Source organism: Herbaspirillum lusitanum (assembly GCF_026127345.1).
Lineage (GTDB): Bacteria > Pseudomonadota > Gammaproteobacteria > Burkholderiales > Burkholderiaceae_D > Herbaspirillum > Herbaspirillum lusitanum.
Genome location: NZ_QXFG01000012.1, coordinates 1 through 413,581, shown reverse-complemented (window position 1 = coordinate 413,581; position 413,581 = coordinate 1). Strand labels below are relative to the sequence as shown.

Here is a 413,581-nt window from a genome sequence, read left to right as displayed (position 1 = left end):
AGACAAGTTTCCCTTCTTTATCCGATTTGAGCACGTCACCAACGGCGACTCATAAGCGGAATTCTTCTTCGGCTCGCCTGCGGCATCGTGATTCTCATTCTTGGTTTTATTGGTAGCGGAGAACTGCGACCGTAGCTTCATCACCGTACCCTGGCGATGCGAAGCGAGCCAGTCTCGAATTCCCGCTTGCGAGTAGCCGGTGGCGGCAGGTGCAAATCGGATAAAGAGGGGAAACTTGTCTGAGCGCAGCGAGTTTGTTTCCTCTCCCGATTTGTGCCTGCCGACGCCGGGAACCCCCGAAGGGGGCTACGAACTTGCGGTCGCCTTCTTTTGCTTACTTTTCTTGGCGAAGCAAAGAAAGTGAGTAGCTGCCGGGCTACCCCCGGCGAAGGGTTGATCGAAGAAAGAACAGCATTCATCAACGCACTGCAAGCAAGTCGGAACAAAACACAGCACAGGACCACGTCAACCCAAACCGCTAAAAAAGCCTATTTCAAACTACAATACCCCCACCATGCCCACCCGCCCCAATCCCGACGACCTACTCGACCGCGTCATGCGCGACGAAGACCGTCAGACGCGCGGCCGGCTCAAGATTTTCTTTGGCTCATCCGCCGGCGTCGGCAAAACCTACGCCATGCTGGCCGCCGCGCAAAACCTCCAGGAACAAGGCGAGCAAGTCCTGGCCGGCATCGTCGAGACCCACGGCCGCGCCGACACCGAGGCCATGCTCGACGGCATCGAGCGCCTGCCCCTGCGCAGCACGCAATACCGCGACCGTACTCTCCACGAATTCGACCTCGATGCCGCGCTCGAACGCAAACCGACCGTCATCCTGGTCGACGAACTGGCGCATTCCAATGTCCCCGGCTCGCGCCACGCCAAACGCTGGCAGGATATTGAAGAGCTGCTGCATGCCGGCATCCACGTGTACACCACCGTCAATGTCCAGCACATCGAAAGCCTCAACGACGTCGTCGGCCAGATCACCGGCATCCGCGTGCACGAGACCATTCCCGATCATGTCTTCGACCAGGCCGACGAAGTCACGCTGGTCGATCTGCCGCCCGACGAACTGTTGCAGCGCCTCAAGGAAGGCAAGGTCTATCTGCCGCAACAGGCGGAAAAAGCCGGACGCAATTTTTTCCGTAAAGGAAACCTGCTGGCGCTGCGCGAGATCGCCCTGCGCCGCACCGCCGATCGGGTCGACGCCGACATGCGCGAGTACCGCGCCGATCGTTCCATCGTCCAGCTGTGGCAGACCAAGGAACGCATCGTGGTGGCCATCGGCGCGCGCGCCGACGAAGACAAGCTGGTGCGCGCGGCGGCGCGGCTGGCAGCCAAGCTGCAGGCCGACTGGCTGGCGGTGCATGTGGATGCCCCGAGCTGGCCGCGCGTCACGCTGGCCGGACGCGAGCGCATACTCAGGAACCTCAAGCTGGCGCAATCGCTGGGTGCGGAAACCGCCAGCATCACCGGCGAAGACGTGGCGCAGGCGCTGGTGCAATTCGCGCGCAGCCGCAACGCCGGCAAGCTGGTGATCGGTCAATCCCATGGTCGCGGCTGGACGCGCTGGTGGCGCAAGAACCTGGCTGCACGCATCGCCGCAAACGGACAGGATATCGACGTCTATACCGTAGCGCGCCCGGCGGAGTCGGGACGCGATGACAGCGTCAGGACCCCGGTCGAAGAGTCACGCGACGACGGCGGACGTCTGCGCCGGCACCGCCGGCGCGGCTATCTGTGGGCGACCGTCAGCTGCGCCGTGACCACGGCGATGGCGTGGTGGCTGATCGCCTATCTGCATCCGGCCAACGTGATCATGCTGTACCTGGTCGGCGTGATGATCGTCGCGGTGCGTTACGGGCGCTCGGCGTCGGCGCTGGCGTCGGTCATGAGCGTGCTGGCCTTCGATTTCTTTTTCGTGGCGCCGCGTTTTTCCATCAGCGTTTCAGATGCACAGTATCTGATTACCTTGCTGGTGATGCTGGCGGTGTCGCTGTTCATCAGTTCGCTGGCCTCGCGCATGCGGCACCAAGCCAACGTCGCCATGCTGCGCGAAGCGCGCGCCGGCAACTTGTACATGCTCGGCAAGGAACTGGCGGCGGTGCTGACGCTGGAGCAGATCCTGGAAATCGGCCGTCGCCATCTGGGTGCGGTGTTCGGCGCGAAGACGGCGTTCTGCCTGCCCGACAGCGGCGAGAACGTGCGTGTGGCCGCACCGGAAGAACACGACACGCACGCCTTGCAGGACATCGACCTGGGCGTGGCGCAATGGGTCTACGACAACGACCAGGCGGCGGGACGCGGCACCGCTACCTTGCCGGCGGCGCAGGCGTTGTACCTGCCTCTGAACGCCACCATGCGCACGCGCGGCGTGCTGGCGTTCGTGGCCGAGGATCCGCTTCAACTGGCGTTGCCGGAGAATCGGCAAATGCTGGAAATTTTCTGCTCGCAGATCGCCATGGCGATCGAGCGCCTGCACTACGCCGAGGTGGCGCAGGATGCGCTGGTGACGATGGAGTCGGAGCGCCTGCGCAATTCCTTGCTGTCGGCAATCTCGCACGATCTGCGCACGCCGCTGACTTCGCTGGTCGGCAGCGCCGAAGCGCTGGCGCGGCAACCGTCTCTGGGCGCCGACGAACGCGAGATGGCGGTCACCATCAGCGAGCAGTCGCAACGCATGTCGGGGCTGGTGGAAAACCTGCTCGACATGGCGCGCCTGCAATCCGGCGGCATCACGCTCAATCGCCAATGGAATTCGATCGAGGAAGTCGTCGGCACCGCGTTGCGACTGTTGAACAAGACGCTGGGCGAGCGCCGCGTCGAGACGCACCTGCCGGCCGACCTGCCGCTGGTGCGTTTCGACGCCGTGCTGATTGAACGGGTCTTTGCCAATCTGATCGAGAATGCCGTCAAGTACGCGCCGGCCGGCGAGATCATCGTGGTTGATGCGAAAGCAAATGCAGGCCTGATGGAAATCAGCGTGATCGACCGCGGCCCCGGTTTCCCGGCGGGCATGGAAGAGCGCGCGTTTGAAAAATTCACCCGCGGCGATACCGAGTCGAGCACACCCGGCGTCGGCCTCGGGCTGGCGATCTGCCGCGCGATTGTCGATGCGCATGGAGGCACGATACGCGCATTGCCTGCAGATGGCGGGCGCGGCGCGCGCGTCTGTTTCACTTTGCCTTTGGACAAACCTCCGGCCTTGCCGGAAGAGGAATAACGATCATGTTGGATCATGCAGGCAATATCGTTTTCGTCGAGGACGACGCCCATATCCGCAAGCTGGTGCGCGGCGCGCTCGAGCAGGAAGGTTTCATCGTCCATGAAGCGCGCACCGCACGCGAGGGCATGGTGGAAGCCGGCACCCGCAAACCGGATCTGGTCATCGTCGATCTCGGCCTGCCCGACCAGGACGGCAAGCAGGTCATCGCCGACATCCGCTCGTGGAGCGATGTGCCGATCGTGATCCTGTCGGCGCGCACGCAAGAGGCGGAAAAAGTCGCCGCGCTCGACGCCGGCGCCGACGATTACCTGACCAAGCCCTTCGGCGTGCCGGAATTGCTGGCGCGCATCCGCGCCCAGTTGCGTCGGCGCAGCCAGGCCAGTGCGGCGACCGGACGTTTCCGTCTCGGCGATCTGCTGATCGATCTGCCGGCGCGCACGGCCAGCAAGGGCGGCGAGGCGGTGCACCTGACCCAGATCGAACATCGCCTGATCGCCACGCTGCTGCGCGACGCCGGCCGCGTGATCACGCACCGCACCTTGCTGGCGGCAGGCTGGGGGCCGTCGCATACCGAAGATCATCACTACCTGCGCATCTACATGCAACGCCTGCGCCAGAAGCTGGAAGACGATCCGGCGCAACCCAAGCACATCGTCACCGAAATCGGCGTCGGCTACCGGATCGTCAACGCCGAGCCGGCCTGATACGGCTGCCTGCTGCAGTCTCAAGGTCTGTTGGCAAACCTAAAGATCCCCCCAGATATCGATCTGACGGCGGATCGTGCCGGCATGGCCGTCGCAGATGATCAGCATTTCCTTGCTGCCGCTGCGCATGACGAAGCGGAAATACTCCGCCGCGTTGCGCTGCACGAAACTCTCGCTTTCAATCTTGCCGGCGCCGGCCATGGCTTCCATGGCGGCACGCCGGCATGCCGGCAATTGCTTCCTTGCTTCGATGGACGGGCCGTAGTCTTCCGGCGAACGGTAGGGCACCACCGCGTGCGCATCGGGTAGCAAAGTGAAGCACATGAGCAGCGCACTCAATGCCGCTGAAATTCTCCCGTCCATGTCAGCCTCAGAAGGTGCGCGACACCGACAGCACCAGCTGGTCGCGGCCGAGGTTCTTGCCCTGGACCGTGTAGCCGGCGTCCTTGGCGTTGGTGCCGGTGTAATAGGCCGCCAGCACGTACCCCGAGAAGTCGCGGTTCAGGCCCAGCTTCCAGTCGGTGTACGACAGGTTGGAGGAGTTGGGGCCGGTGTAGCGTTGATGGCCGAGGTGGGCGACGCCGTTGATGCCGGCAACCAGCTCGTGCGTCAGCGCCAGGTCGATGTAGCTGGAGCCGCGCGTGTCGGCGCTGCCGAAGGTATTGCCGACCGCGTAGGAATAGCGCAGCGTGATCCACTTGGCGTCGAGGCCGAGATACAGCTCATTGGTGTCGGCTTTGGTGAAACCATTGGGGAAGCTGCCGGGATAAGCGTAGTGAAGGAAGCCGACGTCGCCGCTCAGCGTGTCGCTGAAACCATATTTGAAGCCGCCATAGAGGTCGGCTTCCAGGCTGGCCGAAGCGCCCGGCGTGGTGTCGCTGATCCAGCTGATGTTGGATGCCCAGATACCGGCGTAGAGACCGCTCTCGTGCGAGAGATCAAAACCGCCTTGCACGGCCGGTTTTTCATTGGTCTGGGTCAGGCCGCGGAAAACGTACTGGCTGTAGAGACCGATGTTGGCGGTGGTAGTGAAGGCCGGTGAAGAGGCAGGCGCCGTCGCACCGACGCTTTCCGCAGCAGCTGCAGGCAGCACATGCAGCACAGGCAGCAGAGCGGCTGCAGCCACGGCAAGGGAAACGAAACGGAACGGCGCAAATCGGGATGTCATTTTCTTGTACTCCACAAATCAGGTTGATGTGGACCACAAGATAAGAAATGCGGCGTCTAATTCTCATAAAACTTTACGCCGCGCGGATAAACGCGCCGTAAAAAATCGCGGCAATTACATCGCGCTCAGCACCGCTTCCAGGTCATCGTCTTCGGCCGGCGGCGTCGACATGTCGAGCACCGCCTCAATGTGGTTCAGGTGTTCGATCATGGCCGCCACCGCCTTCTCGACCTTGCCGGCGGCGATGGCGTCGATGATGTCGCCGTGCTCGTCGTGGGTGCAGGCCGGCACGGTGGGGGAGTCGTACAGCACGATGATCAGGCAGGTCAGCGAGGCCAGTTCGCGCATCATCTTGCTCATGACCGGGTTCTCGACCATGTCGGCGATACGGATGTGGAACTCGCCCGACAAGCGGATGATCGCGCGGCGGTCGTTGGCTTCGCGGGCCTGTGCTTCCAGGGCGACGTGGGCGCGCAGCTGGGCGATATGCTCTGGGCGGGTGTGTTCGCACAGATGGCGCAGCAGCGCCGGTTCGATCAGGCGGCGCGCTGAAAAGATCGCGCGCGCTTCGCTCGGCGTCGGGCTGGCGATGAAGGCGCCGCGATTCGGAATCGTGGTGATCAGGCCTTCGTGGCTCAGCCGCGCCAGTACTTCGCGCACGCGCGTACGGTTGACGTTGAAGATGCCTGCCAGCTTTTCTTCCACCAGCTTGGTGCCGGGCGTGAGGCGATGTTCCATGATCGAGGTGAGGATGCGCTCATAGATGACGTCGCCGGCCATCGGCCGCGCGCTCACCGCTTGGGCGGGCAGGGGGCTGTTGTCCGCTTTGCTTGCGGTCTTCTTGCGGCCGGGTTTGACGGTAGTGGCGCTGGTGGTGCCGGTCATTGCGTTGTCCTGAGGTGAAGTATTTTGTGAGGATATATTGTCACAATTATCAAAAATTTTCCCGACATTTATAAATTATTTTGTCGCACCGGTTTGGTTCGATTTTCGTTCTTTTGCACCAGCATGGGTGTCATTTGCTGCTTCGCATCGGTGAATGCACGGCCTTTCATCTGCTCTTCCCGAAAAACACGATGGAAACTCTCCTGGCACAGGTATTGCATTGTTTGTCGCAATCAGTATTTTAAATTGTCACAATCTGTATTGCAGTCCATGCTCATTGTTTCGATGAGTTCCATCTTTGAGTTACTTACGGGAGAGTCACCATGCACTATCAAGTATCCGGCGCACAAAAAAACCTGCCGCGTTCGTCCGTCATGCGCACCGTCGTCGTGGCTGCAGGACTTGCCATCAGCCTGGCTTTCGCTGGCGTATCTCAAGCCCAGGCCCAGGCCAAACCGAAATTCAAGCTGGCCTACGCCAAATGTGCGCACTGCATGTCGATGGCGCTGGTGCCTGAGTTGGCCAGGAACGTCGACATCGAAGGCATCAACTTCACCGCCGGCAGCGATGCGCTGACCGCGCTGGTGTCCAGGAGCGTGGATATCGCGCAGGTGACCTACTTGTCCTTCGTCAGCGGTCTCGACAAGGGCTTCGACCTGGTGGCGGTGTCGGGGCAGGTCAACGGCGGCTCCGAAATGCTGGTCGGCAAGGACATGGCGCTGGCGTCCGACGACTGGGCCGGCCTGAAGAAACTGATCGCCGACTACAAGGCGCAGGGCAAGCCGTTCCGCATCGCGGCCTCGCGCGGCAATGCGCAGGACTTGCACATGCGCGGCGAGCTGGCCTTGAACGGCATCAATCCGAGCAAGGACGTGCAGTTCGTCAATATCCCGAATCCATCCGACCATGCGGCGGCCCTGCAGCGCGGTGAAGTCGAGCTGATCTGCTCGGTCGAACCGTTCGCCTCGCAAATCCGCATGACCGGTGTCGGCAAGCATTTCGCCTTCCCCTACAAGCAAGCCGCCGGCCGCCTGACCAACCTGATCGTGACGCGCTCGGACGTGATCAAGGAACATCCGGCCGAGGTGAAGGAGACCGTCGCCGCCGTGGTGCGCCTGGTCGACAATTTGCAAAAGGACAAGGGCGCCTGGGTCGCCAGCATCGTCAAGGGCACCGGCCTGGACAAGACCGTCGCCACCGAAGCGCTGAAGAATTCCTATCCCGACTTCAAGATGTACCGCGCGCAGACGCAAGCCATCGGCGCGATGATGAAGGATCTGAAGTACATCTCCACCGACGTCTCGGCGCAGATCGACAAGAACATGGACTACAGCTTCCTGATGGAAGTCACCAAGAAGCCGAAGTCCGAACTGGGCTATTGATTCAGGCGCAAGGCTGGTTTAACTGGATAGAAAGCAGGTGATCACAATGAATGGTTTGATGCGCTCCTTGTCGGAGGCGAAGTGGCGGTTCGCCGTACCGATTTTTCTGGTGCTGTTCTGGGAAGCGTTTTCCCGTTCGGGAGCGATTCCTGCTTCCTTGCTGCCGGCGCCGTCGCGCGTGTTTGCAACCTGGATGGACTGGATTTTCGGCTATAGCGAAGCGGCCCAGGACAGCAGCGGTCGCTGGATCTTCGACGCCATGGCCAGCTGCATGCGCGTCACGGCGGGTTACCTGATCGCGGCGATGTCCGGTATTGCGCTGGGCGTGGCGATCGGCTGGTGGCGCTGGGTGGAGAAAGCCATCGAGCCGACCGTGCAGATGCTGCGGCCGATTCCGCCGGTGTCGTGGATTCCGCTGGCGATCATCTGGTTCGGCATCGCCAACAAGCCGGCGATTTTCCTGGTGTTCCTGGGCGCCTTCTTTCCCATCCTGATGAATACCGTCCATGGCGTCAAAACCTCCGACCGCAATCTGTTGCGTGCGGCGGCGATGGCCGGCGCCAACCAGAGCCAGCTGCTGCGTTTCGTGATCCTGCCGGCGGCGATGCCGAGCATCTTCGCGGGTCTGCGCATCGGTATCGGCAGCGCCTGGATGCTGACCGTGACGGCGGAAATGGTGGCGGTCAAGAGCGGTCTCGGTTACGCGCTGTGGGATTCGTATTACTTCCTGCGCTACGACCTGGTGATCGCGGCCATGATCAGCATCGGCTTGCTCGGCTATCTCGCCGACCTGATCCTGAAACTGATCATGAATTCGGTACTGCGCTGGCAGCATGTGGCGACGGTACAGGGCAAAGCGTAAGACTCGGTAAGGAGAACAACATGGCATTCATCGAACTCAACAATATCGTCAAGGTCTTCAAGGACAAAAACCGCAAGGACAAGAATAAAGGCGGCGACATGCTCGCCATCGACAACGTCACGCTGAGCCTGGAGAAGAAGGAATTCCTCTGCCTGCTGGGCCCGTCCGGTTGCGGAAAGTCGACGTTGCTGAACATGATCGCCGGCTTCGAGCATCCGACCTCCGGCAGCGTGATCGTGGACGGCAAGCCGATCACCGGACCCGGAGCCGATCGCGGCATGGTGTTCCAGCAGGCCAACCTGATGCCGTGGCTGCCGGTGTGGGACAACATCGCGTTCTCGCTCAAGCTGCAGGGAAAGAGCGCCGCCGAACGCCGCGCCGCCGCCCAGCCGTTCATCGAAACGGTGAAACTCAAGGGCTTTGAAAATCATTTCCCGGCGGAACTATCCGGCGGCATGGCGCAACGCGTCGGCATCGCCCGCGCGTTGTTGCAAAACCCGTCGGTGATCCTGATGGACGAGCCGTTTGCAGCGCTCGATGCGCAGACCAAGATGGAAATGCAGGAAGAACTGGTCACGCTGTGGCAGCGTTACGAGGGTACGATCGTGTTCGTCACGCACAGCGTCGACGAAGCGCTGGTGCTGGCGACCAAGGTCGCCGTCATGACGCATCGCCCGGGCCGCATCCGCGACCTGATCGACATCGACCTGGCGCGCCCGCGCGACACCACGAGCGCCGAATTCAACCAATACAAGCGCCATGTGCTGAGCCTGATCCGCGAAGAATCCGCGCTGGCCCATGCCGATGCTATCAAAATCGCTGCATAGAATTTCAAGGAAATCATCATGACTCAACGTACCCTGCTCGGCATGCTGACGCCTTCCTCCAACACCACGCTGGAGCCGGTCACCACCGCAATGCTCGCCGACATCCCGGAAGCCAGCGCGCACTTCGGCCGCTTCCGCGTGACCGAGATCGCCTTGTCGAACCAGGCGCTGGCGCAATTCGACGACAGCGAAATCCTGCGCGCGGCCGAGCTGCTGTCGCACGCCAAGGTCCAGAGCATCGGCTGGAACGGCACCTCGTCGGGCTGGCTCGGCTTCGACGCCGACGAACGCCTGTGCCGCCGCATCACCGAAGCGACCGGCATTCCGGCCTGCACCTCGGTGCTGGCATTGAATGAAATCTTCGACATCACCGGCGTCAAGCGCTTCGGCCTGGTGACGCCTTACCTCGATGACGTGCAGGCGGCGATCATCAAGAACTACGCCGCGTCGGGCATGGAATGCATCGCCGAACGCCATCTGCGCAAGCAGGACAATTTCTCGTTCTCGGAAGTCGGCGCCGACGAATTGCGCGCCATGGTGCGCGAAGTCGCCAAAGAGAAGCCGCAAGCCATCACCATCTTCTGCACCAACCTGCGCGGCGCGCCGCTGGTGGAAGAGCTGGAGCGCGAAGTCGGCATTCCGATCTACGACACCATTTCCACCGTGGTGTGGAAGTCGCTCAGGCAGGCCGGATCGGATCCTTCCCGCATCCGTAATTGGGGCAGCCTGTTCCGTGATGTTGTTTGAGAACGGAGCAGCGCATGGAAGACTTTGATCTGGTAATCCGCAACGGCACCGTCGCCACCGCATCCGACATCATGCAATGCGATGTCGGCATCGTCGGCGGCAAGGTCGTGGCGCTGGGGCGTAATCTTGCGTCCGGCAGGAAAGAAATCGATGCGGCCGGCAAGCTGGTGCTGCCGGGCGGCGTCGACAGCCACTGCCATCTCGATCAGCCGATGGAAGAGGGACTGGAGATGGCCGACGATTTTCGCAGCGGCACGATCTCGGCGGCATGCGGCGGCACCACGACGGTGATTCCGTTTGCCGCGCAGGCCAAGGGTCAGTCGCTGCGCGCCGCGGTGGAAGATTATCATCGCCGCGCCGAAGGCAAGGCCGTGATCGACTACGCCTTCCACATGATCGTCAGCGACCCGACCGAAAAAGTCTTGAAGGAAGAACTGCCGCAGCTGATCAGCGAAGGCTATACCTCGTTCAAGATCTACATGACCTACGACGACCTCAAGCTCAACGACCGGCAGATCATCGACGTACTGGCCATCGCACGGCGCGAAGGCGCGATGGTGATGATTCATGCAGAAAACGCCGACTGCATCGCGTGGCTCACCGAGCAACTGGAAGATGCCGGCCTGACGGCGCCGAAGTACCACGCGACCTCGCGGCCGATGCTGGTCGAGCGCGAAGCGACGCATCGCGCGATCGCGCTGTCCGAACTGGTCGACGTGCCGATCCTGATCGTGCACGTATCGGGCAAGGAAGCCATCGAGCAGATCCGCTGGGCGCATGGTCACGGCCTGCGCATCTATGCCGAGACTTGTCCGCAGTATTTCATGCTGACGGCAGACGACCTCGATCAGGAGGGCTATCAGGGCGCCAAGTGCATCTGCAGCCCGCCGCCGCGCGACAAGGAAAACCAGCAACACATCTGGGATGGCCTGGCCAACGGCTTGTTCACGGTGTTCTCGTCGGACCATGCGCCGTTCCGTTACGCCGATCCCAAGGGCAAGATGCCGGGCGGGAAGGAAGTGCCGTTCCGCTATATTCCCAACGGCACACCGGGGCTGGAAACACGTTTGCCGCTGCTGTTCTCGGAAGGCGTCGGCAAGGGCCGCATCGACCTCAACCGTTTTGTCGCACTGACGGCGACCGATCCGGCCAAGATGTACGGCCTGTATCCGCAAAAGGGCACGATCGCCATCGGCGGCGACGCCGATATCGCGATCTGGGATCCGCACAAGGAAGTCGTGATCGCCAACGACAAGCTGCATCACAACGTCGACTACACCCCGTATGAAGGCGTGGCCGTGACCGGCTGGCCGGTGACCACGCTGTCGCGCGGCGAGGTGGTGTATGACGGCAAGGATCCTCGGGGCGCGGTCGGTCGCGGTGAATTCTTGAAGTGCGGTCTGCCGGATCCGGCGCGTCCGCGCAAGCGCTGAAGCGTCAACGTATTGCGTGTGTCATCTCAGACAGTTGTACCTGTCGAAGGTAAACGATAAGCAGTCGCAACACAGCATGTTGCGACTGTAGTTTTTTATCTGGTAATTCCATCTTCTTTACGCTTCTTCCGTATTTACTGCTCCTTCAGCCGTTTTCCGATTGCCTGTCACGAAGGCCTGATGCTAGCATCAGGCCCGACGCAAGCCACCGCTGCCTGCGTCAGAATTCGAAGACGGGAGCTCTATGAAAAAACACATGATGATCGCAACCGTAGCCGTCCACGGATTGCTGGGAATGCAGTCGGCGTTCGCCGCCGGCGCAATGAATGTCGACGACGCACAAGTCCTCGGCGCCAACAAATGCCAGCTGGAAGCCTGGGGGAAATTCAACCGCGACGGCACCGAGCGCTGGCTCAATCCGTCGTGCAACCTGACCGGCAACCTGGAAGTGTCGTGGGGCAATTCCTGGCAACGCGACGGCGCCGGCATGTACCTGGCCAACAGCCAGTTGCAGGGCAAGACCGTGTTCCGCGAAATGTCGCCCGACAGCTACGGCGTCGGCATGCTGGCCGGCGTGGTGCGCCAAACCGACAGCGGCGACGATGGCCGCCAACGTTCGTGGAATGTCTATTCCAAGCTGCTGACCTCGTTTTCCTTCAAAGACGACGCGGTGCTGTTGCACACCAATCTGGGGGCGATCCGCAAAGGCAAGGAACAGACCACGCGTCTGACCTGGGGACTGGGCAACGAGACGAAGCTGGCGGACCGGCTCTCGTTCATCGGCGAAGTATTCGGCGAGAACAAGGGCAAGCCGTCCTACCAGGCCGGCGTGCGCGCAACGCTGGTGCCGGAGCATGTCGAACTCGACCTGACTTACGGCAATACCTTCGGTGCTGACACGCGCGGCCGCTATGTCGTGCTGGGACTGCGCTTCATCACACCTGAGCTGAAACGCTGAGGCGCTTTTCCTTTGCCGGATTGACATGGTTTTCGACCAGAGGCTTGGTCGTACGCCGTCTCGTGGTAAATTACGTCTTGTGCTTGCAGCAACATGCAAGAGCAGCTAACAAAACCTTCGCAGTTTTTCCCGCTCGCGATTTCTTCATTGCGCATCCCGCGGCCCGGCCCGTCGGACTTCGCGCTGTTTTGTTAGCTGCTCTTCGGCAGGCGTATTTTCTCTCGCATTTTCTCCACTACTCAATAGGTACCCTCGTTGGAAAACATCTTACTGATCGTCGCGGCCCTCTTTCTGGTCGCGCTGAACGGTTTTTTCGTCGCAGCAGAATTCGGTCTGGTCAAACTGCGCCAGACCCGCATCAGAGCCATCGTCAAGACGCAGGGTTTGCGCGGACGCATACTGGCGACTGTCCACAATCAACTCGACGCTTACCTGTCGGCCTGCCAGCTCGGCATCACGCTGGCGTCGCTGGGCCTCGGCTGGATCGGCGAACCGGCTTTTGCCAGCTTGCTCGAACCCCTGTTCGCCTTGCTCGGCGTGAGTTCGCCGGAGCTGATCCACGGCGTGTCTTTCGTGTTCGCCTTCGTGATCATTTCCTTCCTGCATATCGTGGTCGGCGAGCTGGCGCCGAAGTCGATGGCGATCCGCAACCCGGAGCGCATCGGCCTGTGGTGTGCGATGCCGCTGTACGGTTTCTACTGGACGATGTATCCCGCGATCTGGCTGCTCAACCTGAGCGCCAACTGGGTGCTGCGGATTACCGGCCTGGGCGGCGTGCATGGGCATGATTCGCACTATTCCTCGGACGAGCTCAAGCTGATCCTGCGCTCCGGCGGCAAGACCGGCAAGTTCACGCCGCAGGAGTGGAGCGTGCTGGCGCAGTCGCTCGACTTCGGCGACCTCAAGGTGATGGACCTGATGCGTCCGGCCAACGAGATTGTCGCGCTGAGCGCCGCCAATACGCATGATGAAAACATGCAGATCATTTACCGCAACCGTTTCAGCCGCTATCCGTATTTCGACGCCGAGCAGCAGGAGGTGCTGGGGTTGCTGCACCTGAAGGACGTCTTCATCGCGCAGCAGGACGGCAAGGCCATCGTCGATCTGCGCCAATACCTGCGTCCGGTGCAATACATTTCACCGAGCCTGTCGGCGCAGGAACTGCTGCGCCGTTTCCGCACCGGTTCGCCGCACTTCGCGATCATCGGCCGCAAGGGGCAGGTGCCGCTGGGTTTCGTCACGCTGGACAATCTGCTGAGCGTGCTGGTGGGCGAGATCCGCGATGAGTTTCGTCATACCTCCAACGAGTGGACGCGGCAGGACGACGGGACTTTGCTGGGCAAGGGCAGTCTGCCCATCGTGACGCTGGAGCACATGCTGGGCATCGATCTTGAGTATGACGAGACGGTGGATTCGGTTGGCGGCCTGGTGATGGAGAAGCTGGGCGAGGTGCCGAAGGAAGGGCAGAAGGTCGAGTTTCATGCTTTTGACATCGTGGTCAAGAAGATGAAGGGGCCGAAGATTTTGTTGGTCAAGGTTTATCCGAAGATGCAGGATGGGGAGTGGGTAGGGGAGATGGAGGGATAGGTTTTTTCTCTCCGTGTTTTGTTCCGACTTCGTGTGTGTTGTTGCTCGAAGAAAGAACAGCATCAGCAACGAATAAACAGAGTCGGGACACCAAACAAAAAGCCGCCAATCAAGGCGGCTTCTTCATCCAACGTAAGCGGCAACCGCTTACTGCATAAACCAACCATGGCTAACCACCACCGACTGCCCGGTAAGCGCATTGGTGGGAAACGCCGCGAGGAACACCGCCGTCTGCGCCACATCCGCAGTCGTGGTGAATTCACCGTCAACGGTGTCCTTCAACATCACCTTCTTGATCACGTCTTCTTCGCTGATGTTCAGTTCCCTGGCTTGCTCGGGAATCTGCTTCTCCACCAGCGGCGTGCGCACGAAGCCCGGGCAGATCACGTTCGAGCGGATCTTGTCTTTCGCGCCTTCCTTGGCGACCACCTTGGCCAGGCCGATCAGGCCGTGCTTGGCGGTGACGTATGGCGCTTTCAGCGGCGACGCTTCGTGCGAGTGCACCGAACCCATGTAGATGATCGAGCCGCCTTTGCCGGCCTTGATCATCGCGCGCATCGCGGCACGTGTGGTCAGGTAGGCGCCGTCGAGATGGATCGCCAGCATCTTGCGCCAGTTTTCCAGCGTGCTGTCGACGATCGGGGCGATGATCTGGATGCCGGCGTTGCTGATCAGGATGTCGAGCGTGCCATAGGCGGCCACGGCGTCGGCGATGCCCTTGTCCACTTGCGCCTCGTCCACCACGTTCATGGCGACCGCCATGGCGGTGCCGCCGCTCTTGTTGATTTCTTCGGCAGCGGCCTTGGCGGCGTCGAGCGCCAGATCGGCGATGACGACCTTGGCGCCGGCCTTGGCGTATTCGATGGCGATTTCTTTGCCGATACCGCTGGCTGCGCCCGTGATCAGAGCGACTTTATCTTTGAGTACCATGACATTCCCTTTTATTAAGCAAGATATTGAGCAAAAATATTGAACAAAACTATTTAGCAAGATAATCGTAAGCGACCGTGCCCAGCGGCAAAGTCAGGTCAGACAAAATGTGCACCGCCGAGATGACTTCCAGCACCGGCAGGTCGGCGATCGGCGCCAGTGCATGCGAATGCAGGTCCAGCGCGCCGGGACCGGTCCAGGCGCCCTTGATGGTAATGTCGGACAGACTGTACTGTACCAGTTCGCAGATGCGCGGTGTGCCGTCGACGTGGGGAATGATTTTCAGCAGGAAACTGGGCGACCCCAGCGTCTTCGCCACCGCCTCGTGATCGAGCGCGCGGTGCTTGAATCCCATGGTGCCGGTGGCGATGCGGAAGTCGCTGTAATCGAGCGTGCCGACCAGCGTGTCGGTGTGCACGCGCAGCTCGGGCGTGCCGAGTTTTTTCGGAAAGCCCCACAACTCGCGTCCGCCCGCAATCGGCGGATGGTCGTTGAGGTACATGCTGTGCACGTAGCCGCCGGCGACGCCGTTGAGCGTGACAGGAATCACCTGTCCCGACTCGCAATAGTGGCCGAAGCCGGTCGAGTCCGGCATGTTGATGAATTCGAACCTGACGATCGGTTCGACGAACTGCAGCGGCGCCGGAATGATTTTCTTGAGTGCTTCCGGATCGGTGCGGTAGGTGATGATCAGGAATTCGCGATCGACGAAGCGATAAGGACCAGGCGGGAAAGCCGGGTTGTGGATGGGCATGGCGAAAGCATTGCGACGGATTTCGTCTTCAGTCATGGCGTCTTTCTGTATGGGGAGGGGATGAAACGAACGGTAATGCACTCCAGCTTGTTCGAGGGAAGGCATCGCATTAAGTTCACGTCTTTACCGCCCATTGTCGGTCCGCAAACCTTGCCGGAGGCTGACAGCGTGCTGCTGTTGCTATCCGGCCATGCCGTGCCCGTGTGTCATTGGCCTGAAATAATCGACAGTTACGCTCTGCATCGTTGTCAACTGAAAAAGGACGATGCATGAGACTGCTCACCACCCCGGCAGATGCTAACCCCAGTTCTTCCAAACTGTCACTGAGTCTGGCCACCACGCCGGAAGAAGTCCGCGAAGTACAGCGTTTGCGCTACAAGGTTTTCATTGAAACCATGAACCTGTCGGCGCTGGCCAATGCAGAAGGTCTCGACAAGGACGAATTCGACGACTACTGCGACCACCTGATCGTACGCGACAACAAGACTCTGAGCGTGGTCGGCACCTACCGCGTGATGAGTCCCCACGCCGCACGCCGCATGGGCAAGTTCTACTCGGAGCAGGAATTCGACCTGAGCCGCCTCGACAATATCCGCAACGTCATCTGCGAAGCCGGCCGTGCCTGCATCCATCCGGACTACCGCAGCGGCGCCGTCATCATGCTGCTGTGGGCCGGCATCGCCGACTTCATGCGCCGCGAGCGTTGCGACTACCTGATGGGTTGCGCCAGCGTCAGCCTGGCCGACGGCGGCCACAATGCGGCGGCGCTGTATCACGCCTTCCGCGAAAACAACATGGCGCCGCAAGAGTACAGCGTCACGCCGCACACCGCCTTCCCGATCGAAGAACGCGAAGCCGGCCACCAGCCGCAAGTGCCGCCGCTGTTGCGCGGCTACCTGCGCAGCGGCGCATGGGTTTGCGGCGAACCGGCCTGGGATCCTGATTTCCACTCCGCCGATTTCTTCCTGCTGCTGCCCCTGGCCAAGCTGGATGGCCGCTACGCCCGCCACTACCTGAAAGAATCGAGAGCCGCATGAGATCACGCGATCAATTTCTGGATGCCAACGGTATAGACGCCACTCTGGGAACGAAACGCGATCCTCTCCATTTTCGCACCATCTGGATCTCGGACGTGCATCTCGGCACGCCGGGATGCCAGGCGCAACGGTTGCTTGAATTCCTGCGCGCCACCGAGTCCGAGACGCTCTATCTGGTCGGCGATATCATCGACGGCTGGCAGCTCAAGCGTCGCTGGTACTGGGAACAAAGCCACAACAACGTGGTGCAGACGGTGCTCAAGAAAGCCAAGAAGGGCACCAATGTCATTTTTGTGCCGGGCAACCACGACGAAGTCATCCGCCAGTTCATCGACCTCGATTTCGGCGGCATCAAGATCCGCGACGAACTGGTGCACACCACCGCCAACGGCAAGCGCATGCTGGTCATCCACGGCGACCGTTTCGACGGCGTCATCGCCTGCGCCAAGTGGCTGGCCTATGTCGGCGACAACCTGTACACCATGATCCTCAAGTTCAACCAGTGGTTCAACAGCTGGCGCGCGCGTGCCGGATTGCCCTACTGGTCGCTGTCGCAGTACCTCAAGGGCAAGGTCAAGAACGCGGTCAACTACATCACCTCGTTCGAAGATGCGCTGGCTGCCGAAGCCTCCAAGAAGGGCCTCGACGGCGTCATCTGCGGACACATCCACAAACCGGAAATCCGCGACATCAACGGCATCAAGTACTGCAACGACGGCGACTGGGTGGAAAGCCTGTCGGCCCTGGTGGAAGACGAAGCCGGCGAACTGCGCCTGGTGACCTGGGGCGAAATCATGCAACTGAAGAAGAGTTCCAAACTGGCCGGAGTAGAAGATTTATGCGCATTGCCATCGTAAGCGACGCGGGCGAACCGCAAGTCAATGGCGTAGTCAACACCCTGCGGGCAACGCAACAGTGCCTGCGCAACAAAGGCCACGAGGTACTGATGCTGGCGCCGCGCGATTTCCGCACGTTCGCCTGTCCGACCTATCCAGAAATACGGCTGGCCTACAAGCCGTATGCCAAGATCGCCGCCGCGCTGGATGCGTTCAAGCCGGACTGCATCCACATCTCCACCGAAGGCCCGATGGGTCTTGCGGCGCGTCGTTACTGCCTCAAGCACAAACTCGATTTCACCACCGCCTATCACACGCGCTTCCCGGAATACCTGAGCGCCCGCAAGCTGTTGCCGAAGGCGCTGACGTATCGGTTGATGCGCTGGTTCCACGGTCCGTCCAAAGCGATCATGGTGCCGACGCCGAAGATGAAGGAATCGCTGGAAAAGAACGGCTTCCGCAACGTCGCCTTGTGGGGCCGCGGCGTCGACACCGAACATTTCAAGCCGGCGACGGAAGACCACGCCTGCATCGCCCGACCGCTGTTTCTGTACGTTGGCCGCGTCGCCGTCGAAAAGAATATCGAAGCTTTCCTCAAGCTCGACTTGCCCGGTTCCAAATGGGTGATCGGCGACGGGCCGCAGCGCGAAGAACTCGAGCAGCGTTATCCGCAGGTGCGCTTCCTCGGCGCCAAGGGGCATGATGAATTGCCGGCGTATTACAACTGCGCCGACGTGTTCGTGTTCCCCAGCCGCACCGACACCTTCGGGCTGGTGCTGGCCGAAGCCATGGCCTGCGGCGTACCGGTTGCGGCGTATCCGGTCGAAGGACCGATAGACGTCGTGGCCGACGGCTTTTCCGGCGCCTTGAACGAAGAGCTCGACGTCGCCTGCATGGATGCCTTGCAGTTGTCGCGCGACGACGTGCGCGCGCATGCGCTGACGTATTCCTGGGATGCCGCCACTCAGCAATTCCTGCAGCATCTGCACTATGCCCGGAGCGCCGCTCCGATGGAATTGGGCAGTGCCGTGCTGCACGATTCCCGTTGAGCATGCACTGATCTCAGGTTCCTGCCGGTCCCGTTCGCGGGCCGGTGCCGGCAATGAGTGGGAGAGTGTCAATGGAGCGGTTTTGAACCTGGGCGCAAGCGCTGCATGTCGTGTTGATCCAGGAAAAACGAACGAGCCCGCCCGATCCGTCGTGCGGGCTTTTTTCATGCGTTTTTTCAGCTCGCGTGCGCTGCTTTCGTGCGTCCGGATTGCGTTTAAGGCAACTATGCGATAAAGGTATAGTTACATGCGCACAAAGCATTAGCCTTGTTTTCGGCGCTTATCTAAGATGCGGCACAAGCATCAAAAGGACTATGAAACGCCGGAACAGACCACGCGCGCAGACGCGGCATTCACGGCGATACGGAGCAGCCGAGGCAGGGAGAACCCGCCTTGGCGCACCGCGTTTTCCCGAACAATAAATATTGCCGTACGCCAAGAAAAATCGGGGCGAAACCCGTACAATTAAAAGATATCCAGGCAGGCATGAATCCTGCTGACGAGACAAGGTAGACCGTCCGCCGGTGAGTCCGGGTTCGATCTGCCGGCAACAGCAAGCACAGCAAGTAGGGTCACTATCCGGCGGTTTGCATCTTCAGGGACGGCAGTTTTTTATCAGGGGAAGTTGAGCGTTATGATTTCAAATATCAAAATTGGTGCACGTCTTGCACTGGGATTCTGTCTGGTCTTGCTCTGCGCAGCGGCGATCCTGCTCAACGGCCTGTGGCGCATGACCCAGATGGAAAGCAGCAGCGCCTACATCATCGATCAGAAGGTCGCCAGCATGACCGCGGCAATGAGCATGCGCGAATCCGGCAGTGCTTTGGCGCTGGCCTTGCGCAAGGTGGTCACGCCTACCGATGCCGCCGAAGGCCAGCAGGAAAACCAGCGCCTCGCCAAGATCCTGCAGGCCTATGCGGGCTATGAAGGCCAGCTCACCAAACTGACTTCCACCGACAAGGGCAAGGCATTGCTGACGGCTTCCGCCGCCGAACGCAAGGTGCTGTTCCCGATCGTCGAAAAGATCCGTGAAATGGTCGGCGCCGGCAATTACTTCGACGCCGCGCAACTCCTCAAGAGCGATTTCCTGCCGTCCTACGACAAGTGGATGGCCAGCGTGGCCGCACTCGCCGCGTATCAGCAGGAAGACATGTCGGCAGCCTATGTCGAATTCCAGAACAGCTATCACAGCGGCCGGATCGGCATGATCGTGATCGGACTGGTGACGCTGCTGCTGGGCGCCTTCTTCACCTGGTCGATCACCCGCACCATCACCGCGCCGCTGCTGCGCGCCGGCAAGATCACCGAAACCATCGCCAGCGGCGACCTGACCCAGACCGTGGAAGAGAAGAGCCACGACGAAGCGGGCCAACTGGTGCATTCGCTCAATACGATGCAGACCAAGCTGGCGGCGACCGTCAATGAAATCAAGCAGAGCGCGGCCATCATCGCGGTGGCGTCGCAAGAGATCGCCACCGGCAATGCCGACCTGTCGAACCGCACCGAATCGCAGGCTTCCAGCCTGGAAGAAACCGCCAGCTCAATGGAACAGCTGACCTCGACGGTCAAGCAGAACGCCGAGAATGCGCACCAGGCCAACCAGCTGGTGATGTCGGCTTCCGACTACGCCGTCAAGGGCGGCAAGGTGGTCGGCGACGTGGTGCAGACCATGGGTTCGATCAAGGAAAGCTCGCGCAAGATCGTCGACATCATCGGCGTCATCGACGGCATCGCGTTCCAGACCAATATCCTTGCGCTCAATGCTGCGGTTGAAGCCGCGCGCGCAGGTGAACAGGGCCGTGGCTTCGCCGTGGTGGCGTCGGAAGTGCGCAGCCTGGCGCAACGCTCGGCGTCGGCCGCCAAGGAAATCAAGACCCTGATCGGCGACTCGGTCAGCAAGGTCGATGCCGGCGGCAAGCTGGTCGATGAAGCCGGTGTGACCATGAGCGAGATCGTCACCTCGGTCAAGCACGTGGCCGACATCATGGGCGAGATCACCGCCGCCAGCAAGGAACAGAGCGCGGGCATTGCCGAAGTCAACGGCGCCATCGCCCAGATCGATGAAATCACCCAGCAGAATGCGGCCCTGGTCGAACAGGCTGCGGCGGCCGCCGAGAGTCTGCAGGAACAGGCCGATCTGCTGGCGCGCGCGGTCGGCGTCTTCAAGATCGACAATGCCGCTTTCGCTGCCCAGCCTGTAAATACACCGTCGATGCTGAAGACCGTTAATCCGCCGTTGGAGCTGGCGACCGAAGCTGCAACGCATGCAGCTCCGGCGATCAAGCCGGCGGCAGCGCGCAAGACGACCCTGGCGCCGACGCCGAAGCGTCAGGTTACGCCACAGGACGAAGGCAGTTGGGAAGAGTTCTGACCAATTTTGACCGGCGTTGACCTGAGTGATCAGGTCCGGTTGTTAAAAAGGCTGCTCGATGAGCAGCCTTTTTCTATTTCGATCACTTTGAAATCAGGTCCGGCGCCATCACCGCACGCAAATAATTGGTGGTGATGTCGCCGCGTTCACGCTGGGCAATCCACCACACGTTGGCTTTGCGGATCGACCATTCCTGCTGCTGGCCGCCGATCAGTTGCGCGGCGACCAGGCCCAGTGTCGGTTGATGGCCGATCACCAGCACCGGTTCGCGGCTGTCGGGCCAGTTGGCGGCGGCGAGCAGGTCTTGCGGACTTTTGTCGGGCGCCAGGTCGGGATGGATCTTGAACTTGCGGCCCAGTGCTTCGGCCGTTTGCAGGGTGCGCGTGGCCGGGCTGACCAGGATGCGGCAGCTCTCGGGAAGGTTGCGGTCGAGCCAGTCGGCCATCTTCCAGGCCTGCTTGTGTCCCTTGCCGGTGAGGGCGCGGCCTTCATCGGGTTCGCCGAGTTCTGCTTCGGCATGACGCCATAAGATCAGTTCCATGGGATTCACCTCCGGTGGATAAGCTGCAAAACAAGCTGGGCCGCGTCATTCTTCGCCGAGCGGGGCGGCAATGCCGAGCGTGTGCATCAGGTAGGCCTGGGCGCTGAACGCAGCCTGGCGCGTGCGGGCTTTTTTCTGCACATATACGCCGTCGCAGTTCAGGTGCCAGGCGTTGGTGTTGTCCTTCAGGTAGGGATCGAGGCCTTCGGTGATGACGCGTTTCTTGAGCGCCTTGTCCAGTATCGGGAAGGCGACTTCGATGCGGCGGAACAGGTTGCGGTTCATCCAGTCGGCGCTCGAGAGATAGACATCGTGCGCCAGATCATTGCGGAAATAATAGATGCGCGAGTGTTCCAGGTAGCGCCCGATCACCGAGCGTACGCGGATGTTCTCCGACAGGCCGGCCATGCCCGGGCGTAGTGCACAGGCGCCGCGCACGATCAGGTCGATCTTGACGCCGTCGGCCGAGGCCGCGTACAGCGCGCGGATCACCGATTCGTCCAGCAACGCGTTCATCTTGGCGATGATGCGCGCCGGCCGCCCTTCGCGCGCGATCTGCGCTTCGTTGCGGATGGCGCGGATGATTTCCTTTTGCAGCGAAAACGGCGCCAGCCACAAATGATTGAGGGTGCGCGGCTTGGTCAGCGTGGTCAGGTGGATGAACACTTCGTTGACCTCGGCGGTCAGTTCGCGGTGCGAGGTCAGCAGGCCGAAGTCGGTATAGAACTTGGTCGTGGTCGGGTGATAGTTGCCGGTGCCGAGGTGGGCGTAGAAGTGCAGGGCGTTGTCTTCACGGCGGATCACCAGCGCAATCTTGGCGTGGGTCTTGAGGCCGACCACGCCGTAGACGACTTGCGCGCCCGCTTGTTCCAGCTTGACCGCCCAGTTGATGTTGGCTTCTTCGTCGAAGCGCGCCATCAGCTCCACGATGACGGTGACTTCCTTGCCGCGCTGGGCGGCATGGATCAGCGCCTCCATCAGGTCGGAATTCATGCCGGTGCGGTAAATCGTTTGCTTGATCGCCATCACGTTGGGGTCTTGTGCCGCCGTGCGGATGAAATCCACCACCGGCTGGAACGACTGGAACGGATGATGCAGCAACACGTCGCGCTTCTTCAGCACGGCGAAAATATTTTCATTCTGCAAATGCGGCGGCAGCGTCTGCGCAAACGGCGGGAAGCGCAGCGCCGGCTCCGACACCAGGTCGACCAGTTCCGACAGGCGCACCAGGTTCACCGGCCCCTTGACGGCATACAGGCGATTGCGCTCGATCGAGAACTGCTCGAGCAGGAATTGCGCGAGGTGTTCCGGGCAATTGCTGGCGACCTCGAGACGCACGCCGACGCCGAACTGGCGGCTCTGCAATTCGGTCTGCAAAGCCTGCCGCAGGTTCTTGACTTCTTCCTCGTCGACCCACAGGTCGCTGTTGCGCGTGACGCGGAACTGCGAATAGGCGGTAATCTCGCGGCCGGTAAACAATTCGCCGATATGCGCATGGATCACCGAGGACAACAGGCAGAACGACACGCCTTTCTTGTCCGACAGCTCGTCAGGAAGGCGGATCACGCGCGGCAGAACGCGCGGCGCCTTGACGATGGCGATCGCCGTGCCGCGGCCGAAGGCATCCTTGCCGGACAGTTCGATGATGAAGTTCAGACTCTTGTTCAACACCTGCGGGAACGGATGGGCCGGATCGAGGCCGATCGGCGTCAGCAGCGGCCGCACGTTATGTTCGAAGTACTGCCTGACCCAGGCGCGCTGGGCGTCGTTGCGGTCCTCGTGGCGCAACAGGCGGACGCCCTTGTTGGCCAGCTGCGGCAGGATGTCCTTGTTCAGCAACTCATACTGGCGCGCCACGATCTGGTGGCATTCGATACTGGTGCGTTCCAGCGCCGCGCTCAGTTCGGGCGGATCGATGTGTTCGCCTTCAATACGATTAGCCAGCAGGCTGGCGATGCGCACTTCAAAGAATTCGTCGAGGTTGCTGCTGCAGATGCACAGATAGCGCAGACGCTCGAGCAAGGGAATCTGCTTGTTCTCGGCTTGTGCCAGCACCCGGCGGTTGAACGCCAGTTGGGACAGTTCGCGGTTGAGGTAAATGGCGGTCGGATTGATTTCCGTGTGTGCGTTATCATCCGGTTTTTCTTTTCTGGTCATGCGCCGATCCCATTGGTGTCCATAGCAATTTTTCGCAGTGTAGGGTGGCTGTATGACAAGTTAATGACAAGCCCCGGGGGCTTTGTCACAAATGCCGTGTCCGTCCGCATCTGCATTTCCACCAGGAAATTGTCTCGTAAGTCCTGATTCTAACCCCGCTTGCGCGGTGTCTTCCTTGTTGTCGATCAAGCAACGCCTTCTTTTCCTTTCATGACAAGGGCGGGTCATAAACTCGTCACATTTGCTGGTTAAAGTTCACCCCGTCCCAGGAACGCATTCCATCAGTTCCGCAAGTTTCTTCATGAATGCCGTCGGACGGTACAGGTAAGGCGGCACTGCATGAATGGGTTCTTCGACAAACTATCTCGTCAAACAAAGGAGCAAGACATGGGGTTCAATCACATTCTTAAATCTGTTGCGGTAGCAGTATGCGGTACGGTCGCGTTTTCCGCGGCAGTGCACGCAGCAGAAATCACCGGCGCAGGCGCATCGTTCCCGTATCCGATCTACGCCAAATGGGCGGAATCGTACAAGGCGGCTACCGGCAACAGCCTGAACTACCAATCCATCGGTTCCGGCGGCGGCATCAAGCAAATCAAGGCCAAGACCGTTGACTTCGGCGCATCCGATGCCCCGCTGTCGCAAGCCGAGCTCGAGGCTGACGGCCTGACGCAATTCCCGGCAGTGGTCGGCGGCGTCGTGCCGGTCATCAACCTCGACGGCACGACTCCAGGCCAGGTCAAGCTGTCCGGTCAAGTGCTGGGCGATATCTACTCGGGCAAGATCACCAAGTGGAACGCTCCTGAAATCGCCGCCCTGAACGCAGGCGTCAAGCTGCCGGCGGAAGACATCACCGTGGTCTACCGTTCCGACGGTTCGGGCACCTCGTTCGTGTTCACCAGCTACCTGTCGAAGGCCAACGCAGACTTCAAGTCGAAGATCGGCGCAGGCACTGCAGTCAAGTGGCCGGTCGGCGTGGGCGGCAAGGGTAACGAAGGCGTCGCCGCCAACGTGCAAAAGGTCAAGGGCGCAATCGGCTACGTCGAATACGCTTACGTGAAGAAGAACAAGCTGAACTACACCCAGCTGAAGAACAAGGACGGCGCCTTCGTGTCGCCTGACGACGCAACATTCAAGGCAGCGACTGCTGCTGCCGACTGGGCCAAGACTCCAGGTTTCGCAGTTGACTTCACCGATGCCGCCGGCAAGAACAGCTGGCCTATCAGCAGCGCGACTTTCATCCTGTTGCACAAGGCACAAGCTGCCGACGGCGCCAAGGGCAAGGAAGTCCTGAAGTTCTTCGACTGGGCTTACAAGAACGGCGGCACAGCTGCAGCCGATCTGGACTATGTGCCGCTGCCGGCCGCAGTCATCAAGCTGGTTGAAGATTCCTGGAAAGTCAATGTCAAGGACAGCGCCGGCAAGGCAATCTGGTAATCAGAGATCGCAAGATCCAGTCAGTCAGAACTTGTTTTTCGGTAGTGCATTGAATGATGTATAGCGGATTGCGGCGGCGTTCACCATCGCCGCAATCCGCACCAAATGGTGAAAATAATGAGCTCAAACATCTCTGCCACGACCATGTCGAACACCGATTTAGGTAAGCCTCCCGCAGATAGCGCCATGCAACAAGCTCAGCACGCGCACGCCGCGTTGTTGGCGACCATGCGCAAGCAGCGCATTCAAGATTTCCTCTTTCATAAAGTCACGCTGATCTTCGCCTTGTCGGTACTGGTGATGCTCGGCGGGATTATCGTTTCCCTCTTCATCGGCGCCTGGCCGGCTTTCCATGAGTTCGGCCCCGGCTTCATCACACGCGTCGAGTGGGACCCGGTCAATGACCAATACGGCGCCGCGATCGCCATCGTCGGCACGCTGACGACGTCGCTGATTGCATTGCTGATCGCCTTTCCGGTCAGCTTCGGTATCGCGCTGTTTCTTACTGAAATCTGCCCGAGCCGCCTGCGTCGTCCGCTCGGCACGGCAGTCGAGCTGCTGGCCGGCGTGCCCAGCATCATCTACGGCATGTGGGGCTTGTTCGTGTTCGCGCCGCTGTTCGCCGAATACGTCCAGCCGGCCCTGAAAGCCACCATCGGCCAACTGCCGGTGATCGGCACCTTGTTCCAGGGCCCGACCATGGGCATCGGCATCCTGACCGCCGGCCTGATCCTGTCGGTCATGATCATTCCGTTCATCGCTTCGGTGATGCGCGACGTGTTCGAGGTGGTGCCTGCCGTGCTCAAGGAATCCGCTTACGGCCTCGGCTGTACGCGCTGGGAAGTAGTGCGCAAGGTGGTGCTGCCTTACACCAAGACCGGTGTGGTCGGCGGCGTCATGCTGGGTCTCGGTCGGGCGCTTGGCGAAACCATGGCGGTCACCTTCGTGATCGGCAATTCGCACCGCCTCTCGTGGTCGCTGTTCGCCGCCGGCAACAGCATCGCCTCCACGCTCGCCAATGAAATCGCTGAAGCATCGTCGACGCTGCACGTATCGTCGCTGTTCGCACTCGGTCTGATCCTGTTCGTGATCACTTTCATCGTGCTGGCCGTGGCGAAGGTGATGTTGATGGGTATGACACGCAAGGAAGGCGCCAAATAATGAACCAACAAGTCACTCCGCAAGCCGGCTCGAACAAAAACGAGACTGCCATTCCGCTGAACTCGCCCTTGAATCCGGTCTATCGCCGCCGCCTGCTGCAACATCGCATCGGCATGCTGTTCTCGTTCCTGGCGATGGCCGCCGGCCTGATCGTGCTGGCCTGGATCCTGCTGACGCTGCTGATCAAGGGCTTCGGCGCACTCAACATCGGCATGCTCACGCAAAACACGCCATCGCCGGGCGGCGACGGCGGCGGTCTGCTCAACCCTATCATCGGCAGCCTGATGATGGTCGGCCTCGGTACCTTGATCAGCACACCGATCGGCATCCTGGCGGGCATCTATCTGGCCGAATACGGCGAAGAGAGCAAGCTTGCGCAGACCACGCGTTTCGTGACCGACATCATGCTGTCGGCGCCGTCGATTGTCATCGGTTTGTTCGTCTACGCGATCTATGTCGCCAACGTCGGCCACTTCTCCGGCTGGGCCGGCACCTTCGCGATCTCGCTGATTGCGATCCCGGTGATAGTGCGTACGACCGACAACATGTTGAAACTGGTGCCGAGCAGCCTGCGCGAAGCAGCCTTCTCGCTCGGCGCACCGCGCTGGAAAGTGGCAATGATGGTGCGCCTGCGCGCCGTCAAGGCCGGCGTGGTGACCGGCGTGCTGCTGGCGGTGGCGCGTATCTCGGGTGAAACGGCGCCGTTGCTGTTCACCGCGCTCAACAACCAGTTCTTCAGTACCAACATGAACAGGCCGATCGCCAACCTGCCGGTGGTGATCAACCAGTTCGCCATGAGTCCTTACGACAACTGGGTAGCACTTGCATGGGGTGGCGCCTTGCTGATCACCGTCAGCGTGCTCGCACTGAATATTCTGTCCCGCACCATGTTCAGCCAACGCGTCCCTGGTTAATTGATACCGGACAACCGATAAGCGAATCGACAAGTGAATACTATGACTACGCAAACATCCGCAACAGCAGACAAGAAATCGACCATTGAAATTTCGCAGCTGAATTTCTACTACGGCGGTTTCCAGGGCCTCAAGAACATCAATCTCAATATCTTCGAAGGCAAGGTCACCGCCTTCATCGGCCCGTCGGGCTGCGGCAAGTCGACCCTGCTGCGCACCTTCAACCGCATGTACGACCTGTACCCGGGTCAACGCGCCGAAGGCAAGATCATGTACGCCGGCAACAACATCCTTGAATCCGGCCAGGATCTGAACATGTTGCGCGCCAAGGTCGGCATGGTGTTCCAGAAGCCGACGCCATTCCCGATGTCGGTCTACGACAACATCGCCTTCGGCATCCGCCTGTACGAAAACCTGCCCAAGGGCGAAATGGACGAGCGCGTCGAATGGGCCCTGAACAAGGCGGCGCTGTGGGGTGAAGTCAAGGACAAGCTGAACAAGAGCGGCCTGTCCCTGTCGGGTGGTCAGCAACAACGCCTGTGCATCGCCCGCGGCGTCGCGGTCAAGCCGGAAGTGTTGCTGCTGGACGAACCGACTTCGGCGCTGGATCCGATCTCGACCGCCAAGGTGGAAGAACTGATCGGCGAGCTGAAGAAGGACTACACCATCGCCATCGTCACGCACAACATGCAGCAAGCGGCGCGCTGCTCGGATTACACCGCCTACATGTACCTGGGCGAGTTGATGGAGTTTGGCGAGACCGACCAGATTTTCATGAATCCGGCACGCAAGGAAACCCAAGACTACATAACAGGCCGTTTTGGTTAAGGGGCACCGCATAAGCTACTGCGCGCACCGATCTCCGAGTGGCGATGCTCGCCGTACTCCTGTACGGCTGCGCTTCTCACTCAGACCTCGGCGCTGCTCGCTACGCTTCTGCCGCACCCTTTGAAGTTATCTAATTTAAAAAATTTTTTAAGGACGTCACATGACAGGCGATCACTCTTCCAAGCAATACGATGCCGATCTGGAAACTATTCGTTCCAAAGTGCTGGCCATGGGCGGCATGGTGGAGCGTCAGTTCCAGGATGCGATTTCGGCTTTCCGTAACGGCAATCTTGAGCTGGCCGCACGCGTGATGAAGGACGACGAGTCAGTCAATCGCCTGGAAGTCGAACTCGACGATGCCTGCAGCCACCTGATCGTGCGTCGCCAGCCGACCGCCAACGACCTGCGCACCGTGATGGCGACCATCAAGATCATCACCGACCTGGAACGCGTCGGCGACGAAGCCACCAAGATCGCCCGCAATGCGATCCACCTGCACAAGCGCGGCGTCGGCCCGATCAATCATTATGAAACCGTGCGCGTCATCGCCGAAGAAGCGTCGGAAATGCTGCGCAGCGCACTCGATTCCTTTGCACGTCTCGATACCGAACAGGCGACCGCACTGATCGCCCAGGATGCCAGCATCGACCACGGCTTCCGTTCGATCACGCGCAGCCTGGCGACCTTCATGATGGAAGATCCGCGCACCATCTCGGCCTCGATCGACACGCTGTGGGTGGCCAAGGCCATCGAGCGCATCGGCGACCACGCCAAGAACATCGGCGAATACGTGATCTACGTTGTCGGCGGCAAGGATATTCGTCATACCGATTTCGGTTCGGCGCAGATTTCCGTGACCGAAGAAGATTGAACCGGCGTTTTCCTTGAACCATTCAGATAGCGCAACTCCATGACTACCATCCTGATCGTTGAAGACGAGCCTTCGATTGCCGAGCTGATTGCCTTCACGCTCAAGGAGGCAGGATGGTCGAGTTTCGTGGTGTCCAATACGGCCGCAGCGTGGGAATTCGTCCAGCGCCGCGCGCCGCAACTGGTGCTGCTGGACTGGATGCTGCCTGACCGCAGCGGCCTGCACCTGTTGTCGCGCATCCGCGGCGACCGCCAGCTGCAACAGCTGTCGGTGATCATGCTGACCGCCAAAAGCATGGAAGAGGACAAGATCGCCGGCCTCGACAACGGCGCCGACGACTACATCACCAAGCCGTTTTCGCCGCGCGAACTGACGGCGCGCATCAAGGCGCTGCTGCGCCGCAAGAGCCCGGAGTTCGCCCAGGAAGAAATGACGGTCGGTCCGGTCACGCTCGATCCGGCCAGCTGCTCGGTGGCGCTCAGCGGCGACAAGATCGACATCGGCCACGCCGAATACAAGTTGCTGAAGTTCTTCATGGCGCATCCTGACCGCGTGTTTTCACGCAGCCAGTTGCTGGACCGCGTCTGGGGCGACCATGTCGTCATCGAAGAACGCACCGTCGACGTCCACGTCCTGCGCCTGCGGAAAGCGTTGCGCGACGCCGAGCACCTGATCAAGACGGTGCGCAGCGTCGGCTACATGCTGTCGGCAAAATAACAAAAGCAACGAAGCCCGGGAGACGCGCGAGGCGCCTGGAATTCCGAAAGACCTCTATACTGGACGACTGTTCCAGTCCTGAAACTAACGAGCATCACATGAGTCCACAACTGCTGTTCTGGGTTCCGGCGGCCTTGCGCTTCCTGATCTGCCTGATTGGCGTCTGCGTCGTCTGGTTTTTCTTCGGCGCCACCGCCGGGCTGATCGTCGCCCTGGCCGGCATGGGCGCGCTGGCGTTTACCCAATTGCATTACCTGTTCCGCCTCGGCAGCTGGCTCGACAATCCCAGCCACGCCAAGCTGCCGGACGGCTGGGGCGCCTGGACCGATATTTTTGCGCGCCTGTACCGCATGCGTCGCGACGACGAAAAAAACCAGATCGAACTGGCCGAATGGCTGGCGCGTTTCCGCCAGGCCATGAGCCTGCTGCCGGATGGCGTGGTGATCATGGACGACGTGCTGTTCCTCGAATGGTGCAATCCGGCGGCGCAGCAACACCTGGGTTTGCAGCTCGAGCGCGACAAGGGCATGCGCGTCACCAACCTGATCCGCAATCCTGCCTTCATCGATTACATCATTCTCGGCCGCTATGAGCAGCCGCTGACCCTGAGCGTGCAGGAGCGTAAGCTGATCGTGCAGATCATCCCATTCGAAAACCGCCGCCAGATCCTGGTCACCCACGACGCCACCGAATCGGAGCGCATCGACATGATGCGCCGCGACTTCATCGCCAACGCCTCGCATGAATTGCGCACGCCGCTGACGGTGATCAACGGCTTCCTCGAAATCGCGCTGGCGCAACCGAACCTCGACACCGACGTGCGCACCGCGCATCTCAAGCTCATGACCGAGCAGGGGCAGCGCATGCAGAACCTGATCGGCGACATGCTGACGCTGACGCGGCTGGAGTCGGTCGACTATCCATTGCGTTCGGAACGCGTGCACGTGCGTCCGCTGCTGGAAGGCATTCTGGAAGAAGCCAAGGCGCTGTCGTCAGGCAAGCACCAGATCACGCTGGAAGCCGACGGCCCCGATCTGCAGGGCAACGTCGACGAACTGCGCAGCGCCTTCAGCAACCTGGTTTCGAATGCGGTGCGCTATACGCCGCAAGACGGCATCATCAAGTTGTACTGGGAGCGCAAGGCGGGCGGCGGCGCGCAATTCGTCGTCAGGGACAACGGCATCGGCATCAGCCAGGAACACATCTCGCGCCTGACCGAGCGCTTCTACCGCGTCGACAAGAGCCGCTCGCGCGAGACGCAAGGCACCGGCCTGGGCCTGGCCATCGTGCGCCATGTCTTGCTGCGCCATCGCGCCACCCTTGGCGTGGAATCGGTGCCGGACAAGGGCAGCACCTTTACGGTGGGTTTCCCGGCGAATGTGCTGATCGAGGAATTTGTGCCGGTGGAGCGCAACTGAGTTCAACTGCGTTCAGCTGAGTTGCTGTCACCGATGGTGCGGAAGACAGAGTTGAAGGTCGCCCGATTGATGGCGACCTCAGGATAAATTCAACAAGTAACCGAGTCGGTGCAGGTTGCAGAACCGGTTGTGGTACCGATTGTGTCACCGGTTGTACCATTGGCTGCTGCATCGCCTGTGGCGCTGGTTGGGCAGTTTGCAGGGGCGCTTGCCTCGGCTCTGGTTTGACGGTCCTTCCGGTATAACTCAGCTTGCGCAGTTCCGGCTCGCCGACGGATTCATCCATCAGGGTGAAGGCTATGCTGCCGGGCATGATGCCCATCAAAGCGATGACCAGTTCGGTGCGCACGTATTTGTTTCGCCGGGATAAACCACAAGCGACTCTCAAAAAGGGCGTTGACGGCCTTGTCCCGGCGTTTTGAACGCCTGCTCCTTTGAACCCGCAGAAACACAAGAGCTTGCCGCGATGCAGACTTTTTCTGCAAAGGCCGCAGTGATCCCCGGCGGCGGCTGTCAACTATACTTTCCACTACTATCTTGCTACAGTCCCCATAATAAAAAACAAATCCGGATCAGGGGAATTCCATGAGATTGACAGCACTGTCCTGTGCCGCCATCGTATTGCTGACATCCGCGGCGGCGCACGCGGCTGCGCCCAGTGCGATGTTGCGCGTCGTCTGCGACGATGGCGACAAGGACGCCGAAGTCACGATCGACGGCAAATTCAGGGCGAATGCCCGGTCGACATCATGTTGACCGAAGGTGCGCACAAGTTGCGCATGAGCAAGCCGGTCGGTTCCGCCCAGGAACAGGTGGACGCGCAGTCTTGTTATTTGTTCAAGCCTGAGCCGGACCGGACCGTGTCCTGGAGCGGCTCTTGCCGGGACGGCATCGCCTCAGGAAGCGGCGGTTGAAGTACGAAGTCAACGGCGTCGTCACTGCCCGCTATGTCGGCATGCTGGCGGCAGGATGGCCGGACGGGCAAGGGATCCTGTATTTCAAGGGCGGCGAGCAATACACCGGCGACTTTGCCGATGGTGTGCGGCAGTGACACAGCAAGCAGTTGCTTGACAACGGGACGTTTGAAGGCGAATTCGTAAAAGGCTTGCGCAACGGCAAAGGTACCTACATCTGGAATACCGGGGACCGTTATGAGGGCGACCGGGTCGACGGCAAGCGCGAGGGCAAGGGCGATTTATTGACCAAGGACGGTTACCGCTACGCCGGCGATTTCGCCAACAATCAGAAGCAGGGCCGCGGCGTAGTCATTGCCCCAGAAGGTACCCGTCTGGAAGGCCTGTTTGAAAACGATTCAATAAAGAAATAAGAAATAGGGAAACAGGGGATCGTCTTGAGTAAAAAGAATCTGGCCGTAGGGGCGGCACAAACCTCGCTCGTGCTGGCGTTGTTATGCGCAGGACTGGCGGCGCCGGTACATGCCGCAACGCAGGATCTGCTGCGCATGAGCGAGCAATTGGACCGCGCGGACAAGGGCGACTTCGACGCGGCGCTGTCCAAGGCGTCTCAATGCACCCGCGCACGCGACTACACCTGCGCAGAGACGCAAATGAAAAATGCCAGAAAACTGGCCGTCGACGGCAAATCGAAAAGCGCCCTCAAACGCGCGGAAGACGAGCTCCTGGCTGAACGGGCGCGCGAAAAAGAAGAGCAGCGCGTGGCGGCGCAGCGGCAGCTGGAACTGGAACAGCAGGAAGCCCGCTTGCGCCAGGCCGAGCAACGCGCGCGCGACGCCGAACGGCAGGCGCAGGCGGACGCCGACGAGCGCGACAATCTCAACAACCGTATCGCTGCGGCAGGAAACGCGTATTCGCAAACCCTGCGTGCGCAGGCAAATTCCAGGGCGGCAGACCAGGCGCGCAGCAAGCAATTCGAGCAGCAGCAGGCGGACGCTGCAAAGAACGTCGCGAACGAACAACGACGGTTGACGCAGGAGCGCGCCCAGCTCGAGTCGCAACGCCAGCAGCAGCAACGCCAGGCTCAAGTTCAGGCGGATGCTCAGCGCATTCAGCTGGCGCAGGCGCAGCAGCAAGCTCAGCGCGCGCAAACCGCAGCAGCGAAGACGCCGCCTGAAAGCCAGCCGGTGCGCGTCACCGCACCGGCTGCAGCAATACCTCCAAAGAAATCGGACTCGATCAATACCGGTCGCGAAGCGATGCGTTGTGTCTCCGTCAACCGGGACAAGGAAGGCCTGATTTTCACCAACACCTGCAGCATCCAGATCTTTGTCGTGTGGTGCGGCAGTCTGAAATACAGCAAGAAACAATGCGGCGATGGTCCGGCGGGCAACAGTTTTTATACGCATTCCGTCAATGTCATGCCGGGCGACAAGCAATATGCATACGGTGTGGGCGACTATCACTACGCTGCATGCGAGGGCGGGATTTCATTCGGCAAGGATGAAATCCAGGATCGCCCCGACGGTACGTTTACCTGTGTTCCGAAATAGCGACTGGAAAATAAAATGAAAAAAATGTCGAGCCGCGCCCCTCTGTTGATGGCGCTTCTGTTTGCATCCGGCATGGCCGGCGCCGCCGAAACCGCAGCCGCAGCCAAAGCGAAATCAGGCGGCGCAAAGCAGGCGCCGGTTGAAATGTCAGTCATGCGCGTTCTTTGCGAGGGGAAGTATGCCGATGCCCAGGTCAGCGTCAACGGCGTCCTGAAAGGAGAATGCCCGATCGACATGGAGGTCAGGCCGGGTCTGATCCAGATCCGGGCAACCAAGAAACGCGACGACTATTACGATCAGGTCTTTGAGCAAAGTTTCACGCTGGGCTCCGGCGTGGCGAAACGTGTGGAAGTCGTTTTCAACAAGCGTCCGCAGTTCCGGCCCGAAGCCATTGCGCGTGCAGACAAGGCCGTTGAGGCCAGCGAAATCGCGATGGAGGCCAGACGGCGCAGTGAAATACCGGTTCTGGAGAATGCGGCCGCAAGTGGTGACGGCGCCGCCATGGCCCGCCTCGGCGCGTTTTGCCGTAACGGGCTGGCCGGCCCCGTCGATCTCAAGAAATCTTCCGATTGGTACAAGAAAGCCGCCGATGCCGGCAACGCCGAAGGCATGTACGAATATGCCCTGCAGTCCGAGAGAGGCTATCTGGCTCCCAAGAACATGGCGCTGGCTGTCGAGCTCTATCAAAAGAGCGCCGCGCTGGGTGAGCCGCGCGCGCTGGAAAAAATAGGCAGATTCATGGAAAAAGGCAGCGACGGATTTCAGAAAAATCCTCGCTTGGCCGTCACCTACTATGCCAAAGCGGCGGAGGCCGGCAACAAGCGGGCATCGCTCATGTATTGGGCAGCCTTGCCCGAAGCAGAACAAGACGCCGCCCTGGCGACGGAAGAAAAACTGGCTACGGCCGCGACCAGAATCCAGCTCCGGAAAGCGGAAGCCGGCGAGGATTTTGATGCGCTCACCGATGCGGCGGCAACCTACACTTTCGGAACTTACGGCAATGCGGTCAATCCTGAGCGCGCCTTGACCTACTATCGGATGGCGCTGCGCCAGAAGAAAAAGCAGGCCGCGGCGGGCGATGCGCAAACCAGCTATCAACTGGGATATTGGTATGCAGAGGGCGGCATCGGTTTGTCTGCCGACAGAAATGAAGCAATACGCTACTACAAGCAGGCGCAGTTGCAGGGTTATCCCGACGCTGCAGAAGCCTTGAGCAAATTGCAGTCGCAGTAGGCAAGGGCGCCGGGCCCGGTCATATTGCGTTCATCTGCCGGAACGTACACATGCCGGCGGCCCGGCAGACTACTTCTTCGCCAGCCTGTCCTTGTGCGCCTGCACCATCGCCCCCAGCATCTGCTCACCGTAGCCTTCCTTCGCGCTCTGCTGCAAGGTCGCCGCAACATGCGGGCCGATCATGGACGGATTGGCGAAAGCCGCCGTCATGTTGTTGTAGTAGCTCAGGTCCTTGCCGGCGTTGGCGATGCTGAACTTCATGCCGTCCGAACGGCCTTCGAGGATGCCGCCGGCGATCATCTGGAAGATGCCGCTGTTGGCGCCGCCCTTGCTGATCACGTCGAAGAACTTGCGCTGATCTACGCCGACGGCGTCGCACATCGCCAGCGCTTCGGTCGCCAGCGTGGCAGTGCCGATCGCGACGAAGTTGTTGAGCAGCTTGAGCTTTTGCGCGCTGGTGGTGCCGCCGATGTGGAAGATGTTTTCGCAGAAGGCTTCGAGGATGGGCTTGACCTTGGCGAAGGTGGCGTCATCGGCGCCGACCATGGTGTTGAGGCGGCCCTGCATGGCTTCGACCGGCGTGCGCGCCAGCGGCGCATCGACGAAGCTGACGCCCTTGGTCGCCAGTTGCCCGGCGATGCGCGCGCTCGACATCGGCTCGCTGGTGGAGCAGTCGATCAGGATCTGGCCGCTGCGGCAGTTTTCCAGGATGCCGCCGGCGCGGAAGATCAGGTCCTCGACCTGCGGCGAACCGGTGACGCAAAGGATGATGGCGTCGACGTTGGTCACCAGGTCTTGCAGGCTGGAGGCTTCGCGTGCGCCTTCGGCGACCAGTTCTTCCACCGGCTTGCGATTGCGGTTGCCCATCACGGTGACGTTGAAACCCTTGATGACGAGGTTGTGCGCCATGCCCTGGCCCATCATGCCGACGCCTATGAATCCGATATTTTTCATGACTGGTGAAATGCTTTCGTGAAAAGTGAAAAAAGCCGGCGCGACTGTTTCTGCGACAGCTGCGCCGACGCCGAACGAGTTTGTTGAATCAAGGCTTATTGAATCACTTCGGCATGTATTGCGACAGGTCGGGCAGCGGTGCGCCGGCCGCCGCTTCATACGACTTCGCCAGGTTGCCGTTCTTCATGTTGGCGACCACCCAGTTGTTGATCCAGGCCAGCAGCGCGGTGTCTTCCTTGCGCACGCCAATGCCGTGCGGCACGACCTTGACCGAGAACTTGGTTTCGATGTTACGGCCCGGGTTCTTGCGTGCCGTGGTGGTCACCAGTTCCTTGGCGGTGCCGATGGCGTCGACCTGGCCCGACAGCAGCGCCGCCGCGTTGGTGGAGTCATCGTCGTAGCGCACCAGCGTCGTACCCTTGGGGACGAGCGGCGTCAGCAGCGTGTCCTGCAGGTTGCCGCGCACCACGCCGACGCGTTTGCCGGCCAGGTCGGCCAGGCTCTTGATCTGCATGGTCTTTTCTGCGCCGACTACCGATTCCGACGCGCTGTAGGGTACGCTGAAGTTGATCACCTTGGCGCGCTCCGGCGTGATGCTGAACGACGCGATCACGATATCGGCCTTGTTGGTCAGCAGGAAAGGCACGCGGTTGGGGCCGGTGACCTGGATGATTTCCATCTCGACGCCGAGGTCCTTGGCCAGCATCTTGGCGGCGCTGACGTCGGAGCCGTAAGGTTGAAGCTTGTCGTCGGTCATGCCGAACGGCGGCGAGCCGAGATCGATGGCGATGACGATCTTCTTGCGCTGGCGGATGTCATTGAGCGTGTCGGCGCTGGCCGACTGGGTCAGGAAGAGCAGGCCGAGGACGGCCGCGGCGGCGTATTTGATGCTGGCTTTGAAGGTGTGCATGCAATCTCCTGATGTAAGAATTGTTGTTTGTTTTACTACCGCTCTGCTGAAAAAACGAAGTCAATCCGGAAATGCGGTCACAGGAAACTGCGGGCGCAAGGGAGCCTTCGCGACTGACGCAATGCGTCGCCGGCGGGGAAGTCTTTCGCGCGTGAAAAATCCTGTGTTGTCTCGCCTGAAGCGTGACGTCCCGAAGCTGCTGCCCTGAGTACGTCCGCCGGCTTTTATGGTTCTTGTTTTGTCGCCGGTTCTCTTTCAATACGAGCTACCGGTTGGAAGGCGACACTACGCCCGGCCCCGTGCACTGTCCAATGAAACTAATTCATCGCGTGATAACCGATTGCGAGGGCGGGCTTGCCGGGCATTCTCATTCGATTTTTTTGGCGCGTTGCAACATGCTGTCAGCGGCGATATGCCGGCGAGCCAGGCCGCCGTACTGGCTCGGGGTCTTGCCGAGCACGCTGCGGAACATGCTGGTGAAGGCGCTGGCGCTTTTGTAACCGAGCCGCTCGGCGATGCGCTCGACCGCTTCGCCTTGCGACAGCCGCAGCAGCGCGTCGGTGATGTGGACCTGCTGCACCCAATGGCGAAAATGCAAGCCGGTTTCTTTCGGGAACAAGCGAATCAGCGTGCGCGGACTGGCGCCGGCGAACCCGGCCCAGTGCTCCAGCGAGTTGGCGTTGCCGGGATCGGCGAGGATGGCTTCGCACACGGCCACCACGCGCCGGTCGGCCGGCCACGGGATCACCACCGGGATGGCGGCGGCGCCGTCGATTTCCGACAGGATCAGTTGCGCCAGGTGGCCGCCGCGGCCGCGCAGGTCGTAGCCGGATTCGGAATCCGATTCTTCCTTCAGCAGCGCCAGGATCAGTTCGCGCAGCAGTGGGGTGACTTCCAGCAGGCGGCACTCGGCGCCGATCAGTTCAGATTCGTGCGGGCGGATGTAGAGCGTGCGCAGGCGCACCGCGCTGAGCATGCGGATTTCATGCGCCAGGCTGCACGGCACCCACAGCGCACGCTGCGGCGGGATGACCCAGAGGCCGTGCGCGGTGCGCACCTGCATGACGCCTTCGGCCGCGTACAGCAACTGGCCGCGCGGATGCGAGTGCGTGGCGAGCAATTGGTCGTAATCGAAGTCGCGGCTGAAGGCGACTACCGCATGCGGCAAGTGTTGCAGCTGGGCGGCTTCGAGGCTGGAGTGGACGATGTTGATCACGATGAAAAATGGAGTGTCACTTAATCGATGGAAAATGTCATTCTGATTTTTAAGTGTCAATATACCATTTGCCTATCGTTCCATCATTCCTGCCATTTCATTTTTTATCGCCATGACCATCCAGACCTCCTCTCCCGCCGTGTTGTCCGATGCGCCCGCTGCAAGCGCACCGGCGGCCACACAACCAGGCAGTTCACCATTGGTGCTGCGCATCGTGCTCGCCGTCGGCTTCGCCCACCTGATCAACGACCTGATCCAGGCGCTGTTGCCGTCCATCTATCCGATGCTCAAGCAAAACTATGGACTGAGCTTCACCCAGGTCGGCCTGATCACCCTGACCTTCCAGGTCACGGCCTCGCTGATACAGCCCTGGATCGGGATGTATACCGACAAGCATCCCAAGCCTTTGCTGCTGCCGTGCGGCGCGCTGTTCACGCTGCTGGGCATCGTCCTGCTGTCGATGGCCGGCAGCTTCGGCTGGTTCCTGCTGGCGGCGGGGCTGATCGGCGTCGGTTCGTCGACCTTCCATCCGGAAGCTTCGCGCATCGCGCGCATGGCTTCGGGTGGCCGCTTCGGTTTTGCGCAGTCGACTTTCCAGGTCGGCGGCAATGCCGGATCGGCCCTGGGTCCTTTATTCGCGGCGGCGATCGTGGTGCCGTTCGGTCAACCCAATATCGCGTGGTTCTGCATCTTCGCGGTGGTGGCAATCGTGGTGCTGTCGCGCGTGAGCAATTGGTATCGCCATCATCTGGCCGCCGGTGCAAAAAAGGCGCGTGCGACGGTGCATCATCACCTCTCTCCCGGCACCGTCAAAAGGGCCTTGCTGGTGCTGGCCTTGCTGGTGTTTTCCAAATACTTTTACATGGCTGGTTTCACCAGTTACTTTACCTTCTACCTGATCGACCGATTCCATCTGACCGTCGGCGACTCGCAGATCCTGCTGTTCCTGTTCCTCGGCGCGGTGGCGGCCGGCACCTTCTTCGGCGGACCGATCGGCGACAAGATCGGACGCAAGCGCGTGATCTGGTTTTCCATCCTCGGGGCGGCCCCGTTCGCCTTGCTGCTGCCGCACGCCAACCTGTTCTGGACCGGCGTGCTGTGCGTGTTCGTCGGCTTCATCCTGGCCTCGGCGTTCTCGGCCATCGTGGTGTATGCGCAGGAGCTGGTGCCGGGCAAGGTGGGGCTGATTTCGGGCGTGTTCTTCGGCCTGATGTTCGGCTTCGGCGGCATCGGCGCGGCACTGCTCGGGCATCTGGCCGACCTGTATGGCATCGCCAATGTTTATCTGCTGTGTTCGCTGCTGCCGCTGGCCGGTGTGCTGACGGTGTTCCTGCCGGACCTGAAAGAATAGGTCCAGTGCGCAACGACGAAAACGCCATCCGTTTGCGCGGATGGCGTTTTTTTTGCCCCAAAAAAGCTTACAGCTTCGTCACCGCCAGCACGGCATTGGCGAATTCCTGCGGCGCCTCTTGCGGCAGGTTATGGCCGATGCCGCCGCTGAGGTTGCGGTGCTCATACTTGCCTGCAAACTTGTTGCGGTACAAGGCCGGCGGCAGGAATGGTGCGCCGTTGGCGTCGCCTTCCATCGTGATGGTCGGGATGCCGATCACCGGCAGGTCGGCAAGACGGCGTTCCAGCGCGTCGTACTTGCGTTCGCCGTCGGCCAGGCCGAGGCGCCAGCGGTAGTTGTGAACGACGATGGCGACGTAGTCCGGATTGTCGAACGATGCGGCGCTGCGGTTGAAAGTGGCGGCGTCGAAATTCCATTTCGGCGAGGCCGTCTTCCAGATCAGTTCGGCGAACTCGCGGCGGTATTGCGTGTAACCGGTCACGCCGCGCTCGGTGGTGAGGTAGAACTGATACCACCAGTCGAACTCGGCCTTGGGCGGCAGCGGCTTCTTGGCGGCCGCCAGGTTGGTCATCAGGTAGCCGCTCACGGACACCAGCGCCTCGCAACGTTCCGGCCACAGCGCGGCCATGATGCAGGCGGTGCGTGCACCCCAGTCGAAACCGGCGATGACCGCCGACGGAATGCGCAGCGCATCCATCAGCGCGATGATGTCCTGCGCCACCGCGGATTGCTGCGCATTGCGCTGCGCGTCGGCTGACAGGAAGCGGGTGCTGCCGTGACCGCGCAAGTGCGGCACGATCACGCGATGGCCGGCGGCGGCCAGCAGCGGCGCGACGTCGACGAAGCTGTGGATGTCATACGGCCAGCCATGCAGCAGGATGACCGGCTTGCCATTGGCCGGGCCGAGTTCGGCGTAACCGATGTCAAGCACGCCGGCGTCGATCTGCCTGATCGAGGTGAAACCGGCTGCCGCTGCTGACGAAGATGCAGCTCCGGCGGCAATTGTCTGCGCATTGGCGAGTGCGCTGAAGCCCAGTTGAGCGGTAGCGACGGTGGCTGCGGCGGCGCCGAAGAAACGGCGGCGGCGTTGATCGATCTGGTCGGACATTGTTTTCTCCTTGTTTGGTTATTGCTGCGTGGTGTGGGGTGTTACTGCGGCTGCGCCAGCAGGTTCTTGATGGCGGCTTCGGTCTGCGCATACTGGCCTTCGCCGAAATGCGTGTAGACCACCTGGCCCTTCTTGTCGATCAGGTAGAAGGCTGGCCAGTACTGGTTGTTGTAGGCGCTCCAGGTGGCGTAGCGGTTGTCCTGCGCGACCGGGTAAGTGATGCCGAAGCGCTTGATGGCGGTCTTGACGTTGTCGGTGCTGCGTTCGAACGGATACTCCGGCGTGTGTACGCCGACCACCACCAGGCCCTGGTCCTTGTACTTCTGGTGCCAGGATTTGACGTAGGGCAGGGTATTGATGCAGTTGATGCAGGTGTAGGTCCAGAAGTCGACCAGCACCACCTTGCCGCGCAGTTGTTGCATGGTCAGCGGTTCGCTGTTGAGCCATTTGTCGACGCCGCTGAATTCAGGCGCGGCGACGCTCTTGCCGAGCGCGCCGGCCGAAGCGGTGGAAGTGGCGGCGGCGAGTACAGTCAGGGCGGCAAAAGTCTTGAGTCGGGAAAGCATGGTGAATCCTTTCAATTGGAAGAAGAAAACAGGGAGGACAAGGAGGCGCTGATCAGCACGTCGTATTGCAGGTAGATCGCCAGCGCGGTCAGCATCACCAGTACGCCGAACAGCTGTTGCAGGCGCTGGGTATGGCGCGACACCATGCGTACATGACGACTGATGTACTGGCCGCCGTAAAGAATCGCCAGCATCGGAATCGCGGCGCCGATGGCGTACATCAGCAACAGCAGGGCCGACCAGCCGAGGTCTTGCGCCTTCACCACCAGCACCAGGATCGAAGCCAGAACGGGACCGGCGCAAGGCGTCCAGACCGCGCCCAGCGACATGCCGAGGACGAAACCGCCGGTATTGCCGGCATGCACCTTGGGTACGCCGCGTGCGGCATGCATGCGTTGCAGCGGCGCCTGCAAATGCGCCACCAGCCATTCATACGGGCGCGGCCACAGGCGCAGCAGGCCGGACAGCGCCAGCAGCGCGATAGCGATATTGCGCAAGGCTTCCTGCGCCACGTGCACGGTGCCCGACACCGCGCCCAGCAGCATGGCGAAGGCCGAGAAGCTCAGGATGAAGCCGGCGATGATGAACAGCGGGCGGGTGCGGTTGGGTGACTTGCCCGGCTCCGTGACCGCGCTGCCCAGCAAGATCGGCAGCACCGGCAGCACGCACGGGGAAGCGATGGTCAGCAGGCCGGCCAGCAGGGCAAAGGGCGTTTCGAGGAAGCTGTGCATGGCGATTTCCAATGTGGGTTGCGATGACCGTATTGGAACGCCCGCACGTATCTGGCTTGTGTCTGCAACAGCACACGGGTGCAATGTTTTGTGTAGGTAGTTGCGCCGGATACATTGGGACACAAATCATCCCGGGATTTGTTTTCGCATTGGTTTATAAATGCAATCATTGCCAACCACCTGAAGGAGAAAAACATGACCGCCGGACTCTACAAAGGCTCCTGCCACTGCGGCGCCGTCCATTTTGAAGTTCGCACCGCGCTGACGCCGGCCGGGCGCTGCAACTGCAGCCTGTGCCGCCGCAAGGGCGCATTGATGACGCCGATGATCGACGTCGCCGACGTCAGGATCGTCAGCGGCGAAGAATCGCTGACGCTGTACCAGTTCAACACCCGGACCGCAAAGCACTATTTCTGCAAGCACTGCGGCATCTATCCATTCCACCAGACCCGCAAGGCGCCCAATCTCTGGCGCGCCAATATCGGCTGCCTCGAAGGCGTCGATCCGTATGCACTGGAAGCCGGTGTGGCCGATGGCGCCAGTTTGTCCGTGCTGGAGGATGCGTGAAGACTCTGAGGCGCTTTCTGGCGATCTTCGCGTTCCTGGCCGGCGGGTTTGCAGCCGAGCTGGCCAAGCCCGTGTATTGCTCGCTGCTCAACGTGGCCGGTACAGGCCGGGTGAGCCGGCGAAAACGCGCTAAGGTATGATCGCCGCATGGAAAACCAAGACCACATCCTGATCGTCGACGACGACCGCGGCATCCGCGAACTGCTGGCCGCCTACCTTGAGAAAAACGGCATGCGCGTGTCGCTGGCCGCCAACGGGCGCCAGATGCGCGCGGTGCTGGAGCAGGGCGCGCCGGACCTGATCGTGCTCGACCTGATGCTGCCCGGCGAAGACGGCCTGGTGCTGTGCCGCGAATTGCGCGTCGGAAAATTCAAGGCCGTGCCGGTGCTGATGCTGACCGCGCGCAGCGAAGAAACCGACCGCATCGTCGGCCTCGAAATGGGCGCCGACGACTACCTCACCAAGCCGTTCGCAGTGCGCGAACTGATGGCGCGGATCCGTTCGGTGCTGCGTCGCGCGCGCATGCTGCCGCCCAACATGCAGGTCACGGAAGCGGTCCAGATGCTCGGCTTCGGCGACTGGCGGCTGGACACCACGGCGCGTCACCTGCTGGACCGGGACGGCACCATGGTGGCGCTGAGCGGCGCCGAATACCGCCTGCTTCGCGTGTTCCTCGACCATCCGCAACGCGTGCTCACGCGCGACCAGCTGCTCAACCTGACGCAGGGACGCGCATCGGATCCTTTCGACCGTTCCATCGACCTGCTGGTGAGCCGCCTGCGCCAGCGCCTGCTGGACGGCGCGCGCGAGCCGCGCTACATCAAGACGCTGCGCAATGAAGGCTATGTCTTCTCCGCGGCCGTCACACTGATCGAAGGCGAGCAATGACATTTTCCGTACTGAGCTGGCCGCGCACGCTGTTCGCCCGGCTGGCGCTGATCCTTTGCATCGGCCTGGTGCTGGCGCAGACGCTGTCGTTCTGGCTGACGCTGACCGAGCGCGACCAGGCCACCACCAACGTCATGATGGGCTACATCGAACGCGAAGCGGCCAGCTCCGTCGCGCTGCTCGATCACCTGCCGCCGGCCGAGCGCGCGCAATGGTTGCCGCGCCTGGCGCGCCGCAGTTATGAATTCATTCTCGGTCCCGGCATCACCGGCACGCCTCCCGATGCGCGCCTGTCGAAGATGGTGGCGAAGTCGATCGCCGACGGCATCGGCACCGAATACGCACTGACCGTCAACGCCGTGCCCGGCGACAAGGAGCGCATGCAAGTGCATCTGAAGTTGACTGACGGCACGCCGCTGACCATCGACTTGCGCCCCATGTCCGGTGTACCGATGTCGCCGTGGCTGCCGCTGGTGCTGGCCTTGCAGCTGATCGTGCTGGCGGCGTGCTGCTGGCTGGCGGTGCGGCTGGCGACGCGGCCGCTGCATGCGCTGGCGGCTGCAGCGGACACGCTCGGCCCCGATCTCAAGGCGGCGCGTTTGCCGGAAGACGGCCCCTCTGAAGTTGCCCGCGCAGCCAAGGCCTTCAACGCCATGCAGGACCGCATCGCTACCTACATGACCGAGCGCATGCAAATCCTGGCGGCGATTTCACACGACTTGCAGACGCCGATCACGCGCATGCGCTTGCGCGTCGACGTGATGGATGAAGGACCGCAACACGCCAAGCTGCAACAGGATCTGCAGGAGATGGAGACGCTGGTCAAGGAAGGCGTGGCCTATGCGCGCACCTTGCATGGCGCAGCGGAAGCGCCGATCCGCATCGATCCCGACGCGCTCCTCGACAGCCTGGTGTGCGACTACGTCGACGCCGGTAATGAAGTGTCGCTGCACGGCGCCGTCGGCGCGGCGCTGGTGACGCGTCCGCAGGCCCTCAAGCGCATCCTCGGCAACCTGGTCGACAACGCGCTCAAGTTCGGCGGCGCGGCGGAGCTGGAAGTCAGCGCGCAAGCCGATGGAGTGGTGAGCATTGCCGTGCTCGACCGCGGTCCCGGCATCCCGGCCGAGTCGCTCGACGCAGTGTTCGAACCCTTCGTGCGCTTGGAGACTTCACGCAATCGCAACACCGGCGGCACCGGGCTCGGACTGGCGATCGCCCGCCAGCTGACGCTGGCGATGGATGCGAAGCTGTCATTGCATAACCGCACCGGCGGCGGACTGGAAGCGCGCCTGACGTTGCGGCCGCAACACTGATCCGTCCCATTTCCGGTCCGTAGAAAAGGCCTGCCGCATGTGCATTGCGGCGGGCCTTTTCATTTGCACGGCAGAGGATGCAATCCCTTCCGCTATCGCCGGCGGCAGTTGTCATTTCAGTTGCCAACCTCGCGCTTAAATTTTCCCCTGGTTTTGCATCATCGACAACATTGCGGCGCAATGCCGTCCGCGCAGCATTTCATGAAGCGGACATGTTGCGATGGTAAGAAGGCGATGCGGCGATTTCCTAGGTAGAAATACCAATAGCTCTGATGCCGCCTTATTGCAGACAATACTGGCCATTCCGGGCTGCTTGCTGCGTGCTGCGCGCGAAGAGCTTCCACGAAGGGGACCGGGATCGACATTCACAGAAAGATAAAAATGAATTTCTTTGCCAATATGAATATCAGCAAACGTCTCAATCTTGGCTTTGCGATCATCCTGTTTTCCGCCATCGCGGTCATCGCGCTGAGCATCTGGCGCCTGCATGAAGTGGCCGAGACCACGCAATCCATGATGGAAAAACCGCTCGCCAAGGAACGCCTGGTGTCGGACTGGTATCGCACCATCCACACCAGCGTGCGCCGTACCACGGCAATCGCCAAGAGTTCCGATCCCAGCCTGAGCGCGTTCTTCGCCGAAGACGCCGCCACCGCCACCAAGCTGTCCAACGAACAGCAAAAGACGCTTGAAGGCCTGCTCGGCAGCGACAAGGAAAAGGCCCTGTTCGCGCAACTGGCGACGGTGCGCAAAAGCTACATCGTGGCGCGTGACGCCATCTCCAAAGCCAAGGCCGACGGCAACGTGGAAGAAGCCGCACGCATCCTGGCAAAGGACTTTCCGGTAGCTGCCAAGGGCTACCTCGACGCCCTGCAGCAACTGCTCGACCTGCAACGCTCCGGCATCGATGAGATCGCCGCCAGCATCCAGGATCAATACAAGCAAAGCCGCAACCTGCTGATCGCCTTCGGCGCGCTGCTGTTCGTCGCCGGCTGGGTATTCGCCTGGCGCCTGGCGCTGAGCATCATCCGTCCCCTGAAGCAGGCGCTCGGCATTGCCGAGACGGTTGCGGCAGGCGACCTGAGCTCGCGCATCGACACCAGCCGCAAGGATGAAACCGGCAAGCTGCTGCTGGCGCTCAAGACCATGAACGACAATCTGCAACGCATCGTCGGCCAGGTGCGCACCGGCACCGACACCATCAGCACTGCCTCGGCCGAGATCGCCAGCGGCAACATGGACCTGTCCACGCGCACCGAACAGCAGGCCGGATCGCTGGAAGAAACCGCTTCCGCAATGGAACAACTGACCTCGACCGTCAAGCAGAACGCCGACAACGCGCGCCAGGCCAATCAGCTGGCCGTATCCGCTTCCGAAGTGGCGGTGCAGGGCGGCAGCGTGGTCGGGCAAGTGGTCGACACCATGGGCGCCATCAACGCTTCATCGAAGAAGATCGTCGACATCATCAGCGTCATCGACGGCATCGCTTTCCAGACCAATATCCTGGCGTTGAACGCAGCAGTGGAGGCGGCGCGCGCCGGTGAACAGGGTCGCGGCTTTGCCGTGGTGGCGTCGGAAGTGCGCAGCCTGGCGCAGCGCTCGGCCTCGGCGGCGAAGGAAATCAAGGAACTGATCAGCGACTCGGTCGACAAGGTCGACTCCGGCAGCAAGCTGGTGGAACAGGCCGGCGCGACGATGGCGGAAGTGGTCGCCAGCGTCAAGCGCGTGACCGACATCGTCGGCGAAATCAGCTCGGCCAGCCAGGAGCAGAGCGAAGGCATCGAGCAGGTCAATCGCGCAATCGCGCAGATGGATGAAACCACGCAGCAGAACGCAGCGCTGGTGGAGCAGGCTGCGGCGGCCGCGCAATCCCTGCAGGACCAGGCGGCGACGCTGACGCAGGTGGTCGGCATCTTCACGCTGGACAGCGCGCATGCGACAGGCAAGAACCTGGCAGCGGTTCAGGTCAAGCCGGTCGTCATTGTGTCCACTGCGGCAACCACGAAAAGCGCGCCGCACAAGCCAGCGCCAGGGCTGGTAAAAAGCGCAGTGAAGACAGCCGTCTCCGCCCCTGCAGCGACACCTAAGCGCTTGCCGGCCGCCGTGTCGGACGACGACTGGGAACAGTTTTAAGCGGTGAAATTTTCAGGCCGGCGTTTGCAGGAAGGTATTGCACAGCCATGCGCCGGCCTGTCCCAGTCCGCGTTCGCGCGACCAGATCACATGCACGCGGATGCTGCGCGGCCAGCCATGCACCTTTAACTCCTTCAGTTCCGCCGCGCCGAAACGCTTGACCACCCAGCGCGGCAATTCCGCCCAGCCGAATCCCAGTTCAGTCATCTCCAGCAAGATCAGGTAACTCGATGCCGACCAGTGCAATCCGGGTTGCTGCCGTCGCGCCTGGTCGCGATGCGTGTAAGTGTTCACGCGCAGCTCGCGCGCCTGGCGCAGCATGTCGCCGCTGATGTGCGCGGCCTGCGCCAGCGGATGTGCGGTGCTGACATACAGGCCGATCTCGGACTGGTCGGCGATGGTCTCGAAGCCGATGTCCGGCGGATAAGACGGTTGCGCCGCCACCAGTGCCAGCTGCACGCGACCCGATTGCACCAGGTCGACGGCGTCTTCATCTTCGGCGATCAGGCACTCCAGGCTGAGGTCGGGAAAGCGCTGCTCGAGTTGCGCCAGGCTTTTTTCAAACACGTCGGATTGATAGGTGTCGGACAACGCAAAACTCAGTTGGGCCTCGCGGCCACCCGCCAGTTGTTGCGCTGCCCGGCTCAGCTTGTCGTTGGCGTCGAGCAGCTGACGCGCATGCGTGAGCAGCGCGTGGCCGTGTTCGGTCAGCGTCGGCTTGCGCGTACTGCGGTCGAACAGCGTCACGCCGAGATCGATTTCCAGATTGGCGATGGCTTCGCTGACGCTGGATTGCTGCCTGCCCAGCTTGCGGGCAGCGGCCGAAAACGAGCCGAGGTTGGCGGCTTCGATGAACATCAGCAGAGCGTCGAGGGAATGCATCAGGTCTCGTTTATATATCGGATATTCCGATGGTTAATAACTTCATTCTATCAGTGGAACCGTCGATAATCGAGGCATTCCCAAGGAGAGAATCCATGAACCAAGAGAAATCCCTGTATGAACGTTTCCTGCACGCGGTGCTGTTTGAAATCGTTGCGCTGCTGTTGTGCGCACCGGTGATGTCGTGGCTGCTGGGCGTGTCGTTCGCGCACGCCGGCGCGCTGACGCTGATGATTTCACTGGTGGCGATGACCTGGAACGTCATCTTCAACACCGTGTTCGACCGCCTCGAACGCCGCTGGAAGGCGCCCGCCGCCGAGCGCAGCTTCGCGGTGCGCATCGTCCACGCCGTCGTGTTCGAAGCCGGCCTGATCCTGGCCGTGGTGCCGCTGGCCGCCTGGTGGCTCAATATCGGACTGATCGAGGCCTTCGTACTCGACATCGGCCTGGTGTTGTTTTTTCTTCCTTACACGCTGGTGTTCAATTGGTGCTATGACAAGATGCGCGCCGGCATGCTCAGGCGTGCAACTTGCTGACATGGGCTGAAAACGGCTTGTTAACAGTGTTTACAGCCTGATACAGTGAAACCGCACCAAAACAGGAAGCCGCCGTCAGGCGGCTTTTCTATTTCTTGACGCCAATTTCCCTCGCTGATCCGGCGAATGACGCCGCATCCCCAACGCTATACTTGCGCGCCGCCGTGGGAAATCTCCATGCATTCCTGCTGCATTCGTTGTCATTCCAATATCGCATAAGAACAGAGACTTCTATGAACATTCTTGCCAACCTGAAGATCGGCAAACGACTCGCGCTGGGCTTCTCCATCATTCTGCTGCTGGCCATTACCATCATCTGCATCGGCATCTGGCGCCTGCAAGGCGTGACCGACGCCACCAAGGCCATGATGCAGCGTCCGCTGGAAAAAGAACGCCTCATCAGCGACTGGTTCCCGATCGTGCAAACTTCCATCACGCGCGTGACGGCGATCGCCAAGAGCACCGATCCGGCGCTGGCGCCGTTCTTCGCCAAGGAAGATGCGGCCTCGTCGAAGATCTCGACCGAGCTGCTCAAGAAGCTGCAACCGATCCTGGAAAGCGAACAGGAACTGACGCTGTTCAAGAAGATCGAGACGCAGCGTTCGTTGTACGTCGCGGCGCGCGACCAGATGCGCAAGGCCAAGGCGGCCGGCGACCTGGACGAAGCCAATCGTTTGCTGGAAAGCGCCTTCATGCCGCGCGCCAATGATCTCAAAGATGCACTGCAGAATCTGCTGACGATGCAGCGCAAGAGCATCGACGACACCGCCACCGACATCGAACGCATGGCCCAGACCGGCCGTACGCTGTTGATCGTGCTGGGCGTGCTGATCCTGTTGTTCGGCGTCAGCAGCGCCTGGTACCTGACCGTCAACATCACGCGTCCGCTGACTGTCGCGGTCGGCGTGGCGCGTTCGATCGCCGACGGCGACCTGACCGCGCACATTGAAGTGCGCAGCAAGGATGAAGTCGGCATGCTGTTGTCCGCATTGAAAGACATGAACGGCAGCCTGCTGAAAATCGTCGGCGACGTGCGCGGCGGCACCGATGCCATCGCCACCGCATCGAGCCAGATCGCCAGCGGCAATCTCGACCTGTCCTCGCGTACGGAAGAGCAGGCCAGTTCGCTTGAACAGACCGCTGCAGCGATGGAGCAATTGTCGGCGACCGTCAAACAGAACTCCGACAATGCCGTGCAGGCCAATGCACTGGCGACCTCGGCATCGGGCGTCGCGGCTGAAGGCGGCGACGTGGTCGGCGCCGTGATTTCGACCATGCGCTCGATTGACGCGTCGTCGAAGAAGATTGTCGACATCATCAGCGTGATCGACGGCATCGCCTTCCAGACCAATATCCTGGCGTTGAACGCAGCGGTCGAGGCGGCGCGGGCCGGCGAGCAAGGCCGCGGGTTTGCCGTGGTAGCGTCGGAAGTGCGCAGCCTGGCGCAACGCAGCGCCGCCGCGGCCAAGGAAATCAAGCAACTGATCGGCGACTCGGTGGACAAGGTCGGCGCCGGCACCAAGCTGGTGGAAAAGGCCGGTGTGACCATGGATGAGGTGGTTGCCAGCGTCAAGCGCGTGACCGATGTGGTCAGCGAGATATCCGCCGCCAGCCGTGAGCAGAGCGAGGGCATCGACCAGGTCAAGCATGCCGTGACGCAGATGGACGGCGTCACGCAGCAGAATGCCGCGCTGGTCGAAGAAGCCGCCGCCGCCGCGCAATCGCTGCAGCAGCAGGCCGCCAACCTGGCGCGCATCGTCAGCGTGTTCAAGCTGGGGCACGAGCTGAGCACCGGACAGGCGCCACGCGCGCGGCGCGAAATCGACATCACCGCCGCTCCGGCACGGCTGCGCTGAGGTATTTTTCGAAGCAAAAAAAGCCGCCCGAGGGCGGCTTTTTTCATGCTGCGGACAACGACATGATTACTTGGCGACGGGTTCGCGGAAGTAGATGCGCTTGGGCAGCGCCCACAACAGCAAGGCCGCGCCGACCAGGCATTCCAGCGCCACCACGTACAGGCCCAGCGAAGCGCTGCCGGTGATGTCGCGGATCTTGCCGACCATGTACGGCGTGATGATGCCGCCGAGCTGGCCGACCGAGTTGATCAGTGCGATGCCGCCGGCCGCTGCGGCGCCGGTCAGCACGCGCGGAGGCAGGATCCAGAACAGGCCGATGCCGGCGATGATGCCGGTTGCGGCGAACGACAGGCCGACCACCAGCACCAGCGTGTTGCTGCCGAAGTAGGCGCTCACGGCATAACCGACGGCGCCGGCCAGCGCGCAACCTGCCAGGTGCCAGCGGCGTTCGCCGGTGCGGTCCGAGCTGCGGCCGATCAGGATCATGCCGATGGCGGCGCACAGGTAAGGAATCACCGTGATCAGGCCGATGATGAAGGTGTCGTCGGTGCCGGCGGTCTTGATCAGTTGCGGCATCCAGAACACCAGGCCGTAGATGCCGGAAGCCAGCACCAGGTAGATCAGCGACATAGTGATGGTCGACGGCTGCTTGAGCGCGTCGCGGAAGGAATGCACCGCTTCGCTCTTCGGCTCGGCTGCGAGGCGGGCCAGCAGCAGTTTCTTTTCATCGTCTTTCAGCCAGCGCGCGTCTTCGATCTTGTTGTCGATGACGATCCAGCAGATCACGCCGAGCACGATCGACGGAATGCCTTCCAGCAGGAACAGCCATTGCCAGCCGTGCAGCGAGCTCACGCCGTGGGTGAACTTCATGATGCCGCCCGAGATCGGGCCGCCGATCATGCCGCACAGGGCGATGGCCGCCATGAACAGCGAATTGATGCGACCGCGGCGTTGCGACGGGAACCAGTTGGTGAAGAAATACAGCGCGCCCGGCACGAAGCCGGCTTCAAGGCTGCCGATCAGGAAACGCAGGATGTAGAACCCGGTTTCATTGGTGACGAACATCATCGCCGCCGAGGCGATGCCCCAGGTGACCATGATGCGGGCGATCCAGCGCTTCGGACCGACCTTGTGCAGGATCATGTTGCTCGGGATTTCAAACAGGAAGTAGCCGACGAAGAAGATACTCGCGCCGAGGCCGTAGACGGCGTCGGAGAAACCGAGATCCTGCTGCATCTGCAACTTGGCGAAACTGATATTGACGCGGTCGAGATAAGCGAACACGAAGCAGATCACGAGCAGCGGCACGAAGCGCAGCGTGATGCGGCGGTATAGATTGGATTCCTGGATATCCTGCGCGGTGGCCGGATAGGGTACTGCTGCCATAACATCTCTCCTCTGAAGCAATAAAAGGGCGCAGCATGCCGACCCGGAATGCTTGTGGCATGCCGGGCAAACAGGCTGTAGTAATTTTTATTATTGGCGGATAGCTCGACGCATGTTCAATGCGCCGCCGCCGGTGCGGCGGACGCTATCCGTTTGATTCCGGCTGGATCAGTAGTGATTCAGTGCCGGGTCAATATGTCGCGCGGCCGCCGGACAGGTCAAAGACCGATGCGGTGGTGAACGAGTTTTCTTCCGACACCAGCCAGCTCACCATGGCGGCGATCTCTTCCACTTTGACGAAGCGTCCGCGCGGGATCTTCGACAGCATGTAGTCGATGTGGGCCTGGGTGCATTGTTCCAGGATGCGGGTTTGCGCCGCAGCCGGGGTGATCGCGTTGACGGCGATGTTCTTGGTCGCGGTTTCCTTGCCGAGGCTCTTGGTCAGGGCGATCAGGCCTGCCTTGGCGGCGCTGTAGGCGGACGCGGTCGGATTGCCTTCCTTGCCGGCGATGGAAGCGATGTTGACGATGCGGCCGTAGTTTTGCGCGATCATGCGTTGCACCACCACCTGGTTGACGTAGAACGCGCCGTTCAGGTCGATGTCGATGACGCGGCGCCATTCTTCCGGCGAGTAGTCGGCGACGAGGCCGTTCTGGCCCGCGATGCCGGCGCTGTGCACCAGCACGTCGATCGATTGCGTGACTTTTTCAGTGGCTTCGATGGCGCGTTGCACGGCGGCCTGGTCGGCGATGTTGACGGCGACGGTTTCGACGTTGCCGAGCGACTCGAGCTTGGCGCGCGCTTCCTGCAGCAACTTCTCATCGAGGTCCCACAGGACGACTTTGGCCTTGCCTTGCAGCAGACGTTCGGCGATGGCGAAACCGATGCCTTGCGCACCGCCGGTGATGATCGCGCTGCGACCCTGGAAATCGTAATGATTCATGTGAACTCCGTTCTCTTTGCTCTTGAGGTGACCTGTTGGAATCTGCCTCTGCGGGCAGTTCTTATCGCGTCAAACTTGTTGTTGTTCCGTAGCGAGAAGTCGTCAGCCGGTGGCGGACGGAGCGCAGGAACCGGAATGTACTTCAGTACATGAGATTCCGAGCACCGCCCGACGCCGGATCACGGCTTCGCAGTAGGAACAAAAGCAAGTTTTATGCGTTGACAGTCTTTTGCTGTTGTTCGCCCAGGCCTTCGATGCTCAGGCGCATGGTTTGGCCGGCAGTCAGGTAGACAGCATTCGGCTTGACGCCCATGCCGACGCCTGGAGGCGTACCTGTCGAGATCACGTCGCCCGGTTGCAGGCTCATGAACTTGCTCAGGTAGGAAATGATGAACGGCACGTTGAAGATCATCGTGTTGGTGTTGCCGTTCTGGTAGCGCTTGCCGTCGACTTCCAGCCACAGTTGCAGGTTGTTCGGGTTGGCGATTTCATCGCGCGTCACCAGCCATGGGCCGATCGGACCGAAGGTGTCGCAACCCTTGCCCTTGTCCCAGGTGCCGCCGCGTTCGGTTTGGTATTCGCGCTCGGAGACGTCGTTGACGACGCAATAGCCGGCGATGTGCGACAGCGCATCCTTTTCTTCGATGTACGAAGCGGCCTTGCCGATGACCACGCCCAGTTCGACTTCCCAGTCGGTCTTCTTGGAGCCGCGTGGGATCTTGACGTCGTCGTTGGGACCGACCACGGCCGATGTCCACTTGTTGAACACGACTGGTTCGGCTGGAATGGGCAGGCCGGATTCAGCAGCGTGGTCGGCGTAGTTCAGGCCGATGCAGATGAACTTGCCGATGTTGCCGACGCAGGCGCCGATACGTGGATTGCCGTCGACCACCGGCAGGCTTTGCAGGTCCAGTGCGCGGATTTTCGCCAGGGTAGCGTCATCCAGAGCGGCGCCGTTGACGTCCTTGATATGTGCCGACAGGTCGCGGATCTTGCCGGCCTGATCCAGGATGCCTGGCTTTTCTTGGCCGACAGGGCCGTAACGGAGTAATTTCATTGCTCTTCCTTTGGTGGTTGGTCTAAATAAGGCGCCATCGTGGCGACTGCGGCGCATGGTCCTGCTTGGGAATCGAGATAATACCAATTAATTGGTAAGACCATCAAACAACTTTGCCGCGTTTCAGGTGAAAATTTATAAACCAGAGGTGTCATTTCCAATGAGGTTCTGATAGCGAGGGTGGCCAAGCACCTGTAAATCAGCTGCTTCGCGAGAGAAGAAATAGCATTTTTGAAAATATTGTCAAAGAAATAATCTGTCCTCGATAGCCGTTTTTGTCGTTCTTGATTGACATGCGATCCATGCTCCCGACGCGACGCTGCCGGGGCATGACGGCAAGAGTTCGGCGTGATCTGGTGGTTTAACTACATGAAATAGTTAGCACGGAAGACTGCACGTGCAGCCAAGAGTAAATGTCGTCTGTGGCATACGTTCCGTTTCGGCAAGCTGTTGAAACACAGGCTTTTGTGCGTTAATTACGGCTGTCGGATTCAGGGGCGGAAGCGTTGTCATGCTTGCGATCAAACAAATAGAACAGATGGGGTTTTAAAATTAAGCGTTTAGGGAAGGCTCTTAAAATAAGTGCGGCTCTGTTGATGGCAATGGTATTCGGCTTGTTTGGCTGGATGCTGTACAAGAGTCATGAGGAAGCAAGCCAATACGCTGTCGAGACGTCGCAAAACATCACGCTGATGGCTCAGCGCGACATCGTGCGGAATATAGAGATACTGTCGTTGTCTCTGGATGCCCTGGCTAATCGCTATCAAGATCCCCTGTTTCGGCAGCTGACCCACAACCAGCAATATTCCTACCTTTTCGGCAGCGTGGCTGCGGCGAAGCATGTAATCGTCATGGCGGTGCTTGACGCCGCTGGAAAAGTCGCGGTGTCGTCCCTGCCGGGTACCCCGGCCAATACGTATGGCGATCGCCTCTATTTCACGGTTCAGCGAGACCGGCCGGAAACCGGCCTGTATATTTCGCCGCCCATTACGGCCAAGTTCGATCGGGAGCTTCAGGTCGTCGTCTTGTCCAAGCGCCTATCCAATCAAGACGGCAGTTTTGCGGGTGTCGTGGTCATGGCTCTCGATCTTTCCTATTTTCGTGAATTGTTCAGCGGAATTGCGTTGGGCGAAGATGGCGTGATGTCTCTCTACGCTCGCAGCGGCGTGGTCTACATGCGGCTGCCGTATGCTGCGTCAATGATTGGTCGCGACATCAGTTCCAGCGACAATTTCTTGCGGATAAAATCGCTGATTCAACAGGAGAGCGGTAGCTTCTTCGCCCGGGCTGTCACCGATGGCGTAAAACGTTTGTACGCCTTCCGGAATGTTCCCGGGACGCAGCTGGTTGTCTTTGTTGGTCGTTCCGAAAAGCATATTTTCAGTCATTGGACGGAAAGCCTCTACGCTCTCGGCGGTGCGATGCTGGTCTTCACCGTCGTCTGCATGGCGCTTTTTTACATATTGCGAAACGAGCTCAAGAAACGACGTCGGGCCGAGGAAAGATTGCAGGAACTGGTGTCTGTCGACGACTTGACGAAGCTGCTCAATCGGCGCGCGCTGGACAACGCGCTAGGCGATCTGTGGAGCAGAAGCCGGCGCGGCAGGGGGATATTTTCGATTCTGTTCATCGATGTCGATTACTTTAAATTTTACAACGACACCTATGGCCATCAAAAAGGAGACGACGTTCTTGTATCCGTCTCCCGCGCCATCTCCACGCAGTTGCCGCGAAGTTCGGACCTCGCTGCACGCTATGGTGGAGAAGAGTTCATCGTCGTGCTGGCGGAAACAGACGCAGACGGGGCCCTCCACGTCGGCGAGAAAATTCGGGGCGCAATCGAAGCACTCAATATCCCACACGCGAAAAGCCAAATTGGCCATATTTCGGCGAGCATCGGCGCAGCCATGTACGACAGCACTGTCCATGATTCCATCAATGCAGTGTTGAATGCCGCTGACAGCGCGCTATATGCGGCCAAGGGGAACGGGCGAAACAACGTCCAGATAAGCGCGAAGCCAGTCAATTCGATGCATCTTTAACGCAACCATGGGCAAGGCGGCTTTTTCCTTCCGGCTTATTGCGCCTGCAAGTACCGTTCCACCAGACGCGTCCAGTAAGCCGCACCCACAGTGACATTGTCGTCGCTGAAGTCATAGTGCGCGTTGTGCAGCATCGGCTTTCCTGCACCGTTGCCGACGCGTAGAAAACAACCCGGACGCTGCTGCAGGAAATAGGCGAAATCTTCGCTGCCGGCGATCGGCGGGAACGACGGAATGATCTTGTCTGCGCCGACCAGTTCCACCGCGATCTGTTTCGCGAACTCGGTTTCAGCCTCTGAATTGACCAGCACCGGATAGCCGCGGATGTACTCGACTTCCGCTTTGGCGCCGTAACCTTCAACGTGAGATTGCACCAGCGCGCGGATGCGCTGCTCCAGCAGTTCGCGCACCCCTTGCTTGAAGGAGCGCACGCTCAGTTCCATCGTGGCATGCTCCGGAATCACATTGGCTGCATGGCCGGCGTGCAGCGAACCGACCGTCACCACCGCAGCTTCCATCGGATCGATATTGCGTGACACCACGGTCTGCAAAGCCATCACCAGACTGCTGGCGGCGACCAGTGGATCGATCGACTGGTGCGGACGCGCTGCGTGGCTACCCTTGCCGAGGATCTTGATCTTTACCGTGTCGCAAGCTGCCATGAACGGGCCGGCGCGAAACATGAAGGTGCCAGTTTCCACCCCCGGATGATTGTGCATGCCGAAGATCGCATCGCAGGGAAAGCGTTCGAACAATCCATCCCTGATCATCTGTACGGCGCCGCTGTTGAAGCCGGCTTCTTCCGCCGGTTGAAAGATCAGGTTGACGGTGCCGTCGAAATTGCGCGTGCGCGACAACTGCAATGCCGCGCCGAGCAACATCGCGGTGTGGCCGTCGTGGCCGCAGGCGTGCATTTTCCCCTGGCGTTCGCTGGCATAGGAGAGGCCGGTCATTTCGTTGATCGGCAGCGCATCCATATCGGCGCGCACGCCGATGCTGCGCGTGCTGCTGCCGGAACGCAAGGTGGCGACCAGGCCGTGGCCGCCGATGTTGCGCGCGACGGCATAGCCCCAGCTTTCCAGGCGTGCCGCCACCAGCGCTGCGGTATCGACTTCTTCATATGACAATTCGGGATGCTGGTGGATGTGACGGCGGATCCCGACCAGCTCATCCTTGACGTCGTCCAGATCGGCGATCCGGCAAAACTCTGTACTCATGTGTTCACTCCGGAAATTCGGCTCCTAGGCCGCGACGGCGAGCATTGTTCTGCGCGCCAGCACTTGCGCGCCCTGTTCTGACAAATCCCAGAACAAGCCGGCCATGACTTGCAATGACTCGCGCGATACGCTGGCAAGTATATGCTCGTTGGGTGCATGCTGCGAGCAGGCAGGATACGAGTGCGGCACCCACAGTGTCGGCAAGCCGAGCACGTCGGAGAACACGTCGTTGGGCAACGAGCCGCCCAGATTGGGCAACAAGGTCGGCTGCTTGCCGCTGGTCTCCTGCATCGACGCCAGACCCCAGCGTACCCATTCATCGTCCGGATTGAGGCGGGTCGCGGTGAACTGGATGCCGGACAGCGAGACCTCAACGTCGGTGTAACCATGCGCGTCGAGATACCCCCGGATGTTGGCGATGAAATTCTTGTCGTCGCTGCCGACCACGAAACGGATCTGGCAATGTGCCGAGGCATGGCCGGGAATCGCATTGACCGGCATTTCCGGATTACCGGTCTTGAACGCCAGCACTTCCAGCGTGTTCCAGCCGAATACCCGCTCGGCCGGCGTCAGGCCCGGCTCCCCCCAGTCCACGTCAACCTCCGGATCGTCAGGGCCACCGCCGACTTCGACATTGCGCAGTGCGTTGCGCACGCTCTGCGGCAAGGCATCCGGCAGCAGGCTGGGCACGCGTATACGGCCCTTGCCGTCGACCAGGCAAGCGATGGCGTTGGCCAGGCGCACGCCGGGGTTGCGCAGCAAGCCGCCCCAGTTGCCGGAGTGGTGGCCGCCGTTGCGCGAATTGACGCGCAGGTCGAAATTGCAGCCGCCGCGTGAGCCGAGGAACATAGTCGGTGTCGGCGCATTGACACGCGGTCCGTCGGAAGCAATGAAGAGATCCGATTTCAACTTCTCTGCATATTTTTCGGCGACTTCCCTGAGGCCCGGCGAGCCGGCTTCTTCGCCCATTTCCAGGATCACCTTGACGTTGTAGCCAAGCTTGCCGCCGCGCAGTTTCAGGACTTCGGCCAGCGCGGCGAAGTTGATGGTGTGTTGCGCCTTGTTGTCGGCGATGCCGCGACCGTACCAGCGGTCGCCTTCGACGACGATTTTCCAAGGATTGAGGCCTTCGCGCCATTGATTGTCATAGCCGCGCACGACGTCGCCGTGGCCATAGGTCAGCAGGGTGAAGACCGCATCGGCTTCCAGACGCTCCGCCAGCAGGAACGGTGTGCCACCCGGCAGCGGATTGTCGATCACTCCGCAGGTGAAGCCAAGGCCTTCGAGCTCAGGTTGAATTTCCTGCAGCAGGTAGTCATACAGAATCGGCCGGCTGGCAGCTTCCTGGCTCTCGGTGCGGATGGCGACGCGTTTCTGCAAGGCCGTCATGAAACGGCCGTCGTCGAAATAGGCGCTGGCCTGCGCGATGGCTTGTGCTCTGCTCATGTTGCTTCTCCTCGGTTATATAAATGAGATTCGATGAAATCAATAAGTCGTTCTGAAAAGCGGCGCGCCGTTTCGTGTTTCCTGTCTTTTTCTATCCGCTCACGGCCAGCTCCGGAATACCCAGTCCAGGCTCGGGCGTCAGCGCTGATGCCAACAGCATGCGCGTGTACGGATGCTGCGCGTCGGAGAAAATCTTTTCGCGCGTCTCCAACTCCACGATGCTGCCTTTGTGCATGACGGCGACACGGTCGACCAGATGCTCGACCACGCCGAGGTCATGGCTGATGAAGAGATACGTGAGACCGAACTCGGCTTTGAGATCCAGCAACAGGTTGAGAATCTGCGCCTGTACCGAAACATCCAGCGCCGACGTCGGCTCGTCGCAAATCAGAATGTCAGGCTGCAGGATCAGGGCGCGTGCGATCGCCACGCGCTGGCGCTGGCCGCCGGACAGCTGATTCGGATACTGGGCGTAGGTGCGCTCCGGCATGCCGACCAGATCGAGGATCCGGCGCACCGATTTCTGCTGCTCGGCGGAACTGCCGATGCGATGCAGCTTCAACGGCAGGCCGACGATTTCGGCAACGGTCTTGCGCGGGTTGAGCGAAGAATACGGATCCTGGAAAATCGGCTGGATGTGGCGCGCATTCTCCTTGCGCAGCGTCGGATCGACTTCCTGGCCGTTGATCAGGACATTGCCGGAAGTCGGCTCCAGCAATCCCAGCAGCATCTTGGCCAGCGTGCTCTTGCCGCAGCCGGATTCGCCGACCAGACCCAGCGTTTCGCCGCGATACAGACGCAACGAGACATCGCTGACAGCCCTGATCTTGCCGGGCGTCTTGAACATGCCGCGCTTGAGTGCGTATATCTTGCTCAGTGCACAGAGTTCCAGCGCGATGTCACTACCGGCAGGCGTGGCCGATATTTCGGCTGGCACGGATTCATTCATATTCATGCCGCCACCTCGCTCAGTTGCCGCGCGTCTGCCGCCGTCACCTTGTGACAGCGTACATGGTGAATCTTGTCGCCGCCGGCGGTATTGAGCATCGGCGGATCTTGCTCGCAGGCGGCGTCAGCCAGCGAACAGCGATTGCGGAAGACACAGCCGCCGATATTGCCGACCAGGCTCGGCACCACGCCGGGAATGGCTTGCAGCTTGCTCCCCGGCAGCGTCTTGCCGCGTACGGGAATGCAGTCAAGCAGACCGCGGGTATAAGGATGCCGGGGCGAGGCGAACAGTTGTCCGACGTCGGCGGTTTCCACCACCTGTCCGGCGTACATCACGGCGACGCGATCGGCGATGCGCGACACCACGCCGAGGTCGTGGGTGATGAAGACCACCGCCGTGCCGAACTCGCGCTGCAGTTCACGGATCATGCGCAGGATTTGCGCCTGTATGGTGACGTCCAATGCGGTAGTCGGCTCGTCGGCAATGATCAGGTCGGGACCGCACATCAGCGCCATGGCGATCATCACGCGCTGACGCAAGCCGCCGGAGAGTTGGTGCGGATACTGACGCAGACGATCTTCGGCATTGCTGATGCCGGTGCGGTGCAGCAGGTAGATGGCGCGATCGCGGGCTTCGGCGCGGGTGACGCCGGGCTTTTCCAGCATGGCTTCGCAGAGTTGGTTTCCCAGTGTGTACGAAGGATTGAGAGAAGTCATCGGCTCCTGAAAAATCATCGACATGCGCTGGCCGCGCAACTGATTCAGTTTTTTTTCCGGCAGGCCAAGCAATTCGACGCCGTCAAATGTCATGCGATCGGCGGTGCCGACAGCCTTGCGCGGCAACAGTCCCATCAATGCCAGCGAGGTCATCGATTTGCCGCAGCCGGATTCGCCGACCAGGCACAACATCTCGCCGCGCTTGACCTGGAAGTCGATGCCGCGCACGGCGTGCAGCATGCCGTTTTCGGTCGGCAGATCGACACGCAGATTTTTTACATCGAGAAGAACGCTCATCATCGTCTCCTTATCAGTTGCGGCCGTCAGGCGCGTTGACGTCGCGCAGACCGTCGCCGACCAGGTTGATCGCGAGCACCAGGATCGCCAATGCCACACCTGGAATCACGATGACCCAGGGCTTGAAGAACATGTAGGACTTTCCTTCCGAGACCATCAGACCCCAGGACGGCGTCGGTGGCTGCACGCCGAGTCCGAGAAAGGATAAGGTTGCCTCCAGCAGGATCGCATGCGCCATTTCCAGGGTAATGACGACAATCAGTGCGCTCATGATGTTGGGCAAAATCTCACGCACCAGAATGTAGGGCGTCGATGCGCCGATGGCCTTGGCGGCGGCGATGAATTCGGCGTCGCGCAGCTGCTGCGTCGCTGAACGCGTGACCACGGCGAAACGGTCCCACAGCAGCAAGCCGAGCAGGATAATCACGACCTTCAATGAACCGCCGACCAGCGAGGCCATCGCCAACGCAACCAACACCACCGGCATCGACAAGCGGGTAGTGATGACGTAGCTGATCAAGGCATCGACACGGCCGCCGAAGTAGCCGGCCAGAACCCCCAGCGTGGTGCCGATCACGCCGGAGATGAGCGCTGCAGCGCAACCGATGATCAGCGAGACGCGCGCGCCGTAGATCAAGCGGCTCAGATAATCCCGGCCGAGCTTGTCGGTGCCGAGTACATGGTCCCAACTGCCGAGCGCGTTCCAGATCGGCGGAATCAGGCGTTGCGAGACATTTTGCTCAAAGGGATCATGCGGCGCCAGCAAGGGCGCGAACAGCGCCGCCAGCACGATCACGGCGAGGATGGCCGCACCCAGCACCAGGCCGCGATGGCCGAGCATGCGGTTCAACTTGCGCCGCCACAGCGGCACCGGTTTGAGCGTTGCCTGTACAAAACCGGTTGTTTGGCTGGTCGGCATGGAAGGAGTGGAAATGGTCGTCATGGCGATTCCTCAGCGAGTGCGGATGCGCGGATCGAGCAGCGCGTTGATGACGTCGGCCAGGAAAGTGAGGCCGATATAAAACATCGCGATGATCAGCACCACCGCCTGCACCACCGGATAGTCGTTGCGCGAGATGGCGTCCCAGGCGAGCTGGCCGAGGCCTTGCATCGAATACACCGATTCAATCACCACCGAGCCGCCGAGCATGAAGCCAAGTTCCACCGCAGCGAGTGCGACGACCGGAATCACGGCATTGCGCAGCGCATGCTTGAAAATGACCTTGCCTTTGCTGAGGCCCTTGGCGCGTGCCGTACGGATGTAGTCGGAACCGAGCACCTCCAGCATGCCGGCGCGCGTCAGGCGCATCATTGCGGGCATGGCGTAATAGCCGAGAGCGATCGCCGGCAGGACGAAATTCTCCCAGCCTTCGTTGCCGGCGACCGGTAGCCAGTGCAGGGTCACCGAAAAAATCAGGATGAGGCTGAGGCCGAACCAGAAGCTGGGCATGGCCTGTCCTACCACCGCGATGAGGAGTGCGACGCGGTCCAGCCAGGTGTCGCGATAAATCGCCGCCAACACGCCAAGCGGAATGGCGACGGCGACGGCCAGCAGCAAGGCGATGCCGCCCAGCTTCATGGTGACCGGCAAGCGCTCGGCCACCATTTCCATGACCGGCCCCTGAAAGTAAAACGACTTGCCGAAATCCAGTTGCACCGCTTTGCCGAGCCAGTCGAAGTACTGCGACATCATCGGCCGGTCGAGCCCGAACTGCACGCGTATGGCTTCCACTTGCGTGGCGCTGGCTTCAGGCCCGGCGATCGCCGTGGCCAGGTCGCCCGACATGTGCAGCAGTGAAAAACTGACGATGGAGACCGTCACGGCAACGCACAGGGCGATACCGAAGCGACGCAAAATGTAGATCAGCATGGCGGCAAGCCCTCATCACGATCATGGTTGGCTGGACGGACGACGATGGCCGTCCGCCGTGGCGAAGCTACTTCCAGCTCGCTTCATAGAAACGCGGAAGTTCGTCCGGATAACCTTGGAACTTCAGCTGCGAGTTATAGGCGTAGAAGGTGGAGTAAGAGAACATCGGCGCCATGAAGGCTTGCCTGGAAATCGATTCCAGCGACTTCGTGTAGTTGGTCTTGCGCACAGCAGGGTCAACCGAGTTGTCGGCGGTTTCCAGCCATTGGCGCAATTGCGGGTCTTTGGTGATGTCGTCCGCGTTGCCCTTGAAGTAGACGCCGGTGAACGCCGATGCATCATTGATCGAGAAGGATGCCCAGGTCTGGAAGGTGAGCGGTGTCTTGCCGCTGCGATATTCCGTCAGCAGGGCGGCGAACTTCATGTAGCGCAGGCGTGCGCGGATGCCGACCTTGTGCAGATCGCCGATGATGGCTTCGGCGAATTCGCGCTCGCGGTAGGCGTAGATCTCGGTATCGAAGCCGTTCGGATAACCTGCTGCAGCCAGCAATTCCTTGGCCTTGGCGGGATTGTATTCATAGTTGATGACGGCCTTGGCGTCGCAACCGAACTGCGTGCGGAAGCAGGCGGTATACACCGGCTGGCTGCCGCCGCGCACCAGGTTGTCGGCGATGCCTTTGCGGTTGATCGCATAGTTGACTGCCTGGCGTACGCGCAGATCCTTGAACGGCGAATTCGGTCCCGAAGTGCCGGTGGCGTCGATGGTCAGGAAGCCGACGCGCATGGTTTCACCGCTTTGCACGGTGATCTTCGGCGTGGTCTTGAGCGACTCGGCCTGGTCAGCCGGCACGCGCCAGATCCAGTCAATGGCGCCGGTCATGAGTTGCGCTGAACGGGTTTCCGGATCAGGGATCACGACGAACTTGATGTTGCCGATCTTCGGCTGGCCTTGCGGACTTTCCTTGAAGTAGTTCGGGTTCCTGACCAGTGTCACACCCTGTCCCGGCACCACGCTGGTGGCTTTGTAGGGACCGGTGCCGATCGGCGCCTTGCTGAATCCTTCCAGGCCGAGTTTCTTGAAATAGACGCCGGGATAAATCGGCAACGGGCCGGCGAGATATTCCAGCGCGGCGGGGAAGGGACGCTTGAGGTTGATGCGCACCTTGTAGTCGCCGAGCTTTTCGACGTCCTTGATCCAGTCGGTGTTCTGACGCGTGACGGCCTTGGACTCGTTGGAGACGGCGTAGTTGAAGGTGAACACGACGTCATCGGCACTGAACTTGTCGCCGTTCTGGAATTGCACGCCCTGGCGCAGATCCATCACGAGCGCGGTCGGCGATTCCCACTTCCAGGCGGTGGCCAGCTGCGGTTTGTACTCGCCGGTCCTGGGATCGCGAAAGACCAGCGTGTCCCAGATCAGGTGGGCCAGGATGACGCCTTCGCGCAGGTTGTTGTGATACTGGCTGATGTTTTCGACCTCGCTGTCGGAGGCGTACACCAGCGTGTCGTTGGCCTTATTGGCCAATGCCGGGGTGGATATCGACAGCGTCGCGGCAGCCCCCGCCAACAGCAACGCATGTCGTGCATTGTGTACCCACGCAGCTCCGGATCCCTTTGCCACATTCTTTTTCGCGTTCATTCCCGACCTTCCATTCTGAATTGTTTGAAAAACAACGGCATGAAACTCAGCAACAAATTGAGCAACAAATTGAGCAACAACGTGAGTGGATACTAGGTCGATTGAGGTGCTGCAACAATTAGAGAATTCCTAAGCCTGCGTTGCCGAAATGAGAAGGCAGGCTTTTTGCTTGCTTGCGAGCGGTGGCGATGACGTCTGCATCGCATTCGCAAAGGCCGACATGAAATCTCAATATTTGCAAGATACTGCGCTGCGCTATTTCCTTGAAGTGGTGCGTTGCGGCTCGATCGCTGAAGCGTCGCAACGCCTGAATGTCGCCAGCTCGGCGATCAGCCGTCAGATCAGGAGCCTGGAAGAATTGCTCGACACCGTCCTGTTCGAGCGCCGGCCGCGCGGCATGGTGCTGAGCGCGGGCGGGGAAATGCTGGCCGCGCATGCGCAGAAGGTGAGGCTGGAAGCGGATCGCGTGGTGGCTGACCTGCTGGCGCTGAAGGGCTTGCGCAGCGGGCGCATCCGGGTGGCGGCGTCGGAGGGATTCGGCATCGACTTCATGCCGCGGCTGATCCGCAGCTTCCAGCAAAAGTATCCGGCGATTCAGTTTCAGGTATATGTGGGACCGCCGACGATGGTCTCGCGCCAGGTGCGCGACGGCAATGCCGACATCGGCGTGACCTTCAACCGCCTGCCTGAACCGGACATCAAGATCGTGCACCAGCAACCGGCGCCGGTGCTGCTACTCATGCGCAACGGCCATCCGCTGAGCAAGTTCAAGAGCGTGACATTGTCGCAACTGCGGCCTTATCCGCTGGCGCTGCCCGATCCGGACACCACGCTGCGGCAACTGTTCGACCTGGCGTGCAGCCGCCAGCAACTGGTATTCGAGCCCGTCCTCACCAGCAATTACATCCAGACGCTGCACAACTATCTGCTGGAAGGGGACGCGCTGTCGATCACAGGGGCGGTGACGGTACGCTATCGGATTGCCAAGGGTGAATTCACGATGGTGCCGATTCACGATCGTGCGCTTGATGGACGCTACGTTGAGGTGCAGACGCTATCGGGACGCACCTTGCCGCGCATCGTGGAAATCTTCCTCGACTATCTGCTGGGCGAGTTGAACGAGGACATCTGAGTTCCTTGCCATTCACAAATGCAGCTGGGTCGTCGACAGCACTTCCTTGATCACCATAAAGGTGCGCACCTGGCGTACGCCGGGCAGATACAGCAGCTGCTCGGCATGCAGGCGATTGAAGCTGTCGTTGTCCTTGGTGCGCACCAGCATGAAGTAGTCGAACTCGCCGGTGACGACGTGGCACTCCAGGCAACCTGACACTTTCTGCACCGCCTTTTCAAAGGCGGTGAATGATTCCGGCGTGGAGCGATCCAGCACCACGCCGATCATCACCAGCGTGCCGGCATCCAGCGCACGCGGATTAAGCAGCGCGACGATGCCCTTGATCAATCCCAACTCCTTGAGACGCTCCACCCGGCGCAGGCAGGCCGGCGCGCTGAGATTGACCCTGGCCGCCAGTGCGACGTTGGAAATCGAGGCGTCGCGTTGCAGCAGCTTGAGGATGGCGCGGTCGGTGCGATCGAGTGTGTCGTTGAAGGATTCCGTTTCAGCACTCTTGCTGCGCAATTTTATTGCTTTCATGGATTGTTTTTTCAGAATAAAAATAAACATAAATTATCAATTGAAGTATTACTCATCAAATAGTAGCGCAAGTTCGCAACCCTGATGCGCAGATTAATTCCTACAATGAAATCCAGCGCATACCGCTACACCATCACACGTCGTCGCACATCACACCGATATCGGAGGAGCAGTCCATGCCGTCCTTGTTCGCCAGTGCCGATGCGTGGATATCCCTTCACACTCCAGGAGCATCACGCATGAATCTGAAAAAATTCGCCCGCTATCCGCTGACTTTCGGCCCGACGCCGATTCAACCGCTCAAGCGCCTGAGCGCCCATCTCGGCGGCAAAGTTGAGCTCTACATGAAGCGCGAAGACTGCAATAGCGGCCTGGCCTTCGGCGGCAACAAGACGCGCAAGTTGGAGTACCTGATCCCGGAAGCATTGGAGGGCGGCTACGACACGCTGGTATCGATCGGCGGCATCCAATCCAACCAGACACGCCAGGTGGCAGCGGTGGCGGCGCACCTTGGCCTGAAGTGCGTGCTGGTGCAAGAGAACTGGGTGAACTATTCCGACGCCGTGTATGACCGCGTCGGCAACATCGAAATGTCGCGCATCATGGGCGCCGACGTGCGCCTTGATGCGGCAGGTTTCGATATCGGTATCCGCAAGAGCTGGGAAGATGCGATGGAGAGCGTGCGCCAGAATGGCGGCAAGCCGTATCCGATTCCGGCCGGTTGCTCGGAACATCCGAAGGGCGGCCTGGGCTTTGTCGCCTTTGCCGAAGAAGTGCGCCAACAGGAAGAAGAACTCGGCTTCAAGTTCGACTACATCGTTACCTGTGCCGTCACCGGCAGCACGCAGGCCGGCATGGTGGTCGGCTTCGCTGCGGACGGCCGCGCGGATCGCGTGATCGGCATCGACGCTTCGGCGAAACCAAAACAGACCTTCGACCAGATCCTGCGCATCGCCAAGAACACGGCGGGACTGGTGGAGCTGAACTACGACATCACCGAAAAAGACATCGTGCTCGACACACGCTTCGGCGGTCCGGAATACGGTTTGCCGAATGAAGGCACGCTGGAGGCGATTCGCCTGTGCGCACGCACCGAAGGCATCCTGACCGACCCGGTGTACGAAGGAAAGTCGATGCACGGCATGATCGAGAAGGTGCGGCTGGGCGAATTTCCGGAAGGCGCGAAGGTGCTCTACGCGCATCTCGGCGGTGTGCCCGCGCTCAATGCCTACAGCTTCATCTTCCGTAATGGCTAAGCGTCCTGAGCATCGTTCTTGCTTTGCAAAGTAAAGCATGAGGTCCGTCGACACACGTTATCGCCGGACCTTGCCCGCTTCAACAGGTATCGCTGTGCATGGGAGAGCCTTATGGATCCAGTTGTCAGTCCTGCCGTCGTATTGCTCCAGCAACTTGAAACACTGCTCAAGGACCCCGTTGTGGGGCCGCGCGTCGCGCAACGTGTGGCAGCGGCCATCGAAACCGTCATGCAAGAGCGGCTTGCCGATAAGGGAGACGCTCCCGATGTCGAGGCATATGCCAAACTGTGGATCCCGGCATGGGACGACGAGGGCGCGGCGCGGCGGGCCTTGATTTCCTTGGCGTCGATATAAAGGAAGATAGTCTTCAGTTCATCGGATTGGAATGGTGAACGTCCCATTGGGATATTGCTTGCACATGAACTCGACGAAAGCCCGCACTTTGGGACTTTGCAAACGGCGAGAGGTGTGCAGAACCCAAAGCTCAACTTCGTCGCCGGCAATTCCCCACGATACCAATTCCCCCTTTTCCAGCAAGCCGCCGATGATGGACTGCGGCAGCATCGCTGCCCCTGCGCCGTCGACAATGGCGTCCCGCACCATCAGCAGCGAAGACAGGCGCAGAACAGGTCGCGGTTCGATGGTGAACTGACCATTGCGAACCGACCAGACATCCCCGTCTCGATAGCCCGGCGTGACGACTGCCGGTACAGGAAACGGCTTGTCACGACCTCCTTTCGGCATCTGAATCGATGGTGCGGCCGCAAGGACCAGCCTGTCTTTGGCAAAGCATCTGCCGACCAGCGCGCTGTCCTTGCTCGGATTGATCCGTATGGCGACATCGAAATGCTCGTCTACCAGATTGACAAGGCGATCCTCAGCCACGGCTTCGATCTGCACTTCGGGGTAGCTCGCCAGGAACCGGGCGGCAATCCGCCCCAAGGCCAACTGCGAAAACAGGAGCGGCGCTGCGATACGCAAACGCCCTCGCGGCGTCGCAAGGCCGTCCCGTGCTGCCGCGACCGCGTCGGCGACCTCGTGCATCGGCCCCTCCGTTCTGGCGCGCAGCAGTTGGCCTGCTTCGGTCAACTCCAGGCTACGAGCGCCGCGCTCGATGAGCCGTATCCCCAATGCTTCTTCGAGATCGGCAACACGACGCGACAGAGTCGCTTTGGAGCGTCCGCTGGCGCGGCTGGCTTTGCCAAAGCCGCCGTGAGCGGCCACTAACTGGAAGTCCTCAAGGGCATTGAAATCCATGATGTCTCATTTTTAAAACGAAGTGTCTATATTTTACAGTCTTTGTTTTGTATGCGGGACGACCTATTATTTGTTCGTACGCAACCCACAACCTCAAAGGAGTAGTCATGAACAATATCCGTGCATTGGTTCTTACCGAATACGGCGGCCCATCCGCCCTCAAGATTTCGTCCATCGAAGCGCCGGTGGCAGGAGCAGGCCAAGTGCTGGTCCGCGTCCAGGCCGCGGGTGTCAACGGACTGGACTGGAAGGTCCGGGAAGGCTATGTCCGCGACGCTTTTCCATTGCAATTGCCGACCGTCCCAGGCATCGAACTGGCCGGCATCGTGGAAGCGGCGGGGGCGGGCACCCGACTGCGCAAAGGCGATCGCGTCATGGGACCGCGCGGCGGCCTCGGCGCCTATGCCGATCTGGTTGCGGTAGACGAGGCCAATCTTTGCCTGATACCTGAATCGCTGAGTTTCGTCGAGGCGGCAGCCTTGCCTGTGGCATCCGTGGCGGCATGGCAAAGCCTGAATTTTGCCGGTCCGATACAGGCCGGCCAGCGCATTCTTATCCACGGCGCTGCCGGTGGTCTCGGAGGATTCGCGGTGCAGTACGCGCATCAGGCCGGGGCCGTGGTATTTGCCGCCGCCTTGGAGGAGCATGCCGGCTACCTCCGCAGCCTGGGCGCTGACCACGTCATCGCCTACGACAAGGAACAGTTCGAAGCATCGGCACGCGATATCGACCTGGTGCTCGACTATGTCGGCGGCGAGGTGCTGAATCGATCGTGGTCCGTCCTTGCCGAAGATGGCGTCATCGTGAGCACCGCTTCGCCGGCCATCCAGGCGAGCACCCCCGCAGGACGCCGGGGCCTGTGGTTCATGAACACATCGGATGCCGCACGGCTGCAAGCAATCGCAGAGGACGTGGCGCACGGACGTTTGCAGTCGAAGGTAGGCGCGGTCGTAAGTTTCGATGAACTGCCTGCGGCGATCGAGCGCAATCGGACCCAGCCGCAAGTGGGCAAGACCGTCGTGGATTTTTCCCTCTGAACCAACTTCCAGAAGAAGAGAAAACGTCTGCCTGAGGCATGTCCTCAAGCATTTCGCGAATCTGTGGATAGAGCGATGTCGAGTTGATCGGGAGTTTCTATCCATTTTTGAATTTACCAACCAAACCAAGGAGTAATCATCATGACTATTATCGTTACCGGAGCTACCGGCACTGTCGGTCGCCAAGTTGTCGGGCAACTCGTGAAGCGTGGCGCCGATGTTCGCGCTCTCGTGCGCGACCCGTCGAAGGCAAATTTCCCGGCGGGCGTCGACGTCGTCCAGGGCGATCTGCTCGACGTCGACTCGCTGCGCCGCGCCTTCTCCGGCGTCTCGACGCTGTTCCTTCTCAACGGGGTGGTGCCCGACGAATACACGCAGGCGCTGATCGCGCTTAACGTCGCACGCGAGGCCGGCATCGAGCGGATCGTCTATCTCTCGGTGATTCACAGCGACCTCTACGTGAACGTGCCGCATTTCGCAGGAAAATTCGGTGTTGAACGCATGATCGAGCGAATGGGGCTCAACGCAACCATTCTGCGTCCCGCCTACTTCATGGGCAACGACCTCACGATCAAGGACGCGGTAACCGGCTACGGCATCTATCCGATGCCGATCGGCAGCAAGGGGCTGGCAATGGTTGATACGGGCGACATCGCCGAGATCGCGGCCATCGAACTTATCCGCCGGGAACGAACCGCCGTCCCACTTCCTCCGGACCGGATCAATCTCGTTGGTCCCGACACCTTGACCGGTGCAGACATCGCTGCGATCTGGACAGAAGTCCTGGGACGTCCGATCGCCTATCCGGGCGATGATCCCGCCGGGTTCGAGAAAAACCTCCGACAGTTCATGCCGAGCTGGATGGCCTTCGATATGCGCCTGATGAGCGAGCGTTTTCTTACTGAGGGAATGATTCCGGAAGCCGGCGATGTGGAACGCCTGACCGCGCTGCTGGGACGCCCGCTTCGTTCCTATCGTGATTTCGCTTCCGCGATTGCGGCGTCGGCCTGAGGCCGGAACATCAGGACATCAGGCCAAGGAGCGCCATCATGTTCTACTCGGCCATCATTCCCTTGGCCGGTTTGTCAGGATGGCGCTCGTAATAACGTGGAACAGATGATCTCCTCGCGGAGCGAATGAGGGTTGGTCGCCGACCCAGCCGAGCGCCGACATCAGAGCGAACAAATCTATCCCATCCATATCGGCGCGCGCCGTTCCGTCGGTCTGCGCACGGCGCAATAGTCGCGCGCCCGCTTCATGCACCGCCGAGCATGAAGCATAAAGCGCGGAGTTCGGGTCTTCGTGGGCGCGGGCCATCAAGGCAACGACGCCGCTATAGCTGTGAACGAATGCCACCCCTTCGCGAAACCATGACACCAGCGCTTCATCAGGCGGATGCGACGATTCGAATTCACTGGCTTTTTGCGTCAGTGCGTCCAGGTTGGTACGCAGCAACGCATCGAACAAGGCTTCTCGCGTCGGGAAATGGCGAAGCACTGTGGTCAGCCCGACGCCTGCGCGGCGGGCGATATCTCGCATGGACGCATCGGCGCCATGTTCGGTAACGACGTCGCGCGCGACCTCCAGGAGATGGCTGTAGTTTTTTAGGGCGTCAGCTCGCATGGACTTCCTTGACAAGTGGATCGGTGATCCGTATATTTAATAAATGGAGCGGTGATCCGGATGTTAAATCCCTGCATATCAAATCCATATATGGATCGCTGCTCCATAAGATACCGCGCATTTGTGCGAATGGAAACAGAAACGTGGTGCGACGCCACCTAAGGAGCATGACATGAACAGATTGCATCAAAAAACCGCCGTGATCACCGGCGGCGCCACCGGCATCGGCCTCGCCGCAGCAAAGCGCTTCATCGAGGAGGGCGCCTTCGTCTTCATCTTCGGCCGCCGGCAGGAAGCGCTCGACGCCGCCATCGCTGACCTTGGCCCCAATGCCCGTGCGGTGAAGGGCTCGATCACCGATCCGGACGACCTCGACCGGCTCTACGCGGCGGTGAAGGCCGAGCGAGGAACTCTCGACATCGTCTTCGCCAATGCCGGGGCGGGCGGCCCCCTTCCGCTCGGCAAGCTCACCGCCGAGCACATTGACGAAACCTTCGACACCAATGTGAAGGGAACGATCTTCACGGTCCAGAAGGCGTTACCACTGATGGGGCAGGGTGGTTCGATCATTCTGACCGGATCGAGTGCCGGCACCACGGGCGCCCCGGCATTCAGCGTCTACAGCGCGAGCAAGGCGGCTGTGCGCAACCTCGCGCGGACCTGGGCGGAAGACTTGAAGGGCACCGGCATCCGGGTCAACGTGCTGTCGCCCGGGCCGACGGCGACCGAACTCGCGAAGGCAGCGCTAGGCGAAGAAGGCATGAAGGTCTTCGCCGCGATGAATCCGCTCCAGCGCATGGCCGATCCGGCCGAGCTCGGGGCGGCGGCTGCCTTTCTCGCATCGCAGGACAGCAGCTTCATGACCGCCAGCGAGGTTGCCGTCGACGGCGGCCTGGCGCAAATCTGACGCTACCCGACGGCGCTCCATTCGATTATTCGGAGCGTCGTCGGATTCATTGAGGAGAATATATGAGCTACGCAATTATCGGCTTCGGCAATATTGGCCAGGCCTTGTCCAAGGCGTTTGCCCGTAACGGCATCGAAGTATCCGTTGCCACTACGCGCGACCCCGAGAGCTTTGCATCCGCCGCGGCCGCGATAGGACCCACGATCATTCCCAAGACACTGGCGGAAGCAGTCAAGGCGGACATCATCTTTCTAGCTGTCCGTTTCGAGTCGCACCCGGATGTCGCGAAGGCGCTGTCCACATGGAATGGAAAGACCATCATCGATGTAACCAACGCCTACGGCGTACCTCCCGAGGAACTGGGCGGGCAGCCTTCTTCCAAGGTCGTTGCGCAGGCCTTCACCGATGCAAGACTGGTCAAGGGCTTCAATCATCTGATCGCTGCCGTCCTGGCCCAGGATCCGGCCGTACACGGCGGCCGCAGAGTCGTTTTCCTTGCGAGCGATGATGAAGACGCCGCAGCGCAGGTCAGTACGCTCGCGGAAAATCTCGGTTTCTCACCCATCAGACTTGGCGGGATTTCGGAGGGTGGACTGCTTGTGCAGGCGCGTGGAAATAGCTGGGGACAACTCATCTTTAAGGACTTGGTCAAGTCCCCGTCCTAAGGCAATTCCGGATTGCGAAGCCGGCCAGCGGATTTCCTCCGTGCGCGGTGCAATCGAGCGCCAATGACGGGGCATCAGTGTGTCCGTTGAGGAGGAAACGGTAAGACCGGTTATGCTTGAGCCATGCGGCCAATTGCATGAACTTGATGTCTTTGCTGCAGCAATCCGCCAGCGGCCAAGTGGCGATTGGAGAACCACCGTATCCAACATCGTACTTCCGAAGCGGACATTCAAAAAAGAGGAAAGACATGCGTTTCAGTCATGCCGCCATGCCAGGACTTTTCTTCTGCGCATCTTTGGCTCGCCTTGCCGGCGCAGCCGAAATCGACGTTGTTAACAGTCCGGTCCCGGTGGTGCTGCAAGATCGCCTGAACGTGCAAACGGCAGGCGGCGCAGGCGACGTGCCAATACGCGTGTCGCGGAACTGGAAATTTGAACAATCCGACATTACAAGAGCCATTATCATCATTCATGGCTGGCCGCGTCGCGACATCGACGCCGATAAAGATCTGCAACAGCGCGCCGGCACCCTGGCCGCGCACACGCTCTTCATCACGCCGCAATTTCTTACGGAAGTCGATGTCAAGGCACATCACCTGTCCCCCATGACATTGCGCTGGCGAGAAAGCGACTGGCTGCAGGGCTATGATGCCGGATCGCCTGCTCCAATCAGCGCGTTTTCAGTGATAGACCAGATTTTTATGCGGCTTGCCGACCGAAAGCTCTTTCCTCATTTGAAAGACGTCGTGTTGGCGGGCCACTCTGCCGGCGGCCAGTTCGTGCAGCGCTATGCGGTGGTGGGGCAGGTCTCGCAGGAGGCCGTCGTTTCCCCTATCCATGTCCGTTACGTCGTTGCCAATCCGGCGGCTTATCTGTACTTCGACGACAGGCGACCGCAAGCGGACGGCAGCTTTGCTGATGTGAGCGCTCAGTGCGCTACTGCAGGGACATGGAACAATGGCCTCTCCGCCAAGGTGCCTGCTTACGTGCAGCAACCGGTGGCGCCCGTCATGCTCGAAAAAGGCTATTTGCAGCGTGACGTCGTCTACTTGCTTGGCGCCGCTGACAATGATCCGAACGCAGACGCTGTCGGCCAGTCCTGCACGTATAAGAGCCAGGGTGCAACGCGCCTGGAACGCGGGCACGCCTACTTCCGCTACGTGACGGCCGCCGCCGAAGCGGCTCATCTGCCGCAACTGCAGCGGTTGTTCGAAGTGCCTGCAGTTGCGCATCGCACATTCGCCATGTATCACTCGGTATGCGGCTTGGCTGCGCTGTTCGGAAAATCTGGTTGCGAGGAGACGTTGCATTAAATGCCGGGCAGAATTCGAAAGACTGTCGCGCAATGGGCAAGCAGATTGGTTTTTCAATAAGTCTTCATGGGGTATCGATGGTCAATTTGCTCGCTTGGGAAGCAGTGCTATGTGCTTGTCCAATATAAGCTTCAGCTTGCCTTCACGGCGCATGGTATCCAATTGAAGATTCAAGGCCTTCAGGTGCCGGATACACGGACTTGATTTGGCGATGGCGATGAAATTGTCCGATTCCGAGACATACGGCTTCAAGGCAACGAACTTGTCATTTTGTCCGGAGGCGGTTAAGTAGGCTATTCCGCTGTAGTACCCGGTAATCAAGTAATCGATACGATGCAGTTCAAGTTTCTTGAAATTCATGTAGGCTTTTTGCTCAGCCTCCACTTGCAGATTCCCTTTCAAGAATTCATCGAAACCATTCCCGAACTGATTGCCGAGCGTGACTCCTCCCTTTTTCCCCATCAGGTCATTCCATCCCGAATAACTGAAGCTTCGCTCCCTCGCAACAAATATGGCAATGGGATTGGCAAATAGCGCGACGTTTGTATAGATCAGATACTCGCGTCTTTCGGGGGTATCTTTGAGAGAGGAGATCATGTCGATCTCCCCTGTCTGTGCGCTTTTCAGGACGCGATGGAAAGGACCCACATAGCGCACTTCATAAGGGATGCCGAGAGTAGTCAAGGCGCTGGTGGCGATCTCGATACTCGCGCCGGTCAGATGTTTGCCGTCGTACCATTGCAGCGGTGCATAGTCGGAGTCGGCCGAAATGACAACTTTTCGACATTCCTTTTCTTGCGACAAAGCGGCCAACGGGACTAGCGCAAGGAACAAGACACATCGGAACAGAATAGGCATGCGGGGTCTCCCAGCGAATTTTATTTAATATTTTGCCGTATTGTTTCTGTACTATAACCCGAATAAAACCGATGGTAGAAGCTGAAGTTAAAAACTGCCGGGACGGTGGTTTTTTATTTTTCTCAGAGGGGAGCCGGAATGCGATTGATGTGATTGCCGCCATGCTCGCAGGTGATGATGATACGTTGGCGTTGACGGACGCTTGCCGATGGTGTTGAAGCATTTCCCCGCCTCCGAAAAAGAGGCGAGGCACGCTTCTTTTTCTATTCCTATTGTTTGGCCATCTTCCAGCCGCCGCCGAGCACCTTGTAGAGCGTGATGCGGTTTTGCAGCTCCGCAAGTTGCACCTGGATGGATTGCTGCTGAATCGCGAACAGCGAGCGTTGCGCGTCCAGGTATTCCAGGTAGCTTGAATAGCCGGCTTCATAGCGGCTCCTGGCGAAGCCGTAGCGGGCCGACTCGGCAGCCTCCTGGGCCTTCACGGCGCCGGCTTCGTCGGCCAGCGTCGCGCGACCCGCCAGCGCATCGGCGACTTCGCGGAAAGCGACCTGCACCGTCTTTTCATATTGTGCGACGGCGATTTTCTTGTCGGTCTCCGCCACGTTCAGGTTGGCGATATTGCGGCCGCCTTCAAAGATGGGAATGGAGATCTGCGGAATGAACGACCAGGAGCGCGATCCCGAATCGAACAATCCGGACAGCTGACTGCTGGCGGAGCCGAAGTTTCCCGTCAGGGAAATGCGCGGGAAGAACGCCGCCCGCGCCGCGCCGATGTTGGCGTTTTGCGAACGCAGCAAGGCCTCTTGCTGGAGGATGTCCGGCCGTGCGGTGAGCAGGTCCGACGGCAGTCCGGCGGGAAGGTCCGGCAGAACCTGTTCGGCAGATGTCGCGTTCGCGATTCCGATATCCGCTGCGAGCGGATGGCCGACCAGTACGGCCAAGGCATTTTCATCGAGCGTCTTGCGCCGTTCCTGTTGCGCACGCGCGGCCTTGGCCGCTTCGAAAAGCGACTCCGCCTGCCGCAGGTCATATTCGGAACTCGCACCCTCGGCGTACAGCTGCTTTTGCCGCTCATAGGAATCGGCCCGGCTGGCCAGCGTGTTTTCGGTGAGCTGCAACAGGCGCCGGTCGGCCACCAGCGCTTCGTAGGTATTGGCTACTTCGGCAATCAGGCTGATCTGCGCGCTGCGTTGCGCCTGCTCGGTCGCCAGGTAACGTTGCAGCGCTGCCTCGCTCAGGTTCCTGACCCGGCCGAACAGGTCGATTTCAAACGCGGCCAGGCCGACGCCGGCGAAATAGCTGCTGTTGACGCCTGCTTTGCCGGTCGGGTTGACGTCCGCCGGCAGGCGCTGGCGTGCGCCGTTGCCGTTCAACGCAAGGTTGGGCACCTGATCGGCAACCTGGATGTTGTACATGGCCCGGGCGCGTTCGATGTTCAGTGTGGCCATGCGCAGATCGCGGTTGTGGTCGAGCGCGGCGGCGATCACCGACTTCAGTTGTGCATCCTGGAAGAAATCGGTCCAGGCTATCGATGCCGCCTGCCGGGTGTCGGACTGCGTTCCGGCGGGCTCGGCTTTTTGCAAATCGTTTTGCCAATGAGCCGCCACCGGGAAAGCCGGCTGTTGATACGACGGCGCCAGCGAGCACGCCGCCAGCGAGGCGCTGATCAGTGAGATCCCGGCGATTGTCCGCAAGGACTGGAAAGTAATTGTCATCGTGCGTGCCTCAAATAGGAGAGTGGCTGATGCCGGCCGGGTGACCGGGCGCGGCCGGACGTTTCACCTTGAACCAGATGGCGTACAGGGCCGGCAGGAACAGCAGCGTGAGGACGGTGCCGACGCCGACGCCGCCGATCAGGACATACGCCAGAGGCCCCCAGAACGAGGAATGCGTCAGCGGGATGAAGGCCAGCATGGCGGCCACTGCCGTCAGGATGACCGGGCGGGCGCGTCGCACGGTGGACTCGATCACGGCGTCATACGGTGTCATGCCGGACAGCAGGTCGCTGCGGATCTGGTCGACCAGGATCAGCGTGTTGCGGATCAGGATGCCGGCCAGGCCGATCAGGCCGAGGATGGCGTTGAAGCCGAACGGCTGGTGGAAGATCAGCAAGGTCGGCACCGCGCCGACCAGCCCCAGCGGCGCGGTAGCGAAGACCATCCACATGGTGGCAAACGAGCGGACCTGGAACATGATGACGGCCAGCATCAGGATGATCATCAGCGGGAACATCGCGGCCAATGCAACGTCGGCCTTGGCGCTTTCTTCGACCGAACCGCCGGTGTCGATGTGATAACCGGCCGGCAACGCCGCCTTGATGGCGTCCAGCTTGGGCAGGATGGCATGCGTGACGTCGGGCGGTTGCATGCCGTCGCGCACGTCGCCCTGCACGGCGATGTAGAGCTCGCGGTTGTAGCGTTTCAAGACCGCATCTTCGACATTCGACGACAGCTTGCTGACCTGCGAGAGCGGGACCGCGACGCCGTCCTGCGTGGTCAGGGTCAGGTTGCCGATTTCCGCCAGGCTGGTGCGATCGCGCTTCACGCCGCGCACCATCACGTCGACAATGCGCAAGCCGTCCCTGACCTGCGTGGTCGAGGCGCCGTTCAGTATCGCTTGCAGCTGCAGGGCGGCATCGCGCGGATTGAGACCGACCTGGCGCAAGCGCTCCTGATCCAGTTCCAGGCGCAAGGTCTGGGTTCGGTCGCCCCAGTCCAGATGCACATCCCGGGTGTCCGGATTGCTCTGCACCACGTCCCTCACTTTGAACGCGATGTCGCGCACGGTATTGAGATCGGGACCGACGATGCGGAACAGCACCGGGAACGGCACCGGCGGGCCGAACACGAACTGGCTCACCCGGACGCGGGCATTGGCAAACTTGCCGTCGGCGATCATCTTGCTGAACTTGGCTTTGAGAGCATCGCGGTCTTTGGCGTTGTCAGTCAACACGATCAACTGAGCGAAAGCCGGGTTGGGCAACTCGGGATTGACCGAGAGGAAGAAGCGCGGCGCGCCCTGGCCGATGTAGCTGGAGACGATTTTCGCTTCAGGCTCCTTGTGCAGCGCTTCTTCTATCTTCTTGACGGTGGCATCGGTGGCGCTGAATGCGCTGCCGGGCGGCAGGTTGACTTCGATGGTCAGCTCCGGCCGTTCGGAATTGGGGAAGAACTGTTTCTGCACGAAGCCCATGCCGAAAATGGCGGCGGCAAACACGCCGATGGTGATCGCGGCGGTAATCCATTTATTGTCGACGCACCAGCGCACCAGCGCGCGGAAGCGCTGATAGTTCCTGGTGGCGTAGATGGCATCCTGCCCGCCGGCATGCACCGGGATATTCGGCAGCATCTTGACGCCCAGGTAGGGAATGAAGAGGACCGCGACAAACCACGACGTGATCAGCGAAAACGCCACGACCCAGAAAATGTTGCCGGCATATTCGCCGGCCGTCGACCTGGCGAAGCCGACCGGCAGGAAGCCGATGATGGTCACCAGCGTGCCGGACGCCATCGGGGCGGCGGTAGCGCCCCAGGCATAAGTCGCGGCGGAAATCCGGTCCATGCCTTCTTCCATCTTCACGACCATCATTTCGATCGCGATGATGGCGTCATCGACCAGCAATCCCAATGAAAGGATCAACGCGCCCAGCGTGATGCGGTCGAAGTCGCGCCCCGTCGCCAGCATGATGACGAACACCGCCGACAGCGTGAGCGGCACCGCCGCCGCCACCACGACGCCGACCCGGAAGCCGAGCGTCACCAGGCTGACGATGATGACCACGGCAAGCGCCATGACGAACTTGATCATGAATTCGTCGATCGCCGCTTCAATCGCCAGCGCCTGATCCGATACCTTGGTCAGCGACATGCCCAGCGGAAGCGAGGCCTGAATCAGGTCGCGTTCCTTTGTCAGGGATTTGCCCAGCGTCAAGCCGTTGAATCCCTTTTTCATGACAACCGCCAGCATCAGCGACGGCTCATCCTGTATGCGCACCAGGAACGACTTGGGATCTTCGTAGCCGCGCTTGACGTCGGCGATATCGCCGAGCTTGAAGCTGCGGCCGCCGGCGGCGATGGGAATCGCCTTGACCGCATCGATGTTGTTGATGGCGCCGTCCAGGCGCAGGTACACGCGCGGGCCGGCGGTTTCGACAAAGCCGGACGGCGTCATGTCGTTCTGGCGATTCAGCGCGTCGAAGATGGCTTGCGCCTTGACGCCTAGCGTGGCGAGGCGTTGATTGGAAATGTCGACGTAGATTTTCTGCTGTTGCTCGCCGAGGATGTTGACCTTCTGGACGCCGTCCACGTGCAGCAATTGCTGGCGCAAGGTTTCGGCTTCCGTCACCAGCTGGCGATGCGGCAGGCCTGGTGCATTGAGTGAAAACAGCGTGAAATAGACATCCGAGTATTCGTCGTTGATGACCGGGCCGATTGCGCCGCGCGGCATGTTGATGACCTCGTCGCCGAGTTTCTTGCGGGCCTGGTAGAACTGTTCCGGCACCAGCGCGGGCAGCGTCGAATCCTTCAGAAACAATTTCATCGTGATCAGACCCGGCCGTGCGGCAGTCTCGACGCGATCATAGTATTCCAGTTCCTGCAGGCGCTTTTCCAGGCGATCGCCGACCTGTTGCTGCATTTCCTTCGCGGTGGCGCCTGGCCACAACGCAGTCACGGTCATGATCTTGACGGTGAAGCTGGGGTCTTCGGCACGCCCCAGCTTGATGAAGGCGAAGGCGCCGGCAACGGCAATCGCAATGATCAGGAACAGCGTCACTGCGCGTTCCCTTACACCGAAAGCGGAAAGATTGAAGCCGCTCATGACGCACCGCCCGTATGTGCCGCGGACTGCGGCGAAACCACTGAAACCTTGTCGCCGGCCTTGAGCAGATGGGTGCCGTAGGCGACGACCACATCACCCGCTTTCAGGCCTGCGCTGATGGCGGCGAATTCTTCACCCAGACGGACAACCGTCACGGGAACCAGCTTGACGACCTGGGTTTGTTTTTCGATCAGCCAGACGCTGGCGCCGTGGCCCTTGTCGATCAACGCGCCGATCGGGACTTCGGTCTGTTCGGTTGAAGTGGTATCGCCGGTGAGCCTGATGGTGACCGTCGAGCCCAGCGGCGCCTGCTCTCCCTTGCCGGACAGCACGTAGCGCGCCTGGTAGGTGCGGGTGAGGGGATCGGCCATGGCGGAGAGTTCTCTCAGCTTGGCCGCGAATTTTTGCGTGTCATCCGTATAGAGTGTGGCGCTTGCCTGGCGACGCGCCTGGCCGAGGCCGTTCTCGGGGATGCTGACGACTGCTTCACGCGGGCCCTTCTGCGCCAGTCGCACGATCGTCTGTCCTGCGCCGACCACTTGGCCGGCGTCGGCCAGAACGTCCATGACGACGCCATCGGCGTCTGCGCGCAGGACGGAGTAGTCCGATTGGTTTTCAACCTGGCCGGCGCGCGCCCGTTCAGCATCGAGTTGCGCCTTGGCGGAGTCCGCCAGCGCTTTGCTTTGCTCATACGCCTGTCTGGAAACGGCGCCGGAGTTCAGCAGCTTGCGCAAGCGCACTTCGTCAGCCTGGGCCTGCACGTCGCGTGCTTGCGCGGCGATCACCGCGGAGCGCGCTGCATGCTGCGCCAGGGTGTAATCGGTGCTGTCGAGCTTGAACAGCGCTTGGCCGCGTTTGACCAGTTCGCCCGGATCGACCAGGCGTTCCACGATCTTGCCGGGCACCCGGAATCCCAGATTGCTCTCGGTACGGGCATGCACGACGCCGGTGTAGCTGGCGGAATCGTGTTCAACGTTTTGAACCGTAAAGGAGGCAACCCTGGGCGCTGTCGCCGGAGGCGGCGCCGGTTTGCTACAGGCGGCAAGTGTGGCGATCAATGCGCCTGACAGCGCCATGCCCATATATTTCTTGTTGATTCCCATGAAACCCCTCGCTGGTCTGATTAATGTGTATATGCACTTTATGGATTAAAAAATAGCGAGGACATTGCCTCGCCATGGAACTTGATGCCTGTCGTTTGGAGCTTAAGGCCGTATATTCAGCGCCGCATATTTAACGTTGGGTCATTTAACGTTGGGTCACCGCCATCAACTCTTCCCGCAGAAACTTGGCGCGATCCTTGCCGACCAGTTCTTCATATTCCTTCTGAGCGGCACGCCAATGAGGGAGTGCATCAAGGAATTTCCTGGTGCCTGCTTTGGAGAGTGACAAACCGATCTTCCTGGAGCCGGCCTCCGACTTTTGCACAACATATCCATCGCGGCTCAATGGCTGGATTGCACGGACCAGACTGGTTCGATCCATCACGACCATTTCCGACAGTTCCGTCATCGTGATCTCGGGCCGCTCATGAATCACGGCAAGGAGGGTCACCTGCGAACTGGTGACGTTGACCGGTGCGAGATGCCGCTCATACAGCTGCGTGATGAACCGCGCAGCCTGTTTGGTTGCGAATAAATTGCAGCCCGTCAGTGAAGGAGTGGTGTCCATATCCAAACCTTATCATGTGCATATGCACATGTCAATTGATTCTATTTGTTGAATTCAGGCAAGGACGTCAGCAGGCGAGGACGCGGGGCGGGTCAGGTAAGCCGGCTCAGCCGGACTCCCGCCAGGAAGCCATGCACGAGCCAGCCTGCGCGTAAGCGAAGCGATCTCATCGCAACGAACAAAAAAAAGCCCGCCGAAAGGCAGGCTCATAAAGGATGGGATCTGCAGCAATTTCCCGATCAGAAATCCACTTGCGCCGACAGCACGAAGGTGCGGCCGGATGAAGTGCCGACATAACCGTTCTGCATCACCCAGTAGTTCTTGTCGAACAGGTTCTCGATGTTGGCGCGGTAGGTGATGACCTGGCCAGCTGCCTTGGTGATGTAGCGCGCGCCGATATCGGTACGGGTCCAGCCTGGTACTTTCAGGTTGCTGGTGTTGCTGTACAAGGTGGCGCCGGTCCTGGTGATACGGGTGTTCAATGCCAATCCGGTCAGCCATGGCGTATCCCAATCCAGGCCCAGGTTGAAATTGTTCTTCGGCACGGCGCCCAGTTCCCTGCCGTCGCTGGCACCGCCGGTGGTGTGCGATTGCTCGGTGTCGAAGAAGGTGCCACTGGCGTTGAATCGCAGGCCTCGTACCAGTTCGCCGTACCCCGCCAGCTCAAGGCCGCGAATGCGCGCGCGGCCATCCTGGGTGACGTATTGCAAGCCGTTGATCAGTTGGGTGGAGTTGTTCCGTTGCTCGATCTGGAACACTGCCGCCGTGGTTGTGATGCGGCCCCAGTCCATCTTGGCGCCGGTTTCATATTGTTTGGATTTGGATGGCGGGAATGCCTGGCCTTGGTTTGCATTAGGCGGCTGGACAATGGTGCCTGCCGTCAGCGCCGCCGTGTAGTTGGCGTACAGGGACAGATTCGTGATCGGCTTCACGACCACGGCCATTACCGGCGAAATGGCCGTCTTGTTCGAGGTCTGCGCAGCGTCGGTCAGGCTGTGCGTGTAAACCTGCTGACGACGCAGGCCGGCGATAAGGATCAGGCGATCATCGATCAACGACATCGTATCGGTCAGTGCCAGGCTGGTCAGGCGCTGTTGGCTGCGTGGCGTAGGATTGCCGCGTACACCCGTCATGGCCGGCAAGGGCGCCGGGTTATACAGGTTGGAGGCTACCGCTGCGCTCGCTGCGGGATAGAAGTAATCGGTTTGCTGGTTGAGCATGTTGGCGCCCGCGATCAGCGTGTGCTTGATGCCGCCTGTGTTGAAGCGCGTGCGCAGGCCAACGTCGGCGGACGTGGAGGTGACCTTCTGGTCATAGTAGCCATTGGCGACGCTGGTCGCTCCCTGCACCGAGGTGATCGTCGCCCGCGGGAAATTTTGCGCCGACTCGGCCACGTGATAGCCCACGGCGCCGTAGGCGGTCAGGTTGTCGTTGATGTCATATTCAAGACGGGTGGCAACGGCCTTGTCGTCCGACTGCAAGGTGTTGCCCGGGTACAGGTTGGTCTTGCCCGACGGCGCGTCCGGCACCGTAGTGAGGGCAGCGCCCAAGCTGAATTGCGGACGGAAGTTGCGGGTGTCCTCGTGTTGGGTATAGGCATCCAGGCTCCAGCGCACACGGCGACCGCTGTAGTCGAGACCCACAGAACCCATGCTCTGCTGTTGGTTGCTGCCGGACAGGCCGGTGTTGCCGTCGGCGTACAGCGCATTGACGCGGATGCCCCATTCCTGGTTGTCGCCGAAACGGCGGCCGATGTCGCCCTTCAGGCCGAATTGCGAATTGGACAGGTAGGTTGCCGTCACGCTGGAGATCGGATCTTCGTGCGCGCGCTTGGAGACCAGGTTGACCGCGCCGCCGACGCCGCCGGCCGGACCCATGCCGTACATCAGGGTGCCGGGACCTTTTAGCACTTCGATGCGTTCGACCATGGCGATCGGCATGCGGGTCAACGGCACCATGCCGTACAGGCCGTTGAACGCGACATCGTTGGCCGACATCGTGAAGCCGCGGATCTGGTAGCTGTCGCCGAAGCCGCCGTTGCCATTGGTGTTGCGCACGGAGGAGTCATTGGCGATCACGTCGCCGATCGCGCGCGCCTGCACGTCTTCGATACCCTGGGAGGTGTAGTTGGTGGTGCTGAAGGGCGTGTCCATCACGCTGGCGGTGCCGAGCACGCCCAGGCTGCCGCCGCGCGCGACCAGGCCGCCGGCATAGGGCGCGGTGGGGTCGGCGCTTTCAGTGATGGTCACGGTGGGCAACACGGCATTGTTGTTGCTGCCGATGGTGGCCACGGACAGCGCATAGCCGCCGTCGGCGTTCTTCACCGCTTGCAGGCCGGATCCCGCCAGCAGGATGGTGAAGCCTTCGGCCACGGTGTAGCGGCCGGACAGGCCGGCGGCCTGGCGTTCATGGGTGATGGCGGGATCGAACGACAGCAGCACGCCGGCACGGCGCGCAAAATTGTTCAGGACGCGATCCAGCGGACCGGCCGGGATGTCATAGGCAAGGCGCTGACCGTCGACGGCTTGCGCTTGCAGGCTGGTCATCGGCATGGCGAAAGCAGCCAGTACAGCCAGCCGGGCCAGGGTCGGGCGGGAAGGGAAGCGGGTCAGGTTTTTCATGGCATGGTTACGGTGATTGGCAAAGGTGCTATCAGGTAAACCGGACGAGTGACGAAAACCTGCAGAACAAAATTGAAATTTTTTGCAGCCGTACTTTTAACTCCGTGCGCTAACTCCGTGCGTCGGTGCGCGGGCGCAGCGTGATCCAGTAGGAGGTGACGGTGTCGATCTGCACCGGCAAGGTCCGGGCAATGGCGGCGAGGATGCGCGCCGGCTGGTCGAGCGGGAACACGCCCGAGATGGTCAGGCTGGCGATGGCCGGGTCGCAGCGCAGCTTGCCGGGCATGCTGCGGTCCAGTTCCGCGACCAGTTCGCCCAGCGGCATGCGGTCGGCCACAATGACGCCGTCGGTCCAGGCCACCGCCTCTTCATTGGCCCGCGACAAGGCGCCGATCAATCCTTGCCGATCGAACAGGCCCTGGCGTCCGGCATCGATGCGGATGGCGCCGTTGGTTCCGGAGGTGCCGGCAGGTTTGAATTCCACCGCGCCTTCGAACACTGCGATCCGCATGCCGGCCGCGCTGTCGCGCACCTGGAAGCGGGTGCCCAGCGCACGTGCCTGGCCCAGCCGGGTGTGCACGACGAAAGGCCGATAGGCGCGATCGATTTCCTTCGCGGTGGTGATCAGTACTTCGCCGCGATGCAGGCGCACCAGGCGGGATTGTTCGTCATAGGCGGCGTCGATGGCGGTGGCGGTGTTGAGTTCGACTGCCGTGCCGTCGGCCAGCGTCACGCGGCGGCGTTCGCCGGCTTTGGTCGCGTAGTCGGCCATCAGCGTCCGCCACGGGACGACCTCATTGCCGCCGGCGGCCAACAGGCCGACACCGAGGGCGATACACAGGGATTTGACGGCGAAGCGGCGATTATGGCGATGGCGGTTGCTGGCGTCGCCGATGCTGCCGTGCGTCAGTGCGCTGGGCAGGGTGGAGACACGTTCACTCAGGGATTGCAGCCGCTGCCATGCCAGTTCGTGGCGCGCTTCTTCAGCGCGCCAGCGGCGGCAGGCTTCGCGTTCCTGCTCGGTGGCGGCGCCGGATTGCAGCTTCACCATCCAGTCGATGGCGATCGTCACGATATCGTTTCCCGGGGCGCTTGAGTCCGCAATCATGTCAGTTGCCATACTGCACGCGATAACACGCCATGAAGGCGCGTTTCATGTATTGCTGCACCGAACTCAGGGACACCTCCAGGCGCACGGCGATCTCGGCATAGCTGAGACCGTCCAGCTGCGACAGCAGGAAGGCGCTGCGCACCTTGGCCGGCAGGGCGGCCAGCATGGCGTCGATCTGGTTGAGGGTTTCCAGCACCGCCAGCCGCGCTTCGGGCGACGGCACGTGCTCGGGCGGCAATTGCGCAAGTATCTCGAGGAAGGCGGCTTCCAGCGCACAGCGGCGGAAGTGATCGATCACCAGGCCGCGGGCGATGGTGGCCAGCAGGGCGCGCGCTTCATCAAGGTAGAAGTCGCGACGCGACACCATGATCCGCAGGAAGGTGTCCTGAGCCAGATCGGCCGCCAGTTCCGGGTTGCCGGTCCGACGGCGCAGCCAGCCCAGCAGCCAGTGATGATGGCCGGTGTAGAGGCCTGCCATGTCTTGGTGGGGGGAATGGACGGCGGCAGTCATGACGACAAAAAATAATGAGAATGGTTCTCATTGTAATCTGCAAACCGCCTTCGCGCCAAGATGCGCGCCGCCGCAGTTGTTTTTTCAGAACAATCCGGTACCGCCGATCAACCTGCCGGGGCGGCGGCTGGAACGAGTAAGTTGCGCAGCTTCAGGTCTGGAAAAAGCGCAACAATTCGTCCGCCACCGCATCCGGAATTTCTTCCGGCATGTAGTGGCCGCTGCCTGGCAGCGTGCCGCCGCGCACGTCGGTCGCGATGCTGCGCAAGGTGGTGACGAGTGCGTCCTTGACGCCATGCTCCGCGCCCAAGGCGAGGATGGGCATGGCGAGCGTCTGTTCGCCGCGGCGGCGGCTTTGTGCGAGTCCCGCCGGGCTGAAGGCGACGCGATAGTAGGACAGCGCGGCGCGCACGGCGCCCGGCGCTGAAAACACCCGCTCGTATTCATCCAGGTCGGCCGGCGTGATGGACCAGCGATTGATCGCCTTGGTGTGGAACAGATAGTTGAGGAAGGCGCGTTCGTGACCTTGCAGCAAGATCTCGGGCAGATCGTCGAGGCGGTTGAACGGAAAGTGCCAGGTCTTGAGATTGGTTTCCTCGGAAGGAATGCCGGGCGGAGGAGGCGGAGTAATGCCGGGCAGGGCGGCATCGAACAACGCCAGCCGCCGGATATCGGCGGGCCAGTCGGCGGCATAGGCGTGGCCTATCCAGGTGCCGATGTCGTGACCGGCAACGTCGAACGGACCGTCTTTGAGCAGGCCCAGCGCGTTGGCGAATTCGTGCAGATCGGCGGCGATCGTCTTCAGGTCGTAACCGGATGCGGGTTTGTCCGAGTCTCCCATGCCGCGCGGATCGATGGCGATGACGCGCCGCCCGCTCGCCGCCAGCAAGGGCATGACCAGGCGCCACGCATACCAGCTCTGCGGCCAGCCGGGGATCAGGAGAATCGGCGGCATCGGGGGGATCGGCACCCCGTTGCTGCCGCCTTCAACGTAATGCAGGCGTACCCCGTTGACGCGGGCGCTGCCGTGGTGGAAGTCGTTCCAGAACGTATCAGGAGAAAATGTCTGCATGCGGAATCCTTCAGGTGAATTGCTACGGTTGATTATTCGAATAAATAGGAAATGATTGTTTCCTAAATTGGCAAAAATTTTTAATCGAGCACTTTCATGGCCTTGTCGATCAGGGCGTTCATTTCTTTCTTGCTGCGGCCTGTCTTGCCGATGACGCGCATGCCCTGCATGACGCACAAGAGCAAACGGGCTGTCGCCGCTGCTTCGACATGGGCAGGAACGCTGCCATCTTCCTGCCCTTGGCGAATGAACAGGGCCAGTCGCTTTTCGTGGACATCAAGGGATTGCGCCACGCGTCCGGCGATCTCAGGATCGGAAATCGCGAGCTCGACGGCGCTGCTGACGATCAGGCAGCCGCGGCGACCATCGTCGTCGTAGCTTGATGCCGCATAGAGCGCCAGCAAGGTCCGCACCCGTTCGCGACCGGTCCGGGCGGGCTCCAGCGCTTGTCGCAGGCGTTCGGTGCGCAGCGCGATATAGCGTTCGAGGGCGGCGACGAAAACAGCTCTTTTATCGTCGAAGGCCTTGTAGATGCTGCCGGCGGTCAATCCCAGGGCGGTCCCCAGATCGCTGACCGAGGTGCCGTAATAGCCCTTTTCCGTAAACACGACAATTGCCTTGTCCAGTGCTGCATCGATATCGAACTCGCGCGGACGGCCGCGGCTGCGAGGAATGTTGGGAGGAGTGGAGGCCATGCCTGCAATTATAGGAAATGATTGTTTCCTAATCAAGTGCCGATTGGATGGGGCGATTACGCTAAAATGGCTGCGCCCGTTCGGGCTGAGATTCTCTGCTCTAGAAGAACATGTCTGTTTTGCATCGCTTCCTCGCCTTATCCTCCGCTGTTTTGTTGACGGCCTGCAATGGCTTGATGCCGTCCAAGTCGGCAACGCCTATCGAAACGTCTCCGGTGACGCCGGTGGCAGCGCCGACCAAATTGCCGCAAAAGCCGCGTATTGCACTGGCCCTGGGTGGCGGCGCCGCGCGTGGGTTTGCGCACGTGGGCGTGATCAAGGCGCTGGAGTCGCAAGGTATCGTGCCCGACATCGTGGTCGGCACCAGCGCAGGCAGCCTGGTCGGTGCGCTTTATGCCGCCGGCAACAATGGCTTTGCGCTGCAGAAGCTGGCGCTGGACATGGACGAGGCGACCATTTCCGATTGGTCGGTGCCGTTCTTCGCCAAGGTCAGCGGCGTGCTCAAGGGCGAGGGCGTGCAGACGTATGTGAACCGTTCGGTGAACAACCTGCCGATCGAAAAATTCAAGATTCCATTCGGTGCCGTGGCGACCGATCTCAAAACCGGCCAGGCGATCCTATTCCGGCGCGGTAATGCCGGCATCGCGGTGCGCGCGTCATCGGCCGTGCCGGGCGTATTCCAGTCGGTCAAGATCGGCGATCACTATTATGTGGACGGCGGACTGGTGGCGCCGGTGCCGGTGCATTTTGCGCGCGAGATGGGCGCAGACTTCGTCATCGCGGTAAATATCTCGGCCCAGCCCGAGGCGCAGGCTTCGGCCAGTTCGGTCGATGTCATGCTGCAAACTTTCGCGATCATGGGACAGAGCATCAACAACTACGAACTAAAAGATGCCGACGTCGTGATTCAGCCTGGTCTGGGAGCGATGAAGGGCAGCGATTTCGCCGGCCGCAACCTGGCGATCCTGGCCGGCGAGCAGGCCGCCATGAAGGCGATGCCCGACCTGAAGGCGAAGCTGAAACTCAAAGGCGGGAACTGATCTGCGTTGTCAGACGGGAAATAAGAGGGTGCTGCGAAGGCGACCGGGAAGGCGATGAGGGGAGCTGCGGATGAAGTCCCGCAGAAAACTTATTGCTGGTCTTCAGCAGTCGCCGAAATGCGGCGTGCACCATTAAAGCGCTTTTTCCAGTAAGCCACATCCATGTCTTCGATGCGCACCTGGCCGCCGGCGGAGGGCGAATGGATGAATTTGCCATCGCCGAGATAGATGCCGACATGCGAGAAGCCGCGGCGCAGCGTGTTGTAGAACACCAGGTCGCCCGGACGCAGGTCAACCACTTTTTCGCCGACGCGGCTGATCTCGGCCGAAGTGCGCGGTAAATCCGTGCCGAGCGCTTCCTTGAACACATAACGCACCAGGCCGCTGCAATCGAGGCCGGTTTCCGGCGATGTGCCGCCGTAACGATAGTTGATGCCGAGCATGCTCAATGCCTGGACAGCCAGTTCGGAAGCGCGGTTGGTGATGTCGTGCAGTTTGGCGAGAGCGATGTTTGCCTTGCCGGGAGGAGGGGTGTCTTGTTGCAGAGGTGTTTCGATACTCCATGCAGCGCTGCAGAACCAGAATCCGGCAGCCAGCACGCACGATTTTGCGAGGTGTCGTCGGAATCGGTTGGTTTTTGCGGCGTTGCGTGTTGTCATCAGGACATTTTCCTATGGGTATGACTGCTGGAATGTAAACAATTTAGCCAGTAATGTCAAAAGCTTATTTCGCGTTATCTTACAGAAATTGCAATAAAGTCAAGACCTTACGTGCAGGAGGATGCCCTCGATGAAGGGGCGATCTCCCGGGTTTTGCATATTTTGCGCCGGCGAGCCAATCTCGAATTACAATCAGCATTCTTTTTTACTTGAGCCATTTGGGAGCATCATGCAAACGAAACCGTATCTGACCCTCGACGATCTGAAGAAAATTGCCGCCGGCGCCGAAGCCGAAGCAAAAGCCAATAACTGGGCGGTCGTCATTGCCATCGTCGACGATGGCGGTCACTTGCTGTGGTTGCAGCGCCTGGACGGCGCCGCGCCTGCCTCGTCGCATATTGCTCCAGCCAAGGCCAAGACTGCCGCCCTGGGTCGCCGCGAAACCAAGATTTACGAAGACATGATCAACAACGGCCGTTTCTCCTTCCTATGCGCGCCTGAACTGGACGGCTTGCTGGAAGGCGGCGTGCCTATCGTGGTCGACGGTCAATGTGTCGGCGCGGTCGGCGTGTCGGGCGTGAAGTCGTCGGAAGACGTACAGATCGGCAAGGCAGGCATCGCCGCACTGGGTCTCTGATAACGTTGATCGGTAACGATGTTGGCAGATGCGTAATTTGCTAATTAGTTGATTTTTAGCCGATTTTTGTCTACGGGCAAGCCCCTGAAATGCGCTTTCCGGCAATCTTAGGATTTGCTGGGGGGCGCATTTTGCGCTATAATCGAGCGGTTTAGCTAATTTAAATTCCGCCGTAGCGCATACCGAATCTTCCATCTCGTCCCAGCACGCCAATCAAGCTCCCCATTGCATCAAAACGGGGAATTTGCGCCGGTCGTCGGTTGGGTAACTGAGTGCAGAATCTCTGCAGCACGATCTGGTCAGGCCAGCGGCGGTAACAATCTCAGGAGTTACCCTTGCTGCCTCTTCTTTCTGGCCCTACCGTTCCGGCCATCCTCGCGCTAGCAGACGGGTCCGTTTTTCTTGGTGTTTCCATCGGCGCTGCCGGCAACACGACAGGTGAGGTGGTTTTCAACACCGCCATGACCGGCTACCAGGAAATTCTGACCGATCCCAGCTACAGCCAACAGATCGTCACACTGACTTACCCGCATATCGGCAATACCGGCGTCAATCCCGAAGACGTCGAAGCCTCGCAGATTCACGCTGCCGGCCTGATCATCAAAGATCTGCCGCGTCTGACTTCCAATTTCCGCACCAAGCAAACACTGACCGAATACCTGCAAGCCAGCAACATCGTGGCCATTGCCGATATCGACACGCGCAAGCTGACCCGCATCCTGCGTGAAAAGGGCGCGCAAGGCGGCGCCATCGTCGCCGGCGAAACAAACATTGAAGCGGCAACCGCCAAGGCGCTGGAGCTGGCGCGCGGTTTCCCGGGACTGGCCGGCATGGACCTGGCCAAGGTCGTGTCGACCAGGCAAGCCTACAACTGGACCGAGACCGAATGGAAACTGGGTCGCGGCTATGGTCAGCAGATCACGCCGAAATTCCACGTGGTCGCGTTCGACTACGGCGTCAAGTACAACATCCTGCGCATGCTCGCCGAGCGCGGCTGCAAAGTGACCGTGCTGCCGGCGCAGGCGTCGGCTGCTGAAGCGCTGGCCCTGAATCCGGACGGCATCTTCCTGTCCAATGGTCCCGGCGATCCGGAGCCATGCGACTACGCGATTGCCGCGTCCAGGGAACTGATCGAGCGCGGCATCCCGACCTTCGGCATCTGCCTCGGCCACCAGATCATGGCGCTGGCCTCCGGCGCCAAGACACTGAAGATGAAGTTCGGCCACCACGGCGCCAACCATCCAGTGCAGGACCTGGACACCAGGCAAGTGCTGATCACTTCGCAAAACCACGGTTTCGCCGTGGATGCCGCAACCTTGCCGGCCAACTGCCGCGTCACGCACGTGTCGCTGTTCGACGGTTCGCTGCAAGGTTTCGCCCGTACCGATAAGCCTGCGTTCTGCTTCCAGGGCCACCCCGAAGCATCGCCCGGGCCGCATGACATCGCCCCCCTGTTCGATAAATTTGTGGCGATGATGGAGAAAAAGAACCATGCCTAAGCGTAACGACATTAAAAGCATCCTGATCATCGGCGCTGGTCCGATCATCATCGGCCAGGCCTGCGAATTCGACTATTCCGGCGCGCAAGCCTGCAAGGCGCTGCGTGAAGAAGGCTACAAAGTCATCCTGGTCAACAGCAATCCCGCGACCATCATGACCGACCCTGAAATGGCCGACGTCACCTACATCGAGCCGATTACCTGGCAAGTGGTGGAACGCATCATCGCCAAGGAAAAGCCGGACGCGATCCTGCCGACCATGGGCGGCCAGACTGCGCTGAACTGCGCACTCGACCTGCACCGCAACGGCGTGCTCGAAAAATACGGTTGCGAACTGATCGGCGCCTCGCCGGAAGCCATCGACAAGGCCGAAGACCGCTCCAAGTTCAAGGACGCCATGACCAAGATCGGTCTGGGCTCCGCACGTTCCGGCGTGGCGCACACCCTGGAAGAATCGTGGGCTGTACAGAAGGAACTGGGCTTCCCGGTCATCATTCGTCCATCGTTCACCATGGGCGGCACCGGTGGCGGCATCGCCTACAACGCCGAAGAATTCGAAACCATCTGCAAGCGCGGCCTGGAAGCATCGCCGACCACCGAACTGCTGATTGAAGAATCGCTGATCGGCTGGAAAGAGTACGAGATGGAAGTCGTGCGCGACAAGGCCGACAACTGCATCATCGTCTGCTCGATCGAAAACCTGGATCCGATGGGCGTGCATACCGGCGACTCCATCACCGTGGCGCCGGCGCAAACGCTGACCGACAAGGAATACCAGATCATGCGTAACGCCTCGCTGGCGGTGCTGCGTGAAATCGGCGTCGACACCGGCGGCTCCAACGTGCAGTTCTCGGTCAACCCGGCCGACGGCCGCATGATCGTCATCGAAATGAATCCGCGCGTCTCGCGTTCGTCCGCACTGGCATCGAAGGCGACCGGTTTCCCGATCGCCAAGATCGCCGCCAAGCTGGCGGTTGGCTTCACGCTGGACGAACTGCGCAACGAAATCACCGGCGGCGCAACCCCGGCTTCGTTCGAACCGTCGATCGACTATGTCGTCACCAAGATCCCGCGTTTTGCGTTCGAGAAATTCCCGCAAGCCGACAACCACCTGACCACGCAAATGAAGTCGGTCGGTGAAGTCATGGCGATCGGCCGCACCTTCCAGGAATCGTTCCAGAAAGCCCTGCGCGGCCTGGAAGTCGGCGTCGACGGCATGAACGAAAAGACCACCGACCACGAAACCATCAAGGAAGAACTGGGCGAGCCTGGTCCTGACCGTATCTGGTATGTGGGCGACGCGTTCGCACAAGGTTTCTCGCTGGAAGAAGTGCACGGCCTGACGCACATCGATCCGTGGTTCCTGTCGCAGATCAAGGAAATCGTCGATATCGAATTGTGGCTGGAAAGCAGCCAGACGCTGGAAGGCCTGGACAAGGCAACGCTGTACAAGCTCAAGCAAAAGGGTTTCGCCGACCGTCGCCTGGCCAAGCTGCTGAAGGTCACCGACACCGCCGTGCGCGAGAAGCGCCATGCGCTGAATATTCGCCCTGTCTACAAGCGCGTCGATACCTGCGCCGGCGAATTCTCGACCAATACCGCGTACATGTACTCGACCTATGAAGAAGAGTGCGAGTCGAAGCCGACCGACAAGAAAAAAATCATGGTGCTGGGCGGCGGTCCGAACCGCATCGGCCAGGGTATCGAATTCGACTATTGCTGCGTGCACGCCGCGCTGGCAATGCGCGAAGACGGTTACGAAACCATCATGGTCAACTGCAATCCGGAAACCGTCTCGACCGACTACGACACCTCCGACCGTCTGTATTTCGAATCGCTGACGCTGGAAGACGTGCTGGAAATCGTCGCGCTGGAAAAACCATACGGCGTGATCGTCCAGTACGGCGGCCAGACGCCACTGAAGCTGGCGCTCGACCTGGAAGCCAACGGCGTGCCTATCGTCGGCACCTCGCCGGACATGATCGACGCTGCGGAAGACCGCGAGCGTTTCCAAAAACTGTTGCAAGACCTCGGCCTGCGTCAACCGCCGAACCGTACCGCGCGTACCGAAGCTGACGCACTGCGCCTGGCGCAGGAAATCGGTTATCCGCTGGTGGTGCGTCCGTCGTACGTGCTGGGTGGCCGCGCGATGGAAATCGTCCACGAGCAACGCGACCTCGAGCGCTATATGCGCGAAGCGGTCAAGGTGTCGCATGACTCGCCGGTGCTGCTGGACCGCTTCCTGAACGATGCGATCGAAGTCGACGTCGACTGTCTGTCGGACGGCGAGCGCACCTTCATCGGCGGCGTGATGGAACACATCGAACAAGCCGGCGTGCACTCTGGCGACTCGGCCTGCTCGCTGCCGCCTTACTCGCTGGCGAAAGACACCATCGAAGAACTGAAGCGCCAGACCGCCTTGATGGCCAAGGGCCTCAACGTGGTCGGCCTGATGAACGTGCAGTTCGCGATCCAGCAAACCGAAGTCGACGGCAAGCTGCAAGACGTCGTCTTCGTACTGGAAGTGAACCCGCGTGCCTCGCGCACCGTGCCGTTCGTCTCCAAGGCAACCGGCCTGCAACTGGCCAAGATCGCCGCACGCTGCATGGTCGGTCAGTCGCTGGACAGCCAGGGCATCAAGAACGAAGTGATCCCGCCTTACTTCAGCGTCAAGGAAGCCGTGTTCCCGTTCGTCAAATTCCCGGGCGTCGACACCATCCTCGGACCTGAGATGAAGTCGACCGGCGAAGTCATGGGCGTGGGCAAGACCTTCGGCGAAGCCTTCGTGAAGTCGCAGCTGGGCGCGGGCGTCAAGCTGCCGACATCGGGCAAGGTATTCCTGAGCGTCAAGGGCAGCGACAAGCCGCGCGCCGTGCAAGTGGCGAAGGATCTGGTCGGCCTCGGCTTCTCGATCGTCGCGACCAAGGGTACCGCCGGCGCCATCAGCGCGGCCGGCATTCCCGTGACCACCGTGAACAAGGTGGTTGAAGGTCGTCCGCACATCGTCGATATGATCAAGAACAACGAAATCACACTCGTGGTCAACACGGTCGAAGAGAAGCGCACCGCGATTGCCGACTCCGGCGCGATCCGTACTTCGGCACTGGCAGCGCGCGTGACGACGTTCACGACCATCGCCGGCGCAGAGGCTGCGGTGGAGGGCATGCGTCATCTGAATGCGCTGGATGTGTATGATTTACAAGGGCTGCATAAAGCTATACACTAAACCCTCATACACGTTTTATTGCTAGCCACAGAGGGCATCTGAGTATTCGATGCCCTCTGTGTCTTTTTTAACGGCAAACTCTGTATTTGCCCGCAAGGGCTGTTGGGACATTGCGCTGGGCGGACCACCGTTTCCAGGGCAATGTCCCAACAGCCTTATGGGGCAAGTCATACAAAAGTGCCTCATTTTTTTGTTGAGAGTTTTATGAGTACAGTTCCCATCACCAAGTATGGTGCAGAGCTTCTGAAGGAAGAGTTGCAACGTCTGAAAACCAAAGAACGTCCGGCCGTCATCAACGCGATTGCCGAAGCGCGCGCGCAAGGCGATCTGTCGGAAAACGCCGAATATGATGCCGCCAAGGAACGCCAGGCTTTCATCGAAGGCCGTATTGCGGATCTGGAAGGCAAGCTGGGTTCGTCGCTGATCGTCGATCCCGCGACCCTGAGCTCGGGCGCCGATGGACGCGTGGTGTTTGCTGCGACCGTCGATCTGGAAAATCTGGACAGCGGTGAAAAAGTCACCTATCAGATCGTCGGTATCGACGAAGCCGATATCAAGGTGTCGAAGGTGTCGGTTACATCGCCGATCGCACGTGCACTGATCGGCAAGAGCGCCGGCGACGTGGTTGCGGTCGAAGCGCCATCGGGCGTGCGCGAGTATGAAATTCTGAAAGTGCGCTACGTTTAAGTCATGGCGTAAAAGGCCGACGCAGGTGCTGTTGATGAGCTGGAAATAATTTACGGCACTCTGCGATGGTTAAGAAAATGCCCGCTGAAGCGGGCATTTTTTCTTGCTCAAATCCGATGGGTGGATGATCAGCCCATGGATTTTTTTGCACTCTTCTGACGCGGTTTGGCGCGCTTGATCGAGCCGCCCGCCGTAACGCGTTCGTTACCCTTGATCATGACCTTGGTCACCGATGGGCGCTTGGTGCCGCTGGCGCTGGGTTTGACGATGGTGACTTCGCGCATGCCCTTGCCGCGTGTTTCGCTGCGTTCCTTGACGGCGTCCTTCTTGGGACGGAAGATCACCAGCAGCTTGCCGATGTGTTGCACCGGTGCGGCTTTCAGTTCTTCGCAGATGGTGTCGTAAATGGCGACGCGGGCTTCGCGGTCATCTCCGAACACGCGCACCTTGATAAGGCCGTGGGCGTTCAGGCTGGCATCGATTTCTTTGGTGACTGCAGGCGTCAGGCCGCCTTCGCCGACGATCACGACAGGGCTCAGGCCATGCGCTTCGGCGCGCAATTCACTGCGCTCTGCAGGAGTAAGTTTCAACATAGTTTGTTTCCGGTGGGAGAGCGGCTTGTGGCCTGAGGCCGGCAAGAACCGGACCGAACTCTGTCCCTCAATATTTAAAACCAGTATTCTACGCGAATGGCAAAGAAGAAATTAAACAAAAACTGGCTGCACGATCACATTAACGACCCGTATGTGAAGCTTGCGCAGAAGGAAGGCTATCGCGCACGCGCGGCCTACAAGCTCAAGGAAATCGACGAGGAAGAGAAGCTGATCAAGCCCGGCCAGGTCATCGTCGACCTCGGCTCGACGCCCGGCAGCTGGTCGCAGTATGCCCGCAACAAGCTGGCCGGCCTCGAAGGCGGCGGCATCCGCGGCACCATCATCGGGTTGGACATGCTGCCGATGGATCCGATTGCCGACGTCCACTTCATCCAGGGCGACTTCCGCGAGGAGGATTCCCTGCGCCAGCTGGAAGCGATTCTGGACGGCCGCCAGGTCGACCTGGTGCTGTCCGACATGGCGCCCAACCTGTCCGGCGTAGCGATTTCCGATGCGGCGCGGGTCGAGCATCTTATCGATCTGGCAATTGAATTCGCTCAGGCGCACATGAAGCCGACCGGCTCCGTGCTCGTGAAATGCTTCAACGGCACCGGCTACAACGAGCTGGTGCACAAATTCCGGGCCGAATTCAAGACGGTGATGTCGAAGAAGCCCAAGGCCAGTCGCGACAAGTCGTCGGAAATTTTCCTTCTGGGCAAGGTTTTGAAAAATCCGCAGTAAGCCTTGCGCGTGTTTTTCCGTAAAAATCGCGTAATAAACCAGTATTTGGCGCATTTTCCTTCTTGATTTCACGCTGTCCGGCCACACATCAACTGCAGGAAACCTTCTTTGGCAGGTCCGAAAGGCGTCATTTGTACCGGTTTTTTGCGTTGTTTTCATGTCGTTTCCGGCGCGATGTTGCCGTCTTTCCGCATTCAAGTTTGCCCGCCGGTTTGCCGTAGTTCAGAGCAGGGCTGCCGGTATGGACGGTTTCCTAGTAAGCGCAGATGAATCCGGGTAAAATCGGATATATATAAGGTAATGAGGCGCGCTCGCGTCGGAGGAGTTCTAGTGAACAACATGTTTTCCAAAGCCGCCATCTGGGTGGTCATCGCGCTTGTGCTGTTTATGGTCTTTAAACAGTTCGACAGCCGCAGTGCGGCGTCGGGCGCTACAGCGATCGCTTACTCCGACTTCATCAGCGAAGTAAAAGCCGGTCACATCAAAGACGCCACCATCGAAGATCGCAGCATCATCGCAACCACGCAAGATGGTAAAAAGGTTAAAACCGCCGCGACCTATCTGGACCGCGGCTTGGTCGGCGATCTGCTGAACAACGGCGTGAAATTCGACGTCAAGCAGCCTGAAGAGCAATCCTTCCTGTCGCAAGTATTCATTTCCTGGTTCCCGATGCTGTTGCTGATCGGCGTCTGGGTGTTCTTCATGCGCCAGATGCAGGGCGGCGGCAAGGGCGGCGCGTTCTCTTTCGGCAAATCGAAGGCGCGCATGCTTGATGAAAACAGCAATTCGGTCACCTTCGCCGACGTCGCCGGTTGCGACGAAGCGAAAGAAGAAGTGCAGGAGCTGGTCGAATTCCTGCGCGATCCAACCAAATTCCAGAAACTCGGCGGCCGTATTCCCCACGGCGTGCTGATGGTCGGTCCTCCGGGCACCGGTAAGACATTGCTGGCGCGCGCGATTGCCGGCGAAGCCAAGGTGCCGTTCTTCACCATCTCCGGTTCCGACTTCGTTGAAATGTTCGTCGGCGTGGGTGCGTCGCGTGTCCGCGACATGTTCGAAAACGCCAAGAAGCACGCACCGTGCATCATCTTCATCGATGAAATCGATGCGGTCGGTCGCCATCGCGGCGCCGGCATGGGCGGCGGCAACGACGAACGTGAACAGACACTGAACCAGATGCTGGTCGAGATGGACGGTTTTGAAGCCAACTCGGGCGTCATCGTGATCGCCGCCACCAACCGCGCCGACGTGCTCGACAAGGCGCTGCTGCGTCCGGGCCGTTTCGACCGTCAGGTGATGGTCGGTTTGCCGGACATCCGCGGCCGCGAACAAATCCTGTACGTTCACATGCGCAAAGTGCCTATCGCTCCTGACGTCAAGGCCGACATCCTGGCACGCGGCACGCCTGGTTTCTCCGGCGCCGACCTGGCCAACCTGGTGAACGAAGCCGCATTGTTCGCCGCGCGCCGCAGCAAGCGCCTGGTGGAAATGCAGGACTTCGAAGATGCCAAGGACAAGATCGTCATGGGTCCGGAACGCAAGTCCGCCGTGATGCGCGAAGAAGAACGCCGCAATACCGCGTTCCACGAGTCCGGCCACGCGGTTGTAGCCAAGCTGCTGCCGAAGGCGGATCCGGTCCACAAGGTCACCATCATGCCGCGCGGTTATGCACTCGGCCTGACCTGGCAGTTGCCTGAACATGATCGCGTCAACATGTACAAGGACAAGATGCTGGAAGAAATCGCCATCCTGTTCGGCGGTCGTATCGCAGAAGAAATCTTCATGCACCAGATGTCGACCGGCGCCTCCAACGACTTTGAGCGCGCAACCAAGCTGGCACGCGCCATGGTCACACGCTACGGCATGTCGGAAGCGCTGGGCACGATGGTCTACGAAGACACCGAGCAAGACGCTTACTTTGGCCGCATGTCGTCGAAGACCGTTTCGGAAGCGACGCAGCAAAAGGTCGATGCTGAAATCCGCAGTATCCTCGACACGCAATACGCACTGTCGCGTCGTCTGCTGGAAGAGAATCGCGACAAGGTCGAAGTCATGGCGCAAAAGCTGCTCGACTGGGAAACCATCGACGCCGACCAGATCAGCGACATCATGGCGGGCAATGAACCGCGTCCGCCTAAGTCGGGTATCCCGGCCAAGAAGTCTTCCGACAATACGCCAGGCGATATTTCGCCGACCGCCACCGCTCCCGCCTGATTGCGGGGTAGGGCGCACAGCTGGTCTCAGGGTGAGGAGCAATCCTCGCCCTTTTTCTTTGTTTGGCGCGGAAGTGCATAGGCAGCCGGCAAGCAGCAGTGGCAAGCAGTCCGGAGACGGGCACAATCAATAACGACAAATCATCGCCTGCAGGCACTTCGGGCGCCAGGTTTGAAAACGATGCAGCTTCAATGAGTCAACACACTCTACAATGCGGGCGCTACCGCCTTTCCGTTGCGCCGGGGCGCAGGCCTCTGGTCATGGGCATCCTCAACGTCACTCCCGATTCCTTTTCCGATGGCGGCAGCTACTCCGCGCTCGAGTTCGCCTTGTCGCATGCCGAACAGATGATCGCCGACGGTGTCGACATCATCGACATCGGCGGCGAATCGACCCGTCCGGGCATTCCACCGGTGCCGCTGGATGAAGAACTGCGGCGCGTGATGCCGGTGATTTACGCCTTGCGTGATTGCGGCAAGCCGCTGTCGATCGATACCTACAAGCCGGAGGTCATGCGCGAGGCGCTGATTGCAGAGGTCGACATGATCAATGACATCAACGGTTTCCGTGCTCCCGGCGCCATCGATGCAGTCAGGGATAGCGCCGCGGGGCTATGCATCATGCACATGCAGGGCGAGCCCCAGACCATGCAGCAGCAGCCGAGTTATGGCGACGTGGTGGCGGAAGTAATCGCCTTCCTGCAGGAACGCGTCGGCGCACTGGAAGCTGCGGGCGTGAGACATGAGCGCATTTGCATTGATCCCGGCTTCGGCTTCGGCAAGAGCGTCGGCCACAATTACGACTTGCTGCGCAATACCCGCCGCCTGATCGATACGCTCGATCTGCCGCTGCTGGCCGGCATGTCGCGCAAATCCATGATCGGTGCAATCACCGGCAAGCCGCTTGACCAACGCCTGGCCGGCAGCCTCGGCGCGGCCTTGGCAGCAGCGGCGCAAGGTGCGATGATCATTCGTGTGCATGACGTCGCGGAGACCGTCGACGCGCTCAACGTGTGGCAGGCCGGCATGGCCGGGGACGGCGTGAAAACAATTTATAAAAATACCTGACAAGAAAGAGCTCAGAATCATGGCTGCAAAATACTTTGGTACCGATGGCGTGCGCGGACGTGTGGGAACTGCACCGATTACGCCCGATTTCGTGATGCGCCTCGGCTATGCCGCCGGCAAAGTGCTGACCAAGACCTGGTCTTCCTCGGCCAAGCCGACCGTGCTGATCGGCAAGGACACGCGGATTTCCGGCTACATGCTGGAGGCCGCATTGGAAGCCGGCTTTGCCGCTGCCGGTGTGGATGTGATGCTGGCCGGACCGGTGCCGACGCCGGCGGTGGCCTACCTCACGCGCGCATTGCGACTGTCTGCCGGCGTGGTGATTTCGGCCTCGCATAATCCGTATCACGACAACGGCATCAAGTTTTTCTCCGCGTCGGGCAACAAGTTGCCGGATGCGGTGGAAGCGGAGATCGAAGCGGAGCTCGAACAGCCCATGGATTGCGTGTCTTCCGAAAAGCTCGGCAAGGCCAAGCGCCTGGACGACGCCCAGGGCCGCTACATCGAATTCTGCAAGAGCACCTTCCCGAACGATCTCGATCTGCACGGCATGCGCATCGTGGTCGATTGCGCGCATGGCGCGGCTTACCATATCGCGCCGCATGTGTTCCACGAACTCGGCGCCGAAGTCATCACGATCGGCAACAAGCCCGACGGCCTCAACATCAATGAAGGTTTTGGCGCGACGGCGCCGGAGGCCTTGTCCAGGTCTGTGCTGGCAAACAAGGCGCACGTCGGCATTGCGCTTGACGGCGACGCCGACCGGCTGGTGATGGTGGACGCTGCGGGTCGCATCTATAACGGCGACGAGCTGCTGTACGTGATGGTCAAGGACCGTCTCGCCACCGGCCCGGTGCCGGGTGCAGTCGGCACGCTGATGACCAACATGGCGCTGGAAGTCGCTTTCAAGAAAATGGGTATCGGTTTCGCGCGCGCTAAAGTGGGTGACCGCTACGTTCTGGAGACCTTGCAGGAACGCGGCTGGCTGCTGGGCGGCGAAGGCTCGGGTCATTTGCTCTGCCTGGACAAGCACACCACCGGCGACGGCATTGTCTCGGCGTTGCAGGTCTTGTCCGCGCTCAAGCGCGCCAGCCTCAGCCTGGCCGACATGACGGCAGACATTCGTCTCTATCCGCAAGTCCTCATCAACGTGAAGATCCCGGCCGGCTTCGACTGGAAAACCAATCCCGGCATGCAAGCTGAAAAGGACGCCGTCGAACAGGCGCTGGGCGACAGCGGCCGTGTGCTGATCCGTCCTTCCGGCACCGAGCCCCTGATCCGCGTGATGGTCGAGGCGCAGCAGGCCGACGTGGCGCAGACGATGGCAAGGCGGATTGCTGATAAAGTAACGGCCTGAAGCGTGCAGTGACGCCGGTCGCACCGACCGGCAAGCAGCGCGCGGAGCAGGAGCCGGGAAAGGGCTGCTGCCCGGTGATGCCACTCCATGGCGTCGCTCATTACAAGTCAAAACATACCCGCGAATGTCAAAAGACCAGTTACATATCCTGTTAGTCGAAGACGAGCCCAGCATCGCCGAGCTGCTGCGGTTCACCATGCAGGGCGCCGGATTCATCACGTCCATCGCCAGCGACGCGGCGCAGGCGCGCAAGTTGATCGCCGACGCGCTGCCGCATCTGGTGTTGCTGGACTGGATGTTGCCAGATACGTCCGGCCTGGGATTGCTCAGCGAATGGCGCCGCGATGCGCGCACGGCGGCGCTGCCGGTGATCATGCTGACCGCCAAGGGGATGGAAGAAGACAAAGTCAAGGGACTCAACGAAGGCGCCGACGACTACGTCACCAAACCGTTTTCGCCGAAGGAGCTGGTGGCGCGCGTGCAGGCGCTGCTGCGCCGCAAGGCGCCGGAAGTGGGGCAACAAAGCCTGGCTTACGGCTTGCTCGGCATCGATACCGAACGCCATCGCGTGACGGTCGATCAGCAAGAGGTCGAGCTCGATCAGGCTGAATTCAAACTGCTGCGCTACCTGGTGGCGCATCCCGAGCGCATCTTTTCGCGCGCGCAATTGCTGGACAAGGTCTGGGGCGACCATACCTTCATCGAAGAGCGCACCGTCGACGTCCACATCATGCGCCTGCGCAAATCGCTGGGCGCCGCCGCCGACTACGTCAAGACGGTACGCGGCATGGGCTACAAGCTCAGCATGGAAGAAAAATAGTCAAACCATTCCGCGACGGCGTTGATTGCCGTCGCATCAACATGACGACGCCATGCGTTGTCAATCCAGCGGAATCGACCTGTAGCGATTCACTTCCTGCGGCGACACAAAGCCCGCACGATTATCCCAGCTGTTCCTGATGTACGACACCACGGCAGCCACTTCCTGATCGTTGAGCAGTTGCCCGAACGGCGGCATGCCGTAAGGACGCGGATTGCCTTGCGTTGAAGGAGGGAAGCCGCCATTGAGCACCATCCTGATCGGATTCACTGCCGAACCCATGGTCAATGCACGGTTGCCGTTCATCGGCGGATAAGCCGGTGCGATGCCCTGGCCGCCGGCCTTGTGGCATTCGGCGCAATGCTGCTCATAAATCTTCGCGCCCGCCTGCATCACGCGATCCGCCGTGGCCTTGTCGGGTTGCGGCGTATCGAAAGCGGGCGGCGGGTCGTTTTGCGGCAACGACTTCAGATAGACCGCCATGGCCTGGATGTCGCTGTCGTTGAGATGCTGCAAGCTGCGGCTGACGACTTCCGCCATCGGTCCGAATACGGTGCTGCGCGGCGATACGCCGGTTTTCAGCAGCGCCGTGATGTGTTGCAGTTCCCAGTTGCCGAGACCGGCTTCGGCGTCCGAGGTCAATGACGGCGCGTACCAGTTCATGATCGGAATCAGGCCGCCGCCCAGGTCGGATTTGGCCACCGTTGCACCGAAGGCGTTGCGCGTGGTGTGGCAGGCGCTGCAATGGCCCAGGCCCTGCACCAGGTAGGCGCCGCGGTTCCATTCGACCGATTGTTTGCTGTCGGCGCGATAGGCGCCGGGCGTGAAGTACAGCGCACGCCAGCCGGCCAGCAGGATGCGATTGTTATACGGGAAGCGCAGCGCATGTTCCTGGCTAGGCTGGCGCACCGGCGTCACGGTTTGCATATAAGCGAACAGTGCGTTGGAATCTTCGCGGGTGACCTTGGTGTAGTTCGTGTATGGGAAAGCCGGGTAAAGGAAGCTGCCGTCCTTCGATTTGCCGTGATGCAAGGCGCGCCAGAAATCGTTGGCGCTCCAGGAGCCGAGGCCGGTTTCCTTGTCGGCGGTGATGTTGGGTGCGTACATGGTGCCGAATGGCGTCGGGATGGCGCGTCCGCCCGCATAGGGCTGGCCGCCGCGCGCGGTGTGGCAAGCCATGCAATCGCCGGCGCGGGCGAGATAAGCGCCGCGTGCGATTTGCTGTTCGGTGGCAGGCGAAGATGGCACTGCGGCCGCTGCGCTTTCGGCGTCCTCGTGATCGATGAATTCGCTGCCGATCATGACAGCCGGCACCGCTATGATCAACAGCAGCAGCGCCAGCAGGATACGTTTGAGGGATGTCATGGCGTGTTCCTTATTGCGCCACGCTGCCGCAAGGCAACGGTAACTTGACGGTCGTTGCGGCGGCCGGGCGAGCGCCTTCCGGAACGGTTTGTGCGGCAAGCCAGCTGCTGGCGGCGTTGATATCTTCCAGCGACAGACGTTGCGTGATCTGGGCCATGCAATCCGGCGCTCTGGCTCTGCGCACGCCATTCCTCCATGCCCCGAATTGCGAGTTGATATAGTCGCGCGGCAAACCGATCAGACCGGGCACCGCCGGCGCGACGCCGGTCAGGGCCTGTCCATGGCAGGCGATGCAGGCCGGTACTTTCTTGCTGCTGTCGCCGTTCATGACCAGCGCGCGCCCGCGTTCCAGCACGGCGGGTGTCGCTTCAACCGGCTGCGGCGCCGGGTAGGGCGGATGCTGGGCGGAAAAGTAGGCGGCGATTTCGTGCAGATAAGCATCCGACAGATGATCGAGCAGGTAAGTCATCAGCGGATACTGGCGATTGCCGTCGCGGAAGTTGGTCAGCTGGTTGTAGAGATAGCCTTCCGGTTTGCCGGCGATGCGCGGATAGTAGCCGTCGCTGGAGGCGCGGCCTTCCTTGCCGTGGCAGGCGGTACAGGCGGCGACGCGTTGAGCGATGGTGTCGGGCAATTGCTGTGCGTGGACAGGGGCAGCGGCGGCAATCCAGAGCGTCGACAGCGCCAATAGTGCAGCGCTTGCAGTGCGTGCAGTACGTGAAGCGACAGATGAAAACATAAGGCTGGCCATATAGTCTCGTTGTAAGTTATATGAGGCGAGCTGATCGGGCGACGGAGTCGAATGATCGCGTGGTGTTTGCATTGTAACGGAGCGGCCCTTCTTCATGCCTGCACACCCGTTGCGCAAAAATCGAAGTACAGTATGGGCTGTTGCAGTACAGATAAATGACCAGGCAATGACCAAAGGCAAAATGCAATCATGAACGACAAGTCCTTCGAGCAGGCCGTCGTTGCCGAGCGCAGCATGCTGGTGCGGTTCGCGCGCCTGCATTTGCAGGAAGATGCGGCCGAAGACGCGGCCCAGGAAGCCCTGTTGGCGGCCTTGCAGAACCCGGCAGGCTATTCGGGCAAGTCCGCGCTGCGCACCTGGCTGGTGGGCATCCTCAAGCACAAGATCGTCGATGTGTTGCGCAAGGAAAAGAAATACGTCCAGGCCGGCCCGGCTGAAATCGGCGACCCGGGCGACTTCGATGTCCTCTTCGACGACACCGGTCACTGGGCGGAAGCGCCTGCGGACTGGGGCAATCCGGCCGAAACGCTGCAGCAGGCGCAGTTCTTCGACATCATGGATTTTTGCCTCAACAAGCTGACCCCGGTGATGGCGCGGGTGTTTTCCATGCGCGAGCTGTTCGAGTTCGAGATTGCCGAAATCTGCAAGGAACTGAAGATCACCGCCGGCAACTGCAGCGTCCTGCTATACCGCGCGCGCATGCAGCTGCGCTTGTGCCTGGACCAGAACTGGTTTGAAGGCCGCAAGGCCTGATCCTGCGCCGAACTTTCCTTCCACCTCCGCAGCCGTTACAATAGCGCCCACGCCCCCGTAGCTCAGTGGATAGAGCGATCCCCTCCTAAATACAATTGGGCACCGGCATCCGAAAGGCGCCGCGTGAATGGAGTCAAATTCGGTGAACCCTGACAGCGCCCGCAGTGCTTATGCTGCAAGCGGCTGCTGGCAATACCGAGCCAAGCCGCATCGGACCTCATGATGCGGAAGGTGTAGAGACTAGACGGCTCCGGCCTGCAGACTGCAAGTTGCAAGTTGCAAGTCCATGGCCAAGGTATAGTCCAGACCACAAACAGGTTTCCTGGTGGCGAAAGCCATGGTGGTACGAAGGGATAGGTCACACGTTCGATCCGTGTCGGGGGCGCCAGACAAAAAAAGCGCAGAAGAGAAATCTTCTGCGCTTTTTTCTTTTTGCGGCCGGATCAGTTGCCGGTCAATGTCCCTGATACAGGTTGTCCCTGCCGGGCGCCTGCGAAGACGGGGCGGGGCCGGACGATGGCGCCGCCTGCGTTTCCGAATTCGGATTCTTCGACCAGCCGAAGAAGTTCGACAGCGCATCGACCACGCCGCCGCCGTCCACACCCAGCGAGGCCACGAAACCGTTGCCCGGCGTGAAGTTTTCATAGTACGGCTCGCCGTCGATGAAGCGGATCCCGGCCGGTGCCGGCGTATCGGACTGCGGCGTTCCACGCAACGCCACACCCATGTAATCGACCCAGATCGGCAATGCCAGTTGTGCGCCGAATTCCTTGCTGCCCAGGCTCTTCGGTTGGTCGTAGCCCATCCATACCACCGTCGCCAGTGTGCGTTGATACCCGGCGAACCAGCCGTCGAACGCATCGTTGGTGGTGCCGGTCTTGCCGGCCAGATCGGTGCGCTTGAGCGAGTTGCTGCGTGCGCCGGTGCCGCGCTGGGCCACCGATTGCAACAGGCTGGTCATGATGTAGCTATTGCGCTCGTCGATCGCGCGCGGCGCATTGTTGCCGACGATCAGCGGATCAGCCTTGGACAGTACCTTGCCGCGCGCGTCGGTGATCTTCGTGATCAGGTAAGGATTGATCTTGTAGCCGCCGTTGGCAAAGATCGCATACGCCGAAGCCAGTTGCAGCGGCGTGGTCTGGCCTGCACCCAAGGCCATCGGCAGATAAGGCGGCACCTTGTCGGTGTCGAAGCCGAAGTGCTGCGTAATGAAGTCCTGCGCATACTTCACGCCGATCGCGTCGAGCGTGCGGATGGCGACCAGGTTGACCGATTTTTGCAATGCGGTGCGCATGGCCATCGGACCAGCCGGCGGATCGTCGTCCTTCGGCTCCCAATTCGGCTGGCCGTTGCCGGCCGGATAGGACACCGGCGCGTCATTGATGATGGAAGCAGGCGCAAAACCTTTTTCCAGCGCCGCCGAATAGATGAAGGGCTTGAACGTCGAGCCGGGCTGGCGCCACGCTTGCGTGACGTGGTTGAAGTTGTTCTGCGTGAAATCGAAGCCGCCCACCAGCGCGCGGATGGCGCCGTTCTGCGGCGTCACCGACACCAGCGTGGCTTCCACTTCGGGCAACTGCACGATTTGCCAATTCTTCTTGCCGTCCTGCATGACGCGGATCACCGCGCCCGGCGCGATGCGGGTTTCCTTCTTCGCCTTCGGGCCCAGCGCCGCGGCGACGAACTTCAGCGTGTCGCCTGACAGCGTGATCTTGTCGCCGCTGCGGATCACCGCCTGGATCTGTTTCGGATCGGCCGACAGCACGACGGCGGCAAGGATATCGTCGTTGTCGGGGTAGTCATCCATGGCGTCGTCAATGGCCTGGGCGCGGTCTTCGTCCTTCGACGGCAAATCGATGGTTTCTTCCGGACCGCGATAGCCGTGGCGACGGTCGTAATCCATCACACCCTTGCGCACCGCATCGTAGGCAGCCTTCTGGTCGGCGGCATTGATGGTCGTGGTGACGGTGATGCCGTGGGTATAGGTGTCTTCCTTGTACTGGGCGTACACCATCTGGCGCACCATTTCATTGACGTATTCGGCATGCACGTTGTACTGGTTGCCCGGTGCGCGCACCTGGATGTCTTCCTTCACGGCGGCGTCGTATTCCTTTTGCGTGATGTAGTCGAGGTCGAGCATGCGTTGCAGGATGTATTGCTGGCGGATATGCGCACGCTTCGGATTGACGATCGGGTTGTAGGCCGACGGCGCCTTCGGCAGGCCGGCCAGCATCGCGGCCTGGGCCAATGTGACGTCCTTGATGTCCTTGCCGAAATAGGTGCGCGCCGCGGCGGCGAAACCGAAGGCGCGCTGACCCAGGTAGATCTGGTTCATGTACACCTCAAGGATCTGGTCCTTGCTCAGCGCCGCTTCGATCTTGTTGGCCAGCAGCACTTCATACAGTTTGCGCGAGACGGTTTTTTCCTTGGTCAGGAAGACGTTGCGCGCCACCTGCATGGTGATCGTGCTGGCGCCCTGGCTGGCGTGGCCGCGCACCACGTCGGTGGCGATGGCGCGCGCGATGCCGATATAGTCGATGCCGCCGTGCTGGTAGAAACGGTTGTCTTCGATCGCCAGCACCGCGTTCTTCATATTGGCGGGGATGTCGTCGAGCTTGACCAGGCTGCGCTTTTCCTCGCCGAATTCGCCGAGCAGCACGTTGTCTGCGGAGTAGATGCGCAGCGGGATCTTCGGCCGGTAATCGGTGATCACGTCCAGCGACGGCAGGCGCGGATTGATGAAGATCAGCGCATAGGCGATGATCAGCGCGCCGATGACGGCGAGGCCTAGCACCGAGAAGGCAAGGAACTTGGCGATGTTGGGATTGAGGAAGCCGCGTTGACGCGAAAGGTGGTGCAAGCGAGAATTGAAGCGCATGGTTATTGTAGGAAACCGTCGCAAAGTCAGGGCAGTGTGGTGTGCGTCAGCTTGATCTTGAAACGGCCTCGTAGTGAAGGGCGTGCCGTATCTTACAACATGGGCCGGGCGCAACAGCCGATCTGCGGACTATCATGGCCACGATTGTGTTTCCAAATGTATGCGGGGGCCTGTTTCGGTGCGAGGTCGTAATAAAAGAACATCAAACGGGAGCCAGACCGGCATTGTTTGTTGTTCAGAAGCAATGGATCGCACCGGCCGCGACAGCCGGTCGTGGTTAGATACCACTCGGATACCGCCCGGAAGCAGCATAGATACACCATCGCCGCGCGCAATCGGTACAATGCGGTCTTTCTTCTTTAATTGAGTCGCGGCAAAGGCCTTCCCGCCCCGACCTTCGATCTTATCCCTCGGCATACTTATGGCAGTCATTTCCCTCTCCAATGCGCAGCTCGCATTCGGACACGTCCCGCTTCTCGATCATGCGGAATTTTCGCTGGAAACCGGCGAGCGCGTCGGCCTGATCGGCCGCAACGGCACCGGCAAGTCGTCCTTGCTGAAAATCATCGCCGCCGTTTCCAAGCTGGACGACGGTTTGCTGGTCATGCAGCAGGGCCTGAAAATCGCCTACGTTGATCAGGAGCCGCATTTCCCTGCCGAGATGACGATCTTCAACGCGGTCGCTTCCGGCCTCGGCGAATTGCCGGCGCTGCTGGCGGAATACGAATCGCTGACCGGCCAGTTCGGCGGCGACAACGACGAAGCGCTCATGGAGCGCATGCACGACATCCAGCTGATCCTTGACGCGGCCGATGCATGGAGCCTGAACAACAAGGTCGAGACCACGCTCGACAAGCTCAACCTCAAGGGCGAAGCCCTCATCGGCGAACTGTCGGGCGGCATGCAAAAGCGCGTGGCGCTGGCCTGCGGCCTGGTCGGCGCGCCTGACGTACTGCTGCTGGACGAGCCGACCAACCATCTGGATTTCGGCTCCATCCTGTGGCTTGAAGGCCTGCTGCGCGACTACAAGGGCAGCGTGCTGTTCGTCACCCATGACCGCAGCTTCCTCGACAATGTCGCCACGCGCATCATCGAACTCGACCGCGGCAAGCTGTTGTCCTTCCCGGGCAATTTCAGCACCTATCAGGCGCGCAAGGAAGAGTTGCTGGACAACGAAGAAGTCGAGAACGCCAAGTTCGACAAATTCCTGGCGCAGGAAGAAGTCTGGATCCGCAAGGGCGTCAAGGCGCGCCGCACGCGCGACGAAGGCCGCGTGCGCCGCCTTGAATCACTGCGCCTCGAGCGCAGTGCGCGCCGTGATCGCCAGGGCCAGGTCAAGCTGGAAGTATCGTCCGGCGAGCGTTCCGGCAAGATCGTGGCGGAACTCGAGAACGTCAGCAAGTCGTACGGCGGCAAGACCATCGTGCGCGATTTCAGCGGCATCCTCATGCGCGGCGACAAGATCGGGCTGATCGGCCAGAACGGCGCCGGCAAGACCACGCTGCTGAAGCTGATCCTCGGTGAAGAAACCGCCGACGCCGGCACCGTCCGCCAGGGCACCAAATTGCAGGTCGCGTACTTCGACCAGATGCGCACCCAGCTCAATGAAGAAGCCACCCTGGCCGACACCATCGCGCCGGGCAGCGACTGGGTGGAAGTCAACGGCCAGCGCCGGCACGTGATGACGTACCTGGGCGACTTCCTGTTCGCGCCGGAACGCGCGCGTTCACCGGTGCGCACCTTGTCCGGCGGCGAGCGCAATCGCTTGTTGCTGGCGCGCCTGTTCGCCAAACCGGCCAACGTGCTGGTGCTCGATGAACCGACCAACGATCTCGACATCGACACGCTCGAACTGCTGGAAGAATTGCTGGAGGATTACGAAGGCACCGTGTTCCTGGTGAGCCATGACCGGACCTTCCTCGACAACGTCGTCACGCAGGTGATCGCCTCCGAAGGCGACGGCGTGTGGAAGGAATATGTCGGCGGCTACAGCGACTGGGAGCGCGTGCGCGCCAGCTCGCAGGCCAGCGCGAAGAAGTCGGACGGCAAGAGCGAATCCAAGCCGGCCGAACTGCCGGTGGCGGCGCCTGCCGTCGCCAAGCCGAAGAAGCTCAGCTACAAGGAGCAGCGCGAGCTCGAAGACTTGCCGAAGCTGATTGCGCAACTGGAAGAAGAACAGGCGGTGATTTCCGCCAAGCTGGCTGATCCGGATCTGTACAAGGCGGGCGGGGACGAAGCGGGGCGCCTGAATGCGCGCTTCGCCGAGATCGACGGTTTGTTGCTGGAAAATCTGGAACGCTGGGAAGTGATCGAGGCGCGTTCGAAAGGCTGATTAGCAGCAGTAGTGCAGGATCGGCGTCTTCAACTTCAGTTGGGACGCCGGCTTGCATGACGTAACTCCGGCAGCCTCTCACGCATGCTGTCGGCGTCTTCTGCATCGGGACGCAAGGCCAGGTAGGCCTCCAGGTCGTCCAGCGCCGCCTGCGGTTCAGCCAGGTTGGCGTATGCCAGGCCGCGATCGCGGCGTTCGGTAATTTCATCGGGCAATAAAATCACCAGGCGCTCCTGCACCTCAAGCACACCTTGCCAGCGTTGCGAGTCGGTGTAGATGGCTTTCAGGTTGCGCAGCATGCGGGTCAGAATTTCGCGCGGATGGGCGGCGCGCAGATAGGCCGCCAACGGCAATTCGTCGCCGTATTCCTGCTGTTCGAGATAAGGTTCGAGGCGCTCTTCGAGCTCTTCGCGCGACAGGCTGGCGCCGTTCATCGGGTCGAGCACGATGTCGCCCGATTGCACCGACAGCTTCATCAGGAAATGGCCGGGGAAGGAAATGCCCTTCATGTTCAGGCCGATCTGCTGTCCCAACTCCATGTACACCACCGCCAGCGAAATCGGAATGCCGCGGCGCGAGGTCAGCACACGATGGATGTAGCTGTTGTCGGGATCGTAATAATTGTTGATGTTGCCGGCGAACGCCAGCTCCTGGAAAAAGAAGTGGTTGAGCATCCGCAATTTTTGGATATGCGATGCATCCGGGGACAGACGCTGCTTCAACTTGAGCGCCAGGGTATCCATCTCGATCTGGCATGCGGACAAATCCAGGTCGGGATGCGCATCTTGCCCCAGCGCCAGAGCCGATTCAAAAAGCGGAATCGAATCGTCTTGACGAACCAGCGAAGAAAAATATTCGAGCGGTGTAAGCGTCATATATTGAACATGCTATCAAAATATGCGCGCTTGTGAAATGTTTGGCTGGCAATGGAGCATCAACGCAACATTGCCTCGTCCAGGCAAGCTTTCAACGGCCGATGCGCTTGAAGTCGCGGAATCGGAATCCCATCGCCATCAAGGCGCCGAAATACGTTACGCCGCATGCCGCAAACACCAGCAGCAACGCGCCGATGCGCTCGGCCGGATGGGCGCGCATGGCGATCCAGTCGAAATGCCGCGCCACTGCCAGCGCCACACCGCCGAGCAGGAACAGCGCACCGGTCAGTTTGATCAGGAACATGCGCCAGCCCGGTTGCGGCGTGTAGATGTTGCGGCGGCGCAGGCCCCAGAACAGGAATGCCGCATTCAGGCAGGCGCCCAGCCCGATCGACAAGGCCAGGCCGGCATGCGCGATCAACGGCACGAAAATGTAGTTCATCAACTGCGTCGCGATCAGCACGCCGATGGCGATCTTGACCGGCGTGCGGATGTCTTGTTTGGCGTAGAAGCCGGGAGCCAGGATTTTCACCAGGATCAGGCCGATCAGGCCGACGCCGTAGGCGATTAATGCCCGGCCTGTCATGTCGACCGAGACCGTGTCGAATTTACCGTAATGGAACAGGGTGGCAGTCAGCGGCTCCGACAGCGTCGCCAGACCCACCGCGCAGGGCAGCGCCAGCAGGAAGGTCAGGCGCAGGCCCCAGTCCAGTAGCGCCGAATATTCGGCCATGTCGTTTTCGGCGTGCGCGTTCGACAGGCTGGGCAACAGGATGGTGCCTAGCGCCACGCCGAGCAGCGCGGTCGGGAATTCCATCAGGCGGTCGGCGTACGACAGCCAGGACACGCTGCCATGCGCCAGGCGCGAGGCGATGTTGGTGTTGATCATCAGGCTGATTTGCGCGGCCGAGACCGCAAACACTGCCGGGCCCATTTTCCTGAGCACGCGCCTGACGCCCTCGTCGGACAAGCCGATCATCGGATTGAGGTACAGGCGCGGCAGCATGCCGATCTTGATCAGCGCGGGAATCTGCAAGGCGACTTGCAACACGCCGCCGACGAATACCGCAAACGCCATCGCGTAGATGGGCTGGTCGAGGTAAGGCGCCACGAACAGGGAGGCGACGATGAAGGAAACGTTCAGCAATACCGACGTGAATGCCGGGATCTTGAATTCGCGCCAGGTATTGAGGATGCCGCCGGCCAGCGCTACGAAGGACATGAAGCCGATGTACGGGAACATGATGCGGGTCATGATCACCGAGGCGTCGAAGGCATCCTGGTTGTATTTGAGCCCGGTGGCGATGAAGTACACGATCAGCGGCGTAGCCAGGATGCCGGCAATGCTGGTGGCGACCATTACCCAGATCAGCACCGTCGCCACATGGTCGACCAGGTGCTTGGTGGCGATGTCGCCTTTCTGGTTCTTGTATTCGGCGAGGATCGGTACGAAGGCCTGCGAAAAGGCGCCTTCAGCAAACAGCCGGCGCAACAGGTTGGGAATGCGGAAGGCGACGTTGAAGGCATCGGTGTAGGCCGAGGCGCCGAATGCGCGTGCGAACAGGATTTCTCTTGCGAGACCGGTAATGCGGGAGAGCATCGTCATGCCAGAAACGGTGGCAAGCGTTTTATGCAAGTTCATGGGACGGCATTATAGCTTTCGTTTTCGGGGGAGCTGCGGGTTTGCAGGGGATTCCCGCAGCGCTGACGCGGTTGGAGGCGAGCATGCAAGGAACGTTCGCCTTAAATCTTGCATACTGGTAATTAAGTCGCTTTTGCAACAGGCTGGCGGGATAGTCAGGTTGCATTTGCCAGTTTGAGGAAAAATGGTTATAATCCGTGGCTTTACAGAATTCCGCCTCGCAAGTTATCAAGATTGCGATGCTCTCGATCTCGATTTAGGATAATTATTCATGGCAAATACCGCACAAGCACGCAAACGTGCTCGTCAAGCTGTTAAGCAAAACGCGCACAACTCCAGCCAGCGTTCGACGCTGCGTACAGCAATCAAGGCTGTCCGCAAGGCGATCGAAGCAGGCGACAAGGCTGCTGCGACTACCGTGTTCCAGGCTTCGGTCTCGACTATCGACAGCATCGCTGACAAGAAAATCATTCACAAGAACAAGGCTGCTCGCCATAAGAGCCGTCTGGCTGCTGCCCTGAAGGCACTGGCTGCTTAATCTTGTTGCTGACCGGATCTTTGCTCAGGCAAAGATCTGCGCAATGCTGAATCGATAGTGATGTCGGTTCGAAAACATCAACCCGCCCAAGCGATTTGGCGGGTTTTTGCATTTCAGGTGTTGTTCAGCGAGAAAATGCTGACTTGGGTGCCATGTAGAAGTTAGGGGGGGGGGCTTGAAGCGCCGCCTTGACGCCGGCTCCGGGCGTCACAGGCTGGTTGTCAGGCGTTTAACGCGGCAAGCCTTCAATGACCGTGCCTGGCTTGATGTTCTTTTGCTTGAACCAGCCCTTGTTCATTTCCAGGGCGTAGGTGGCCGGTTTGGCCGCGCAATGCGAATCCAGCGTCTGTTCCTTCATTTCCTCGATATTGATGATCTTGCCGCTCTCATCCATGAAGGCGACCGACAGCGGGATCAGCGTATTCTTCATCCACATGCATACGCCGGCCGGTGCGCCGAAGGCGAACACCATGCCGTCATTGGCGCCCATCTTGTCGCGGAACATCAGGCCTTGCTCGCGCTGCGCTTCAGTCGAGGCGACTTCGGCCTTGATCAGGTACAGGCCGGCATTGAGCGTGGTGGTCGGAAATTTCTGAAGCTGCTGGGCCGGGCAGGGCATGGCGGCCGCGACGGCGGCAAGGGTGGCGAGCAGGGTAACGAGGGGGCGGAAACGACGCATGATGGGATGTACGTGGCTGTATGAGAAATCGACTGCAGATCCGAAATCTGCCGGAATTCGGCGATTATAAGGGAAGCCGACAAATGCAGCGGACATGAAAAAAGGCAGGACTAGCCTGCCTTTTAGTCATGCGAAAGCAAGATTACTTGGCAGCGTCAGCAGCAGCAGCCTTCTTAGCCTTCTTGGCCTTGTGGCCCTTCTTGGCCTTCTTAGCCTTCGGTGCAGCAGCTTCAGCCTTAGGAGCATCAGCAGGTGCAGCAGCAGGAGCTGCAGCTTGTGCGAACACGGAAGTGGCGAACAGACCAGCGATCAGAGCGGCGATCAATTTTTTCATTTTGCAGTCCTTCAATTTAACATGTTAAGAAGACGGTGATTCTCATGAATCATTGCCAATAACGACGTGCCGAAGGCTTGGTTGACAAAAAATTCCAAAAAACAAAATTTCTTTGCGGGACTGTCTTGAAAAGCTGGTTTTGTCAGTTTTTTGTCAGTTATCGCGATGAAATTCCTGCGGATCGACGGTTTTCCACTCTCCCGGCAGCAGCGGATCGGTCGCCAGCGCAAACGGGCCGATTGCGATTCGGACCAGTCGCAAGGTGGGTAGCCCGACCGCGGCCGTCATGCGGCGCACCTGGCGATTTTTCCCTTCCGATATTTGTATCGTCAGCCAGCTGGTCGGGTGATTCTTGCGCTCGCGAATGGGCGGATTGCGCGGCCATAGCCAGGCCGGCTCCTGCACGTGGCGGACTTCGCTTTTCCGGGTCACGAAATCGCCCAGGTCAAGCGGGTTGCGCAGCCGCTCCAGGCTGTTCGCATCGGGTGTGCCCTCCACCTGCACCAGGTAGACCTTGGGTTGCTTGCGTTTGGGGTGGCTGATGGCGTGCTGGAGTTCGCCGTCGTCGGTCAGCAGCATCAGGCCTTCGCTGTCGGCATCGAGGCGGCCGGCAGGGTAGATGTCGGGAATGTCGAGGTAATCGGCGAGCGTTTCGCGGTCATCCTGCGCCGAAAACTGGCACATTACCTGATAGGGTTTGTTGAATAAAATGAGAGGCATGCGTCAGTGTCGCAAAAACATGACGTCCAGTAAAATACTCGTGCATAATATAAATCAGTGTCTTATGTCTTATATGAGACCCGATCCTGAATTTAATCACCTCGGCTGCGATGTTGCGCGCGATCAGTTCGCCTCCATCCGCGTCCGCAGCGAGTCAGATTCCCCTCTTTTCCGCACTATTCTCGGAGACCGTAATGTATCAACACATTCAGGTGCCGGCCGAAGGTAAGAAGATTACCGTCAACGCCGACTTTTCCCTCAACGTCCCGGACAATCCGATCATTCCGTTCATCCAGGGCGACGGCACCGGTCGCGATGTGACGCCAGTCATGCTCAAGGTAGTGGATGCCGCCGTCGCCAAAGCTTACGGCGACCAGCGCAAGATCAACTGGATGGAAATTTTCGCCGGCGAAAAATCGACGCAGCTGTACGGCGCCGACGTCTGGCTGCCGGAAGAGACCGTTGCGGCCGTCAAGGAGTTCGTGGTGTCCATCAAGGGGCCGCTGACGACGCCTGTCGGCGGCGGCATCCGTTCCCTGAACGTGTCGCTGCGCCAGCAACTGGATCTGTACGTCTGCCTGCGCCCTGTGCGCTATTTCAAGGGTGTGCCGTCGCCGCTGCGCGAGCCGGAAAAGACCAACATGGTCATCTTCCGTGAAAACTCGGAAGACATCTACGCCGGCATCGAATGGCAGGCAGGCACCGATGGCGCCAAGAAGCTGATCGACTTCCTGGTCAAGGAAATGGGCGTCAAGAAGCTGCGCTTCCCGGAAACCTCCAGCCTGGGCATCAAGCCGGTGTCGCAGGAAGGCACCGAGCGCCTGGTGCGCAAGGCGATCCAGTACGCCATCGACCACGACAAGCCATCGGTGACGATCGTCCACAAGGGCAATATCATGAAGTTCACCGAAGGCAGCTTCCGCGACTGGGCCTATGCCCTGGCGCAGAAGGAGTTCGGCGGCGTGGTGATCGATGACGGCCCATGGGTCAGGATCAAGAATCCGAAGACCGGCCGCGACATCATCGTCAAGGACGTGATCGCCGACGCCTTCATGCAGCAGATCCTGCTGCGTCCCGCTGAATACAGCGTGATTGCGACGCTGAATCTGAACGGCGACTACATCTCGGACGCACTGGCGGCGCAAGTGGGCGGCATCGGGATTGCCCCGGGAGCCAACATGTCCGATTCCGTGGCGATGTTCGAAGCCACGCATGGCACCTCGCCGCGCTATGCCGGCAAGGATTACGTCAATCCGGGTTCGCTGATCCTGTCGGCCGAAATGATGCTGCGCCACATCGGCTGGACCGAAGCGGCGGCCTTGATCATCGAGGCGATGCAGAAAACGATTTCGTCGAAGAAGGTGACCTACGACTTTGCGCGCCTGATGGAAGGCGCGACGCAGGTGTCGTGTTCGGGCTTCGGCGATGCGGTGATCGAGAATCTGTAACGCTCAATTCGACAGCCGATTTATGCTGGAAGAAAGGCCGTGCCGAGTGCCGGCCTTTTTTACTGTCCGATCCAGATATTGTCCGCAAATGGCGCGGGCGTAAAAAAAGCTCCTGTCGGAACAGGAGCTTTTTACAAAAGCGACTTAATACGAATTAAGGAGCCTGGATGTTGGAAGCTTGCTTGCCTTTGGGGCCTTGCGTGACTTCGAACTGTACTTTTTGACCTTCTTTGAGGGTCTTGAAGCCGTTCATTTGAATTGCCGAGAAGTGTGCGAACAAATCTTCACCGCCGTCATCCGGAGTGATAAAGCCGAAGCCTTTAGAATCGTTGAACCACTTGACTGTACCTGTTGCCATAAAAGCATCTTTCAATTAAAAAAAATCACACGAGCCGTAAAAGCAAGAAGCCTCGCGAGATTGAATCTTCCGCAGCCCTCCTTAAACTTGCCCCCTTCGTATTAACAAGCAGTAACTACTTATCAATAAATTCCATTGTTCTCGTTAAAAATACAAAAGTCAAGTCGTTTTCAATGGAATTATTAAGCTTTTGTTCCACGAATTGAATCGAACCCTCTTGATTTAGGATAAATGAGCGTTATCTGCGCACTATCAGGAAAACGCGTAATATCTAATCTAATTAGGTATTTTCTTCATGTTGTGCAGTGCACATTGGATTGATGGTTTTAGAATAAATGCATGGCAACCAAGCACGATAATGATAGCGGTACAGTCCTGGCGCGGCAGGAGCAGAAGCTCAAGCCGCCTCCTATGTACCTGGTATTGTTGTTGAATGATGACTATACGCCGATGGAATTCGTCGTCGCAGTCATTCAGGAATACTTCAACAAAGACCGTGAAACTGCGACGCAGATTATGCTCAGCGTTCACCGCGATGGGAAAGGTATGTGTGGTGTGTATCCCAAAGATATCGCATCCACAAAAGTCGAACTCGTTTTAACCCACGCTCGAAAAGCAGGGCACCCCCTGCAATGCGTGATGGAGGAAGCATGATTGCGCAGGAATTGGAAGTCAGTTTGCACATGGCCTTTGTCGAAGCCCGACAATCCCGTCATGAATTTATCACCGTGGAACATTTGCTCCTCGCGCTGCTGGATAACCCATCGGCTGCGGAAGTGCTGCGTGCGTGCTCGGTCAACATCGACGATCTGCGCAAGACGCTGACCAATTTCATTACGGACAACACCCCGACCGTGCCCGGCACGAACGAGGTCGACACCCAGCCGACGCTGGGATTCCAGCGCGTGATCCAGCGTGCGATCATGCACGTGCAGTCGGCATCCAACGGCAAGAAGGAAGTGACCGGCGCCAACGTGCTGGTGGCGATCTTCGGCGAGAAGGATTCGCATGCCGTCTATTATCTGCACCAACAGGGCGTAACCCGCCTGGACGTAGTCAATTTCATTTCTCATGGTGTGCGCAAGGATCAGCAGATCGATTCGCAAAAAGCGCCTGAAGGAGCGGAAGACGTGCAGACCGAAGGCCAGCAAAAGGAAAGTCCTCTCGATCAGTTCACCCAGAATCTGAACAAGGCGGCCGCAGAAGGCAAGATCGATCCGCTGATCGGCCGCGACGCCGAAGTCGAGCGCGTGATCCAGACCCTGTGCCGTCGCCGCAAGAACAACCCGCTGCTGGTCGGCGAGGCCGGCGTGGGCAAGACTGCCATCGCTGAAGGCCTGGCATGGCGCATCACGCAAAACGATGTACCGGAAATCCTCAAGAACGCCGTCGTGTATTCGCTCGACATGGGCGCACTGCTGGCCGGCACGAAGTATCGCGGCGACTTCGAGCAGCGTCTGAAGGCTGTCCTCAAGCAATTGAAGGATGCGCCCAACGGCATTCTGTTCATTGACGAAATCCACACCATCATCGGCGCCGGTTCGGCCTCGGGCGGTACGCTGGATGCATCGAATCTGCTCAAGCCTGCGTTGTCGAGCGGCCAGCTGAAATGCATCGGCGCGACCACCTATACCGAATTCCGCGGCGTCTTTGAAAAAGACCACGCCTTGTCGCGTCGCTTCCAGAAGATCGACGTCAACGAACCGACCGTCGAACAGACCATTCAGATTTTGCGCGGCCTGAAGTCGAAGTTCGAAGAGCATCACGGCGTCAAGTATTCCGCTTCGGCGCTGACCTCGGCAGCCGAATTGGCCGCACGCTTCATCAATGACCGTCATCTGCCCGACAAGGCGATCGACGTCATCGACGAAGCCGGTGCAGCGCAACGGATCCTGCCGAAGTCGAAGCAGAAGAAGACCATCGGCAAGTCCGAGATTGAGGAAATCATTTCCAAGATCGCGCGCATTCCGCCGCAATCGGTCAACCAGGACGACCGCACCAAGCTGCAAACGATTGATCGCGACCTCAAGAATGTCGTGTTCGGTCAGGATCCGGCGATTGAAGCGCTGGCGTCGGCGATCAAGATGGCGCGCGCCGGCCTTGGCAAGACCGACAAGCCGATCGGCTCCTTCCTGTTCTCCGGTCCTACCGGCGTGGGCAAGACCGAAGTGGCGAAGCAACTTGCGTTCATCCTCGGCATCGAGCTGATCCGTTTCGACATGTCCGAATACATGGAGCGTCATGCAGTCAGCCGCCTGATCGGCGCGCCTCCGGGCTACGTCGGTTTCGACCAGGGCGGTCTGCTGACCGAAGCGATCACCAAGAAGCCGCACGCCGTGCTGCTGCTCGACGAAATCGAAAAGGCGCATCCGGATATCTTCAATATCCTGCTGCAGGTGATGGATCACGGCACGCTGACCGACAACAACGGCCGCAAGACCGACTTCCGCAATGTCATCATCGTGATGACCACGAATGCCGGCGCAGAAAGCCTGCAAAAGCGTTCGATCGGCTTTACCGACAAGAAGGAAGCCGGCGACGAGATGGCGGATATCAAGCGTATGTTCACGCCTGAATTCCGCAACCGTCTGGATGCAATCATCAGCTTCGGCGCGTTGAATGAAGAAATCATCCTGCGCGTGGTCGACAAGTTCCTGATGCAATTGGAAGAGCAGTTGCACGAGAAGAAGGTGGAAGCCGTATTCTCGGATGCATTGCGCAAGTTCCTGAGCAAGAAGGGCTTCGATCCGCTGATGGGTGCGCGTCCGATGTCGCGTCTGATCCAGGACATGATCCGCAAGGCGCTGGCCGACGAACTGCTGTTTGGCCGTCTGGTGACGGGCGGTCGTGTCACCGTCGAGCTGGACGACAAGGATCAGGTCAAGCTGGAATTCCCCGAAGGCGACGATCCGACGCCGCCGCCGGAAGAGCCGCAAGAGAAGCTGGAAGTCGAGTAAGCCGCAAGCAATCCCGACGCGTCGCAAGAGGTGTCAGGAGCGGGCAAGCAAAAAGGCCGGAACGTTTGATCGTTCCGGCCTTTTTGTTTTTGCGGTGTGTTCTGATGTCGCTTGGCGCTGAGACGGTAATTTGCCGTTGCAGTCGGAGGCATCCGTAGGTCACGCAGACGCTCCGTGGCAAGCACAGGACGTCAGGAGTCCACGCGCGCCCTCACATCACGGCGTCAGCGGCTTGCCTGCCGCCTGCTTGGCCTTGAGCGCCTGCACAGACTTGTCGATCGCCGTCATGCGATAGGCTGTACCGGGATGCAGCGCGGTATAGCCGCTTGGCACGCTGACCGGATACTGCGTCGCCAGCCGCTGCCAGAACGCCGCATAGCCGTCGATGCCATAGCCGGCGCGCACCAGCATGTACAAGGCCAGGTTGTCGGCTGCCGCGTCGAGATCCTGCGGATACGGGCGAATGCCGCCGGTGCCCGCAGCAGCAGTCGGATCAGGGCGCGCGCGCATCAGGTTGTCGATGACGCTGCCGGTGGTCGCCACCATGCGCTGGCGAATTGCATGGCCCAGCGAATTGTGGGCCATGTCCTTGGCGATCAGGTAGGCCAACTCTTCATCGGTCCTGGCGAAATTCATCATGCCGCGCGTGATCAGCACACGACGGCCGTCGGCGTAGGTGTTGACGTTGTCGGCGTTGCCCAGCTCGATGCTGAAGGCGCAGGCCAGCGTCAGCGGCACGATGGCGGTCTGCTGCGCCTTGTTGCGCAACAGGGTCAGCTTGACCGGCGCACGGCCGGTGACGAGCGGCCCCAGCAGATTGGCGGCTTGACGTTCGGCGTCGGGGCCTTGCTGCAGCGGCTTGTCGGCCACCGCCATCAGCACATCGCCGCGTTGCACGCCGCTCTTGGCGGCGCCGCTGCCGGGCAGCACGCCGGTGACTTGCAGGCGATCGTCGAAGCCCAGCGACTGCGCCGCATCGGCGAACTCGCTCGGATAGGAATACTTGTTCTTGGCGGTGAAGCCGAGCAGGTTGCGCGCGTTGCCGCGGCACAGCTGCGCATTGGCGGTCAACAGCGGCGCGGCAACGTTGTACAGCCGGTCCTGCTGCGCAGTCAGCACGCGCAATGCGCTCTGCTCTGGCGTCAACACCTGTGCCTTGACGGCCACCGGCGCCGTGGCGGATTGCGCAGGTTTATTGAGGGCATTGTTGTCTTGCGGTGTTACACATGCAGCGAGCAATGCCGCCGGCATGACTGCCAGCGCGATTTTTATTTTTCCCCAATAAGCCAGGTGTCGAGCGTGCATCCAGTGATCTCCTTAGTGTTTGCCGGTACTGCCGAAGCCGCCTGCGCCGCGTTCACTGCTGTCGAATTCTTCGACCACATTGAAGCCCACTTGCATGACCGGAACGATCACAAGTTGCGCCACGCGCTCCATCGGGTTTAGGACAAACTCGGTCTGGCCGCGGTTCCATGTGGAGACCATCAACTGTCCCTGATAGTCGGAGTCGATCAGCCCCACCAGATTGCCCAGCACGATGCCGTGCTTGTGGCCGAGACCGCTGCGCGGCAGGATGAGCGCGGCATAGCCGGGATCGGCCACGTGGATCGCCAGGCCGGTCGGGATCAGATGCGTGGTTCCCGGGGCGATCGTCAGCGGCGCGTCCAGGCAGGCGCGCAGGTCCAGGCCGGCGCTGCCGGCGGTGGCGTAGGCGGGAAGTTGGTCTTTCATGCGCGGGTCGAGGATTTTGACGTCGATAGTTTTCATGGGAAGCAAAATAGTGAAAATTAAAAATCAGTGCGTGCTTGCTGCGGACAAGCGATACGCGATCTCGCGCACCAGTTGCCGTGCCAGCGTCTGCTTGTCGGCGCGCGGCAGGCTGGTATGGCCCTTGTCGTCGAACAGCGTCAGCGCGTTTTCGTCCTTGCCGAAAGTCTCGTGGCCGATGTTGCCGACCAGCAGGGGAATATTTTTCTTCACGCGTTTAGCAGCGCCGTATTGTTCGAGGTTTTCGGACTCGGCGGCGAAGCCGACGCAATACGGACGTTTGGGCAAGGCGGCGACGTCGGCGAGGATGTCGGCATTTTGTTCGAAAGCCAGTTTGAGGCTGTCGTCGTCGGCGCTTTTCTTGAGCTTCCGATCGCTGACGTTGGCGACGCGCCAGTCGGCCACCGCAGCGACAGCCACGAAGATATCCTGGCCGGTAATATTGGCGAACACGGCGTCGTGCATCTGCTGCGCCGTCCGTACATCAATGCGGCGCACGCCGAACGGCGCATCCAGCGCCGTCGGTCCGGACACCAGCAGGACTTCGGCGCCGGCTTCCCGCGCGGCGCGCGCCACCGCGTAGCCCATCTTTCCCGACGACAGATTGGTGATGCCGCGCACCGGATCAATCGGCTCGAACGTCGGGCCGGCGGTCAGCAGTACGCGACGCCCGGCCAGCAACTTCGGCTGGAACGCCGCAATGATTTCTTCCAGCAGTTGTTCCGGCTCCAGCATGCGGCCATAGCCGACTTCGCCGCAGGCCTGGTCGCCCGAATCGGGACCGAGCAGCTTGATGCCGTCCTGCTGCACCTGCGCGATGTTGCGCTGGGTCGCCGGGTTTTGCCACATCTCGACGTTCATGGCCGGGGCGACCAGCAGCGGCACGCCATGCGGACGCGCCACGCACAGCGTCGACAGCAGGTCGTCGCAAGCGCCGTGGGCCAGTTTGAAAATGAAATCGGTGGAGCAGGGCACGATCACGATCGCGTCGATGCCGCGCGTGAGATCGATGTGCGGCATGTTGTTCCCGATGCGCGCATCCCATTGATCGGTGTAGACCGTGTTACCGGTCAGCGCCTGCATGGTGACGGTCGTGATGAACTGCGTCGCCGCCTGCGTCATGACGACCTGCACCGAAGCGCCTGCCTTGCCGAGACCGCGCGCCAGTTCGGCAGCCTTGTAGCAGGCCACGCCGCCGGTCAGGCCGAGAAGGATTTTTTTGCCAGCGAGATCCATTGCCTTACTCCTTATAGAACTCAATCATGACGACTGCGCGATCACAATCATTCGCAGCCTTGCCGTCCGTCATCTATTTGCCGACGCGGCGCAATTCATCCAGCACGAACAATACCGCACCCACGCAGATCGCACTATCGGCGATGTTGAAGGCCGGCCAATGCCAGTTGCCGATGAAGACGTCGAGGAAATCGATCACGTGGCCGTACAGGATGCGGTCGATCACATTGCCCACGGCGCCGCCCAGGATCAGCGCCAGCGCCCAGCAAAACATGCGTTGGCCGGCGTGCTTGCGCAGCAGGTAGACGATGTAGATCGCGGCGGCGATGCCGATGGCGGTGAACAGGTGACGCTGCCAGCCCGACTCAGCCGCCAGGAAGCTGAATGCCGCGCCCTTGTTATAGACCAGCACCAGGTTGAAGAAGCCGGTGACCGGACGCGATTCGCCGTAGTGGAACAGTTTGACGATGGTGATCTTGGACAGCTGATCCAGCAGCAATATGATCAGCGAAATGCCCAGCCATGGCAGCAGGCTGTTGTTGTTGCTGGAGCTGGGCATGAGGCGTTTTTTATTGGAAGCCATGGAAGATGAATGCGGACGTGGATGATGTCATTGAAGAAATCCGGCATGCGTTTTTCGTCGCGTGCCGGATTGAGTGGTCTGACGATTAAGCGAAATGGCGGTCTTCACCGCTGCCGAACAGATTGGCGATGCAACGGCCGCACAGGCCTTCGTGCTCGGCATGCTGGCCGTGCGGAATGACGTCCGCGCGATAGTGCCAGCAGCGTTCGCATTTCTGATTGGCCGACGGCGTGACGACGATGGCTTCGTCGGCTTCCGTCGCCACCGCAGTGACCTTGGCCGCAGAAGTGATCAGCACGAACTTCAGATCGTCGCCCAGGCTTTGCAGCAAAGCCACCTTGTCGCCGCTGACCTTGAGTTCGACTTCCGCCTGCAACGACGAACCGATGTTGCCGGCGATGCGGACTTCTTCCAGTTGCTTGGTCACGCTCGCGCGCACTTCGTGCAGCACGTTGAACTTGGCCACCAGCGCCTCGGCTTGCGCCACTTCCGGCAGCGTGTAATAGGTCTGCGTGAAGATGGTTTCGCTGCTGTCGGCAAACGCTTCCTTGCCGGCGAAGAAGCTCCAGGCTTCTTCCGCCGTGAACGACAGCGTCGGCGCCATCAGGCGCAGCAGCGCCTGGGTGATGTGCCAGATCGCGGTCTGCGCGGAGCGGCGCGCGTGCGAATCGACGCCGCTGGTGTAGAGGCGATCCTTGAGGATGTCGAGGTAGAAGCCGCCCAGGTCTTCCGAGCAATACATCTGCAGCTTGGAGACCACCGGATGGAACTCGTAGGTCTCGTAATGCGCCAGGATTTCCTTCTGCAGGTTGGCCATGTTGGCGATCGCATAGCGATCGATTTCCAGCATCTCGGCGACCGGCACGGCGTTCTTGGCCATGTCGAAATCGGCCGTGTTGGCCAGCAGGAAGCGCAGCGTATTGCGGATGCGGCGATAGGCTTCAGTCACGCGCTTGAGGATTTCGTCGGAGATCGAGATCTCGCCGGAGTAGTCGCTCGAGGCCACCCACAGGCGCAGGATTTCCGCGCCCAGCGAGTCGGCCACTTTTTGCGGCTCGACGCCGTTCTTGAGCGACTTCGACATCTTGCGGCCTTCGCCGTCGACCACGAAGCCGTGCGTCAGCAGGGCCTTGTATGGCGCGCGGCCGTTGAGCATCGACGATGTCAGCAGCGAGGAGTGGAACCAGCCGCGATGCTGGTCGGAACCCTCCAGGTACAGGTCGGCCGGAAACTGGAGCTCGTCCTTGTGTGACCCGCGCAGCACGGTTTGATGCGTCGAGCCGGAGTCGAACCAGACGTCCAGCGTGTCCTTGTTCTTCAGGTATTGATCGGCCTCGTCGCCCAGCAATTCCTTCGGATCCAGCGCCTGCCATGCTTCGATGCCGTCTTGCTCGATGCGCTGGGCGATCTGTTCCAGCAGCTCGGGCGTGCGCGGATGCAGCAGGCCGGTTTCCTTGTGCACGAAGAAGGCCATCGGCACGCCCCATTGGCGTTGGCGCGACAGTGTCCAGTCGGGGCGGTTGGCGATCATGCCGTGCAGGCGCGCCTTGCCCCAGGCTGGGAAGAAGGCGGTGTCTTCGATGCCTTGCAGCGCGGTTTCGCGCAAGCTCTTGCCGCCGTCCTTCGGCGTGTTGTCCATGCTCGCGAACCACTGCGAAGTAGCGCGATAGATGATCGGCGTCTTGTGGCGCCAGCAGTGCATGTAGCTGTGATCGAACATCACCAGCTTGAACAGCGAGCCGACTTCTTCCAGCTTGGCGCAGATCGGCTTCGACGCTTCCCAGATCGTCAGGCCGGCAAACAGCGGCAGCGACGACGCGTAGCGGCCATCGCCCATGACCGGGCTGATGATGGCGTCGTCCTTCATGCCGTGCGCCTTGCACGAGATAAAGTCTTCGATACCGTAGGCAGGCGCCGAGTGGACGATGCCGGTGCCGCTGTCGGCGGTCACGTAGTCGCCGAGGTAGATCGGCGACAAGCGGTCGTAGCCCTTGTCGGCGGTCGCCAGCGGATGATGGAAGGCGATCAGCGACAACGCCTCGCCCTTGGCGGTGGCGATGATCTTGCCTTCCAGTCCAAAGCGTTGCAGGCAGGATTCGACCAGGTCGTTGGCCAGGATCAGCAGCGTCGGCTCGCCATTGCGCTCGGTCTGCACCAGCGCGTAATCGAACTCCGGATGCACGTTCAGCGCCTGGTTGGACGGGATGGTCCATGGCGTGGTGGTCCAGATGACGACGTAGCCTTTATCCGTTGGCAGCTTGCTCAGGCCGAAAGCCTTGGCGATCTTGTCGTGTTCCGCGAAGGGAAAGCCGACGTCGATGGCCGGGTCGCGCTTGTCCTGGTATTCGACTTCCGCTTCCGCCAATGCGGAGCCGCAGTCGAAACACCAGTTGACCGGCTTCAGGCCGCGATAGACGTAACCCTTCTCCAAAATCGTGCCGAGTGCGCGCAGCTCATCGGCTTCGTTGGAGAAATTCATGGTCTTGTATGGATTGTCCCATTCGCCCAATACGCCCAGACGGATGAAATCCTTCTTTTGCAGCTCGATCTGCTCATTGGCGTAAGCGCGCGCCTTGGCTTGCACTTCGGCCACCGGCAGGTTCTTGCCGTATTTCTTCTCGATCTGGATTTCGATGGGCATGCCGTGGCAATCCCAGCCCGGTACGTATTGCGCGTCGAAGCCGGCCATGTTGCGGGCCTTGACGATCATGTCTTTCAGGATCTTGTTGACGGCGTGGCCCAGATGGATCTCACCGTTGGCATACGGCGGACCGTCATGCAGGATGAACTTCGGGCGGCCGGCCGATGCCTGGCGGATGCGCTGATAGAGCTTCTTGCTTTGCCATTCCTTGACCCATTGGGGCTCGCGCTTGGCGAGGTCGCCGCGCATCGGGAAGGCAGTCTCGGTCATGTTGACCGGATACTTGCCGGCCGGCTTGCCTTCAGGTTTGCCCTGCTTGTTTGACTTGGAGGATTCGTTGTTCGACATAAGTTGTTTTCAGTTAAATTCTGGAAATCGGTAACGGCTGCAGCCGTAAGAAGCGTCGCCGCAAATCACTGCCGGCGAGCGGGGCGGGCCAGCGTCAAATTCGGTCGGTGGCGGAGACGGCGAAACTCGCCTGTTCCTTGAACCAGGCGCGCGCCTGTTGCGCATCGCGTTCAATGGCTGCCGTCAATGTCGGCAGGTCGACGTATTTCTCTTCGTCGCGAATCTTCTTCAGGAATTCCACGCGCAGCAGTTTGCCATAGCAATCGCCGCTGTAATCGAAGATATGCGTTTCCAGAAGCACGCGGCCGCTGTCGTCCACCGTCGGGCGCACGCCCAGGCTGGCGACGGCCGGCAAGGGTTTGTCGCCGAGTCCATGCACCTGCACGATGAAGATGCCCGAAAGCGCCGGATGCTTATGGCGCACGCGCATGTTCAGCGTCGGGAAGCCGATGGTGCGGCCAAGTTTCTTGCCGTGCACCACGTGGCCGGAAATCGCATAAGAATGGCCCAGCAACTGGCGCGCATGCGGGAAGTCAGCTTTCGCCAGCGCCGCGCGGATCGCCGACGACGAGATGCGCACGCCTTCGTTGTTGACGTTCGGCATGGTGTGCACTTCAAAACCGTATTGCTTGCCGGCGTCGATCAGTGTCTGGATATTGCCGGCGCGGCGCGAGCCGAAGCAGAAATCCTCGCCCACCAGCAGCCAGCGCACATGCAGACCTTGGATCAGGATCTTTTCAATGAAGTCTTGCGGCGACAGGGAGGCGAATTTGCTGTTGAAATGTTCGACGATCACGCGGTCGACGCCGGCGTTGGACAGCGATTGCAGCTTGTCGCGCAGGTTGGCGATGCGTTGCGGGGCTTTTTCCGGAGTGCCGGCCAATTGCGCGAAGAACTCGCGCGGATGCGGTTCGAACGTCATCACGGCGGCATCCAGGTTCAGGCGGGTTGCAGCTTCGCGCACCTGCGCCAGCAGCGCCTGGTGGCCACGGTGCACGCCGTCGAAGTTGCCGATCGTCAGCGCGCAGGGCGCACGCGATTCAGCATTGGGAAGTCCGCGAAATACCTTCATGGAAGAGGTTAAGAGTGATGCCGTTGCAAAAGCCTTCCATTATAAATGTTTTCGAAGGCCTACCCCTGATTTGGCGGCGAAACGGCGGCAATCAAGCGCTTCCGGCTATTCCGGGCATGAGGGATGTTGTCGTTTTTGAATGTTTTCCTTGGCATGCAGCTAGTGATTAACCGGCAATGATGGCGTGGCGATTGCTCCGGCGAGCGTCACGGGAATCAGGCTGACTTGCCGCCGAGAAAGCCGCCAAGCAGGTTGCCGATTTCCGAACCGAGATCGCCACCGGATTGGGGCATCTGGCCGTTTGGCGTCAAGTGATCGACCAGGCCGGGAAGAATCTGGGCCAGATGGCCGGCGATGTCGCTTTGCGGAATGCCGGACGTTTGCGCCAGGCCGCTCAACTGATCGTCGCCCAGCGCTTGCGCCAGCTGATCGCCCGACACCGGCTGGTTTTGGCCGGTGCCGATCCAGGAGTCGACAATCTGGCCGAGGCCGGCGTTTTGCAGGTTGCCGAGCAAGCCGCCCAGTCCACCGAGTCCACCTGATCCTCCCGAGGCGCCGCCGGACTGATTGGCGGCCAGCATGCCGAGTACCGCCTGAATCAGCGCTGCTTTGGGATCGCCGCCGGCGTTCACATCGTTTGTATTATTGGCGAGTGCGCCGAGTACGCTGTCGAGTAAGCCCATGAAAATTCTCCTGAGTCAAAAAGTGGGGTGCGGCTCCGGAATGACTGCATGACCGGAGATGAGTTGCAGAAAAGACGCAACGTGAGGTAGTGCAACGGCTGGCGCTCTCCGGCGTTGTCGAAAAAAAGGGAGATATTGCGGGTTTCTCCCTCCTTGTTTTGTTGTTACATCTCGCCCCAGATCGCATTGATTGCAGCCAGCGCGCCGAGGCCGGCGGTTTCGGTGCGCAGCACGCGCGGTCCTATCGACAGCATCAGCGCGCCCTGGTCGCAGGCGAGGTTTTCTTCGGCCTCGGTAAAGCCGCCTTCCGGGCCGACTATCAGACTCAGCGCCTGCGCCGGGTGATGGCGCGCCCAGTCCGACAGCGATTGCTCGCCGCGTGGCGACAACAGGATACGCTTGTGCAGGTCGCTCTGGCCGATCCAGCTGTTGAATTCAGTCAGCGGGGCCAGATGCGCCAGACGGTTGCGGCCGCTTTGTTCGGCGGCGGCTTGGATGATGCCTTGCCAGTGGCTTTGTTTCTTTTCGGCGCGCTCGCTGTTGAGTCGCACCACGCAGCGTTGCGCCGCCAGCGGCTGGATTGCGGCTACGCCCAGTTCCATGGCCTTTTCGATGATCCAGTCCATCTTCGAGGCTTCCGGCAGCGCCTGCGCCAGCGTGACGGCGTAGGACAGCTCGGCTTCGCGCGGCGAGAAAGTCTTGACCTCGGCGTGCACGCGCTTCTTTTCCATCTGCGTAATGACGGCCGTATATTCGCCGCCCTGGCCGTTGAACAGCGTGATCGGATTGCCCAGTTGCATCCGGATCACCTGGACATGGTGCGCGACCTGATCGGGCAGAGCCAGCATCGTGCCGATGGCCAGGGAGTCGGGACAATAAAAGCGGGGCATGTGATGGGCGATCCGATAGAAAAATGGCAATTGGCAACGGTTTGAAGCGATTTACCCTGCAGCGGCGGCAAAACGTGTAAAAAATTGTTTTTTGACATGCCGTAATGCGCTGCCGGCATGGGGCGATTTTAATTCTTCGGGCTGGTCTCTGGTAAAATAGTTGGCTCAGTCTGGCTCGTTCCGGGAGTTCATCCGGGCCGACCGGCAAGGCATCCGACATGCGCGCGTTAATTAATGTTAGGTCCGGTTAAGACCGAATTATTCGTAACGACGTAGTTCGACCGCAATCCGCAACTCTTTGACATCGACATGACTTCCACACTCCCTACCGACAAGATGGCCAACGCGATCCGCGCGCTGGCAATGGACGCAGTACAGAAAGCAAACTCAGGACACCCAGGCGCGCCGATGGGGATGGCGGAAATCGCAGTCGCATTGTGGGCCAAGCACTATCGCCACAACCCGACCAATCCGCAATGGGCCAACCGCGACCGCTTCGTGCTGTCCAACGGCCACGGCTCAATGCTGCAATACGCCTTGCTGCACCTGACCGGCTACGACCTGCCGATGGAAGAGATCAAGAACTTCCGCCAACTGCATTCCAAGACCGCCGGCCATCCGGAAGTCCACATCACGCCGGGTGTCGAAACCACCACCGGTCCGCTGGGCCAGGGCATCACCAACGCCGTCGGCATGGCGCTGGCTGAAAAGCTGCTGGCTGCAGAATTCAACAAGCCTGACCTGGCAGTGGTCGATCACTACACATACGCTTTCGTCGGCGACGGCTGCCTGATGGAAGGCATCTCGCACGAAGCCTGCTCGCTGGCCGGCACATTGCGCCTGTCCAAGCTGATCGTGCTGTACGACGACAACGGCATCTCCATCGACGGCAAGGTCGAAGGCTGGTTCAAGGACGATACCCCGAAGCGTTTCGAAGCCTACGGCTGGAACGTGATTCCGGCGGTCGACGGCCACAACGTCGAGGCAGTCAACTCCGCCATTCATCAAGCCAAGCTGGCCGACAAGCCGACCCTGATCTGCTGCAAGACCGTGATCGGCAAAGGCTCGCCGAACCTGGCCGGCACCGACAAGGTCCACGGCGCGGCGCTGGGCGACAAGGAAGTCGCGGCCGTGCGCGAAGCGCTGGGCTGGACTTCGGCGCCGTTCGAAATTCCTGCCGACATCTATTCCGCATGGGACGGCAAGGCGCAAGGCCAGCAACTGGAAGCCGACTGGAACAAGCTGTACCAGGCATACCAGGCCAAGTACCCGACCGAGGCCGCCGAGCTGGTGCGCCGCCTCAAGGGCGAGTTGCCGGCAGGTTTCGACGCGGCAGTGCAGGCTTACATCGCCAGCACCATCGAGAAGAAAGAAACCATCGCCACCCGCAAGGCCAGCCAGAACGCGATCCAGGCTTACGCGCAAGTGCTGCCTGAATTCCTCGGCGGTTCGGCCGACCTGACCGGCTCCAATCTGACCAACTGGAAAGAATCGGTGGCCGTGCGCGCCGACGTCGCCGGCAATCACATCAACTACGGCGTGCGTGAATTCGGCATGAGCGCGATCATGAACGGCATCGCCCTGCATGGCGGCTACATTCCGTTCGGCGCGACCTTCCTGACCTTCTCCGATTACAGCCGCAATGCGCTGCGCATGGCCGCGCTGATGAAGCTGCGCGCGCTGTTCGTGTTCACGCATGATTCCATCGGCCTGGGCGAAGACGGTCCTACGCACCAATCGGTGGAACACGTTTCCAGCCTGCGCCTGATCCCGAACCTGGACAACTGGCGTCCATGCGACACGGTCGAATCGGCTGTTGCGTGGGAACAGGCAGTCAAGCGCAACGACGGTCCGAGCACCTTGATCTTCTCGCGCCAGAACCTGCCGTTCCAGGAGCGCACCCCGCAGCAAGTCGCGGACATCAAGCGCGGCGGCTACATCCTCAGAGAAGCCAAGGACGCCAAGATCATCCTGATCGCCACCGGTTCGGAAATCGAACTGGCGGTCAAGGCGGCCGATGAACTGGCGGCGCAAGGCATCCCGGCGCGCATCGTCTCGATGCCGAGCACTGACGTGTTCGACCGCCAGGACTCGGCCTACAAGGCCAGCGTCCTGCAACACGGCGTGCCGCGCGTGGCGATCGAAGCCGGCGTGACTTCCACATGGCACAAGTATGTCGGCCTGGAAGGTGCTGTGATCGGCATCGACACTTTCGGTGAATCGGCTCCGGCCGGCGTGTTGTTCAAGCATTTCGGCTTCACCGTCGAGAACGTCGTCGCCAAGGCCAAGTTGATCCTGGCATGAGTCTCGCCGGCAAGGTCCCGGGGCAGGACATCACCAACGTCGTCGGGCCGGTAACGGTCCGGCGCGCGACGGTCGACGATGCCGCCCTGATCGCTCAGGTGCGCATCGACAGCTGGCGCGCAGCGTATCGCGGCCTGATTCCGGATGCCTACCTGGATGGCATGAAGGTGGAAGACAGCACGCGCATGTGGACGCGCGTGCTGGGCGCAGCGTCCGACGCCGCCTGCACCTTCGTGGCGGAAACGGAAGGCGAACTGGTGGGTTTCGCCGCCGGCATCACACTGGCGGAACGCAAGCTGGATTTCGATGCCGAACTGACGGCTTTGTACGTTTTACCTTCGGCCCAGCGCGCCGGCATCGGACGCCGCCTGCTGACCGAAGTGGCGGCAACACTGGGCGCGGCAGGTGCGCCCAACATGCTGGTCTGGGTATTGGCGCAGAACAAAAAGGCACGTGACTTTTACGCGCACCTCGATGCGCTGCTGCTGGCAGAACAGACCTTCAAGTGGGATGAACTGGATTTGATCGAAGTCGCCTACGGCTGGCGCGACATCGGTTCCATCGGCAAAATTACTACTGTTTCTTAAGGAGAAAACATGACTATCCGCGTCGCAATCAATGGCTATGGCCGCATCGGCCGCAACATCCTCCGCGCTCACTACGAAGGCGGCAAAAAACACGACATCCAGATCGTGGCGATCAACGACCTCGGCGATCCGAAGACCAACGCCCACCTGACTCAATACGACACCACCCACGGCAAGTTCCCGGGCACCGTGACAGTCGACGGCGACTCGATCGTCGTCAACGGCGACCGCATCAAGGTGCTGGCGCAACGCAATCCGGCAGAACTGCCATGGGGCGAGCTGAAGGTTGACGTCGTGCTGGAATGCACCGGCTTCTTCACCACCAAAGAAAAGGCCAGCGCCCACCTGAAGGGCGGCGCCAAGAAAGTCATCATCTCCGCACCGGGCGGCAAGGATGTCGACGCGACTGTCGTGTTCGGCGTCAATGACGGCGTTCTGAAGGCCACCGACACCGTGATTTCCAACGCATCGTGCACCACCAACTGCCTGGCGCCGCTGGTCCAGCCGCTGCACGAGAAGATCGGTCTGGTCAACGGCCTGATGACAACCGTCCACGCTTACACCAACGACCAGGTCCTGACCGACGTCTATCACGAAGACCTGCGCCGCGCCCGTTCGGCCACGCAATCGATGATCCCGGCAAAGACCGGCGCCGCTTCCGCAGTCGGCCTGGTGTTGCCTGAACTGAACGGCAAGCTGGACGGCTATGCGATCCGCGTGCCGACCATCAACGTCTCGATCGTCGACCTGTCGTTCATCGCCGCGCGCGACACGACCGTGGATGAAGTCAACGCCATCATGAAGGCGGCTTCCGAAGCCGGCCCGCTGAAGGGCATCCTGACTTACAACACCGAGCCGCTGGTGTCCGTCGACTTCAACCACAACCCGGCATCGTCGAACTTCGACTCGACCCTGACCAAGGTCTCCGGTCGTCTGGTCAAGGTTTCGTCGTGGTATGACAACGAGTGGGGCTTCTCGAACCGCATGCTGGACACGACCGTGGCGCTGGTTTCGGCAAAATAATCGGTTTCAAGCGTCATTTTTGATTGATCCGGCCTAATTTGGCTTCTTTTCTTCGCATGCTTGTCAGGCGATGTCTAAGAAAATATCTTGGGCGGATCAATGACCAGACGATGTGTTCTGGAAAGGCTGTTGCAAATCCGTTTTGCGATAGCCTTTTTTATTGACGATTTAACAATAATTAATCGAGGGCTGTAATGTCGTCACCTTCTTCAACACCGATTTTGCGTAGCCACGGCGTCAAGCTGATTGCCATGCTGGCCCTGAGCTTCTCGCTCAGCGCCTGCGACTATGTCGCCAGCTTCACCAAACCCAAGCAGACGCCGGAAGAAGCCAAGGCCGAAGGCATCGCGCTGGGAGCGGGCTGCCGCCAGGCCGGTCAGAGCCTGGAAGATTGCTACCAGCGTAATCCCGACAAGCTGAAGGCGGGCATTTTTGCGGGCTGGAAGGACATGCACGAATACATGGCGGCCAAAAACATCCCGACCGTGGTGCCGCCGCCGGTGCCTGAAAAGACCGAAGCCGATACCGCCAAGGACAAGGAAGCGCCGAAGGATGATCGCGCCGCACGCCGCGAACGCCGTGAGCGCGAGAAGGCGGAGCAAGATGGCAAGGACGGTAAAGACAGCAAGAGCAAGGACGGTGGTGGCGACAGCGACCGCAGCAGTCGCAGGAATCGCGATCGCGACGACAGCAGCTCGAGCAAAAAGTAAGTAGACTGGGCGGCTGGAGCGAATCGAATGGTATGTGTCGATTCGCCGCGCGCCGACCTGCAGCGAGCAGTTCAAGGTTGACAACGCGCCCCGCCAGTCGGGGCGTTTTTCATGGAATGAACGATATGCAAGCGATCAAGAAACTGATTTCCGCCAACAAGGGCTTCCTGTGCTTCCTGCTCGGCATGCTGCTGATCCGCAGCGCCGTGGCGGATTGGTACGGCGTGCCGTCGGCGTCGATGTACCCGACGCTGCTGATCGGCGACCGCATCATCTCGAATCGCCTGGCCTATGACGTCAAGCTGCCGTTCACCGATATCGTGGTCGGCCGCATCGCAGATCCCCAGCGCGGCGACATCGTCACCTTCAGTTCGCCCGAAGACGGAACGCGCCTGGTCAAGCGCCTGATCGGCCTGCCCGGCGACATCGTCGAAATGCGCGACGAGCAACTGGTCATCAACGGCGCCCCGATGACCTACGACGCCGCAGCCGCAGCACCGGCGTCGCATCGCATGCCGGATTACGAAGGACGCCAGATGATCGTCAGGGAAAGCCTGCCGGCCATGGCACACGGCGTGATGCTGCTGCCGGAGCGGATGGCCTTGCGCAGCTTCGGTCCGATGATCGTGCCGGCCGGGGAATACCTGGTGCTGGGCGACAACCGCGACGACAGCAAGGATTCGCGCTATATCGGTTTCGTGCCGCGCGCCTTGCTGACCGGCCGCGTCAGCCGCGTGATGTTTTCGCTCGATCCGCAGCGTTACTATTTGCCGCGCGTGCAGCGTTTTGGCGCGGCATTGCGAGACGCATCGACAAGCTAAATCAGTCAGCGTAGCAGTCGTAGGATGGCGGCCGTTTTTGTTGGATCTGCATGATTTGATTACGTTTTGTACCGAATGCCATCAAGCTAACAGTCAAGCGATGATTGGTTTAACAATGACTTCATTTCATGCTTCACGCACAGTGCCCTCATCAATATAAATAACGCGCTCTGCCGATGCGATTGTCTCGGGTCGATGCGCTACGATAATCCTGGTTATATTTAAAGATTTGATCGATTCGTTTACGCGGCGCTCACATTCGACATCCAGATTGCTGGTTGCTTCATCAAGAAAAAGAATTTTTGGCTTTTTGTACAGAGCTCGTGCAAGCAAAATTCTTTGTTTCTGTCCACCGGAAAGAGCATTGCCCATATCGCCCACTAGGGTGTGATAGCTCATTGGCATAGCCACAATCTCATTGTGAATTGCCGCCATTTCTGCGCAGGCTTCGACCCACTCCTGATCAACCTTCTCGGCAAAGAAACTGATATTTTCTCCAATGGATCCTGCAAACAGTAAATCGTCCTGCATAACCACGCCTATCAACTGTCTATAGGTTGTTTTTCCAAGTGATTCCAGCGGTCGCGTTCCTAGTTTTATTGATCCTGAGCTGGGTACGAGTTCCCCAAGCATCAAATTCATCAGCGTCGATTTACCGCATCCCGTTTTTCCAACCAGGGCTACTGACTCACCCGGTTTTATGTAGATATTTACCCTTTCTAAAATATGTGGTTCAAGTCGAGAATATCGAAACGAGACATTTTCTAACTCAAGCGAAAATAAGCGAAGTTCGGCGGCACCTTCGTCATCTAATTTCACTTCTTGCTCAGTCAAAACCAAATCTGCTAAGCGCTCTCCTTGAAGTCTCAGCATTTTCAACTCAAAGAATTTATCGACAATAACGGCTGCCCTGCTATTGAATTGCTCGCGGTAGGCAAGAAACGCGACCATTACTCCGACGGTTAGCGATCCATCGAGGACCTGATTCGCAGCAACCCATACAATCAGCACACGCTCCAGCCCAAAAAGCCATCCGTTGAACAATTTATAGCCGATTTGGAGACGGTCGTTCTGAATGTTTGCATTGACCTGGTTTATTAGAAGAGATAGCCATGAAGATCTACGTTCATTCTTTCTCTCGAAGAGTTTTATTATTTTTATTCCTCTTATTGTTTCCAAAAAATGGCTGTGCTGTTTGGCACCGTGGATTAATTGTTCTTCGGACGTATTTTTAAGCGGGGCAAACCATAGCCACCTGCCTGTCAAATAGAGTGCAGCTGAGAGTATTGGAATCCAGGTTAAAGAAGCACCATAAACGAATAGCATGGCTAACGTAGCAATGGCCATTACGCCGTCCATCAATACCTCCAGAAAGGACGTGGTAAGTGTTCTTTGGATGGTGTCAACGGAGCCGAACCGTGAAACCACGTCCCCCAAATGTCGCTTTTCAAAAAAATTGATCGGTAGATTCAAGAGATGGGAAAACACTCCGATTCGCCATTGAATATTAACTGAAGTGCTTAAATGTAAAATCATCCATGAGCGAATGGCACCAATACCATGTTGTAAAACAATGAATAGCGCAAAACACCAAGCAAGGGTCACCAAGAGACCTCGATCAGCACCAACGATTCCTTGATCCAGCACAATCTGAATATAGAAAGGTGCAGCCAAAGAGAAAATCTCGATACCAATAGCTAAAACTACAATTTGAAAGACCGATCTTCGGAGGCCTGTTAGTCGGCCAATAAGATCGCTGAGATGAACTGTCTTGCGCTCGTCTCTAGCTTGAAATTCGGGATTAGGCCACAATTCAAGCGCTACGCCGGTGAAGTCAGCGGACACTCGCTCCATAGGAATTTTTCGGATTCCGACAGCCGGGTCATGAACGACTATGTGGCCGCTGCCAACCTTCGATAGAACAACATAATGCTGGAAATTCCAATGAAGGATGCATGGGAGCTTCAAATGGGCAAGGCCATCTAGGTCGAGTTTTACTGGCCGCCCGACCAATTGGAGTCGTTGCGCCAAACGAATGAGTTGAGAAAGTGAAACGCCTTTGAGCGAGACAGGAAATCTTTGACGTAAACTGATTAGATCATTGCGATAACCATGATACCCCGCGATCATCGCCATGCAAGAAAGTCCACACTCCGAACTCTCACTTTGAAGGATGAGGGGCAACTTTCTTCCCAATGCTAGAGATAGTAGATCTGAAGATTTCATGACGTTATTCTTTTGTTACGTTCGTGCGGAGTCCTTTGAGCGGTGCCAATACCCATTCCCAAAGTCGACGCTCCTCCTGAAATATTTCTGCATCAAACAGTAAGCCAGGCTTGAGCCGATAATCCTGTTTTTCACCACTTAGTGTTTCTCGTGATAGCTCGGCGGTAATCCGATAAACGGGCTCGTCTGAAATAACAGCCCCGCCTATCGTGGGCTTAAATGGCAGGCTTAAATCAGAGACCGGTGAGGGAATGCTGGATATGGTTACTATGCGAGCAGCAACATGTCCAAATTTTTGATATGGAAAAGCATGCATACGAAGCATCACTTGGTCTCGCTCGCGAACAAGCCCAATAGATCTACCTGTTGCAAACAACTCAGCAATGAGTTTTGAGCCCTCAGGTATTAGATTGGCAATAGCTTTACTTGTATCGACTTGCTGGCCTAGTTCAACCGTAATATTGTTTAAAATTCCTGCTTGCGGGGCAGCAATGGAAAACTCTGTTTTCCCATCGCTTTCGAGTAACTCCTGTGCTGCATTGGACAGGCCACGATCTAGCTGAGATACTTGGCTTGTAGTGCGAAGCGCGAGTGATCTAATCTCACTAACCGTATCCGCCAAAGCTTGCGAAATTTCTATGACTTGTCGATCAAGTACACGTAATTTATCTTTATGATTAAAAACTTCTAGCAATTTTTGCTGAAGTAATTCGCGTGATACATAGTGTTGCTCTAACAGTCCTTGGTAGCGCTTTAAATTTTCTTCTGCTATTTGCAGACTTCCGCGCTGACCCTCGATCTGACTTTCGATCATTGTTTTTTGCAATTCCAGCTGTCTTATCTTTTGCCGTAGATTTGCATTTGTTTGTCGTTCAAGATCCAAAGTCGCTAGCTTTTCCCGTTGCAGTAGCTTAACTCTCATTGCGGCCTGCTCACTAACAGCCAGCTGAAGATTTTGCTGATTACGAAATCGTCTTTCGCTCGTGAAATGGAAGAGCAACTGGCCCGTTGCGACCTGACTGCCATCAGCAGCCAGTCTGGCTGTCAGAACACCGCTCTGCGGTGGATAGACCTTCAAGAAGCCACCAATAGGCCGCAAATATCCCGAGACGGAGACTCTCTTTGAGTACGTTCCCAAACAAAGAATACAAACGAGAGCGCATAAAACTCCAAAAATAATAATTGTCACCACAAGGAACGAGACTGGACGAACAACCAAAATGTCACTGAGTGCTTGATTTTTTTTCGCGTCGATAGCTTCTTGCCGAAAAGGATTGGAGTTCGATGTCATGCTTTTTTAAGGAAGAGCTAGGTTTTGGAATGAGCAGATGCCAAACTAAATGGTCGACATTGCCGCTGAAACGCGGCAGCACTCGATCCGTTGATCACGATCCCAGGACTGTTTGAAATCTTTATGAATTCGATCAACAGCCAGTTCTCTAGGTGTTTCATTGGAGATGCGATTGAAAGCAAGCTTTTCCATATATCCGAATAGGAAGCGCGAGCCTGCGATGCTGAAAGAAAACCAGCATTCTCGACGAATACCTTCCTGAGCGATTGACTCACGGGCCTCGGCCTCTAATTCCAGCAACTTTGCGGCCCATTGCTCAATGTCTATATCTCGACCTTTCTTTATTTTTATAACGGCTCCTATGGGTGGTGCGAGTTCCGCATGTGAAAAATCACCACTATCTTGATAAATATCAGCCTGTAAATGGCATTCAAAGGCGTTGGCATCAAAAAATGATGCGAACTTATCCGTGTTCAGAGAAGTTTTGTTTAACTCACGAACGTAATAGGCAGAATAGAGTTGTGTACCAATCCCAAATCTAAATCTTTCAATCAGAACGTCTTTCTCCTTGACCATAGGGGTCAATAGAGGGGCTGGCTGATGGGTTTTAACAGACTCGGGAATAACAAATGCGCGGGTTGAATGCATTGGATTCGTCGCCAATTACAGCATTGGAATAAGTTGGTCATTTAGCAAGTTGAATTTCGGGTTTTTAGTCACGCTCGAAAATGCCCGAATGCAGTTGCCATTTAGGGTCGGATAAGATGCGATATTTATTTGCTCTGGATCGATATTGATCATCTGAACAACTTGTAGCGCAGTCGAGGCTTCCGGCTCAGTTATTTGTTCGGTTGTAAAGTTTGTGTTGTCTAAAATTCTGACTAGAGTCTCCTGTCTGTAGCGGCTGTTTCGTAACTTTTTGATGGTTTCGACGTGGCGAGCAGGAGGCATTGATCGAGCACTCCCTCGGTATTCTTCGTAAATCATGATCGCCTCCGAGATAGCACCGTCTATTGCAGCCTGAAAACTGAAGGAGCATTTCGCGCCGATCGATAAAAAATCTGATCCAACGCAAACTGCAAGGCAATATGGTAGACCTTGAATCTGAAGTGTATAGAGATCATAGTGTCTATCTAAACATTTCAAAACTGTTTGTCTCGCGTAAGTTTGAGTGTGGCCCATCCAGATTTTCCACGTAAGATGGCGCTCGATCAGTTCTCTAACGCCATGTTCGATGGCTTCAAGGCGACTGTAGTGATAAGCGTACCCTGTAGCATCTTTCGACAATTCGAAAGAAAACTCAGGAGCAAGACCAGCTACTCCTTTTACGCTTGCATTTTGAAGGTTTTTTCCAGTCATTGACTCAACTGCCAATAGCCGCGTCCCTAACGCGCTCTGTATCGAAGGTGAAGACCATACGCGCTCATTTAATTCGCCAATTGCAGACGTGATGGCTTTCGATTTGGATATTGAGCACCCGAACCCGGTCAGGATGAATTTCTTGGTACCAATAAGTGCGGCTGTATGCGCCTTGGCTACTACGTAGTTAGGAAAGAGGGAGCAAGTAGTGCTTTGCTCTCGAATCATGAGGGCCATGATACTCAATCGGCATCAGAGCAATCCACATTGGGCGAATGATTCGAAAAATCGTTTGCCATTGGGTGTTAATTTTCCGTGCTCGGATACGACTCGAATTCCGTTTATTAGACGAGGCTCGAAATGGTCTACAAGCCGTTGATATTCCGGCCGACCCTTTCGCACCATTAGTTTGAAGACGCGAACCATTCTTGCAACTACAAACGCGGCATGAAAAATGCCATACATCGGGCGCAGATCGGTTCTCAGAGGAGCACTGAACTTTTCGCTAACGGGATTCAGTACCATCGGGTCGGAAAGCATTAGGCCGAAGAGGACATTGTGCGAGGATTCGTGCACCAGATGCTCAAGAAAATAGGGGACGCCTCGATGAGTCAAGTAGGAACTATGACCACGGATCGGATCATGATCGGGTGATGCAATGAATATGGCACCGAAAGTTCGGTTCAAAGAGCCTCCCATTATCGCCTGCGCTTTGAATATAGTTACTTGCGAAATGAGCTCAATCGTCTCGGCGTGCATGTCTTCGTCAGCAAACTTCAGAAGGGCCAGCGCCTGTTGAAACTCTTTTGTGTATGGTGCGATTTCATCCTGTGTAGTGTGAAATATCTCCGCTCGTCGACCATGAACGTCTAAAGTTTGATCTTGATGGATGTGTGTGACCGCTTCACAGCAAGCGAGAGTGCCATTCGGGGAGAATACTTGGATGCCGGAGTGGCTGACGGTATGTTTTGCCGTTTCGATCCACTTTAACGCGCGAAAGCACTCGAGAGCGTCTCCCACAATCATTGCTTCTTTAGCGCGATGAGCTGCGGCATGAAACGAAGGATTCAACCGAGATGCAGGGTCAACCGTCGCAAGGATCGACTTTGCGAGAGTCAAATCATAACCAGAGGCCCTCTCAAATTCTTCGAGCAACAGTTTGTATGAGGTGTATGTTTCTTGATTTTTTCTTCGCCTAGCCTCTTTTACTCGTTCTGAATTTTGAGGTAATGACGTGAACAAATCATACTTGTAGAGCGATTGATTGACTGGCTTTACTTGCGTGTTAGCTTGCATGCATTCCTCCATGAGTCGCTTTAATTGAAAGGGCAATTTCCGGATGTAATTGCCCCTTCCGCGTTAGACGTACATTGTCGGACTATCGTACGCAAATTGAAGAGCTGCGCCACCGCCAACCATTTCGATTTCGGCTGGTAGCATGAACGAGATCTTTCTTGAGGAAAGATCCGCCTCGATCTGAGGAGGGGCCTCAGCTTGTTCGGGTGTAAGTTCAATTCTCTTCTGATCAATTTTTTTACTCATATCAACTCCTAATTGTGTAGACGGAATGAGGTTCATTTGCCGCGATCACACCAATCCATCCTGCCATCGTTAGAAATAACGCTGGTAAGAAACTTGTCGATAGATTTGTGTGAGTAAAGATTCTGCCATTAAAGTTGTCAAAATTGCAATTAATGTTTTCTTGTTGCAACTTTAATACATGTGAGGAATCGTTATTTGGGATGGTGCTAGACGATCCGATAGTCAGAGAGGGGAGGGATTAATTGAGGGGGAGGGGGCACCTTGGCGCAGTCTTGTAAAGATAATGCCAACGGGCGTGGGCACATCACTGCAGGTTTTGCATTTCCCGGCAAGGCAGGGCATGATGCTCGCTCGTCATGCAAGACCACAAGAATATGAACGCTCCCCTGATCGTCAAATCGCCGCACCTCCATCCTCACGTCCCCGAGAGCGCCTTCGGCATCTGGTTCCTGCAAACCCATACCTGGACCCTGCATGTACTGGAGCGCGCCTTCAAGGATTTGGAGCCGCTGATCCCGGACCGTCGGGCTTCGTATCCGGTGGTGGCGGACGTCGGTTGCGGCTGGGGGCGTTCGCTCACCAAGCTGCATGAGCGCTTTGCGCCGCAGCGGCTGATCGGCATGGACATTGATCCGGACATGCTGGAGGCGTCCGCGAAGGAAGCCGCCGGCGCGGGCATCCGTGCCGAACTCATCCAGTGCTCTAGCTCGCACATGACGCTGGAAGACAATAGCGTCGACCTGCTGTTCTGCCACCAGACTTTCCATCACCTGATCGAGCAGGAAGAAGCGATCCAGGAGTTTTTCCGCGTGCTCAAGCCGGGCGGCGTATTGCTGTTCGCCGAGTCGACCAAGCGCTATATCCATTCGTGGATGATTCGTTTGCTGTTTCGCCATCCGATGGAAGTGCAGAAGACCGCCGGCGAATATTTGGCGCTGGTGCGCAGCGCCGGTTTCCAGGTGGCGCCGCAGTCGATTTCCTATCCCTACTTGTGGTGGAGCCGCGAAGACCTCGGCCTGATGGAGCGCGTACTGCGCATCAAGCCCAATGCCGTGCGTGAAGAAACCCTGATCAACCTGGTCGCGGTCAAGCCGGTCGTCTGAATTTTTGCAGCCGGCCCGTTGGGATCCGGCTGCACCTTCAGCTTCAACCCCGTCATCCCCCGAACACTTCCAACCACAGCCGCTTGACGCTGTCGCTTTCCTTTTGCACGCGTTCGATCGGCGTGCGCGCACGCTCTTCGCCCCGCAGCCGGATCTGATGCTGCAGCTTGCGGAACAGGCGATAGGCATTGGCCACTTCGTCGGCCAGCGCAGCGTCGATCAGCCCCAGCGAACCGCACAGCTTGAGCAGCGCGATGTTGCCGATGTCGCCGGTCAGCTGCTGGTATTGCGAAGCGTAGCGCAGCACCAGGAATTGCACCAGGAACTCAATGTCGATCATGCCGCCGTCGTCATGCTTGAGGTCGAACAGCGTGCTGGGATTGGGATGCGCCTGGTGCATCTTCATGCGCATGCCGAGCACTTCCTGGGTCAGTTTCTGCGGGTCGCGCTCCTGCCGCAGCAAGTCTTCACGCAAGGCTTCGAAACGATTGCCGATGCCGGTGTCGCCGGCGCAGTAGCGCGCCCGCGTCAGCGCCTGGTGTTCCCACACCCAGGCCGAGGTGCGCTGGTATTTTTCGAAGGTCGCGAACGACGACACCAGCAGGCCGCTGGCGCCGTCCGGGCGCAGCGCGATGTCGATGTCGAACAGCGTGCCGGCCGGCGTGTGCGACGTCATCCAGGTGATGAAGCGCTGCGCCAGTTTGGCGTACAGGCCGGGCGCTTCCTGATCGTCGTCGTCGTAGAGGAACACCACGTCGAGGTCGGACACGTAGCCGAGCTCCTTGCCGCCCAGCTTGCCATAGGCGATCACGGTGAATTGCGGCACTTCGCGATGGCGGTTGGCGATGGTCTGCCAGACCGCCTGGATGGTGGCGGCGACCAGGATGTCAGCCAGCGCCGACAAGTGGTCGGCCAGGTGCTCTACGCTGAGTTCTCCTTCCAGGTCCTGGGCCAGCAGCCGGAACAGTTGCGCGTGATGGACTTCGCGCAGGATGTCCATTTGCCGCTCGGTGTCGCCAGGGGCCGTGTCGAGCTGGCGCTGGCAATCCTGGGTGAACGCCGGCCAGTCGGGCGGCGCCTTGAGGTTGCGGTCGTCCAGCAATTCGTCGAGCAGGATCGGATGCTGGGTCAGGTATTGGGCTGCCCAGTCGCTGGCGGCCATCATGCGGATGACCCGTGTAAGCGCATGCGGGTATTCGGTCAACAGCGCCAGATAGGCGGCGCGGCGGGCAATCGCTTCGAAAAAATCCAACAGCCGGCGCAAGGTCGGCAGGCGTTTGTCGGGCATTGCGCCGATGATCGGCAGCGCCGCATTGATCAGCGTCATCAGCCGCGTGCGGCTGGCTTCCGGCAGCGATTGCAGGCGTGGCGACTGCAGCGTCGCCAGCACGCGCTGGGCAGCGCCGTCGACGTCATCGTAGCCGAGCAGCGTGAGCGTATCGGCGATCGACTCGGCGCTCTCGCCGTCGTTGAGTTCGCAGACGGCGCCGTCGCCTTCCGAGTCCGCGCGGTCGTCGGTGTTGTTGCCGCCTTGCTTGTCGCTGAAGATGGTGTCGAATTGCCCGGCCACGATGCGGCGATGGCGTTCCAGTTCGGCCAGCAGCGCGGCGACGTCGGCGTAGCCCATCATCTGGGCGACGATCAATTGATCGCTGCCGTTGACCGGCAGCGTGTGGGTTTGCGCGTCTTCCAGATATTGCAGGCGATGTTCGAGATTGCGCAGGAAGGTGTACGCCTCCAGCAATTGCGCGACCACGTCCGGCGCCAGCAGGTTCTTGTCGGCCAGCGTGCGCAGCGTGGCGCGGGTGGAGCGGTCGCGCAGTTCCGGGTCGCGGCCGCCGCGGATCAGCTGGAACACCTGGCTGGTGAATTCGATTTCGCGGATGCCGCCGCGACCCAGCTTGACGTTGTTGCTGCGTTCCGGGTGCAGCGATTCCTGGCGTTTGACTTCGGCACGGATCTGCGCGTGCATCGAGCGCAGCGCGTCGATCGAGCCGAAGTCGAGATAGCGTCGGTAGATGAACGGCCGGCTGATGGCTTCCAGCGCGGCGATGTCGCTATCCTTGCCGGTCAGCGCGCGGGCCTTGGTCCAGGCGTAGCGCTCCCATTCGCGGCCCTGGCGGATCAGGTATTCCTCGACCATGTTGTGGCTGGCCACCAGCGGGCCGGAGCCGCCGTTGGGACGCAGCGCCATGTCGACGCGGAAGGTGAAGCCGTCGGCGGTGACCTCGGACAGCGCGGCGATCAGCTTCTTGCCCAGCCGGATAAAGAATTCATGGTTCGACAGGGAGCGCTGGCCGGGTTGGCCGGCAAGTGTGTCGCCATCTTCCGGATAGACGAAGATCAGATCGATGTCGGAAGACACGTTGAGTTCGCCGCCGCCGAGCTTGCCCATGCCGAGCACGATCATTTCCTGTTCGCTGCCCGATTCCTCGCCGATCGGCATGCCGTACAGCGCGGTCATTTCCTGCATCAGCGCCTGCAGATGGGTCTGGACCGCGAAGTCGGCGAATTCGCTCATGGTTCGCACCACTTCGGCCAGATCGGCCTTGCCGCTCAGGTCGCGTTCGATCAGCGTGCAGACGATCAGGTTGCGCAGCCGCCGCATCGGGCCGTTGAGCGCCGCCGCCGTACCCACACCTCCACCCCCACCCCCACCTGTTTCCGGCGCGCGAGCGGTATTCATGTCATTTTGTAAAACGCGCTCGAAAACCGCACGGTTCAGGGATAATTGCGAGAATTCCGCCAGTTGGGCGGGGCGCGCCGCATCGGCATTGGCCCAACGGGCCAGGAACCGGGAAGCCGTCATGCTGTCGAGAAGGGAGTTAGTCACAAATTGTCAGGATATCGGGTTGGATACGAGGTTAAAGATGGTAAAGCCGGGGTTTTCCTCCACGAAAACGGGCCTCCGTCCTCTAGGTCAAACCACGCTTCCATGCGATGATGCCGGGCTACGACGTTTGTTTCATTCTACCGTGAGTTTTTCCTCTTGCCCCTGATGTCCGAAGACCAAAACGACGCTATCCCGCCGACCAGCCGTCGCGCTGCCGCCTGGCGTACCGCGTGGGGTGGGGTCAGAGGCGCCTATTGCCATCTGGGCAGCGCCACGCGTCGCGTCATCGGGTTCGTCTTCAAGCTGCTGGTGCTGGCCTATTTCTTGTTCTGCGCGCTGTTCCTGACGCTGCGCTACGGCATCCTGCCCGAGATCGACAGCTACAAGGGCGACATCGAAAAGATCGCCACGCGCGCCGTCGGTCGTCCGGTCACCATTGCCGACATCGACGCTTCCTGGCGCGGATTGCGGCCGCAGCTGGAACTGAGTGAAGTCGTGATCCACGACAGCGCCGGACAGGCCGCGCTGACCTTGCCCAAGGTCAGCGCCACGCTGTCCTGGACCACGGTGCTGGTCGGCGAGCTGCGTTTCGACAACCTGACCATCCTGCGGCCCGATTTGTCGGTGCTGCGCGACGCCGACGGCAAGTTCTTCGTCGCCGGCCTGCCGGCCTCCAGCGGCAAGGACAACAGCGCCGGCGCCGACTGGTTGCTGTCGCAACGCGAAGTGGTGATCCGCGACGGCAAAGTCCGCTGGCGCGACGACAAGCGCGGCGCGCCCGAGCTGGCGCTCGACAAGGTCGACCTGGTGCTGCATAACCAGTGGCGCTTGCACCAGATGGCGCTGAAGGCGACGCCGCCGGCCGACTATGCCGCGCCGCTCGATGTGCGCGCAAATTTTTACCACCCCAGTTTCGCCAGCAAAATCTCCGACGTGACGCGTTGGAAGGGCACCCTGTACGCCGACGTGAGCAACACCGACCTGGCCGTCTGGAAGGCCTACGTCGACTATCCGCTGGAACTGAACCAGGGCCGCGGCTCGGTGCGCGCCTGGCTGGACCTGGATCACAACAAGATCGCCAACTTCACCGCCGACCTCAGCCTGACCAATCTGTCGGCGCGGCTGGATAAAAAACTTGAACCGCTGCAATTGGCGCGCGTCAGCGGCCGGGTGTCCGGCAGCGAAATCTACGCGCCCGACCTGCAGGACGGCATTCCGACTTTCGGCGCCAACGGCCACAAGCTGACGCTGAGCAATTTCTCCCTGGAGACCGACGACGGCTTCGCGCTGCCGCCGACCACGATTTCCGAAGTATTCGAACCGGCCACGCGCTTCCGTCCTGAAAAGATGACGGTGGAAGCGCAACTGCTCGATCTCGCGATTCTTTCCGACCTCGGCAGCCGCCTGCCGCTGACGCCGTCGCAGCACAAGCTGCTGGTCGACCTGGCGCCGCACGGCCAGCTCAAGGATTTTTCGGTGCAATGGGAAGGCAGCTATCCTGACGTGCGCGCCTATCGCCTCCGCGGCGCTTTCAGCGGCCTCGGCATGCAGCCGCAGGCCGCCCGTCTGGCCCAGCCCAAGACTGCGACGCAAGCCGCGCGCGCCGGGGCGCCGGCGATCCCCGGCTTTGCCAATCTGGATGGACAGATCGACGCCACCGAGCGCGGCGGCAAACTGAGCCTGGCGTCGCAGGATGTCGCGCTGCAACTGCCGGCCTTGTTCGCCGACGCCGCCATGCCGTTCGACAAGCTGAACCTGCAAAGCCATTGGGAAATCCAGAAGAACGAAATCCTGCAGTTCCACATCGACAATCTCGAATTCGCGCAGGACAGCGCGGCCGGCACGCTCAGCGGCACCCACACGCTGCCGCTGCAAGGCAAGTCGCCCGGCGTCATCGACCTGAAAGCAAAATTGTCGCGCTTCGATCTGCAGAAGCTGTCGCGCTACCTGCCGTTGCACACCGCCAAGCCTGCGATGGACTGGATCAGCGGGGCACTGCTCGACGGTCAGGCGACGGATGTCGACATCGTCGCGCGCGGCGACCTGGCCGACTTCCCGTTCCGCAACGTCAAGCCGGGCAGCAAGAATCCTGGTGAATTCAAGGTCTCCGGCAAGTTCGACAAGCTCAAGATCAACTATGCGCCGTCGCACACCGGCAAGGACGGCAAGTCGCCGGAGTGGCCGCTGCTGGAAGACGTCAGGGGCAGCATCACGATCGACCGCACGCGACTGGAAATTGCGGCCGACTCCGGCAAGACCCACGGCGTCGCCGTGTCAGACGTGAAAGCCGTCATTCCCGATTTGCTGAATGCCGAATCGTCGCTGGAAATCGACGGCAACGCCGCCGGCGCGATGCCGGACTTCCTGCGCTATGTGAAGGACAGTCCGGTGGCGCACTGGATCGGCAATTTCACCGAAGACAGCCAGTCCACCGGCAACGCCAAACTGCAATTGAAGTTCCAGTTGCCGCTGCATCACATGATCGACGCCAAGGTCGACGGCGCACTGCAATTCCTCAACAACGACGTCGCGCTGCTGGCCGGACTGCCGACCATCTACCGTACCAACGGCAAGCTCGAGTTCAATGAAAAGGGCTTCAACCTGAACGGCCTCAAGGGCGTGTTCCTCAATGAGCCGATCACGGCGGCGGGCGGCACCCAGCGTGACGGCACTACGCTGGTCAAGGTCGACGGCGCCATCACCGCCGATGGCCTGCGCAAGGCCTACAGCGAACCCGTGCTGCAGCGTTTGCTGGGTCGTCTGAACGGCGCCTCGCGCTATACCGCGACCATTGCCGTGCGCCAGCATTTGCCGGAAATCACCATCGAATCCAGCCTGCAAGGCATGGCGGTGGACTTGCCGGCGCCGATGCAAAAGGCCGCCGGCGAAAGCTGGCCGCTGAAGTTTGAAATCATCGGCATGCCGTCCGTCGATCCCTTGCTCCAGCGCGATGAAATCAAACTGTCGCTCGGGTCGGTGTTGGCTGCGCGCTATCAGCGCCAGAAGGTGCTTGGAAAAGCCGACTGGCAGGTGCTGAGCGGCGGCATCGGCTTCGGCCAGGCGGCGCCGCAACCGGACAGCGGCCTGGCGATTTATGCCAGTGCAAAATCGATCAACATCGATCAGTGGGTGAGTTTCCGCGCCGCCATGCTGAAGCAGGCCGACGGCAGCGAAGGCGCTCCCGATCCGGGCCTGAGCGCCTATCTCGAACCGGATGTGATCGCCGGGCGCACCAGCGAATTGCTGCTGATGGGCAAGAAGCTCGACAACGTCGTGCTGGGCGCCTCGCATCAGAACAAAGCCTGGCAGGTGAACATTTCTTCCGACCAGGCCACCGGCTACGCCACCTGGAGCGAGTCGGGCAGCGGTCGCGGACTGGGCCGCGTCACGGCCCGCCTGGCCACGCTGAACATCCAGAAGGGCGCCGGCACCGATCCTGCCGACCTGCTGGAAAATAACGCCGATGCAGCCGACAATACCAACGCCAACAGCGCCAGCCGCATTCCGGCGCTCGACATCGTGGCGGAAGACTTCCGCCTGTTCGGCAAGAAGCTCGGCCGCCTCGAACTCAACGCCCACAACGTGCGCGTCAGCGTCGGCAACGAATGGCGCATCAACAAGCTCACGCTGATCAATCCCGATGCCGAGCTGCGCGCCGCCGGCAACTGGATGGCGTTCGGTCGCAACAATACCTCCAACCTGACCTATGCGCTGGACATCAGCGATGCCGGCAAGCTGCTGGAGCGCTTCGGTTTCGTCGGCGTGGTGCGCGGCGGCAAGGGACAGCTCGACGGCGATGTCAGCTGGAAGGGTTTGCCGTATTCGCTGGATATTCCGAGCCTGAGCGGGCAGCTCCACATGGACATGCATTCGGGGCAATTCCTCAAGGTCGATCCGGGCGCGGCCAAGCTGCTCGGCGTGCTCAACTTGCAAGCCTTGCCACGTCGGCTGGCGCTGGATTTTCGCGATGTATTTTCCGAGGGCTTTGCTTTCGACAATATCGTCGGCACCGCGTCGATTGCACAGGGCATCGCCACCACCGACAATCTCAAGATGACCGGCGTGGCGGCATCGGTGCTGATGAACGGTTCCGCCGACATCGCCAAGGAAACCCAGAACCTGCATCTGGTGGTGATTCCCGAGGTCAACCTCGGCACGGCGTCGCTGGTGGCGTTGGCGATCAATCCGGTGGTCGGGGTCGGCACTTACCTGGCGCAACTGTTCCTGCGCAACCCGCTGATGAAGACGCTGACCTTTGAATATAATGTAACCGGGTCCTGGAGCGACCCGCTGGTCGTCAAGCAGGAACGCAGCGCAGACGCCAACAGCAAACCTGCCGCCAAATAATATCCATACAATATTCACTAGGCGTCCCCGAGTTATGCCGTGTTCCGGCGCAACCGAATTCCAGCGAGGCTGACATGAACGAAACGTACAAGGTCGCGGCGATACAGATGGTGTCGACGCCCGAGGTCGAAGAGAATTTCGCCGCTGCGCGCCGGCTGGTCGGACAAGCCGCAGGGCAGGGCGCGCAACTGGTGCTGTTGCCGGAATACTGGCCCATCATGGGCATGCACGAAAAAGCCAAGCTCGCGCATGCCGAGCAGACCGATGTCGGCAAGATCCAGGATTTCATGATGGCGCTGGCGAGCGAGTTCAAGGTCTGGCTGATCGGCGGCACCCTGCCGATGGCCTCCGATGAAGCCGACAAGGTGCTCAACACGACGATGGTCTACGACCCCGCCGGCCGCCGCGTGGCGCGCTACGACAAGATCCACCTGTTCAGTTTCGTGCGCGGCGAAGAGGCTTATGACGAAGCGCGCACCATCGTCTTCGGCAACGAAGTGGGCGGCTTCACCGCGCCGTTCGGCAAGGTCGGCCTGTCGATCTGCTACGACCTGCGTTTTCCCGAGCTGTACCGCGCCATGGGGGACTGCGCGCTGATCGTGGTGCCGGCGGCATTCACCCACACCACCGGCCAGGCGCATTGGGAAACCCTGCTGCGCGCGCGCGCAATCGAGAACCAGTGCTACATCCTGGCGTCGGCGCAAGGCGGCAAGCACGTCAACGGTCGCCGCACCTGGGGCCACAGCATGCTGATCGACCCGTGGGGCGAAATCGTCAGCGTGCTGCCGGAAGGCGAAGGCCTTGTTATCGGCGACATCGACCCCCATCGTCTACAATACGTACGTGAAAGCCTGCCTGCGCTCAGGCACCGCAAGCTCTGAGCGTCAATAAGTTGCTGTAAATTAAATAAATCATTCATGAAAACATTCGAACCCAATCTCAGCGCGCTCGGTATTGCACGCGATGTCCTGCTCACGCCGTTCGGCCTGGACGAAGCCAAGTTGCTGAAAACACTGGGCACCATGTTTACGCACAAGGTCGATTACGCCGACCTGTATTTCCAGTTCACCAAGAGCGAGGGCTGGAGCCTGGAAGAGGGCATCGTCAAGACCGGCAGCTTCTCCATCGACCAGGGCGTGGGCGTGCGTGCCGTGTCGGGCGACAAGACGGCGTTCTCGTATTCGGATGAAATTTCGGAATCCATCCTGCTCGATGCCGCTGCGGCAACCCGCACCATCGGTCGCCAGGGCGCAGGCCGCGTCAAGATCGCCGGCAGCATGCAGCCCAACGGCGGCCGTTCGCTGTACCTGCCGCACGATCCGCTGACTTCGCTGGACGCCACCGCCAAGGTCAATCTGCTGGAACGCATCGAACGCATCGCCCGCGCCAAGGATCCACGCGTCGTGCAAGTCATGGCCAGCCTGGCCGGAGAATACGACGTCGTGCTGGTGGCGCGCAGCGACGGCATCATCGCCGCCGACATCCGCCCGCTGGTGCGTGTGTCGATCACCGTCATCGCCGAACAGAACGGTCGCCGAGAAATGGGCAGCAGCGGCGGCGGCGGTCGCTACAGCTATGCTTACTTCAGCGACGAGCTGCTGGAAAAATACGCCTCCGAAGCGGTTTCCACCGCCTTGGTCAACCTCGACGCGCGTCCCGCGCCGGCTGGTCCGATGACCGTCGTTCTGGGACCGGGCTGGCCCGGCATTCTGTTGCACGAAGCCATCGGCCACGGCCTCGAAGGCGACTTCAATCGCAAGGGCTCGAGCACCTTTTCCGGCCGCATCGGCGAGCGCGTCGCCGCCAAGGGCGTCACCGTGGTGGATGACGGCACCATCGCCGATCGCCGCGGTTCGCTCAACATCGACGACGAAGGCAATCCGACCCAATGCACCACGCTGATCGAAGACGGCATCCTGAAGGGCTACATCCAGGACACCATGAACGCGCGCCTGATGAAGATGCCGGTGACCGGCAATGCCCGCCGCGAATCGTTTGCGCATCTGCCGATGCCGCGCATGACCAACACCTACATGCTGGCCGGCGACAAGGATCCGGCAGAAATCCTCGCCTCGGTGAAGAACGGTTTGTATGCCGTCAACTTCGGCGGCGGCCAGGTCGACATCACCAACGGCAAGTTCGTCTTCTCGGCCAGCGAAGCCTACATGATCGAAAACGGCAAGATTTCCTACCCGGTCAAAGGCGCCACGCTGATCGGCAACGGTCCTGACGTGCTGAACCGCGTTTCCCTGATCGGCAACGACATGAAGCTCGATTCCGGCGTCGGCGTATGCGGTAAAGAAGGCCAGAGCGTGCCGGTCGGCGTCGGTCAGCCGACCTTGCGCATTGATGGCGTCACGGTGGGCGGTACGGCATAAATTGTGCGTTGGAGGCATTGGGTGACGGTTTAAATGCAAGAAAACGTCATTCAATGCGGTTTTTGTGAAAAATTAATGACTGGTGTTGCCAAAACCGGAAAATTGTTGCATTATCGTTTTCTGTTGTAATTAACGACTATTCGCATAGAACACAATGTCTTTCGCCCGCGCTTACTTCTTTTATTTTTACTTTAGCTATTCCAGCCCCACGGCGGTGAAAAGCGGTAAGCGTTCGTAAGTAGAGACCAAACCGAATTTCTAAAAAACCGCCAGTGATGGCGGTTTTTTTTTTACCCATTCGAATTCATCCAATTCAGATTGCAATCAGGAGAAAAAATGCCGCGCACCGACGATCTACGTATCCGAGAAATGAAAGAACTGACACCCCCATCGCATCTGATCCGTGAATTCGGCGGCAGCGAAAAAGTCGAGAGCACGACGGCTGAATGCCGTACCGCCTTGCATCGCATCCTGCACGGCCAGGACGATCGCGTCATGGTCGTAATCGGCCCTTGTTCGATCCACGACACCAAGGCCGCGATGGAGTACGCGCGCCGCCTGGTGGTCGAGCGCGAGCGCTTCAAGGGCGAGCTGGAAATCGTCATGCGCGTCTACTTCGAAAAGCCGCGCACCACGGTCGGCTGGAAGGGCCTGATCAACGATCCCTACATGGACAACAGCTTCCGCATCAACGACGGCCTGCGCACCGCGCGCGAGCTGTTGCTGAACATCAACGAGCTGGGCCTGCCGGCCGGCACCGAGTTCCTCGACGTGATCAGCCCGCAATACATCGCCGACCTGATCAGCTGGGGCGCCATCGGTGCACGCACCACCGAATCGCAAGTGCATCGCGAACTGGCTTCGGGCCTGTCGTGCCCGGTCGGGTTCAAGAATGGCACCGACGGCAACATCAAGATTGCCGTCGATGCGATCAAGGCCGCATCGCAGCCTCACCATTTTCTGTCGGTCACCAAGGGCGGCCACTCGGCCATCGTCTCGACCGCCGGCAATGAGGATTGCCACATCATCCTGCGCGGCGGCAAGACGCCGAACTACGATGCCGCCAGCGTGGAAGCAGCCTGCCAGGACATCGCCAAGAGCGGTCTGGCGGCGCGCCTGATGATCGATGCCTCGCACGCCAACAGCTCGAAGAAGCCGGAGAACCAGATCCCGGTCTGCGCCGATATCGCCGGCCAGATAGCCGGCGGCGATTCGCGCATCGTCGGCGTGATGGTCGAGTCGAACCTGGTTGCCGGTCGCCAGGACCTGGTGCCGGGCAAGGAACTGACCTATGGCCAGTCCGTGACCGACGGCTGCATCGACTGGGAAGAAAGCCTGGGCGTGCTGCAAGGTCTGGCGGATGCGGTCAGGCAACGTCGTCTGATCGGCGACAAGGAGTAAGCTCGGCGCGTTGATGAGCTGTGCTTGCAAGCAGAACAGGAAGCCCCGCATGTCGGGGCTTTTTTTCATTTCGGCACTGCATCTCGGCTTGGCTTTCCATCAACTTGATTTTTGAGATGCAGGGTGCACAATGAGCGTCCCGATTTCATCAAAAAGGAGACAAGCATGGCCACTTCTTCTCAAGTCAAGGCGATCCCCGATGGCATGCATGCGCTGACGCCGCATCTCGTTTGCGCCGGCGCCGCGCAAGCCATCGAATTTTACAAACAGGCTTTCGGCGCCGTTGAACTGGCGCGGCTGCCGGGGCCGGGCGGCAAGCTCATGCACGCGCTGGTGCGCATCGGCGATTCCTCGTTGATGCTGGTCGACGAAATGCCTGAGTGGGGCTCGCGCGGTCCGCTGATGCTGGGCGGTTCGCCGGTCACCATCCATCTCTATGTGGAAGACGCTGATGCCGTGTTCGCGCAGGCGCAGTCTGCCGGCGCCAAGGTGACGATGCCGCTGGCCGATATGTTCTGGGGCGACCGCTACGGCCAGCTCGAAGACCCGTTCGGCCATCGCTGGTCGGTGGCCACCCATCAGCGCGACCTGTCGCCGGCCGAGATCAAGGAAGGGATGGAAAAGATGAGCAAGGAGCAGAAGATGCAGTGCGGCTGATTGCGCGGGGAAGCACACTGCAATAAAAAACGCCGGCACATCATGATGTGCCGGCGTTTTTATTCGTCCTGACAATAAACGTCAGTCGCGGAAGTTGTTGAATTCCAGCGGCAGATCCTTGATCTCCTTGCGCAGCATCGCCATGGCGGCTTGCAGGTCGTCGCGCTTGGCGCCGGTCACGCGCACGGCGTCGCCCTGGATGCTGGCCTGCACCTTCATCTTGCTGTCCTTGATGACGCGCACGATCTTCTTCGCATCTTCGGTCTCTATGCCGTTCTTGACCTTGATCACCTGCTTGACCTTGTCGCCGCCGATTTTCTCGATCTTGCCGTGGTCGAGGAAACGCACGTCGACATTGCGCTTGGTCATCTTGTTGGTCAGCACGTCGCGCACCTGGCCGAGCTGGAATTCGGAGTCGGCGTAAGCGGTCAGGTCGCGTTCCTTTTGTTCGACGCGGGCGTCGCTGCCCTTGAAGTCGAAGCGGGTGGTGATTTCCTTGTTGGATTGCTCGACGGCATTCTTGACTTCAACCAGATTGGCTTCGGAGACGGTATCAAACGATGGCATGGCGATTTCCTTTATGTCCTGTGGGTGCGCGCAAAGCGAAGATAAGGTGCTTGCACCCGAAAGACGTGATTTTAACGGACAACCGGGATTGCGGCTACGCCCGCGCCGTTCCTGGAGGTGGACTCAACACCCCGACACGCTATAATCCTGCGCTTATGTTTCCCATTCCAGTTCAGCGCGATTTCTCCCTGCGCCATCTCAATACCTTCGGCATCGACGCCAAGGCCGCCGTTTATTTGCCGGTCGACGACGTCGATACCTTGCTCGCGGTAAAAAACGACAAGGAGTTGTCGATGTTGCCGCGTTTGGTCCTCGGTGGCGGCAGCAATCTGCTGCTGACGCAGGACTTTGCCGGGCTGGTGCTGCACATGCGCGGCGCCGGCAGGCGTATCGTCAACGAGGATGAAGATTTCGTCTACGTGACGGCGGCGGCGGGGGAGAATTGGCATCGTTTCGTGCAATGGTCGCTGGACCTCGGCCTGGGCGGACTGGAGAACCTGTCCCTGATCCCCGGCAGCGTCGGCGCGGCGCCGATCCAGAATATCGGCGCTTACGGCGTTGAAGTGAAAGATCGTTTCCACAGCCTGACGGCTTTCGATTTCATCGACGGCAAGACCTTCACGCTGGATAACGCGGCGTGCCGGTTTGCTTACCGCGACAGCATCTTCAAACAGGAATTGCGCGACCGCGCGGTGGTGCTCGACGTGACGTTTGCCTTACCCAAGCAATGGCAAGCCAACATGAATTATGCCGACGTCATGCAGGAATTGTCGCTGCGACAAATCACCGTCCCGTCGCCGCGCGATATTGCCGGCGCAGTGATTGCGATTCGCACGCGCAAGCTGCCGGATCCGGCGCAGATCGGCAACGCCGGCAGCTTCTTCAAGAACCCCATTGTGCCGGCGCAACAGCGCGAATCCTTGCTGGCGCAACATCCGCAACTGGTGAGCTACGTCCAGCCCGACGGCGGATACAAGCTGGCTGCCGGCTGGCTGATCGATCAGTGCGGCTGGAAGGGCAGGTCGCTGGGGGCGGCGGGCGTGTATGAAAAACAGGCGCTGGTGCTGGTCAACAAAGGCGGCGCCAGCGGCAGGGAAATCGCCGCGCTGGCGCAGGCGATCCAGGCGGATGTACAGACCAAATTCGGCGTGAAGCTGGAACCGGAGCCGGTGTTCATCTGATCCTTCCGGCGCTCGCACAATCGACACGCAAATAAAAACGCGGCCAGGTTTCCCCGGCCGCGTTTTTTATTGCAGAGCAGCTTGATCAGCCGAAATGGCAGACGTAATCCACAGTCTCCGTCACTTCGATCTCGAAGCTGGAGTCGCCCGGGACGTTGAAGCTGGTGCCGGCTGCGTAGGTCTTCCAGGCGTCTTCGCCCTTCAGGCGGACGTTGCAGCTGCCGCCGTTGATTTCCATGATTTCCGGCGCGCCGGTGTTGAATACCAGCGAGGACGGCAGGATCACGCCCAGCGTCTTCTTGGTGCCGTCAGCAAAAATCACGGTGTGCGAAACGCACTTGCCGTCGAAATAAACATTGCCCTTTTTCAGGACGGTAACGTTGTCGAATTGAGTCGTCATGTTGTCTGGTTTTCGTTGATTGGTTGCGTGATTACTTTGCGTTCTTGTCTTTTTCCAGCAGCGGCAGCGACACCGCATTGCTGGTCGCCAGCAGACCGGTGCTTTGGTAGATCGCCAGCTTCTGACGCGTGTCGATGATGTCGAGGTTGCGCATGGTCAATTGGCCGATACGGTCTTGCGGCGTGAAGGCGCCTTCGCCCTTTTCCATGGTCAGGCGTTCCGGCTGGTAAGTCAGGTTGGCCGACTCGGTGTTGAGGATCGAGTAGTCGTTGCCGCGGCGCAGTTCGACGGTGACTTCGCCGGTGATGGCGCGTGCGACCCAGCGTTGTGCGGTTTCGCGCAGCATGATGGCCTGCGAATCGAACCAGCGGCCTTGATACAGCAGGCGGCCGAGCTTGCGGCCGTTGTCGCGGTATTGCTCGATGGTGTCTTCGTTGTGGATGCCGGTGATCAGGCGCTCGTAGGCGATGAACAACAGGGCCAGGCCCGGCGCTTCATAGATGCCGCGGCTCTTGGCTTCGATGATGCGGTTTTCGATCTGGTCGCTCATGCCGAGGCCGTGACGGCCGCCGATGCGGTTGGCTTCCAGGATCAGGTCGGTCATGTTGTCGAAGGTCTTGCCGTTCAGCGCGACCGGACGGCCTTCTTCGAAGCGCACGGTGACTTCTTCCGCCTTGACGGCGACGTCGTCGCGCCAGAACGCCACACCCATGATCGGTTGCACGATCTTGATGCCGCTGTTGAGGAATTCCAGGTCTTTCGCTTCGTGCGTCGCGCCGAGCATGTTGGAGTCGGTCGAGTAGGCCTTCTCCACCGACATCTTGTAGTCGAAGCCGGACTTGATCATGAACTCGGACATTTCCTTGCGGCCGCCCAGTTCGTCGATGAAGGTGTTGTCCAGCCATGGCTTGTAGATGCGCAGGTTGGGGTTGACCAACAGGCCGTAGCGGTAGAAACGCTCGATGTCGTTGCCCTTGAAGGTGCTGCCGTCGCCCCAGATGTCGACGTTGTCTTCGCGCATCGCGGCGACCAGCATGGTGCCGGTGACGGCGCGACCCAGCGGCGTGGTGTTGAAGTAAGTCACGCCGGCGGTCGAGATGTGGAAAGCGCCGCTTTGCAGCGCGGCGATGCCTTCGTTGGCCAGTTGTTCGCGGCAATCGATCAGTCGCGCCAGTTCCGCGCCGTACTGCAATGCCTTCTTCGGAATGGCGTCGTAGTCAGGCTCGTCCGGTTGACCCAGGTTGGCGGTATAAGCGTAAGGAACGGCGCCTTTCTGGCGCATCCAGGTCAGCGCGGCGCTGGTATCGAGGCCGCCGGAGAAGGCGATGCCGACTTTTTCGTTGACCGGAACGGATTGCAGGATGTTGGACATGATGTTCGTAGTGGCTAGTGATGACGGATGGAGTGAATTTACTTGCGCGTAATTATGCCGCGTCGTGGCAGACAACTTCGATGTTGTGCCCGTCCGGATCGCGGACGAAGGCGCTGTAGTAATCAGGATGGTAATGCGCGCGGATGCCGGGAGCGCCGTTGTCCTTGCCACCGGCCTGCAGGGCCGCCCGGTAAAACGCATCCACTGCGCTGCGGGTGTTCACGCGAAAGGCGAAATGCAGCGTCGGGCTGTGCGCCGGCTTGTCGGCAGTGGCGCGCGCCAGCCAGAAATCGGGTTTGGGCGCTTCGCCGAAACCAGCAACGTCGGTGCCGCCGGTGATCGAAGCGGCCAACTCCATCAGCAAGGTGTAGCCAATGGACGCGAATGCCTGCGTATAAAACGCCTTGCTGCGGTCGTAATCCGTAGGTGTAAAGCCGGTATGGTCGATCATGCCACTTTCCCCAGGACGAGATATTCGAGCAAGGCCTTTTGCACGTGCAAGCGGTTTTCGGCTTCTTCCCAGACTACGGATTGAGGGCCGTCGATGACTTCGGCGGCGACTTCCTCGCCGCGGTGCGCCGGCAGGCAATGCATGAACAAGGCGTCCTTGCGTGCACGCGCCATCTTGGCCTGATCGACGATCCAGCCGTCGAAGGCTTTCAGGCGGGCGGCGTTTTCGTCTTCGTAGCCCATGCTGGTCCAGACGTCGGTCGTGACCAGATCGGCGTCCTGGCAGGCGTCGGCGGGATTGGCGAAGAAGGTGTAGCGTTGGTGGCCGGGGCTGACCAGCTTCTGGTCGATGTCGTAACCCTTGGGCGTCGAGACATTGACGTGGAAGCCGAAGACTTCGGCGGCTTGCAGCCAGGAATACAGCATGTTGTTGGCGTCGCCGATCCAGGCCACGACCTTGTCCCGGATCGAACCGCGCTGCTCGATGTAGGTGAACACATCGGCAAGCACTTGGCAGGGATGGTGTTCGTTGGTCAGGCCATTGATGACCGGCACGCGCGAATAGGCGGCGAAGCGGTCGATGATTTCCTGGCCGAAGGTGCGGATCATGATGACGTCGCACATGCGCGACATCACCTGTGCGGCGTCTTCGATCGGCTCGCCGCGGCCGAGCTGGCTGTCGCGGGTGTTGAGGTAGATCGCCGCGCCGCCGAGCTGGTGCATGCCGGCTTCGAAGGACAGGCGGGTGCGTGTGGAATTCTTTTCGAAGACCATGACCAGCGTGCGATCGGCCAGCGAATGATGCGGCTCGTAGTTTTTGAATTTGCGTTTAATCACACGCGACCGTTCGATCACGTACTCATACTCATCAAGCGTAAAGTCGGAAAACTGCAGGTAGTGTTTGATTGCCATAAATAAAAACGGCGGCCAGTGGGCGCCTGCCGCCGATTGTTGTAACTGCTTCAATTATAAGGGATTCGGGCTAAAAAGATACCCAAAAGCAGGCTTGTCGAGGGCGGGATGACAGTGTGCCGCGGAAAGGGGGGACTGAGAGGCATGTCGGCGGTTGTCCGGGAATGGGATCTCGATTGTGCAAATTTAATTGTCATTTTGATATTTATTGAAATCAATTCCAGTTGGCATTTTCAGATTCACGACGAGATGATCGGTACTCAGCGATTTTCTCAGGATTTTCGCATTTGTTGAGAATTGTTCTCAACATAAGTCATTAGACTGCGCCTCTTTCAAAGACCAGTCGAGTGATCAACATGCCTTTTTTTCCTGTCCGTCGCGGCGCACGCCTCCGGCCCCTTGCCATCGCCATTTGTTCCATCGCTTCCTCCTTTGATTACGCTTATGCGGCCGATGGCTCCGAGAGAGAAGCCGTCGATTTGCCCGCCATCGAGATTCGCAGCAAGCGCAGCCACTACGATCCGCGTCCGGCTTCCGTCAATACCGCCACCAGGACCGACACCGACTTGCGCGACGTGCCGCAGACCGTCAACAGCATCAAGGTGGAAGACGTCGTCTCCTATGGCGGGCAGACCCTGGCCGATGCGCTCAGCGGCGTGCCGGGTATCTCCAACACTTCCGATACGCGCTTCGATTCATTCCGCATCCGCGGCTTTGCCGGCGCGGGAGACGTGTTCCTCGACGGTGTGCGCGACGACGCGCAATACGTGCGCAGCCTCGGCAACATCGAACGCGTGGAAGTGCTCAAGGGCCCGGCTGCCGTCTTGTACGGACGCGGTAGCGGCGGCGGGGTGATCAACCGCATCAGCAAGCAGCCGGGCCATGATGTGCAAAGCAGCGTCAGGCTGAACACCGGCAGCTATGGCCGCATCGGCGCGGCGGCCGACGTCAACCAGGTGTTGTCCGAAGAATGGGCCATGCGCATCAATGCCGGGCGCGACCATGCCGGCAGTTTCCGTAACGGCGTCGACACCACCCGGCAGTATCTGGCGCCGTCGATCAAGTGGGACAACCAGCGCACCAGCTGGCTGCTGCAGCTCGAGCAAAGCGAATTCGAACGCGTGCCCGATCGCGGTATGCCGGCTGGCCGGGGCGCCAACGGCACGTACTTTTTGCCGCCGGCGCCGCAATCCACGACCTATGGCGCGCTCGGCCGCGACTTCATCAAGGACACCAGCACTTACGTCCGCTCGACCTTCGAGCACAAGCTTGAGGCGCAATGGAAAATCCGCAACGTCCTCAGCCTGCTCAATCTGGACAGCCGTTTTGACAACACCTTCGCGGGCGGCCTGACCGGCGCCGGCAACAGCGGGGTGACGCGGTCGCGCTGGCAACAGGATCTGCAGCATCGCAACTGGCAAAGCAATCTGGAACTGGAAGGCAAGCTCGATGCCGGCAGCATGCAGCATCAGTTGCTGCTCGGCGCCGAATACAGCAATGAAAATCGTCATCCGCGCTTGTGGCGCGCGAATGCCTCGACGGTGTCGCTGACGGCGCCCGGCAATCGTCCGGACAACGGCGCCGTTCCGGTCATCAATACGGACAGCGTGCACCGGGCACGCGGCTATGCGCTATACGCGCAGGACCAGCTCACGCTCTCGCCGCAGTGGCAACTGCTGGCCGGTCTGCGCTGGGATCATTTCGAAGCGGACTCGCTGAGCCTGCTCAACAACGGCCGCGCGCGGCGAACCACGGCGGCGCTCAATCCGCGCCTGGGCGTGGTGTGGTCGCCGCTGGCGGCGCATAGCTTCTATGCGTCGTACAGCAAGAACTTCATTCCATCCGGCGGCGCTGATACGATCAGTCTCAGCACGGCGGGGAACACCGGCAGCAACGTCAACGCGCTCGATCCGCAATTCAGCCGGCAACTGGAATTTGGCGTCAAGAGCGACTGGTTCGACAAGAGGATCAGCACTACGCTGGCCGTATTCCAGCTCGATCTGTACAACCGCCGTACCCAGGTTTCCGCGAGCCCCGACTTGTTCGTGCTGACCGGACTGGAGCGCAACCGCGGCATCGAGCTGAGCGTCAACGGACAACTGGCGACGGACTGGTTCATTCGCAGCGGCTTCAGCGTGCAGAACGCGCGCATCGTTGAAGCGAAGTCGTGCGCGGCCTGCGGCGCCAGCGTGCAAGGCAAGCGTTCGGCCGGTGTTTCCAGCGCCAACGGCAGTGTGTTCGTCGGCTATGCGCCGGTGCAGGGCTTCTTCGCGGAAGCGGGCGTGATCTATGAAGGTTCGCGCTATGTCGACGTCGCCAACCGGCTCGATCTGCCTGCTTACACGCGCTGGGACGCCAAGGCCGGTTACCGTTTTCCCAAAGTTGAACTTACCCTGGCCGTCACCAACCTGAGCAACCGCAGCTATTACCCGACCTCGACCGGCTTGTCGCAGATCATGCCGGGCGCACCGCGCAGCGCCTTGCTGAGTGCGGCCTACAAGTTCTGATCGTCGTTGCGCACAATAAAAAACCGCTCGGGATTGAGCGGTTTTTTTACGTTGCGATGATCGCAATCAATACAGCTTCTGCGACGACTCATGCAGCAATTGCACGTACAACTGATGCCGCATGCGCGCAATCTCGCCGCTTTCCACTGCTGCCAGCACCGCACAAGCGGGCTCGCTCAGGTGATGGCAGTTGTAGAACTTGCAGTGGCCGAGATGCGGAGCGAATTCGCGGAAGGCGCGCTCCAGCATGCCTTCGCTCAACTGATACAGGCCGAACTCCTGAAAACCCGGTGAATCGATGATCGCCGTATCGTCCGTCATCACATACAGCCGCGTGAAGGTGGTGGTGTGCTTGCCGGTGTCGAGTGCGGCGGAGATTTCGCGCACGGCGATGTCGGCATCCGGCACGATCAGGTTGATGATCGATGATTTCCCCATGCCGGATTGGCCGATCAGGATCGTGGTCTGGCCTTGCAGCAAGGGCATGATGGTGGCGTGGGTCGCCTCGGGTTGCGCCGTTGCCGAGACTTCGTGGATCGGATAGCCCAGCTTGCGATAGACCTCAAGCCGTTCGCGCGTCCTCGGCAACGCAGCGACGATGTCGGTCTTGTTGAGGACGATGTGAGCGTCGACGCCGGCTGATTCCGCCGCCACCAGCGCGCGCGAAATCAGGTCATCCGTGAACCCCGGTTCCGTCGCCACCACGATGAACAGTTGCGTGACGTTGGAAGCCAGCAGTTTCGATTTGTATTGGTCGGAGCGATACAGCAGCGTCTTGCGCTCGTCGATGGATTCGATGACGGCCTGATTCGCCGAGGTGCGTTTGAGGTTGACCTTGTCGCCCACCGCGACGTCGCTTTTCTTGCCGCGGGTGACGCATTGCAGTTTTTCTTCGTCGACTTGCGCCAGATAATGACGGCCATGCGCAGCGATGATGGTGCCGATTTCGGTGGTGTTTTTACTTGCAGCCATACTCAGGAAAACGTCTGGTGGAAAATCGCATCCACCTTGGCGGCGCAGATGAAATCGTTGATCGACAAGCCGCCGCGTCCTTCGTTGACGCTGTGCGTGTCGAACTTGGCCACGCAACGGTTGTAGGTCACGACCAGTTCCGGATGATGGTCTTCGGCGTGGATGACGTAGGCGATCGCATTCACGAACGCCAGCGTCTCATGGTAATCCTCGAAGGAAAACGCCTTGACCAGTTTGCCTTGTTCCAGCGTCCAGCCCGGCACCAGCGGCAGGTATTGCTGGATGTCGGCATCGTCGAAGGCGACGACCTGATGCTGGCTCTTTTGCGTCAGCAGGGTTTGGGTTGTCAGTGTCATGGTGTGCTCCTCAGTGTGCCGCGTTCAGTTTGTCGTGCAGTTTTCCTATCCGCAGCGAGGCGGGAGGATGCGAATCGTAGAACGCGGAATGCAGCGGATCCGGCGTCAGCGTGGAGGCATTGTCCTCGTACAGTTTGACCAGCGCCGAGACCAGGTCTTGCGCATTGGTGTGCTGGGCGGCGAAAGCATCGGCTTCGAACTCGTGCTTGCGCGACGACAGCGACGACAACGGCGACAGCAGGAAGGTGAAAATCGGCAGCGCCAGCATGAACAGGATCAGCGCCATCGCATCGTTGTTGCCGAACAGCAGCGGGTTCACGCCCAGGCCGGTGTAGAACCAAGCCTGGCCCTTGAGATAACCCAGCAGCGCCAGGAACGCCAGCGAAATCGCGAACATCACGCTGATGCGCTTGACGATGTGCTTGAGCTTGAAATGGCCCAGTTCATGCGCCAGCACCGCTTCGATTTCGTGCGGCGCCAGGCGCGCCAGCAGCGTGTCGAAAAACACGATGCGCTTGCCCGCGCCGAAGCCGGAGAAATAAGCGTTGCCGTGCGCGCTGCGCTTGGAGCCGTCCATCACGAACAAGCCCTTGGACGCGAAGCCGACGCGCTGCATCAGACTCTCGATGCGCGCCCGCAAGCTGTCGTCGTCGAGCGGCGTGAACTTGTTGAACAGCGGTGCGATCACGGTCGGATACAGCACCAGCATCAGCAGCTGGAAGCCGCTCCACACCAGCCATGCGTAAAACCACCACAGCGCCCCGGCCTGGTCCATCAGCAGCAGGATCACCCACAGCAGCGGCAGGCCGATGGCGGCGCCGATCAGGCCGGTCTTGACGGCGTCGACGAAGAACAGTGCGCGCGTCATCTTGTTGAAACCGAAATACGCTTCCAGCACGAACTGGCGGTAATAGTCGAACGGCAAATCGATCAGGCCGGAGATCACCGCGAAGGAGCCGATCAGGCACAACTGGTAAACCATGCCGGGGCCGTCCAGCCATTGCAGCAACAGGGTCGACAGCAGTTGCAGTCCGCCCAGCAAAGTAAAACCGATCAGGACGGCGGCATTCACCAGCAGCGCAAGGATGCCGAACTTGGTGCGCGCGACGGTGTAATCGGCGGCTTTCTGATGCGCCGCGAGCGGGATTTTTTCGGCGAATTCAGCCGGCACTGCACTGCGGTGCGCCAGTACATGGCGGATGTGGCGCGAGCTGAGCCAGAACCGGACAAGCAGCGTCACCAGCAGAAAACCGACAAACAAAACTGAAAACGTGAGTGAATACATTCTTTCCCTGTGCGAAAATGGCGGACATCAAGACCGCTCAAAAAATTCGATGAAAATGGCGAATCGAATGGGGTGAGCGGCCGATTCAAGCAGAATATGAAGAAAGAACAATTATGTCACAAGCCACCGACACCAACGCCGCTCCTTATGCGATCCCAGCCCGTCCAAACGAGTTCAACCTGATCTGGGTCGATATGGAAATGACCGGCCTTGATCCCGACAACGACCGCATCATCGAAGTTGCCGTTGTGGTAACGGATCCCGAACTCAACGTGCTGGCCGAAGGTCCGGTGTTCGCAATTCACCAGTCCGATGAGATCCTCGACGGCATGGACGCCTGGAACAAGGGCACGCACGGCCGTTCCGGCCTGATCGAGCGCGTCAAGGCCTCGACCGTGACCGAAGAAGAAGCCTCGGCGGCGCTGATCGCCTTCCTCAAGCCTTTCGTGCCGGTGGGCAAGTCGCCGATGTGCGGCAATTCGATTTGCCAGGATCGTCGCTTCATGGCGCGCGGCATGCCCAAGCTGGAAGCCTTCTTCCACTATCGCAACCTCGACGTGTCTACGCTCAAGGAACTGTGCCGGCGCTGGAAGCCTGAGCTGGCAAGCGGTTTCAAGAAGCATCAGAAGCACACGGCGCTGGCCGACATCATCGAATCGATCGAAGAACTGAAGTATTACCGCGAGCATTTCATCAAGGAGTAATTCCTGATGACCATGCCGACGACGGGATTGCGGCCGGGGGCCTTGCCTTGATCCAGGATCCGCTGTTCTACGCAGCGGCGATCCCCGCAGTGCTGATCGTCGGCATTTCCAAGTCCGGGCTGGGCGGCGGCTCGCTCGGCATCCTCTCCATTCCCATCCTGTCGCTGGTTGCCTCGCCCTCGGTCGGCGCGGCAATCATGCTGCCCTTGCTGATCGCCATGGACATCATGGGCCTGATCACGTTCCGCGGCAAAGGCGACCTGCGCAATCTGCGCATCCTGATTCCCGCTGCGCTGGTCGGCATCGCCATCGGCGCGCTGACCTTCCGTTTCACCTCCGACGCCATGCTGCGCGGCCTGATCGGCATGCTGTCGATCGGTTTCGTGGTGCAGCGTCTGCTCGGCCGCGGCCGCGTATTGCAGCCGACTTCGCCCAGTGTCGCGCGCGGATCGGTGTGGGGAACCATGTCCGGCTTCACCAGCTTCATCGCCAACGCGGGTGGGCCGCCGTTCGTGATTTATCTTGCGCCTCAGCAACTCGACAAGCTGGTCTTCGTCGGCACCTCGGTGATTTTCTTTTCGGTCATCAATGCGGTGAAAGTCGTGCCGTTCGTACTGCTGGGCTTGTTCGACACGCGCAACCTGACCACCTCGCTGGCCTTGCTGCCGCTGGCGCCGGTCGGGTATTGGCTGGGGTTGAAATTGCTGATGAAGGTGGATCAGGTGCGCTTCTACCAGATCACCATTGCGGCCTTGTTCGTGGCAGGCTGCAAGCTGCTGTGGGATGCCGCCGGGGCCTCTCTGGGATAAGTAAGATGAAGCCCCGGCTTTAAAACGAGTTGCTTAAGCCTTGTCGGCGCCGCAGCACTTCTTGTACTTCTTGCCGCTGCCGCACGGACAGTCGTCATTGCGGCCGGCCTTGGGGCCGTCGCGGCGCACGGTTTCCACCGCCGACTTGCGATGCGGCAGCCAGTACTTGTAGATGTGCGGGATGGCCGATTCCACTTCCACTGCCAGCTTGTGCGTCTTGACCGGATCTTCAACCAGGGCGATTTCTTCCTCTTCCAGTTCATCCGAACCGAGCAGGTAAATCGGACGCATCAGTTCGGCCAGATTGGAATGGAAAATCGGATCCCATTCCTTGGCGCGCATCTGGATGCCTTCCCAGAATCCCCATGACCAGGCTTCGCCGTCGAGCAGGCTCTTGCCTTCGTGTTCGCGTTCGCAGAACAGCGGTTCGTATTCCTTGGGCGCCACTTCCAGCGTGATGGCGATTTCGTTCATCGAGCGCGCGATCAGGCCGGTGATGCGTTCGGCTTCTTTCGGGTTCTTGAACTTGGGCGTGTCCTCCGGCTTGCTGCCCCAGACGCGCGGCAGCCATTCGGCCATGAGGATTTCCTGCGGGCCGATCACCAGTGCGGTGAGGAAGCCGTGCAGCGTATCCATGGTCATGGCGTCTTCCGCGCAGCGGTCGGACAGCAGGAAATCGTCGAGTTCGTCGAACTCTTCGTCGGAGAGAGGTTGGTCAAGTTGCATGGTGCGCGTCCGTGTTGCGAATAAAACCGCAGTTTAATTCCATTCGGCTGCGGAGGCGAGGATTACCGCTGCGCTCCCCGGGCACGTACAATGGCGGCCATGACCGATTCCACCACCGTATTCAACTTCGCCGGGCTGTCGCCGGACACCGTGCTCGATGCACTCGACAGCGTCGGCCTGTACGGCGACGGTCGCCTGCTGGCGCTCAACAGCTATGAGAATCGGGTCTATCAGGTCGGCATGGAAGAGGGGCCGCCGCTGGTGGCGAAGTTCTACCGGCCGCAGCGCTGGAGCGATGAAGCGATCCTCGAAGAGCACGCTTTCGTCAGTGAACTGGTCGAGCAGGAAATCCCGGTCGTGCCGGCGATGCTGCTGCCCAATGGCCGCAGCCTGCAGGAATTCCAGGGCTTCCGCTTTGCCGCCTTCACTCGCCACGGCGGCCGCGCGCCCGAGCTCGACAACCCCGATACGCTGGAATGGCTGGGCCGTTTCATCGGCCGCATCCACGCGGTCGGCATGCAGCGTCCCTTCACTCATCGCCCCGCGCTGAACATCGCCACCTTCGGCGAAGAACCGCGTGACTATCTGCTGGCCAATGATTTCATCCCGATGGATGTGCTGGCTTCATACAAGAGCACCGTCGATCTGGCGCTGGACGGCGTGCGCCGCTGCTTCGACCGCGCCGGCGACATCAAACAATTGAGATTGCATGGCGACTGTCACGTCGGCAACGTCTTGTGGACCGACGCCGGTCCGCATTTCGTCGACTTCGACGATAGCCGCAGCGGTCCTGCGATCCAGGATTTGTGGATGCTGTTGTCAGGCGAGCGCGGCGAGATGGTGCGCCAGCTGTCCGACCTGCTGGCCGGCTATGAGAGCTTCTGCGAATTCGAGCAGCGCGAGTTGTACCTGATCGAAGCGCTGCGCACGCTGCGTTTGATCCATTATTCGGCATGGCTGGCGCGGCGCTGGGAAGATCCGGCGTTCCCGCAAGCCTTCCCGTGGTTCAACACGCAGCGTTACTGGCAGGACAGGATTCTGGAATTGCGCGAGCAGATCGCGCTGATGGATGAACCGCCTTTATGGCCTTTGTGATTCTTGGAAAATATGTGAGGAAGCAATGAGCGTACAACGCTGCGCCTGGGTCAATCTGGCCAACCCGCGCTACGTGACTTACCACGACGAAGAATGGGGCGTGCCTTGCCACGACGAGACGCGCCTGTTTGAAATGCTCAACCTGGAAGGCGCGCAAGCCGGCCTGAGCTGGGAGACCGTGCTCAACAAGCGCGAGACTTACCGCGCCGCCTTCGATCAATGGAATCCGGAAAAGATCGCGCGCTACACCGACGCCAAGGTGGCCAAACTGCTGGCCGATCCGGGCATCGTCCGCAATCGCCTGAAGGTTGCCGCGACCATCACCAACGCGCAGAGTTATCTGCGCCTGCGCGACGAAGTCGGCGGCCTTGCTCCCTTTCTCTGGGCGTATGTGGACGGCAAGCCGATTCGCAACAAATGGAAAAATCTGAGTGATGCACCGGCCAAGACGGCGCTGTCGGATCAGGTGTCCAAAGACCTGCTCAAGCGCGGCTTCAAGTTCGTCGGGTCGACCATCATCTATGCCTACCTGCAAGGCATCGGCATCATTGACGATCATGTCGTCGACTGCCACTGCCACGGTCGCAAACACAAGCAGCCCAAGTAATTTCGCCAATATCAACGTATAGGCACGCAATGAAAAAACCCGCGCTCCTTTGAAGAGCGCGGGTTTTTTTGTCGCCGTACGAAGTGCTTACACGTCCAGCTGCGAAACGAACTTGGTGTTGACGTAAGCTTCGATCGCCTCGGTGCCGCCTTCGGAACCGTAGCCGCTGTCCTTGATGCCGCCGAACGGGACTTCCGGCAAAGCAAGGCCCAGATGGTTGATGGTGATCATGCCGCTTTCGACGCGCGAGGACAGTGCATGTTTGGTCTGCGCCGACTTGGCGTAGGCATAGGCAGCCAGGCCGAACGGCAGGCGGTTGGCTTCGGCGATTACTTCGTCGAGCGTGTCGAACGAGTTGATCAGCGCCAGCGGGCCGAACGGCTCTTCATTCATCGCGCGTGCCGACAACGGCACGTTGGTCAGCACGGTCGGCTCGAAGAAATAACCCTTGTCGCCCACGCGCTTGCCGCCGAAGCGCAGTTGCGCGCCTTGTTCCACCGCATCGCTGATCAGTGCTTCCAGCGCCGGGATGCGGCGCTTGTTGGCCACCGGGCCCATGGTGGTGCCGGCAACTGTACCATCGCCGACCTTGAGCAGGCTGGCTGCGGTGATGAACTTGTCGACGAAGGCTTCGAATACGTTCTTTTGCACCAGGAAACGGGTCGGCGACACGCACACCTGGCCGGCGTTGCGGAACTTGGCCATCGCCAGTTGCTTGGCGGCGGCGTCGATGTCGGCATCGTCGAACACGATGGCCGGGGCGTGGCCGCCCAGTTCCATGGTGGCGCGCTTCATGTGCGTGCCGGCCAGTGCAGCCAGTTGCTTGCCGACCGGGGTCGAGCCGGTGAAGGAAATCTTCTTGATGATCGGGTGCGGGATCAGGTATTCGGAGATTTCCGACGGCACGCCGTAGACCAGGTTGACCACGCCGTCAGGGATGCCGGCATCGGCAAACGCGCGGATCAGTTCGGCCGGCGAGGCCGGGGTTTCTTCCGGCGCCTTGACGATGATCGAGCAGCCGGCAGCCAGCGCGGCGGACAGCTTGCGCACGACCTGGTTGAGCGGGAAGTTCCACGGCGTGAACGCGGCGACCGGGCCGACCGGCTCCTTGATCACCATTTGATAGGCGTTCGGCACGCGTGCCGGCACCAGGCGGCCATAGGTGCGGCGCGCTTCTTCGGCGAACCAGTCGATGGTGTCGGCGGCGCCGAGGGTTTCGGCCTTGGCTTCGGCCAGCGGTTTGCCTTGTTCCAGCGTCATCAGCAGCGCCACTTCATCGGCGCGCTCGCGCAGGATGTTGGCGGCCTTGCGCATGATCTTGGAGCGCTCGAAAGCGGACACCTTGCGCCAGGTGTCAAAGCCCTTTTGCGCGGAAGCCAGCGCGGCGTCGAGGTCTTGCTTGTTGGCGTGGGCAATGTGGCCGATGACTTCTTCGGTGGCCGGATTGACGACCGCAATGGTGCGGTCGGAAACGCTGGCGGTCCAGCGACCGTCGATGAAGAGTTGGACGTCTTTGTACATGGATATCTCTTTGCAGATCGGGTGGGTGAAAGGTATGGGCTGAAGCAGTGCAGCGGCTTGAATTCACAGCCGGCGACGGCGCAATGCGGAAATGAAAAGGCAGGCGTCATTTATACCACGCCATCAAAAACCGCGCCGGCCATGCAGGCCGGCGCGGGCGACCACTCAATCCAGATCGCTGTAGTCGACGTTCTCGCGCAGCGGCGTCTTGCTCGACGCAGCGCGCACGTACTGCGGCGGCCAGGCGACGTTTTCCTTGAGCTCGTCGGCGGCATGCAGCGGCCAGTACGGATCGCGCAACAGTTCGCGCGCCAGCAGCACGAGGTCGGCTTGCTCGGTGCGCAATACGTGTTCGGCCTGGGTGGCGTCGGTGATCATGCCGACCGTGCCGGTGGCAATCTTCGCTTCATTGCGCACGCGTGCGGAGAAGGCGGTCTGGTAGCCGGGGCCGGTGGGGATCGCGGCGGTGGCGACATTGCCGCCGCTGGAGACATCCACCAGATCGACGCCGGCGTCACGCAGCAGGCGCGAAACGGCGACGATGTCGTCCGGCGTCAGGCCGCCTTCGGTCCAGTCGGTGGCCGAGACGCGCACGAACAGCGGCAGGTCGGCCGGCCACACCTTGCGCACGGCGGCGACCACTTCCAGCAGGAAACGCGCGCGGTTTTCCAGTGCGCCGCCGTATTGATCGGTGCGGTGGTTGCTCAACGGCGACAGGAATTCATGCAGCAGGTAACCGTGCGCGGCATGCACTTCGACCACCTTGAAGCCGGCCTTGAGCGCGCGCTGGGCAGCGTCCGCAAATGCCTGCACGCGTTCGGCGATGGCGGCGACGCTCAACTCGACCGGCGGCTTGAAGGTGGCGTCGAACGGCAGCGCCGATGGACCGACGGTTTCCCAGCCGCCTTCCGCGGCCGGCACGGTGCCGGCCTTGCCTGCCCACGGACGCCATGCGCTGGCCTTGCGACCGGCATGCGCCAGCTGGATGCCGGCGAACGAGCCCTGGGTTTCGATGAAACGCGTGAGGCGTTGCAGCGGTTCGATGTGTTCGTCCTTCCAGATGCCGACGTCTTCCGGCGTGATGCGGCCTTCGGCCAGCACGCCGGCGGCTTCCACGATCACCAGCCCGGCGCCGCCGACGGCGCGGCTGCCCAGGTGAACCAGATGCCAGTCATTGACGAAGCCATCTTGTGAGGAGTACTGGCACATCGGCGAGACGACAATGCGGTTGGGCAGGGTCAGTCCGCGCAAGGTGAACGGAGAAAACAGTTTGCTGCTCATCGGAAACTCCTGGTTGTGCGCGACGCGCCGGTGATGAAGGGGCGTCTTCGCGGATTCGGGAAAGTACGGAAGGCGGTTGTTGCCTGAAACCGAAAGTCTATTTTATTTTTTGAAACCGCGTGCGAGGACGCCGGATGCAGGAGTGCTGCCGGCAACCTCAGTCGGTATTGAACTGCAACGCCGCCAGGCTGGCGTAAAGGCCATTCCGGGCGATCAATTCGGTATGCGTGCCGGTCTCGACGATGCGGCCGTGTTCGACCACGACGATGCGGTCGGCGCGCTGCACGGTCGCCAGGCGGTGTGCGATGACCAGCGTGGTGCGGCCGACCATGGCTGCCTCCAGCGCGACCTGCACGAGTCGTTCCGATTCGGCGTCGAGCGCGCTGGTGGCTTCGTCGAGCAGCAGCAGCGGCGGATTCTTCAGCAGGGCGCGCGCGATCGCGATGCGCTGGCGCTGGCCGCCGGACAGGCGTACGCCGCGCTCGCCGAGGAAGGATTGATAACCCTGCGGCAGGCGTTCGATGAACTCGTGCGCGGCGGCCATCCTGGCGGCGGCAATGACTTCTTCATCGCTGGCGTCGGCGCGGCCGAAGCGGATGTTCTCCAGCGCATTCTCGGAAAAAATCACGGTGTCTTGCGGCACGATGCCGATGGCGTTGCGCAGTGCCGGCAAGGTCAGGAAACGAATGTCGACGCCGTCCAGCGTGATCTTGCCGTGTTGCGGATCGTAGAAGCGCAGCAGCAGCTGGAACAGCGTGGTCTTGCCGGCGCCGGACGGCCCGACCACGGCAATCGTTTCGCCGGGTTTGATGTCCAGCGACAGATGCATCAGTGCGTTGCTGTCGGGGCGCGACGGATAGTGGAACACCACGTCGTCCAGTTGCAGGGCGGCGCCGTTGGCGGTGCGCGGCGGCAGCGTTTCGGGCAGCAGCACGGATTGCACCGGCGACTGCGCCGCCAGCAGGTCGAGCAGGCGTTCAGTAGCGCCGGCGGCGCGCTGGGTGTCGCCCAGCACTTCCGACAGGGCGCCGATGGAGCCGGCCACCAGCGAGGCGTACAGGATGAACTGGCCGAGCTGGCCGCCGCTCATGGTGCCTTGCACGACCGCATGCGCGCCCAGCCATAACACGAACACGATCGCGCCGAATACCAGCAGGATCGCCATCATGGTCAGAACCGAACGCGCGCGGATACGCTGCATGGCGGTGTGGAAAGCGCGTTCGACGGAGGTGCCGAAACGTTTGGCCTCGATTTCTTCATGCGTGAAGGCCTGCACGGTCGGCATGGCGTTGAGGATTTCGCCGGCCAGCGCCGAGGCGTCGGCGACACGGTCTTGCGATTCGCGCGACAGCTTGCGCACGCGGCGGCCGTAAAACACGATCGGCAACACCACCGCGGCCAGCATCACGATGATGATGGACGACAGTTTGACGCTGGTGATGAACAGCATGACCATGCCGCCGATAAAGAGTAGTCCGTTCCGCAGCGCCATCGAAATGCTGGTGCCGACCAGGGTCTGGATCAGCGTGGTGTCGGTAGTCAGGCGCGACAGCACTTCGCCGGTCTTGGTGGTTTCAAAGAATTGCGGGCTTTGCGTGACCACGTGCGCATAGACTGCGCTGCGCAGATCCGCCGTCACGCGTTCACCGAGCCACGACACCATGTAGAAGCGCGCTGCGGTCGCCACGCCGAGGATGCAGGCGACGCCGAACAGGGCGAGGAAGTACAGGTCGATGTGCAGCGTGCTTGCAGCGGCGTCGGCGCCGCCGATGCCGCTGCTGCCGAAGCCCAGATCGATCATCTGGCGGAAGGCATAGGGAATCGCCAGTGTCGCTGCGGCAGCCACGATCAGCGCCAGGCCGGCCAGCAGGAATTGACGCTTGTAGGGTTGCAGGAAGGGGAGCAGGCCGATCAGGGTTTTGATGCTGCCTTTGGCTGGTTCTGGTTTGACGCTTGATGACATGTTGGCAAGATTCTTGATGTTGATGAAGCAACTTTGGCGGCTGGATGTCGGATTTTTTATCGGGCGGTGAACCACACGATTGATTGCAAGTCGATAGAATGCATAAGTATATGCATTCAGCAGATATGCAAGCTGCCTTTCAGCCTTTCATTTACGGGCTGGACGAGCTTGAAATGTGCAGAGTGCACGCCATATCTGGTTCTTCAAACGCGGTCTAGTGTATTGCATGCGCGGCTAGCGTGCCGATCGCGTTCACGTTGTTTCATGCTGTTTCAACAAGGAGAGCAAATTGGCTCAACGATTGTTGCAGGACATGCAGGACGATTGGTCAGAACCCTGTCCCATCCGGAACGAATTGCAAGACGGCCTGATGGCCGCAGCCGCCAGCATTTCTCCCAAATATTTTTACGACGCGCTCGGTTCCACCTTGTTCGAAGCGATCTGCGCGCTGCCGGAATATTATCCGACCCGCACCGAAGCGCAGATATTCGATCTCCATGCCGACGACATTGCCGCAACGGTCGGCAAAAGCGTGACCATGATCGATCTCGGCGCCGGCAATTGCGCCAAGGCGGCGAGATTGTTTCCTTCGCTGCAACCGCGCCAATATGTACCCATCGATATCTCGACCGAATTCCTGCGCGAAGCGGTGAACGGCCTGCGGCAAAAATTCCCGGCGATTCCGATGCAGGAAATTGCGATGGATTTTTCCGCGTCGCTGCAATTGCCGTCCACGGTCGGACGGGAAAACCGCCTGTTCTTTTATCCCGGTTCTTCGCTCGGCAATTTCGCGCCGGAAGAGGCGCTGCAATTCCTGCGCCGCATGCGCCACGGTTTGCAATTGGGTGAAGGCGGCGGTGTCTTGCTGGGCATCGACCTGGTCAAGGAAAAGGCGGTGCTCGATGCCGCCTACGACGACGCGCTCGGCGTGACGGCGGCGTTCAACCGCAATGCGCTGCTGCACGTCAATCGTCTGCTCGGCAGCGATTTCGTGGTCGGCGACTGGCAGCATCGCGGTTTCTTCAATCCGGCATTGTCGCGTATCGAGATGCACCTGGAAGCGCGCCGCGACCTCACCGTGACTTGGTGCGGCGGCGAGCGGAAATTCAGCCAGGGTGAACGCATCCATACCGAAAACAGCTACAAATTCACACCGGACGGCTTCAGCGATTTGTTGCGCCAGGCCGGTTTTGGCCAGGCCAAAATGTGGTTCGATCCGCAGAAGTGGTTCATGCTGTGTTACGCGCGGCCGGTGTAAAACAGCAGATGAACAAAGGAGATGAGCAGCATGCATAACGAGACGGCAGTATTGGCGGCAACGAACGCGGCCATCGTCGACGACTTCCTGCGCACGCGCGAATATTCGATGATCCTCGCGACGCCTTTGTCCGACGAGGATTGCGGCGCGCAGTCCATGCCCGACGCCAGTCCGGTCAAGTGGCATCTGGCGCACACCAGCTGGTTCTTCGAAACCTTCATTCTTGAAAGTTACGAGCCCGATTTCGCGCCGTTCCATCCGGCCTTCCGGGTGCTGTTCAATTCGTATTACGAAGGCGTCGGCGACAAGCATCCGCGTCCGCAGCGCGGCATGCTGACGCGCCCGTCGCTGGCCGAGATCCGCGCCTATCGCGCCAATATCGACCTGCGCATGCAGGCTTTGTTGCTGTCGGATGTGTGCGACGACAATTGTCTGCGCCTGCTGGAACTGGGCATGCAGCATGAGCAGCAGCATCAGGAACTGATCCTCACAGATATCAAGCACCTGCTGTCGCTCAATCCACTCAAGCCGGCCTACCTGCCGCGCGCCTTGCAGGCCATGCCGGTGCAGACCGAGCTGGAGTGGAATACCTTCGACGCCGGCGTAGTGGAAATCGGCTATCGCGATGGCGGATTCTGTTTCGACAACGAGCTGCCGTCGCATCGCCAGTTCGTCGAGGCATTCGCCATCGGCTCGCGCCTGATCAGCAATATCGAGTACCTGATGTTCGTGGAGCAGGGCGGTTACGAGAATCCCGCTCACTGGCTGTCGGCCGGCTGGGACTGGCGCAGCAGCAATCACATCATGCATCCGCTGTACTGGCAGCGCCAGGACGATGGCGCCTGGCGCGAGTTCACGCTGCACGGCATGCTGCCATTGGATCCGCATGCGGCGGTATTGCATTTGTCCTATTACGAAGCCGATGCGTTTGCGCGCTGGGCCGGTGGACGTTTGCCGACCGAGGCGGAGTGGGAACATGCCGCCGGCGAGTTGGGCAACGAAGGCCGGCAATTCTTCGGCACGGCGTGGCAGTGGACCTCGAGCAGCTATGCGCCGTATCCGGGCTATGCGATTCCCGAGGGCGCGGTGGGCGAGTACAACGGCAAGTTCATGGTCAATCAATACGTCTTGCGCGGCTCGTCAGGCGCAACGCCGCTGGGACATTCGCGCACGAGTTATCGCAACTTCTTCCCGGCGACGGCTTGCTGGCAGTACAGCGGCATCCGGTTGGCGCGATCGCTCTAGCGATTACACGGTAGTACAAATAAAAAAGCCGCCGGTTGGATAAACCGGCGGCTTTTTTTACGTGATCCCGAATCAGGCTGCTTTCGCTTTTGGCGAAGAAGACTGATTGGCGCTCTGGTCGATCGCGATCTGGCGATTGACGGCGCTGAGGACGGCTTTGAACGAGGCGGTGACGATGTTGGCGTCGATGCCCACGCCGAAACCGGTCGGTGCTTCATTCAGGCGCAGTTCGATGTAGCTGGCGGCTTGCGCGTTGGCGCCGGCGCCGATGGCGTGTTCGTGGAAATCCATCAGCTTGATGTCCAGGCCCAGCGCATTGACGAAGGCGTCGATAGGGCCGTTGCCGGTGCCGCGCACGGTGGTTTTTTCGCCGTTGCGCTCGATGTCGACTTCGATCTTGATCGATTCTTCATGCGAGGTGTCTTCCGACATGCGGTGCGCGCGGTAGACATACGGCGTGCTGCGGTCCAGGTATTCGGTCTTGAAGATCGTGTAGATGTCGGTGGCGACGATTTCCTTGCCGCTGGCGTCCGCTTCGCGCTGGATGGCGCGGCTGAACTCGATCTGCAGGCGGCGCGGCAGGGCCAGGCCGTATTCCTGTTCCAGCAGGTAAGCCATGCCGCCCTTGCCGGACTGGCTGTTGACGCGGATCACTGCGTCGTAGCTGCGGCCCAGGTCGGCCGGATCGATCGGCAGGTAAGGGACTTCCCAGATGGCGTCGGCTTGCTGCTTGGCGAAGCCCTTCTTGATCGCGTCCTGGTGCGAGCCGGAGAAGGCCGTGAAGACCAGGTCGCCGACGTAAGGGTGGCGCGGATGGACCGGGATCTGGTTGCACTCTTCGACGCATTGACGCACGGTGTCGATGTCGGAGAAGTCGAGGCCGGGGTTGACGCCTTGCGTGTACAGGTTCAGGGCCAGCGTGACCAGGTCGACGTTGCCGGTGCGTTCGCCGTTGCCGAACAGGCAGCCTTCGACGCGGTCGGCGCCGGCCATGACGGCCAGTTCTGCAGAAGCGACGGCGGTGCCGCGGTCGTTATGCGGGTGCACCGAGATGATGGAGGACGAACGGTGTTTCAGGTTGCGGCACATCCATTCGATCTGATCGGCGTAGACGTTCGGGGTGCTGCATTCGACGGTCGAGGGCAGGTTCAGGATGACTTTGCGTTCCGGCGTCGCGCCCCAGGTTTCGCAGACGGCGTCGCAGATTTCCTTGGAGAAGTCGAGTTCGGTGGTGCTGAAGGATTCCGGCGAATATTCGTAACGCCATTGGGTTTCCGGACGGGCGTCGGTCAGTTCCTTGACCAGCTGGGTGCCGGTAACGGCGATGTTCTTGATTTCGTCGCGCGACATGTTGAAGACGATCTTGCGGAAAGCCGGCGCGACCGAGTTGTACAAGTGCACGATGGCTTGCTTGGCGCCGGCCAGCGAATCGATGGTGCGGCGGATCAGTTCTTCGCGCGACTGGGTCAGCACGATGATGGTGACGTCGTCGGGGATGCGGTTCTCTTCGATCAGCTTGCGCACGAAGTCGAAATCGGTTTGCGAAGCGGAGGGGAAGCCGACTTCGATTTCCTTCAGGCCGATTTGCAGGAGCATTTCAAAGAAGCGCAGCTTGCGTTCGGGGCTCATCGGCTCGATCAGCGCCTGGTTGCCGTCGCGCAGGTCGGTGCTCATCCAGATCGGCGGCTTGGAAATGAACTGATTTGGCCAGGTGCGATCAGATAACGGGATCGTCGGGAATGCGCGGTATTTTGCTGCCGGATTGTTTAACATCATGGTGGAGCCTCTTTAATTGGTCACTGCTGAACAGAGAAACGTAACTGGGGAAATCATCTGATGTGGCTGAAAGTAGGGCCGCCTGACTGCCACTAACGCAAGGCCAGGCGACCGATCGGTAGTTTTAGCAGCAGCGGCGCCAGCGCACGTGCAGCGACCATCGCAGCGATCAATTCGCCGGAAATCAGGAGTGCAGTGATGGACGTGAAATGCATGGACGGCTTTTCAGGAAAAATTTACAACTTTTTAATTGTGCCGCCATGTGCGCCTGAAGACCCAATTCGGATGCTTTTCAGACCATGACCAGCGAGGAAACTGCAAAAAACAGAGGAGAGACTTGGATCAGCGCGAAGCTGGTAGTAGCGTCACTAGTAGCAACGCTAGCAGGGCGCCAGCGAAGTGCGATAGTGAGAGAGAGAATTGTGTTGCGGAGTTCATTTGGCCACTTTAGAAGATTGCCGTTTGAATTGTCAAGCTTTATCTGCCAAATTACGCCGTAATCAGTCGAAAAGCGAGCCGATCTGGTCATTTTTTGTTGTTAGAATCCAAGTTTCCCTAATTAACCAATAAGTCATCAATTTGAGCCTCTTCCCTTCTCCATGCATGAGCGTCCCGACCTGATCGTTTGCGAAGAGTGCGACGCGGTCCATCGCCGGCCTGTGCTTGCGCATGCCGAAGTCGCCCGCTGTCTGCGCTGCGGCGCCGAGCTCGAGCGCGATACCGGCAGCCACGTGGCGCGCTTGCTGCCGCTGACGGTGGCGAGCTTGATCATGTTCGTGATCGCCAACAGTTTTCCCATCGTGCAGATCGAGTTGCAAGGCCTGACCAGCGAGACCACGTTGTTCGGCGCCGTGATGGTGCTCAACGGCGAGGGCATGTCGCTGGTGGCGATGCTGGTGCTGTCCACCACGATCCTGTTCCCGCTGGTGCAGATGCTGGTGTTGCTCTATCTTTTGTTGCCGTCCGCGCATGTTGTGAATGATGCGGATGATATGCACGGTGCGCATGATGGTCGCCGTCCCGGCGTGAAGCTATTGCTGCGCCTGATGCAGATCGTGCGTCCCTGGGGCATGGTCGAAGTGTTCCTGCTCGGCGTGCTGGTGGCGCTGGTGAAACTTTCAAATATGGCGGCCGTGGTGCCGGGCGTTGCCTTGTGGGCGTTCGGTGCGCTGACCATCCTGCTGACAGTGGTGGTGTCGTTCAATCCGCGCTACCTGTGGCGGATTCTGGTCGGCGAACGTCGTAACCCCGGGGAGCAGGTGCGATGAGCGCGGGTGCGCACAACACCGGCGTTGACGGCACCGACGGTATCGGCAGTGCCTCGCAACCGGTTGCGGCAGCACCTCAGCTCGATAGCGCCATCGGCACCGATATTTTCCCTTGCCACCATTGCGGTACGGTCTGGCAAGACGCGCAACAGGACGAGCAATGCGGAGTCTGTCATGCGCCGCTGCATCGGCGCCGCATCGATAGCCTCAATCGCACGTGGGCGTTCCTGATCGCCGCTTGCATCATGTACATTCCGGCCAATCTGATGCCGGTGATGATCACCTCGACGCTGCTCGACGAGCAGCGCGACACCATCATGAGCGGCATCATCTATTTCTGGGTATCGGGTTCGTGGGAACTGGCCATCGTCGTGTTCGTCGCCAGTTTCATGGTGCCGCTGTTCAAGCTGGTGGCGCTGATCATCCTGACCGTCAGCGCGCGTCGCCGCAGCAGCTGGCAGCGCTTGCAGCGCGCCAAGCTGTACCGCGTGGTGGAAACCATCGGCCGCTGGTCGATGCTGGACGTCTTTGTGGTGTCGCTGCTGACCGGACTGGTGCAGATAGAAGGATTCGCCAAGATCACCGCCGGCATCGGGGTGGCCGCATTCGGCTCGGTGGTGGTGTTGACCATGCTGGCGTCGCTGAGCTTCGATCCGCGCCTGATCTGGGATGAGGCCGATCCCGAAGCCGAACAGGGCGCAGATAAAGAGCAACAAGAAAAGGATATCAATGACTGAACCAACGACGTCGCCATCGCAGCCGAACCGGCCGGAACCCAAACGCGAGCGCAAGCGTAACTGGCTGCCTTCGCTGGTCTGGCTGATCCCCATCGTTGCTGCCGTGGTCGGCCTGACGCTGGTGGCCAAGATCCTGATCGAACGCGGCCCGATCATCACCATCAGCTTCGTCTCGGCGGAAGGCCTCGAGGCCGGCAAGACCAAGGTCAAGTACAAGGACGTCGACATCGGCCAGGTGCAGTCGATCACGCTCAGCAAGGATCGCTCGCACGTGGTCACCACGGTGCAACTGACCAAGGAGGCGGAGAGCTTCACCGCCGACGATACGCGTTTCTGGGTGGTGCGTCCGCGCGTGGCCGCGTCAGGTATTTCCGGATTGAACACTTTGCTGTCGGGAGCGTACATCGGCGCCGACGCCGGCAAGTCGGAAGAAACCAAGAAGGAATTCGCCGGCCTGGAACAACCCCCCATCATCACGCGCGATACCTCGGGGAAGCAGTTCGTGCTGCATGCCTCGGATCTCGGCTCGGTCGACATCGGCTCGCCGGTATTCTATCGTCGCATCAAGGTCGGCCAGGTGGCGGCCTATGACCTCGATCAGGACGGCCGCGGCGTGACGCTGCGCATCTTCGTCAATGCCCCCTACGACAAGTTCGTCGGCATCAGTTCGCGCTTCTGGCACGCCAGCGGCTTCGACATGCAGATCAACGCCAGCGGCTTCAAGCTGCACACGCAATCGCTGGCGACGGTCGTGCTCGGCGGTATCGCGTTCAAGAGCATCGACGATCTCGACTCGCAGGCTCCCGCCAAGGAAAACACCAGTTTCCGCCTGGCCGAAGATGAAGCGGCGGCGATGAAGGAGCCGGACGGCCGCTCGCAAACCGTGCTGCTGTATTTCAACCAGTCCTTGCGAGGTCTCGAACCGGGTGCGGTGGTGGACTTCCGCGGCGTGGTGCTGGGCGAGGTCAAGTCGATCGGTATTGAGTACGACGACAAGACCCGTGAGTTCGTGATGCCGGTGGTGGTGCAGCTGTATCCGGACCGCCTCGGCCGCAAGTTCAACGAGCAGCAGGAGTCGCGTTATACGCCGCGTCAGCGCCTCAAGTATCTGGTCTCGCGCGGGCTGCGCGCGCAGCTGCGCAGCGGCAGCCTGTTGACCGGGCAGGTGTACGTGGCGCTCGACTTCTTCCCGAACGCGGCGCCGACGCAGATCGATATCGAGAGGACGCCTTTGGTGTTCCCGACGATACCGAACAGCCTCGACGAGATCCAGAACCAGATCGGCGACATCACGCGCAAGCTCAGCAAGGTGCCGTTCGACAAGATCGGCGACGACCTGCGCAAGACGCTGACCACGCTCAATCGCACCCTGACCAGCGCCGAGCAGACCATGAACAAGCTCAACAATGACGTCGCGCCGGAAATCACCGCCGCCATGCGCGATGCGCGCAAGACGCTCAGCGCCGCCGAACGGACTCTTTCCGAGGACGCGCCGTTGCAGCAGGACGTGCGCCAGACCATGCAGGAGCTGTCGCGCGCGGCCGGCTCGATCCGCGTGCTGACCGATTATTTGCAGCAACATCCGGAATCGCTGATTCGCGGCAAGCAGGAGGATCAATAATGCAGCGCAGTTTCACTCTCATCTCGTCGGCAGCAGCAACAGCAGCAACAGCAACAGCGGCAGCGGTGCTGCTGAGCGCCTGCGCTTCGGCGCCGACGCGTTTCTATACGCTGGCTGATGCCGCTGCGCCGACGGCGGCAGCGGCCGTATCGACTCCGACCGGCCAGACCTTCATTGAGGTCGCCCCGGTCAGCGTGCCGGAACGCCTGGCGCGACCGCAAATCGTGGTGCGCACCGACGCCACGCGTGTGGACATTCTGGAGCAGGATCGCTGGTCGGCGCCGTTCAACAACGAGTTGCGCGACGCGCTGGCAAGCGGCGTGGCCAACCGGCTCGGCGCGGTCGATGTGACGCGCGGCGGTCGTCCGAACAATCAGCCGGTGTATCGCATCGTGGTCGAATTGCGCCAGCTCGACGCGGTCAAGGGCGGCAAGGTCGATGCCACTTTCGGCTGGACCATCACACGCAGCGACAACAGCAGCAGCGCGGTGTGCCGTCTGAGCGTCGTGGAACCGGCAGCGGGACTGGGCGTTGACGGCGTGGTGCAGGGCATGCAGCGCGCGGTGGGCAATGCCGCCGACGCGATTGCCGCCGATGTGGCGGCGTTGAGTAGCGGGAAGACCGGCGTTTGCAGCCGCTGAACACCGCGCAGTTTTTACCCTGCCGGAAATGACAAAGGCCGCTTCATCGAAGCGGCCTTTTGTTTTGCTGCACCGGCAAACATCACCGGTATGGTCAGTCTTAACTAATGCAGATGCAGATCAGCGATCGCCGTACGAACGACGTGCGCCGCTGTCGGAGCGGGCGCCAGTACCCTTGTAGCCGCCGCCACCTTCTTTGCGCGGACCGCCGCTGCCGGCAGGCTTGCCGCCGAAGCTGCGACCGCCGCCATTGCCATTACCGCTGCCGGCCGGACGCGCCGGGCCGCTGCGGTTATCGCCTGGACGCCAGCCGCCCGGCTTGCGCGCGGCGCGTGCAGGAGCTGCTGTCTTCTTCGGCTCGTAGCCTTCAACGACGTCAACCGGAATCGGTTGCTTGGTGAAGCGCTCGATACGTTTGACGTGCATGCCTTCAGCGTGATTGACCAGCGAGACGGCAACGCCGTTGCGGCCGGCACGACCGGTACGGCCGATGCGGTGAACGTAGTCTTCCGGGAATTTCGGCAGATCGTAGTTGAACACGTGGGTGATGCCCGGCACGTCGATACCGCGAGCGGCGACGTCGGTTGCCACCAGCACTCGCACCTGGCCGCGGCGCATGCCGTCCAGAGTACGGTTGCGTGCGCCCTGATGCATGTCGCCATGCAAGGCAGCGGCAGCGAAACCGGCGATGTTCAGGCGGTCGGCGATGGTGTCGGCGTCACGCTTGGTGGCGGTGAAGACAACAGCCTGGTCCATGGTCACGTCGCGCAGCAGGAAGTCGAGCAGGCGATTCTTGTGCGACAGGTCGTCGACGAAGTGGACGCGCTGGGCGATGTTTTCATGCTTGGTGGCGGAACCGGCGATCTGGATGATCTGCGGTGCATTGGTGATGCGCTTTGCCATGTTGCCGACGACGCCATCCAGCGTTGCCGAGAACAGCATGGTTTGACGGGTTGCCGGTGTTGCCGCGACGATCTTTTCGATGTCTTCGATGAAGCCCATGTCGAGCATGCGGTCGGCTTCGTCCAGGACCAGGATCTCCAGTTCGGAGAAGTCGATCTTGCCCGAATCCATATGGTCGATCAGACGGCCAGGCGTCGCCACCAGGATTTCAGGATTGCGCGACAGCAATTGCATCTGCTTCGGATAAGGCATGCCGCCCAGGATCGACACGGCCTTCAGGCGGCGCATGTGGGCGCAGTACTTGTCGGTCGCGGTGGTCACTTGCAGGGCCAGTTCGCGGGTCGGGGTCAGCACCAGCATCTTCGGCTGGGCAGGGCGGAAACGTGGACGGTCGCCGCGGGCCTTGGCGGCTTGGGCTTCCTGGTTCGGGGTCTTGGCGCCGGGAGCGGCAGGCGGCATTGAGGCGAACTTGTGCAGCGACGGCAGCATGAACGCTGCGGTCTTGCCGGAGCCGGTCTGCGACGACACCAGCAGATCCTTGCCGGCGATGGCGGCGGGGATAGCTTGTTCCTGGACCGGCGTCGGCGCGGTATAGCCGGAGTCGGTCAAGGCTTTGATGATCGATGGGTGCAGGCCTAGTGATTCAAAAGTCATGTTTTCTTTCGTTTAGTATGAGCGCCAGACAAATGCAATGCAGCGCAACGATTGCGTCGGTTTGAACGAACGCAACGAGCGCACAGCAAATGCGGTGAACGCAAAAAAGCAACGCCAACCAACGAAATGACTATGAAAAACAAAGAAATTTCGGCACAAAAGCTTTGCGCCGGGACGGTGTCGCTTAAAAAGTAAGGACACTCAAGGCGGGAGGGCTTTTACTACGTACTGTCGACTGTCTAGCGCGACAATTAGGGCTTGCGAAGCTACTGAGTAACCCGGCGTGCCGGATTACGGTTTTTGTACGTCGTATTGCAACGCACAAACCGAATCATACAGGAAAATGTCGAAGTTGGCACTAGGACTTGTTCGGAGAATTGCTTTGAACAAGCCCCAGACTCAGACAATCTTATTCCGAGATACCGCCGACAACACGCGAGAAGCCGCCGTCCACGTAGGTGATTTCACCGGTAATGCCGCCGGCCAGGTCGGACAACAGGAAGGCCGATGCGTTGCCAACGTCCTCGATAGTTACGTTGCGGCGCAACGGAGCGTGATCGGAAACGAAGCCGAGGATCTTGCCGAAGCCCTTGATGCCGCTGGCGGCCAGGGTTTTGATCGGACCGGCGGAGACGCCGTTGACGCGCACGCCCTGGGGACCGAGCGATTCGGCCAGGTAGCGCACGCTGGCTTCCAGCGAGGCCTTGGCCAGGCCCATGGTGTTGTAGTTCGGTACGACGCGCTCGGAGCCGAGGTAGGTCAGCGTCAGCAGCGCCGAGTTCTGGCGCAGCAGCGGCAGGGCAGCCTTGGCCATGGCCGGGAAGCTGTAGGCCGAGATGTCGTGGGCGATCTTGAAGCCTTCGCGCGAGAAGCCTTCCAGGAAGTCGCCGGCAATCGCGTCGGCCGGCGCATAGCCGATCGCGTGCACCAGGCCGTCGAGCTGATCCCAGGACTTGCCGAGGTCGGCGAACAGGGCGTTGATCTGTTCATCGCTGCCGACGTCGCAATCGAAAATCAGCTTGGTGTCGAATTCTTCCGCGAACTTGGTGATGCGGTCCTTGAAACGCTCGCCGACATAGGTGAACGCCAGTTCCGCGCCTTCGCGCTTGCACGCCTGGGCGATGCCGTAGGCGATGGAACGATTCGATAACAAACCTGTGATCAGGATTTTTTTGCCTTGCAGAAATGCCATGTTGACTCCGAGTGATTCGCCTTGAAGCGGCGCCAGGCTGAAAGCCGCGCCGGAACAGGCGAAATAAGGGGGATTCCGGTTCTTTGCAGTATATTTGCGCTTGAACTGGGCAAGATTGTAGGGGCTTGCGACGGCGGGGGCAACTTCCGGCGTTTTTGTGACGGCCTGTTATTGCCATTGTGTAAAAATTTATTCTGTAAAATGATCGAATTGCTTTCAAATAACACATAAAGCACATCACTTCAGGAACCAGAAATTCGACATGACAAGTACGCATGCGTAAATTCACCTTCTCCACACTGCTCCTGAGCTTCGTGGCAACAGTCGGGTTCAGCGGCCCGGTTCTCGCAGACCACGCTTTCTCGCTGTACGACACGCCCAAGTATCCCGCCGGTTTCACCCACTTCGATTATTTCAATCCCGACGCCCCCAAACGCGGCACGCTGTACCTGGCCAATCCGGATCGCCGCACCAGCTTCGACAAATTCAATCCGTTCTCGCTCAAGGGCGTGGCGGCGGCGGGCGTGTCGACGCTGATGTTCGAGACGCTGGCGATCGGCTCGTCCGATGAGGTCGCCACCATGTACGGCCTGCTGGCCGACGACATGACGCTGGCGTCGGACCGCATGGCGATGACCTTCCACCTGAACCCGAAGGCGCGCTTCAATAACGGCGACCCGGTCACGGCGGCCGACGTCAAATATTCCTACGACACGCTGCTAGCCAAAGGCGCGCCGCAGTTCAAGTCGATGTTCGCCGACGTCAAACAATGCGTGGTGGTCGATGCGCAGACCGTGCGTTTCGAATTCAAGACCAGGAACCATGAGTTGCCGCTGATCGTCGGCGGCGTGCCGGTGTTCTCCAAAAAGTGGGCGGCCGGCACGGCGTTCGACAACATCCAGCTGACGCCGCCGATCACCAGCGGTCCGTATCTGATCGACACCTACGACGTCGGCCGCAACATCACCTACAAGCGCAATCCAGCCTATTGGGGCACGAATATCCCGACGCGCAAGGGCAGCTTCAATTTCGAACGCATCGCCTATCGTTTCTACAAGGACGACGTGGCGCGGCTGGAAGCCTTCAAGGCCGGCGAGTTCGACGTGGTGGTGGAATATAGCGCCAAGAGTTGGGTGCGCAACTACAACGGCCCCAAATTCGTCAGCGGCGAAATCGTCAAGCGTGAACTCAAGCACTCCAACGGCGCCGGCATGCAGGGCTTCGTCATGAACCTGCGCCGCGACCAGTTCAAGGATGCACGCGTGCGCCAGGCGCTGGGACTCGCGCTCGACTACGAATGGATGAACCGGCAACTGTTCTATGGTCAATATTCGCGCATCTATTCCTTCTTCAACAACAGCACGCTTGCCGCCACCGGCGCACCGGAAGGCGACGAACTGAAATTGCTGGAATCGATCCGGGCTTCCGGCACAAAGATCGATCCGGCCGTGTTCGGCCCGGCCCCGGTGCCGCCCAACACCAATCCGCCCGGTTCGCTGCGCGCCAACCTGCTGCAGGCGCGCGAACTGTTGCGCCAGGCCGGCTGGGAATATCGTGACGGCGCCTTGCGCAACGCCAGGGGCGAAGTCTTCGCGTTCGAGATCCTCGACGATCAGTCGGCGCTGTCGCGCGTGATCAGCATCTACGTGCGCAACCTGCAAAAGCTGGGCATCCGGGTAACGCAGCGCACCGCCGACTTTGCCCTGGTGGCCAAGCGCATGGACGAGTTCGACTACGACATGACCAGCATCCGCTTCCCCGACGTCAGCAGCCCCGGCAATGAAATGTTCGACATGTTCGGTTCCAAGGCGGCCGATGAAAAAGGCTCCAACAACGTCTGGGGCCTGAAGGACAAGGCGGTCGACAAACTGGTCGAAGCGCTGGTCGCCGCCGCAACGCGCAAGGACCTGGTCGCCGCCGCGCGCGGGCTGGACCGCGTCTTGCTGCATAAATACATCGTGGTGCCGCAGTGGTATTCGTCGACGCACCGCGTGGCCTATCGCAACCGTTTCGGCATTCCCGCCGTGACGCCGCTGTACTACCAGGCCGATCCCTACGTGATCTCAAGCTGGTGGGAAGTGTCGCCGAAATGAGCACAGTGATCATCATCTTCATCTCCAACTTGCCGACGCCGCCATGAATATCTGGTCCTATATCCTCAAACGTGTCCTGCTGATGTTGCCGACATTGCTGGGCGTTGTCGTGATCACGTTCGCCGTGATCCAGTTCGTGCCGGGCGGTCCGGTCGAGCAGGCGTTGATCGAAATGAAGGGTCTCGGCGGCGGCGGCGAAGCTTCCGGCGGCGGCGCTTCGCAATACCGCGGACGCCAGGGCATCGATGCCGAGCGCGTCAACGAGATCAAGGCGCTGTACGGTTTCGACAAGCCGCCGGCCGAGCGCTTCTGGCAAATGCTCAAGGGCTTCGCCACCTTCGACCTGGGCAAGAGTTTTTACCATCACGGCGACGTCTGGCAACTGGTGAAATCCAAGATGCCGGTATCGATCACGATCGGCCTGTGGACCTTCTTCCTGACCTACCTGATCTCGGTGCCGCTGGGCATCGCCAAAGCGGTGCGCGAGGGCAGCGGCTTCGATTCGGCCACCAGCGCGCTGGTGCTGGTCGGCTATTCGATTCCCGGTTTCGTGCTGGGCGTGTTCCTGCTGGTGATGTTCGGCGGCGGCAGTTTCGTGCAATGGTTCCCGCTGCGCGGACTGACCTCGGACGACTGGGCCACGCTGTCGCTGGCGGGCAAGGTCAAGGATTACCTGTGGCACATCACCTTGCCGGTGATCGCCTCCGTGGCCGGTTCGTTTGCGGTCATGACGATGCTGACCAAGAACACCTTCCTCGAAGAAATCCGCAAGCAATACGTGCTGACCGCGCGCGCCAAAGGCCTCTCCGAAAACAAGGTGCTCTACAAGCACGTGTTCCGCAATGCGCTGATCCCGCTGGTGACCGGTTTCCCGGCGGCCTTCATCGGCGCCTTCTTCGCCGGCAGCCTGCTGATCGAGACGCTGTTCTCGCTCGATGGCCTGGGCCTGCTGTCGTATGAGTCGGTGATCCGGCGCGACTATCCGGTGGTCATGGGCACGCTGTACCTGTTCACCTTGATCGGCCTGGTGGTGAAGCTGCTCGGCGATCTCTGCTATGTCTGGGCCGACCCGCGCGTCCAGTTTGAAAGCCTGGCCAAATGAGCGCGACTACCGTGACTGCTTCTTCCTCCCCGACGCCTTCGATTTCCCCGGGCCGCCGAATCTGGCTGCGCTTCCGTCAGAATCGCAACGGCTATGCGAGCCTGATCATTTTCCTGATCCTGTTCGTGATCAGCCTCGGCGCGGAACTGGTCTCCAACGACAAGCCGCTGGTGGCGAGCTACCACGGCAAGATCCTGTTTCCGATTGCGCATGACTATTCGGAAAAGACCTTCGGCGGCGACTTCGAATCGCCGGCCGACTACCTCGACCCGTTCATCCAGGAGCAGTTCAGGAAGGATGGCAACTGGGCCATCTATCCGCCCAATCACTATCGCTTCGACACGCTCAATTATTTCGCCAGGCAACCGAATCCGGCGCCGCCGTCGTCGGAGAACTGGCTTGGCACCGACGACCGCGGCCGCGACGTGTTTGCGCGCTTGTTGTACGGCTTCCGCATTTCCATCCTGTTCGGCCTGGCGCTGACGGTCACCGGCGTGGTGCTGGGTTTGCTCGCGGGTGCGGTGCAGGGTTACTTTGCCGGTCGCACCGATTTGTTCATGCAACGCATCCTGGAAATCTGGGGCTCGATGCCCGAGCTTTACCTGCTGATCATTTTTTCCTCCATCTTCGAGCCCAGCATCGGGTTGCTGCTGGTGCTGCTGTCGCTGTTCGGCTGGATGGGGTTGTCGGATTACGTGCGCGCCGATTTCCTGCGCAACCGCAATCTTGAATATGTACAGGCGGGACGCGCGCTCGGCCTGTCGAACATGCAGATCATCTGGCGCCATGTGTTGCCCAACAGCCTGACGCCGGTGGTTACCTTCCTGCCGTTCCGCATGAGTGCGTCGATCCTGGCGCTGACCAGCCTGGACTTCCTTGGTCTCGGCGTGCCGCCTTCCACGCCCAGCCTCGGCGAACTGCTGGCGCAGGGCAAGAACAATCTTGACGCCTGGTGGATCGCCTTGTCGACCTTCATCGTGCTGACCGTGACCTTGCTGCTGCTGACCAATATCGGCGACGCCTTGCGCAATGCCCTCGACGTACGGAGGAAAGCATGAGCCTGCTCGAACTCCGCAATCTCTCGGTGCGCTTCGGCGACGTCACGGTGGTCGACGACGTCAGCTTCAGCATCGGGGCCGGTGAAAAATTCGCGCTGGTCGGCGAGTCCGGTTCCGGCAAGACGGTCAGCGCCTTGTCGGTGCTGCGCCTGAACCAGGATGCGCGCTACGACGGCCAGATTCTGTTCAACGGCGAAGACATCCTGCAAAAGAGCGAAGCGGCCATGCGCGGCGTGCGCGGCATGGATGCGGCGATGATTTTCCAGGAGCCGATGACGGCTCTCAATCCCTTGTTCACCATCGGCAACCAGATCGCCGAAGTGCTGATGCTGCACGAAGGCCTGAACGCGCGGGCTGCTGCGCAACGCACCGTGGCCTTGCTGGAAAAGACCGGTATTCCGGAGCCGGCGCGACGCGCACTGGCTTATCCGCATCAATTGTCCGGCGGCCAGCGCCAGCGCGCGATGATTGCGATGGCGCTGGCTTGCCATCCCAAGCTGCTGATCGCCGACGAACCGACCACCGCGCTGGACGTGACGATCCAGGTGCAGATCCTGGAATTGCTCAACCAATTGCAGCGCGACGAAAACATGGCCGTACTGCTGATTTCGCACGATCTCAACCTGGTGCGCCATTTCGCCGATCGCGTCGGCGTGATGGAAAAAGGCAAGCTGGTCGAGACCGCCGCCACCGCCGGCTTGTTCGCGGCGCCTCAGCAGGCTTACACGCGCAAGCTGCTGGCCAGCCAGCCGCAGCGCAATGTCGACGAGATCGCGCCGGATGCGCCGGTGCTGTTGACCGGCACGAATGTGCGTTGCGCCTTCTCGATCAAACAGGGCTGGCTGCGCAAGAAAAAATTCGCTGCCGTCGACGACGTCAGCCTGAACCTGCGCAAGGGAGAAACGCTCGGCATCGTGGGCGAGTCGGGTTCCGGCAAGTCGACGCTGGGCATGGCCTTGCTGCGCTTGTCGACGGCCACGGTCGAAGGCGATATCCGTTTCGACGGCCAGCCGGTCAGCGCGATGAGTTCAGCCGCTGTGCGCCCCTTGCGTGCGCGCATGCAGGTGGTGTTCCAGGATCCGTTCGCCTCGCTGTCGCCGCGCCGCACGGTCGCCCAGATCGTCGGCGAAGGACTGGCCTTGCACCAGCCGCACCTGAGTGCGCAACAGCAACGCGTCGAAGTGGTCGCGGCGCTGCACGAAGTCGGCATGTCGGAAGACATGCTGCAACGCTATCCGCACGAGTTCTCCGGCGGCCAGCGCCAGCGTATCGCCATCGCACGCGCAGTGGTGTTGAAGCCCGATCTGTTATTGCTGGACGAGCCGACCTCGGCGCTGGACGTCACCGTGCAGCAGCAAGTCTTGCAACTGCTGGCGCAATTGCAGCGCAAGCATGGCCTGGCGTATCTGTTCATCAGCCACGACCTCGCCGTCATCCGCGCCATGGCGCATCAGGTGCTGGTGATGAAGGACGGCAAGGTGGTGGAAGGCGGTTCGGTTGCCGACGTCCTGCAACGGCCTTCGCATGCTTATACCCAGCGCCTGCTGGCGGCGGCGACTTATGCCGCCGACAATGTCGCGGGGACATGAAGAGCCGGCCTGTCTGAAATTGCTGCGACGGTTCTCGCTCAGAACGTCACGCCGGCAATCAGAATGATATTCGCATAGGGCGTGAACTCACCGGTGCGAATCACTGCGCGCGCCTGTTGCGTGCGGCGCTTGAATTCCTCATGCGGCAGGGTCTGCTTGCCGGCCAGTCCGAGCAGCCCGACTTGTTGGGCCAGTTTCGGACTGCGTTCAGACAGTTCATCGGCCAGCACGTGATGCTCGACGTGCATTTCCGCCAGCACGGTTTGCAGCGTGTCCATGAAGCCGGGAATGCCGCGCATCAGCGCCAGGTCGATCAGCGGCACGCCGGGCGGCACCGGCAGGCCGGCGTCGCCGATCACGATGCTGTCGCCATGCCCGAGCGAAGCAATCAGCTGTGACAGCGCAATGTTCAGCAGCGGTGTTTTTTTCATCTCGGTTCTCCTTGCTCAGTCCGCAACTTCCCGGCGGGAAGGAATGGAAGTTTGTGCACCCACGCGCGCCACGCTGATGGCGGCCGCGCGCTGACCCAGCGCGATGGCTTCGGCTTCGCTGCGGCCTTCCGCCAGCGCGGCGACAAAGCCGCCGATGAAGGTGTCGCCGGCGGCGGTGGTGTCGACTGCCTTGACTGCTTGCGCGTCGAAATGCCCGGAGCCTGATTCCAGCGCCGCATAGACGCCTTTTTCTCCCAGCGTGACCAGCACGTTGGTTGAGCCGGCTGCACGCAACTTGTCGATTACGGCGGCAATCTGTTCGTCGCTGTCGTTCTCAATGCGGATATCGCCGGCGGGCATGCCGGCCAGCATCGCGGCTTCGATTTCATTGGGCACCAGGTAATCGATTTGTCCCAGCAACTCGGTCGGCAGCGCTTGCGCCGGGGCCGGATTGAGCACCACGGTCTTGCCCAGTGCATGCGCCAGCTTGATGGCGTGGAGCACGGTCGGCAATGGCGACTCCAGCTGCAGGACCACGATGCGCGCCTGTCCGATCAGGTCGCGCGCGGCATCGATGTGAGCCGGGCTGAGCTCGGCATTGGCGCCGGAAGCCAGCACGATGCTGTTCTGGCCGTTGTCGTCCACCAGGATGGAGGCGATGCCGGACGCCGTACCGGGAATCGTCGTCACATGGCTGTCGTCGATGCCGTCCTTGCGCAGGGCGGCACGCAACTCTGCGCCGAAGGCGTCGTCGCCCAGGCAAGCCACCATCGCGACCTTGACGTCGTCGGCGCTCAGGCGCGCGCAGGCCACGGCCTGGTTGGCGCCCTTGCCGCCGGGGATGGTGCGGAACTGGCCGCCGGTGATGGTTTCACCAGGGAGCGGCATGCGCGGCACGCGCAAGACCAGGTCCATGTTGATGCTGCCGATGATGACTATCATGTGTTTCCGGGCGTTGATGAATTGAGATGTCGAATGGATATCGTCACGTGATCATGTTGGCGCGCGCACGGTCGAGCCGCGCACATGCAATTGCGGCGTGATGGTCTTGCGTTGCACCGGACGCGTCGGATCGGCGATGCGTTCGAGCAGGCATTGCGCGGTCAGTTGTCCCAGCGTGCGCGTGTTTTGCGACACGCTGGTCAGCGGAGGATGCACGAAACTGGCCAGGTCGATGTCATCGAAACCGATTACCGACAAGGCGTCCGGCACGTCGATGCCGCGCTCGGCGGCGGCGCGCAGGGCGCCGATCGCCATCAGGTCGTTGCAACAGAAAATGGCGTCAGGCGGCTCTGCGACGGAGAGTAACGCGCGCGCTGCGGCATAACCGCCGGCGCTGGTGAAGTCGGCGTAAGCCAGCAACCCCGGCGCGATGGCGACACCGGCGGTTTGCAGTTTGCGGCGCAAACTGGCAATCCGTTCGGCGGAAATATCCAGGCTCTCCGGGCCGCCGATGCAGGCGATGCGGCGGCGTCCCAGGGCGAGCAAATGCTCTGCCGCCAGCACTCCGCCGGCAGCGTTGTCGACCGCCACCAGGTCGATCGCCATGTCTTTCGGCGCACGGTCGAGCAGCACGGTCGGCACCTTCATCTTGCGCAGCAGTTCGCCGTCGGTCTGCGCCAGCGTCGCCACGATCAGGCCGTCGCAGCGCTTGGTCAGCAACACGTTGAGATAGTCGCGCTGCTTGGCCGGATCATCGTCGGAATTGCACAGGATCACACTGTAGCCGGCTTGATAGCAGCTGTCTTCAATGCCGCGCGCCACTTCCGAAAAGTACGGATTGGTGTTGTTCGGGATGATCAGGCCGATACTGCCGGTGGCATTGCTGCGCAGCGAGCGCGCCAGCGCGCTGGGCACATAGGCCAGCGCCTCGACTGCAACCAGCACGCGGTCGCGCGCCTCGGCGCTGACCGGGCGGGTCTTGTTCAGCACGTGCGACACGGTGGTGTACGAAACACCGGCGTGGCGCGCTACGTCCTTGATGGTTGCCATGTTTTTCTTGTCGCTGAATGTGGGTTGATCAGTGCTTTCAATGCTCTCAATGTGTGTTGCGTTCGCCGCGGCGGCGATAGGTATCGAGCACGACGGCGGCGACGATCACCAGGCCGGTGATGATGCGCTTCATCGGTTCGGATACGCCGATCTGCGCCAGACCGGCTTCCAGCACCGAGATGATCAGCACGCCGATGAAGGTGCTGATGACCGAACCGCGCCCACCCATCAGGCTGGTCCCGCCGATCACGACGGCCGCGATCACCTGCAGCTCCATGCCGACGCCGCCGTTGGGATCGGCCGCCTCCAGGCGCGATACCTGAAACAGCGCGCCGACGCCGGCCAGCAGGCCCATCAGCGCAAACACCAGAATCTTGCTCGGCCGTGGATTGATGCCGGCCAGGCGTACCGCTTCTTCATTGGTGCCGATGCCGATCCAGTGGCGTCCGAGCACGGTGCGCGTCAGCACCAGATGGCCGATGACGACGACTGCAATCGACGCGATGAAGGCCGGCGACAGGCCGAGGAAAATCGGCGAGCTGATGCCGTCGACCGCGCTGCCGATGTATTCGGTGCGTGAATTGGTGACTTGATAGGCCATGCCGCGCGCCATTTCCAGCACGCCCAGCGAGACGATGAAGGAGGGGATGCGCCAGCCTACCGAAATCAGTCCGGTCAGCATGCCGCACAGGCTCGCCACCAGAATGCCGAGCAGGCCGGCGGCAAACAGCGGCCAGCCCCAGCGCACCATCGCCATCGACAGGATCGATGCCGCCAGCGCCATCACCGAGCCCACCGACAGATCGATGCCGCCGACAATCAGCACGAAGGTCATGCCGACAGCCATCACCACCAGCGTCGGGATGTCGTTGGAGAGCGTGCTGAAGGTTGCCAGCGTGAAGAAGTTTTCACTCAGGAAGGAGAACAGCACGCACATCGCGAGCAGGGCGCCGATCAGGCCGAGGTAGTTCTTGACGGCGGACAGGCCGTAGACGGAAAAGGTGCGGTTGGGATGGGTCATGATCTTTGTCTGTTTTGCTTGTGTAGTTGTCGTCACGGTCAGGCCGCCTGAGTCGCTGTAGGTGTAGCCGTAGCGGTAGCGGTAGCGGTAGCGGGCGAGTTCATGTAGCCGCTGAACGCCGATGCAAGGATCGCCTCCTGGCTCCATTGGCCGCGTTCGAAAGTATCGACCAGCTTGCCCGCGCTCATCACGGCGATGCGGTCGCAGATCAGCATCAGTTCGCGCAGGTCGCTGGAGACGATCAGCAGGCCCTTGCCCTGGCGCGACAGATCGGCCAGCAGCTTGTAGATGTCGAACTTGGCGCCGATGTCGATGCCGCGCGTCGGCTCGTCGAACAGCATGATCGGGCAGTCGCGGTAGAGCCAGCGCGCGATCACGACTTTCTGCTGGTTGCCGCCGGACAGTTCGCCCGCTGCCTGCGCGCCGTCGCGCGAGCGGATGCGCAGGCGCTTGATGTAGTCGGCGGCGACCGCGCTTTCGGCGTCGCCGTCAAGCAGGCCCATCTTGCTGACATCGCCGAGCTTGGCCAGCGTGGCGTTGACGGCGATCGACTGCGGCAGCAGCAGGCCCTGGCTCTTGCGGTCTTCGGTGATCATGGCGATGCCCGAAGCGATGGCGTGTTTGGGCGAACGGATGTCGGCGGCTTGGGTCTGATCGCCGATGAAGACTTCACCCTGATCGGCGCGGTCGGCGCCGAAGATCAGGCGCAGCAACTCGGTGCGACCGGAACCGATCAATCCGGCGATGCCGAGGATTTCACCGGCGCGCAAGTCGAACGAGGCCGGCGCCACGACGGCGCCGCGGCCCAGATTGCGCACGCGCAGCAGCGGCGCGCCGATGTCGCGGTGGCCGAGATCGAGTTCCGCTTCCGCCGCACGGCCGACCATCAGCTGCACCAGTGCATCGCTGCTGTAGCCGCCGATGGCGTCGTCGCAGACCAGCTTGCCGTCGCGCAGCACGGCGATGCGGTCGGCGACCTGTTTCAGTTCTTCCAGGCGGTGCGAAATGTAGATGATCGCCACGCCTTCCGATTGCAGCCGCGCGATCTGCGCAAACAGCAATTCCACTTCGCGGCTGGTCAGCATGGCGGTCGGTTCGTCCAGCACCAGCAGGCGGCAGCTGCCGATCAGGTTGCGCGCGATCTCCACCATTTGCTGATGACCGACGCCGAGGTCGCCGACCGGCGTCCAGGGATCGATGTCGGTCAGGCCGACCGCCGCCATTTGCGCCTGCGCCAGTGCCGCCAGTTTCGGCTTGTCGATCCAGCCGAAGCGTTGCGGCAACTGATTCAGGAACAGGTTTTCGGCGATGCTCAGCGTCGGGATCAGGTTCAGTTCCTGCATCACCATGCGAATGCCGAGCTGTTCGGCCTCGGTGCGCGAGCGCGGCTGGTAAGGCTGGCCGTCGAGCTGCATGGCGCCCGTGGTGGATTGCACCAGGCCGCAGACGATTTTCGACAGCGTGCTTTTGCCGGCGCCGTTCTCGCCGGTCAGCGCCAGGATCTGGCCGGGACGGAGTTCCAGCGAAACCTCGCTGAGCACCGGTTCGACGTAAGTCTTGCCGATACCGCTGAGCGACAGCAAAGCCGGGGATGATGGATTGGACATGCAGTCTCCACCGTGAAGGTGTGGTTCAGAAATTCGGTGTTGCAGGAAGGGCGGAACGCACGTGCGTCCCGCCCGGTGCTTCATTTGGTTTTCTACGGCTTATTTGCTGTCCTTGGTCACCAGCTGGACCTTGGTTTCAACCGCGCCGCTCAGGCTGCTTTGCTTCTTCTTGTCAGCCAGCGCCTTCAGCACGGTTTCGATGCCGAACACGGCTTGCTGCGAAGCGAACTGGTCGGCGGTCGCCAACACGCGGCCGTCCTTGAGCATCGGCTTGATGGCGTTGATGTTGTCGTAGCCGACCACCAGCACCTTGCCGGCCTTGCCTGCCGCCTTGACCGCGGCGACTGCGCCCAGCGCCATGTTGTCGTTGCCGGCCAGGATCGCCTTGATGTCAGGATTGGCGTTCAGCATTGAGGCGGCAACCTTGTTGCCCGGATCGATTTCCCATTGGCCCGATTGTACCGACACCACCTTGGCGCCGGCTGCGCTCATCGCATCCTGGAAGCCCAGCGTGCGTTGCTGCGCATTGAAGGTGGTCGAGACGCCTTCGATGATCGCAACCTTGTCGCCGCTCTTGATCTGCTTGGCCAGGAAGTCGCCGACCAACTTGGCGCCCTTGCGGTTGTCCGGACCGACGAACGGCACGGTGATGCCCTTTTCCTTCAGTGCGGCATCGTCGAACTTGTTGTCGATGTTGACCACGATGATGCCGGCGTCGATGGCCTTCTTGATGACCGGCACCAGCGCCTTGGAGTCGGCCGGTGCGATCACCAGGCCGCTGACCTTCGAGACGATCATCTGTTCGACGATCTTGATCTGGTTGGCGGTGTCCTGCTCGTCCTTGATGCCGTTGGCGATCAGGTCGTATTGCGCGGCGTGGGCTTTCTGGTGCTCCTTGGCGCCGTTTTCCATGGTCAGGAAGAACTCATTGGCCAGCGACTTCATCACCAGCGCGACCTTTGGCTTGGCGGCAGTTTGGGCTTGCGCCAGCACGGGCAGGGCCGGCAGGGCGCAGGCGAGGACGGCGGCGGCAATCAGCTTGAGGCGGATACGTTTATTCATGATGTCTCCAGGTTCCAGATATTCGGGTGAGCAGCAATTCGTATGGATCGGCATGCTGTTATTGGTGTTTTGCTTTTGTGCGCAAACGTTTGCGCGACTGAATCATAGCACCGGATTTACGGAAAATGAAGGCGCACGGCGTGAGGATTCATGCGGCGGCGCGGCAGGCGCCGCGCCGTCTTGTTGGCATATGCACAAGAAAAACAGGGGGTGTATTGGAGCGTGCCGGGCAATGACGCTGTGAAATTCGTCGTTTTGCAGTGCGGGGAAAGTCCGCCAAATAGAAAAGGGCCGGGAATGCATCCCGGCCCTTTGTCGACTCCGAACCTGTCGATATCAGCGGCGGCGGTTGCCGCTTTCCGATGCCAGCGTGATCGGCGCCGCTCCCTTGCGGGCCGGTGCGGCACGGGTGTTCTTGGCCACCACGGCAGGCGCCTTGCGGATCGGCTTGGCCGGCGCATGGATTACCTGGCGTACCCGCACCGGTGCGGCGGCAGGCGTCTGGTAAGGCACTTGCAATTGCAGGCTCTGACCGTTGGCCAGGGTATCGTGGCGCAGGCTGTTCCATTGCTTGATCTGGACCACGCTCACGCGGTAGCGGCCGGCGATCGACGCCAGCGTGTCGCGCTTGCCGGCCTTCACGTAGATGCGCTTGAAGTCGGGTACGTCCGGCGCCACGGCCAGGCGGGCGCTGTTGGCCATTTCCGGCGTGATGTCGGCTTCCATCGAGGTTTCGGTCTTCGGTACCAGGATCATGGAGCCGGCTTTCAGGACCATCTTCGGCGGGATCTGGTTGACGCTGCGGATCACGTCCGGCGTGGTGCCGAAGCGGCTGGCGATGGTTTCGATGCGTTCCCGTGCGCTCGAGACGGTATGCGAGGTCCACGAGCTCAGGGCTTGCGTGAACTTCGATATGTTGGTCTTGAACTTCTCGGCATTGCTTTCCGGGAGCAGGATCTTGGTGTCGTCGCCGCCAATGATGACCGGGCGGTTGAACTGCGGGTTGAGCGCCTTGAATTCGTCGAGCGACAATTCGGCCAGTTGCGCCGCCACCTTCACGTCAATGTTGCGGGTCTTGCCGATGGTGACGAAGTAGGGCTGGTTGTCGACCTTGGGCAGCTCGATGCCGAATTCTCCCGGCACGGCGATGATGTTCTTGACGGCTTGCAGCTTCGGCACGTAGTTGCGCGTCTCGTTGGGCATCTGCGCCGACAGCGTGTTGAAATCGATCGGCAGGCCGGCGGCCAGGTTGCGGTTGACGGCGCGTTGCACCGAGCCTTCGCCCCAGTTATACGCGGCCAGCGCCAGTTGCCAGTCGCCGAACATGCCATAGAGTTTCTGGAGGTAAGTCAGCGCCGCATCGGTCGAGGCCAGCACGTCGCGGCGCTCGTCGGTGAACAGGTTCTGCTTCAGGTTGTAGTCGCGTCCGGTCGACGGGATGAACTGCCACATGCCGGCCGCTTTGGCGGTCGACAAGGCTTGCGGATTGAAGGCGGACTCGATGAACGGCAGCAGCGCCAGCTCCGTCGGCATGCCGCGCTTTTCGAGTTCCTGCACGACGTGGAACAGGTAGCGCGAGGCGCGCACGGTGGTGCGCTGGATATAGTCGGGACGCGAGCTGTACCACTGGGTCTGGTTGTCCACCAGCGGGTTTTCCAGATCCGGAATGCCGAAGCCCTTGCGAATGCGCGCCCAGATATCGATGTCTTCCATGCCCGGCAGCGCGGACGAAGGATCGTTCGGATTGATGGCGTTGAAGGCCGCGGGGTAAATCGAGATGTCGTTGGCGTGGGCCAGGAGGGGAGTACCGAGAGAGAAAAGCGTTGCGATCGCCAATTTCCTGAATGTTAGCTGCATGGGTACGTGATCCTGTGCCTGAGGCTGAAGAAACGATTAAATTCGCGTTTAACTTCGCGATTAAATTCGCGTTTGAATTCGCATTGCAAATTCACCGGTCGTCTCGGATGCACGGCACCTCCTGCCAGGAAGTATGTGTCCGAACGGAAGTCATGAAGCGTTTGGCGGTTCTGTTATTAAAAAACAACAAAAGCGCCCGTTTATCTAAAAACGGCTTGCAAGCCGATGGATTTGGAGACTAGACGGAGTGTACGTAAGCCCCTTTTCACTCGTCAAGTAAAAATTCACTTATGTTACAAAGCTTAAGCCCTTGATTCGTTTGGTATTTGTCCGAAAAAAGGCCTATTCACCTTCTATTTGTAGGTATTCTTCCATTCGCGCAGCGCGCCGAATGTTGCCGTCGGATCAACTTGTTTCCCTGAGGCAGGCAAACGGCCGGCTTCTTGCAAGCGGGCGATGACGGCGGTTTCCTTGTAGCGCAGGAAAGGATTGGTGGCGATTTCGAGCGCGATGGTGGAAGGCACCGTCGGCTCGTTGCGGGCGCGTTTAGCCTGTTCCGCATCGATGCGCGCGATTAGCGCCGCATTGCCCGGTTCGATTTCGCGGGCGAAGCGCAGGTTGGACAGGGTATATTCGTGGGCGCAGTAGACTTGGGTGTCGGCAGGCAGGGCGGTCAGCTTGTTGAGCGAGGTTACCATCTGCTGCGGCGTGCCTTCGAACAGGCGGCCGCAGCCGCCGGCAAACAGCGTGTCGCCGCAGAACAGCCAGCCCTGCCGTGCGGCGTAGTAGGCGATATGGCCCTTGGTGTGGCCGGGCACGTCGATCACCTTGAGGTCGAGACCGAGGGCGGCCAGGTGCACCAGGTCGTCTTCCCACAAGGGTTGGGTAATCGTCGGAATCGCTTCGCCAGCGGGGCCGTAGACCGGTACTTGTCCCTCTAGCAACAAGGTCGGAACGCCGCCGACATGGTCAGCATGATGATGAGTCAGTAGAATAGCGGCCAGCGTCAGGCCATGTGCTTCGAGCGCTGCCAGGACCGGAGCGGCATCGCCGGGATCGACGACCGCCGCATTGACGCCGTCATGAATCAACCACAGGTAATTATCGTCAAATGCTGGAACAGTCAGGACACTCAAGGATGTGGATGAAGCGGACAGTACAGACGATACGGACGAAGCTGCTGGCGGGATGGCTGACATGGCTGGGCGGGGGCGCGTGATGGCGGAAGTCGATACGGATTCGGGAAAAGCCATTATAGCCCTCGACGACTGGCTGCATACGCCGATGGGCAACTACGTCCGCGCCTGGGAGCAGAAGCACCTGGACGCGCTCACGGCCGATATCTTCGGATTCAACGCGGTGCAGATCGGCATGCCGCAGATCAACGCACTGCAGGCCAATCGCATGCCTTATCGCTGGCTCACCGACAATTGCCTGCCAATCGAGGCTTCGGCAGGCATGCAAGAGGGCCGCGAGATCCCGCTGGTGGTCGCGCATGATTTTTCCGAGCTGCCGTTCGCCACGCAAAGCCTCGACCTGGTGGTGCTGCCGCACGTGCTGGAGTTCAGCGCCGAGCCGCATCAGGTGCTGCGCGAAGTCGAGCGCGTGCTGATTCCCGAAGGCCAGGTCATCATCTGCGGGTTCAACCCGACCAGCCTGTGGGGCGCACGGCAAGCCGCCGGCCGGCTGACCGGCGCGCACTTCCTGCCGCAGGACGGCGAATTCATCCGCCTGCCGCGCCTGAAGGACTGGCTCAAGCTGCTCAACATGGAAGTCAATCGCGGCCATTTCGGCTGCTATGCGCCGCCGTGCGCCACCGACAAATGGCTGGACCGTTTCACCTTCATGGAAAAAGCCGGCGACCGCTGGTGGCCGTATTTCGGCGCGGTCTACATCGTGCAGGCGATCAAGCGCGTCAAGGGCATGCGCCTGATCGGCCCGGCCTGGAGCAAGCAAAAGGTCAAGGTGCCCAAGGGCATGCCCGCGACCAATCGCATCCATAAGGAATAGAATGCCGCCTTCCCGTAAAAAGCGGGGACATCATCAACGATCAACATCAACGACCAAGTAATCAGGCAATGACAGAAGCAAGCATGAACAAAGAAGAACTGGACCGTGTGGAAATTTACGCCGACGGCGCCTGCAAGGGCAATCCCGGCACCGGCGGCTGGGGCGCGCTGCTGATCGCGGGCGGCCGCGAGAAGGAATTGTGCGGCGGCGAACGCAACACCACCAACAACCGCATGGAGCTCAAGGCAGTCATCGAAGCGCTCGGCGCGTTGACTCGCCGCTGCGACGTCACCGTCTACACCGACAGCCAGTACGTGCAAAAAGGCATCAGCGAATGGATCCACGGCTGGAAGGCGCGCGGCTGGAAAACCGCTGCGCGTGAACCGGTCAAGAACGTCGACCTGTGGCAAGCGCTGGACGCCGCGCAGGCGCAGCACAAGATCGAATGGCGCTGGGTCAAGGGGCACGCCGGCCATCCCGGCAACGAGCGCGCCGACCAGCTCGCCAACCGCGGCGTTGACACCGTCCTCTGACCTCGGCACCAGCAAACGGAATCCCCATGCGACAAATCGTCCTCGACACCGAAACCACCGGCCTGAACCCCCGCACCGGCGACCGCGTCATTGAAATCGGCTGCGTTGAACTGCTCAACCGCCAGTTGACCGGCAACAACCTGCACTTCTACATCAACCCCGAGCGCGACTCCGAAGAAGGCGCGCTGGCGGTGCACGGACTGACCACCGAGTTCCTCAGCGACAAGCCCAAGTTCGCCGCCATCGTCGACGAATTCCGCGACTACGTGCGCGACGCCGAGATCATCATCCACAACGCGCCCTTCGACGTCGGCTTCCTCGACGCCGAATTCAAGCTGCTCGGCCTGCCGCCGTTCAAGGAACACGTCGACAACGTCATCGATTCGCTGCAAATGGCCAAGGAGCAGCATCCCGGCCGCCGCAACTCGCTCGACGCGCTGTGCGACCGCTACGGCATCTCCAACGCCCATCGCACCTTGCATGGCGGCTTGCTCGATGCTGCGCTGCTGGCCGAGGTGTACCTGGCCATGACGCGCGGCCAGAACAGCCTGACCATGGACCTGGCCGGCGGCGACGATGAAGACGGCGCCGTCAAACTCGAACTGGCGCCGCTGGCCGACGTCATCGTGGTCGCCGCCAGCGAAGCCGAACTGGGTTTGCACGAAACAGTCCTGAATACGCTCGACAAGGAAGTGCGCGGCACGTGCGTATGGCGCAAGGAAGCCGAGGCGGAAGCGCCGCCGGCGTAAATTGTTTGAGGAAAATGACGAGAAATGGCAAGGAATGACAAGCCGCTTGCCCGTGCCGTCAATTCTGTGTCATAATTCGGGCCGCTTCACACCAACCCTCGCGGTCGGTGGCGACAGCAAATGGAAGGTTAGCTCAGGGGTAGAGCACTGCATTCACACTGCAGGGGTCCGCAGTTCGAAACTGCGACTTTCCACCAGAATCGAAAAGCCAGCCTTGTGCTGGCTTTTGCCGTTTCTGGGCGGATAAATTCGAGATTTCGAATTTTCTGTTCTTCCGTGATCAGGGAACTTGCCCCCAAAATTGCCGCAGTTGATGGCAATATCATCAACTCTAGTCAGTATTTATAAGTTTTAATAGAAATTTCGTCATTTTTATAAGAAACTGAAGCCGAATAATTGAAATATCAGGCAAAAGGATTTTTTTATATGGCGACCTGGCTAGGTTACAGATGGCTGTCTGAACGATATGGCGTTACGCCTGTGCAGCCATTCCGGGTAGATAGCCAGTTGGCTAAATCGCGCACTACTGAACGTTCAAACGGATTCACTCACGAATTCTACACGCCGCAATTCAAGCCGGAAGATACTTTTGCCGGGCACATGACCTTCGCACTCAAGCGTGAGGGAGTCCACTTGGAATTTTTGGCGCGTCTGTTTCAAGTGCTGCCGCCGGCCGATCTCGATGCGTGGCTGGCAGACGAGCCGACGGGGCAGTATTCTCGCCGGACAGGCTTCCTGTACGAATGGTTGACGGGAAATCGACTGGAGTTCGGCGGCGTCGGCGTCGGCAACTACATCGACGCTTTGGACAGCAATTTGTACCTCACTGCTACCAATCCCGAAAATGTCCCCCGCTGGCGCGTCAGAAACAACATGCCCGGCACACGCGACTACTGCCCGATGGTGTACCGCACGGACGCTGTGCGAGCTGCGGAGATCTATGATTGCAATCAGCGCCTGCACGATCTGGAAGTCGAATATGGCGAAGATCTGATCATGCGCAGCGCTGTGTGGCTGACGGTCAAGGAAAGCCAGGCGAGTTTTGCGATCGAGCGCGAAGGAAACAGCATTGACAAGATCAAGCGCTTCGCTGCGGCAATGGAAAATCATTGCGGTCGCTATCCAAGCCCCCTGGATCCTGGTGCCATCAACGAGCTTCAGCGAGAGATCCTGGGGCCGGATGTCATTCGACAAGGCCTGTATGGGATGCGTAAATCGCCTGTATTCATCGGGGAAACGAACAGCAGCTTTCTACCCGTCGTGCACTACATTGCTCCGCACTGGGATGACACTACATCGATGCTTGGTGGCCTGCAGGCGTTTGCCGATCGCACCGCCGGCGGATCGCCGCTCGCGCGCGCGGCCGTGTTGTCGTTCGGCTTCGTCTATATCCATCCTATGCCAGACGGCAATGGGCGGATATCTCGCTTTCTGATCAATGACATCTTACGTCGCGACAAGGCTATTCCTGAGCCGTTTATTTTGCCGGTCTCGGCGACGATCATTAGTTCGACGCTGAATCGGCGCGGCTACGACCAGGTGTTAGAGGTGTTCTCAAAACCGTTCATGGCCCGGTATCGCGATCAATACCAGTTTGGCGACCACACCACCGCTGAGGATGGTAACCCGTATAACCTCTATTTCAGCGGCTACGCCGACGCGAATATGGCCTGGCGCTATCAAGATCTCACTGAGCATGTCGAGTATCTTGCTCATGTCGTTGAATTGACGTTGGAGCAGGAGATGCACAAGGAAGCGAGTTACTTGCGCAGCATGCGATCGGCACGAGAACAAATCAAGGAAATCATTGAGGGGCCGGATGCAGAGATCGATCGCATCATTCGCGCGATCAGCAATAACAACTACCAGGTTTCTAACAAACTACGCAAAGAATTTCCGCTGCTGGAGAAAGCTGAAATCGGCGACAAGCTTGCTTTAATCGTGCAGGAGGCGTTCGCGCCAGCGCCGCCTGCTGAGGAACTTGATACTGAAGACGACAGGCCATCGAATCGCCCTTCTTGACAACCCGCAGACTTCATCGAAGCAGCAAGATGGTCCTCCGGGACAGAGACGTGAGCCGGGGATTGCCGAAACTGTCTCTTTTTATTTTTTTTGAACGGATCAAGGCTGTGCATTCGCCGGCAACCTCACCGTCACCGTCAATCCCTTGCCGTCCCGGTCGGTCCCCAGCGTAATGGTCCCCTGCGCCGCCTGTACGATCTCCTTCACGATCGCCATGCCGAGCCCCGCGCCGTGCTGGTCCGGCGCGGCGTTCCGGTAGAAGCGTTCGAACACGCGTTCGCGCACTTCGGCGGGAATTCCTGGGCCATTGTCGGCCACGGTGATCACCACTTCCTTGTTGTCTTCCAGCGCCACGCCGACGGTGACCTTGCCGTGTTCCGGGGTGTAGCGCAGCGCGTTGTCGATCAGGTTCATCAGCATGCCCGAGAACAGCGCCTGGCTGCCCATGGCCCAGGCCTCGTCGACGGCGGTTTCCATCCCGAGGTCGATGTGCTTGCGCTGGGCCAGGCTGACCAGTTCTTCCAGCACCGTTGCCGCCAGTCCCACCAGCTCGATCGGCTGGCGCGGGAAGGCGGTGCTGTTCGACGCTTCCGCCTGCGATAGCTGCAGCAGCTTGTTGGTCAGGTCGGTCATGTTGCGGCTGCTGTCCTGCAGCGCCTGCAAGACTTGCGGCAGGCGCTGCGGATCGTTGAGCTGGCGCGCAAACTGGATCTGCGAATCGATCAGCGTCAGCGGCGTGCGCAACTGGTGCGCGGCGTCGGCGATGAAACGCTTCTGTACCGCGACCTGGGTGTTGAGGCGCTGGATGTACTGGTTGATGGCGACCACGATGGGACGCAATTCCACCTGCAGCTCGCCGGCGCGCAAGGGCGTGAGCGAGTTGGGTTCGCGCGTGGCGAGTTCATCCTTGACGCGCAGGATGGGGCGCAACTCGATCGTCAGTCCGACCACCACCAGCGCGATCGCCAGCAGCAGCATGATGATCTGGCGGTGCAGCGCGGGGCGCCACAATTCATCGAGAAGCTGCGCGTGGCCGCGCATGGTCTGGCCCACCGACACCGCGACCATGCGCAGCGTACCGTTGTCGTACAGCGCGCGCACATAGCTGACGACGCGCAGCGGCTGGTTGTTGAAATACGTGGTGGCGTAAGCCGGTGCGATCAGCGAAAAATCGACGTCAACCGGAAAGTCCGGACGCCCGGCCAGCAGCGTGTTGTCGTCCATCAGGACTTGGTAGTACACCTCATCATGGTCGGGCGAGGCGAACATTTCCAGCGCGGCCGGCGGGACGTTGACGACCGGGGCGCCGTCTTCCCACGTCACCTGGCCGGCCATCATGCGCGCCGAGGCCAGCAGCGCGCGATCCTGCACCAGGTCGGCGCTGGTGACCGCGCTGTCACGCGTGAAGCTGGCGCTGACGCCGACGTAGACGGTGAGCGGAATCAGCAGCCACAGCAGCAGCCGCAGACGCAGGCTAACTATCATCTTTTTGTTTGAGCAGGTAGCCGAGGCCGCGCAGCGTCATGATGGCGGCCTGCGAGGGTTCCAGTTTCTTGCGCAGGCGCGAGATGTAGATTTCGATGGCGTCGGCGCTGGGCTCATCGGACAAACTGAAGATGCCGTTCACCAGCGCATTCTTGGACACCGTCTTGCCCTGCTTGAGCATGAGGATTTCGAGCACGTCGTGTTCGCGTGCGGGCAACGCCAGTGTCTTGCCGGCGATGGCGAACTGGCGCGTATTGCTGTCGTAGCTGAGGTCGCCGCAATGGATTTCGGCGGCCTTGTCCGGCGTCTGGCGACGGATCAGCACCTTGATGCGGGCGACCAGCTCGCGGACTTCAAAGGGTTTGACCAGGTAGTCGTCGGCGCCCGCGCCCAGGCATTCGACCTTCTCGTCGATGGAACCGCTGGCGGTCAGGATCATCACCGGCACCGCATTGTGGCGTTCGCGCAGGCGGCGCAGCACGTTCTTGCCGTGCATCTTGGGCAGCATCAGGTCGAGCAGCACGACGTCGTAGTTTTCCGTATGCAGCACGTGATCGGCCATCTCGCCGTCACTGGCGACGTCGACACTGAACTTGTTCTCCCTGAGGATCTGCGTGAGCCAATGCGCCAGCGGCGGGTTGTCTTCGATCAGCAGCAATTTCATGCAAAAAACCCATATTTTTGTTGCGGTGCACAGAAGAAACACCGGATTTGGAAAGCTGGATGAAGGTTTCCGGTTCTTAGAATAGCGACCACTATATTAATAAGAACTTGAGCGAACTGCTTGCATCCCCATACCGTGCAGCAGTCTTCCATCTCATTCAGGAGGCATCATAATGCGTCAACGCTTCAATGTGTGTGCTTATGTCATCGGCACCGTGTTTTCCACCGCGCTGATCGGCGCGGCCGTACTAACAGTTGCAGCTCCCGCAGCCCAGGCTGCCGACAACAAGATCACCATCATGGTCGGCGGCATCAACAAACTGATCTACCTGCCGCCCAAGCTGGCGGAAAACCTCGGTTATTTCAAGGATGAAGGCCTCGACGTCGAGCTGCAGTCGCAGCAGGCCGGCGTGGATGCCGAGAATGAACTGCTGGCCGGCGCCGTCCAGGCCGTGGTCGGCTACTACGATCACTCCATCGACCTGCAAAGCAAGGGCAAGGAAGTCCTGTCGATCACCCAGTTGCTGGTGGTGCCGGGCGGCATGGAGATGGTGCGCAGCGACCTGGCCACGCAAGTGCGCAGCATGGCCGACCTCAAGGGCCGTACGCTGGGCGTGACCGGTCTCGGTTCTTCGTCCAGTTTCCTGGCGCAATACCTGGCCAGCCGCAACGGCCTCAAGACCAGCGACTATTCGATGCTGCCGGTCGGCGCCGGCAATACGCTGATCGCGGCACTCAAGCAGAAGCGCGTTGACGTTGTCTGGACCACCGAGCCGACCACCTCGATGCTGCTGGCCAGCGGCGAAGCCAAGGTGCTGGTCGACATGAACAGCGCCGCCGGCACACGCGCCGCGCTGGGCGGTCTGTATCCGGCTTCGGCGGTGTATGTGCAGGGCGCCTGGCTGAAGACGCACAAGCCCGAGGCCGCCAAGCTGGCGCGCGCATTTGTCCGTACACTGCAATACATCCAGACCCATAGCGCGGAAGAAATCGCCGCCAAGATGCCGGCCGACTACTACGGCGGCAACAAGGCGCTGTATGTGCAGGCCCTGAAGGCCTCGCTGCCGATGTACTCGCCGGACGGCAAGATGCCGGCCGAAGGTCCGGAAGTGGTGCTGAAGGTGATGGCAGGGTTCAACCCCAACATCAAGGGCAAGAAGATTGACCTGTCCAGGACCTACACCAACGAATTCGTCAATCAGGTGAAATAAGAACTTCACAACTACAACATTCAGGAGACTCCATGAACAAGAATATTCGTCGCACGCTGATTTCGCTGGCCGTTGCCGGCGCCACCATGATGGCCTTGCCCGGCACCGCATCCGCCGCAGGCAAGATCACCATCATGGTCGGCGGCATCACCAAGATGGTTTACCTGCCGGCCAAGCTGGCCGAACAACTGGGCTACTTCAAGGAAGAAGGCCTGGAGGTCGAGCTGCAATCGCAACCGGCCGGCGTCGATGCGGAAAACGAGTTGCTGGCCGGCGCGGTGCAGGCGGTGGTCGGATTCTATGACCACTCCATCGACCTGCAAAGCAAGGGCAAGGAAATCACTGCCATCGTGATCTTCGGCCAGGTGCCGGGCGAAGTGGAGCTGGTCTCGACCAAGGCTTCCGCCACGATCAAGAACATGGGCGACGTCAAGGGCAAGACACTGGGCGTGACCGGCCTGGGTTCGTCAACCAATTTCCTGACGCAATACCTGGCGTCGCGCTACAACATCAGCTCCAAGGAATACTCGGTGCTGCCGGTCGGCGCCGACAATACCTTCATCGCCGCCATGAAGCAAGGCCGCATCGACGCCGGCATGACCACCGAACCGACCGTGTCGCAGATGCTCAAGACCGGCGAAGCCAAGGTGCTGGTCGACATGCGCTCGGTGGAAGGCACAGTGAAGGCGCTGGGCGGCCTGTATCCGGCATCCAGCCTGTACGTGCAGCGCAACTGGCTGAACGGCCACAAGGATGACGCCGCCAAGCTGGCGCGCGCCTTCGTGAAGACGCTCAAGTTCATCAAGACCCACAGCGCCGCCGAGATCGCCGACAAGATGCCGAAGGACTACTACGGCAACAACAAGCCGCTGTACATTCAGGCGCTGGAAAACTCGCTGCCGATGTATTCGGCCGACGGCAAGATGCCGGCCGGCGGTCCTGAAACCGTGCTGTCGGTGCTGGCCGGGTTCAACCCGAACGTCAAGGGCAAGCACATCGATCTGTCCAAGACCTACACCAATGAGTTTGTGAACCTGGTCAAGTAAGACCGGTTCATGGTTCGCCCGTTTTCATCAGTTGGGCGAGCCTGTTTCAACCAAGCGCGAACAGCAGACACCTGACGCGGGCGTTCTCCGGAATGCCCGCGGCGGGACGCTTCGCGGCCAGCAATCCAAAAAAACAGACGAGAGAGTCTCCATGAATCAAACCGCCACCGCTTCTGCAAAAACGGCCAACAAGCTCGATACGCCGGCCATCGAACTGGACAACGTGTCGTGCCGCTTCATCACCGCCGACGGCAATGTCACCGTCGCCTTGCGCGATTTTTCCATGAGCGTCGCGCGCGGCGAGTTCGTCGCCGTGGTCGGCCCCACCGGCTGCGGCAAGTCGACCACGCTGAGCCTGATCACCGGACTGCTTAAACCGACCATCGGCGAAGTGCGGGTGATGGGCGAGCCGGTCAACGGCATCGATCCGCGCATCGGCTTCGTGTTCCAGAACGATGCCGTGTTCCCGTGGCGCAGCGTGCGCGACAACGTCGCCGCCGGCCCGCTGTTCCGCGGCAAGCCGAAGGACCAGGCCTATGAACTGGCCAACGAATGGATTCGTCGCGTCGGCCTCGACAAGTTCGGCGACCACTATCCGCATCAGTTGTCGGGCGGCATGCGCAAGCGCGTGGCGCTGGCCCAGACTTTCATCAACAGCCCTGAAATCCTGCTGATGGACGAGCCGTTCAGCGCGCTCGACATGCAGACCCGCACGCTGATGCAGGACGAGTTGCTGCAATTGTGGTCGGCGCATTCCGGCTCGGTGGTGTTCGTTACCCATGACCTGGAAGAAGCGATCGCGTTGGCCGACAAGGTGTATGTGCTGACCGCGCGTCCGGCGACCTTGAAGAGCACTTACCAGATCGACCTGCCGCGTCCGCGCGTGATGGAAGAAGTGCGCTACGAGCAGCGCTTCATCGACATTTCCAGAAAGATCTGGTCGGATTTGCGCGAAGAAGTGCAGATCAAGTAAGCCAAGTAAACGCTTTCTACAGAAACAGCTTCTGCTCCGTACACCACACACACCAACGACAAGACAGGTGAGCAACATGACACAAGTAAATACAAGCCGCGCCATGAGCCCGGAAGCGATCGCCCAAGTCGAGCGCGAAGCGCAACGCAAGATCAAACAACGCTACTGGCTGGTGATTTCACTGCGGCTGGCGATTCTGGTCATCATCCTCGGCGGCTGGGAATTGTCCGCCACGATGCAATGGATCGATCCTTTCTTCTTTTCGCAGCCGTCGCTGATCGTGATCCAGATCTATGACTGGATCATGGAAGGAACCTCGCAAGGCCCGTTGTGGGTGCAGGTCATGGTCACGCTGGAAGAAACCGTGCTGGGCTTCCTGATCGGTTCCGTCGCGGGCATCATTGCCGGCATCGCGCTCGGCCGCAACAAGCTGATGTCGGACGTGTTCAGCCTGTACATCCAGATCGCCAACTCGATCCCACGCGTGGTGCTGGGTTCCATCTTCGTCATTGCGCTGGGCCTGGGCATGGCGTCCAAGGTGGCGCTGGCGGTGGTGATGGTGTTCTTCGTGGTGTTCGGCAATGCCTTCCAGGGCGTGCGTGAAGCCGACCGCTACATGATCGCCAACGCGCAGATCCTCGGCGCCTCGCGTCGGCAGGTGACGACCGCCGTAGTGATTCCATCGGCGCTGAGCTGGATCCTGGCGAGCTTGCACGTGAGCTTCGGCTTCGCGCTGGTCGGCGCGGTGGTGGGCGAGTTCCTCGGCTCCAAGCAAGGCATCGGCCTGCTGATCTCGACAGCCCAGGGCGCCTTCAACGCCAGCGGCGTGTTCGCGGCGATGATCGTGCTGGCGGTGGTGGCCTTGCTGGCGGATTACCTGCTGACATCGCTGGAGAAACGCCTGCTGAAATGGCGTCCGGCGGCATTCTGATCTTGTTGCCAACTCACAAGGGACGATAGAATCTTCTTCCATGTCCCTTAACTCTTCCCGTTCTCAAAAAGCCCTGTTGTGGATCGTTGCATCGGGCTTTTTCATGCAGACGCTGGACACCACCATCGTCAATACCGCCTTGCCTTCCATGGCCGCCAGTCTCGGCGAGCCGGTGCTGGCGATGCACCCGGTGGTGGTGTCTTATACGCTGGCAATGGCGTCGCTGACGCCGGCATCCGGTTGGCTGGCCGACCGTTTCGGCACACGCCGCGTCTACTTCCTCGCGATTCTCATTTTTGTACTCGGCTCGCTGCTGTGCGCCAATGCGCACTCGCTGTCGCAACTGTTGCTGGCGCGCGTGGTGCAGGGCGTGGGCGGCTCCATGCTGCTGCCGATCGGCCGCCTTGCGGTACTGCGCAGCGTGCCGGGAGCGCAGTACATTTCGGCGCTGGCTTTCATTTCGATTGCCGGGCAGCTCGGACCGGTAGTCGGTCCGGTGACGGGCAGCTGGCTGTCGCAGACCATCGGCTGGCACTGGATTTTCCTCATCAATGTACCGGTCGGCGTGATCGGCATGTTCGCAGTGCATCGCTTCCTGCCTGCCGAAGAAATCGTTTCGCCGCCGCGCTTCGACATGCTCGGCTGCGCGTTGCTGTCGACCTGCATGGTGGCGTTCTCGCTGGCGCTGGATGTGCCGATGGAAGAACATCGCGCCTGGTGGAGCGCCGGCTTGTTCGGGATTTCGGTGCTGACGGTATGGTGGTATGTCGTCCATGCGCGGCGCGACGAGCAGCCGCTGTTCCGGCTCGGGCTGTTCAATGAACCCAATTTCAGTGTCGGCCTGATCGGCAACCTGATCTGCCGCATCGGCTCGTCGGCGGTGCCGTTCCTGTTGCCGCTGCTGTTGCAGGTCAAGCTCGGATTTTCACCATTGCATGCCGGCCTGGTGCTGTTGCCCGCGGCGGTGGCCGGCACCATTGCCAAGCCGTGGATCGCGCCGCTGGTGCGTCGCTACGGCTATGAGAATTTCCTGCTGGTGAATACAGTGATGGTCGGTGCGGCGATTGTGTCGTTCGCATTGATCACGCCGGCCTGGCCGATCTGGATCGGCATTATGCAGCTGGCGGTCTTCGGCGTGTGCAACTCGATGCAGTTCGCGGCGATGAACAGCGTCACGCTTAAAGGGCTCAACAGCAAGGACGCCGGCAGCGGCAACAGCCTGTTTTCGATGGTGCAGATGCTGGCGCTGGGTCTGGGCGTGACGATTGCGGGCTCCATGCTGAGCGGGATCGACGGCGTGGCGTGGGCGAGGGACTGGAGCTTTACGCTGACCTTCGTCTGCGTCGGTGTGGTGACCTTGTTGTCGGCGCTGGTGTTTCGCCGGATGGATGCGCGTTACTTCAATTGATCGTCACGTGCGATCACCTGCTCAGGTATCGCTCCATTGACGCAGCAGGTTGTGATAACAGCCGACCAGCGTGCGCCGCGCAACTTCATCGGCGCCGGTCTGGTTGAGCGTCTGGATGGCGTTGTCCATGTCGAACAGCATGCTGCGCTGGCCGTCGTCGCGCACCAGGCTTTGCACCCAGAAGAAACACGCCGTGCGCACGCCGCGCGTCACCGGCGTGACCTGATGCAGGCTGGTGGCGGGATAAATCAGCACATCTCCGGCTTCCAGCCTGGCTGAATGCACGCCGTAGGTATCGTGGATCTGCAATTCGCCGCCGTCATAAGTCGACGGATCGGACAGGAACAAGGTCGCGGAAACATCGGTGCGCAGCTTGCGCCCGGTATGCGGATCGATCCGCACGCTGCCGTCCACATGCGCGCCGAAGGTCATGCCTTCACTGTAACGATTGAACATCGGCGGATAGACCGTGTTCGGCAAGGCGGCGCTGATGAAACGCGGGTTGCGCTCCAATGCCGACAGGATGATGTGCTGGCACTGCGCGGCGACTTCCGAACGCTCGTCGATTTGCTGGTTGTGCTTGACCGGCGCGCCTTGATAGCCGGCGGTCGCACGACCATCGACCCATGCCGGACCGGCCTGTTCCAGCAGCTGACGCACGGTGTTGAGTTGTTGCGCGTCGAGCAGCTTGGGAATGGCGATCAGCATGGGGGGATTTCTTTCACTTGCTTCAGATTGGCTTCAGATTACATACGATAGTTGACCGAGATCATGCCGGTGCGACCGGTGCCGGGCACCGAGCGTCCGCCGTCGGACTGGATCAGCGCATCGTAATACATTTTGTTCGTCAGGTTGAGGATGTTCAGACGAATGTCGTAGTCTTTTTGGAGATACGCCAGTGTCGTATCCCAGCGCACATAACCGCCGACCTGCACCGTATTGGTCGGATTGGCGTAGCGTTGCGACATGTACGTCGCGCCGCCGCCGAGTTGCCAATGCGGCACGATGTCATACGTTGTCCAGGTGGTCAGCGTGTGCTTTGGGGTGTTGGTCGGGATCTTGCCGACCGCGGTGTCGCCCGCTGCGCCGCTCAGGACCTGCGCATCCAGGTAGGTATAGCCGGCCGCGACCTGCCATTGCTTGTTGATGCGGCCTGTTGCCCCGGCGCGTGCGCCCTTGACGCGCACGTCGCCTGACAGCGCATACACGCCCGCAGAAATCAGGCTGCGCGCATTTTGCTTGTCGATCTGGAACACGGCTGCGTTGAGCGACAGGTTTTCCGCCCAATCCCATTTTCCGCCCACTTCATACGATTTGTTTTTTTCCGGATCGAGGTTGGTCTGGCCGACGGTGCCGGTCAGCTGTTCCAGCGAAGGATTGAACGAGGTGCCGTAGGACAGGTAATACGCCTGTGCGGCGGTCGGTTGCCAGATGGCGCCGGCGCGCACGCTCAGGAAGTTGACGCTCTGATTGGCATAGGCGAGGGCGGTGTTCTTGGCTGCTGCCGGCATGTTGCCGGAGTTGAGCGAGTTGCTGATCTGCGCGACAAACTTGTCATAGCGCAAGCCGCCCACCAGCTTGACTTGCGGGGTCAGTTCCAGCGTATCGCCGACATAGGTGGCGATGGTGTTGGAGCTGCCGCCCTGATGGTTGCCGATGCTGCTGGTGACGCCGGTACCCGCCGCGCTATAGGTCGGATTGACCAGGGGAATACAGTCGGCGAAACCCGAAGTCGGAGTCGCCGCGCCGGTCAATGCGACACCGTTGCAAGTGCCGTTGCGATAGTAGTTTTGCACGTCGTACCCATCGTGACCCACTTCCAGACCGACCAGCGCATCGTGCTTGAAGCCCAGGAAGGTGCCTTTGCCCGACAACTCCGTCTGGTTGAAGATCGAGTAATCGCGAATCGTGCGATCGTGGCTCTGTGCTTGCACGAACAGGCTGGACAGCGGCAGGGCGCTGGCACCGCCCGTCAAGGCCGTGTAACCGCCGGCGCCGACGGTGCCGATGCCTTGCGGCGCAGTTTCCACGGCGTTGGTGCGCACGTAATTGAACTGCGTCTGGTTGCGCAGCGTCACGTCCGGGGTGATCTTGTGCTTGATGCCGGCGTTCAGCGAGACCACGTCCTGGTCGGTGCGGTCGGAGTTGAGGCCGTAGGCGGTGTCGCGGTCGACGTTGACCGGATGGCCGTTCAGCGCCGGCAGGCCGTAGTCGGGTTGATCATGGTTGTGCTGGATCAGCGTCGAGAGGGTGATTTCCGTCGCGGTGCCGATGCCGGTCACGTAGGAAGCTGCCAGGCCGAAGTCCTGCACGTTGGTCTGGTTGCGCGTGGTGGCCGCACCGTCTTGCGCCATCACGGAGACGCGCACGGCGGATGTCTCGGACAGCGGATGATTGTAGTCGGCGGTGGTGCGCACCAGGCCGTTGGTGGTCACGGACGCGGAGACCTCGGTCGATTGCTTCAGGTTGGCCTTCTTGGTGACCTGGTTGATGATGCCGCCGGTCGAACCGCGACCGAACAGCATGGACGACGGTCCCATCAGGACTTCGATCTCTTCCATCGCGAAGGTGTCGCGGAAATACTGGCCGCGGTCACGGAAGCCGTCCAGATAGATATCGGTGCGCGCCGAGAAGCCGTTCAGGTTGATGTTGTTGCCGATCTGACCACCTTCGGCGCCGCCCAGCGTAATGCCGGCGACGTTGCGCAGCGCATCCGACAGCGACGTCGCACCTTGCGATTGCAGCAACGCTTTGTTGACCACCACCACCGATTGCGGCACATCGTGCAGGTCGGCCGGAAGTTTGGTCAACGCGGTTGTCGTGGTGTTGAAATCATCGCGCTTGCCTTCGACGACGACTTCCTTGAGCGATGACGAGGGGGCGGGAGCAGTAGCAGGGGCGGAAGTTTGTTGCGCATGCACGGCGAGGGGGGCGGCAAACACGGCGACAAGTGCTGCGGCGATCGGCGTAAGACGGTTCATTTTTGGCGTTTTCAGTCTGGGTTGGTTCGCATGAAATTCGGCTGGCAATGAAGGCGGAGGCCGTCTGGCTGGCTGGATGCAGGTGGAAGGAATTGATTTCGATTCTCATTCCAATTGCTTGTGCGCTAGACTAAAGCGGTGTGCTGTCGCTGTGCTGACGATATGCTGACGGTATGCTGACTGTGGTTAAAATAAAACGCCGATCCCTCTCAAAGTCGCTTTCCGGCGGTATTGCCGGCGCTACAATACGTCTCTTGCGGCGCTGAATCGTTTTGAATTGCGCTGTCCGATGCGCTCGTGATTGCCCCTGCGCAACTTGAATTTCTCATCTGGTCCCGAAATATGAACGTTCTGCTGGTGGAAGACGATCTGGTGCTGGCCGACGGCCTGTCGCGCATGCTCAAATCGCATGGACTGAGTGTCAACACGGTCAACAACGGCACCGATGCCGACGCGTTGCTGCAGCGTTACACCGCGACCGTGCTGGTGCTCGACATCGGCTTGCCCGGCCTCGACGGTTTTGAAGTGGTGCGTCGCCTGCGCGCACGCGGCAGCAACATGCCGGTGCTGTTGCTGACCGCGCGCGACACCATTCCCGATCGCGTGCACGGCCTTGAATTGGGCGCCGACGATTACCTCGTCAAGCCGTTCGCGACGCCGGAACTGGTGGCGCGCATCAAGGCATTGATCCGTCGCAGCAGCCCGCAGCCGACGCAACTGACCATCGGCGGCCTGTCGCTCGATACGTCTTCCAAGCGCGCCACCATCGACGGCAAGAAAGTCGATTTCTCGGTGCGCGAATGGACCGTGCTGGAGTACCTCATGCAGCAAGCCTCACGCGTGGTGTCCAAGCAGCAGATCATTGACGCCGTGTTGCCGTGGGGCGAAGACGTCACGCTCAATGCGGTCGAAGTCTACGTCTCGCGCATCCGCACCAAGACCGCCGGCTCGGGTGTCGCCATCCGCACCATCCGCGGCTTCGGCTACATGCTGGAAAAGAGCGAAGCCTGAGGCATGCGCAGACAAGTCGGCACGTCTTTTTCCTGCCGCACCCGCTGAGGGCCTGAGATCGTCATGCGCCCCAGCATCAAAATCAATCTTCTCAAATGGCTGATCGCGCCGCTGCTCGCGGTCAACCTGATCGGCGCCGGTCTGACTTACTGGCTGGCATGGCTGCCGGCACAGGACGCGTTCGACCAGAGCATCACCGACGCCGCCTGGGCGCTGACGTCGCAGATCAAGCGCGTGCGCGGCAAGACGTCGCTGGAACTGACCAAGCAGGCCGAGCAGATGCTGCGCTCGGATCATTTCGACACCATGTACTTCGTCGTGCGCGACTCCAACGGCGAGACCCTGGCCGGCGATCACAACTTCCCGCCGGTCAACCATGTAACCGCGCCCAATGAACCGGTCACTTACGACGGCGTGATGAACGGCGAACAGGTGCGCATCGCCGTGCTGTATGTCAGCATCGAACGCACGCCGATCTACATCGGCATCGCCGAGACCTTCCGCAAGCGCAACCAGACCCACTACGTGATCCTGATTTCGCTGTTGCTGCTGGACGGCGCGCTGACCTTCTTCTCGATCGCCATCGTGATGATCGCGGTCAACAAAGGCCTGAGTCCGCTGCGTGAATTGCGCCAGAACCTCGACCAGCGCAATCACGACAACCTCACGCCGATCGAATTCAAGGAGACCGCCGAAGAGTTGTCGCCGGTGATCGGTGCGATCAACAGCCTGCTGGAAAACATCCGCAAGGGCGCCAGCGCGCAGCAGAATTTCCTGGCCAATGTCGCGCACCAGATCCGCACGCCGTTGACCGGCTTGCGCCTGCAGTTGGAGTGGTTGCACCAGCGTCACGCCGACGAACCTGAAACGGCGCATTCCACCGAACTGATGACCTCGTCGGTCGAGCGCATGGTGCGTCAGAGCAATCAGTTGCTGGCGCTGGCGCGCGCCGAGCCAAGCCGTTTCAAGCCGACCCATCTGGAAGACCTGCTGCTCGACAAGCTGGTGGAAGAATCGGTGCAGCATTTCATCGAACAGGCCGACAAGAAACAGATCGACCTCGGCTTCGACCTGCAACCGGCGCGCATGAAGGGCGATCGTTTCATGTTGCGCGACCTGATCGACAATCTGGTCGACAACGCGGTGCGTTATTCGCCGCCGCAAAGCACCGTGACGGTAAGTTGCCGCGAGCAGGAAGACGCCACCCTGCTGACGGTGGAGGATTCCGGTCCCGGCATCGCGCCGGAACATCGCGAACTGATTTTCGACCGTTTCTATCGCGTCAACGACAAGATCGCCGGCAGCGGACTGGGCCTGGCCATCGTGCGCGACATCGCCAAGGACCACGGCGGCGAAATCACGCTGACCTCGGGCGAGGCCAATTGCGGGACCATCTTCACGGTTCGTTTCCCGCGCCAGGACTGAGTTTGCGCTGAACTTGAAAATTGCTCCGAACCTGTTCGGCATGCCTCTGTCCAATCCTTTATCGCCATTGATGGAGGTATCCATGACAGAGCAAGTCCTACAGAGCGGCACCCACATCGCCCGTTTCGACGCAGTCAAGAAAGACGAGGACGTGTTCGAAGCGCAAGTCTTCGTGCGCCTCACGCGTGAGCCGGAAGTCGCCGAGACCTACATCCCCGCGGGCTTGTTCGGCTCCATGCAGGAAGCGCTGGAGAACGCCAAACAGCGCGCCGAGCGTGCGCTCAAGGAGAATGAGTTCTGATGCGGATTGCAGCTTCTTTTCCTTCTTTTAAACGCATTCTTGCGGTCCTGATTCTGAGCACCGCCCTGACCGCCTGCGCCACCGGCCATTCACAATCGCAATCCGGTACTCGCTTCGAAATTCACGCCGCCAGCCTGGTCGCCAGCCCGGATTGGCAAAAAGCCAACCTGCTCGACGATCCCGGCACCACGGTCTATGTGGCGCCGGAAGTCTTGTTGGACAATTCCGATGTCGCCCTGGCCAATGCCAAGAAAGACCTCGGCGGCCAGGCGCTGATCGTGATCCAGATGACGCCGGCCGGCGCGATCCGGATGGGCATGGCCTCGCGCGTGCTTCTGCGACAACGCATGGCGGTGATGATCAACGGTGAAGTGATGACCGCGCCGGTGGTGTCGGCGCCGCTGTCGGGCAATCGCTTTGCGATCACCGGCTTCAGCTCGTTGGAGGAAGCGCAGGAAATTGCCCTCGGCATCGCGCCGAAGAAGTAAGGCAACAAGACGCATCCGACCGGCTGCATGATAAGGTTGCGGCAATTCAACTGCTGCCGGGTCATGCGACCCGCCCATACCCATGTCAGTCGCCCGTCATATCGTCCAGGTCCATCCGCGTTTGCTCATCGCCGTCGCCGTCGGCGCAGCGGGGTATTTATTGTGCGCGGACGGCGCACTCATCACGCGCTTGCTGACGGGTTGGAACGCGGGCGTGGCCTGCTACCTGCTGACGATCTGGGTGATGATGTTTCGCTCCAGGGCGGCCGACACCAGACGTCTCGCCGAAAAGGAAGATGAAAGCGCGCAACTGGTGCTGGCCACCGTCTGCGTAGCCGCCATCGCCAGCCTGGCAGCCATCGTCATCGAACTGGCCGATGCTTCCCATCTGGAGAGCGGCCAAAAACTGCTGCACTATGCGTTCACCGGCGGCACCGTACTGGGCTCCTGGTTCCTGATCGGCACGGTCTTCACCTTGCACTACGCGCGCTTGTTTTATGCGCAGGACGATGATGCGGAGCCGCCGCTACGCTTTGCCGATGGCGAGAAGAATCCGGATTACTGGGACTTCCTGTATTTCGCGTTCACCATCAGCGTCGCGGTGCAGACCTCGGACGTCGCCGTCGGCACGCGCGCCTTGCGCAAGACCGTGCTGGCGCATTCAGTGATCGGCTTCCTGTTCAACGCGGCGATTCTGGGTTTGTCGATCAATATCGCGGCGAGTCTGGTGGGTTGATTCATCGCGTCCTCAGCACGCAATAAAAAACGGGATGCGTTTGCGCGCATCCCGTTTTTTTACGTCACGACGTTGACTTCATCCTCGCGTTATTGCCAGCCATAGCGGCGGGTGTACCACTTCTTCATCAGCTGGATCAGCGCGGCGTAAGCGATCAGGATCGCCAGCAGCCACGGGAAGTAGCTCAGCGGCAGCGCCTGCAGCTTGAAGTAGCTGGCCAGCGGCGACATTGGCAGGATGATGCCGATGGCCATGATGACCAGCGTCATGCCCATCAGCGGCCACGAAGCGCGGCTCTGGAAGAACGGAATGCGCTTGGTGCGGATCATGTGGACGATCAGCGTCTGCGACAGCAAGCCTTCGATGAACCAGCCCGACTGGAACAGGGTTTGGTGATCCGGCGAGTTGGCGCCGAACACGAACCACATCAAGGCAAACGTGCTGATGTCGAAGATCGAGCTGATCGGACCGAAGAACACCATGAAGCGGCCGATTTCCCCCGGATTCCAACGCTGCGGTTTTTCCAGGAATTCCTTGTCGACGTTGTCGAACGGGATGGAAATCTGCGACACGTCGTACAGAAGGTTCTGCACCAGCAAATGCAAAGGCAGCATCGGCAGGAAGGGCAGGAAGGCGCTCGCCACCAGCACCGAGAAGACATTGCCGAAGTTGGAGCTGGCTGTCATCTTGATGTACTTGAGCATGTTGGCGAAGGTCTTGCGGCCTTCCAGCACACCTTCTTCCAGCACCATCAGGCTCTTTTCCAGCAGGATCAGGTCGGCCGCTTCCTTGGCGATATCGACCGCGGTATCGACCGAGATGCCGATGTCGGCCGCGCGCAAGGCCGGCGCATCGTTGATGCCGTCGCCCATGAAACCGACCACGTGGCCCTTGTCGTGAAGTACGCGCACGATGCGTTCCTTGTGGGTCGGGCTGAGCTTGGCGAAGACGGTGGTTTTTTCCACGGCAACGGACAATTCCGCATCGGTCATCTTTTCCACGTGCGAACCGAGCAGCATGCCGTCGACTTCGAGGCCGACTTCGCGGCAGATCTTGGCGGTCACCAGTTCGTTGTCGCCGGTCAGGATCTTGACGGTCACGCCATGCGCGCGCAATGCCGCCAGTGCCGGTTCGGTCGACTCCTTCGGCGGATCGAGGAAGGCGATGTAGCCGATCAGCACCAGGTCCGATTCGTCGGCGACGCTGTAGGTTTCCTTGGTCGGCGGCAGGTCCTTGGCTGCCACCGCCACCACGCGCAGGCCTTCAGAGTTCAGGCTGGCGGTGGTCTTGCGAATCTCGGCCAGCAGTTCGGGCGTGAACGGCACGATCTCGCCGTTGTTGCGCGCGTGGGTGCAGATCGAGACGATTTCTTCCACCGCGCCTTTGCAGATCAGCTCATGGTGATCTTCGCGTTCGCTGACCACTACCGACATGCGGCGGCGCTGGAAGTCGAACGGGATTTCATCGACCTTGCGATAGGCCGAGGCAAGCGCCATTTCGCGTTGCAGTTCGGCGTGTTCCAGCACGGCGACATCGAGCAGGTTCTTCAGGCCCGTCTGATAATAGCTGTTGAGGTAAGCGTATTGCAGCACCTCGTCGTTCGGCTCGCCCAGGATGCCGGTGTGGCGCTCCAGGAAAATCTTGTCTTGCGTCAGCGTGCCGGTCTTGTCGGTGCACAGCACGTCCATGGCGCCGAAGTTCTGGATCGCATCGAGGCGCTTGACGATGACCTTCTTGCGCGACAGGGCAACGGCGCCCTTGGCCAGCGTCGAGGTGACGATCATCGGCAGCATTTCAGGCGTCAGGCCGACCGCGATGGACAGGCCGAACAGGAAGGCCTCGACCCAGTCTCCCTTGGTGAAGCCGTTGATGAAGAACACCACCGGCGTCATCACCAGCATGAAGCGGATCAGCAGCCAGCTGACCTTGTTGACGCCCGACTGGAACGCGGTCGGGGTGCGGTCGGTAGCGGTGACGCGCTCGGCCAGCGCGCCGAAGTAGGTGCGCTTGCCGGTGGTCAGCACCACGGCCGTGGCCGAGCCGCTGACGACGTTGGTGCCCATGAAGCACAGGTTGTCGAGCTCAAGCGGATTGCCGGCGTCGACGCCGCGATGCTCGGCGAATTTCTCGACCGGCAGCGATTCGCCGGTCATGGCGGCCTGGCTGACGAACAAGTCCTTGGCCGACAGCAGGCGCAGGTCGGCGGGGATCATGTCGCCGGCAGACAATTGCACGATGTCGCCCGGCACCAGCTTCTTGATCGGCAGCTCAATGCGCTTGGCGCCCTTGGGATGAAGGGTGACGTCGAAGTAGCGCTGGGCTTCTTCGGCGATGTCGGCGACGAGGTCGTGGCGGATCACGGTCGCGGTGTTGCTGACCATTTCCTTGAGCTTGTCGGCGGCGGTATTGGAACGCGACTCCTGCACGAAACGCATCAGCGTCGACACCACCACCATGGTGCCGATCACGATGGCGGCCTTCATGTCTTCGGTGTAGTAGGAGACGGCGGCCAGTACGGTCAACAGCAGGTTGAAGGGGTTCTTGTAGCAGTGCCACAGATGCACCCACCAGCTCAGCGGTTTTTCGTGTTCGACTTCATTGGGGCCGACTTCGGCGCGAATGGCGTCGGCTTCCTGCTCGGTCAGGCCGTCGGTGCGAGTGTGCAGTTTTTTCAGCAGCTCGGACAGTTCGGTCCGGGAGGCGCCCACCAGGTTTTGCGCCACGGTTTGCGGGACTTCCTTGGTGGTCGGCGAGCTGCGGAACATGTCCACGCCGAGGCGATGGAAGTGACGATCCATGCCGCGTGCACGTACGAAGTTTGCGAAGGTTTCTTTCAACAGATCCAGATTCATGATGAAGCTCTTTTTCTTTTTGCAGCGGTTTGCAGTTCGGACGGCGCGCATGCCAGGAGGACAGCAAGGCGCGAGTCCGGTTCATGCGGTCATCGGAGAGACGGATGAGGAAAGCGTCAGACTGTAACGAATCCTCCTGACATATCGATGACAGCAGGCGATCAGGTGCGAGATATATCGGGCATAAGGCCTCCGCAGGTCAGGTTTGCGAAGACCCTTTCATCGGTAATTGTTCCATTGACGGCATGCACACGGCGCCGGCGGCCAGGCCGGGCAATGGCAGGTCCGGCCGGCGCGCAGTGTGAACTGTGGCGCTGGCCGCGAGAGGCACCGGCAAATCAATGTGCATGTCATGGACGCGTATGGCCCCAAGCCATGCAGCATCCGGACATGGAACATGTGCCGTTGCGGGTCGGTCTGTAGCGTGCTGTGTTGTGCGGTGGAAAAGGCTGCGCCTGAAGCGGTGCATGCCTGATGCCGTCATCTGCTCCTGCAAGATGACGGCAGGGGAAGTCCTGCGTTATCTTGCCGAGGCGAACCGGGAAATTTCCCGGCAACAACTGTCACTCGAACAAGTGCCCATGAGAGGGACTCCATAAAAATAAGAACGGGCGGAGTCTACTCCCGCACCCGGGCATGGTCAAGTCCATTCAACAACACTTCCGGAAAAAGACGGCATCGCTGCAAGCTGCGCTGGATGTGCGCTGCAGGGCAGCAGCCTCGAAAACTTTCCTTGTTTTATGGGAACGGCGTCCTATACTCAAATCATAAAGAAAACAGGTAGGAGACAAAATCATGCCCAATATCGTCACGAACAATCTCATGTTCTTTTTGCCGATGGCATTTGCCGGACTGGTATTGTTCGGCGAGGTGCCCGTAGCGTCGAAATTTGTGAGAACGGTATTGCGAACGATCGGCGCCCTGGGTGGCGCCCTGATTGCGCTTTTGGTGCTGGAGGTTCTGCCAGTGCTAATTTAAACGAGCTTTCTTGCTCGTTCGCCGCGCAAGCGGCGGTGGCTGGAACGCCGGAGGGAGTCGACATCATTTGCATGTGTGCACTCCAGAAACTCGTCGGGCGTTCCACCTTTTTCCCGAAGCCGTTGCGTCATTCCCTAAGATGACGTAGCGGCTTTTTCTTGTGTCCCGCAGCAGAGAGGAGCCTTGCTTGCGTTTGCGGCAAATGTTGAATTCTTCGACAAATGCCGACAGATGCCGACGAGGGCCGACGAAGGTCACAAAGGGCGACATATAATGCCGGGTCCCTTCTTCCTCGTCGCTCATGCAGATCTCCAAAGAATTCCGAATCCTGGCGCTATGCGCTTTCGCCGCCTGCGGCATCGCCTCCGCACAACAGCTTGCGGCGCAAGAATTGCCGCCGGCCGTGACCGGCGCGCTCAAGCAGGCGAAGATCCCGGCGCGCAACGTCGGGGTGTTTGTCCAGGCCGTCGACGCAACGCGTCCGATGCTGGCCTTCAATGCGACGGCGCCGTTCAATCCGGCTTCGGTGATGAAGTTGGTGACCACCGATGCTGCGCTCGAATTGCTCGGTCCCGCCTTCAACTGGAAAACCCAGGCCTACATCGACGGCGTGCTCAACGACGGCGTGTTGCTGGGCGACCTGAGCATCAAGGGCAGCGGCGACCCCAAGCTGGTGATGGAAAACTTCTGGATGTTCCTGCGTCAGATACGCGCCAAAGGCATTCGCGACATCCGCGGCAACGTCGTGCTGGATCGCAGCGTGTTCGAAGAGAACGTGTACGACCCGGCGCAATTCGACGGCGATCCGCAGAAGCCTTATAACGTTGGCCCCGATGCCTTGCTGCTGAACTACAAGACGGTGGCGATCCGCTTCATGCCTGACGAAGCAAGCGGCCAGGTCAGTGTGACGATGGAGCCGCCGCTGTCGGGTTACACCGTCGCCGCGCCGCGCATGTCGAAAGAAGCGGTGTGCGGCGACTGGCAGGGCAAGTTGCAGGCCGATGTCGGCGTCGGCGCGGCGGTCTTCAACGGTGCGTTTCCGGCCGTTTGCGGAGAGAAGGTCTGGTACATCCATCCCTATCGCATGAGCGCCACGCAGTATTTCGGCGCGGTGTTGCGTCAGATGTGGAGCGAGCTGGGCGGCACCATTTCAGGCAAGGTCATGCCCGGCAATGTTGCCCCGGTGGCGCGGTTGCTGGCGGAGTGGCAGTCTCCCGCCGTGCCCGAGGTGATCCGCGACATCAACAAGTACAGCAACAACGTGATGGCGCGTCAGTTGCTGCTGACCATCGGCGCGCAAGCATCGCAGTCGCCCGGCAGCACTGCGCGCGGCGCCCAGGCGATTCGCGGCTGGCTGTCGACCAAGGGCATCGGCGCCGATGAGCTGGTGATCGAAAACGGCGCCGGCCTGTCGCGCAACGAACGCATCGCGCCCAACACCCTGGGGCAGGTGCTGGTGACGGCGTTTCATTCGCCGGTGATGCCCGAGTTCATCGCCTCGATGCCGCTGGTCGGCTACGACGGCACCATGCGCAAACGCTTGCGCGGCGAAAACGTGGCGGGGCAGGCGCACATCAAGACCGGTTCGCTCAACGATGTGCGCTCGATTGCCGGCTATGTGCAGGCGGCGTCAGGCAAGATGTATGTGGTGGTGTTCCTGATCAATCATCCGAATGCACCGTTCGGACAGGCGGCGCAGGATGCCTTGCTGCAATGGGTGTTTGAAAAAGGCTGAGCAAAAACTGAGCAAAAACTGAGATCGACCAAGGGCGCGTTGATTACTCCGCCGCCCTGACGCGGTTGCGGCCGCTTTGCTTGGCGTTGTAGAGGCAGTCGTCGACGCGTTTGATGAGACCGACAATGTCGCCGCCTTGCACCGGATACACGGTGGCGGCGCCGACGCTGACGGTGACGTGATCAACCGCCTTGGAGGTAGTGTGGGCAATGCCGAGCCCGGCGACTGCCAGGCAGATTCTTTCGGCCAGTTCCCTTGCACCGGCGGCATTCGTATCGGGCAGGATAACGGCGAACTCCTCGCCGCCGTAACGCGCTGCCAGATCGGCCGGGCGCGCGCCGCCGGCGGCGATGGCGGCGCCGACGCGGCGCAAAACATTATCGCCGGCGACATGTCCGTAGGTGTCGTTGTACAGCTTGAAGCAATCCACATCCATCAACAGCAGCGACAACGGTGTTTTGTCGCGTTGCGCGCGCAGCCATTCCTGTTTCATGTAGTCGTCGAAATAGCGCCGGTTGGCGATGCCGGTAAGGCCGTCGGTATGCGTCAGGCGCTTGAGTTCGGCATTGCTGGCTTCCAGCTGTCTCTGGCTTTCATGCAGGGCGGCGTAGGCGGCGTCGCGTTGCAGGAGGTTGATGTAGGAGCGCGAATGGTAGCGGATGCGCGCGACCAGTTCGATGGTGTCGTAGGACTTGACCACATAGTCGTTGGCGCCGGCCAGGAAGGCGTCTTTCTTGATCAGCGGTTCGTCGGTGCTGGACAGCACGATCACCGGCACGTTCGCCAGCAGCGTGCTGCTGCGGTACTGCCGCACCAGATCGAGGCCATCGGCGTCGGGCATGACCAGGTCTTGCAGGATGACGGTGGGACGGCAGGCCTCGGCCTTGGCCAGCGCGTCGGCGGCCTTGCCGCAAAAGTGGAAGTCGATGTCGGTTTCCGGACGCACGGCACTTCGGATTTTTTCCTGGACCACCAGTTGGTCGTCGATGAGCAGCACGCTGAAGCGGTATTCCTGCGTCGCGATGGTCGACTGTGGCGAAGGTGCCGAGGGCTGATGCGATTGTTCAGGACCGGATGTGCTCATCATTTCCCCCCATCGTTGTCGTTGTCGTTGTCGTTGAGTCGAGGCGCGAACCAGGTTTTTCCTGGATATTGTCCGGGCGGCGTCGGCCTCACAGGGCTATCAGAGCATCAGCGGCCGATTGGAAATCTCGTTCTTTTGATGCGACGTCTGGGGGAAATGCACGGTCAGCAAACCGTTCAGCTGCGCCAGCGCTTCCAGTACGCCGTCATGGTAAATCCCGTTGGCAAAGCTGCGGGTCATTGTACTGCAAACGGATTCCCAGTCAGCGCGCTTGAGGACGCGGCCGACTGTGCGGTCGGTGACGATTTCGACGCGATGATCGGCCAGGTTGAGGTAAATCAGCACGCCGCTGTTTTCTTCGGTGTCCCAGATGCGGTAGTGCGAAAACAGTTCATGGGCGCGGGCGCGCGAGGACTCGTTGCGAAGCACCGCGCCCAATGGCAGCGCTGCTTCGATCACCAGACGGACTTCAGCGCGGTGCTTCGCTTCACCGGCGCCGATGCAGGCCTGGATCGCTTGCAGCGTGGCCGGCGGGAAGCTGGCGCGCGCCGAGGCGCGGGTGTGGCGCAGGTGTCTGAGGAAGCGCTTGAATGTGTTCATTACCAGTCCCCCGAGGCGCCGCCGCCGTCAAATCCGCCGCCGCCACCCGAAAATCCGCCGCCGCCACTGCCGCCGCCAAAACCACCTCCACCTCCACCGCCGCCGAATCCTCCGCGTCCGCTGCTGCTGCGGGCGGCCTCGTTGAGAATGCTGCCGATGATGACGCCGGCGGCGTTGCCCCAGGTATTGCTGTTGAGGTTGTTGCGGCCGGCGGAGCGGCGTCGCACCAGCAGCAGCGCGGTGAAAAATACCGCCAGCATGATCACCAGCACCGCGACTTCAAGCCAGCCGGCGTCATCTTGGCCGGCGGCTTCTTTCTTTGCTGCCGGCAGGTTTTCGCGATCGAGCAGGCTGGTCAACGCCGAAACGCCCGCAGCGAGACCGCCGTAATAATCGTTCTGCCGGAAATGCGGGGCGATCACGTCTTCCAGGATGCGTTTCGACTGGGCGTCGGTCAGGCTGCCCTGAACGCCGCGGCCAGCTTCAATGCGCAGGCGCCGCAAGGCTTTGGGATTGTCCTTGGCGACGATCAGGATGACGCCGTCGTCAATGCCTTTGCGGCCCAGTTTCCAGGCGTCGGCGACGCGAATGCCATATTGCTCGATGGCTTCCGGCGCGGTGCTGGCGATCAGCAGCACGGCGATCTGGCTGCCGGTGCGGGTTTCGTAGTCGGTCAGAACCTGGTCCAGCGTACGCCGTTGCTGTTCGTCCAGCATGCCGGCCTGATCGGTCACGTGCGAAGTCAGCGCCGGGACGGCGACAAGATCCTGCGCGCCGGCGCCCCGGAAAGAGCCGGTCAGCAAGATGAACAGGCAGAACGCCAGCAGGCGAGGGAAGCGCTGCATAGGGATTAGCTCAAACTCATTTGCCGAAATTGACGGCGGGCGCAGTGGAAATCGCTTTCTCGTTCTCAACCGTGAAGGACGGCTTGACCGGATAGCTGAAAATCTTGGCGGTGATGTTGGTCGGGAAGCTGCGCGCGAGCACGTTGTATTCCTGCACCGAGGCGATGTAGCGTTGGCGCGCCACGGTGATGCGGTTTTCGGTGCCTTCCAGTTGCGACTGCAGGTCGCGGAAGCTGGTGTCGGCCTTCAGTTGCGGATAGTTTTCCGACACCGCCATCAGGCGCGACAGCGCCGACGACAGCTCGCCTTGGACCTGCTGGAACTTGTTGAAGGCTTCCGGATTGTTCAGCACTTCCGGCGTGATCTGGAAACTGGTTGCCGCAGCGCGGGCGCGGGTGACGGCTTCCAGCGTTTCTCTTTCGTGCGAGGCGTAACCCTTGACGGTGTTGACCAGGTTGGGAATCAGGTCGGCGCGGCGCTGGTACTGGTTGACGACTTCGCTCCAGGCGGCCTTGGTGGCCTCATCCTTGGCCTGGAAGTCGTTGTAGCCGCAGCTGCTCAGCGTCAGGACGGAAGCGGCGATCGCCAGCCATGCAAACCATTTTTTCATTGTGTGCCTCAAGAAGATGGGAAGATTCAATACTGTGCTTACTACTGCCGGCGCCGTCAAGCGGGTGGAGCGGGCTGCGGGCGCGTTACAATATCGCATCTTTGCATATTAAGGCTTACCGTGACATTTATCGAACAATTATCCGCTGCGTGGAAGACCAACAATTCGCTGCTATGCGTCGGCCTCGACCCGGATATCGCCAAATTTCCCGCACAGTGGAAGGACCGGCCGGACGCCATTTTCGCTTTCTGCAAAGGCATCATCGATGCCACCGCCGACGTCGCCTGTTCGTTCAAGCCGCAGATCGCCTATTTCGCCGCCCTGCGCGCCGAAGACCAGCTGGAAGAAATCTGCCGCTACATCCGCACCACCTATCCGCATATTCCCATCGTGCTGGACGCCAAGCGCGGCGACATCGGCGCCACCGCCGAACAATATGCACGTGAAGCCTTCGAACGCTATGGCGCGCAGGCGGTGACGGTCAGTCCGTACATGGGGTTCGACTCGGTCGCGCCATATCTGGAATGGAAAGACCGCAGCGCCATCGTGCTGTGCCGCACCTCGAACGCGGGCGGTTCCGATCTGCAATTCCTGACGGTCGACGGCGTGCCGCTGTACCAGCACGTGGCGCGCCTGGTGGCCGACAAATGGAACACCAACGGTCAGTGCGGCCTGGTGGTCGGCGCGACTTTCCCGGAAGAACTGGCGCAGGTGCGCAGCATCATCGGCGACATGCCTTTGCTGGTGCCGGGCGTGGGTGCGCAGGGCGGCGACGTGGCGGCGACGGTGAAGTCGGGCAAGACGGCAAGCGGCAGCGGCATGATGATCAATTCTTCGCGCGCGATTTTGTATGCGAAGCCGCAAGATGGCGAAGACTACGCCGCAGCGGCGCGCCGCGTGGCGCTGGAGACGCGCGACGCGATCAATCAGTATCGCTGAGGAAACGTACCGGCTTGCCGAACGAGTCCCAATCCGCAACCGAAAAAAACAGAGCCGCCGCGATCACTTCGCTGCGGCTCTTTTTCATGCGTGCTTTTTCATACACCTTACCGGCCATTCAGGTCAGCAGGCGCAGCAAGCCTTGCAGGGAATGCACCACAGCTTGCTCACGCACTGCGCGGCGGTCGCCGCTGAACACCAGGCGTTCGGTAAAGGTCTGGTCGCCGACCTTCCAGCCGAAACAGACGGTGCCGACCGGCTTGCCCGGCACGGCGCCACCCGGGCCGGCGATGCCGGTGGTGGAAACGGCGACGTCGGAACTGCTGTTGGCAATCGCGCCTTCCGCCATGGCGGCGGCGATTTCTTCGCTGACTGCGCCGTGCTGTGCGATGAGCGCTTCGGAAATCTCCAGCAATTCGTTCTTGGAGGCGTTGGAATAGGTGATGAAGCCGCAGTCGAACCATTCCGAAGAACCGGCAATTTCGGTAATGGCCTGGGCGACGCCGCCGCCGGTGCAGGATTCGGCGGTGGAAAGCAGCAAATTCCTGGCTTTGAGCGCGAGTCCGACGCGCGCGGCGAGATCAGTCGAAGTGTCCATGTTGATGTCATCCTTCAGGGTTGGCGGGTGGTCAACGTGATGGGAGCGACGCACGTGTGAATGCACGTCGGCATGAAATATTCAATGGAATATTCATCGAATAATTCGTCGCATTCCCATGTCTTCAGCATACTCTTGTTGAAGCAGTTTTACATGGAGCGCCAGAACGCAAATACCAACAGCGTATAAAACGCCGCCACGATGTCGTCCCACATCACGCCGAAGCCGCCCTTGAAGCGGCGATCGAAATAAGCGATCGGCGGCGGCTTGACCATGTCGAACACGCGGAACCAGAAGAAGGCCCAGCATTGCGTCTTGAAGTCGGCCGGCGTCAGCACCACCAGCACCAGCCAGAACGCGATGATTTCATCCCACACCATGCTGCCGTGATCGGGCGCGCCGAGGTCGCGTCCGGTGCGGTGGCAAGCCCACACGCCGACGAAGAAACCGATGAAGACGATCAACAGCCACGTCAACGGCGTGAAGATCGCGGGCCAGCGCAGGTTCAGCACCGCATACGCCAGCCAGGCGAACAGCGTGCCGGAGGTGCCCGGCATGATCGGCGAGAGGCCGCTGCCGAAACCCTGCGCCAACAGGCGCGCCGGATGCCCCAGCATGAAGCGCGCGGTCGGGCGCACCGGTTTGGTCGAATACGCCTTGCGGCCCGGCTCTATTGTTGTTGTCATGAACTGAAATGGTCGAAGGAAGAAGGCGTCAGGTCGAGCGGTTCACCGCCCGCATCCACCAGGCGCAGGCCCGGTGCAGATTCGATGACGCCGACGCGGGTGACGCCGACGCCGGCTTGTTCCGCCGCCGCAAGCACCTGTTCGCGCCGGTTTTGCGGCGCGGTGAAACAGAGTTCGTAGTCGTCGCCGCCCGACAGTGTGAAGGAGCGGCGCAGCGTCTGTGTTTGCGTGCGCAGCACCGGGCCGGCCGGCAGCGCGTCGACATCGAGGCGTGCGCCCACATGCGAGCGCGCGAGGATATGGCCGAGGTCGCCGGCCAGTCCGTCGGAGATGTCGATGGCGGCATGTGCAATGCCGCGCAGCGCCATGCCGAGCGCCACGCGCGGCGTCGGCTGGTGCATGCGACCGGCCGCGGCATGCAGTGCCTCTGCATCAAGTGCCAGTTCCTTGCGATAGCCTGCCAGCGCCAGCCTTGCATCGCCGAGCGTGCCGGAAATCCAGATGTCGTCGCCGTCGCGCGCGGCATCGCGGCGCAAGGCCTGGGTGAACGGCACTTCACCGAACACAGTGATGCTGATCGTCAGCGGTCCCTTGGTGGTGTCGCCGCCGATCAGTTCGCAGCCGTGTTCGTCGGCCAGTTTGAGCAAGCCCTGCGAGAACGGCGCCAGCCAGTCTTCCCGCGCCTCGGGCAGCGCGAAAGCCAGCGTGAAGGCGATCGGCTGCGCGCCCATGGCGGCCAGGTCCGACAGATTGACGGCCAGGCATTTGTGGCCGAGCGCATACGGATCGGCGTGCGGGAAGAAGTGACGGCCCTCGACCAGCATGTCGGTCGACACCGCCAATTGCATTCCCGGCGCCGGCGTCAGCAGGGCGCAGTCGTCACCGACGCCGAGCGCGGCGCGACTGTCCTGCGCCATCGGACGCGTGAAATAACGGGAGATAAGTTCGAATTCGCTCAGCATGGGCGTGATTGTACCCAATACCTCAGACATATTACGCGTTCGCCTTCGATGAATTTCGGTGCATCCGCGAGGGCTATTTTGGTGCGCATTGGTAGGACCACCAGCCCGGCTGTTTTACCCGCGGAACCCGCACCGGCAAAGGCTCGCCGAATGTCGCGGTGCACCATAAATCGCCTGCATCCGCGCTATGAGAGCGGGCCGAGCTCTGCTAAAATCGCAGGTCTTCGACAAGTCTAAAAGAGAACGCAGAGTATGGATTCGATGATCAGCAAGAAAGAAGAATTGCGTCAGCAACTTCGCCAGGCAGCGCTGGAGTACCATGAATTTCCAACGCCGGGCAAGATCAGCGTCACGCCCACCAAGCTTTTAACCAATCAACGAGACCTCTCTCTGGCGTACTCGCCGGGCGTGGCTGCGGCCTGCGAAGAAATCGTTGCCGATCCGGCCAACGCTTTCAAATACACCGCGCGCGGCAACCTGGTCGCCGTCATCAGCAACGGCACCGCCGTGCTGGGTCTGGGCAACATCGGCCCGCTGGCTTCCAAGCCGGTGATGGAAGGCAAGGCCGTGCTGTTCAAGAAGTTCGCCGGCATCGACGTCTTCGACATCGAAATCAACGAGACCGATCCGGACAAGCTGTGCGACATCATCGCTTCGCTGGAACCGACCTTCGGCGGCATCAACCTGGAAGACATCAAGGCGCCGGAGTGCTTCTACATCGAGCGCAAGCTGCGCGACCGCATGAAGATCCCGGTCTTCCATGACGATCAGCACGGCACCGCGATCATCGTCGGCGCAGCGATCCTGAACGGCCTCAAGGTCGTCGGCAAGAGCATCAAGGAAGTCAAGCTGGTGGTCTCCGGCGCGGGTGCTGCGGCGCTGGCCTGCCTGGACCTGATCGTCGATCTCGGCTTCCCGATCGAAAACATCTACGTCACCGACCTGGCCGGCGTGGTCTACAAGGGCCGCACCGAACTGATGGATCCGGACAAGGAACGCTTCGCTCGCGAAACCGATGCGCGCACCCTGGCCGACGTCATCCCCGACGCCGACATTTTCCTCGGCGTATCCGCCGGCGGCGTGCTCAAGCAAGACATGGTCAAGAAGATGGCTCCGCGTCCATTGGTGCTGGCGCTGGCCAACCCGACGCCGGAAATCCTGCCGGAAGATGTCATGGCGGTGCGCGACGACGCGATCATCGCGACCGGCCGTTCCGACTATCCAAATCAGGTCAACAACGTCCTGTGCTTCCCGTACATCTTCCGCGGCGCGCTGGATTCCGGCGCGACCACCATCACGCGCGAGATGGAAATCGCCGCGGTGCACGCGATTGCCGATCTGGCGCAAGCCGAGCAATCCGACATCGTTGCTGCGACTTACGGCGTGACCAACTTGTCGTTCGGTCCGGAATACATCATCCCGAAGCCGTTCGATCCGCGCCTGATGATCAAGATCGCCACTGCGGTGGCGCGCGCTGCGGAGACCTCCGGCGTCGCTGCCCGTCCGATCAAGGACATGAGCGCCTACGCCGAAAAGCTGGAGCAGTTCGTCTACCACAGCGGCACCTTCATGCGTCCGATCTTCCAGGCCGCCAAGAAAGCGCCGGACGCCAAGAAGCGCATCGTTTTTGCCGAAGGGGAAGAGGAACGCATCCTGCGCGCCGTGCAGGTCATCGTCGACGAATGCCTGGCCAAGCCGATCCTGGTCGGCCGTCCGGAAGTGCTGGAACAGCGCATCAAGAAATTCGGTCTGCGCCTGCGTCCGAACGTCGACTTCGAAGTCATCAACCCGAACTTCGACAGCCGCTATCGGGATTATTGGCAGACCTTCCTGGAAATGACCAAGCGCCGCGGCGTCACCGAGCAATACGCCAAGCTGGAAATGCGCCGTCGCCACACACTGATCGGTTCCATGGCGATCCACAAGGGCCACGCCGACGGCATGATCTGCGGCACCTACGGCACCACCCAGCTGCATTTGCACTACATCGACCAGGTGCTGGGCAAACGCGAAGGCGTCAACGTCTACGCCGCCATGAACGGCGTCATCCTGCCGAGCCGCCAATTGGTATTGGTTGATACGCACGTCAATGAAAATCCGACTGCAGAGCAACTGGCGGAAATCACCATCATGGCTGCGGAAGAAATGCGTCGCTTCGGCCTGCACCCACGTGCAGCGCTGCTGTCGCATTCCAACTTCGGCTCCAGCAACAGCGAGTCGGCCGTCAAGATGCGTACCGCGCTGAAGTTGATTCAGGAACAGGCGCCGGAACTGGAAGCCGACGGCGAAATGCACGGCGACACCGCGCTCGATCCGAAGCTGCTGGCGCAAATCATGCCGGATTCGCCATTGAAGGGCGACGCCAACCTGCTGGTGATGCCGAACATCGATGCCGCCAACATCGCCTACAACCTGTTGAAGACGGCATCCGGCAACGGCGTGGCCATCGGCCCGATCCTGCTGGGTTGCGCCAAGCCGGTGCACATCCTGACGGCATCGGCAACGGTGCGCCGTATCGTCAACATGACGGCATTGTGCGTCATGGATGCGATGTCGGAGCGTTGATTCGGATCGCCTGAATCGATTGATTCAAGCTTAAGAACAAAGCGGCGCATTTCGAAAGAAATGTGCCGCTTTTGTATTTGCCATTCGAATAAGAAGGGCGGGTGGTAAAGACGAAAAAATGCCGCCCGAATTTCATCGACCGGCATTTTTGTTGAGTGCGTCTGATCAGAACATGTAACGTGCTGTCAACTCAACACTGCGAGGCGAGCCTGGCATGATGCCGGAGTCGTTGTTCGCCGAAATGTAATAAGACTTGTTCAAGACGTTCTTCAGATTCAGCGTCACATTGATACCCTTCGGTGAAGGACGGTAGTAGGCTGCCATGTCGACTGTAGTGAAAGACGGAAGCTTCACTGCATTGTCGAGGGCTGCGTAGTTCTCGCCTCGATAGGTCAGGCCACCGCCAACTTGTACCCCAGGCACCCATTGATCGAGTGACTTGAGCGTCCACAGGCTGGCAGTATGGCGCGGTGTCAGGCTAGGAGTCTTGCCTTCGATCGGCGTATTGGTTGCCGATGTGAAAGGTGCCCTCGTGGTGCCCAGCGCCTTGGTGATCTTGGAGTCCATATACGAGTAACCTGCAATAACTTGCCATCCCTTGGCAACTTCACCGGTAAAGCTCAACTCCAGGCCCTTCGTCTCTTGCTGGCCAACTGGAATTAGTAGATTGGTGACAGGGTCAGTGTATTTGACATTGGTGCGGACCAATTGGTAAATCGCTGCATTGAAGCTAGCGCGACCCTCGAACAAATCGATCTTGGTACCGATTTCCAGATTGCGCGTATTTTCCGGCGTCAACTGGGCATTGGTCGTCGCAATTGCACCGCCTTCACCGGATGGCTGGAACGACTTTGAGTACGACGCGTAGTAGCTTTGGTTGGCTGTCGGTTGCCATACCAGTCCGGCGCGAGGAGAAAATGCGTTGTCGGTACGATCCAAATTTGCACCACTTAACTGGTCTTTATACTTTTGTCCAAAGCGGTCAAAACGTACGCCGAGCAGGGTCTTCAATTGCGACGTCAGACTGATGAGATCTTGAATATAGATCCCTGCTGTATCGAGAGTTGCCACGCCTTTATTCTGCGGCGCGGTAGCCACTGTGAACGGCAGATTCTGTAAAACCGGGTTGAGCAACGAAGTCGTGTAAGCGTATGGCGCCGCAGTCGAATTATTGACGTATTGATACTTGTTTTGCTCGCCGAATTCCACGCCTGCCAAGATTTGATGGCGCATGCCGCCTAGTATCATGTCGTGCGTCAATTCAGTCTGATTGAACCACCCATATTCATGACGCGCAATATTTCCGCGTGACAGTTGGACTGTCGGTATCGCCAGCGTGTCGTTGATCGTGCCGGCACGAGTGTGGTTGCGATCCAGCGTGTAATCGAAGTAACGGAAAGTGTTGCTGAATGAAGTTTTATCCGATAGGCGCAGTTTGTATTGTGCCGTAGTCGATTGCACTTCGGATTCGGTGTAGTCGTTGGCACTGGCGTTAAGAGCGCCGTAGTACGTGGACGGGGAGACATTCGCCGGTGCGCCGCGATAACCTGGAACTCCGAAGTCGATAGCACGCCTCTGGTGCTGATAATCGTATTGCAGCAACAGACTTTGATTACCATCTTTCCACAGCAGACTTGGAGAAATGTCCTTGTTTTTGAGGTAGCCCTGACTGCGATAGCTACCAGAATCTTCATATGCACCATCAATGCGAAATGCAAGCGAATCGCCGACAGGGCGATTGATGTTGAATTCGGTGCGTTTCAGGTCGTTGCTGCCGACGGTGACGCCAACTTCCGCCGATGGTGTGAAATCAGGTTTCTTCGTAATGCGATTGATCAAGCCGCCAGACGAGCCTCGACCATAGAGTACGGCAGCAGGGCCTTTCAGAATTTCAATGCGGTCAATGTTGTACAGATCACGGAAATATTGCGAATCGTCGCGTACGCCATCTAGCAGGATGTCATACAGCGCGGTAAAACCACGAATCACGAATGCATCACGTTGACCGTCACCCGTTGCAATACCGACGCCGGGAACATTTTTCATCACATCCTGAAGTGAGCGCGCGCCTTGATCCCGCATGACGTCCGACGTGATCACATTGACGGTCTGTGGCACATCTTTTTGCTGCGCTTCGATTTTTAGGCCGGTGGTGGTATTCGTAGGGGCGTAGTTTTCGCCAGGTTCGCGTTGTCCGCTGACTTCTATGGAAGGTAAAGTCTGAGCCGATGCTGTTTGGAAAGAAACGCCGCTTGCCAACGCAAAAACGGCGACCGCGACAGCGCGTAATCGCAATGAGTAGTACATAAATCCTCAGGAAAGGGGAGTTGGGTGATGCTGGCTTGAGAAACAGGACGTTTCGCTGGCTATAAATACTAATGAGAATGATTATTATATTTGTTTTGTAAGGATTTGTAACTATTGGTTCTGCCCTAAAGACCTCCACCCAACAGGACTTGCGAGGTTTTCTTTAGGCAACCTCGCGGATGGAATTTGTCAGTGAATAAGTAAGGACCTTGCGCAGCCAGAATACAAAACGACAATATTTTCGTGAGTGATTTAACTAATCCAAAAAGAAAAAAGCCCCCGAGATACGAAGGCTTGATTTTGAATTTCTTTTCTAGGTAACCCACTCTGGGAATTTGACCTGCACTTACTTCGGCAATACCCGTCCCAGCCAATGGCCGATGTCTTCAATTTCTTCCAAGCACACTGAGTGCTGCATCTGATATTCGTGCCATTCAATTTGATAGCCCAGCGTGTTCAGCAGATTGCGTGACTGCTCGGCGCGTTGCATCACCACGACAGGATCCTGGCGACCATGTGCCATGAATACAGGGGTTGTCTGGTTGACTGAATGTGCTTCTGCTGCGATGGTCGCGGCCAGCGGCAGGTAGCCGGACAGGCACATCAGGCCGGCAAGTTTTTCCGGGTGGCGCAGGCCGGTTTGAAGCGTCATCGCGCAACCTTGCGAGAAGCCTGCCAACACGATGCGTTCGGCCGGAATGCCGCGCGCCTTTTCCCTGGCGATCAGCGCTTCGACCAGCGCCTGCGAGGCGCGCAGGCCGGGTTCGTCTTCGCGGCGCACCAGGTCGGGCGTGAAGATGTCGTACCACGCGCGCATCACGTAGCCGCCGTTGATGGTCACCGGCATGGTCGGTGCGGTCGGGAAGATGAAGCGGATGGCCTGGCTGCCGGACAGATCGAGTTCGCGTACGATGGGCACGAAGTCGTTGCCGTCGGCGCCGAGGCCGTGCAGCCAGATCACTGCGGCGGTGGGATTGGGAGCGGATTCGATTTCGATGGTCTGGAGCGGGGCGGGTGCGGACATGTATTTTCTTCGGGTCAGGTTTGCGCAGCTTGGTGCACAATAACGTTTTACGGCGGAGATGCCGGAAGCGCCATGATACGACGATCCCGGCGGAAAATCTCCGGCTTGCCCCGATGGAGACCCACGATGAAAAAAATCGCCGCGCTGCTGGCTTGCGCCCTGACCTTGACTGCAACTCTGGCCGCGATGCCGGCGGCGCACGCTGCGCAGGAAGGCAGCCTATTCCAGCCCAATGGCGAGAACCTCATCATCCAGCCGCCTTCCGGCTGGCGTCTGGCCTACATGAACGGCGATCCGAATGGTGACTACGTGGTCGAATTCCTGCCGCAGAATGAAAGCCATGACTCCTGGCGCGAAGGCTATATGTCGGTACAGCGCGGCGCGGCTTCCGTCAGCCCCGGTGTGCACATGTCGACGCAGATCGTGCAGCGCGTGCTGCAAGGCGCGCAAAACGGTTGCTCCGGGCACTTCACGCCGATGAAGCAGAAGGATTCCATGACCAATGGCGCGTACACCTCGATCAGCGGCGGCTTTTGCGATCGCTATGGGCCGGCAGCGCCATTCGGTGAAGGCAGTCTGGTGGCGGTCATTGAGGGAACGAAGAATTTGTTTCTGGTGCAGTTCGGCTGGCGGCCATCGACCCCGAACGAACTGAATGGCTATCCCTTGCGCATCACGCCGCAGCGGCTGCAAGTGCTGCTTGATCAACTCAATCGTGCGATGTTGTGCGGCGGCGCAGATCAGCTGACCTGCCCGCGTTGAAGAGGATTGCTTATTTGGGCGGGCGTATCGCCGACTTGGGACGAAAAGCCTTGCAGACCGCTTCGTTGGTCTCGATGTAAGGACCGCCGATGAGGTCGATGCAGTAAGGTACGGCGGCGAAAATGCCGGCGACCTGTTGTTTGCCGTCGGCATCCCTGACGCCTTCCAGCGTTTCGCGGATGGACTTGGGCTGGCCCGGCAGGTTCATGATCAGGGCGGCGCGATCATTCGTTTCACGAATCACCGCGACCTGGCGCGAGAGGATGGCGGTCGGCACGAATTGCAGGCTGATCTGGCGCATCTGCTCGCCGAAGCCCGGCATTTCCTTGGTGGCTACCGCCAGCGTGGCTTCCGGCGTGACGTCGCGGCGCGAAGGGCCGGTGCCGCCGGTGGTCAGGACCAGGTCGCAACCGACCACATCAACCAGCTCGATGAGCGTTTGTTCGATCTGTGCGCGGTCGTCGGGGATCAGGCGGGTTTCCATACGCCACGGGCTGGCCAGCGCGGCGCCGAACCATTCTTGCAGCGCCGGAATACCCTTGTCTTCGTAGACGCCGCCGGATGCACGATCGGAGATCGACACCAGGCCGATCAGCAGTTCGTCCGGATCAGTCTTCGTGCTCATCGTCCAACTCGTCCGCGTCGTCGTCCGCAGCGTTGCCGCTACGCGATGCAGCCTGCAGTTGCTTGAGGATCTGGAAAATTTCGCGATACGCCTTGGGCGGCTTGTTTTCGGCCTGTTCCTTGCGGGCATTGCGAATCAACGTGCGCAGGTGCTGCGCGTCGAGATCGGGATGCTGGGCAAGCAATTCAGTGAGGGCGTTGTCGTCTTTCAACAACTTTTCGCGCCGGCGTTCGAGTGCGTGCATGGAGGCGGTGTCCGCTTTGGACAGGCCGCGCCAGCTGTCGAGCGTCTTCTGGATGGCGGCAATTTCGTGCTCCTCCAGCGTGCGCATCTTCTTGCCGACGAATTGCATCTGGCGACGACGACCTTCGTGATCCTTGATCTGCTGGCATTCGAGGATGACGTCACGTACGTCTTCGGGCATGGGGACGCGCTTGACGCGGTCGCGCGGCTCGGCAACCAGTTCTTCGCCCAGTTTCTGCAACGCGGTCATGTCGCGTTTCAGTTGGGATTTGGAGGGACGGTCGTATTCCTGCTCGAATTCGTTGGATTGGAAGCCGCAGGACCCGCGATTGGGATTTGGCATGATTCAGAAAAATAAGCTAAACGACTGCTATCATACCCGTTTTATACGCATTCCGAAGAAAACAGCCCAATGAGCGATACCGTATTTACCCACAGTCAAGACCAATTGAAGCAGCTTGCACAGGATGTGTTGCGTTACGCCAAGGAAAAGGGCGCTTCGGATGCGGCGGTCGACATCAGCGAAGGCAGCGGATTGTCGGTAGCAGTGCGCAAGGGCCAGATCGAGACCATCGAGCAGAACAAGGACAAGGGCATCGGCGTCACCGTGTACCTGGGCGAAGGCCGCAACGTGCGTCGCGGCAATGCCAGCACTTCGGATTTCTCGCAGCAGGCGCTCAAGGAAACCGTGGAAGCCGCCTACAACATCGCGCGCTTCACCGCGATCGACGACTGCGCCGGCTTGCCTGACGAAGAAAACCTCGAATTCAATCCGCGTGATCTCAAACTGTGCACGCCATGGCTGATCACCGCCGAAGAAGCGGTCGAACTGGCGCAGCGGTGCGAAGCCGCCGCGCTGTCGGTCGACAAGCGCATCACCAACAGCGAAGGCGCCAGCGTCTATGCGCAACAATCGCATTTCGTCGCGGCCAATTCGCGCGGCTTCATCGGCGGCTATCCGTTCTCGCGTCACACCATTTCGGTGGCGCCGATTGCCGGCAAGGGCTCCAACATGCAGCGCGACGACTGGTATTCGTCGATGCGCGATCCGAAAAAGCTGGCAAAACCGGAAGCCATCGGCCGCTATGCCGCCGAACGCGCACTGGCGCGCCTGAACGCCTGCAAGCTGTCCACGCGCAAGTGTCCGGTGCTGTTCGAAGCGCCGCTGGCAGCGGGTTTGCTGGGTGCTTTCGTGCAAGCGGTGTCGGGCGGTGCGCTGTACCGCAAGTCGACCTTCCTGCTCGACTCGCTGGGCAAGCAAGTGTTGCCCGGACATATCCAGATCCTCGAGGATCCGCACGTCATCGGCGGTGTCGGTTCTGCACCTTTCGATGACGAAGGCGTCAAGACGCATCGCCGCGAGGTGGTCAAGGACGGCGTCGTGCAGGGCTATTTCCTGTCGACCTATTCCGCACGCAAGCTGGGCATGCAGACCACCGGCAACTCCGGCGGCTCGCACAACCTGTCGATCACGTCGTCGCTGACGACGGCATCCGACAACTTCAAGGGCATGCTCAAGAAGCTCGACACCGGCCTGCTGGTGACGGAGCTGATGGGGCAGGGCGTGAACTACGTGACCGGCGACTATTCGCGCGGCGCGTCAGGTTACTGGGTCGAGAAGGGCGTGATCCAGTATCCGGTGGAAGAAATCACCATCGCCGGCAACATGAGAGACATGCTGCGCCAGATCGTCGCCATCGGCAACGACACGCTGATCCGCGGCACCAAGGAAACCGGCTCCATCCTGCTGGAAAGCATGACCATCGCCGGCGACTGATACTCCTCCGCCTTTTTGTATCCTGCCTCCTGCAGCCGTCTGATTTTTCGTCAGACGGCTCGCCAGACACCGCACAGAGCAACTTCCCGATAGCGGCTTTCCTTTTTGTTTCGCTTGGCGTTGCCATCGCGATAAAGACGTCGTTCGATTTCGAACAGGGTGTTGTATATCCGCCAGTTCTCCTGCGTCGTTTGCGATGCAACCGCTGAATCGCCGTGACGCAAAACGCTGACGTCGGCGTCGTTGCCAAGACATTCTGCAGAGTACGTCTGCAATTGATAGAATGAGGATTCAGTCACTTCAGGCTGGCGCCTGTGATGAATGTGGTCGTGCACGACAAGTAATCATTTGCAGGTGCTTGTCGTTTCGCCAACATAAACGTCTGCAAGCCCCGGCCAAACGATTTTTCCAACATGTCTCCATACAAAGAAGCCGCGCATTCGAGCGGTCAAGTCTTGCCTTTCCGCGAATCCCTGATGGCCACGCTCGGCATCTGCTTCGTCATCATGCTGGTGGCATTGGACCAGACCATCGTCGGCACCGCCTTGCCGACCATCGTCGCCGAGCTCAAGGGCTTCGACCTGTACGCCTGGGTGGCGACTTCGTATCTGCTGACTTCGGTGATCACCGTACCGATCTTCGGCCGGCTTGGCGATTATTTCGGTCGCAAGCCGTTCCTGATTGCCTCCATCATCATCTTCGTGATCGCCTCGATGCTATGCGGCATGGCTGACAGCATGCTGTTCCTGGTGCTGGCGCGCGGCCTGCAAGGCATCGGCGGCGGCATGCTGGTTGGCACCGCGTTCGCATCGGCGGCCGACCTGTTCCCGGATCCGCACATTCGCCTGCGCTGGCAAATCATTCTCAGCGCGGCCTATGGCATCGCCACTTCGGTGGGGCCGTCGCTCGGCGGTTTCCTGACCCAATCGCTGGGCTGGCGCTGGACTTTCTACGTCAATTTGCCGGTGGGCCTGGTATCGCTGTTTTTTGCGATGCGCTACATCCCGCACATCCGTCACCACAAGAATGCCGGCAAGGTTCGCCTCGACTGGCTGGGCGCGCTGCTGATTTCAGTGGCGCTGGGCAGTCTGCAATTGCTGGTGGAACTCTTTCCCAAGCGCGGCCTGACCGGCGGCATGCTGGCGTTGCTGGTGGTCGCCATCGGTGCGTTTTATGCCTTGTGGAAATGGGAGCGCCAGGTCGAGCAACCGATCCTGCCGTTCGAGATGTTCAAGGATCCGGCGCTATCGAGCTTGTTCCTGTTGTCGGTGCTGGCGGGTTTCTCGATGTTCTCGATGCTGATGTATGCGCCGCTGCTGTTCCAGGGCGGTTTCGGCATGTCGCCGCGCGAAGCAGGCCTGCTGATCACGCCGCTGGTGGCCTGTATCACCGTGGCGAGCATCGTCAACGGTCGCATCGTCACGCGCATTCCCAATCCCAACATGATGATGTACGTCGGCTTCGTGCTGATCGCGCTGTCCTGCCTGGGCATCGTGCTGTCGCAACGCAATACGCCGACCGGGTTCATGCTGGCGACGATGCTGGCCGGCGGCTTCGGTCTCGGGCTGGTGCTGCCCAACCTGACCGTGTTCGCGCAGCAGGCCGCCAGCCGCGAACATCTCGGCATCGCCACCGCCTTGCTGCAATCGCTGCGCATGATCGGCGGCATGCTCGGCACGGCGGTGACCGGCACGCTGGTCACGCAGATGTACGGCAGCGGCGTCGAGCGCGCGCTGGAAAGCGATCACGCCGCGCAATGGCTGGCCGAATTCAAGGATCCGGAAATCCTCGTCAACCACGATATCCAGTCGACGCTGCTGGCGCAAATGCTGCAAGCGGGGCATAACGGATCAGCCTTGCTGGACGCTGCGCGGGATGCGCTGGTCGGCGCGATCCACATGGGTATTGCGCTGGCTGTCGTGTCGGCGCTGATCGGCTTGTGGATGGTGCGGCGGGTGCCGCTGATCCGCTTCACGCCGAATGAAAAGGTCGAGACGGTGCTGTCCGAATAGAACGATTTCGAGGTTCGGAAAAAGAAAAACGGCGTGCACATCGGGCACGCCGTTTTTCATTTGGCAGATCAGAAGTGATATTCCGCGCGCAGCATCGGCGTCTTGGCGAACGAGCCCGGCACGGTCGAGCGATTGCCGAACTTGTTGCGCCAATACTGATATTCCAGGCCGACGCGGAACGTGTTCTTGCCCAGCCCCAGCGGGGTGCCGACGTCGTACATGATCTGGCCGTCGAAGTTCAGTTCAGGGCTGGTGCTGTTGCCGAACTCGTCTTTGCCCTTGGCGGCAATGTAGTTCATGTAGCCCTCGAACGCGAAGCCGCTGGTGCCGAACGGGATGCCCCAGGCGGCATTGAACATCGGATGCGTGTCGTACGAATAACGATTGGCGATGCCGACCGGCTTGTTGCTTTCCCACAGCGCAAAGATGCTCAGGTTGAGGAAGCCCGGCACATCCATCATCAACGTCGGACCGGCGACCCACATGCGTTTCTTGGAGCCGTAGCCGGGATCGTTCTTGGTGTTGAGGTCGACGCCCAGCGTGAAGCCGACGCCGCGCGCCGGGCCGAACGCCAGGTCCTTGCCGCTGATCTTGCCGATGTCGAGCGTGTGGCGGTAGGTCAGGTAGGCTTCCTGCGCATTGCTGTCCTTGTTGTCGGACATGAGGAAGTCGACGTTGAGGAAATTGGTGCCGTACTTGTAGCCGCTGGCATGCGTGAAGTTGACGATGTTCTTGCTGATGTCCTGCGTGTTGAACGGTTCGGCGAACCTGGTGCCGTAGCGATAGCCGATGGAGTTGTCGCTCCAGTCGGCGCCGTGCGCGTGCTGCACGGCGGCCATCGCCGACAGTCCGATCAGGCTGGCTGCGAGATGTTTTCCCAGTGGCGTATGCACAATTGCGTTTGCTTGCTGCATGGTGTCTCCTCCATTGAATGGTTATATGTGTGCTGCTTTTTTATGGTTTTCCGTGGAGCCGCCACGGCGGTAGATCAAACTTTGAACGGATGCGCAAATGGATGTGTGGCGCGCCAGTGCTCGGCGATGTCGATGCGGCGCGTGATCCAGACCTTGTCATGCCGCTGCACATAATCGAGGAAGCGCGCCAGTGCCGCCGCGCGCGCCGGTCGGCCGGCGATGCGGCAGTGCAGGCCGACCGACAACATCTTGGGACGGTCGAGGCCGGACGGATCGCCTTCGGCGTACAGCACGTCGAAGGCGTCTTTGAGGTAGTCGAAGAATTGCGTACCGGTATTGAAGCCCTGCGGTGCGGCGAAACGCATGTCGTTGCTGTCGAGCGTATAGGGCACGATCAGTTGCGGCTGTAGGGAGGTGCGGTCGCCGAGCTTGACGTTTTCCCAATAGGGCAGGTCGTCGGCGTAGCTGTCGGCGTCGTAGGCGATGCCGCCGTGTTCGGCCACCAGGCGGCGCGTGTTGGGCGAGTCGCGGCCGGTATACCAGCCCAGCGGCGCGTTGTTGGTAATGTCCTTGATGATCGCGATCGCTTCGGCGATGTGGCGGCGTTCGGTGGCTTCGTCGATGTTCTGGTAGCTGATCCAGCGCAGCCCGTGGCAGGCGATTTCGTGGCCGAGCTCGAGGAACGCGGCGGTGGCTTCCGGATTGCGCTGCAGCGCGCGCGCCACGCCGAACACGGTCAGCGGCAGCTTGCGGTCTTCGAATAGGCGCAACAGGCGCCAAAGGCCGGCGCGCGAGCCGTATTCGTAGAGCGATTCCATGCTCATGTGGCGCGCTGCAAAGCTTTGCGCGCCGATGATTTCAGACAAAAAAGTTTCCGAGCCGGCGTCGCCGTCGAGCACGTTGTTCTCCGCACCTTCTTCGTAGTTCAGCACGAACTGCAGCGCGATGCGCGCGCCGCCGGGCCAGCGCGCATGCGGAGGTGTGCGGCCGTAACCGGCCAGGTCGCGGGGATAAGTGGGGTCTGTCATGTCTCCTGCCTTGGAATCGTTTTTTGCATCTTCGCCGAATTATGTCTTCAGAATTGATTGCAGATATAACGGCGAACGTATATGGACCTGATCTCTGCGGTATATCATTTGCCACTGAAATGATCTACAAAATTTGTCAACGAGAGGAAACACAATGGGAAAACTGAGCACCCACGTCCTGGACGTCACCCAGGGCAAGCCGGGCGCCGGCGTCAAGGTGGCCTTGTTTGCGGTCCGCGGCAACGAGAAGGTCCTGCTGAAAAACGCCGTCACCAACAGCGACGGCCGCTGTGATGCACCGTTGCTGCAAGGCGACGAATTGTTGGCCGGACGTTATGAACTGGTGTTCGGCGCCGGCGACTATTTTGCCGGACAGGGCGTGCAATTGCCGGCGCCGCGTTTCGTTGACGAAGTGGTGCTGGCATTCGGCATCGCCGATCCGGCGCAAAATTACCACGTGCCGCTGGTGGTGTCGCCATGGTCGTATTCGACCTATCGCGGCAGCTGAACGCGCCACGCCGTTTTGCGGACGTAAAAAATCCGGCCTCTCCATCAAGGAGGGCCGGATTTTTCATGGGCGATCGGAACAATCCGATCAGAACTCGTTCTGCAATTTCTTGTAACCCTGCACCAATTCATTGTTGGTGCGCGCCACGTCTTCCGAAAATTCCGACGCCTGCGCCGACACGCGCGGTAAAGCGTCGAGATCGGTCTGCGGGCCGATGCGCAGTGTCGACGGCACGTAGAAGCCCGGCGGCAGATGGCAACCATCCACCACGGCGTTGTAACGCACCACGCAACCATCCCCGATCACACAGTTGAACAGGACGCTGTTGAAACCGATGAAGGCGTCATGGCCGACGGTGCAAGGACCGTGCACGATGGCGCGATGGGCGATCGAAGTGCGTTCGCCGATGGTCACGGCGCCGCCGGACTTGGAGTGGATCACCACGCCGTCCTGGATGTTGGAGTGAGCGCCGATGACGATGGCGTCCATCTCGCCTTTCTCGTTGACTTCATCGGCGCGGATGACCGCGTAGGGGCCGATGAAAACATTCTCATGCACGATGACCTTGCCGCACAGGATGGCGGTCTGGTCGACATAAGCGGATTCGTGGACTTGCGGCATATCGCCGGAGGGATTGCGACGAAGCATGGGACTTTCTCCTGGAACCGGACCTGATGACTTGGTCCTGAATTGAACTGGGGCGACCTGTACGGGATGAAAGCACAAGGTTTTGCCGGTGAAGAGCGGCGCTCATTGTAGGGGGCTTTTCGGATTCAGGGTTTTGTCAGCTTCTGCTATAATGATAATCATTCTCGATAATTAAAATAACCGAGCCGAAAGCCAGGTTGGCGCCATACAGCGCTTCGCAGGATCTCCCGTTTGTTCTTCATCTCCGGCATGGCTTTGTTCAATGCTCGTTGCTCATCATTTGATGCGCGCCGGGCCGGAAGGAGAGAGTTTGTCGTTTTGCATCATAAAAACACCTATCCCCTGAAAGGAAGCACTACATGAAACTGAAACGTCTCGTCATTCCCGCCTTGCTGTCCACCTTGCTGCTGGCCGCCTCTGCCCAGGCTCACCACGTCTGGTTGCAGCAGGACGCCAAGTCCGCCCACCTGTACTTCGGCGAGTTCGGCGAAAACCTGCGCGAAACTTCGCCGGGCCTGCTCGACCGCTTCGTGCAACCGAGCGCCGTGCTGCTGGGCGCCAACGGCGACAAGACGCTGGACGTGAACAAGGGCAAGAACGCCTACGCACTGTCGGCGCGCGCCGGCAAGGGCGAGTCCATCGTTGCTGAAGAAGCGCACTATCCCATCCTCGAGCGCAAGACCGGCGAAACCGTGGCGCGCACCCTGTGGACTCCGGCCGCGCGCCTGGTCACCAGCTTCGCCGAACAGGCGCCGCGCCTGACGCTGGACATCGTGACTACCGGCAAGCCGGGCGAGTTCAAGCTGGTCTACAAGGGCCAGCCGCTGGCCAAGACCAAGATCACCATCGTCACCTCGGCAGGCTGGGGCAAGGAAGGCCACACCAATGAACAAGGTCTGGTGAACTTCGATCTGCCATGGCAAGGCACCTATGTCGTTGAAGCGCACCACATCGACAAGACTGCCGGCGAACGCGACGGCAAGCCTTACGACGTCGCCAGCTTCGTCACCAGCCTGACCGTGGCGCAGACCAAGGGCATCAAGGCGCTGCCGACGCCACCGGCCGCAACGCCGAACAAGTAATCCGGACGGTTCATTCCTGCAAGCATCCCGTCTTGCAGGGGTGCGACAATTTGTCGCAGCTGCCTTCATCCTGTCTTGCCGTGGCGGCCTGCATCGTTTGCAGACCGCCGCCGGCAAGCCTTTCAAGCCCGCCAGTCCCTTCTTCGTGTCAACTCCTCCCGGCCTGAACACCAGTTCCGGCGCTGCATTGCCGCGCATGTGCATGCTACATTCGCAAGATGGGGAAGCAGACATCGGGCCGTTCGAGCCCATCCATCCGCAACACAATCACCGCGTGGGCCGCCATTTTGGCAGTGCTGCTGATGGTGCTCGCCCCGACGTTTTCCGCGGCGTCGCAAGCGTGGTCGCAGGAGCGCGACGGCTCGTTCTGGATGGAAATCTGCAGCGCCTTCGGCGACAAGGCCACCAACGACGCTGACCGCGACGCCGGTAAAAACGCCGTTTCCTCCTCGCATTGTCCGTATTGCCTGATGCATGCCGACGCCGTCGCGCCGCCACGGCAACCGATGCTGGCCGAAACAGTGTTCACCATTTCGCATTTCCTGCCGCGCCTGTTCTATCGTGCGCCGCAGCCGCTGTTTGCATGGACCGTTGCGCTGTCGCGTGCGCCGCCGGCTGTTGCCTGAATGTCGTGGCAACCGTTGAGGGTGTGACGGTTGCCTTCCCAGTTCAGTCAACTTGCGCAAGCGTGGATCTCATCTGCGCCTGCGCCGCCGGTCCGGATCAACATGAAAAATACCAAGCCATTTCCATTTCCTTTGCGGCCTTTGTTGCTGGCGATGATCGCCGCATGGAGCCCGCTCACCCAGGCGCAGTCTCAATCTCAATCTCAATCTGAATCTCAACCTGAGAGCATCGCCGCCTTGCCTGAAGTCGTCGTCAAGGAATCGCGTTCAGTCAGCGAAAAGAACCAGCTGCCGACCACTACCGAAAGCATCACCGCCGCCAAGGCGGCCGACACCGTCAACGCGATGAACGTCGAAGACACGCTCAAGTATCTTCCCAACGTGCTGGTGCGCAAGCGCTACATCGGCGACACGCAGGCGCCCATGTCCACGCGCACCACCGGCATCAACGCCGGTGCGCGCAGCCTGATCTACGCCGACGGCATGCTGCTGTCGGCGCTCATCAACAACAACAACGGCAACGGTTCGCCGCGCTGGTTCATGGTCGCGCCGGAAGAAGTCGAGCGCATCGACGTGCTGTACGGTCCGTTCGCCGCGCAGTATCCTGGTAATTCCTACGGCGCCGTGACCGAGATCACCACGCGCATGCCCGATCACTTCGAAGCCAGCGTCAAGGCGAATACCGCATTCCAGGATTTCAGCCAGTACGGCACCAGCAACACTTACCGCGCGCAGGAGTTCAGCGCTACGCTGGGCAATCGCAGCGGCGACCTGTCGTGGTGGTTCAGCGCCAATCACCTGGACAGCTACAGCCAGCCGGTGAGTTATGTGACGGGCACGGCGCCGGCCGGCAGCAGCGGCGCTTATGCCACCCAAGACCGCACCGGCAAGGGCATTGTCGTGCTGGGTGCGGCCGGGCTGACGCACACCGTGCAGGACAACGCAAAACTCAAGCTGGCCTATGATTTTTCGCCGACGCTGACTGCCGCCTATACCCTGGGTTACTGGCAGAACCGGGCCGATTCGCATGGCCAGTCGTACCTCCGCAACGCCGCAGGCGCAACGGTTTATCCCAGCGGACTGGTCAGCAACAACACCGAACAGGAGCAGTGGATGCAAAGCCTTTCGGTTCGCAGCAAGACCCAAGGCGTGTTCGACTGGGAAGCCGTTGCCGGCAATTTCTCCATGTCCAAGGATCTGACGCGTGCATCGACAGGTCTTTATCCCGCTGCGCAAAACGGCGGCAGCGGCACGGTCGCCGATGCCGGCGGCACCGGCTGGAACACGCTCGACCTCAAGGGCGTCTGGCGTCCCGACGGCGTCAAGGGCGCGCACATCCTCAGCTTCGGCGGCCACTACGATCAATACAAACTGGTCAGCCCGACTTACCTGACCAGCAACTGGGTTTCCGGCAGTAACGGCGCCTTGTCGACCGACTCGCGCGGCAAGACCGAGACGTCCGCCGTCTGGGTGCAGGATGCCTGGCGCCTGGCGCAAGACTGGAAGGCGACATTGGGCGGGCGCTATGAATGGTGGCGCGCATTCGGCGGCTACAACTATGCGGTCGCCAGCGGCGGCATCAACCAGCCGGAAGTGCGCAACTCGGGCTTCTCGCCCAAATTGTCGGTGGCATGGACGCCCGGCGAGCAATGGCAGGTCACCGGTTCGTTCGGCAAGGCCTTGCGCTTTCCGACCGTGGGCGAGCTCTACCAGAACGTGCAGGGCAGCGACGGCATCTTTCGCCAGCCCAATCCCAACCTGAAACCGGAACGCGTGCTGTCGAGCGAACTGGCGATCGAGCGCGCGCTCGACAAGGGCAAGGTGCGCGTGTCGCTGTTCCAGGAAGACGTCTCCAATGCCCTGATCTCGCAGACCGCGACGCTGGGCACGGTGGTGTCGTCCTATACGCAGAACATCGACAAGACGCGCCAGCGCGGCGTCGAGCTGGTGCTGCAAAAGGACGATGCGCTGATCCGCGGACTGGAGATCAACGGCAGCCTGACCTACGTCGATGCGCGCATCCTCGGCAACAGCAGTTTCGTCTCGACCACCTCGACTTCGGTTGGCAAGCGCACGCCTTACGTACCTGAGTGGCGCGCCACGCTGGTCGGCACTTACCGCCCCGACGACAAATGGGCCTACACGCTGGCGGGACGCTACAGCGGCCGCCTGTACGCCACGGTCGACAACAGCGACGTCAACACGCACACTTACCAGGGCTTCGACAGCTACGTCGTGTTCGACGCGCGCGTACGCTACAAGGTCGACAAGCACTGGAGCGCGGCGCTCGGCATCGACAACATCACCAACAAGGATTACTTCCTGTTCCATCCGTTTCCGCAGCGGACCTTGTTTGCGGAGTTGAAGTACGACTTCTGATACTTCGCCGTCAAAAAGAAAACCGCCGTCCGGTGTCATGCCGGACGGCGGTTTTTTCGTGCATGTTCAGATCATGCGGCGATGCTGTTGCGCGGCGCCGCCAATCCCATTTCCTTGCGGAACAGCGCTTCCATTTCACGCCGTACCTGGATCGCCTGCACGCTGCTGTCGATGGCGACGTCGCTCCAGCGCACTGCCTGGCCGGCCGCGACCGGACGCTGCAGCACGATGTGATGCGCCAGGCCTATCGGCAATGCTTCGGCGTTGAGCGAGTCGGCTGCCGGCATCAGTTTGCCGTAGACCATGTGGCCGCCTTCACCGTCCAGTTTCTCGCCCGGTTTGAGATCGCGCTTGGCGGTGGCCACCGTGTCGCCGCTGAACGCCAGCGTGCTGCCGGTGGCCTGGCCGCGCACGGCGATGTTGGCCACCGAGATGCCGAGCTCAAGGCCGATCAGGTGATACGGTTTGTACATGGTGGCGTAGCGGCCGCTGGCATCGGTCTTGAGTCCGTACTGGGCGAAACAGTCGCGCACGTAATCGCTCGGCGCTTCGAAGGTCACGTACACGCCCCAGCGCAGATCGCGGAATACCGGACGGCCGTCGCGCTCCAGCGACGACACCACTTCCACCGTGCCAGAATGCGGCAGGATACCGCCGGCCGACGCCGGCTTGAGCAGATTCGGCAGGTCGTCCACGCCGCAGGGCGGGAAGGCCAGTCCGTCGGCGCCGGGCGTCAGGCCGCAGGCGTTGGCGACTGCGCCCATTTCCAGCGCCGACTTGGTGCCGTCGAGGAAGGAATTGAACATCTGCGCATTGAAGTCGCCCGAAGCCACCTGCGCTTCGCTGAAGCCGTAGTGGCCCCACACCGTATCCGGCGTCGACTGGTGATAGACCGGCAGGTACTTGGTGCCCTTGCCGGCGCACACCACGTCGAAGCCCGAGGTGCGCGCCCAGTCGACCATCTCGGCGATCAGCGCCGGCTGGTCGCCGTAGGCCATCGAGTAAATGATGCCGGCTTCGGCCGCACGGCGCGCCAGCAGAGGTCCCGCCAGTGCGTCGGCTTCGACGTTGACCATGATGATGTGTTTGCGGTGCTGGCAACACAGCAGCGCGTGACGAATGCCGGCGGCAGGGCTGCCGGTGGCGTCGATGACGATGTCGAGTTGCGGATGCGCGATCATCGCTTCGGCGTCGTCCTGCACGAAAGTGCTGCCGTCGCGCAGCGCCTCTTCCCAGGAACGCGCGGCATGCATGTCGTCCTTCCAGCCGACGCGCGCAAGCGCCTGTTTGGCGCGCGCCGGCGAGAGGTCGGCGATGCCGAGCAGATGCACGCCGGGCGTGCGCGGCACTTGCGAGAGGAACATCGAGCCGAACTTGCCGGCGCCGATCAGGCCGACCCGCACCGGTTTGCCGGCTTGGGCCAGGGCCTTGAGCTGATGGAACATGCTGGACATGCTGTCTCCTTTATAGGTTTGTCGCCCGCATTGGCAAGAAAATGAACGCGCAGGCGTAAAAGCAGAAAAAGAGTAGCATTGGGATTTTTCCCGGTAAATGCCGAATATCACACAATTCATGTGCAAAAAATCGCATACGGAAGTCCCATGAACAAGTTCGACTGGAACGACCTGCAAGCCTTCCTCGCCGTGGTGCGCGCCGGCCGCCTGACCGTGGCTGCGCGTCAGCTCGGCATCGATCATTCGACATTGAGCCGGCGCATCGTCGGGCTGGAAGAATCTCTCGGCGTGGCTTTGTTCGATCGCCGTTCGGCCGGCTACGCGCTGACCGTCGAAGGTGAGCGCCTGATTCCCGAAGCCGAAGCGATGGAAAGCCTGGCGGTGCGTATTCATGCGCGCCAGGACGACGCCGCGCAGGGGCTGACCGGCTCGATTCGCATCGGCACGCCGGAAGCCTGGGGCACCTATTTCCTGGCGCCGCAACTGAGCCTGCTGGCGCAGCGCCATCCGCAACTCGAGGTGGAGTTGATCGCCAATCCGCGCATGTTCAGCCTGTCCAAGCGCGAGGCCGATATTGCCGTGAGCATGACGCGGCCGGAACAGGGACGCTTGTATGCGCGCCGTCTCAATGATTACGAACTGGGGATTTACGCTGCGCGCGATTACCTGCGTCGAAAGCCGGCCGTTGAAGACAAATCGCAACTGGAAACGCATCCCTGGGTCGGCTACGTGGAAGACCTGATGTGGTCGCGCGAGCTGGATTACCTGTCCGAGATTTCACCGGCGCTGCGGCCGCACATCCGCATCTCCAACATCATCAGCCAGATGGCGGCGGTGGTCGGTGGAGCAGGTTTGGGCGTGCTGCCCTGTTTCATGGCGCGGGGCGAAAAGAAACTGGTGCGCCTGCTGCCGCAAGTGAAACTGTATCGCTCCTACTGGCTGATCACGCATGCCGATGCGCGCGACATTGTGCGGGTCAACGTGGTGGCGGATTTCATTGCGGAGCGGGTGGAGGCGGAAGGAGCGTCGTTCTGGACCGATGATGAAAATGCGGGGGCACGTGATACTGGTCGGGAAGCGATGTCAAGAAAGAAGTGCGGCAAGTCGGGCTAGGAAAATTGCGGCAGGTGACGCATCAATTCGCGTCAATTCACATCAATTGCTCCTGGCCTTTTCAATCGTGGAGCGTGCGGCTTCCATCAGCGCAGCCGGTTCTTCCGCATCGGAATCGAGGTATTGATTTTCCAGGTTGATTGCCAGATTGCTCATTTTTTCGGCAAGGTCGGCGAGTGCGACGCTGAGTTCGCACATCAGGCTGGACATTGTTTTGGGAGAGTTTGCCATGTCTCTTTCCTTAAACGAATTCGACAGGGCGGACCTGCCGGAACTGCTGGATTTCACAGACGGTCGACAACTGAACGGCGCAATGCACTGGTCAATGCTATCGGCTTATTTTAAGCCGATTCCATGTTTGACTGTGGACTGCGCAAAAAGTGCGTGCAAGAAGTGTGTTGGCGGCGTCAATCTGTCGCGTCAAAGATACTTGATCTCGATCGTGGCGGGGCCGTCCGGCGGCAGGTCTTGGTTCAATGGCAAGTTTTCAGGTTTGTTCGAGACCGCCTGGGCATTGACTGTGGCGGCCGGCGTCGTGCCGCAGGCGCCGTCGTGATCGCGAGGTGCCGGCGCTGCGCAGTGGTCGCCGGCATCATGGCGTCAACGCGTAAAAAAAGGGCTTGCAGTTAAGTGCAAGCCCTTCGTTTTCCTGCCGTTTTTTCCACTAGTTGCTACAACGCAGAAATGCCCGTCAGAAGGTTTCCCAATCCGAATCAGAGTCCGGCATCGTCGGTTTCGGTCCCGCTGCTTTGGCAGGCGCCGAGGCGAGGCGCGGTGCGGAAGCAGTAGCAGCAGCTTTGGGTTTGCCGGCGCCGGCTGCGGGCCGGGCTGGCGCCTTCGCCACCGTCGCGCGTACCGGCGCGGCAGTCCGGACCATCGGCGCAGCCTGCACATGGCCGGCATCAAGCTTGAAGCGACCGACCAGTTGCGCCAGCGTGGCGGCCTGGTCTTGCAGCGATTGGGCAGCGGCAGCAGCTTGTTCCACCAGCGCGGCGTTTTGCTGCGTGCCTTCATCCATCTGCGTGATGGCCTGGCCGACTTCGCCGATACCGGCGCTTTGCTCCTGGCTGGCCGAACTGATTTCACCGACGATGTCGGTCACGCGCTTGACGCTGGCGACCACCTCGTCCATGGTTGCACCGGCTTGCTGCACCAGCTTGCTGCCGACGTCGACCTTGGACACCGAGTCGTCGATCAGCGTCTTGATTTCCTTCGCCGCCGCCGACGAGCGTTGCGCCAGGCTGCGCACTTCACTCGCCACCACCGCGAAGCCGCGGCCTTGTTCGCCGGCGCGCGCGGCTTCCACCGCCGCGTTCAGCGCAAGGATGTTGGTCTGGAAGGCGATGCCGTCGATGACGCTGATGATGTCGACGATCTTGCGCGACGATTCATTGATCGAACCCATCGTGTCGACCACCTGGCTGACGACCGCGCCGCCCTGGATCGCGACTTCCGAAGCAGACACCGCCAGCTGGTTGGCCTGGCGCGCATTGTCGGCGTTCTGCTTGACGGTCGAGGTCAGTTCTTCCATCGCGGAAGCGGTTTCTTCCAGCGAGCCGGCCTGTTGCTCGGTGCGGCTGGACAGGTCGAGGTTACCGCTGGCGATTTCACTCGACGCGGTAGCGATGGTGTCAGCCGACGATTTGATATTCGAAATCGTATGCGTCAGCGAATCGCGCATGCGCTTGAATGCGTACACCAGACTCGATGTGTCGCCCGGCGCGGTGTTGATGACCAGCGTCAGGTCGCCGTCGGAAATGCGGTTGGCGATTTCCGCCGCGTCGCCGGGGTCGCCGCCGATGATGCGCAGGATGCTGCGGTTGTTGACCACCACCAGGGCGATCAGGATGATGGAGAAGCCGAAGACGATCGCGATCAGTTGATAGACCGATTGCGTGAACGCCGCATTCACATCGTCCATGTAGACGCCGGTGGTGACGATCCAATCCCATGGCTCATAGCGGAACGCATAGGATGTCTTCGGCACCGGATCGGGCGAACCGACTTTCGGCCAGATGTAATTGATGAAACCGCCCTGAGGCGATGCGGCGGCTTTGGCGATATCGACGAACACCTGATTGCCGGCCGGATCCTTGAAGTTGGTCAGATCCTTGCCGTTCAACTCGGGCTTGATCGGGTGCATGACGGTCACGGCAGACGAATTGGATACCGAGAAATAGCCGTCGGCGCCGTAGCGCATCATCTTCACACGCGCCAGCGCGGTCTTCTGCGCTTCTTCCTTGCTCATCGTGCCGTTCTTGGCCAGCTCGCCGTATTCCTTGATGGTGCTCATGGCGACCTGCGCCACGTTGATCAGATCTTTCTTGCGTTCTTCAAGGCGGATGTTGTGCGCCTGGTAAGCGTTGAACAATGAAATGGCGAGCAGAGCGATCAGGCTGATGACGAGCGGCGCCCACAGACGTTGTTTGAATGAAAGTTTCATTCCATGGTCTCCAGAGTTTTCTTTGATTGAAATGGAAATGCTCGGCGTGTCTGCGCATGCCTTGAAAACTTGGATAAAAATACCCGAGTTGTCCTCCGGAATGCTGCCCGGACTGTGTCGTTAACGGCGCGACAACAGGATAACTTTAAACGTGGTAGAAAAAAAGAAAGCCCCGATTAGTGAGGCTTTCCTTGGCCTTATCGACTCTTGTCAGGAGCCGGTCGCAACGCATACCAGAGCATCCCTATCCATTCGTGCAGCGCGTAGTTGCTGCGCCGCAAGCCTTCGCCGCCGGGTAACCAGTCGTTGAGCGTCAGCCGTTCGCTGCTGAAAAACACCGTTGGCGCCGGGATCACCTCGATGCCTTGTGCACGAAAGCTGCGCACCGCGCGCGGCATGTGCATGGCGTCGGTCACCAGCAGCACGCGTTGTATGCCCGTGCCGAGCAAGATCGGAGCCGTCAGCCGGGCGTTGTCGGCGGTGGTGTCGGACGCTTGTTCCTGCCAGCGCGTGGCGACGCCGAAGTCGTCGCGCAGGCTGCGCGCCATCACGGCCGCTTCGCTTTCGACCGAGCCGTCGGGTTTGCCGCCGGTGACCAGAATGGGCAAGCCGCTGGCGCGGTGCAGGCGCGCGGCGTATTGCAGCCGTGCAAGAGTGAGGAAGCCGGGCTTGTCCTGATGACCGTATTCCGGGGCATTCGACAGCCGCGCGCCGCTAAGCACGACGATGGCCTGGGCTGTCGGAGGAATCGATGCCAGCGGAGTTGTCTGCGCCTCCAACGGCGCGACCAGCAGCAGCGCGCCGGCCCGTGTGCTGAAGACCAGCAACAGGGCTACCGCTGTCCAGCTCAGCCATAGCGCTTCAGGCCGACGTCGCCGCAGCAGCAACCCGAGGGCGCCGAGCAGCACCACGTTCAGAGGAAACAGCAGCACCGTGCTGGCAAGTGTGGAGAAGATGAGCATGAATGGCATAAAGGGAGAAGGGCGGAAGGGCAGAAAGGCGTAGAAGGCCGCCCATTGTCGTCGATTTTTTCCATTGGAAACAAGTGCTGAGGCGACGGTAAAATGGATGCCGGGAAACAAATGAAAACAGGTGAAAACAGGCCGGGCCGCAGAAGTCGGTCGGCGGTCATCTTAACGGGGAATAAAACGTGATACGTCTGGCGTTGTTGTTGCTTGGAGCGGATTTTATCCGGCGTTATTGGCATGTGCTGGCTTTGATGGGACTGGCATGGGGCATTGTCGGCGTCAGCCTGTGCATCGATGCGCTTGACGGCGTGCTGGTGTTTCCGCTCACGCTGTTCGGCTGGCTGCTGCTGCTGGAAAGCCTGGCCACGCTGTTCCTGGCATCCAGCGGCGTGGGTGCGCAAAAAACGCTGCGTTACGTCAAAGGCGGTCTGTTCCTGCTGATCGCGCTGCTGATCATCTCGCCCTATCACCAGAGCGACATGCTGCTGGCGATGCTGTTCGGCACCGCTTTCACGATCGGCGGCGGCTTGCAGATCATTTCGGCCTCCATCGTGCGTTTTCCGCGCTGGCGCATGGCGCTGGCAGGCGGTATCGGCCAGATTCTGATTGCGATTTTTTTCTTCCAGCCTTATCCCACGCACTACAAGGGCACCGTGCCGTATTGCCTCGGCATGGGACTGATCTTCAGCGGCTGGAGCTTGATCTGGCTGGCAAGTCGTTCGCGCCGTTTGCCGCGTGAGAGTTCGTTGTCGCAACTTGCCTATCGCAACGCCGATTCCGACCGGCCGCTCGATGCCGGCAGCTACGACGGTCAACTGGCGGCGACGACGCCGGCAGTCAACGCGTCGGCGACGCCGCTGACCGTGCACGTCTGGACGCCAGCCGGTTCGGCCAGGGAAGCAACGCTGCATCGTCCCATCGTCGATCGCTACATCGCCGCGGTCGACGCCAGCGGCCGCATCTCGACTGGTCACGCCGCGCTTGAGATCGCGCCGAGCCTGTACATCAGCCTGTATCCGGCGGTTGAAATCGATCGTTCGCCGGGCGAGTTTTCACGTCTGCTGCGCGCAACGCCGGACAACAATGTGCGCGGCCGTTACCTGACCGACTATCCGTCCGAATCGGCGGCGTGGTGCGAGTCGACCGAAAAGATCTCGTTCCGCGACTACGATGCGCGCCACTTGCAGCAGTTCTGGCAAGACTATCGTCGCGAAGAAATCTACAACCTGACCCACCGCAATTGCTCCAGCACCGTCGCGCATGCGTTGGAGGCGGCATTGGAAGGCGTGATCGGCAAGCGCGCCGATCACTGGCTCAGTTTCGTCAAGATCCTGTTCACACCGGAAGTCTGGGTTGCCAGCCACATCCGCAAGCGCGCCATGACGATGGCCTGGACGCCGGGGCTGATACTCGACTATGCGCGTGCATTGCGCGCGGTCGTGCATCCGCGTCCGCTGTCGTGGCTGGCGAGCGTGCAACTGGCGCTGCGGAGTATCCGTCGCACGCGCCATCGCGAGCGCATCGAAACAGCAACTCGAGCAGCTCAAGCAGCTCGCGATTCGACGCCATAAGCGCGCAATAGCAGCAAAAACCGGCGTCGCCGCGACAGGAGAGCTTGTCCTACAAGGCAATCCGGTATCGTCCGATTGGAAGAGAGCCGAGGCGAATTTATTATCTGGGCTTGATACCGGAGTTGGCGGTTAGAAAATATACCAACACCAATTCCCCGGCGCGCTCAATGTGGCGCTCCCCAGCCGCCCGACAGTCTGCCCGCAGTTTTCCGAGCAGATCGCCGGGCGCGTTTGTTTCTTCAGGCCTCTTCTTTGTTGTGCTCCCATTTTTTCTTCGCCGTGCCTGTGCCGTCTTCAAGGCAGGGGCAATTCTGTGCGTTGTCGGTTTTTAGGGCAATATGCAGGCGTCCGTGATCTCCTCTTCAAGGAAGCGCAGCGCCATGTCCGACAATAATCAAAATACGGGATTCCTCCAGGCCGCCGACGGCGTCCGGCTTTTCTATCGTGAATACTTGCATCCGCAGCCGCGCGGAGCTGTCGTGCTGGTGCATGGGCTGGGCGAGCATGGCGGTCGCTACGCTGAACTCGCGGGGATTTTTCATGCCGCCGGTTTCTCAGTGCGGATACATGATCACCGCGGCCATGGCCGTTCGGAAGGCGCGCGCGGCAGCTTGCAGGCGAACGATGATTTTCTTGATGATCTCAAAATCGTGTTCGACGATTTCGCCGCGGCCACGCAGACCGCGCCATTCTTGTTCGGCCACAGCATGGGCGGTCTGGTGGCGGCGCGTTTTGCCACCGGCGGCTGGTCCAGGGTGCGCGGCCTGATGTTGTCGTCGCCGGCGCTGGCGATCCGGATGTCCGGTTTCCAGAAATTCCTGTTGGCGCTGACCACCTGGATCGCACCAGGCTTTGCGGTGCCGACCAGCCTGCCGGCGCAGCGTTTGTCGCATGACGAAGCCGTGGTGCGCGACTTCCTCGGCGATCCGCTCAATCATGGCAAGGTGGCGGCGCGCGTCGTCAATTTCATGCTGGACGCAATGGCTTGCGTGCAGCGCGACGCCGGCACATTTACCTCGCCGCTGCTGCTGCAGTTCGCCGGCGACGATGCTTTCGTCGATCCGGCCGGCAGCCGCGCTTTCTTCGCGCACGTGCCGCAAGTCGACAAGACGATGCATTGTTACGACGACGCTTTCCACGAGATTTTCAACGAGTCTGCCGAGCGCCGGTTGCGTGCGCAAAAGGACGTGGTCGCGTGGCTGGAATTGCATCTGGAGTGATGCAAGAAAAAAGCGGGATGGTTACGTTTTGCTGCGTCGCACAGTGGGCCGTTCGAGGCAAAAACTTAACCCCGATTTGCAAGTGTAAATTGCCCTCAGGGCTGGCCGCTGGGAAGGTTGGCGAAGCCGCAACGACTGTCAAAACCCACGAAGCCGGGTACGCAGGCGCAGCCGGTGATGGCCAGCGCCAGTGCTGTCGCGAGGATGAGGGTCATGATGCGCGGCATGAGCAGTCTTTCGAAATGAAGGGAAGCGAAATGAAGCGTGGAGTGTAATGCCAAGTCGGCGCGGTCACCCAGCTCCATAACGACGGCGGAGGAGGATACTTGAACAGTCGGGGGAAATTGTAAAGAGGCGGAAAAGAAGGTTTTCCGGGGCGCAAAAAGCAAAAGGGCGGAAATCTCCGCCCTTTTTCGTCTTCCGGGAATTGCTCGCCCGCCCGCGGCTAGCCGCGGAAGGGCGGTTGCCGTGGATCAGCGTGTCGACGCGAAATAGCGTGCGACCATTGCAGCGATCAGCAGGGTGTACGGCAGGACGTCGATCAGGATACGCATGGTGGGCTCCGCAAGAAAGTGATTTATGTTGCGTTGCAGTATGCGTGTTTCAGGCATCCATTTCCAATTTCGATTTCCAATACCAGTTATCGTTTTATTGAATATCAGGCCGCGGACGTCCTTCAGTTCATGAGGAAAGCGGATGTCGCCGCCGGTGAAAACAACTCCGGACGGCCAATGCAGACCTGGTTGCGGCCGTTGTCCTTGGCCTCGTACAGCGCCTTGTCGGCGGCCAGCGCCAGCGTACTTGTACTGCCGCCGGGGCCCGGCACCATGGCCGACACGCCGATGCTGAGCGTGACGTGGCACAGCGGCTGGTTGTGAGCGTGCGGAATGCTTGCGGCGGTCAGGTTAAGCAGCAGGCGTTCCCCGACCAGCCGGGCGCCGGCGGCATCCGTGTTGGGTAGAATGACTACGAATTCTTCTCCGCCGTAGCGCGCCGCGACGTCGCCCGGCCGGTTGATCACGCGCAACAATTGCTGCGCGATCTGGCGCAGGCAGTCGTCGCCGGCCAGGTGGCCGTAGCAATCGTTGTATTTTTTGAAATGGTCGACGTCGATCATCAGCAGCGCCAGCGAACGCTTGTCGCGGCGGGCGCGATTCCATTCGATTTCCAGCACCTGATCAAAACAGCGCCGGTTCGACAGCGCGGTCAGGCCGTCCTGGTTGGCTTGCGTCATCAAGATCTGGTTGGCCCCGGCAATGCTATGGTACAGCCGCGTGATGCCGTACAACTGCGAAACCAGCACTGCCAGCGAGGTGAACAGGCTGGTCATCTTGGCAAAATACCAACCCAGCGAAAAGCGCGCGCCGCCGTACAGCGTCAGCCAGACATCGATACAGGCGGCGACCATGCCGACCATGAGCCATAACTGCTCCGGTTTTTCTTCGCGCATGCGCATCACGCAGAGCAAGCCGATGACGTTGACGCCGAACACCAGCGCCGGAATCAGCATGGTCGAGTCGTCGAAGAAGTCGTGGCCGTTGCGCAGCACCTCCGGCAGGTAGGGCAAGCCCAGCGTAGCAGCCAGCGTCAATAAGACCACCACGGCAATCGTGACGAGAATGGACCTGCGCACGTCCGCAGCGGTGCCGGCGGTCTCTTCCGAATTCGTCGCGTAGCGGATGATCAGCAACCCGAAACCGGTGTGCCAGCAACACCACAGCCAGACGGCGCTGCTGGTGCTGCCGATGATGGGCGCTTCCATGAGACCGCCGGGGAAGGCCGCGATCAGCGGCACGAAAATCACGGTCACGAAAAAATATGCCGTGCCCAGCCTGATCGTGCGCTCCTTGCGTTCGATCAATCCCTTGGCGAACAGCAGTGAAGCCAGGATGACATTGACCACGACCATGGCGATGCCGAAGCCGCTCATGTAGCCCGGGATCGGCAGCAGAGGCGTCGTTGCCAGCGGCGTGGCGACCGCCGCCGACAGCAGCAGGATGCCGATGATGACGCGCGCCAGGCGGATCTGGCGCGGACTCACGCCGGCGTCTTTGATGAGATAGAGTTCTTCGTCCATGAGAGATTTTGTTGTAGATTTTTCCCACATCTTAGTGCTGAAGAAGCGCATCGGCGCGCGAAGAATGATGACCGATTGATAATTTTTCAGAAAGCGTTGTTATTTCGCCGGGATAGTTTTTCTGCGGTAATCTTTTCGATCGGTCCATCTTCAAAACCCCGCCCGGTGGGCATTGCAGGACGGCATCAACTTTCCTGCGGGCATGAAAAAAGCGCGGATAGGCCGCGCTTTTCATTGGAGTCGGGTATTCGAGGAATGGCCCCGGTTGCTCCCAGTTCTATTTCTCCTGTTGCAGGGTCGCGCCTTCGATGCCGGCGCTGATGCGCACCTTGTAGACGCCGGGATTTTTCAGCTCGACGCTGATTTTTTTGGTCTGCGGATAAGCCGGGCTGTTCAGCGAATGGATCGGCCGGATGCTGAAGTCGTAGCTGGTGCCGGGCTTGAGCCAGATGCTGAAATGCTCTCCCGACTGGATCTGCGCCAGCACCACGTCGTTGATCGCCAGCTCCAGAGGCGCGTTCCCGTACAGGAAGGTCGAGGTGCGCGAGAACTGCACTTCGGCAGTGCCGGACGTCGGCGACAGCATGCTCTTGATGTAGACGCGCGCCTGCGGCACTTCTTTGGTCGGCGTCGCCTGTTCGGCGGCCGGCTGGATTGCGCAGGCGCTCAACGCCATCGTCAGCGCCAGCAGGCAAGCGGTCATCGGTGTCTTCATTGCAGCTTCCTTATTTGGGATGGTTTTCATGTTGCGCGACAGCGATTCTGACATGAAGCCGATGGCCTTGCCTATACAACTTTGTGCACGCGGTATTCAAGCATGGCTGACGCGGTAGACGCAACGCCGCGCGCCGGCCAGCAAATGTTCTTCGCGCGTTACCGAGGCGGCGTCGCCGATGACCTCGCGGAACAACTGGAGCTCCGAACGGCAAAAGCCCTGGCAAGTGGTTGCCGCCGCACAGATCGGGCAATGGTCTTCGATCAGCAGCCAGTCCTTGCCGTCTTTCTCAACGCGCGCCATGTAGCCTTCGGCGGCGCGCAGGGCGGCCAGTTTGTCGAGCTTTTTCGGAATACCGGCGACGCCGCTGCACGCCTTCAGGTAATCCTTGCGCATCTCGCCTTCGCGTTGGGAAATCAGGCGATCGAGTCCTTCTTCGCCGAACAGTTGTCTGATCGAACCGATCAGCTGAATCGTCAGATAGGCGTGCGTATCCGGGAAGCGCGCGTGGCCGGCGGGGCTCAGTTCCCAGTTCTGCCGCGGGCGTCCGGCGCCGGCGGCGGCTTCCTGCACGCCGCTGATCAGTTCTTCCGCGAGCAGCTTTTGCACCTGCAGGCGCGCCGCTTCCGCCGTCATCCCGAGCTCTTGCGCCAGCGTCGCGGTGGAGGCGGGGCCGCGCGTTTTCAGCCGGAGCAGGATGCGTTCGGCGGTCGACATGTCAGTATTAAGGTCGATGTTATTTTCCAAGTGTTTACTTGTGTAATTCATTGTGCGGGTTTAGTATGCGTCCAGATAATATCCAAACAAACGCTTGCATATTAGGCGTTATCCATCCCGATGTCGAGGTTAGTCATGCATACAGAAACCGCTGTTTCCACCTCCTGGAGCGAATTGCTGACCGGCCGCAATCTGTGGCGCTCGGTCGCCCTGACCGGCGGCGTTGCGCTGCACGCCATCAACGTCCACATCGTCACCACCATCCTGCCGTCGGTGGTGCGCGACATTGGCGGCCTGGCGTATTACGCGTGGAACATCACGCTGTTCGTGGTCGCTTCCATCGTCGGTTCGGCGCTGACCAGCAAGCTGCTCGACAAGCTCGGCCCGCGCCGCGCCTATTTGCTGGGGCTGGCGGTATTCACGCTCGGCTCGATTCTATGCGCGACGGCATTGTCGATGCCCTGGATGCTGGCCGGGCGCAGCGTGCAGGGTCTCGGCGGCGGCTTGCTGGCGGCGCTCGGCTATGCGCTGATTCCAGTGCTGTTCGAGCAGCGCCTGTGGTCGCGCGCGGTGGCGCTGGAGTCCGGCATGTGGGGCGTGGCGACCTTGCTGGGGCCGGCCGCCGGCGGACTGTTCGCCGCCGGCGGCGCCTGGCGGCTGGCGTTCTGGTGCCTGCTGCCGGTGGCGTTGCTGCAGGCCATGATTGTGGCCGGCCAGCTGGGCGGCAAGCCGGCGCAGGGAAATGCTGCAGCTTCAGCTCCGGTGCGCATTCCGCTATTCAAGATCGGCTTGCTGGCGCTGTCGGTGCTGCTGGTGGCGTTCGCCGGGCAGGTCGAAGACACCGCCGGCAAGTTGCTCGGCGTCGCGGCCGGCCTGGCGGCGGGCGTGCTGGTCGCCTGGCTCGATCAGCGTCCCGGCGGCGTCGCTTTGTTGCCGACCGGAGCCTATCGCCTGAGCGCCACGATGGGCAAGGTGTTCGCCTGCGTCTGCCTGCTCATGATCGGCAGCATGACCGAAATCTTCGTGCCGTATTTCCTTCAGATGCTGCATGGCTACGCGCCGCTGCAGGCCGGTTACATGACGGCCGCCATGGCCGGCGGCTGGAGTCTGGCCTCGCTGCTGAGCTCGGGCCGCGGCGGCAAGGACGCCGATCGGATGGTGCGCTTCGGACCGGTGGCGATGACCTTGTCGCTGCTGGCGCTGGTGGTGCTGTTGCCGGGCGACGTCGATGTCGCGGCTGAGGGTTTGTGGCTGGCGCTGGCGCTCGGCGGTGCAGGCTTGGGCATTGGATTGGGCTGGCCGCATCTGTTGACGCGCGTATTGCGGTCGGCGCGCCGCGGCGAAGAAAACCTGGCATCGGCCGGCATCACCACGGTGCAGCTCTACGCGATGGCGATCGGCGCCGCGCTGGCCGGACTTACGGTGAATGCCGCCGGTCTGACCGCGCCGGGCGGCGTCGACGGCGCGCGTCACGCGGCTTATGCTTTGTTGGCCTGCTTCGCGGTGGCGCCGGCGCTGGCGATCGTGCTGGCGGGCCGTGTGGTGCGTGCGACGTGAGCTGCGAAGGGGAGCTGCGAAGGGGAGCATACGCCATGGATCCCGTCAGCGAGATTGAATACCACCTCGTTGTGGCCGAGTTCGATGCCTTGTGGGGACGTCCGCACAGCGACGCCAACCGGCGCCGCATGGACTACATGATCTGCGTGATCGCGGCGTTTGAGGAAAGCCGCGGCAAGCCGCCCGCAAGCTGAGGCAGTTCCGTCGCCGGCAGGCGTACATGCAGGCGCGCCAGCGTGTCGTGGCGGCTGCCGAGCAGAGCGTAATGTTTCTGTTGCAGCCAATAGCGCAGCTGCGATTCGTCGGCATAGGCGATGGCGATTTCCACTTCGGCCCAGGCGATGCGTTCGATGCGTTGCGCCTGTTTCAGCGCAGTGGCGACGGCCTCGGTGTAGGCGCGCACCAGGCCGCCGGCGCCGAGCTTGATGCCGCCGTAATAACGCACCACCGCCGCCAGCACGCCGTCGAGTTCATGATGGCGCAACACCTCCAGCATCGGCCGTCCGGCCGTGCCAGACGGTTCGCCGTCATCCGACATGCCCGATTGGCCGCCGGCCATCAGCGCCCAGCACACGTGGGTGGCGGCGCGATGTTGCGCGCGTAGTTGTTCCAGTTGACGCAAGGCGGCGTCGCGATTGTCCACCGGCATCACGATGCCGATGAAGCGGCTCTTGCGGATCTCCAGTTCGATCTCGACCGCGGCGTTGAGCGTGTAGACCGGCAAGGTCGGCTATCTGCTATCGACTATCGCGGGGTCAGGCGGTCACGCCGCGCAGCGCGTCGATCTCCGCCTGCAGGGTCCGGTTCTCCGCCGTCAGCGCGGCGATGCGCGCGTTGAGGGTAGAGATTTCAGCGCGCAACGCAGCCGCATCGTCGCCGGATTCGGACCACGGCGGGACGTCGCCGCCGGCAGCCGCAGCGGCTGCTTCTGCTGCTTCGGGAGTCACGCGCGGCGTGCGATTGGCGGCTTGCTTCTCGCGCACCATCTTGGCGGCCTGACGCAATTCCTTCTTGCCGCCGGCCACCGCCGTGATCTGTTCTTGGCTCGGCAGCGACGCCACTGCAGCAGCGGCGTTGATCGAGATGGTGCCGGTGCGCACCGCCTCGACCAGTTCGGGCGCGGCGGTCTTGCGGATCTTTTCGATCTGGCCGATGGTGTTGGAGCTGATGCCGGCGACGCGCGCGATGTCTTCGCGGGTCTTGATGGAGGCGCTCGGGATCGTTGCTTCTTCGGCCGGCGTATCGGCGCTTTCTACCGGCGCAGTACCCTCAGCCTTGGCGGCGATGGACGCATCCATCTCGGCGCGCACGCGGGCGGAGATGATGTCGCGCTTGCGCAGCGCCAGCACGCCGCGCTGGAAGTCGGTCACGCTGCGGCGGCCGAGCTGGTTGTCGATCATCCACAGCATGACGTCGTCGATCGACGTGAAGCCGGTGTTTTGCACGGTCTTGAATTCGATGTCGTACTTGCGGCAGATTTCGTAACGGTTGTGGCCGTCGACCAGCACGTCGCCCCACAGCACCAGCGCATCGCGGCAACCTTCGGCCAGCAGGCTGCGTTCAAGGGCGGCGTATTCGTTGGCGGTAAGCGGGTCGATGTATTGGAGGAGTTCGTTATTGATCGTGATAGTCATGGCATCCCTGGACCGCTCCGGCGAATCGGAGGCGGACCGGAATTTTACACTACGGACCGCGGCCATCTGCCGGGAGGGGAGGGGGGCATCGCCGCCACAGGGCGCGCTGTGGCGACACGGAAATCCTGCGGCTGATAAAATCATCGCTCTCCAACGTTCAGGAAACGGAAGCAACATGGACGCCTTGTTCTTCATCCCCGTCGCCATCATGCTGGCGCTGGTGCCAGGTCCGAATAATTTTTGCGCGCTCAACAACGGCATTCGCCGCGGCGTCGGCGTGGCGTTGCTGGCCACGTTCGGGCGCGTGACGGCGTTTGCGATTTTCCTGACGGTGTCGGCGGTGGGGCTGGGCGCCATGCTGCTGGCTTCGGAAGCCGCCTTCACGGCGGTGAAGTGGGTCGGCGCGCTGTATCTGTTCTATCTCGGCTGGCGCGCCTGGCGCAGCCGTGAATTCCACGGACTGGAACTGGCCGACGGCGTCGGGCCCGGCGCAGCATCGTCGGCGCCGGCGCAGAAAGGCGCGTTCGCGCTGGTCATGCAGGAGTTCCTGCTCGGCATCACGAACCCCAAGGCGATCATGTTGTTCGCCGCAATCTTCCCGCAATTCATCGATCCGGCGCGGCCGGCGGCGCATCAGTTCCTGGTGCTCGGCTCGATTTACCTGTGCGCAGAATTCGTGTCCAGCGCGGTGTATTCGGCCTGCGGCAAGCAGATCCGCCGCTACATCCGCACCTCGCGCGGCGTGGCGCGCCTGAACAAGGCCACCGGCGGCTTCTTCATTAGCGCCGGCGCGCTGCTGCTGGCGGCGCGCCAGTAAGTTTCACTCAGGGATGCGGCATGTCCGCCGCATCCTTCCCCTTGTCGTTCTCCGCATTCATCTCATCCAGCAACTGCAGGTGACGCTCGATCTCGAACACGTGCGGATCGTCCTTGCCCAGTTCGCGCAAGGCCACGGCCAGCCCCAGCAGGTAATCGGCGTTGCGTCCGCTCGGGCCTTCCGCGCCGGCGATCTGGCGCGCGATGTCGCGTTCCGACGCCGGACCGAGGAAGGCGGCGTTCTCTTCCGTGGCGATGTAGATCAATCCCTCGGTGCAGCTGCCGTCTTCAAACAGGATGTCGGTAGCCAGGCGCAGGTAGCCGTTCTTTTCCCGGTAGTCGAGATGGCCGAACACTTCCGGCGTAATCAGGTAGGCCATGCCGGCGCAGGTCGCGCCTTCATCCCGGATCAGCGTCACCACCCGGCCGGGCGCTTGCACGGTGCCGCGGTGGTCGTGCGAGCCTTGCCAGAAGCGCCGGCTCCAGCCGACGATGTGCGCCGGACGGCGCTCGATGAAAGGGAAGTCCGCCTTGAAGATCAGCGATCCATAGCCGAACAGCCACACGCTGTCGTGCTGGTCGAAACGGGTCATGGACTTGTTGCGGGCGATGGTGTTGTCGGACATTGCAGGCGATGCGCGCCGGGGAAGGCGTGACGGGATGTTGATCTGCTGAAATTATAAGGGCAAGCGCCGAAGGGCGTGCCGGGCAAGGCTGGAGCGGGGAGGTGAGCGAGCGGAGAAAACCGGAAAAGAGGGGCGTTGCGCAGAAAATGCCGCTTGGGCAGGTCGCGGCATGCGGCCCGCCCAGGCAAGGGAATCGTCAGTTCTTTTCGTGACCCTGTTCCATGTCGGACAGGCCCGAGTACATGCCGCAGCAATGCGGCTCGCCGCGGTGCGATCCGGTCGTGAGGGCGCTGGAGTCGTTGAGGTAATCGACCAGTTTCCGATACAGCGCAGCGAAGTAATTTTTCATGATGTCCCCCGTTTCCTTGTTGGGTTGAGACACGTTGCAAGTCGCCTGATCTGCTCAGGATGTGACCTGCAATCCGCATTTGTAAACGATTACATGAGCCTCGTGAAGCCTGATGCGATGCGGATGTAAATAGTTTATATCATTTATTTTACGGTGTGTTCTCTTTTGCAACTATCAGGCATTTCCTGATAAGGGATGTGGTCTTTTTCCTACGCCGCCGCAGCGGCGGCATGGGCCAGCAGCCAACCGCGGAAGACCTGCATCGCCGGGGTTTCCTGCCGCGATTTCAGGCGCGTCAGCCAGTACGCGCCGTCGCTGATGGAAATCTCGAACGGGCATGCCAGCCGCCCCTGGCGCAGCTCGCGCCCGAACATGTTGACCGGCAGCAGCGCCACGCCGGCTTGTTGCGCCACCGCTTCGGCCATGGTCAGCGAAGAGTCGAACACGAAGCCGCGGATCGGCGGGCAGGGCGCACCGGCGGCGGCGAACCAGTGGTTCCACTCGTCGGTGCGGTAGGAGCGCAACAGCGTTTCGCCGGCCAGGTCCTGCGGCCGGCGTAACCGTGCCGCCAGCGCCGGCGCGCACATCGGCGACAGCGGCGCGGCGAACAGGCGCTCGGCGTCGGTGCCGTGCCAGGCGCCGTCGCCGAAACGGATCGCGTAGTCCAGTCCTTCACCGGCCAGGTCGACGCGGTTGTTGTTGGTCAGCAGGCGCAGGTCGACGAACGGATAGGTCTGCTGGAATTCGCGCAGCCGCGGCATCAGCCAGCCGACCGCAAACGTGCCGACCACGCCCAGCGTCAGCACTTCGCGCATGCGGCCGTTCTCGAACTGGCCGAGCACGGTGGCGATGCGTTCGAAGGATTCGGCCAGCACCGGCAGCAGCGCCAGGCCTTCGTCGGTCAGCGCCAGGCCGCGCGGCAGGCGACGAAACAGCGTCACGCCGAGGCGCTCCTCCAGATTCTTGACCTGCATGCTGACGGCGGTCTGGGTCACGTTCAGCTCGTCGGCGGCAGAGGTGAAGCTGAGATGGCGCGCCGCCACTTCGAAGGCGCGCAGGGCATTGAGGGGAAGATGCATGAGTCGTCCGAAGTCATCCTGGTATCAGTTTTTCTGTGGTCTGGGGCAAATTATCATGAGTTGCGATGACCGTGCTTGCTGCCTATCATTTCGCTTCGACCCCAATTTTGCAAGGAAAAATGATGACCGACAGAAGACATTTTCTCGCCATGACAGGCGCGGTAGTGGCCGGCTGTGCCGGCGGCGCCTGGGCAACCGGAACCGCCGAGGCAAAAAAATCTAAGGACTCCGCTTCCGTCGTGTCGCGTCTGGCCAAGCTGGAAGCCGGCGTCGCCGGCCGTCTCGGCGTGGAAATCCTCGATAGCGGCAGCGGTCGTCGCTGGGGTTATCGCGCCGATGAACGCTTCCCGATGTGCAGCACCTTCAAGTTCCTGGCCGCCTCGGCCGTGCTCAGGCGCGTCGACACCGGCGCCGAGCAGCTCGACCGTCGCATCGTCTACGGCGAAGACGTGCTTGTGAATTATTCGCCGACCACCGGCAAGCACGTCGGCGGCGACGGCCTGTCCTTGGCGCAATTGTGCGAAGCCGCCATCACGCTGAGCGACAATACCGCCGCCAATCTGATCCTGCGCAGCCTCGGCGGCCTCGAGCCGTTCAATAAATTCGTGCGCTCACTGGGCGATGATACGACGCGCCTCGACCGTTTCGAGACCGAGCTCAACACCTCCATCCCCGGCGATCCGCGTGACACCACGACGCCGGCGGCGATGACCGGCAACCTGCAAAAAATCCTGCTCGGCGATGCCTTGTCGGCAGCGTCGCGACGCCAGATCACGGCCTGGATGCTGGCCAACAAAACCGGCGACCGTCGTGTGCGCGCCGGCATGCAACAGGGCTGGAAAGTCGGCGACAAGACCGGTTCGGGCGACTACGGCACCACCAACACCGTCGCCATCATTTGGCCGCCGCAGCGGGCGCCGTTGCTGGCGTCGATTTATCTCACCGAAACGAAGGCCTCGGAAGAGCAGCGCAATGCGGTCCTGGCGGAAGTCGGCAAACTGATCGCCGGCGGCCTCAATCGGTAACATCTGCTCATTCGACTTGTCCATCCGGCAAGATCGTGGTCGTTCCGATAACACTTCCGATGCCGATCTTGTCTAAGCATCAATGCCATTCCCGTTTTTTCGATGCCTGTTGTGCAACATGGGCCTCAAAGCCACGATCTGCGGGGCTTTTCATCGCATGTTGCGGCGAATCAAACCTCTTGTTTTGATTTGTAATGGCGACCTGCCCGGCGGTGTCGGGCGGATCGGGTCGCCTCGAGAATTTGAAAAACACGTCGCGCAGCAGCGACGGTAAAACGGGATGGAAAAAGTAATGAACATTATCGGAAACATGCGAATCGGCAAGCGCCTGGCTTTGGGCTTCGCCGTCATTCTGGCCTTCTCCATCGTGATTACGGCCATCGGCATCTGGCGCTTGCAGACGGTGTCGTCGGCCACGCGCGAGATGATGAGTCAGCCGCTGCTGAAGGAGCGCCTGATCGGCGACTGGTACGCCAATCTCGCCAGCGGCATCCGCCGCACCATCGCCATAGCCAAGAGCAGCGACCCGGCGCTCGGCCCTTATTTCGCGGCGGAGGCGGCGGCTTCGTCGAAGGGTTCCGGCGAGTACCAGAAGAAGGTGGAAGCGTTGCTGGAAAGTGACGAAGAAAAGAAGCTGTTCCAGAAGATCGGCGAACAGCGCAAGTTGTACCTGAGCTCGCGTGACGCCATCAACAAGGCCAAGGCCGCCGGCAACATTGAAGAAGCCGAACGCGTGCTGGAAAAAGACTTCGTACCTGCATCCAACGCCTACCAGGACACCATGCGTCAACTGGTTGAACTGCAGCGCAAGGACATCGACGAGACCGCCAAACACATCGACATCATCGCCGAAGACAGCCGCATTTTGCTGCTCGCGCTGGAAGGCCTGATCCTCGTACTGGGCGTGCTGTGCGCCTGGTACCTGACGGTCGGCATCACGCGTCCGATCAATTCGGCCGTGACGATCTCGCGCCGTGTCGCCGAGGGCGACCTGACCAGCGACGTCCAGGTCGGCAGCAAGGATGAAACCGGCCAGTTGCTGCAAGCGCTGCAAGACATGAACATCAGCCTGCGCGGCATCGTCAGCAACGTGCGCACCGGCACCGACACCATCGCCACGGCCTCGAGCGAAATCGCCGCCGGCAACCTCGATCTGTCCTCCCGCACCGAGCAGCAGGCCAGCGCGCTGGAAGAAACCGCGTCCTCGATGGAAGAGCTGATCTCCACCGTCAAGCAAAATGCCGACAACGCACGCCAGGCCAATCAGCTGGCGGTGTCGGCATCTGAAATCGCCACCCAGGGCGGCGGCGTGGTCGGCCAGGTGGTCGACACCATGGGCGCGATCAACGACTCCTCGCGCAAGATCGTCGACATCATCAGCGTCATCGACGGCATCGCCTTCCAGACCAATATCCTGGCCTTGAATGCCGCGGTGGAAGCAGCGCGTGCGGGCGAGCAGGGTCGCGGCTTCGCCGTGGTCGCCTCCGAAGTGCGCAGCCTGGCGCAACGCTCCGCGGCAGCCGCCAAGGAGATCAAGGTGCTGATCAACGACTCGGTGGAAAAGGTCGGCAACGGCAGCAAGCTGGTCGAGCAGGCCGGCGCGACGATGGCGGAAGTGGTCAACAGCGTCAGGCGCGTCACCGACATCGTCGCCGAGATCAGCTCCGCCAGCGAAGAGCAGACCACCGGCATCGAGCAGATCAACCATGCCATCACCCAGATGGACCAGGTCACCCAGCAGAACGCCGCACTGGTGGAAGAAGCCGCCGCCGCTGCCGCTTCGATGCAGAGCCAGGCCGACAGCCTGGCGCAGCTGGTCAGCGTGTTCACGTTGAGCGGCACGCCGGCCTTGCCGGCAGCGCGCCGCACCATCGACATCACGCCGTCGGAACCGCGCCTGCGCTGATTCCTCTGCGACGCTCCGACAAGTAGCCCGGCCCGGTAACGGTCCGGGCTTTTTTATTGGCGCCCCCTTTGGCTGGATATCCGCAAAGTGGCTGTGCGGGATTCCGGATGTCCGCAAGGAAAGAACTTTCCTGGTTGTAATGAATTTTAAAAAATCCTTTGAAATCAGTAGGTTGATCGACTGCATCTGATTGGCACGATGCCTGCATATGGCTCTCTCAAAACAATAAAGCAGGAGACAGATGTGACGCAGCTTCCTTCGCCGTAGTCCGGCAAATCCACGTCCTTTCTCGCTCCTGTCGCACCGCGCGCAATGTGTTCGCGGCAGCGATTGCAGGCACGCGCCTGACACCCGATACCAAACAGCCGTTCCGTCCATGATTTTTCGTGGCGCAAGTCCGGCCGCTTACAAACCTGGAGATAGCAATGACTCAAACAGTTTCCACCACGTCAGCTTCAGCGACCTCATCCGTCGCTGCGGGACCATCCACCACCAAACAGCGCATCCTTGCGATCCTCGGCGCTTCGTCGGGCAACCTGGTCGAGTGGTTCGACTTCTATGTCTATTCATTCTGTGCAATCTATTTCGCACCGGCCTTCTTTCCCAAGGGCGACACCACCACGCAATTGCTGAATACCGCCGGCGTGTTCGCGGCCGGTTTCCTGATGCGTCCGATCGGCGGTTGGCTATTTGGCCGCATCGCCGACAAGCACGGCCGCAAGACCTCGATGATGATCTCCGTGCTGATGATGTGCGGCGGCTCGCTGATGATCGCCTTCTTGCCGACCTATGCCGTGATCGGTACGGCGGCGCCGTTCCTGCTGCTGGTGGCGCGCCTGTTCCAGGGCCTGTCGGTGGGTGGCGAATACGGCACCAGCGCGACTTACATGAGCGAAATCGCGCCAAAAAATAACCGCGGCTTCTTCGCCTCGTTCCAGTACGTCACGCTGATCGGCGGCCAGTTGCTGGCGGTATTGGTGCTGGTCGCCATGCAGCAGACGCTGAGCAATGAAGAGCTGCGCGCCTGGGGCTGGCGCGTGCCGTTCGTGCTGGGCGCATTTGGCGCGCTGATTGCGCTGTACCTGCGCAAGTCGTTGACTGAGACCGCTACCGCCGAGACCCGCACGAAGAAGGAAGCCGGCACCTTCGCCGGTCTGTGGAAGCACAAGCGCGCCTTCTTCACCGTGGTCGGCTTCACCGCCGGCGGCTCGCTGATGTTCTACACCTTCACCACTTACATGCAGAAGTACCTGGTCAACACCGCCGGCATGGACGCCAAGACCGCCAGCGCAGTGATGACCGGCGCGCTGTTCGTCTACATGATCCTGCAGCCGGTGTTCGGCGCACTGTCCGACAAGATCGGTCGCCGCAACATGATGCTGCTGTTCGGCGTGCTCGGCACGCTGTGCACCGTGCCCATCCTGCACATGCTCAAGGATGTCACCGATCCGTACGCCGCCTTCGGCCTGGCGATCCTGGCCTTGTGCATCGTCAGCTTCTACACCTCGATCAGCGGCCTGATCAAGGCCGAGATGTTCCCGCCGGAAGTGCGTGCGCTGTGCGTCGGTCTGTCGTACGCGGTCGGCAATGCCCTCTTCGGCGGCTCGGCCGAGTTCGTCGCGCTGTCGTTCAAGGCGGCCGGCATGGAATCCAACTTCTATTGGTACGTATCGATCATGTGTGCGATCGCTTTGCTGATCACTTTCCGCATGCGCGATCCGAGCAAGGTCGGTTACCTCAAGGACGAGGACTGATGGATTTGCGGGAAGCAAAGGGAGAGAGAGCAGGGCAGCACGCGCCAGCGGGTATCATGGCGGCATGTATGTTCAGCGCACCCCCTCAGCCATGACTTCCCGCAAATTTCCGATATTGATCGCCGTCGTCGCGCTGTGCGCGGGGGCGGTTTTTTTTGCGTCGTATTTCGTTGCGGCGGAAAAAGCGCGCAGCGACCTCCATGCCGCCGGCGAGCGTCAATTGCAGATCGTCGCGCTCGACCTGCAATCCATCCTCGACAAGTTCGAGATCATGCCGTACGCGCTCGGTGCGCTGGCCGACGTCGATCAGGTGCTGCATCATCCCGACGATGCGGCCGCAGTACAACGCCTGAACCTGAGCCTGCAGGCGATCCAGAAGCAGTCGAAGGTGTTGGCGATCTACATGATGGATGCGCGCGGCATGACGCTGGCGGCCAGCAACTGGAACGAGGAAGCCAGTTTTGTCGGTCGCGACTTCGGCTTCCGGCCTTATTTTGCCGAGGCACTGGCCGGCGGCTCCGGACGTTTCTACGGCATCGGCAATATCTCCAGCGAACCAGGTTATTTCATGGCCCAGCCGATCTATCCGGCCGGGGCGCCGCGCGGCGAAGGCAAGCCGATCGGCGTGATGACGGTCAAGGTCGACCTGTCCGAGTTTGAACATACCTGGCGCAGCAATGAAGATCCGATCACGCTGGCCGATCACAGCGGTGTGGTGTTCCTGAGCAATCGTCCGGAATGGAAATACCACAGCCTGCGTCCGCTCGACGGCAAGCTGCAGCAGGAACTGGCCGGCACGCATCAATATGCGGACCAGCCGATCACGCCGGTGGCCGCGATGCCCAAGGCGTTGCGGCGCGGCTTCGGCGATCACGTCGCGCGCGCCATCGACAAGCAGGGCTGGCAGCTGATGTTGTTTCCATCCGAGGCGCGCATCACCCGCATCGCCATGCTGTGGTCCATGTGGGTGGCGCTGATCATGGCGATCGCGGCAATTTCATTGTGGGCGATTTACCAGCGCAGGCGGCGCCTGCAGGAGCGGCTGGAATCGCGCGATGCCTTGCGCCGTGCAGCGCAGGAGCTGGACGCCACCATCGCGGTGCGCACCCAGGAGCTGCGCGTGGCAAACCAGGCGCTGGAAGGAAAATACGTCACCCTGCAGCAGACCGAAAGCCTGTTGCGCTCGACGCAGAACGAGCTGGTGCAGGCCGGCAAGCTGGCCATGCTGGGACAGATGGCCGCAGGCGTCACGCACGAGCTGAACCAGCCGCTGGCGGCGATCCGCGCCTTCGCCGACAATGCCGTGCAATTCATGCGCCGCGGCCAGTTGCCGCAGGTGGAAGAAAACCTCGAACACATCAGCGGCGCCAGCGCCCACATGGGCAAGATCATTGCGCAATTGAAGGGCTTCGCACGCAAGAGCGGCGACGCCATCGCCGTGGTCGACGTGGCGCAGACGGTCGAGGCGGCGGTGCTGCTGCTGCGCAACGAGTTTCGCCAGCAGGCGGTCGCCATCGAGATCGACGTACGCAGTCCGGTACAAGTAATGGGCGACGTGGTGCGTACAGAGCAGGTGCTGATCAACCTGCTGCGCAATGCCATCGATGCGGTGGAAACCGTCGAATACGTTGTCGACAAGCGCGTCACGGTGATCGTCGAGCACGAAGCCGGCGAAGCCGTCATCCGCATTCGCGACAGTGGCCCCGGCATTCCCGACGAAGTCGCACCGCACCTGTTCGAACCGTTCTTCACCACCAAGCCGAGCGGCAAAGGACTCGGACTGGGACTGGCGATTTCATCGTCGATCGTGCAGGCGATGAACGGTCGCCTGTCGGCGCATAATCTGCCCGAAGGCGGCGCCGAATTCACCGTGCGCCTGCCGGTGCCGGCCCCGTGATTCCTGATATTCCTGATTCATGGAGACATCATTGAACGTACCCCACGCACCCAACGCACCCAACGCACTCGCCATCCTGATTGAAGACGAACAAAGCGTGCGCAAGGCGACGACGCAAACTCTGGAGCTGGGCGGATTCAGCGTGCAGGCCTGCGCCGACGCCGAACAAGCCTTGCCGCTGCTGCACGCCGGGTTCGCCGGCATTGTCGTAACCGATGTGCGGCTGCCGGGACGTTCCGGGCTGGAAGTGCTGGCGCACGCGGTGGCCGCCGACGCCGATCTGCCTGTGATCGTGGTGACCGGGCATGGCGACGTCGCCATGGCGGTGGAAGCGATGCGCGCCGGTGCCTATGATTTCATCGAAAAGCCTTTTGCCGCCGACCGCTTGCTGGAGACGGCGCGGCGCGCGCAGGAGAAGCGCAACCTGGTGCTCGACAACCGCCGCCTGCGCGAAGCCTGGCTGGCCGATCCCGCCACGCCCGCGCTGGTGGGCCAGTCGGCGGCGATGGAGCGGGTGCGCACGCTGATCCGCAGCGTCGGCCCGACTTCGGTCGACATCCTCATCAACGGCCAGACCGGCGCCGGCAAAGAGGTCGTGGCGCGCCAGTTGCACGCCGCCAGCGAACGCAAGGGGCCGTTCGTGGCGATCAACTGCGGCGCATTGCCGGAGAGCGTATTCGAAAGTGAAATCTTCGGTCACGAAGCGGGCGCCTTCACCGGCGCGCAGAAACGCCGCATCGGCAAACTGGAATACGCCAACGGCGGCACGCTGTTCCTCGACGAAATCGAAAGCATGCCGATGGCCTTGCAGGTCAAGCTGCTGCGCGTGCTGCAAGAGCGCAGGCTGGAGCGCCTTGGCGGCAACGAGTCGATCGTCATCGATTGCCGCGTGATCGCGGCCAGCAAGGCCGACCTGCTGCAATTGAGCGCGCAGGGCTTGTTCCGCGAAGACTTGTATTACCGCATCGGCGTGGTCAGCATCGACTTGCCGCGCCTGCGTGAGCGGCGCGACGACATTCCGCTACTGCTGGCGCATTTCATCCACGCCGCAGCAATCCGTTACGGCCGCGCGGCGCCGGCCTGGACCGCGGCGCTCATGGCGCAGTGGCAGCAACGCGACTGGCCCGGCAACGTGCGCGAACTGCGCAACTTCGCCGATCGCTGGGTGCTCGGAGTGGCCGACAGCAGCGCTGCCGATGCGGCTGCGGCGGCATCGGCGGCCGCAGTCAGCCTGCCGCAGCGACTCGACGCCTATGAACGCACGCTGATCGAGGATGCGCTGACCGGGGCTGACGGCAACGTCGCGCTGGCGGCCGAGCAGCTCGGCATTCCGCGCAAGACGCTGTACGACAAGATCAAGAAATACGACCTGGCGAACGCACGCGGCGCCTGAGCTGTTGCATGCCCCACGCGCGATGTCCATGCCGCAATGCGGAGCGTTATCCTTTGTTTTTGGGAGGGGCTGGGTTAGACTCTTGTTCCAGGGAAATAAGGGCGCGATTCCAGGCTGCGGCTACGACTGCAACTGCAACTACGGCTCCGGCATCGGCCCATCACTATCGGGGAATACCATGAAGCGTTTCATTGCCATTTCGCTGGCGGCCTGCATCGCCTTTATCCTGTGCGCCTGCGAACGCACCGAATTCGAAAAGAAATCCGAACGCGACGCCGACGCTCGCCGCGCCATCAACACCAAGCCGAAGTCGCAATGACGTCGCTGTCGTTGCCGGGCTGAGGCCGCACCGTTCAATAGCGCTGCGGCCAGTTTTTCGGGGTCTTGTAGGCATGGCTGACGACGATGCGCGTGGCAGCGATCAATCCGCTCAGCCCCAGCACCAGTTGCGTCAGCGTATCGCCGGGCAGGGCCCACACTGTCGATGATGGCGCCGCCACGCCGGTTGCAGCGCTGATGACCGGCGCCACCCATTCCGCCTCTTCCGTCACGTCCAGCAGGATGTCGCCTTCGGAGGTCGTGTGCAGGTACACCTCGCCGCCCAGTTCCATACAGAAGCAGATGCCGTAACCCTTGGTGTTGTCCTTCTTCACCGCCTGCTGCAGATCCCGGTTGTAACTATCGATCCACGCTTCCACATCGTAGGTGGTGGTGAGCACGATCCATGGACGGGTCGGCTGCACTTCGGGAGAGTCTTGATCGGGGTCTTGCATCGGCTGGACGTCGTCGCTGGCTTGGGAAAGCAGCATTATCGCTTTATTTCGAGATGCGTAGCCGTAAAAAGGCGTTTGCGATCCGCGGTTCCTGACGAGCTTGTCAGCCAAGGCGCGGGGCTTGCTGGCATGATGGAGTGCAATTTTTTGAAGGCAGACATGAACTCGAAAAAAATATTCCGCCATCTCCGCCGCCCCATGCAGGTACTGATGTCCATCCTGACGGCGTGCTCCGTGTTGTCCTGGTCGGGCCTTGCCTCTGCCCAGCAAAAGATCAGCTTCCCTTCGGCCGAATACGCCAACAAGTTCGAGATGGCAAAGCGGGTGGGCAAACCGATCGAGATTTTCGGTTACCTGATGCTGCCGCCGAATCCGCCGGCCGGCAAGATTCCTGTGGTCGTGATTGCGCACGGCAGCGCCGGCGTGCAATCCAAGGACACCGGGTTCTGGGCGCCGTATTTCAACAAGCTCGGCTTCGCCGCCTTCGTGGTCGATTCGTTTACCCCGCGCGGTGTCGAGAGCACGGTGGAGGACCAGAACCTGGTCAGCAATGCAGCCGACACCGCCGACGCTTTTTTCGCGCTGAAATTCCTTGCCGCCGATCCACGCTTTGACGCCGACCGCATCGGCATCATCGGCTTCAGCCGGGGTGGCATCGCCGCCAATGAAACCGCGGTCAAATCCTTCCGCGACAACGTGCTGCGCGAGAATAAGAACCTGCAATTCGCCTTCCACATTCCCGCCTATCCCGGCTGCCAGAATTCGCGCTTCCGCAAAAACGGCAGCTACGACAAAACAGGCGCGCCGATGCTGTTCCTGATGGGCAGCAAGGACGACTACACGCCGGCGAAGTTTTGCCTCGACCAGATCAAGGGCATGCAGGAAGAATATCCGGGTGTCATCGACTATCGCGTCTACGACGGCGCGCACCACAGCTTCGATGGCAATCAGGGCGTGCATTACCTCAGGCTCGGCACTTCCACGCGCAACTGCCCGATGACCGAAACCGACATCGCCAGCTGGAGCCGCCACCTGGTCGGCAGCAGCGACAAGCTGTCGCTGGCGGACGAAAAAAAGATGTACAAGGATTGCCAGAGCGTGGGCGTCACCGTCGGCTCGTTCGACAACCGCTACCGCGATCTGGCGAGCAAGGACGTCGAAGACTTCCTGCGCAAGATCGGGCAGATCAAATGACGCGTGACGAGGGAAATCAGCCTTTGCGCTGCAACTGATACACCACCGTATCGAGCCGGGTGACGCCGCGCTCGCTGAACTTCGGCTCCTTGTCGAGGATGTCGCGGCGGTCGATCACGAGCGCTTCCGAATGCGCTGCGAAGATCGCCTGCACCTCTGCATCGCCGACCGAGAACGGCGGGCCGTCCATCTGTTCCTGCGGATAGTCGAGCGTAATCAGGATGCCGCGATAGTGCGCGGATAACTGGCCGTAGACGTGCCGGGCATAGCGTGCACGCATGTCGGCGGGCAGCGCCACCAGCGCGGCGCGGTCATAGACCCCGACGCATGCCGACAGCAGCGCCGCATCCAGCTTGAAGATATCTCCGCAAATGATCTCGACGTCGCCGGCCGTATAGTGGCGACCGTAAGCGGATTCGCGGATTTGCGGTTGCAGCCGGTTTTCATCGAAGAACTGCTCGACTGCCAGCTGCGACAATTCCACGCCCAGCACGCGGTGTCCCTGCGACGCCAGCCACACCATGTCGAGCGACTTGCCCGCCAGCGGCACCAGCACCTGGCTGCCTTGCGGCAGCGCCAGCGCCGGCCAGTATTTTTGCAGCAGCGGGGTCACGCGGGTTTGATGAAAATGCGTGCGCCCGTCGCGCCAGCGCTCCAGCCAGAATTCTGCTTCCATGAACTTGTCCCGTGAATTTGTTTGACGCATATTGTAGCCGTCCATGGCACGCACGAGGGGTTGCCTTCATGCAAGAGGGGCATATGCTACGATGCTTGCTAATTATCCATAGAGGCAGAAACAATGGCGCAGTACGGTTCCACCCATCGCGGCAAGCATTTCATCGTGATCGACAGTATCCAGCCCGGCAAGAAGGGCGTGTTTTGCAGCATCAAGGTTGACGGTGAAGAAGAATACCCGAACATCAAGGGTTCGCCCTTCGACACGGTCCATGCCGCCCAGATGGCCGGCGCGGCATTCGCACGCGCGCTGATCGACTCCGAACTCGACCTCGACTCCTACGAACACAAGGGCTACTTCATCCGCGCCAGCGGCAGCGAACAACGCGACGGCACCTGGGTCGGCGCTTATCAATTGCATCGCAACGACAACCCGGTGCCATTCCGCCGCGCCAACGTCACTCCGTTCCGCGGCAACACGCGCAAGGAAGCGGAAGACAATGCAGTGGCGATGGCGCGCGAGGCAATTGACGAGGATGTGGCGGCGGGGAAATTGTAGGCAGCCGCAGAATCAGAAGCCCACGCAAGAGAAGTGATTTGCAAAACATCCCGCCTGCTGGCGGGATGTTTGTTTTGGCGGGGGAAAAATCCGGATGCGCCGCGTTCATGCAATGCATTCGTTTCCGGCCCGGCAAAAGAAAAAGGACCTGAATCTTTCGATTCAAGTCCTTTGTATTCTTTGGTGGGGCGTGAGTGACTCGAACACTCGACCTACGGATTAAGAGTCCGCTGCTCTACCAACTGAGCTAACGCCCCCCGATGAAGAGGCGTGATTATAACCCGATTATTTTCAAACTTGGAAGCCCCTTTTTGAAAAAATCTAAAAAATATCCATCTCCCTCTGAAAACCCGCGCCGGCGCTGCTATTCAGCTGCATATATGAACGATTGAGGCGGCTTGCCGGACCTGTCGAAGCAGATGCCCCGCTCAGAAATTGCTCTTGATCCCGTTCACCCACGATTTCGCCGGCAGCTTGGTGGCGGCCTTGATTTCTTCCGCGCGCTCGTACAGCGCCGGGAAGTCGAATTCCACGGCGTTCCTGAATCCGATCGCTACGACGTTGCCGTCATGGACTTCGGGCAGCGAGATGACCTGGTCGAAAGCGTAGCGCATCGCCTTGAGGTTCTTGGCGTAGCTGGGATGGTCGCCGAACAGGTTGACCGTCATGACGCCATCCTCGCTGAGGCTGTCGCGGCAGGCCTTGTAAAACTCCGGCGTGTCGAGCATCGGGCCGCGTGCGGTGGCGTCGTACAGGTCGACTTGCAGCGCATCGATGGTGCCGTGGCGCTGCTCGTCGTGGATGAAATCGTTGGCGTCCATTTCCAGCAGCGACAGGCGATCGTCTTCCGGCGGCAGCTTGAACATGCTGTGGCAAATCGCGATCACCGACGGGTTCAGTTCGACCGCCGTGACGTTCGCCTTGGGAAACTGGCGGTAGCTGAACTTGGTCAGCGCCGCCGTGCCGAGGCCGAGTTGAACGATATGTTGCGGCGCCTGGTTGAACAACATCCAGCTCATCATCTGTTGCGCGTATTCAAGCTCGATCCAGTCGGGCTTGCGGATGCGCATGGCGCCTTGCACCCATTCGGTGCCGAAATGCAGGTAGCGCACGCCATCCTGCTCCGACAACGTGACCGGCGCAAAGCGCGGCTTGCGCGGTGCGGTGACTTTCGACCTGGGCTTGGCCTTGGAGTTGGCCTTGTCCTTGTCCGGACCAGGACCGGCTTTAGTGTTGGCTTGCGCCTCGATGGATTTGCGTTTGATCAGCATGATGTTGCCCGAATTCGAATTGCCGAATGATACCTTGCCGGGAGGACCGGCATGCAGAACGGAGCGGCTCGCGGGGCAGGAGCCGTTTTGCCGCCTGCGTTTGACGCCTGGCGTGCAGGTTCAGCTACACTTGCGTCCATGCTCAAGAAAATACTCTTCATCCTCCGGCTCGCGATTGTCTTTGGGGGCATCGTGCTGTTCGGCCGGGCGGTGCAATATCTGATTCTGAACGGCGGCTTCAACGGCTCGTTCTACGATATTCTTTTCTTCCGGTCATAGATCATCATGTGGTCCGTTCCTGGCACGCTCATTGCCTGCTGTTGACGTTCTCGTCTCTGCTCAACATTTACTCGTTTAAAAAGGATCCACAGCAATGAGTCATATTCACTTCATCGGTGGTGAAAAAGGCGGCGTCGGAAAATCGCTGGTTTCCCGGGTGCTGGCGCAATACTTCATCGACTGGAATATTCCTTTCCGCGGTTTCGACACCGACAAGTCGCACGGCGCGCTGCTGCGTTTTTACGGAGATTTTTCCGCGCCGATCGTGCTGGACCAGCATGACGCCCTGGATCCGCTTATTGAATACGCCCTCGAAGATCCGCAAGGCCGCATCCTGGTCGACCTTGCAGCCCAGACGCAACAGTCGCTGACAACATGGATCGAAGACTCCGGCGTGCTGGATTTTGCGGCCGAGCACAACATGACGCTGACCTGGTGGCACGTCATGGATACCGGACGCGATTCGGTCGACCTGCTGCGCAAATGGCTCGATCAGTTCGGCGGGCGACTCAAGCTGGTGCTGGTGCTCAACGAAGTCCGCGGCGATCGTTTCGACATTCTGGATGCATCAGGCGAGCGCGAGCGCGCAGAACAACTGGGCGCAAGCGTGATCCGCCTGCGCCGCCTGCCGGACACCACCATGCAAAAGATCGATCAGCAAAGCGCCAGTTTCTGGGCTGCGCTGAACCACCCCGATCGCGCCACTGCCGGCCTGGGCCTGCTGGAACGGCAGCGCGTGAAGGTGTGGCTGAACCGTGCTTACGGCGACATCGGCAAACTCGCGCCGTAGAGCAAGGCTTGCCGGCAGGAGGCGATACGCCGGTATCGTCTCCGCAGGTCATTCGTTTACATCCGAAGGTTGAGCCACTGCGCCAGTTTTTTCGCATAAGCCATCGTATGCGCCGGGCTGCTCGACGGCAGCAGCACGATACGGTATTGCGCCGCACGCTCTCCCAATACTTTCAATCCGAGTTTCGCGGCGGTGCCGCCATTGAAACCTATCGTCGTCAACTGCGGCAATTCGTCGAGCATGCCGGCCAGGTCGTTGCCGGCATGGTCTGCAATGTTGCTGTCGAGACTGCCTGTGCGGCGCGCTTCGGCGATCACGTCCCACAATCCAACGCCATGCGTCAGCAAGGCCAGCAGGCGTTGGTCGTATTCCATCGCGCGCAAATTTTCACCGACCACTTCCGATATCAACTCCCAGAATTTGTTTTGCGGATGAGCGTAATACTGGCTATGCGCCAGTGAAGCGTCGCCCGGCAGGCTACCGAGGATCAGCACGCGGGTGTCAGCGTTGGTGACGTGGGGGAAACTGCGTTTGCGGGTCATGAATCAGGAGGGCGGGTTGAAATCAAAGTTGAAATTTTTTCAGGCCCGGCCATCAGACGCGGCCGGGGGAATAAGGCTACACTATTTGGCGAAGGTTCTACTCTCGCCATCCAAGGCTCTTCACGACCACACACAAGGATAAAACACATGGGACAACCAGTCATCATCGTTACCGGCGGCAGTCGCGGCATCGGTGCCGCAGTTGCACAATCGGCGGCCGCGCGCGGCTACGCAGTCGCCATCAGCTATGTATCGAACCGCGCTGCGGCCGACGCCGTGGTGGAGGGCATCGTCAAGGCCGGTGGCCGTGCGATCGCCGTGAAATCGGACGTGGCGGTGGAGGCCGATATCCTGCATCTCTTTCAGACCGTCGACAAGGAGCTCGGCACGCTCACCGCGCTGGTCAATAACGCCGGCATCCTGGAGCACCAGTCCCGCTTCGACGAACTGAGCGCAGACCGCATCAACCGCGTGCTGCTGACCAACGTCACCGGCAGCCTGCTGTGCGCGCGTGAAGCGGTGCGTCGCATGTCGACCAGGCACGGCGGCAAGGGCGGCGCCATCGTCAACCTGTCGTCGATGGCCGCCAGGCTGGGCGGCCCGGGCGAATATGTCGACTACGCCGCCTCGAAGGGGGCGATCGATGCCTTCACCATCGGCCTGGCCAAGGAAGTCGCCGCCGAAGGCATCCGCGTCAACGCCATCCGCCCCGGGCTGATCTATACCGACATCCACGCCAGCGGCGGCGAGGCAGGGCGCGTCGACCGCCTCAAGGACGCCGTGCCGATGAAGCGCGGCGGCAGCGCCGAAGAAGTCGCCAATGCGGTCCTGTGGCTGCTGTCGGACGAAGCATCGTATGCGACCGGCACCTTCATCGACGTTTCGGGCGGCCGCTGAGTTTCATGGACACTTGTCGATGCCCCTTGTTCGCTTCAGCATCCGATATGAAGAACCGCTGAAGAAATGAACGAAAGCGTGGAAAGCCGGTCAAGAAGCGGTCTGTATTAAAATGCCAAGAATTGTTTGCTATGCCTGAAGTGCTCAGAATATGGCATGCAGCATGAACGCCGCCCACTGTTCCCATGACCGGGCAAACTTTCCGTTGGAGTCTTGTATGAAGAAATTGCTTTTAATCGCCGCCATCAGCACGCTCGCCGCAGGCTGCGCCGTTACCCCGAATTCCGCCAGCGTGTACAACACGCGCCAGGCGCAAGGTGAACAGACGGTGCGCATGGGGGTGGTCGAGTCCGTCCGCAACGTCACCATCGACAAGGGCGCTACCGGCGTCGGCACGGTTGCCGGCGGCGCGTTGGGCGGCATTGCAGCCGGTTCCGCCATCGGCGGCGGCAACGGCGCGCTGGCGGCAGGCATTGTCGGCGCCCTGATCGGCGGCGTCGCAGGCAACCGCGCGGAAGCCAGCCTGGCCAACAAGCCGGGCCTGGAAATCACCGTGCGCCTGGACAACGGCGAACTGCGCGCCATCACCCAGGATGCGGATGAGCTGTTCCGCGTCGGCGAGCGCGTGCGTCTGTTGTCGTCGGGCCGCACGACGCGCGTAACTCACTGAAGATGCACTGACTACGCACTGACTACGCATTAGATACGTACCAGGCAGGATTATTCGCCATACGAACCGCTGTGTTCCGCCATCAGGTCGGACGCAGCGTTTTTTTTATGGACCTGATGAACCTCATGACCGTACGGGAAGCGGCTGTTCGAAGCCGTCGTAAGCTGCTTGCAGCAGCCACTGTTCACGCCGCAGCCGGTATAGCACGTGCACGCTGAGCGCATGGCCGGTCGGCAGGCGCGGGTGTTCGAAGTTATCTTCCGCACGCGTGTACATGCCGAGGCGGCGCATGACCGCCTGCGAACGCTTGTTGCCGGCCGCGGTGAAGGACACGATCTCTTTCATGCCGAGCACATTGAAGGCGTGGCGCAGTACCGCCTGTGCGGCCTCGGTGGCGTAACCTTTGCCCCATGCAGCAGGCACCAGGCGCCAGCCGATCTCCACCGCCGGCGTGAAGTGCGCCTCGAACGCCACGCGCAGCAGACCGACAAAGCCGGCGAACTCCAGCTCGCCGGGAATTTCCAGCACCCACAAACCGTAGCCGTGTTCATTGAAATGTTCGTCGATGCGTTTGACCAGCAGCGCGTTGTCGGCCGGACTCAGGACGGACGGGAAATAGCGCATCACCTCGGGGTCGGCTGTCATCGCCGCGCAGGCTGCGGCGTCTCCCGCGCGCCAGGGGCGCAACAGGATGCGCGAGTGGCGCAGTTCAGTCGCCATGGCGCAGGCGATTGACGAAGCCGATGTAGACCACGGTCTGCAAGAGCGCGACGGTGCTGCCCGCAATCACTTCCGATACGCGCAGCAGCGCCAGGTGCAGTTCCTCGTGCAAGCCGCCGCCGGCAAATGCCGCCGACATCAGGATCACCACCGTGGCCGGTCCCAGCCGCCAGTTGCTCGGATAGTTCTGCCACAGCATGGCCACCAGCACCGCGCTGGTCAGGGCGATCAGCATCGACAGGAACGTGGCGCCGAAGATCACCAGGCACAGGCAGGCGATGATGGCGCCCGAGATGGTGTTGATCAGGCGCGCACGGAAATTCGCCTTGGCCACGGTCATGTCCGGTTCGGTCACGATGATCAGCGAAATCATCGCCCAGTAAGGTTCCGGCAAGCCGCAAGCGCGCAATCCGTACCACAGGATCAGCGAGCCGGAGAGGATCTTGATGAGGTAGACCAGCGCGTTTTTGCGCGGATTGATGAAGTTGAATTCCATGAGGATCGATGCGAAGGCCGATGGCGAGCTTTACTGTAACGGAAAACCGCGCCGGAAGCGACAACGGCGACCGCAAGGCCGCCGTTGAGAAGACTGCAGGAATCTTCTTACTTTGAAGCCATGCCCAGCAGCATGTCGTTGAGGCGTTTGACGAAGCCGGACGGATCCGTCAGCGCGCCGCCTTCGGCCAGCAAGGCCTGGTCGAACAGGATGTGCGACCAGTCGTCGAACTTGGCGTCTTCATACTTCAGGCGCTGCACCAGCGGATGTTCCGGATTGATTTCCAGAATCGGCTTGGCTTCCGGCGCGTCCTGCCCGGCGGCCTTGAGCATGCGCAGCAAGTTGCCCGACAATTCGTTTTCGTCCACCACCAGGCAGGCCGGCGAATCGGTCAGGCGGAACGTCACGCGCACATCCTTGGCCTTGTCGCCCAGCGAGGTCTTCATCTTTTCGACGAGGTCCTTGAACTGGGTTTCGGTTTCTTCGTGCTGCTTCTTCTCGGCTTCGTTTTCCAGCGAACCGAGATCGAGGCCGCCCTTGGCCACCGAGGCCAGTTCCTTGCCGTCGAAGTCCTGCAGGAACGACAGCATCCATTCGTCGACGCGATCGGTCAGCAACAGGACTTCCACGCCTTTCTTGCGGAAGATTTCCAGATGCGGGCTGTTCTTTGCCGCATGGTAGTTCTCGCCGGTGACGTAATAAATCTTGTCCTGGCCTTCCTTCATGCGCCCGATGTAATCGGCAAACGACGTGGTCTGCGCGTCGGAATCGTTGTGCGTCGATGCGAAGCGCAGCAGCTTGGCGATGCGTTCCTTGTTGGCCGCGTCTTCGCCGATGCCTTCTTTCAGCACCTGGCCGAACTCGGTCCAGAAGCCGGCGTACTTGTCCTTCTGTTCCTGCTCGTCGCTGTTTGCCAGTTCTTCCAGCAAGCTCAGCACGCGCTTTGTCGAACCTTCGCGGATGGCCTTGACGTCGCGCGACTCCTGCAGGATTTCGCGCGACACATTCAACGGCAGATCGGCCGAATCAATCACGCCCTTGACGAAGCGCAGGTACACCGGCATCAGTTGCTCGGCGTCGTCCATGATGAAGACGCGCTTGACGTACAGCTTGATGCCGCCGCGCTTGTTGCGGTCCCACATGTCGAACGGCGCGCGGGCCGGGATGTACAGCAACTGCGTATATTCGCTGCGGCCTTCGACGCGGTTATGCGTGTAAGCCAGCGGCGCGCCGAAGTCGTGCGAGATGTGCTTGTAGAACTCTTCGTATTGTTCCGGTGTGATGTCGGACTTGCTGCGCGTCCACAGGGCGCTGGCCTGGTTGACGGTTTCGAGCTCGTCCTTGGCAACGGTTTCCTTCTTCTCTTCGTCCCATTCTTCCTTCTGCATCAGGATCGGCAGGGAGATGTGGTCGGAGTATTTACGGATGATGTTCTTCAACTGCCACGACGACAGGAACTCGTCTTCGCCCTCGCGCAGATGCAGGATCACGTCGCTGCCGCGGCCCGGCTTGTCGATCGCTTCGATCGAGAACTCGCCGGCGCCTTCGGATTCCCAGCGCACGCCCTCATTGGCCGGCGTGCCGGCGCGACGGGTTTCGACCGTGATGCGATCGGCGACGATGAAGCCGGAGTAGAAGCCGACGCCGAACTGGCCGATCAGCGCTGCATCCTTTTGCTGGTCGCCCGACAGTTTCGAGAAAAATTCCTTGGTGCCGGACTTGGCGATCGTACCCAGGTGGGAGATCGCTTCCTCGCGGTTCATGCCGATGCCATTGTCGGAAATGGTGATCGTGCGCGCGGCCTTGTCGAAGGCGACGGTGATCTTCAGTTCCGGATCGTTTTCGAACAGTGCGCTGTTGTTGATGGCTTCGAAGCGCAGCTTGTCGGACGCATCGGACGCGTTGGAGATCAGTTCGCGCAGGAAGATTTCCTTGTTCGAATACAAGGAGTGAATCATCAACTGCAACAGTTGTTTGACTTCGGCCTGGAAGCCCAGGGTTTGCTTCTCGGGTGCTGCCATGTGTACTTACCTCATGAATTGAAAAAAGGAGTTTCGACTGCAAAAAGAGTTCCGCTGCATCTCAGGGAGAAGGAGCGCCTGAGTGTAGCGACCGCGTATTTTAAGGAGAATGCGGTTGCTTGGGCGAATTTCAATGGTGCCGGAGAAAAATTTCCCGTGCGGGAATGATATGAGCATACCGATTGCCGTCAATGTCATACGCACACAATATTTGATCGGGACAATGCCGGCTGCGCTGGGACATCATCAAATGGGGCGCATGGATTTCTCGACAATCCGGTTATTTGACGACAACTCATTGTTAATTATGCGATTTTAATGCGAGCAGATTCTTAGTGTTGTCTAACGTATAATGCGGCAGCAATAATAAAAGGTCCCACCAAAATCAAAATAAAAAGATATGGCATTTCCGGGGACGATTGAAGTTGGTCAAGTTTCAGGCTCGTTGAATTTCATTCGTATGATGGGAGGGGGTCAATCTCCGGATTGATCTGTTGTATCTAATAATGACATATAGAAACAAGACGTTAGTCTTTGGTGCGCTGTTCTTATCGATCATGTCGGACGTGTTTGCAGCATCGGACGCCGTTACATTGCCTGCGCTTTCCAGTGGAAAATTTCTTTCCGGAAATTTAAAATCCGGAATGCCGCCGCTCGCGCAGGCAAAACTGGTTGCGGCCGCCCTGGACATGCCGCCTCAAATGCGAGTAATTCCTGTGCGCGATGAAGATGTCACGCCCGGGCAGGCTGTTAGCGTCGGCGCTTCTGCCACTTCTGCCGCTTCTGCCGCTTCCACCGCCGTCGCCGATGCCGCAACAAAAACCGAGGCTGCTGCGGCGTCCAATGATGAAATCCTGGCGCTGCTGCGTCAGTCCGATCCCGCTTTTACCGGCAGCGCCATCGACTTGCCCTATATCACCTCGGAAACCGTCGGTGAGGAACAGGTGCCTTTCCTGACCCTGGATCAGGTAATCGATCTCGCGCTCGACAACAGTTACAGCTACGCCGCCACATCGGCCCAGGCCGACCAGGCCGACTACGCCGCCAAGGCGGCGCTGGGGCAACTGGGGCCGACCCTCGACGTGCGTACGCAAAAAGGGCGCGAATATTCTTCGCCGGCCTCGTTCCGCGACGACAACGGTAATATCGTCCAGGCCGACCAGCACAAGCGCTGGGATGCCACGCTGATCGGCCGCCAGCCGATTTTCGCGCCGGGTTCCTATTTCGACTTCCAGAAGCAGCGCGCCATGTCGCGCGCCGCCGACCAGCGCCGCGACGATGCGCGCGAGTCGCTGTATTACTCCGCCATCAAAGCCTATTACGACGTGTTGCGCGCCTATGCCTCCTTGTCGTTCTCGCGCAGCTACGCGCAGCGCATGAAAGATTTGCTGGATTACATGGGCAAGCGCGTGGAAGGCGGCGGCGCCAGCAAGATCGATTACGACCGTGTGCGCGGCCGCTCGCTGCAGGCCGACTCCGCCATTCTCGATAGTGAAGGCACCCTGGACAGCACCTTGGTGACGCTGACCCAACTGATCGGCCGGCGTGTCCGGCAGGTGCAGGTGCCCGACCGCATGATGCCGAAAGTGCCGCCGACATCGCGCCTGGCGTTGCAGGATGTGTTCGACAACAACCCCGGCATTCGCGCCGCGCGCAGCGACACCGAAGCCGTGCGTGAAGAGCTGAAGTCGGCGCGTTCCAAATTCTCGCCGACCTTCGCGGTCGAGTGGTCGCAGTCCAAGACGCGCGGCGCCGGCGGCGACCAGACGCTGGTGACCGATCGTCGCCTGATGCTGGTGATGACCATGAATCTGCTCAACGGCGGCTCGGACGCGTACTACCAGCGCCAGATCGGCGCCAAACTGGTGGAAAAAAGCAATACCGCCTCCGACCTCGAACGCAAGCTCAAGGAGCAGGTCGAGATCAACTACCGCACGCTTGAGGCGGTCAAGAAGCGCATGAATATTTCGCGCGACATCTATGTGAACAACGCCAACGTCGCCGACGTCTTCCTCGAGCAATTGTCGACCGGCAGCAAGCAGCTGCTCGACGTACTCGATGCCTATCAGCAGGCGTACCAGACGCGCATGGATTTTGCATTGCTCTTGTTTCAACAGGCCGATATCAGTTATCAGATATTGCGCAATACCGGGCGCGCGTGGACGCCGCCTGACAACAAATCGCCCGACCGGTTGAATGACCAGTCGCGCAACGGCAAATAGGGAAGGCTGGGGACGCGATGGATGCGGGAAGCAAGGAACAGAATTTCTGGCCGGGGTTCGTGGATGCGTTGTCCAACGTCGTCCTGGTCATGATTTTCGTGGTCGTGGTGTTTGTCGTGACGCTCTTCTATTACTCGCAGAAGCTGGCGGAGATTCGTGTCAGCAAAATGGTCTCCAAGGGGGCGGTCCAGGTTCAGAGCGGCTCCACCAAGGTCAAGCCGGATGCGACCGATGCGCCGCAAGGTACGGACGCCGACACCGCACGCCTGAAGAGCGAGAGCCGCGACAAGACCAATGAAATCGAAAAGCTCAAGCGCGAGATCGCCGACCTCAAGTCGCGTCAGGCGGCACCGCCGCTGCAAGCCGACGCCGGCAGCCTGCGCAGCGACGCCGCGCCAGCGGGCGGCAATAACAACATCCAGGTGCGCGTCGAGAAGGCCAGGGAAATCGCTCCCGGCACCAACAAGGTCGACGGCGACAGCAAGGCAGTGGTGCTGCATTTCGAAAAAGACGCCACCGAGCTGAACGCCGAAGGCGCCAAGACGCTCGACGGCAGCATCGGCGACTGGGTGCGGCGTGTGAAGTCGCAGCAGGGCAAGATCGTCATCACCGGCGTGATCGGCTCGGCCGAGTTCACCGACGCGCGTCGCCGCGCCTACTACCGCACCGTGGCAGTGCGCAATCACCTGATTGACGCCGGCGTGGACAAGGAGCGCGTGGTCAGTCGCGTCGCGACGTCCGAGAACAGCGTCGAAAGCAATGCGCGTGTGATCATCCAATACCAGGCGGGCCAAAAATGACCAAGATGCCCAACGACAATTTGCGTTGGGACTTGCGCCTGCGCTTGCAACTGCAGGCGCACAGCCGTCGTCTGATGCGCCTCATCGCGCCGCGTCTGGATCGCCAGTTGGGCGACCATGGGGAACTCGCGCGTCCGCGCCAGTTCATCCTGGTCACCGTATTCCTGTTGCTGTGCCTGCTGGTGTGGTCGTGGTTCGCCCAGATCGACATGGTGGTGCGCGGCGCCGGCCGCATCGTGGCTTCCGAACACAATCAGATCATCCAGCATCTGGAAGGCGGCATCGTGTCCGCCATCCTGGTGCGCGAAGGCGCCGCAGTGAAGAAGGGCCAGATACTGATCTCGATCGCCGATGTGCGCGCCAACGCCGACCTCGGCGAAGGCAACGTCAAGATCCTCGGCCTGCGCGCCCGCATCGCCCGCCTCAAGGCCGAAGCCGGCGGCGCGTCGTCGGTGTCGATGTCGCCCGAGCTGCGCACCGACGATCCGGCCGTGCAGAGCGAGCTGGCCTCATTCGCCGCGCGTCAGTCCAAGTTGACACAGGAACTCAGCGTGTTGCGCGAACAATCGGCGCAGCGCCAGGCTGAGGTCGGCGAAGCCGTCAGCCGCCAGAAGAGCCTGGTGTCCGAATTCGATCTGGCGCAGCGCCAGTACAAGCTGGTGCACGGCATGTTCGAGCGCAATGCCGCCTCGCAGCTGGAAGACATCCAGGCGCAGGCCAAGGCGCAGGATGCGCAGAGCCGCCTGTCCGCCACCAACGCCATGATCCCGCGCCTGACCGCCGCCATTGCCGAAGCCCAGGCCAAGATGGGTGAAGCATCGTCGCGCTTCCGCGCCGATGCGCGCAGCGATCTGACCGTCAGCGAAAACGAACTGGCGCGCCTGCAGGAAGAAATCAAATCGCGCAACGACCGCGTGTCGCGCTCGGAAGTGCGCGCGCCGATGGACGGCATCGTCAACCGCGTGCTGATCAACACCGTCGGCGGCGTGGTCAAGCCGGGCGACGCCATCATCGAAATGACGCCGACCGACGACAAGCTGGTGATCGAAGCGAAAGTGGCGCCGACCGATCGCGCCCAGTTGATGACGGGCGCACCGGCGCGCGTGAAGGTTTCCGCTTACGACTACGGTGTGTACGGCGCCATGAAGGGCGTGGTCACCGAGGTCAGCGCCGACACCGTGCCGGAAGAACGCGGCGAGCGCTACTACCGCGTCAAGATCGAAGTCACGCGCGACCCCAAGCTCGATACCGGCCTGCCGCTGATGCCGGGCATGACCGCCACGGCCGACATGATCGTCGGCCGCCGTACCGTGTGGCAATACCTGATGTCGCCGCTGAGCCGCTTCGGCCAGACCGCGCTCCGGGAACCGCGTTAAGCCGGAGCCGCGATGAACACTGAATTTTTCTTATCTTGTTTTTACTTTCGGAACCTGAACGTATGAAAAACCTGCGCAATTTCTATGCACTCGCCGCGATACCGTCGCTGTTCCTGCTGCTCGGCGGTTTCCTGTTCAGGGACTTCGTCCTGCACGCGATCCGCATCAATCCCTTCCTGAACCTGTTCATCATCGGCGTGGCCGTGTTCGGCGTCGCGCTGATCGTCTACAACATGTGGCGCGTGAACTGGGAGCACAACAAGCTCGCCTTGTTCTACGCCCGTGTCAACGACGGCGAGTCGATGGAGGATCTGGTCAAGGCGCCCGAGTTCCAGGGCAGCGAGATCGCCAAGGTGCTGGTCAGCGTCGCCAACACCAAAGGCCGCCTGACCTCGCGTATCGAACAGGAAACCATCGAGGGATCGCTGTCGGACCTGACGGCCCACCTCGAGGCCAAGACCGAATTCCCGCATTTCCTGACCGGCTTCATGATCGCGCTCGGTCTGCTGGGCACCTTCATCGGCCTGCTCGAAACCCTGGTCGGCACTGCGGCGCTGATCGACGGCTTCGGCAAGGCGACCCAGGGCGGCGACATGGATGCCTCGTTCATGCATCTGGTATCCGATCTGCAAAAACCGCTGGCCAGCATGGGCACCGCGTTCTCCGCCTCGATGTTCGGCCTGATCGGTTCGCTGGCGCTGGGCCTGACGCTGACGCCGCTGCGAGCCGCCAACAAAAAACTGGTGTCGCGTGCGCGCGAGTGCATCAGCGAAATGGTCCAGCACGTGATCCACGACATGAGCGGTCCAGGCACCAACGCCAGCGCCCGTCAGGGCGTGTCGGAGCAATTCCTGGCCGAGTTCCTGCAGGACCTGATGGTGCTGCAACGCGAATCCATCATGGCTGCGCGCGCCAGCTCGGAAGCCTCGATGCAGGCCGGTATCAAGCTCGAAGGCATGAACGACCGTCTGCAGAATATCGTCGAGCTCTTCCACGCCAGCATGGACGAATCGAAGAACCTGCGCCAACTGGTGTCCTTCGGTCCGCGCATGCATGAAGTCGGCCAGCAGACGCTGGAAGAAATCCGCAACGTCGGCCAGATCATCAACCAAAAAATGACATCTGCGCGCGATCTGACGCAGAGCTTGTCGTTGCTGGAAGAGCGCCTGTCGGTGAACGGCGATATCGCCCTGCGCAGTTTCGACATGCTGCCGAAGATCGTTTCCACCATGGAAGGCGGCCAGATGTCGCTGTCGTCGGCGCTGACCTCCTTGCAGGCACAGCAGTCGGAGGCCGCCAACATGACCGAAAAGACGGCGCAGCACATCGCACAGATGCCGACGCTGCTCAACCAGATTTCCATCCGTATCGCCGACGAACTCGGCGCGATCCAGCACCAGGGCGAAATCCACTCGGCCGTGTCCGAGCGCCTGGGCGAACTGGGCAAGGCCATCGGCGAGAACTCCAGCAACATGACGCGCGACGCCTTGTCGTCGCGCCAGCTGCAGATCGACCTGGCCAAGCACATGGCGATGATGAACGACCGCGTCAAGAACCTCACCGCCATCCCGACCTCGCTGACCTCGATCACCGAAGCGCTGATGCGTCAGAACATCAATACCCAAACCGTCATCGACGAAATGCGCAGCGGCCGCCAGACCATGGTCAAGGACTTACGCCTCGAAATGCGCGAAGCGATTCGGGAACTGTCGATGATCAACAAGGAAGCCAGCTGAGGTCGTTGACCGCAGCTGCAGCCTGAACAACCCGAGGCCTGAACGGATCCATGAATCAACGCGACCAGATCTACGTCGACCAGCCGCAAGCCGATTTGCGCTCCCTGCGTAAGGACCCGGTGTACCTGACGCTGATGCGCGCCTACGGCGGCCGCTTCGTCGAGATCGTCGTGGCCGGCGTGCTGATCAACGTGTTCGGGCTGTTCATGCCGCTGTACTCGCGGCTGGTGTACGACAAGGTGATCGGCAACCACATCACCGAAACGCTGTGGGCGCTGACCCTGGGCATGGCCTTGTTCATCGTGCTGGAACTGGTGCTGCGCATCATCCGCATGTATTACATCGAGCAACTGGCAGGGCGCTTCGACATCGAGTTCGACAACCGCTCGGTGCGGCGCCTGCTGGAGTCCAAAGTCACCGCGCCGGTCGGCGTGGTGCTGGCCAAGTATCGCGACCTCAGCAGCGCGCGCGACCTGCTGTCGTCGAACTACATGCTGATGCTGATCGACCTGCCGTTCCTGGCGATGTACGTGGTGGCGGTGGGCTTGCTCGGCGGTCACCTGGTGTGGGTGATCCTGGTCGGCGGCGGCATGCTGGTGGCTGCGCAACTGCTGTGCAAGATTCCGGCGACCGATTACAGCAACGCCGCCATGACCTCCGGCATCGGCAAGATCGACAAGCTGGCCAGCCTGGTGTTCGGCATGGAGACGCTCAAGACCTCGCCTTTGCAGGATCGACTGGTCAAGGCCTTCCTGTCGGATGCCGCCGACAACGCGGTGAGCCAGGCCAAGAGCCGGTTCTGGATGAACGCCGGCTACGCCTTGTCGACCGTGGGTTACACCCTGATCTCGGTGGGTACGCTGGTGATCGGCGTGTACCTGGTGGAAGACAATGCGCTCACGGTCGGTGCGCTGATCGCGACGTCGTTGCTGATCAGCCGCGCGACCTCGATGCTGTCGTCGGTCACCATGGTGCTGGGACGCATGGAAATGTTCAAGCGCGCCCGCGCCGCGTTCGAAGAAATGTTTGACGACACCGGGCCGGAGCAGGTGATCGCCGACGTGCTGCGCCAGGACATGCGCGGCCTGATCCAGGTGGTCAACCTGACGCTGCATCTCGACAAGAACGAAAAGCCGGCGCTGGACAATGTTTCGCTGGCGATCCAGCCAGGCGAAAAGGTCGGCATCGTCGGTCGCTCCGGTTCCGGCAAGACCACGCTGATGCGTGCGCTGGCCGGCTTGCACAAGATCGATGCCGGCAAGGGCCAGGTGCTGATCGACGGCGTGGCGGTGGCGGCCTACGCGGCGCCGGTGCGCATGCGCTGCATCGGCTACAAGCCGCAGGAGCCGTTCCTGTTCGACGGTAGCCTGGCGGCCAATATCTTCGTCGGCGATCGCATCGACAGCAATGAATATGAAGCGGCGCTGGCGGTGTCCGGCGTGGACGATCTGATCGCACGCGGCGAGCTGCGCCTGGACCAGATGCTCAAGGCGCCCGGCAACCTGTCCGGCGGCCAGCGCCAGATGGTCGCGCTGGCGCGCGCGGTGGCCGGCATGCCGACCGTGATGCTGCTGGACGAACCGACCACCGGCATCGACTTGTCGACGGAAACCCGGATCATCGAAAAACTGATGGCATATTCGATGTCGGCGCAACGCACGCTGGTGGTGGCAACGCACAGCACCGCCTTGCTCCGGCGCATGGATCGCATCATCGTGCTCAACGACGGCAAGATCGTCGCCGACGGGCCGAGCGCGACGATTTTGCAGCAATAACGGCAACAATGAATTTGACAGATGTGCAGCAGAGCAATCGCGCGCACTCATGATGATGTGATTGACTTCCTCAGCGAGGTTTGACATGGCGACAGCAGTTCCAGCGAAAGTAACCCCGGCAAATGCAGCCAATGCAGCCAATGCAGCCCAGGCCATCACAGGCTCTGCGCGCGTGTTCAATCCGGACCAGAACGGCAGCTTCCACCTCAACGTCCCGCGCGGTGCGGTCAAGCACGTGCAGGTGGTCGACGTCGACATGGTTCTGCAGCTCAACGACGGCAGCAAGGTGGTGCTGGCCGGCGGCGCCATGGGCGCGATGGACGAGAACTCGAAGATCGTTTTCGCTGACGCTTCGCAGGACACCGGCCGCCTGCTCGATCTGGTCGGCAAGATCCCGCTGCGCAACAATGACCAGTCTCAGATCCTCAATTCCGATCCGGTGAACAATCAGGCCGAAGGCAACGGCGCGGCGGACAATCACTTCACCTCCAACAATTCCGCCCAGGTCAATCCTGCCGCCACGAGTCAGCTGGCCAAGATCATCCAGGACAACGCCGGTTCGCTGACCAGCAACGGCCTGCAAAATCTGGCGTTGCCGTCGATCCCGATCCCGCCGCCGCCGCCGGTGACGACCGGCGCCGATTCGCTGATCAAACAATTGTCGCCGGAGATTTCGGAACGTCCGGGCTCGGTGCTGACGCCAATCGTGGTGGGCCCGCAGACACCGGCGATGACGCTCAACCTGCTCAACCTGACTACCCAGACCCAGGTCGGCAGCGTGTTGTACGGCAGCGGCGGCTCGCCAGCTTCGGCCATCGACGGTTCCAACTCGGTGCAGTTCGCACCGCAGGTGATCAACGCCGGCAACGACGTGCACACGATCTACGCCACCGGGAGCACCACGCAGAGCGACTTCATCAAGATTTTCAAAGTGAACGTCACCGGCGACGGCACCGTGAAATCGGTCTTGATCACCGGTGTGCCGTCGACGATGACGATCCTCAATGCCGTCAACCTTGGCGGCGGCAGCTATCAGATCACGCCGGCTGCCGGCGAAAAGAGCTTCGACCTGCAGGTGCAGTACACCACCAAACCAGCCGATCCGACCCAGCCGACGGCGCCGACGGCGACCATCAATTTCGATGTGTCGGTACTCACCGCCGACGGCCTGACGCACCTGCTCGATTCGCGTGTCGTGGTGATCAAGGACGCCAGTTCCTACACCGACCTGACCTATCTCGACCCTGCCACCGGCAAGAGCGTGTGGGTGCTGCCGGCGCAGGGCGTGCCGCATGAAATCCATGCCGGCGACGGCGGCGTCACCATTTATGGCAGCAACGCCAACGACTTGCTCTACGGCGGCGCGGGCGCCGACACCATCATCGGCGGCAGCGGCAATACCTACTTCGAAGGCGGCGCAGGCGCCGACACGCTGACCGGCGGCACGCAGGGCATCAATACGGCGGGCTACAAGAATTCCGGCGCGGGCATAACGATCGATCTTTCCACCGGTCTCGGTTCCGGTGGCGACGCCCAGGGCGATGTGCTGAGCAATATCCAGAACCTGATCGGCGGCGCCTACAGCGATACCTTCGTCGCCAACGACAAGGTCAATCGCCTCGACGGCGGCAGCGGCGGCACCGATACGGTGTCCTACGCGCATTCGGCCGCCGGCGTGACGGTCAACCTGATCACCGGGCTGGGCAGCAACGGCGACGCCGAAGGCGACACCTATGTCCATATTCAGAACGCGACCGGCAGCGCCTTCAGCGACATGTTCATCGCCAACACGGAAGCCAATCGTTTTGACGGCGGCACCGGCGGTTCCGACACGGTGTCGTACGCCAGCTCGGCCGCCGGCGTGACGGTCAACCTGAGCACCGGCGCGGGCGCCGGCGGCTCGGCGCAGGGCGACACCTACGTCCATATCCAGAACGTCATCGGCAGCGCCTTCAACGACACGTTCGTCGGCAACATCGACGCCAACAGTTTCGACGGCGGCAGCGGCGGCCAGGACACGGTCAGCTACGCCAACTCGGCGCAGGGCGTGTCGGTCAATTTCGTCAGCGGACGCGGCGTCGGCGGCGATGCGGACAACGATACCTACAGCCACATCCAGAACGTGATCGGCAGCGCCTACGACGACGTCTTCGTGGCCGGCATCGACAGCCGCATCTTCAACGGCGGCAGCGGCGGTTCGGATACCGTCAACTACGGCGCATCGACCGGCGGCATCATCGCCAACATGGTCACGATGACCGGCAGCGGCGGTTACGCGCAGAACAACACGTACGTCAATATCCAGAACATCGTCGGCAGCTCGTCGAGCGACATCTTTATTTCTGGCGCGGGCGCCAACCATTTCGACGGCGGTTCGGGCGGCTCGGACACGGTCAGTTACGTTTCGTCGAATGCCGGCGTCGTCGTCAGTTTGTTCGACGGCAGCGCGAGCGGCGGCTATGCCCAGGGCGACACGCTGCTGCATATCCAGAACGTCATCGGCAGCAATTTCGACGATCTGTTCATCGCCAGCGCCGACAACAACCGCTTCGATGGCGGCGGCGGCGTCAATACGGTGAGCTACGAGAAATCGGTGGGCGGCGTGACGGTCGATCTGACTGCTGCCGGCACCGGTACCGGCAGCGCCTACGCCAACGGCGACTCGTACGTCAATATCCAGAACCTGATCGGCAGCATCTACGACGACGTGTTCATCGCCAACGCGGACGCCAACAAGCTCGACGGCGGCCTCAGCTCGGCTACCTCGCATAATCGCGCCAGCTATGCGTCCTCCGACGCCAGTGTGACGGTGGACCTGAATTATGCCGACGGCACCGGCACCAGCGGCGGCTATGCGACCGGCGACAAGCTGATCAACATCCAGGACCTGACCGGCAGCCAGTACGACGATACTTTCATCGCCAGCAACGACGCCAATTCTTTCGACGGCGGCGTCAGCGTGGCCGGGTCGCATAACCGGGTGAGCTACGCGGCCTCGACGGCGGCGGTGACGGTGGACCTGACCAAGACCGACGGCACCGGCACCAGCGGCGGTTATGCGACCGGCGACAAGTTCGTCAACATCCAGGACCTGACGGGCAGCCAGTACGACGACACTTTCGTGGCGAACAACGACGCCAACAATTTCGATGGCGGCGTCAGCGCGACGGGATCGCATAACCGGGTGAGCTACGCGGCATCGACCGGCGCCGTGACGGTGGACCTGACCAGGACCGACGGCACCGGCACCAGCGGTGGTTTCGCGCAAGGCGACAAACTGATCAACATCCAGGACCTGACCGGCAGCCAGTACGACGATACCTTCGTGGCCAGCAGCGACGCCAACAATTTCGACGGCGGCGTCAGCGCGACGGGATCGCATAACCGGGTGAGCTACGCGGCATCGACGGCGGCGGTGACGGTCGATCTGACCAAGACCGACGGCACCGGCACCAGCGGCGGTTTCGCGCAAGGCGACAAACTGATCAATATCCAGGACCTGACCGGCAGCCAGTACGACGATACCTTCGTGGCCAGCAGCGACGCCAACTATTTCGACGGCGGCGCCAGCGTGACGGGGTCGCATAACCGGGTGAGCTACGCGGCATCGACGGCGGCGGTGACGGTGGACCTGACCAGGACCGATGGCAGCGGCACCAGCGGCGGTTTCGCGCAAGGCGACCGGTTCGTCAACATTCAGGACCTGACGGGCAGCCAGTACGACGATACCTTCGTGGCCAGCAGCGAGGCCAACAACTTCGATGGCGGCGCCAGCGTGGCGGGATCGCACAACCGGGTGAGCTACGCGGCATCGACGGCGGCGGTGACGGTGGACCTGACCAGGACCGACGGCAGCGGCACCAGCGGCGGTTTCGCACAGGGCGATACCCTGGTCAACATCCAGGACCTGACCGGCAGCCAGTACGACGATACCTTCATCGCCAGCAGCGATGCCAACAACTTCGACGGCGGCGCCGGTTCCAATACGGTCAGCTATGCCGCATCCAATGCAGGCGTGACGATCGACCTTGTGCTGGGCGGCGGCAGCGGCGGCTATGCGAATGGCGACACGTATCTGAACATCCAGAACATCATCGGCAGCACCGGCGACGACATGTTCATCGCCAACGGCGCGGCCAACCGCTTCGATGGCTTGGCCGGCAGCAATACCGTCAGCTATGCCAAGGCCAGCGACAGCATCGGCGTGGTGGTCGACCTCGTGAACAATACCGGCAGCAACGGTTTCGCCGCCGGCGACACCTACGCCAATATCCAGAACGTCATCGGCTCGACCAATGACGATACCTTCATTGCCTCGTCGGTGACCAATGTGTTCGACGGCTTGCAGGGTTCGGATACGGTGAGCTATGCGTATTCCACCGCGGGCGTCACGGTCAATCTCGTCACCGGCCAAGGTCTCAACGGCTTTGCAACCGGCGATACCTACGCCAATATCGAAAACGTCATCGGTTCTTCGTTTGATGATCTGTTTGTCGCCAGCAGCGACGCCAATAGCTTCGAGGGCGGCGTCAGCACGGCGGCGTCGCATAATCGTGTCAGCTATGCGTCGTCGACCACAGGCGTCACGGTTGACCTGAGCCGCACTGACGGCGTCGGCACGTCGGGCGGCTACGCAGCCGGCGACAAGCTGAGCAATATTCAGGACCTGACCGGCAGCGCCTTCGACGATACCTTCGTGGCGAGCGCGGCGGCCAATAATCTCGACGGCGGCACCAGCACTTCTTCCTCGCACAACCGTGTCAGCTACGTCAATTCCACGGTGGCGGAAACCGTCGACTTGTTCAACGGCAGCGGCAGTGGCGGCGTCGGCAGCTTGGCCAACGGCGACACCTATACAAACATTCAGGATGTGACCGGCGGTGCCGGCGACGACAGCTTCATCGCCAGCCTGGCCGCTAACAAATTTGATGGCAGCGGCGGTACCCACAACCTGGTCAGCTATGTCAATTCAACCGTTTCGGAAACCGTCGACCTGTTCCTGGGAACAGGTAGCGGCGGCGTCGGCAGTCTCGCCAACGGCGACACGTACACCAACATTCAGGATGTGAAGGGCGGTTCGGCCGACGACATCTTCGTTGCCAGCGCGGCAGCCAACAAATTCGACGGCGGCGGCGGCACCCACAATCGCGTCAGCTACGCCAATTCGGCAGTGGCGGTGACGGTAGACCTGGTCGCCGGCACGGGTACGGGCGGGCTGGCCGATCTCGACACCTACACCAATATCCAGGACGTTACCGGTGGCGGCGGGGATGACACCTTCGTCGCGAGTGCGGTAGCCAACAAGTTTGACGGCGGCGGCGGCACGCATAACCGCGTGAGCTACGCGACTTCGGCGGCGGCAGTGACGGTCAACCTGTTCAATGGCACCGGTACGGGCGGACTGGCCGATCTCGATACCTACACCAATATCCAGGACGTCACCGGCGGCCTGGCTGACGATATCTTCATTGCCAGCTCGGCCGCGAATAAATTCGACGGCGGCGGCAGCAACCACAATCTGGTCAGCTACGCCAATTCGACCGTGTCGGAAACCGTTGACCTCTTCACCAGCAGTGGCAGCGGCGGCGCCGGCAGCCTTGCCAACGGCGACACCTATACCAACATTCAGGACGTTACCGGTGGTTCGGCCGACGATACGTTCGTCGCCAGCCTCGCGGCTAATAAGTTCGATGGAGGCGGCAGCAATCACAATCGCGTCAGCTACGCCAACTCGGCCGTAGCGGAAACCGTCGACCTGTTCCTCGGGACCGGCAGCGGCGGCGTCGGCAGTCTGGCTGCGGGAGACACTTACACCAACATTCAGGACGTGACGGGCGGCTCCGGCGACGATATCTTTATCGCCAGCCTGGCGGCCAACAAGTTTGACGGCGGCAACAGCACCGCGACATCGCACAACATGGTCAGCTACGTCAATTCGACTGTGGCCGAAACCGTTGACCTGTTCGCCGGAACAGGTACCGGCGGCGCGGGCAGTCTGGCCAATGGCGACACGTACACCAATATCCAGGACGTCACCGGCGGCTCGGCGAACGACACCTTCGTCGCCAGCGTCGCAGCCAACAAATTCGACGGCGGCGCCAGTACGGCGACGTCGCACAACCGGGTCAGCTATGCCAACTCGACCGTGGCGGAAAAGGTCGATCTGTTCCTTGGCGTCGGTACGGGCGGCGCAGGCAGTCTGGCCAACGGCGACACTTATACCAATATCCAGGACGTCACCGGCGGCTCCGGCGACGATACCTTCGTCGGCAATGCCGCCAACAATAATTTCGATGGCGGCGCCAGCACCGCGACGTCGCATAACCGCGTGGATTATTCCAATTCGGCTGCGACCGTGACGGTCAATCTGGTGACCGGGGTTGGCACCGGCGGCCTGGCCGCCGGCGATACCTATGCACGTATCCAGGACGTGACCGGCGGCACCGCCGACGACCTGTTCGTCGCCAGCCTGGACGGCAACAGATTCGACGGCGGCACCAGCACTGCGACATCGCATAACCGGGTCAGCTACGCCACTTCCACCAGCGCAGAAACGGTCAATCTGTTCAGCGGCGCCGGCAGCGGGACCTATGCCGCCAACGATACCTATACGAATATCCAGGACGTCACCGGCGGTACCGGCGACGATATCTTCTTTGCCAGCGCAGCCGCCAATAATTTTGACGGCGGCACCAGCACCGGCACGTCGCACAACCGTGTGGACTATTCCAACTCGGCCGTCGCCGAAACCGTGGACTTGTTCAACGGCGCCGGCAGCGGCGGCGTCGGCAGCCTGGCGGCAGGCGACACGTATGCCAATATCCAGGACGCCACCGGCGGCTCGGGCGACGATATCTTCATCGCCAGTGCGGCTGCCAACAAGTTTGACGGCGGCACGGGCTCGGATACGGTCAGCTATGCCGTCGCCAACGATGGCAACGGCGTGACCGTGAACCTGAATACCAACGTCGGCACCGGCGGCTTTGCTGCCAACGACGTCTACGTCAGCATCGAGAACGTCATCGGCACGCAGTATGACGATACCTTCGTGGGCAATGCTTCCGCCAATACGTTCAACGGCGGAGTGGGTTTGGATACAGTCAGCTACGCCGGTTCGAGCTCACCTGTCACCGTCAATCTGAGCGTGGGCGGCGGCGCCGGCTCCGGCGGCTTCGCACAAGGCGACACCTATATCAGCATCGAGAACGTCATCGGCGGCAGCGGTGCCGATATTCTGACGGGCGCCACCACGGGGGCGACCGTGCTGACGGGGGCCGCCGGCGGCGATACCCTGACCGGTGTAGCGTCGAATCGCGCCAATACTTATGCCAGTTATGTCGGCTCTGCGGCGGTGACCATCAATCTGAATTTCACCGACGGCACCGGCACCAGTGGCGGCGACGCGGCAGGCGACAAGCTCAGCTTCATCGATAATCTGATCGGCAGCGGCAACGACGATATCTTTGTCGCCAACAACCAGGCCAACAACCTGAATGGCGGCGCCGGATTCGACACCGTGAGCTACGTCAGTTCGGATGGCGGCGTGACCGTCAACCTGAGTACCGGCATCGGCGCGAATTTCTATGCGCAGGGGGATGTTTACACTAGCATCGAGAACGTCATCGGCAGCACCTTCGCCGATACGCTGACCGGCGCCGGCGCCAACAAAACCATCCTGACCGGCGGCGGTGGCGGCGATACCCTGACCGGCGTGACGACCAATCGCGCCAACACCTATGCCAGCTATGCCGGCTCGGCGAGCGGCGTCACCGTCGATCTGAACGCGACGGACGGCACCGGCACCAGCGGCGGCGATGCAACGGGCGACAAGCTCAGTTTCATCGATAACCTGATCGGCAGCAGTTTCAACGATACCTTCGTCGCCAACAACCAGAACAACAGCTTTGACGGCGGCGCGGGCGGCGTCGATACAGTGAGCTATCTGGCGTCGGGCGTGGGCGTCACCGTGGATCTGTCGAACACCACCGGTGCGGGCACCAGCGGCGGTTTTGCCAACGGCGACAAATTCACGGGCATCAGCAACCTGATCGGCAGCAACTTCGACGATGTTTTCTTCGCCAGTTCCGCGGCCAACGCCTTCGAGGGCAGCGGCCATGCCGCCAACGGCGATACCGTCAACTATGCGCGTTCAGGCAATGCCGTGGTGGTCGACCTGTTCCACCACACCGGCTCGGCAGGCGTGGATGCTGCAGCCGGCGCCGGTGTCTCGTTCTCCACCGGCGACTCCTACAGCAATATCCAGAACGTGGTCGGCAGCAATTACAACGACACGTTCTATGCCGACAGCAACGCCAACAAGTTCGACGGCGCCGGCGGCACCAGCGATACCGTCAGCTACGAGTTTTCCAACGCCAACGGCGACATCATCGCCAATCTCGGCACGCATGCAGGCACCGGCGGCGACGCCAACGGCGACACTTACACCAACATCGAAAACCTGACCGGCAGCGCCTTCCTCAACAGCACGCTGACCGGCGACGCCAATGCCAATATCCTGACGGCCAAAGGAACGGCCACCACCAATGCGCTCATTGGCGGAGGGGCGGCAAGCGGTACCGATGTCTTCAATGCGGTGGATGGCGGGACCAACAGCGTGGCGGTCGGCAGCGGCCTCAATACGATCAACGTCAGCGCCGGTTCGCATAGCTCGCTCGGTGCGCAGAGCGACATGGTCAACCAGGCCACGGGGGTGTCAAACATCTCCACCATCAGCGGCGGGGCCGGCACGACGACCTTGCATTTCGCCGACCTGGGCAGTTCCATCACGCTGGCCAATTTCTCCAGCAAGGTCACCGGCATCACCACCCTCGACATGACCAGCGGCAGCGGCACCAATATCGTGATCACCGCTGACGATGTCATCAAGATGGGCATCGCCAGCGGTGCCTCATCGCATATTCTGACGGTCAAGATGAGCGGTAGCGAGAGCTTGCAGATTGCGGCCAACGGATCGGACCATTACGTCTACTTCCCCGGCACCACGGACTATGCGTTCTACAACGCATCCAATGTGGAAGTTGCGCGGATTCACCTGGCGTAACGCGTTTGTCGTCCGCTTTTCCGCTACCTGAATTGATCGGGTAGCGGAAGTTTCAACGTCCCAGTTCTTCGTCAAGAAAACGCCAGATCGCCGGGTCCGTCATGCTGGCGACGTTGATGCGCATCTTGGTCGAGGGCAGCTGGTTCGGCGAGAACAGGCTGCCCGGCGCCAGCAGGAAGCCCTGCGCCATGGCCTTCTCGGTCAATACACTCGTATCGCAGCCGGCGTCGGCCCACACGAACATGCCGTTCGAGGTTGCCGTGCCGGTGCCCAGGCCGACTCTTTCCAATTGCCGCACCACCTTGTCGCGCACGCCGTTGAGACGGTTGCGCAGCCGTTCGGTGTGCTTGCGGTAATGGCCTTCGGAGAGGATCTTGTAGACCACGCGTTCGCCGATTTCGGTGGTGGTCAGGGTCGACAGCATCTTGCGATCGGCCAGATGGCGCGCCAGGTCAGGCGAGGTGGCGATGAAGCCCACGCGCAGGTTGGCCGACAAGGTCTTGGAAAATCCCCCCAGGTAAATCACCCGGTGCAACTGGTCCAGCGCCGCGATGCGCGTGGCTGCCTGGCCGCCGGCGCCCGCACCGGCATTGCCGGCATGCATGTCGCAATAGATGTCGTCCTCGACGATGGTGAAGTCGTGTTCTTCGGCGATGCGCAGGATCTGGAATGCCTTGGCCGCCGACAACGAGGTCGAGGTCGGGTTGTGCAGCACCGAGTTGATCACGTACAGGCGCGGCTTGTGCAGCGCCGCCAGTTCCGCCAGTTTGGCGATGTCGGGGCCGTCGGCCAGACGCGGGATGCCGACCACCTTGGCGCCCATCGCGGCAAACGACCCGAACATCAGGAACCACGCCGGATCGTCGACGAAGATCACATCGCCGGGGCGCAGGAAATGGCGCGCCACGATGTCCAGTCCCTGCGTCACGCCGGAGGTCATCAGGATCTGTTCGGGCGCGGCGGAAATCTCCAACTCGGCCAGCTTCAGCTGCAACTGCTGGCGCAGCGGCAGGAAGCCTTGCGGCGTGCCGTAGCTGAGCAGCAGCGACTGGTTTTGCCGACCCACCGCGCGCAGGCCGTTGGCGATCAGGTCGCCGTCCAGCCAATCCGGCGGCAGCAGGCCGCCGCCGGGCATTTTTTGAGCCGGCATCTGGCGGAACATGTTGCGCACCAGCCAGACCACGTCGAGTTGTTGCGGTTGCGATGCAGCATCGCTGCCCGGATTGTGGCCTGCAGCCGATACAACTGTACCGGCCATTGACGGATTGGCAACAGGCGAGCGCTCACGCACGAAAAAACCGGAGCCGCGCCGCGATTCAAGAAAGCCCTGGGCCACAAGGCGATCATAGGCTTCCACCACGGTGAAACGCGACACGCTGTGCAGGTCGGCGAACTGGCGTATGGACGGCATGCGCGCGCCGGTGCGCAACAGTTTGTCGTCAACGCGCGACTGCACCGTGCGGACGATTTGATCGACCAGCGAGTCGCCGCTCTCGCGCGACAGTAGCGGCAGGGTAGTCGGCACGGCGGCCGGCGGAAGCGTTTTGATACGGGCTGTATTGGTCATTTTACCGTGACAATGTAAGCAGTTATTTGGTTAAGTGTACTGGTACTGTACTGGCGATGTCGATTAGGATAGACCCATGTCAAGAGCGGCGTCAATCGGAAGTCATCAGGAAGATCGATGGAAACCCGGCGCTTGTTCAATTGACCAGAAAACAGATTCACGACAGATTCATCACCAGGAGACTTTCATGACCCATTTGTTGCCAACGCATGCCGATATCGAGCAAGCCGCCAAGGCCGTGTACGCCGCGATGCCGGCGACGCCGCAATATGCATGGCCGCTGTTGAGCGAAGCGCTCGGCGCCGAGGCCTGGGTCAAGCATGAAAACCATACGCCGACCGGCGCCTTCAAGATCCGCGGCGGCCTGGTCTACCTGCAAAACCTGGCGCAGCGTCCGCGCCAGCAACAGGTGCGCGGCGTGATTTCCGCCACGCGCGGCAACCACGGCCAGTCGGTCGGTTTCGCCGCGCGCCGTTACGGCATCCCGGCCACCATCGTGGTCCCGCAAGGAAACAGCCGTGAAAAGAACGCCGCCATGCGCGCGCTGGGCGTTGAGCTGGTGGAGTTCGGACAGGAGTTCCAGGAAAGCCGCGAGCACGCCGCCATGTTGGCGCAGCAAGAACAACTGCACATGATTCCGTCCTTCCACCGCGACCTCGTCAGCGGCGTGGCGACATACTGGATGGAGCTGTTGCGCGCGCAACCCGACCTCGACGTATTGTTCGTGCCGATCGGCCAGGGCTCGGGCGTGTGCGCCGCCGCTGCGGCGCGGCGTGCGCTCAATGTGCGTACTCGCATCATCGGCGTGGTGTCGGCGCATGCGCTGGCTTACAAGCTGTCGTTCGACGGCCGCAGCAAGATCGAGTCGCCGGTGACCACCGTGATTGCCGACGGCATGGCCTGTCGCGTGCCGGACGAGGCCTCGCTGGAAGTGATCCTGAATGAAGTCGATGAAGTGATCGCCGTCAGCGACGATGAAGTCGCCGCAGCAATGAAGTTGTATTTCACCGCCACCCACAATGTCGCCGAAGGCGCGGGCGCCGCGGCGCTGGCGGCAGCGATGCAGATCCGCCATCGCCTGCGGGGACAGCGCATCGGCCTGACGCTGTCGGGCGGCAACGTCGACCACGACATGTTCGCGCAGATTCTGTCGCGCCCCGACCAGGACGCGCAGCTGGCTGATCGCAACGTTGACCTCAATCAACAGAGGAGGGCGGCATGACTGCACTGACACGCGAACATCATCATCTGCACCTGGGCGCCGGCGCGCTGGCCTCGGGCAAGTTCGAACGCAGCCGCTTGCTGCTGGTGCGGCGCGGCTATGTCTGGGTTACCCAGGAAGGCCGCCCTGAAGATTTCTGGCTGCATGCCGGCGATGCGCTGATCGTGCAGCCCGGTCGCACCATCGTGGTGGAAGCTGTCATCGCCAGTGAAATCTTCATGGAAAACCGCAGCAAGCCCGGTGCAGGATTGTGGCTCAAGGCGCGTTGCCTGATGGCGCGCAGCTTGTGGCAACGTGCCTTGGCGCGACTTCCGCACACCGCCGTCCGCCAGGGAGGACAGTGATGGAAGCCTTGTTGCCGCTGGCCTCGTTCGCCTTCGTCACGTCGATCACGCCGGGACCGAACAACATCATGCTGACGTCTTCGGGCGTATGGTTCGGTTTCCTGCGATCGATTCCGCATATGCTCGGCATCACCTTCGGTTTCATGGTGCTGCTGGCGATCTGCGCCGCCGGCATCGGCAGCCTCGTCATCGCCGTGCCGGCCATCCACGTATTGCTGAAGATCGCCGGCTCCGGTTATCTGCTGTACCTTGCATGGAAACTGCGCAGCATGCGCTTCAGCCAGGAAGACAGCGCGCATGTGCGGCCGATGTCGTTCATGGGAGCGGCGCTGTTCCAGTTCGCCAATCCCAAGGCCTGGGTGATGGCCATCACGGGCGCAGCCGCGTTCCTGCCGCTGGTGCAGCCGGTGTGGCTGGCCATCGCCATCTATTGCCTGGTGTTCGGCGTCATCAACTTGCCGTGTGTCGGGGTATGGGCAGGCGCCGGCGCGATGTTGCGGCGCTACCTGACGCAACCGCTGTGGCGCACCGTGTTCAGCACGGTGATGGTGTTGCTGACCATTTATTCCGCCGTGGCGATCTGGTTGTAGTTTAAAAAATAAATATAAAAGGAAACTGATGAACTCCGAATCAAAAGGGATGTGGCTGGGTTTTATCGGCGTGGCGATATTCAGCCTGACGCTGCCGTTTACCCGCGTCGCCGTGGCGGAGCTGAACCCGGCCTTCGTCGCCTTCGGCCGCGCGGTGGTGGCTGCGGTATGCGCGATCGGCATGCTGTGGCATCTGAAGGCGAAGCTCCCGACCCGGCTGCAAGTGCGCGGGTTGCTGATTACTTCGCTGGGCGTTGTGGTCGGATTCCCCTTGTTCTCATCAATCGCCATGCACTACGTACCCGCCTCGCACGGTGCAGTGGTGGTGGGCTTGTTGCCGCTGGCGACGGCCTTGTTCGGCGCGCTGCGTTTCGGCGAGCGTCCTTCCACGGGATTCTGGATCGCGGCGCTGATCGGCAGCTTCATCGTGATCGCTTTTGCGTTGCGCCAGGGCGGCGGCAGTTTCCATGCCGCCGACTTTGCGTTGTTCGCGGCGGTGGTGGCGGCGGCCATGGGCTATGCCGAAGGCGGTCGCTTGTCGCAGAGCATGGGCGGCCAGCAGGTGATCTGCTGGGCACTGGTGCTGTCGATGCCGGTATTGTTGCCGGTCACGATCTGGCTCGGTATGCACTACGGCGTGGCAGCTTCTCCGCAGGCATGGATGTCGTTTGCCTACGTATCGTTCTTCTCGATGTTCATCGGATTTTTCTTCTGGTACAAGGGCCTGGCGCTGGGCGGTATTGCGCGAGTCGGTCAGGTGCAATTGCTGCAGCCGTTCATGACGCTGGTAGGTGCAGCGGTGATCGTCGGCGAAACCTTGGATGCGAGTCACTTGTTGTTCGCGACGGCGGTTATTGCCGTTGTGGCAATCGGGCGGCGCATGGCGATCCGGCGCGCACCGGTCATCGCGCCTCAGTTGAATCGGCGCTAATTCAGTCGGGGCAACGCTTTTCGTCATGTTGTCCGTCACAACGCTGCGATATTTGCGATAATGGCGGACTACATTTTTTGTTTTCATTTCGAAACGTGCTGCCTTGCCGGGCGTCAATACGCTGACGACGGTGAGCCGGCCACAGCAAACAGGAGCATCGCATGTCCGTCTACGAAAAACTCAAAGCCCTGAATATCGAATTGCCAGCCGTGGCCGCACCGGCCGCCGCCTACGTCATGTATGCGCAAACCGGCAACACCGTATTCCTGTCCGGCCACCTGGCCAAGAAGGACGGCAAGGTATGGGTTGGCCAGCTCGGCAAGGACACGACGACGGAACAGGGCAAGCTGGCGGCCCGCGCGGTGGCGATTGATTTGCTGGCGACATTGCAAGCGGCTTGCGGCGGCGACCTGACACGGGTCAAGCGCATCGTCAAGCTGATGAGCCTGGTCAACTCGACCGGCGATTTCACGGAACAGCATCTGGTGACCAACGGCGCCTCCGAACTGATCGGCGAATTGTTCGGCGAGCAGGGCAAGCATGCGCGTTCGGCTTTCGGCGTGGCGCAGATTCCGATGGGCGCCTGCGTCGAGATCGAACTGATCGCAGAGATCGCATAAAACAATCAATTTGTCGCCGGACCGGCGGATGACCGCTCCCGGCTGTATCCAATACCGTGCAATACGATCCTATTACACGACCCTATTTTTGGCAGGCATCATGAAAATCGAAAACCCCAATCCGCTTCAGTGGAATTTCTCCAAACGCTCGCAGCAGCTGCAAAGCTCGGCCATTCGCGAAATCCTGAAGATCACCATGCGTCCGGAAATCACCTCGTTCGCAGGCGGCCTGCCGTCGCCGGCGACCTTCCCGGTGGAGCGCATGAAAGCGGCGTTCGACACTGTCCTGACGAACCAGGGCAAGATCGCGCTGCAATACGGTCCGACCGACGGTTACGGTCCGCTGCGCGAATGGGTGGCCAATTCGCTGTCCACCGACGGCGCCCGGATCCTGCCCGAACAAGTGCTGATGGTGTCCGGCTCGCAACAAGGCCTGGACCTGCTGGGCAAAGTGCTGATCGACGAAGGCAGCAACGTGATGGTGGAAACGCCGAGCTATCTGGGCGCGCTGCAGGCGTTCTCGATCTACGGCCCGAACTTCATTTCGGTGCCGAGCGATGAACAAGGTCTGATTCCTTCGGCCGTCGAAGAGTTGGGCAAGGGGGCCCGCCTGCTGTACTCGCTGCCGAACTTCCAGAACCCGACCGGCCGCACGCTGCCGCTGGAACGCCGCTTCGCGCTGGTGGAAGCCTGCGCCCGCCTGGGCCTGCCGCTGATCGAAGATGATCCGTACGGCGCCCTGAGCTATCGCAACGATCCGCTGCCGAAGATGCTCAACATGAATCCGGCCGGCGTGATCTACATGGGTTCGTTCTCGAAAGTGCTGACGCCGGGCATCCGCCTCGGCTACGTGGTCGCTCCGACGCCGCTGATCCTGAAGATGGAACAGGCCAAGCAAGCGGCCGACCTGCACACCGCGCAGCTGACCCAGATGGTGGTGTACGAAGCGATCAAGGACGGCTTCCTGCAAACGCACATCCCGACCATCCGCAAGTTGTACGCGGACCAATGCCAGGCCATGCTCGATGCGCTGCAAACCTACTTCCCGGCCGGCACCAGCTGGACCAGACCGGAAGGCGGCATGTTCATCTGGGTGACGCTGCCGGCGCACATCGACAGCGGCGCCTTGCTCAAGGAAGCGGTCGAACAGCACGTCGCCTTCGTACCCGGCGCGCCGTTCTACGCCAACGAACCGCAACAAAACACGCTGCGCCTGAGCTTCGTCACCGTGCCGCCGGAAAAAATCCGCGCCGGCATCGAACGCCTCGGCAAACTCATCGCCGCCAAGCTGTAATGGACATCGGCAACCTGCCGTTCGGCACCACCGACTGGAGCACCGTCGAGCGTACCGAACACAAGGGCGACAGCGGCATGGCCACCTGGCGCACGCGCCAGTTCGGGCCGATTCGCGTACGCATGGTCGAGTACACGCCGGGGTACCTGGCCGACCACTGGTGCAAGAAAGGCCACGTGCTGCTGTGCCTGGAAGGGGAGTTGCATACCGAGCTGGACGACGGTCGCACCTTCCTGCTCAAGGCCGGCATGAGCTATCAGGTGGCCGACAATGCGGAAGCGCATCGGTCGTCGACGTCGACGGGCGCGAAACTGTTCATTGTGGATTGATTTAACGCTGACCAAGGCGTTGGCAGCAACGACATGGTTGTTGAAAGAATCGCAGGGAAGAAATTCCCTGCGATTTTTTTATGCCCGGATCACTCCAGCTTCACCGTCTCGCCATGTTTGAGCACGGTAAATTCCTGCGCCGGCAAGCCGGCTTTCTTCACTGCCTCGGCGAGCAATTGAGGCGGTTCGTCGAGCGGCTCGTCGGCCAGTTCGAAGGTCCCCCAATGAATCCCGACCGAGCGCTTCGCATGCACGTCCTTGTGGATCTGCACGGCCTGTTCCGGATCGACGTGCTGGCCCTGCATGAACCAGCGCGGCGCGTAGGCGCCGATGGGAATCAGCGCGAAGTCGAAGCTGCCGAACTTGCGGCCGATGTCCTGGAAGTCTTTTGAATAGCCGGTGTCGCCCGCGAAGAACACCGAGAACGGATGCGGCGCGCCGTCGGCAGTCTTGATCACCCAGCCGCCCCACAGCGTCTCGGAGCGGTCGGTCAGGCTGCGCGCAGACCAGTGCTGCGCCGGCACGAAGCTGATGTCGAGCTTGCCGGCGCTGGTCTTGTCCCACCAGTCCATTTCGCGCACGTTGGTGATGCCGACGCCGGCCATCCATTCCTTCACGCCCAGCGGCACCAGGAACAGCGGCGGTCCGCCAGGCTGACGGTTGAGCTGCTCGACGCTGGCCTGGTCGAGGTGATCGTAATGATTATGCGAAATCACGACCACGTCGATATGCGGCAATTGTTCCGGCGTGATGTTGAGCGGCACCTTGCGCAAGGGACCGACGAAGCTGAACGGCGAGGCGCGCCCGAAGAAGATCGGATCCGTGATCACGTTCATGCCGCTGATTTGCAACAGCGCCGTCGCATGGCTGATCCAAGTTACGCTGGCGACGCTCTGGTTGGCTTGCAGCCAGGCGATCTCGGGCGTGGCCATCGGAAACTTGTAGTTGTTGGCCGGCGCTTTCGGCAAACCTTGCGTGAGGCGTTCCCACTGCCATTTCAGCAGCGATGCGCGCGGTTCCTGCGGAGCGGTATTGCGGAAGCCGGATGGCGTCCGATTGGGTTTTTCGGGATCGTAATACTTGCTCGCCGCGGCACAACCGGCGCTGACCAGCGCCAGGACCACGGCGATGCGACGCAGGTAACTGCGCGTGGCGGGCTTTGTTCTTGTTATCGGCATGGGACGAGGATGGCAGGCAAGTTGATCAGGCTTGCCATGCTATCAGCTATCCCGCGCCGGGGTGGCGCATGGATTGCCGCACAAGCCTACAACGCGTATTGCGCGAGCCCGTGGCCGAACGACCAGTTCTCCTTGTTCACTTCGACCAGGTTGATGAAGATATCTTCCGGACGGATGCCGGGTTGTTGGTTCAGGCGCTCGACGATGCGTACGTACAGCGCTTTTTTCTGCTCAATGGTGCGCGTGTTGCTGACGGTCAGCTGGATTATCACGAACTTGTCGCTGCGCGCGATGTTCATGTAGGTCTTGCTGAAGACGAAGTTCTCCGGATCGTATTCATCGATCACCATGAACTTGTCGTCTTCGGGCACGTTGAAGGTTTCGACCATGGCCTCATAAAGATTGTCGAGGATGGCCTGGCGATATTCGCGGGTCTCGCCGCGGCGGATGACGACTCGGGCAAAAGGCATGATGTTCTCCTTGGAAAGTGATGAATCGCGAGTGGGTACGCAAGCATCTTAGATCGGGTGTATCATTTTGAAAATATATCCATGTATATTTCAATGATATTCATTTGAAATGACTAACGTCCATCCATAAGCAATCTCAATGAGTCAGAAAATGGAACCGACCCAACGCCCGCTTGACCTCGACGCCGTCCAGGCTTTTGTTTTGGTTGCCGATATGCAAAGTTTTACGCGTGCGGCCGAGGCGCTCTACACCACGCAGTCCGCCATCAGCCTCAAGCTCAAGCGGCTCGAAGAACGGCTTGGCCGGCGCCTGCTGGAACGCACGCCGCGGCAGGTGCGCCTGTCCGCAGACGGAATCGGTTTTCTGGACGCCGCGCGCAACTTGCTGACGGCGCATGAGAAGGCGCTGGGACGCATGGAGACGTCCACGGTGCGGTTGAGTCTGGGCATCAGCGATCACGTCGCCGGCGACGGTTTGCCGGCGATCCTGGCGCAGATCAATGCCTTCGATCCGGGCGTGGTGGTCGAAGTGCGTATCGGCGCCTCGCGCGATCTGCTTGCCATGTACGACCGCGGCGAACTGGAAGCCGTCATCGTGCGCCGCGACGGTGAGCGCAGCGATGGTGAACTGATTCAGGAAGAACGCATGGGCTGGTTCGCCGCGCCGCAGTGGCAACCGCGCGCGGGGGAGCCGCTCCGGCTGGCGACGTTTTCGCCCAGTTGCGGCATTCGCGAACTGGCCGTGCGCCGTCTGGAAGACGCCGGCATACCGTGGATCGAGGTCTTTGTCGGCGGCGGAGTGCATGCGGTCGCGGCGGCGGTCACGGCAGGGTTGGCGGTGACCGCATTGTTGTATCGGGTCAAGCCGGCCGGGGCGATCGACGTCGGCAAGAGCATGAAGTTGCCGTCGTTGCCGCTGGCGCAGGTGATGCTGCATACCAGCGTGCGCGATACGCGTGCGCAAGGGGTATTGCGCACGGTTGTTGCCGCGATGAAAAACGATGGCCGTTGACCGGCCACTTTAAAAAAATGAGGCCTGAAAATCAAGGGTGGAAATCGACGTCAAAAAAATAATCAAGGCCATGAAAAAAATCTCTTGAAAAGAAAAAGTCCGAACGTATATCGGTAACAAGGCAGCGGGAGTCAGTAGCAGACCACCCGCCGGCCCAGCGAATGCTCAATGGAGGTTCGCGTTCATTTATCGCTTTTTCTTACAAGGATACTATTATGCGTACTCATGATTTCTCCCCACTCTACCGTTCCGCAATCGGCTTCGATCGCCTGGCTCAACTGTTCGACAACGCGCAGCGCGCGGATTCGCAACCGAGCTACCCGCCTTACAACATCGAGCTGGTTGCCGAAGACAAATACCGGATCACCATGGCCGTGGCTGGTTTCAGCAATGCTGAAATCGACATCGAAGCCGAAAACGACACACTGAAAATTGTCGGCCGCAAACAGAAGGAAGACCAGTCCGTCAACTTCCTGCATCGCGGCATCGCGGCGCGTGATTTTGAACAGCGCTTCCAGCTTGCCAACCATATCAAAGTGGTCGGCGCCCAGATGGAAAACGGTCTGCTGAGCATCGAACTGGTGCGTGAAGTGCCTGAAGCGCTGAAGCCGCGCAAGATCGAAATCAACAGCGACAACGTGCATCGCCTGGAACGCAACGCCGCTTGATCTCTGAGTAGTAGCTGTTGTTGTAGATGTACCCGTAGTAGAAGTTGCAGTTGAAACTGATGTTGAAGACGGTTGTAGCTGTAGAAATACCTGTCGCTGTAGAAGCACCGCCGGCGGCAACATTGCCGGCGTCCGACAAAGCCCGCTCCGTGCGGGCTTTGTCGCGTCAGTGCGCCGCAGTGGCAAGTTGACGCGGCTCGACAAGAATAAAAACTATTCTGTATAATCGGCCGCAAATAACGAAACAGGACGCCCCGGGTTAAGCTGAAGCTGTTTTTTCTTTGCTTCTTTCTTCGCTTCCTCCTTGCCGGCCTCTTGCTTCGTTACGTAAGCGTTCACGTCAACCAACGCGTCATTCACGTGCATGCCTGAAGGTTCAGGCAGCGATTCCGTCGCACGCATGTGTATAACGCCAAGGTGAAAAATTGACGATATGCTTACTTCTCCAGGACGAGCTTGCCTTGTCCGCAGTGACACCCACTTTGCACTTCCCCGCAGCCAAGGCTGCGATGCATTTCCTCGCTGACATACCGACCGTTGCAGTGATCGCCATGCCGATCGACGACTGCGCACGTCCGCTCATTTCCATTCGGGACCGATAACCTCATGACTACGACAACACAACAATCCAATGACAGCGTGGCGAGCGGTTTACTGCCGCTGGTCGCCATCGTCTTCACCAGTTTCCTGTGCATCGGCATTCCGCTGCCGGCCTTGCCGTTGCACGTCAACGGCGTGCTCGGTTTCAGCGCATTGACGGTCGGCTGGGTGGTGGGGATCCAGTCGTTCTCGACCATCCTGTCGCGCAAATTCTCCGGCTCGTATTGCGACCGCCACGGTCCCAAGCGCGCGGTCGCAGTCGGCTTGCCGATGGCGGCGGCGGCCGGCTTGCTTTACCTCGCATCGACGCTGATCGCCGATGCCGGCGCCAGCCTGGTGGTGCTCTTCATCGGCCGCCTGCTGATGGGGCCGGCGGAAAGCCTGTTCCTGACCGGCACCATGACCTGGGGCATCGGCCGCGTCGGCATGCAGCGTACCGGCAAGGTGATGGCGTGGCAGGGTATCGCCATGTTTGCCGCACTGGGACTCGGTGCGCCGATCGGCATCGCGATCCAGCAACGCTTCGGTTTTGCCGGCGTGGCGCTGACCACCATGGTGTTGCCGCTGGTCGGCCTGGCGATTGCGACGACACTGCGCGGTCTGCCTGCATTGGGCAACAAGGGCGGCGGCGTGGCCATGTCGGAAGTGCTGCGCCTGATCTGGCGCTTCGGCATGGCGCTGGCGCTGAGCGCCATGCCGTTCGCCATCATCACCAGCTTCCTGGTGCTGCTCTACGCCAGCAACAACTGGTCGGGCGCGGGCATCGCGATCCTCGGTTTCTCGGTCGGCTACGTCGGCGTGCGCCTGTTCTTCGCGCATCTGCCGGACCGCATCGGCGGCGCCAAAGTAGGTGCGGTGTCGGTGGCAATCGAGCTGGTCGGACAATTGCTGCTGTGGCAGTCGCACGATCCGCTGATGGCGGGCCTGGGTACGTTGCTGACCGGCATCGGCTTCTCGCTGGTGTTCCCGTCCATGGGCGTGCAGGCGATGGCGCGTGTGCCCGCGCATTCGCGCGGGCTGGCGGTGGCGACCTTCATGGCCTTCATCGACCTCGCGGCAGGATTGACTGGTCCGGTGGTGGGCGTGCTGATCGGCTACTTCGGTTACGGTTCGGCGTTCCTGGCGGGCGCGGCGGCGTGCGTGCTGGCGTTGTTGCTGATGGTGGCGGGGATGTCGCGGCAGCACCATGAGCGGCATCAGCGATGAATCGAAGGCATCGTCTTCCAGGCCAACATCCGGGCCTTGAGCGCCGCCGCCGAAGCGCAGAACAGCGGCATCGGCGAAAGCAACGATGCGGTTTCCCGGAGCTGATCGCTTTTCAGGCGTCCAGCGTTGGTTTGGGCGCGCGTGCCAACGGCAACCAGAGCGTGAATCGCGTACCGCTCGTTGCGGATAGCCATGTCACCGCGCCGTCCAGCGCCTGCGCGCGGCGCCGTTGATTTTGCAGGCCGCGCCCGGACGCCCTGGCCAGCGCCTGGCCGACGTCGAAACCCTGGCCATTGTCTTCAATCGTGACCGTCACGCCGTCGCCGGCATGCGCGGTGGCGACGCGGATGCGGTCGGCGCGCGTATGGCGCAGGATGTTGGCGATGCTCTCCTGGACGATGCGCAAAATATGCAAGGCGCTGGACGGCTCCAGCCAGTCCAGCGTCGGCAGTTCCTGCACCTCCCACACGAGCGCGATGTCGGTGCCTTCCAGGCGCGGCTCCAGACGGAAGCGCAAGGTCGCCAGCAACAGCAGCAGGTCCGCCTCCACCGGCTCCATGGAATCGATGGTCAGCTTGAGGTCGTCGAGGCAATCCTTGAGGATTTGCGACACCTTCACATCGCTGACGCCGCCGTGTTCCACCGAACGGATCGCGCTGATCAGCGTTGAGCCGAGGCCGTCGTGCATATCCTGCATGAGGCGCTGGCGCTCGTCGCTGATGGTTTGTCGCAGAGCAGCTTCGCGCAGGCGCCGGTGGGTCTGCCCGAGCTCATGCTCGCGTGCTTCGAGGCGTTGCGCCAGACCGGCGTTGACCAGTTCGACTTCAGCAATGGCGTTGACGTAGCGGCGATACATCAGCGTGCCGAACATGGCGAAGGTGACGGCGTTGGTGTAGGCGCCCAGGAACCAGCCTTCCGGACTGACGACGTTGTTGTGCAGCAGCCAGTCGGACATACCCAGCAAGGTCGATACGCCGACTCCGAGCGTCAGCAGCAAGCCTTCGCGGGAACGCTTCCAGGAGCAGACGCCGCCCGCAACGCTGACCGTAACGCCCATCAGCACGGCAATTGCATACGCCAGCGGCACCAGCAGCGAGGTGCTCGGAAAGACCGGCAACACGCCCAGCACCGGCAACGACAGGATGCTGATCGTCAGCGTGATGCCGACGATGGCGCGCGTAAGCCGGCGCAGCGGACGGCCGTGCAGCTGGCAGAGGAAAAGGTGGATCACCGTGAGCAGCCAGAACAAGGCGTTGGCGGTTAGCCAGGCGAACCAGTCGACCACGATGGGCAGACTGACGTAGTAATGCAGATGTCCAACGAAAGAGACTGCCGCCAGATTGAAGAACAGCAGGTAGCCGGTCTCATGCCGGCGTCGGAACCAGACGAACAACGCGAAAATTCCAACCACCATGAAGGCGGCGCTGAGCGTGGCCGGCAATTCCCGTTGCAGCCACTGGCGCAGGTAATAACGTCCCTGCAAGACCTCGGCGGGACCCAGCCAGAGCGTCGACAAGCCTACCGGCGTTTCCGGCGCGTGCTCCACGCGAATCAGGATTTCCTTCAGCGGCGCGCCGTCGGCGGCCTGATCCGGCAAGATCCATAGCGGCGTGAACAGACTGTTCCACAACTGGCCGCGTTGTTGCGCACGATGCACGAGGCGACCGTTGAGGTAGACCGCGACGGTGCCGTCGGTCTTGATGCGGCTGGCATAGAGCGCGAGCGGTGCGGCCGGAGTATCGGCATCGGCCGTGATAGGCCGGCCGGCAAGCGCAAAGCGCATCCAGGTGGTGCGCACGGTGAAGGCGGGGGAGGCGAGTGCGGGTAGTGGCGTGACTGGTAGCGCCGACGGCAAGCTGGCCTGGCGCCATGACGGCGGCAGGGCCGCGCTGTCGACCAGTGCCGGCGGCGCGTTGAAACCGCGGCCGTCGCTGTCCTGCCAGTCGACCCGGGTCAGATGCAAGGTGGCGTCGGCATGCGGTGCATCGCTCTGCACATACCAGGCGCCTACGGCAATCAACAGCGCCACGGACAGCAGCAGCACGACGCCGGAGAGCAGGGATGCAGGCAGTTTTTTCATGCGGGGATGGGCATCAGGCATGCATCGGCTCGCTCAGTCGGGCAGCAGCCCGAGCGTCCTGGCTTCGTAGATGGCCTCGGTTTTCGAGGTGACCTTGAGCTTGCTGTAAATACGGCGCACGAAGGTGCGCACGGTGAACGGCGACAGCTGCATCAGCTTGGCGATCTCCTGCGCGGTGAAGCCGCGGGTGATGAAATCCAGTACTTCCTTTTCGCGCGCCGACAACAGCGTCGATGGTTCGGCCGGAGCGGCCGCGGTCGGACTGGCGGCCACATCGGCAGGCGTCGCCGTCCGAAAACGCGCCAGCACCTGGCGCGCGATGATCGGGCTGATCGGGCTGCCGCCGCTGGCGAGGCTGCGGATTTCATCGACGATTTTGGCGGGCGAACTGTCTTTCAGCAGATAGCCGGCGGCGCCTGCCTCGATCGAACGCATGACGTGGGTTTCATCGCCGAAATTGGTGCTGACCATGATGTTGCAACCGGGCCAGCGGAGGATGGCTGCGTGAATCACGTCGATGCCCGAACCATCGGGCAAGCCAAGGTCGACCAGCAGCACGTCCGCCGGCGGGCGTTGCAGCATCGCCAGCCCTTCGGCGCGGGTGCCGGCGATATTCGCCAATCGCATGTCCGGCGTGGCTTCCAGCGCCTTGCTCAATGCATCGCGGAAACTCGGGTCATCCTCGACGATGGCGACGTGGATGGAGGGCGGAGCAACGGTGGGGATATCGGGAGTGGATAACATGGCGCCGCTATTGTACGACGCCATGTCGGCCGCGCTTGTAGCGCGTTTGCGCTACAGACGGCGTTGTCGATCCGCCGGCTCAGTCCAGCTTCTCGTGGAAATCGGACGCGCCGCGCTTCCAGTAGGCGGACACGCGCATGGCTTCCCTGGGATGTTGTTTATCATCGGCCAGCACGGCGCGCACCGCCTTCATCACGACCGCTTCGCCGGCGGCCCAGACATAGCCTTCGCCGGCAGGCAGCGCGAGCGCGCGCAGGGCGGCGACCAGTTCCTCACCCGACTTCACCCATTTGACGTCGAGGTCGGCTTTGGTGTCGAACTCGCGGATATCGCCGTCCGACGCTTCGATCACGGCCAGCACTTTGGCGCCGGCCGGCAACTCCTGGAGACGGCGCGTGATCGCCGGCAACGACGACAGGTCGCCCGCCAGCAAATGCCAGTCGTAATCGAGCGGCACCACCATCGAGCCGCGCGGGCCGGCGATGACGGCGTCCATGCCGACCTGGGCCTGGCGCGCCCAGTCGGTGGCGGCGCCTTCGGCGTGCAGGGCGAACTCCAGCACCAGTTCCTTGCGCTGCGCATCGTGGCCGATCGGCGTGTAATCGCGTCGTACCGAGGCGCCTGATGCATCCGGGAAAACGAACTTGACGTGGTCGTCGAACGACAGCGAGGTGAAGTCTTCCAGTGCGTCGCCGTGGAAGGTCACGCTGAGCATGTTGGCGCCGGTAGCGCGGACGGCGGCGACCTTGACGTCGCGGAACTTGAGTTCATAACGGACGCGTTGCACTTCGCGGGTGATTGATTTGGATTCCATGATCGGAGAAATTGGTTGATAATGTCATCATTATGAGAAAACAAGTTGATAAAGTCAACCAATCACCTGCCGCCGAAAGGGTCTTTGACGCCATCCACACGGTGATGCACCTTTACCGTTCAGGGCGCTCGCAGGCGTTTCGCGACGACGAGCATGGCATCACGCACATGGAAAGCCGCGTGCTCAACTACTTCGCGCATCATCCCGGCGCCACGCAAAAAGACCTGGCCGCCCATTCGGGACGCGACAAGGCGCAGCTCACCCGGCTGGTGCGCGGCCTGCGCGACGGCGGCTATCTGGAATCGAAGGAAGACGTCACGGACCGGCGCAGCACCTGCCTGCAACTGAGCCCGCAGGGGCAGGCTTTGCACGCCGAGTTGATGAAGTCGGGCGCGCAGATACTGGAACGCGCAGTCGACGGTCTGTCCGCGCAGCAATGCGAAGAGCTGGTGCAGTTGATGGAGATTATCCAGACCAATCTGGAAAAAGGGCGCTAGCTGTTTGCCGGAAGCGGCAGGCGATCAGCGCCATCGGCAAAAAGCCCCGCAATGCGGGGCTTTTCATTTTAACGCGGCGGCGCTCCGGGGAAGCCCCGGTGCAGCCCGGCGTTATCGCGGCAACATCAGCCTTGTGCGGCGTCGCGCGCGGCGACTTCTGCGCTGAGTTCTTCCAGCATGCTGTTGAGCAGCTTGGCGAAATAGATGCGATAAGTTGCTTCCATGTATTTGATTCGACGGATTTTCCGCATGGTATTCCTTAGGTTGTTGACAAGATTTCAGGACCATCTCTGATGATCGGTGCCGGAGTATAACGCAATGGGCCGGTGCAGCCCCTCAAGCTGCCGGCGCGCCGGCGGGCGCTTCCAGATGATGCAGCAGCTTGCCGACCATGCTGATCACGGTCAGACCCACGATCACGAAGAAGATCGCCATCGGCGTCAGGCTGTGGAACGGCACGAAGCCGGCCAGATCAGCGACGACACCAGCAACAGCGCGAAGCCGAGGATCGCGCTGGTCAGTCCGGCAATGTGCGGGAAGATCGAATTGCCCTTGGCCATCAGCGTCGGATACATCGCCCCCGCGCAGAACGCCATGAACAAGACCGGCAGCGTCAGCGTCCACACCTCCAGACCGACCGTCAGCGCCAGGATCAGCATCACGACCGCCGCCCCCGTCATCACGCGCGCGCCGATGCGCAGGCGTTGTTCCGGCGTCGGCAGGCGCGGGTGATGAATCCGGTTCGAAATCCCGCCGAGGAAATACATCAGCCCGATCGCCAGCGCCAGGTAGCCGAAATAGGTCGGCGGCTTATGCAGCGTCTCCTGCACCATGAAAGGGCCGACAATGTTGAACACCAGCAGGATGCTGTAGCACAGCCCTTGTGCAAGGAAGCAGCTCTGGAAAACCGGGCTCCTGAGCACCATGCCGGCGTTCCTGAGCAGCGTCTTCGGATGCAGATGCACAGGCTGTTTCAGCGTCTCCTTGTAGCGCGACAGCACCGCCCACATCACGAAGGAATAGATCAGCAGGAAGGTCAGGCACGAGCGCCAGCCGAACCCGGTCTGCAGATGCGCGCCGATGACCGGCGCCAGGATCGGCGCCAGCCCCCAGGCGATGGCCATGTAGGTGAACGCATGCATCAGCGCGATGCCGGAGAAGGAGTCGGTGATGATCGCCTTGGCCAGCAGGTTGGTGGCGGCGATGCCGAAGCCTTGCAGGCAGCGTGCGAGGATGAAGGTTTCCAGGTTGTTGGCCGCCAGCGTCAGCAAACAGCCGGCGGTGAACATGGCCAGTCCCAGGATCAGCATTGTCTTGCGGCCATAGGCATCCGCCAGCGGTCCGAAAAACAGTTGGCCGAAGGCGTACGCCATCAGGTAGATCGTCACGCTCGACTGGATCGCCTGCGCCGAGGTCTGGAAATACTGCGCCATCGTCGGCAGCGCCGGGACGTAGATATCGATTGCCAATTGGCCCGCAGAGGCCAGCATGCAAATGAAAAAGATGAGAAAGCGCGGGTGGTTCGCGGTGGTATTCATGAAAAGGGACAGCCGGAGGAGGGGTGAAAACCCTCTATTGTGACGGCTTGTTGAAGTCTCTGCTGGGGACCGGCAGGATGAGAAAACTTGCATGCCCGGTCGCGAGCACGAAACATCATGGCCGGTCGTTGCGATAGCGTAGCCGGGAAGAAAAAAAGGATGCCGTATTCAACGACATCCTTTTTCTTTGCTGCTTCAACGCTCAGCGTTCAGGCGATTACGCCACTGCGGCCAGCGCCGTCGCTTTCAGCTTCGACTCCAGCGCCTTGCCCTTGCGTGCGCGCTTGCCGATGTGCAGCGCCAGCGCTACCGCCGACAGCGTGACGTCCTGCGCCTTGCCGCCGCGGCCGGTGCCGGACACCAGCACGCCCTTTTGCGTGATCGCTTGCGCGGCCAGCAGCTTCTCGTTCTTCTCCAGTTCCATCAGGATCACGCCGCGGCCGCCGCTGGCCAGGGTCTTGATCTCGTCCAGGCCGAACACCAGCAGGCGTCCTTGTCCCGACAGGCAGGCAATCGCGCTGGCGCCGGCCGGCATCGGGCGCGGCGCCAGCGGCAGGTCGCCTTGGTCCAGCGTGATGAAGGCCTTGCCGCCCTTGACGCGGCTGAGCATGTCGCCGACCTTGGCCGTGAAACCGTAACCGGCGTCGGAGGCCAGCAGCATCTGCGTATCGACCGGACCGGCGAAGTAATGCAGCAGGTTATTGCCGTTGCCGAGGTCGACCAGCGTGGTGATCGGCACACCGTCGCCGCGCGCGTTCGGCAGCGAGTTGACGCCGACCGTGTAGATGCGGCCGTTGGAGCCGAAGCCCAGCAGGTTGTCGACGGTACGGCACTCGAACGCGCCGTACAGGCCGTCGCCGGCCTTGAAGGTGAATTGCGTTGCATCGTGACCGTGGCCGCCGCGTGCACGCACCCAGCCCTTTTGCGAAATGATGACGGTGACCGGTTCGTCGATGACCTTTTGTTCGAGCACGGCTTTTTCGGCTTCTTCGATCACGGTACGGCGGGCGTCGCCGAATTGCTTGTCGTCGGCTTCGATTTCCTTGATGACCAGGCGCTTCATCGAGGCCGGATTGTCGAGCAGGTCCTGCAGCGTCGCTTTCTCGTTGCGCAGCTCGGCCAGCTCCTGCTGGATCTTGATGGTTTCCAGGCGCGCCAGCTGGCGCAGGCGGATTTCCAGGATGTCTTCGGCCTGGCGGTCCGACAGCTTGAACGCTTCGATCAGCGCCGGTTTCGGCTCATCCGATTCGCGGATGATGCGGATGACCTTGTCGATGTTGAGCAGGATCGCTTCGCGGCCTTCGAGGATGTGGATGCGGTCCTCGACTTTTTGCAGCTTGAACTGGCTGCGGCGCGTGATGGTGACGAAGCGGAACGCGATCCATTCGCCGAGGATGTCGGCAAGACCCTTCTGGCGCGGACGGCCGTCGCCGCCGATCATCACGAGGTTGATCGACGAGCTGGTTTCCAGGGAGGTCTGGGCCAGCAGCGTGTTCATGAATTCGGTCTGGTCCTGGTTTTTTGACTTCGGTTCGAACACCAGGCGCACCGGCGCTTCGCGGCCCGACTCGTCGCGCACGGCGTCGAGCATGGCCAGGATGCTTTGCTTCTGCGCCTGCTGTTCCGGCGTCAGCGTTTTCTTGCCGAGCTTGATCTTCGGATTGGTCAGCTCTTCGATTTCTTCCAGCACCTTCTGCGACGACACGCCCGGCGGCAATTCGGTGATGACCGCCTGCCACTGGCCGCGCGCCATGTCTTCGATCTTCCAGCGCGCGCGCACCTTGAGGCTGCCGCGGCCGCTCTGGTAGATTTCGGCAATCGTCGACGGCGGCGTGATGATCTGGCCTCCGCCCGGGAAGTCCGGACCGGAGATGTGGGTCATCAGTTCTGCGTGCGTGATCTTGGGATTGCGGATCATCGCGACGGCGGCGCGCGCCACCTCGCGCAGATTGTGCGACGGGATTTCGGTGGCCATGCCGACCGCGATGCCGGAGGCGCCGTTGAGCAACAGGAAGGGCAGGCGCGCCGGCAACAGTTTCGGCTCTTCGGTGGAGCCGTCGTAGTTGGGCTGGAAGTCGACCGTGCCCATGTCGATTTCGTCGAGCAGCAATTTGCTGATCGGCGTCAGGCGCGCTTCCGTGTAACGCATCGCCGCGGCGCCGTCGCCATCGCGCGAACCGAAGTTGCCCTGGCCGTCGATCAGCGGATAGCGCAGCGAGAAATCCTGCGCCATGCGCACCAGCGCGTCGTACACCGACTGGTCGCCGTGCGGATGCAATTTGCCGAGCACGTCGCCGACCACGGCCGCCGATTTGCGCGGCTTGGCGGTGGCGTTCAGGCCGAGTTCGTTCATCGCGTACAGGATGCGGCGCTGCACCGGTTTCTGGCCGTCGGCGACGTCGGGCAGGGCGCGGCCCTTGACTACCGAAATGGCGTAGTCGAGATAGGCGCGCTCGGCGAAGGTCGACAGCGTCAGCGATTCGCCGTCGGGTGGCGCAGGTTGTTCAAACAGGTTGGCTTGTTCAGTCATGTGGCTGGGTTGCGTTCAAGTTCAGGTGATGGTTATTCGATCGAGGTCGGTGGCGGCATGCTGCGCCGGCCCGGCAGGATGATTTCGACGCGGCGCGGTTTGCTGGCATCGGCGTTGCCGGCATTGTTTCCTGCGTTGTTGCCTGCGCCCGGTTGGTACAGCTGGTAGAACTGCGCCACCAGCTGGACGTAATTGCGGGTTTCGGGATACGGCGGAATCTGGTTGTTGTACTTCTGTACGGCGCGTTCGCCGGCATTGTAGGACGCGATCGCCAGTTCAAGACGCTTCGGGAACAGCACCTGCAAATCGCGCAGGTAGCGTGCCGCCAGTCGGATGTTGATCTTCGGATCGGTCAGCTTCTGCTGGATGGTCTTGCGGCGGTCGCCCTGCACGCCATAGCGTTCGGCGGTCTCCGGCATGATCTGCATCAGACCGATGGCGCCTTTTGGAGATACGGCGGTCGGATTGAAGCCGGACTCGGCCGCCATGATCGCCTTCAGCAGGGCCGGCTCGACCGAGAACTCCTTCGCACTCTGGTCCAGCATGGCTTCATACTTTTTCAGGTTGGGATGCTGCAGCATCAGCTTCATCAGCGGCGACGACAGGTTTGCCTTGGCCTCGACGCCGGGCACGCCGCGGGCGATCTTGTCGGAGTCGAAGGTGGCGTCGCCGCGCATGAACAACTGGTAGCGCTCGTCAATCTTTTCGGTCGACACGTGCGCCACGCCGTCGGCGTCGATGTAGCCGTAGACGTCGGCGTGGGCGGGGACAGGGGCGGCCGTCAGCGACAGCGTCAGCGCAGCAGCCGCCGACAACGCTCCGGAACGGAGACGTTGCAAGAGGCTGCGGTTGCTGCTATTGCTGATGTCGTCAAAGGCGGCCATGTCGTCAATCTTAAATATCCGCTTCCGCTTCGTTGCCGTGCTCTTCGATCCAGGCGCGGCGCGAGGCGGCTTCGCCCTTGCCCATGAGCATGGTGAAGCGCGCGTCCGAGGCAATCTGGTCCAGCTCGCCCAAGGCGACCGGCAGCAGGCGGCGGGTATCGGGATTCATGGTGGTTTCCCACAACTGTTCCGCGTTCATTTCGCCCAGGCCTTTGAAGCGCGAGATGCTCCACGCGCCTTCCTTGAGGCCGTCCTTGCGCAGCTTGTCTTCGATCGCTTCCAGTTCGCCGTCGTCCAGCGCGTACAGTTTCTGCACCGGCTTCTTGCCGCGTGCAGGCGCGTCGACGCGGTACAGCGGCGGGCGGGCGATGCAGATGTGGCCGTGGTCGATCAGCTTGGGGAAGTGCTTGAAGAACAGCGTCAGCAGCAGCACCTGGATGTGGGAACCGTCGACGTCCGCATCGGAGAGGATGCAGATCTTGCCGTAACGCAGGCCGCTCAGGTCGGGCGTGTCGTTGTAGCCGTGCGGATCGACGCCGATGGCCACCGCGATGTCATGGATTTCATTGTTGGCGAACAGGCGATCGCGTTCGGTTTCCCAGGAGTTCAGGACCTTGCCGCGCAACGGCAGGATCGCCTGGAATTCCTTGTCGCGGCCCATCTTGGCCGAGCCGCCGGCGGAGTCGCCCTCGACCAGGAAGATTTCGTTGCGCGTGACGTCGCTGGATTCGCAGTCGGTCAGCTTGCCCGGCAAGACGGCCACGCCGGAGGATTTTTTCTTCTCGACTTTTTGCGCCGAGCGCAGACGGCTCTGCGCCTGCTTGATGACCAGGTCGGCCAGTTTCTTGCCGTATTCGACGTGCTGGTTCAGCCACAGCTCCAGCGCCGGGCGCGAGAAGGTCGACACCAGCCGCACGGCGTCGCGCGAGTTCAGGCGTTCCTTGATCTGGCCCTGGAATTGCGGATCGAGCACCTTGGCCGACAGCACGAAGGAGACGCGTGCGAACACGTCTTCCGGCAGCAGCTTGACGCCCTTGGGCAACAGCGAGTGCATTTCGACGAAGCTCTTGACCGCCGAGAACAAACCTTCGCGCAGGCCGGATTCATGCGTGCCGCCGGCCGAGGTCGGGATCAGGTTGACGTAGGATTCGCGCACCACGTTGCCTTCTTCGGTCCATGCCACCACCCAGGCGGCGCCTTCGCCTTCGGCAAATCCTTCGGCGTCGGGGCCGGCGTATTGTTCGCCTTCGAACAGCGGGATCAGCGGATCGGCACTGGTCGACTGCGCCAGCGATTCCATCAGGTAGCCGCGCAGGCCTTGGTCGTATTGCCAGGTCTGCACGTCGCCGGTCTTGCCGTTGATCAGCGAGACCTTGACGCCCGGCAGCAGCACCGCCTTGGAGCGCAGCAGGCGTTGCAGTTCCTGCTGCGAAATGGTTGGCGAGTCGAAGTACTTGGGATTCGGCCACACTGAAACGCGGGTGCCGGATTTCTTGTCTTCGCGCGTGAGCGGGCGCGACTTCAGCTTTTCGATCAGGTCGCCGTCCGAGAACGCCAGCGTATGGACGCCTGCTTCACGCCATACCGTGATTTCCAGGCGCGAGGCCAGCGCATTGGTGACCGAAACACCCACGCCGTGCAGCCCGCCCGAGAAGGCATAAGCGCCGCCACTGCCCTTGTCGAACTTGCCGCCGGCATGCAGGCGGGTAAAGACGATCTCGACCGTCGGCACGCCTTCTTCCGGATGCAGGCCGACCGGAATGCCGCGACCGTCGTCCTCGACGCTGACGCTGCCGTCGGGATTGAGCGTGACCATGATGTTCCTGGCGTGACCGCCCAGCGCTTCATCGGAGGCATTGTCGATGACCTCTTGCAGGATGTGCAGGGGATTCTCGGTGCGGGTGTACATGCCCGGACGCTGTTTGACCGGTTCCAGTCCCTTGAGGACGCGGATGGATGATTCGCTGTAGTCGGACGGGGAAGTTTTTTTAGTTGCCATGCAGATGAGGGTCGAATCGAAAATCGGAAAATCAGGAAATCGGAGAATCAGGGTACGGCAGCCGGCCGTGCGCCGCCGAAGCTTTGCCAAATGCGCATTCTAATGAAAAATCGGCAGCGGCAGGAAGTTTGCAGGCGACGTTTGTGGCCGGTTTGACAACTGTTGCTGACGCGGTGATTTGTTTCCGCCAGGGAAAACTCGCTCAAACATGGTGTTATCGGTCTTATTGGTGTAATTTTCCCGCAACTTCAGGGGAGAGCGTGCATGAATTGCATTTTTGATCAGGTTTCGTGCACCGAAGACGGCAAGGAAAAAGATCTGCCCGATTCCGCCGGCTATCCTTTCTTTGCAACAATGACGGCGTACGGCATTGCCCTCACGCATTGCCCTCACTTTCGCCGCCCCGATAGACGCCAATGACGCCAGACCAGAATTTTTCATTTACCGACCTGCTGACGCAGCGCAACTCGACCCGCCGCTTTCTCGACCGGCCTTTGCCTGAAGGGATGCTGGCCGGCTTGCTGGCGCTGGCGCGGCGTGCGCCGAGCGGCGCCAATCTGCAGCCGGGCGAGTTCATTGCGCTGGAAGGCGATGCGCGGGCGCGCTTGTCGGCGGCATTGGTGGAGGCTTTTCGCGCAGGTCGGCAGGAGCCGGAAGACTATTCCTACTTCCCGCAGCCGATGCCGCAGTCCCTGCGTCGTCGCCAGGTCGCAGCTGCCAAGGAGCTGTATGGCGCCTTGCAGACCGGTCGCGACGATCGTGCCGGACGCGACCGGCAGTTCGAACGCAATTTCAATTTCTTCGATGCGCCGGTGGCACTGCTGGTGACCATCGACGCGCGCATGGGCAGCGGTTGCTACATGGATCTGGGCATGTGCATGTACGGCCTGATGCTGGCGGCGGCTGCGCATGGACTCGGCAGTTGCGCCATCGGTGCGCTGGCGTCGTATCCGGGTTTGATCCGCTCGACGCTGGAGCTGGGTGACGAGAACTATATCGTGTGCGGTATTGCGCTCGGCTATGCCGATCCGGATGCAGCGGAAAACACCGTGAGAACCGAACGCCTGAAGCCGGAAGAGTTTTTCAGGACCTTGCGCTAGCAGTCTTCAGCAACGCTCGACAACGGCCGCCGCACCAAGGCCGCCTGCCGCAGCAATCGCCGCCAGTCCCAACGCACCGTGCGGCGCCTGCAGCTGCATGTCCGCCAATAATCTCACCAGGCTGATCGCGCCCGATGCACCGATCGGATGGCCGCGTACAACTCCGCCGCCGTGCCGATTGAGCTGCGCCGGCGTTAGCGCCAGCGCCTCGCAAAAAGCGATTGCCTGGGCCGCGAAGGCGTCGTGCAACTCCACTCCCCACAGGTCGTCGATTCCGTTCGCACTGCGCGCCAGCGCCGCCTGTGCGGCATCAATGGCGGCAAGCATCGGTGTTTCGGGCAGGGCGCCGACACTGACGCCGGCCCGCCACGCAAAATGCGGATGCAGGTTCAGGCGACGTGCGGCGGCGCGCGTGGCGATCGCCACGAAGGCGGCGCCGTCGGCGCTCGGCGAGACGGCGATGCGGCTGATGGCGTGGCGTTGCCGTATCGCTTCGTCGACGCTGTCGTCATCGGACAGGGCGACCACCGGCATGCGCGCCAGATGACGCTGGTCCAGCGCGCGAGGATAACTGTCCTGCGTTGCGGCGCCGATGGCGATGATTTCATCGCGGATATGCGTGCGCGCAGCGACGGCGCGTGCGTGGCTTTGCACTGTCCAGGCCTCCTGTTGCTCGCGCGTGATGCCGGCTTTCAGCGCATGACGCGCAGCCGCCAAAAGCATGCCGGGGTCGCGCGCAGGATCGGGAGCGAAGGCCGGGCTGTCATAGATGGTTGCTGCCTCACCGGCATGGCGCGGACGATGCTGGCGGATCGGCGCGCGGCTCCATGCTTCGACGCCGCCGGCGATGACGACGTCGGCGTTGCCGGAGGCCAGCATGCCGTGCGCGAGTGCGATGGCGTCGAGTCCGGCGCAGCATTGGCTGTCGACCGACAAGGCCGGAGTACGGTCGTCGAAACCTGCGGCCAGCGCCAGCATGCGCGCCGGGTTGCCGCCTGCACCCATGGCGTTGCCGGCGATCACGGCGTCGATGGCGTTCAAGGGAATACCGAAGCGCTGCAGGATGCCTTGCACCACGGGCGCGGCAATCTCATGCGGCTGCAACTGCGACAGCGCACCGCCGAGCGGCGTCACCGCGCTGCGGCCCCAGCCGAGGATGACGGCGTCATTCATCGTGTCGTCAGCGTCGGCATGGCGGGATCGTCGAGTCGTTGCGCCAGTTGCTTGTGATCGGTCTTGCCGCTGGGCGTGAGCGGCCAGTCGTTGCAGGTGTAGAAACGGCGCGGAATCTTGTAAGGTTCGAGACGCTCGCGGCACCATGCGACCAGTGCCTCGGGGCTGACGGGGTCGGTCACTTTCAGCAGCGCCGCTATCTGCACGCCGCGCACCGCATCCGCAATGCCTTGCACCGATGCAGCCGCCACGGCGGGATGGGTGGTCAACACGCTTTCCACTTCTTCGGGAAACAGATTCTTGCCTTGCGCCAGAAGCATGCGTTGCTGGCGGCCCAGCAGATGCAGGCGACCCCGTTCGTCGAGATGGCCGACGTCGCGCACCGACAGCCAGTCGCCATCGCGCAGCAGCGCCGGTTGTTCGTCGCTGTCCCTGAGCGTGACGTAGTCGGTAAACACCATCGGGCTGCGCACGTAAATCAATCCTGGTATATCGGGAGCGGTCGCATCGATGCGCACCTCGACGTTGCTGAACGGGCGGCCGACGACGTGGTCGGGCAGGCTGGCGTCGCTGTCGGTCCAGGCGATGAAGCTGGTTTCCGAGGCGCCGTAGAACTCGATGATGCGGGCCTGCGGAAACAGTTGCCGCAGCTCCGGCGTACGGGCGCGGTTCCAGGGGGCGCCGCCGATCATGAGCAATTGCACGCCGGGCATGGCCGGCAATTTGCGCCGTTGCGCCAGTTCCAGCATCAGGATCAGCTGGCTGGGCACCGCCACCATGGCGCCGGCGCCTTGGTCGCCACTGCAGGCCAGCGTGTCGAGCGCAGGGCCAGGCGCGAAGCGCGATTGCAGCCGCACGCCGGCGCCGCTCCACAAGCCCAGCAAGGCGCCGAACAGGAAAGTCGAATGCGACAACCGGCCCGGCACCAGCATGGTGGCGGCAGCGCCGGCGCCGAAGCTCTCCAGGCAGATGTCGAAACTGCTGGTCCACGAACCGTGGCTGCGGCGGAATCCCTTGGGCAAACCGCTGCTGCCGGAGGTGAACCCGATGTAAAACGGGGAAGAAGAAGTGGTTTTGGCGAGCGCAGTTTCAGCGCCGACGCCGGCCGCCACGCGCGCCAGGATTTGTTCGCGCACCGCAGGCGGCCAGTCGGGATCGCTGACGGCGGCGGTGCGGCCGGCGGCGAGGATGGCGAGGAAATCGAGCAGTTGCGCAGCAGCGTCGGGGACATCGTCAACCCAGCAGACCGCGGACGGATGGGATTGCCGCAACGCCGCCGCACGCGCGGCGACTTGCTGCGCCAATGCCGCGAAATCAAGACGCGTGACGCCATCATCGATTGCCACGGTGCGCGGCGTCGCTTCCGCCCAATGCGCCAGCGGCGCGTGGACGGTGTCGAACACCGGCATCAGTCGCGGTCCAGGCGCCAGGAAGGCATGCCGCGCACGACGCTTTGCACGAGCACGGCGCAGACCGCGCACTTGACCAGATCGCCGGGGATGAAGGCCAGCATCGCCAGCGTCGCCTGCGTGGCGCTCAGGTGCGCCACCAGCATCAGGCCGAGGATGCCGAAAAAGTACATCACCACGATGCCGCCGATCAGCGACGACAGGAAGGCGGCGATCAGAAGGCCTTTACCCTTGGCCTCAGGCATGCGCTTCATGAACAGGCGCATGGACACGCCGCATGCCGCCGCGCCGAGCAGCCAGCCCAGCAGGAAGCCGGCCGACGGCGCCACGAACACGGCGACGCCGCCGCGGCCGCCCGACAGCAGCGGCAAGCCCAGCGCCACCGCCACCAGGAACAGGCCGACCGTGTAAAACGCGCGCTTCGGTCCGAGCAGGCAACCGACCAGCATGATGCCCAGCGATTGCAGCGTGATCGGCACGCCGAACGGCAGGTCGATTTTCGGGATCAGGCCGAATACCGCAATCACGGCGGCAAACAGGGCGATATAGGAAAGCGAACGGGTAGAGGTCATGGTTCCGGTAGTGGTCGTCATCGATGGGTCTCTCATGAAAGAAAAATAGTCAGCCGCCCAGCCGCGCAGCGAGCGCATCGGCCACGCGTTCAGCCGTCTGCAGCGCGCGTATCGCCAGCGGCGCCAGCAGGCGCAGGCCGCCGCTGCGGCCGGTGCGCGCGCGATGGGCGTCGTCCAGGCGCTGCCATTGCGCATAAAAATTCTCGGCGAAGCGCAGCGTCAGTCCGATCGCCAGCGCAATGCGTCCGACCGGCAAGCCGAAGCGGCGCAACGGCGACAGGATGGTTTCCAGCACCGTCAGCAAATCGTCGAAGCGGGTGGTGATGGTCAGCATCAGCGCCAGCATGGCGGCGGCCATGATGCGCAGCGCGCTGACCAGGCCGACGGCGGGATTGCCCATCGCCCAGTGGAAGCCGGCAATCAGCGCCGACGCAATCAGCAGGCCGCGCAGCATGCGCCACTGGCGCCAGCCGGCCGGACCGAGCGAGGCAAACAGCGCCAGCACAACGGCGGCGGCGATGGCAATACCGCGCACGTCGGCGGTCAGCATCAGCACGGTGCCGCCTAGCGAGAGCGCGACCAGTTTGAGCCAGGCGGGTACGCCATGCAGCCAGGTGCGCCGTGTCGAATAGAGGCTACGCATTACGTCGCGTCGGCCTGCGCTGCAGGTTGCAGAACTTCTTGCAAAATTTCTGCGGCGGTATCGCGGGCAGCGCGCTCGTGTACGTCCTGCGCATAGGCGGCACAAATGTCGCGGCCGGGCCCGTCGGCGCGCAACTTGCCCTGGTCCAGCCACAACACGCGTTCAAAATCCTGCACATGATCCAGCAAATGGGTCGACAGGATGATCTGCTGGCTGGTGGCGGCGATCTGCGCCGACAGGCGCAACTGACTCGGCAGGTCCAGCGCGGAATACGGTTCGTCCAGCAGCAGCGTGGCCGGCGTGGTGATTTGCAGCGCCATCAGGCAGACCTGCTGGCGCTGGCCCTGGCTCAGTTCGCCGACGGCGCGCCCGGCCCAGTCGGGCAAGCCGCGTGCGGCGAGGAAGTCGCGCGCCTGTTGCCGCGCCTGCTGCTTGCCGACGCCGGCGGCGGTCAGGCTGAAGGCCAGCTCCTCCGCCACCGTCGGGAAGATGATCTGGTCGTCGGGATTCTGGAACATCAGGCCCACGTGCTGCGGCAGCCGGCGGCGTTGGCTCGCCTCGTCGGTGCGGCAGCCGTGCACGCTCACGCGGCCGCTGTGCGGCTGGTCCAGCCCGCAGATCAGGCGGAACAGGCTGCTCTTGCCGGCGCCGTTATCACCCACCAGGCCGATGCGCGACTCGGTCAGGTGCAGGTCGATGTGTTCCAGCACGACGCGGTCGCCGCGCGCCAGCGTGACCGATTCGAGCCGGATGCCGGGCGTTGCCGTACCGGCGGGAGGCAAAGTTTTCAGGGTCATAGAGATGATCGGCTATCTGCGCCGTAGGGCCGCCATTATATGACAGCGGGGACGGAGGGGCGGCGAGCTTGCCTGCAGGAAATGAGGCCGCCGGCGACGCCAGGGTGAATCAGGGGCGCAGCGTCGCTTCGAACTTTTCGAAAGCCTCGTGGATGACGGCTTCCAGTTGTGTGTTGTCCCAGGGCTTGACGAGGAATTTATAGATGGCGCCCTGGTTGATCGCCTGTGTGACCGCGTCCAGGCTGGCCTGACCCGTCAGCATGATGCGCACGGTGTCGGGAAACATGAACCTGACTTTTTCCAGCAGCTCCGTGCCCGGCATGTCCGGCATTTGCTGATCCGTCAGGATCACGCCGATGTGATGGCGGGACAGGATGTCGAATGCATCGGCGACCTTGCTGGCGGTAAAAATCTGGTAGCCGGAGCGGCCCAGTACCCGTTTCAGCGCGGACAGGATATTCACTTCATCGTCGACGATCAGCAGCGAACGCGCATACGGCAGGCGACGGATGGCATCCAGCGGCAAGGAAACATCGCGCGCGAGAAACGATGTGCATTCTTCAGCCGACATCGCTGCACTGAAATAATAGCCCTGGATCTTGTCGCAGCCTTCCGCATGCAGCAACTTGAGTTGATTGATGGTTTCCACGCCTTCCGCGATCACCTCGAGGCGCAGGCTTTTCGCCAGTGCGATTACGGACCGGCAGATGGCCAGGTCGTGAGGATCATTGACCAGGTCGCGCACGAAAGATTTGTCGATCTTCAGCCGGCCGACGGGGAAACGTTTCAGGTAACCGAGATTCGAGTATCCGGTGCCGAAATCGTCGATCGACAACGTCACGCCGATCTTGCGCAGGTGGACCATGATCGCAATGCTCTTTTCCGGATCATCCATCGACACGCTTTCGGTCAGCTCGAGTTCAAGATGCCGGGCGTCGAGCCGGGATTCTTCCAATATGTGGCCGACCAGCACGCGCAGGTTCTGTTCATTGAATTGCATCGCGGACAGGTTGACGGCGATGGTCACTGGCGGCAGGCCCTGGTCTTGCCATTGCTTGCATTGACGGCAGGCGGCGCGCAGTACCCACTCGCCCAATACGAGGATGGTTTCGGACTCCTCGGCCAGTGCGATGAATTCTGCGGGCAACAGCAAGCCCCGCTCCGGGTGGCGCCAACGCACCAGTGCTTCGAATCCGGTTATTTTCCCGTTCTTCAACGACACCTGAGGCTGGTAGTGCAAGACCAGTTCCTCGCGCTGTATGGCCTGGCGCAGCTGGTTGGCCAGGACGTGGCGCGCGGCGATTTCCTGATTGAAGCTGCGGGTATAGAAGTGGGTATGCTCATACGCATTGCCTTGCGCACGATGCAGGGCCACCTCGGAAAAATGGAACAGCGATTCGGCCGACCGGGTATCGTCGGGATAAAGCGCAATACCGATCTTCGGCTGGAGATGGATCTCCTCCTGGCCGGGAATCGAATAGGGCGCTTCGAGCGTGCGCAGCAGATGTTGCACGACTGCGTCGATGTCTTCCCGCTTCACGTGTTCGATCAGCACGGCGAAGACGCGATCGGCATATTGTGCGATGGTGGTCGGTCCCGGCGGTTTCCATGCCTGCAATCGCCCGGCAATGGCGATTGCCAGCGCGACCCCGGCCTGGGCGCCGAGTGCATCGCGCAGACGCGCCAGTCCATTCAGCTCCACCAGGATATGCACCACCGAACCTGCCTCCGGATCGTGGCGCAATGCCGCCTGCTCGAGGCGATCGCGCAAGACCGCCCGATTCGGCAATCCCGAGATCTGGTCGAAATGGCTAAGGCGATAGACTCTTTCTTCCGCTTCCTGCCATTGCGTAATATCGATGCCGCTCAGGATGAAGACGGTCTTGAAGTAGTCATTCTCCAAGATACTGAGCGAACAGAGCAGCGTCCGGATTTGTCCGTTCCTGGTCAACCATTGGTTCTGGAACTGCAGCGGGAAGGCCGAGCGATCAGCGCTCAGATAGCGCTCTTTTTCGCTTTGCGCTTGCGTCGGGGGGAAGAAGATATCCCAGAAGCAAAGCCCCTGGATGTCGTCGCTCGCATGGCCGGTGGCTTTTTCGCCAGCCTGGTTGAAACGCAATATGCGGCCTTGTGCATCCAGCATGACGCCGACGGCACCGGCGCTGTCGAAGACCGCCGACAACAGTTTGCTTTCCGCAGACAGGATTTCCTCGGTCCTGCGCCGGATCGCGCGTTGGTGGGATTCCTGCAGCGCACGCCGGACCGAAGATGGCAAACGCGCAATGTTGTCTTTCAATACATAGTCGTAAGCGCCTTGTCGCAATGCCTGAATGGCAAGTTCCTCGCCGATGGTGCCGGAAACGAAAATGAAGGGGACGTGAGGAAATTGTTCGCGGGTAATTTTCAGCGCGGCCATGCCGTCGAAGTTGGGCAGGGAAAAGTCGCACAGGATCACGTCTGCCGGGGTCTGCAGGGCAGTCAGAAAATCGGCCTCGGTGTCCACGCGCAACAGGGAAGGCGCGAGACCGGAGCGGCGCAGTTCCTGCTGGACCAACTCGGCATCGTCGACGACGTCCTCGACAAAAATGATCCGGAGGTTCTCTTCCGAGTAAGACGGATGTTCTGAAAGGGCTGCTTTGTACATGGTGCCTATGAAAGAAGAATGAACCAATGAGCAACGCGCGACATTTCAATAGCAACCAGTGCGGTAGGTTTTGTTGAGCTATGTTATTCCGATAAGAAGTGAAAGACAACGCAGAAGAAAATTGAATTGCCGAGCAGTAGTTTTACTGATAATAATGTGATCTATCAACGTAAGTATCGTTGAGCAAGGGGAATCCAAAGTCGAGAAAATAAGAAAGTATCAAGTTCGGCTCCGGCGTCACCGCTGTGCCTGTTAAGACTGTTGACGGACGTTCGCAGGGCCTTCGCATAGTTCTCATGACACAACAATTCGAAACGTTTGAATCGAGCCCCTTGTCATCGGCCGACAGGGTGGCCGACGTCGCGCCGGTGAATATCGCACAGCGATTTGAATACCTGATTGCCAACACCCCGGCAATTATTTACAGCAGTGTGCCATCGGGCGATTTCAAAATGACCTTCGTCAGCGAAAACGCCTCCCGCGTGCTGGGCTACGATCCGAAGGAGATGGTTGCAGATCCCAATTTCTGGTTCGATCACATTCATCCTGACGACGCGCCGGACATTTTTTCCAGCCTCGCCATGTTGTTCGTGGAAGGCGAGCGCGCCTATGAATATCGTTTTCTTACCAAGGACAAACGGTACTTGTGGATGCACGACAGCTTGCGCCTGATCCGCGACGAGAATAACAACCCGGTCGAAGTCATCGGCTCGCTGACCAATATCACGGAACGCAAATTGATGGAAGAGGCATTGCAGCGCACCGGCGAAGAGCAACGCAGCCTGATCAACAAGCTGAAGGAAGCGCAAGAGCAATTGCTGCAGTCGGAAAAAATGGCCTCCATCGGCCAGCTTGCCGCCGGCGTCGCGCACGAAATCAACAACCCGGTCGGGTTTGTCAGTTCCAACATGAAATCGTTGCAGACCTATGTCGACCAGTTGCTGGAGGTCATCGTGCGGCAGGATGCATTGCTATCGGATGACAGCCTGGGCGAGGACTTGCGGCAACAAGCGCGGCAGTTGAGCGCCAGCGCCGATCTTGCATACCTCAAAGGCGACGTGGTCGAGTTGATCACCGAATCGCTGGAGGGCCTGAAACGGGTCAAGGACATCGTCCAGTCGCTCAAGGATTTTTCCCATGTGGGTGAAAGCGATTGGCAAATGGTGGACATTCGGAAAGGTCTGGAGAGCACCATCACGATCGCCAACAACGAGCTGAAATACAAGACCGTGATCGAGCGGCAATACGGCGAGCTGCCATTGATCAAGGGACTGGCGTCGCAGCTGAATCAGGTATTCATGAACTTGTTGGTCAATGCCGCGCATTCATTCGCCGAGCGCGGCACCATTCGCATTCGGACGGAATGCAAAGAGGATTGGGTCTACATCCAGGTGGAGGACACCGGCTGTGGTATTCCTCCGGAAAACCTGTCGCGCATCTTTGAACCGTTCTTCACGACCAAGCCCATCGGCAGCGGCACCGGGCTCGGTCTGTCACTGTCTTATGGGATCGTGCAAAAGCATGGCGGTCGCATTGATGTCCAGAGCGAGGTTGGCGTAGGCACGTGTTTTACCGTGTGTCTGCCGGTGACTCAGATCAAGGAAACACTCCAGCAGGACGCTGGTTGAAATACCAACGCATATAGTCAAGAGGATCTTGTATGTCGAATATCGCTATTGCCGCCACTGATACGAATACGGAAAATGCATCGCCGCCGCCGGTGGTCCTGCTGGTCGACGACGAGGCCAGCATCTTGTCGTCCCTCAAGCGCGTGTTGCGTCCGAAGGGATACACATTGATCACCGCAGAAAGCGGCGCCGACGGCTTGCGCTTGCTGGAGGAACATCCGGTGGACCTGATCGTCTCCGACATGCGCATGCCGGAGATGAGCGGCGCCCAGTTTCTCGGCAAGGCCAAGGAGCGTTTTCCTGAGGTGATGCGGATCTTGCTGACCGGCTATTCTGAAATCACGGCGACGATTTCCGCCATCAATGACGGCGGCATCTATCACTATCTGCAGAAGCCGTGGGACGAGCAGGATCTCCTGCTGACGATACAGCGTGCGCTGGAACAGCAACATTTGAAAAAAGAAGCGGTGCGGCTCAACGAACTTGTGCGCAAGCAGAACGAAGAGCTCCAGACGTTCAATGCGCGGCTGGAAAAGCAGGTCCAGGCGCGTACCGAAGAAATCCGCCAGACCGTGATGTTCCTGGAAAACAGCCAGGATGAGATCAAGCTCAATTTCCTGACGATGCTGAAAGTCTTCTCGAACATGATCGAACTCCGTTCAGGAATGCTCGGCGGGCAATCGGATCGTGTCAGCGCGCTGTCGCGCAAGCTCGGGAAAAAATTGAAATTGCATGACGTACAGTTGCAGGATCTGTCGATCGCCGGGCTGCTGCATGCGATCGGCAAGATCGGCCTGCCCGACGAGCTGATCCGCAAGCCGCTGGAAAAGATGTCGGGTGAAGAGTCGCGCAGCTTCATGGCGCATCCGGTGAAGGGGCACATGGTGCTGACGCCGGTGAGCGCCTTCGACGAGGTCGGTCACTTGATCCTGTATCAATATGAGCGCTACGACGGGCGTGGTACTCCCGAGGGCAAGAGCGGCGAGGCCATCCCTCTTGGCTCGCGCATTCTGGCGGTCGCGCGCGATTTCGAGGCGCTGCGTTCCGGCGCGATTGCCACGTTGCCGCTGCCGCTCGACAAAGCCGTCCAGCTGATCAAATCGCAAAGCGGTCACCGCTATGATCCGGAGGTGGTGCTGAATTTCATCGCCTTGGTCGAAGAGGGCGATTCCGCCGTGGCGGAACGCGCGCGCGACATCAAGTCGCGCGACCTCGAAGTCGGCATGCAGCTGGCGCAGGACCTGCGCACCAAGGATGGCGTTCTGCTCATTGTGCGCGATGCCACCATCACCGCCAACAATATCTTGCAGATTCGCAAGTTCGAGCAGCTCGACGGATCGTCGCTCGAGATATCGGTCAAGATCCTGGACAACGCGGCATAGCCTCTCAGTTCACTCATCCGAAGGTCAACATCATGCTGGAGCAAATAGTCGCTGAACGGTCGCCGCGGACCTTGTTGCTGGTAGACGACGAGACCAACATCCTGTCGGCGTTGAAGCGCTTGCTGCGTCAGGACAAATACGACATCGTCACCGCCAACAACGGCCAGGAAGCGCTGGAGGCGCTCAAAAGCGGGCCGGTGGACGTGATCGTTACCGACCAGCGCATGCCCGGCATGACCGGCGTGGAATTTCTGCGTCTGGCAAAAGAATCCTATCCCGACACGGTACGGATCGTGTTGAGCGGTTATACGGAATTGCAGTCGGTCACGGATGCGGTCAATGAAGGCGCGGTGTATAAATTTCTGACCAAGCCGTGGGATGACGGGCAACTGCGTGGCCACGTGGCGGAAGCGTTCAGGCGCAAGGAAATGGCGGACGAAAATCTCCGATTGCAACAGCAATTGCAAATGGCAAACCTGGCGCTGGAAGAAACCAACAAGGAGCTCGACAAGCTGTTGAAGGTCCAGGAAGAACGCATCGAGACCGATGAAGTCAGCTTGAGGATCATCCATGAAATCCTTGAGCACCTGCCGACGCCGATATTGGGCATGGATGATGAAAAGAACATCGTCTTCGTCAATGCCGCGGCGCAATCGCTGTTCGGCGAGACGATGCTGCTGCTCGGCATGAAAATGGAGGGGGCGGCTCCCGCTCTGGAACCGGCGTGGGATCTCAGCAGTGCGGAAGTCGACATCAACAGCCGGGTCTACAAAGTACTGACCCATCCGATGGGACGCAACTCGCGATCACGAGGCAAGCTGATGACCCTGATCAAACTAACCGACGACTGACAACCATGCTTTCCACCGCTATCTTCCTGGAAATCCCTCTTGATGACGCCGCGCCGGGGATGACCCTCGCGCAGGCCGTCTTTGACGAAGGAGGCGTGTGCCTCATGGCTTCCGGCAGCGTGCTCACCGACAAGTCCATCCAGGCGTTGAAGAAGCGCGGCATGCACGCCGTGCAGATCGTGGCGCCGCCCAGCGACGAAAAAAAGGAAGCCTTGCTCGCAGCTTCATTGGCGAGGCTGGACGAGTTGTTCATGCATAGCAAGGACAACTTGCCGAACCTGAACTTGCTCGAATGCCTGCGTCGCTATCGGCGGGAGACGATGTCATGAGCGGGGTGACTGAGCAGGATATCGCCGATGCCGTCTTACGCCTGCCGGCCTTGCCAAATATTGTCCTGGAGCTGATCCATGCGCTGGACAACAAGGATGTAGACACGCATACCCTGGCGCAGAAAATCTCCTACGACCAGACGCTGACGGCAAAAGTGCTGCGATTGGCGAATTCTTCGTTCTACGGCATGCAGAGCAAGATTGGTTCGATACCGCATGCCATCGCGGTGCTGGGTTTCAACAGCGTGCGCTCGCTGGTGCTGGCGGCAGCCGTGGTCGACACGTTTGCAAACCACGCCGGCGAGGACCTGGATCATGCCCACTTCTGGAAACATGCCATCGGCACGGCATTGTGCTCCAAGGTGATCGCTGCGCATTGCAACGCCAATCAGGACCAGTCCTTCATCGCCGGCCTGCTGCACAACATCGGCAGGCTGGTGTTGGCGACTTGCTCACCGTTGCGCTATCGGGACGTGTTGCAAAGATGCGCACAACATGACGAGGATTTGCTGGCGGCGGAGATCCATGTATTCGGGATCGATCACAAAACGGCCGGGAAGGCGGTGCTGGAGTATTGGAAATTTCCTGCTGCGATCGTCGGGACGCTGGTCTCCGGGAAGGAGGAATCGCCGGCGCAAGGACATGCTGCAGCGATCGCCGCCGTCGCTGACGCGATCGCCTATGCCCTGGACCTGAGCGGCGGTCAATACGACCGCGTGCCGTCGATTCCGGTCAGCGATTGGGACAGGCTGGCATTGAAAGAATCTGTCTTGCTGGAGATTTTTGCAACAACGGAAACGCAATTCGAAGAGGCGTGCGCGATTCTCGGAGCGACGGGAAAGGCATAATCAGCCGATTTTATTCATTTCAAGGAATACGCCGTGTCATTTGTTCAACCTCAGCAGGCCTTGCTTGAACCGCAAATATCCGAGTTTTTCGACGGTTGCCCGGTTCCCGCATTTGCCATAGACAGCCATCACGTCATTACCCATTGGAACAAGGCGTGCGAACATGTGCTGGGCGTGCAGGCATCGCAGATGGTCGGCACCAGGAACCAATGGAAGCCGTTTTACCTCTACGAACGTCCGGTGCTTGCCGATCTCATCGTGGCCGGATCGCTCGAGAACGTCGTCGGCGTCTATTATCACGACGACGACAAGTTTCGCAGTTCGGTCGTGATCCCCGGCGCGGTCGAAGCGGAGCGATTTTTCCCTCATCTGGGTGAATCCGGCCGCTGGCTGTATTTTTCGGCGGCGCCCCTGCGGGCGCCGTCCGGACAGATCGTCGGCGCGATCGAGGTGCTGCAGGATATCAGCGCCCAGAAGACGGCAGAGCTGGACTTGCGACGCATGCACCAGGAGCTTGAAATGCTGGTCGTCAAGCGCACGCACGAACTTGCCGCTACCAACGCCAAGATGGAAGAAGACATCTTGCGGCGCACGGCAGCCGAGGCGGAGCTGGTTCGGCGCAACGCGGAGCTCACCGAACTCAATCGCAAGCTGTCCATGACTCAGGAGCAATTGATGCAATCGGAAAAGCTGGCGTCGATCGGCCAGCTTGCGGCCGGCGTCGCGCACGAAATCAACAATCCGATCGGCTACATCTTTTCCAATTTCAGCACCCTCGAAACCTATATTGGTTCGTTGCTGAGAATGCTGGGCGCATATGAAGCACGGGAGCGCGACCGCAGTTCGGAGTCTGCCGCGAAGGAGCTGGCTGCGGTGCGGGACGAGGTCGAGATCGATTTCCTCAAGGAAGACATCCCTGCCTTGATGAGCGAATCCCGCGAAGGCATCACCCGCGTGCGGAAGATCGTGCAGGACCTCAAGGATTTTTCGCGCGCCGATACCGCGCTGGAATGGCAATGGGCGAATTTGCACCAGGGAATCGATTCGACGTTGAACATCGTGAATAACGAAATCAAATACAAAGCCGATGTGATCAAGAACTACGGCGTGTTGCCCGATGTGGAATGCTTGCCCAGCCAGATCAATCAGGTGGTCATGAACCTGGTCGTGAATGCGGCGCACGCCATCGATGGTGCGCGAGGCACGATTACCATCACGACCCGGGTCGTGGACGCTGACGCGGAGATAGAAATCGCGGACAACGGTTCCGGCATTGCGCCGGAGAACCTGTCGCGGATATTCGATCCGTTTTTTACCACCAAGCCGGTCGGTCAAGGGACAGGCTTGGGATTGTCGTTGGCGTACGGCATCATGCAAAAGCATCAGGGCAGCATCAATGTGACGAGCATCCTGGGCGCGGGGACGACGTTTACGCTGCGATTCCCCGTCCGGCACGACGCCGGCGACGATGATAGCCAAGGAATATCCGGAAATCCGTGAGATACGACTTCCGAATTTCCTGATGCCGCGGCTTGGCTGAAACAACTACTCTGGCAACAGGCGTGGTCGATACGGTGATCCGAGTTGTCGGCGATCGCACATAAACAAGCAGCCGGGAGGAGCATGTCTTTTCATTCTGGATTGGTGGCGTTGACGCTCTGCCTGATGGCGGGGCAGTGCCACGCGCAGACGAAGCCCGCCGGGCCGGCGATGCCGATGGCAAAAGCGGGGAAAACCAGCGAGGCGGCCGATGCCGCCTGGCTCGACGACATGCAGGCACAGGTCGGGAAAGCCAGCGTGCACGGACAGCCCTGGCCGGGACCGCAATCGGGACCGTCGGCGCGGGCAGGGGTGACGGTTGCGGTACTGAGCGAGGATTTGAGGAACGGCGGCATTCTGGGCGTGGTCAAGGGCATCAGCGAGGCGGCCAAAGTCATCGGTTGGAACACCAAAGTCATCAATCTTGGGGGGACTTCCGCCAATCGTATCGCCGGTTTCGCTGCAGTGGCCGGTTTGAAGCCGCAAGGCGTGATTTTCGTCGGTATTGACGCCAAGGAGGCACACGCCGAATTACAGGTGCTGGCGAATCAGAAAATTCCCATGGTCGGCTGGCATGTGGGACCGCAGGCCGGTATCCCGGCCTCGGGGCCGGTGGCGATGAACGTATCTACCGATTCGCTGGAAGTCGCACGCATCACGGCCATGGCGGCGGTGGCCGGTTCGCGCGGCAAGGCCGGCGTGGTGATTTTCACCGACAGTCGTTTCGAGATCGCCAAAGCCAAGGCCGAGGCCATGGCAAGCGTCATCAGAGCCTGCAAGGGATGCACGTTGCTGGAAATCAGGGACGTCGCGATTTCACGCAGCGCGGAACTGATGCCCGGCGCCACGAGAGAGCTGCTCCGCCGTCACGGCAAACGCTGGACCCATGCATTGGCGATCAATGACATTTACTTCGACTACGCCGCTATCGAACTCACCAAGGCAGGGCTGCCCAGCAATGCCGTCGATATGCTGTCCGCCGGCGACGGCAGCGCAGCGGCATTCCTGCGTATCCAGGCGGGGACGTTCCAGACCGGCACCGTTGCCGAGCCGCTCAATCTGCACGGCTGGCAACTGGTCGATGAACTGAACCGGTTGTTGGCGCAACGTCCGGTGTCGGGTTTCCTGTTTCCGGTCCACCTGGTGACCACGGCCAATATTGCATTCGACGGCGGCTCGCTGCTGCAATACGATCCGGACAACGCATACCGCGACGTTTACCGTCGTATCTGGCAGCGCTGAGCAGGCGAGAGGGACGCATGCATTTCAAGGCTTTCCAGCTGTGGCGGCCGCGGTTGCTGAAGACCCAATTCCTGTTTGCGATTTCGGGCCTTGCGGTGCTGATGCTGGCCGGCGGCCTCACGGCGATATACGCGTTGCATTCCGCCGTTGCCGCGACCAAATCTCTGGCGGAGGACCGTCTGCTGCTGATGCAGCAAGCGCAGGATTTAGTCGAGCAGACTTTCCTGATCGAACGAGAAGCTTATTTGCTGTCAAGCGCATCCTCCGTTGCGGCGACGACGGCAAGTTACGCGGAGATCGTCAAACATGTCGAAGCGGTCGATCAACTGGTCGATCAGTTGGCCAAGGGAGGCGACGACGTCGCCGTCATCGATTTGCACCAGGCAGCGCAGCTGTTTCGCAACACCGCCAACATCATGGCGCAGTTGCGCGAAAGTGAACTGCGTACACCCAGGCTGCCGCCGGCCCGACTCCAAGGAGGAGGCCGGGAGGCTGCCCCGGTTGTGCCATTTCGGGCTGAGCTGCACCGGCAATCCAAGGCGCTGGTGGATTCCGCCCGGCAGCAGTCGACCCGGTTCACGCAGGACTATCGCGTCGCGGTCCGGGAGCTGGCCGAAACGTCGGCACGCAATCAACGCTGGATCACCGGTTTGCTGGTCGTCAGCTTGATGCTGGCATGGTTGGTCGGCCACGGATTTCTGGGACGGCAGGTGCTGGCGCGGTTGCAGAAGGTCAGTCATAGCCTGCGCCATGGCGACCCTGGCGACGCTCTTTGCAAGGTGCCGGTGCATGGCGCTGATGAAATCGGCGAGATGGCGCGCGCGGTGGAGCAGTTCCAGGCCGATCGTGTGCAGTTGGCGGTCGCCAACCAAACCTTGAAATCGGAAAAGGCGCGACAGGATGAGTTGATTCGCAAGCTGGCGGATGCCCAGAGTCAGCTGCTGCAATCGGAAAAAATGGCGTCGATCGGCCAACTGGCGGCGGGTGTTGCTCACGAGATCAACAATCCGGTGGGCTTCGTCAACTCCAATCTCGGGACATTACAGCGCTACGTCGATGAAATCATGGTGCTGTTGTCGGCCTACGAGCAGTCTGAAGCAGAGATGCCGGAAGAAATCCGGCATGCGCTGGCTGGACATAAGGCGCGCATCGACCTCGATTTCCTGCGCGAAGATATCGCCAGCGTATTCAGCGAGTCGCAGGACGGACTGCAGCGAGTGATCCGCATCGTTCAGGATTTGAAGACTTTTTCGCACGTCGATGAAGCCGAAAAACAATGGGCGAATCTGGAACAGGGGCTCGACAGCACGCTGAACGTGGTGTCGCATGACCTCAAATACACTGCAGAAATCGTCAAGGAATATGGCGGCATTCCGGACATCGAATGCCTGCCGTTCCAGCTGAACCAGGTGTTCCTCAACCTGTTCGTCAATGCCGGTCAGGCGATCGAGGGGCGCGGCCGCATTGTGTTGCGGACCGGCCATGATGAAGACCAGGTCTGGGTGGAAGTCGAGGACAGCGGCAAGGGAATTCCCGAAGCCGATCTGGAACGGATTTTTGAACCGTTCTTCACCACCAAGCCCGTGGGGACCGGAACAGGCCTGGGACTCTCGCTTTCTTACGGCATCGTCGCCAAACACGGGGGAAAGATCACTGTGCGCAGCGAAGTAGGGAAAGGAAGCGTGTTCCGGGTCAGCCTGCCGAAGCGCGGCGTTCTGTCGCCACCGTGATCCAGCAGCGGCGTGAGCCGGGCAAGGTCATTTCCGCAGGTTCAATTCTTGAGCGCCGCTTCCACCGCCAGCGCCATCGACAGCAGTCGATGATCGTGGCCGCCCGGCGCTGCGAGGCTCAGTCCCACCGGTGCATTCCCGGATGCATGGCAGGGCAGCGAAATCGCGCAGCCGTCGAGGAAATTGATCATGGTCGGATTGCGCAGGATCAAGCCGTTGGCGGCATAGTAGGCGTCGTCGCTGGCTTGCAGGTCGGCGATCTTGGGCGCGACGATGGGCACGGTCGGCATGATCATGGCGTCGAAGCCGGCCAGCTGCCGTTCCACTGCGGCGATCCAGCGGCGGCGGCTGTGGATGACGTCGAGCAGGTCGGCGGCGCTCATGTCCTTGCCGCGCTTGATGCGCGACACTACGCGCTGGTCGTAGGCCGCTTCGCGCTCGGCGATCAGCTTGCTGTGCCAGGTCCAGGCTTCGGCGGCGGTGAAGCCGCCCTTGGCGTTGATCGAGGCCAGTTCGCTGAAGGCGTCGATCTTGCTCTCGACGATCACGGCGCCGGCTGCCGACAGGCGCGACAGCGCCGTTTGCAGGGCGGACGCAACCTGTTCATCGATGCCGTCCAGCACCACGTTGGTCGGCATCAGCAAGCGCAGGCCGCGCAGCGGATGCGCGACCGGGGCGACATAGGTTTCGCCGGCCAGCACCGCATCCATCTTGGCGCAGCACGTCACCGTCGGCGCCATCGCGCCGATCGAATCGAGGTATTCGGACAACGGCAACACGCCTTGCATGGAGACCCGGCGCGCGGTCGGCTTGAAACCGGTGAGGCCGCACAGCGCCGCCGGAATCCGGATCGAACCGCCGGTGTCGGAACCGATGCCGGCCACCGCCATGCCGTCCGTCACCGAAATCGCCGCACCCGACGACGAGCCGCCGGGGATACGACCACCACCAACGTCGCGCTGCCACGGATTGCGCGGTGTGCCGTAATGCGGATTGATGCCCAGGCCGGAGTAGGCGAATTCAGTCATGTTGGTGCGACCGACGATCACCGCGCCGGCGGCGATCAGGCGCTGCACCACCACGGCGCTCTCGGTCGCCGCCGGATAGCCGCGCAAGGCGACCGAGCCGGCCAACGTGGTTTCGCCCGCGACGTCGAACAAGTCCTTGATGGAGACCGGCAAGCCGTCGATGGGCGAGCGCGTCAGGCCCGCTGCACGCAGCGTGTCGGAGGCGCTGGCGGCGGCGCGGGCACTCTCGGCGTAAAGCCGCGTGAAGACGCGCGCGCCTTCGCCGTCGGTTGCGGCGGCGAGGTCGAGGGCGCGTTCGGTCAGTTCGAGCGAGCTGCTGCGGCCGCTGCGCAGGTCTTCGCTGTGTTGATGCAGGCTGGGGATCATGGCGTCAAAAGTAGAAGTGATCAGGAAATGGCTATGCAATAACTAAGCAACTTCGGCAAGGATTTCCGCGTCGTAAGCGTGGCGCAGCGAACGCTGGCGACGCGGGTCGAACAACTCCATCGTGAACGAAGTCGCCGGACGGATGCCGCCGATGGCGCCGACCGTGCCGCAGGTCATGCCGCTGCCTTCGGGCAGGATGTCCTTGCCGCCCGTGAAGCCGGCGATCAGGTCTTGCGGCGTGCGCAGGCTGGCCAGCGTGCCTTCCTGGTACAGCACGTCCTTGCCGTCTTCCTTGATCCAGGAACGGATCACCAGCTCATCCCAGTAGGCGGCGACGTCGGCCAGTTTCCAGGCGGCCGCGGCCACGGGTTTGATGCAGGCTTGCTTGGAGAATGCGACGCTGTGGGCTTCCAGCTTGCGGTCGGTGTGGTCGGAGGCGATGCTGACGTACAGTTCGCCGCCGGCGTTGAAGACGAAGGTCTCGACTTCGCCCGACGATTCGCCGCCGAGCACCTGCACCGTCGCCGATTGCGTGAGCTGGTTGCTGGCCACGCGGTAATACAGCGGCACTGCGCTCGGGCGTGGAATGCCCAGCGCCGCGAGTTCTTCGATGTGATGCTCGATGGCGGCCAGGTCGCGACCGGCCCAGCCGGCGATGATCAGATTGCCGATGTCGACATTGAGGGTTGCTGCGTCAGTGTGGAAAGAGAGTTTCATAAGGCTGCTTCAGGTACGTGAATAACATGAATAAAGGGGTGCGCCGCCGGGGCAGAAATGCAGGAACAGAATGGCGGCGCAGGGACAACTCGGAAATAGTCAGGCCTGCGACTTCTTGACGAATACCACCACCAGGAAGCTCGCCAGGAATTCCAGCGCGGCCACGAAATACAGGCCGGAGGACAAGGAGCCGGTGCTGGTCTTCAGCGCGCCGATCATGTAAGGGGCGACGAAGCCGGCCAGGTTGCCGATCGAATTGATCAGCGCGATGCCGCCGGCAGCCGCGGTGCCTGCCAGGAACGCGGCAGGGATCGACCAGAACACCGGGAAGGCAGCCAGGATGCCGATGGCGGCGAGCGTCAGTGCGCACAGCGCCATGACGGCATTGCCCAAAGTGAGACCGGTCAGGATCAGGCCGACGCTGGCGATCAGCGTGGCGATGGCGCTATGCATGCGGCGCTCGCCGGTCTTGTCGGAGTGGATGCCGTTCCAGATCATGGCCAGCGTACCGGCGATGAACGGAATGGCGGAGATCAGGCCGATCTGCAAATTACCCTTGACGCCGATTTCCTTGATGATCGATGGCGTCCAGAAGGCGATGGTGGCGTTGCCGCTGACCACGCAGAAGTACACGGCGGCGCACAGCCAGACGCGATAGTTGCTGCAGGCGTCCTTGAATGACAGATGCTTGCTGGCGGATGTATTTTCGGCAACCAGCGCCTGCGTGACGGCTTGCTGCTCGGCGGCGGAGAGCCATTTGGCGTTGGCTGGTTTTTCCGGCAGGTACAGCAGCACGAAGACGCCGGCGATCAACGAAGGGATGCCTTCCAGGATGAACAGCCATTGCCAGTTGGCGAGATGGCCGACGCCTTCCATCTGGCTCATGATGGTGCCCGCGATCGGACCGCCGACAGCGCCGGCAATCGCAAACGAGGTCATGAACAGGCCGTTGACGCGGGCGCGGCGCTGGGCCGGGAACCAGTAGGTCAGGTACAGCACGACGCCGGGGAAGAAGCCGGCTTCGAACACGCCCAGCATGAATCGCAGGATATAGAACGAAGTCGGCGTGGTGACATAGGCCATCGCCATCGAGGCCAGGCCCCACAGGATTGTGATGCGCGCCAGCGTCTTGCGCGCGCCGATTTTTTCCAGCAGCAGGTTGCTCGGCACTTCAAACAGGAAGTAGCCGATGAAGAAGATGCCGGCGCCGAGGCCGTAGATCGCTTCCGAGAATTGCAGGTCCTGCAGCATCTGCAGCTTGGCGAAGCCGACGTTGACGCGGTCGATCCAGGCCAGCACGAACAGGAAGACCAGGAACGGGATCAATCGCCAGGCGATTTTCTTGTAGGTGACTTCCATGTCCAGCGCGCCGGGCGTGTAGATGGAATTCCCTGTCGGGGATGTTGCCGATGTCGAGGTCATGCTTGCCTTCTCCTGCTTTTGAGATTGATTGAGCGGTCGCTTCATTCTCACAGCACGAGAACATGCAGGACATTGAAAATGTCTCGGTGAAATCGTAGCTGGAAAATGTCTGGCGGAAATCCGTCGTTTGCTTTTGCGCCGGCATGTGCATCCGGCGCCATGAACGATCTTGTGTGAATTCAGTATGGGCAGCGGCGCCATGGCTGTCCAACAAGAAATTGTTGGTGCAGATGATTGGAAAATCTTATGAGCAAAAATGGGTGGGCCGTTGCGCCCTTGTGGTGCTGCGATGCAAAACGCGTGCAGGCCTTGCCGGCGCTGACTTGGGGATGATTGCTACTGTGCCTGCGATGGCAGCCGCGCGATTTCCTGTCCCCAATTGAGTGCGAAGTCGGCGGCGGTTTCCTGGGCGATGCGGGCCACGGTTTCGGTCAGCGGGTTCTCGTTGTCGGAACGGAAACAGGCCAGCATCACCAGCGCCGGGAACTCGACGTCGACCCGCAGCGTGTGCAGGATTTCTTCGTTGAGCTCGCGCTGGATGATGGCCGGCGGCACCGCCGCCACGCCGAAACCATCGGTGACCAGCCGGATCATGGTGGCGACCGAGGCGATGCAATTGACATGTAGCGCGCCGCGTTCGCTGCCGGAGAACAGCCGCTCGATCACCGCATGCGGGCCCGAGTTGCGCGCGAAGCTGATGATGGGAAAGGTCGCCAGGTCGGACAGGCTCAGTGTTTCGCTGCCGATGTTGAGCTTGGGACTACCGACCCAGCGCATCGGGAATTCGCACAGGTTGATGTTGGTGATGTGGGTGCCGGGCACCGGCTCGGCCTGCAGCACGATATCGAGGTTGCCCTTGCTGAACTGTTCGCGCAGGTGGATGGTGGTGTCGCTGGCGATCTCGATCTGCAGGCGCGGGAACATCTTGTGGACGCGCCCGAGGAAATCCGGGAACCAGCTGTGCACGATCGATTCGATCACGCCGATGCGGATCACGCCGGCGTAGACCTGTTTGTCGGACATGTCGTCCTTCATCTCGCGCATCAGCTTGACCATGCGCTCGGCATACACCAGCGCCTTGCTGCCGTCGGTGGTCAGCGTGACTTCACGTGCGCCGCGATCGAACAGGCGCACGCCGAAATCCTGTTCCAGCGTGGCGATGCGGCTCGACACTGCAGCTTGCGTGGTGTGCAGGCGTTCGGCAGTCAGGCGGAAATTTTTCAGCTTGGCCAGCCAGACGAAGGTTTCGAGGAAACGGATGTTCATGGCCGTCATTCTCTCAAAGCCGCAGCGATTAAGCCAGCAGGCAATCCGGCAGCGTTTGCGGCGTCGCCAGCGGCGCTTGCGGCGAAGGGATAGAATCCTCGCAGACTATTTACGCGGCCAGCCTGCCGCCAGCAAAGAGGATTTCCATGCCAGTCACCGCCATCGATCATATCCAGCTCGCCATGCCCGCCGGCGGCGAAGACGCCGCGCGGCGCTTCTTCGGCGGCATCCTCGGCATGCCGGAGCTACCCAAGCCGGCTGCCTTGCAGGCGCGCGGCGGCCTGTGGTTCCAGTGCGGCGTGCTGCAACTGCATCTTGGCGTCGACAATGATTTCCAGCCGGCGCTGAATGCGCATCCCGGTCTGATCGTCGATACGCTGGCGCCGATGATGGCGACGCTGAAAGAGGGCGGCTTCCCGGTGCAGGAAGACGCGCCGATTCCCGGCTTCATCCGTATCTATACTGCCGACCCGTTCGGCAACCTGATCGAATTGCGCGAAGTCGTGCCGCGCTGAAAAACTGCGTCGCGTCGCCTTGGCGCATTCCTGACGCCATTTCCCGTCATTGCCGGTTTATGTCGGCCTGAGTTGCTCCCGTTCTGCTTCATTGCAGCATGACGGCGTCGTATCGCCGCGTTTTCGCGGCGGTCGATGCACGTCCATTTTCGACGCCGCGAGTAGGGGCGCGGGTCTTGGTTCGTCGCGTCCCCGCCTTTCCGCTTTGGTGCGGTGCGGCCGGATTTCCCCTGATTTCCTCGCTATCGCGGTGCATCTGCGCGCGCTAAAGGTGCAAGGATTTTTACTTTCATTTTTGAAAGGATATTTTCTTTACTTTTGAAAATAATGAAAATATATTTACATTTTTCAGCGTTTCCACAATTCCGATCACGGCCCCGACCAACGTCACATGTACAACTCAAAGATCACATCCTTGCAAGGCGGCGGCGCCGTGGCGCGCGTCCTGGGCAAGTTGTATCCGAATCTGTCGAAGGCGCATCGCAAGACCGCCGATTACGTGCTGGCCAACACCTTTCGCGCCGCCACCATGACCATCGACGAGTTGTCGGAGGCGGCCGGGATTTCGCTGGCGACCGCCAATCGTTTTGCGCATGCGCTGGGTTTCGACGGCTATGCGCCGTTTCGCAATGCGCTGGTGGCCGACTTCGCCTCGTCGCTGGCGCCGGTGGAAAAGATGCGCCACGAAGTACAGAAGAGCGCGACCAGCGTCGAGATCATGTCCGCCGCGCTCAGCAACGACATCCGTAATATTGAAGCCACGCTCCAAAGCCTGGTGCCCGGGCATTGCGACCAGGCCGTCGAGATGATCCTGAAAGCCGAGCGCATCTTCGTGGTCGGCTTCGGCGCCAGTGCTTTCCTGGCCGGCATCATGGTGCATGCGCTGGAACCGTTCTGCCGCACCGTGTTGTCGGGTGTGCATCCGGGTGGACCGTCGCAGACCGGCCGTCAGTTCTTCAAGCTGGACGAGCGCGACGTCGTCATCGCCATGGCTTATCCACGCTACGCCACCGACACGGTGCGCCTGGCGCGCCGCGCGGTCGAGAAGGGCGCCAAGCTGATCGCCTTCACCGACCTGCCGCATTCGCCGCTGGTGCCGTTGGCGGACGTGACCATTTATTCGCAGACCGAACGGCAGCTGTCCCCGACCTCGGACGCCGCCGCGCTGGTGCTGATCCAGGCGCTGTGCGATGCGGTTGCCCATCGCGCCAAGCGCTCGGTGCAGGCGGCATCGGAAATGACCGAATTCGTCTTGCCATGGTTGTACCAGGCCGAGCAGCATGAGCCGGTGCGCGTGGCGAAAAGAACGGCTGCCGCCACCGCTACCGCTACCGCTACCGCCAACGGCAAGTCCGCCATCAGGAACAGGAAATCATGAACACCCCAGTCATCGCCATCCACGGCGGCGCCGGCACCATCACACGCAGCGCGCTGAGCGCGGCCGACGAAGCCAACTATCATCGCGAACTCCGCGCGATCCTGAAGTCCGCGCAAGCGGTGCTGACCGCCGGCGGCTCGGCGCTCGACGCCGTCAGCGAAGCGGTGCGCTTGCTGGAAGACTGCCCGCTGTTCAACGCCGGCAAGGGCTCGGTGTATACCCGCGCCGGCACGCATGAACTCGACGCCGCCATCATGGACGGGGCCACGCTCAAGGCCGGCGCCGTCGCCAACATCACCTGCGTGCGCAATCCGGTGCTGGCGGCGCGCGCCGTGATGGAAAACAGCGCGCACGTCTTGCTGGCCGGTTGCGGCGCCGATGCCTTTGCGCGGCAGCAGGGCCTGGCGATCGTCGATCCGACCTATTTCCATACCGACGCGCGCCATCAGCAATGGCTGCGCGTGCGCGGGCAGAGCGGCATGATGCTGGATCACGATGCGGCGGCGTTCACCTTCAAGGAATCCGCGCACGGGACGGCTCCCGTTGACCCTATCGATCCGGACAACAAATTCGGCACCGTCGGCGCCGTCGCGCTCGACATGCACGGCAACGTCGCTGCGGCGACCTCGACCGGCGGCATCACCAACAAACAGGCCGGGCGCGTCGGCGACACGCCGCTGATCGGCGCGGGCTGCTATGCGGCCAACGCGACTGCGGCGATTTCCGCGACCGGCACCGGCGAAGTATTCATTCGCACCGTCGCCGCCTATGACGTGGCGGCGCGCATGGCCTATGCCGGCGCGACCTTGCAGGAAGCCATGGAGCAGGTGGTCATGCAGGTGCTGCCGGCCTACGAAGGACGCGGCGGCCTGATCGCCGTCGATGCGCAAGGCAACCTGGAACTGTCGTTCAACACCGAAGGCATGTATCGCGGTTATGCCCGTGGCGGCGACACGCCGGTCACGGCAATTTATAAATAAGCAGTAGCGAAGGACGCAAGAAAATGGCCATGCACGATCAACAATCACCGACCCCGGACATCAGCAAAAGCGCACAGCGCGTGCTGACCGTCGACAATCTCGGTGTCACCTTCACCGGTTCGGAGCGCACGGTGGAAGCGGTGCGCGGTCTGTCCTTCCATGTCGACAAGGGCGAGACGCTGGCGATTGTCGGCGAGTCGGGTTCCGGCAAGTCGGTGTCGTCGCTGGCCATCATGCGCCTGATCGAACATGGCGGCGGCCGCATCGTCTCCGGCGGCATGCAATTCCAGCGCCGCAACAATGGCGGCAACAGCACGCTGGACCTGGTCAAGGCGCCGCAATCGACCATGCGCAGCATCCGCGGCGCAGAGATTGCGATGATCTTCCAGGAGCCGATGACCTCGCTCAATCCGGTCTTCACGGTGGGCGAACAGATCGCCGAATCGATCCGCCTGCATCAGCGCAAGAGCCGCTCCGAAGCAAGCGCGGAAGCATTGCGCATGCTGGAGATGGTGCGCATCCCGGAAGCGAAGCGCGTGCTTGGTCGTCATCCGCACCAACTCTCCGGCGGCATGCGCCAGCGCGTGATGATCGCAATGGCCTTGTCGTGCAAGCCCTCGCTGCTGATCGCCGATGAGCCGACCACGGCGCTGGACGTGACGATCCAGGCGCAGATCCTGCAACTGATCCGTTCGCTGCAGGAAGAAATGCAGATGGCGGTGGTCTTCATCACCCACGACATGGGCGTGGTGGCGGAAATCGCCGACCGCGTCGTGGTCATGTGCCGCGGCGAAAAGGTCGAAGAGAATGACGTGCGCAGCATTTTCGCCGCGCCGGCGCATCCCTATACGCAAAGCTTGCTGGCCGCCGTGCCGCGCCTGGGCGCGATGACGGGCACCGACACGCCTTCTCGCTTCGGCATCGCACCCAGCGCCGAAGCCAAGCCGGACGCCATCGCCGAAGAACTGCAGGCAGCCTCCGAAATTGTCCGGCAGCGCCAGCCCATCCTCAAGGTCACCGACCTGACCACGCGCTTCGACGTCAAGAGCGGCATCTTCGGTCGCGTCAAGCAACGCGTGCATGCGGTCGAGCGCGTCAGCTTCGATCTGTATGCCGGCGAAACGCTGGCCATCGTCGGCGAATCCGGTTGCGGCAAATCGACCACCGGCCGGTCGCTGCTGCGCCTGGTCGAGATCAGCGGCGGCAAAGTCGAGTTCGGCGGCCGCAACCTGGCGGAATTGCCGCGCTCGGAATTGCGCGAGCTGCGCCGCGACATCCAGTTCATTTTCCAGGACCCGTTCGCCTCGCTTGATCCACGCCTGACGGTCGGCTATTCCATCATGGAACCGATGCTGGTTCATGGGTTGACGGCGGGCATGAAAGAGGGCGCGCAGGAACGCGTCGATGCGCTGCTCACGCGCGTCGGCCTGCTGCCGGAACATGCGCAACGCTATCCGCACGAATTTTCCGGCGGCCAGCGCCAGCGCATCTGCATCGCGCGCGCCCTGGCGCTGAATCCGAAGATCGTCATCGCCGATGAATCGGTATCGGCGCTGGACGTCTCGATCCAGGCGCAGATCGTCAACCTGATGCTGGACCTGCAGGCTGAACTGGGCATTTCCTTCATCTTCATCTCGCACGACATGGCGGTGGTGGAGCGCATCAGCCATCGCGTCGCCGTGATGTACCTGGGCCAGATCGTCGAGATCGGTCCGCGCCGCGCCATCTTTGAAAACCCTCAGCATCCTTACACGCGCAAGCTCATGGCTGCCGTGCCGGTAGCCGATCCCGAGCTGCGCCACCTGAAGAAAGGTTTGCAGAATGATGAAATCCCGAGCCCCATTCGCGCCATCGGAGACGATCCGCTGGTCGAACCTTTGAAGCAAGTCGGCCCCGGCCACTTTGTTGCCGCACATCGCATTTCCGCTGCTTTTTAATTTGTTGTCACCTTCATTAACCAAGACATTCAGGAGCCACAGCATGACTACTCAATTTTCCCGTCGCGGCGCCACTGCTATCCGATGGCTGGCTCTTGGCGCCATCGGCACCACGTTGCAATTCGCCGCCGTGCACGCCTGGGCCGCCAAGAGCGTCACGCTCGCGGTCGCCTCGACCTTCACCACGATGGATCCGTACGATGCCAACGATACGCTGTCGCTGGCCGTGACCAAGTCCTTCTACCAAGGCCTGTTCGCTTTCGACAAGGACCTCAAGCTGGTCAACGTGCTGGCCGAAGGCTACCTGGTCAGCAAGGACGGCCTGGAATACACCATCCGCCTGCGCCAGGGCGTGAAGTTCCATGACGGCACCACCTTCAAGGCGGACGCCGTCAAGGCCGTGATGGACCGCGTCACCAATCCGGACAACAAGCTCAAGCGTTATGTGCTGTTCAATCGCGTCGCCCGTACCGAAGTGCTGAACGACTACACCGTCAAGATCGTGCTGAAGGAACCGTTCTCGGCCTTCATCAACGTGCTGGCGCATCCGTCGGCGGTGATGATCTCGCCTGCGGCGCTGAAGCAGTACGGCAACAAGGACATCGCCTTCCATCCGGTCGGCACCGGCCCGTTCAAGTTCGTCGAATGGAAGCAGACCGACTACATGAAGGCCGAGAAATTCTCCGGCTACTGGAAGGCCGGTTATCCGAAGGTCGACGAAGTGATCTGGAAACCGGTGGTCGACAACAACTCGCGCTCGGCGATGATGCAGACCGGCGAGGCGAACTTCACCTTCCCGCTGCCGTATGAGCAGGCCGAGCTGTTGAAGGGCAAGGGCGCACTGGACATCGTGACGGGTCCTTCCATCATCCAGCGCTATATGTCGATGAACGTCAAGCAAAAGCCATTCGACAACGTTAAGGTGCGCCAGGCCATCAACTACGCAATCAACAAGGATGCATTGGTCAAGGTCGCCTTCAGCGGCTATGCCGCGCCGATGGACGGCGTGTTGCCGCAGGGCGTGGACTACGCGGTCAAGACCGGCCCATGGCCGTATGACGTGAAAAAGGCCAAGGCCTTGCTGGCGGAAGCCGGTTATCCGAACGGTTTTGAAACCGAACTGTGGTCGGCCTACACCCACACCACCGCGCTGAAGATCATCCAGTTCCTGCAACAGCAACTGGCGCAGGTAGGGATCAAGCTCAAGGTGCAGGCGCTGGAAGCCGGTCAACGCGTAGAGAAGGTCGAGACTGCTCAGAATCCGGACACTGCGCCGGTGCGTCTGTACTACAGCGGCTGGTCGTCGTCGACCGGTGAGGCGGATTGGGGCCTGCGTCCGCTGCTGGCTTCCGAAGCCTTCCCGCCGAAGCTCTACAACACCGCTTACTACAAGAGCGACAAGGTCGACAGCGACATCGCCCAGGCATTGACCGTGACCGATCGTACGCAAAAAGCGGCGCTGTACAAGGATGCTCAAACCGAAATCTGGAAGGATGCGCCATGGGCCTTCCTGGTGACCGAAAAAGTCCTGTACGCACGCAGCAAGAACCTCAAGGGCGTGTACGTGATGCCGGATGCGTCGTTCAACTTCGATGAAATCGAACTGAAGTAAATACAGGTAAGCACTGCCGCAGCAAGGGCGCCGTCGTTCCGGTCAGTCAGGACGACGGCGCTTGCATCACCGCTTCATGCAGCACCGCATTTCAGAATTCCCGGCAGTCGCCCGTGCAATCGATGCGCGCGGCTGTTCCCCAAAGTAGTTGAATCGTTGCAGGACGCGCCATGTTTTCTTATGTTTTAAAACGTCTTCTGGGCCTGATCCCGACCCTGTTGCTGGTCGCGGTGATGGTGTTCCTGTTCGTCCACTTGCTGCCCGGCGATCCGGCGCGGCTGGCGGCGGGGCCGGAGGCCGACGAGCAGACCGTGGCGCTGATCCGTGCCGATCTGGGTCTCGATCAACCCATCCACACGCAGTTCGTGCGCTTCTTCGTGAACGCCGCCCACGGCGACTTCGGCACTTCGCTGCGCAGCAAGTTGCCGGTCAGCCAGGAAATCATGGAGCGCTTCTGGCCGACCTTGTGGCTGACCGTCACCAGCATGGTCTGGGCAGTCATCTTCGGTTTGTTCATCGGCGTCTTTTCGGCGGTATGGCGCAACGAATGGCCCGACCGCGCCGGCATGACGCTGGCGGTGTCCGGCATCTCGTTCCCGCCGTTTGCGCTGGGCATGGTGCTGATGGAAGTGTTCTCGGTACAACTTGGCTGGCTGCCGACGGTCGGCGCCGACAGCTGGCGCCATTACGTGTTGCCGTCGCTGACGCTGGGCGCCGGCGTGGCGGCGATCATGGCGCGCTTCACACGCTCCTCGTTCATCGAAATCATGAAGGAAGATTTCGTCCGCACCGCGCGCGCCAAGGGTCTCAACGAACGCATCGTGATCGCCAAGCACTGCCTGCGCAACGCGCTGATCCCGGTGGTGACGATGATGGGCCTGCAGTTCGGCTTCCTGCTGGGCGGCTCCATCGTGGTCGAAAAAGTCTTCAACTGGCCCGGCATGGGACGTTTGCTGATCGACGCCGTCGAGATGCGCGACTATCCGATCATCCAGGCCGAGATCCTCTTGTTCTCGCTGGAATTCATCTTCATCAATCTGGTTGTCGACGTGCTGTACGCCGTCATCAATCCGAGCATCCGTTACAAGTGAGGCAGCGCATGTCGACTTCCATTACTCCTGCCGCAAATACCATGACTGCAACCGCGTCCAAACCGATCCGCACGCCCTGGAGCGAGTTCTGGCGCAAGTTCAGGAAGCAACCGCTGGCCTTGGCGGCCGGCGCGTTTGTCTTGTTCCTGGTGGTGATCGCGATCGTTTCGCCGTACATCTCGCCGTACGACGCCGAGAATTATTTCGACTACGACGCGCTCAATGCCGGGCCTTCACTGGCGCACTGGTTCGGCGTCGATTCGTTGGGGCATGACATTTTCAGCCGCATCCTGGTCGGCACGCAGTTGTCGCTGGCGGTGGGTTTCTCTTCGGTGGCGGTGGGCGCCATCGTCGGCACTTTCCTGGGACTGGTGGCCGGTTACTACGAAGGCTGGGCCGACCGCGTCATCATGCGCATCTGCGACGTGCTGTTCGCGTTTCCCGGCATTTTGCTGGCGATCGCCATCGTCGCCATCCTCGGCAACGGCATGACCAACGTGATCATCGCGGTGGCGATCTTCAGCATCCCGGCATTTGCCCGGCTGGTGCGCGGCAATACGCTGTCGCTCAAGCAGCTGACCTACATCGAAGCAGTGCGCAGCATCGGCGCCAACGACATGACGATCATCTTGCGCCACATCTTCCCCGGCACGATCTCATCGGTGGTGGTGTATTTCACGATGCGTATCGGCACCTCGATCATCACCGCCGCCAGCTTGTCCTTCCTCGGCCTGGGCGCGCAGCCGCCGACGCCGGAGTGGGGTGCGATGCTCAATGAAGCGCGCGCCGACATGATGACGGCGCCGCACATCGCGATCTTCCCCAGCCTGGCGATCTTCCTGACGGTGCTGGCGTTCAACCTGCTCGGCGACGGCCTGCGCGATGCGCTCGATCCGAAGCTGGATCAAAAATAACGGCGCATTTTTCGCCGGCAATTCCATGAGCAAGAAACGTCCTCCCCACATCGGCCGCCTGCCTGCCGGCGCCGCCGACAGCATCGCCGACGTACCCGGCGTGACGGTCGGCCATTGCACGCTGAACTACGGTGCGACCCAGACCGGCGTCACGGTGGTGCGTCCGCATGGCGGGGATCTGTTCCGCCAGAAAGTCCCGGCAGCGGCGGTGACCTTCAACGGTTTCGGCAAAAGCGTCGGCCTGATGCAGGTTGAAGAACTGGGCGTGCTGGAAACGCCGATCGCCCTGACCAACACCTTTGCCGTCGGCGCCGTCGCCACCGCCCAGACGCGCGCCGCCGTGCGCGACAATCCCGGCATCGGCCGCAACCTCCCCAGCGTCAATCCGCTGGTGTTCGAGTGCAATGACGGTTACCTCAACGACATGCAGGCGTTCGCGGTGGAAGAACAGCATTACCGGCAAGCGCTCGACAATGCATCCGGGGCGGTGGTGCAAGGCGCAGTCGGCGCCGGTCGCGGCATGTCGTGTTACGATCTGAAGGGCGGCATCGGCAGCGCTTCGCGCAAGATCGCCATCGGCAGCGCCGGATACACCGTCGGCGCGCTGGTGCTGGCCAACTTCGGCAAGCTACCCGATCTGGTAGTCGATGGCGAGCCGCTGGGCAAGACGCTCAAATACCTGCAGAAGCGGCTCGACGAACCAGAGAAGGGCTCCATCATCATGCTGATCGCCACCGATGCGCCGCTCGACGCGCGCCAGTTGCGCCGCCTCGCCGGGCGCGCGGGTGTCGGCCTGGCGCGCACCGGCTCGGTCTACGGCCACGGCAGCGGCGATATCGCGCTGGCGTTTTCCACGGCGCAGACGGTGCCGCACCTGGCTGACGCGGCCTCGCCCGCGCTGCATTTTTCCTGCTTGCACGACAACCTGCTCGACCCACTGTTCTACGCGGTAGCCGACAGCACCGAGCAAGCCATCCTCAACGCCTTGTTCGCCGCCGAAGCGGTCAAGGGCAGGGATGGTCACCAGCGCCGCTCGCTGAGCGATTTGCTGGAGACCCTCGCCACCATGGAGCCCGTATGAACATCCTGATTTCCGTCGACATCGAAGGCATTGCCGGGGTATTCCATCCCGAGCAGACGCGTCCCGGCAACGGCGAATACGAACGTGCGCGACGCCAGATGACCGAAGAGGCCAATGCCGTCATCCGCGGCGCGCTGGCGGGCGGCGCCGGCAACATCGTGGTCAACGATTCGCACGGCAGTTTCCGCAACCTGTTGCCGGACCTGCTGCATCCCGCCGCACGCACCGTACTGGGCAAGCCGCGCGTGCTGGGCATGATGGGCGGCGTGGCGGGCGATATCGATGCCGTCATGATGGTCGGTTACCACTCGCGCTCGCAGACCGGCGGCATCCTGGCGCACACCATCAATAGCTTTGCGTTTTCACGCGTGTGGCTCAATGGCGCCGAATTGGGTGAGGCAGGGATTTACGGCGCGCTGGCCGGCGAATACGGCGTACCTGTGATTTTCGGTAGCGGCGACGATGCTTTCGTCGAAGAGACGCAGCCCTTGTTCCCGCAGGCGCGCTTTGCCGAAATCAAGAAAGCGCATGGCGCCAACAGCGGCGATTCACTGTCGCCGCAACAGGCTTGCGCCTTGCTGGAAAAGACCGCGCAAGAAGCCGTACAGGCCGCACGCGCCACCCAGATGCCAAAGTACCGCATCGAAGTCCCGGTCACCTGCCGCCTCCAGGTGCAGACCCCGGCGCTGACCGATCTGTTCTGCCAGTTGCCGATTGTCGAGCGGGTGGATGCGGTGACGCTGAAGTTCGACGCGCCGTCGGTGGAGTTCGTGGTGCGCGTGCTGAACAGTTTGTCGGCGATGTCGTTCATGCTCAGATGATGCAGGACTTTTTCGGGCGAAGAAAACACCATTGCAGATGAAAAACGCCGGCCAGGGAGCCGGCGTTTTTGCGTCAGACGATGCCGCTGCCGCTGGCCCCGCTCACGGGCGGTCGTTCTTCGCGCTTGTGGTCGCGATAGCCGCTGGAGCGGTAGCATGCCACAGGGTCGATGGCGCCGCCTGCGCGCATCCGCGCCATCGCCAGAATCGGACCCACGTCGGTGCGGAACGCCTGCTTGAGCGTTTGCGCCGCCATCAGGGCGTCGTTGTTCTTCTGATGATGATCCAGGGCGTCAGCATCAATCAATGCCGCCTGAATGTAAGCACGCTGCACTTCCACTGCGCTGCTCATCAGGCTTTCGACCGGATCGGTCACGTTGTGCGATTGATCCAGCATGTACGCCGGCTTGAAATTCTCACCCTCGCGCACGGCGCCGTCACGTAACTCGTTGAAGATCAGGAACAGTTGGAAGGGATTGATGCTGCCCGAGTCCAGATCGTCGTCGCCGTATTTGCTGTCATTGAAATGGAAGCCGCCGAGCTTGCCGAACTGGGTCAGACGCGCCACGATCATTTCGATATTGGTGTTGGGCGCGTGGTGGCCGAGGTCGACCAGGCATTTTGCTTGCGGCCCGAGTTCGGTGGCGCAGGCGAAGCTGGTGCCCCAGTCGGCGATGGTGGTAGCGTAGAAGGCCGGTTCGAACAGCTTGTGTTCGATGTACATCAGCCAGTCCGACGGCAGCGCGGCATAGACGGAACGCATGCTTTCCAGATAGCGTTCCAGTGCGCCGCGCAAATTGTGTTGGCCGGGGAAATTGGCGCCGTCGCCGAGCCAGACGGTCAAGCCCTTCGATCCCAGCGTATTGCCCAGTTCGATGCAATCGATATTGTGCGCCACCGCTTGCGCGCGCACTGCCGGGTCTTGCGCGGTCAGGCTGCCGTACTTGTAGCTGTGGGGCTGTCCGGGCGCGTTCTGGAAGGTGTTGGAATTGACGCTGTCGAAATGCAGGCCGCGTTGATGGGCGATTTCTTTCAATGCCCGCGGGTCGGTGGTGCGATCCCATGGGAAGTGCAGCGACACGCCCGGCGTGGCGCGAGTCAGTTGATTGATGGTGGCGCAATCATCGATTTTCTCAAACACGTTGCGCGGTTCGCCTACGCCGGGAAAGCGTGCAAAGCGTGTGCCGCCGGTACCCACGCCCCAGCTCGGCAAAGCGACGGCAAACGCGGCGGCCTGGGCGGTGAGCGCTTCGATGTCGCCGCCGCGCCGTTGCAGCATGCCGCCAAGGGCGTCGTAGTCGGCTTGCAGTTGGGCGAGCGCGCGTGCGTTTTGTTGGCCGACGAAATCGTCGGAAATGAGGTAAGTCATGATGTCTCCGTATAGGTAGCGCGCTCTTCGGTCGCGCTTGATGGTTGTCTTAGTATCGGCGCATTGCGTTTTTGGCGGTAGCGAAATCAACGCGTGAAGGCTGCCGCGTTCCCCGCGTCGACGTTAAGAATATTGCCAGTGCTCTTGGCCGATTTCTCGCTGGCGAAAAAGTACACCGCTTCGGCGATATCTTCCGGCAGGACGCTGCGTTTGAGCAGGCTGCGCTGCCGATAGAATTCCTCGATGTTGTCGGAATCGATCTTGTTGGAGGCGGCGCGTTCTTCTTTCCACTTGCCGTCCCAGATGCGCGAACCGCGAATCACGGCATCGGGGTTGACGACGTTCACACGGATGCCGTGCGGCGCGCCCTCGAGCGCGATGCAGCGCGCCAGGTGGATTTCTGCCGCCTTGGCGGTGCAATAGGCCGAGGCTCCGGCGGATGCCACCAGGCCATTCTTGCTGGCGACGAAGACGATACTGCCGCCCATGGCTTGCGCCGTCATGCTGCGGAAGGCGCTGCGGCTGACCAGGAAATAGCCGGTCGCCAGCACCGACATGTTGCGTTGCCAGACTTCCAGGCTGGTGTCTTCCAGCGGCGAGGCCGAGGCGATGCCGGCATTCGACACCAGCAGATCGATGCCGCCGAAACGCAGGGCGACGTTGCTGATGACGTTTTCCACATCCTGTTCGTTGGTGATGTCGGCGCGCACTACGCCGATGGCGTCGGGGCCGGCCTGCTTGAGCAGACTCTGATAAGCGCTGTCGATGGAGGACTGATCGATGTCAGTCAGCATGACGCAGGCGCCTTCAGCCAGCAACTGGCGCGCCACGGCCTGGCCGATGCCGCCGCCGCCGCCGGTCACCAACGCGATGCGGCCGGCCAGGCTTTTCGGCTTGGGCATGCGCTGCAGCTTGGCTTCTTCGAGCAGCCAGTATTCGATGTCGAAGGCCTCCTGTTCCGGCAGGCCGACATAGGTGTCGACGCTGTTGGCGCCGCGCATGACGTTGATGGCGTTGAGATAGAACTCGCCGGCGATGCGGGCGGTCGCCTTGTCTTTGGCGAAGGACAGCATGCCCACGCCGGGGATCAGGTAGATGATGGGATTGGCGTCACGCATGGCCGGGCTGTTGGCGCGACGGCAGCGCTGATAGTAGGCGCTGTAGTCGTGGCGATAGTCTTCCAGCGCCTTGTCGAGGCTGTCGATCAGGCGATCGAAATCAGGCGCTTCCGGAGAAAAGTCCAGCACCAGCGGGCGGATCTTGGTGCGCAGGAAGTGATCGGGACAGGACGTGCCGAGCGCAGCCAGCGGTGCAAGGTCGCGGCTGCAGACGAATTCCAGCACGCCGGGGCTGTCGTCGAAGTGGCCAAGCTTGAATTCCTGTTGGCTGATCTTGCCGCGCAACAGCGGCATCAGGCGCGCCGCGAGGGCGGCACGGTCGCCGGCCGGCAACGCGGCATGGCGCTTGCCGCCGAATGCAGCAGTCTTGCTGTTGGCCGCCAGCCAGTCATCAGCGCGACGGATGATGTCGAGTGTGGTTTCGTAACAGGATTTGGCGGTATCGCCCCAGGTGAACAAGCCATGGCCTTCGAGCACGATGCCCTTGAGCGCAGGTTGTTCGCGCGCCATCTTTTCCAGCTTCAGGCCGAGGTCGTAGCCCGGACGCTGCCACGGCAGCCAGCCCAGTTCACCGTTGAACACGCCGGCCGTCAGGGACTTGCTGTTTTTGCAAGCAGCGATGGCGATGACGGCGTCGGGATGCATGTGATCGACATGGCGACGCGGAATGTAGGCATGCAGGGGCGTATCGATGCTGGCTGCGCGCGGATTCAGGTTGAAGGTGCAATGCGGCAGGTAGCCGACCATTTCGTCTTCGTGTTCCAGTCCGCGATAACGGGCGCGTAGCGCTTCCAGCTTGTCCATGTACAGCGTCGAGAAACCGTCCAGTTTGATGCTGCCGAGGTCGCCGCCGGAGCCCTTGACCCACAACACCTCTACTTGCTCGCCCGAGAGCGGATCCTGCATGACGATCTTTGCCGAGGTGTTGCCGCCACCGAAGTTGGTGATCGCCTTGTCGGCGCCGAGCAGGTTGGAGCGATAGAGCAGCAACTGCGCTTCGTCGAGTGTGGCGGCGTGGGCGTCGTCCCAGGCGGAAGCGATGCGTGGTTTGCTGGTTTGCGCAAACGACGCATCAGTATTGTTGGCGGCGTCGGGAAGAACGGCGGTAGTCATGTGGTCTCCGGTTTTGATTGTGGGTATGACGTGGACAGGCACAGAGGTTGGCGCGCGGTTGGCGCATTACAGGCCTGTGCAGCATGTTTTCAAGTAGAAAACACCTGTCGATCAGAGTCAATCGATCTCCAATCAACTTTATGATTGTTTGTGAAGTAATCATGAAGTTGATTGATTGCCGATTGACTTGTTTTTCTCCCATGGCTTAGTCTTGCCACATAACGAAAACGCTGAAGACGATGCTGCGGCAATGACCGCAACAAAGATGCGCACAATGACCCAGCTTCAGCGCGACATCATGGAGACAAGCATGATCAACCACAAACGCCGCAAGCGTATGTTGAGTCTGTTGACTGAACATGCCAACGCCAGCGTCGAGCAATTGTGCCAATGGCTCAATGCCTCGGCGGCGACGGTGCGGCGCGATATTTTCTGGCTGGCCGAGCGCAACATGCTCAATCGTATCCGCGGCGGCGCCGAGCGGCTGGCGCCCAAGCGCAATGCATTTTCCTTGTCGGGAGAAACCTTCCAGAACAGTCTCGAGCGTTTTCCCGCCGAGAAGCGCGCCATTGCGCGCCACGCCGCCGGCATGTGCGAAGACGGCGAGACCGTCATCATCAACGGCGGCACCACGACCTTCATGATGGCCGAATTCCTGGCGCACAAGCAGCTGAAGATACTGACCAACTCCTTCCTGATGGCGGAGCGTTTGCTGACCACCAGCGAGAACCAGATCATCGTGCCGGGCGGCCAGGTGTATCGCGAGCAGAACGTGATCCTCAGTCCTTTCGACAATGACATCACGCAGCACCACTATGCCGGCAAGATGTTCATGGGCGTCTATGGTTTGTCCATGCTGGGGCTGATGGAAGTCGATCCCTTGCTGATCCAGGCGGAGAAACGCCTGCTCGGCCAGGCGGAGCAGTTGATCGTGCTGGTCGACAGTTCCAAGTTCTCGCGCAAGGCCGGGCTCATCCTGTGCGGCCTGAACCGCGTCAGTTGCCTGATCACCGATACCGGCGTGAGCGACGCGGCGGTGCAGATGATGGAACAGGCCGGCGTCAAGGTCGCTGCGGTAGCGCCGGAGTCGGAGCTGGAGCCGATGCTGGAAGACTGATGCATCCGCCACCATTGAAGAATGAAATCTGTCGGGAAATCAGCTGCAGAAAACTGGCAGCATCATCCGGCATTGCAAGTGCAGCAACGGCTGACCGCGCATCCCGCACGCAAGCCCCATAACAACAGCCATAAAGCAACAACAACCTGGAGACACCGCATGATCAAGCAAAAAGAAGGAGCGGCCGCTTCGCGCGCACGCTCGGCGGCATTGGCGCTGACGCTGGTACTGAGCGCCGCCATCGGCTTTTCCCTGCCTGCCGCCGCCGCAGACAAAGTACGCATCGCCATGGTCGTCAAGAGCCTCGGCAACGGCTTCTTCGATGCCGCGCATGAAGGCGCAAAGGAAGCCGCCAGACAATTGGGTGACGTCGACATCATTTACACCGGGCCGACCACGCCTACCGCCGAGGGGCAGATTGAAATCGTCAACTCGCTGATCAGCCAGAAGGTCGATGCCATCGTGATTTCCGCCAACGATGCCAACGCGCTGATACCAATCACCAAGAAGGCCATGCAACGCGGCATCAAGGTCTTGTCCTTCGACAGCGGCATTGCGAAGGGCGGTCGCCTGATGCAACTCAATCCTTCCAACGCCGAGCTGATCGGGGTCAAGCAGATCCAGATGGCATCGGATGCCATCGGCGGTGCGGGTGAAGTTGCCATTTTGTCGGCCACCGCTCAGGCGACCAACCAGAATATCTGGATCGCCGAAATGAAGAAGGCGCTCGCCAGGACGGAGTTCTCCAAGATCAAACTGATCGCCACCGTCTATGGCGACGATCAGTCGGACAAGAGCTATCGCGAAGCGATCGGCCTGCTGCGCAGCAATCCGAATCTGAAGGCGATCATCGCGCCGACGACGGTGGGCATCAACGCGGCCGGCAAGGCCGTGGTCGATGAAAAACTGGTCGGCAAGGTCTATGTGACCGGCCTGGGCCTGCCGTCCGAAATGGCCGGCCACGTCAAGAGCGGCGCGGTGAAGAGCTTTGCCATCTGGAACCCTATCGATCTCGGCTATGCCGCGACGTATGCCGCGTATCAGTTCGTCAAGGGCAAGGCGCAGGGCAAGGACGGGGAAAGCATCAGCGTGGGCCGCATGGGTTCAATCAAGCTCGATGCATCAGGCGAAGCGGCGCTGGCGCCGCCATTCACCTACGACGCCGGTAATGTCGACAAATTCGCCAAGATTTTCTGATGCGGGTCGATGCCAACGGAAGGGGTATTTTCCCGTTGGCATCGCCTGATTTTGGAAATACCCCGGCTTCTTTCTCTTCTTCTTTTTGCGACTGAGCGACCATGTCTTCTTCCGTTTTGCCTGTGCAAGGCACCATGTTTCACTCACCGCCGGTACAGGCAGAGGCGGTTGTACGCGTCGTTGCAGGGCAGTCGGCGGCGCCGGTGCTTGAGCTGTCCGGCATCGGCAAACGCTTTCAGGGAATCGTGGCGCTCAGGGACGTCGGCTTTGCGGTGTGTCCCGGCGAGGTGATGGCGCTGCTTGGCGAGAATGGCGCCGGCAAGTCGACGCTGGTCAAGATCCTGACCGGCATTCATCAGCCCGATGAAGGCACGATTGCACTCGACGGCAAGCCGGTATCGTTCGCCACCCCGCAAGCGGCGATGCAAGCCGGCATCACGGCCGTCCATCAGGAAACCGTGATGTTCGAAGAGCTCACCGTTGCCGAAAATATTTGCATCGGCCGGCAGCCGTTGTGCGGGATACCGCCGCGCATCGACTGGCGTCGCATCGAGGCTGAGGCGGAACAATTGTTTGCACGGCTGGAAGTTGATCTTCCGGTGCGTGCGCGCGTCAAGGATCTGAGCGTGGCGCAGCGGCATTTCGTCGAAATTGCACGCGCTTTGTCGCAGCGCGCGCAAGTCGTCATCATGGACGAACCGACGGCGGCCTTGTCGCAACGCGAGATCCGCGAGCTGTATCGCATCATCGGGCAGTTACGCGCTGCCGGTACGGCGGTGATCTTCATTTCTCACAAGTTCGACGAGATATTCGCCGTCGCCGATCGTTATACGGTGCTGCGCGACGGGCGCTTCATCGCCGCCGGCGCGCTGGCCGACATCACCGAATCGCAACTGGTGGCGCTGATGGTCGGACGCGAAGTGGGCCAGGTTTTTCCAAGGCATCTGGAGCAATCGAACGATCGGCAGGCATCGATGCCGGAAGCAAACGACGCTATTCTCGAGGTGGAGAATTTTTGCCATCCGACGGAATTTCACGACGTCAGTTTTTCTCTGCGTCGTGGCGAGATCATCGGATTTTACGGTCTGGTCGGCGCCGGCCGCTCCGAGTTGATGCAGGCGTTGTTCGGCTTGTCGCCGGCAGCGCACGGCAAGGTGCGCATCGACGGCCGCACGATCAGCATCCAATCCCCGGCGCAGGCCATCGCGCACGGGATTGCCTATGTGCCGGAAGACCGGCAGCATCAGGGTGTTTTATTGTCGTTGCCGATTTTCCAGAACATCACGCTGCCCATCCTGTCCGGCATCGGCTTCTTTTTGCGCCGTCATCGCCGCCGCGAGATCGCGATTGCGCGTCGCCTGAGCGAGCAACTCGAACTCAAGGCTGCGCATTTTCATCAGCATGTCGCGCAGCTATCGGGCGGCAACCAGCAAAAGGTAGTGCTGGCCAAATGGCTGGCGACGAATCCGCGCGTCATCATCCTGGACGAACCGACCAAGGGGATCGATATCGGTTCCAAGGCCGCCGTGCATCGTTTCATCAGCGATCTGGTGGAGCAGGGGCTGTCGGTGATTCTGGTGTCATCTGAATTGCCGGAAGTCATGGGCATGGCCGATCGCATCATCGTCATGCATCAGGGGACGGTACAGCGGGTCTTCGATCGTGACGAGGCTACCCCGGAGTTGCTGGTGGCAGCGGCGTCGGGTAGCGGACATCAGCATGAAGATCAAGATCAGGATCAGGATAAAACCGGAGCAGTCCCATGTCATTGAATCAGAATTCCGGGCCTGCTCCCGGTCCCGGCCTCGGCCATCCCCCGCTTTTTTCTCGCCTGTCGGGGCTGGCATCGCGTCCACGCGAGCCGCTGCTGGCGGTGTTGATTGCGGCGTTGATCCTGCTGGTGGGGTTGCGCGCGCCGGCCTTCCTGACGATGCGCAGCATGGATAATCTGCTCACCGACAGCGCCTTGCCCGTCATGCTGGCGTTGACGCAAATGCTGGTGATCGTGACGCGTGGCATCGACTTGTCGGTGGCGTCCAACCTGGCGTTGTCGGGCATGATGTCGGCGCTGCTGGCGATGCATTTCCCGCAACTGCCGATCGGCCTCGTCATCGCCTGCGCCTTGTGTATCGGTCTGGCGTTGGGGCTGATCAACGGCTGGCTGATCGGCTATCTGTCCTTGCCGCCCATCGTCGTCACGCTCGGCAGCATGAGCGTCTATCGCGGCCTGGTGTTCGTGCTGTCGGGCGGCGCCTGGGTATCGTCGCGCAATATGCCGGCGGATTTCATTGCGTTTCCGCTGGGGCGACTGATGGGGTTGACGCATTTGGTCTGGCTGGCGGCGCTGGCGATTGTGGTGTTGTGGTTTGTCGCGCGCCATACGCGTTTCGGCCGTGATCTGTATGCCATCGGCAACGATCCGGTCGCTGCGGGTTACGTCGGTATCGCCTCGCCGCAGCGCTTGTTCTGGACCTATGGATTGTCGGGAGCCATGGCCGGATTGTGCGGCTACCTGTGGGTTGCCCGCTACGCCGTGGCGTATACGGAAATCGCTTACGGTTTTGAATTGACCGTCATCGCCGCCTGCGTCATCGGCGGCATCAGCATCGCCGGCGGCGTCGGCAACATCAGCGGCGCCGTGCTGGGCGCCTTGTTCCTCGCGGTCATCAACAATGCGTTGCCGATGGTGCAGATATCGCCGTTCTGGCAGAGCGCGCTGACCGGCCTGGTGATCTTGTCTGCGGTGATCATCAACGCGCGCGGCGAAAGGAAACGCAACAAGCAAATCCTGCCGCTGCATTTTCATACCGAATTGAGAGCAACGGCCGCACCCGTCACGAGGACTCCAGCATGAATATCATGGCCGATACCGCGCCGGTTAAAACCGCACGTTACGACATCGGCGAGCGCGGCAGCTTCCGCATCGCCGATCTGCTGCGGCAGTGGGAGTTCTTGCTGGGCTTGCTGCTGGTTGCGGTCTTTTGCATCAACTGTTTGTTGCTGCCGCATTTCTTGGATTTCTACAATCTGGCCGACAGTACCTTCAATTTCAGCGAAAAGGCCCTGATCGCCTTGCCCATGGCCTTGCTCATCATCTGCCGGGAAATCGATATCTCGGTGTCGGCGGTGATCGCCCTGTCCTCGGTCGCCATGGGCGTCGCCAATCACTATGGCGTGCCGGCGGTCGGCTTGTTTGTCGTCGGCATCGGCACCGGCACGTTGTGCGGCCTGCTCAACGGCTTGCTGGTCACGCGCTTCGCCTTGCCATCCATCGTCGTGACGATCGGGTCGATGTCCCTGTTCCGCGGTCTTGCCAGCGTGGTGCTCGGCGACCAGGCGTTCACCAATTATCCCGAACTCCTCAGCGACTGGGGACAGGGGTACTTTTTTGACGTGCTGCCGCGGCCGTTCGCAGTGCTGATCGTGGCGGCGCTGGCGTTTGCCGCGCTCTTGCATTGCACGGCATGGGGGCGGCGCATCTACGCCATCGGCAATAATCCCGTGGCGGCGCGCTTCTCCGGTATTGCGGTGGATCGTTACCGGCTGATGCTGTTTGTCCTGACCGGGGCGATGGCAGGATTGGCCGGCTGTCTGTTGACCGGACGCATCGGCAGCACCCGTCCCAACATCGCGCTCGGCTGGGAGCTCGAAATCATTACCGTGGTCATCCTCGGCGGCGTCAGCATCGCCGGCGGCGCCGGCACCATCGGCGGCGTCTTGCTGGCGGTGCTGACGCTCGGCATGGTGACTTATGGGCTGGCATTGGCGAATATCCCCGGCATCATCATGACAATCGTGGTCGGGGCATTGTTGCTGACCACGATCGCCGTGCCTCGTCTGCTGCGCGGAAAGGCCACCCGATAGCATGGAGCAGATCGCCTTCACCATGCAGTTACGGGCAGGCTGCGCGGAGGAATACCGGCGCCGCCACGACGCCTTGTGGCCGGAACTTGCCGGGCTGCTGCGCGACGCAGGCATCCGCGACTACAGCATTTTTCTCGATCCCGGCAGCGGCACTTTGTTTGCGGTGTTGCGTCGCGCATCGACGCATGGCATGGACGTACTGCCGGATCATCCGGTGATGCAGCGCTGGTGGGCTTACATGGCCGATCTGATGGAAACGGATTCCGGCAACCGGCCGTTGTCGCATGGGCTGCTGCCGATGTTTCATCTGCCTTGACGCCGTCGGTCCTTACCTGAACCTTTTCTCCGGATATTCTTCATGATCGATGCGCTTGCAGTTTTCGATATCGGCAAGACCAACATCAAACTCAGTCTGGTGGATGCGCAGGGGCATGAACTGGCCGTGCGCCGCCGCGCCAATGAGGTGGTGCAGGGCGGGTTCTATCCTCATCACGACGTCGATGCCATCGAAGCGTGGCTCTTGTCCACGCTGAGCGAGCTTGCACAGCAGGCATATATCAGCGCCATCGTACCGGTGACGCATGGCGCGACTGCCGCCTTGGTGGACGAACACGGCCTGGTGTTGCCGATTGCGGACTACGAGCAGAGTTTCCGGACCAGTTCTCCATCCCCGGAATATGAAGCCCTGCGTCCGGCTTTCGATCATACGTTCTCGCCGTCGCTGGGACTGGGGCTCAATCTTGGACGACAGTTGTACTGGCTGCAACAGACTTATCCGGAAGCGTTCGGACGGGCGCACCGGCTGCTGATGTATCCGCAGTACTGGGCCTGGCGCTTGTGCGGCGTAGCTGCTGCGGAAGTGACGTCGCTGGGCTGCCATACCGATCTGTGGCAACCGTCTGACGGGACCTATTCTTCCCTCGTGGCTAGCTGCGGCTGGACGCAGTTGATGCCGTCGCTGCATCCGGCCTGGGCCGAGCTGGGTTGGCTGCATCCGCATCTGGTCCGGCAGACCGGTTTGCCGTCGGATTGTCGGATATTGTGCGGCATTCACGACAGCAATGCCTCGTTGCTGCGCTACCTGGACCGCAGCGATAACGGTCCGCGCGTGGTTTTGTCGACCGGGACCTGGTTGATTGCCGCTGCGTTGGATGGGGGATTGGACTGCTTGCGGGAACAAAGCGACATGCTGGCCAACGTCAATGCGCGAGGTGAAGCCATTGCCTGCATGCGCTTCATGGGTGGACGCGAATTTGCCGAACTGGCGGGAAGCACTCCGCACGTATGCAATGAAGCCGACTTGCAGGCGCTGGTCGACAGCCAAAGCATGGCGCTGCCTTGCTTTTCCGGTTGCGGCGGCCCGTTCGCGGGGCGGCAAGGACATATCAGCGGATCTGTTCCGGAAACGGCCGCCGGACGTTATGCGCTGGCGACCTTGTATTGTGTCCTGATGACGGAGTATTGCCTGGAGCATTTGCAGGCCTCCGGTCCGGTGGTGGTGGAGGGAAGCTTTACGGCAAATCCCTATTTCGCGCCGCTGTTGGCGGCAACGTCAGGCGGAAGGGAAGTGTTCTGTTCGGAAGATGGCAGCGGCACTACCATGGGGGGCTGGATACTCCGTCATTGGCGGGAACATCCGCACGGAGCGGCGTTGCCCGCCCCAAAAGCGGTAGCTCCTTTGCGCTTACGCGGATGGGAGTCGTATCGGCAGGCGTGGCGGCATGCCGTGACGCCGCTCTTGCGCAATGAAGACATTCCTTTTTTTTGAGGCGCAGGTCCGGCTACGCCGGCGGCTGAGGACGGCTGCAATTTGCAGCCGTCCTTCAGCTTACTCCAGACCTGTCGGGCCGCCCACGGCTTGCGGATAGTTGCGGCTGGCATAGCTGACGATCAGGTCGCTGATGCGATTGAGCATGTCGCGGTCGGTTGCGCCGAACGAATACGCTGCACCCATCGCGCTGGCGCGCTGGTAAAACACCGGCTCGGCAATCACTTTTCCGGAAACCGCATCGCTGTATCGTACCTTCATCACCACGGCCGAGCTGCCGGACAATGCGCCGGTGAAGATACGCTTGGCCGTGCCGATCAGTTTGATGTCGACGCAAATCGGTTCGATGATGAGCTTTTGCGATGTCGCGCCAGTCTTCTTTGCATTCCAGTTCTTCAGGAGATCGCCCAGCCCGGTGTCGAGCCGGGTCTGGATCGCCGCCAACGCAACGTCGCCGCCGCTCTGCTTGGCGCAGATTTCGTTGGTGTTGATCGGTTTCAATTCAAACGACGAGAAGGTCGACAGCGCTGCACTCGGCGGCGGGTTGACGGTTTCCGTAGGCGTTCTGACGGTGGTGGCGCAGCCGGCGAGCAGGGCAATCGCGGTGATTGCCACGGGCGCGTTTATTTTTGTCGAAAACATGAGGTTCCTGAAAGTTAGGGAGAGGGTAAGGCGGGGCTCCTGAGTGGCGCACACCCCGATATGCAATTGCGGATGATGTCGGATTACTTGTCGGCGATTTTGACAAAATCGCCCTTCAAGGCAACACCGGCAATGATGGCGCCTGCGTGGCATTCGAACTTGCTGGTGCTGGCCATCTCGTCTTTCTTGTAATAACTGACGATATTGACCACCGCATTGGCGCCCAATTGCTTGGCGCGTGTTTCGAATGCGAGGAGGGCGGAAAGGAATGCCCAATTGCAGGCAACTTCGTCGGACTTGCCGAAGGAGTTGGTTTTGCGATTGGAAAAGTCGGTGGCCAGTTTTTCAAGGATCGCCGGATGCGGCTGGTCTGCAAAATATAACTTCACGGTCCCGCTCAACTTGCTTTCGGCGTCCTTGGTATTGAGGCCTTCTTCAATGGACAGGAGATGCTTGGTGTCGCGCGCCTGGACCGGCAGGCTCGCGATACTCAGGATGCCGGCGGCAATCAACAGGGAGCAGATTTTTTGCATGGTTTTTTCCTTTTCTGGTGGATGGGCGCCGCTCAGGCGTGGCGTTTGAAAATCAGCGACGTATTGATCCCGCCGAACGCAAAATTGTTCGACATGATGTATTCGCATTCGAGACGGCGACCTTCGCCGGCGATGTAGTCGAGTTGGCCGCATTCCGGATCGACGCGGGTCAGGTTGATGGTCGGGGCGAACCAGTTGGCGTGCATCATCTCGATGCTGAGCCAGGCTTCCAGTGCGCCGCAGGCCCCCAGCGTGTGGCCCATGTAGCTCTTGAGCGAACTGATCGGCGTCTTGTCGCCGAATACGCGCGCGGTGGCGTTGGACTCGGCGACGTCGCCTTGTTTGGTGCCGGTGCCGTGGGCGTTGATGTAGCCGATCGCAGCCGCGTCGAGTCCGGCGTCGGCCAGCGCCATGTCGATGGCGATCTTCATGGTGTCGGCGTTGGGATTGGTGACGTGGCTGCCGTCGCTGTTGGTGCCGAAGCCCACAATCTCCGCATAGATGCGGGCGCCGCGCGCCTGTGCATGTTCCAGGTCTTCCAGGATCAGCGTGCCGGCGCCTTCTCCCAGCACCAGGCCGTCGCGCTGTTCGTCGAACGGGCTGGGCGTGATGGCCGGCGTGTCGTTGCGCACGCTGGTGGCGTACAGCGTGTCGAATACGGCGGCTTCCGAGGCGCACAGTTCTTCCGAGCCGCCGGCGATCATGGCGATCTGGCGGCCGCTGCGGATCGCCTCGTAGGCGTAGCCGATGCCCTGGCTGCCGGAGGTGCAGGCGCTCGAGGTGGTGATGATGCGGCCGGTGACGCCGAAGAACACGCCCATGTTGACCGGCGCGGTATGCGCCATCATCTTGAGATAGGTGTTGGCGTTGATGTTCCGGGTGCTTTTTTCCGTGAACAGCATGCTGAAGTCGGCCACCGCGCTGGGCGTGCCGGCGGAAGAACCGTAGGCGATGCCGACGCCGCCGTTGCGCAGCAGCGGGTCGTCGAGCAGGCCGGCGTCGGCCAGCGCCCATTCGCTGGCGCGGGTCGCCAGCAGCGCAACGCGGCCCATGCTGCGCGTGCTCTTGCGGTTATAGCGCTCGGACAATTCGAAGGCGGCGGCCGGTGCGCCCAGGCGCGTATGCAAGCCGTTGTATTCATCCCATTCGGGCATCCGCACGACCGCATTGCGATAACTGAGCAGGTGTTCCTGCGCGCTGCGCCAGTCGTTGCCGATGGGGCTGATGCCGGCCATGCCGGTGACGGCGACGCGGCGCTCCTTCAGAGGACGATGGTTGGCGCTCATACCAGGCCTCCGTTGACCGAGATGACCTGGCGCGTGATGTAGGCGGCGTCTTCCTGCATCAGGAAGCTGACCGCGGACGCGACTTCTTCCGGCTTGCCGGCGCGGCGTGCGGGAATCAGCTTGAGGATGTCTTCCATCGGCAAATCATCGGTCATGTCGGTGTCGATCAGGCCGGGCGCGACGCAGTTGACGGTGATGTTGCGCTTGGCCAGTTCCAGCGCGAGCGCCTTGGTGGCGCCGATGATGCCGGCCTTGGCGGCGCTGTAGTTGACCTGGCCGCGATTGCCGACCATGCCGGAGACCGAGGCCAGCGTGACGATGCGGCCCGGCTTGCGGCGCTGGATCATCGGCATGACGAGCGGATACAGCACGTTGTAGAAACCATCCAGATTGGTCTTGATCACGCTGTCCCAGTCGACCCCGGGCATGGCCGGAAAGGCGTTGTCGCGCGCGATGCCGGCGTTGCAGACCACGCCGTAATAAGCCCCGTGTTGTTCAACGTCTTGCAGCAGGATGCCGGAGGTCTGCGCGCGCTCGCCGATGTCGAATTGCAGCACGCGCGCGCTGCGTCCCAGCGCCTCGATTTCTTTCGCCACCGCGTCGGCGGCATCGCGCCGGCTGTGGCAGTGCAGGACGATGTCATAGCCGTCGCGCGCCAGGCGCAGCGCAATCGCCTTGCCGATGCCGCGGCTGGAGCCGGTGACCAGGATGGTGTTGTTCCCCGTGTTTGTCATTGTGGGCTTTCTTGTAGAAACTCCCCGGCGTCATGCGGCTGGAAGACCGAGATCGTCGCCTGCGCCAGTTGTTGTTGTGAGTCTGCGTCGCGGATGCTGCAGGCGAACGATCCAAGACCGTTGTCGGCCTGCAGCAGTTTTTCGACCTCGACGTGCAAGGTGCTGCCGGTGGCGAAATACGGCACGCTGGCGTCGTAGCGGCGCGAACCGAGCAGGAAGCCGATCCTGACCGCTTCACCGCGCTGTTGCGCATGATAACCGGCCCAGGCGGCGATCGCCTGCGCCATGTATTCGATGCCGACCCAGGCGCCGACGCCGGTTCCGGTTCCGGTCAGGAACAGGCTGTCGTCGACGATGGCGACTTGCGCACACAGCTTGTCGGCGTCCACGCTGATCACGCGGTCCAGCAGCAGCATGGGCGCGGCATGCGGAACCAGCGCGGCGATCTGCGGAAATTGTTTTTCAGTCTGCATTGCCGCCCCTTCCAAGAATCAGGGCGGCGTTGCTGCCGCCGAAGGCGAACGAATTGCTCAGCACATAGCGCGACGGTCTTCCCAGCGATTCTCCAACCCGTACCGTATGCAAGACCGGCAGTGCCGGATCGGCCTGGCCGTCCCACAGGTGCGGCGGCAATATCCCGGTGGGATTGTCGTCCTGCATCGTCAGCCAGCACAGCCCGGCTTCGATGGCGCTGGCCGCGCCCAAGGCATGTCCGGTGAAGGATTTGGTTGAACTGACCGGCGTTTTTGCGCCGAACAGCTGGTGGATCGCTTTCGATTCCATGGCGTCGTTTTGCAGTGTCGCGGTGCCGTGAAGATTGATGTAGTCGATCTGCTCCGGCGCAATGGCGGCGCGTAGCAATGCCTGCCGGATTGCCAGGGCGGCGCCGACGCCTTCCGGATCGGGGGCGGAAATGTGATGGGCGTCGGACGATTCGCCCCAGCCGCACAAGGCGACAGTGGCGGCAGCAGCTTCGGAGGTCATCAGAAACAGGGCGGCGCCTTCGCCGATGTTGATGCCGCGGCGATTGATGCTGAGCGGATTGCAGCGCTCGGCGCTGACCGAATCCAAAGACGAGAAGCCGGCGATCGTGAAGTCGCACAGCGTATCCACGCCGCCGCTGATGACGGCGTCGCACAGTCCCATGTTGATCAGGCGCGCGGCGCTGGCCATGGCCTTGGCGCTTGACGAGCAGGCGCTGGAATGGACATAGGCCGGGCCGCAGAGGCCGAGCGTCATTGCCAGCGCGGCGGCGGGCGAGCCGAGTTCCTGCTGGCCGTAATGGAATTGCGCGGGGAATTTCCCGTGGGCGACATAGTGCCTGAAGGCCGCTTCGCCTTCTGCAATGCCGGAGGTGCTGGTGCCGAGCACGACGCCGATGCGATCCGGGCCGAAGCGCGCAATCAGGGTCTCCACTTCAGGACGTATCTGCGCCAGCGCCGCCAGCGCGACACGATTGTTGCGACTGCGTTCCCGCAGCGGCAGGTGTGCCGCCGTGGGCAACTCTTCGTCGGAAAAAGGAATGCTGCCCACGATGCGCGGGGCATCCTCGTATGCATGGCGCCCGCTGGTGCGCAGCCCGCTGTCGCCGGCGAACAGGCGCTGCCGGATGCCGGCATGCGTGGCGCCGAGCGAACAAATCATCCCCAATGCGTTCAGATAAATCGTCATGGTGCAGTGACAACCGATTGTATGGTCAGCTTGTAGAGATAGCGAAAATTGGTCAGGATCACCTTGCCGCCCCACGCTTTGCGGTCAGGATAATCGATTTGCGCGATGACTTCGCGGTGCAGCAGCAAGGTCCGCTGCATGTCGTTTTCCTCAAGCTCCCAGCCGGGCGGCAAAGCGGCGCGGAGGGCGGCGGCCGGCCACAGCGTCAGTTGCACGTCCTGCAACACGTCTTCGCCCTGGACTTCCTTGGGCAGCATGAAGTGGCGCCAGGTTTTCAGTTCCTTGCCGTCGTAGTGCAGGGACATGACGCGCTGGCCGAACGCCAGGCCGACCAGGTCGAGATGATCCGGCTCGATTTCGAGCACGGTGTCGATTTCATCGGTGCGGCCGGCGCGCTCCACGGTCAGGTGTTGCTGCAGGCTGAGCGAGGCGCCGAGCGAGGCCGGCGACAGCTGCAGGTGCAGGCGGGTGGATGGAGCCGGCGCCGACGCCGGTGTGGCCGGTGTAGTTGAACAGCCGGACAGCAGCATCGCCATGGCGGTTGCAGCCGTGAAGACGCTGAATGAAGCCGGAAAATTCAGGCGCATATGCTTTCCAGTGCGGTCAGGCGACGCTTGCTTTCGCTCACGAAGGGATTGCTCAGATCCCAGGCGTAGCCGGCCAGGATCGCCGAAATCATGCGGCGGATCACCGGCTCTTGCTGCTCATGAAAGATGACCTTCTGGAAACCGCCGGCATACCAGGATTCGACGAAGGTGCGGAAGGTGTTGACGCCGTTCTTCAGGGGGACTGCGTAGTCGGTTTCCCAGTCCACGTTTTCGCCGGCGAGCATGCGCGCGAGGGTCTCGGTGGCCAGGCTGGCGGATTTCAATGCAATCGTCACACCCGACGAAAAGATCGGATCGAGGAATTCGCCGGCATTGCCGAGCAGCGCGAAGTTCTTGCCCCACAGCGAGGTGACGTTGGCGGCATAGCCGGAAATGGCGCGCGCCGGCGTATCCCATTCGGCGTGCTGCAACAGCGCGCGCAGGGCGGGGTCTTGCATGACCAGCGTGCGCAGCTTGTGCGTTTCGTCGCCGTCGATGGCGGCCAGGAAGGATGATTCGGCCACCACGCCGATGGAGCAGCGCCCCTGGGCAAAGGGAATCAGCCAGTACCAGACGTCATGATGCTCGGGATGCACCGTGATGCGAATCTTGTTGCGATCGAACTGCGGATCGCGGATGCCGTCGGCGATGTGCGTGAAGCATGCGCCGCGCAGGGGGAATCCGGATGGCCGCTCCAGGTCGAGCAGGCGCGGCAGCACGCGGCCGAAGCCGCTGGCGTCGAGGATGAAACGGGATTCGATCGTGTACTCGCGGCCATCGGCGTCGCGTACCTGCGTGCGGGGACGTTCACCGGCCAGGTCGACGGCGGTGACGCTGTGGCGATAGCGTATTTCGGCGCCCTGGAGTTCGGCTTGCTGCGCCAGCAGGTGGTCGAAATCGGCGCGCTGCACCTGATAGGTGGTGCCCCATCCGGCCGAATGCTTGTCGCGGAAGTCGAACGCAGTCTGGCGTTCGCCGCAGACGAAGGATGCACCGTTCTTGAACTGGAACCCGTGCTCCACGACCGCCTGCAACATGCCGGCCTGTTCCAGATAGGCCATGCTCTGCGGCAGCAGGCTTTCACCGATGGAGAAGCGGGGAAACTGCTCGCGCTCGATGACCAGCACCTGATGGCCGCGGCGACGCAACAAGGCGGCGGCTACCGCACCGGCCGGGCCGGCGCCGATGATGAGGATGTCGTGCTGTTCGATACTATTGTTTGTCGTCATAAGGGCTCGTAGAGGGAGAAGCAGCGCCGGAAAAACACGGCGAGATGAGCCAGACCAAGGCCATGCCGATCAGCATGGTCAATCCGAATGCATGCAAGGGAGGGCTGCTGCTCAAGGCCAGCAGTCCGAACGAAAGCAGGGCGCTGATCGCCGACAATCCCACCGTCAGCCACGAAAATCGGCGGTGACGATCCGTCGGTTCCTGCAGGAATATGCCGTAGTCGACACCAAGTCCCAACAGCAGCAGACAAGCCAGCACATGGAAAAGTTGCAGCGGCTGCCCCGTCAGGCCGAACAGCGCCAGCGTCGCCAGCGTCGCCAGCAGCGGCGGTGCAATCGCCCGCCAGGCGGCGCGGCGATAGCGCAAGGAGAGCAGCAGGAAAATGGTGAAGTAGGCTGCCAGCAACGCCCACGTCATGTACTCACGGTAGTAGTGCAGCACCGCAGAAATGTCGGCCACCTTGTCGACCCATTGCACACCCTCGGCCGGGGTTGCGGCAGCGGCCAGCAGCGGCAACTGCCGATAGTCGCTGAGGCCGCGCACGGCCACGATGCTGGCGTACTGCGCGCCGGTTTTTCCCAGCCACAGATGACGCCAGGGCTGGCCCGCCGGTGAGTCGATGAAGGCCTGGGGCAGCAGCGGCTTGCCATGCGCCAGCAAGCGTTGGCGCATGTCTTGCACCCAGAGCGAATTTTCATCGATGGCCGCCGCGATGGCGGCAAGCGGACCTTGTGGCGCCAGCAGGGTTGCGGCGACCAGATCGCGATCGGCCTGTTGTTGCCGTTGGGACGGCACCCAATTGGAGACGGCCTGCACGCCGCTGATCAGTTTCTTGCCGATGAGGTCTTGCAGTCGTTGCTTCAGTTGTTCCTCGCGCTGGAGGACCTGTTCGGGCGTGTCGCCGCGCACCAGATAGAACTGGGCCGGGTTGGGCGTGTCGAGCAGCTTGCCGAGTTTGATCTGATCGTCGAGCAGGCGTTGCGGTGTTTTTTGCAGCGCGCGGATGTCGTCGCTGACGTTCAGGCGCGTCAGTCCCGCCACGATGAAGACGGCAAGCGTCGCCAGCAGAAGATAGCCGTTGCGGCTGGCGCTGAAGCGCGGCCAGCGCCCGATGCTGTGGCTGTAACGATCGGCCAGCGCGGTGCTGCGCAAGGTGCCGGCGTGGATCAGCGCCGGAAACCACAGGATCACGGTTAGCCAGGCAAACAATAATCCGAGCACCGAAAACACCGCCATCTGGCGCAATCCTGGGAAGGGCGTCAGCGCCATTCCGAGATAGCCGATGACGGCCGCCAGCAGCATCAGCGCAAGGCCCGGCAGCAAGCGGCGCAGCAACGCGCGGGAATCGGTTTGTGCTGCCGTACCGAGCCGTGCGCACAGGAAATAAATCGCATAGTCCTGGGCGATGCCCACCAGGCTGGCGCCGAACACGAGCGTAAGCAGGTGCAGGCGGCCAAACAGCAACCAGCTGACCGACAACGCGCCGAGACAGCCGATGGCGATGGACAGGGCAATCAGCGCGATCGGCTTGAGCGAGCGGAACGTCAGCCACATCAGCAGCACGATGCCGATCAGCGAGCCGGCGCCGATGGTGGTCATCTCGCTGCTGGCCTGGCTGCTGCCGGCTGCGGCATGCAGGATGACGCCGGCAGTGATGATCTCCGCGTCGGGCACGGCTTGTTTCGCCGCCCGGCCGGCCTGCTCAAGCAGGGGAATGACTTGCTGCTGGGCGGAGATCGAAAACGCCGACTGCTGCAAGTTCAGCAGCAGCAACACATACGAGCGGCCGCCGCTGTCGACGAACAGGCGGCCGTCGCGTGGGCGTACCGGGGTTTCTTGCGCACGCGCCTGCACCCAGCCGCTGAACAGGCCGAACGGATCATCCTGCCACGCGCCCAGCCGGGGGCCGCCGAAAGCGCCGTACATCGCACCGAGCGCCAGTTGGCCCCATTGTTGCGGCGAGTCGCTGCGCAGCTTGTCGCGTTGCTCCTGCGTCAGCAACATCAGGCGGCTCCGGTCGAAACTCGCCAGCCAGTCGCCTTGCAATTGTGCGGCGTCGCCCGCCAGCGGTTGCAGCAGCGCGGGCTGTTTGCCGATGACGGTATCATAGGCCGATGCGGCCTGCATCGCCTTGTCCCAGTCGGCGTCACCGATGAGGACCACAACTTTTTGCTGGGCGCTGTCGACCATGTGGACGAACGCTTGCTGCATGGCGTCGTCATGACGCGACGATGGCAGCAGGGCGAGGATGTCGGTGTCGGGGCTGGCACGCTGCACCAGCCACAGGTAAGCGTTGTGACCGAGCAGCACGGCAACCACCAGCAGCCATGCCAGCGCCAGACCGCGTCCTGCACCGCGCAAGGATTTGCGCGGCGGAACACCCGAGGTGGCGGCGTGCTGGTCGGCCGGCTCAGTCAAACATCGCTCCTTCTTCCGCGCTCATGGCCTTGTCGCCGGTCTGGATGGCGGAGAACACGATCTCGGTATGGTCGCCCGAGGCTTCCTGCATGATCACCTTGTTGACGAAGGCGCCGCCTTCGAGCCGGATATCGCCGATGGCTTTGGCCAGGCCCGGTTCGCGCGCCTTGAGGGCGACATTCCAGTTGCCGTTCCTGATGGCGCCGTCGAGCTCGAAGAGCTTGTCGAGCTGGCTCAGGTCGCCCGCCAGCAGCGAGAACAGCACGTTGTTGATCATCTTGACGACCGGCTCCTGCTGGGCGTCGAGGCGCATGGCGACGCGGCCGTTCTGCATCTGCACGATGGCGTTGCGGGTGATGCGCAGGGTGCTTGGAAACGGCTGCAGCGTCTGCCACAGGATGCCCTTGCCGGCGGCGACGCAGAAGCGCCCGTTCGACAGCAGGGGCTTCTTGATGCCGGTCAGTTGTTTGGTCTGGTCGAAGCGGCCGCACATGACGGCGGGTTTGGTCAGCGCCGCCTGGATTTGCGCGACCGGCGCGGCAGCCTCGGCGATGGCGCTTCCTGCCGTGAGTACGCCGAATGCGGCCCATGCAGTCAATTTGCGGAGAGTAAGAGTCATGTCGGTTCCGGATAAGGTAAGCCCAGTTTTTGCCACAATACCGGGGGACTGAGGAAGCACATCTCGCGTTTTTCCATCTGCACCGCCACTTGCGTGGTGACGCCGCGCGTCAGGCGTTGTCCGCTGGCGGCGTCGGTGACGAGGTATTCCATCTTCAACCGGTTTTCCCACTCGACGATGGCGGCGCGCACCTTGATGCGCTGGCGGAAGGTGGCCGGATTGGAATAGCGCACCTGCAGGTCGATGATCGGCCACATGTAGCCGGATTCCTTCATCGCGCCGTAGTTGTAGTCGATCTTGTCGAGCAGCGCGCAACGGGCCGCTTCAAAATATTCGATATAGCGGCCGTGCCAGACCACTTCCATCGGATCGATGTCGTAGAACTGGATTTGCAGTTCCACTTCACCTGTCCATGGCGAGTTGGCCAGCGTGATTTTTTCTTTGGAGAGCCGGAGTTCAGTCATACAGACTCCAGGCGCGTGCGCGGATACGATCCAGTAGCAGGCGCAGGTCGGGTTCCAGCATGCGGTCTTCGGCAATCGGGGCGATGTCGGCGCACAGCGCTTCCTGCATCGCCGCCAGGCGGCCGCCGGGCAACGCGGCCAACGGGATTTCCGGGTTCTGTTCATTGCGCAGCCACACGCCCTGGCGCACCGTGATCAGCAGCGCCGCCACGACTTGTTCGGTCAGTTCCAGCACGCGCAGGCAGTCGCGCGCGGCGATGGTGCCCATGCTGACCTTGTCCTGGTTGTGGCATTCGGTCGAGCGGGAGAACACCGAGGCCGGCATGGTCAGTTTGAGTGCTTCTGCCGTCCACGCCGAGGCGCTGATCTGCAGGGCCTTGAGACCGTGATTGATGGCCGCGCGCGAACCCTTGACGCCGGACAGATTGGCCGGCAGGCCGTTGTTGTAGCGATTGTCGACCATCAAGGCCATCTGGCGATCGAGCAGGTCGGCGATGTTGGCGACGGCATTCTTCATGCTGTCCATGGCGAAGGCGATGTGACCGCCGTAGAAATGGCCGCCATGCAGCACGCGCTCGTTGTCGGGATCGATCAGCGGATTGTCGTTGGCGCTGTTGAGTTCATTTTCGATATAGCTGCGCAGCCACGGCAGCGCATCGGTCAGCACGCCGATCACGTGCGGCGCGCAGCGGATCGAGTAGCGATCCTGCAGTCGCTTCTCATTGCGCAGCGGCTGGTCGCAGCGCAGGTCGGTCTGCAGCCAGCCGGCGACTTGCTGCTGGCCTGGATGCGGCTTGACCGAGAACAGCGTGGCGTCGAAATGATGGGCATTGCCGTCCAGTGTGAAGCTGGCCATGGCGGTGATGCGCGTGGCCAATTTGCAGAGGTATTCGGCGCGCTCGTAGGCCATGCAAGCCAGCGCGGTCATGACGGCGGTGCCGTTCATGATGGCCAGGCCTTCCTTCGGGCGCAGGCGCAGCGGCGTCAGGCCGGCGGCTTGCAGCGCTGCGGCAGCGTCGACTGGTTCACCGCGATTTTTCTCTGTGCCCCAGACTTTGCGTTCGCCGCACAGCACCGCCGCCAGGTAGGACAGCGGCGTCAGGTCGCCGCTGGCGCCGACCGAACCCTCGGCCGGGATCAGCGGCAGCAGGTCGTGTTGCAGCAGGGCGGCGATCTGGTTCAGCAGTCCCACGCTGACGCCGGAGTAACCCTTGCTCAGCGAAGTCAGCCGCGCCGCCAGGATGGCGCGCGTCTGTTGCGGCGAGAACAATTCGCCGAGGCCGCAGCCGTGATACGTGTAGAGGTGATGCGGTAGTTCCGGCACCAGTTCGGGCGGGACGTTGACCGTGCATGAATCGCCGTAGCCGGTGGTGACGCCGTAGACGGTGCCGTCTTCGCGCAGCAACCGGTCGAGGAAGTCGGCGCCGCGCTGGATGCGCGCGAGGAAATCCGGCGCGTCCGACAGCGCCGCGCGTGCGGAACCGGCGGCAATGGCGTTGACGTCTTCGATGCGCAGGGGCTGGGAGCCGAAGGTGACGAAAGTATCCGGCGATGTCGATGTATCAGTGTGGCGCATGGCGGTTGTCCGAGGAGGGCTGAGTCCGGGGTTGGGGCTGAGCCCAGAAGTCATAGAAATTGAACCATTGCAAAGGCGTCTGCAGGCAATGGTGCTCAAGGCGGGCGGCATAGTCGGCCGCCAGTTCGCTGAACAGTCGTTCGCGCTGCTTGCGCGGCAAGCTGATCCGTTCACGGAAAGCTTCGAAGCACAAGGTCGCGCCATCGCGCGTGCGTTGCGAAAACATCAGGTAAGTCGGGCATTCCAGCAGGCTGGCCAGGACATATGGACCGATCGGGAACGGCGCCTCTGCACCCAGGAAATTCGCGGTGGCCACGCGTGGAGCCGGTGACACGGGCACCCGGTCGCCGGCGATCACCACGAACTCGCCGCGTGCGACTTTTTCGGCCAGCAGCACCGCCGTGGCGGGCGTCATCTCGGTCACCTGGATCAGGTCGAGCTGGCTGCGCGGATCGAGTTGCGCCAGCATCCGGTTGAACGCCTGCGCATGCTTGGTATGGACCAGAACGGTCAGTTTCAGTTCGGGATGATTGCGGCCGGCCACGCGGCACAGTTCCAGGTTGCCGAGATGCGTACAGATCAGCAGGCCGCCACGCTTGGCGGCGACGGCGTCGGTGACGATCTGGCCGCCGCTGACGGTGACTTTATCCAGCGGGAACAGGCCGCCCCACAGCAGCATCTTGTCGAGCAGGCTTTCGCCGAAGGCGGCGAAGTGGCGCAGCGCGCCGCCCAGTCCGGAAGCAATGCGCAGGTCGGGACGGCGCCGGCGCACGCGCGCCAGGTAGTCGAGCGAGGCCGCGCGCGCGACCGGATTACGCGCCATGTACCAGAACAGCACCGGATACAGCATCAGGCGGAACGGCCAGCGTCCGAAGAGACGGTAGACCACGAACAGCAGGCGCATGCCGCCGACGAAGCTGACTTCGTTGATGTGCGCCCAGTGGCGGCCGGATTTGGCTTCATCGACAGCTTTGACTGCGGCTGACGGCTTCATCGCCTCGCTCATGCGGCATTCCTCCGCAGCTTGCCCAACTTGCGGATGAGCAGCAACGGCGAGCGCCACAGCATGCCGAAGAACAGCACCGTGTGCATGCGCGAAATCAGCACGTTGTCGAGCCACAGCCTGAAATGCGAAACGCCGTCGCTGGGATAGCCCACGCGCGTGGGCAGGTTGATCACGGACACTCCGCGCCAGTGCAGGCGGACCAGGATTTCGGTGTCGAAGTCCATGCGGCAGCCGATTTTCTGCACCGACGTCAATGCCGTGACCGCCGCCAGCGGATACAGGCGGAAGCCGCACATCGAATCGCGGATGTCGAACGACAGGGTATTGATCCAGACCCATACGTGCGTCAGGTAGCGTGCATACAGGCGTCCCTTGGGCACGCTGTCGTCGTAGATCGGGCAGCCGTTGATGACTGCTTGCGGATGGCGTGCGGACAGCGCAATGAAGCGGGCGATGTCGGCGGCATCATGCTGGCCGTCAGCGTCGATCTGCAGCGCATGGCTGTAGCCATGCTGCGCGAGGTGATGCAAGCCGGTGAGGACGGCGTCGCCCTTGCCGCGGTTCATGGCATGGCGCAGCAGCGTCACGCGCCGGGGATGTTCGGCGGCCAGCCGGTCCAGCACGGCGGCGCAGGCGGCGTTGCTGCCGTCGTCCACCAGTATGCAATGGAGCCCATGCAACAGCACTGCCGCCAGCACGGCGGGAATGGCGAGCTCATGGTTGTAGACGGGGATCACGACGCCGGTCTTCATGTCGCCTCGCCGAACAGGATGCGGCCGCTGGCGTGCTGGCCGCCGGCCGAATGCAGGCGGAACGCCAGGAGGTTTTTCTGCGTATCGTTTTCGAGCTCCAGCGTCAGCGTCGCGCCGGGCGTGACGACGCGCTGGAATTTAAGGGCTTGCAAGGCGCGGAAGTGTGCGGGCAAGTCGAAGTATTGCCGTCCCAATGCCAGCGCCCAGTCGACCTGGACCACGCCGGGCAGGATCGGCGCCTCGGGGAAATGGCCTTCGAAATACAGCAGGTCCGGCGGCACGTGCAATTGCAGCACCACGCTGCGGTCGTCGCGTTGCAGTACGGTTTGTTCGGGCCATCGCGGACGGTTGGTCGACACTGTAGCTGCAGCTTTAGCCGGAGTTTGTTCGAGCAATGCGGTTAGCGCCGCCACGGTGGTCTTGCCTTGCGTGTTGGCGGGCAGGGCGTCGAGGTAACGCCACAGACGCGGCAGCGCCACGCTTTCGATGGCGTCGGCCAGGACCGCGCGCAACTGCGTGTTGAGCGCCAGCTTGCCTTGCTGTTCGAGTACGGTGCGCCCGGCGTCGGTCGGCACCACAAAGGCGGCGATGCGTTCGCGCCGCGAGGACGAAGATGACGACGACGGCAGTTCCTGGTGAACCAGCACGCGCACTTCCGCCGTCAGCGGCGAGGCCAGCAGCAGCCGCTCGATCTGGTCCAGCGAGATGCGCTTTTCTTCCAGCTTGACGATGCGGTCGGCGCGGCCGCGCAGGTAAAAACCTTGCGCCGGGTTTTGCTCGCTGGTGAACTCAACGCGATCCGCCATGCGCAGCCAATGGTCGTCCGGCAAATGCGGCGAGCGCACTTCGAGGCAATCGTGTTCGCTGTTGAGTCGCACCTCCACGCGCGGCATCGGCCGCCAGCTGTCGTCGCGGGCAGTCCCGGCAAGCTCCTGTGGCTGACGCCAGGCGATGCCGCCGGTTTCCGAGCTGCCGTAGATTTCGATCGGACGATGGCCGAGCCGTTGCTGCGTTGCCGCCGCCACGTCGGGCAGCAGCGGTCCGCCGGATGAGAAGATCGCTTGCAGTCGCGAGACATCCAGCCGCACCGGGCTGTCGGGCAGGCGCTTCAGGTGCGCCGGACTGGACAGCAGCAGCCACGGGCGTTGCGGCGCGATGGCGGCCAGGTCTTCCGGGAAGAACGCACTGCGCGCATGGATCGCGCGACCGGCGGCGAGCGGCCACAGCACCTTGAACAGCAAGCCGTAGATGTGCTGGTGCGAGACCGTGGAGACAATGTCGGCCGCGCCTGCCTGTGCGCCGAACAGCACTTCCAGCGTGGCGACTTCGGTGGACAGTTGCGACAGTTTTTTCGGGATGGCCTGCGCCGTGCCGGTGCTGCCGGAGGTGTAGACCACCAGGGCCGGAGCGTCGCCGTCGAGTGGCTGCGGCGTGCCGGCCTTGTCAGCGACAGCGGGCGCCGACGATGGTTGCAGCGGTTGCAACGCCGCATCGAATTCGCCGATGAAACCGTCGACTTCCAGCGCCAGCGCCTTGCAGGTTTCGGCCAGCGTGTCGCTGGGCAGATAGATGGTTTTGCCGGCCTGCCAAGCGCCAAACAGCGCAGCGGCGAAGGAGATCGTGTCCTGCAGGTACAGCGCGAATCGGGCGCCGGGCCGTTGCGACAGCAACTCTCGCCAACCGGCGGTTTCACGGGTGAACTGGACATCCGTGACGGCGTCGTTGCCGCGCCAGCCGGTCACATGGCCGTCTGCGCGCGCAGCCAGCGGCAGTGCCGGCACGTCAATGAAATCAGGCATGGTGTCGACGCCTGACATAGAGCCGGACCAGGTATTCGCCGGCGAACAGCGCACCCATGAGTACATACGAAATGAGGCCGGTATACAGAGACCAGACTGCTTCCGAAGCCCACACCGCCGTGGCGAAGGCGGTGCAGCCGTTGAGCGCGAAGAACAGGCACCAGACCTGGGTCACGCGGCGTGTGTAGGCGACGGCGAAGGCCGGCAGATCGGGATCCTGGATGCGTGCGAAGCGTTCGATGATCGATGGCGGACGCAGCAAGCTGGCGCCGAACAGGGCCAACATGCCGATGCTGATGGCGACCGGGTAAAGCTTGAGCGGCAGCAGAGCGTTCCAGAACAAGGCCGGCGCCGCCAGCAGCAGTGCCGCCAGACTCATCCAGCGATAGCGCTGGCCCATCCTGAAGCTCAGCAGGCGCAGCGCGGCCACGCCCAGCAGCACCAGCGCAAGCTGGCGCGGTTCGATCTTGCCGTGGGAGTACCAGACCAGCAGCGGATAGACCAGGACGACCAGCGTGGTCAGGACCTGGGCGAGATCAGGCCTTTTCATCAATCTTGTTGACATCGTCCGCCTGCAGCAGCTTCGCCAGCACGTCGACCACATCCTGCACCGTGCGCACGGTGCGAAACACGTCGGGCTGTATCCGCTTGCCGGTCATCTGGTTCAGCTTGACCACGATGTCGACGGCGTCGATGCTGTCGATGTCGAGATCGGAATACAGATTGGATTGCGGCGTGATCTTCGCTTTGTCGAGCTCAAACATCTCGTGCAGCATGTCGACGATCCAGATGGAGATCTGGTCCTTGGTCATGGAGGGCGCTAAGGTGGTCATGATGATTCGTTTATTGTTGGCGATGGCTGGCAATCAGGGCGGCAAGTGATTGCACCGAGGCAAAGTGCTTGCGGGTTTCTTCCGAGTTCGCGGAGAGGGCGACGCCGTAGCGCTTTTGCAGCGCGACGCCGAGCTCCAGCGCGTCAATCGAATCCAGCCCGAGACCGTCGCCGAACAAGGGGGCGGCGGCGTCGATGTCGGCGGGACGGATGTCTTCCAGTTGCAGAACGTCGATGATGAGTTCTTTGATTTCTTGGTCAAGGTCAAGACTTGGCATCGCCTAGCTTTCTTTCATGAAATAGTTTTGCAGGTAATACGTAAGCTGGCGCGCGGCGAGGGTGGGATTGCAGGCATCGCCGGTCACTCCGGGAATATCGCGGATATCGATATCCTGCTGAATCTCGATCTCGAAGTGTGCCATGGTTGCAGGCACTTTCCACCATTTGTTACCTTTGCCCAGCGTCGCCGGCGTACAACGGATGATCACCGGCGTAATCGCGCAGGCGCCGCGCACTGCGACGTTAGCGGCGCCGCGCTTGAAGCTCATGTTGCCGTCGGCCGGGGTGCGTGTACCCTCGGGGAAAATGATCAGGTTGCCGCCGCTGCGCATCGAGCTGATGCAGTCGTCCACCAGCTCCGGCCCGTGGGCATTGCTGATATAGCCGGCCGCCCGCACCGGGCCGCGGGTAAAGGGATTGCGCCACAAAGCGCTCTTGACGATGCAATCGGCCTGCTCGACGAAGGCCATCAGCAAGACGGTGTCGATCAGGCTGGGATGGTTGGCCAGGATCAGCAAGCCCTTGCGCTGCAGCCGTTCACGGCCTGAAATGCGATAGCTGAGCACCCCCAGTGCGCTCATCAGCTCGACGAATGCACGGAAGGCCAGACGGATGATGCGGCGCGCCCAGACGATGCGGGATTGTTCGTCGCGCACGATGAGATTGAGCAGGGGGAAGATCATGAGGCGCAGCACGATGCCGCCGACGCCGAAGGCGATGAAGCTGATTGCCGTACCACCTACGCGCCAGTATTTATTGAGCAAGCTGTTCAGCCGTTTGAGCCATTGCTGCATCGCTCCGACGGTGACCGGCTTGCCCGACCGATCAAGCACGACGGCTCCAGCGCCAGCAGCGGCCGCCCGCGACCCGGGTCAGTTCGGCGTCGCGCCGCAAGAAGAAGCGCAGGATATCGAGCCCGCCCGGTGCGGCGACGTCTGTCGCAGATGCAGTCTCACCGTCCTCGGCCGTCCACGACAGCGAAAGCCGTTCTCCGGTATTTGCATCTGCATCGGCTTGCAACAGCCAGGCCCAGGCAAAACTTTGTTCCGCGCAGTCGGCGTAGGCAGCGAAAACTTCGGGCGGAGGATTGTCGGCCATCACCAGCAGGACTTGCGGCGCGCCGTCGGCAAGCAGGCCGCAGGCTTCGATGAGCGCATGCTCGACCGTGCTCGATCCTGCCGCGATAGCGATGTTATTGCTGCGATCGCCGCGTGCGATCGACCACAGCCCGCCGTTGGCATTGTGCACGGAGAGACTGAAGGAGGTCGGTGACAGCGGTGCATGTCGCGCCAGTTCCTGCAGCAACTCGACCGAACGCGCGCATTCACCGTGGCGCGAGGCGAAAATCACCGGAAGATCGGACGGGACGGCTTGTTCGTGCAGGCAGGCGTAGGCGGCTTCGAGCGCCATTTTGCCGGTGGCGCTGGCGCGGCGGCGCAGCATCGGCGGCATTTTTGCGACTTTGGGATCGGCAACGGCAGTATTCATGTCCGCACGGCCGTGAGCCCACTCCAGCCAGGCGGCGGCAGTGTCCAGACCAGGCGCCCAAGCCGTATGCGATGCGACAGAAAAACTGACATCCCCAAAACGCATGTTTCTATTCGTATACTGTCGATTGACCATGCTCTCTTTGCTGACGTTATCGTTGTTTCAATATCTTGGTCGGACCAAGACAGATCGGATAATCGCCGCGATCCCCTCGCATTTTTTGTTAATGTGATAACGAGAGCAGGCTTATTGAACGTTAAAAAAAGTAAAGCAAATATTACGATAAAAGCTACGCAGCAATTCGATTTTTAGATGAATATTCAGGCCAAAAAAAAGGCAGGGACGAATGATCGTTCCTACCTGTTTTGTTCGTCGGCGCTTTTTTGCGCGCACCGTCGTTTGTTTCCTTGTTGCCAACTGCCTTTTACTGCTTCTTGCCCGTATTGCTGCGTGCTTCCGTACGACTGGTGCCGGGAGCCGGAATCGAACCGGCACGGTGTCACCACCGCGGGATTTTGAGTCCCGTGCGTCTACCTATTCCGCCATCCCGGCAACGCAAGACCGCGATTATGACCCATTTTGGACGACCGGGCAATACCTTCATTGACGTCCTGACATGAGTTCCGATGCCGCAGCGCAGTACAAAGAGGTATCATCGCCGCTTGAACGGAAAAAATGCTGATCAGTATCCGGCACACATTGCATGTTGAAGATTCGAGAAATTTTGTTGGGCAAGGCGCTCGACCCGCTCAAGAGCGAGACGCGCCATTCGCTGGCCCTGGTGGCTTTTCTGGCGTGGGTGGGGTTGGGCGCGGACGGTTTGTCGTCCTCGGCGTACGGTCCGGAAGAGAGCTTCCGGGCGCTTGGCGAGCATACCCATCTGGGCCTGTACCTGGCGCTGGCGACCGCCCTGACGGTCTTCATCATCGCGCTGGCCTATAACCAGGTCATTGAATTATTCCCCACCGGCGGCGGCGGCTACCGCGTCGCCACCAAGCTGGTCGGTCCTTATCTCGGCCTGGTCTCGGGCGTGGCGCTGATCCTCGACTACGTGCTGACCATCGCCATTTCAGTCGCCTCCGGCGTCGACGCGCTGGCGTCGCTGCTGCCGCTGGGCTTCCAGGATTACAAACTGTGGGCCGAGGCCTTCTTTGTCGGCATGCTGATCGTGCTCAACCTGCGCGGCCTCAAGGAAGCCATCCGTTTCCTGCTGCCGGTGTTCCTCGGCTTCGTCGCCACCCATCTGGTGCTGATCGTCTACGGCATTTTCGTGCATGCGGAATACCTGCCGGCATTGGTGCCGACCACGCTGGCCGACACCGGCAGCCTGACCCGGCAAATCGGCTGGGCGGGCGTGGCTGGCATGCTGCTGCTGGCGTATTCGCAAGGCGGCGGTACTTACACCGGACTGGAAGCCGTCTCCAACAACGTCAACATGCTGGCCGAGCCGCGCGTGCGCACCGGCAAGATGACCATGTTGTACATGGCCCTGTCGCTGGCGTTCACGGCCGGCGGCATCTTCCTGCTGTATCTGTTGTGGGATGCGCGCCATGTCGACGGCGAAACCCTCAACGCCACCACGTTCCGCCTGATCATCGACAGCATGGGCATCGGTAGCCAGTGGCTCAATGACCTCCTGCTGGCGGTGGTGCTGGCGTTCGAGGCGGGCTTGTTGTTCGTGGCTGCCAATACCGGTTTCCTCGGGGGGGCCGGCGGTGTTGTCCAACATGGCGGCCGACTCCTGGGTGCCGCATAAATTCCGCTACCTGTCGACGCGACTGGTCACGCAGAACGGCATCCTGGTGATGGGCATCGCCGCGCTGGCGATCCTGTTCTGGACCCAGGGCAGCGTGACGCTGCTGATCGTGCTGTATTCGATTTCGGTGTTCCTGACCTTCGCCATTTCACTGTTCGGCCTGTGCCGTTACTGGTGGCGCCAGCGTCGCCAGCTGGCGCACTGGAAGCGGCGCTTCCTGTTGTCGCTGACCGGCTTCGTGATTTGCGCTTCGATCCTGTCGGTGCTGCTGTACGAAAAGATGTTTGCAGGCGGCTGGGCCACGGCGGTGATCATCGCCGGCATTGCAGCGCTGTGTATCTATATCCGGAATCACTACCGCGAGACCAAGGAGGCGATCCGCTCGGTCGACCAGATCTTCTCCAGCCAGCCGTTCGGTCCCAACATGGACGCCATCGTGCCGGATCCGGTCGACCAGACCGCGGTATTCATCGTCGGCACTTCACGCGGCGGCGGCCTGCATGCCTTGCTGTGGGTGCAACGCATGTTCCCCGGTCATTTCAAGAACTTCATCTTCGTCAATGCGCGCACGGTCGATTCGCATGCCTACGGCGGCGAAGGCGCGGTCGAGCAAATGCGCGCCGAAGCGAATGCGACGCTGCAGTTCTTCGTGGATTTCTGCCGCAGCCACGGCATGGCATCGTCGTCTTACCTGGGTTTCGGTACCGACGCGGTGCAGGAAGTGACCAAGCTGTGCTTCGACATCAGCCGGGAATACCCGAATGCGATTTTCTTCACCAGCAAACTGATTTTCGAACAGGACAACTGGTTCATCCGCCTGCTGCACAACCAGGCCGCGCTGGCGATCCAGCGCCGGCTGCATTTTGACGGCCTGCAGATGGTAATCCTGCCAATGAAGGTGTGAACCTGTCCGCGATCTTACTGCGAGGCCATGATCCGGCGTCGGGACAAATTACTTGAGACCGCAGATGATCTTGATCATCTGGGCGCCGGTCGAACCGGGCACGGCGTCTTGCAGCCGGGTGTCGCCGTAGGCGAGGTAAGGGGAAAACAGCGCGGCGCCCTGGGCATCCGCCTTGGCGTACATGGTGCGGCTGCCGAAGCCGATGCGCTTGTCGTCGCAATCGATGTAGGCGACGGAGACTTCCGAGGAATAGTATTTGCCGTGCCCCTGCAGCACTTGCGGCTTGGTCCAGTTGAGCAGGACATTGGCCTGCAGGATGCTGCGTCCGCGCTCGATGCTGGACTTGTCGACAAAGAAGGTACCGAGGTCGTTGTTGCCGAGCAATGACCATTGCGCGGCAAACACCTGGTTCGACACGAGCAACAATGCCAGCACTGCAAATTTCATCTTGTCCCGTTCGGTGAGGGTGGAGTGTTCATTCGCATCACGACAGCATGAACGCCAGCATGGCCACATCGTCTTCCAGCATGATCAGCAACGTCACCGACCACAGCAGCGTATAAGCGCTCCCGGCGGCGATGTAGTGCGCGAGTCGAATCTTCATGATTTTGCAGGAGGACGTCCGGTCATTTTACGGCGCAAATCCTAACACGGCATGAGGCCGCTGTAATTCCGAAATTGCCACAGACGCAAAAAAGCCGGCATTCCTCGCAGGAAACGCCGGCTTGCTTGCGGACTTGGTCGAGTCTTACTTGCCGTCCGGTCCGCGCCCGATTTCCTTGTAGATCGACTGGATCAGGTCCTTGCCGATGCGGTCTTCCATCTCGCGATGGACCTTGTACTGGATGGCTTTCCATTCGTTCTTTTCTTCCGGCGTCATGGTCAGGATTTTCATCTTGCCGGTTTTCCGGATGTCTTCCAGGGCATCGTCGTTTTCTTTCTTGGCGTTGCTGTTGAAATACTCGGTGGCGTCCTTGACAGCCTTGTCCATGACCGGCTTGAGATCGGCCGGCAGCGCATCCCAGAAGCGCTTGTTGGCGATGAATACATAGCCGTGATAGCCGTGCTCCGAGATCGTCATGAACTTCTGCACTTCAAACAGTTTGGCGGTGCTGACGATGGAGGGCGGATTTTCCTGACCGTCGACCACGCCGGTCTGCAAGCCCTGGTAGATCTCGGACCACGGCATCACCTGCGGCAACGCGCCGACCACGCGGGTGCGCGCGTCGATCACCTTGGACGACTGGATGCGGATCTTCATGCCCTTGATGTCGGACGGTTTCTGGATCGGCTTGTTGGAGGTCCAGTCGAGGAAGCCGCTGTCCCACATCGCCAGTCCGGTGAGGCCCTTGGCATCCAGCTTCTTCAGCAGCGCGTGGCCGATCGGTCCCTGCGTCACCTTCTGCGCCTGGGCCATGTTGTCGAACAGGTAGGGCAGGTCGAACACTTCGAACTCGCGCACGCCCATCGGGCCGAATTTGCCGAAGGTCGGCGCCAACATCTGCACCGAGCCCATTTGCAGGGCTTCCAGTTCTTCCTTGTCCTTGTAGAGCTGGCTGTTGGGATAGACCTCGACCTTGACACGGCCGCCGGTGCGCTCTTCGACGATCTTCTTGAAATAGTCCGCAGTCTTGCCCTTGGACGTGTTGGCCGCGACGACGTGGCTGAATTTGATGATGATCGGCTGCTGGGCTGTCTGCGCCTGTACCGCTGTGGTGAACAGGGCGATGGCCGCGGTTGCGACGATGGCTTTCCAGTGTTGCATGGTGTCTCCTCCTGTCTGGGATGGCATCCGTTTGGATGATGTGGCCGCGCTTCTGTCGAGCGCGATCCGCATCCGGACGTTTTGCTTGGCCTTAGTACATCAGATCGCCGCAGCGATCGCTTTGCCGACCGAAGTGGTGTCGCCGCTGCCGCCGAGGTCAGGCGTCTTCGGTCCTGCCACCAGCACCGTTTCGATCGCGGCCAGGATGGCGTCGTGGGCTTGCTTGTACTTCGGATTGCCGTTGCCGAGGAAGTCCAGCATCATCGCGCCGGACCAGATCGTGGCGACCGGGTTGGCGATGTTCTTGCCGGCGATGTCGGGCGCCGAACCGTGCACCGGCTCGAACAGCGACGGCAGCTTGCGGTCCGGATTGAGGTTGGCCGACGGTGCGATGCCGATGGTGCCGGCGCAGGCCGGGCCGAGATCGGACAGGATGTCGCCGAACAGATTGGGCGCAACCACGACGTCGAAACGCTGCGGATTCAGGACGAAATGCGCGGTCAGGATGTCGATGTGGTACTTGTCGGTCTTGACATCGCCGTAGTTCTTGCCCATCGCTTCGACGCGCTCGTCCCAGTACGGCATGGTGATGGCGATGCCGTTGGACTTGGTGGCCGAGGTCAGGTGTTTCTTCGGACGGCTCTGCGCCAGGTCGTAGGCGAATTTGAGGATGCGGTCGACGCCGTGGCGCGTAAAGACCGATTCCTGGATCACGATTTCACGGTCGGTGCCTTCATACATGCGGCCGCCGATGGACGAATACTCGCCTTCGGTGTTTTCGCGCACCACGTAGAAATCGATGTCGCCGGGTTTGCGGCCGGCCAGCGGGCAGGGTACGCCGGGCATCAGGCGCACCGGGCGCAGGTTGACGTACAGGTCGAAGTCGCGGCGGAACTTCAGCAGCGAACCCCATAGCGACACGTGATCCGGCACCGTGGCGGGCCAGCCGACCGCGCCGAAGAAGATCGCCTCGAAGCCCTTCAGCTGATCGAACCAGTCGTCCGGCATCATCTTGCCGTGCTGGGCGTAATAGCCGCAGTGGGCCCAGTCGAAATGGGTGTACTCGATCTCGATGCCGAACTTCTTCGCTGCGGCATCGACCGCGCGCAAGCCCTCGGGAATGACTTCCTGGCCGATGCCGTCGCCGGCGATGACGGCTACCTTGTGTTTGGTCATGGTGCTTTCTCCTTTAAAAACCAGACGGAAATCATAACGGCCCCCGACCTCGCTATAATTCACGAATCGGTTACTTCATAAAACACGATTCGTGAACAATCAAAGCGTCGCACCGCCCTTGCTGGAAGACTTGCGTTTGTTCTGCGTGGTGGCGCGCAAGAACAGTTTTGCCGAATCGGCCAAGGAGATGGGCTCGTCGCCGGCCTACATCAGCAAGCGAATCGCGCTGCTGGAGGCGGCGCTGGGCGTGCGGCTGTTCCATCGCACCACGCGCAGCGTGGTGATGACCGAAGAGGGCAGTAACGTGCATGAATGGGCGCGCCGCATCCTCGACGACGTCGACCAGATGCTGGAAACCGTCAGCAGCGCCAAGCAGGTGCCGCGCGGGCTGCTGAAGATCAGCACCAGCTTTGCGTTGGGTCGCAAATATGTATCGCCGCTGCTGTCGGAATTCGCGCGCCTGCATCCCGCGCTGCGCATTCAGCTGGAATTGTTCGATCGCCAGGTCGACATGATCAATGAAGGTTTCGATCTCGACATCCGCGTCGGCCCGGTGCATGAGCCGCACCTGTTCGCCAAGCGCATCATCGCCAGCCAGCGCGTGCTGTGCGCCAGTCCCGATTACCTCGCCCGGCACGGTGCGCCGCAGACCCTGTCGGACCTGACGCAGCACCAATGCCTGGTGATCCGCGAGCGCAACCAGTCGTTCGGCATCTGGCGCATGATGGGACCGAACGGCGCCGAGACGGTCAAGGTGGCCGGCGGGCTGGCGTCGAACCACGGTGAAATCATCCACCAATGGGCCATCGACGGCCATGGCGTGATTCTGCGTTCGATCTGGGATGTCGCCGCCAGCCTCAAGGACGGCAGCCTGGTGCGGGTGTTGCCGGCGTACTTTCAGGAAGCCGACCTGTGCGCGGTATATCCGCTGCAGCTCAAGAACTCCGCCAAGATCAGGGAGTGCGTGCGCTTCCTGCAGAAAAATCTGAATGTGCATGCTGTGCAAACTGCGCACGCTGCACCTGCGCGCTGAGCATCTTCACGCAGCTTCAGGGAAAGGCTTCCTGCACGCTTTGTATCTTGCCGGTATCGGCGCCTTCATAGCCGGTCAGGTCGTCGACCACCGCGCGGAACGTCGGCGATTGCACGATATCGACCACCGCCCGTACCAGCGGGTCGTTCAATGACGCCATCGGCAGCGCAAAGAAGTAGCGCTCGCGCACCAGCGGGATGAAGTCCAGTCCGAAGCGATGCGACGCCGTCTGCACGCCGAAGCCGACATCGGCCATGCCGCTGGCGATGAAGGCCGCGACTGCCGAATGCGTGAATTCGGTGTTCTCGAAACCGTTGATCCTCTTGTGTGAAATGCCTTGTCCGGCCAGCATCAGTTCCAGCAGCATGCGCGTGCCTGAACCGGCTTCGCGGTTGACGAAGCGCAGGTCGCTGCGGGTCAGGTCGGCCAGGCTGTGGATATTCTTGGGATTGCCGGGGGCGACGAACAGGCCTTGGCTGCGCACGGCAAGATGGATCAGGCAGTCGCTGCGCTTGTTGAGCCATTTGGCATAGGTGGCAATGGCCGGTTTTTCAAATTCTCCCAGCGGTACGTGGAAGCCTGCCAGGTCGCATTCCTGGCGCGACAGCGCGGCCACGGCGTCGGTGCTGTGGCGATAGCGTACCTCTACAGGCAGCTTGGCCTGGTTGAACTGGCTGAGCAGCGCCGCCACCGCGAAACCGTGGCTGGCGTTCAGGCGTACGGTCTTGGATTTGCCTTCGACGGTCTTGCCCAATTCGATTTCCAGTTCCGACGCCAGGCTGTCGAGCGTCGGCGACAAGCGTGCGCTGACCATGCGATCAGCCCACAGCAATTTGCTGGCGAAGGGCGTCAACGTGGTGCCGCGTCCGCGGCCGCTGGCGATCAGGCTGTGGCCGAACAATTGTTCAGAGGTGCGCAGCAAGCCCCACGCATGCCGATACGAGTGGCGCAGCTGCTGCGCCGCCTTGGCGATCGAGCCGGTTTGCTGGACCGCGGTCAATAGAGAAAGTAGTTCCGTGGTGTCGAGCGGGGAGTCGTCGCCGTGGGCGATTTCCCAGTGGGGCTTGATGTTAACCTTGTACATATATATGAAAAAAATAGCATATTGAGTCGGTAGAATTTCAATGATACCTTCGCGGCAGTAGGCGTAGCTCAGAAAAACTATAGGCATATTTTTGCATAAATAGCCGAATTCATTCGACTTGCATATAATTGCCGCCCCACAACATCAAAGAGGAGGGAACAATGGCCTTCGATTTCCTGCAAAAGGAACACACCATCGCCAAGCCCGGGTTCAACCGCTGGCTGGTACCGCCTGCCGCATTGGCAATTCATCTGTGTATTGGCATGGCATACGGTTTCTCCGTATTCTGGCTGCCCCTGTCCAGGGCGCTCGGCATCAAGGAGTCGATCGCCTGTGCGCCGGATACCGGTTTTTTCGCGCAAGTATTCTCCACCACCTGTGACTGGAAGATTTCCATGCTGGGCTGGATGTATACGATGTTCTTCGTCCTGCTCGGCATTTCCGCCGCGATCTGGGGCGGCTGGCTCGAGCGCGCAGGTCCGCGCAAGGCCGGCGTGGTCTCCGCGCTGTGCTGGTGCGGCGGCTTGCTGATTTCCGCCTTGGGCGTCTATACCCACCAGATCTGGCTCATGTGGCTGGGCTCCGGGGTGATCGGCGGCATCGGCCTCGGTCTCGGCTACATCTCGCCGGTGTCGACGCTGATCAAATGGTTCCCGGACCGTCGCGGCATGGCGACCGGCATGGCGATCATGGGCTTCGGCGGCGGCGCGCTGGTCGGCAGCCCGCTGGCCGACAAGCTGATGAAGCATTTCGCTACACCGACCTCGGTCGGCGTGTGGGAAACCTTTGTCGCCATGGCAGTGATCTATTTCGTCTTCATGATGGCCGGCGCACTGGGCTACCGTGTTCCGCCGAGCGGCTGGAAACCAGCGGGCTGGACGCCGCCGGCAACCACCAACAGCACCATGATCACGCAAAACCACGTGCACGTGAGCAAGGTCTGGGGCATTCCCCAGTTCTGGCTGGTGTGGCTGGTGCTGTGCCTGAACGTGTCGGCCGGCATCGGCGTGATCGGCATCTCGTCGCCGATGCTGCAGGAAGTCTTCGGCGGCCATCTGCTGGGCGTCAACGTCGGCTTCAGCGATCTGTCGATTGAGCAAAAAGCCGCGATCGCTGCGATTGCAGCCGGTTTCACCGGTCTGATCAGCCTGTTCAACATCGGCGGTCGTTTCGTGTGGGCGTCGTGCTCCGACTTCTTCGGTCGCAAGATGACATACGTGATCTTCTTCGTTCTGGGCTTCATCCTGTACGTGAGCCTGCCATGGTCGGCCAAGGCAGGCAGCATCGCGCTGTTCGTCGGTGCGGTCTGCATCATCCTGTCAATGTACGGCGGCGGTTTTTCAACGGTGCCGGCTTACCTGGCTGACTTGTTCGGTACGCAAATGGTCGGCGCGATCCACGGTCGCCTGCTGACTGCATGGGCGACCGCCGGCATCCTCGGCCCGGTGGTGGTGAACTACATGCGCGAGTACCAGTTGTCGCTCGGCATGCCGCGCGAGCAGGTCTACAACACCACGATGTACATCCTGGCAGGCATGCTGGTGGTGGGCTTGATCTGCAACCTGCTGGTCCGCCCGGTCGCCGCCAAGCACTTCATGACGCCGGAAGAACTGGCCCGTGAAAAGCAACTGGCGCATGAAAAGTCGTCTTCGGACAACACCGCATCCCTGTCGCCGACAGACATGGCGCTGGTCGGCCGTGGCGGCAATCCCGCCCTGATCGGCGCGGCATGGCTGGCAGTCGGCATCCCGCTGATCTGGGGTATTTCGCTGACGCTGCAAAAGACGGCGGTGCTGTTCAGGTAAGCGGCATTGACGTAGCCATGATGTAACAGCAGTAGAAAAGCAAGAGAGCAACAAGGCTGCCGCGAGGGTCAACACTCTGCGGCAGCCGGCTTCACCACCGTAGTGTTCTGTACCAACCCGAGGCATCATCGATAGGCAGGGAGAACATGAAATCGCTAGCTCATTCGTCGATCGGATCGCGTGCCGCAACGCTTCTCAGCGCAGCGCCCGGGTTTGCGATCGCATGCTTCATTTGCGCCGCTGCAGTCCTTGCAGTTGCGTTCTGCACCATTTTCTTTCCAGCATTTCCGAGTTTTTCTGCGCCGTTCGCGCAGGCAGGGATCGCCGTGTCCATCGCCGCCGGCTTGTTGCCGGCCGCGCGCACAATTCATCGCAACAGCGCATCGCAACAACGCCGTCGTCTGGTTCCCGGCAGGATCAGGCGGCGAGACTAAGCATGTTTTTCCACGGCCCGGCAAGATAAAAAACAGAAACCGGGGCCGGACAGCAGTTCAGCAGGAGACGAAACAATGAACAGACAACAGCCATTCGACGTCGGTGCGGTCAGGGACGTCATCGCCGCGCGCCGGCACATGCCCGGCGCCATGCTGCCGATCCTGCACGGCATCCAGGATGCGGTCGGCTTCGTGCCTGCCGACGCGGTGCCGATGATCGCCGAGGCGCTCAACGTATCGCGTGCCGAGGTGCACGGCGTGATTTCCTTCTACCACCATTTCCGCCAGCAACCGGGCGGCAAGCACGTGGTGCAGGTGTGCCGCGCGGAAGCCTGCCAGTCGGTCGGCTCCGAAGCGCTGGCCAGGCATGCGGAGAAAACGCTAGGTTGCGCCTTCCATGAAACCACCGCCGACGGCCAGTTCACGCTCGAGCCGGTGTATTGCCTGGGCCTGTGCGCCTGCGGTCCGAACGTGGTGGTCGACGGCGAGCTGCACGCGCGCGTCGGCGCCGACAAATTCGATCGGCTGCTGCGAGCCAAGCGAGGTGCGGCATGAGCATCAACATTTATGTGCCGCGCGACTCCGCAGCGATTGCATTGGGCGCCAACGATGTGGCGGCGGCGATTCGTGGCGAAGCCGAAAAGCGCGGCGTCGAGGTCAACATCGTGCGCAACGGTTCGCGCGGCATGTTCTGGCTGGAGCCGCTGGTGGAGGTCGAAACCGGACAAGGCCGGGTAGCCTATGGTCCGGTCGATCCGACCGATGTCGCGGGTTTGTTCGACGCCGGTTTCCTGGAGGACGCGACGGATGCATTTGAGCACCCCTTGGCGCAAGGCCTGACCGAAGAAATTCCCTATCTGAAAAAGCAGGAGCGCCTGACCTTTGCGCGCGTCGGCATCACCGATCCGGTGTCGCTGGACGACTACCTGGCGCATGAAGGCTATGCCGGACTCAAGCGCGCGGTCGGCATGAGCAGCGAAGCCATCGTGCAGGAAGTGCTGGATTCCGGCCTGCGCGGACGCGGCGGCGCGGCGTTCCCGACCGGCATCAAGTGGAAGACCGTGGCCGCTGCAAAGGCCGCGCAAAAGTACATCGTCTGCAATGCCGACGAAGGCGATTCCGGCACCTTCTCGGATCGCATGGTGATGGAAGACGATCCCTTCACATTGATCGAAGGCATGACGATTGCCGGTCTGGCAGTCGGCGCGACGCAAGGCTACATCTATGTGCGTTCAGAATATCCGCACGCCATCGCTGCGCTCAACGAAGCGATCGCCACCGCAAGCCAGAATGGCTATCTGGGCGACAACGTGCTCGGCTCGGGCAAGGCGTTTTGCCTGGAAGTGCGCATGGGCGCCGGCGCCTACATCTGCGGCGAAGAAACCGCTCTGCTCGAAAGCCTCGAAGGCAAGCGCGGCGTGGTGCGCGCCAAGCCGCCGCTGCCGGCGCTGGAAGGCCTGTTCGGCAAGCCGACCGTGATCAACAACGTGATTTCGCTGGCGACGGTGCCCATCGTGCTGGCGCGCGGCGCGGCGTTTTACAAGAATTACGGCGTCGGCCGTTCGCACGGCACTTTGCCGTTCCAGCTGGCCGGCAACGTCAAATACGGCGGCCTGGTCGAGAAGGCCTTCGGCCTGACTTTGCGCCAGCTGCTGGAGGACTTCGGCGGCGGCACGCTCAGCGGCCGGCCGATCCGGGCGGTGCAGGTGGGCGGCCCGCTAGGTGCCTACATGCCGCAGCAGCAGCTCGACACGCCGCTGGATTATGAAGCCTTCGCCGCCATCGGCGCGATGGTCGGTCACGGCGGTATGGTGGTGTTCGATGACGGCGTCGACATGGCGCAGCAGGCGCGCTATGCGATGGAGTTCTGCGCCATTGAATCCTGCGGCAAATGCACGCCGTGCCGCATCGGCTCGACACGCGGCGTCGAGGTGATCGACAAGATCATCGCCAACGAAGGTGGAAAAGACAGCAGACCGCAGCAAATCCATCTGCTGCGCGACCTGTGCGACACCATGCTCAACGGTTCGCTGTGCGCCATGGGCGGCCTGACGCCGTATCCGGTGCTGTCGGCGTTGAATCATTTCCCTGAAGACTTTGGTTCGCCGGCTGAAGAAGCCGCCTGAGCCAAACCTGTTCCCCGCATTCAGCAAGGAGTTGTTGTCATGAACCAGCTCAACGAAACAGATTACGGCACGCCGGCACGCTTTCCGAAAGATGCGTCCGAGACCGAGGTCACTCTTGAAATCGACGGTGTCGCAGTCACCGTGCCGGCCGGCACCTCGGTCATGCGCGCAGCGGTGGAGGCGGGCATCAACGTGCCGAAGCTATGCGCCACCGACAGCCTGGAACCGTTCGGCTCCTGTCGCCTGTGCCTGGTCGAGATCGAAGGCCGTGACGGTCGAAAAATGAAGGGCTACCCCGCCTCATGCACCACGCCCTGCGAACCCGGCATGAAGGTGCAGACGCAGACGCCCAAGCTGGCCGACATCCGGCGCGGCGTGATGGAACTGTATATTTCCGATCATCCGCTCGACTGCCTGACTTGCCCGACCAACGGCAATTGCGAACTGCAGGACATGGCCGGCACCGTCGGCCTGCGCGAAGTGCGCTACGGCTACGAAGGCGAGAACCACCTCGAGATGAAGAAGGACGAATCCAATCCCTATTTCACCTATGACCCGTCCAAGTGCATCGTCTGCAATCGTTGCGTGCGCGCCTGCGAAGAAACGCAGGGCACCTTCGCGCTGACGATCAGCGGCCGCGGTTTCGAGTCGCGGGTCACGGCCGGACAGATGGACACTTTCATGGAATCCGAATGCGTCTCCTGCGGCGCCTGCGTGCAGGCTTGTCCGACCGCGACGCTGACCGAGAAGACCGTGATCATGATGGGCCAGGCCGAGCACAGCAAGATCACCACCTGCGCCTATTGCGGTGTCGGTTGCGCGTTCAAGGCCGAGATGAAGGGCAACGAAGTGGTGCGCATGGTGCCGTACAAGGACGGCAAGGCCAATCATGGCCACTCTTGCGTCAAGGGCCGTTTTGCCTGGGGTTACGCAACCCACAAGGACCGCATCACCAAGCCGATGATCCGCAGCAAGATCACCGACCCGTGGCGCGAAGTGTCGTGGGAAGAGGCGCTGTCTTATGCGGCCAGCGAGTTCCGTCGTATCCAGGCCAAGCACGGCAAGGACTCCATCGGCGGCATCACGTCCTCGCGCTGCACCAACGAAGAAACCTATCTGGTGCAAAAGCTGGTGCGCGCCGCCTTCGGCAACAACAACGTCGATACCTGCGCGCGCGTCTGCCATTCGCCGACCGGCTACGGCCTCAAGCAAACCTTGGGCGAATCGGCCGGCACGCAGACCTTCGACTCGGTGATGAAGTCCGACGTCATCATGATCATCGGCGCCAATCCGGCATCCGCGCATCCGGTGTTCGCTTCGCAAATGAAGCGCCGCCTGCGCCAGGGCGCCAAGCTGATCGTGATCGACCCGCGCACCACTGAGATGGTCAAGTCGGCGCACATCCAGGCCGATTACCATCTCAAGCTGCGTCCCGGCACCAACGTCGCCGTCATTACCGCGCTGGCGCACGTGATCCTGTCCGAAGGCCTGCAAAGCGAGGAATACATCAAGGAACGCTGCGACCTGCAGTCCTATGAGCAATGGAAAGAGTTCGTGCTGCGTCCGGACAATTCGCCGGAAGCCATGTCCGCCATCTGCGGCGTGCCGGCCGAAGAACTGCGCGGCGCTGCGCGCCTGTTCGCCACCGCCGGCAACGGCGCGATCTATTACGGCCTGGGCGTGACTGAACATGCACAGGGCTCGACCATGGTGATCGGCATCGCCAACCTGGCAATGGCCACCGGCAACGTCGGCCGCGAAGGCGTCGGCGTCAATCCTCTGCGCGGCCAGAACAATGTGCAGGGTTCCTGCGACATGGGTTCCTTCCCGCATGAGCTGCCGGGTTATCGTCACATTTCCGATTCGACCGTGCGCTCGCAATTCGAGCAGGCCTGGGGCGTGACGCTCAATCCGGAGCCGGGTTTGCGCATTCCGAACATGTTCGATGCTGCGATGGATGGCAGCTTCAAGGGGCTGTATTGCGAAGGCGAGGATATCGTCCAGTCGGATCCGAACACCCAGCACGTCGCGGCCGCCTTGCAAGAGATGGAATGCATCGTGATCCAGGACCTGTTCCTCAACGAGACCGCCAAGTATGCCCACGTGTTCCTGCCGGGTTCGTCCTTCCTCGAAAAGGACGGCACCTTCACCAACGCCGAGCGCCGCATCTCGCGCGTGCGCAAGGTGATGCCGTCGAAGTCCGGCAAGTCCGACTGGGAAGTCACGGTGGCGCTGGCCGAAGCGCTCGGCTACCCGATGCCGTACAATCATCCGTCGGAAATCATGGATGAAATTGCGGCCTTGACGCCGAGTTTCCACGGCGTCAGCTACGACAAGCTGGAACGCCTCGGCAGCATCCAGTGGCCATGCAACGATGCGGCGCCGGAAGGCACGCCGATCATGCACATCGGCAGCTTCATCCGCGGCAAGGGAAAGTTCCTCAATACGCAATACTTCGCCACCGACGAGAAGGTGACGCAGCGTTATCCGCTGATCCTGACCACCGGCCGCATCCTGTCGCAATACAACGTCGGCGCGCAGACGCGCCGCACGGAGAATTCGCAATGGCACGATGAAGACCGTCTGGAAATCCATCCGCACGACGCCGAAGACCGCGGCGTGCGCGAAGGCGATTGGGTCGGTATTGAGTCGCGCGCCGGACAGACGGTTTTGCGTGCGACGATAACCGAGCGGGTGCAGCCGGGCGTGGTCTACACCACGTTCCACTTCCCCGAATCGGGCGCCAACGTGATCACCACCGACAACTCGGACTGGGCCACCAATTGCCCCGAGTACAAGGTGACGGCAGTGCAGGTCATGCCGGTGTCGCAGCCGTCCGGATGGCAGCAGCATTACGAACGGTTCAACCGTGAGCAGCTGGGTTTGCTGAAAGGCGAGAAGGCGTCTCAGGAGCCTTTGGTCACCAAATAACGCAACAACGAAACAACGAATGAAGAAAGAAGCAGTCAATGAATGCATGTCCCCTCCCGTCGCCTGATGATGTTTCTGCCGCCGCTGAATTTGCTACAGCGGCCAAGGTCGAGGTGGAAAAGTGGCGCGACGGGCAACGTGAAGTCGTCACCGACGTGGTCGCCGAAGAAGTGCCGATCGCGCTGGAGTACAACGGCATTTCGCATGCCGTGATGATGGCGACGCCGGCGGATCTTGAGGATTTTGCGCTGGGCTTTTCATTGACCGAAGGCATCCTGGCTGATCCGGGCGAGCTCTACGATTGCGAGATCGTGCAGGGCGCCGAAGGCATCCAGGTACAGATGAACGTGGCCACCGAACGCTTCATCGCGCTGAAGGAAAAGCGCCGTAATCTGACCGGCCGCACCGGCTGCGGCTTGTGCGGGGCGGAGACGCTGGAGCAGGCGGTGCGCCATCCGGCGGCGGTGCAGGCCGGTGCGCTGCAGTTTTCGGCCGACACGCTGCACGCGGCGCTGGACGCCATGCAGGCGCGGCAGGAATTGCAGCAGCAGACCGGCGCCACCCACGCGGCGGCATGGCTGGGCCGTGACGGCAAGATCAAGCTGGTGCGTGAAGACGTCGGCCGCCACAATGCGCTCGACAAACTGATCGGTGCATTGGCGGAAGACAAGCAGGATTTTTCGGCGGGCGCCGTGATCATCACCAGCCGCGCCAGTTATGAAATGGTGCAGAAGGCGGCCACCGTCGGCATCGGCTTCATCGCTGCGATTTCGGCGCCGACCGCGCTGGCGATCCGGCTGGCGAAGGAAACCGACGTCACGCTGATCGGCTTCGTGCGGCGGCAAGGACATGTCATCTACGCCGGACCGCATCGCCTGATCTGACCGACGGCAACACTTAACAGAATCGAGACCACATCATGAACCTTCCGCACCTCATCAAGATGGCCAACCAGATCGGTACTTTTTTCTCGACCATGCCGGATCGCGTGCAGGCGGAAAAAGACCTGGCCACGCACATCAAGCGGTTCTGGGAACCGCGCATGCGCCGCGCCTTGCTGGCGCACGTGGAGCAGGAGGGCGGTTCCGAACTGAGCGAGATCGTCCTGACGGCGGTGAAGAAGCATGGCGCCGAGTTGCAGGTGGTGGGTCAGTAGGGAAAACGCTCGCGCAACAATGCCATCGCAAATGAAAAGGCCGTCCATTAGGACGGCCTTTTTTGCGTTCCGTAACCTGGATCAGTAGCGATATCCCAGCGTCAGCATCACGACGCGGTCGTCGCCGAGCGCAACGGCGTTGGCCAGCCCGCCGGCGTAGTACTGCGTATTGAAGATGTTCTTGACGTTCAAGGCGGTGCGCCAGTGCGCGGCATTGTAGGCGACGCCGACGTCGGTCAGCACGTAGCCCGGCAGGGAGTAACCGTTGGTGCGCTGACGGCTCTGGCCGTGCACGCCGCCATTGAGCTCCCAGCCGGTCAGTTCGCCCTTGAAGCGGTAGCGCGCGCTGGTGTTGAAGTTGTGGCGCGGCACATTGTCCAGCCATTGGCCGACGGTCGTGACTTTTTGTCCGCCGTCGTCGCTGATCACGGCCGAGGTATAGGAATAGCCTGCCATCAGGCTGACGCCGTTCTGGAAATCGCTGGTGATGCCGATCTCGCCACCTTGCGAATGCTGCTCGCCCACGGCGATCTTGAAGGTGGTGTTGGTCGGGTCGGTCTGCAACACGTTGCGGCGGCGCAGGTCGAATACGGCTACGTTCAGGTTGGTGCGGCCCTGATCCAGTTCTACCTTGACGCCGGCTTCCAGCTGTTTGCCCGTCTCCGGTTTGAAGGTATTGCCGCCCGCATCGGTGCCGGAGTTGGGATAGAACGAGGTTGAATAACTCACGTACGGACGCACGCCGCGCAGCACTTCAACCATCAGCGCCAGCGAGCCGGTGTTGGCGCCGGCGGGATTGTCCGTGTGTTTTTTGGTCCCGAGGTTATCCGAATAGGTGGATGTATTATCGCGACGCAGGCCTGCCAGCAGTTGCCAGCGATCGCCGAACTGGATCTGGTCGCGCAGGTAGATTCCCAGATCGCGCACGGTGGTCGAGGTGTTGGTGTTCGGCGTGGCAGGACAGGCTATGCGTGCGCCGTAGACCGGGTTGTAGACGTTCAGGGAAGCCACGGTGCAGTTGAACGAGCGCACGTCTTCACGCGTGTTCAGATAGTCCGAGCCGAGGGTGACCTGGTGTTTGCCGACCGCCGTATTGAAGCTGCGCTGCAAGTTGGTGTCCATCGTGAAGGTTTCGCCGTTGAAGGTCTGGTCGGTGCCGGTGCGGGTCAGCGTCGTGCCGGTGACGGCGGTATTGGCGACCAGCTGTCCGCTCATCGCAAACTGTTGCCAGCGCAGGTTGTTGTTCAGCGTCCAGCCGTCATCGAAGCGGTGTGTCAGCGAATAGCCCAGGCGGGTTTCGGTGGCGTTGTACGGCCGCGCTGCGGGTTCGCCTGTGAAGCGGCTGCGCGGGATGCTGCCGTTGACGTTGCGGTTGATCGATCCCGACAGCGGCAGGCCTTGCTGGCGGATATAGCCGCGTTCCTGGAAGCTGGTCAGGATGGTGAAGTCGGTGCGCGCGCCGAGATCCAGTGACAGCGACGGCGCGATGTAGCGGTTCTTGAACCAGACGTAGTCGGTGGCGTCGTTGGAATTGGAGATCAGGCCGTTGATGCGGAAGGCTTGTTTGCCGTTTTCCGACAGAGACTTGTTCAGGTCAATCGTCGCCTGGCGGAAGTCATGGCTACCGACCGTGACGTCTGCGTTGGCGAAGTCGTAGCCTTGCGGGCGTTTGCTGACCATGTTGACCAGGCCGCCCGGCAACACCAGTCCGTACAGCAGCGAACCCGGTCCCTTCACCACTTCAACTTGTTCCAGGCCGAACAACTGCTCCGCGACGCGATTGGAGGCGGCCGTGCGCAATCCGTCCAGGTACAGCGAGTCGGACGCCACCTGGCCGCGGATGATCAGATCATCCCAGCCGCGCCGGCCGTATTGGCCGGATACCACGCCGGGCGCATTCTTGAGCGCATCCGCAAGCGTCACGGCCTGCTGACTGTCGAGCACGGCGCGCGGCACCACTGAAATCGATTGCGGCGTCTGCGACAGCGGCACGGACGATTTGTTGACCTGCATTTTTGCGGCGGTGTAGCGGGTTTCCGCATCGGCGTCGGCGCTCACGGTCACGGCAGGCAGCTGGTTCGTCTCTGCGGCAGCGGTGGACGAGAGGGGCGTGGTGGACGTGGTCGAGTCGGTGGTTTGCGCCAGCAGGATTGATGGTGCGATGGTGGCCAGGCCGAGGAGGGCGGCACGAGTGCGTTTGAAGGACATGGGAGCGAAATGGAGGTTTTGTTAATGAGAACTATTTCCATCTATTGTATCGCTTCATGTGGCGATGCAGCAAACCAATCCGGAGAATATTCGTAGTGACGGAGGCGCATTGAAAATGCAGAAGTCGATCGTCATTGGCGCTGTGCCGGGAAGCCGTTGCGGATGCCAATGGCGATAACGCGTAATTTTTCCTCCGGGAAATTCCGCGCTCCGTTTCATCTTTCTTGATCAAATTTTTCATGTGAAATAGTTTGCCAAACAAAATTCTCACTGTTATCTTTGGAACCGGTTCCAAAGATTCATCATAAAAAAGAAACCTGGGAATCCGTAGTACAAATCAATCGATGTATCGATAGATAACAATCAACGATTTGGCAGGTAGAGTGAGACAAAAATCCTATATGCAACACACGCGCAGCGCTGGTGCTGGCAAAGTCACGATTGCCCAGGTCGCACGCGAGGCGGGTGTGTCGAAGACAAGTATTTCCCGGTATCTCGGCGGCGAGCTTGACGCCCTGTCGGAGCGCCTGCGCGAACAGATTCGCAGCACGATCGCCCGGCTCGGTTATCAGCCCAGCCAGATGGCGCGCGGCCTCAAGGGCGGGCGCACCAAGCTGATCGGGATGCTGGTAGCGGACATCCTGAACCCCTATTCGGTGGCCGTGCTGCATGGCGCCGAAGCGGCTTGCCAGGAACATGGCTACACGCTGATGCTGTGCAATACCGGCAACGATGAAAAGCGCGAGAAGCAATCGCTGGCGGCCCTGCATTCCTATAGCGTGGAAGGCCTGCTGTTCAACACGCAGGGGCGCAATGTGACGCCGTTGAAGGAGTTGGGGCAGGCGGCGTTTCCGGTGGTGCTGCTGGACCGCCGCGTGGAAGGTTGCGATTTCGACCTGGTCGGCCTGGACAATGTCGGTGCGGCGCGCATGGCGACGGAACACTTGCTGGCCGGCGGCTACAGCGATATTGGTCTGGTGGTGCAGCCTTTGCACGGCGTCAGTTCGCGCCAGGGGCGGCAGGCGGGTTTCCTGCAGGCGATGTCGACGCGGCCGGACTGCCATGGCGAGACGCTGGAAGTGCACATCGACCAGCCGGGCCACGTGGCGACCACGCTGGATGATTTTCTGAAGCGCCGGCGCAGCCGGAACAGCGCTGGCAAAGTGGCAATTCTGGCGGGCAACGGCATGGTGTCGCTGCAAATTGCGCTGGCGCTGCAAAGCATGAAGCTGCGCTTCCCGGAAGACATCGGCCTGCTGTGTTTCGATGAATTATCGTGGTCGCCGCTGGTGGGCAGCGGCATCAGCACTATCGAGCAGCCGACCTACGACATCGGCTTTGCGGCGATTGAACGGCTGCTGGCGCGCATCAACGGCGAAAGCGCACCGCGCCGCGAGATTTTGCTGGACGGCCGCCTGATTCCACGCGGCTCGAGCACGCAAGCGAAAGACATGATTTTGTAAGAATTCTGGAACCGATACCAGAGAAAACAAATGCACGGTGATGCATCACTGCTCAGAAGAAAGCAACAAAAAAAGCAACAAAAAGAGCGGTAAAGAAAGACGTAGACAGTCGTACTACAGCGGGCGCAAGCCTATAACGAGGACGTTCATCCGGCTCCCTTATCCAGGGCAGGGGATGACGAAAAGGAGACTACACCATGAGCATCAAGAATCTGTTGAGCACCAAATTCATCGCGCTGACCCTGGCCGCTACCTGTGCAGTCGGCGCAGCAGCCAGCGCCAGCGCACAAACCGTGGCCGACCTGATCAAGAAGGGCAAGGTCACCATCGGCGTCGTCAGCGGCACACCGCCGTTCGGCAGCGTTGACGCCAAGGGCGAACCGATCGGTTACGACGTCGACGTCGCCAACCTGATCGGCAAATACCTCGGCCTGCCGGTGGAAATCGTTCCGCTGGTGCCGCCCGCACGCATTCCTGCGCTGGAATCCGGCAAGGTCGACTTCCTGGCCGCCACCCTGGCGCCGACGCCTGAGCGCGCCAAGTCGGTGATGTTCACGATTCCTTACAGCGGTTTCGAATTATCCATCGTCGGTCCGGTCGCTTCCAAGTTCAAGAACCTGAACGACCTGGTCAAGAAGAAGGTCGGCGTTTCGCGCGGCAGCACCAACGACACGGCGCTGACTCGCCTGGCTCCTGCCGGCACCGTGCTGGTCCGTTTTGAAGATGACTCCACCGTGACACAGGCTCTGTTGAGCGGTCAGGTCGATGCGATCTCGATCCCGAACACCATGGCGACCGAAATCGTGAAGACCCGCGGCGCCGGCAAGATCGACATCAAGTTCCCTTACTCGGTGCAACCGAACTCGATGACCGTGCGCAAGGGTGCTTTCGACCTGCAGCAATGGCTCAATAACTTCATCTACTACGTCAAGCTGAACGGCGAACTGGATGCGATCTCGCGCAAGTGGTCGGGCTCGCCATTGCCGAACCTCCCAGTTTTCTAAAACCTGCCTGGGATCCTACTGCGAGGCCATGATCCGGCGTCGGGCGGTGCTCGGAATCCTCACGTACTAAAGTACGTTCCAAGGGTTTCAACTGAGCTCCGCTCCGGCCGCCACCGGCTGATGGCCTCTCGCTACGGATCGCAGACAGGTTTGCGTTGGGTTGATCCCTGAGTACAGGGGTTTGGCAAGGCGGACGTGCAATCGCATCCGCCCTGCGAATCGGCAAGGAGTAGACGATGTCTTATGATTTTCAGTTTGCGTTCATCTTTCAGCACATGGACCAGCTGTTGTGGGGAGCCTTGCTCACCATCCGGCTCAGTGCGCTATCGATGATCTGCGGTTTGGCAGTGGGTATCTTCGGAGCGATCGTGAGCATTCACGGTTCGGCGCCGGCCCGCTTTGCGGTCACATCCTATGTGGAGCTGATCCGCAGCACGCCTTTCCTGGTGCAGTTGTTCATTATCTTTTTCGGCTTGCCCGCTGCGGGTGTGCAGGTCGATGCCAACGTCGCCGCACTGGTGGCGATGACGGTCAATCTCGGCGCGTATTCGACCGAGATCGTGCGCGCCGGCATGATGGCGGTCCACCCTTCGCAGATCGAAGCGGCGCAAGCCCTGGCGATGACGCGCTGGCAGGTGATCCGCCACGTGGTGCTGACGCCGGCGCTGGAGAAGGTCTATCCGGCATTGGCAAGCCAGTTCACGCTGATGATGCTGGCGTCCAGCGTGGTGTCGGCGATCTCCGCCGAAGAGCTGACCGCGAGCGCCAACCTGCTTGATGCGGAAACCTTCCGCAGCTTCGAAATTTACCTGATCGTGATGGGACTCTATATTCTGCTGGCGCTGCTGTTCCGCCTCAGTTTCTGGCTCATCGGTCTGGTTGTGTTCAAACGCCGCCGCCGTCTTGGCGTAGCGCGGCCAAGGGGGAACCGATGATTGCCGAATTTTCCTGGGACCAGTTCATCTTCCTGTGGGAAGCTGCACGCTGGACCGTGCTGTTGTCGGTGCTGGCGTTCGTCGCCGGCGGCGCCGCCGGTTTTGTGGTCGCGCTGATGCGTACTTCGCATCTGCAGATCCTGCGCACCTTGTCGGCGGTGTATATCCAGATCATCCAGGGCACGCCGGTGCTGATCATCCTGTTCCTGTCGTTCTACGGACTGGCGATCTACGGCTTCAAGCTGCCGCCGATGGTGGCAGCGACGATCGCCATGACGATTTACACCAGCGCCTACCTCGGCGAAATCTGGCGCGGCTGTATCGAAGCCGTGCCGGTGCCGCAGTGGGAAGCATCGACCGCATTGGCGATGACGCGCTGGCAGCAGCTGCGCTACGTGATCTTGCCGCAGGCGGTGCGTATTTCGCTGCCGCCGACGGTCGGTTTCCTGGTGCAGATCGTCAAGAACACCTCGATTGCCTCCATCATCGGTCTGGTCGAGTTGACGCAGGCGGGCAAGCTCGTCAGCAACGCGACGTTCCAGCCTTTCCTCGTTTTCCCGATTGTCGCCGCGATCTATTTCATCTTTTGCTATCCGCTGTCGCGTTTCAGTTTTGCCCTAGAAAGGAAATTCCATGCCCATCGTTGAGATCGAGAACATCACCAAGAGCTTTGGCAGCAACCAGGTCTTGAATGGGATATCGCTGTCCGTCGAGCGCGGACAGGTGATTGCGGTCATCGGCCGCAGCGGTTCGGGTAAAAGCACCATGCTGCGTTGCATCAATGGCCTGGAGACGATTGATGGTGGTAGCATCAATGTCGCCGGTCACAAGCTCACCGCCAAGCATGAGCACCTGATCGAGTTGCGCAAGGATGTCGGGATGGTGTTCCAGCACTACAACCTGTTCCCGCATCTGACCGTGGAGGAGAACGTCATGCTGTCGCCGCGCATCGTCAAGAAAGTGGCGACCGAAAAAGCGCGTGAAACCGCGATCAAGGTCCTGAAGCAGGTCGGCCTCGATCACAAGCGCGACGCTTATCCGGAACAATTGTCGGGCGGTCAGCAACAGCGCGTGGCGATTGCCCGTTCGCTGGCGATGGAACCGCAGGTCATGCTGTTCGATGAAGTGACCTCGGCGCTGGATCCGGAGTTGACGCAGGAAGTGCTGAAAGTCATGGAAGAACTCGCAAGGGGAGGGATGACTATGTTGCTCGTCACGCACGAAATGGAATTCGCCCGGCGCGTCGCCGATCTCACCGTGTTCATGCATCAGGGCAAGGTGTGGGAAGCGCGTCCGTCGAAGGAATTTTTCTCCGATCCGCAAACGCCGGAAGCGCGCCAGTTCGTCGGCGCCGGCAACATCAAATGAAGACCCCGGTACTGGTCGCGGCCTCGGCCTACGGCGCAGATTTCGTGCGCCAGGTCGGGCATGCGCACCTGATCCCGATCGTGGCCGCGGCCGGTGCTGCCGGCCTGGAAATCCGCCGGGAATTGTTCGTCGAATTGCCTGATTTCGACGAGTTGCATGGGCTTCTGATGAAGCACAAGCTGTTCTCGGTGTATTCGGCGCCGATCGAATTGTTCCGCAAGGACGGTTCGCTGGCGCGCGATGAGCTCGATCAGGTGATGGGCGAGGCGCAACAGCTGCAGTCGCGTTTTTTGAAGGTGTCGCTGGGACATTTTTCGCCGGCCAGCAACATGCTGGACTGGTCGCGGTTTGTTGCGCAGGCGCCGGTGCCGTTACTTCTCGAAAACGACCAGACCGAACATGGCGGGAAACTGGAATCTATCGCCAATTTCCTGGCGGTTTGTTCCGGCACCGGCGTCCCGGTCGGCATGACCTTCGACATGGGCAACTGGCGCTGGAGCGGCGTCGATGCCGAAGTGGCGGCCCGCACGCTGGCGGCGCACGTGCAATACGTGCACTGCAAGGGGGTGTGGAGCGACAAGGGCAAACTCAAGGCGATCCCGCTCGACGAAGACGACGCTGTCTGGCGCCGCCTGTTTTCCCATTTCCCGCGCGGCGTGCAGCGCGCGATCGAATTCCCGATCATCGGCAAGGACCTGGAAGCGGCGACCCGCAATTACGTGGCGATGCTGGCGTCAGCCTAGGCGGATCATCTTCCGCACACCATCAGAGAGAACGAGTAATGCAACCACAACTGGACGTCGTCACGTACGGCGAAGCACTGGCGTTGTTTGTCGCGGACGAAGTCGGCGATTTCGCGGATGTTGAAAAATACACGCGCCGCCTCGCCGGCGCCGAAACCAATGTCGCCATCGGTCTGGCGCGCCTGGGCCTGAAGGTCGGCTGGGTCAGCCGCGTCGGCAACGATTCCTTCGGCCGTTTCATTTGCAAGCGCGTTGCCCAGGAAGGCGTCGACGTCAGTCAGGTGGCCATCGACAAGGAATTCCGCACCGCGATCCAGCTCAAGGCGAAGGCCGTGGATGGCGCCGATCCGGCCATCGAGTATTACCGCAAGGGTTCGGCTGCCAGCCATCTGTCGCAGGTCGATTTCGACGAGGCCTATTTCGGCGGCGCGCGTCATTTGCACGCCACCGGTATTGCCGCGGCCTTGTCGCCGAGCACGATGGCTTTTGCGCACCACGCACTGGATTTCATGCGGGCGCGCGGCAAGACGATTTCCTTCGATCCGAATCTGCGGCCGATGCTGTGGCCGTCGCAGGAAGTGATGGCGCAGAAACTCAACGAGTTGGCATTCAAGGCCGACTGGGTGTTGCCGGGCCTGAGCGAAGGCAAGATCCTGACCGGCCGTAGCGAACCGCGCGATATCGCCGCGTTCTATCTGGAGCGCGGCGTCAAGCAGGTAATCATCAAGCTGGGCGCCGACGGCGCCTATTTCCGCAATGCCGACGACGAAGGCATCGTGGCGGGCGTCGCGGTCAGGGAAGTGGTCGATACGGTCGGCGCCGGCGACGGCTTCGCGGTCGGCGTGATCAGCGGTTTTCTGGAAGGCTTGTCCATGACAGAGGCCGTCATGCGCGGCAACCGCATCGGCGCTTTTGCAATCCAGGTGGTGGGCGACATGGAAGGCCTGCCAACCCGCGCGCAGCTCGACGCCGCTTCCGCCTGATCTCGTCCGGGAACCTCCAATGAAACAACATGTAGTCGTTTACAAGAAGTTGCCGGACGATCTGCTGCAGCGTCTGCGCGATGAATTCGAGGTAACGTATTTCGAAGCGGTCAACGCCGGCAACCGTGCGCAGTTCCTGGCGGCGCTGGCGACGGCGCAAGGCATGCTCGGCGCCAGTCTGCCGATCGGCAACGACATGCTTGAAGCGGCGCCGTTGCTGAAGATCGTCTCGACGGTGTCGGTCGGTGTCGACAACTTCGACCTCGATTATTTCCGCAAGCGCGGGCTGATGCTGGCGCATACGCCGGGCGTGCTGAACGAGGCGACGGCAGATGCCATCTTTTCGCTGATCCTTGCCAGCGCGCGCCGCGTGGTGGAGTTGGCGGAATTCGTCAAGGCCGGCAAATGGAAGGGCAGCATCGGTGAATCGCTGTTCGGCGTCAACGTGCACGGCAAGACGCTTGGCATGCTTGGCATGGGCCGCATCGGCAGCGCGGTGGCGCGGCGGGCGCATCATGGTTTCGGCATGAAGATCGTATATCACAATACGCGACCCAATCCCGAGGCGGAGGCGTTGCTGGCGGCGACTTATGTGTCGCGCGACGAGCTGTTTCAGCAGGCGGACTTCGTTTGCCCGATGCTGCCGCTGACGGCACAGACTGAGCGCACCATCGGTGCACGCGAATTTGGACTGATGAAGCCGGGCGCCATCTTCATCAATGCCTCGCGCGGACGCATCGTCGACGAGTCGGCGCTGATCGACGCGCTGCAACGCAAGACCATTTACGGTGCCGGACTCGACGTCTTCGAGCAGGAACCGTTGCCGGTCGACTCTCCTTTGCTGCAATTGCCGAATGTCGTGGCCTTGCCGCATATCGGTTCGGCCACGCATGAAACGCGCCGTGCGATGGCGGAACTCGCAGTCGATAATCTGATTGCCGGTTTGCGCGGCGCACAACCGGCCCATCTGGCGGTGTAATTTTCTCTGCAGAATCCGGGCGTGGTGACGTCCGGAAACTCTGTCAAAAATCCTTTCCAAAAAAGCCCGTCCGGGGACTTTCGCTGTGGCGATTTAATGTGTATGCTTCACACATTAAAAAGAACGATCGTGCTAAATTTAAACGATGTCCGGCTTTTGCCGCACTTTTGCTTTTATAATCACCGTTCAGTTAACGTTTACGTCAATTCGATTTTTCCAAGGACCAGGCGATGAAAGTATTAGTCCCCGTCAAGCGGGTAGTAGATTACAACGTCAAAGTACGCGTCAAATCCGACGGTAGCGGTGTGGACATCGCCAACGTCAAGATGTCGATGAACCCCTTCGACGAGATTGCAGTGGAAGAAGCCACGCGTCTGAAGGAGGCCGGCAAGGTCACCGAAGTCATCGCCGTCTCCTGCGGCGTGACGCAATGCCAGGAAACCCTGCGCACTGCGATGGCCATCGGCGCCGACCGCGGCATCCTGGTGGAAACACCGGCCGACCTCGACCTGCAACCGCTGGCCGTGGCCAAGCTGCTCAAGGCGCTGGCAGACAAGGAGCAACCGCAACTGATCATCCTCGGCAAGCAAGCCATCGACGACGATTCCAACCAGACCGGCCAGATGCTGGCGGCGCTGCTGGGCTGGCCGCAGGCGACCTTTGCTTCCAAGGTTGTGGTCGAAGACGGCAAAGTTTCCGTGACGCGCGAAGTCGACGGCGGCCTCGAAACCCTGTCGCTGACCTTGCCCGCCATCGTCACCACCGACCTGCGCCTGAACGAACCGCGCTACGTCACGTTGCCCAATATCATGAAGGCCAAGAAGAAGACCCTGGACATCGTCAAGCCGGAAGACCTGGGCGTGGACGTCGCCCCGCGCGTCAAGACGCTCAAGGTCGCCGAGCCGGCCAAGCGCAGCGCAGGCGTGAAGGTGCCTGACGTCGCCACCTTGGTGGCCAAGCTCAGAAACGAAGCCAAAGTCATTTAAGGAAGAGACAACATGACCGCACTTGTCATTGCAGAACACGATAATGCCAGCCTGAAAGGCAGCACACTGAACACCATCACCGCCGCCGTACAAACGCAAAAAGCGGCCGGCGGCGACGTCCACGTCCTCGTGGCAGGTCATAACGCGAAAGCAGCTGCTGATGCCGCAGCCCAGATTACTGGCGTAACAAAGGTCCTGCTGGCCGACGCGCCGCAATTCGCCGACGGCCTCGCCGAGAACGTTGCCGAGCAAGCGCTGGCCATCGCCAGGGACTACACTCACATCCTGGCCCCGGCCACCGCCTACGGTAAGAACATCCTGCCGCGCGTGGCCGCCAAGCTGGACGTGGCGCAGATTTCCGAAATCACCAGGGTCGACAGCCCTGATACGTTCGAGCGTCCGATCTACGCCGGCAATGCGATCGCCACCGTGCAATCGACCGACGCCATCAAGGTCATCACGGTACGCACGACCGGCTTCGATGCAGCAGCAACAGGTGGCAGCGCCGCAGTCGAATCGCTGACGGCCGTCGCCGACTTCGGCAAGTCCAGCTTCGTCTCGCGCGAAGTGGCGAAGTCGGATCGCCCTGAACTGACCGCCGCCAAGATCATCGTCTCCGGCGGTCGCGGCATGGGTTCGTCGGAAAGCTTCAAGATCCTGGAACCGCTGGCCGACAAGCTCAA

366 protein-coding genes, 3 tRNA genes, 1 other RNA gene and 2 pseudogenes are annotated in these 413,581 nt (G+C 60.9%); 190 read left to right on the top strand and 182 right to left on the bottom strand.

Annotation, left to right across the window (positions count from 1 at the left end):
* The first annotated feature begins 514 nt into the window (after positions 1-514).
* Positions 515-3,226: a DUF4118 domain-containing protein gene (locus tag DXT88_RS19445; protein ID WP_265215651.1), complete on the top strand. Its 2,712-nt coding sequence runs from the start codon at positions 515-517 to the stop codon at positions 3,224-3,226.
* A 5-nt stretch (positions 3,227-3,231) separates the two neighbouring features.
* Complete coding sequence (locus DXT88_RS19440; protein WP_116434974.1) at positions 3,232-3,933, top strand: response regulator; 702 nt, start codon at positions 3,232-3,234, stop codon at positions 3,931-3,933.
* Positions 3,934-3,972: 39 nt separating this feature from the next.
* On the opposite strand, the gene DXT88_RS19435 is transcribed toward DXT88_RS19440, so the two are convergent.
* The 3 genes from DXT88_RS19435 to DXT88_RS19425 all read right to left on the bottom strand — a co-directional run bounded on the left by DXT88_RS19435 (position 3,973) and on the right by DXT88_RS19425 (position 5,986).
* A complete protein-coding gene (locus DXT88_RS19435) occupies positions 3,973-4,296 on the bottom strand; it encodes a hypothetical protein (RefSeq protein WP_265215650.1) in 324 nt (107 codons plus the stop codon).
* A gap of 7 nt (positions 4,297-4,303) precedes the next feature.
* A complete protein-coding gene (locus DXT88_RS19430) occupies positions 4,304-5,101 on the bottom strand; it encodes a TorF family putative porin (protein ID WP_265215649.1) in 798 nt (265 codons plus the stop codon).
* A 114-nt stretch (positions 5,102-5,215) separates the two neighbouring features.
* Positions 5,216-5,986 carry a GntR family transcriptional regulator gene (locus DXT88_RS19425; protein ID WP_265215648.1) on the bottom strand — a complete coding sequence of 257 codons (771 nt, stop codon included), beginning with the start codon at positions 5,984-5,986 and terminating at the stop codon, positions 5,216-5,218.
* A gap of 323 nt (positions 5,987-6,309) precedes the next feature.
* On the opposite strand from DXT88_RS19425, the gene DXT88_RS19420 reads away from it, so the two are divergent.
* The 7 genes from DXT88_RS19420 (at position 6,310) to DXT88_RS19390 (ending at position 13,782) form a co-directional block, all read left to right on the top strand.
* Positions 6,310-7,368 carry an ABC transporter substrate-binding protein gene (locus DXT88_RS19420; protein ID WP_265215647.1) on the top strand — a complete coding sequence of 353 codons (1,059 nt, stop codon included), beginning with the start codon at positions 6,310-6,312 and terminating at the stop codon, positions 7,366-7,368.
* 46 nt (positions 7,369-7,414) lie between these two features.
* Positions 7,415-8,230, top strand: coding sequence for an ABC transporter permease (locus tag DXT88_RS19415; protein WP_016835899.1), 816 nt, complete (start codon positions 7,415-7,417; stop codon positions 8,228-8,230).
* Positions 8,231-8,250: 20 nt separating this feature from the next.
* A complete protein-coding gene (locus DXT88_RS19410; RefSeq protein ID WP_265215646.1) occupies positions 8,251-9,057 on the top strand; it encodes an ABC transporter ATP-binding protein in 807 nt (268 codons plus the stop codon).
* Positions 9,058-9,075: 18 nt separating this feature from the next.
* Entirely contained in the window at positions 9,076-9,804 is a 729-nt protein-coding gene (locus DXT88_RS19405) for a maleate cis-trans isomerase family protein (protein WP_265215645.1), read from the top strand.
* A gap of 14 nt (positions 9,805-9,818) precedes the next feature.
* Positions 9,819-11,237 (top strand): dihydropyrimidinase, encoded by a 1,419-nt coding sequence (hydA, locus tag DXT88_RS19400; RefSeq protein ID WP_265215644.1) that lies wholly within the window; start codon positions 9,819-9,821, stop codon positions 11,235-11,237.
* Positions 11,238-11,493: 256 nt separating this feature from the next.
* Positions 11,494-12,195, top strand: a complete 702-nt coding sequence (locus DXT88_RS19395; protein WP_016835895.1) for a hypothetical protein — start codon at positions 11,494-11,496, stop codon at positions 12,193-12,195.
* A gap of 255 nt (positions 12,196-12,450) precedes the next feature.
* Complete coding sequence (locus tag DXT88_RS19390; RefSeq protein WP_016835894.1) at positions 12,451-13,782, top strand: hemolysin family protein; 1,332 nt, start codon at positions 12,451-12,453, stop codon at positions 13,780-13,782.
* 147 nt (positions 13,783-13,929) lie between these two features.
* Here the strand turns inward: DXT88_RS19390 and DXT88_RS19385 are convergent, their stop codons facing one another.
* Entirely contained in the window at positions 13,930-14,712 is a 783-nt protein-coding gene (locus tag DXT88_RS19385; protein WP_265215643.1) for a 3-hydroxybutyrate dehydrogenase, read from the bottom strand.
* A 49-nt stretch (positions 14,713-14,761) separates the two neighbouring features.
* Positions 14,762-15,502, bottom strand: a complete 741-nt coding sequence (locus DXT88_RS19380; protein ID WP_016835892.1) for an acetoacetate decarboxylase — start codon at positions 15,500-15,502, stop codon at positions 14,762-14,764.
* Positions 15,503-15,735: 233 nt separating this feature from the next.
* On the opposite strand from DXT88_RS19380, the gene DXT88_RS19375 reads away from it, so the two are divergent.
* The 4 genes from DXT88_RS19375 to DXT88_RS19360 all read left to right on the top strand — a co-directional run bounded on the left by DXT88_RS19375 (position 15,736) and on the right by DXT88_RS19360 (position 20,759).
* On the top strand, positions 15,736-16,503 hold the full coding sequence (locus tag DXT88_RS19375; protein WP_265215642.1) for a GNAT family N-acetyltransferase: 768 nt from the start codon (positions 15,736-15,738) through the stop codon (positions 16,501-16,503).
* Positions 16,500-17,360: a UDP-2,3-diacylglucosamine diphosphatase gene (locus tag DXT88_RS19370; protein ID WP_016835890.1), complete on the top strand. Its 861-nt coding sequence runs from the start codon at positions 16,500-16,502 to the stop codon at positions 17,358-17,360. Before DXT88_RS19375 ends, DXT88_RS19370 begins: the two co-directional genes overlap by 4 nt.
* Complete coding sequence (locus DXT88_RS19365) at positions 17,342-18,388, top strand: glycosyltransferase family 4 protein (RefSeq protein WP_265215641.1); 1,047 nt, start codon at positions 17,342-17,344, stop codon at positions 18,386-18,388. The genes DXT88_RS19370 and DXT88_RS19365 overlap by 19 nt, the downstream gene beginning before the upstream one ends.
* Positions 18,389-19,022: 634 nt before the next feature.
* The gene (locus DXT88_RS19360) at positions 19,023-20,759 is read left to right on the top strand and encodes a methyl-accepting chemotaxis protein (RefSeq protein WP_265215640.1); all 1,737 of its coding nucleotides are present in this window, start codon (positions 19,023-19,025) and stop codon (positions 20,757-20,759) included.
* Positions 20,760-20,841: 82 nt separating this feature from the next.
* Here DXT88_RS19360 and DXT88_RS19355 read toward each other — a convergent pair whose 3' ends face one another.
* Positions 20,842-21,300, bottom strand: a complete 459-nt coding sequence (locus DXT88_RS19355; RefSeq protein WP_265215639.1) for a SixA phosphatase family protein — start codon at positions 21,298-21,300, stop codon at positions 20,842-20,844.
* Between the two features lie 45 nt (positions 21,301-21,345).
* Positions 21,346-23,457: a polyphosphate kinase 1 gene (gene ppk1, locus DXT88_RS19350; protein ID WP_265215638.1), complete on the bottom strand. Its 2,112-nt coding sequence runs from the start codon at positions 23,455-23,457 to the stop codon at positions 21,346-21,348.
* Positions 23,458-23,844: 387 nt separating this feature from the next.
* Between ppk1 and pstS the strand changes: the two genes are divergently transcribed.
* The 12 genes from pstS (at position 23,845) to DXT88_RS19290 (ending at position 34,503) form a co-directional block, all read left to right on the top strand.
* Entirely contained in the window at positions 23,845-24,894 is a 1,050-nt protein-coding gene (gene pstS / locus DXT88_RS19345) for a phosphate ABC transporter substrate-binding protein PstS (protein ID WP_265215637.1), read from the top strand.
* Positions 24,895-25,080: 186 nt separating this feature from the next.
* Complete coding sequence (pstC, locus tag DXT88_RS19340) at positions 25,081-26,055, top strand: phosphate ABC transporter permease subunit PstC (RefSeq protein WP_016835877.1); 975 nt, start codon at positions 25,081-25,083, stop codon at positions 26,053-26,055.
* Positions 26,055-26,969 carry a phosphate ABC transporter permease PstA gene (gene pstA, locus DXT88_RS19335; RefSeq protein ID WP_016835876.1) on the top strand — a complete coding sequence of 305 codons (915 nt, stop codon included), beginning with the start codon at positions 26,055-26,057 and terminating at the stop codon, positions 26,967-26,969. The genes pstC and pstA overlap by 1 nt, the downstream gene beginning before the upstream one ends.
* Before the next feature lie 42 nt (positions 26,970-27,011).
* Positions 27,012-27,797: a phosphate ABC transporter ATP-binding protein PstB gene (pstB, locus tag DXT88_RS19330; protein WP_016835875.1), complete on the top strand. Its 786-nt coding sequence runs from the start codon at positions 27,012-27,014 to the stop codon at positions 27,795-27,797.
* 160 nt (positions 27,798-27,957) lie between these two features.
* On the top strand, positions 27,958-28,668 hold the full coding sequence (phoU, locus tag DXT88_RS19325) for a phosphate signaling complex protein PhoU (RefSeq protein WP_016835874.1): 711 nt from the start codon (positions 27,958-27,960) through the stop codon (positions 28,666-28,668).
* 39 nt (positions 28,669-28,707) lie between these two features.
* The gene (locus DXT88_RS19320) at positions 28,708-29,385 is read left to right on the top strand and encodes a response regulator (RefSeq protein ID WP_265215636.1); all 678 of its coding nucleotides are present in this window, start codon (positions 28,708-28,710) and stop codon (positions 29,383-29,385) included.
* Between the two features lie 98 nt (positions 29,386-29,483).
* The gene (gene phoR, locus DXT88_RS19315) at positions 29,484-30,803 is read left to right on the top strand and encodes a phosphate regulon sensor histidine kinase PhoR (protein ID WP_016835872.1); all 1,320 of its coding nucleotides are present in this window, start codon (positions 29,484-29,486) and stop codon (positions 30,801-30,803) included.
* A gap of 585 nt (positions 30,804-31,388) precedes the next feature.
* On the top strand, positions 31,389-31,559 hold the full coding sequence (locus DXT88_RS19310) for a hypothetical protein (protein ID WP_265215635.1): 171 nt from the start codon (positions 31,389-31,391) through the stop codon (positions 31,557-31,559).
* A 154-nt stretch (positions 31,560-31,713) separates the two neighbouring features.
* A complete protein-coding gene (locus tag DXT88_RS19305) occupies positions 31,714-31,854 on the top strand; it encodes a hypothetical protein (protein ID WP_265215634.1) in 141 nt (46 codons plus the stop codon).
* 12 nt (positions 31,855-31,866) lie between these two features.
* On the top strand, positions 31,867-32,130 hold the full coding sequence (locus DXT88_RS19300) for an MORN repeat-containing protein (RefSeq protein ID WP_407649375.1): 264 nt from the start codon (positions 31,867-31,869) through the stop codon (positions 32,128-32,130).
* A gap of 24 nt (positions 32,131-32,154) precedes the next feature.
* A complete protein-coding gene (locus DXT88_RS19295; protein WP_265215632.1) occupies positions 32,155-33,270 on the top strand; it encodes a hypothetical protein in 1,116 nt (371 codons plus the stop codon).
* 15 nt (positions 33,271-33,285) lie between these two features.
* On the top strand, positions 33,286-34,503 hold the full coding sequence (locus tag DXT88_RS19290; protein WP_265215631.1) for a tetratricopeptide repeat protein: 1,218 nt from the start codon (positions 33,286-33,288) through the stop codon (positions 34,501-34,503).
* Positions 34,504-34,572: 69 nt separating this feature from the next.
* Here DXT88_RS19290 and DXT88_RS19285 read toward each other — a convergent pair whose 3' ends face one another.
* From DXT88_RS19285 to DXT88_RS19275, 3 genes are all read right to left on the bottom strand, one after another.
* Positions 34,573-35,457: an NAD(P)-dependent oxidoreductase gene (locus tag DXT88_RS19285; RefSeq protein ID WP_265215630.1), complete on the bottom strand. Its 885-nt coding sequence runs from the start codon at positions 35,455-35,457 to the stop codon at positions 34,573-34,575.
* 103 nt (positions 35,458-35,560) lie between these two features.
* The gene (locus DXT88_RS19280; protein ID WP_265215629.1) at positions 35,561-36,367 is read right to left on the bottom strand and encodes a transporter substrate-binding domain-containing protein; all 807 of its coding nucleotides are present in this window, start codon (positions 36,365-36,367) and stop codon (positions 35,561-35,563) included.
* A 367-nt stretch (positions 36,368-36,734) separates the two neighbouring features.
* Positions 36,735-37,583, bottom strand: coding sequence for an AraC family transcriptional regulator (locus tag DXT88_RS19275; RefSeq protein ID WP_321161123.1), 849 nt, complete (start codon positions 37,581-37,583; stop codon positions 36,735-36,737).
* 112 nt (positions 37,584-37,695) lie between these two features.
* Here DXT88_RS19275 and DXT88_RS19270 point away from each other — a divergent pair, with 112 nt between their 5' ends.
* The gene (locus tag DXT88_RS19270) at positions 37,696-38,934 is read left to right on the top strand and encodes an MFS transporter (RefSeq protein ID WP_265215628.1); all 1,239 of its coding nucleotides are present in this window, start codon (positions 37,696-37,698) and stop codon (positions 38,932-38,934) included.
* Between the two features lie 67 nt (positions 38,935-39,001).
* Here DXT88_RS19270 and DXT88_RS19265 read toward each other — a convergent pair whose 3' ends face one another.
* Genes DXT88_RS19265 through DXT88_RS19255 form a run of 3 tightly spaced genes read right to left on the bottom strand, consistent with a single transcriptional unit; the run spans position 39,002 to position 41,339 of the window.
* The gene (locus tag DXT88_RS19265) at positions 39,002-40,042 is read right to left on the bottom strand and encodes an alpha/beta hydrolase (protein ID WP_265215627.1); all 1,041 of its coding nucleotides are present in this window, start codon (positions 40,040-40,042) and stop codon (positions 39,002-39,004) included.
* A 41-nt stretch (positions 40,043-40,083) separates the two neighbouring features.
* On the bottom strand, positions 40,084-40,608 hold the full coding sequence (locus DXT88_RS19260) for a thioredoxin family protein (RefSeq protein ID WP_265215626.1): 525 nt from the start codon (positions 40,606-40,608) through the stop codon (positions 40,084-40,086).
* Between the two features lie 11 nt (positions 40,609-40,619).
* Entirely contained in the window at positions 40,620-41,339 is a 720-nt protein-coding gene (locus DXT88_RS19255) for a cytochrome c biogenesis CcdA family protein (protein WP_265215625.1), read from the bottom strand.
* A gap of 195 nt (positions 41,340-41,534) precedes the next feature.
* Between DXT88_RS19255 and DXT88_RS19250 the strand changes: the two genes are divergently transcribed.
* From DXT88_RS19250 to DXT88_RS19235, 4 genes are all read left to right on the top strand, one after another.
* Positions 41,535-41,906 carry a GFA family protein gene (locus tag DXT88_RS19250; protein WP_016835863.1) on the top strand — a complete coding sequence of 124 codons (372 nt, stop codon included), beginning with the start codon at positions 41,535-41,537 and terminating at the stop codon, positions 41,904-41,906.
* A gap of 147 nt (positions 41,907-42,053) precedes the next feature.
* Complete coding sequence (locus DXT88_RS19245) at positions 42,054-42,794, top strand: response regulator (RefSeq protein ID WP_016835861.1); 741 nt, start codon at positions 42,054-42,056, stop codon at positions 42,792-42,794.
* Positions 42,791-44,107, top strand: a complete 1,317-nt coding sequence (locus DXT88_RS19240; protein WP_265215624.1) for an ATP-binding protein — start codon at positions 42,791-42,793, stop codon at positions 44,105-44,107. The genes DXT88_RS19245 and DXT88_RS19240 overlap by 4 nt, the downstream gene beginning before the upstream one ends.
* A 381-nt stretch (positions 44,108-44,488) precedes the next feature.
* The gene (locus DXT88_RS19235) at positions 44,489-46,240 is read left to right on the top strand and encodes a methyl-accepting chemotaxis protein (protein WP_265215623.1); all 1,752 of its coding nucleotides are present in this window, start codon (positions 44,489-44,491) and stop codon (positions 46,238-46,240) included.
* 12 nt (positions 46,241-46,252) lie between these two features.
* Here the strand turns inward: DXT88_RS19235 and DXT88_RS19230 are convergent, their stop codons facing one another.
* A complete protein-coding gene (locus DXT88_RS19230) occupies positions 46,253-47,125 on the bottom strand; it encodes a LysR family transcriptional regulator (protein WP_029363853.1) in 873 nt (290 codons plus the stop codon).
* 92 nt (positions 47,126-47,217) lie between these two features.
* Here DXT88_RS19230 and DXT88_RS19225 point away from each other — a divergent pair, with 92 nt between their 5' ends.
* Both DXT88_RS19225 and DXT88_RS19220 read left to right on the top strand, forming a co-directional pair.
* Complete coding sequence (locus tag DXT88_RS19225; RefSeq protein WP_265215622.1) at positions 47,218-47,658, top strand: multidrug/biocide efflux PACE transporter; 441 nt, start codon at positions 47,218-47,220, stop codon at positions 47,656-47,658.
* Positions 47,659-47,891: 233 nt separating this feature from the next.
* Positions 47,892-49,514, top strand: coding sequence for a methyl-accepting chemotaxis protein (locus DXT88_RS19220; protein ID WP_265215621.1), 1,623 nt, complete (start codon positions 47,892-47,894; stop codon positions 49,512-49,514).
* Positions 49,515-49,580: 66 nt separating this feature from the next.
* Here DXT88_RS19220 and DXT88_RS19215 read toward each other — a convergent pair whose 3' ends face one another.
* The 4 genes from DXT88_RS19215 to DXT88_RS19200 form a co-directional block, all read right to left on the bottom strand.
* Positions 49,581-50,900, bottom strand: coding sequence for an MFS transporter (locus DXT88_RS19215; RefSeq protein ID WP_016835856.1), 1,320 nt, complete (start codon positions 50,898-50,900; stop codon positions 49,581-49,583).
* A gap of 190 nt (positions 50,901-51,090) precedes the next feature.
* A complete protein-coding gene (locus DXT88_RS19210; protein WP_016835855.1) occupies positions 51,091-51,843 on the bottom strand; it encodes an SDR family oxidoreductase in 753 nt (250 codons plus the stop codon).
* A 76-nt stretch (positions 51,844-51,919) separates the two neighbouring features.
* Positions 51,920-51,994, bottom strand: a non-coding RNA gene (locus DXT88_RS19205) — sX9 sRNA.
* Between the two features lie 60 nt (positions 51,995-52,054).
* Positions 52,055-52,900 carry a fumarylacetoacetate hydrolase family protein gene (locus DXT88_RS19200; RefSeq protein ID WP_016835854.1) on the bottom strand — a complete coding sequence of 282 codons (846 nt, stop codon included), beginning with the start codon at positions 52,898-52,900 and terminating at the stop codon, positions 52,055-52,057.
* 596 nt (positions 52,901-53,496) lie between these two features.
* On the opposite strand from DXT88_RS19200, the gene DXT88_RS19195 reads away from it, so the two are divergent.
* Positions 53,497-54,942 carry a sensor domain-containing diguanylate cyclase gene (locus DXT88_RS19195; RefSeq protein ID WP_265215620.1) on the top strand — a complete coding sequence of 482 codons (1,446 nt, stop codon included), beginning with the start codon at positions 53,497-53,499 and terminating at the stop codon, positions 54,940-54,942.
* A gap of 35 nt (positions 54,943-54,977) precedes the next feature.
* Here the strand turns inward: DXT88_RS19195 and DXT88_RS19190 are convergent, their stop codons facing one another.
* The 7 genes from DXT88_RS19190 to DXT88_RS19160 form a co-directional block, all read right to left on the bottom strand.
* The gene (locus tag DXT88_RS19190) at positions 54,978-56,159 is read right to left on the bottom strand and encodes a M20 aminoacylase family protein (protein WP_265215619.1); all 1,182 of its coding nucleotides are present in this window, start codon (positions 56,157-56,159) and stop codon (positions 54,978-54,980) included.
* A gap of 24 nt (positions 56,160-56,183) precedes the next feature.
* Positions 56,184-57,605: a M20 family metallopeptidase gene (locus tag DXT88_RS19185; protein ID WP_265215618.1), complete on the bottom strand. Its 1,422-nt coding sequence runs from the start codon at positions 57,603-57,605 to the stop codon at positions 56,184-56,186.
* A 91-nt stretch (positions 57,606-57,696) separates the two neighbouring features.
* Entirely contained in the window at positions 57,697-58,560 is an 864-nt protein-coding gene (locus tag DXT88_RS19180) for an ATP-binding cassette domain-containing protein (protein WP_265215617.1), read from the bottom strand.
* On the bottom strand, positions 58,557-59,567 hold the full coding sequence (locus DXT88_RS19175; protein ID WP_265215616.1) for an ABC transporter ATP-binding protein: 1,011 nt from the start codon (positions 59,565-59,567) through the stop codon (positions 58,557-58,559). Before DXT88_RS19175 ends, DXT88_RS19180 begins: the two co-directional genes overlap by 4 nt.
* Positions 59,568-59,580: 13 nt before the next feature.
* Positions 59,581-60,510, bottom strand: a complete 930-nt coding sequence (locus DXT88_RS19170; RefSeq protein ID WP_016835763.1) for an ABC transporter permease — start codon at positions 60,508-60,510, stop codon at positions 59,581-59,583.
* Between the two features lie 9 nt (positions 60,511-60,519).
* Positions 60,520-61,437 (bottom strand): ABC transporter permease, encoded by a 918-nt coding sequence (locus DXT88_RS19165; RefSeq protein WP_265215615.1) that lies wholly within the window; start codon positions 61,435-61,437, stop codon positions 60,520-60,522.
* Positions 61,438-61,504: 67 nt separating this feature from the next.
* Positions 61,505-63,076 carry an ABC transporter substrate-binding protein gene (locus DXT88_RS19160; protein WP_050977749.1) on the bottom strand — a complete coding sequence of 524 codons (1,572 nt, stop codon included), beginning with the start codon at positions 63,074-63,076 and terminating at the stop codon, positions 61,505-61,507.
* A 220-nt stretch (positions 63,077-63,296) separates the two neighbouring features.
* Here DXT88_RS19160 and DXT88_RS19155 point away from each other — a divergent pair, with 220 nt between their 5' ends.
* Complete coding sequence (locus DXT88_RS19155) at positions 63,297-64,208, top strand: LysR family transcriptional regulator (RefSeq protein WP_265215614.1); 912 nt, start codon at positions 63,297-63,299, stop codon at positions 64,206-64,208.
* Between the two features lie 12 nt (positions 64,209-64,220).
* On the opposite strand, the gene DXT88_RS19150 is transcribed toward DXT88_RS19155, so the two are convergent.
* The gene (locus DXT88_RS19150) at positions 64,221-64,730 is read right to left on the bottom strand and encodes an Lrp/AsnC family transcriptional regulator (protein ID WP_265215613.1); all 510 of its coding nucleotides are present in this window, start codon (positions 64,728-64,730) and stop codon (positions 64,221-64,223) included.
* A 239-nt stretch (positions 64,731-64,969) separates the two neighbouring features.
* On the opposite strand from DXT88_RS19150, the gene DXT88_RS19145 reads away from it, so the two are divergent.
* Complete coding sequence (locus tag DXT88_RS19145; RefSeq protein WP_016835759.1) at positions 64,970-65,986, top strand: 1-aminocyclopropane-1-carboxylate deaminase; 1,017 nt, start codon at positions 64,970-64,972, stop codon at positions 65,984-65,986.
* A gap of 111 nt (positions 65,987-66,097) precedes the next feature.
* Positions 66,098-66,340 carry a hypothetical protein gene (locus DXT88_RS19140; RefSeq protein ID WP_265215612.1) on the top strand — a complete coding sequence of 81 codons (243 nt, stop codon included), beginning with the start codon at positions 66,098-66,100 and terminating at the stop codon, positions 66,338-66,340.
* An 18-nt stretch (positions 66,341-66,358) separates the two neighbouring features.
* On the opposite strand, the gene DXT88_RS19135 is transcribed toward DXT88_RS19140, so the two are convergent.
* Complete coding sequence (locus DXT88_RS19135) at positions 66,359-67,243, bottom strand: LysR family transcriptional regulator (RefSeq protein ID WP_016835757.1); 885 nt, start codon at positions 67,241-67,243, stop codon at positions 66,359-66,361.
* 107 nt (positions 67,244-67,350) lie between these two features.
* Between DXT88_RS19135 and DXT88_RS19130 the strand changes: the two genes are divergently transcribed.
* Positions 67,351-68,280 (top strand): NADP-dependent oxidoreductase, encoded by a 930-nt coding sequence (locus DXT88_RS19130; RefSeq protein WP_265215611.1) that lies wholly within the window; start codon positions 67,351-67,353, stop codon positions 68,278-68,280.
* Positions 68,281-68,421: 141 nt separating this feature from the next.
* Positions 68,422-69,291 carry an SDR family oxidoreductase gene (locus DXT88_RS19125; protein ID WP_265215610.1) on the top strand — a complete coding sequence of 290 codons (870 nt, stop codon included), beginning with the start codon at positions 68,422-68,424 and terminating at the stop codon, positions 69,289-69,291.
* A 54-nt stretch (positions 69,292-69,345) separates the two neighbouring features.
* Here DXT88_RS19125 and DXT88_RS19120 read toward each other — a convergent pair whose 3' ends face one another.
* Complete coding sequence (locus DXT88_RS19120) at positions 69,346-69,903, bottom strand: TetR/AcrR family transcriptional regulator (RefSeq protein ID WP_265215609.1); 558 nt, start codon at positions 69,901-69,903, stop codon at positions 69,346-69,348.
* A 172-nt stretch (positions 69,904-70,075) separates the two neighbouring features.
* Between DXT88_RS19120 and DXT88_RS19115 the strand changes: the two genes are divergently transcribed.
* The 3 genes from DXT88_RS19115 (at position 70,076) to DXT88_RS19105 (ending at position 72,788) form a co-directional block, all read left to right on the top strand.
* Positions 70,076-70,810, top strand: coding sequence for an SDR family NAD(P)-dependent oxidoreductase (locus DXT88_RS19115; RefSeq protein WP_265215608.1), 735 nt, complete (start codon positions 70,076-70,078; stop codon positions 70,808-70,810).
* A 62-nt stretch (positions 70,811-70,872) separates the two neighbouring features.
* Complete coding sequence (locus tag DXT88_RS19110) at positions 70,873-71,475, top strand: NADPH-dependent F420 reductase (protein ID WP_265215607.1); 603 nt, start codon at positions 70,873-70,875, stop codon at positions 71,473-71,475.
* Positions 71,476-71,723: 248 nt separating this feature from the next.
* A complete protein-coding gene (locus DXT88_RS19105) occupies positions 71,724-72,788 on the top strand; it encodes an alpha/beta hydrolase (RefSeq protein WP_265215606.1) in 1,065 nt (354 codons plus the stop codon).
* An 81-nt stretch (positions 72,789-72,869) separates the two neighbouring features.
* Here DXT88_RS19105 and DXT88_RS19100 read toward each other — a convergent pair whose 3' ends face one another.
* Positions 72,870-73,646, bottom strand: a complete 777-nt coding sequence (locus DXT88_RS19100; RefSeq protein WP_265215605.1) for a substrate-binding periplasmic protein — start codon at positions 73,644-73,646, stop codon at positions 72,870-72,872.
* A 71-nt stretch (positions 73,647-73,717) separates the two neighbouring features.
* Between DXT88_RS19100 and DXT88_RS19095 the strand changes: the two genes are divergently transcribed.
* Positions 73,718-73,864 (top strand): hypothetical protein, encoded by a 147-nt coding sequence (locus DXT88_RS19095; protein WP_265215604.1) that lies wholly within the window; start codon positions 73,718-73,720, stop codon positions 73,862-73,864.
* Positions 73,865-73,915: 51 nt separating this feature from the next.
* Here DXT88_RS19095 and DXT88_RS19090 read toward each other — a convergent pair whose 3' ends face one another.
* From DXT88_RS19090 to DXT88_RS19050, 9 genes are all read right to left on the bottom strand, one after another.
* Positions 73,916-75,361, bottom strand: coding sequence for an efflux transporter outer membrane subunit (locus tag DXT88_RS19090; RefSeq protein WP_265215603.1), 1,446 nt, complete (start codon positions 75,359-75,361; stop codon positions 73,916-73,918).
* Between the two features lie 10 nt (positions 75,362-75,371).
* On the bottom strand, positions 75,372-78,464 hold the full coding sequence (locus DXT88_RS19085; RefSeq protein ID WP_265215602.1) for an efflux RND transporter permease subunit: 3,093 nt from the start codon (positions 78,462-78,464) through the stop codon (positions 75,372-75,374).
* Positions 78,461-79,567, bottom strand: coding sequence for an efflux RND transporter periplasmic adaptor subunit (locus DXT88_RS19080; RefSeq protein WP_265215601.1), 1,107 nt, complete (start codon positions 79,565-79,567; stop codon positions 78,461-78,463). The genes DXT88_RS19085 and DXT88_RS19080 overlap by 4 nt, the downstream gene beginning before the upstream one ends.
* Before the next feature lie 145 nt (positions 79,568-79,712).
* On the bottom strand, positions 79,713-80,135 hold the full coding sequence (locus tag DXT88_RS19075; protein WP_265215600.1) for a MarR family winged helix-turn-helix transcriptional regulator: 423 nt from the start codon (positions 80,133-80,135) through the stop codon (positions 79,713-79,715).
* 239 nt (positions 80,136-80,374) lie between these two features.
* Positions 80,375-82,756 carry a TonB-dependent receptor gene (locus DXT88_RS19070; RefSeq protein WP_265215599.1) on the bottom strand — a complete coding sequence of 794 codons (2,382 nt, stop codon included), beginning with the start codon at positions 82,754-82,756 and terminating at the stop codon, positions 80,375-80,377.
* A 109-nt stretch (positions 82,757-82,865) separates the two neighbouring features.
* Complete coding sequence (locus DXT88_RS19065; protein ID WP_265215598.1) at positions 82,866-83,828, bottom strand: FecR domain-containing protein; 963 nt, start codon at positions 83,826-83,828, stop codon at positions 82,866-82,868.
* Between the two features lie 37 nt (positions 83,829-83,865).
* Positions 83,866-84,345 carry a sigma-70 family RNA polymerase sigma factor gene (locus DXT88_RS19060; protein WP_265215597.1) on the bottom strand — a complete coding sequence of 160 codons (480 nt, stop codon included), beginning with the start codon at positions 84,343-84,345 and terminating at the stop codon, positions 83,866-83,868.
* Positions 84,346-84,529: 184 nt separating this feature from the next.
* The gene (locus DXT88_RS19055; RefSeq protein WP_265215596.1) at positions 84,530-85,450 is read right to left on the bottom strand and encodes an alpha/beta fold hydrolase; all 921 of its coding nucleotides are present in this window, start codon (positions 85,448-85,450) and stop codon (positions 84,530-84,532) included.
* Between the two features lie 80 nt (positions 85,451-85,530).
* Positions 85,531-86,145 (bottom strand): TetR/AcrR family transcriptional regulator, encoded by a 615-nt coding sequence (locus DXT88_RS19050; protein ID WP_265215595.1) that lies wholly within the window; start codon positions 86,143-86,145, stop codon positions 85,531-85,533.
* A gap of 176 nt (positions 86,146-86,321) precedes the next feature.
* On the opposite strand from DXT88_RS19050, the gene DXT88_RS19045 reads away from it, so the two are divergent.
* On the top strand, positions 86,322-87,185 hold the full coding sequence (locus DXT88_RS19045) for a patatin-like phospholipase family protein (RefSeq protein ID WP_265215594.1): 864 nt from the start codon (positions 86,322-86,324) through the stop codon (positions 87,183-87,185).
* An 89-nt stretch (positions 87,186-87,274) separates the two neighbouring features.
* Here the strand turns inward: DXT88_RS19045 and DXT88_RS19040 are convergent, their stop codons facing one another.
* A complete protein-coding gene (locus tag DXT88_RS19040) occupies positions 87,275-87,844 on the bottom strand; it encodes a C40 family peptidase (protein ID WP_265215593.1) in 570 nt (189 codons plus the stop codon).
* A 229-nt stretch (positions 87,845-88,073) separates the two neighbouring features.
* Between DXT88_RS19040 and DXT88_RS19035 the strand changes: the two genes are divergently transcribed.
* From DXT88_RS19035 to greA, 4 genes are all read left to right on the top strand, one after another.
* Positions 88,074-88,481 (top strand): GlcG/HbpS family heme-binding protein, encoded by a 408-nt coding sequence (locus tag DXT88_RS19035; RefSeq protein ID WP_116435047.1) that lies wholly within the window; start codon positions 88,074-88,076, stop codon positions 88,479-88,481.
* Between the two features lie 335 nt (positions 88,482-88,816).
* Positions 88,817-89,980, top strand: coding sequence for a glutamine-hydrolyzing carbamoyl-phosphate synthase small subunit (carA, locus tag DXT88_RS19030; RefSeq protein WP_265215592.1), 1,164 nt, complete (start codon positions 88,817-88,819; stop codon positions 89,978-89,980).
* The gene (gene carB / locus DXT88_RS19025) at positions 89,973-93,206 is read left to right on the top strand and encodes a carbamoyl-phosphate synthase large subunit (protein WP_265215591.1); all 3,234 of its coding nucleotides are present in this window, start codon (positions 89,973-89,975) and stop codon (positions 93,204-93,206) included. Before carA ends, carB begins: the two co-directional genes overlap by 8 nt.
* 204 nt (positions 93,207-93,410) lie before the next feature.
* Positions 93,411-93,893, top strand: a complete 483-nt coding sequence (gene greA, locus DXT88_RS19020) for a transcription elongation factor GreA (protein ID WP_029363566.1) — start codon at positions 93,411-93,413, stop codon at positions 93,891-93,893.
* 128 nt (positions 93,894-94,021) lie between these two features.
* Here the strand turns inward: greA and DXT88_RS19015 are convergent, their stop codons facing one another.
* Positions 94,022-94,486 carry a YhbY family RNA-binding protein gene (locus DXT88_RS19015; RefSeq protein ID WP_029363567.1) on the bottom strand — a complete coding sequence of 155 codons (465 nt, stop codon included), beginning with the start codon at positions 94,484-94,486 and terminating at the stop codon, positions 94,022-94,024.
* A gap of 96 nt (positions 94,487-94,582) precedes the next feature.
* Between DXT88_RS19015 and DXT88_RS19010 the strand changes: the two genes are divergently transcribed.
* The 5 genes from DXT88_RS19010 to phoB all read left to right on the top strand — a co-directional run bounded on the left by DXT88_RS19010 (position 94,583) and on the right by phoB (position 100,685).
* Positions 94,583-95,227: an RlmE family RNA methyltransferase gene (locus DXT88_RS19010; RefSeq protein WP_265215590.1), complete on the top strand. Its 645-nt coding sequence runs from the start codon at positions 94,583-94,585 to the stop codon at positions 95,225-95,227.
* Positions 95,228-95,557: 330 nt separating this feature from the next.
* A complete protein-coding gene (ftsH, locus tag DXT88_RS19005; RefSeq protein WP_016834792.1) occupies positions 95,558-97,441 on the top strand; it encodes an ATP-dependent zinc metalloprotease FtsH in 1,884 nt (627 codons plus the stop codon).
* 191 nt (positions 97,442-97,632) lie between these two features.
* Entirely contained in the window at positions 97,633-98,508 is an 876-nt protein-coding gene (gene folP / locus DXT88_RS19000) for a dihydropteroate synthase (protein WP_265215589.1), read from the top strand.
* Positions 98,509-98,527: 19 nt separating this feature from the next.
* Positions 98,528-99,865, top strand: coding sequence for a phosphoglucosamine mutase (gene glmM / locus DXT88_RS18995; protein ID WP_029363569.1), 1,338 nt, complete (start codon positions 98,528-98,530; stop codon positions 99,863-99,865).
* Between the two features lie 124 nt (positions 99,866-99,989).
* Positions 99,990-100,685, top strand: coding sequence for a phosphate regulon transcriptional regulator PhoB (gene phoB, locus DXT88_RS18990; protein WP_265215588.1), 696 nt, complete (start codon positions 99,990-99,992; stop codon positions 100,683-100,685).
* A gap of 60 nt (positions 100,686-100,745) precedes the next feature.
* On the opposite strand, the gene DXT88_RS18985 is transcribed toward phoB, so the two are convergent.
* On the bottom strand, positions 100,746-102,050 hold the full coding sequence (locus DXT88_RS18985; RefSeq protein WP_265215587.1) for a c-type cytochrome: 1,305 nt from the start codon (positions 102,048-102,050) through the stop codon (positions 100,746-100,748).
* Positions 102,051-102,060: 10 nt separating this feature from the next.
* Positions 102,061-102,801 carry a c-type cytochrome gene (locus DXT88_RS18980; protein WP_029363570.1) on the bottom strand — a complete coding sequence of 247 codons (741 nt, stop codon included), beginning with the start codon at positions 102,799-102,801 and terminating at the stop codon, positions 102,061-102,063.
* Positions 102,802-102,990: 189 nt separating this feature from the next.
* Between DXT88_RS18980 and DXT88_RS18975 the strand changes: the two genes are divergently transcribed.
* Positions 102,991-103,554, top strand: coding sequence for a sigma-70 family RNA polymerase sigma factor (locus DXT88_RS18975; protein ID WP_265215586.1), 564 nt, complete (start codon positions 102,991-102,993; stop codon positions 103,552-103,554).
* 454 nt (positions 103,555-104,008) lie between these two features.
* Here DXT88_RS18975 and DXT88_RS18970 read toward each other — a convergent pair whose 3' ends face one another.
* Positions 104,009-106,432: a penicillin-binding protein 1A gene (locus DXT88_RS18970; RefSeq protein ID WP_265215585.1), complete on the bottom strand. Its 2,424-nt coding sequence runs from the start codon at positions 106,430-106,432 to the stop codon at positions 104,009-104,011.
* 421 nt (positions 106,433-106,853) lie between these two features.
* Between DXT88_RS18970 and DXT88_RS18965 the strand changes: the two genes are divergently transcribed.
* On the top strand, positions 106,854-108,764 hold the full coding sequence (locus tag DXT88_RS18965; protein ID WP_265215584.1) for an ATP-binding cassette domain-containing protein: 1,911 nt from the start codon (positions 106,854-106,856) through the stop codon (positions 108,762-108,764).
* A gap of 35 nt (positions 108,765-108,799) precedes the next feature.
* Here DXT88_RS18965 and DXT88_RS18960 read toward each other — a convergent pair whose 3' ends face one another.
* The gene (locus DXT88_RS18960; protein WP_016834801.1) at positions 108,800-109,639 is read right to left on the bottom strand and encodes a SirB1 family protein; all 840 of its coding nucleotides are present in this window, start codon (positions 109,637-109,639) and stop codon (positions 108,800-108,802) included.
* A 91-nt stretch (positions 109,640-109,730) separates the two neighbouring features.
* Positions 109,731-111,281: a murein biosynthesis integral membrane protein MurJ gene (murJ, locus tag DXT88_RS18955; RefSeq protein WP_265215583.1), complete on the bottom strand. Its 1,551-nt coding sequence runs from the start codon at positions 111,279-111,281 to the stop codon at positions 109,731-109,733.
* A gap of 271 nt (positions 111,282-111,552) precedes the next feature.
* On the opposite strand from murJ, the gene rpsT reads away from it, so the two are divergent.
* Positions 111,553-111,819, top strand: a complete 267-nt coding sequence (rpsT, locus tag DXT88_RS18950) for a 30S ribosomal protein S20 (protein ID WP_016834803.1) — start codon at positions 111,553-111,555, stop codon at positions 111,817-111,819.
* Between the two features lie 229 nt (positions 111,820-112,048).
* Here rpsT and DXT88_RS18945 read toward each other — a convergent pair whose 3' ends face one another.
* The 3 genes from DXT88_RS18945 to DXT88_RS18935 all read right to left on the bottom strand — a co-directional run bounded on the left by DXT88_RS18945 (position 112,049) and on the right by DXT88_RS18935 (position 113,552).
* Entirely contained in the window at positions 112,049-112,498 is a 450-nt protein-coding gene (locus DXT88_RS18945; protein WP_265215582.1) for a DUF192 domain-containing protein, read from the bottom strand.
* A 142-nt stretch (positions 112,499-112,640) separates the two neighbouring features.
* Positions 112,641-112,832 (bottom strand): hypothetical protein, encoded by a 192-nt coding sequence (locus DXT88_RS18940; RefSeq protein WP_016834805.1) that lies wholly within the window; start codon positions 112,830-112,832, stop codon positions 112,641-112,643.
* 153 nt (positions 112,833-112,985) lie between these two features.
* Entirely contained in the window at positions 112,986-113,552 is a 567-nt protein-coding gene (locus tag DXT88_RS18935) for a pseudouridine synthase (RefSeq protein WP_029363573.1), read from the bottom strand.
* A 194-nt stretch (positions 113,553-113,746) separates the two neighbouring features.
* Here DXT88_RS18935 and icd point away from each other — a divergent pair, with 194 nt between their 5' ends.
* Positions 113,747-115,000 carry an NADP-dependent isocitrate dehydrogenase gene (gene icd / locus DXT88_RS18930; RefSeq protein ID WP_265215581.1) on the top strand — a complete coding sequence of 418 codons (1,254 nt, stop codon included), beginning with the start codon at positions 113,747-113,749 and terminating at the stop codon, positions 114,998-115,000.
* 154 nt (positions 115,001-115,154) lie between these two features.
* Here icd and cspE read toward each other — a convergent pair whose 3' ends face one another.
* Entirely contained in the window at positions 115,155-115,358 is a 204-nt protein-coding gene (cspE, locus tag DXT88_RS18925; RefSeq protein WP_009665919.1) for a transcription antiterminator/RNA stability regulator CspE, read from the bottom strand.
* A 339-nt stretch (positions 115,359-115,697) separates the two neighbouring features.
* On the opposite strand from cspE, the gene clpS reads away from it, so the two are divergent.
* Positions 115,698-116,012 carry an ATP-dependent Clp protease adapter ClpS gene (clpS, locus tag DXT88_RS18920; protein ID WP_016834808.1) on the top strand — a complete coding sequence of 105 codons (315 nt, stop codon included), beginning with the start codon at positions 115,698-115,700 and terminating at the stop codon, positions 116,010-116,012.
* The gene (gene clpA, locus DXT88_RS18915) at positions 116,009-118,315 is read left to right on the top strand and encodes an ATP-dependent Clp protease ATP-binding subunit ClpA (RefSeq protein WP_016834809.1); all 2,307 of its coding nucleotides are present in this window, start codon (positions 116,009-116,011) and stop codon (positions 118,313-118,315) included. The genes clpS and clpA overlap by 4 nt, the downstream gene beginning before the upstream one ends.
* A 216-nt stretch (positions 118,316-118,531) precedes the next feature.
* Here the strand turns inward: clpA and DXT88_RS18910 are convergent, their stop codons facing one another.
* The 8 genes from DXT88_RS18910 to DXT88_RS18875 form a co-directional block, all read right to left on the bottom strand.
* On the bottom strand, positions 118,532-119,620 hold the full coding sequence (locus DXT88_RS18910) for a M48 family metallopeptidase (RefSeq protein ID WP_265215580.1): 1,089 nt from the start codon (positions 119,618-119,620) through the stop codon (positions 118,532-118,534).
* 12 nt (positions 119,621-119,632) lie between these two features.
* Entirely contained in the window at positions 119,633-120,082 is a 450-nt protein-coding gene (gene dut, locus DXT88_RS18905) for a dUTP diphosphatase (RefSeq protein WP_265215579.1), read from the bottom strand.
* A 27-nt stretch (positions 120,083-120,109) separates the two neighbouring features.
* Positions 120,110-121,318 carry a bifunctional phosphopantothenoylcysteine decarboxylase/phosphopantothenate--cysteine ligase CoaBC gene (gene coaBC / locus DXT88_RS18900; RefSeq protein WP_265215578.1) on the bottom strand — a complete coding sequence of 403 codons (1,209 nt, stop codon included), beginning with the start codon at positions 121,316-121,318 and terminating at the stop codon, positions 120,110-120,112.
* A 73-nt stretch (positions 121,319-121,391) separates the two neighbouring features.
* Positions 121,392-121,901, bottom strand: coding sequence for a signal peptidase II (gene lspA, locus DXT88_RS18895; RefSeq protein WP_016834835.1), 510 nt, complete (start codon positions 121,899-121,901; stop codon positions 121,392-121,394).
* An 85-nt stretch (positions 121,902-121,986) separates the two neighbouring features.
* On the bottom strand, positions 121,987-124,890 hold the full coding sequence (gene ileS / locus DXT88_RS18890) for an isoleucine--tRNA ligase (protein WP_265215577.1): 2,904 nt from the start codon (positions 124,888-124,890) through the stop codon (positions 121,987-121,989).
* 94 nt (positions 124,891-124,984) lie between these two features.
* Complete coding sequence (locus tag DXT88_RS18885; RefSeq protein ID WP_265215576.1) at positions 124,985-125,962, bottom strand: bifunctional riboflavin kinase/FAD synthetase; 978 nt, start codon at positions 125,960-125,962, stop codon at positions 124,985-124,987.
* A gap of 215 nt (positions 125,963-126,177) precedes the next feature.
* Complete coding sequence (locus DXT88_RS18880) at positions 126,178-126,645, bottom strand: YidB family protein (protein ID WP_016832954.1); 468 nt, start codon at positions 126,643-126,645, stop codon at positions 126,178-126,180.
* A 164-nt stretch (positions 126,646-126,809) separates the two neighbouring features.
* Positions 126,810-127,535 (bottom strand): 16S rRNA (uracil(1498)-N(3))-methyltransferase, encoded by a 726-nt coding sequence (locus DXT88_RS18875; RefSeq protein ID WP_265215575.1) that lies wholly within the window; start codon positions 127,533-127,535, stop codon positions 126,810-126,812.
* Positions 127,536-127,844: 309 nt separating this feature from the next.
* Here DXT88_RS18875 and tkt point away from each other — a divergent pair, with 309 nt between their 5' ends.
* The 5 genes from tkt (at position 127,845) to lepB (ending at position 132,980) form a co-directional block, all read left to right on the top strand.
* Positions 127,845-129,839 (top strand): transketolase, encoded by a 1,995-nt coding sequence (gene tkt, locus DXT88_RS18870; protein ID WP_265215574.1) that lies wholly within the window; start codon positions 127,845-127,847, stop codon positions 129,837-129,839.
* Positions 129,836-130,426 (top strand): GNAT family N-acetyltransferase, encoded by a 591-nt coding sequence (locus DXT88_RS18865; RefSeq protein WP_265215573.1) that lies wholly within the window; start codon positions 129,836-129,838, stop codon positions 130,424-130,426. Before tkt ends, DXT88_RS18865 begins: the two co-directional genes overlap by 4 nt.
* Before the next feature lie 9 nt (positions 130,427-130,435).
* A complete protein-coding gene (gene gap / locus DXT88_RS18860; RefSeq protein ID WP_016832950.1) occupies positions 130,436-131,449 on the top strand; it encodes a type I glyceraldehyde-3-phosphate dehydrogenase in 1,014 nt (337 codons plus the stop codon).
* 194 nt (positions 131,450-131,643) lie between these two features.
* Complete coding sequence (locus DXT88_RS18855) at positions 131,644-132,159, top strand: hypothetical protein (protein WP_050977639.1); 516 nt, start codon at positions 131,644-131,646, stop codon at positions 132,157-132,159.
* 125 nt (positions 132,160-132,284) lie between these two features.
* On the top strand, positions 132,285-132,980 hold the full coding sequence (gene lepB, locus DXT88_RS18850) for a signal peptidase I (protein ID WP_265215572.1): 696 nt from the start codon (positions 132,285-132,287) through the stop codon (positions 132,978-132,980).
* A 126-nt stretch (positions 132,981-133,106) separates the two neighbouring features.
* On the opposite strand, the gene DXT88_RS18845 is transcribed toward lepB, so the two are convergent.
* The 6 genes from DXT88_RS18845 to DXT88_RS18820 form a co-directional block, all read right to left on the bottom strand.
* Positions 133,107-135,206, bottom strand: coding sequence for a peptidase domain-containing ABC transporter (locus DXT88_RS18845; protein WP_265215571.1), 2,100 nt, complete (start codon positions 135,204-135,206; stop codon positions 133,107-133,109).
* 4 nt (positions 135,207-135,210) lie between these two features.
* Positions 135,211-136,497, bottom strand: a complete 1,287-nt coding sequence (locus DXT88_RS18840) for an HlyD family secretion protein (RefSeq protein ID WP_265215570.1) — start codon at positions 136,495-136,497, stop codon at positions 135,211-135,213.
* 45 nt (positions 136,498-136,542) lie between these two features.
* Positions 136,543-137,145: a DUF6176 family protein gene (locus DXT88_RS18835; RefSeq protein WP_265215569.1), complete on the bottom strand. Its 603-nt coding sequence runs from the start codon at positions 137,143-137,145 to the stop codon at positions 136,543-136,545.
* Positions 137,146-137,160: 15 nt separating this feature from the next.
* Positions 137,161-138,093: a YcaO-like family protein gene (locus DXT88_RS18830; RefSeq protein WP_265215568.1), complete on the bottom strand. Its 933-nt coding sequence runs from the start codon at positions 138,091-138,093 to the stop codon at positions 137,161-137,163.
* A 15-nt stretch (positions 138,094-138,108) separates the two neighbouring features.
* Entirely contained in the window at positions 138,109-139,152 is a 1,044-nt protein-coding gene (locus DXT88_RS18825) for an aKG-HExxH-type peptide beta-hydroxylase (protein WP_265215567.1), read from the bottom strand.
* Positions 139,153-139,215: 63 nt separating this feature from the next.
* Positions 139,216-139,398, bottom strand: coding sequence for a hypothetical protein (locus DXT88_RS18820; RefSeq protein WP_265215566.1), 183 nt, complete (start codon positions 139,396-139,398; stop codon positions 139,216-139,218).
* Positions 139,399-139,772: 374 nt separating this feature from the next.
* Here DXT88_RS18820 and DXT88_RS18815 point away from each other — a divergent pair, with 374 nt between their 5' ends.
* Entirely contained in the window at positions 139,773-140,501 is a 729-nt protein-coding gene (locus tag DXT88_RS18815; protein ID WP_265215565.1) for a class I SAM-dependent methyltransferase, read from the top strand.
* 52 nt (positions 140,502-140,553) lie between these two features.
* On the opposite strand, the gene glnE is transcribed toward DXT88_RS18815, so the two are convergent.
* Complete coding sequence (glnE, locus tag DXT88_RS18810) at positions 140,554-143,310, bottom strand: bifunctional [glutamate--ammonia ligase]-adenylyl-L-tyrosine phosphorylase/[glutamate--ammonia-ligase] adenylyltransferase (protein WP_265215662.1); 2,757 nt, start codon at positions 143,308-143,310, stop codon at positions 140,554-140,556.
* Positions 143,311-143,499: 189 nt separating this feature from the next.
* On the opposite strand from glnE, the gene DXT88_RS18805 reads away from it, so the two are divergent.
* From DXT88_RS18805 to DXT88_RS18785, 5 genes are all read left to right on the top strand, one after another.
* Positions 143,500-147,681 carry a YhdP family protein gene (locus DXT88_RS18805; protein WP_265215564.1) on the top strand — a complete coding sequence of 1,394 codons (4,182 nt, stop codon included), beginning with the start codon at positions 143,500-143,502 and terminating at the stop codon, positions 147,679-147,681.
* A gap of 74 nt (positions 147,682-147,755) precedes the next feature.
* Positions 147,756-148,562, top strand: a complete 807-nt coding sequence (locus DXT88_RS18800) for a carbon-nitrogen hydrolase family protein (RefSeq protein WP_265215563.1) — start codon at positions 147,756-147,758, stop codon at positions 148,560-148,562.
* Positions 148,563-148,598: 36 nt separating this feature from the next.
* Positions 148,599-150,059: a metalloprotease TldD gene (gene tldD, locus DXT88_RS18795; protein WP_016832944.1), complete on the top strand. Its 1,461-nt coding sequence runs from the start codon at positions 148,599-148,601 to the stop codon at positions 150,057-150,059.
* 336 nt (positions 150,060-150,395) lie between these two features.
* Complete coding sequence (aroG, locus tag DXT88_RS18790; protein ID WP_016832943.1) at positions 150,396-151,460, top strand: 3-deoxy-7-phosphoheptulonate synthase AroG; 1,065 nt, start codon at positions 150,396-150,398, stop codon at positions 151,458-151,460.
* Positions 151,461-151,625: 165 nt separating this feature from the next.
* Positions 151,626-152,117, top strand: a complete 492-nt coding sequence (locus DXT88_RS18785; RefSeq protein ID WP_265215562.1) for a VOC family protein — start codon at positions 151,626-151,628, stop codon at positions 152,115-152,117.
* Between the two features lie 81 nt (positions 152,118-152,198).
* Here DXT88_RS18785 and DXT88_RS18780 read toward each other — a convergent pair whose 3' ends face one another.
* A complete protein-coding gene (locus DXT88_RS18780; protein ID WP_016832941.1) occupies positions 152,199-152,684 on the bottom strand; it encodes a YajQ family cyclic di-GMP-binding protein in 486 nt (161 codons plus the stop codon).
* A gap of 155 nt (positions 152,685-152,839) precedes the next feature.
* Between DXT88_RS18780 and murB the strand changes: the two genes are divergently transcribed.
* The gene (murB, locus tag DXT88_RS18775; RefSeq protein ID WP_265215561.1) at positions 152,840-153,865 is read left to right on the top strand and encodes a UDP-N-acetylmuramate dehydrogenase; all 1,026 of its coding nucleotides are present in this window, start codon (positions 152,840-152,842) and stop codon (positions 153,863-153,865) included.
* Positions 153,866-153,950: 85 nt separating this feature from the next.
* On the opposite strand, the gene ppnP is transcribed toward murB, so the two are convergent.
* Genes ppnP through argF form a run of 4 tightly spaced genes read right to left on the bottom strand, consistent with a single transcriptional unit; the run spans position 153,951 to position 156,999 of the window.
* Positions 153,951-154,265 carry a pyrimidine/purine nucleoside phosphorylase gene (gene ppnP / locus DXT88_RS18770; RefSeq protein ID WP_265215560.1) on the bottom strand — a complete coding sequence of 105 codons (315 nt, stop codon included), beginning with the start codon at positions 154,263-154,265 and terminating at the stop codon, positions 153,951-153,953.
* A gap of 31 nt (positions 154,266-154,296) precedes the next feature.
* Positions 154,297-155,637 carry an argininosuccinate synthase gene (argG, locus tag DXT88_RS18765; protein ID WP_016832938.1) on the bottom strand — a complete coding sequence of 447 codons (1,341 nt, stop codon included), beginning with the start codon at positions 155,635-155,637 and terminating at the stop codon, positions 154,297-154,299.
* Positions 155,638-155,689: 52 nt separating this feature from the next.
* Positions 155,690-156,088: a VOC family protein gene (locus tag DXT88_RS18760; RefSeq protein ID WP_016832937.1), complete on the bottom strand. Its 399-nt coding sequence runs from the start codon at positions 156,086-156,088 to the stop codon at positions 155,690-155,692.
* Positions 156,085-156,999 (bottom strand): ornithine carbamoyltransferase, encoded by a 915-nt coding sequence (gene argF, locus DXT88_RS18755; RefSeq protein ID WP_016832936.1) that lies wholly within the window; start codon positions 156,997-156,999, stop codon positions 156,085-156,087. The genes DXT88_RS18760 and argF overlap by 4 nt, the downstream gene beginning before the upstream one ends.
* Positions 157,000-157,355: 356 nt before the next feature.
* On the opposite strand from argF, the gene DXT88_RS18750 reads away from it, so the two are divergent.
* Positions 157,356-159,506: a TonB-dependent receptor gene (locus tag DXT88_RS18750; protein WP_265215559.1), complete on the top strand. Its 2,151-nt coding sequence runs from the start codon at positions 157,356-157,358 to the stop codon at positions 159,504-159,506.
* Positions 159,507-159,572: 66 nt separating this feature from the next.
* Here the strand turns inward: DXT88_RS18750 and rsgA are convergent, their stop codons facing one another.
* From rsgA to DXT88_RS18735, 3 genes are read right to left on the bottom strand one after another with little or no spacing between them, the layout of a single operon-like run.
* The gene (gene rsgA, locus DXT88_RS18745; RefSeq protein ID WP_265215558.1) at positions 159,573-160,478 is read right to left on the bottom strand and encodes a ribosome small subunit-dependent GTPase A; all 906 of its coding nucleotides are present in this window, start codon (positions 160,476-160,478) and stop codon (positions 159,573-159,575) included.
* A 2-nt stretch (positions 160,479-160,480) separates the two neighbouring features.
* Positions 160,481-160,834, bottom strand: coding sequence for a 4a-hydroxytetrahydrobiopterin dehydratase (locus DXT88_RS18740; RefSeq protein ID WP_265215557.1), 354 nt, complete (start codon positions 160,832-160,834; stop codon positions 160,481-160,483).
* A 10-nt stretch (positions 160,835-160,844) separates the two neighbouring features.
* Positions 160,845-162,119, bottom strand: coding sequence for a M48 family metallopeptidase (locus tag DXT88_RS18735; RefSeq protein ID WP_265215556.1), 1,275 nt, complete (start codon positions 162,117-162,119; stop codon positions 160,845-160,847).
* 113 nt (positions 162,120-162,232) lie between these two features.
* Between DXT88_RS18735 and orn the strand changes: the two genes are divergently transcribed.
* Both orn and DXT88_RS18725 read left to right on the top strand, forming a co-directional pair.
* Positions 162,233-162,823 (top strand): oligoribonuclease, encoded by a 591-nt coding sequence (gene orn / locus DXT88_RS18730; RefSeq protein WP_016832924.1) that lies wholly within the window; start codon positions 162,233-162,235, stop codon positions 162,821-162,823.
* 47 nt (positions 162,824-162,870) lie between these two features.
* Complete coding sequence (locus DXT88_RS18725; protein ID WP_265215555.1) at positions 162,871-163,632, top strand: sulfite exporter TauE/SafE family protein; 762 nt, start codon at positions 162,871-162,873, stop codon at positions 163,630-163,632.
* A gap of 33 nt (positions 163,633-163,665) precedes the next feature.
* Here the strand turns inward: DXT88_RS18725 and DXT88_RS18720 are convergent, their stop codons facing one another.
* On the bottom strand, positions 163,666-164,358 hold the full coding sequence (locus DXT88_RS18720) for a UPF0149 family protein (protein ID WP_016833244.1): 693 nt from the start codon (positions 164,356-164,358) through the stop codon (positions 163,666-163,668).
* Between the two features lie 99 nt (positions 164,359-164,457).
* On the opposite strand from DXT88_RS18720, the gene DXT88_RS18715 reads away from it, so the two are divergent.
* Together DXT88_RS18715 and DXT88_RS18710 are read left to right on the top strand one after the other, a co-directional pair.
* Positions 164,458-165,453, top strand: a complete 996-nt coding sequence (locus DXT88_RS18715) for a serine/threonine protein kinase (RefSeq protein ID WP_029363213.1) — start codon at positions 164,458-164,460, stop codon at positions 165,451-165,453.
* Positions 165,454-165,478: 25 nt separating this feature from the next.
* A complete protein-coding gene (locus tag DXT88_RS18710) occupies positions 165,479-166,060 on the top strand; it encodes a DNA-3-methyladenine glycosylase I (protein WP_265215554.1) in 582 nt (193 codons plus the stop codon).
* An 87-nt stretch (positions 166,061-166,147) separates the two neighbouring features.
* Here DXT88_RS18710 and DXT88_RS18705 read toward each other — a convergent pair whose 3' ends face one another.
* From DXT88_RS18705 to DXT88_RS18695, 3 genes are all read right to left on the bottom strand, one after another.
* The gene (locus DXT88_RS18705) at positions 166,148-167,581 is read right to left on the bottom strand and encodes an NAD-dependent succinate-semialdehyde dehydrogenase (protein ID WP_265215553.1); all 1,434 of its coding nucleotides are present in this window, start codon (positions 167,579-167,581) and stop codon (positions 166,148-166,150) included.
* A 165-nt stretch (positions 167,582-167,746) separates the two neighbouring features.
* Positions 167,747-168,862 carry an NADPH dehydrogenase NamA gene (gene namA, locus DXT88_RS18700; protein ID WP_265215552.1) on the bottom strand — a complete coding sequence of 372 codons (1,116 nt, stop codon included), beginning with the start codon at positions 168,860-168,862 and terminating at the stop codon, positions 167,747-167,749.
* Positions 168,863-169,019: 157 nt separating this feature from the next.
* Positions 169,020-170,825 carry an ABC transporter transmembrane domain-containing protein gene (locus DXT88_RS18695; RefSeq protein WP_265215551.1) on the bottom strand — a complete coding sequence of 602 codons (1,806 nt, stop codon included), beginning with the start codon at positions 170,823-170,825 and terminating at the stop codon, positions 169,020-169,022.
* Between the two features lie 289 nt (positions 170,826-171,114).
* Here DXT88_RS18695 and egtD point away from each other — a divergent pair, with 289 nt between their 5' ends.
* Together egtD and egtB are read left to right on the top strand one after the other, a co-directional pair.
* Positions 171,115-172,083, top strand: coding sequence for an L-histidine N(alpha)-methyltransferase (gene egtD / locus DXT88_RS18690; protein WP_407649370.1), 969 nt, complete (start codon positions 171,115-171,117; stop codon positions 172,081-172,083).
* 30 nt (positions 172,084-172,113) lie between these two features.
* The gene (egtB, locus tag DXT88_RS18685; RefSeq protein WP_265215550.1) at positions 172,114-173,328 is read left to right on the top strand and encodes an ergothioneine biosynthesis protein EgtB; all 1,215 of its coding nucleotides are present in this window, start codon (positions 172,114-172,116) and stop codon (positions 173,326-173,328) included.
* A 72-nt stretch (positions 173,329-173,400) separates the two neighbouring features.
* Here egtB and leuA read toward each other — a convergent pair whose 3' ends face one another.
* Together leuA and DXT88_RS18675 are read right to left on the bottom strand one after the other, a co-directional pair.
* Positions 173,401-175,104, bottom strand: a complete 1,704-nt coding sequence (leuA, locus tag DXT88_RS18680; protein WP_265215549.1) for a 2-isopropylmalate synthase — start codon at positions 175,102-175,104, stop codon at positions 173,401-173,403.
* 92 nt (positions 175,105-175,196) lie between these two features.
* On the bottom strand, positions 175,197-175,319 hold the full coding sequence (locus DXT88_RS18675; protein ID WP_265215548.1) for a hypothetical protein: 123 nt from the start codon (positions 175,317-175,319) through the stop codon (positions 175,197-175,199).
* Between the two features lie 384 nt (positions 175,320-175,703).
* On the opposite strand from DXT88_RS18675, the gene DXT88_RS18670 reads away from it, so the two are divergent.
* The 4 genes from DXT88_RS18670 to DXT88_RS18655 are packed head-to-tail and all read left to right on the top strand — an operon-like array spanning position 175,704 to position 179,371.
* Entirely contained in the window at positions 175,704-176,372 is a 669-nt protein-coding gene (locus DXT88_RS18670; RefSeq protein ID WP_265215547.1) for a paraquat-inducible protein A, read from the top strand.
* Entirely contained in the window at positions 176,369-177,109 is a 741-nt protein-coding gene (locus DXT88_RS18665) for a paraquat-inducible protein A (protein ID WP_265215546.1), read from the top strand. Before DXT88_RS18670 ends, DXT88_RS18665 begins: the two co-directional genes overlap by 4 nt.
* Complete coding sequence (locus DXT88_RS18660; RefSeq protein ID WP_265215545.1) at positions 177,102-178,730, top strand: PqiB family protein; 1,629 nt, start codon at positions 177,102-177,104, stop codon at positions 178,728-178,730. Before DXT88_RS18665 ends, DXT88_RS18660 begins: the two co-directional genes overlap by 8 nt.
* The gene (locus DXT88_RS18655; RefSeq protein WP_265215544.1) at positions 178,730-179,371 is read left to right on the top strand and encodes a PqiC family protein; all 642 of its coding nucleotides are present in this window, start codon (positions 178,730-178,732) and stop codon (positions 179,369-179,371) included. The genes DXT88_RS18660 and DXT88_RS18655 overlap by 1 nt, the downstream gene beginning before the upstream one ends.
* 120 nt (positions 179,372-179,491) lie before the next feature.
* Here the strand turns inward: DXT88_RS18655 and DXT88_RS18650 are convergent, their stop codons facing one another.
* Positions 179,492-180,928 carry a DEAD/DEAH box helicase gene (locus tag DXT88_RS18650; protein WP_265215543.1) on the bottom strand — a complete coding sequence of 479 codons (1,437 nt, stop codon included), beginning with the start codon at positions 180,926-180,928 and terminating at the stop codon, positions 179,492-179,494.
* 409 nt (positions 180,929-181,337) lie between these two features.
* Positions 181,338-182,120, bottom strand: a complete 783-nt coding sequence (gene fabI, locus DXT88_RS18645; protein ID WP_265215542.1) for an enoyl-ACP reductase FabI — start codon at positions 182,118-182,120, stop codon at positions 181,338-181,340.
* A 275-nt stretch (positions 182,121-182,395) separates the two neighbouring features.
* Here fabI and DXT88_RS18640 point away from each other — a divergent pair, with 275 nt between their 5' ends.
* The 4 genes from DXT88_RS18640 to DXT88_RS18625 are packed head-to-tail and all read left to right on the top strand — an operon-like array spanning position 182,396 to position 187,962.
* Complete coding sequence (locus tag DXT88_RS18640) at positions 182,396-184,213, top strand: extracellular solute-binding protein (RefSeq protein ID WP_265215541.1); 1,818 nt, start codon at positions 182,396-182,398, stop codon at positions 184,211-184,213.
* Between the two features lie 43 nt (positions 184,214-184,256).
* Positions 184,257-185,315 (top strand): microcin C ABC transporter permease YejB, encoded by a 1,059-nt coding sequence (locus DXT88_RS18635; RefSeq protein WP_265215540.1) that lies wholly within the window; start codon positions 184,257-184,259, stop codon positions 185,313-185,315.
* The gene (locus DXT88_RS18630) at positions 185,312-186,373 is read left to right on the top strand and encodes an ABC transporter permease (protein ID WP_265215539.1); all 1,062 of its coding nucleotides are present in this window, start codon (positions 185,312-185,314) and stop codon (positions 186,371-186,373) included. Before DXT88_RS18635 ends, DXT88_RS18630 begins: the two co-directional genes overlap by 4 nt.
* On the top strand, positions 186,370-187,962 hold the full coding sequence (locus DXT88_RS18625; protein ID WP_265215538.1) for an ABC transporter ATP-binding protein: 1,593 nt from the start codon (positions 186,370-186,372) through the stop codon (positions 187,960-187,962). The genes DXT88_RS18630 and DXT88_RS18625 overlap by 4 nt, the downstream gene beginning before the upstream one ends.
* Before the next feature lie 38 nt (positions 187,963-188,000).
* Here the strand turns inward: DXT88_RS18625 and rbsD are convergent, their stop codons facing one another.
* The 8 genes from rbsD to gloB form a co-directional block, all read right to left on the bottom strand.
* Complete coding sequence (gene rbsD, locus DXT88_RS18620) at positions 188,001-188,393, bottom strand: D-ribose pyranase (RefSeq protein WP_265215537.1); 393 nt, start codon at positions 188,391-188,393, stop codon at positions 188,001-188,003.
* A gap of 15 nt (positions 188,394-188,408) precedes the next feature.
* Positions 188,409-189,335: a ribokinase gene (gene rbsK / locus DXT88_RS18615; RefSeq protein ID WP_265215536.1), complete on the bottom strand. Its 927-nt coding sequence runs from the start codon at positions 189,333-189,335 to the stop codon at positions 188,409-188,411.
* Between the two features lie 51 nt (positions 189,336-189,386).
* A complete protein-coding gene (locus DXT88_RS18610) occupies positions 189,387-190,385 on the bottom strand; it encodes a LacI family DNA-binding transcriptional regulator (protein ID WP_265215535.1) in 999 nt (332 codons plus the stop codon).
* Between the two features lie 46 nt (positions 190,386-190,431).
* Positions 190,432-191,406 (bottom strand): ABC transporter permease, encoded by a 975-nt coding sequence (locus DXT88_RS18605; protein WP_265215534.1) that lies wholly within the window; start codon positions 191,404-191,406, stop codon positions 190,432-190,434.
* 38 nt (positions 191,407-191,444) lie between these two features.
* A complete protein-coding gene (locus tag DXT88_RS18600; RefSeq protein WP_265215533.1) occupies positions 191,445-193,013 on the bottom strand; it encodes a sugar ABC transporter ATP-binding protein in 1,569 nt (522 codons plus the stop codon).
* Between the two features lie 99 nt (positions 193,014-193,112).
* Entirely contained in the window at positions 193,113-194,075 is a 963-nt protein-coding gene (locus tag DXT88_RS18595; RefSeq protein WP_265215532.1) for a sugar ABC transporter substrate-binding protein, read from the bottom strand.
* 336 nt (positions 194,076-194,411) lie between these two features.
* A complete protein-coding gene (locus DXT88_RS18590) occupies positions 194,412-195,932 on the bottom strand; it encodes a transglycosylase SLT domain-containing protein (protein WP_265215531.1) in 1,521 nt (506 codons plus the stop codon).
* Between the two features lie 353 nt (positions 195,933-196,285).
* Positions 196,286-197,068, bottom strand: coding sequence for a hydroxyacylglutathione hydrolase (gene gloB / locus DXT88_RS18585; protein WP_265215530.1), 783 nt, complete (start codon positions 197,066-197,068; stop codon positions 196,286-196,288).
* An 82-nt stretch (positions 197,069-197,150) separates the two neighbouring features.
* Here gloB and DXT88_RS18580 point away from each other — a divergent pair, with 82 nt between their 5' ends.
* From DXT88_RS18580 to DXT88_RS18560, 5 genes are all read left to right on the top strand, one after another.
* Positions 197,151-197,942 carry a class I SAM-dependent methyltransferase gene (locus tag DXT88_RS18580; RefSeq protein WP_016833274.1) on the top strand — a complete coding sequence of 264 codons (792 nt, stop codon included), beginning with the start codon at positions 197,151-197,153 and terminating at the stop codon, positions 197,940-197,942.
* 83 nt (positions 197,943-198,025) lie between these two features.
* Positions 198,026-198,475, top strand: a complete 450-nt coding sequence (rnhA, locus tag DXT88_RS18575) for a ribonuclease HI (protein ID WP_016833275.1) — start codon at positions 198,026-198,028, stop codon at positions 198,473-198,475.
* A gap of 26 nt (positions 198,476-198,501) precedes the next feature.
* A complete protein-coding gene (gene dnaQ, locus DXT88_RS18570) occupies positions 198,502-199,224 on the top strand; it encodes a DNA polymerase III subunit epsilon (protein ID WP_265215529.1) in 723 nt (240 codons plus the stop codon).
* 122 nt (positions 199,225-199,346) lie between these two features.
* Positions 199,347-199,421: transfer RNA gene (locus DXT88_RS18565), tRNA-Val, on the top strand.
* A gap of 229 nt (positions 199,422-199,650) precedes the next feature.
* On the top strand, positions 199,651-201,246 hold the full coding sequence (locus DXT88_RS18560) for a Fic family protein (RefSeq protein ID WP_265215528.1): 1,596 nt from the start codon (positions 199,651-199,653) through the stop codon (positions 201,244-201,246).
* A 99-nt stretch (positions 201,247-201,345) separates the two neighbouring features.
* Here DXT88_RS18560 and DXT88_RS18555 read toward each other — a convergent pair whose 3' ends face one another.
* Together DXT88_RS18555 and DXT88_RS18550 are read right to left on the bottom strand one after the other, a co-directional pair.
* Positions 201,346-202,731 (bottom strand): sensor histidine kinase, encoded by a 1,386-nt coding sequence (locus tag DXT88_RS18555; protein WP_265215527.1) that lies wholly within the window; start codon positions 202,729-202,731, stop codon positions 201,346-201,348.
* Positions 202,721-203,395 carry a response regulator gene (locus DXT88_RS18550; RefSeq protein WP_116435133.1) on the bottom strand — a complete coding sequence of 225 codons (675 nt, stop codon included), beginning with the start codon at positions 203,393-203,395 and terminating at the stop codon, positions 202,721-202,723. Before DXT88_RS18550 ends, DXT88_RS18555 begins: the two co-directional genes overlap by 11 nt.
* A gap of 172 nt (positions 203,396-203,567) precedes the next feature.
* Between DXT88_RS18550 and DXT88_RS18545 the strand changes: the two genes are divergently transcribed.
* The 5 genes from DXT88_RS18545 (at position 203,568) to mdtD (ending at position 208,963) form a co-directional block, all read left to right on the top strand.
* Positions 203,568-204,605 carry an ABC transporter substrate-binding protein gene (locus DXT88_RS18545; protein ID WP_265215526.1) on the top strand — a complete coding sequence of 346 codons (1,038 nt, stop codon included), beginning with the start codon at positions 203,568-203,570 and terminating at the stop codon, positions 204,603-204,605.
* 32 nt (positions 204,606-204,637) lie between these two features.
* Positions 204,638-205,651, top strand: coding sequence for an ABC transporter substrate-binding protein (locus tag DXT88_RS18540; protein ID WP_265215525.1), 1,014 nt, complete (start codon positions 204,638-204,640; stop codon positions 205,649-205,651).
* Between the two features lie 151 nt (positions 205,652-205,802).
* Positions 205,803-206,624 carry an ABC transporter ATP-binding protein gene (locus tag DXT88_RS18535; protein ID WP_016833282.1) on the top strand — a complete coding sequence of 274 codons (822 nt, stop codon included), beginning with the start codon at positions 205,803-205,805 and terminating at the stop codon, positions 206,622-206,624.
* Between the two features lie 76 nt (positions 206,625-206,700).
* Positions 206,701-207,555, top strand: coding sequence for an ABC transporter permease (locus DXT88_RS18530; protein WP_265215524.1), 855 nt, complete (start codon positions 206,701-206,703; stop codon positions 207,553-207,555).
* A gap of 40 nt (positions 207,556-207,595) precedes the next feature.
* Entirely contained in the window at positions 207,596-208,963 is a 1,368-nt protein-coding gene (gene mdtD, locus DXT88_RS18525; protein WP_265215523.1) for a multidrug transporter subunit MdtD, read from the top strand.
* Positions 208,964-208,984: 21 nt separating this feature from the next.
* On the opposite strand, the gene DXT88_RS18520 is transcribed toward mdtD, so the two are convergent.
* Positions 208,985-209,671: a Fe2+-dependent dioxygenase gene (locus tag DXT88_RS18520; RefSeq protein ID WP_265215522.1), complete on the bottom strand. Its 687-nt coding sequence runs from the start codon at positions 209,669-209,671 to the stop codon at positions 208,985-208,987.
* 38 nt (positions 209,672-209,709) lie between these two features.
* On the bottom strand, positions 209,710-211,944 hold the full coding sequence (locus DXT88_RS18515) for a TonB-dependent receptor (protein WP_265215521.1): 2,235 nt from the start codon (positions 211,942-211,944) through the stop codon (positions 209,710-209,712).
* Between the two features lie 342 nt (positions 211,945-212,286).
* On the opposite strand from DXT88_RS18515, the gene DXT88_RS18510 reads away from it, so the two are divergent.
* The 5 genes from DXT88_RS18510 (at position 212,287) to DXT88_RS18490 (ending at position 215,905) form a co-directional block, all read left to right on the top strand.
* Complete coding sequence (locus DXT88_RS18510) at positions 212,287-212,955, top strand: response regulator transcription factor (RefSeq protein WP_016833287.1); 669 nt, start codon at positions 212,287-212,289, stop codon at positions 212,953-212,955.
* Positions 212,956-213,018: 63 nt separating this feature from the next.
* Positions 213,019-214,380: a sensor histidine kinase gene (locus DXT88_RS18505; RefSeq protein ID WP_265215520.1), complete on the top strand. Its 1,362-nt coding sequence runs from the start codon at positions 213,019-213,021 to the stop codon at positions 214,378-214,380.
* Between the two features lie 82 nt (positions 214,381-214,462).
* Positions 214,463-214,681 carry a hypothetical protein gene (locus tag DXT88_RS18500; RefSeq protein ID WP_029363222.1) on the top strand — a complete coding sequence of 73 codons (219 nt, stop codon included), beginning with the start codon at positions 214,463-214,465 and terminating at the stop codon, positions 214,679-214,681.
* A complete protein-coding gene (locus DXT88_RS18495) occupies positions 214,681-215,169 on the top strand; it encodes a SecDF P1 head subdomain-containing protein (RefSeq protein WP_265215519.1) in 489 nt (162 codons plus the stop codon). Before DXT88_RS18500 ends, DXT88_RS18495 begins: the two co-directional genes overlap by 1 nt.
* 82 nt (positions 215,170-215,251) lie before the next feature.
* Positions 215,252-215,905: a DUF1345 domain-containing protein gene (locus tag DXT88_RS18490; RefSeq protein WP_016833290.1), complete on the top strand. Its 654-nt coding sequence runs from the start codon at positions 215,252-215,254 to the stop codon at positions 215,903-215,905.
* Positions 215,906-215,994: 89 nt separating this feature from the next.
* Here the strand turns inward: DXT88_RS18490 and mgtA are convergent, their stop codons facing one another.
* Positions 215,995-218,757 carry a magnesium-translocating P-type ATPase gene (gene mgtA, locus DXT88_RS18485; protein ID WP_265215518.1) on the bottom strand — a complete coding sequence of 921 codons (2,763 nt, stop codon included), beginning with the start codon at positions 218,755-218,757 and terminating at the stop codon, positions 215,995-215,997.
* A 795-nt stretch (positions 218,758-219,552) separates the two neighbouring features.
* Between mgtA and DXT88_RS18480 the strand changes: the two genes are divergently transcribed.
* Positions 219,553-219,735: a hypothetical protein gene (locus DXT88_RS18480; protein ID WP_016833292.1), complete on the top strand. Its 183-nt coding sequence runs from the start codon at positions 219,553-219,555 to the stop codon at positions 219,733-219,735.
* Positions 219,736-219,798: 63 nt separating this feature from the next.
* On the opposite strand, the gene DXT88_RS18475 is transcribed toward DXT88_RS18480, so the two are convergent.
* Entirely contained in the window at positions 219,799-220,038 is a 240-nt protein-coding gene (locus tag DXT88_RS18475; protein ID WP_265215517.1) for a hypothetical protein, read from the bottom strand.
* On the opposite strand from DXT88_RS18475, the gene dacB reads away from it, so the two are divergent.
* On the top strand, positions 220,037-221,470 hold the full coding sequence (gene dacB / locus DXT88_RS18470) for a D-alanyl-D-alanine carboxypeptidase/D-alanyl-D-alanine endopeptidase (protein WP_265215516.1): 1,434 nt from the start codon (positions 220,037-220,039) through the stop codon (positions 221,468-221,470). The two genes, DXT88_RS18475 and dacB, sit on opposite strands and share 2 nt — an antisense overlap.
* Positions 221,471-221,513: 43 nt before the next feature.
* Here dacB and DXT88_RS18465 read toward each other — a convergent pair whose 3' ends face one another.
* The 4 genes from DXT88_RS18465 to DXT88_RS18450 all read right to left on the bottom strand — a co-directional run bounded on the left by DXT88_RS18465 (position 221,514) and on the right by DXT88_RS18450 (position 224,609).
* A complete protein-coding gene (locus DXT88_RS18465) occupies positions 221,514-222,554 on the bottom strand; it encodes a GGDEF domain-containing response regulator (protein ID WP_265215658.1) in 1,041 nt (346 codons plus the stop codon).
* Between the two features lie 99 nt (positions 222,555-222,653).
* Positions 222,654-223,154: a TPM domain-containing protein gene (locus DXT88_RS18460; RefSeq protein ID WP_265215515.1), complete on the bottom strand. Its 501-nt coding sequence runs from the start codon at positions 223,152-223,154 to the stop codon at positions 222,654-222,656.
* Positions 223,154-223,999, bottom strand: a complete 846-nt coding sequence (locus DXT88_RS18455; RefSeq protein WP_265215514.1) for a TPM domain-containing protein — start codon at positions 223,997-223,999, stop codon at positions 223,154-223,156. The genes DXT88_RS18460 and DXT88_RS18455 overlap by 1 nt, the downstream gene beginning before the upstream one ends.
* 16 nt (positions 224,000-224,015) lie before the next feature.
* The gene (locus DXT88_RS18450) at positions 224,016-224,609 is read right to left on the bottom strand and encodes a LemA family protein (RefSeq protein ID WP_016833298.1); all 594 of its coding nucleotides are present in this window, start codon (positions 224,607-224,609) and stop codon (positions 224,016-224,018) included.
* A 120-nt stretch (positions 224,610-224,729) separates the two neighbouring features.
* Here DXT88_RS18450 and pyrF point away from each other — a divergent pair, with 120 nt between their 5' ends.
* Complete coding sequence (gene pyrF, locus DXT88_RS18445) at positions 224,730-225,548, top strand: orotidine-5'-phosphate decarboxylase (RefSeq protein WP_265215513.1); 819 nt, start codon at positions 224,730-224,732, stop codon at positions 225,546-225,548.
* Between the two features lie 118 nt (positions 225,549-225,666).
* Here the strand turns inward: pyrF and DXT88_RS18440 are convergent, their stop codons facing one another.
* The 3 genes from DXT88_RS18440 to thiL all read right to left on the bottom strand — a co-directional run bounded on the left by DXT88_RS18440 (position 225,667) and on the right by thiL (position 227,794).
* Positions 225,667-226,146 carry a CinA family protein gene (locus DXT88_RS18440; protein ID WP_029363228.1) on the bottom strand — a complete coding sequence of 160 codons (480 nt, stop codon included), beginning with the start codon at positions 226,144-226,146 and terminating at the stop codon, positions 225,667-225,669.
* Positions 226,147-226,295: 149 nt separating this feature from the next.
* Positions 226,296-226,832, bottom strand: coding sequence for a phosphatidylglycerophosphatase A family protein (locus DXT88_RS18435; RefSeq protein WP_265215512.1), 537 nt, complete (start codon positions 226,830-226,832; stop codon positions 226,296-226,298).
* A complete protein-coding gene (gene thiL, locus DXT88_RS18430) occupies positions 226,829-227,794 on the bottom strand; it encodes a thiamine-phosphate kinase (RefSeq protein ID WP_265215657.1) in 966 nt (321 codons plus the stop codon). Before thiL ends, DXT88_RS18435 begins: the two co-directional genes overlap by 4 nt.
* Positions 227,795-228,046: 252 nt before the next feature.
* Between thiL and DXT88_RS18425 the strand changes: the two genes are divergently transcribed.
* Positions 228,047-230,359 (top strand): NADP-dependent malic enzyme, encoded by a 2,313-nt coding sequence (locus tag DXT88_RS18425; protein ID WP_016833302.1) that lies wholly within the window; start codon positions 228,047-228,049, stop codon positions 230,357-230,359.
* 165 nt (positions 230,360-230,524) lie between these two features.
* Here DXT88_RS18425 and DXT88_RS18420 read toward each other — a convergent pair whose 3' ends face one another.
* Both DXT88_RS18420 and DXT88_RS18415 read right to left on the bottom strand, forming a co-directional pair.
* Positions 230,525-232,666, bottom strand: a complete 2,142-nt coding sequence (locus DXT88_RS18420) for a TonB-dependent receptor (protein ID WP_265215511.1) — start codon at positions 232,664-232,666, stop codon at positions 230,525-230,527.
* Between the two features lie 346 nt (positions 232,667-233,012).
* The gene (locus DXT88_RS18415) at positions 233,013-233,690 is read right to left on the bottom strand and encodes an alpha/beta hydrolase (protein WP_265215510.1); all 678 of its coding nucleotides are present in this window, start codon (positions 233,688-233,690) and stop codon (positions 233,013-233,015) included.
* A 126-nt stretch (positions 233,691-233,816) separates the two neighbouring features.
* On the opposite strand from DXT88_RS18415, the gene DXT88_RS18410 reads away from it, so the two are divergent.
* Positions 233,817-234,452, top strand: coding sequence for a hypothetical protein (locus DXT88_RS18410; RefSeq protein ID WP_016833306.1), 636 nt, complete (start codon positions 233,817-233,819; stop codon positions 234,450-234,452).
* Between the two features lie 10 nt (positions 234,453-234,462).
* On the opposite strand, the gene mog is transcribed toward DXT88_RS18410, so the two are convergent.
* Complete coding sequence (gene mog, locus DXT88_RS18405; protein WP_265215509.1) at positions 234,463-235,077, bottom strand: molybdopterin adenylyltransferase; 615 nt, start codon at positions 235,075-235,077, stop codon at positions 234,463-234,465.
* The gene (gene yjgA, locus DXT88_RS18400) at positions 235,061-235,663 is read right to left on the bottom strand and encodes a ribosome biogenesis factor YjgA (RefSeq protein ID WP_016833308.1); all 603 of its coding nucleotides are present in this window, start codon (positions 235,661-235,663) and stop codon (positions 235,061-235,063) included. Before yjgA ends, mog begins: the two co-directional genes overlap by 17 nt.
* Before the next feature lie 69 nt (positions 235,664-235,732).
* On the opposite strand from yjgA, the gene pmbA reads away from it, so the two are divergent.
* Complete coding sequence (gene pmbA, locus DXT88_RS18395) at positions 235,733-237,097, top strand: metalloprotease PmbA (protein WP_029363231.1); 1,365 nt, start codon at positions 235,733-235,735, stop codon at positions 237,095-237,097.
* 50 nt (positions 237,098-237,147) lie between these two features.
* Here the strand turns inward: pmbA and DXT88_RS18390 are convergent, their stop codons facing one another.
* A complete protein-coding gene (locus DXT88_RS18390; protein ID WP_265215508.1) occupies positions 237,148-237,432 on the bottom strand; it encodes a hypothetical protein in 285 nt (94 codons plus the stop codon).
* A gap of 78 nt (positions 237,433-237,510) precedes the next feature.
* On the opposite strand from DXT88_RS18390, the gene DXT88_RS18385 reads away from it, so the two are divergent.
* Positions 237,511-239,109, top strand: a complete 1,599-nt coding sequence (locus DXT88_RS18385) for a DHA2 family efflux MFS transporter permease subunit (RefSeq protein WP_016833310.1) — start codon at positions 237,511-237,513, stop codon at positions 239,107-239,109.
* 68 nt (positions 239,110-239,177) lie between these two features.
* On the opposite strand, the gene DXT88_RS18380 is transcribed toward DXT88_RS18385, so the two are convergent.
* Positions 239,178-240,023 carry an outer envelope protein gene (locus DXT88_RS18380; RefSeq protein WP_265215507.1) on the bottom strand — a complete coding sequence of 282 codons (846 nt, stop codon included), beginning with the start codon at positions 240,021-240,023 and terminating at the stop codon, positions 239,178-239,180.
* Between the two features lie 74 nt (positions 240,024-240,097).
* Positions 240,098-241,051, bottom strand: a complete 954-nt coding sequence (gene puuE, locus DXT88_RS18375) for an allantoinase PuuE (protein WP_265215506.1) — start codon at positions 241,049-241,051, stop codon at positions 240,098-240,100.
* Positions 241,052-241,205: 154 nt separating this feature from the next.
* On the opposite strand from puuE, the gene uraH reads away from it, so the two are divergent.
* Positions 241,206-241,559, top strand: coding sequence for a hydroxyisourate hydrolase (gene uraH / locus DXT88_RS18370; RefSeq protein WP_265215505.1), 354 nt, complete (start codon positions 241,206-241,208; stop codon positions 241,557-241,559).
* A gap of 87 nt (positions 241,560-241,646) precedes the next feature.
* On the opposite strand, the gene DXT88_RS18365 is transcribed toward uraH, so the two are convergent.
* Entirely contained in the window at positions 241,647-242,207 is a 561-nt protein-coding gene (locus DXT88_RS18365; protein WP_016833314.1) for a gamma carbonic anhydrase family protein, read from the bottom strand.
* Positions 242,208-242,566: 359 nt separating this feature from the next.
* Between DXT88_RS18365 and DXT88_RS18360 the strand changes: the two genes are divergently transcribed.
* From DXT88_RS18360 to DXT88_RS18350, 3 genes are all read left to right on the top strand, one after another.
* Positions 242,567-243,289 carry a DUF4198 domain-containing protein gene (locus DXT88_RS18360; protein WP_265215504.1) on the top strand — a complete coding sequence of 241 codons (723 nt, stop codon included), beginning with the start codon at positions 242,567-242,569 and terminating at the stop codon, positions 243,287-243,289.
* Between the two features lie 218 nt (positions 243,290-243,507).
* Positions 243,508-243,915, top strand: coding sequence for a DUF2946 domain-containing protein (locus tag DXT88_RS18355; protein WP_265215503.1), 408 nt, complete (start codon positions 243,508-243,510; stop codon positions 243,913-243,915).
* Positions 243,916-244,017: 102 nt separating this feature from the next.
* On the top strand, positions 244,018-246,294 hold the full coding sequence (locus tag DXT88_RS18350) for a TonB-dependent receptor (protein ID WP_265215502.1): 2,277 nt from the start codon (positions 244,018-244,020) through the stop codon (positions 246,292-246,294).
* A gap of 71 nt (positions 246,295-246,365) precedes the next feature.
* Here DXT88_RS18350 and DXT88_RS18345 read toward each other — a convergent pair whose 3' ends face one another.
* On the bottom strand, positions 246,366-247,748 hold the full coding sequence (locus DXT88_RS18345; protein WP_407649368.1) for an NAD(P)H-dependent oxidoreductase: 1,383 nt from the start codon (positions 247,746-247,748) through the stop codon (positions 246,366-246,368).
* A 147-nt stretch (positions 247,749-247,895) separates the two neighbouring features.
* Here DXT88_RS18345 and DXT88_RS18340 point away from each other — a divergent pair, with 147 nt between their 5' ends.
* The gene (locus DXT88_RS18340) at positions 247,896-248,861 is read left to right on the top strand and encodes a LysR family transcriptional regulator (RefSeq protein ID WP_265215501.1); all 966 of its coding nucleotides are present in this window, start codon (positions 247,896-247,898) and stop codon (positions 248,859-248,861) included.
* Positions 248,862-248,903: 42 nt separating this feature from the next.
* On the opposite strand, the gene DXT88_RS18335 is transcribed toward DXT88_RS18340, so the two are convergent.
* Entirely contained in the window at positions 248,904-249,092 is a 189-nt protein-coding gene (locus DXT88_RS18335; RefSeq protein WP_029363234.1) for a hypothetical protein, read from the bottom strand.
* On the opposite strand from DXT88_RS18335, the gene DXT88_RS18330 reads away from it, so the two are divergent.
* Complete coding sequence (locus DXT88_RS18330) at positions 249,091-249,417, top strand: hypothetical protein (RefSeq protein ID WP_265215500.1); 327 nt, start codon at positions 249,091-249,093, stop codon at positions 249,415-249,417. The genes DXT88_RS18335 and DXT88_RS18330 overlap by 2 nt on opposite strands.
* A gap of 135 nt (positions 249,418-249,552) precedes the next feature.
* Here DXT88_RS18330 and DXT88_RS18325 read toward each other — a convergent pair whose 3' ends face one another.
* Positions 249,553-251,304: a methyl-accepting chemotaxis protein gene (locus DXT88_RS18325; protein WP_265215499.1), complete on the bottom strand. Its 1,752-nt coding sequence runs from the start codon at positions 251,302-251,304 to the stop codon at positions 249,553-249,555.
* A gap of 197 nt (positions 251,305-251,501) precedes the next feature.
* The gene (locus tag DXT88_RS18320; RefSeq protein ID WP_265215498.1) at positions 251,502-252,275 is read right to left on the bottom strand and encodes a YdcF family protein; all 774 of its coding nucleotides are present in this window, start codon (positions 252,273-252,275) and stop codon (positions 251,502-251,504) included.
* 236 nt (positions 252,276-252,511) lie between these two features.
* Between DXT88_RS18320 and DXT88_RS18315 the strand changes: the two genes are divergently transcribed.
* Both DXT88_RS18315 and DXT88_RS18310 read left to right on the top strand, forming a co-directional pair.
* Positions 252,512-253,843, top strand: coding sequence for an HdeD family acid-resistance protein (locus DXT88_RS18315; protein ID WP_265215497.1), 1,332 nt, complete (start codon positions 252,512-252,514; stop codon positions 253,841-253,843).
* Positions 253,844-254,223: 380 nt separating this feature from the next.
* Positions 254,224-255,063 (top strand): alpha/beta hydrolase, encoded by an 840-nt coding sequence (locus tag DXT88_RS18310; protein ID WP_265215496.1) that lies wholly within the window; start codon positions 254,224-254,226, stop codon positions 255,061-255,063.
* A 95-nt stretch (positions 255,064-255,158) separates the two neighbouring features.
* Here DXT88_RS18310 and DXT88_RS18305 read toward each other — a convergent pair whose 3' ends face one another.
* From DXT88_RS18305 to DXT88_RS18280, 6 genes are all read right to left on the bottom strand, one after another.
* A complete protein-coding gene (locus DXT88_RS18305; RefSeq protein ID WP_016833326.1) occupies positions 255,159-255,368 on the bottom strand; it encodes a hypothetical protein in 210 nt (69 codons plus the stop codon).
* Positions 255,369-255,536: 168 nt separating this feature from the next.
* A complete protein-coding gene (locus DXT88_RS18300) occupies positions 255,537-255,674 on the bottom strand; it encodes a hypothetical protein (RefSeq protein WP_016833327.1) in 138 nt (45 codons plus the stop codon).
* A 65-nt stretch (positions 255,675-255,739) separates the two neighbouring features.
* Positions 255,740-257,140 carry a GGDEF domain-containing protein gene (locus tag DXT88_RS18295; protein ID WP_265215495.1) on the bottom strand — a complete coding sequence of 467 codons (1,401 nt, stop codon included), beginning with the start codon at positions 257,138-257,140 and terminating at the stop codon, positions 255,740-255,742.
* A 31-nt stretch (positions 257,141-257,171) separates the two neighbouring features.
* Positions 257,172-257,375, bottom strand: a complete 204-nt coding sequence (locus DXT88_RS18290) for a hypothetical protein (protein ID WP_265215494.1) — start codon at positions 257,373-257,375, stop codon at positions 257,172-257,174.
* A gap of 42 nt (positions 257,376-257,417) precedes the next feature.
* On the bottom strand, positions 257,418-257,855 hold the full coding sequence (locus DXT88_RS18285; RefSeq protein WP_040503247.1) for a hypothetical protein: 438 nt from the start codon (positions 257,853-257,855) through the stop codon (positions 257,418-257,420).
* 96 nt (positions 257,856-257,951) lie between these two features.
* On the bottom strand, positions 257,952-258,623 hold the full coding sequence (locus DXT88_RS18280; RefSeq protein WP_407649367.1) for a helix-turn-helix transcriptional regulator: 672 nt from the start codon (positions 258,621-258,623) through the stop codon (positions 257,952-257,954).
* A gap of 84 nt (positions 258,624-258,707) precedes the next feature.
* Between DXT88_RS18280 and DXT88_RS18275 the strand changes: the two genes are divergently transcribed.
* Complete coding sequence (locus DXT88_RS18275; RefSeq protein ID WP_265215493.1) at positions 258,708-260,129, top strand: MFS transporter; 1,422 nt, start codon at positions 258,708-258,710, stop codon at positions 260,127-260,129.
* 133 nt (positions 260,130-260,262) lie between these two features.
* Here DXT88_RS18275 and DXT88_RS18270 read toward each other — a convergent pair whose 3' ends face one another.
* Both DXT88_RS18270 and DXT88_RS18265 read right to left on the bottom strand, forming a co-directional pair.
* Positions 260,263-260,853, bottom strand: a complete 591-nt coding sequence (locus DXT88_RS18270; protein ID WP_265215492.1) for an IMPACT family protein — start codon at positions 260,851-260,853, stop codon at positions 260,263-260,265.
* Positions 260,854-260,884: 31 nt separating this feature from the next.
* Positions 260,885-261,763: a ParB N-terminal domain-containing protein gene (locus DXT88_RS18265; protein WP_265215491.1), complete on the bottom strand. Its 879-nt coding sequence runs from the start codon at positions 261,761-261,763 to the stop codon at positions 260,885-260,887.
* Positions 261,764-261,938: 175 nt separating this feature from the next.
* On the opposite strand from DXT88_RS18265, the gene DXT88_RS18260 reads away from it, so the two are divergent.
* Positions 261,939-262,580: a LysE family translocator gene (locus DXT88_RS18260; RefSeq protein WP_265215490.1), complete on the top strand. Its 642-nt coding sequence runs from the start codon at positions 261,939-261,941 to the stop codon at positions 262,578-262,580.
* Between the two features lie 7 nt (positions 262,581-262,587).
* Here DXT88_RS18260 and DXT88_RS18255 read toward each other — a convergent pair whose 3' ends face one another.
* The 3 genes from DXT88_RS18255 to DXT88_RS18245 form a co-directional block, all read right to left on the bottom strand.
* Positions 262,588-263,205 (bottom strand): gamma-glutamylcyclotransferase, encoded by a 618-nt coding sequence (locus DXT88_RS18255; RefSeq protein ID WP_265215489.1) that lies wholly within the window; start codon positions 263,203-263,205, stop codon positions 262,588-262,590.
* A gap of 196 nt (positions 263,206-263,401) precedes the next feature.
* Entirely contained in the window at positions 263,402-263,554 is a 153-nt protein-coding gene (locus DXT88_RS18250) for a hypothetical protein (RefSeq protein ID WP_167321460.1), read from the bottom strand.
* Between the two features lie 209 nt (positions 263,555-263,763).
* On the bottom strand, positions 263,764-264,633 hold the full coding sequence (locus tag DXT88_RS18245) for a LysR family transcriptional regulator (protein WP_265215488.1): 870 nt from the start codon (positions 264,631-264,633) through the stop codon (positions 263,764-263,766).
* Positions 264,634-264,752: 119 nt separating this feature from the next.
* Here DXT88_RS18245 and bla point away from each other — a divergent pair, with 119 nt between their 5' ends.
* The 6 genes from bla to DXT88_RS18215 all read left to right on the top strand — a co-directional run bounded on the left by bla (position 264,753) and on the right by DXT88_RS18215 (position 272,927).
* Entirely contained in the window at positions 264,753-265,658 is a 906-nt protein-coding gene (gene bla, locus DXT88_RS18240; RefSeq protein ID WP_407649365.1) for a class A beta-lactamase, read from the top strand.
* 292 nt (positions 265,659-265,950) lie between these two features.
* The gene (locus DXT88_RS18235) at positions 265,951-267,564 is read left to right on the top strand and encodes a methyl-accepting chemotaxis protein (RefSeq protein WP_016833338.1); all 1,614 of its coding nucleotides are present in this window, start codon (positions 265,951-265,953) and stop codon (positions 267,562-267,564) included.
* A gap of 425 nt (positions 267,565-267,989) precedes the next feature.
* Positions 267,990-269,318: an MFS family transporter gene (locus tag DXT88_RS18230; protein WP_016833339.1), complete on the top strand. Its 1,329-nt coding sequence runs from the start codon at positions 267,990-267,992 to the stop codon at positions 269,316-269,318.
* 91 nt (positions 269,319-269,409) lie between these two features.
* On the top strand, positions 269,410-271,215 hold the full coding sequence (locus tag DXT88_RS18225; protein ID WP_265215486.1) for a sensor histidine kinase: 1,806 nt from the start codon (positions 269,410-269,412) through the stop codon (positions 271,213-271,215).
* 19 nt (positions 271,216-271,234) lie between these two features.
* Positions 271,235-272,608 carry a sigma-54-dependent transcriptional regulator gene (locus tag DXT88_RS18220; RefSeq protein ID WP_321161121.1) on the top strand — a complete coding sequence of 458 codons (1,374 nt, stop codon included), beginning with the start codon at positions 271,235-271,237 and terminating at the stop codon, positions 272,606-272,608.
* 178 nt (positions 272,609-272,786) lie between these two features.
* Positions 272,787-272,927, top strand: a complete 141-nt coding sequence (locus DXT88_RS18215; protein WP_016833343.1) for a hypothetical protein — start codon at positions 272,787-272,789, stop codon at positions 272,925-272,927.
* Between the two features lie 34 nt (positions 272,928-272,961).
* Here the strand turns inward: DXT88_RS18215 and DXT88_RS18210 are convergent, their stop codons facing one another.
* Positions 272,962-273,417 carry a hypothetical protein gene (locus DXT88_RS18210; protein ID WP_016833344.1) on the bottom strand — a complete coding sequence of 152 codons (456 nt, stop codon included), beginning with the start codon at positions 273,415-273,417 and terminating at the stop codon, positions 272,962-272,964.
* A 174-nt stretch (positions 273,418-273,591) separates the two neighbouring features.
* Here DXT88_RS18210 and DXT88_RS18205 point away from each other — a divergent pair, with 174 nt between their 5' ends.
* On the top strand, positions 273,592-274,575 hold the full coding sequence (locus DXT88_RS18205; RefSeq protein ID WP_265215484.1) for a dienelactone hydrolase family protein: 984 nt from the start codon (positions 273,592-273,594) through the stop codon (positions 274,573-274,575).
* A 16-nt stretch (positions 274,576-274,591) separates the two neighbouring features.
* Here the strand turns inward: DXT88_RS18205 and DXT88_RS18200 are convergent, their stop codons facing one another.
* The gene (locus DXT88_RS18200; protein ID WP_265215483.1) at positions 274,592-275,251 is read right to left on the bottom strand and encodes a thiopurine S-methyltransferase; all 660 of its coding nucleotides are present in this window, start codon (positions 275,249-275,251) and stop codon (positions 274,592-274,594) included.
* 123 nt (positions 275,252-275,374) lie between these two features.
* Here DXT88_RS18200 and DXT88_RS18195 point away from each other — a divergent pair, with 123 nt between their 5' ends.
* Complete coding sequence (locus DXT88_RS18195; RefSeq protein ID WP_016833347.1) at positions 275,375-275,809, top strand: DUF6566 family protein; 435 nt, start codon at positions 275,375-275,377, stop codon at positions 275,807-275,809.
* A 181-nt stretch (positions 275,810-275,990) separates the two neighbouring features.
* On the opposite strand, the gene DXT88_RS18190 is transcribed toward DXT88_RS18195, so the two are convergent.
* Both DXT88_RS18190 and DXT88_RS18185 read right to left on the bottom strand, forming a co-directional pair.
* Positions 275,991-276,066 (bottom strand) — tRNA-Lys (locus DXT88_RS18190).
* Positions 276,067-276,237: 171 nt separating this feature from the next.
* Positions 276,238-277,080: a spermine/spermidine synthase domain-containing protein gene (locus tag DXT88_RS18185; protein WP_016833348.1), complete on the bottom strand. Its 843-nt coding sequence runs from the start codon at positions 277,078-277,080 to the stop codon at positions 276,238-276,240.
* A gap of 51 nt (positions 277,081-277,131) precedes the next feature.
* On the opposite strand from DXT88_RS18185, the gene DXT88_RS18180 reads away from it, so the two are divergent.
* Both DXT88_RS18180 and DXT88_RS18175 read left to right on the top strand, forming a co-directional pair.
* Complete coding sequence (locus tag DXT88_RS18180) at positions 277,132-277,359, top strand: hypothetical protein (protein WP_265215482.1); 228 nt, start codon at positions 277,132-277,134, stop codon at positions 277,357-277,359.
* Positions 277,360-277,453: 94 nt separating this feature from the next.
* Positions 277,454-278,149 carry a P-loop NTPase family protein gene (locus tag DXT88_RS18175; RefSeq protein ID WP_016833350.1) on the top strand — a complete coding sequence of 232 codons (696 nt, stop codon included), beginning with the start codon at positions 277,454-277,456 and terminating at the stop codon, positions 278,147-278,149.
* 56 nt (positions 278,150-278,205) lie between these two features.
* Here DXT88_RS18175 and DXT88_RS18170 read toward each other — a convergent pair whose 3' ends face one another.
* Positions 278,206-278,691 (bottom strand): DNA-deoxyinosine glycosylase, encoded by a 486-nt coding sequence (locus DXT88_RS18170; protein WP_265215481.1) that lies wholly within the window; start codon positions 278,689-278,691, stop codon positions 278,206-278,208.
* A gap of 147 nt (positions 278,692-278,838) precedes the next feature.
* Here DXT88_RS18170 and DXT88_RS18165 point away from each other — a divergent pair, with 147 nt between their 5' ends.
* On the top strand, positions 278,839-279,588 hold the full coding sequence (locus DXT88_RS18165; RefSeq protein ID WP_265215480.1) for an SDR family oxidoreductase: 750 nt from the start codon (positions 278,839-278,841) through the stop codon (positions 279,586-279,588).
* Between the two features lie 217 nt (positions 279,589-279,805).
* On the top strand, positions 279,806-280,258 hold the full coding sequence (locus tag DXT88_RS18160; RefSeq protein ID WP_265215479.1) for an outer membrane lipoprotein: 453 nt from the start codon (positions 279,806-279,808) through the stop codon (positions 280,256-280,258).
* Positions 280,259-280,381: 123 nt separating this feature from the next.
* On the opposite strand, the gene DXT88_RS18155 is transcribed toward DXT88_RS18160, so the two are convergent.
* The 3 genes from DXT88_RS18155 to htpG all read right to left on the bottom strand — a co-directional run bounded on the left by DXT88_RS18155 (position 280,382) and on the right by htpG (position 283,495).
* Positions 280,382-280,978 (bottom strand): GNAT family N-acetyltransferase, encoded by a 597-nt coding sequence (locus DXT88_RS18155; protein ID WP_265215478.1) that lies wholly within the window; start codon positions 280,976-280,978, stop codon positions 280,382-280,384.
* Positions 280,968-281,474, bottom strand: coding sequence for an FUSC family protein (locus tag DXT88_RS18150; protein WP_016833355.1), 507 nt, complete (start codon positions 281,472-281,474; stop codon positions 280,968-280,970). The genes DXT88_RS18155 and DXT88_RS18150 overlap by 11 nt, the downstream gene beginning before the upstream one ends.
* A gap of 107 nt (positions 281,475-281,581) precedes the next feature.
* Entirely contained in the window at positions 281,582-283,495 is a 1,914-nt protein-coding gene (gene htpG / locus DXT88_RS18145; RefSeq protein WP_265215477.1) for a molecular chaperone HtpG, read from the bottom strand.
* 701 nt (positions 283,496-284,196) lie between these two features.
* Here htpG and DXT88_RS18140 point away from each other — a divergent pair.
* The 6 genes from DXT88_RS18140 to DXT88_RS18115 all read left to right on the top strand — a co-directional run bounded on the left by DXT88_RS18140 (position 284,197) and on the right by DXT88_RS18115 (position 300,465).
* Positions 284,197-285,717 carry a TolC family protein gene (locus tag DXT88_RS18140; RefSeq protein WP_407649364.1) on the top strand — a complete coding sequence of 507 codons (1,521 nt, stop codon included), beginning with the start codon at positions 284,197-284,199 and terminating at the stop codon, positions 285,715-285,717.
* Between the two features lie 17 nt (positions 285,718-285,734).
* On the top strand, positions 285,735-286,517 hold the full coding sequence (locus DXT88_RS18135; RefSeq protein WP_265215475.1) for an OmpA family protein: 783 nt from the start codon (positions 285,735-285,737) through the stop codon (positions 286,515-286,517).
* 74 nt (positions 286,518-286,591) lie between these two features.
* Entirely contained in the window at positions 286,592-287,893 is a 1,302-nt protein-coding gene (locus DXT88_RS18130; protein WP_407649379.1) for an HlyD family type I secretion periplasmic adaptor subunit, read from the top strand.
* 62 nt (positions 287,894-287,955) lie between these two features.
* Positions 287,956-289,629 (top strand): hypothetical protein, encoded by a 1,674-nt coding sequence (locus tag DXT88_RS18125; protein ID WP_016833361.1) that lies wholly within the window; start codon positions 287,956-287,958, stop codon positions 289,627-289,629.
* A 50-nt stretch (positions 289,630-289,679) separates the two neighbouring features.
* Positions 289,680-291,404, top strand: coding sequence for a peptidase domain-containing ABC transporter (locus tag DXT88_RS18120; protein ID WP_265215473.1), 1,725 nt, complete (start codon positions 289,680-289,682; stop codon positions 291,402-291,404).
* An 85-nt stretch (positions 291,405-291,489) separates the two neighbouring features.
* Positions 291,490-300,465: a beta strand repeat-containing protein gene (locus tag DXT88_RS18115; protein WP_265215472.1), complete on the top strand. Its 8,976-nt coding sequence runs from the start codon at positions 291,490-291,492 to the stop codon at positions 300,463-300,465.
* Positions 300,466-300,517: 52 nt separating this feature from the next.
* On the opposite strand, the gene DXT88_RS18110 is transcribed toward DXT88_RS18115, so the two are convergent.
* Positions 300,518-302,032: an aminotransferase-like domain-containing protein gene (locus tag DXT88_RS18110; RefSeq protein WP_265215471.1), complete on the bottom strand. Its 1,515-nt coding sequence runs from the start codon at positions 302,030-302,032 to the stop codon at positions 300,518-300,520.
* Between the two features lie 187 nt (positions 302,033-302,219).
* Here DXT88_RS18110 and DXT88_RS18105 point away from each other — a divergent pair, with 187 nt between their 5' ends.
* The 7 genes from DXT88_RS18105 (at position 302,220) to DXT88_RS18075 (ending at position 307,362) form a co-directional block, all read left to right on the top strand.
* Complete coding sequence (locus DXT88_RS18105) at positions 302,220-303,254, top strand: threonine dehydratase (RefSeq protein ID WP_265215470.1); 1,035 nt, start codon at positions 302,220-302,222, stop codon at positions 303,252-303,254.
* On the top strand, positions 303,251-303,598 hold the full coding sequence (locus DXT88_RS18100) for a DUF2917 domain-containing protein (protein WP_265215469.1): 348 nt from the start codon (positions 303,251-303,253) through the stop codon (positions 303,596-303,598). The genes DXT88_RS18105 and DXT88_RS18100 overlap by 4 nt, the downstream gene beginning before the upstream one ends.
* Positions 303,598-304,188, top strand: coding sequence for a LysE family translocator (locus tag DXT88_RS18095; protein WP_199525655.1), 591 nt, complete (start codon positions 303,598-303,600; stop codon positions 304,186-304,188). The genes DXT88_RS18100 and DXT88_RS18095 overlap by 1 nt, the downstream gene beginning before the upstream one ends.
* Before the next feature lie 28 nt (positions 304,189-304,216).
* Positions 304,217-305,119, top strand: a complete 903-nt coding sequence (locus DXT88_RS18090; RefSeq protein WP_265215468.1) for a DMT family transporter — start codon at positions 304,217-304,219, stop codon at positions 305,117-305,119.
* A 161-nt stretch (positions 305,120-305,280) separates the two neighbouring features.
* Positions 305,281-305,739, top strand: coding sequence for a RidA family protein (locus DXT88_RS18085; RefSeq protein ID WP_053201751.1), 459 nt, complete (start codon positions 305,281-305,283; stop codon positions 305,737-305,739).
* A gap of 100 nt (positions 305,740-305,839) precedes the next feature.
* Complete coding sequence (locus DXT88_RS18080) at positions 305,840-307,033, top strand: aminotransferase-like domain-containing protein (RefSeq protein ID WP_265215467.1); 1,194 nt, start codon at positions 305,840-305,842, stop codon at positions 307,031-307,033.
* The gene (locus DXT88_RS18075; RefSeq protein WP_265215466.1) at positions 307,033-307,362 is read left to right on the top strand and encodes a DHCW motif cupin fold protein; all 330 of its coding nucleotides are present in this window, start codon (positions 307,033-307,035) and stop codon (positions 307,360-307,362) included. Before DXT88_RS18080 ends, DXT88_RS18075 begins: the two co-directional genes overlap by 1 nt.
* A gap of 89 nt (positions 307,363-307,451) precedes the next feature.
* On the opposite strand, the gene DXT88_RS18070 is transcribed toward DXT88_RS18075, so the two are convergent.
* A complete protein-coding gene (locus tag DXT88_RS18070; protein WP_265215465.1) occupies positions 307,452-308,540 on the bottom strand; it encodes an MBL fold metallo-hydrolase in 1,089 nt (362 codons plus the stop codon).
* Between the two features lie 86 nt (positions 308,541-308,626).
* Positions 308,627-309,010, bottom strand: coding sequence for a tautomerase family protein (locus DXT88_RS18065; protein ID WP_016832210.1), 384 nt, complete (start codon positions 309,008-309,010; stop codon positions 308,627-308,629).
* A 151-nt stretch (positions 309,011-309,161) separates the two neighbouring features.
* Here DXT88_RS18065 and DXT88_RS18060 point away from each other — a divergent pair, with 151 nt between their 5' ends.
* The gene (locus tag DXT88_RS18060) at positions 309,162-310,022 is read left to right on the top strand and encodes a LysR family transcriptional regulator (protein WP_265215464.1); all 861 of its coding nucleotides are present in this window, start codon (positions 309,162-309,164) and stop codon (positions 310,020-310,022) included.
* A gap of 215 nt (positions 310,023-310,237) precedes the next feature.
* Positions 310,238-310,690 carry an Hsp20 family protein gene (locus tag DXT88_RS18055; RefSeq protein WP_016832212.1) on the top strand — a complete coding sequence of 151 codons (453 nt, stop codon included), beginning with the start codon at positions 310,238-310,240 and terminating at the stop codon, positions 310,688-310,690.
* A gap of 213 nt (positions 310,691-310,903) precedes the next feature.
* Here DXT88_RS18055 and DXT88_RS18050 read toward each other — a convergent pair whose 3' ends face one another.
* Entirely contained in the window at positions 310,904-311,092 is a 189-nt protein-coding gene (locus tag DXT88_RS18050; RefSeq protein WP_265215463.1) for a hypothetical protein, read from the bottom strand.
* Positions 311,093-311,296: 204 nt separating this feature from the next.
* On the opposite strand from DXT88_RS18050, the gene DXT88_RS18045 reads away from it, so the two are divergent.
* The gene (locus tag DXT88_RS18045) at positions 311,297-312,496 is read left to right on the top strand and encodes an MFS transporter (protein ID WP_265215462.1); all 1,200 of its coding nucleotides are present in this window, start codon (positions 311,297-311,299) and stop codon (positions 312,494-312,496) included.
* Positions 312,497-312,608: 112 nt separating this feature from the next.
* Here DXT88_RS18045 and DXT88_RS18040 read toward each other — a convergent pair whose 3' ends face one another.
* The 3 genes from DXT88_RS18040 to DXT88_RS18030 all read right to left on the bottom strand — a co-directional run bounded on the left by DXT88_RS18040 (position 312,609) and on the right by DXT88_RS18030 (position 316,134).
* Positions 312,609-314,576, bottom strand: a complete 1,968-nt coding sequence (locus tag DXT88_RS18040; protein WP_265215461.1) for a sensor histidine kinase — start codon at positions 314,574-314,576, stop codon at positions 312,609-312,611.
* Between the two features lie 33 nt (positions 314,577-314,609).
* Complete coding sequence (locus tag DXT88_RS18035) at positions 314,610-315,320, bottom strand: response regulator transcription factor (protein ID WP_265215460.1); 711 nt, start codon at positions 315,318-315,320, stop codon at positions 314,610-314,612.
* Between the two features lie 79 nt (positions 315,321-315,399).
* A complete protein-coding gene (locus tag DXT88_RS18030) occupies positions 315,400-316,134 on the bottom strand; it encodes a siderophore-interacting protein (protein ID WP_265215459.1) in 735 nt (244 codons plus the stop codon).
* 32 nt (positions 316,135-316,166) lie between these two features.
* Here DXT88_RS18030 and DXT88_RS18025 point away from each other — a divergent pair, with 32 nt between their 5' ends.
* Positions 316,167-316,631, top strand: a complete 465-nt coding sequence (locus tag DXT88_RS18025; protein WP_029363786.1) for a MarR family winged helix-turn-helix transcriptional regulator — start codon at positions 316,167-316,169, stop codon at positions 316,629-316,631.
* A gap of 336 nt (positions 316,632-316,967) precedes the next feature.
* Here the strand turns inward: DXT88_RS18025 and DXT88_RS18020 are convergent.
* The 5 genes and pseudogenes from DXT88_RS18020 to DXT88_RS18000 form a co-directional block, all read right to left on the bottom strand.
* A pseudogene (locus DXT88_RS18020) lies at positions 316,968-318,169 on the bottom strand (multidrug effflux MFS transporter).
* Positions 318,170-318,386: 217 nt separating this feature from the next.
* Positions 318,387-320,699, bottom strand: coding sequence for a DNA topoisomerase IV subunit A (parC, locus tag DXT88_RS18015; RefSeq protein WP_265215458.1), 2,313 nt, complete (start codon positions 320,697-320,699; stop codon positions 318,387-318,389).
* A gap of 32 nt (positions 320,700-320,731) precedes the next feature.
* Positions 320,732-321,583, bottom strand: a complete 852-nt coding sequence (locus tag DXT88_RS18010; protein ID WP_265215457.1) for a lytic transglycosylase domain-containing protein — start codon at positions 321,581-321,583, stop codon at positions 320,732-320,734.
* A 10-nt stretch (positions 321,584-321,593) separates the two neighbouring features.
* Positions 321,594-323,582 carry a DNA topoisomerase IV subunit B gene (locus tag DXT88_RS18005; RefSeq protein ID WP_265215456.1) on the bottom strand — a complete coding sequence of 663 codons (1,989 nt, stop codon included), beginning with the start codon at positions 323,580-323,582 and terminating at the stop codon, positions 321,594-321,596.
* 99 nt (positions 323,583-323,681) lie between these two features.
* Positions 323,682-324,023, bottom strand: coding sequence for a hypothetical protein (locus DXT88_RS18000; RefSeq protein WP_265215455.1), 342 nt, complete (start codon positions 324,021-324,023; stop codon positions 323,682-323,684).
* Here DXT88_RS18000 and DXT88_RS17995 point away from each other — a divergent pair.
* Positions 323,999-324,682 (top strand): nitroreductase, encoded by a 684-nt coding sequence (locus DXT88_RS17995; protein ID WP_265215454.1) that lies wholly within the window; start codon positions 323,999-324,001, stop codon positions 324,680-324,682. The genes DXT88_RS18000 and DXT88_RS17995 overlap by 25 nt on opposite strands.
* A 6-nt stretch (positions 324,683-324,688) precedes the next feature.
* Here DXT88_RS17995 and DXT88_RS17990 read toward each other — a convergent pair whose 3' ends face one another.
* The 6 genes from DXT88_RS17990 to DXT88_RS17965 form a co-directional block, all read right to left on the bottom strand.
* The gene (locus tag DXT88_RS17990) at positions 324,689-325,855 is read right to left on the bottom strand and encodes an acetyl-CoA C-acyltransferase (protein ID WP_265215453.1); all 1,167 of its coding nucleotides are present in this window, start codon (positions 325,853-325,855) and stop codon (positions 324,689-324,691) included.
* The gene (locus DXT88_RS17985; RefSeq protein ID WP_265215452.1) at positions 325,852-327,264 is read right to left on the bottom strand and encodes an AMP-binding protein; all 1,413 of its coding nucleotides are present in this window, start codon (positions 327,262-327,264) and stop codon (positions 325,852-325,854) included. Before DXT88_RS17985 ends, DXT88_RS17990 begins: the two co-directional genes overlap by 4 nt.
* Positions 327,264-327,857, bottom strand: coding sequence for a biotin transporter BioY (locus tag DXT88_RS17980; protein ID WP_265215451.1), 594 nt, complete (start codon positions 327,855-327,857; stop codon positions 327,264-327,266). Before DXT88_RS17980 ends, DXT88_RS17985 begins: the two co-directional genes overlap by 1 nt.
* 28 nt (positions 327,858-327,885) lie before the next feature.
* Entirely contained in the window at positions 327,886-328,479 is a 594-nt protein-coding gene (locus DXT88_RS17975) for an energy-coupling factor transporter transmembrane component T family protein (protein WP_265215450.1), read from the bottom strand.
* Positions 328,479-329,276, bottom strand: coding sequence for an energy-coupling factor ABC transporter ATP-binding protein (locus DXT88_RS17970; protein ID WP_265215449.1), 798 nt, complete (start codon positions 329,274-329,276; stop codon positions 328,479-328,481). Before DXT88_RS17970 ends, DXT88_RS17975 begins: the two co-directional genes overlap by 1 nt.
* Before the next feature lie 109 nt (positions 329,277-329,385).
* On the bottom strand, positions 329,386-331,920 hold the full coding sequence (locus DXT88_RS17965) for an EAL domain-containing protein (protein WP_265215448.1): 2,535 nt from the start codon (positions 331,918-331,920) through the stop codon (positions 329,386-329,388).
* A 296-nt stretch (positions 331,921-332,216) separates the two neighbouring features.
* On the opposite strand from DXT88_RS17965, the gene DXT88_RS17960 reads away from it, so the two are divergent.
* From DXT88_RS17960 to DXT88_RS17920, 8 genes are all read left to right on the top strand, one after another.
* The gene (locus DXT88_RS17960; protein ID WP_016835522.1) at positions 332,217-333,548 is read left to right on the top strand and encodes an ATP-binding protein; all 1,332 of its coding nucleotides are present in this window, start codon (positions 332,217-332,219) and stop codon (positions 333,546-333,548) included.
* Positions 333,549-333,580: 32 nt separating this feature from the next.
* Positions 333,581-334,930 carry an HD domain-containing phosphohydrolase gene (locus tag DXT88_RS17955; RefSeq protein WP_265215447.1) on the top strand — a complete coding sequence of 450 codons (1,350 nt, stop codon included), beginning with the start codon at positions 333,581-333,583 and terminating at the stop codon, positions 334,928-334,930.
* A 32-nt stretch (positions 334,931-334,962) separates the two neighbouring features.
* A complete protein-coding gene (locus tag DXT88_RS17950; RefSeq protein ID WP_265215446.1) occupies positions 334,963-335,781 on the top strand; it encodes a response regulator in 819 nt (272 codons plus the stop codon).
* A 5-nt stretch (positions 335,782-335,786) separates the two neighbouring features.
* Positions 335,787-336,110, top strand: a complete 324-nt coding sequence (locus DXT88_RS17945) for a hypothetical protein (RefSeq protein ID WP_265215445.1) — start codon at positions 335,787-335,789, stop codon at positions 336,108-336,110.
* Positions 336,107-336,958, top strand: a complete 852-nt coding sequence (locus DXT88_RS17940) for an HDOD domain-containing protein (protein ID WP_265215444.1) — start codon at positions 336,107-336,109, stop codon at positions 336,956-336,958. Before DXT88_RS17945 ends, DXT88_RS17940 begins: the two co-directional genes overlap by 4 nt.
* A 33-nt stretch (positions 336,959-336,991) precedes the next feature.
* The gene (locus tag DXT88_RS23420; RefSeq protein ID WP_269147430.1) at positions 336,992-338,458 is read left to right on the top strand and encodes an ATP-binding protein; all 1,467 of its coding nucleotides are present in this window, start codon (positions 336,992-336,994) and stop codon (positions 338,456-338,458) included.
* Positions 338,459-338,581: 123 nt separating this feature from the next.
* Entirely contained in the window at positions 338,582-339,739 is a 1,158-nt protein-coding gene (locus DXT88_RS17925) for a substrate-binding domain-containing protein (RefSeq protein ID WP_265215443.1), read from the top strand.
* A 101-nt stretch (positions 339,740-339,840) separates the two neighbouring features.
* Complete coding sequence (locus DXT88_RS17920) at positions 339,841-341,469, top strand: ATP-binding protein (protein WP_407649377.1); 1,629 nt, start codon at positions 339,841-339,843, stop codon at positions 341,467-341,469.
* Between the two features lie 41 nt (positions 341,470-341,510).
* Here DXT88_RS17920 and DXT88_RS17915 read toward each other — a convergent pair whose 3' ends face one another.
* The 4 genes from DXT88_RS17915 to DXT88_RS17900 all read right to left on the bottom strand — a co-directional run bounded on the left by DXT88_RS17915 (position 341,511) and on the right by DXT88_RS17900 (position 346,268).
* On the bottom strand, positions 341,511-342,863 hold the full coding sequence (locus DXT88_RS17915) for an amidase (protein WP_265215441.1): 1,353 nt from the start codon (positions 342,861-342,863) through the stop codon (positions 341,511-341,513).
* Positions 342,864-342,905: 42 nt separating this feature from the next.
* The gene (locus DXT88_RS17910) at positions 342,906-343,580 is read right to left on the bottom strand and encodes a DUF2848 domain-containing protein (RefSeq protein WP_016835512.1); all 675 of its coding nucleotides are present in this window, start codon (positions 343,578-343,580) and stop codon (positions 342,906-342,908) included.
* A 99-nt stretch (positions 343,581-343,679) separates the two neighbouring features.
* Complete coding sequence (locus tag DXT88_RS17905; RefSeq protein ID WP_016835511.1) at positions 343,680-344,939, bottom strand: MFS transporter; 1,260 nt, start codon at positions 344,937-344,939, stop codon at positions 343,680-343,682.
* Between the two features lie 399 nt (positions 344,940-345,338).
* Positions 345,339-346,268 carry a LysR family transcriptional regulator gene (locus DXT88_RS17900; RefSeq protein WP_029363776.1) on the bottom strand — a complete coding sequence of 310 codons (930 nt, stop codon included), beginning with the start codon at positions 346,266-346,268 and terminating at the stop codon, positions 345,339-345,341.
* Between the two features lie 146 nt (positions 346,269-346,414).
* Between DXT88_RS17900 and DXT88_RS17895 the strand changes: the two genes are divergently transcribed.
* The 9 genes from DXT88_RS17895 to DXT88_RS17855 all read left to right on the top strand — a co-directional run bounded on the left by DXT88_RS17895 (position 346,415) and on the right by DXT88_RS17855 (position 356,597).
* Complete coding sequence (locus DXT88_RS17895; RefSeq protein WP_265215440.1) at positions 346,415-346,783, top strand: VOC family protein; 369 nt, start codon at positions 346,415-346,417, stop codon at positions 346,781-346,783.
* 391 nt (positions 346,784-347,174) lie between these two features.
* Positions 347,175-348,161: a MurR/RpiR family transcriptional regulator gene (locus DXT88_RS17890; protein WP_265215439.1), complete on the top strand. Its 987-nt coding sequence runs from the start codon at positions 347,175-347,177 to the stop codon at positions 348,159-348,161.
* Complete coding sequence (locus DXT88_RS17885; RefSeq protein WP_265215438.1) at positions 348,158-349,141, top strand: isoaspartyl peptidase/L-asparaginase family protein; 984 nt, start codon at positions 348,158-348,160, stop codon at positions 349,139-349,141. Before DXT88_RS17890 ends, DXT88_RS17885 begins: the two co-directional genes overlap by 4 nt.
* Before the next feature lie 23 nt (positions 349,142-349,164).
* The gene (locus DXT88_RS17880) at positions 349,165-351,078 is read left to right on the top strand and encodes a dipeptide ABC transporter ATP-binding protein (RefSeq protein ID WP_016835506.1); all 1,914 of its coding nucleotides are present in this window, start codon (positions 349,165-349,167) and stop codon (positions 351,076-351,078) included.
* Between the two features lie 43 nt (positions 351,079-351,121).
* Positions 351,122-352,690, top strand: coding sequence for a glutathione ABC transporter substrate-binding protein GsiB (gsiB, locus tag DXT88_RS17875; protein WP_265215437.1), 1,569 nt, complete (start codon positions 351,122-351,124; stop codon positions 352,688-352,690).
* Between the two features lie 170 nt (positions 352,691-352,860).
* Positions 352,861-353,781: a glutathione ABC transporter permease GsiC gene (gsiC, locus tag DXT88_RS17870; RefSeq protein ID WP_265215436.1), complete on the top strand. Its 921-nt coding sequence runs from the start codon at positions 352,861-352,863 to the stop codon at positions 353,779-353,781.
* An 8-nt stretch (positions 353,782-353,789) separates the two neighbouring features.
* Positions 353,790-354,695 carry a glutathione ABC transporter permease GsiD gene (gsiD, locus tag DXT88_RS17865; protein ID WP_265215435.1) on the top strand — a complete coding sequence of 302 codons (906 nt, stop codon included), beginning with the start codon at positions 353,790-353,792 and terminating at the stop codon, positions 354,693-354,695.
* A gap of 25 nt (positions 354,696-354,720) precedes the next feature.
* Positions 354,721-355,776 (top strand): DmpA family aminopeptidase, encoded by a 1,056-nt coding sequence (locus tag DXT88_RS17860; RefSeq protein ID WP_265215434.1) that lies wholly within the window; start codon positions 354,721-354,723, stop codon positions 355,774-355,776.
* Positions 355,773-356,597 carry a M55 family metallopeptidase gene (locus tag DXT88_RS17855; RefSeq protein WP_265215433.1) on the top strand — a complete coding sequence of 275 codons (825 nt, stop codon included), beginning with the start codon at positions 355,773-355,775 and terminating at the stop codon, positions 356,595-356,597. Before DXT88_RS17860 ends, DXT88_RS17855 begins: the two co-directional genes overlap by 4 nt.
* A 73-nt stretch (positions 356,598-356,670) precedes the next feature.
* Here the strand turns inward: DXT88_RS17855 and rhaI are convergent, their stop codons facing one another.
* Positions 356,671-357,966 (bottom strand): L-rhamnose catabolism isomerase, encoded by a 1,296-nt coding sequence (gene rhaI / locus DXT88_RS17850; RefSeq protein ID WP_016835500.1) that lies wholly within the window; start codon positions 357,964-357,966, stop codon positions 356,671-356,673.
* Positions 357,967-358,052: 86 nt separating this feature from the next.
* The gene (locus DXT88_RS17845; RefSeq protein ID WP_265215432.1) at positions 358,053-360,197 is read right to left on the bottom strand and encodes a bifunctional rhamnulose-1-phosphate aldolase/short-chain dehydrogenase; all 2,145 of its coding nucleotides are present in this window, start codon (positions 360,195-360,197) and stop codon (positions 358,053-358,055) included.
* Positions 360,198-360,507: 310 nt separating this feature from the next.
* Between DXT88_RS17845 and DXT88_RS17840 the strand changes: the two genes are divergently transcribed.
* From DXT88_RS17840 to DXT88_RS17810, 7 genes are all read left to right on the top strand, one after another.
* Positions 360,508-361,314 carry a DeoR/GlpR family DNA-binding transcription regulator gene (locus DXT88_RS17840; protein WP_265215431.1) on the top strand — a complete coding sequence of 269 codons (807 nt, stop codon included), beginning with the start codon at positions 360,508-360,510 and terminating at the stop codon, positions 361,312-361,314.
* Positions 361,315-361,473: 159 nt separating this feature from the next.
* Positions 361,474-362,511 (top strand): rhamnose ABC transporter substrate-binding protein, encoded by a 1,038-nt coding sequence (gene rhaS / locus DXT88_RS17835; protein WP_265215430.1) that lies wholly within the window; start codon positions 361,474-361,476, stop codon positions 362,509-362,511.
* A gap of 101 nt (positions 362,512-362,612) precedes the next feature.
* Positions 362,613-364,283, top strand: a complete 1,671-nt coding sequence (locus DXT88_RS17830) for a sugar ABC transporter ATP-binding protein (RefSeq protein WP_265215429.1) — start codon at positions 362,613-362,615, stop codon at positions 364,281-364,283.
* The gene (locus tag DXT88_RS17825) at positions 364,274-365,365 is read left to right on the top strand and encodes an ABC transporter permease (protein ID WP_265215428.1); all 1,092 of its coding nucleotides are present in this window, start codon (positions 364,274-364,276) and stop codon (positions 365,363-365,365) included. Before DXT88_RS17830 ends, DXT88_RS17825 begins: the two co-directional genes overlap by 10 nt.
* Positions 365,362-366,375 carry an ABC transporter permease gene (locus DXT88_RS17820; RefSeq protein WP_016835494.1) on the top strand — a complete coding sequence of 338 codons (1,014 nt, stop codon included), beginning with the start codon at positions 365,362-365,364 and terminating at the stop codon, positions 366,373-366,375. Before DXT88_RS17825 ends, DXT88_RS17820 begins: the two co-directional genes overlap by 4 nt.
* 1 nt (position 366,376) lies before the next feature.
* Positions 366,377-366,691 (top strand): L-rhamnose mutarotase, encoded by a 315-nt coding sequence (locus tag DXT88_RS17815; RefSeq protein WP_265215427.1) that lies wholly within the window; start codon positions 366,377-366,379, stop codon positions 366,689-366,691.
* Between the two features lie 42 nt (positions 366,692-366,733).
* Entirely contained in the window at positions 366,734-368,143 is a 1,410-nt protein-coding gene (locus DXT88_RS17810; RefSeq protein ID WP_265215426.1) for an FGGY-family carbohydrate kinase, read from the top strand.
* Between the two features lie 60 nt (positions 368,144-368,203).
* On the opposite strand, the gene DXT88_RS17805 is transcribed toward DXT88_RS17810, so the two are convergent.
* The 21 genes from DXT88_RS17805 to DXT88_RS17705 form a co-directional block, all read right to left on the bottom strand.
* Positions 368,204-368,785, bottom strand: coding sequence for a hypothetical protein (locus tag DXT88_RS17805; protein WP_265215425.1), 582 nt, complete (start codon positions 368,783-368,785; stop codon positions 368,204-368,206).
* A gap of 83 nt (positions 368,786-368,868) precedes the next feature.
* Positions 368,869-369,318: an excinuclease ATPase subunit gene (locus DXT88_RS17800; RefSeq protein ID WP_265215424.1), complete on the bottom strand. Its 450-nt coding sequence runs from the start codon at positions 369,316-369,318 to the stop codon at positions 368,869-368,871.
* A 32-nt stretch (positions 369,319-369,350) separates the two neighbouring features.
* Positions 369,351-370,604 carry a beta-ketoacyl-ACP synthase gene (locus DXT88_RS17795; RefSeq protein ID WP_265215423.1) on the bottom strand — a complete coding sequence of 418 codons (1,254 nt, stop codon included), beginning with the start codon at positions 370,602-370,604 and terminating at the stop codon, positions 369,351-369,353.
* Complete coding sequence (gene fabG, locus DXT88_RS17790; protein WP_265215422.1) at positions 370,601-371,338, bottom strand: 3-oxoacyl-ACP reductase FabG; 738 nt, start codon at positions 371,336-371,338, stop codon at positions 370,601-370,603. The genes DXT88_RS17795 and fabG overlap by 4 nt, the downstream gene beginning before the upstream one ends.
* The gene (locus tag DXT88_RS17785) at positions 371,335-371,811 is read right to left on the bottom strand and encodes a hotdog family protein (RefSeq protein ID WP_265215421.1); all 477 of its coding nucleotides are present in this window, start codon (positions 371,809-371,811) and stop codon (positions 371,335-371,337) included. The genes fabG and DXT88_RS17785 overlap by 4 nt, the downstream gene beginning before the upstream one ends.
* On the bottom strand, positions 371,801-373,009 hold the full coding sequence (locus DXT88_RS17780; RefSeq protein WP_265215420.1) for a beta-ketoacyl-ACP synthase: 1,209 nt from the start codon (positions 373,007-373,009) through the stop codon (positions 371,801-371,803). Before DXT88_RS17780 ends, DXT88_RS17785 begins: the two co-directional genes overlap by 11 nt.
* The gene (locus DXT88_RS17775) at positions 373,006-373,596 is read right to left on the bottom strand and encodes a DUF3261 domain-containing protein (RefSeq protein ID WP_265215419.1); all 591 of its coding nucleotides are present in this window, start codon (positions 373,594-373,596) and stop codon (positions 373,006-373,008) included. Before DXT88_RS17775 ends, DXT88_RS17780 begins: the two co-directional genes overlap by 4 nt.
* Positions 373,587-374,825 (bottom strand): NAD(P)/FAD-dependent oxidoreductase, encoded by a 1,239-nt coding sequence (locus DXT88_RS17770; protein WP_265215418.1) that lies wholly within the window; start codon positions 374,823-374,825, stop codon positions 373,587-373,589. Before DXT88_RS17770 ends, DXT88_RS17775 begins: the two co-directional genes overlap by 10 nt.
* The gene (locus tag DXT88_RS17765) at positions 374,809-377,244 is read right to left on the bottom strand and encodes an MMPL family transporter (RefSeq protein ID WP_407649363.1); all 2,436 of its coding nucleotides are present in this window, start codon (positions 377,242-377,244) and stop codon (positions 374,809-374,811) included. The genes DXT88_RS17770 and DXT88_RS17765 overlap by 17 nt, the downstream gene beginning before the upstream one ends.
* A complete protein-coding gene (locus DXT88_RS17760; RefSeq protein WP_040503756.1) occupies positions 377,237-377,863 on the bottom strand; it encodes an outer membrane lipoprotein carrier protein LolA in 627 nt (208 codons plus the stop codon). Before DXT88_RS17760 ends, DXT88_RS17765 begins: the two co-directional genes overlap by 8 nt.
* Complete coding sequence (locus DXT88_RS17755; RefSeq protein WP_265215417.1) at positions 377,860-378,327, bottom strand: acyl-CoA thioesterase; 468 nt, start codon at positions 378,325-378,327, stop codon at positions 377,860-377,862. The genes DXT88_RS17760 and DXT88_RS17755 overlap by 4 nt, the downstream gene beginning before the upstream one ends.
* Positions 378,320-379,903, bottom strand: coding sequence for an HAL/PAL/TAL family ammonia-lyase (locus DXT88_RS17750; RefSeq protein WP_265215416.1), 1,584 nt, complete (start codon positions 379,901-379,903; stop codon positions 378,320-378,322). The genes DXT88_RS17755 and DXT88_RS17750 overlap by 8 nt, the downstream gene beginning before the upstream one ends.
* Positions 379,890-380,909, bottom strand: coding sequence for an LpxL/LpxP family acyltransferase (locus DXT88_RS17745; protein WP_265215415.1), 1,020 nt, complete (start codon positions 380,907-380,909; stop codon positions 379,890-379,892). Before DXT88_RS17745 ends, DXT88_RS17750 begins: the two co-directional genes overlap by 14 nt.
* On the bottom strand, positions 380,906-381,661 hold the full coding sequence (locus DXT88_RS17740; protein ID WP_265215414.1) for a glycosyltransferase family 2 protein: 756 nt from the start codon (positions 381,659-381,661) through the stop codon (positions 380,906-380,908). Before DXT88_RS17740 ends, DXT88_RS17745 begins: the two co-directional genes overlap by 4 nt.
* A complete protein-coding gene (locus tag DXT88_RS17735; protein ID WP_265215413.1) occupies positions 381,658-383,460 on the bottom strand; it encodes an AMP-binding protein in 1,803 nt (600 codons plus the stop codon). The genes DXT88_RS17740 and DXT88_RS17735 overlap by 4 nt, the downstream gene beginning before the upstream one ends.
* On the bottom strand, positions 383,453-384,010 hold the full coding sequence (locus DXT88_RS17730) for a COG4648 family protein (protein WP_265215412.1): 558 nt from the start codon (positions 384,008-384,010) through the stop codon (positions 383,453-383,455). Before DXT88_RS17730 ends, DXT88_RS17735 begins: the two co-directional genes overlap by 8 nt.
* A complete protein-coding gene (locus DXT88_RS17725) occupies positions 383,997-384,293 on the bottom strand; it encodes an acyl carrier protein (RefSeq protein WP_265215411.1) in 297 nt (98 codons plus the stop codon). Before DXT88_RS17725 ends, DXT88_RS17730 begins: the two co-directional genes overlap by 14 nt.
* Positions 384,294-384,303: 10 nt before the next feature.
* Positions 384,304-384,570: a phosphopantetheine-binding protein gene (locus DXT88_RS17720; protein ID WP_016832011.1), complete on the bottom strand. Its 267-nt coding sequence runs from the start codon at positions 384,568-384,570 to the stop codon at positions 384,304-384,306.
* Positions 384,571-384,573: 3 nt separating this feature from the next.
* Complete coding sequence (locus DXT88_RS17715; RefSeq protein WP_265215652.1) at positions 384,574-385,365, bottom strand: lysophospholipid acyltransferase family protein; 792 nt, start codon at positions 385,363-385,365, stop codon at positions 384,574-384,576.
* A 31-nt stretch (positions 385,366-385,396) separates the two neighbouring features.
* Positions 385,397-386,059 carry a beta-ketoacyl synthase chain length factor gene (locus DXT88_RS17710; RefSeq protein ID WP_407649362.1) on the bottom strand — a complete coding sequence of 221 codons (663 nt, stop codon included), beginning with the start codon at positions 386,057-386,059 and terminating at the stop codon, positions 385,397-385,399.
* Between the two features lie 465 nt (positions 386,060-386,524).
* A tRNA-Leu gene (locus DXT88_RS17705) sits at positions 386,525-386,611 on the bottom strand.
* A gap of 151 nt (positions 386,612-386,762) precedes the next feature.
* Between DXT88_RS17705 and DXT88_RS17700 the strand changes: the two are divergent.
* A pseudogene (locus DXT88_RS17700) lies at positions 386,763-388,719 on the top strand (APC family permease).
* A gap of 48 nt (positions 388,720-388,767) precedes the next feature.
* Here DXT88_RS17700 and DXT88_RS17695 read toward each other — a convergent pair.
* The 3 genes from DXT88_RS17695 to DXT88_RS17685 form a co-directional block, all read right to left on the bottom strand.
* Positions 388,768-389,166: a surface-adhesin E family protein gene (locus tag DXT88_RS17695; protein WP_016832017.1), complete on the bottom strand. Its 399-nt coding sequence runs from the start codon at positions 389,164-389,166 to the stop codon at positions 388,768-388,770.
* Between the two features lie 301 nt (positions 389,167-389,467).
* The gene (locus DXT88_RS17690; RefSeq protein ID WP_016832019.1) at positions 389,468-390,484 is read right to left on the bottom strand and encodes a DctP family TRAP transporter solute-binding subunit; all 1,017 of its coding nucleotides are present in this window, start codon (positions 390,482-390,484) and stop codon (positions 389,468-389,470) included.
* Between the two features lie 99 nt (positions 390,485-390,583).
* On the bottom strand, positions 390,584-391,660 hold the full coding sequence (locus DXT88_RS17685; protein WP_265215406.1) for a tartrate dehydrogenase: 1,077 nt from the start codon (positions 391,658-391,660) through the stop codon (positions 390,584-390,586).
* A 91-nt stretch (positions 391,661-391,751) separates the two neighbouring features.
* Between DXT88_RS17685 and DXT88_RS17680 the strand changes: the two genes are divergently transcribed.
* On the top strand, positions 391,752-392,693 hold the full coding sequence (locus DXT88_RS17680; RefSeq protein ID WP_265215404.1) for a LysR family transcriptional regulator: 942 nt from the start codon (positions 391,752-391,754) through the stop codon (positions 392,691-392,693).
* A gap of 16 nt (positions 392,694-392,709) precedes the next feature.
* Here DXT88_RS17680 and DXT88_RS17675 read toward each other — a convergent pair whose 3' ends face one another.
* Complete coding sequence (locus DXT88_RS17675; RefSeq protein ID WP_265215402.1) at positions 392,710-393,777, bottom strand: substrate-binding domain-containing protein; 1,068 nt, start codon at positions 393,775-393,777, stop codon at positions 392,710-392,712.
* Between the two features lie 161 nt (positions 393,778-393,938).
* Here DXT88_RS17675 and DXT88_RS17670 point away from each other — a divergent pair, with 161 nt between their 5' ends.
* The 7 genes from DXT88_RS17670 (at position 393,939) to DXT88_RS17640 (ending at position 402,229) form a co-directional block, all read left to right on the top strand.
* Positions 393,939-395,582, top strand: coding sequence for an OFA family MFS transporter (locus DXT88_RS17670; RefSeq protein WP_265215400.1), 1,644 nt, complete (start codon positions 393,939-393,941; stop codon positions 395,580-395,582).
* Positions 395,583-395,728: 146 nt separating this feature from the next.
* Positions 395,729-396,016: a hypothetical protein gene (locus DXT88_RS17665; protein ID WP_265215398.1), complete on the top strand. Its 288-nt coding sequence runs from the start codon at positions 395,729-395,731 to the stop codon at positions 396,014-396,016.
* A 75-nt stretch (positions 396,017-396,091) separates the two neighbouring features.
* Positions 396,092-396,571, top strand: coding sequence for a formate dehydrogenase subunit gamma (locus tag DXT88_RS17660; RefSeq protein WP_265215397.1), 480 nt, complete (start codon positions 396,092-396,094; stop codon positions 396,569-396,571).
* Positions 396,568-398,142, top strand: coding sequence for a formate dehydrogenase beta subunit (locus DXT88_RS17655; protein WP_265215395.1), 1,575 nt, complete (start codon positions 396,568-396,570; stop codon positions 398,140-398,142). Before DXT88_RS17660 ends, DXT88_RS17655 begins: the two co-directional genes overlap by 4 nt.
* Before the next feature lie 39 nt (positions 398,143-398,181).
* Positions 398,182-401,073: a formate dehydrogenase subunit alpha gene (gene fdhF, locus DXT88_RS17650; RefSeq protein ID WP_265215393.1), complete on the top strand. Its 2,892-nt coding sequence runs from the start codon at positions 398,182-398,184 to the stop codon at positions 401,071-401,073.
* A gap of 38 nt (positions 401,074-401,111) precedes the next feature.
* Positions 401,112-401,957 carry a formate dehydrogenase accessory sulfurtransferase FdhD gene (gene fdhD / locus DXT88_RS17645; RefSeq protein ID WP_265215391.1) on the top strand — a complete coding sequence of 282 codons (846 nt, stop codon included), beginning with the start codon at positions 401,112-401,114 and terminating at the stop codon, positions 401,955-401,957.
* 35 nt (positions 401,958-401,992) lie between these two features.
* Positions 401,993-402,229 (top strand): formate dehydrogenase subunit delta, encoded by a 237-nt coding sequence (locus DXT88_RS17640; protein WP_265215389.1) that lies wholly within the window; start codon positions 401,993-401,995, stop codon positions 402,227-402,229.
* Between the two features lie 81 nt (positions 402,230-402,310).
* On the opposite strand, the gene DXT88_RS17635 is transcribed toward DXT88_RS17640, so the two are convergent.
* A complete protein-coding gene (locus DXT88_RS17635; protein WP_265215387.1) occupies positions 402,311-404,437 on the bottom strand; it encodes a TonB-dependent siderophore receptor in 2,127 nt (708 codons plus the stop codon).
* A 401-nt stretch (positions 404,438-404,838) separates the two neighbouring features.
* Between DXT88_RS17635 and DXT88_RS17630 the strand changes: the two genes are divergently transcribed.
* The 10 genes from DXT88_RS17630 to DXT88_RS17585 all read left to right on the top strand — a co-directional run.
* Positions 404,839-405,900, top strand: coding sequence for a LacI family DNA-binding transcriptional regulator (locus DXT88_RS17630; RefSeq protein WP_016832031.1), 1,062 nt, complete (start codon positions 404,839-404,841; stop codon positions 405,898-405,900).
* 197 nt (positions 405,901-406,097) lie between these two features.
* Positions 406,098-406,904 carry a transporter substrate-binding domain-containing protein gene (locus tag DXT88_RS17625; RefSeq protein WP_265215383.1) on the top strand — a complete coding sequence of 269 codons (807 nt, stop codon included), beginning with the start codon at positions 406,098-406,100 and terminating at the stop codon, positions 406,902-406,904.
* A 236-nt stretch (positions 406,905-407,140) separates the two neighbouring features.
* Complete coding sequence (locus DXT88_RS17620; RefSeq protein ID WP_016832033.1) at positions 407,141-407,839, top strand: amino acid ABC transporter permease; 699 nt, start codon at positions 407,141-407,143, stop codon at positions 407,837-407,839.
* The gene (locus DXT88_RS17615) at positions 407,836-408,486 is read left to right on the top strand and encodes an amino acid ABC transporter permease (protein WP_265215381.1); all 651 of its coding nucleotides are present in this window, start codon (positions 407,836-407,838) and stop codon (positions 408,484-408,486) included. The genes DXT88_RS17620 and DXT88_RS17615 overlap by 4 nt, the downstream gene beginning before the upstream one ends.
* Entirely contained in the window at positions 408,473-409,207 is a 735-nt protein-coding gene (locus DXT88_RS17610) for an amino acid ABC transporter ATP-binding protein (RefSeq protein ID WP_016832037.1), read from the top strand. Before DXT88_RS17615 ends, DXT88_RS17610 begins: the two co-directional genes overlap by 14 nt.
* Positions 409,204-409,950: a sugar phosphate isomerase/epimerase family protein gene (locus tag DXT88_RS17605; protein ID WP_265215378.1), complete on the top strand. Its 747-nt coding sequence runs from the start codon at positions 409,204-409,206 to the stop codon at positions 409,948-409,950. The genes DXT88_RS17610 and DXT88_RS17605 overlap by 4 nt, the downstream gene beginning before the upstream one ends.
* A gap of 38 nt (positions 409,951-409,988) precedes the next feature.
* The gene (locus DXT88_RS17600) at positions 409,989-410,933 is read left to right on the top strand and encodes a sugar kinase (RefSeq protein WP_265215376.1); all 945 of its coding nucleotides are present in this window, start codon (positions 409,989-409,991) and stop codon (positions 410,931-410,933) included.
* A 19-nt stretch (positions 410,934-410,952) separates the two neighbouring features.
* Positions 410,953-411,912 (top strand): 2-hydroxyacid dehydrogenase, encoded by a 960-nt coding sequence (locus tag DXT88_RS17595; protein WP_265215374.1) that lies wholly within the window; start codon positions 410,953-410,955, stop codon positions 411,910-411,912.
* A 230-nt stretch (positions 411,913-412,142) separates the two neighbouring features.
* The gene (locus tag DXT88_RS17590) at positions 412,143-412,898 is read left to right on the top strand and encodes an electron transfer flavoprotein subunit beta/FixA family protein (protein WP_265215373.1); all 756 of its coding nucleotides are present in this window, start codon (positions 412,143-412,145) and stop codon (positions 412,896-412,898) included.
* Between the two features lie 12 nt (positions 412,899-412,910).
* Positions 412,911-413,581: electron transfer flavoprotein subunit alpha/FixB family protein (locus tag DXT88_RS17585; protein WP_265215371.1), on the top strand; the 671-nt coding region annotated here is incomplete at its 3' end.

Bases quoted from the DNA above. Each gene is read 5' to 3' on its own strand.
- DXT88_RS19445 (WP_265215651.1), top strand. From the start codon at position 515: ATGCCCACCCGCCCCAATCCCGACGACCTACTCGACCGCGTCATGCGC.
- DXT88_RS19440 (WP_116434974.1), top strand. From the start codon at position 3,232: ATGTTGGATCATGCAGGCAATATCGTTTTCGTCGAGGACGACGCCCAT.
- DXT88_RS19435 (WP_265215650.1), bottom strand. From the start codon at position 4,296: ATGGACGGGAGAATTTCAGCGGCATTGAGTGCGCTGCTCATGTGCTTC.
- DXT88_RS19430 (WP_265215649.1), bottom strand. From the start codon at position 5,101: ATGACATCCCGATTTGCGCCGTTCCGTTTCGTTTCCCTTGCCGTGGCT.
- DXT88_RS19425 (WP_265215648.1), bottom strand. From the start codon at position 5,986: ATGACCGGCACCACCAGCGCCACTACCGTCAAACCCGGCCGCAAGAAG.
- DXT88_RS19420 (WP_265215647.1), top strand. From the start codon at position 6,310: ATGCACTATCAAGTATCCGGCGCACAAAAAAACCTGCCGCGTTCGTCC.
- DXT88_RS19415 (WP_016835899.1), top strand. From the start codon at position 7,415: ATGAATGGTTTGATGCGCTCCTTGTCGGAGGCGAAGTGGCGGTTCGCC.
- DXT88_RS19410 (WP_265215646.1), top strand. From the start codon at position 8,251: ATGGCATTCATCGAACTCAACAATATCGTCAAGGTCTTCAAGGACAAA.
- DXT88_RS19405 (WP_265215645.1), top strand. From the start codon at position 9,076: ATGACTCAACGTACCCTGCTCGGCATGCTGACGCCTTCCTCCAACACC.
- hydA (WP_265215644.1), top strand. From the start codon at position 9,819: ATGGAAGACTTTGATCTGGTAATCCGCAACGGCACCGTCGCCACCGCA.
- DXT88_RS19395 (WP_016835895.1), top strand. From the start codon at position 11,494: ATGATGATCGCAACCGTAGCCGTCCACGGATTGCTGGGAATGCAGTCG.
- DXT88_RS19385 (WP_265215643.1), bottom strand. From the start codon at position 14,712: ATGGTACTCAAAGATAAAGTCGCTCTGATCACGGGCGCAGCCAGCGGT.
- DXT88_RS19380 (WP_016835892.1), bottom strand. From the start codon at position 15,502: ATGACTGAAGACGAAATCCGTCGCAATGCTTTCGCCATGCCCATCCAC.
- DXT88_RS19375 (WP_265215642.1), top strand. From the start codon at position 15,736: ATGAGACTGCTCACCACCCCGGCAGATGCTAACCCCAGTTCTTCCAAA.
- DXT88_RS19370 (WP_016835890.1), top strand. From the start codon at position 16,500: ATGAGATCACGCGATCAATTTCTGGATGCCAACGGTATAGACGCCACT.
- DXT88_RS19365 (WP_265215641.1), top strand. From the start codon at position 17,342: ATGCGCATTGCCATCGTAAGCGACGCGGGCGAACCGCAAGTCAATGGC.
- DXT88_RS19360 (WP_265215640.1), top strand. From the start codon at position 19,023: ATGATTTCAAATATCAAAATTGGTGCACGTCTTGCACTGGGATTCTGT.
- DXT88_RS19355 (WP_265215639.1), bottom strand. From the start codon at position 21,300: ATGGAACTGATCTTATGGCGTCATGCCGAAGCAGAACTCGGCGAACCC.
- ppk1 (WP_265215638.1), bottom strand. From the start codon at position 23,457: ATGACCAGAAAAGAAAAACCGGATGATAACGCACACACGGAAATCAAT.
- pstS (WP_265215637.1), top strand. From the start codon at position 23,845: ATGGGGTTCAATCACATTCTTAAATCTGTTGCGGTAGCAGTATGCGGT.
- pstC (WP_016835877.1), top strand. From the start codon at position 25,081: ATGCAACAAGCTCAGCACGCGCACGCCGCGTTGTTGGCGACCATGCGC.
- pstA (WP_016835876.1), top strand. From the start codon at position 26,055: ATGAACCAACAAGTCACTCCGCAAGCCGGCTCGAACAAAAACGAGACT.
- pstB (WP_016835875.1), top strand. From the start codon at position 27,012: ATGACTACGCAAACATCCGCAACAGCAGACAAGAAATCGACCATTGAA.
- phoU (WP_016835874.1), top strand. From the start codon at position 27,958: ATGACAGGCGATCACTCTTCCAAGCAATACGATGCCGATCTGGAAACT.
- DXT88_RS19320 (WP_265215636.1), top strand. From the start codon at position 28,708: ATGACTACCATCCTGATCGTTGAAGACGAGCCTTCGATTGCCGAGCTG.
- phoR (WP_016835872.1), top strand. From the start codon at position 29,484: ATGAGTCCACAACTGCTGTTCTGGGTTCCGGCGGCCTTGCGCTTCCTG.
- DXT88_RS19310 (WP_265215635.1), top strand. From the start codon at position 31,389: ATGAGATTGACAGCACTGTCCTGTGCCGCCATCGTATTGCTGACATCC.
- DXT88_RS19290 (WP_265215631.1), top strand. From the start codon at position 33,286: ATGAAAAAAATGTCGAGCCGCGCCCCTCTGTTGATGGCGCTTCTGTTT.
- DXT88_RS19285 (WP_265215630.1), bottom strand. From the start codon at position 35,457: ATGAAAAATATCGGATTCATAGGCGTCGGCATGATGGGCCAGGGCATG.
- DXT88_RS19280 (WP_265215629.1), bottom strand. From the start codon at position 36,367: ATGCACACCTTCAAAGCCAGCATCAAATACGCCGCCGCGGCCGTCCTC.
- DXT88_RS19270 (WP_265215628.1), top strand. From the start codon at position 37,696: ATGACCATCCAGACCTCCTCTCCCGCCGTGTTGTCCGATGCGCCCGCT.
- DXT88_RS19265 (WP_265215627.1), bottom strand. From the start codon at position 40,042: ATGTCCGACCAGATCGATCAACGCCGCCGCCGTTTCTTCGGCGCCGCC.
- DXT88_RS19260 (WP_265215626.1), bottom strand. From the start codon at position 40,608: ATGCTTTCCCGACTCAAGACTTTTGCCGCCCTGACTGTACTCGCCGCC.
- DXT88_RS19255 (WP_265215625.1), bottom strand. From the start codon at position 41,339: ATGCACAGCTTCCTCGAAACGCCCTTTGCCCTGCTGGCCGGCCTGCTG.
- DXT88_RS19250 (WP_016835863.1), top strand. From the start codon at position 41,535: ATGACCGCCGGACTCTACAAAGGCTCCTGCCACTGCGGCGCCGTCCAT.
- DXT88_RS19245 (WP_016835861.1), top strand. From the start codon at position 42,054: ATGGAAAACCAAGACCACATCCTGATCGTCGACGACGACCGCGGCATC.
- DXT88_RS19240 (WP_265215624.1), top strand. From the start codon at position 42,791: ATGACATTTTCCGTACTGAGCTGGCCGCGCACGCTGTTCGCCCGGCTG.
- DXT88_RS19235 (WP_265215623.1), top strand. From the start codon at position 44,489: ATGAATTTCTTTGCCAATATGAATATCAGCAAACGTCTCAATCTTGGC.
- DXT88_RS19225 (WP_265215622.1), top strand. From the start codon at position 47,218: ATGAACCAAGAGAAATCCCTGTATGAACGTTTCCTGCACGCGGTGCTG.
- DXT88_RS19220 (WP_265215621.1), top strand. From the start codon at position 47,892: ATGAACATTCTTGCCAACCTGAAGATCGGCAAACGACTCGCGCTGGGC.
- DXT88_RS19215 (WP_016835856.1), bottom strand. From the start codon at position 50,900: ATGGCAGCAGTACCCTATCCGGCCACCGCGCAGGATATCCAGGAATCC.
- DXT88_RS19210 (WP_016835855.1), bottom strand. From the start codon at position 51,843: ATGAATCATTACGATTTCCAGGGTCGCAGCGCGATCATCACCGGCGGT.
- DXT88_RS19200 (WP_016835854.1), bottom strand. From the start codon at position 52,900: ATGAAATTACTCCGTTACGGCCCTGTCGGCCAAGAAAAGCCAGGCATC.
- DXT88_RS19195 (WP_265215620.1), top strand. From the start codon at position 53,497: ATGGCAATGGTATTCGGCTTGTTTGGCTGGATGCTGTACAAGAGTCAT.
- DXT88_RS19190 (WP_265215619.1), bottom strand. From the start codon at position 56,159: ATGAGTACAGAGTTTTGCCGGATCGCCGATCTGGACGACGTCAAGGAT.
- DXT88_RS19185 (WP_265215618.1), bottom strand. From the start codon at position 57,605: ATGAGCAGAGCACAAGCCATCGCGCAGGCCAGCGCCTATTTCGACGAC.
- DXT88_RS19180 (WP_265215617.1), bottom strand. From the start codon at position 58,560: ATGAATATGAATGAATCCGTGCCAGCCGAAATATCGGCCACGCCTGCC.
- DXT88_RS19175 (WP_265215616.1), bottom strand. From the start codon at position 59,567: ATGAGCGTTCTTCTCGATGTAAAAAATCTGCGTGTCGATCTGCCGACC.
- DXT88_RS19170 (WP_016835763.1), bottom strand. From the start codon at position 60,510: ATGACGACCATTTCCACTCCTTCCATGCCGACCAGCCAAACAACCGGT.
- DXT88_RS19165 (WP_265215615.1), bottom strand. From the start codon at position 61,437: ATGCTGATCTACATTTTGCGTCGCTTCGGTATCGCCCTGTGCGTTGCC.
- DXT88_RS19160 (WP_050977749.1), bottom strand. From the start codon at position 63,076: ATGAACGCGAAAAAGAATGTGGCAAAGGGATCCGGAGCTGCGTGGGTA.
- DXT88_RS19155 (WP_265215614.1), top strand. From the start codon at position 63,297: ATGAAATCTCAATATTTGCAAGATACTGCGCTGCGCTATTTCCTTGAA.
- DXT88_RS19150 (WP_265215613.1), bottom strand. From the start codon at position 64,730: ATGAAAGCAATAAAATTGCGCAGCAAGAGTGCTGAAACGGAATCCTTC.
- DXT88_RS19145 (WP_016835759.1), top strand. From the start codon at position 64,970: ATGAATCTGAAAAAATTCGCCCGCTATCCGCTGACTTTCGGCCCGACG.
- DXT88_RS19140 (WP_265215612.1), top strand. From the start codon at position 66,098: ATGGATCCAGTTGTCAGTCCTGCCGTCGTATTGCTCCAGCAACTTGAA.
- DXT88_RS19135 (WP_016835757.1), bottom strand. From the start codon at position 67,243: ATGGATTTCAATGCCCTTGAGGACTTCCAGTTAGTGGCCGCTCACGGC.
- DXT88_RS19130 (WP_265215611.1), top strand. From the start codon at position 67,351: ATGAACAATATCCGTGCATTGGTTCTTACCGAATACGGCGGCCCATCC.
- DXT88_RS19125 (WP_265215610.1), top strand. From the start codon at position 68,422: ATGACTATTATCGTTACCGGAGCTACCGGCACTGTCGGTCGCCAAGTT.
- DXT88_RS19120 (WP_265215609.1), bottom strand. From the start codon at position 69,903: ATGCGAGCTGACGCCCTAAAAAACTACAGCCATCTCCTGGAGGTCGCG.
- DXT88_RS19115 (WP_265215608.1), top strand. From the start codon at position 70,076: ATGAACAGATTGCATCAAAAAACCGCCGTGATCACCGGCGGCGCCACC.
- DXT88_RS19110 (WP_265215607.1), top strand. From the start codon at position 70,873: ATGAGCTACGCAATTATCGGCTTCGGCAATATTGGCCAGGCCTTGTCC.
- DXT88_RS19105 (WP_265215606.1), top strand. From the start codon at position 71,724: ATGCGTTTCAGTCATGCCGCCATGCCAGGACTTTTCTTCTGCGCATCT.
- DXT88_RS19100 (WP_265215605.1), bottom strand. From the start codon at position 73,646: ATGCCTATTCTGTTCCGATGTGTCTTGTTCCTTGCGCTAGTCCCGTTG.
- DXT88_RS19095 (WP_265215604.1), top strand. From the start codon at position 73,718: ATGGTAGAAGCTGAAGTTAAAAACTGCCGGGACGGTGGTTTTTTATTT.
- DXT88_RS19090 (WP_265215603.1), bottom strand. From the start codon at position 75,361: ATGACAATTACTTTCCAGTCCTTGCGGACAATCGCCGGGATCTCACTG.
- DXT88_RS19085 (WP_265215602.1), bottom strand. From the start codon at position 78,464: ATGAGCGGCTTCAATCTTTCCGCTTTCGGTGTAAGGGAACGCGCAGTG.
- DXT88_RS19080 (WP_265215601.1), bottom strand. From the start codon at position 79,567: ATGGGAATCAACAAGAAATATATGGGCATGGCGCTGTCAGGCGCATTG.
- DXT88_RS19075 (WP_265215600.1), bottom strand. From the start codon at position 80,135: ATGGACACCACTCCTTCACTGACGGGCTGCAATTTATTCGCAACCAAA.
- DXT88_RS19070 (WP_265215599.1), bottom strand. From the start codon at position 82,756: ATGAAAAACCTGACCCGCTTCCCTTCCCGCCCGACCCTGGCCCGGCTG.
- DXT88_RS19060 (WP_265215597.1), bottom strand. From the start codon at position 84,345: ATGGCAGGCCTCTACACCGGCCATCATCACTGGCTGCTGGGCTGGCTG.
- DXT88_RS19055 (WP_265215596.1), bottom strand. From the start codon at position 85,450: ATGCAGACATTTTCTCCTGATACGTTCTGGAACGACTTCCACCACGGC.
- DXT88_RS19050 (WP_265215595.1), bottom strand. From the start codon at position 86,145: ATGGCCTCCACTCCTCCCAACATTCCTCGCAGCCGCGGCCGTCCGCGC.
- DXT88_RS19045 (WP_265215594.1), top strand. From the start codon at position 86,322: ATGCCGTCCAAGTCGGCAACGCCTATCGAAACGTCTCCGGTGACGCCG.
- DXT88_RS19040 (WP_265215593.1), bottom strand. From the start codon at position 87,844: ATGACAACACGCAACGCCGCAAAAACCAACCGATTCCGACGACACCTC.
- DXT88_RS19035 (WP_116435047.1), top strand. From the start codon at position 88,074: ATGCAAACGAAACCGTATCTGACCCTCGACGATCTGAAGAAAATTGCC.
- carB (WP_265215591.1), top strand. From the start codon at position 89,973: ATGCCTAAGCGTAACGACATTAAAAGCATCCTGATCATCGGCGCTGGT.
- greA (WP_029363566.1), top strand. From the start codon at position 93,411: ATGAGTACAGTTCCCATCACCAAGTATGGTGCAGAGCTTCTGAAGGAA.
- DXT88_RS19015 (WP_029363567.1), bottom strand. From the start codon at position 94,486: ATGTTGAAACTTACTCCTGCAGAGCGCAGTGAATTGCGCGCCGAAGCG.
- DXT88_RS19010 (WP_265215590.1), top strand. From the start codon at position 94,583: ATGGCAAAGAAGAAATTAAACAAAAACTGGCTGCACGATCACATTAAC.
- folP (WP_265215589.1), top strand. From the start codon at position 97,633: ATGAGTCAACACACTCTACAATGCGGGCGCTACCGCCTTTCCGTTGCG.
- glmM (WP_029363569.1), top strand. From the start codon at position 98,528: ATGGCTGCAAAATACTTTGGTACCGATGGCGTGCGCGGACGTGTGGGA.
- phoB (WP_265215588.1), top strand. From the start codon at position 99,990: ATGTCAAAAGACCAGTTACATATCCTGTTAGTCGAAGACGAGCCCAGC.
- DXT88_RS18985 (WP_265215587.1), bottom strand. From the start codon at position 102,050: ATGACATCCCTCAAACGTATCCTGCTGGCGCTGCTGCTGTTGATCATA.
- DXT88_RS18980 (WP_029363570.1), bottom strand. From the start codon at position 102,801: ATGGCCAGCCTTATGTTTTCATCTGTCGCTTCACGTACTGCACGCACT.
- DXT88_RS18975 (WP_265215586.1), top strand. From the start codon at position 102,991: ATGAACGACAAGTCCTTCGAGCAGGCCGTCGTTGCCGAGCGCAGCATG.
- DXT88_RS18970 (WP_265215585.1), bottom strand. From the start codon at position 106,432: ATGCGCTTCAATTCTCGCTTGCACCACCTTTCGCGTCAACGCGGCTTC.
- DXT88_RS18965 (WP_265215584.1), top strand. From the start codon at position 106,854: ATGGCAGTCATTTCCCTCTCCAATGCGCAGCTCGCATTCGGACACGTC.
- DXT88_RS18960 (WP_016834801.1), bottom strand. From the start codon at position 109,639: ATGACGCTTACACCGCTCGAATATTTTTCTTCGCTGGTTCGTCAAGAC.
- murJ (WP_265215583.1), bottom strand. From the start codon at position 111,281: ATGAACTTGCATAAAACGCTTGCCACCGTTTCTGGCATGACGATGCTC.
- rpsT (WP_016834803.1), top strand. From the start codon at position 111,553: ATGGCAAATACCGCACAAGCACGCAAACGTGCTCGTCAAGCTGTTAAG.
- DXT88_RS18945 (WP_265215582.1), bottom strand. From the start codon at position 112,498: ATGCGTCGTTTCCGCCCCCTCGTTACCCTGCTCGCCACCCTTGCCGCC.
- DXT88_RS18940 (WP_016834805.1), bottom strand. From the start codon at position 112,832: ATGAAAAAATTGATCGCCGCTCTGATCGCTGGTCTGTTCGCCACTTCC.
- DXT88_RS18935 (WP_029363573.1), bottom strand. From the start codon at position 113,552: ATGCCTCTCATTTTATTCAACAAACCCTATCAGGTAATGTGCCAGTTT.
- icd (WP_265215581.1), top strand. From the start codon at position 113,747: ATGTATCAACACATTCAGGTGCCGGCCGAAGGTAAGAAGATTACCGTC.
- cspE (WP_009665919.1), bottom strand. From the start codon at position 115,358: ATGGCAACAGGTACAGTCAAGTGGTTCAACGATTCTAAAGGCTTCGGC.
- clpS (WP_016834808.1), top strand. From the start codon at position 115,698: ATGGCAACCAAGCACGATAATGATAGCGGTACAGTCCTGGCGCGGCAG.
- clpA (WP_016834809.1), top strand. From the start codon at position 116,009: ATGATTGCGCAGGAATTGGAAGTCAGTTTGCACATGGCCTTTGTCGAA.
- DXT88_RS18910 (WP_265215580.1), bottom strand. From the start codon at position 119,620: ATGCACGCTCGACACCTGGCTTATTGGGGAAAAATAAAAATCGCGCTG.
- dut (WP_265215579.1), bottom strand. From the start codon at position 120,082: ATGAAAACTATCGACGTCAAAATCCTCGACCCGCGCATGAAAGACCAA.
- coaBC (WP_265215578.1), bottom strand. From the start codon at position 121,318: ATGGATCTCGCTGGCAAAAAAATCCTTCTCGGCCTGACCGGCGGCGTG.
- lspA (WP_016834835.1), bottom strand. From the start codon at position 121,901: ATGGCTTCCAATAAAAAACGCCTCATGCCCAGCTCCAGCAACAACAAC.
- ileS (WP_265215577.1), bottom strand. From the start codon at position 124,890: ATGTCGAACAACGAATCCTCCAAGTCAAACAAGCAGGGCAAACCTGAA.
- DXT88_RS18885 (WP_265215576.1), bottom strand. From the start codon at position 125,962: ATGAAGGTATTTCGCGGACTTCCCAATGCTGAATCGCGTGCGCCCTGC.
- DXT88_RS18880 (WP_016832954.1), bottom strand. From the start codon at position 126,645: ATGGGCTTACTCGACAGCGTACTCGGCGCACTCGCCAATAATACAAAC.
- DXT88_RS18875 (WP_265215575.1), bottom strand. From the start codon at position 127,535: ATGCCCCGCTTTTATTGTCCCGACTCCCTGGCCATCGGCACGATGCTG.
- tkt (WP_265215574.1), top strand. From the start codon at position 127,845: ATGACTTCCACACTCCCTACCGACAAGATGGCCAACGCGATCCGCGCG.
- DXT88_RS18865 (WP_265215573.1), top strand. From the start codon at position 129,836: ATGAGTCTCGCCGGCAAGGTCCCGGGGCAGGACATCACCAACGTCGTC.
- gap (WP_016832950.1), top strand. From the start codon at position 130,436: ATGACTATCCGCGTCGCAATCAATGGCTATGGCCGCATCGGCCGCAAC.
- DXT88_RS18855 (WP_050977639.1), top strand. From the start codon at position 131,644: ATGTCGTCACCTTCTTCAACACCGATTTTGCGTAGCCACGGCGTCAAG.
- lepB (WP_265215572.1), top strand. From the start codon at position 132,285: ATGCAAGCGATCAAGAAACTGATTTCCGCCAACAAGGGCTTCCTGTGC.
- DXT88_RS18845 (WP_265215571.1), bottom strand. From the start codon at position 135,206: ATGAAATCTTCAGATCTACTATCTCTAGCATTGGGAAGAAAGTTGCCC.
- DXT88_RS18840 (WP_265215570.1), bottom strand. From the start codon at position 136,497: ATGACATCGAACTCCAATCCTTTTCGGCAAGAAGCTATCGACGCGAAA.
- DXT88_RS18835 (WP_265215569.1), bottom strand. From the start codon at position 137,145: ATGCATTCAACCCGCGCATTTGTTATTCCCGAGTCTGTTAAAACCCAT.
- DXT88_RS18830 (WP_265215568.1), bottom strand. From the start codon at position 138,093: ATGGCCCTCATGATTCGAGAGCAAAGCACTACTTGCTCCCTCTTTCCT.
- DXT88_RS18825 (WP_265215567.1), bottom strand. From the start codon at position 139,152: ATGCAAGCTAACACGCAAGTAAAGCCAGTCAATCAATCGCTCTACAAG.
- DXT88_RS18820 (WP_265215566.1), bottom strand. From the start codon at position 139,398: ATGAGTAAAAAAATTGATCAGAAGAGAATTGAACTTACACCCGAACAA.
- DXT88_RS18815 (WP_265215565.1), top strand. From the start codon at position 139,773: ATGAACGCTCCCCTGATCGTCAAATCGCCGCACCTCCATCCTCACGTC.
- glnE (WP_265215662.1), bottom strand. From the start codon at position 143,310: ATGACGGCTTCCCGGTTCCTGGCCCGTTGGGCCAATGCCGATGCGGCG.
- DXT88_RS18805 (WP_265215564.1), top strand. From the start codon at position 143,500: ATGTCCGAAGACCAAAACGACGCTATCCCGCCGACCAGCCGTCGCGCT.
- DXT88_RS18800 (WP_265215563.1), top strand. From the start codon at position 147,756: ATGAACGAAACGTACAAGGTCGCGGCGATACAGATGGTGTCGACGCCC.
- tldD (WP_016832944.1), top strand. From the start codon at position 148,599: ATGAAAACATTCGAACCCAATCTCAGCGCGCTCGGTATTGCACGCGAT.
- aroG (WP_016832943.1), top strand. From the start codon at position 150,396: ATGCCGCGCACCGACGATCTACGTATCCGAGAAATGAAAGAACTGACA.
- DXT88_RS18785 (WP_265215562.1), top strand. From the start codon at position 151,626: ATGGCCACTTCTTCTCAAGTCAAGGCGATCCCCGATGGCATGCATGCG.
- DXT88_RS18780 (WP_016832941.1), bottom strand. From the start codon at position 152,684: ATGCCATCGTTTGATACCGTCTCCGAAGCCAATCTGGTTGAAGTCAAG.
- murB (WP_265215561.1), top strand. From the start codon at position 152,840: ATGTTTCCCATTCCAGTTCAGCGCGATTTCTCCCTGCGCCATCTCAAT.
- ppnP (WP_265215560.1), bottom strand. From the start codon at position 154,265: ATGACGACTCAATTCGACAACGTTACCGTCCTGAAAAAGGGCAATGTT.
- argG (WP_016832938.1), bottom strand. From the start codon at position 155,637: ATGTCCAACATCCTGCAATCCGTTCCGGTCAACGAAAAAGTCGGCATC.
- DXT88_RS18760 (WP_016832937.1), bottom strand. From the start codon at position 156,088: ATGATCGACCATACCGGCTTTACACCTACGGATTACGACCGCAGCAAG.
- argF (WP_016832936.1), bottom strand. From the start codon at position 156,999: ATGGCAATCAAACACTACCTGCAGTTTTCCGACTTTACGCTTGATGAG.
- DXT88_RS18750 (WP_265215559.1), top strand. From the start codon at position 157,356: ATGCCTTTTTTTCCTGTCCGTCGCGGCGCACGCCTCCGGCCCCTTGCC.
- rsgA (WP_265215558.1), bottom strand. From the start codon at position 160,478: ATGGCTGCAAGTAAAAACACCACCGAAATCGGCACCATCATCGCTGCG.
- DXT88_RS18740 (WP_265215557.1), bottom strand. From the start codon at position 160,834: ATGACACTGACAACCCAAACCCTGCTGACGCAAAAGAGCCAGCATCAG.
- DXT88_RS18735 (WP_265215556.1), bottom strand. From the start codon at position 162,119: ATGTATTCACTCACGTTTTCAGTTTTGTTTGTCGGTTTTCTGCTGGTG.
- orn (WP_016832924.1), top strand. From the start codon at position 162,233: ATGTCACAAGCCACCGACACCAACGCCGCTCCTTATGCGATCCCAGCC.
- DXT88_RS18720 (WP_016833244.1), bottom strand. From the start codon at position 164,358: ATGCAACTTGACCAACCTCTCTCCGACGAAGAGTTCGACGAACTCGAC.
- DXT88_RS18715 (WP_029363213.1), top strand. From the start codon at position 164,458: ATGACCGATTCCACCACCGTATTCAACTTCGCCGGGCTGTCGCCGGAC.
- DXT88_RS18710 (WP_265215554.1), top strand. From the start codon at position 165,479: ATGAGCGTACAACGCTGCGCCTGGGTCAATCTGGCCAACCCGCGCTAC.
- DXT88_RS18705 (WP_265215553.1), bottom strand. From the start codon at position 167,581: ATGTACAAAGACGTCCAACTCTTCATCGACGGTCGCTGGACCGCCAGC.
- namA (WP_265215552.1), bottom strand. From the start codon at position 168,862: ATGAGCAGCAAACTGTTTTCTCCGTTCACCTTGCGCGGACTGACCCTG.
- DXT88_RS18695 (WP_265215551.1), bottom strand. From the start codon at position 170,825: ATGTCATCAAGCGTCAAACCAGAACCAGCCAAAGGCAGCATCAAAACC.
- egtB (WP_265215550.1), top strand. From the start codon at position 172,114: ATGCATAACGAGACGGCAGTATTGGCGGCAACGAACGCGGCCATCGTC.
- leuA (WP_265215549.1), bottom strand. From the start codon at position 175,104: ATGATGTTAAACAATCCGGCAGCAAAATACCGCGCATTCCCGACGATC.
- DXT88_RS18675 (WP_265215548.1), bottom strand. From the start codon at position 175,319: ATGCATTTCACGTCCATCACTGCACTCCTGATTTCCGGCGAATTGATC.
- DXT88_RS18670 (WP_265215547.1), top strand. From the start codon at position 175,704: ATGCATGAGCGTCCCGACCTGATCGTTTGCGAAGAGTGCGACGCGGTC.
- DXT88_RS18665 (WP_265215546.1), top strand. From the start codon at position 176,369: ATGAGCGCGGGTGCGCACAACACCGGCGTTGACGGCACCGACGGTATC.
- DXT88_RS18660 (WP_265215545.1), top strand. From the start codon at position 177,102: ATGACTGAACCAACGACGTCGCCATCGCAGCCGAACCGGCCGGAACCC.
- DXT88_RS18655 (WP_265215544.1), top strand. From the start codon at position 178,730: ATGCAGCGCAGTTTCACTCTCATCTCGTCGGCAGCAGCAACAGCAGCA.
- DXT88_RS18650 (WP_265215543.1), bottom strand. From the start codon at position 180,928: ATGACTTTTGAATCACTAGGCCTGCACCCATCGATCATCAAAGCCTTG.
- fabI (WP_265215542.1), bottom strand. From the start codon at position 182,120: ATGGCATTTCTGCAAGGCAAAAAAATCCTGATCACAGGTTTGTTATCG.
- DXT88_RS18640 (WP_265215541.1), top strand. From the start codon at position 182,396: ATGCGTAAATTCACCTTCTCCACACTGCTCCTGAGCTTCGTGGCAACA.
- DXT88_RS18635 (WP_265215540.1), top strand. From the start codon at position 184,257: ATGAATATCTGGTCCTATATCCTCAAACGTGTCCTGCTGATGTTGCCG.
- DXT88_RS18630 (WP_265215539.1), top strand. From the start codon at position 185,312: ATGAGCGCGACTACCGTGACTGCTTCTTCCTCCCCGACGCCTTCGATT.
- DXT88_RS18625 (WP_265215538.1), top strand. From the start codon at position 186,370: ATGAGCCTGCTCGAACTCCGCAATCTCTCGGTGCGCTTCGGCGACGTC.
- rbsD (WP_265215537.1), bottom strand. From the start codon at position 188,393: ATGAAAAAAACACCGCTGCTGAACATTGCGCTGTCACAGCTGATTGCT.
- rbsK (WP_265215536.1), bottom strand. From the start codon at position 189,335: ATGATAGTCATCATCGGCAGCATCAACATGGACCTGGTCTTGCGCGTG.
- DXT88_RS18610 (WP_265215535.1), bottom strand. From the start codon at position 190,385: ATGGCAACCATCAAGGACGTAGCGCGCCACGCCGGTGTTTCGTACACC.
- DXT88_RS18605 (WP_265215534.1), bottom strand. From the start codon at position 191,406: ATGACCCATCCCAACCGCACCTTTTCCGTCTACGGCCTGTCCGCCGTC.
- DXT88_RS18600 (WP_265215533.1), bottom strand. From the start codon at position 193,013: ATGTCCAATCCATCATCCCCGGCTTTGCTGTCGCTCAGCGGTATCGGC.
- DXT88_RS18595 (WP_265215532.1), bottom strand. From the start codon at position 194,075: ATGAATAAACGTATCCGCCTCAAGCTGATTGCCGCCGCCGTCCTCGCC.
- DXT88_RS18590 (WP_265215531.1), bottom strand. From the start codon at position 195,932: ATGCAGCTAACATTCAGGAAATTGGCGATCGCAACGCTTTTCTCTCTC.
- DXT88_RS18580 (WP_016833274.1), top strand. From the start codon at position 197,151: ATGGCGGAAGTCGATACGGATTCGGGAAAAGCCATTATAGCCCTCGAC.
- rnhA (WP_016833275.1), top strand. From the start codon at position 198,026: ATGAACAAAGAAGAACTGGACCGTGTGGAAATTTACGCCGACGGCGCC.
- dnaQ (WP_265215529.1), top strand. From the start codon at position 198,502: ATGCGACAAATCGTCCTCGACACCGAAACCACCGGCCTGAACCCCCGC.
- DXT88_RS18560 (WP_265215528.1), top strand. From the start codon at position 199,651: ATGGCGACCTGGCTAGGTTACAGATGGCTGTCTGAACGATATGGCGTT.
- DXT88_RS18555 (WP_265215527.1), bottom strand. From the start codon at position 202,731: ATGATAGTTAGCCTGCGTCTGCGGCTGCTGCTGTGGCTGCTGATTCCG.
- DXT88_RS18550 (WP_116435133.1), bottom strand. From the start codon at position 203,395: ATGAAATTGCTGCTGATCGAAGACAACCCGCCGCTGGCGCATTGGCTC.
- DXT88_RS18545 (WP_265215526.1), top strand. From the start codon at position 203,568: ATGCGTCAACGCTTCAATGTGTGTGCTTATGTCATCGGCACCGTGTTT.
- DXT88_RS18540 (WP_265215525.1), top strand. From the start codon at position 204,638: ATGAACAAGAATATTCGTCGCACGCTGATTTCGCTGGCCGTTGCCGGC.
- DXT88_RS18535 (WP_016833282.1), top strand. From the start codon at position 205,803: ATGAATCAAACCGCCACCGCTTCTGCAAAAACGGCCAACAAGCTCGAT.
- DXT88_RS18530 (WP_265215524.1), top strand. From the start codon at position 206,701: ATGACACAAGTAAATACAAGCCGCGCCATGAGCCCGGAAGCGATCGCC.
- mdtD (WP_265215523.1), top strand. From the start codon at position 207,596: ATGTCCCTTAACTCTTCCCGTTCTCAAAAAGCCCTGTTGTGGATCGTT.
- DXT88_RS18520 (WP_265215522.1), bottom strand. From the start codon at position 209,671: ATGCTGATCGCCATTCCCAAGCTGCTCGACGCGCAACAACTCAACACC.
- DXT88_RS18515 (WP_265215521.1), bottom strand. From the start codon at position 211,944: ATGAACCGTCTTACGCCGATCGCCGCAGCACTTGTCGCCGTGTTTGCC.
- DXT88_RS18510 (WP_016833287.1), top strand. From the start codon at position 212,287: ATGAACGTTCTGCTGGTGGAAGACGATCTGGTGCTGGCCGACGGCCTG.
- DXT88_RS18505 (WP_265215520.1), top strand. From the start codon at position 213,019: ATGCGCCCCAGCATCAAAATCAATCTTCTCAAATGGCTGATCGCGCCG.
- DXT88_RS18500 (WP_029363222.1), top strand. From the start codon at position 214,463: ATGACAGAGCAAGTCCTACAGAGCGGCACCCACATCGCCCGTTTCGAC.
- DXT88_RS18495 (WP_265215519.1), top strand. From the start codon at position 214,681: ATGCGGATTGCAGCTTCTTTTCCTTCTTTTAAACGCATTCTTGCGGTC.
- DXT88_RS18490 (WP_016833290.1), top strand. From the start codon at position 215,252: ATGTCAGTCGCCCGTCATATCGTCCAGGTCCATCCGCGTTTGCTCATC.
- mgtA (WP_265215518.1), bottom strand. From the start codon at position 218,757: ATGAATCTGGATCTGTTGAAAGAAACCTTCGCAAACTTCGTACGTGCA.
- DXT88_RS18480 (WP_016833292.1), top strand. From the start codon at position 219,553: ATGCCCAATATCGTCACGAACAATCTCATGTTCTTTTTGCCGATGGCA.
- dacB (WP_265215516.1), top strand. From the start codon at position 220,037: ATGCAGATCTCCAAAGAATTCCGAATCCTGGCGCTATGCGCTTTCGCC.
- DXT88_RS18475 (WP_265215517.1), bottom strand. From the start codon at position 220,038: ATGAGCGACGAGGAAGAAGGGACCCGGCATTATATGTCGCCCTTTGTG.
- DXT88_RS18465 (WP_265215658.1), bottom strand. From the start codon at position 222,554: ATGAGCACATCCGGTCCTGAACAATCGCATCAGCCCTCGGCACCTTCG.
- DXT88_RS18460 (WP_265215515.1), bottom strand. From the start codon at position 223,154: ATGAACACATTCAAGCGCTTCCTCAGACACCTGCGCCACACCCGCGCC.
- DXT88_RS18455 (WP_265215514.1), bottom strand. From the start codon at position 223,999: ATGCAGCGCTTCCCTCGCCTGCTGGCGTTCTGCCTGTTCATCTTGCTG.
- DXT88_RS18450 (WP_016833298.1), bottom strand. From the start codon at position 224,609: ATGAAAAAATGGTTTGCATGGCTGGCGATCGCCGCTTCCGTCCTGACG.
- DXT88_RS18440 (WP_029363228.1), bottom strand. From the start codon at position 226,146: ATGGACACTTCGACTGATCTCGCCGCGCGCGTCGGACTCGCGCTCAAA.
- DXT88_RS18435 (WP_265215512.1), bottom strand. From the start codon at position 226,832: ATGACAACAACAATAGAGCCGGGCCGCAAGGCGTATTCGACCAAACCG.
- thiL (WP_265215657.1), bottom strand. From the start codon at position 227,794: ATGCTGAGCGAATTCGAACTTATCTCCCGTTATTTCACGCGTCCGATG.
- DXT88_RS18425 (WP_016833302.1), top strand. From the start codon at position 228,047: ATGGATTCGATGATCAGCAAGAAAGAAGAATTGCGTCAGCAACTTCGC.
- DXT88_RS18420 (WP_265215511.1), bottom strand. From the start codon at position 232,666: ATGTACTACTCATTGCGATTACGCGCTGTCGCGGTCGCCGTTTTTGCG.
- DXT88_RS18415 (WP_265215510.1), bottom strand. From the start codon at position 233,690: ATGTCCGCACCCGCCCCGCTCCAGACCATCGAAATCGAATCCGCTCCC.
- DXT88_RS18410 (WP_016833306.1), top strand. From the start codon at position 233,817: ATGAAAAAAATCGCCGCGCTGCTGGCTTGCGCCCTGACCTTGACTGCA.
- mog (WP_265215509.1), bottom strand. From the start codon at position 235,077: ATGAGCACGAAGACTGATCCGGACGAACTGCTGATCGGCCTGGTGTCG.
- yjgA (WP_016833308.1), bottom strand. From the start codon at position 235,663: ATGCCAAATCCCAATCGCGGGTCCTGCGGCTTCCAATCCAACGAATTC.
- pmbA (WP_029363231.1), top strand. From the start codon at position 235,733: ATGAGCGATACCGTATTTACCCACAGTCAAGACCAATTGAAGCAGCTT.
- DXT88_RS18385 (WP_016833310.1), top strand. From the start codon at position 237,511: ATGTCTCCATACAAAGAAGCCGCGCATTCGAGCGGTCAAGTCTTGCCT.
- DXT88_RS18380 (WP_265215507.1), bottom strand. From the start codon at position 240,023: ATGCAGCAAGCAAACGCAATTGTGCATACGCCACTGGGAAAACATCTC.
- puuE (WP_265215506.1), bottom strand. From the start codon at position 241,051: ATGACAGACCCCACTTATCCCCGCGACCTGGCCGGTTACGGCCGCACA.
- uraH (WP_265215505.1), top strand. From the start codon at position 241,206: ATGGGAAAACTGAGCACCCACGTCCTGGACGTCACCCAGGGCAAGCCG.
- DXT88_RS18365 (WP_016833314.1), bottom strand. From the start codon at position 242,207: ATGCTTCGTCGCAATCCCTCCGGCGATATGCCGCAAGTCCACGAATCC.
- DXT88_RS18360 (WP_265215504.1), top strand. From the start codon at position 242,567: ATGAAACTGAAACGTCTCGTCATTCCCGCCTTGCTGTCCACCTTGCTG.
- DXT88_RS18355 (WP_265215503.1), top strand. From the start codon at position 243,508: ATGGGGAAGCAGACATCGGGCCGTTCGAGCCCATCCATCCGCAACACA.
- DXT88_RS18350 (WP_265215502.1), top strand. From the start codon at position 244,018: ATGAAAAATACCAAGCCATTTCCATTTCCTTTGCGGCCTTTGTTGCTG.
- DXT88_RS18345 (WP_407649368.1), bottom strand. From the start codon at position 247,748: ATGTCCAGCATGTTCCATCAGCTCAAGGCCCTGGCCCAAGCCGGCAAA.
- DXT88_RS18340 (WP_265215501.1), top strand. From the start codon at position 247,896: ATGAACAAGTTCGACTGGAACGACCTGCAAGCCTTCCTCGCCGTGGTG.
- DXT88_RS18330 (WP_265215500.1), top strand. From the start codon at position 249,091: ATGTCTCTTTCCTTAAACGAATTCGACAGGGCGGACCTGCCGGAACTG.
- DXT88_RS18335 (WP_029363234.1), bottom strand. From the start codon at position 249,092: ATGGCAAACTCTCCCAAAACAATGTCCAGCCTGATGTGCGAACTCAGC.
- DXT88_RS18325 (WP_265215499.1), bottom strand. From the start codon at position 251,304: ATGAAACTTTCATTCAAACAACGTCTGTGGGCGCCGCTCGTCATCAGC.
- DXT88_RS18320 (WP_265215498.1), bottom strand. From the start codon at position 252,275: ATGCCATTCATGCTCATCTTCTCCACACTTGCCAGCACGGTGCTGCTG.
- DXT88_RS18310 (WP_265215496.1), top strand. From the start codon at position 254,224: ATGTCCGACAATAATCAAAATACGGGATTCCTCCAGGCCGCCGACGGC.
- DXT88_RS18305 (WP_016833326.1), bottom strand. From the start codon at position 255,368: ATGGAGCTGGGTGACCGCGCCGACTTGGCATTACACTCCACGCTTCAT.
- DXT88_RS18300 (WP_016833327.1), bottom strand. From the start codon at position 255,674: ATGCCTGAAACACGCATACTGCAACGCAACATAAATCACTTTCTTGCG.
- DXT88_RS18295 (WP_265215495.1), bottom strand. From the start codon at position 257,140: ATGGACGAAGAACTCTATCTCATCAAAGACGCCGGCGTGAGTCCGCGC.
- DXT88_RS18290 (WP_265215494.1), bottom strand. From the start codon at position 257,375: ATGAAAAGCGCGGCCTATCCGCGCTTTTTTCATGCCCGCAGGAAAGTT.
- DXT88_RS18285 (WP_040503247.1), bottom strand. From the start codon at position 257,855: ATGAAGACACCGATGACCGCTTGCCTGCTGGCGCTGACGATGGCGTTG.
- DXT88_RS18280 (WP_407649367.1), bottom strand. From the start codon at position 258,623: ATGAATTACACAAGTAAACACTTGGAAAATAACATCGACCTTAATACT.
- DXT88_RS18275 (WP_265215493.1), top strand. From the start codon at position 258,708: ATGCATACAGAAACCGCTGTTTCCACCTCCTGGAGCGAATTGCTGACC.
- DXT88_RS18265 (WP_265215491.1), bottom strand. From the start codon at position 261,763: ATGACTATCACGATCAATAACGAACTCCTCCAATACATCGACCCGCTT.
- DXT88_RS18260 (WP_265215490.1), top strand. From the start codon at position 261,939: ATGGACGCCTTGTTCTTCATCCCCGTCGCCATCATGCTGGCGCTGGTG.
- DXT88_RS18255 (WP_265215489.1), bottom strand. From the start codon at position 263,205: ATGTCCGACAACACCATCGCCCGCAACAAGTCCATGACCCGTTTCGAC.
- DXT88_RS18250 (WP_167321460.1), bottom strand. From the start codon at position 263,554: ATGAAAAATTACTTCGCTGCGCTGTATCGGAAACTGGTCGATTACCTC.
- DXT88_RS18245 (WP_265215488.1), bottom strand. From the start codon at position 264,633: ATGCATCTTCCCCTCAATGCCCTGCGCGCCTTCGAAGTGGCGGCGCGC.
- bla (WP_407649365.1), top strand. From the start codon at position 264,753: ATGATGACCGACAGAAGACATTTTCTCGCCATGACAGGCGCGGTAGTG.
- DXT88_RS18235 (WP_016833338.1), top strand. From the start codon at position 265,951: ATGAACATTATCGGAAACATGCGAATCGGCAAGCGCCTGGCTTTGGGC.
- DXT88_RS18230 (WP_016833339.1), top strand. From the start codon at position 267,990: ATGACTCAAACAGTTTCCACCACGTCAGCTTCAGCGACCTCATCCGTC.
- DXT88_RS18225 (WP_265215486.1), top strand. From the start codon at position 269,410: ATGACTTCCCGCAAATTTCCGATATTGATCGCCGTCGTCGCGCTGTGC.
- DXT88_RS18220 (WP_321161121.1), top strand. From the start codon at position 271,235: ATGGAGACATCATTGAACGTACCCCACGCACCCAACGCACCCAACGCA.
- DXT88_RS18215 (WP_016833343.1), top strand. From the start codon at position 272,787: ATGAAGCGTTTCATTGCCATTTCGCTGGCGGCCTGCATCGCCTTTATC.
- DXT88_RS18210 (WP_016833344.1), bottom strand. From the start codon at position 273,417: ATGCTGCTTTCCCAAGCCAGCGACGACGTCCAGCCGATGCAAGACCCC.
- DXT88_RS18205 (WP_265215484.1), top strand. From the start codon at position 273,592: ATGTCCATCCTGACGGCGTGCTCCGTGTTGTCCTGGTCGGGCCTTGCC.
- DXT88_RS18200 (WP_265215483.1), bottom strand. From the start codon at position 275,251: ATGGAAGCAGAATTCTGGCTGGAGCGCTGGCGCGACGGGCGCACGCAT.
- DXT88_RS18195 (WP_016833347.1), top strand. From the start codon at position 275,375: ATGGCGCAGTACGGTTCCACCCATCGCGGCAAGCATTTCATCGTGATC.
- DXT88_RS18185 (WP_016833348.1), bottom strand. From the start codon at position 277,080: ATGCTGATCAAACGCAAATCCATCGAGGCGCAAGCCAACACTAAAGCC.
- DXT88_RS18180 (WP_265215482.1), top strand. From the start codon at position 277,132: ATGCAGAACGGAGCGGCTCGCGGGGCAGGAGCCGTTTTGCCGCCTGCG.
- DXT88_RS18175 (WP_016833350.1), top strand. From the start codon at position 277,454: ATGAGTCATATTCACTTCATCGGTGGTGAAAAAGGCGGCGTCGGAAAA.
- DXT88_RS18170 (WP_265215481.1), bottom strand. From the start codon at position 278,691: ATGACCCGCAAACGCAGTTTCCCCCACGTCACCAACGCTGACACCCGC.
- DXT88_RS18165 (WP_265215480.1), top strand. From the start codon at position 278,839: ATGGGACAACCAGTCATCATCGTTACCGGCGGCAGTCGCGGCATCGGT.
- DXT88_RS18160 (WP_265215479.1), top strand. From the start codon at position 279,806: ATGAAGAAATTGCTTTTAATCGCCGCCATCAGCACGCTCGCCGCAGGC.
- DXT88_RS18155 (WP_265215478.1), bottom strand. From the start codon at position 280,978: ATGGCGACTGAACTGCGCCACTCGCGCATCCTGTTGCGCCCCTGGCGC.
- DXT88_RS18150 (WP_016833355.1), bottom strand. From the start codon at position 281,474: ATGGAATTCAACTTCATCAATCCGCGCAAAAACGCGCTGGTCTACCTC.
- htpG (WP_265215477.1), bottom strand. From the start codon at position 283,495: ATGGCAGCACCCGAGAAGCAAACCCTGGGCTTCCAGGCCGAAGTCAAA.
- DXT88_RS18140 (WP_407649364.1), top strand. From the start codon at position 284,197: ATGCGAGTAATTCCTGTGCGCGATGAAGATGTCACGCCCGGGCAGGCT.
- DXT88_RS18135 (WP_265215475.1), top strand. From the start codon at position 285,735: ATGGATGCGGGAAGCAAGGAACAGAATTTCTGGCCGGGGTTCGTGGAT.
- DXT88_RS18130 (WP_407649379.1), top strand. From the start codon at position 286,592: ATGCGCCTCATCGCGCCGCGTCTGGATCGCCAGTTGGGCGACCATGGG.
- DXT88_RS18125 (WP_016833361.1), top strand. From the start codon at position 287,956: ATGAAAAACCTGCGCAATTTCTATGCACTCGCCGCGATACCGTCGCTG.
- DXT88_RS18120 (WP_265215473.1), top strand. From the start codon at position 289,680: ATGAATCAACGCGACCAGATCTACGTCGACCAGCCGCAAGCCGATTTG.
- DXT88_RS18115 (WP_265215472.1), top strand. From the start codon at position 291,490: ATGGCGACAGCAGTTCCAGCGAAAGTAACCCCGGCAAATGCAGCCAAT.
- DXT88_RS18110 (WP_265215471.1), bottom strand. From the start codon at position 302,032: ATGACCAATACAGCCCGTATCAAAACGCTTCCGCCGGCCGCCGTGCCG.
- DXT88_RS18105 (WP_265215470.1), top strand. From the start codon at position 302,220: ATGACCCATTTGTTGCCAACGCATGCCGATATCGAGCAAGCCGCCAAG.
- DXT88_RS18100 (WP_265215469.1), top strand. From the start codon at position 303,251: ATGACTGCACTGACACGCGAACATCATCATCTGCACCTGGGCGCCGGC.
- DXT88_RS18095 (WP_199525655.1), top strand. From the start codon at position 303,598: ATGGAAGCCTTGTTGCCGCTGGCCTCGTTCGCCTTCGTCACGTCGATC.
- DXT88_RS18090 (WP_265215468.1), top strand. From the start codon at position 304,217: ATGAACTCCGAATCAAAAGGGATGTGGCTGGGTTTTATCGGCGTGGCG.
- DXT88_RS18085 (WP_053201751.1), top strand. From the start codon at position 305,281: ATGTCCGTCTACGAAAAACTCAAAGCCCTGAATATCGAATTGCCAGCC.
- DXT88_RS18080 (WP_265215467.1), top strand. From the start codon at position 305,840: ATGAAAATCGAAAACCCCAATCCGCTTCAGTGGAATTTCTCCAAACGC.
- DXT88_RS18075 (WP_265215466.1), top strand. From the start codon at position 307,033: ATGGACATCGGCAACCTGCCGTTCGGCACCACCGACTGGAGCACCGTC.
- DXT88_RS18070 (WP_265215465.1), bottom strand. From the start codon at position 308,540: ATGCCGATAACAAGAACAAAGCCCGCCACGCGCAGTTACCTGCGTCGC.
- DXT88_RS18065 (WP_016832210.1), bottom strand. From the start codon at position 309,010: ATGCCTTTTGCCCGAGTCGTCATCCGCCGCGGCGAGACCCGCGAATAT.
- DXT88_RS18060 (WP_265215464.1), top strand. From the start codon at position 309,162: ATGGAACCGACCCAACGCCCGCTTGACCTCGACGCCGTCCAGGCTTTT.
- DXT88_RS18055 (WP_016832212.1), top strand. From the start codon at position 310,238: ATGCGTACTCATGATTTCTCCCCACTCTACCGTTCCGCAATCGGCTTC.
- DXT88_RS18050 (WP_265215463.1), bottom strand. From the start codon at position 311,092: ATGCGTGCGACGGAATCGCTGCCTGAACCTTCAGGCATGCACGTGAAT.
- DXT88_RS18045 (WP_265215462.1), top strand. From the start codon at position 311,297: ATGACTACGACAACACAACAATCCAATGACAGCGTGGCGAGCGGTTTA.
- DXT88_RS18040 (WP_265215461.1), bottom strand. From the start codon at position 314,576: ATGAAAAAACTGCCTGCATCCCTGCTCTCCGGCGTCGTGCTGCTGCTG.
- DXT88_RS18035 (WP_265215460.1), bottom strand. From the start codon at position 315,320: ATGTTATCCACTCCCGATATCCCCACCGTTGCTCCGCCCTCCATCCAC.
- DXT88_RS18030 (WP_265215459.1), bottom strand. From the start codon at position 316,134: ATGGAATCCAAATCAATCACCCGCGAAGTGCAACGCGTCCGTTATGAA.
- DXT88_RS18025 (WP_029363786.1), top strand. From the start codon at position 316,167: ATGAGAAAACAAGTTGATAAAGTCAACCAATCACCTGCCGCCGAAAGG.
- parC (WP_265215458.1), bottom strand. From the start codon at position 320,699: ATGACTGAACAAGCCAACCTGTTTGAACAACCTGCGCCACCCGACGGC.
- DXT88_RS18010 (WP_265215457.1), bottom strand. From the start codon at position 321,583: ATGGCCGCCTTTGACGACATCAGCAATAGCAGCAACCGCAGCCTCTTG.
- DXT88_RS18005 (WP_265215456.1), bottom strand. From the start codon at position 323,582: ATGGCAACTAAAAAAACTTCCCCGTCCGACTACAGCGAATCATCCATC.
- DXT88_RS17995 (WP_265215454.1), top strand. From the start codon at position 323,999: ATGACGCCAGACCAGAATTTTTCATTTACCGACCTGCTGACGCAGCGC.
- DXT88_RS18000 (WP_265215455.1), bottom strand. From the start codon at position 324,023: ATGAAAAATTCTGGTCTGGCGTCATTGGCGTCTATCGGGGCGGCGAAA.
- DXT88_RS17990 (WP_265215453.1), bottom strand. From the start codon at position 325,855: ATGAATGACGCCGTCATCCTCGGCTGGGGCCGCAGCGCGGTGACGCCG.
- DXT88_RS17985 (WP_265215452.1), bottom strand. From the start codon at position 327,264: ATGCCGGTGTTCGACACCGTCCACGCGCCGCTGGCGCATTGGGCGGAA.
- DXT88_RS17980 (WP_265215451.1), bottom strand. From the start codon at position 327,857: ATGACGACCACTACCGGAACCATGACCTCTACCCGTTCGCTTTCCTAT.
- DXT88_RS17975 (WP_265215450.1), bottom strand. From the start codon at position 328,479: ATGCGTAGCCTCTATTCGACACGGCGCACCTGGCTGCATGGCGTACCC.
- DXT88_RS17970 (WP_265215449.1), bottom strand. From the start codon at position 329,276: ATGACCCTGAAAACTTTGCCTCCCGCCGGTACGGCAACGCCCGGCATC.
- DXT88_RS17965 (WP_265215448.1), bottom strand. From the start codon at position 331,920: ATGTACAAAGCAGCCCTTTCAGAACATCCGTCTTACTCGGAAGAGAAC.
- DXT88_RS17960 (WP_016835522.1), top strand. From the start codon at position 332,217: ATGACACAACAATTCGAAACGTTTGAATCGAGCCCCTTGTCATCGGCC.
- DXT88_RS17955 (WP_265215447.1), top strand. From the start codon at position 333,581: ATGTCGAATATCGCTATTGCCGCCACTGATACGAATACGGAAAATGCA.
- DXT88_RS17950 (WP_265215446.1), top strand. From the start codon at position 334,963: ATGCTGGAGCAAATAGTCGCTGAACGGTCGCCGCGGACCTTGTTGCTG.
- DXT88_RS17945 (WP_265215445.1), top strand. From the start codon at position 335,787: ATGCTTTCCACCGCTATCTTCCTGGAAATCCCTCTTGATGACGCCGCG.
- DXT88_RS17940 (WP_265215444.1), top strand. From the start codon at position 336,107: ATGAGCGGGGTGACTGAGCAGGATATCGCCGATGCCGTCTTACGCCTG.
- DXT88_RS17925 (WP_265215443.1), top strand. From the start codon at position 338,582: ATGTCTTTTCATTCTGGATTGGTGGCGTTGACGCTCTGCCTGATGGCG.
- DXT88_RS17920 (WP_407649377.1), top strand. From the start codon at position 339,841: ATGCTGGCCGGCGGCCTCACGGCGATATACGCGTTGCATTCCGCCGTT.
- DXT88_RS17915 (WP_265215441.1), bottom strand. From the start codon at position 342,863: ATGATCCCCAGCCTGCATCAACACAGCGAAGACCTGCGCAGCGGCCGC.
- DXT88_RS17910 (WP_016835512.1), bottom strand. From the start codon at position 343,580: ATGAAACTCTCTTTCCACACTGACGCAGCAACCCTCAATGTCGACATC.
- DXT88_RS17905 (WP_016835511.1), bottom strand. From the start codon at position 344,939: ATGGAAGTCACCTACAAGAAAATCGCCTGGCGATTGATCCCGTTCCTG.
- DXT88_RS17900 (WP_029363776.1), bottom strand. From the start codon at position 346,268: ATGAACATCCGTTTCCTCGAAACCTTCGTCTGGCTGGCCAAGCTGAAA.
- DXT88_RS17895 (WP_265215440.1), top strand. From the start codon at position 346,415: ATGCCAGTCACCGCCATCGATCATATCCAGCTCGCCATGCCCGCCGGC.
- DXT88_RS17890 (WP_265215439.1), top strand. From the start codon at position 347,175: ATGTACAACTCAAAGATCACATCCTTGCAAGGCGGCGGCGCCGTGGCG.
- DXT88_RS17885 (WP_265215438.1), top strand. From the start codon at position 348,158: ATGAACACCCCAGTCATCGCCATCCACGGCGGCGCCGGCACCATCACA.
- DXT88_RS17880 (WP_016835506.1), top strand. From the start codon at position 349,165: ATGGCCATGCACGATCAACAATCACCGACCCCGGACATCAGCAAAAGC.
- gsiB (WP_265215437.1), top strand. From the start codon at position 351,122: ATGACTACTCAATTTTCCCGTCGCGGCGCCACTGCTATCCGATGGCTG.
- gsiC (WP_265215436.1), top strand. From the start codon at position 352,861: ATGTTTTCTTATGTTTTAAAACGTCTTCTGGGCCTGATCCCGACCCTG.
- gsiD (WP_265215435.1), top strand. From the start codon at position 353,790: ATGTCGACTTCCATTACTCCTGCCGCAAATACCATGACTGCAACCGCG.
- DXT88_RS17860 (WP_265215434.1), top strand. From the start codon at position 354,721: ATGAGCAAGAAACGTCCTCCCCACATCGGCCGCCTGCCTGCCGGCGCC.
- DXT88_RS17855 (WP_265215433.1), top strand. From the start codon at position 355,773: ATGAACATCCTGATTTCCGTCGACATCGAAGGCATTGCCGGGGTATTC.
- rhaI (WP_016835500.1), bottom strand. From the start codon at position 357,966: ATGACTTACCTCATTTCCGACGATTTCGTCGGCCAACAAAACGCACGC.
- DXT88_RS17845 (WP_265215432.1), bottom strand. From the start codon at position 360,197: ATGACTACCGCCGTTCTTCCCGACGCCGCCAACAATACTGATGCGTCG.
- DXT88_RS17840 (WP_265215431.1), top strand. From the start codon at position 360,508: ATGATCAACCACAAACGCCGCAAGCGTATGTTGAGTCTGTTGACTGAA.
- rhaS (WP_265215430.1), top strand. From the start codon at position 361,474: ATGATCAAGCAAAAAGAAGGAGCGGCCGCTTCGCGCGCACGCTCGGCG.
- DXT88_RS17830 (WP_265215429.1), top strand. From the start codon at position 362,613: ATGTCTTCTTCCGTTTTGCCTGTGCAAGGCACCATGTTTCACTCACCG.
- DXT88_RS17825 (WP_265215428.1), top strand. From the start codon at position 364,274: ATGTCATTGAATCAGAATTCCGGGCCTGCTCCCGGTCCCGGCCTCGGC.
- DXT88_RS17820 (WP_016835494.1), top strand. From the start codon at position 365,362: ATGAATATCATGGCCGATACCGCGCCGGTTAAAACCGCACGTTACGAC.
- DXT88_RS17815 (WP_265215427.1), top strand. From the start codon at position 366,377: ATGGAGCAGATCGCCTTCACCATGCAGTTACGGGCAGGCTGCGCGGAG.
- DXT88_RS17810 (WP_265215426.1), top strand. From the start codon at position 366,734: ATGATCGATGCGCTTGCAGTTTTCGATATCGGCAAGACCAACATCAAA.
- DXT88_RS17805 (WP_265215425.1), bottom strand. From the start codon at position 368,785: ATGTTTTCGACAAAAATAAACGCGCCCGTGGCAATCACCGCGATTGCC.
- DXT88_RS17800 (WP_265215424.1), bottom strand. From the start codon at position 369,318: ATGCAAAAAATCTGCTCCCTGTTGATTGCCGCCGGCATCCTGAGTATC.
- DXT88_RS17795 (WP_265215423.1), bottom strand. From the start codon at position 370,604: ATGAGCGCCAACCATCGTCCTCTGAAGGAGCGCCGCGTCGCCGTCACC.
- fabG (WP_265215422.1), bottom strand. From the start codon at position 371,338: ATGACAAACACGGGGAACAACACCATCCTGGTCACCGGCTCCAGCCGC.
- DXT88_RS17785 (WP_265215421.1), bottom strand. From the start codon at position 371,811: ATGCAGACTGAAAAACAATTTCCGCAGATCGCCGCGCTGGTTCCGCAT.
- DXT88_RS17780 (WP_265215420.1), bottom strand. From the start codon at position 373,009: ATGACGATTTATCTGAACGCATTGGGGATGATTTGTTCGCTCGGCGCC.
- DXT88_RS17775 (WP_265215419.1), bottom strand. From the start codon at position 373,596: ATGCGCCTGAATTTTCCGGCTTCATTCAGCGTCTTCACGGCTGCAACC.
- DXT88_RS17770 (WP_265215418.1), bottom strand. From the start codon at position 374,825: ATGACGACAAACAATAGTATCGAACAGCACGACATCCTCATCATCGGC.
- DXT88_RS17760 (WP_040503756.1), bottom strand. From the start codon at position 377,863: ATGACTCTTACTCTCCGCAAATTGACTGCATGGGCCGCATTCGGCGTA.
- DXT88_RS17755 (WP_265215417.1), bottom strand. From the start codon at position 378,327: ATGACTGAACTCCGGCTCTCCAAAGAAAAAATCACGCTGGCCAACTCG.
- DXT88_RS17750 (WP_265215416.1), bottom strand. From the start codon at position 379,903: ATGCGCCACACTGATACATCGACATCGCCGGATACTTTCGTCACCTTC.
- DXT88_RS17745 (WP_265215415.1), bottom strand. From the start codon at position 380,909: ATGAGCGAGGCGATGAAGCCGTCAGCCGCAGTCAAAGCTGTCGATGAA.
- DXT88_RS17740 (WP_265215414.1), bottom strand. From the start codon at position 381,661: ATGAAGACCGGCGTCGTGATCCCCGTCTACAACCATGAGCTCGCCATT.
- DXT88_RS17735 (WP_265215413.1), bottom strand. From the start codon at position 383,460: ATGCCTGATTTCATTGACGTGCCGGCACTGCCGCTGGCTGCGCGCGCA.
- DXT88_RS17730 (WP_265215412.1), bottom strand. From the start codon at position 384,010: ATGAAAAGGCCTGATCTCGCCCAGGTCCTGACCACGCTGGTCGTCCTG.
- DXT88_RS17725 (WP_265215411.1), bottom strand. From the start codon at position 384,293: ATGACCACCTTAGCGCCCTCCATGACCAAGGACCAGATCTCCATCTGG.
- DXT88_RS17720 (WP_016832011.1), bottom strand. From the start codon at position 384,570: ATGCCAAGTCTTGACCTTGACCAAGAAATCAAAGAACTCATCATCGAC.
- DXT88_RS17715 (WP_265215652.1), bottom strand. From the start codon at position 385,365: ATGCAGCAATGGCTCAAACGGCTGAACAGCTTGCTCAATAAATACTGG.
- DXT88_RS17710 (WP_407649362.1), bottom strand. From the start codon at position 386,059: ATGAATACTGCCGTTGCCGATCCCAAAGTCGCAAAAATGCCGCCGATG.
- DXT88_RS17695 (WP_016832017.1), bottom strand. From the start codon at position 389,166: ATGAAATTTGCAGTGCTGGCATTGTTGCTCGTGTCGAACCAGGTGTTT.
- DXT88_RS17690 (WP_016832019.1), bottom strand. From the start codon at position 390,484: ATGCAACACTGGAAAGCCATCGTCGCAACCGCGGCCATCGCCCTGTTC.
- DXT88_RS17685 (WP_265215406.1), bottom strand. From the start codon at position 391,660: ATGACCAAACACAAGGTAGCCGTCATCGCCGGCGACGGCATCGGCCAG.
- DXT88_RS17675 (WP_265215402.1), bottom strand. From the start codon at position 393,777: ATGTACAAGGTTAACATCAAGCCCCACTGGGAAATCGCCCACGGCGAC.
- DXT88_RS17670 (WP_265215400.1), top strand. From the start codon at position 393,939: ATGGCCTTCGATTTCCTGCAAAAGGAACACACCATCGCCAAGCCCGGG.
- DXT88_RS17665 (WP_265215398.1), top strand. From the start codon at position 395,729: ATGAAATCGCTAGCTCATTCGTCGATCGGATCGCGTGCCGCAACGCTT.
- DXT88_RS17660 (WP_265215397.1), top strand. From the start codon at position 396,092: ATGAACAGACAACAGCCATTCGACGTCGGTGCGGTCAGGGACGTCATC.
- DXT88_RS17655 (WP_265215395.1), top strand. From the start codon at position 396,568: ATGAGCATCAACATTTATGTGCCGCGCGACTCCGCAGCGATTGCATTG.
- fdhF (WP_265215393.1), top strand. From the start codon at position 398,182: ATGAACCAGCTCAACGAAACAGATTACGGCACGCCGGCACGCTTTCCG.
- fdhD (WP_265215391.1), top strand. From the start codon at position 401,112: ATGAATGCATGTCCCCTCCCGTCGCCTGATGATGTTTCTGCCGCCGCT.
- DXT88_RS17640 (WP_265215389.1), top strand. From the start codon at position 401,993: ATGAACCTTCCGCACCTCATCAAGATGGCCAACCAGATCGGTACTTTT.
- DXT88_RS17635 (WP_265215387.1), bottom strand. From the start codon at position 404,437: ATGTCCTTCAAACGCACTCGTGCCGCCCTCCTCGGCCTGGCCACCATC.
- DXT88_RS17630 (WP_016832031.1), top strand. From the start codon at position 404,839: ATGCAACACACGCGCAGCGCTGGTGCTGGCAAAGTCACGATTGCCCAG.
- DXT88_RS17625 (WP_265215383.1), top strand. From the start codon at position 406,098: ATGAGCATCAAGAATCTGTTGAGCACCAAATTCATCGCGCTGACCCTG.
- DXT88_RS17620 (WP_016832033.1), top strand. From the start codon at position 407,141: ATGTCTTATGATTTTCAGTTTGCGTTCATCTTTCAGCACATGGACCAG.
- DXT88_RS17615 (WP_265215381.1), top strand. From the start codon at position 407,836: ATGATTGCCGAATTTTCCTGGGACCAGTTCATCTTCCTGTGGGAAGCT.
- DXT88_RS17610 (WP_016832037.1), top strand. From the start codon at position 408,473: ATGCCCATCGTTGAGATCGAGAACATCACCAAGAGCTTTGGCAGCAAC.
- DXT88_RS17605 (WP_265215378.1), top strand. From the start codon at position 409,204: ATGAAGACCCCGGTACTGGTCGCGGCCTCGGCCTACGGCGCAGATTTC.
- DXT88_RS17600 (WP_265215376.1), top strand. From the start codon at position 409,989: ATGCAACCACAACTGGACGTCGTCACGTACGGCGAAGCACTGGCGTTG.
- DXT88_RS17595 (WP_265215374.1), top strand. From the start codon at position 410,953: ATGAAACAACATGTAGTCGTTTACAAGAAGTTGCCGGACGATCTGCTG.
- DXT88_RS17590 (WP_265215373.1), top strand. From the start codon at position 412,143: ATGAAAGTATTAGTCCCCGTCAAGCGGGTAGTAGATTACAACGTCAAA.